This window comes from Pseudoalteromonas luteoviolacea (genome assembly GCF_018100925.1).
Taxonomy (GTDB): Bacteria; Pseudomonadota; Gammaproteobacteria; order Enterobacterales; family Alteromonadaceae; genus Pseudoalteromonas; species Pseudoalteromonas obscura.
Genome location: NZ_JAGJEH010000002.1, coordinates 173015 through 634387, shown reverse-complemented (window position 1 = coordinate 634387; position 461373 = coordinate 173015). Strand labels below are relative to the sequence as shown.

401 protein-coding genes and 1 tRNA gene (1 of these 402 running past the window's edge) are annotated in these 461373 nt (G+C 41.8%); 168 read left to right on the top strand and 234 right to left on the bottom strand.

Annotated elements, in window-relative coordinates; all coding sequences use genetic code 11:
* From J8M00_RS05715 to J8M00_RS05680, 8 genes are all read right to left on the bottom strand, one after another.
* Positions 1-23, bottom strand: partial view of a GNAT family N-acetyltransferase gene (locus tag J8M00_RS05715; RefSeq protein WP_211009377.1) — the start only. 415 nt of this gene lie to the left of the window's left edge; 23 of the gene's 438 nt are visible here — the first part of the coding sequence; its start codon is at positions 21-23; its stop codon lies beyond the left edge, outside the window.
* Between the two features lie 34 nt (positions 24-57).
* Positions 58-417: a RidA family protein gene (locus tag J8M00_RS05710; protein WP_211009376.1), complete on the bottom strand. Its 360-nt coding sequence runs from the start codon at positions 415-417 to the stop codon at positions 58-60.
* A 116-nt stretch (positions 418-533) separates the two neighbouring features.
* Positions 534-923, bottom strand: coding sequence for a RidA family protein (locus tag J8M00_RS05705; RefSeq protein ID WP_211009375.1), 390 nt, complete (start codon positions 921-923; stop codon positions 534-536).
* Between the two features lie 103 nt (positions 924-1026).
* Positions 1027-1974, bottom strand: a complete 948-nt coding sequence (locus J8M00_RS05700; RefSeq protein ID WP_211009374.1) for an esterase/lipase family protein — start codon at positions 1972-1974, stop codon at positions 1027-1029.
* 99 nt (positions 1975-2073) lie between these two features.
* On the bottom strand, positions 2074-2433 hold the full coding sequence (locus J8M00_RS05695; RefSeq protein ID WP_211009373.1) for a response regulator: 360 nt from the start codon (positions 2431-2433) through the stop codon (positions 2074-2076).
* Positions 2434-2553: 120 nt separating this feature from the next.
* Entirely contained in the window at positions 2554-3210 is a 657-nt protein-coding gene (gene hxpB, locus J8M00_RS05690) for a hexitol phosphatase HxpB (RefSeq protein ID WP_211009372.1), read from the bottom strand.
* Complete coding sequence (locus tag J8M00_RS05685; protein ID WP_211009371.1) at positions 3207-3683, bottom strand: ASCH domain-containing protein; 477 nt, start codon at positions 3681-3683, stop codon at positions 3207-3209. The genes hxpB and J8M00_RS05685 overlap by 4 nt, the downstream gene beginning before the upstream one ends.
* 175 nt (positions 3684-3858) lie before the next feature.
* Entirely contained in the window at positions 3859-4518 is a 660-nt protein-coding gene (locus J8M00_RS05680; RefSeq protein ID WP_211009370.1) for an FMN-dependent NADH-azoreductase, read from the bottom strand.
* A gap of 134 nt (positions 4519-4652) precedes the next feature.
* Here J8M00_RS05680 and J8M00_RS05675 point away from each other — a divergent pair, with 134 nt between their 5' ends.
* On the top strand, positions 4653-5510 hold the full coding sequence (locus J8M00_RS05675; protein ID WP_211009369.1) for a LysR family transcriptional regulator: 858 nt from the start codon (positions 4653-4655) through the stop codon (positions 5508-5510).
* A gap of 145 nt (positions 5511-5655) precedes the next feature.
* Positions 5656-6771, top strand: a complete 1116-nt coding sequence (locus J8M00_RS05670; protein WP_211009368.1) for a pyridoxal-phosphate-dependent aminotransferase family protein — start codon at positions 5656-5658, stop codon at positions 6769-6771.
* Positions 6772-6807: 36 nt separating this feature from the next.
* On the opposite strand, the gene J8M00_RS05665 is transcribed toward J8M00_RS05670, so the two are convergent.
* Positions 6808-7314 (bottom strand): cytochrome b/b6 domain-containing protein, encoded by a 507-nt coding sequence (locus J8M00_RS05665; RefSeq protein ID WP_211009367.1) that lies wholly within the window; start codon positions 7312-7314, stop codon positions 6808-6810.
* Between the two features lie 125 nt (positions 7315-7439).
* The gene (locus J8M00_RS05660; RefSeq protein ID WP_211009366.1) at positions 7440-8084 is read right to left on the bottom strand and encodes a hypothetical protein; all 645 of its coding nucleotides are present in this window, start codon (positions 8082-8084) and stop codon (positions 7440-7442) included.
* Between the two features lie 191 nt (positions 8085-8275).
* On the opposite strand from J8M00_RS05660, the gene J8M00_RS05655 reads away from it, so the two are divergent.
* The 3 genes from J8M00_RS05655 (at position 8276) to J8M00_RS05645 (ending at position 10302) form a co-directional block, all read left to right on the top strand.
* Positions 8276-9298 (top strand): helix-turn-helix domain-containing protein, encoded by a 1023-nt coding sequence (locus J8M00_RS05655; protein ID WP_211009365.1) that lies wholly within the window; start codon positions 8276-8278, stop codon positions 9296-9298.
* A 146-nt stretch (positions 9299-9444) separates the two neighbouring features.
* Positions 9445-9852, top strand: a complete 408-nt coding sequence (locus J8M00_RS05650) for a type II secretion system protein GspG (protein WP_348772543.1) — start codon at positions 9445-9447, stop codon at positions 9850-9852.
* A gap of 39 nt (positions 9853-9891) precedes the next feature.
* Entirely contained in the window at positions 9892-10302 is a 411-nt protein-coding gene (locus J8M00_RS05645; RefSeq protein WP_211009363.1) for a type II secretion system protein GspG, read from the top strand.
* A 35-nt stretch (positions 10303-10337) separates the two neighbouring features.
* Here J8M00_RS05645 and J8M00_RS05640 read toward each other — a convergent pair whose 3' ends face one another.
* The 5 genes from J8M00_RS05640 to J8M00_RS05620 all read right to left on the bottom strand — a co-directional run bounded on the left by J8M00_RS05640 (position 10338) and on the right by J8M00_RS05620 (position 16348).
* Positions 10338-11294 (bottom strand): DUF4350 domain-containing protein, encoded by a 957-nt coding sequence (locus J8M00_RS05640; RefSeq protein ID WP_211009362.1) that lies wholly within the window; start codon positions 11292-11294, stop codon positions 10338-10340.
* 30 nt (positions 11295-11324) lie between these two features.
* Positions 11325-11678 (bottom strand): gamma-glutamylcyclotransferase family protein, encoded by a 354-nt coding sequence (locus tag J8M00_RS05635; protein ID WP_211009361.1) that lies wholly within the window; start codon positions 11676-11678, stop codon positions 11325-11327.
* Between the two features lie 396 nt (positions 11679-12074).
* Positions 12075-13781: an FAD-binding oxidoreductase gene (locus J8M00_RS05630; RefSeq protein WP_211009360.1), complete on the bottom strand. Its 1707-nt coding sequence runs from the start codon at positions 13779-13781 to the stop codon at positions 12075-12077.
* A gap of 120 nt (positions 13782-13901) precedes the next feature.
* The gene (locus J8M00_RS05625; RefSeq protein WP_211009359.1) at positions 13902-15644 is read right to left on the bottom strand and encodes a sensor histidine kinase; all 1743 of its coding nucleotides are present in this window, start codon (positions 15642-15644) and stop codon (positions 13902-13904) included.
* 8 nt (positions 15645-15652) lie between these two features.
* Entirely contained in the window at positions 15653-16348 is a 696-nt protein-coding gene (locus J8M00_RS05620) for a response regulator transcription factor (protein ID WP_211009358.1), read from the bottom strand.
* Positions 16349-16611: 263 nt separating this feature from the next.
* Between J8M00_RS05620 and J8M00_RS05615 the strand changes: the two genes are divergently transcribed.
* From J8M00_RS05615 to J8M00_RS05605, 3 genes are read left to right on the top strand one after another with little or no spacing between them, the layout of a single operon-like run.
* Positions 16612-17865 carry an efflux RND transporter periplasmic adaptor subunit gene (locus tag J8M00_RS05615; RefSeq protein WP_211009357.1) on the top strand — a complete coding sequence of 418 codons (1254 nt, stop codon included), beginning with the start codon at positions 16612-16614 and terminating at the stop codon, positions 17863-17865.
* 9 nt (positions 17866-17874) lie between these two features.
* Positions 17875-18606, top strand: a complete 732-nt coding sequence (locus tag J8M00_RS05610) for an ABC transporter ATP-binding protein (RefSeq protein ID WP_211009356.1) — start codon at positions 17875-17877, stop codon at positions 18604-18606.
* A gap of 12 nt (positions 18607-18618) precedes the next feature.
* A complete protein-coding gene (locus J8M00_RS05605; protein WP_211009355.1) occupies positions 18619-21093 on the top strand; it encodes an ABC transporter permease in 2475 nt (824 codons plus the stop codon).
* A gap of 119 nt (positions 21094-21212) precedes the next feature.
* Here the strand turns inward: J8M00_RS05605 and J8M00_RS05600 are convergent, their stop codons facing one another.
* On the bottom strand, positions 21213-22745 hold the full coding sequence (locus tag J8M00_RS05600) for a leucyl aminopeptidase (RefSeq protein WP_211009354.1): 1533 nt from the start codon (positions 22743-22745) through the stop codon (positions 21213-21215).
* Positions 22746-23013: 268 nt separating this feature from the next.
* On the opposite strand from J8M00_RS05600, the gene J8M00_RS05595 reads away from it, so the two are divergent.
* Together J8M00_RS05595 and J8M00_RS05590 are read left to right on the top strand one after the other, a co-directional pair.
* Positions 23014-24156, top strand: coding sequence for a hypothetical protein (locus J8M00_RS05595; protein ID WP_211009353.1), 1143 nt, complete (start codon positions 23014-23016; stop codon positions 24154-24156).
* A 760-nt stretch (positions 24157-24916) separates the two neighbouring features.
* A complete protein-coding gene (locus J8M00_RS05590) occupies positions 24917-25291 on the top strand; it encodes a VOC family protein (RefSeq protein ID WP_211009352.1) in 375 nt (124 codons plus the stop codon).
* Between the two features lie 373 nt (positions 25292-25664).
* Here J8M00_RS05590 and J8M00_RS05585 read toward each other — a convergent pair whose 3' ends face one another.
* The 11 genes from J8M00_RS05585 to J8M00_RS05535 form a co-directional block, all read right to left on the bottom strand.
* The gene (locus tag J8M00_RS05585; protein ID WP_211009351.1) at positions 25665-26633 is read right to left on the bottom strand and encodes a hypothetical protein; all 969 of its coding nucleotides are present in this window, start codon (positions 26631-26633) and stop codon (positions 25665-25667) included.
* A 110-nt stretch (positions 26634-26743) separates the two neighbouring features.
* Positions 26744-27382, bottom strand: a complete 639-nt coding sequence (locus J8M00_RS05580) for a hypothetical protein (protein ID WP_211009350.1) — start codon at positions 27380-27382, stop codon at positions 26744-26746.
* Between the two features lie 205 nt (positions 27383-27587).
* A complete protein-coding gene (locus J8M00_RS05575) occupies positions 27588-28853 on the bottom strand; it encodes a hypothetical protein (protein WP_211009349.1) in 1266 nt (421 codons plus the stop codon).
* A 149-nt stretch (positions 28854-29002) separates the two neighbouring features.
* Entirely contained in the window at positions 29003-30970 is a 1968-nt protein-coding gene (locus tag J8M00_RS05570; protein WP_211009348.1) for a pyridoxal phosphate-dependent decarboxylase family protein, read from the bottom strand.
* Between the two features lie 314 nt (positions 30971-31284).
* On the bottom strand, positions 31285-31659 hold the full coding sequence (locus J8M00_RS05565; RefSeq protein WP_211009347.1) for a hypothetical protein: 375 nt from the start codon (positions 31657-31659) through the stop codon (positions 31285-31287).
* A gap of 78 nt (positions 31660-31737) precedes the next feature.
* Entirely contained in the window at positions 31738-34845 is a 3108-nt protein-coding gene (locus tag J8M00_RS05560; RefSeq protein WP_211009346.1) for an efflux RND transporter permease subunit, read from the bottom strand.
* 7 nt (positions 34846-34852) lie between these two features.
* Complete coding sequence (locus tag J8M00_RS05555) at positions 34853-35968, bottom strand: efflux RND transporter periplasmic adaptor subunit (RefSeq protein WP_211009345.1); 1116 nt, start codon at positions 35966-35968, stop codon at positions 34853-34855.
* The gene (locus J8M00_RS05550; RefSeq protein ID WP_211009344.1) at positions 35968-36564 is read right to left on the bottom strand and encodes a hypothetical protein; all 597 of its coding nucleotides are present in this window, start codon (positions 36562-36564) and stop codon (positions 35968-35970) included. Before J8M00_RS05550 ends, J8M00_RS05555 begins: the two co-directional genes overlap by 1 nt.
* 68 nt (positions 36565-36632) lie before the next feature.
* Positions 36633-36917, bottom strand: a complete 285-nt coding sequence (locus J8M00_RS05545) for a hypothetical protein (RefSeq protein WP_348772542.1) — start codon at positions 36915-36917, stop codon at positions 36633-36635.
* Between the two features lie 287 nt (positions 36918-37204).
* On the bottom strand, positions 37205-37612 hold the full coding sequence (locus tag J8M00_RS05540) for a VOC family protein (protein WP_211009342.1): 408 nt from the start codon (positions 37610-37612) through the stop codon (positions 37205-37207).
* Positions 37613-37690: 78 nt separating this feature from the next.
* Complete coding sequence (locus J8M00_RS05535; RefSeq protein ID WP_211009341.1) at positions 37691-38248, bottom strand: GNAT family N-acetyltransferase; 558 nt, start codon at positions 38246-38248, stop codon at positions 37691-37693.
* A 235-nt stretch (positions 38249-38483) separates the two neighbouring features.
* Here J8M00_RS05535 and J8M00_RS05530 point away from each other — a divergent pair, with 235 nt between their 5' ends.
* Positions 38484-39686: an endonuclease/exonuclease/phosphatase family protein gene (locus J8M00_RS05530; protein WP_211009340.1), complete on the top strand. Its 1203-nt coding sequence runs from the start codon at positions 38484-38486 to the stop codon at positions 39684-39686.
* A 79-nt stretch (positions 39687-39765) separates the two neighbouring features.
* On the opposite strand, the gene J8M00_RS05525 is transcribed toward J8M00_RS05530, so the two are convergent.
* The 5 genes from J8M00_RS05525 to J8M00_RS05510 form a co-directional block, all read right to left on the bottom strand.
* The gene (locus J8M00_RS05525; protein WP_211009339.1) at positions 39766-40449 is read right to left on the bottom strand and encodes an alkylmercury lyase family protein; all 684 of its coding nucleotides are present in this window, start codon (positions 40447-40449) and stop codon (positions 39766-39768) included.
* A 125-nt stretch (positions 40450-40574) separates the two neighbouring features.
* Entirely contained in the window at positions 40575-41081 is a 507-nt protein-coding gene (locus J8M00_RS05520; RefSeq protein ID WP_247687234.1) for a macro domain-containing protein, read from the bottom strand.
* A 299-nt stretch (positions 41082-41380) separates the two neighbouring features.
* Positions 41381-41503, bottom strand: coding sequence for a hypothetical protein (locus tag J8M00_RS28415; RefSeq protein ID WP_282099758.1), 123 nt, complete (start codon positions 41501-41503; stop codon positions 41381-41383).
* A 268-nt stretch (positions 41504-41771) separates the two neighbouring features.
* A complete protein-coding gene (locus J8M00_RS05515; RefSeq protein WP_247687233.1) occupies positions 41772-42362 on the bottom strand; it encodes a hypothetical protein in 591 nt (196 codons plus the stop codon).
* A 337-nt stretch (positions 42363-42699) separates the two neighbouring features.
* Positions 42700-43554, bottom strand: a complete 855-nt coding sequence (locus tag J8M00_RS05510) for a LysR family transcriptional regulator (protein ID WP_211009338.1) — start codon at positions 43552-43554, stop codon at positions 42700-42702.
* A gap of 115 nt (positions 43555-43669) precedes the next feature.
* Here J8M00_RS05510 and J8M00_RS05505 point away from each other — a divergent pair, with 115 nt between their 5' ends.
* Genes J8M00_RS05505 through J8M00_RS05495 form a run of 3 tightly spaced genes read left to right on the top strand, consistent with a single transcriptional unit; the run spans position 43670 to position 45908 of the window.
* Positions 43670-44275, top strand: a complete 606-nt coding sequence (locus J8M00_RS05505) for a short chain dehydrogenase (protein WP_211009337.1) — start codon at positions 43670-43672, stop codon at positions 44273-44275.
* A 12-nt stretch (positions 44276-44287) separates the two neighbouring features.
* Complete coding sequence (locus J8M00_RS05500) at positions 44288-45025, top strand: hypothetical protein (RefSeq protein WP_211009336.1); 738 nt, start codon at positions 44288-44290, stop codon at positions 45023-45025.
* A complete protein-coding gene (locus J8M00_RS05495; protein WP_211009335.1) occupies positions 45018-45908 on the top strand; it encodes a haloalkane dehalogenase in 891 nt (296 codons plus the stop codon). The genes J8M00_RS05500 and J8M00_RS05495 overlap by 8 nt, the downstream gene beginning before the upstream one ends.
* Positions 45909-46015: 107 nt before the next feature.
* Here the strand turns inward: J8M00_RS05495 and J8M00_RS05490 are convergent, their stop codons facing one another.
* On the bottom strand, positions 46016-47572 hold the full coding sequence (locus tag J8M00_RS05490) for a hypothetical protein (RefSeq protein WP_211009334.1): 1557 nt from the start codon (positions 47570-47572) through the stop codon (positions 46016-46018).
* Positions 47573-47771: 199 nt separating this feature from the next.
* Between J8M00_RS05490 and J8M00_RS05485 the strand changes: the two genes are divergently transcribed.
* From J8M00_RS05485 to J8M00_RS05475, 3 genes are all read left to right on the top strand, one after another.
* Positions 47772-49871, top strand: a complete 2100-nt coding sequence (locus J8M00_RS05485) for a winged helix-turn-helix domain-containing protein (protein WP_211009333.1) — start codon at positions 47772-47774, stop codon at positions 49869-49871.
* Positions 49872-50294: 423 nt separating this feature from the next.
* A complete protein-coding gene (locus J8M00_RS05480; RefSeq protein ID WP_211009332.1) occupies positions 50295-50492 on the top strand; it encodes a hypothetical protein in 198 nt (65 codons plus the stop codon).
* 44 nt (positions 50493-50536) lie between these two features.
* Entirely contained in the window at positions 50537-51892 is a 1356-nt protein-coding gene (locus J8M00_RS05475) for a hypothetical protein (RefSeq protein WP_211009331.1), read from the top strand.
* Between the two features lie 95 nt (positions 51893-51987).
* Here J8M00_RS05475 and J8M00_RS05470 read toward each other — a convergent pair whose 3' ends face one another.
* From J8M00_RS05470 to J8M00_RS05430, 9 genes are all read right to left on the bottom strand, one after another.
* A complete protein-coding gene (locus J8M00_RS05470) occupies positions 51988-52443 on the bottom strand; it encodes an SRPBCC family protein (protein ID WP_211009330.1) in 456 nt (151 codons plus the stop codon).
* A 336-nt stretch (positions 52444-52779) separates the two neighbouring features.
* The gene (locus J8M00_RS05465; protein WP_211009329.1) at positions 52780-53103 is read right to left on the bottom strand and encodes a hypothetical protein; all 324 of its coding nucleotides are present in this window, start codon (positions 53101-53103) and stop codon (positions 52780-52782) included.
* A gap of 239 nt (positions 53104-53342) precedes the next feature.
* Positions 53343-53669: a hypothetical protein gene (locus tag J8M00_RS05460; protein WP_211009328.1), complete on the bottom strand. Its 327-nt coding sequence runs from the start codon at positions 53667-53669 to the stop codon at positions 53343-53345.
* Between the two features lie 264 nt (positions 53670-53933).
* Positions 53934-54383 (bottom strand): DUF6174 domain-containing protein, encoded by a 450-nt coding sequence (locus J8M00_RS05455; protein WP_211009327.1) that lies wholly within the window; start codon positions 54381-54383, stop codon positions 53934-53936.
* Positions 54384-54689: 306 nt separating this feature from the next.
* Positions 54690-56588, bottom strand: a complete 1899-nt coding sequence (locus J8M00_RS05450) for a S9 family peptidase (protein WP_211009326.1) — start codon at positions 56586-56588, stop codon at positions 54690-54692.
* A 799-nt stretch (positions 56589-57387) separates the two neighbouring features.
* Complete coding sequence (locus tag J8M00_RS05445; protein WP_211009325.1) at positions 57388-57582, bottom strand: hypothetical protein; 195 nt, start codon at positions 57580-57582, stop codon at positions 57388-57390.
* Between the two features lie 345 nt (positions 57583-57927).
* On the bottom strand, positions 57928-58143 hold the full coding sequence (locus J8M00_RS05440) for a hypothetical protein (RefSeq protein ID WP_211009324.1): 216 nt from the start codon (positions 58141-58143) through the stop codon (positions 57928-57930).
* 75 nt (positions 58144-58218) lie between these two features.
* A complete protein-coding gene (locus J8M00_RS05435; protein ID WP_247687232.1) occupies positions 58219-58626 on the bottom strand; it encodes a GFA family protein in 408 nt (135 codons plus the stop codon).
* A gap of 115 nt (positions 58627-58741) precedes the next feature.
* Entirely contained in the window at positions 58742-59617 is an 876-nt protein-coding gene (locus tag J8M00_RS05430) for an alpha/beta hydrolase family protein (protein ID WP_211009323.1), read from the bottom strand.
* A 212-nt stretch (positions 59618-59829) separates the two neighbouring features.
* Between J8M00_RS05430 and J8M00_RS05425 the strand changes: the two genes are divergently transcribed.
* Both J8M00_RS05425 and J8M00_RS05420 read left to right on the top strand, forming a co-directional pair.
* Positions 59830-60300, top strand: coding sequence for a hypothetical protein (locus J8M00_RS05425; protein WP_211009322.1), 471 nt, complete (start codon positions 59830-59832; stop codon positions 60298-60300).
* Position 60301: 1 nt separating this feature from the next.
* A complete protein-coding gene (locus J8M00_RS05420; protein WP_211009321.1) occupies positions 60302-60586 on the top strand; it encodes a transcriptional regulator in 285 nt (94 codons plus the stop codon).
* 120 nt (positions 60587-60706) lie between these two features.
* Here the strand turns inward: J8M00_RS05420 and J8M00_RS05415 are convergent, their stop codons facing one another.
* Positions 60707-60994, bottom strand: coding sequence for a hypothetical protein (locus J8M00_RS05415; RefSeq protein ID WP_211009320.1), 288 nt, complete (start codon positions 60992-60994; stop codon positions 60707-60709).
* A gap of 521 nt (positions 60995-61515) precedes the next feature.
* Complete coding sequence (locus J8M00_RS05410) at positions 61516-62682, bottom strand: alpha/beta hydrolase (RefSeq protein WP_348772546.1); 1167 nt, start codon at positions 62680-62682, stop codon at positions 61516-61518.
* A 317-nt stretch (positions 62683-62999) separates the two neighbouring features.
* On the opposite strand from J8M00_RS05410, the gene J8M00_RS05405 reads away from it, so the two are divergent.
* Entirely contained in the window at positions 63000-64712 is a 1713-nt protein-coding gene (locus J8M00_RS05405; protein WP_211009318.1) for a formylglycine-generating enzyme family protein, read from the top strand.
* 138 nt (positions 64713-64850) lie between these two features.
* Here the strand turns inward: J8M00_RS05405 and J8M00_RS05400 are convergent, their stop codons facing one another.
* The gene (locus tag J8M00_RS05400) at positions 64851-65780 is read right to left on the bottom strand and encodes a PD40 domain-containing protein (RefSeq protein ID WP_211009317.1); all 930 of its coding nucleotides are present in this window, start codon (positions 65778-65780) and stop codon (positions 64851-64853) included.
* Between the two features lie 477 nt (positions 65781-66257).
* On the opposite strand from J8M00_RS05400, the gene J8M00_RS05395 reads away from it, so the two are divergent.
* Both J8M00_RS05395 and J8M00_RS05390 read left to right on the top strand, forming a co-directional pair.
* Entirely contained in the window at positions 66258-66761 is a 504-nt protein-coding gene (locus J8M00_RS05395; protein ID WP_211009316.1) for a DUF2867 domain-containing protein, read from the top strand.
* The gene (locus J8M00_RS05390; RefSeq protein ID WP_247687231.1) at positions 66758-67315 is read left to right on the top strand and encodes a TetR/AcrR family transcriptional regulator; all 558 of its coding nucleotides are present in this window, start codon (positions 66758-66760) and stop codon (positions 67313-67315) included. Before J8M00_RS05395 ends, J8M00_RS05390 begins: the two co-directional genes overlap by 4 nt.
* 90 nt (positions 67316-67405) lie before the next feature.
* Here J8M00_RS05390 and J8M00_RS05385 read toward each other — a convergent pair whose 3' ends face one another.
* From J8M00_RS05385 to J8M00_RS05350, 8 genes are all read right to left on the bottom strand, one after another.
* Positions 67406-68170, bottom strand: coding sequence for a ribonuclease H family protein (locus J8M00_RS05385; RefSeq protein WP_211009315.1), 765 nt, complete (start codon positions 68168-68170; stop codon positions 67406-67408).
* 337 nt (positions 68171-68507) lie between these two features.
* On the bottom strand, positions 68508-69380 hold the full coding sequence (locus J8M00_RS05380) for a PD40 domain-containing protein (protein WP_211009314.1): 873 nt from the start codon (positions 69378-69380) through the stop codon (positions 68508-68510).
* A 99-nt stretch (positions 69381-69479) separates the two neighbouring features.
* The gene (locus J8M00_RS05375) at positions 69480-70337 is read right to left on the bottom strand and encodes a PD40 domain-containing protein (RefSeq protein WP_211009313.1); all 858 of its coding nucleotides are present in this window, start codon (positions 70335-70337) and stop codon (positions 69480-69482) included.
* An 865-nt stretch (positions 70338-71202) separates the two neighbouring features.
* On the bottom strand, positions 71203-72282 hold the full coding sequence (locus tag J8M00_RS05370; RefSeq protein WP_211009312.1) for a serine hydrolase domain-containing protein: 1080 nt from the start codon (positions 72280-72282) through the stop codon (positions 71203-71205).
* Between the two features lie 88 nt (positions 72283-72370).
* Complete coding sequence (locus J8M00_RS05365) at positions 72371-72670, bottom strand: hypothetical protein (protein WP_211009311.1); 300 nt, start codon at positions 72668-72670, stop codon at positions 72371-72373.
* A 1-nt stretch (position 72671) separates the two neighbouring features.
* Entirely contained in the window at positions 72672-73040 is a 369-nt protein-coding gene (locus J8M00_RS05360; RefSeq protein ID WP_211009310.1) for a DoxX-like family protein, read from the bottom strand.
* A 62-nt stretch (positions 73041-73102) separates the two neighbouring features.
* Positions 73103-73834: a carbon-nitrogen hydrolase family protein gene (locus tag J8M00_RS05355; protein WP_211009309.1), complete on the bottom strand. Its 732-nt coding sequence runs from the start codon at positions 73832-73834 to the stop codon at positions 73103-73105.
* Between the two features lie 373 nt (positions 73835-74207).
* Positions 74208-74960 (bottom strand): hypothetical protein, encoded by a 753-nt coding sequence (locus J8M00_RS05350; RefSeq protein ID WP_211009308.1) that lies wholly within the window; start codon positions 74958-74960, stop codon positions 74208-74210.
* A gap of 311 nt (positions 74961-75271) precedes the next feature.
* On the opposite strand from J8M00_RS05350, the gene J8M00_RS05345 reads away from it, so the two are divergent.
* Positions 75272-76576 (top strand): amidohydrolase, encoded by a 1305-nt coding sequence (locus J8M00_RS05345; protein ID WP_211009307.1) that lies wholly within the window; start codon positions 75272-75274, stop codon positions 76574-76576.
* Between the two features lie 85 nt (positions 76577-76661).
* On the opposite strand, the gene J8M00_RS05340 is transcribed toward J8M00_RS05345, so the two are convergent.
* Positions 76662-77444, bottom strand: a complete 783-nt coding sequence (locus J8M00_RS05340; protein ID WP_247687229.1) for an ion transporter — start codon at positions 77442-77444, stop codon at positions 76662-76664.
* A gap of 454 nt (positions 77445-77898) precedes the next feature.
* Here J8M00_RS05340 and J8M00_RS05335 point away from each other — a divergent pair, with 454 nt between their 5' ends.
* Positions 77899-79728, top strand: a complete 1830-nt coding sequence (locus tag J8M00_RS05335) for a hypothetical protein (RefSeq protein ID WP_211009305.1) — start codon at positions 77899-77901, stop codon at positions 79726-79728.
* 211 nt (positions 79729-79939) lie between these two features.
* Here the strand turns inward: J8M00_RS05335 and J8M00_RS05330 are convergent, their stop codons facing one another.
* Together J8M00_RS05330 and J8M00_RS05325 are read right to left on the bottom strand one after the other, a co-directional pair.
* Positions 79940-81769 (bottom strand): serine hydrolase domain-containing protein, encoded by a 1830-nt coding sequence (locus tag J8M00_RS05330; protein WP_211009304.1) that lies wholly within the window; start codon positions 81767-81769, stop codon positions 79940-79942.
* 583 nt (positions 81770-82352) lie between these two features.
* Positions 82353-82601: a hypothetical protein gene (locus tag J8M00_RS05325; RefSeq protein WP_211009303.1), complete on the bottom strand. Its 249-nt coding sequence runs from the start codon at positions 82599-82601 to the stop codon at positions 82353-82355.
* Positions 82602-83222: 621 nt separating this feature from the next.
* Between J8M00_RS05325 and J8M00_RS05320 the strand changes: the two genes are divergently transcribed.
* Positions 83223-85166: a GEVED domain-containing protein gene (locus J8M00_RS05320; protein ID WP_211009302.1), complete on the top strand. Its 1944-nt coding sequence runs from the start codon at positions 83223-83225 to the stop codon at positions 85164-85166.
* Positions 85167-85376: 210 nt separating this feature from the next.
* Here J8M00_RS05320 and J8M00_RS05315 read toward each other — a convergent pair whose 3' ends face one another.
* Both J8M00_RS05315 and J8M00_RS05310 read right to left on the bottom strand, forming a co-directional pair.
* Positions 85377-85925 (bottom strand): GNAT family N-acetyltransferase, encoded by a 549-nt coding sequence (locus tag J8M00_RS05315; RefSeq protein WP_211009301.1) that lies wholly within the window; start codon positions 85923-85925, stop codon positions 85377-85379.
* Positions 85926-86155: 230 nt separating this feature from the next.
* Positions 86156-86560 carry a DUF4177 domain-containing protein gene (locus tag J8M00_RS05310; RefSeq protein ID WP_211009300.1) on the bottom strand — a complete coding sequence of 135 codons (405 nt, stop codon included), beginning with the start codon at positions 86558-86560 and terminating at the stop codon, positions 86156-86158.
* Between the two features lie 468 nt (positions 86561-87028).
* On the opposite strand from J8M00_RS05310, the gene J8M00_RS05305 reads away from it, so the two are divergent.
* Complete coding sequence (locus J8M00_RS05305; protein WP_211009299.1) at positions 87029-88696, top strand: energy transducer TonB; 1668 nt, start codon at positions 87029-87031, stop codon at positions 88694-88696.
* A gap of 179 nt (positions 88697-88875) precedes the next feature.
* On the opposite strand, the gene J8M00_RS05300 is transcribed toward J8M00_RS05305, so the two are convergent.
* The 5 genes from J8M00_RS05300 to J8M00_RS05280 form a co-directional block, all read right to left on the bottom strand.
* Complete coding sequence (locus tag J8M00_RS05300) at positions 88876-89355, bottom strand: NUDIX hydrolase (RefSeq protein ID WP_211009298.1); 480 nt, start codon at positions 89353-89355, stop codon at positions 88876-88878.
* A gap of 111 nt (positions 89356-89466) precedes the next feature.
* Positions 89467-89922, bottom strand: coding sequence for a hypothetical protein (locus tag J8M00_RS05295; RefSeq protein ID WP_211009297.1), 456 nt, complete (start codon positions 89920-89922; stop codon positions 89467-89469).
* A 131-nt stretch (positions 89923-90053) separates the two neighbouring features.
* A complete protein-coding gene (locus J8M00_RS05290; protein ID WP_211009296.1) occupies positions 90054-90383 on the bottom strand; it encodes a hypothetical protein in 330 nt (109 codons plus the stop codon).
* Between the two features lie 72 nt (positions 90384-90455).
* The gene (locus J8M00_RS05285) at positions 90456-90746 is read right to left on the bottom strand and encodes a hypothetical protein (protein WP_211009295.1); all 291 of its coding nucleotides are present in this window, start codon (positions 90744-90746) and stop codon (positions 90456-90458) included.
* Positions 90747-90834: 88 nt separating this feature from the next.
* Positions 90835-91521 carry a helix-turn-helix domain-containing protein gene (locus J8M00_RS05280; RefSeq protein ID WP_211009294.1) on the bottom strand — a complete coding sequence of 229 codons (687 nt, stop codon included), beginning with the start codon at positions 91519-91521 and terminating at the stop codon, positions 90835-90837.
* 351 nt (positions 91522-91872) lie between these two features.
* Here J8M00_RS05280 and J8M00_RS05275 point away from each other — a divergent pair, with 351 nt between their 5' ends.
* Complete coding sequence (locus tag J8M00_RS05275; RefSeq protein WP_211009293.1) at positions 91873-93030, top strand: tetratricopeptide repeat protein; 1158 nt, start codon at positions 91873-91875, stop codon at positions 93028-93030.
* 247 nt (positions 93031-93277) lie between these two features.
* Here the strand turns inward: J8M00_RS05275 and J8M00_RS05270 are convergent, their stop codons facing one another.
* Positions 93278-93721 (bottom strand): nuclear transport factor 2 family protein, encoded by a 444-nt coding sequence (locus J8M00_RS05270; protein WP_211009292.1) that lies wholly within the window; start codon positions 93719-93721, stop codon positions 93278-93280.
* 172 nt (positions 93722-93893) lie between these two features.
* Here J8M00_RS05270 and J8M00_RS05265 point away from each other — a divergent pair, with 172 nt between their 5' ends.
* Together J8M00_RS05265 and J8M00_RS05260 are read left to right on the top strand one after the other, a co-directional pair.
* Positions 93894-95942 carry a winged helix-turn-helix domain-containing protein gene (locus J8M00_RS05265; RefSeq protein WP_211009291.1) on the top strand — a complete coding sequence of 683 codons (2049 nt, stop codon included), beginning with the start codon at positions 93894-93896 and terminating at the stop codon, positions 95940-95942.
* A gap of 90 nt (positions 95943-96032) precedes the next feature.
* Positions 96033-96764 carry a type 1 glutamine amidotransferase domain-containing protein gene (locus tag J8M00_RS05260; RefSeq protein WP_211009290.1) on the top strand — a complete coding sequence of 244 codons (732 nt, stop codon included), beginning with the start codon at positions 96033-96035 and terminating at the stop codon, positions 96762-96764.
* 163 nt (positions 96765-96927) lie between these two features.
* Here J8M00_RS05260 and J8M00_RS05255 read toward each other — a convergent pair whose 3' ends face one another.
* The 35 genes from J8M00_RS05255 to J8M00_RS05085 form a co-directional block, all read right to left on the bottom strand.
* Positions 96928-97656, bottom strand: coding sequence for a sterol desaturase family protein (locus J8M00_RS05255; RefSeq protein WP_211009289.1), 729 nt, complete (start codon positions 97654-97656; stop codon positions 96928-96930).
* Between the two features lie 347 nt (positions 97657-98003).
* Positions 98004-98255 carry a TIGR03643 family protein gene (locus J8M00_RS05250; RefSeq protein ID WP_211009288.1) on the bottom strand — a complete coding sequence of 84 codons (252 nt, stop codon included), beginning with the start codon at positions 98253-98255 and terminating at the stop codon, positions 98004-98006.
* 117 nt (positions 98256-98372) lie between these two features.
* Entirely contained in the window at positions 98373-98867 is a 495-nt protein-coding gene (locus tag J8M00_RS05245) for a hypothetical protein (protein ID WP_211009287.1), read from the bottom strand.
* An 89-nt stretch (positions 98868-98956) separates the two neighbouring features.
* Positions 98957-99430: a hypothetical protein gene (locus J8M00_RS05240; protein ID WP_211009286.1), complete on the bottom strand. Its 474-nt coding sequence runs from the start codon at positions 99428-99430 to the stop codon at positions 98957-98959.
* A 683-nt stretch (positions 99431-100113) separates the two neighbouring features.
* A complete protein-coding gene (locus J8M00_RS05235; RefSeq protein WP_247687228.1) occupies positions 100114-100674 on the bottom strand; it encodes an NADAR family protein in 561 nt (186 codons plus the stop codon).
* A gap of 212 nt (positions 100675-100886) precedes the next feature.
* A complete protein-coding gene (locus tag J8M00_RS05230) occupies positions 100887-101363 on the bottom strand; it encodes a hypothetical protein (RefSeq protein WP_211009284.1) in 477 nt (158 codons plus the stop codon).
* A gap of 173 nt (positions 101364-101536) precedes the next feature.
* A complete protein-coding gene (locus J8M00_RS05225; protein ID WP_211009283.1) occupies positions 101537-101884 on the bottom strand; it encodes a hypothetical protein in 348 nt (115 codons plus the stop codon).
* 876 nt (positions 101885-102760) lie between these two features.
* The gene (locus J8M00_RS05220; RefSeq protein WP_211009282.1) at positions 102761-103204 is read right to left on the bottom strand and encodes a hypothetical protein; all 444 of its coding nucleotides are present in this window, start codon (positions 103202-103204) and stop codon (positions 102761-102763) included.
* A gap of 153 nt (positions 103205-103357) precedes the next feature.
* Positions 103358-104557, bottom strand: coding sequence for a serine hydrolase domain-containing protein (locus J8M00_RS05215; protein WP_211009281.1), 1200 nt, complete (start codon positions 104555-104557; stop codon positions 103358-103360).
* Positions 104558-104838: 281 nt separating this feature from the next.
* Positions 104839-105162: a hypothetical protein gene (locus J8M00_RS05210; RefSeq protein ID WP_211009280.1), complete on the bottom strand. Its 324-nt coding sequence runs from the start codon at positions 105160-105162 to the stop codon at positions 104839-104841.
* Between the two features lie 80 nt (positions 105163-105242).
* Complete coding sequence (locus tag J8M00_RS05205; RefSeq protein WP_211009279.1) at positions 105243-105461, bottom strand: DUF7661 family protein; 219 nt, start codon at positions 105459-105461, stop codon at positions 105243-105245.
* 347 nt (positions 105462-105808) lie between these two features.
* Complete coding sequence (locus tag J8M00_RS05200) at positions 105809-106129, bottom strand: hypothetical protein (protein ID WP_211009278.1); 321 nt, start codon at positions 106127-106129, stop codon at positions 105809-105811.
* A gap of 113 nt (positions 106130-106242) precedes the next feature.
* Positions 106243-106479, bottom strand: coding sequence for a hypothetical protein (locus tag J8M00_RS05195; protein WP_211009277.1), 237 nt, complete (start codon positions 106477-106479; stop codon positions 106243-106245).
* A gap of 26 nt (positions 106480-106505) precedes the next feature.
* Positions 106506-107063 (bottom strand): hypothetical protein, encoded by a 558-nt coding sequence (locus tag J8M00_RS05190; RefSeq protein WP_211009276.1) that lies wholly within the window; start codon positions 107061-107063, stop codon positions 106506-106508.
* Positions 107064-107403: 340 nt separating this feature from the next.
* Positions 107404-107796, bottom strand: coding sequence for a hypothetical protein (locus J8M00_RS05185; RefSeq protein ID WP_211009275.1), 393 nt, complete (start codon positions 107794-107796; stop codon positions 107404-107406).
* 238 nt (positions 107797-108034) lie between these two features.
* Positions 108035-108505, bottom strand: coding sequence for a hypothetical protein (locus J8M00_RS05180; RefSeq protein ID WP_211009274.1), 471 nt, complete (start codon positions 108503-108505; stop codon positions 108035-108037).
* Positions 108506-108717: 212 nt separating this feature from the next.
* Positions 108718-109110 (bottom strand): hypothetical protein, encoded by a 393-nt coding sequence (locus J8M00_RS05175; RefSeq protein WP_211009273.1) that lies wholly within the window; start codon positions 109108-109110, stop codon positions 108718-108720.
* A gap of 95 nt (positions 109111-109205) precedes the next feature.
* Positions 109206-109511, bottom strand: coding sequence for a hypothetical protein (locus tag J8M00_RS05170; protein ID WP_211009272.1), 306 nt, complete (start codon positions 109509-109511; stop codon positions 109206-109208).
* Between the two features lie 104 nt (positions 109512-109615).
* A complete protein-coding gene (locus J8M00_RS05165; RefSeq protein WP_211009271.1) occupies positions 109616-110023 on the bottom strand; it encodes a VOC family protein in 408 nt (135 codons plus the stop codon).
* Positions 110024-110104: 81 nt separating this feature from the next.
* A complete protein-coding gene (locus J8M00_RS05160) occupies positions 110105-110515 on the bottom strand; it encodes a helix-turn-helix domain-containing protein (protein ID WP_211009270.1) in 411 nt (136 codons plus the stop codon).
* A gap of 184 nt (positions 110516-110699) precedes the next feature.
* On the bottom strand, positions 110700-111356 hold the full coding sequence (locus tag J8M00_RS05155) for a hypothetical protein (protein WP_211009269.1): 657 nt from the start codon (positions 111354-111356) through the stop codon (positions 110700-110702).
* A 551-nt stretch (positions 111357-111907) separates the two neighbouring features.
* Positions 111908-112300 (bottom strand): hypothetical protein, encoded by a 393-nt coding sequence (locus tag J8M00_RS05150; protein WP_211009268.1) that lies wholly within the window; start codon positions 112298-112300, stop codon positions 111908-111910.
* A gap of 237 nt (positions 112301-112537) precedes the next feature.
* Positions 112538-112864 carry a hypothetical protein gene (locus J8M00_RS05145; RefSeq protein WP_211009267.1) on the bottom strand — a complete coding sequence of 109 codons (327 nt, stop codon included), beginning with the start codon at positions 112862-112864 and terminating at the stop codon, positions 112538-112540.
* A 610-nt stretch (positions 112865-113474) separates the two neighbouring features.
* Positions 113475-113789, bottom strand: a complete 315-nt coding sequence (locus J8M00_RS05140) for a hypothetical protein (protein WP_211009266.1) — start codon at positions 113787-113789, stop codon at positions 113475-113477.
* Positions 113790-114076: 287 nt separating this feature from the next.
* Entirely contained in the window at positions 114077-114394 is a 318-nt protein-coding gene (locus J8M00_RS05135; protein WP_211009265.1) for a heavy metal-binding domain-containing protein, read from the bottom strand.
* A gap of 340 nt (positions 114395-114734) precedes the next feature.
* Positions 114735-115103, bottom strand: a complete 369-nt coding sequence (locus J8M00_RS05130; protein ID WP_211009264.1) for a DUF4431 domain-containing protein — start codon at positions 115101-115103, stop codon at positions 114735-114737.
* A 98-nt stretch (positions 115104-115201) separates the two neighbouring features.
* The gene (locus tag J8M00_RS05125; RefSeq protein ID WP_348772541.1) at positions 115202-115558 is read right to left on the bottom strand and encodes a DUF6559 family protein; all 357 of its coding nucleotides are present in this window, start codon (positions 115556-115558) and stop codon (positions 115202-115204) included.
* A gap of 375 nt (positions 115559-115933) precedes the next feature.
* Positions 115934-116230 (bottom strand): hypothetical protein, encoded by a 297-nt coding sequence (locus J8M00_RS05120; RefSeq protein WP_211009262.1) that lies wholly within the window; start codon positions 116228-116230, stop codon positions 115934-115936.
* Positions 116231-116272: 42 nt separating this feature from the next.
* Positions 116273-116695, bottom strand: coding sequence for a hypothetical protein (locus J8M00_RS05115; protein ID WP_211009261.1), 423 nt, complete (start codon positions 116693-116695; stop codon positions 116273-116275).
* Positions 116696-116790: 95 nt separating this feature from the next.
* Positions 116791-117285 (bottom strand): hypothetical protein, encoded by a 495-nt coding sequence (locus tag J8M00_RS05110; RefSeq protein ID WP_211009260.1) that lies wholly within the window; start codon positions 117283-117285, stop codon positions 116791-116793.
* A 185-nt stretch (positions 117286-117470) separates the two neighbouring features.
* On the bottom strand, positions 117471-117677 hold the full coding sequence (locus J8M00_RS05105) for a hypothetical protein (protein ID WP_211009259.1): 207 nt from the start codon (positions 117675-117677) through the stop codon (positions 117471-117473).
* A gap of 45 nt (positions 117678-117722) precedes the next feature.
* A complete protein-coding gene (locus tag J8M00_RS05100; protein WP_211009258.1) occupies positions 117723-117953 on the bottom strand; it encodes a hypothetical protein in 231 nt (76 codons plus the stop codon).
* A gap of 223 nt (positions 117954-118176) precedes the next feature.
* Complete coding sequence (locus tag J8M00_RS05095; protein WP_211009257.1) at positions 118177-118548, bottom strand: type II secretion system protein GspG; 372 nt, start codon at positions 118546-118548, stop codon at positions 118177-118179.
* A gap of 127 nt (positions 118549-118675) precedes the next feature.
* A complete protein-coding gene (locus tag J8M00_RS05090; RefSeq protein WP_211009256.1) occupies positions 118676-119374 on the bottom strand; it encodes a hypothetical protein in 699 nt (232 codons plus the stop codon).
* 63 nt (positions 119375-119437) lie between these two features.
* Complete coding sequence (locus J8M00_RS05085) at positions 119438-120298, bottom strand: TolB family protein (protein WP_211009255.1); 861 nt, start codon at positions 120296-120298, stop codon at positions 119438-119440.
* Positions 120299-120836: 538 nt separating this feature from the next.
* Between J8M00_RS05085 and J8M00_RS05080 the strand changes: the two genes are divergently transcribed.
* Positions 120837-121535, top strand: coding sequence for a phosphoglycolate phosphatase (locus J8M00_RS05080; protein ID WP_211009254.1), 699 nt, complete (start codon positions 120837-120839; stop codon positions 121533-121535).
* 55 nt (positions 121536-121590) lie between these two features.
* Positions 121591-123060 (top strand): FAD-dependent oxidoreductase, encoded by a 1470-nt coding sequence (locus tag J8M00_RS05075; protein WP_211009253.1) that lies wholly within the window; start codon positions 121591-121593, stop codon positions 123058-123060.
* Positions 123061-123231: 171 nt separating this feature from the next.
* Here the strand turns inward: J8M00_RS05075 and J8M00_RS05070 are convergent, their stop codons facing one another.
* The 23 genes from J8M00_RS05070 to J8M00_RS04960 all read right to left on the bottom strand — a co-directional run bounded on the left by J8M00_RS05070 (position 123232) and on the right by J8M00_RS04960 (position 142385).
* Positions 123232-123729 (bottom strand): lipocalin-like domain-containing protein, encoded by a 498-nt coding sequence (locus J8M00_RS05070; protein ID WP_211009252.1) that lies wholly within the window; start codon positions 123727-123729, stop codon positions 123232-123234.
* Positions 123730-124182: 453 nt separating this feature from the next.
* On the bottom strand, positions 124183-124470 hold the full coding sequence (locus tag J8M00_RS05065) for a YciI family protein (RefSeq protein WP_211009251.1): 288 nt from the start codon (positions 124468-124470) through the stop codon (positions 124183-124185).
* A 149-nt stretch (positions 124471-124619) separates the two neighbouring features.
* Positions 124620-124877, bottom strand: coding sequence for a hypothetical protein (locus J8M00_RS05060; protein WP_211009250.1), 258 nt, complete (start codon positions 124875-124877; stop codon positions 124620-124622).
* 269 nt (positions 124878-125146) lie between these two features.
* On the bottom strand, positions 125147-125350 hold the full coding sequence (locus J8M00_RS05055; RefSeq protein ID WP_211009249.1) for a hypothetical protein: 204 nt from the start codon (positions 125348-125350) through the stop codon (positions 125147-125149).
* Between the two features lie 97 nt (positions 125351-125447).
* The gene (locus tag J8M00_RS05050) at positions 125448-125924 is read right to left on the bottom strand and encodes a hypothetical protein (RefSeq protein WP_211009248.1); all 477 of its coding nucleotides are present in this window, start codon (positions 125922-125924) and stop codon (positions 125448-125450) included.
* A gap of 132 nt (positions 125925-126056) precedes the next feature.
* Entirely contained in the window at positions 126057-126599 is a 543-nt protein-coding gene (locus J8M00_RS05045; protein WP_211009247.1) for a nucleotidyltransferase family protein, read from the bottom strand.
* Positions 126600-126716: 117 nt separating this feature from the next.
* On the bottom strand, positions 126717-127034 hold the full coding sequence (locus J8M00_RS05040; protein WP_211009246.1) for a hypothetical protein: 318 nt from the start codon (positions 127032-127034) through the stop codon (positions 126717-126719).
* A 476-nt stretch (positions 127035-127510) separates the two neighbouring features.
* The gene (locus tag J8M00_RS05035) at positions 127511-128248 is read right to left on the bottom strand and encodes a hypothetical protein (protein WP_211009245.1); all 738 of its coding nucleotides are present in this window, start codon (positions 128246-128248) and stop codon (positions 127511-127513) included.
* 454 nt (positions 128249-128702) lie between these two features.
* On the bottom strand, positions 128703-128864 hold the full coding sequence (locus tag J8M00_RS05030; RefSeq protein WP_211009244.1) for a hypothetical protein: 162 nt from the start codon (positions 128862-128864) through the stop codon (positions 128703-128705).
* Positions 128865-129108: 244 nt separating this feature from the next.
* Positions 129109-129366: a hypothetical protein gene (locus J8M00_RS05025; RefSeq protein ID WP_211009243.1), complete on the bottom strand. Its 258-nt coding sequence runs from the start codon at positions 129364-129366 to the stop codon at positions 129109-129111.
* A 788-nt stretch (positions 129367-130154) separates the two neighbouring features.
* Entirely contained in the window at positions 130155-132578 is a 2424-nt protein-coding gene (locus J8M00_RS05020; RefSeq protein WP_211009242.1) for a Kelch repeat-containing protein, read from the bottom strand.
* 809 nt (positions 132579-133387) lie between these two features.
* The gene (locus tag J8M00_RS05015) at positions 133388-134380 is read right to left on the bottom strand and encodes a transposase (protein WP_211009241.1); all 993 of its coding nucleotides are present in this window, start codon (positions 134378-134380) and stop codon (positions 133388-133390) included.
* A 128-nt stretch (positions 134381-134508) separates the two neighbouring features.
* Positions 134509-134763: a hypothetical protein gene (locus tag J8M00_RS05010; RefSeq protein WP_211009240.1), complete on the bottom strand. Its 255-nt coding sequence runs from the start codon at positions 134761-134763 to the stop codon at positions 134509-134511.
* Between the two features lie 163 nt (positions 134764-134926).
* Positions 134927-135559, bottom strand: a complete 633-nt coding sequence (locus tag J8M00_RS05005) for a hypothetical protein (protein WP_211009239.1) — start codon at positions 135557-135559, stop codon at positions 134927-134929.
* A gap of 581 nt (positions 135560-136140) precedes the next feature.
* Complete coding sequence (locus tag J8M00_RS05000) at positions 136141-136383, bottom strand: DUF7660 family protein (RefSeq protein WP_211009238.1); 243 nt, start codon at positions 136381-136383, stop codon at positions 136141-136143.
* A gap of 135 nt (positions 136384-136518) precedes the next feature.
* The gene (locus tag J8M00_RS04995; protein ID WP_211009237.1) at positions 136519-136917 is read right to left on the bottom strand and encodes a hypothetical protein; all 399 of its coding nucleotides are present in this window, start codon (positions 136915-136917) and stop codon (positions 136519-136521) included.
* A gap of 657 nt (positions 136918-137574) precedes the next feature.
* On the bottom strand, positions 137575-137946 hold the full coding sequence (locus J8M00_RS04990) for a hypothetical protein (RefSeq protein ID WP_211009236.1): 372 nt from the start codon (positions 137944-137946) through the stop codon (positions 137575-137577).
* Between the two features lie 122 nt (positions 137947-138068).
* Positions 138069-138431 (bottom strand): hypothetical protein, encoded by a 363-nt coding sequence (locus J8M00_RS04985; protein WP_211009235.1) that lies wholly within the window; start codon positions 138429-138431, stop codon positions 138069-138071.
* A gap of 145 nt (positions 138432-138576) precedes the next feature.
* Positions 138577-139128, bottom strand: coding sequence for a hypothetical protein (locus tag J8M00_RS04980; RefSeq protein ID WP_211009234.1), 552 nt, complete (start codon positions 139126-139128; stop codon positions 138577-138579).
* Positions 139129-139337: 209 nt separating this feature from the next.
* The gene (locus J8M00_RS04975) at positions 139338-139628 is read right to left on the bottom strand and encodes a hypothetical protein (RefSeq protein ID WP_211009233.1); all 291 of its coding nucleotides are present in this window, start codon (positions 139626-139628) and stop codon (positions 139338-139340) included.
* A gap of 125 nt (positions 139629-139753) precedes the next feature.
* Positions 139754-140203 (bottom strand): hypothetical protein, encoded by a 450-nt coding sequence (locus J8M00_RS04970; RefSeq protein WP_211009232.1) that lies wholly within the window; start codon positions 140201-140203, stop codon positions 139754-139756.
* A gap of 594 nt (positions 140204-140797) precedes the next feature.
* The gene (locus tag J8M00_RS04965) at positions 140798-141256 is read right to left on the bottom strand and encodes a hypothetical protein (RefSeq protein WP_211009231.1); all 459 of its coding nucleotides are present in this window, start codon (positions 141254-141256) and stop codon (positions 140798-140800) included.
* A 616-nt stretch (positions 141257-141872) separates the two neighbouring features.
* A complete protein-coding gene (locus tag J8M00_RS04960) occupies positions 141873-142385 on the bottom strand; it encodes a M23 family metallopeptidase (protein WP_211009230.1) in 513 nt (170 codons plus the stop codon).
* Between the two features lie 272 nt (positions 142386-142657).
* On the opposite strand from J8M00_RS04960, the gene J8M00_RS04955 reads away from it, so the two are divergent.
* From J8M00_RS04955 to J8M00_RS04930, 6 genes are all read left to right on the top strand, one after another.
* On the top strand, positions 142658-144145 hold the full coding sequence (locus tag J8M00_RS04955) for a PfaD family polyunsaturated fatty acid/polyketide biosynthesis protein (RefSeq protein ID WP_211009229.1): 1488 nt from the start codon (positions 142658-142660) through the stop codon (positions 144143-144145).
* Positions 144146-144159: 14 nt separating this feature from the next.
* Complete coding sequence (fabD, locus tag J8M00_RS04950; RefSeq protein ID WP_211009228.1) at positions 144160-145272, top strand: ACP S-malonyltransferase; 1113 nt, start codon at positions 144160-144162, stop codon at positions 145270-145272.
* Positions 145273-145349: 77 nt separating this feature from the next.
* A complete protein-coding gene (locus tag J8M00_RS04945; protein WP_211009227.1) occupies positions 145350-147092 on the top strand; it encodes a carbamoyltransferase family protein in 1743 nt (580 codons plus the stop codon).
* Positions 147093-147184: 92 nt separating this feature from the next.
* Complete coding sequence (locus J8M00_RS04940) at positions 147185-167374, top strand: non-ribosomal peptide synthetase (RefSeq protein ID WP_211009226.1); 20190 nt, start codon at positions 147185-147187, stop codon at positions 167372-167374.
* 93 nt (positions 167375-167467) lie between these two features.
* Positions 167468-168130 (top strand): DNA alkylation repair protein, encoded by a 663-nt coding sequence (locus tag J8M00_RS04935; RefSeq protein WP_211009225.1) that lies wholly within the window; start codon positions 167468-167470, stop codon positions 168128-168130.
* An 80-nt stretch (positions 168131-168210) separates the two neighbouring features.
* The gene (locus J8M00_RS04930) at positions 168211-168678 is read left to right on the top strand and encodes a GNAT family N-acetyltransferase (RefSeq protein ID WP_211009224.1); all 468 of its coding nucleotides are present in this window, start codon (positions 168211-168213) and stop codon (positions 168676-168678) included.
* Between the two features lie 112 nt (positions 168679-168790).
* On the opposite strand, the gene J8M00_RS04925 is transcribed toward J8M00_RS04930, so the two are convergent.
* The 10 genes from J8M00_RS04925 to J8M00_RS04885 all read right to left on the bottom strand — a co-directional run bounded on the left by J8M00_RS04925 (position 168791) and on the right by J8M00_RS04885 (position 176450).
* Positions 168791-169012, bottom strand: coding sequence for a hypothetical protein (locus J8M00_RS04925; protein WP_211009223.1), 222 nt, complete (start codon positions 169010-169012; stop codon positions 168791-168793).
* A gap of 233 nt (positions 169013-169245) precedes the next feature.
* A complete protein-coding gene (locus J8M00_RS04920) occupies positions 169246-169476 on the bottom strand; it encodes a hypothetical protein (RefSeq protein ID WP_211009222.1) in 231 nt (76 codons plus the stop codon).
* Positions 169477-169862: 386 nt separating this feature from the next.
* The gene (locus J8M00_RS04915) at positions 169863-170438 is read right to left on the bottom strand and encodes an NAD(P)H-dependent oxidoreductase (protein ID WP_211009221.1); all 576 of its coding nucleotides are present in this window, start codon (positions 170436-170438) and stop codon (positions 169863-169865) included.
* A gap of 36 nt (positions 170439-170474) precedes the next feature.
* On the bottom strand, positions 170475-170852 hold the full coding sequence (locus J8M00_RS04910) for a MerR family transcriptional regulator (RefSeq protein ID WP_023401152.1): 378 nt from the start codon (positions 170850-170852) through the stop codon (positions 170475-170477).
* A 112-nt stretch (positions 170853-170964) separates the two neighbouring features.
* A complete protein-coding gene (locus J8M00_RS04905) occupies positions 170965-171354 on the bottom strand; it encodes a hypothetical protein (RefSeq protein WP_211009220.1) in 390 nt (129 codons plus the stop codon).
* A 95-nt stretch (positions 171355-171449) separates the two neighbouring features.
* Positions 171450-171815, bottom strand: a complete 366-nt coding sequence (locus J8M00_RS04900; protein ID WP_211009219.1) for a DUF2306 domain-containing protein — start codon at positions 171813-171815, stop codon at positions 171450-171452.
* Between the two features lie 329 nt (positions 171816-172144).
* Entirely contained in the window at positions 172145-172345 is a 201-nt protein-coding gene (locus J8M00_RS04895) for a hypothetical protein (protein ID WP_023401155.1), read from the bottom strand.
* A gap of 191 nt (positions 172346-172536) precedes the next feature.
* Positions 172537-172665 carry a hypothetical protein gene (locus J8M00_RS28410; protein WP_282099755.1) on the bottom strand — a complete coding sequence of 43 codons (129 nt, stop codon included), beginning with the start codon at positions 172663-172665 and terminating at the stop codon, positions 172537-172539.
* A gap of 22 nt (positions 172666-172687) precedes the next feature.
* Positions 172688-173686: a sphingomyelin phosphodiesterase gene (locus tag J8M00_RS04890; RefSeq protein WP_211009218.1), complete on the bottom strand. Its 999-nt coding sequence runs from the start codon at positions 173684-173686 to the stop codon at positions 172688-172690.
* A gap of 379 nt (positions 173687-174065) precedes the next feature.
* The gene (locus tag J8M00_RS04885) at positions 174066-176450 is read right to left on the bottom strand and encodes a hypothetical protein (RefSeq protein ID WP_247687226.1); all 2385 of its coding nucleotides are present in this window, start codon (positions 176448-176450) and stop codon (positions 174066-174068) included.
* 185 nt (positions 176451-176635) lie between these two features.
* Here J8M00_RS04885 and J8M00_RS04880 point away from each other — a divergent pair, with 185 nt between their 5' ends.
* The 7 genes from J8M00_RS04880 to J8M00_RS04850 all read left to right on the top strand — a co-directional run bounded on the left by J8M00_RS04880 (position 176636) and on the right by J8M00_RS04850 (position 183107).
* Positions 176636-177364, top strand: a complete 729-nt coding sequence (locus tag J8M00_RS04880; protein WP_211009217.1) for a hypothetical protein — start codon at positions 176636-176638, stop codon at positions 177362-177364.
* Between the two features lie 346 nt (positions 177365-177710).
* Complete coding sequence (locus tag J8M00_RS04875; protein WP_211009216.1) at positions 177711-178790, top strand: M24 family metallopeptidase; 1080 nt, start codon at positions 177711-177713, stop codon at positions 178788-178790.
* A 12-nt stretch (positions 178791-178802) separates the two neighbouring features.
* Complete coding sequence (locus J8M00_RS04870; protein ID WP_211009215.1) at positions 178803-179747, top strand: ornithine cyclodeaminase family protein; 945 nt, start codon at positions 178803-178805, stop codon at positions 179745-179747.
* A complete protein-coding gene (locus J8M00_RS04865) occupies positions 179728-179970 on the top strand; it encodes a hypothetical protein (RefSeq protein ID WP_155250802.1) in 243 nt (80 codons plus the stop codon). Before J8M00_RS04870 ends, J8M00_RS04865 begins: the two co-directional genes overlap by 20 nt.
* A gap of 569 nt (positions 179971-180539) precedes the next feature.
* Positions 180540-181169, top strand: coding sequence for a hypothetical protein (locus tag J8M00_RS04860; protein WP_211009214.1), 630 nt, complete (start codon positions 180540-180542; stop codon positions 181167-181169).
* Positions 181166-182665 carry a sensor histidine kinase gene (locus J8M00_RS04855; RefSeq protein ID WP_211009213.1) on the top strand — a complete coding sequence of 500 codons (1500 nt, stop codon included), beginning with the start codon at positions 181166-181168 and terminating at the stop codon, positions 182663-182665. The genes J8M00_RS04860 and J8M00_RS04855 overlap by 4 nt, the downstream gene beginning before the upstream one ends.
* A gap of 13 nt (positions 182666-182678) precedes the next feature.
* Entirely contained in the window at positions 182679-183107 is a 429-nt protein-coding gene (locus J8M00_RS04850; protein WP_211009212.1) for a response regulator, read from the top strand.
* 579 nt (positions 183108-183686) lie between these two features.
* On the opposite strand, the gene J8M00_RS04845 is transcribed toward J8M00_RS04850, so the two are convergent.
* Together J8M00_RS04845 and J8M00_RS04840 are read right to left on the bottom strand one after the other, a co-directional pair.
* Positions 183687-184700 (bottom strand): IS110 family transposase, encoded by a 1014-nt coding sequence (locus tag J8M00_RS04845; protein WP_211009211.1) that lies wholly within the window; start codon positions 184698-184700, stop codon positions 183687-183689.
* Positions 184701-184821: 121 nt separating this feature from the next.
* On the bottom strand, positions 184822-185733 hold the full coding sequence (locus J8M00_RS04840; protein ID WP_211009210.1) for a hypothetical protein: 912 nt from the start codon (positions 185731-185733) through the stop codon (positions 184822-184824).
* Between the two features lie 436 nt (positions 185734-186169).
* On the opposite strand from J8M00_RS04840, the gene J8M00_RS04835 reads away from it, so the two are divergent.
* From J8M00_RS04835 to J8M00_RS04815, 5 genes are all read left to right on the top strand, one after another.
* The gene (locus tag J8M00_RS04835) at positions 186170-186781 is read left to right on the top strand and encodes a LysE family translocator (RefSeq protein WP_211009209.1); all 612 of its coding nucleotides are present in this window, start codon (positions 186170-186172) and stop codon (positions 186779-186781) included.
* A 23-nt stretch (positions 186782-186804) separates the two neighbouring features.
* Complete coding sequence (locus J8M00_RS04830; protein WP_211009208.1) at positions 186805-187524, top strand: sulfite exporter TauE/SafE family protein; 720 nt, start codon at positions 186805-186807, stop codon at positions 187522-187524.
* A 135-nt stretch (positions 187525-187659) separates the two neighbouring features.
* On the top strand, positions 187660-189558 hold the full coding sequence (locus J8M00_RS04825) for a hypothetical protein (RefSeq protein ID WP_211009207.1): 1899 nt from the start codon (positions 187660-187662) through the stop codon (positions 189556-189558).
* Positions 189555-191258 (top strand): HEAT repeat domain-containing protein, encoded by a 1704-nt coding sequence (locus tag J8M00_RS04820; protein ID WP_211009206.1) that lies wholly within the window; start codon positions 189555-189557, stop codon positions 191256-191258. The genes J8M00_RS04825 and J8M00_RS04820 overlap by 4 nt, the downstream gene beginning before the upstream one ends.
* 100 nt (positions 191259-191358) lie before the next feature.
* Positions 191359-191718, top strand: coding sequence for a glyoxalase superfamily protein (locus tag J8M00_RS04815; RefSeq protein WP_211009205.1), 360 nt, complete (start codon positions 191359-191361; stop codon positions 191716-191718).
* A gap of 49 nt (positions 191719-191767) precedes the next feature.
* Here the strand turns inward: J8M00_RS04815 and J8M00_RS04810 are convergent, their stop codons facing one another.
* The gene (locus J8M00_RS04810; protein ID WP_211009204.1) at positions 191768-193126 is read right to left on the bottom strand and encodes a hypothetical protein; all 1359 of its coding nucleotides are present in this window, start codon (positions 193124-193126) and stop codon (positions 191768-191770) included.
* A gap of 161 nt (positions 193127-193287) precedes the next feature.
* On the opposite strand from J8M00_RS04810, the gene J8M00_RS04805 reads away from it, so the two are divergent.
* A complete protein-coding gene (locus J8M00_RS04805; RefSeq protein WP_211009203.1) occupies positions 193288-193662 on the top strand; it encodes a HopJ type III effector protein in 375 nt (124 codons plus the stop codon).
* Positions 193663-193759: 97 nt separating this feature from the next.
* Here the strand turns inward: J8M00_RS04805 and J8M00_RS28200 are convergent, their stop codons facing one another.
* Entirely contained in the window at positions 193760-193990 is a 231-nt protein-coding gene (locus J8M00_RS28200) for a YkgJ family cysteine cluster protein (protein WP_247687225.1), read from the bottom strand.
* Between the two features lie 245 nt (positions 193991-194235).
* On the opposite strand from J8M00_RS28200, the gene J8M00_RS04800 reads away from it, so the two are divergent.
* The 4 genes from J8M00_RS04800 (at position 194236) to J8M00_RS04785 (ending at position 201734) form a co-directional block, all read left to right on the top strand.
* The gene (locus J8M00_RS04800; protein ID WP_211009202.1) at positions 194236-195411 is read left to right on the top strand and encodes an efflux RND transporter periplasmic adaptor subunit; all 1176 of its coding nucleotides are present in this window, start codon (positions 194236-194238) and stop codon (positions 195409-195411) included.
* A 6-nt stretch (positions 195412-195417) separates the two neighbouring features.
* A complete protein-coding gene (locus J8M00_RS04795; RefSeq protein WP_211009201.1) occupies positions 195418-198567 on the top strand; it encodes an efflux RND transporter permease subunit in 3150 nt (1049 codons plus the stop codon).
* Between the two features lie 180 nt (positions 198568-198747).
* Complete coding sequence (locus tag J8M00_RS04790; RefSeq protein ID WP_211009200.1) at positions 198748-201108, top strand: hypothetical protein; 2361 nt, start codon at positions 198748-198750, stop codon at positions 201106-201108.
* 188 nt (positions 201109-201296) lie between these two features.
* Complete coding sequence (locus J8M00_RS04785; protein ID WP_211009199.1) at positions 201297-201734, top strand: hypothetical protein; 438 nt, start codon at positions 201297-201299, stop codon at positions 201732-201734.
* An 11-nt stretch (positions 201735-201745) separates the two neighbouring features.
* Here the strand turns inward: J8M00_RS04785 and J8M00_RS04780 are convergent, their stop codons facing one another.
* On the bottom strand, positions 201746-204013 hold the full coding sequence (locus J8M00_RS04780) for an acyl-CoA dehydrogenase (protein ID WP_211009198.1): 2268 nt from the start codon (positions 204011-204013) through the stop codon (positions 201746-201748).
* Positions 204014-204207: 194 nt separating this feature from the next.
* Here J8M00_RS04780 and J8M00_RS04775 point away from each other — a divergent pair, with 194 nt between their 5' ends.
* The 5 genes from J8M00_RS04775 (at position 204208) to J8M00_RS04755 (ending at position 209995) form a co-directional block, all read left to right on the top strand.
* Positions 204208-206019: a M2 family metallopeptidase gene (locus J8M00_RS04775; protein WP_211009197.1), complete on the top strand. Its 1812-nt coding sequence runs from the start codon at positions 204208-204210 to the stop codon at positions 206017-206019.
* A 133-nt stretch (positions 206020-206152) separates the two neighbouring features.
* On the top strand, positions 206153-206962 hold the full coding sequence (locus tag J8M00_RS04770) for an ABC transporter permease subunit (protein ID WP_211009196.1): 810 nt from the start codon (positions 206153-206155) through the stop codon (positions 206960-206962).
* Positions 206959-207861, top strand: coding sequence for an ABC transporter ATP-binding protein (locus tag J8M00_RS04765; protein WP_211009195.1), 903 nt, complete (start codon positions 206959-206961; stop codon positions 207859-207861). The genes J8M00_RS04770 and J8M00_RS04765 overlap by 4 nt, the downstream gene beginning before the upstream one ends.
* Before the next feature lie 944 nt (positions 207862-208805).
* Positions 208806-209276 (top strand): GNAT family N-acetyltransferase, encoded by a 471-nt coding sequence (locus tag J8M00_RS04760; RefSeq protein ID WP_211009194.1) that lies wholly within the window; start codon positions 208806-208808, stop codon positions 209274-209276.
* A 74-nt stretch (positions 209277-209350) separates the two neighbouring features.
* Entirely contained in the window at positions 209351-209995 is a 645-nt protein-coding gene (locus J8M00_RS04755) for an NAD(P)H-binding protein (RefSeq protein ID WP_211009193.1), read from the top strand.
* Positions 209996-210116: 121 nt separating this feature from the next.
* On the opposite strand, the gene J8M00_RS04750 is transcribed toward J8M00_RS04755, so the two are convergent.
* Positions 210117-210521: a hypothetical protein gene (locus tag J8M00_RS04750; RefSeq protein WP_211009192.1), complete on the bottom strand. Its 405-nt coding sequence runs from the start codon at positions 210519-210521 to the stop codon at positions 210117-210119.
* Between the two features lie 217 nt (positions 210522-210738).
* Between J8M00_RS04750 and dld the strand changes: the two genes are divergently transcribed.
* Positions 210739-212454: a D-lactate dehydrogenase gene (gene dld, locus J8M00_RS04745; protein WP_211009191.1), complete on the top strand. Its 1716-nt coding sequence runs from the start codon at positions 210739-210741 to the stop codon at positions 212452-212454.
* A gap of 178 nt (positions 212455-212632) precedes the next feature.
* The gene (locus tag J8M00_RS04740) at positions 212633-213571 is read left to right on the top strand and encodes an endonuclease/exonuclease/phosphatase family protein (RefSeq protein ID WP_211009190.1); all 939 of its coding nucleotides are present in this window, start codon (positions 212633-212635) and stop codon (positions 213569-213571) included.
* A gap of 48 nt (positions 213572-213619) precedes the next feature.
* Here the strand turns inward: J8M00_RS04740 and J8M00_RS04735 are convergent, their stop codons facing one another.
* Both J8M00_RS04735 and J8M00_RS04730 read right to left on the bottom strand, forming a co-directional pair.
* A complete protein-coding gene (locus tag J8M00_RS04735) occupies positions 213620-214963 on the bottom strand; it encodes a serine hydrolase domain-containing protein (RefSeq protein WP_211009189.1) in 1344 nt (447 codons plus the stop codon).
* Positions 214964-215036: 73 nt separating this feature from the next.
* Positions 215037-216467 (bottom strand): MATE family efflux transporter, encoded by a 1431-nt coding sequence (locus J8M00_RS04730; protein ID WP_211009188.1) that lies wholly within the window; start codon positions 216465-216467, stop codon positions 215037-215039.
* 282 nt (positions 216468-216749) lie between these two features.
* On the opposite strand from J8M00_RS04730, the gene J8M00_RS04725 reads away from it, so the two are divergent.
* Positions 216750-216956, top strand: a complete 207-nt coding sequence (locus J8M00_RS04725; protein ID WP_211009187.1) for a DUF1289 domain-containing protein — start codon at positions 216750-216752, stop codon at positions 216954-216956.
* A gap of 84 nt (positions 216957-217040) precedes the next feature.
* Positions 217041-219668, top strand: a complete 2628-nt coding sequence (locus tag J8M00_RS28405) for a fibrinogen-like YCDxxxxGGGW domain-containing protein (protein ID WP_211009186.1) — start codon at positions 217041-217043, stop codon at positions 219666-219668.
* Positions 219669-220622: 954 nt separating this feature from the next.
* Here the strand turns inward: J8M00_RS28405 and J8M00_RS04715 are convergent.
* Positions 220623-221744, bottom strand: coding sequence for a response regulator (locus J8M00_RS04715; RefSeq protein ID WP_211009185.1), 1122 nt, complete (start codon positions 221742-221744; stop codon positions 220623-220625).
* A 17-nt stretch (positions 221745-221761) separates the two neighbouring features.
* On the bottom strand, positions 221762-222841 hold the full coding sequence (locus J8M00_RS04710) for an HD-GYP domain-containing protein (RefSeq protein WP_211009184.1): 1080 nt from the start codon (positions 222839-222841) through the stop codon (positions 221762-221764).
* Positions 222842-222932: 91 nt separating this feature from the next.
* Between J8M00_RS04710 and J8M00_RS04705 the strand changes: the two genes are divergently transcribed.
* Positions 222933-226955 carry a hybrid sensor histidine kinase/response regulator gene (locus tag J8M00_RS04705; RefSeq protein ID WP_211009183.1) on the top strand — a complete coding sequence of 1341 codons (4023 nt, stop codon included), beginning with the start codon at positions 222933-222935 and terminating at the stop codon, positions 226953-226955.
* 286 nt (positions 226956-227241) lie between these two features.
* Here the strand turns inward: J8M00_RS04705 and J8M00_RS04700 are convergent, their stop codons facing one another.
* The 4 genes from J8M00_RS04700 to J8M00_RS04685 form a co-directional block, all read right to left on the bottom strand.
* Positions 227242-227724, bottom strand: coding sequence for a GNAT family N-acetyltransferase (locus J8M00_RS04700; RefSeq protein ID WP_211009182.1), 483 nt, complete (start codon positions 227722-227724; stop codon positions 227242-227244).
* 91 nt (positions 227725-227815) lie between these two features.
* Entirely contained in the window at positions 227816-228796 is a 981-nt protein-coding gene (locus J8M00_RS04695; protein WP_211009181.1) for a hypothetical protein, read from the bottom strand.
* 20 nt (positions 228797-228816) lie between these two features.
* A complete protein-coding gene (locus tag J8M00_RS04690) occupies positions 228817-229716 on the bottom strand; it encodes a hypothetical protein (protein ID WP_211009180.1) in 900 nt (299 codons plus the stop codon).
* Between the two features lie 47 nt (positions 229717-229763).
* Positions 229764-230048, bottom strand: a complete 285-nt coding sequence (locus J8M00_RS04685) for a YciI family protein (protein ID WP_211009179.1) — start codon at positions 230046-230048, stop codon at positions 229764-229766.
* A 264-nt stretch (positions 230049-230312) separates the two neighbouring features.
* Here J8M00_RS04685 and J8M00_RS04680 point away from each other — a divergent pair, with 264 nt between their 5' ends.
* From J8M00_RS04680 to J8M00_RS04660, 5 genes are all read left to right on the top strand, one after another.
* Positions 230313-231764, top strand: coding sequence for a PepSY domain-containing protein (locus J8M00_RS04680; RefSeq protein WP_211009178.1), 1452 nt, complete (start codon positions 230313-230315; stop codon positions 231762-231764).
* Positions 231764-233875 (top strand): TonB-dependent receptor, encoded by a 2112-nt coding sequence (locus tag J8M00_RS04675; protein ID WP_211009177.1) that lies wholly within the window; start codon positions 231764-231766, stop codon positions 233873-233875. Before J8M00_RS04680 ends, J8M00_RS04675 begins: the two co-directional genes overlap by 1 nt.
* 183 nt (positions 233876-234058) lie before the next feature.
* Positions 234059-234820 carry a metalloregulator ArsR/SmtB family transcription factor gene (locus tag J8M00_RS04670; protein WP_211009176.1) on the top strand — a complete coding sequence of 254 codons (762 nt, stop codon included), beginning with the start codon at positions 234059-234061 and terminating at the stop codon, positions 234818-234820.
* A gap of 11 nt (positions 234821-234831) precedes the next feature.
* Positions 234832-235854: an ACR3 family arsenite efflux transporter gene (arsB, locus tag J8M00_RS04665; RefSeq protein ID WP_211009175.1), complete on the top strand. Its 1023-nt coding sequence runs from the start codon at positions 234832-234834 to the stop codon at positions 235852-235854.
* A gap of 18 nt (positions 235855-235872) precedes the next feature.
* Positions 235873-236376, top strand: a complete 504-nt coding sequence (locus tag J8M00_RS04660) for a dual specificity protein phosphatase family protein (RefSeq protein ID WP_211009174.1) — start codon at positions 235873-235875, stop codon at positions 236374-236376.
* A 119-nt stretch (positions 236377-236495) separates the two neighbouring features.
* Here the strand turns inward: J8M00_RS04660 and J8M00_RS04655 are convergent, their stop codons facing one another.
* A complete protein-coding gene (locus J8M00_RS04655) occupies positions 236496-236960 on the bottom strand; it encodes a helix-turn-helix domain-containing protein (protein ID WP_211009173.1) in 465 nt (154 codons plus the stop codon).
* A gap of 270 nt (positions 236961-237230) precedes the next feature.
* On the opposite strand from J8M00_RS04655, the gene J8M00_RS04650 reads away from it, so the two are divergent.
* The 16 genes from J8M00_RS04650 (at position 237231) to J8M00_RS04575 (ending at position 244790) form a co-directional block, all read left to right on the top strand.
* Complete coding sequence (locus J8M00_RS04650; RefSeq protein ID WP_211009172.1) at positions 237231-238394, top strand: DUF819 domain-containing protein; 1164 nt, start codon at positions 237231-237233, stop codon at positions 238392-238394.
* 431 nt (positions 238395-238825) lie between these two features.
* Positions 238826-239137, top strand: coding sequence for a hypothetical protein (locus tag J8M00_RS04645; RefSeq protein ID WP_211009171.1), 312 nt, complete (start codon positions 238826-238828; stop codon positions 239135-239137).
* A 51-nt stretch (positions 239138-239188) separates the two neighbouring features.
* Entirely contained in the window at positions 239189-239491 is a 303-nt protein-coding gene (locus J8M00_RS04640) for a hypothetical protein (RefSeq protein WP_023400520.1), read from the top strand.
* Positions 239492-239614: 123 nt separating this feature from the next.
* Positions 239615-239908 (top strand): hypothetical protein, encoded by a 294-nt coding sequence (locus tag J8M00_RS04635; RefSeq protein WP_211009170.1) that lies wholly within the window; start codon positions 239615-239617, stop codon positions 239906-239908.
* Positions 239909-240251: 343 nt separating this feature from the next.
* The gene (locus tag J8M00_RS04630; RefSeq protein WP_211009169.1) at positions 240252-240542 is read left to right on the top strand and encodes a hypothetical protein; all 291 of its coding nucleotides are present in this window, start codon (positions 240252-240254) and stop codon (positions 240540-240542) included.
* A 90-nt stretch (positions 240543-240632) separates the two neighbouring features.
* Entirely contained in the window at positions 240633-240923 is a 291-nt protein-coding gene (locus J8M00_RS04625) for a hypothetical protein (protein ID WP_211009168.1), read from the top strand.
* Between the two features lie 88 nt (positions 240924-241011).
* Positions 241012-241311: a hypothetical protein gene (locus J8M00_RS04620; protein ID WP_211009167.1), complete on the top strand. Its 300-nt coding sequence runs from the start codon at positions 241012-241014 to the stop codon at positions 241309-241311.
* 87 nt (positions 241312-241398) lie between these two features.
* A complete protein-coding gene (locus J8M00_RS04615; RefSeq protein ID WP_211009166.1) occupies positions 241399-241686 on the top strand; it encodes a hypothetical protein in 288 nt (95 codons plus the stop codon).
* A 42-nt stretch (positions 241687-241728) separates the two neighbouring features.
* A complete protein-coding gene (locus tag J8M00_RS04610) occupies positions 241729-242019 on the top strand; it encodes a hypothetical protein (protein ID WP_211009165.1) in 291 nt (96 codons plus the stop codon).
* A gap of 59 nt (positions 242020-242078) precedes the next feature.
* Entirely contained in the window at positions 242079-242372 is a 294-nt protein-coding gene (locus tag J8M00_RS04605) for a hypothetical protein (RefSeq protein ID WP_211009164.1), read from the top strand.
* A 111-nt stretch (positions 242373-242483) separates the two neighbouring features.
* The gene (locus J8M00_RS04600; RefSeq protein WP_211009163.1) at positions 242484-242801 is read left to right on the top strand and encodes a hypothetical protein; all 318 of its coding nucleotides are present in this window, start codon (positions 242484-242486) and stop codon (positions 242799-242801) included.
* Between the two features lie 60 nt (positions 242802-242861).
* Positions 242862-243143 carry a hypothetical protein gene (locus J8M00_RS04595; RefSeq protein ID WP_211009162.1) on the top strand — a complete coding sequence of 94 codons (282 nt, stop codon included), beginning with the start codon at positions 242862-242864 and terminating at the stop codon, positions 243141-243143.
* 34 nt (positions 243144-243177) lie between these two features.
* A complete protein-coding gene (locus J8M00_RS04590) occupies positions 243178-243498 on the top strand; it encodes a hypothetical protein (protein ID WP_211009161.1) in 321 nt (106 codons plus the stop codon).
* Positions 243499-243538: 40 nt separating this feature from the next.
* The gene (locus J8M00_RS04585) at positions 243539-243814 is read left to right on the top strand and encodes a hypothetical protein (RefSeq protein WP_211009160.1); all 276 of its coding nucleotides are present in this window, start codon (positions 243539-243541) and stop codon (positions 243812-243814) included.
* Positions 243815-244038: 224 nt separating this feature from the next.
* On the top strand, positions 244039-244341 hold the full coding sequence (locus tag J8M00_RS04580) for a hypothetical protein (protein WP_211009159.1): 303 nt from the start codon (positions 244039-244041) through the stop codon (positions 244339-244341).
* 56 nt (positions 244342-244397) lie between these two features.
* Entirely contained in the window at positions 244398-244790 is a 393-nt protein-coding gene (locus J8M00_RS04575; RefSeq protein ID WP_211009158.1) for a nuclear transport factor 2 family protein, read from the top strand.
* A 57-nt stretch (positions 244791-244847) separates the two neighbouring features.
* Here the strand turns inward: J8M00_RS04575 and J8M00_RS04570 are convergent, their stop codons facing one another.
* The 4 genes from J8M00_RS04570 to J8M00_RS04555 form a co-directional block, all read right to left on the bottom strand.
* Positions 244848-245822 carry a glutathione S-transferase family protein gene (locus tag J8M00_RS04570; protein WP_211009157.1) on the bottom strand — a complete coding sequence of 325 codons (975 nt, stop codon included), beginning with the start codon at positions 245820-245822 and terminating at the stop codon, positions 244848-244850.
* 136 nt (positions 245823-245958) lie between these two features.
* Positions 245959-246378 (bottom strand): DoxX family protein, encoded by a 420-nt coding sequence (locus J8M00_RS04565; protein ID WP_211009156.1) that lies wholly within the window; start codon positions 246376-246378, stop codon positions 245959-245961.
* 213 nt (positions 246379-246591) lie between these two features.
* The gene (locus J8M00_RS04560) at positions 246592-247308 is read right to left on the bottom strand and encodes a hypothetical protein (protein WP_211009155.1); all 717 of its coding nucleotides are present in this window, start codon (positions 247306-247308) and stop codon (positions 246592-246594) included.
* 212 nt (positions 247309-247520) lie between these two features.
* Complete coding sequence (locus J8M00_RS04555; RefSeq protein WP_211009154.1) at positions 247521-248441, bottom strand: hydrogen peroxide-inducible genes activator; 921 nt, start codon at positions 248439-248441, stop codon at positions 247521-247523.
* Positions 248442-248739: 298 nt separating this feature from the next.
* On the opposite strand from J8M00_RS04555, the gene katG reads away from it, so the two are divergent.
* Positions 248740-250953, top strand: a complete 2214-nt coding sequence (gene katG / locus J8M00_RS04550) for a catalase/peroxidase HPI (protein ID WP_211009153.1) — start codon at positions 248740-248742, stop codon at positions 250951-250953.
* A gap of 115 nt (positions 250954-251068) precedes the next feature.
* On the opposite strand, the gene J8M00_RS04545 is transcribed toward katG, so the two are convergent.
* Positions 251069-251572: an RNA methyltransferase gene (locus tag J8M00_RS04545; protein WP_211009152.1), complete on the bottom strand. Its 504-nt coding sequence runs from the start codon at positions 251570-251572 to the stop codon at positions 251069-251071.
* 388 nt (positions 251573-251960) lie between these two features.
* Between J8M00_RS04545 and J8M00_RS04540 the strand changes: the two genes are divergently transcribed.
* A complete protein-coding gene (locus J8M00_RS04540; protein WP_023400499.1) occupies positions 251961-252128 on the top strand; it encodes a hypothetical protein in 168 nt (55 codons plus the stop codon).
* Positions 252129-252193: 65 nt separating this feature from the next.
* Here the strand turns inward: J8M00_RS04540 and J8M00_RS04535 are convergent, their stop codons facing one another.
* The 4 genes from J8M00_RS04535 to J8M00_RS04520 form a co-directional block, all read right to left on the bottom strand.
* Entirely contained in the window at positions 252194-252718 is a 525-nt protein-coding gene (locus tag J8M00_RS04535) for a GNAT family N-acetyltransferase (protein WP_211009151.1), read from the bottom strand.
* A 64-nt stretch (positions 252719-252782) separates the two neighbouring features.
* Positions 252783-253229 carry a methyltransferase family protein gene (locus J8M00_RS04530; RefSeq protein WP_211009150.1) on the bottom strand — a complete coding sequence of 149 codons (447 nt, stop codon included), beginning with the start codon at positions 253227-253229 and terminating at the stop codon, positions 252783-252785.
* Between the two features lie 60 nt (positions 253230-253289).
* A complete protein-coding gene (locus J8M00_RS04525; protein WP_211009149.1) occupies positions 253290-253883 on the bottom strand; it encodes a Crp/Fnr family transcriptional regulator in 594 nt (197 codons plus the stop codon).
* A gap of 11 nt (positions 253884-253894) precedes the next feature.
* Complete coding sequence (locus J8M00_RS04520) at positions 253895-254347, bottom strand: GNAT family N-acetyltransferase (protein WP_211009148.1); 453 nt, start codon at positions 254345-254347, stop codon at positions 253895-253897.
* A 382-nt stretch (positions 254348-254729) separates the two neighbouring features.
* Between J8M00_RS04520 and J8M00_RS04515 the strand changes: the two genes are divergently transcribed.
* From J8M00_RS04515 to J8M00_RS04505, 3 genes are all read left to right on the top strand, one after another.
* The gene (locus tag J8M00_RS04515) at positions 254730-258101 is read left to right on the top strand and encodes a methyl-accepting chemotaxis protein (RefSeq protein ID WP_211009147.1); all 3372 of its coding nucleotides are present in this window, start codon (positions 254730-254732) and stop codon (positions 258099-258101) included.
* Positions 258102-258250: 149 nt separating this feature from the next.
* Positions 258251-259417, top strand: a complete 1167-nt coding sequence (locus J8M00_RS04510) for a MerR family transcriptional regulator (protein ID WP_211009146.1) — start codon at positions 258251-258253, stop codon at positions 259415-259417.
* Positions 259418-259768: 351 nt separating this feature from the next.
* Entirely contained in the window at positions 259769-260572 is an 804-nt protein-coding gene (locus J8M00_RS04505) for a class I SAM-dependent methyltransferase (RefSeq protein ID WP_211009145.1), read from the top strand.
* A 94-nt stretch (positions 260573-260666) separates the two neighbouring features.
* Here J8M00_RS04505 and J8M00_RS04500 read toward each other — a convergent pair whose 3' ends face one another.
* Together J8M00_RS04500 and J8M00_RS04495 are read right to left on the bottom strand one after the other, a co-directional pair.
* Positions 260667-261014, bottom strand: a complete 348-nt coding sequence (locus J8M00_RS04500; RefSeq protein WP_211009144.1) for a hypothetical protein — start codon at positions 261012-261014, stop codon at positions 260667-260669.
* A gap of 268 nt (positions 261015-261282) precedes the next feature.
* Positions 261283-261900 carry a DsbA family protein gene (locus tag J8M00_RS04495; RefSeq protein ID WP_211009143.1) on the bottom strand — a complete coding sequence of 206 codons (618 nt, stop codon included), beginning with the start codon at positions 261898-261900 and terminating at the stop codon, positions 261283-261285.
* 804 nt (positions 261901-262704) lie between these two features.
* Between J8M00_RS04495 and J8M00_RS28400 the strand changes: the two genes are divergently transcribed.
* Together J8M00_RS28400 and J8M00_RS04490 are read left to right on the top strand one after the other, a co-directional pair.
* Positions 262705-262836, top strand: coding sequence for a hypothetical protein (locus tag J8M00_RS28400; protein WP_282099753.1), 132 nt, complete (start codon positions 262705-262707; stop codon positions 262834-262836).
* Between the two features lie 526 nt (positions 262837-263362).
* Entirely contained in the window at positions 263363-265138 is a 1776-nt protein-coding gene (locus J8M00_RS04490; RefSeq protein WP_211009142.1) for a hypothetical protein, read from the top strand.
* A gap of 95 nt (positions 265139-265233) precedes the next feature.
* Here J8M00_RS04490 and ydiJ read toward each other — a convergent pair whose 3' ends face one another.
* The 3 genes from ydiJ to J8M00_RS04475 all read right to left on the bottom strand — a co-directional run bounded on the left by ydiJ (position 265234) and on the right by J8M00_RS04475 (position 270930).
* Positions 265234-268239: a D-2-hydroxyglutarate dehydrogenase YdiJ gene (ydiJ, locus tag J8M00_RS04485; protein WP_211009141.1), complete on the bottom strand. Its 3006-nt coding sequence runs from the start codon at positions 268237-268239 to the stop codon at positions 265234-265236.
* A gap of 208 nt (positions 268240-268447) precedes the next feature.
* Entirely contained in the window at positions 268448-269680 is a 1233-nt protein-coding gene (locus J8M00_RS04480; protein WP_211009140.1) for an aspartyl protease family protein, read from the bottom strand.
* Between the two features lie 734 nt (positions 269681-270414).
* Complete coding sequence (locus J8M00_RS04475) at positions 270415-270930, bottom strand: DUF2141 domain-containing protein (RefSeq protein ID WP_211009139.1); 516 nt, start codon at positions 270928-270930, stop codon at positions 270415-270417.
* A 537-nt stretch (positions 270931-271467) separates the two neighbouring features.
* On the opposite strand from J8M00_RS04475, the gene J8M00_RS04470 reads away from it, so the two are divergent.
* Together J8M00_RS04470 and J8M00_RS04465 are read left to right on the top strand one after the other, a co-directional pair.
* A complete protein-coding gene (locus J8M00_RS04470) occupies positions 271468-272337 on the top strand; it encodes a pirin family protein (RefSeq protein WP_211009138.1) in 870 nt (289 codons plus the stop codon).
* A gap of 57 nt (positions 272338-272394) precedes the next feature.
* Positions 272395-273606 carry a bifunctional alpha/beta hydrolase/OsmC family protein gene (locus J8M00_RS04465; RefSeq protein WP_211009137.1) on the top strand — a complete coding sequence of 404 codons (1212 nt, stop codon included), beginning with the start codon at positions 272395-272397 and terminating at the stop codon, positions 273604-273606.
* A 497-nt stretch (positions 273607-274103) separates the two neighbouring features.
* On the opposite strand, the gene J8M00_RS04460 is transcribed toward J8M00_RS04465, so the two are convergent.
* From J8M00_RS04460 to J8M00_RS04425, 8 genes are all read right to left on the bottom strand, one after another.
* The gene (locus J8M00_RS04460) at positions 274104-274637 is read right to left on the bottom strand and encodes a sel1 repeat family protein (protein ID WP_211009136.1); all 534 of its coding nucleotides are present in this window, start codon (positions 274635-274637) and stop codon (positions 274104-274106) included.
* Between the two features lie 247 nt (positions 274638-274884).
* Positions 274885-275646, bottom strand: coding sequence for an SDR family oxidoreductase (locus tag J8M00_RS04455; protein WP_023400466.1), 762 nt, complete (start codon positions 275644-275646; stop codon positions 274885-274887).
* 24 nt (positions 275647-275670) lie between these two features.
* Positions 275671-276561, bottom strand: a complete 891-nt coding sequence (gene mmsB / locus J8M00_RS04450) for a 3-hydroxyisobutyrate dehydrogenase (RefSeq protein ID WP_247687221.1) — start codon at positions 276559-276561, stop codon at positions 275671-275673.
* A 10-nt stretch (positions 276562-276571) separates the two neighbouring features.
* Complete coding sequence (locus J8M00_RS04445; protein ID WP_211009134.1) at positions 276572-277711, bottom strand: enoyl-CoA hydratase/isomerase family protein; 1140 nt, start codon at positions 277709-277711, stop codon at positions 276572-276574.
* Positions 277711-278487 carry an enoyl-CoA hydratase gene (locus J8M00_RS04440; RefSeq protein WP_211009133.1) on the bottom strand — a complete coding sequence of 259 codons (777 nt, stop codon included), beginning with the start codon at positions 278485-278487 and terminating at the stop codon, positions 277711-277713. Before J8M00_RS04440 ends, J8M00_RS04445 begins: the two co-directional genes overlap by 1 nt.
* An 11-nt stretch (positions 278488-278498) precedes the next feature.
* Entirely contained in the window at positions 278499-279656 is a 1158-nt protein-coding gene (locus J8M00_RS04435; protein ID WP_211009132.1) for an acyl-CoA dehydrogenase family protein, read from the bottom strand.
* A gap of 128 nt (positions 279657-279784) precedes the next feature.
* Positions 279785-281275 (bottom strand): CoA-acylating methylmalonate-semialdehyde dehydrogenase, encoded by a 1491-nt coding sequence (locus J8M00_RS04430; protein ID WP_211009131.1) that lies wholly within the window; start codon positions 281273-281275, stop codon positions 279785-279787.
* A 73-nt stretch (positions 281276-281348) separates the two neighbouring features.
* Positions 281349-282527 carry a thiolase family protein gene (locus J8M00_RS04425; protein ID WP_211009130.1) on the bottom strand — a complete coding sequence of 393 codons (1179 nt, stop codon included), beginning with the start codon at positions 282525-282527 and terminating at the stop codon, positions 281349-281351.
* Positions 282528-282883: 356 nt separating this feature from the next.
* Between J8M00_RS04425 and J8M00_RS04420 the strand changes: the two genes are divergently transcribed.
* The 10 genes from J8M00_RS04420 to J8M00_RS04375 all read left to right on the top strand — a co-directional run bounded on the left by J8M00_RS04420 (position 282884) and on the right by J8M00_RS04375 (position 294798).
* Positions 282884-283279 carry a MerR family transcriptional regulator gene (locus tag J8M00_RS04420; protein WP_023400459.1) on the top strand — a complete coding sequence of 132 codons (396 nt, stop codon included), beginning with the start codon at positions 282884-282886 and terminating at the stop codon, positions 283277-283279.
* A 96-nt stretch (positions 283280-283375) separates the two neighbouring features.
* A complete protein-coding gene (locus tag J8M00_RS04415) occupies positions 283376-284551 on the top strand; it encodes an isovaleryl-CoA dehydrogenase (RefSeq protein ID WP_211009129.1) in 1176 nt (391 codons plus the stop codon).
* An 11-nt stretch (positions 284552-284562) separates the two neighbouring features.
* Entirely contained in the window at positions 284563-286170 is a 1608-nt protein-coding gene (locus J8M00_RS04410; protein WP_211009128.1) for a carboxyl transferase domain-containing protein, read from the top strand.
* Between the two features lie 9 nt (positions 286171-286179).
* Complete coding sequence (locus tag J8M00_RS04405) at positions 286180-286962, top strand: enoyl-CoA hydratase-related protein (RefSeq protein WP_211009127.1); 783 nt, start codon at positions 286180-286182, stop codon at positions 286960-286962.
* A gap of 10 nt (positions 286963-286972) precedes the next feature.
* Positions 286973-288916 (top strand): acetyl/propionyl/methylcrotonyl-CoA carboxylase subunit alpha, encoded by a 1944-nt coding sequence (locus J8M00_RS04400; RefSeq protein WP_211009126.1) that lies wholly within the window; start codon positions 286973-286975, stop codon positions 288914-288916.
* 1 nt (position 288917) lies between these two features.
* The gene (locus tag J8M00_RS04395; RefSeq protein ID WP_211009125.1) at positions 288918-289826 is read left to right on the top strand and encodes a hydroxymethylglutaryl-CoA lyase; all 909 of its coding nucleotides are present in this window, start codon (positions 288918-288920) and stop codon (positions 289824-289826) included.
* Positions 289827-289860: 34 nt separating this feature from the next.
* Complete coding sequence (locus J8M00_RS04390) at positions 289861-290559, top strand: CoA transferase subunit A (protein WP_023400453.1); 699 nt, start codon at positions 289861-289863, stop codon at positions 290557-290559.
* A 10-nt stretch (positions 290560-290569) separates the two neighbouring features.
* Positions 290570-291229, top strand: coding sequence for a CoA transferase subunit B (locus J8M00_RS04385; RefSeq protein WP_023400452.1), 660 nt, complete (start codon positions 290570-290572; stop codon positions 291227-291229).
* Between the two features lie 314 nt (positions 291230-291543).
* On the top strand, positions 291544-292392 hold the full coding sequence (htpX, locus tag J8M00_RS04380) for a protease HtpX (protein ID WP_211009124.1): 849 nt from the start codon (positions 291544-291546) through the stop codon (positions 292390-292392).
* Between the two features lie 414 nt (positions 292393-292806).
* On the top strand, positions 292807-294798 hold the full coding sequence (locus J8M00_RS04375; protein WP_211009123.1) for a methyl-accepting chemotaxis protein: 1992 nt from the start codon (positions 292807-292809) through the stop codon (positions 294796-294798).
* Positions 294799-294822: 24 nt separating this feature from the next.
* On the opposite strand, the gene arsJ is transcribed toward J8M00_RS04375, so the two are convergent.
* Positions 294823-296031 (bottom strand): organoarsenical effux MFS transporter ArsJ, encoded by a 1209-nt coding sequence (gene arsJ, locus J8M00_RS04370; protein ID WP_211009122.1) that lies wholly within the window; start codon positions 296029-296031, stop codon positions 294823-294825.
* 4 nt (positions 296032-296035) lie between these two features.
* Positions 296036-297046: an ArsJ-associated glyceraldehyde-3-phosphate dehydrogenase gene (locus J8M00_RS04365; RefSeq protein WP_211009121.1), complete on the bottom strand. Its 1011-nt coding sequence runs from the start codon at positions 297044-297046 to the stop codon at positions 296036-296038.
* Between the two features lie 282 nt (positions 297047-297328).
* On the opposite strand from J8M00_RS04365, the gene J8M00_RS04360 reads away from it, so the two are divergent.
* The 4 genes from J8M00_RS04360 to map all read left to right on the top strand — a co-directional run bounded on the left by J8M00_RS04360 (position 297329) and on the right by map (position 300414).
* Positions 297329-297487, top strand: a complete 159-nt coding sequence (locus tag J8M00_RS04360) for a hypothetical protein (protein ID WP_023400447.1) — start codon at positions 297329-297331, stop codon at positions 297485-297487.
* Positions 297488-297617: 130 nt separating this feature from the next.
* The gene (gene rsmF / locus J8M00_RS04355; RefSeq protein ID WP_211009120.1) at positions 297618-299069 is read left to right on the top strand and encodes a 16S rRNA (cytosine(1407)-C(5))-methyltransferase RsmF; all 1452 of its coding nucleotides are present in this window, start codon (positions 297618-297620) and stop codon (positions 299067-299069) included.
* Positions 299070-299444: 375 nt separating this feature from the next.
* Positions 299445-299651 carry a ParD-like family protein gene (locus J8M00_RS04350; protein ID WP_211009119.1) on the top strand — a complete coding sequence of 69 codons (207 nt, stop codon included), beginning with the start codon at positions 299445-299447 and terminating at the stop codon, positions 299649-299651.
* Positions 299632-300414 carry a type I methionyl aminopeptidase gene (gene map, locus J8M00_RS04345; RefSeq protein WP_211009118.1) on the top strand — a complete coding sequence of 261 codons (783 nt, stop codon included), beginning with the start codon at positions 299632-299634 and terminating at the stop codon, positions 300412-300414. Before J8M00_RS04350 ends, map begins: the two co-directional genes overlap by 20 nt.
* Positions 300415-300430: 16 nt before the next feature.
* Here map and J8M00_RS04340 read toward each other — a convergent pair whose 3' ends face one another.
* From J8M00_RS04340 to J8M00_RS04325, 4 genes are all read right to left on the bottom strand, one after another.
* Positions 300431-301114: a hypothetical protein gene (locus tag J8M00_RS04340; protein WP_211009117.1), complete on the bottom strand. Its 684-nt coding sequence runs from the start codon at positions 301112-301114 to the stop codon at positions 300431-300433.
* Positions 301115-301340: 226 nt separating this feature from the next.
* Complete coding sequence (locus tag J8M00_RS04335) at positions 301341-301718, bottom strand: hypothetical protein (protein WP_211009116.1); 378 nt, start codon at positions 301716-301718, stop codon at positions 301341-301343.
* 99 nt (positions 301719-301817) lie between these two features.
* Positions 301818-302687, bottom strand: coding sequence for a helix-turn-helix domain-containing protein (locus J8M00_RS04330; RefSeq protein ID WP_211009115.1), 870 nt, complete (start codon positions 302685-302687; stop codon positions 301818-301820).
* 204 nt (positions 302688-302891) lie between these two features.
* Positions 302892-303311, bottom strand: coding sequence for a hypothetical protein (locus J8M00_RS04325; protein WP_211009114.1), 420 nt, complete (start codon positions 303309-303311; stop codon positions 302892-302894).
* Between the two features lie 177 nt (positions 303312-303488).
* On the opposite strand from J8M00_RS04325, the gene tsaA reads away from it, so the two are divergent.
* The 3 genes from tsaA (at position 303489) to J8M00_RS04310 (ending at position 306986) form a co-directional block, all read left to right on the top strand.
* Positions 303489-304220 (top strand): tRNA (N6-threonylcarbamoyladenosine(37)-N6)-methyltransferase TrmO, encoded by a 732-nt coding sequence (gene tsaA / locus J8M00_RS04320; RefSeq protein ID WP_211009113.1) that lies wholly within the window; start codon positions 303489-303491, stop codon positions 304218-304220.
* Between the two features lie 94 nt (positions 304221-304314).
* Positions 304315-306036, top strand: coding sequence for a proline--tRNA ligase (locus J8M00_RS04315; RefSeq protein WP_211009112.1), 1722 nt, complete (start codon positions 304315-304317; stop codon positions 306034-306036).
* A gap of 149 nt (positions 306037-306185) precedes the next feature.
* The gene (locus tag J8M00_RS04310) at positions 306186-306986 is read left to right on the top strand and encodes a UDP-2,3-diacylglucosamine diphosphatase (RefSeq protein ID WP_211009111.1); all 801 of its coding nucleotides are present in this window, start codon (positions 306186-306188) and stop codon (positions 306984-306986) included.
* A gap of 2 nt (positions 306987-306988) precedes the next feature.
* Here the strand turns inward: J8M00_RS04310 and J8M00_RS04305 are convergent, their stop codons facing one another.
* The 3 genes from J8M00_RS04305 to J8M00_RS04295 are packed head-to-tail and all read right to left on the bottom strand — an operon-like array spanning position 306989 to position 309789.
* Positions 306989-308200 carry an ABC transporter permease gene (locus J8M00_RS04305; RefSeq protein ID WP_211009110.1) on the bottom strand — a complete coding sequence of 404 codons (1212 nt, stop codon included), beginning with the start codon at positions 308198-308200 and terminating at the stop codon, positions 306989-306991.
* Positions 308193-308981 carry an ABC transporter ATP-binding protein gene (locus J8M00_RS04300; RefSeq protein ID WP_211009109.1) on the bottom strand — a complete coding sequence of 263 codons (789 nt, stop codon included), beginning with the start codon at positions 308979-308981 and terminating at the stop codon, positions 308193-308195. Before J8M00_RS04300 ends, J8M00_RS04305 begins: the two co-directional genes overlap by 8 nt.
* A complete protein-coding gene (locus J8M00_RS04295) occupies positions 308947-309789 on the bottom strand; it encodes a DUF3025 domain-containing protein (protein WP_211009108.1) in 843 nt (280 codons plus the stop codon). The genes J8M00_RS04300 and J8M00_RS04295 overlap by 35 nt, the downstream gene beginning before the upstream one ends.
* Positions 309790-309984: 195 nt before the next feature.
* On the opposite strand from J8M00_RS04295, the gene J8M00_RS04290 reads away from it, so the two are divergent.
* Together J8M00_RS04290 and J8M00_RS04285 are read left to right on the top strand one after the other, a co-directional pair.
* Positions 309985-311613 (top strand): M28 family metallopeptidase, encoded by a 1629-nt coding sequence (locus J8M00_RS04290; RefSeq protein WP_211009107.1) that lies wholly within the window; start codon positions 309985-309987, stop codon positions 311611-311613.
* Positions 311614-311685: 72 nt separating this feature from the next.
* Entirely contained in the window at positions 311686-312852 is a 1167-nt protein-coding gene (locus J8M00_RS04285) for a putative manganese transporter (RefSeq protein ID WP_211009106.1), read from the top strand.
* Positions 312853-312939: 87 nt separating this feature from the next.
* Here J8M00_RS04285 and J8M00_RS04280 read toward each other — a convergent pair whose 3' ends face one another.
* Together J8M00_RS04280 and J8M00_RS04275 are read right to left on the bottom strand one after the other, a co-directional pair.
* Entirely contained in the window at positions 312940-313584 is a 645-nt protein-coding gene (locus J8M00_RS04280; RefSeq protein WP_211009105.1) for a DUF2987 domain-containing protein, read from the bottom strand.
* A complete protein-coding gene (locus J8M00_RS04275; RefSeq protein WP_211009104.1) occupies positions 313574-314398 on the bottom strand; it encodes a glucosaminidase domain-containing protein in 825 nt (274 codons plus the stop codon). Before J8M00_RS04275 ends, J8M00_RS04280 begins: the two co-directional genes overlap by 11 nt.
* A gap of 258 nt (positions 314399-314656) precedes the next feature.
* Between J8M00_RS04275 and J8M00_RS04270 the strand changes: the two genes are divergently transcribed.
* Positions 314657-315961, top strand: coding sequence for an anti-phage deoxyguanosine triphosphatase (locus J8M00_RS04270; RefSeq protein WP_211009103.1), 1305 nt, complete (start codon positions 314657-314659; stop codon positions 315959-315961).
* Positions 315962-316300: 339 nt separating this feature from the next.
* Positions 316301-316438 carry a hypothetical protein gene (locus tag J8M00_RS04265; protein ID WP_211009102.1) on the top strand — a complete coding sequence of 46 codons (138 nt, stop codon included), beginning with the start codon at positions 316301-316303 and terminating at the stop codon, positions 316436-316438.
* Between the two features lie 379 nt (positions 316439-316817).
* Here the strand turns inward: J8M00_RS04265 and J8M00_RS04260 are convergent, their stop codons facing one another.
* The 5 genes from J8M00_RS04260 to J8M00_RS04240 form a co-directional block, all read right to left on the bottom strand.
* Positions 316818-319208: a glycoside hydrolase family 15 protein gene (locus J8M00_RS04260; protein ID WP_211009101.1), complete on the bottom strand. Its 2391-nt coding sequence runs from the start codon at positions 319206-319208 to the stop codon at positions 316818-316820.
* A 22-nt stretch (positions 319209-319230) separates the two neighbouring features.
* Positions 319231-320721: an MFS transporter gene (locus J8M00_RS04255; protein ID WP_211009100.1), complete on the bottom strand. Its 1491-nt coding sequence runs from the start codon at positions 320719-320721 to the stop codon at positions 319231-319233.
* A gap of 2 nt (positions 320722-320723) precedes the next feature.
* The gene (locus J8M00_RS04250) at positions 320724-322562 is read right to left on the bottom strand and encodes an alpha-amylase family glycosyl hydrolase (protein ID WP_211009099.1); all 1839 of its coding nucleotides are present in this window, start codon (positions 322560-322562) and stop codon (positions 320724-320726) included.
* A 202-nt stretch (positions 322563-322764) separates the two neighbouring features.
* Positions 322765-324267: a tryptophan halogenase family protein gene (locus J8M00_RS04245; RefSeq protein WP_211009098.1), complete on the bottom strand. Its 1503-nt coding sequence runs from the start codon at positions 324265-324267 to the stop codon at positions 322765-322767.
* 100 nt (positions 324268-324367) lie between these two features.
* The gene (locus J8M00_RS04240; protein ID WP_211009097.1) at positions 324368-327247 is read right to left on the bottom strand and encodes a TonB-dependent receptor; all 2880 of its coding nucleotides are present in this window, start codon (positions 327245-327247) and stop codon (positions 324368-324370) included.
* A gap of 651 nt (positions 327248-327898) precedes the next feature.
* Here J8M00_RS04240 and J8M00_RS04235 point away from each other — a divergent pair.
* Positions 327899-329521 carry an alpha-glucosidase family protein gene (locus tag J8M00_RS04235; RefSeq protein WP_211009096.1) on the top strand — a complete coding sequence of 541 codons (1623 nt, stop codon included), beginning with the start codon at positions 327899-327901 and terminating at the stop codon, positions 329519-329521.
* Positions 329522-329564: 43 nt separating this feature from the next.
* Here J8M00_RS04235 and J8M00_RS04230 read toward each other — a convergent pair whose 3' ends face one another.
* The 7 genes from J8M00_RS04230 to J8M00_RS04200 all read right to left on the bottom strand — a co-directional run bounded on the left by J8M00_RS04230 (position 329565) and on the right by J8M00_RS04200 (position 338094).
* Entirely contained in the window at positions 329565-331019 is a 1455-nt protein-coding gene (locus J8M00_RS04230; protein ID WP_247687220.1) for an EAL domain-containing protein, read from the bottom strand.
* A 282-nt stretch (positions 331020-331301) separates the two neighbouring features.
* Positions 331302-331601 carry an integration host factor subunit alpha gene (ihfA, locus tag J8M00_RS04225; protein ID WP_023400419.1) on the bottom strand — a complete coding sequence of 100 codons (300 nt, stop codon included), beginning with the start codon at positions 331599-331601 and terminating at the stop codon, positions 331302-331304.
* 2 nt (positions 331602-331603) lie between these two features.
* Complete coding sequence (pheT, locus tag J8M00_RS04220; RefSeq protein ID WP_211009094.1) at positions 331604-333991, bottom strand: phenylalanine--tRNA ligase subunit beta; 2388 nt, start codon at positions 333989-333991, stop codon at positions 331604-331606.
* Positions 333992-334004: 13 nt separating this feature from the next.
* A complete protein-coding gene (gene pheS / locus J8M00_RS04215) occupies positions 334005-334985 on the bottom strand; it encodes a phenylalanine--tRNA ligase subunit alpha (protein WP_023400417.1) in 981 nt (326 codons plus the stop codon).
* A gap of 84 nt (positions 334986-335069) precedes the next feature.
* The gene (gene hda, locus J8M00_RS04210) at positions 335070-335774 is read right to left on the bottom strand and encodes a DnaA regulatory inactivator Hda (protein WP_023400416.1); all 705 of its coding nucleotides are present in this window, start codon (positions 335772-335774) and stop codon (positions 335070-335072) included.
* Entirely contained in the window at positions 335774-336832 is a 1059-nt protein-coding gene (locus J8M00_RS04205; protein ID WP_211009093.1) for a DUF2066 domain-containing protein, read from the bottom strand. The genes hda and J8M00_RS04205 overlap by 1 nt, the downstream gene beginning before the upstream one ends.
* Positions 336833-336906: 74 nt before the next feature.
* On the bottom strand, positions 336907-338094 hold the full coding sequence (locus J8M00_RS04200; protein WP_211009092.1) for a sensor domain-containing diguanylate cyclase: 1188 nt from the start codon (positions 338092-338094) through the stop codon (positions 336907-336909).
* A gap of 160 nt (positions 338095-338254) precedes the next feature.
* Between J8M00_RS04200 and J8M00_RS04195 the strand changes: the two genes are divergently transcribed.
* The 4 genes from J8M00_RS04195 to gloA all read left to right on the top strand — a co-directional run bounded on the left by J8M00_RS04195 (position 338255) and on the right by gloA (position 342898).
* Positions 338255-339754: an ethylbenzene dehydrogenase-related protein gene (locus J8M00_RS04195; protein WP_211009091.1), complete on the top strand. Its 1500-nt coding sequence runs from the start codon at positions 338255-338257 to the stop codon at positions 339752-339754.
* The gene (locus tag J8M00_RS04190) at positions 339751-340428 is read left to right on the top strand and encodes a DUF1566 domain-containing protein (protein WP_211009090.1); all 678 of its coding nucleotides are present in this window, start codon (positions 339751-339753) and stop codon (positions 340426-340428) included. The genes J8M00_RS04195 and J8M00_RS04190 overlap by 4 nt, the downstream gene beginning before the upstream one ends.
* 5 nt (positions 340429-340433) lie before the next feature.
* Entirely contained in the window at positions 340434-342383 is a 1950-nt protein-coding gene (locus tag J8M00_RS04185) for a pre-peptidase C-terminal domain-containing protein (protein ID WP_211009089.1), read from the top strand.
* A 74-nt stretch (positions 342384-342457) separates the two neighbouring features.
* Complete coding sequence (gene gloA / locus J8M00_RS04180; protein WP_211009088.1) at positions 342458-342898, top strand: lactoylglutathione lyase; 441 nt, start codon at positions 342458-342460, stop codon at positions 342896-342898.
* Positions 342899-342929: 31 nt separating this feature from the next.
* Here the strand turns inward: gloA and J8M00_RS04175 are convergent, their stop codons facing one another.
* The 4 genes from J8M00_RS04175 to J8M00_RS04160 form a co-directional block, all read right to left on the bottom strand.
* Entirely contained in the window at positions 342930-343685 is a 756-nt protein-coding gene (locus J8M00_RS04175; RefSeq protein WP_211009087.1) for a transporter substrate-binding domain-containing protein, read from the bottom strand.
* 79 nt (positions 343686-343764) lie between these two features.
* Entirely contained in the window at positions 343765-346554 is a 2790-nt protein-coding gene (locus J8M00_RS04170; protein ID WP_211009086.1) for a collagenase, read from the bottom strand.
* A gap of 261 nt (positions 346555-346815) precedes the next feature.
* On the bottom strand, positions 346816-347130 hold the full coding sequence (locus J8M00_RS04165; RefSeq protein WP_211009085.1) for a hypothetical protein: 315 nt from the start codon (positions 347128-347130) through the stop codon (positions 346816-346818).
* A gap of 155 nt (positions 347131-347285) precedes the next feature.
* A complete protein-coding gene (locus J8M00_RS04160; protein WP_211009084.1) occupies positions 347286-348761 on the bottom strand; it encodes a hypothetical protein in 1476 nt (491 codons plus the stop codon).
* 317 nt (positions 348762-349078) lie between these two features.
* On the opposite strand from J8M00_RS04160, the gene J8M00_RS04155 reads away from it, so the two are divergent.
* From J8M00_RS04155 to J8M00_RS04135, 5 genes are all read left to right on the top strand, one after another.
* Positions 349079-349801, top strand: coding sequence for a metal-dependent hydrolase (locus J8M00_RS04155; RefSeq protein ID WP_211009083.1), 723 nt, complete (start codon positions 349079-349081; stop codon positions 349799-349801).
* Between the two features lie 148 nt (positions 349802-349949).
* Positions 349950-351365 (top strand): alanine/glycine:cation symporter family protein, encoded by a 1416-nt coding sequence (locus tag J8M00_RS04150; protein WP_211009082.1) that lies wholly within the window; start codon positions 349950-349952, stop codon positions 351363-351365.
* Positions 351366-351580: 215 nt separating this feature from the next.
* Entirely contained in the window at positions 351581-352591 is a 1011-nt protein-coding gene (locus tag J8M00_RS04145; protein ID WP_211009081.1) for a CobW family GTP-binding protein, read from the top strand.
* A 136-nt stretch (positions 352592-352727) separates the two neighbouring features.
* The gene (locus J8M00_RS04140) at positions 352728-355187 is read left to right on the top strand and encodes a M1 family metallopeptidase (RefSeq protein WP_211009080.1); all 2460 of its coding nucleotides are present in this window, start codon (positions 352728-352730) and stop codon (positions 355185-355187) included.
* On the top strand, positions 355184-355681 hold the full coding sequence (locus tag J8M00_RS04135) for a DUF6702 family protein (RefSeq protein ID WP_211009079.1): 498 nt from the start codon (positions 355184-355186) through the stop codon (positions 355679-355681). Before J8M00_RS04140 ends, J8M00_RS04135 begins: the two co-directional genes overlap by 4 nt.
* A 58-nt stretch (positions 355682-355739) precedes the next feature.
* On the opposite strand, the gene J8M00_RS04130 is transcribed toward J8M00_RS04135, so the two are convergent.
* Positions 355740-357125 carry a fibrinogen-like YCDxxxxGGGW domain-containing protein gene (locus J8M00_RS04130; RefSeq protein WP_211009078.1) on the bottom strand — a complete coding sequence of 462 codons (1386 nt, stop codon included), beginning with the start codon at positions 357123-357125 and terminating at the stop codon, positions 355740-355742.
* A gap of 368 nt (positions 357126-357493) precedes the next feature.
* Here J8M00_RS04130 and J8M00_RS04125 point away from each other — a divergent pair.
* The 5 genes from J8M00_RS04125 to J8M00_RS04105 all read left to right on the top strand — a co-directional run bounded on the left by J8M00_RS04125 (position 357494) and on the right by J8M00_RS04105 (position 368254).
* A tRNA-Pro gene (locus tag J8M00_RS04125) sits at positions 357494-357570 on the top strand.
* A 484-nt stretch (positions 357571-358054) separates the two neighbouring features.
* Positions 358055-359758 (top strand): tetratricopeptide repeat protein, encoded by a 1704-nt coding sequence (locus J8M00_RS04120; protein ID WP_211009077.1) that lies wholly within the window; start codon positions 358055-358057, stop codon positions 359756-359758.
* An 819-nt stretch (positions 359759-360577) separates the two neighbouring features.
* The gene (locus J8M00_RS04115) at positions 360578-363241 is read left to right on the top strand and encodes a hypothetical protein (protein ID WP_211009076.1); all 2664 of its coding nucleotides are present in this window, start codon (positions 360578-360580) and stop codon (positions 363239-363241) included.
* A gap of 22 nt (positions 363242-363263) precedes the next feature.
* Positions 363264-367358, top strand: coding sequence for a DUF637 domain-containing protein (locus tag J8M00_RS04110; protein ID WP_211009075.1), 4095 nt, complete (start codon positions 363264-363266; stop codon positions 367356-367358).
* 5 nt (positions 367359-367363) lie between these two features.
* Positions 367364-368254, top strand: coding sequence for a hypothetical protein (locus tag J8M00_RS04105; protein WP_211009074.1), 891 nt, complete (start codon positions 367364-367366; stop codon positions 368252-368254).
* A gap of 212 nt (positions 368255-368466) precedes the next feature.
* On the opposite strand, the gene J8M00_RS04100 is transcribed toward J8M00_RS04105, so the two are convergent.
* From J8M00_RS04100 to J8M00_RS04085, 4 genes are all read right to left on the bottom strand, one after another.
* Positions 368467-368829 carry a VOC family protein gene (locus J8M00_RS04100; protein WP_211009073.1) on the bottom strand — a complete coding sequence of 121 codons (363 nt, stop codon included), beginning with the start codon at positions 368827-368829 and terminating at the stop codon, positions 368467-368469.
* A gap of 133 nt (positions 368830-368962) precedes the next feature.
* Positions 368963-369841: a CPBP family intramembrane glutamic endopeptidase gene (locus J8M00_RS04095; RefSeq protein ID WP_211009072.1), complete on the bottom strand. Its 879-nt coding sequence runs from the start codon at positions 369839-369841 to the stop codon at positions 368963-368965.
* Positions 369842-369979: 138 nt separating this feature from the next.
* Positions 369980-370138: a hypothetical protein gene (locus J8M00_RS04090; RefSeq protein WP_211009071.1), complete on the bottom strand. Its 159-nt coding sequence runs from the start codon at positions 370136-370138 to the stop codon at positions 369980-369982.
* Between the two features lie 337 nt (positions 370139-370475).
* On the bottom strand, positions 370476-371603 hold the full coding sequence (locus J8M00_RS04085) for a DNA alkylation repair protein (protein ID WP_211009070.1): 1128 nt from the start codon (positions 371601-371603) through the stop codon (positions 370476-370478).
* A gap of 460 nt (positions 371604-372063) precedes the next feature.
* On the opposite strand from J8M00_RS04085, the gene J8M00_RS04080 reads away from it, so the two are divergent.
* Complete coding sequence (locus J8M00_RS04080; protein WP_211009069.1) at positions 372064-372384, top strand: hypothetical protein; 321 nt, start codon at positions 372064-372066, stop codon at positions 372382-372384.
* An 80-nt stretch (positions 372385-372464) separates the two neighbouring features.
* Here the strand turns inward: J8M00_RS04080 and J8M00_RS04075 are convergent, their stop codons facing one another.
* A complete protein-coding gene (locus tag J8M00_RS04075; protein WP_211009068.1) occupies positions 372465-374108 on the bottom strand; it encodes a hypothetical protein in 1644 nt (547 codons plus the stop codon).
* 228 nt (positions 374109-374336) lie between these two features.
* On the opposite strand from J8M00_RS04075, the gene J8M00_RS04070 reads away from it, so the two are divergent.
* Positions 374337-375035, top strand: coding sequence for a response regulator transcription factor (locus tag J8M00_RS04070; RefSeq protein ID WP_211009067.1), 699 nt, complete (start codon positions 374337-374339; stop codon positions 375033-375035).
* Complete coding sequence (locus J8M00_RS04065; RefSeq protein WP_211009066.1) at positions 375032-376297, top strand: sensor histidine kinase; 1266 nt, start codon at positions 375032-375034, stop codon at positions 376295-376297. The genes J8M00_RS04070 and J8M00_RS04065 overlap by 4 nt, the downstream gene beginning before the upstream one ends.
* Positions 376298-376433: 136 nt before the next feature.
* Here J8M00_RS04065 and J8M00_RS04060 read toward each other — a convergent pair whose 3' ends face one another.
* Positions 376434-376859 (bottom strand): hypothetical protein, encoded by a 426-nt coding sequence (locus J8M00_RS04060; RefSeq protein ID WP_211009065.1) that lies wholly within the window; start codon positions 376857-376859, stop codon positions 376434-376436.
* Between the two features lie 368 nt (positions 376860-377227).
* Between J8M00_RS04060 and J8M00_RS04055 the strand changes: the two genes are divergently transcribed.
* Complete coding sequence (locus J8M00_RS04055) at positions 377228-378352, top strand: FAD-dependent oxidoreductase (protein WP_211009064.1); 1125 nt, start codon at positions 377228-377230, stop codon at positions 378350-378352.
* Positions 378353-378433: 81 nt separating this feature from the next.
* On the opposite strand, the gene J8M00_RS04050 is transcribed toward J8M00_RS04055, so the two are convergent.
* The 4 genes from J8M00_RS04050 to J8M00_RS04035 all read right to left on the bottom strand — a co-directional run bounded on the left by J8M00_RS04050 (position 378434) and on the right by J8M00_RS04035 (position 383451).
* Positions 378434-378946 carry a hypothetical protein gene (locus tag J8M00_RS04050; RefSeq protein WP_211009063.1) on the bottom strand — a complete coding sequence of 171 codons (513 nt, stop codon included), beginning with the start codon at positions 378944-378946 and terminating at the stop codon, positions 378434-378436.
* Positions 378947-378954: 8 nt separating this feature from the next.
* The gene (locus tag J8M00_RS04045) at positions 378955-380415 is read right to left on the bottom strand and encodes a YHYH protein (protein ID WP_211009062.1); all 1461 of its coding nucleotides are present in this window, start codon (positions 380413-380415) and stop codon (positions 378955-378957) included.
* A gap of 223 nt (positions 380416-380638) precedes the next feature.
* Positions 380639-382330, bottom strand: a complete 1692-nt coding sequence (locus J8M00_RS04040; protein ID WP_211009061.1) for a nucleoside recognition domain-containing protein — start codon at positions 382328-382330, stop codon at positions 380639-380641.
* Complete coding sequence (locus J8M00_RS04035) at positions 382330-383451, bottom strand: NAD(P)/FAD-dependent oxidoreductase (RefSeq protein WP_211009060.1); 1122 nt, start codon at positions 383449-383451, stop codon at positions 382330-382332. The genes J8M00_RS04040 and J8M00_RS04035 overlap by 1 nt, the downstream gene beginning before the upstream one ends.
* Before the next feature lie 206 nt (positions 383452-383657).
* Here J8M00_RS04035 and J8M00_RS04030 point away from each other — a divergent pair, with 206 nt between their 5' ends.
* On the top strand, positions 383658-384068 hold the full coding sequence (locus J8M00_RS04030) for a TraR/DksA family transcriptional regulator (protein ID WP_211009059.1): 411 nt from the start codon (positions 383658-383660) through the stop codon (positions 384066-384068).
* A 48-nt stretch (positions 384069-384116) separates the two neighbouring features.
* Positions 384117-385325 carry a zinc metallochaperone GTPase ZigA gene (zigA, locus tag J8M00_RS04025; protein WP_211009058.1) on the top strand — a complete coding sequence of 403 codons (1209 nt, stop codon included), beginning with the start codon at positions 384117-384119 and terminating at the stop codon, positions 385323-385325.
* Between the two features lie 50 nt (positions 385326-385375).
* Here zigA and J8M00_RS04020 read toward each other — a convergent pair whose 3' ends face one another.
* On the bottom strand, positions 385376-385768 hold the full coding sequence (locus J8M00_RS04020) for a hypothetical protein (protein ID WP_211009057.1): 393 nt from the start codon (positions 385766-385768) through the stop codon (positions 385376-385378).
* Between the two features lie 243 nt (positions 385769-386011).
* Here J8M00_RS04020 and J8M00_RS04015 point away from each other — a divergent pair, with 243 nt between their 5' ends.
* From J8M00_RS04015 to J8M00_RS03985, 7 genes are all read left to right on the top strand, one after another.
* Entirely contained in the window at positions 386012-388585 is a 2574-nt protein-coding gene (locus tag J8M00_RS04015; protein ID WP_211009056.1) for a serine protease, read from the top strand.
* A gap of 509 nt (positions 388586-389094) precedes the next feature.
* On the top strand, positions 389095-391740 hold the full coding sequence (locus tag J8M00_RS04010; RefSeq protein WP_211009055.1) for a trypsin-like serine protease: 2646 nt from the start codon (positions 389095-389097) through the stop codon (positions 391738-391740).
* A gap of 389 nt (positions 391741-392129) precedes the next feature.
* A complete protein-coding gene (locus tag J8M00_RS04005) occupies positions 392130-394196 on the top strand; it encodes an LruC domain-containing protein (protein ID WP_211009054.1) in 2067 nt (688 codons plus the stop codon).
* A 9-nt stretch (positions 394197-394205) separates the two neighbouring features.
* Positions 394206-394727, top strand: a complete 522-nt coding sequence (locus tag J8M00_RS04000; protein ID WP_211009053.1) for a hypothetical protein — start codon at positions 394206-394208, stop codon at positions 394725-394727.
* 586 nt (positions 394728-395313) lie between these two features.
* Positions 395314-396108, top strand: a complete 795-nt coding sequence (locus tag J8M00_RS03995) for a substrate-binding periplasmic protein (RefSeq protein WP_211009052.1) — start codon at positions 395314-395316, stop codon at positions 396106-396108.
* A 148-nt stretch (positions 396109-396256) separates the two neighbouring features.
* A complete protein-coding gene (locus J8M00_RS03990; RefSeq protein WP_211009051.1) occupies positions 396257-397276 on the top strand; it encodes a fibrinogen-like YCDxxxxGGGW domain-containing protein in 1020 nt (339 codons plus the stop codon).
* A gap of 259 nt (positions 397277-397535) precedes the next feature.
* Positions 397536-397718 (top strand): hypothetical protein, encoded by a 183-nt coding sequence (locus J8M00_RS03985; protein ID WP_211009050.1) that lies wholly within the window; start codon positions 397536-397538, stop codon positions 397716-397718.
* A 69-nt stretch (positions 397719-397787) separates the two neighbouring features.
* Here J8M00_RS03985 and J8M00_RS03980 read toward each other — a convergent pair whose 3' ends face one another.
* Genes J8M00_RS03980 through J8M00_RS03960 form a run of 5 tightly spaced genes read right to left on the bottom strand, consistent with a single transcriptional unit; the run spans position 397788 to position 403389 of the window.
* A complete protein-coding gene (locus J8M00_RS03980; protein WP_211009049.1) occupies positions 397788-398822 on the bottom strand; it encodes a sugar phosphate isomerase/epimerase family protein in 1035 nt (344 codons plus the stop codon).
* 16 nt (positions 398823-398838) lie between these two features.
* Positions 398839-399756, bottom strand: a complete 918-nt coding sequence (gene iolE, locus J8M00_RS03975; protein ID WP_211009048.1) for a myo-inosose-2 dehydratase — start codon at positions 399754-399756, stop codon at positions 398839-398841.
* A 59-nt stretch (positions 399757-399815) separates the two neighbouring features.
* The gene (locus J8M00_RS03970) at positions 399816-400319 is read right to left on the bottom strand and encodes a hypothetical protein (RefSeq protein WP_211009047.1); all 504 of its coding nucleotides are present in this window, start codon (positions 400317-400319) and stop codon (positions 399816-399818) included.
* Entirely contained in the window at positions 400316-401470 is a 1155-nt protein-coding gene (locus J8M00_RS03965) for a ferritin-like domain-containing protein (RefSeq protein ID WP_211009046.1), read from the bottom strand. The genes J8M00_RS03970 and J8M00_RS03965 overlap by 4 nt, the downstream gene beginning before the upstream one ends.
* On the bottom strand, positions 401467-403389 hold the full coding sequence (locus J8M00_RS03960) for a GMC oxidoreductase (RefSeq protein ID WP_211009045.1): 1923 nt from the start codon (positions 403387-403389) through the stop codon (positions 401467-401469). Before J8M00_RS03960 ends, J8M00_RS03965 begins: the two co-directional genes overlap by 4 nt.
* Before the next feature lie 433 nt (positions 403390-403822).
* Between J8M00_RS03960 and J8M00_RS03955 the strand changes: the two genes are divergently transcribed.
* From J8M00_RS03955 to J8M00_RS03945, 3 genes are all read left to right on the top strand, one after another.
* Complete coding sequence (locus J8M00_RS03955; protein ID WP_211009044.1) at positions 403823-405259, top strand: glycoside hydrolase family 15 protein; 1437 nt, start codon at positions 403823-403825, stop codon at positions 405257-405259.
* Between the two features lie 346 nt (positions 405260-405605).
* Entirely contained in the window at positions 405606-406436 is an 831-nt protein-coding gene (locus tag J8M00_RS03950; protein WP_211009043.1) for an MBL fold metallo-hydrolase, read from the top strand.
* 38 nt (positions 406437-406474) lie between these two features.
* Positions 406475-408130, top strand: coding sequence for an alpha-keto acid decarboxylase family protein (locus tag J8M00_RS03945; protein ID WP_211009042.1), 1656 nt, complete (start codon positions 406475-406477; stop codon positions 408128-408130).
* A gap of 329 nt (positions 408131-408459) precedes the next feature.
* On the opposite strand, the gene J8M00_RS03940 is transcribed toward J8M00_RS03945, so the two are convergent.
* The gene (locus tag J8M00_RS03940; RefSeq protein ID WP_432652260.1) at positions 408460-412476 is read right to left on the bottom strand and encodes a PKD domain-containing protein; all 4017 of its coding nucleotides are present in this window, start codon (positions 412474-412476) and stop codon (positions 408460-408462) included.
* 244 nt (positions 412477-412720) lie between these two features.
* Entirely contained in the window at positions 412721-413953 is a 1233-nt protein-coding gene (locus J8M00_RS03935) for a DEAD/DEAH box helicase (protein WP_211009040.1), read from the bottom strand.
* A gap of 141 nt (positions 413954-414094) precedes the next feature.
* Between J8M00_RS03935 and codB the strand changes: the two genes are divergently transcribed.
* Complete coding sequence (gene codB, locus J8M00_RS03930; protein WP_211009039.1) at positions 414095-415324, top strand: cytosine permease; 1230 nt, start codon at positions 414095-414097, stop codon at positions 415322-415324.
* On the opposite strand, the gene J8M00_RS03925 is transcribed toward codB, so the two are convergent.
* Positions 415303-416031: a hypothetical protein gene (locus J8M00_RS03925; RefSeq protein WP_211009038.1), complete on the bottom strand. Its 729-nt coding sequence runs from the start codon at positions 416029-416031 to the stop codon at positions 415303-415305. The genes codB and J8M00_RS03925 overlap by 22 nt on opposite strands.
* A gap of 9 nt (positions 416032-416040) precedes the next feature.
* Entirely contained in the window at positions 416041-416649 is a 609-nt protein-coding gene (locus tag J8M00_RS03920) for a hypothetical protein (RefSeq protein ID WP_211009037.1), read from the bottom strand.
* A 440-nt stretch (positions 416650-417089) separates the two neighbouring features.
* On the opposite strand from J8M00_RS03920, the gene J8M00_RS03915 reads away from it, so the two are divergent.
* From J8M00_RS03915 to J8M00_RS03900, 4 genes are all read left to right on the top strand, one after another.
* The gene (locus J8M00_RS03915) at positions 417090-419717 is read left to right on the top strand and encodes a TonB-dependent receptor domain-containing protein (protein WP_211009036.1); all 2628 of its coding nucleotides are present in this window, start codon (positions 417090-417092) and stop codon (positions 419715-419717) included.
* Positions 419718-419855: 138 nt separating this feature from the next.
* Positions 419856-420719 carry a bile acid:sodium symporter family protein gene (locus J8M00_RS03910; protein ID WP_211009035.1) on the top strand — a complete coding sequence of 288 codons (864 nt, stop codon included), beginning with the start codon at positions 419856-419858 and terminating at the stop codon, positions 420717-420719.
* Between the two features lie 574 nt (positions 420720-421293).
* Positions 421294-422160 carry a hypothetical protein gene (locus tag J8M00_RS03905; RefSeq protein ID WP_211009034.1) on the top strand — a complete coding sequence of 289 codons (867 nt, stop codon included), beginning with the start codon at positions 421294-421296 and terminating at the stop codon, positions 422158-422160.
* 215 nt (positions 422161-422375) lie between these two features.
* Positions 422376-422789 (top strand): hypothetical protein, encoded by a 414-nt coding sequence (locus J8M00_RS03900; protein ID WP_211009033.1) that lies wholly within the window; start codon positions 422376-422378, stop codon positions 422787-422789.
* 107 nt (positions 422790-422896) lie between these two features.
* On the opposite strand, the gene wrbA is transcribed toward J8M00_RS03900, so the two are convergent.
* The 3 genes from wrbA to J8M00_RS03885 form a co-directional block, all read right to left on the bottom strand.
* On the bottom strand, positions 422897-423493 hold the full coding sequence (gene wrbA / locus J8M00_RS03895) for an NAD(P)H:quinone oxidoreductase (RefSeq protein ID WP_211009032.1): 597 nt from the start codon (positions 423491-423493) through the stop codon (positions 422897-422899).
* Positions 423494-423932: 439 nt separating this feature from the next.
* Positions 423933-425264, bottom strand: coding sequence for a dihydroorotase (locus J8M00_RS03890; RefSeq protein WP_211009031.1), 1332 nt, complete (start codon positions 425262-425264; stop codon positions 423933-423935).
* Positions 425265-425333: 69 nt separating this feature from the next.
* A complete protein-coding gene (locus J8M00_RS03885; RefSeq protein WP_211009030.1) occupies positions 425334-425822 on the bottom strand; it encodes a Fur family transcriptional regulator in 489 nt (162 codons plus the stop codon).
* Between the two features lie 160 nt (positions 425823-425982).
* On the opposite strand from J8M00_RS03885, the gene J8M00_RS03880 reads away from it, so the two are divergent.
* Complete coding sequence (locus J8M00_RS03880; protein WP_211009029.1) at positions 425983-427362, top strand: alkaline phosphatase PhoX; 1380 nt, start codon at positions 425983-425985, stop codon at positions 427360-427362.
* A 77-nt stretch (positions 427363-427439) separates the two neighbouring features.
* On the opposite strand, the gene J8M00_RS03875 is transcribed toward J8M00_RS03880, so the two are convergent.
* The 5 genes from J8M00_RS03875 to J8M00_RS03855 all read right to left on the bottom strand — a co-directional run bounded on the left by J8M00_RS03875 (position 427440) and on the right by J8M00_RS03855 (position 437412).
* Positions 427440-427955 carry a PepSY-associated TM helix domain-containing protein gene (locus tag J8M00_RS03875; protein ID WP_211009028.1) on the bottom strand — a complete coding sequence of 172 codons (516 nt, stop codon included), beginning with the start codon at positions 427953-427955 and terminating at the stop codon, positions 427440-427442.
* An 8-nt stretch (positions 427956-427963) separates the two neighbouring features.
* Complete coding sequence (locus tag J8M00_RS03870; protein ID WP_211009027.1) at positions 427964-429844, bottom strand: TonB-dependent receptor; 1881 nt, start codon at positions 429842-429844, stop codon at positions 427964-427966.
* 196 nt (positions 429845-430040) lie between these two features.
* Positions 430041-433313 carry a VPS10 domain-containing protein gene (locus tag J8M00_RS03865; protein ID WP_211009026.1) on the bottom strand — a complete coding sequence of 1091 codons (3273 nt, stop codon included), beginning with the start codon at positions 433311-433313 and terminating at the stop codon, positions 430041-430043.
* A gap of 358 nt (positions 433314-433671) precedes the next feature.
* On the bottom strand, positions 433672-434679 hold the full coding sequence (sohB, locus tag J8M00_RS03860; RefSeq protein WP_211009025.1) for a protease SohB: 1008 nt from the start codon (positions 434677-434679) through the stop codon (positions 433672-433674).
* A 279-nt stretch (positions 434680-434958) separates the two neighbouring features.
* A complete protein-coding gene (locus J8M00_RS03855; RefSeq protein ID WP_211009024.1) occupies positions 434959-437412 on the bottom strand; it encodes a VolA/Pla-1 family phospholipase in 2454 nt (817 codons plus the stop codon).
* 251 nt (positions 437413-437663) lie between these two features.
* Here J8M00_RS03855 and J8M00_RS03850 point away from each other — a divergent pair, with 251 nt between their 5' ends.
* On the top strand, positions 437664-438407 hold the full coding sequence (locus J8M00_RS03850) for a YciK family oxidoreductase (protein ID WP_211009023.1): 744 nt from the start codon (positions 437664-437666) through the stop codon (positions 438405-438407).
* Between the two features lie 68 nt (positions 438408-438475).
* Here the strand turns inward: J8M00_RS03850 and rluB are convergent, their stop codons facing one another.
* From rluB to rnm, 5 genes are read right to left on the bottom strand one after another with little or no spacing between them, the layout of a single operon-like run.
* Positions 438476-439336, bottom strand: coding sequence for a 23S rRNA pseudouridine(2605) synthase RluB (gene rluB / locus J8M00_RS03845; protein ID WP_211009022.1), 861 nt, complete (start codon positions 439334-439336; stop codon positions 438476-438478).
* The gene (scpB, locus tag J8M00_RS03840; protein WP_211009021.1) at positions 439333-439920 is read right to left on the bottom strand and encodes an SMC-Scp complex subunit ScpB; all 588 of its coding nucleotides are present in this window, start codon (positions 439918-439920) and stop codon (positions 439333-439335) included. Before scpB ends, rluB begins: the two co-directional genes overlap by 4 nt.
* A 49-nt stretch (positions 439921-439969) precedes the next feature.
* Positions 439970-440776 (bottom strand): segregation and condensation protein A, encoded by an 807-nt coding sequence (locus tag J8M00_RS03835; RefSeq protein WP_211009020.1) that lies wholly within the window; start codon positions 440774-440776, stop codon positions 439970-439972.
* A gap of 2 nt (positions 440777-440778) precedes the next feature.
* A complete protein-coding gene (locus tag J8M00_RS03830; RefSeq protein ID WP_211009019.1) occupies positions 440779-441399 on the bottom strand; it encodes an L-threonylcarbamoyladenylate synthase in 621 nt (206 codons plus the stop codon).
* Between the two features lies 1 nt (position 441400).
* On the bottom strand, positions 441401-442249 hold the full coding sequence (gene rnm, locus J8M00_RS03825; protein WP_211009018.1) for an RNase RNM: 849 nt from the start codon (positions 442247-442249) through the stop codon (positions 441401-441403).
* Between the two features lie 505 nt (positions 442250-442754).
* Here rnm and J8M00_RS03820 point away from each other — a divergent pair.
* Genes J8M00_RS03820 through trpA form a run of 6 tightly spaced genes read left to right on the top strand, consistent with a single transcriptional unit; the run spans position 442755 to position 449274 of the window.
* Complete coding sequence (locus J8M00_RS03820; RefSeq protein ID WP_211009017.1) at positions 442755-444335, top strand: anthranilate synthase component 1; 1581 nt, start codon at positions 442755-442757, stop codon at positions 444333-444335.
* A complete protein-coding gene (locus J8M00_RS03815) occupies positions 444325-444909 on the top strand; it encodes an aminodeoxychorismate/anthranilate synthase component II (RefSeq protein ID WP_023400336.1) in 585 nt (194 codons plus the stop codon). The genes J8M00_RS03820 and J8M00_RS03815 overlap by 11 nt, the downstream gene beginning before the upstream one ends.
* Positions 444910-444917: 8 nt before the next feature.
* A complete protein-coding gene (gene trpD / locus J8M00_RS03810; protein WP_211009016.1) occupies positions 444918-445922 on the top strand; it encodes an anthranilate phosphoribosyltransferase in 1005 nt (334 codons plus the stop codon).
* A complete protein-coding gene (gene trpCF, locus J8M00_RS03805) occupies positions 445915-447279 on the top strand; it encodes a bifunctional indole-3-glycerol-phosphate synthase TrpC/phosphoribosylanthranilate isomerase TrpF (protein WP_211009015.1) in 1365 nt (454 codons plus the stop codon). Before trpD ends, trpCF begins: the two co-directional genes overlap by 8 nt.
* 10 nt (positions 447280-447289) lie before the next feature.
* Positions 447290-448471 (top strand): tryptophan synthase subunit beta, encoded by a 1182-nt coding sequence (trpB, locus tag J8M00_RS03800; protein WP_211009014.1) that lies wholly within the window; start codon positions 447290-447292, stop codon positions 448469-448471.
* A complete protein-coding gene (gene trpA, locus J8M00_RS03795; RefSeq protein ID WP_211009013.1) occupies positions 448468-449274 on the top strand; it encodes a tryptophan synthase subunit alpha in 807 nt (268 codons plus the stop codon). The genes trpB and trpA overlap by 4 nt, the downstream gene beginning before the upstream one ends.
* Before the next feature lie 6 nt (positions 449275-449280).
* On the opposite strand, the gene J8M00_RS03790 is transcribed toward trpA, so the two are convergent.
* On the bottom strand, positions 449281-449556 hold the full coding sequence (locus J8M00_RS03790; RefSeq protein WP_211009012.1) for an HU family DNA-binding protein: 276 nt from the start codon (positions 449554-449556) through the stop codon (positions 449281-449283).
* 122 nt (positions 449557-449678) lie between these two features.
* Between J8M00_RS03790 and J8M00_RS03785 the strand changes: the two genes are divergently transcribed.
* Complete coding sequence (locus J8M00_RS03785; RefSeq protein ID WP_211009011.1) at positions 449679-450290, top strand: inner membrane-spanning protein YciB; 612 nt, start codon at positions 449679-449681, stop codon at positions 450288-450290.
* A 131-nt stretch (positions 450291-450421) separates the two neighbouring features.
* The gene (locus tag J8M00_RS03780) at positions 450422-451066 is read left to right on the top strand and encodes a CPBP family intramembrane glutamic endopeptidase (RefSeq protein ID WP_211009010.1); all 645 of its coding nucleotides are present in this window, start codon (positions 450422-450424) and stop codon (positions 451064-451066) included.
* A gap of 33 nt (positions 451067-451099) precedes the next feature.
* Here J8M00_RS03780 and J8M00_RS03775 read toward each other — a convergent pair whose 3' ends face one another.
* Positions 451100-452524, bottom strand: a complete 1425-nt coding sequence (locus J8M00_RS03775) for a sodium-dependent transporter (protein ID WP_211009009.1) — start codon at positions 452522-452524, stop codon at positions 451100-451102.
* 176 nt (positions 452525-452700) lie between these two features.
* Between J8M00_RS03775 and J8M00_RS03770 the strand changes: the two genes are divergently transcribed.
* The 5 genes from J8M00_RS03770 (at position 452701) to J8M00_RS03750 (ending at position 455739) form a co-directional block, all read left to right on the top strand.
* Positions 452701-453000: a YciI family protein gene (locus tag J8M00_RS03770; protein WP_211009008.1), complete on the top strand. Its 300-nt coding sequence runs from the start codon at positions 452701-452703 to the stop codon at positions 452998-453000.
* A 79-nt stretch (positions 453001-453079) separates the two neighbouring features.
* Positions 453080-453328 (top strand): PepSY domain-containing protein, encoded by a 249-nt coding sequence (locus tag J8M00_RS03765; RefSeq protein WP_211009007.1) that lies wholly within the window; start codon positions 453080-453082, stop codon positions 453326-453328.
* A gap of 2 nt (positions 453329-453330) precedes the next feature.
* Complete coding sequence (locus J8M00_RS03760) at positions 453331-454005, top strand: response regulator transcription factor (protein WP_023400325.1); 675 nt, start codon at positions 453331-453333, stop codon at positions 454003-454005.
* Positions 453999-455342 (top strand): ATP-binding protein, encoded by a 1344-nt coding sequence (locus J8M00_RS03755; protein WP_211009006.1) that lies wholly within the window; start codon positions 453999-454001, stop codon positions 455340-455342. The genes J8M00_RS03760 and J8M00_RS03755 overlap by 7 nt, the downstream gene beginning before the upstream one ends.
* Entirely contained in the window at positions 455326-455739 is a 414-nt protein-coding gene (locus J8M00_RS03750) for a hypothetical protein (RefSeq protein WP_211009005.1), read from the top strand. The genes J8M00_RS03755 and J8M00_RS03750 overlap by 17 nt, the downstream gene beginning before the upstream one ends.
* Here the strand turns inward: J8M00_RS03750 and J8M00_RS03745 are convergent.
* The gene (locus J8M00_RS03745) at positions 455729-456760 is read right to left on the bottom strand and encodes an AI-2E family transporter (protein WP_211009004.1); all 1032 of its coding nucleotides are present in this window, start codon (positions 456758-456760) and stop codon (positions 455729-455731) included. The two genes, J8M00_RS03750 and J8M00_RS03745, sit on opposite strands and share 11 nt — an antisense overlap.
* A 148-nt stretch (positions 456761-456908) precedes the next feature.
* Here J8M00_RS03745 and J8M00_RS03740 point away from each other — a divergent pair, with 148 nt between their 5' ends.
* Together J8M00_RS03740 and J8M00_RS03735 are read left to right on the top strand one after the other, a co-directional pair.
* A complete protein-coding gene (locus tag J8M00_RS03740; RefSeq protein WP_211009003.1) occupies positions 456909-457814 on the top strand; it encodes a TIGR01777 family oxidoreductase in 906 nt (301 codons plus the stop codon).
* 304 nt (positions 457815-458118) lie between these two features.
* The gene (locus J8M00_RS03735; RefSeq protein WP_211009002.1) at positions 458119-460113 is read left to right on the top strand and encodes an EAL domain-containing protein; all 1995 of its coding nucleotides are present in this window, start codon (positions 458119-458121) and stop codon (positions 460111-460113) included.
* Positions 460114-460463: 350 nt separating this feature from the next.
* On the opposite strand, the gene J8M00_RS03730 is transcribed toward J8M00_RS03735, so the two are convergent.
* A complete protein-coding gene (locus tag J8M00_RS03730) occupies positions 460464-460916 on the bottom strand; it encodes a hypothetical protein (RefSeq protein ID WP_211009001.1) in 453 nt (150 codons plus the stop codon).
* Positions 460917-461373: the final 457 nt, after the last annotated feature.

The window sequence follows — 461373 nt, the reverse complement described above, 5'->3', positions numbered from 1 at the left end:
TCTGACGCCACCAGCTCAATCATAAAGATTCCCGATATTAGGTTATTGATGGGTATATTAAAGTGGATTGCACCGAACTGCGGTCACTGTCACCTCGATCAACACGTCACCTTCAAGGTCAACACCAAGGCAGGCTCGCTGAGGCCAATGATCGGGGTTTGGGCCAAGCCACTCTTTCCAAACTTCATCCATTATTGGCTTGTCTGCCATGTTTGCAATATACACTTGAGCAGAAACTATTCGGGCTTTATCTGAGCCCAGCTCATTTAGATTTTTTTGGATTGTATTGAGCGTGTGTCTTGTTTGCTGTGCCAAGTCAGCTTGAGTATCAAACGACGTTGCAACCGTCCAAACTAAGTCTTTATAGGCTGATGATTTATTACGGCCTTCATATAGGCCTCGCTTTCTTTCAATCATCGTACAACTCCTTGATCATTGATAGGTAGAGGGGGTAATTGCAATTGGATAATACATTTACGTCTTTAGAATTAAAAAAGGAGCATAAGCTCCTTTAATGTCTTTTTGCTCTCTCGTTACTTACGTACCGCAATCGCTTCAATTTCAATGTTGACATCTTTTGGTAAACGCGCAACTTCGACACATGAACGCGCAGGGTAATTTGCTACGTTATGCTCGTCGAAAAATTTGCCGTAAACTTCATTTACAGTGCCAAAGTCATTCAAGTCTTTTACAAATACAGTCAATTTTACAATATCAGCAACGGTTAGACCTGAAGACTCAACAACTGCTTTCACATTCTCAAGTGATTGCCTCGCTTGATCAGCAATGGCTTCTGGAACATCGCCTGTAACAGGATTAACTGGGATCTGACCAGAGGTCAGTACCATGTTTCCTAAGTCAACACCTTGGACATAGGGGCCAATTGCCGCTGGTGCAGATTCTGTGTGCAATACTTTTGTCATGATAATTTCCATTTCAGGTTAGTAGAAAAAGTGCGCTTATAGTCGCTACCTTTTATCTTTTTTTCAAGTGTTTAAAGGTATATTGGGTGGTAAATTACCGCCTTTATTGATGCATAATATCGCCTAAACCATTTTTTGCCCACACACCACTGTCATGGAGATCTGAGTGCCCTGGCGCTCGGTTTGATTGATTCTCTTCAGCTAGATAGTTAACACCTTTTTCACTGTCACTAATTGCACGACCACCGCGCTTACTTCCCATCGCACCAACAATTTGGACTTTATCTCCTAACGAAAACACATTAAATACCCCATTTGACACATTGCGTAATAACGGCATGTACTGATACCTAACCGGGGTACCCATTAAAACAACTTTCGATACCTTTAACCCTAATCTCAATGCTTTTAGTGCGACATTGCCACCATGGCTATGGGCATAAATTTCAACATCATAAAAACCAGCAGAATCTTTTTTGAATACATGACTATTTTGACCGTTTTCTATCAAAGCACGTAAATTCACCGCAGCCATTACCCTATCTGCATGCTGATTCGCCCCACTCCAATGAAAAGGCATGACATCAAAATGGTTGTTGGTCAGGTAATTGTAAAAATCCCCACCTCTTTGATACCAAGCATTACCGTTTGCCCAAGTACCATGGATTAATATCGCCTTTTTACTACGACTATTTGCCATATTAAACACACGAGGAAGAGCTGAGTTGCCTGTTGTTTCTGCAACACCTAATTTATGGCCTAAGTTCAACTTTTCTGCCGCAATTAACTGACCAAGCGTCTCATTCGCACGCGTATGCTCGTTAGCAGTTAACCAATATAGATTTTCTATCTTTATTTGCGCTCTATCGCGGTCACTAGCGCGACTTAAATAATCATGAATTAGATGTAGGCTAAGTAGTTGTAAGTCATCAGACGGGCTGTTTAGGTTTTCTATTAGGGTGTCTTCTGCAATGCGTTCAAAGTCTTGTTCGGTAACCCCTTTTTCGAGCATTGTTAGGATCTGCGTTTGTTTTTGCTCTATATCTTGCATCTCATCTCCTTAAAGTAACTGCATTTCTATTAAATAGAATAAGGCAAGAGAACAAGTTAAAAAAGTACGTTAGATAAGGTAAGTAAGCATCTGAAAAATCTAAGATAATTTTATAACTAATTCAGTAAGTAACTCTGGAGTGAATGGTTTTGAAATGTAGCCATTGACACCTAGCTCTTTCATTTCTAAGATTTTTTCAGGGGTTGTGTCACCTGTTAGCATAATAATTTTGGTGTGGCGAAGTGCTGGGTTAAGTTTCATCTTTTTAATCAGCTCAACACCATTTATTTTCGGCATATTCCAATCGGTAACAATGAGATCGTAGTGTTTGTTCGACAGCGCATTCAGAGCTTCTTCGCCATTACTCGCCTGCGTCAGCTCTTTAAACCCTTGTTCTTGCAAACTCTCACAGATAAGCTCCCTCATAAAGTACGTATCATCTACAACTAAAATCTTCATTGCCTTCCTTTCCGCTGTAATTTATTTGCTTACCAAGCTTGATGCTAGTCACTGCTTTCAATAAACGCAAAGTTAAGCAACTTATTTTGCTGTGTTTTGACGCATATTGGCCGAGCATACCTACTCGTTTAATGCTAAGTGCGACTCTGTTAACGCGAGCAAGCTTTCAAGTTTCATATCGGCCTTATCAAATTTGACATTATTGAACTGTGACTTTTGTGGAACCACAAGCGTGCGCATATTTGCCGCTTGCGCTGCTTTCATGCCTGTTACGGAGTCTTCAACAGCTAAACATCGTTCAGGTAAAACGCCCATTTCCTTCGCCGCAGTCAAATAAACATCTGGAGAAGGTTTGCCTGCCATTTCATTATCAGATGAACAATAAGTCGTAAAATAATGACCTATATCCAGCTTGTCGAACACCACAGGTATCAGCGTCATGGGTGCGTTAGTTGCTAAACCTATCTTAAGTTTTTTCGCTCGCAGCAACGATAACGCATGATGAACACCAGCCAAAGCCTCTCCTTGAAGAACAATTAATTCAGCGACACGTAAAACGACTTGGTCAGCGACTTGTGACGTACTCGGCCCTTCCCAAGGTGCATGTTGATACCAAAATTCAGCAGCTTGTATGGTTGTCATGGACGCAGTTCTAGCCGCTAGCTCATCGCGTACATCTACGCCAAGACTGCCAAAAACCAGCTTTTCCGCGGCCTGCCACATCGGTTCAGAATCTATTAAGGTACCGTCCATATCAAATATCACAGCGTCAATCATTTATCCTCCAAAGTAAAAACTACTTCAAACTCTTCGCATACAATAGGCATATCGTGAGCCGGCGTGTACTTTGTTTCAGCCAATTCTCTTTGGTAATACGCCCAATGAACCTGTCGCCAATACGCCAGCGACTTGTCCCCCTCCCCTTCCAAAGCGGCATAGGTATCATCAATAAGGTTAAAGGGGACTATGGTTACTTTGGTTGTTTTGACAATACAGTGAGCATAACCATGCCAGTCTGTGACAATATTTAAATCACCGACTTGTGGTAATGCAATATCGTTGACTTTGTACCACCAAAGAGAAGGAGACGTTGCTTTTTTCACTCCCGCAAGCACCAGATCGAGGCAGTCGTTAGCATCAGCCTCATTATCACAAAAGTGCCAGTTTGGTAGCATTTCTAAAGGCTGGTTGTGGTGCTCAAAATAGGCTTTACTGAGTTCAATAACGGATGGGTGGTTAGCTGGTCGCACCAAATAACACTCCTTTTGGCTTAATTAATATTGAAACAACAATAAGATAATAAAGACACTGCTGACGATAATAAATAGTAAAGTAAAAATGGATGGAAAAAGATAATGATGGCGCGAACTAAAGTGGAAAAAGCCATAATTGTGAATGACACGTTTATGGCTAAGGAATGTGCTATTAAATAAGACGCTTTGCAAGTTTTCGCGTTTCTACAAACGCAGCTTCTAGCGAACTTTGATGTCGTAGATCTGCAAACTCTTGATACTCAGATGCGATTTCAAATATCCGTTCACAGCCAATATACTTAGACAGGGTCTTAATATGGGGTGCCAAGTGATTCATATGCTCTCTCACCCCGCCAACTTCAAAGCCAAACTCGCCACATGATGTGATAAGTACTAAGGTTTTCCCTGACAATATGGGCTCTAGTGGGAAATTCCCCCGAGCGAGATCAAAACTAAATGTTTCATTGACCCTCACAATTTGATCAAACCAAGCTTTAAGCTGTGCGGGCATGCCATAGTTATACATTGGTGTTGAAATTACGATAATATCCGCTTCTTTCACTTCAGCGATCAAGGTGTCTGAGATGGCGAGCTTTTGGCATTGCTGCGTACTTCTTTTATCTATGGGGGTAAACACTGCACCTAACCAGTCTTGATCCGTGAACGGTGGCGGATTCATACCTACATCCCTGTATATGTATTGAGACACAGATGAGCTTTCTTTCATATTTTCAACAAAGCTATGAGCGAGCCTTTTTGAAATTGAATCATGCTGAGGGTTGTTGTTTTGACGTTTTCTAATGCTTGAATCTATATGAAGTAGTTTGAACATGGAGGTAACCTTTTTAGTGTGTTTCATTGGTGAGAATTGTGTGATTTATGCGCCGCCACGACAAATGAAAAGATCCTTTTTATAAGTAAGTTTTACTCATGTATAATTGTACAAACTTTATTGAGGAAGTAGCCATGTTGAATGTATCAATGCAGGCGTTAAGGGTCTTTGAAGCTGCAGCGCGGCACAACAGCTTTAAACTTGCTGCTCAGGAGCTAAATATCACGCCGACAGCGGTGTCTCACCACATTAAAAACTTAGAAGTGCGTCTTGGTATTGATTTGTTTATTCGCAAAACCCGTGAAATAACCCCTACCAAAGCTGGTTTTCTTTTGGCTCAGGCAACCCATACAGGGTTTGGCACCATTGAACGCGCAGTCAATCAGTTGGTTGAACAAGGCAAAGTCATTCAAATTCACACTACGTCATCCTTTGCCGCTCAAATGTTGATCCCTGCATTGCGAGGGTTTAATAAAGAATACCCGAACCTTGAAGTTTCTGTAGCAACTGGTGAGCACCTAGTGCATGACTCTCAAGCGATTGCCGTTCGCTTTGGAGATACAAGCCAAATTAAACAGAGCCAGTTGCTTTCAATTGAGAATTTTAATGCCTATGGCAATCAAGCGTGTCTTGCAAGACTGAACACCCAGAAAAAAACCACCATGTTTATTCCAAAGTGGAAAAACACGCAACTGCCCTCCGCTCCGTGGCAGGCTTGGTTAGCCTACAATGACCTAGATGCAAATTTATTTGAGGTTGTGTACTTTGATCAGGAATTGTATTGCATTCAAGAAGCAATCGCAGGTAGTGGGCTAGTTTTCGCTTCATATAGCCTTGTTAAAGGCTTAATAGAAAAGAATGTTTTAACCAAAGCGTCATATCGCCCTGTCGGCACACAACTTGGTTACTATGTGCCTTTGAATGAAGTTCAGTACACCAGACAACAATTGATATTTATAAACTGGTTAAAAGCACAGCTCTCTGATAAGTAAAGTAATCGAGCAAAGAAGTATTAACTCTTGATCTCACCACTGGATTTAAAAGCATCTAGGTCACACAATTAAGCCAGAAATTTCGGCCAGTTTTGTTAAGTCCACAACAACGAGCATAACTAACACACTAAAAACGGGAATTTTTATGTTTGAATCATTTAACCCAACCCCACGTATCCTAATGGGACCAGGACCTTCTAATGTCTCGCCTCGTGTTTTAGGGGCGCTCTCTAGACCAACCATAGGCCATTTAGATCCTCAATTCATTGGCTTGATGGATGAAATTAAACAACTTTTACAATATGCGTTTAACACAGAAAACACATTTACCATTGCGTTGTCTGCACCGGGGTCGGCGGGTATGGAAGCCTGTGTTGTGAACCTTATAGAACCCAATGACAAAGTCATTGTGTGTATTAATGGTGTATTCGGTACACGACTCAAAGAAAACATAGAACGAGTTGGTGCTCAGGCTATTATCGTAGAGGATAAATGGGGCGATCCTGTGACGCTTGACAAAGTTGAAGATGCATTTAAAGCCAACCCCACAGTAAAAGCACTGGCATTTGTTCATGCAGAAACTTCCACTGGTGCGCGCAGCGATGCAAAAACCTTGTGCCAATTGGCAAAGAAATACAATGCCCTTAGCATTGTTGATGCAGTGACATCTCTCGGCGGTAGCGAACTAAAAGTAGATGAGTGGGGAATTGATGCGATATATTCCGGCTCGCAAAAATGCTTGTCATGTGTCCCAGGGATCTCACCCATCAGTTTTAGTGACAAAGCAGTAGAAGTCTTGAAGTCACGCAAAAGCAAAGTACAAAGCTGGTTTTTAGATCAATCTTTAGTGATGAACTACTGGTCAGGCGAAGGTAAGCGTAGCTACCACCACACAGCCCCTATCAATTCATTGTATGCACTGCACGAATCCTTACTCATGTTGAAACAAGAAGGGCTAGAAAATGCTTGGCAGCGACATCACAATTTACACCTCGCACTAAAATCTGGCCTTGAAAAGCTCAACATTGAGTTTTTAGTTGATGAGCCCCACCGTTTACCACAACTGAATTCCGTCTTGATCCCTAACGGAATAGATGACAACACCGTGCGTACAGCTTTACTAAGCAAATACAACCTTGAGATTGGTGCTGGACTGGGCCAGCTTGCAGGCAAAACATGGCGTATCGGCCTAATGGGCTCGACTGCCAACGAGCAAAATGTCGCATTGTTAATCGCCGCGCTTCAAGACGTATTAAGCTAAGATACACGGGGTGGGTCTTCCACCCCATGCGAATCGCTACCGACGAGCGTACAAAACCCCTGCAAAATGAGCGGCGATCACCCACCACAAAGTGTCTATCAACATTAAATGTATATCGAGCATACTGGCATAAAAATGACCATCTCGACTGACCGCATCTGAGAATTGCACGCCGAACAAATAAATAACTACTTCAGCATTTATTGCCATACCAACTCCGGTAACCACCAGCCCTGATAAAATTAAATAAAAACCCCCATGTACTATTTTTACCAAAATTGCGTGCGCACGGCTTTGTATTGACTGTCTTGTCAATTTTCCGCTAAATAGCTTTTCCCAAATTAGCCGGGTCAAAACCAAAGTAAATACACCTAATGCCATCAATGCATGAGTTTGAATTGACTCCTGACGATGTAATTCTTGGCCTTTAATTTGGTAGTCGATGGTATGAATTTGCGCACTCATATTCATCAAAATAAATAAAATCAAAAAAGCAGCAAACCAATGGAGGGTGCGGTCGACGATATAATGCTTGTTGTCCATAAAATATTCCTTTATTTCTGTACCAAGATACATTCTTATCTTAGCGCCAAGATATAAAGTTTCAAATATTTCTGAACACTAAAAAGAGCAGCCTTAACCAGCCGCTCTGAGACGATTGCTAATAGTTAGGGGGTTTCGCTACAGTCAGTTAGCTTAACCCACGCATCAGGATCTTGGACTGGAGATGCTTGAGTCCACCAACTCGCTTTGTAAATCGCCCGTTCAAAAGACACCTGCTCATCTCTTAAATAAGTACTGCCAGATTGCCAATCCGGGGCCTTACAAAGTGGTATTAACGGCCCAAAAAAGCCAGTGATTGAGTCCAACTTTAAGTTTGATGCAGTACCATAGTCCACACCTTCAGCCACGGTCACCGCACCGTCAAACGCGGAAATATGCCAATTGAATCTTATATGCGTATTTTCAACGCTACCATGAATTTCAATATTCGACACCAAAGTTGCATCCACAGGCCAGAGTCCAAAGTCGCGCATTTGCCCTTGAAATCCACCGATCCAATTGCTGACATTTTGCGCACCGCCAACCAAGTACCCGGCTGTTGTCGGATCTTGGTAACGAAAGCCGGGATTAATGGCACGCTCCAGATTACTGACTCGATCTTCCCCGTGCTGTAAATTCCAACTGCTCATATAAGTTAATACGTTTTGTTTTACTTGCTCGACCTGCATCTCAGTTAGCACTTGTGCATTGCCGTTAAAGCTCAGAACACTCGACCCCAATAAGATTAAACTTGCTTGAAGAGATTTCATGATGACTCCTAGTCGTTGTATTTATCACCTTTTTAGTCTTAAAGCTTTGCTCAGCAATTTATTCCATCTTGATAAAATAGGAGTTTTTTGAATTAATATCGATATGTATCAGATGATTACAGTTGTCAATTTAGCTAAATTGACTGCTTGCTATGTTTGATGGCACAACCTGACCAAGGATAATTTTAATTATGTGGCTTGAACTGCAACAGGAGTTTTATCTCGTATCGTGCTTAATCGCCCTATTTTGTGTTGGTATGATGCTAAGGTACGAACAAAGCTTTGATAAAGGCATGTACTTTTTAACATCAGCCAACTTGGTTTTGATGCTGATCCCTTTCACCAGCTACATTCAACTCAAATTTAATATCCACTCGGTATTAATCTCGCAAATAGCCAACAACTGTATGTTACTATTTTGCGGTTTGTGCTTTTTATTTTATCGCTTCGACGCCAAACCAAAGCTTGCTACCGTATTACTTCACTGTGTGCCATTTTCAATTTTCCTTATCGTTAAAGTGGTTGGTATTCACACCCAAGCCCAGTTAATGCACACCATTTATTTTGGTCTAATGTTCAGTTACGTGACGGCAATGTGGCAAAGTCGTTCAACAAAAAGTGCCACACTACTCAAACAAAATAAGTGGCTATTCACTTGGGTGGTATTTGTGGTGAGCCTAAACGGAGGGGTCGCTGTTGCGTATTTAAGCAGCTCTGTATGGCTTTATCCTTTGTGGCTCAGTTTAAACATTACCGTATGTCTCTACCTGCTGACATTCTCCTTTGCCGCCGCATATCGCATTCAGCAAACACAATATATTCAAGTGCAGGAAGTTGAATCGACAAAAAAACAACTTCAGCTTAGTCCGTCACTTGTTCAAAGCTGTCGTCATGATCTAAAGCGTTTGCTTGAACAGGAGCACATTTTCCTAGATAACCAATTGACACTAAAACAACTGGCTGAACTACTGGGACTCAGCCAGCATCAAACTTCTGAATTACTCAATGAGCATATGAATAAAAGCTTTTACGCTCTACTCAATGAATATCGTATCAGCTTTGCCTGCCAACTCTTAAAGCAGACAACGTCCCGAGACAATATCACTCAAATTGCACTCGATAGCGGTTTTAACAACAAGAGTTCTTTTTATATTGAGTTCAAAAAGCAACTAGGCACCACACCAACTAAGTGGCGGGCCCAGTATGCTTTGTAAACTGTGGCACGACGATGACATGTTAGCCTGATGATTACTTATCCCACACTTTGATTAATTCTAGATTCATATCAAAGCAGTAAGTTACTGCTTGCTACAGCAACATGTGTGGAGTCTAAAATGCAAAGGAATGGGATACTGAAGAGGTGCTTGGTCTATTTGATAGGGTTTCTACTAATGCTTTTTTCCTATCGACCTTAGTGCCACAGGCCCTTTATTGTGGCTCTTGCACAATTAATAAAGTCGAGTCAGATATTATGCAATTGGGTCAGGCTATCGAGTTATATGAAAGCATCCTCGGTAAAAATATCAAAACGCTCAAAGATATCTCTCAACTTAAGCAGAGCACTCCAGCAATACTGTACGCATTGCCAGATGATCCATGGGGTCAGCAATATGGGTATAAATATTTAGGTGGTAGGTCAGCTACCTTTATTATTTGGAGCTCGGGATCTATTGATTCAGATTCTGGGTTGATCATGTATGCCTTTGAAAAACGCGATGGACGTTACACTGCTACTCTGATGGAACCAACTAAAGGCCAATTATTTTGAGTCTAGCTTTAAACTCAAACCATTTGCGGATGTATAAAGTTGAAGAAATTTTTTACTTTTATTGTGGCATTACTGACAATTGCATTTGCCATATCACTTTTTTTGCCTAAACCTTTTTACTCTCCCTCTTCTCGTGGCGACATAACAAAACTAGATATTCAGCAATTGGGTCAGGCCATAACGCAGTATGAAAAGCTAGAAAAAAAAGATATCAGTGAAATTAAAGCGCTCAATATACTCACCCAAACAACGCCAAAAATGATAGACACTATACCACTCGATCCATGGGGAGAGCCTTATCAGTATAAATATTTAGGTGGGCAATCAAACGCTTTTATCATTTGGAGTCCTGGTTCATTAGATGCTAAGGCAGGTCTTATCATCTATACATTTACAAAACAAAATGAGCGCTACCGCGGCTCTCAGTTGCTATGGCCCAGCAATAAATAGATAAAATAGCAACCAAATAACACAAACACCATAAGCTAAAGTTCTTTAACCAACCACGCCATCACATTCAATAAAAAGCGCTCGTTCTGCTCAGCACCTTGTGAGGTTAGTCCAAGCTTTTTCCCTGTTTTTCTATCTATTTGTGACGAAAACATCATGCCCTCTGCAAACACAGCGACTCGACCTCGCCCAAGTTCCATCACAGCACCTTGGCTCCAGCCGTCGATGATAATTCGTTTGGTATTCGCATTAACCTCAAATGGCACGCTTGGTACTATAGAGACGCTCCCGGCTTTCATGGAAAGCAACGAGAGCGCTTCGCTGGGCGGTTTAAAAGCCGAACCACCAAAGGAGCGAATTTGGTCAATATAACTTTCTGTCGCCTTAGCATGCATGGCATCATGTATCGCTACACCGTAAATATTGGCCGTCACCTTCAACGGCGCTTCGGTTATAGGATGCGCAGCCAGGGTTCCTTGCTGCCTATTAAAAACAGCGTCGCCTACATGACCATTTGAGAATTCAAATCCAAATGCCTCGGCAAGGTTTTCGATGACTTTTGGAAACGGCGCATGATCTGCGACCAAGAATAAAGCCCCTCCTTTGCTTACCCAAGTTTTTATATCAGCGATTTCGCCATTAGTAAAAGCTTGGCTATATGGCGGTCGAAAATCACTTCTCTTTCTATCGAGCGCATTGGCAATAACTAAAACATCAATATTACTCAAGCTTGCTAAGGATAATGTGTGGCGATTAGGTTGGACTGTATAGCCGTCACTTTCTAGTACTCGCGCAAAAGGTTTATAACGCCCATTAAGAGTTAAAAAGTTATGATGTGCTTGATCGATAAACACAACCGGACTGTTATGCTCTACAAAGCGAGGGGTACTATTCTTCGGCTTAAAATCAGGATCAGCGTGTTGTGGACTATCAGAGCACCCCACTAACCATAATAGGCAACTCGCAATTCCAACCTTTAATATAAACGCCAAGATACAGCCTCTTTTAACCGTTGCCCTACGTTATGCTCTTGCAGACTCTGTTGCTGCACACACATAAGCCCACGCTTGCATTCCCGACTGAAACTGGCCCGCTACACGTACATATTCATCTACTTCGTACTCATCGGCCTGGGACAGTTCTGAAGGCGTTATATCAAACACAGTACCATCTACAATATCGGTGTCATTCCCGGTATATTTCAAAATTGGGTGTATATCTTTACCACTGGTTTTTATCACTTCAGCATCGTTAATTTTAACTTCGCTGAGAACATGACCTATCAGTTTGTCTTTGTGACCTGTGAGTATGCGACCAAATGTTTCAATTTGAACCTGTTCTAATTGTAATGTGCCATATGAGAATAGTTTTTCCATTTTTATCCTTACTTCTTGACCGAAACATGCTTCTGTAGCGAATTTATCTGGGATTAAACTAAACATCAAGCATTGCATAAACAGATATAAAAATGTTCACAACTGCCAGATAGGTGTCATGGCAAAGTATATAAAGCACCTCACAATTGGCGCTCTATCTGGGCAAGTACACGCAGAACTCCTTATATCCATCATCAAATGAACACTAAGATTCTTACTAGTGCTATATTTGAAAGGGGCGTTTTAGAATAAAACGTCGCCATCAGGAAAAATCATTAACTGCGTTTTTTATCGCTAACATTTTCATTGAAAACGCTTTTACTCAACAGGTTTTAATAACCCCAACCAGTAAATAAAGCTAGGGTTATTCCAACTTGGTTAGCTCACTAGAGCGAATTAAATAATCGTTTTACGGCTTCTAAATAGGCACTTAGCATCTTTGCTATAGTGGCACTTGGTATCGATTAATTCATTGTAACTGTCACCAAAATAATCCTTTGTTTCAACCGCTGCATCTTTAAAACTAATAAAAGACCCTTTGGTATGTGGAATGTCATAGCTTCGGCATGATTCTATCCAATCTTGTGCTCTATTCTCATAAAAGCGCGTCATGATTTCTTTTTCAACAGGATGATCTTTCTCAGGCTGGTCCCACCAAGCTTGGTATTGAATTGTAAATGGCCGGTCTTGATACGGGAATGTGCACCTTATTTTATGCAATGCGGCATCAGCAGGTTTACTACCATAATATTCCCCACTTATAGCGCCAAGTGTGATGTATGCCGAGATATTGGTATCCTCTTTATCCCGGTATAGTAATGTCGACTGGAGTGATTTAACTAAAGCAATTCGGCTTTGATGCCCCCAATCCCGAGTCGGCATACGAGAGGTAATTTTATGCGGTGCGGGCTCATCAGTTTCTAACTCTATGCCGTTTAATTCTCTATCCCACGCTTCAAAGCTCAATGTATACCCAGATGTATTGGCGCTTCTGCTATAAAGGACACTGTTGGAGCACACTTTATTATAAAACTGGGTCAGCTCCTTGGTTAAATCATCGATTTGCTGTTTCTTGGCGTCATCGGATAGCGTTGGATCTTGCTGAATCAAGCCGATAATATCACCGCCCCACTGCTTCAACATGCGCTCAAGCTCTTCTGAAGTACCGCCAAAATGTCCATTCAATTGCCAATCCAATACCGCATTCGGGGTAATCTCAGACTCACAGGCAACCCCTTTTGCATTGACCTTCAAATTAGTGCCAATCAAATTCGGGTTTTTCCCTGCACTGGTCAACGACTCCCAAGCTGCTATCACATCTGTTGCTTTGAGGTTATCAAATGCGGGGATATCGCTCTTTTTGATCACAAAACTTTGCGCAATATCTGGTAACTCAAAGGGCTCGAAAATGAACTCAGTGACAATTCCATAACTAAGGCCGCCTCCGCCTCTCAGAGCACGAAGTAATGGGCTGTTTAAGTCGTCGTTAAATATTACTTTTAATCCATTTTTGGTTATTTTTTCGCGATGGACGGTTGAACTTTGACCGAGGAAGGCAATCGTCCCATCTCCAAGTACCATAGTCGCGCCAACAAGGTGCTCACACCCCATCCCATATTTTCGAGTCCAAGGCCCCCAGCCTCCCCCCATGGTGTAACCTGCAATAGCAACGGTCTGACAGGTTCCGTGCGGAATCCCTAAGTGGCTCTTATCCAACTCCGTTTTAATTTTTTTGAACTTTGCTCCTGGTTGTATGCTAACAAACTTTTTATTCTCAAAAACGTTAACCTCATTCATGCGACAAAAATCAATTAATACTTTGGCAGTTGAAACACACTCTCCTTCATGGTCATGACCACCTGATTTAACCGTAAAGCCAATACCTTCTTGCTCTGCATAGGCAACCAAATGAGCAACTTGTACTGTGTTAGTAACTTGCACAACCGCACTTGGCACAAAGTCGAATTTTCGATTGAATACTTTACGAGATTGATTGTATTGATCTTCTTGATTATTTAGATCGGCAGAAGGAAAAAACACACTATCGCAACCAACTATCGTCTGGATGTTATCTTTTTGACTCGCTGTTAAAAACATTGTCATACATTCCTTTTTGTACACATTTAATGTTTTTATTGTGGGTTGGGGCTTGATATAAAACCATTACACCCTGTTACAGGGACTCGGGTAAATTCACATAGTTCGGTCGCTTTGAAAGTGTATTTACCTCATCGGAAATGAGACCAACATTGCAAGCCCGGGGTGCCGAGCTTGCACTTGGATCTCGCCTTGTTGCGCTAATACCAGCTCACGCACTAAAGCTAAACCAATACCGGTTCCCTTCGAGTTTCGCGTTAACTCACTGCTTCCTCGATAAAACAACTCAAAGATTTTTTCCTCTTGCGCTTTACTGATGCCATTTCCGTAGTCTCGGATCTCCAATTGCACCATTCCCTTATGTGTGGGATGTTTACGAAAAGTAAACTCAATCTTTCTTCTAGCTGGATCGTCAATACCAGCTGATTCGAAAAACTTAACCGCATTGTCAGTTATATTGATAACGATTTGGGTAAATGCATCCACCTCGATATAAGCTTGGGCGTGCTCATAGTGTGCCAATTCCATAATATGCACTTGCTCAAAGCGGTGATTTTCAGTCAGCGAAGCCGTTTTCGAGCGAATAATATCTTGCAAAACCGTCAAAGGCGTATATTCAGGCGCCACCTTTTGCTGTTGACGCTCAAATGCAGACAACTGCAAAATGTTATCAATTAGACGGGCAAGACGTTCACTTTCATCACAAATAAAATCATAGTACTCATCTTTGTGTTGCTCAGAGGCAACCATCCCAGACTTGAGCATTTCAGAGTACATTTTTATCGAGGTCAATGGTGTTTTAAGTTCGTGACTGACTGCGGAAATAAAGTTGACCTTTTCTTCTCCTAGCGCCAGCTGCTTAACACTAAAGCGATAGAAACCATAACATGCAGACACAATCGCTAAAAACATGACAGCATTGAAAATTAAGCTATATATCATAGATTGTGCAATCGGTAGCGGCGCACTCGACAGGACCACTTTGTAATTACGATATGGCCAATGCAAATTCGTTTCAAATATAAACTGTTGCTTATAGCGCACATCCACATCTCGTGGTTGACTAATATCCGGCTCCTCCTCGGTTGAAGGCGAATATAGGAAGTAAGTATCAGCTACTGATTTTTCGACTTCCTTTAATGTAACCAACATAGGAATATCAAAACTTCGTAGCTCTAGTACATCTGCAATCTGTTGATGCAAATAAGGCGCTCGTTTGACCAGGTAGCCTTGCAAAACAGGCTGATCAATCACCTCCACTACACGATAGAAAATAAGGTATTCTGGTAAGTCAAAACTAATATTAAATTGGCTATTTTTGACACTGAACCCATGAATCAGCATCTGTTTGACCGTTTTCGAATGATTAACCATTTGGTAAACGGATGTAGCGATTTCGCGCCGTGTGATCATTTCAAGCGTGTGATTCTGCTGGCCAGTATCCTCGATATTCGATGTGATTGCATAGGGCCAAATAGGCGAGTTAAAGTTGCCCTGTCCGTCTATCTGAAAATAACCGACTAAGCCTCGTATGGTCTGTTCACTATTCAGCTGAGCAAGTGGCGACAACATTTGCTGAGTTTGTTTAGTCAGTGGGTTGTAAATGTAGCGGTAATAGTTGAATGCATCAGCAGGGATCTGATTACTAACACTCAATTTTCGAAAAAGCTTTCTATTTATGACCCTTGCTAGATTGCTTGCCTCTTTTTCATACTCAACTAATCGATTTTGTTGAGATTGTTGATAGCTGAAATACAACAAAACAGACAAAGGTACGAGCAAAAGCAATAGCAGCAGTATTGCCGATATACGTAAGCGCTTTATACGCTGTGCGTAGTTGAGTAAGCGTTTATTTTTAAAAAACACCATTTTTATTCTTATAATATGTACAATTGGTATCCTTCACCACGATGGGTGAGCAAATGCTTGGGAGATTTCGGATCAGCCTCTATTTTTTTTCTAATTTTGGCAATATGAATATCAACCGTTCGCGTATCTATATCTCTTGTATCCTTATATCCCCAAACATCCTTGAGTAAATCATCACGTGATACGAGTCCGCCCTTACGCTGCAAATACGCCAATATTTGTGCCTCTCGACGTGTGTATTTAACATCTTGGCGATATGATTTACCGGTTAGAGATTGCAAACAAATTGATACTTCAGCGCTCAGCTTAAGCATATCTCCTTGTTCTGTCCAACCAGAGCGCCTAACTAAGGCATTGACTCTCAAAACTAGCTCAGAAGTTGAAAACGGTTTTGCTACATAGTCGTCTGCGCCAAGCGTCAGCGCGTTAATGATGTCAGCTTCCGTATTTTTGGCGGTCAACATCATAATAGGCTGGGTGCGCGAGTGCACTCTCAAGGCATTGCAAATATCAAAGCCATTCATTGAAGGTAACATGACATCTAAAAGGATACAGGTATAGTCACCGGTTAATCCCATTTCTAAGCCTTCTTTGCCATCTATAGCGCTTGTCACTTCATATCCATGAAATACAAATAGGTCCGTTAAACCTCTTAATATACTTGGCTCATCTTCTACGATAAGTAGTTTGGGTTTCGTGCTCAAACCATGTCCTTTTGTGGATGTAAAAATCAATGTTGAATATGGGGTTGTCACTCATTTGTCATTAAAAAAAACCGATTAAATTCAACGCCGCATCGGCAGTGTACCAATTTTATCAAAAATATAAATGCAAACTTTTGTAAACTTTCTAGCCTGCAATGTTTACTTATCATGCCTATTTCAACGCTAAGTTCCCCGCTATATTTATCGCCATCAACAAGTCTAGTAACAATATCAGGCATCAAAGGTAAGACTCTGAATTAATTATGGATATAGTGAGAAAAAAGACAAAAAATCGAGATTCGAAAGTGCTGATTGCGGGCACCTTATGCGCCGCAGCAATCGTAGGCATGGTACTGCTCTTCTCCTCAGGCAATGGATCCTATTTAGTCGACAGAAACAGTCTGCTTATTGGCACAGTAGAGCGTGGCGATTTAAACATCACAGTGCGTGGAACAGGTGTACTGGCCCCCAAAGATATTCGCTGGATTGCAACCAACGTACCCGGACGAGTAGACCGCATACTAAAAAAAGCAGGCGCAGTGGTAAAAAAAGGAGAGCTGCTTTTTGAATTGAGTAACCCCGAACTAGAGCAACAGCTTGTAGAAGCAAAATGGGAACTGCAGGCGCTTGAGTCTGAAATGAGTGCACAACGTGTGTCTTTAGAGTCGGAACTACTTGATCAAGAAATCGCAGTGATCAATGAACACCTTAATTATGAGCGTAGTCAGCTAACATTAAATGCTCAAAAAGAGCTACTAGATAAAGGGTTTGATGCAATTTCTAAAATTGACTTTGAAGAAGTCAAAATGAATGTAACCCAATATCAACAGCGTTGGAAGTTGGAGCAACAACGCCTTGATAAGCGCAAGCAAAACCTCACCGCACAAATTGATGCCAGTAATGCACGCCTCAATATGATGCGAAGAAGCGTCGCACGTATCGAGCATCAAGTTGCCAGCTTAAAAGTCACTGCCAGCATGGACAGCATAGTACAAGCGATACCAATGGAACTTGGCCAGGAGGTTCGAGCTGGCAGCAATTTAGCGCTGTTAGCCCGTTCAGACTTATATATCGCAGAACTCATGGTCCCAGAAAAACAAATTAAAGATGTGGTAGTCGGCCAAGATGTATTACTCGATACCCGAGTCAGCAAGATCCAAGGAAAAGTACAGCGTATCGACCCTACCGTTATGAATGGTTCTGTACAGATCGACGTAGAATTGCAAGGGCAACTGCCAAAAGAAGTGCGCCCTGAACTTACAGTGGACGGCATTATCTCCATTCACACAATCCCAAACACCCTATTTGTTAAACGTCCAATGTTTGCCAATAGCTTCAGCCAAGCAAGCGTATATCGCATCGACAGTGAAGGCAAGCTCGCCACTGTTCAGCCAGTAAAATTTGGCCATATGTCGACTCACTATATTCAAGTTGAGCAAGGCTTAGACGAAGGACAAAACATCATTGTGTCAGATGCATCAGCATGGCAACAACATCAACAAATTCAAATAAATTAGGAGTCAGACATGCACAACAATATAAAATGCCTCAGTGCCTTGGTTGAACTAAAAAACTTAAACAAAGTATTTTGCACAGATGACGTGCAAACTAACGCCCTAAGCAATGTTAGTCTTACTGTGTATCAGGGAGATTTTGTTTCAATTACTGGCCCTTCTGGATGTGGTAAATCTACCCTACTCTCACTGCTTGGACTGCTCGACAAACCAACTTCAGGGCAGTATCAATTAGCGGGCCATGATGCATCTGACATTGACCCAAATGAAAGAGCACGCATTCGCAATAAAGAGATTGGCTTTATTTTCCAGTCATTTAATTTAATTAGTGATTTGACTGTTGCTGAAAATGTAGAGCTCCCTTTGACGTACCGCACGGATTTATCCAAATCAGAGCGCCAAGAGCTAGTCCGCACATCCTTAGAAAAGGTAGATATGGCACATAGAGCGAGCCATTTTCCTTCTCAATTGTCAGGGGGTCAACAACAACGAGTTGCCGTAGCGCGCGCAATTGCAGGTCAACCTGCCATAATTTTGGCCGATGAACCTACAGGTAACCTAGATTCGAAAAATGCAGAATCAGTGATGCACTTACTTGAAGAACTCAACTCCGAGGGGGCGACCATTTGTATGGTTACGCATGACCCTGCTTGTGCAGCTCGTACCCAACGAGTCATAGAGGTATTTGACGGTGAAATCATATCTGATAAGTACAAAAAGCCCACAACACCGATTGCAGTTTAAGGAGGCATTCTCATGTCATGTTGGATTGATGTAAAATATGCCTTCAGGCTATTACTCAAAAAACCAGCTTTTTCTGCCACTTCAATATTGATTGTGGCTATCGGCTTAGGGTTGACTGTCTATACCTACTCGCTCCTATCACAGCTCATATTTAAACCTTTAACCATGCAAGGCACCACTCCACTTATTGCCATTGAAGGTGAATTCAGAGCAGCCCACGGTCGAGGTCAACTTGCGGATCCCTATCATCTCAGCTTCATCAGTGCGCACTCTAATTTGCTGCACAAAGTGAGCTTATATCGTACCGGTACCACCATAATTAGTGATTTAGGTAACAACATCAGTGCAAAAAAGGTACATGCCAGCTATAACCAATGGAACTTGTTTGAATTGGCTGGTGTTCAACCTATTCTCGGCCGCAGTTTCAATCCATCTGACCAAGAAGCTGGGGCCGAGCCTGTCATTGTGATAAGTCATGAAATTTGGACAAAGTATTTGGCAAAAGACCCAAATATCATCAATGCCAGTATACGCGTAAATGGGATCTCAAAGCGTGTGGTTGGTGTTATGCCTGATGGATTTACATTTCCGGCGATTGCACAAATTTGGGAACCCCTATCTGAAACTCAGCTGGCACCCACCGCGCCATCAGATGCACACACTGATGCCATGAATGCTGTGGCGAGATTAAAACCCGGCATCTCACTTGAGCAACTTCAGTTAGAGGTTAAAAACCTGTTACAGCGTCATTTTCAAACTTTACCTCAAGCATTTGCGTGGCGTGCAAACTCCCCTGGCGGGTATATTCGAGCATTCAATTACAAAGATACTCACGACAGCGTTGCTCAACACAAAACCATCTTTTTCGCCATGCTTATTGTCGTCTCACTGATCTTGTTTTTAACTTGCATCAATGTTGGAAGCTTATTGCTCGCTCGCGTCAATGAAAGGATTAAAGAGGTCGGGGTCCGCATTGCATTAGGCATCCCCAAACAGCGCCTGATACTGCAAATGTTATGGGAAAGCTTGTTTATTTGCTCTATCGGCGGCGTGCTCGCGTGGGGGCTTGCAATGATCAGCGTGCACCTTACCAATGTTGCGTTTGAGCGGCTCTTTGCACTGAGCGGTGACAAACCATTTTGGTGGCATTTAAATTTACACAGTGACGCATTCCTCGTGCTGCTGGTAGCCATTATTTTCATGGTTGCAGTTACCGGTATTATCCCTGCCGTACGCGCATTAAATAGCGATGTAAATGCCATTTTGCGAGATGGCACACGTGGTGCCTTAGGAAAAAAAGCAGGTCGAGCAAATAAACTTCTTGTCGTTACCGAGATTGCCTTATCTTCTGTCGTACTTGTTGTCGCGACAATATTACTCTCTACCAGCTACAACTCACAAAATGCTGACTACGGTGTTGACACAGCTAACCGGCTCTCTGCGCAAATACTATTACCAACCAGCAGTTATCCAAGAAACCCGCGGGACAAACGCAATGACTTTTACTATCAACTAAAAAGTAACCTAGAAAAACACCCAAATATTCAGGGCGTTGCCTATTTTAGCAGTCTACCTGGTACTGGTGGTGGGAGCTCTCACTTTGAAATACAAGGCCGAGAGGCATTAGCCTACAACGAAAATCCAATGTGGAACTTTGAAGCTGTCAGTCGAAACGCTTGGGGGGTGGTAGGTATGAAGATCATTGAAGGGCGCGATTTTGATCTGCGCGATCTGGAAAATGGAGGCTCTCCCACCATCATCAACGAATCAATGGCACGAGACCTATTTCCTGAGGGCAATGCTATTGGACAACGAGTACGCACAGTAGATGAAAGTAATTGGCATACAGAATGGCGTACGATTATTGGTATTGTATCCGATAGCATACATGGGCCAACAATGCAGGCGACCAGCGCATGGCATACAGGTTACGGCATAATGGATTTACGCGCTTGGAACATGGAAATAGTTGTGCACTATCGAGGGTCTCAAGCACAAGCTCAGACACTTCTAAAAGAGACTGTGGCAGCGATGGATCTCGATGTCACACTCAACCAAATTCAGCGCTATGACGAGTATATTGCTCAGCCCATGCAGCTTGTCAACGCAGTTAATAGCATATTTTTGTGGTGTGGATCAGTCGCGCTATTTTTAGCAGCCAGTGGCATATTTGCAGTTTCTTCAAATAGCATTGCGCTCAGAAGTCAAGAAATAGCAACACGCAGAGCCTTGGGCGCAAGTAATAGTCGAGTGACTGGTCTGTTTATGAAAGAGGCTGGAATCCAACTCGTTATTGGATTAATTGGCGGAGTTTGTATGTCACTGGTGGTAATGAATCAATTATCACAATCTATGCTGATCAGCAGCGATAGCTATGCCTTGGGAATTTTGGGAATTCCTTTATTTATCACGCTAATGGTATTAACCGCGACCTATATCCCTTGCCGTAAAATTACTTCTCAAGAACCCAGTGAAGGGCTAAGGTAAAGTTAAAGCTTTTATATCCGTCAAAGCAGCCTTGATAGCAAGGCTGCTTTTTTGAGGTATATGTACACTAAATAACATACAGCCATTATTACTCAGGGTAAGGCAATAATAGAAGTCGATTAATTACGGTTTTCACGTACCAATTGATCTAAAAAGCGTACACCCCAACCTTGAGACCCTTTAGGCGCGACTGCAATTGGCTTGTTTAACCAATCAACACCAGCAATATCCAAGTGTACCCAAGGCACATCCTTATCGACAAAAGTTGCGACCACGGCGGCGCCAATACTCGCTCCTGGATTACCTGCACCAGAGTTTTTAATGTCTGCGATATCAGACTTTATCTGCTTAAAAAAGTTAGGGTGTAGCGGGAGCGGCCAAACAGCTTCACCACTGGTTTCTCCAATATTCATCATGTCTTGTGCCAGCGACCAATCACGTGTAACAAGCGCAGCATATTCATCACTTAACGCTCTCGCTGCCGAACCGGTTAAAGTCGCAATATTTACCAGCATTCTTGGTTTAAATTCATCTTGCGTATATCGCACTGCGTCAGCTAAAAGTAAACGACCTTCTGCATCAGTGGAAATGATTTCAATGGTAGTACCTTGCATTGTTTTTAAAACATCTCCAGGACGAATTGCATCTTCGGCAGGCATATTCTCGGCAAGAGGCATAACACCAACCAAGTTAACCTTTTCACCGCGACTTGCAACTGCGAGCATTGTGCCTGCAACCGCTGCTGCGCCAGATAAATCAGATTTCATCTGCCACATACCACTGTTTTTCTTCAGACTGATCCCACCTGTATCAAATGTGATCCCCTTGCCCACCAACGCAATTGGCGCCTCACCTTTCTCACCACCGCGATACTGGATCACTAACATTCTAGGCTCGTGGATAGAGCCTTGCCCTACACCTAAAATTGCCCCCATTTGGTGCTTTTTCATGTCTCTGACTTTTAAAACATCAATGTCGATGTTATCAATGTCGTCAAACGCATCTTTCACTCTATTAACAAAGCTTTGCGGGTAAAGAGATTTACCCGGCTCAGAAGCCATATCTCGAGTTAAATGAACGCCCTGTACCATATATTTCAAGTCAGTGTGGTATTTGCTAGAGGCTGCATTGTAGTTCGCTGTTTGAAATACAAAATCCCGAGGCTGAGATTGTGCAGTCGCAGCTTTATATTTGTCGAAGTGGTAATCACGAAGTCCCGCCCCCATGGCCAACCAAGCTGCCGGCACGGATACTGATGTATTTAAAGAATCCGCCATCACGGTAAATTGGTGTTTACCATTTGCTGGTGTACTTGCCGCAGCGTATCCACCTAAGTCTTGCAACTGAGATTGAGTCAGTGAACCAGAGCCAGTACCTATTACAGTTACCTGTGCAAATGGTGCTAGTCCATAAAAAGTCTGAGTTTTGCCAAACTTACTTTCAAACGCCGCACTATCAATGGCAGCTTTCAATTGCCCATCAGTATGTGCGTTGACTTGTGCAGCCAAACCACTGAGCGAGTTTGTGTCGTTAATAAAAACAATAAGGCGCTTGTTTTGCGCTAGATCGAGTTTGGAAAATTGAATTTTAGGCAAAGCTTGTGCTGTACCGACAGCAAACATTGCTAACAAAGCAACCGTGATTCTTATCATGCTATTAATCCGTTTATTAAAACCTGCAACACTTTAAAGTGTTGTCTCTAGAACATTCCACCTCAACTAAACCAAGAGTATAGCCAAGGTTTGAAACTCGTGAACTTTACCTTTTATGGTAACAAGTAACCATGTGTAAGCGATGAATAAGAGTAAAAATGCCGTGTATGGATTAGGAACTGATTGTTGTTAGCTATTTGCTCGTTATGCCCGAGTATCGCCATTGTTTTTCGCTTAGCCTAACAACAAAAAATGAGCAGGCCGCACAATGGATAAAGATAACTCTCCAACTTCCGAACCAAAAGCGAATCTACAGAGCAAGCTACACAAGAATTTAAAAACGGTCATGCTAAGTGTTCTCGGGGTCGCCGGCGCAGCTATTGTGCCAATATGGCAGATTTATTTTGTCGAAACATCTGAAGTTGTTATTGAGGTTGCATCGATTAACCGAAACGACTCACCTCAATTTAAGGTCTCTCTCGATACTGACGAACTCGCCTTGCTTGAGCCCTATATTCCAGAAAGCCAATTGTATGAATACAATAGACTCGGTGAACGAGGAGACAAAATTGATTATCCAGAATTCTCCATTGGTACTTTATTTTCAGCATATGACAAAGCAAAACAAGATCTAAAAAACATCGCCAATACAAAAGCTAACCTACAAAAGAGCATTGAACGAATAGACGCATATCTAGATCCCAACAATCTAAACTACCCGCTTATCGAGTTTCGTGTTAGCGAACTTAAAAGCTGGGACCTCAGTAATTTTATTGATGATGCAGAAGCCAAATATTTTGAAAACCAAGTGCTGACGATCACGCGTAACTACTCACAAATGGACTTTAACCAAGACTCGGAGCCTAATATCAACCTTGCGGCACTGAAATTTTTACTCAATGACGTAAAAGAAGACATCACAGATGTTATCGAGGAATCAAGCATGCGTCATGAGAGGCTTAGAGATGATATTCGCAATATTGAAACTCAGTTGCAAAAACTTAAAGCCCAACAAGTAAACCACCATACCTATTTTACTGTTGAAGTTGTCGCCTCCAATGCCGGCAGAGTTAGCACGTCACTGAGACCACTCGCACTGATGCGTGTGCAAATTAGCGACAATAACTATGTTGATATTCGTCTAAAAATGCAAAGGTATACTGAGCAGGCAGAGTTACAACCTTCTTCCACTAATATCCTGCATTTTCGTTCCGGCGAATTAAACTCTTTTCCCAAAGAAGACCAGTCTCTTATAAACACCTTTTGGGGTAGTACCGGCCTTGTGAGGCTATATGCAATGGATACCAAACACAATGTATTTACATCTAATCAGATTGCCTTTGTAGATAACCGGAATCAAAAGTTCATTTTGGATAAGTTAAAAGAAGTGGCGGCAGAAACGGCCCGTTAAAGTGACTTATGACAGCGACTTTAACGTCAAACATGCAGGTTAAAGCCGTACTGTCATAAAACCTTCCTTTGCCGTAAGCACAAGCGTTACGGCGGTTGTATATCAAGCAAGTTAGCCCCACCATAACAAATTACCAAATGAGACGTAGCGCCTCATTTTTATCAGGTAATTGCCTACCAAAAAGTCGAGCTATTTTTAGTCCCAAACAAAACAGCTCGGCGCAACACATGAGCTACTATCAAAATCATTTTGGGTACAATAAAGGCTTGCGCAGGATTGATAAAATCCACATTTGCGAGCAAGCTAGAAACCTCCTTCAACGCACCTCTTAGCTCTGGTATTGTTAAATTCAAGTGCGAGTGTTTGACAAGATTATTAAAAGCAATTGGTTCGTCTTCACTATTAAATTTGGACTCCTCTAAAAAACAATTGTCTTGTCAAGTCATGTACTAAGTTCTCTTTTTATTTCAGGTTGTTGGGGGTTATATACTGCACATCTGCTCATTCCTATCACGAATGTAAAATAAACCACCACTTGCATAAATATGCGCATAAAGCCTCCTTCGCTTACGAATAAATCAAATACTCTTTGAAGGTGTGGAGATAAAAGTCAAAAATCGATTACAAACCATTGCGCTTTACCTTAATTTATTCCAGTTGAAGAATTTCTTTAAACCTGACAGTCTTAAGAGACTGCCTCCCCCCGTATCATCTTAATGTGTGCTGGAGTGGGCCTATCAAGTAATGAAGGACACGAATTATGACACAAAGCGCTAAAGTAACCTTGATGAACCCTGTGTTGGCAGTTAATGACCTGCAGCTCAGTCTTGAATATTTTCAAAATGCGCTCGGATTCACAGTTACATGGATTTGGGGGGAACCAACTATCAGAGCTGGTGTTGCATTAGATGGTTTCGAACTTCAATTAGACGCATCAGGAGGTGGTCCAACGGGGATTTCCGTCATTTTCTTTCATGTAACAAACTTAGATGAATATTATGAGTCTTGTGTGTCGAACGGAGCTAATATTGAACTTGAGATAGCCGATCGTAGCTTCAATGTTCGAGACTTTAGAGTGCTTGACCCAAGTGGAAATAGATTGGGATTCGGTGCACCACTCAATACAGAGCAGTAACCGTGTTTGAACAGTATCATGTGGCCGATTTACTGCGGCACACTTAAACATATACAGCCTATGCCTTATACATTATTTGCCCCGTTGCTTCCGTCATTGTGGGCTTGCCCCGCAATCCATGTTTTGTAATGGAAGTTGTGGGCCCTGAAACGAGTTCAGGGTGACGAGTTTAGGTTCAGAGTGACAGGTTTAGGTTAAGAGTGACTGGCTTAAGTTTATTAGCGTGACTGGCTTAAGTTTAGCGTGGCAAGGTTGACTTCAGAGTGGCAGGGTGGCGAGTTTGGGCTCAGGGTGACGTATTAACGTTTAAAGTGGCACCCCGTCTTTAACACTTGTATACCTAGTCGTGGATCCCAACAGGCACACCTTACCATTAAACAACGTAGTCTATCTGCTGTACTAACTTTGGTTTACCCTGCTCATCCAGATAAAAACCTGACTTGCGAATGACACCTTTTAACTCGCCTTCCTCTCTGATGTTGAGTGGTGTGTCGACATTTTGCAGTGAAATAGCCCCAATGTTTGCCTCAGACAGGGACACAAGCTTATCGTCACTTTTGTTTTTCACCCAGACTTTTAAACTTTCAAATACTGCGTCATTTTCATCAATAAACCCGTTACCATCCTCGTCATACTTCGCTAAGTCGGCAAAACCGTTGCCACTCAAAGCACCAAACAACTCTTTTCCATCGTCGATTTTATTATTGCCATTTAAATCAAGTGCTAAAAATCCATAACCTTTTTTTAAATGGGCCACACTGTCTGCTTTCCCGTCAGCGTCAATATCAAAGTTCATGTGCTCTTTATCAAGCTCGACAGCCTTGTTTGTAAAACTGATAATTAGCGGGTCTTTCATATTTACGTCTTCAATAGTGCGTTGATAGCTAGTGTGCGATTGCGCGAAAACAGACTTAAACGCAAAGGATATCTGTTCACCACTTTCAAGTTGGATTTGCCCGCCAGCTTTAAAGATATTAGATTGCTGCTCATGAGTTAAACGCTCAACAATAACGTGGGTTGGCTGATCAGCTTGCGCTGTTACACTTTCTACGCTGTTTACATTCGCTTCTGAATCAGCAATATCTTTGCCAATTGTATCGTCATACCAATCAACCTCTTCACCGGTTAGCTTTTGAACCAACAACTTAAGAATATACATCTTGGCATCACTGTTTATATCAATATCAGCCTTCTCAGCCTCTGTTTGATACAACTGAACTTTCTCTTCTGCCATTTGCGCTCGCGCCTCTACAGGCTGAGATATATCTGTTCGCTTTTCAACAACATGAAGCCGACTTTCATGTTTATTTGCCATTTCGATTTGTGCATTTTCAATTTTCATAGCTCCTCCAAGCCCATCCATGCGCATAGGTTATCGGCCTAAATGAATATTATTTGAGCAATAAAAAGAAATTTAGAAGCGGGTGAATAAGCCAATATGTAGGTTGAAATTTACACACGCACTGCACCTGTAAAACGGTGGTATGGCATGTCTTCGTATTTACGGATCAGCTGATTTAGCTTGCTGTGCATATCGCCAATCGTTAAAAAGTCCCCTTCAGCCCACACTGTGATTGACGTGCATCGTTGACCATTAATTTCAGTATATATAAAGTAAACGTTATTTACGTCCAAGTTGATATGTAGCTCAATAAACCAATCATCATCAACATATAACAACCAAGGTCCAGAACTAGGCGCTTGTTCAATCAATGCGCTCGGGCTCAATGGGTAAAAACTTGCCAACACAGACTCATCTGCTGCATAGAACTCATTTTCTTGGTTGTACTCCAGACTGTGCAAAGCAACCTCTCGAAAGTCGTCTTCAAAACTCACACTGACTAGGGCAAAATAACGCGCCTTGTATAACTCACCGATCCCATCTCGATTAACAGCATTGGTATCAATTTCTGCGTGATAAATGTACTCAGCTTGAGGATCTGTAATAAATACTTTATCAATTGTCACGACATCAAGACTACCTGGTTCGATGCTAAAAAGTTCAGTAACACTTCTATCACCGGACCTATTTAGATAGACAATGTATAAATAGATACTCACAATTAATATGATCAATATGAATAGATGCACAGCTTTTCCCACAATCACAACTAACGTATAACGAAGCCGGAATTTTAATCAAATGTGAATAGATAAGTCTAGTAACATGCCCTTAAGGCTATCGTAAAGAAAATACTTGTTTGGCCTATTATTAAACATGGAGCATATATAAATTTGAAAATTATACTCCATAGGTGTGAGCCCCAAAGAGGCTCACAATGAGCGGTATGAGTAACTACCTAATAATTACCGAAGCAGGTAAACGAGCTTCACAGTCGTATTTAATATCCCCGATGTCGGTTAGCGGTACATTTTTCACACAATAACCATCGGCGTAGTTCGTCGTGCCAAAGTGCGGATTCTTTGCACTTCCAACAATACGGTTAGATGCAAAATGCGTCATGCCGCCATATAGCTGCATCGAAAACTCATAGGTCGGGTGACCTCTACCTGTTTTGTGGCTACTGCGGATCGTTACTTGATTATTGCCTATAAAATGAGGGCCTCTCGCTTGTATCCCTCTAAAGGCTCTTTGTAAATCAATGGTATTGTTAGAAATAACATTCCCTTCGCAAGGGTAAATAAGACAATATGACGATATCGCTGCCCCGGTTGTACCAATTGTTTTATTATTTACAGAGTCACTCAACCCACTCGACATGATCCTGTTACGATGAACGGTAATATTACCTGTTTGGATTTTTATGGCCCTTTTACCAAAGTTATTTATCGTATTGTTGGTCACAACGCCGGGATAACAAGCTGTGTTGCAATGTATATCCTGTAAATGAATCGCATCTGCATCTAAATAACCAAATACATTGTTAATGGTATTGCCAGTTACATTGACTGACCCAATGAAAGAGCCATAAATCACAATCCCTCTATGTGCTAAATGAATTTTTCCAACCAAACTCGTGCCATCGAAGTACTTATCAGCACTTGTATCATATCCTCCAATGTTTTCTATGGTATTGAATAGAATATCAATATTGCCGCTATTTTTGATTTGGATCGCACGTGCTGGGTAAATCTCAGTGTAATGACCAACAGATCCGTTTTTAAAATTCGTGCCTAAAAAGTTTCGGATAGAGGCCCTCTCTACCGTAAAACCATTTAAGCCAATGGCCTCTATTCCTTTCGCTGCCCGCGACCTACCATCAATAAGCATATTGTAAACTTTGCTGCCACTGGCATTGTGTGTGAATTTAATCATCGCCGCATTGTCTGCAAATTTAGTTTTGGCATATATGCGTGTATTTTCACCTACCCCCATGATCTCTAGGGGTCTATTGATCCAAAGCGGTTCTGTTAGACCTATTTGTGCCCAGCAAATTTGTATCGCATCAACACTTCTATCAGCAATTAGTTTTCTTAAGGCAACTTCTCTGTACTCATGCCCTTTTTTGAAGTCTGGATCAGCGCACAAGTACGCTATGTTTTTTGCAAAAACATGACCAGACAAAATTAAAAGTAATATTCCAAAACATATTTTTTTCATTTTTTCTCCTTATGAAAATATAAAACTGGGTACACTACTCAATTTTTATACTCTTGAGATACCAAGAACGAAAAACTGATTAAGCCCATTTTTAAGGACTGTGCGCTTGTGTGGGTAACAGGCCGCAGTCCGACAAAGGTCAATCTGATTTACTGCTCAATCAACCTTAAAATTGTTTCCTCTAGGTAAGTTAGATACATATCTAAATAGGTTTCACCATTTTTATCATCTGACAACCAAGGATTCATTAGTGTATGACGTAATACAAACAATGCGTTGTCTTGATATTCAGCCTTTTCAATATCAGTTACAAAAGAGCCTGAGTCTAACCCCAATTTACTGCACAAACTTTGCGCCACTGAGTCATCGATATTTTTTCTAAAAATAGAGGTGTATGAACCAATAAACTCTTTGTTAAACAAGGGAGTCGTTTTCTCAATTTTTATATGCTCGAATACCTTACGGGTAAAATCATTCAATACCCGAGTACTGGTATTTCCAGCAGGGTTTATCGCCAAACAAATCAAATTCGTGTCAGGCTCCATCGGAGTGATGAGCGTTGCCTTGCCTTTTAGCTTGTCACTCAATTCTGATATTTTGTGGTAAAACACTTCGGTCGTCCGTATCGTACTGGCAGGTAATTTGCCAAACTGCTCGGCATTCAATGGCAAAACATTTTGCGCAACATAGCTGGCAGCTGCGGCCGCTCCCGGTTTAGAGCCTTCCATTATATACTGCCCGAGTTGGTTTAGTTTTGGCTCAGGCTCCACAAAGCGGTTCTTTTTATCAAAAACATAAGCGGCTTCTTGCACAACAAATCCACACATATTCTTATTTCTGGCTATAAATGCACCACTACCATAAGGCATGTAACCTAGCTTGTGCGGGTCAACGGTGATTGAATCTGTATCTTTCAGTGCTGCAAAGGCATCGTACACTTTGGCAGACGGAAAATGCTCAAATCCGGCTTTGACTTCATCGTGTGAACGCAGATTGTTCTCTTCATTTCTAAATACAGAAGATAAATACCCACCCCATGCGGCGTCTATGTGAATATAGTAATTAAGCGACTCATCACGGATCATTTCCTCGCGTAAGGTGACAATATCGGAAATGGGATCTACTGTGCCGAATTCTGTTGTTCCCAATACACCTATTACGGCCAATACCGTTCGATTTTCAGACTTTGCTTTGAGTAATAGTAATCTCAGTGCCTCAGGATCAAGTCGCATTTTTTCGTCAGTTGGTACATGCCATAAATTTTTACTGCCGATCCCGAGTATTTTCATCGCTTTTACCCAAGAGTAATGAGCTGTTGCAGGGACTAACACTACAGGTTGTTTTAACTCTTTATGCTGCTCAAAGAAGTCGATATGCCCTTGATGTTCAATGCGTTGCTCTCTCAGTAGTTGGATCAGTTCATCGTACTTGTCATCCCCCATCGCTTTGAGTTGGTTCAAACAGTTCACGCGAATTTGTATCACTTCATCTATTGAGAGGTTCATCAAATCCCATGTTGACATATGATGCAATGAGCGCCCTTTCCCATCAACAAAATCAATATCAGCCAGCTCGCCACAACGTTTTACGGCAAGCGGATAATATTTAACAGAGCGAAACATCCAAAGGCTCTGATAGTTGGCCACTGTGCCACCCGAAGTAAGATGTCCCCATGCAACCGGGCCGTTGCTAGGGTCTAAATTGTAGCCAAACATGGCCGCAAGGTTATTACCAACTTCAAGCTCCATTTTAACTGTAACGGGCGCAGCTTCTTCGGTTACATTGTTTGGGTTATATAAGGCTGTTATAAATTGCCCCAACATACCTGGTAACAACACATCTGATGCCATATGGCCGATGTAACGAGGATTTGAAAATGGCACTGATTGCTTTAGATCGGCACTGAGTTTATGCAGCTCCTGTTTAGTTTTAGCCATGGTTTCAAGGTAGTGAGAAGATTGCTTTTCAAGAATGGAAACCGGTGGCAAATCTTCTGGGTGAAAGCTACGCCGCCAATAAACATGATCACGGAAAAATTCTAAAAATATATCCTCAAATTCATGATTATTTTCACCATAAGAACCAAGGAAATAAGGAGAGAAAAGGCGTATATCCATATTAATTTACTCAAATCTAGATAAAAAACAAATCAGCATACTGGAGCTGTCTGACTACCTTTGCGCCGCCACTCCAACACGCTGTTACACTATGCGTTGCCAAAAACCCAGTCGCCAATTCAACGGCGATACCAAATGTGGCCCCATATAGAATACGTTTCGTAGACAGTGTTATTAATCAGAAAGTTACAGAAGTGATATATATTGATAATTAATTTGAGGTAGAACAAGTTTTAATCAAAAATTCGTTTTTAGTGCACCACATGGTTTTAGAATACCTAGAAGAAACTTCTAGGTATTCCAATCCTATTTACTTAAAAAGTAAAACGCACCGTCACAGAATGGTGGCCAGCTTCTTTTACTTTTACCAGAACTTTAGCCCCATCAGGAATACTCACCGCCGCTGTCAACTTGTTGTCTCCAGCTGAAGTTAATGGCGCGTCAGACTTTTTTCCCCCAGCAAGCACAGTTACTGAGCCGGTTACCTTGGCTGTTGGGTAAGGCTTGCCATGATCGCGCAAGTACACACTTGTGCCAGCTTCTTCGCGGACTAGCTCAAAGACCATTTCATGCTCTACTTTAACTACGCCCCCGTGAAGTGGCTGAGTACTCCCGTGTGCACTGACCAACGGTGCAAAAACAAGGGTTTTTAATGTAAGTAAAATAACGATTATGATAGATGTTTTCATATTTTAGTTCTCATAGTTTTATTAGTAATTTAAAGCAGCAAACTTGGTGGTTGTATAGGTGTTGCTGCACAAACCTGTTTAAACCAACTCGTTTGAATTTTTTCTAAGCCACGCTTTTGTGGGTTTTTTGCCAAACTTCCAATACAGCAATGGAGTCAGTAAAGTATCCAGCAAGGTCGAGCTTATCAGCCCAGAAAAAATCACAATGGCCACTGGATGAAGTATTTCCTTTCCTGGTTGATCCGCTGCCCATAACAGTGGGATCAGAGCAAATGCCGTTACCATGGAGGTCATCAAAACAGGAGACAAACGTTCTTTTGCCCCTCTTATAATGAGTGCTTTATCAAATGACTCTCCTTCAAACCGAATTAAATTAAGGTAATGGCTTATTTTTAAAATACCATTACGTGCTGCAATGCCAGTCAATGTTATAAAGCCCACCACGGACGCAACCGACAGTGACGTAGAGGTAAGCCACATGGCTGTTACTGCACCAATTAATGCCATAGGCAGACTACACATGATAATGGCTGCAAAAGCCCAAGACTGATAACGTAAATACAAAACTAAAAAAATCAGCACAAATGACAAGGCTGACAGACCGATGAGCAGCCGCATTGCTTGTTCTTGGGCCAAAAATTGTCCTTCTAAGCTCGCAAAACTATCATCTGGTAGCGCATGATTTTCAACAACCTCTCGTATAGCAACCATCAATGCTTTTACATCCACATTTTCACTATTAGCATAGAGCACAAGGCGACGACGGCCATTTTCTCTAAGCACTTGATTAGGCCCATCAAGCAGTTGAATATCAGCAATATAGGATATGGGAATGGCTCCGGCAGGCGAGTCAATTAGAGTGTTCGCAAGCGCTTGTGGTGTTCGGCTCGTATCATCTAAGCGCAGTACCAAAGCAAAACGTTTTACCCCATCAATCACGTCTGTTACGTGTGTGCCTTCGGTTAAAACACTTAACTGCCGCAGTGCTGCACCGGGTGTCAGTCCATACTTTGCTAGCTGTTGATACTTTATACGCACGCTAAGCTGAGGAATTAATACTTGCTTTTCAATATTAATATCCACTAAGCCGGGAACAGACTCTAGCTTCTTACTTAAGGCTTGCGCACTTATTCTCAAAGCTTCTAAATCATCACCAAAAAGCTTTATCGCCAGCTGTGCCCTGACACCTGATAGTAAATGATCGAGTCGGTGTGAGATCGGTTGGCCAATTGCAACTTGCCCTGGCAGCACTGACAATTTCTCACGAATTTCTGCCAGTACTTCTTCGCGGCTGCGCGCAGATGAAATAAGATCGACATCAATTTCCGAAGAATGCACACCTTCCGCATGCTCATCTAACTCAGCCCGACCGGTTCGCCTACCTACTTGCGTAACTTCAGGTACTGACAAAAGAATAGACTCAGCCAAATGTCCCATCTTGTTTGATTCTTCGAGCGAAGTGCCCGGCTCAAAAATGACACCAAGCACCAATGACCCTTCATTAAATTTAGGTAAAAAAGCGCGTGGAAACTGAGTAATACTGGCAGCTGAGATCACCGCGACTAAACCTGCTATGGCAATGAACTGAGTTGACTTAGGTAGTGCCCACTCTATCCATAGGCTTTGCATATACTTCAGCTGCGTCACTAACCAGCTATCTCCTTGATGGATCACTTTGGATTTTGGCAGCAAGTAGTAACACAGTACTGGCGTAACAGTCATTGACACCAGAAGTGACCCGAGAATCGCAACGATATAAGCCAAACCAAGCGGGGAAAATAACCGCCCCTCTATACCCGGTAAGGCAAATAGAGGAAGAAATACCAGAATCACTATCGCTGTTGCATATACAATACCCGACCGCACCTCAACACTCGCTTGCCAAACTACATTAAAGATCGGTTTTGGTTCTTGTGATTGTGCATTTAGCTTAAGACGCCTGAGAATATTCTCAACATCTACAACAGAATCATCCACCAATTCACCAATAGCAATCGCAAGCCCTCCCAAGGTCATCACATTAATGCTTTGCCCCAGCCACTGGAATACAAGGACTGTTAAAGCCAACGACAATGGGATAGCAAGCAGCGATATGGCCGTGGTTTTTACCGAGAGTAAAAATAGAAACAAGATGATGGTCACCATAATGGCACCATCTCGCAGGGCTTCAGTGACGTTATCAATAGAAGATTTGATAAAGTCCGCTTGCCTAAAGAGTACTTGTGGCGCAGCCAAACCAGCAGGTAATCCAGAGTTTAGCTCCGCTAATGCTGATTCAATTTGTTTTGTCAGCTGCACAGTATCAGCACTAGGCTGCTTTTGAATATTGACGATCACTGCGGGTTTGCCATTGAAGCCGCCATCCCCCCGTTTTTCGGCTTCCGCGTAACTTACTGTTGCTACTTGTGAAAGTACAATTGGACGCCCTGCTTGCCACCCAACCGCCATGTTTTGTAGATGACTTTCATCGAGAGTTCGACCTTGATGTCGGATCAAGTACTCCTGATTATTCAAGTCGATAAAACCGCCGCCAAAATTCGCAGCAAAGTCTTCCAGTGCACGTTTAAGGGTATCTACATCGATATCAAATTGGCGCATTCGCACAGTATCTGGCGCAACTCTAAGCTGGCGAACTTGCCCTCCAATGGGGATGACTTGAGAAATACCCGGGATCGACAATAGTCTTGGGCGCAATACGAAATCAGCGTATTCTCGTGCCGCCATTGCATTTATACTGCCAGGCTCATTAATGGGTAAAGCGATTAACATCACTTCTCCCATGATAGACGATACAGGCCCCATAACTGAACTGATCCCGTTAGGAAGTTGCTCTGATGCCAAATCCAGCCGCTCCGAAACCAACTGCCGATTTCGATAGATATCCGTATCCCACTCGAATTCAACATAAATGATGGATAACCCGATCCCAGAGGTGGAACGAATACGCGTCACCCCTGTGACACCATTGAGTAAATTTTCCAATGGAAATGTAACCAGTTGCTCAACTTCTTCAGGTGCCATTCCTCCAGCTTCAGTCAGCACGGTAACAACCGGTTTATTCAAGTTGGGAAAGACATCGACAGGCAGCTTTTGCCCTTGTATGACTCCATAAGCCATCATCACAAAAGCGATAAGCAATACTACCAGTCGGTGCTTTAGGCTCGTTTTCACTAAGACATTAAACATGATTGGCTCACCTCACTTGGTTAAGTAGCGACGCACCGGTTACCACTACCCGGTTGTCTGCACCTAACCCTTGAGTTACCAACACAAAACCCGGCTGCAAGTTTTCATATTTAACCAGTTGAGGTAAAAACCGTTCCGCCGAGAGTTTGATCCACACTTGTGGTAAGTTGTTTTGACTACGAACAATGGCATCAGCTGGTAATACTATGCCACGCTGTTGCTCATTTATCGGAGCTTGAATCGTAATTCGTTGGTTAACCAACAGCGCCGGGGCTTCAACCGTTTTTTCGAGTTCAAAGTTAACATGGATCAGCCCGTTTACACGCCGAGGAGTGTGGCCAATATAGTTAAAGTTAAGCGCAGGCTGCGTTATTGCCTTAGCGGTTGTTAACTTCGCAGGTAGATGACTGTCATTAGTGCTCGCTTCAACAATGAGCTGCTCAGGTGAGATTACTTCAAACAGAGTTTGCCCCGCTTCCACCCATTGCCCGCGTGAGACTGCGTGGTTAATCAAAACACCTGAAACAGGTGAAATTAACACTTCGGGTTTCTCGAGGCCTTTTTGCAATGCTTGTGCCTGCTGCTTTAGGCTCAATAACTCGGTTTCTAGCTGCTCTAAAGCTTGTTTAGATGCCAGTTCACCCAGTTTCTTTAAACGGCTCACGTCACGCTTGGTTTGCTCTATGCGATTTCGAATCGCGATTAACTCACTAGTTTGGCTGGCAAGCTCGTAATCGGTATCCTGATATCGAATGAGCCCCAACACATCACCAGCGATTACTTTACTACCACTTGGTAAAACCCCCGCATCTGGTGCATCTAAGCGACCATCGCGGCTAGATTGAATTTTGGCGTAACCAGCTGGGTGAGGCTTTACAATCGCATCTAAACGAACGTGCTTGTCCGCCATAGATTCTGTTGCAAAGTGGGTTCTAATATTGAGCAATGCCTGATGTTTCATTGGCATAATGACTGAACCGTCTGATTGTCGGCCAAGCCCACCATCTGCGCGACTAGCTTTCTGATCTAGGTGTTCGCCATTAGGGCCATGGGCACCGGGTGAAGCCATTACATCTCCAGCTTGCAAGAAAAATGCGCACAATAAAGCGTGTTTTAGTTTCATTATTTACGCTCCTTAAATTGACGACCAATCCAAAAACCGATGACAAACACCATTAACCCAATAGCAATACTCCACCAAGGCGTTTCATGGTGATGTGCTGTGTTGTGATTTTCTTTCACCATGAGAGGCGCTTCGTTTTCAAGGTATGCAACTAACAGGTCACCAAGATCTTCTGTCATGATTGTCAGCACTATTTCATGTGTTCCGCGCTGATTCAGTAAAGTGACTATAGCCTCGTTGCTTAGGCTGTAAGCATTCATTTGCGCAGAGTACGTGGCACTGGCACTTAGGTCCCCAAGCTCTATTTCTATCGAAGCCCCCGGAATTGGGGCATTTGATTTAAAATCATGAAGGTAAATGAGCAGCTGGTTCTCAGATAACTCTCCAACAAGCTCAAACGTTTCAGTGAAACTTTCAAACTTAGGTATATTGGAAACCAAAACTTGCTTTGTGGTATCCAAATGCTCTCCATTTGGACCGTGTGCTCCCGGTGATGCATAAACACCAGATAGAAAAAATAGCGATGAAAATACAGCGAATAGCAATCTATACGCCGTCGGCTGCCAATTTTGCAGCAAAAATATTTTTAAAAACATAATAAATCCAGTAAACGACAAAACCAGCCAGAGCGAATATGCACTGACCGTAACAATGTATTTTTGGATTAAGCCTTAGGGGGCGGTGTCGTATGTTTTAGAAAAGGGGGTGACCAATTAGCACTTAGCGAGACAATCGGGCCAGTTGGTTTAATTTCAGGCTCTGTAACTTGAGAAACTTCGACAATAGCAGTAATACAGCACTCCAAATCTTGGTTAATGTGCTCTACTGCTTCTTTTGTGAACGAAAGGGTAAATTCACCGTCATCTTCATGTTCATGACTGTGTGGTTGTCCTATTTCATGGAGTAAACTATGTTCATCACCTAATGACTTATGCTCCCCTTCATGCACAACGCTTCCGAATACCTGAGTACTCAGAACGCAAAACATGATAAATATGAGAATAAGTTGACGCATTAGTTGAACGATAAGTTTAAATTCTTTTTGATGCTAGCATTGAATTTGCTAAAGCTCAATTTATAAATAGCGGATTTTTAGCTTGAATGTAAATACACCTATTTTATTTTAATGGCTGATAAACTGCCTTCAGCCCCCTTTTTAAATAGGCGACGGTGTTGGCTATGCAGGTATGATAGAAACCAGAATAGCCATTACACCTGCATCTTTATTGAGTTAATTTAGCTTTGATTCAATTGCAATAAATCCCACTTATTTCCGTATAGATCTTGGAAAACAACCACGGTACCGTACTCTTCCACTCGTGGCTCTTCATTAAACAAAACACCATTTGTTTTCATCAACTCATAATCGCGCCAAAAGTCGTTGGTGTGTAAAAACAAAAAAACACGCCCGCCGCTTTGATTGCCCACAGCCAACTTTTGCTCTTCAGAGCTTGCTTGGGCTAAGAGTAAATTAGCGCCGTTCGAGTTAGGAGGCGACACTTGAACCCAGCGCTTCCCTCCTCCTAATTCTGTATCTTCCACCAAGGTAAACTGTAACTTTTTCGTATAAAAATCAATAGCATCATCGTAGTTATCAACAACGAGGGCCACGCTGCCAATTTGCTGCTGTGTAATTTTTGACATAACGGTGTCCAATATTAAAAAGCCAAGTGTAACCTTAAATTACCTTACAAAAAAAGCGTATCCCATTTGCTCGGTTTGCTAATCGATTGCCTTGCGCTCCAGCCAATGAGTACGATTCACTGAATAGCAAATATGGTTCACAAAATGGTCGTACAAATACTCTGCATCTCGTTTAATACCTTTGCGGCTCAACCCCAAGCGTGTCGCAATCGCCTGACTTCTATAATTGTGCTCCGCAATTGACAAAGAGACTTGAGCCAATTGCAATTCAGTAAACGCATAATCCACAAGGTAAGCAACACACGTCGTCGCTATGCCTTGTCCCTGCGACTTCTCTGCTAACCAATACCCAATGTTGGCACAGCGGTTGATTTTATCAATTGGATGATAGCCACACATCCCTACCAGCGAATTATCACTATATATTCCGCCCATAATACCAAGGCCATCATGATACTGTTGATGTGTTGATTGTATAAAAGCTTCTGAATCTAGGTGAGAATTAGTTAAATCGAGCCAAGGAAGCCACTCTTTTAGGTAAGACCTATTTGCCTCGACTAAAGAAAACAGCGTTTGCGCATCTGAAATATCAAGTAACTTAACACTTAACCCACATCTTACCTCGAGTTTAACCACAATTTTTCTCCTTGTTGATAGCACCAAAAATACAAAAAAGAACCCGTATTTAATCAAAAGCGACCGTAGATTCGTTTGTCCCCATAAAAAAACTAACAAGTCAAAGGGCATTTGTGAAGTAGTTACACTAATATTATGAATAATTTATCAAATCAAATAATTAACATACTTTTAAACCCTCTTTTATTCACAAAGCTGTAGACTATGGGCAATAACATATTTCACTAGGTTAGTAATGAAACCATCACTATTATCTATTATTTTAACAGCGACCCTGCTGGGCACAGGCTGTCAACAAACATCAAGCCAGCTGGGCAATACACAGCCCGAAGAGCAAAAGACCATGAGAGTCGCAACGTTCAATGTAAGTATGGAAGCAACCAATTACCAGATTGAAGACAAGCTAGATACATCAGGGAATGTGCTGACTAACGCTCTGAAAAGTGGTGAAGTGCAGCAAATCAACAATATCGCACAGATCATTCAACAAACTCGCCCTGACATTATTTTATTAAATGAGTTTGACTATATTGCCAACCCCGAACTTGGGATTAACTTGTTTAAGCAGCAATATTTAGAAGTCTCTCAAAATGGTTTTGAGCCAATAACTTACCCACACGTATACCTTGCACCAGTTAATACGGGGGTCAAAACACCGTTGACTGGACAAAACAGTAAATTAACGCATTATGGCTTTGGTAAATATCCGGGCCAATACGGCATGGTAGTGCTGTCAAAGTATCCGATAAACTCAAACCAAGTACGTACTTTCCAAAAGTTTTTGTGGAAAGATATGCCTGACAACTTAATGCCTACAAACCAAGACGGCAGTAATTGGTACGCCAAGTCAGAAAGTGAAATCATGAGACTTTCCTCTAAATCGCATTGGGATATTCCCGTGAGAGTATGCGATAAACAGCTCAACGTGTTAGCAAGTCACCCTACTCCGCCAGTGTTCGATGGTCCTGAAGATAGAAATGGAAAAAGAAATCACGATGAGCTTAGACTTTGGAAAGACTATATTTCTGACTCAGGGAATAGCTACATATATGACGACGCAGGTATAACCGGCGGTATTAGCAATCAGTCGTTTGTTATACTAGGCGACTTAAATGCCAGTGATGTAGATGGAGACGCTCATCCAAACGCCATAAGACAATTGCTGACACACCAGAGAGTCAATAATTATGCTGCCCCTGAATCTAGAGGCGGAAAGCTGAATAAACCGCAAAATCCAAATGCAGCCACACACACTGCGCACTGGGGAATGAGAGCAGACTATGTGCTGCCGTCGAGCAATTTAGAAGTGGTCAATAGCGGGGTTTTCTGGCCCGCAACAGATGAACAAGGCATTGAGCTTGTTGCCGATAGAGCAGCCTCATCAGACCATCGATTAGTTTGGGTTGATATCGCGTTGTCATCAATCTGTTCAAAGTAGACTTTGCAAACCGCTGATTGGGCCGACCCAATCAGCTAGGTTTTATTGCTTATGACCTATTGTCCAATAACGACAAAAGTTAAAATCGGTCTGGGCCTACAGGCAAGTGCCAAATTGGGCCTGTAAGATTAAACTGCTCAAATATCTCGGCCGCTTCGGCAACAGACCATTTTGCCCAATCAGAATTGAGGTGATTGCCGTACCACACTTTGGAAAACTCCCAGATATGACTTATCGGCTGTACATCGCCTTGTGCTAACCCGTGGCGCGCGCACCACTGTTCGATAGCAGAATTTGATTCAAACATCAGCATCGTGCTACATGTGTAAATCACATTGTCCCATGCTTTTTCCATTGGGATTGGAAAATGAATATATAAGTCATCATTGATAACATTCCCACCTTTAATTTCGATGTTCACTTGCTTTGATTCACTGCCCAAAGTTGTGGTGATCGTCAAGTCACGATCTAGAAGTGCAGCCGCCCCCAATGCGCACCAAGCACAATTTCCCCACCAGCCATTTTGACCGGCTTGAATCCAAAAATTAGTTGGCGCAGCTGAAAAAGGGTGCATTACCCATATCTCACTGGACACGGGGTGTAATACAACGCCATGATCATCTTGTAGCATTTTGAGTGCATCAATCACATCCTGCCTTGTGACGCCAAAAGCGTTAGCCAGCTTCTCTATCTTTGGTGCTGTCGTAAACTCAACAAAGTGCTTTATAATGTAGTAATGCAAACTTGCAGTGTTTAAATTCATTGCTCTCTCACAACGTGCCTACCGGAAAAACCGGTTCATAAAATTCGTCTACCAGCTTATCGAGTATAAAATATAGTCCAGATTTACTCCTCACCAGAGCCTCATGAAAACACATACCAATGACTTCAGATGACACTTCGAAATACGTCCGCCAACGCTTTATCAATTAGATAAAATGTCACATACAGCTGTGGATATTGGCGGCAAGTATGAACTGCTATTTGGGCAGCCTCTTCATATGGGTAACCATATGCGCCACATGATATTGCTGGAAAAGCCACTGATTGGCAGCCGTTTTTTATCGCTAACTCACATGCACTGCGATAAGCTGACTCAAGTACACTCGCTGGGGTTTGTTCGTTTCTGTATATGGGTCCTGCTGCATGGATCACATATTTTGACCGTAAATTTCCCGCACTCGTGATTCGAGCTTCACCAAACGGACATCGAATACCATTGATTGCTTTAACTTTTCGGCATGCATCCAGCAATCCAGCGCCTGCGGCCCGGTGAATTGCGCCATCAACTCCGCCGCCACCCAACATTTTGGGGTTAGCAGCATTCACAATGGCATCGGCTTCAGAGGAAGTAATATCTCCTATGATTAATTCTATATTGCCGTCTAGTTTCAAACACCTAACCTCACATTTCTATTTCAATCTAAACTTAACGCGCTGCCCTGACCGTATAATCGGTAATCCAACCTATCGACTGGTTATTTCTTACAACACGATACCATTCGTTTGGTTCAAAAAGTACTGTCGACGTTTCATCAACAATATTATTAAACTCGAAGTTATCATAGTCTTGAAGCTAGGTGCTTCAGGAGCCTTTCTGAGCTCTATCAATATACTAAACAGGTGCCCACAATGCGCAACCTACTGTGTTGTAATGAACACCCTGTTAGAAAACTCCTCGTCCATTTTGGCATCTATAATTGGGCAAAAACCCAATCGTTTTCGACGCCATTCACTGTGTCAAGTGAAGATATCTCTTCGGATATATCACCACCGATTAGAGACCGAAACAACAGAATTAAAAAAGCATATTTCACGCCTTCTCCTAGCACTTTTTGTTTTAGTTGCTATTGTAGGCACTATATTTAACTATATAGAAACTTGAAGGGTATTAGATAATAAAAGTAAGAGCATCAATCAACACATACTCTTTTTATAAAAATAAACTGATAGATTTAAACTAAAATCACACTAAAAACATGACAAATCAAATATAAAAAAGCATTTCGCTTTAAACTGTTTTAACATTAAAGCCCCGAGGGGCTTTATTAGATTTGGGCAAAATGACAGTAGCCCCAATTGTTCTTATTGCTGACGAACTTCTAAATTAACTTCAAAACCATCGAAGTCATATGCATCGTTGTCTGTAGCTAGACCAGTCCAGCCACCACCATATGACGCCCATGGCGTATATGTTGCTTCGCCAGTTTCACGTCCACCACGATCCGAGACTCTTAGGCCAATACGGAAGTCACTCAATGAGCGGCTGCTTTGCCATGTACGAGTTTCAATACGAATACGAAATGCATCCGGATCGTGACGATCGGTGTCAAATGCCATGCCAGACCAACCGCCCCCCTCACTTGCCCAAGGAGTATATTGCCAAAAACCAAAGTCACCGCGACCATTCCTGTCCGCAGCTTGAATAGCGATACGGAAGTCTCTGTTGCTTGGAATATGATTGAGGATTGAAAGGTGTAACTTCAATGCATCCGGATCGTATGCATCTCTGTCTACAGCCCACTCCGACTGTACATTAGAGCCAGCTGAAAGATACTTAGTATATTCAACTCGGCCAGGATCTCGGCCACGATCGTCTAAAGCCTGTAAACCAATACGAAAATCGTATTTTGAACTACCGCTGGCAGTTACTAATTCACTGTAAGCGTCTGCCATAGCAACCGTTGATAATCCGCAACCAACTAGAAAAGTTGCAGCAAATTTTTTGAGTTTTATTTAAATTTCCTTTTATTAATTAATCACACTCAATTGGCGCGAGAAAAATATACGATATATAATATATATTTGTAAATATAGTGAAAATATAAATTCCGAAAAGTAGGAGTAAATAAAAATATCGATAAAAATACATTACACAATCAACAATATTGCATTGTAAACAAATAAGGCTGCATTTAATTTGTTTCTCAATATTCCTTTACCGGGTATATTGCCATTTTCACACAATTAATTAAGGAAGGAACAACGTGCGCGTGAGGTATAAATTTATAAACTAAGCTTGGCTAAAAAAGTCCCATATTTTCTTTCCAACCGGTCCCAATACCTTATCATTCTTTTTGGCGATGTACGCTGGTACCACCATTTCCTCACAACAAGGCAGCTGTATTAACTGGCCAGTAGATATTTCATGTTCAATTTCATGAACAGGAATTCTCCCCCAACCGAGTCCACTTCGAATAAGCTCTTTTTTGGTACTGTGATCTGAAACGTACCACTGTATCCCGTTTTCCAAAATACCAATATTCTTGCCTGATTTATAACTGGCTTTTAACACCACTTGCGGAAAGCGAGCTAAATCAGACACTGATATTAAATCAAGATCCGCTGGAAACTTGGTTGAGACTAAAACAGGTAGCCGAAAGGTATCAATGTGCTTATAAACAACTTGCTCATTCTGCTGCAAACTACCATAAATACCTAGGTCTACCTTATCGTCCAACAACAACCTTTCTCCAGAAGAAGTTTCCACTTCCAAGTTGACCACAGTATGGGGAAATTCAGACTTCAAGACTGTTAATAGTTTTATTAGCCTGTTCATCGGGAAGATAGAACTAACGCCAATACGCACCTCAGTTTCAATTTCGGAATTCATCTGCTTGGCAAAGTGATCAAACTGCTGCACCTGCCCCATCAAATACTGAATTTTCTGTAGTAGCAGTTTGCCGTCACGAGTTAGAGAGGGTCGGTATTCGTTTCGGTCAAAAATTTCAATGCCGTAATACTCTTCGACTTTTTTCACCGAATAGGACACGGCTGAACGCGCTTTAAACAGTCGTTCACTGGCTTTTTTGAAGCTGCCTTCTTGGTGGATCACGTAAACAACGTGAATATGTTCTAATGGGATCATGTTCAAATTATATGAACATCTTGATTAAATATCTATTCTTTTTTAGACCATTGGTTAGGCGTATAGTGAAAAACAGGCTGGCCCCCCCATTAACTCACTAACCAAAGGTACACACATGAAAGTTTTACTAATCGGTGCATCTGGCACCATTGGCTCTGCGGTACATAACGCACTGTTACCTCAGCACGAGGTGATCACAGCCAACCACAGTTCCAATAGTGACATTAAAGTAGATTTAAATGACCACCAATCGATTAAAAACATGTTTAGCAAAACCACAAAAGTTGATGCGATTATTTGCACCGCCGGGAACGGGCAACTTAAACCATTGCACCAACACAGCGATGAAGATTTCACCAATGTGCTGCACAACAAATTAATGGGTCAGGTTAATGTGTTTCGATTTGGCGTTAAGTATTTAAATGAAGGCGGCTCGGTCACCCTAACAACGGGCCGCGCGCATCGCGAGCAAATCCCAGGTTCCTCGAGTATCGCAATGGCAACAGCGGCATTAGAAGGCTTTATCAGTGCAGCGAGTATTGAGTCGAAAAACATTCGTTTAAATGCAGTATCACCAGCTCCCGTTCAGGAGTCCTTAGCAAAACTTGGATTTGAACTGCCAAATGCAGTGTCGGCATCTGACACTGCTAAAGCCTATCTCGATGCGCTCAACGGCACCTTTCATGGTCAGATAATCCAAACATCTGATTATTCGAACTAGAGGAATACCGCAATGCCAAATACCTACCCTGAAGCCATGCCTCATAGTGCGATAGAGCAAATTTTTCCTGATGTTTTTATGGTAAAAGGCAGCATACAAATGGGCCCCGGTATACAAATTAGTCGCAATATGATCATTTTGCGTCATGAAGGTAAATTAACTTTGGTCAGTGCAATACGCCTCAATGAACAAGGATTAAAGCAACTTTCAACACTTGGAGAAGTAAAGCACGTAGTGAGATTAGGTGCATACCATTTAGGCCATATGAACGGGATAGATGATGAGTTTTACCTAGATTGTTTTGATGCAAATCTTTGGCTTTTACCGGGTATGAAAACAGTCGTACCCAATGATAAAGTCAGCTTAATGACTGAAGCGAATTTGCCCATGCCTAATATAGAACTATTTGTCTTTGACAGCTCGCCGATGCCTGAAGGCATACTATCACTTACTCAGGGTGATGGCGTGATCATCACAGCAGATAGCTTACAGAACTGGCGCGTTGCTGACGAGTATTTCAGCCCTCAAGCCAATGCTATGTTAAGCAAAGCGGGTTTTATAAAACCTGCGAATATAGGCCCTGAATGGAGACGTGCTAATTCGCCCAGTTTTGCTGATTTTAAACAAGTTAAACGGTTGCGATTTAAACACCTGCTACCTTCCCATGGTACACCATTATTAAACACAGCTAAGCAAGACGTGAGCGCTACTATTGCCCATTTATACTGTCATGAGGATAACAATGCATAGTCGCAATATTGGTACTGAATTTCCATTTGAGTCAAAGTTCATCAATGTGAATGGGCATAAAATCCACTATGTGGAGCAAGGTAAAGGCGACCCAATACTATTTATTCATGGAAATCCAACTTCATCTTATATTTGGCGTAATATCATGCCTTATATGAGCGGCCATGGCCGTGCCATTGCCGTTGATTTAATCGGTATGGGTAGATCAGAACAGCCAAATATTGACTACGGTTTTCGCGACAGCTATGACTACTTACAAAAATTCATATCCGCATTGAACTTAACCAATATCACACTGGTCGTGCAAGATTGGGGCTCGGGGTTGGGTTTTCACTACGCCAACTTACACCGAGATAATATCAAGGCCATCGCTTTTATGGAGGCCATGTACAAACCAATGGACTATCAAAGGTTAAACCTGGGAGAAAAACTGGCGCTGAAGGTGATGCAATCTAAGCTTGGCAGTTATTTTATTTTTGGCGTAGCAAATAGTTTCATCACCCAAATGCTACCAAATTGGACCGAGCGCGAGTTAACGGACGAGGAAATGAGGGAGTATAAAGCGCCCTATCCAACCATTCAAAGTCGTAGAGCCATCCAGCGTTTCCCCGCAGATGTGCCCGTAAATGGAATACCTGAGCACACAGCTAGGGCAGTTCAAAACTATCATGACTGGCTGACCAAAACAGACCTGCCAAAAATCTGTTTTTATGCAGAGCCTGGCATGTTGATCCGAAGCGAGGACGCTAAATGGATTTCGGAGCACTTTCCCAATACCACAATGGTCAAACTTGGAAAAGGGACCCACTTTATTCAAGAAGATTATCCCCACGACATAGGTCAACATTTGGCGAATTGGTATCAGCAAATAAACGTGACTTAGGGCCATGAGTATAAAAAGCCTTTCACTTGTTCGCTGCGATAAATGTATCTTAGCAAACATTTGTAAAGGCTCTTTATACGCTTTTAACAAAAATATCGAAGCAGCGCTTAACTACCGAATAGTCGTTGTTTTAAAACGTCATCACTTGGGCAAGTTAAACTCAAAGCTTGATTAAATTCATTTTTAGATAGCACCCGGCCATGATGTGATGAAACATATTGAGCCACATCTACCCTCACCGATTGAAGCTTTTTGTTTAGAGTCTCAGTGCGATAATATACATCGCGACTCGGCCAACTATTGGGTGAGTGAAAGCCTCGTGCCAAGCTACTGCCAAACATGTCTTCAGCAAAAAGAATCTTCTGTTCAGGAAGGTATACCACCAAATTGTGGTCCGCATGGCTACTTGGCACATCAAACACCTGTACCTTGTCATTGGCAACCTTTAACGCATCTCGCACCAAGGTCAACCTGCTGGAGTCAATCGGTATACTTAGGCTCGCCTTTACTGCATTGACATGTTGAGGAAGCATCAATAATTGAGCGCCATGTTCTACTACCTCTGAGAGCCCCATCAAGTGGTCGTCATGATGGTGAGTGACAATAAAATGTGAAACCGGTTTTTGCTCTGCGGTAAATTGATGTAGTTTTTCCAATCGTTTTTGCCACGTAAATTTATCTCCGGGCATTTGCCATGCTCCCATTGACACGTATGACTTGCCAATATCTGCAAATAGCGTGAAGCTCCACCCCTGTCCAACTAAAAAGACGCCGTCGGCAAGCTGATTAACACTGGGTTGCTCAAAATCTAGATATGCCACAGGCTGACGGCGTTTGTACTTGGCAGGCATTAATTCAGCTAAAGAAAGGGGTAGCTCCATTGTCAAACTTCGCTCGGTGACATGCGCAATTGGATGCTGTTCACGGCTCACCATCACCTCAGTTGCCCATGTAATACCAATACGATTCTTTGTATGTACTAAAAAGTCATACCGTGTTGGCTGCTCACCTGCTTTACGGATCACCCTAGATACCAACCCTGAATCAGTATTGATGAAAACAGTGTGTAGTTCGTTATTTTGTTGATACTTGAGAACATCATGGGCTTGACCATGTATATACGCCACCCCCTCGCTGCTAACTTGCTTCTTGTGCTTTGCGAGCTGTTTGACAATTAGCGTGTCGACGCCATGCTCCATGCCCAATCCAACTGAATTCCAGTGTAATCGTTCGCTAGGCTGAAAGGTTTGCAAACAGTGATCAATGTATGCGCCTTTGCCTTCGATAAAACGCCTATCTAGGGTAACCAGAGTATGATAACCATAATTACCAAGTAAGTTCTGATCACTTCGCTTAAATACTTTGTTCTTATTAACAAAGTCGATGTTTAGTTGCTGATTGTATTTATGCAGCACAATACCATGCGCGCCCTCCCTTGCATGACCGGATTGTCCCTTGGTATAGCGTAGTTGCTGTTCTTTTATGCTTAACTGCTGCATTGTCATCAATGCCTCAGCACCGTATGCCGATACAGCTCTCTCAATTGCCTTGCTGGCGATTTCATCAGCAATAGAATGCTGGCTATAAAAAGCCAATAAACCACTGGCAATATACTGAAAGGCGGCCAGTTTTTTGAGCGACTTATTCGAAGAAAGTAAACACATAGCATGACTCCTTAACTTGTGTAAAATCAAAGTCTCTACTGTGCGTCGGGAGGCAAAGAGTACAACAATGGCACGCTGATGAAATCATGATGAATAACTGATATCTATACTTTACAATAGGTTATAAAAAACACCGTGCTCGACAGCAACAAATTATATTCATATACTCGTGCATATTCAGAGCCGCAGTCTTAAATTTATGCCATCACCACAGCGTTTTTTTATTGAAGATCACCTCATTGATTTATCACGTTCAGAAATAATTAGTGCAGACCAAAGTGTTAAAGTAGAGCCGAAGGTTTTACAAGTGCTTCTCTTACTTGCACAAAACGCACAACACGTGGTGAGCCATCAAGACATCATGGAACAAGTTTGGCAAGGCACTGAAGTAGTCCCTAATGCACTTCAGCGTTGTATCGCACGTCTGCGTAAAGTACTTGGTGACGATGCTAAATCGCCACGGATCATTGCGACACATCCTAAAATTGGGTACCGATTGATGACCGAAGTACGCTGGGATATGGACACCCCCTCGCCAAATACTGTGAACAAGCAGTTTTTAGTGTTACACAATAAACAGCTCGTGTGGGGGATATTGGGTGGCATGGTATTGCTAACTGGGCTGCTTATCCTGATAAACTCCGCGCCGCAAGCCCTCAATATCAAAGCATTAAAGCAATTAACCTTTACTGACGCGTTTGAAAGTGAAGCTACATACAGCCCGGATGGACAATACATCGTATTTAACCGCCATGTTCAATCCTGCCAAAGCCATATTTGGGCGAAAAACATTCAATCAGGCGTTGAAACACGCTTGAGTGCCGACGCAGGGTTTTATCGCGACACACGATTTACTCCGGATGGCCGCAGTGTGATCTATACAAAACAGCGTGATTGCACCCAACAACACACGCAAAGCCCAGAGCCTCACCAAGCTAATTGCTGGCAAATTAACATGCTAGACTTTGCTGAGTCATTAGTAGCGCCGCAAGTATCTTCGGTACGCTATCAATGCCAAGAAAGACCCATAGAGCGACCCATCGCACTGGCGAATCACAACTACACCTTTTTAAGCACACTGCAAAACCGACCTGCCTTAGTTAACTACAATGCCATAGACCAAAAGATCAGGGCAGTCTTCACCTCATCAACGGACTCAATTTACACCTATGATTACGCGCCACAGCACAATTACTTTGCTGTACTCTATTATACCCAGCAACGCGAACACGTTTTAGCTATTCTCGATTCGAAAGGCAAAGTGACGCAGCAAAATCCTGTTGAATTGGATGACACTGACACTGGAGAAGGTCCGCTCTTTATACGTTTCTCATCAACGGGTGAGTCGCTTCTGGCAATAAAACAAGGCAAACTCTATCAGCTAAGCTTAGAGGGTAAGCTTACTCCATACAACACCACAGTTCAGGGAGTTGTCAGTGCTCAGTATCACCCTAAAAGCAGCCATATTCTAACTATTGCAGGCAATAAGGATACTGATATTTCGCATATTCCTCTTTATGAACCTCCCTCAGCGCCTACACAGAATGGAATAAACCAACATGTTCAACCTTACCCTAGCTTCGCGCGCTCTAAGAGTCGGGAGAAGTTTGCAAAGTATCAACCTCAGGGTGAGCTTATTGCCTTTGTTTCTGCTCGCAGTGGCCGTGATCAAATCTGGTTATGGGATGGCAAACAGGCGACACAATTAAGCCAGTTTGTCGGTCATATTGAAATTGAACAATTAAGCTGGTCTCCTAGCGGGAAAAAAATCGCGGTAGTGAATGATGGAAAACTTAACATCATTGATTTAAAGGGCAAGATCCTAGAAGTCGACACAAAAATACCACTGACACAGGTACTAAGCTGGCATCATGCCTCGCGCCTACTTGTGACCTCCACACAACCATCTAGAGACACATTGTGGGAGCTCGATATTGACACCTCTGATCTTACTCAGTACCCGATTTCAGATGTTAAAGCCGCTTGGGTCTATGAGCAAAATCTCTATATTAGTAACTTCGAAGGTCGTGTTTTTAAGCAAGCTCTGAACTCAGAACCACAAAAGCCGACACCGATACCGACACTCAATGGCAACAGTTTAGTATTACACCAAGACCAATTTTATAGTTATGACAGCCGCTCTGACTACCTGTCTATGTATGACTTAAATGGCGAGCTGCTCAATCGATTAAAACCCCTCAAGCCATTTGCTTGGAAAATATCGGATGTCAAAGGCCAGCAAATGCTACTTGAACAGTTGATTGAACTGAATCAGGATATTTTTGAGCTTAGCCTGTAAGTTGCACCTTAACGGATAACGTTCTTTGCCCAAGTTATTGATAAGGCTAACTCTTTACTCTGTTGGTATTAATTATTGGCTTAAAAGCGACCTAGAAAAGCCTAGTCTAACTTGGGTTTTCAGCAGTACTAACAGCCGACGTAACTAAACGTTCACTCTTCTCCCCATGGGCGTTACCAAGCATATCGTGTAAGCACATCACACGCTGTTTTTTTATTGTACCACTACACCTACAGACACTAAATCACATGGTTGAGCATTCGCCTTTTTCACGCCTTCCTTTACTTACTCTTGGTAAAAAGGACTGATAAATAAAGATAATTGACTGAGATAGAGTGCATCAACTAGGCCACACTGAATTCACTACTTTCTTGTTTCGAAATCCTGATTGAACCAGTCTAAAAATCTAAAAGGAACGCAAATATGGGTAAAACACGAGTTGTCCGTGTGATTAGGCGTGCTAAAAAATCCACTTCAACCAAATCCAAAAAGATCTCAAAACAAGGTGCTACTTCTTCATCAAATACTCTAATCGACTTAGAAGTCGATATCGACCCGCAATACCTTGATGAAGAGTGTTGGCTGTATTGCCTATGTCATCAGGAAATATCCAAAAACTAACAATTGGTCCCCACCTCACTTAGCATTGAATATGGAGAAAAATTATGAGTAAAAGCACGATTACGGAGTTAACTTATAAGAATCGACACTGCGAACTCGACTCACATGAAATAAATGCAGAAACATTTAAGCGACTAACGAAAACGGCAAAGAGTGAGAAAGATATCACCACCATGTTCGATGCGCAGTTCAAAGACGGTGAGTTTTATTCACTGCAAATGGTCAAGTCAAAAAAACATGACAACAGCTGCGCTATCTTGGTCCGTGGAGCCTTATTTTCAGAACGAGATAAAGGTGGTAAAACAACCACGAATAGTCTCGAAACTTACTCAAATAAAAACATTGCAAACTACGAGGGCACCTCCGAATACAACAAAACACTGATGGGAAAAACCTTGTTCGATGGCGGTGACTTTAACAATATCATCAAAAATGGCGCAACGATCCGAGGCAAGGTTGAGCATAAAGACTACGCAGAAGCCTTGGCCAAAGATATTGAAGTCCTTGCGGATGAGTTTGAAGTCTTTATGAAGTGGGAGTTTCCAGCGCTAGAACAAGCGCTATTAAAGGCTAGTGTCACCCCGGTTAAAGGGGACGAAATGAATAAGTTCCTGCCTATATATTTTAATGATAAAAAAATCATGCCTTCGGAAGGTGATTTTCCCCTACATTTAGCAATGTATAAGTATCGCACGGGGCTGGCATCAGTCGAAGCCATTAATGCTGTACTAAAAAGCGTTGGTTTTGAAGATGCTGACTGGCCAACGCTTGTTAGCCTACATCCACACCAAAAGGTGCTAAAGGATAAAGCTCAATGGCTATTAAATAATGCCATTCGTCTGCTAATTTTTGCCGACAAAATAAAACACTATCGACAATTAGAGAAAATGGATACGCCCTCATTAGCCAAAAAGCTAGCTGCTTGTTTCTTGAAAATACTCGCTGGCGTTTCTGCCGTATTTGGTGGCGCAGCCGTGGTTGCGACTGCCGGCATATCTTTAGCAGGTTCAGCCGCGGTCAATGCGGCGTTGGGCTACTACGCAGAAAGATTACTGTCCAATAACAGCCAGACCTTGCGTAATATTCTCGACACAGTCCCATCAATTTTTGCAGTCATTAATAATTATATACTCGCGCGATTTAAAGAGGCTGAACTTACGCTTATAGCAGATTACAACAGTGCAAAAGCGCTGTGTCAGGCCCACGCGGTTAAAACAAAAATACGCGCCGCTTTGGGGGAATCCGAGAAAAAAGAGCAATCTGCTTTAGACAAAGTACTCGCGCAAGCACTCTCTAAACCGGATGCCAAAGAAGCACTGACAAACGCACTACTTGCGACTGTATCCGATGCAAAAACCCCTGCAAAATTACAGTTTGACCAAGAAAACGTTACCCTATAACTGCCTGCAATATAAATGAACAGGGTTAATGGGCTAGCTCAGCGTGAGCGGCCCTTTTTTGCTAGAAAGCCATGTCACTATGGTACCACTTCCATTCAATTACTTGCTCTCTCAACATAGTCTTTTATATCTTTGAGGTCCCTTTGAATTTCTTTTATCAATGAATTTAAAACGAAACGATTCATAATTTTGGACAGTAATTTTGCAAGAAATGTTTGTGGCTCAGCTTTAAATGACATGGTTAGTGTTGTTACCTCGTCTGACTCATTTATGCTTAATTGAGATAAATACACTGCACCGTGGCTTTCAGCCCTTACGCAATAGTGGTCATTTTCAATAGAGTTTGTTATCCACATAATTTCAGACGCTTCTTTACCACAAAAATTGCGAACTTCTTTCCATTTCAATCCATTGATACCACTTTCAGGACTATCGATAATTTCTATACTTTTTATATTTGATAGCCAGGTCGCTGCATTTTCTATATCGGTGATCACCGACCAAACTCTCATTTTAGGACTCTTGATGTCTATACTTTCAGATATTTGCATTGCTGATTAGCCTCTACTGTCGCTCCACCATTGAATACTTTTAGGTATTTACACGCTGCGTTTAGACACACCACTTCATTAAGTATATGAATAAAATGCGGTGACACAATTTTGAGTCGCAGTTTAGTCATACCGACAGGCAAAATTAAATCTTCTTGGCGATTATCAGCCTGTACGACTGTCGACATGGGTTGTATATGGAGGAAGGCTTTGAGTCTATATATCTACTCAAATTACAATAACTTAATTATCTTATTAAAGAAATTGCAATTTGAGCATTGTAATATCACTGTAGACCCGCAAACAATTAAATTGGTCTCACTGTGCGCAATGTAACTACTTAAGGTACTCTGGTTGAGTAACTATTTGAATAAAAATCGCTTGGGGTTTGTCGTCAAAAGCCAATGACACAGCTTCCGCAGCAGCATGCTCCAGTTCTGCCACCGTTGTTTGACGCACGTCATTTGAAAACACGATTAAAGTGACTTGTTGAAGCGTCCCATTGACAATGCTATAACCAAACTTAGACTCCCAGCCATACTTTGATTTTATGTGTTGCTCTGCCAATTGTTGCTTTTCCAACATGCCGGATATAGACCCACCTATATCGCACCCTTGCAATAAGATAAGCATAAGAAAGATTGCAATAACACTTCGCATAATTGTTCCCTTAGATTTACTACAATGTGATTTTCGAGTTCTGCTCAGTTAAACACCAAATCTATCGTATTTTTGGTGATGTAGATGTCTATTTTTATGTTCACTTCTTGAAATTGTACCATTATAAATTGCGAACTCTAGTTTGATACAATTAGGGAGAGCATGTACATACCAAATGCTCAGACTATCCATAAGAGATTAGAAATATAAAGGAAAAGCTCAAATACGTATTCTTACCCTTATATTGAACGCTTATTTCCCATCAATTGTTCAGCTAGCTTGCGATTAAATTTGTCTTGATCTGTTGCGTTCGGCCAAGGCTCGGACATGACCCAACTAGGTACTTTCCTTTTTAGTTTAATTGAAGCAAAAACAATATAAAGCAAAACCTGGGTATCAACAGGGTCTATCTTATTTAGTTCTAAAGCCACTTGCAGCGCAGTATCGTATTGTTGCTGTACCAGTGACTCATGATAGTGCCTATTTAACTCGTTCCACTGCTTACTGATTGCTTGTGTATAACTCGTATAGCTCAGCAAAAAGATGAAAATCATAACTTTGCTCATATTTTATCTTTCCTATGTGTGACCACAGCAGCTTCGGACTAAGTAAAGCTCAATCATATTAATACAAAATGCAATAGCCCCACTGAGAGTCATTGAAGACCTATCATCAGCATAGACTTTTATGTTTTTGATATTGTTTTGCTTTCTTCGAATAGTACTCAGACACTCTCAACTAGGTGACTTTTCAGATCCTATCCACTCGCGATGATATGGCATAGGGAATAACAAACTGCTTTGATTAATTCGCCCACAGATTCCATTTTACTATTCAATAAGTTTAAACTTTTCAATCCTGTAAAAGCACTCATCGTCAATAACGTGCTTGTCCCAATCCACTTCAATTAGCTCGGGAAAGCCATACTCTGAATGGTACTTTATTTCTATACTCGACGCCTCATAGAGCCCTTTCGATGCAGCTTCAAAAAACGCCTCAATCACCAGCCTATCCTCCTCTGGCGCGGCCTTTTCAAAAAATGTGTTGCCGTCAATCACTACAACTTTGGAAACAATCGAGTGCATGCACCCTGCATAGGCTGTGTAACTATAACTCACCGGCTCCTTGTGCAACCAAATACTCTGTTGCTTTTTAACCCTGTCATGTGTTTTCCCTGTTATTGAGTGGTAGGCAATAACCCAAAAACTAAACACAATTGCAGTAACTGCACCGAGCACAATACAAATTAAATAAGGGTTTCGAGAAAGAGATAATTGCATAGTGCACCTTATTATTATCATTTTTTTCTTACTGCCTTTCATTCCTGCGCGAAGTTATTCAGTTTCGCTGCGGTCGATACACAAACAACTTTTATAAAAATATACTTGATTGGATAAAAGTGCTCAATCTCGCGTTTCAGAATATAAGATATTAAGTCATACCAAGTGATTTCAAAGGTTTTACCTCGCTGTATTGAGTGGCTAGCAATCCGCGGAGAACACAACAAAGCTATCAATAAAAAAACCTGAGCACAGCTAAGCGCTCAGGTTTTTTTGCATTTTCTTAGAAAAATCTTAGATAAATGTCTACAGCGTATCTTCCAACCATTTAAAGAACTCACGCTGCCACACAATACCGTTTTGCGGCGTCAGTACCCAATGGTTTTCTTCTGGAAAATACAAGAAACGGCTTTCCAAGCCACGTAATTTTGCTGCTTGGAATGCTTGGATCCCTTGACCTAGTGGTACTCGGTAATCTTTACCGCCATGGATCACAAACATGGGTGCATCCCACTTGTCTACAAAATTAATCGGGTTGAACTCATTATAAGTCTGGTTGATCGATGCATTGCTTTGCTCCCAATATGGGCCACCAAATTCATGATTCACGAAAAATAGCTCTTCAGTTGTGCCATACATGCTGCGAAGGTCAAAAATACCACAGTGCGAGATAAAGGTCTTAAAGCGCCCATCGTGGTTGCCAGCTAGGTAAAACGCTGAATAACCACCAAAGCTTGCACCGATCGCACCAATGCGCTTTTTGTCTACATAGGGAGCTTTTGCAACATCATCAATCGCATCTAGGTAATCTTGCATTGCTTTACCTCCCCAATCCTGCGTGATGTCTTCATTCCACTTCACACCATGACCCGGCATACCACGACGGTTTGGCGCAACAACAATGTAACCTTGCGATGCCATCACTTGGAAATTCCAGCGGAACGAATAAAACTGAGATAATGCAGATTGAGGTCCACCTTGAAGATAAAGAAGTGTTGGATACTTTTTACTTTCGTCAAAGTTTGGCGGATAGATCACCCAAGTTAACATTTCCTGACCATCTTTAGTGGTCACCATATGCTTCTTCACTGTTGGCAAGTCAAGATCAGCATACAAAGTATCGTTAACCTTCGTCAGTGGCGTTAGGTTTTTCTTGCGCAGATCAAAACGAAAGATCTCTGACGCTCGATTCATACTGCTACGAGTCACTACCAGCTGCTTGTCTAGTGCTGCCACAATGCCGTTCACATCATATTGACCTTTAGTAAGCTGTTTGATCTTTGGTTTAGATTTGGCGCTTACTGATACTTGGAACAGCTGAATGGTGCCGTCTATTGGGGCAACAAAGTAAATACGTTTGCCATCAGGGCTCCATTTAAAACTGTTTACAGTGCCATCCCAGTGTTCAGTCAAATTGACTTTTTTATTTTTGATGCGCACTATGATGTCGTTTTTATCAGCCTCATAGCCTGCCTTGTCCATTTGTAGCCAAGCCAAATGACCTTTTGCGGAAAACGCAGGACTTTTGTCGTAACCCAAATTGTTTTGTGTAAGGTTAGTGGTTTTTTTACTTGCTAGATTATAACGATAGATATCTGTATTGGTACTGGTAACGTATTCAGTGCCCTCTAGCTTTTTACTCACGTAGTAAATGTTTTCGCCTTTAGGACCCCAAATATAATCACTAGAGCCACCAAAAGGAGAAGTAGGACTAGAATATGGCTTGCCTTCCATGATATCGACTTTTTTCTCAGTCACTAGATCTTGGTAAAATACATGCTTGAAGCCGCCGTCATTCCATGTATCCCAATGGCGATAGTTTAAGTCGTCAAATACATAGGCGTTTGCTTGTGACAAGTCTTTGTGTCGATGAGCTGCTAATACCGACTCCACATTAACTTTTTCATGAAACAACTTCTTACTGCCATCAGGTGAGATATTACTATCGACTAATAGGCCTTGATAGGCGTTTAGTAACTGAGATTTACCACCTTTCACAGGAACTTGGTACACTTTACTGGCAAAATCATTGTTTGCAACACTTGGTGTTGTGACGCTGTAGATGACGTGTGTTTTTTCTTTATTTAGTCCCAACGCTGTCACACGTTTTACTTGCCAAAGTTTTTCAGGGGTCATCACCTCTTGAGCTGACACACCTGCACTCACTGCAAGGCCTATACTTGCAGATAAAAGAACTCGCAACATGGCGAAATGCCTCCAAAAATAAAAACGCGTCTAGACTACATAAATCGGCAGGCGCTTAAAAGAGATTTAGGTAATAAACTTGTCACATAAACCTGAATTAACGCAAATATTAAAGCTCATCGCTTTCAACTCGCCCAAAAACCAATTAAAACTCACGCAGCATATGACACAAACATAGCAGGCAAACAAATTACATACAGACATAAATTGATAATTCAGCTTTTACCGCGCTAAAAAGCATTTGAATACCGAAAAATATTCAAGTCCAAACGCTCACTGCGGGTAGATTTTTACTCAACCATTCCAAGAATTGCATTAAAAAAATACAGGCCGGAAAAATTCTTCTCAAATTTGTTAGACATATTAATATTCAAAATAAGCTGAAAATATATTCCATTTGAAACAAGAGCGAAGAATAGGTTACCTTTCAATACTGCTAACAACGAAAAAAGAAAAAGGAAATAAAAATGAATTTAAAAAAGACTAATCTAAAAATACTCTCTACAACCAATCAATTAAACCCAACACAAACAAAAAAATAAATGGCGCATGGGGTACGGTTGCGACAGTAAGAATTACGTTACCTACAACGCTTTGTGATCCGACAAAAACAGTTCATGAAGCATAATTATTGATACAAACATCAGGCGCTACGAGCGCCTGTTTAAGCGTTTGCCATAAATGTTACGCGCTGCTAGTGTTTATTGGCACAAACACTTAATAGCCCGTTCAGCGCGGCTGATATACCAAGAAGTTCCCTACACTCAAAAATTTGACTAAGCAGAAAAAACCGAAAGACTTATAAAATGTCAGTGATGATTGCAAGTACCCCAACCGCAGTCATTATTGCTCCAACAATAAACGTTGGCTTTTCTAGCCCAAAGCTCTGTTCTCGCTGCGTTAACCCAGAAAATATTACCCCTTTACTGAACAAAACAATCATAACACCGCTTAACAAAAGGATCAGACCATCTATGATGCTTGTAAAATCCATATTCCATCTCCAATAAGTTTATTGCTAAATTTACTAAACATTTATTTTGTTCAATGTGAGTGACGTTTTTTAAGATTTCGCTACCTCTGGATACACTCACATATACCATAAAAAGCAACTATGAATATTCATCATACTTAAACCACAAGACATAGCAAAGCCTAACTAACATACTATTTTACAGCGCAAATGTATGCTCAATTTAAATGTCTGTATTATTTTTGCGCACCCTGCACATCTTTTTGGGAGATTTCAACTTAACATAAACTTTGATAACAAACACCATGGCTCACCTGATAAGCTTAATGCCGGATTGAGCCATACGATTAACTGCATAATGTCAGTTTAAGAGTCGAGCTTTGAGCGGTAAATGGCAAGACCTACAGAAACACCAATCGCGACTCCAGCGCCAGTAGCAACGCCCATGAAAGGCAGTAAATCGAAGGAGACCCCAACTAAAATACCCACAACACACCCAAAACCTGCGCCAATTGCAACCCCTAGCCCAATATACTTGCCTTGCAATTTATTGTCTGATCCCTTGTCGCTTTTTAGTTCCATCTATATATCCTTTTGTGACGATTGTAGAAATATGTGTTCTGTCTACAAAACAAATTAAGCAGCGTGAATACTCAGTTACCCTTTTCGCCCTTCGGCAAATGTGGGCAATCCAGACTGTAGCTCGCACCAATTGGCTTTATAATCTGTGTAAATTTGAGCGTCTACTTTGACCGGGATATCAACATCAAATGTCGATATTGCTAACTCAATGTTTTCAAGTGCCGCACCATTGACTCGAAACCCTAGACTTGATCCGCAGTTAGAACAAAATGTGCGAATAGTTTCATTAGGTGCGACAAACTCTTTAATTAACTCAGTTCCAGATAGCCACTTTAACCCTTGGACGCCTACCAAAGTGCCATATGCTGCGCCATGGAATTTACGACACATCGAACAATGACAGTTCGCTACTTGATCGCTAAAACCTGTGACAGAGTACCGTACACCACCACACAAACAAGAACCTAGATAACAGTCACTCATGCTCATCTATCTCCCATTCTCTATGCTTTGTACCAGCGATTGATGTCATTTATCAAGGCATATAAGCGCAATAAATAACCCGGTTACCTTCTTCTCACTCTAACAATAACCAATATTATTTACTACCAGTGTGTTTATCTAACCACTGCAAAGGAATTTGCCACAACACACTGGACTTTCGACTAAAAAACTTCATGTGACCAATTTCTTTTAGCCCATATTCTATTGGGTCTAGTGTGAGAGTTTGGCTTTTAATATTTGGACTGACCGCCATCATGTCCTGGACATTTTTATCATTCGCAATGAAATCGTCCACTGCATTGACCCACATAGCAGGAAACGTAAGCTCGTCGAAATAGTGCTTTTCAACCGATTTTCCAAATGCCGTTTTTACATAACCACCGCCATTACACCACGACCGCCACTGCGCACCAACCGCCGATGGCAGCGGCTCTCCCATACCAAACCATTGAGATTTCGTATGACCAAATAAAAAGTTGGAAAAGGGAATGAACATGTTCATAAAAAAGTGAGATTTAAACTGATCTTTCAACTTCATATTGAGAAGCCGACCAGAAGAACTCGCAAAGTTAAACATCGACGATAATTTAAATGCATTTGGCGCTAGTCCGATCAACTGACCTCCAGCACTGTGACCCACAAGGTGGTAACTAGACTGAGGAAACGCGCTCGTTAGCGCTTCAATGGCGGCTGGTTGATCGAGCTGGCCCCAACACTGCAAGCTAGCGGTGTGCTTATCTATAGAGCCGTGCAAGGATTGACCTATGCCACGATTATCGTAGCTCAAAACACCATAGCCATGTTCGGCTAAAAACTCGGCAAACGACGTATAAAATTGACGTTTTATTCCCGTCGCAGGTCCCAGTAAAACAGCACCTTTAGTGACATTTTTCGGTTTATACAAGGTTGCGGCCAAAGGATAGCCATCTTCACAATTTATTGTTATTTCTTGACTCGAAAAGCTCTGCATAAGTGTATCTGAATTGAAGGCAAACTCACTTTAGCTTACAAGTGGTATTACCAGTTAGCAAGATCACACAGGTAATTATCTGAGTTATTGCTCTATAAACGCTTATTACAAAGCACACAGATAACTTTCCATTATGGAAAACTTATACTTGCCAAAGTGGAAAGTTATGATCTACACTAACTTTCCACACTGGAAAGTAAAGGAATAAAACAATGAATGAAAATATCCCCTCGGGGCCAGAAGCAAAAGATGCATTGGATGCCGTCCGTAATTCTCAACAAAACATTCTCGTTGAATATACGCCACCCATTTGGTTAAGATTCACAATGAGCGCAAGCTACGCGGCTATTTTCTTTGGCTATGGTATGACTGAGCATGAAAACAATTGGGCGCTGGCAATTATTGTCGGCACCTTACTGTTTGCCCTTTCTTGCACATTGTATTTTTACCTGTATCGGCTTCAAGGCATTAAAATTCGACTTTTCCCACGTTCCAAAACCGCTGAAAAAATCAACCTTTATGCCACGTTTGGCTTTGCCGGTCTTGGGTTTTGTAGCCGATTTTTACGTACCGAATTTGGGATTGATTGGGCGCCATATTTTTGTGCGTTAGCGGCCTGTATTGCAATGTTTTGGTTGCTTGTGAAGCTGCCTACAGGAGAAGTCATGGTTGAGGATAAATAGTATGCCAGAGCTAGACCCTGTTATTCATGCCCCCAATAGACTAAGAATTTGTGCCATGCTGGTTACCAGTGCTGAGCTAGATTTTAAACTGATAAAAACACAACTTGATGTGAGCGACTCTGTACTGTCAAAGCAACTGAAAGCCCTTGAAGATATTGGCTATATAGAAACCAAAAAACGTAACCATAATGGGCGACCCCGAACTTGGATATCATTAACTGATAAAGGCCAGTCAGCGTTTGAAAGCCATGTTTCAGCACTGCAAAACATCATCAATACCAGCTGAGTTTTCTATGCGACTACCTTGCGCCGCATAGAAAACGCTATCCGGCGCATGGCATTTCTAACAACTCAAAAACTCGTGTCATGAGGTAGAAAAATTTTAAACCAAGTTAGACTCTATTGCTCAATCACTTTTTTCCTCTGTCTCAAATTCAATACCACCTACGCGCTTCGCTGAAAAGTTGTATATAAAACAAAAGAATCGATTAAAAATATACCCCATAACCCCATATATAAGCGGTAAAATGATAAACAATATAAATGGGAAGATTGGGCCGTCTTGTTCAGTGTTCGGAGCAAATAGCACCCCCATTACACCTACAAGCATGAATGGAACTGTCATCAAAGCGAACATCAGGGCTAGTATTTTACTCGTTTGATGCCCGGAAAAACGGCTTATTTGGACTTTCATAAAACTTTACTTTCACTCTACTAAAAAACCAGATATTAACTATATTGATTTCTATACCGATGGCATAAAATAGTGTTCCCTCATCGGATTGAGTCAAACCCATTGTTTAAGTGGCATTTACTGGTTTTACTTAAACCATTTATCGTGGATTTTAACAATGAGGTATAAGCCGAAAAATACGAACATAATGGTTTTAAATAATAGCATACCCGTGCTGCCTCCTGATAATTCATTAAGCATTTCTGCACATTCACCCATGCATGAATTTATCCGGCCCCAAACTTTATTGGAGTTGAAAAAGAAAACAAAGAACACAACAGCAGATACAACCAACTTCATTTAATATCCATATTTAACACTATCACTACAGTCGTCAGATACAACAAGTTAAGTACCCGATATCGTTAAATTTATTACACGCATCATACAGTCGAGCATACTTTTTATCAACGATGGCTGCACCGTAGTGGGCTCACGTAGTAGGAGTGTCCCATTTGCATGGCCAAATGGGAGAGGTAGATTTAGTTCGCTTGATTGTCGCTTGATTTCAATGCGTCTTTTAGTTCGTTAGCTTTAATTAGATACTTCTCTGACTCACCATAACCTGTTTTCTGCGATAATTCATAAGCCTGTTTATAGACCTTCATTGCCGCCGCCAGTTCGTTATTTTTCTCTAGTGCTTCAGCTAACCAGACATAATTTTGCGGGTAGTTATTCATTTCATACGCTTGTGCATTACGCCTAAAAACAGTGACTGCCCCTTGGTAGTTTTTCTGTTTCATCAGTTCCATTGCAAGTGGCACATACACTTCTTGAGCTTGCCTTGCTAATTCTCCGTATTTTTCCATGATAGTAGTTTCATGGGCCAGAAATTTAGCGTCACTGTAGTTGTCACGAATTGCTTGGGGTAGTTTCATATCAGAAAAAATAAACTTCAAAGCAAAATAATTGGTTAAAAGAGGCCCCGACATATGGCCTTCATCATCAAACTCTTTATGCGCCAAGCGAAGCTTGTGTTGACTCGCCTTTGCTATCTCTTCTACAAAACGTTTTTGAGAATGTCTATTTCCATCTTCTTTACCGACACCAAAATATAATGTCTTTTCTAGCGTCGGGTTATCAGCTAAAAATGCTTTAACGTCGCGTGTAAGCTGTTCATTATTCCACCAAAACGCAGGGGCCATCACAATATATGCATCAAACAGCGTAGGTGACTGCATCCAAGCATAGGCAGTAAACAGACCCGCAACCGAATGCCCCTCTAAAACTCGAAATTTATTGGTTCGATATTTACTATCAATAAAAGGGACTAATTCATTTTCTAGAAAACTTAAAAACTGCTTTGCACCACCACTCTCTTCTATCTCAGCCACATGAGAAGGTGTGAAGTCTTTCATCCTGTTTTCACTTTTTATACCAACAATAATGCTTGGCGGCATGTTACCTACGCGGGTCAATACATCAACGCTACCAACCACATGCTTGAGGTTTTGCACCCCATCCAACAGGTAAATGACTGGATATCGAGCATCTGAAGACGCATAACCATCAGGAAGGGAAACGACAATATTTCTATTTTCATTGAGTGTTTTTGATTTGAATTCGTAACTTTTGGCAATACTAAAGTCATCACCCGCTTGGACATTAGCGACTAATATGAGTGACAACCACAACACGACTTTAAACACTTTCAAATTATCTCCTTGATTTATTATTTTTATTTACGCTATTTAACACTCAATTATAGATTTTTAAATTATGATAAAGTTCATTTTACAACTGATATAGGTACAATTTTTTCTTGAGTAATAAACCTACTCATCAGCAAACAATACTTTTAAACGCTAAAAACACGCTCGGTTCCCAGCTCACAACACCCTACAAGACATTGAATAAACTAGATATAAAATTATTAGATAAGAAAATAGAAATACAATAGGCGGTTTTGAGGACGCAACCAACTTCATTTTTTAACTTAGTCACGAATTAACTAAGAGGTAAAACAATGAAGATTCAACAAGCCCCCATTTTTCAAGTATTCACCTATTTACTTTTGAGTATTCCAAGCTCAGCTATGGCAACAGACTATATCGCGCCTCCCATGGCTAGCATCCCCGCCGGTGATTTCATAATGGGCAGTAATAGCGGTGACCCTGCTTTTAAACCCGCACACAAGGTGTCTATTAAAGCTTTTCAGATGGCGAAATATCCAGTCACAGTCGCTGAATTCAGAAAATTTGTTGAAGACTCTGGGTATACCCCAAAAGCCAATTGTAATGACTATATAGGTAAAAACTGGCTTTCTGGACCAGATAGTATTGGTACAGCACGGTGGGATAACCACAGATTTTATCAAAGCGAATATCAGCCTGTTTCATGTGTTACCTACCGCGACGCTGTCGCATACATAAAATGGCTTAACCAAAAAACAGGCGGGACTTATCGACTACCTACCCTACAAGAATTCGAATATGCTGCAAAAGCTAATACCACAAGCCGTTTTTTTTGGGGTGATGATCTAAACATGACTCAAGCATGTTTGTACGGCAATTTTGCAGACGAATCAGGAGAATACATTGCATCTAAACAATACGGTGCCAGTTATGTTGGCTTTTTAGGTTACGCGAATTGTGATGACGGCGAAGCCTATATTGCAATCGCTGGTCTATATCGACCAAACCCATTTGGGCTTTATGACATGTCTGGCAATACATCAGAAATAACTGCGAGCTGCTTTAGCCACGGCTATCAAACTCGCAGCAAAGAAGATAACGACATCGAAAAATGTGAATATATCGCACACAAAGGTCCAAGTTGGCACTACCCGCCTCAATCGCATGCCTATGGGTGGCGTGTCGCTAAAAAAGATGACTCTCCTGGTGCCTCAATGAGCTTTCGCTTAGCTGCTGATGACAAGTTAGCCCACACAGATGGCTCGACAACACAGTTCGAAGCAGACTTGGCTAAAGCCCAAAGTGCCCACTTAGCCAAACGCGACCGCCTACCTAAAAGACCCGTTGGTCTGCAACTTAGCCGTATGAACGCCGATACCTATGAGTTGAGCTGGCATTCAGCCACAGATCCTACTGTCACTGAGTATGATATATACCAGTCCAAAAGCCGCTATTCACATTTATTAGGAGGATTTTACCAAGATCACTACAATAAATTAAAAACAGTCGCGGCAACTAAAAACACCACTACCCTTGTGTTACCAAAAAGTGGGGCCAGCTTTCGGGTGGTCGCTAAATCCGCCAATTTAACCAGCCTGCCAAGCGTAGCTGCTGCCAATTATACGCCGAAGGTTGTAAATATACCGGGGCGGCTAAACATGCAAGAGGCCATAAAACTTGAAAACGCTTTGTTGGGACACAGGGCTGCAACGCCTGAAAAACCTGAGCTGTACTACTTATCTGCATTTAGTCATGGATTGGTGCAGCCAAAGGTGACAGCGACATTCGACGTCAAAATACAGAAAACGGGCTGGTACAGCGTAAATTACCGAGCTCAAGTACGACAAAAAGGAAAATTTATCAGGCTATGGCAAGGAAACAAGTTGGCTGGAGAAATCAGCTATGACCCAGAAATTGATGAAACCAGAGCCAGCCACCAAAAAGTGTTTTTAGAGGCCGGCGATCACCATCTAGAAGTCAGTGTTAAACGTGAAGGCTTTGAGAGCTGGTATTTAGCTTGGATTGACTTTATTGAAATAAAATAAACACCCGCTCGATCCTACACAGTTTTTATCCCAACTGAGCGTAGATAAGCGACATTCATGTCTTTTATCTACGCTTGAGTAGCATTCTGGTTATTTAACGTTCAAAAAGAACACTTATGGATGGCACCAACTTGGGACTTATTTATTGAAATAGTCTTTTTTTAGCTTGGCGATTACATCAGTACTTACCCAGTAAATATTCGATACGCTGTCTGGCTCATTATATCTTGCAAAGAATAAGTATTTTCCGTCTGGTGATACCCTTGCAACAGTCTCGGAGTAAGTCGTATTTATTGTGTCACCTAAATTGATAGGGTCTGACCACGAACCATCTTGCTCTTTAAAATAAACAAATAGGTCACTATCTCTTCTGTTTTTGCCACTTCTTGTTCGAGAATTTACCAACAAATAGTCCTCAGATGGCGAGATAAAACCATGAATACCAAAATCGATATCCATTGGTTTAGCCTCTAAATATTGGCCATTTTCGTTTTTTGCATAATACATTTGGCGCTCAGACATATTGGTAAAAACGAGATCTCCACTTTTACCTTGGTTTAGATCGGACAACTTGCCATTGTTTATCGGCGAATCAAACCTTTTAGCCTTTGTTAATTCTCCATTTTCTCGCGATACATACCAGATACCTGAGCCTTTTTCGTGAGGCGAGCGGGCAGTAAAATATACCCGGTTTTCTTTTAGGCTCGCGTAGGGTACGAGTTCATAGCTCATTTTTCCGTTGGTAAAGTTCACTGTTTTGGGCTCTGTCCATCGACCATCTTCAATTTTTGAGTATAAAATTTTTGGACGTGTATCTACCCCTTCAATTACATCCAATGCTGTAAAATACATTTCATCCAGATTTGGTGAAAACGTTAACCCAAATTCATATCGACCATTAACTGAAACAGTATCTGGAGCAAAAAGCTCTGGAGTCAAACCTGGTGCTTGTTGCCCAAACCAATATCCCTTTAACACAGGAAACGTTTCACTGGCACTGGCACTGGCACTGGCTGCCAGTGTAACGGCAATACATACAGCATTAACAAGTGACTTTATTTTTTTCATGATTTTGTCCTTTAATTCTCAATAAACTGGGGCTCAGCCCTAAATACTTAAAAAGTTATAATTATTATAATTCTCAATATAAAAGCATTTTTGGAAAGTAACACCTTTTGAATTTCATCATCAAACAGTTAATCACTTTCGTTGTTTGCTATTAATTTTCAATGCTTTTCATTGAGGCATTTAGTATTAATTTAGCAATGTAACATATAATAATTTCCGCACCTAATGCGTTTAACAAACTGACACTAATATATCAGGTCAGAAGGCACAGTCGTGTAAACTAATGTAAAACCTTCAACACTAGCTGTATTGATAACTAATAACTTCATGTATTAGTCAAAACCAGTAATGCCCCCCTTTTACAAATCTAGTCATACTCTCGTACTAACTTCCAAATCGCTAACCAAAAGTGCTTCACAACAAACCATACCGCATGGTATGGTTTGTGTATTGTTTAATCACATTTAGGTAAAACATATGTTTTCAGCAATTTCCTCCCTCGTTGCCCCCTTTAATGATCGGTTAGCAAACAAGGCACAGAGTAGCCACTTTAGAGATGCACTGGTTATTTCAAGAAAGAAACACACCCTTTCACCGAGCGAAACACAACACGCCATTTTCAATTACATGCCAAGCTGGATCACAATGCTTATGCGTTTGCGAAATAGACTAGTAAAACTGCTCGGCTTCAAAGTTGGACAAACCAACTTCACAACAAGCAAAACAGAATTGGACGTTGGTGATCAAGCTGGTTTTGTAACCGTTTTAGAAAAATATGCAGATGAGATTATTTGTGGTGCCGAAGATAGACATATGCACTTTTATATCTCGGTTAGGTTGGATACGAACAACATCATCGTATCTACGCTAGTGAATAAAAAAACCTTACTTGGTAAAGCCTATGTCAATGCCATCTTACCTTTTCATTATGTCATTGCTCGCGTAGTGATAAATAGTGCTCGTAAAGCAGGCAGAATATGACAAATTATCACATTTCTGAGGCCAAAAAGGACTGGTTGGACTTCGCACTCAAAGTACTAATGGAAAATGGGCCTGAGCAGCTAAAAATACAATCCCTATGCGATAAAAAAGGCGTATCAAAGGGTTCTTTTTATCATCATTTTGCGTCAAGGTCGGACTTTATCGAGCAGCTGATGGAGTACTGGTACCAATCGATGACTATTAACTTTATTCAGCAAGCCAATCAAGCCGCTACTCCTATTGAACGACTTGAAAAGCTAGATAAGGTCATTGCAAGCCATAATACCGAAGCCGAACTACATATCCGTGCTTGGGCATTAAGAACTCCCAATATAAAAGTTCACCTAGAAAAAATAGATCAACAACGTATTGCTTACTTGACCGAATGTTACTTAGGGCTAGGGCTCGAGGAACAAGCCGCTGCTGATCATGCCATGATGGCGTATGCTAATTTTCTGGGGATGCAGCAAATTCATCCAGCACCTGATCCAGAAGACGTTTTACGGATCACCGCACTGGGGATGAAGTCACTACTTTCACATAAACAAGACTAACACACTGACTATACTCTTTTTTTAATGCTTAATGGAGCGCTGTATTGGTGCTCCATTTGCTCGACTATTACATCATTAAATAATGACATATCAACCTGTCCGTAACGCTAAAATTTCCGAAATATTATGTGTTTCTTGAAATTGAACAAGATCTTTATCTTTTGAGTCAATTGCCACAATTGACATCCTATCAGCTAATTCATTCCCCTCAATACCAACATGACCATTAACATGGTGAATTGAAATTTGCGCAGCTATGCCTTGATACAGCTCATAGGTGGGTTTGATGATATCCAAGTTTTTGATTTCGCCATCCGATTTAGTCCAACCTTTTTTCTGCCAACTCATTGCCCACTTGGTAATACAGTCGATGGAATATTTCGAGTCACAAAATATGCCCACACTTTTACCACTTGCGAGCACCTCTTTAGCAATACGCAAGGCCTGATTCAAGCCATGGAGCTCTGCGGTATTATTTGTCCCAACAGGCTGATATAACCCATACCATAGCGCACTAAGTTGGTTGTTTTCATATACGGCCAGCCCGGTGCCAGCCTCTCCCGGATTGGGCTCACATGCACCATCGGTGAAGATCTTGATATCATAGGGCATAGCGTCAATTTGCATTTGTGAAAGAGGTTGAGGCTTTGGTTTGCTATATTTAGAAGCAGTCTTTCTCGCCTGTGACTCTTTGAGTTGAGATTTTTTCCCAAATGCCAATTCAGCTTCTTCTAGTGTTGGAAATGACTTAAATTTCGCACCAGCAAAACCATCAACGAGCGACTGGCACTTCGCCCAAGTCGTAAAGATACCTGTCTCTCGACCTTTCCAAACAACATAGTACTTTTTTGCCAAACTCTTCTCCTCGCTCAAATTATTTGCATAAACATCACCCTACTTCCCGTAGCTCACTGTCGATATAGCCTTTGGAAATGATTGAGTAGTCATTCTCTCCGACAGTGCCACTGCTGTCACGCAAATTTATTAAAAGGAAACTAAAGTCGGCCTTTTCGAATAAAAAGCGTTCAAGAAGAGTAAAATCTATCAGTCAATTCCTAGGTGCTTAAACTCAAAGCTTGCGCTGCCTAAAGCATGGTTATGAATACGACAAAACATCCATTCTAAGTGACTATTTAACCAGTTAAGCTTACATATCGGATAAAATGGATGTCTCGTCTGAGGCTAAAATAAATTAAAACTTCGGCCTAAGATCCTCGATAATTTTAGCGTCAACCCAATATATGTCTATATTGGTATTTTCTTCTGTTCCCGAGTTTCTATTGAACAGCAGATATTTGCCGTCAGATGTCACGCCAGCCGCTGCTTCCCAAGCCTTTGTGTTTACTTTATCCCCTAAGTTAATTGCAGCTCCCCAAGATCCATTTGGTTGCTTGAAGCTAATGTAAATATCGGCATCACCATACCCACCAGGTCTCTCTCCATCCCAAAGAATATAAGACTCATCAGGTGCAATAAAGGGATGTGCGTTCCATTTCCCTGTATTGATAACTTTACTCAATGGTTTGGGCGCTTCGCGCTTTCCGTCCACCAAGCGTGAATAACGCAAAACGCCGTTACCACTTCTATCTGCATCGTCAAATACATAAGTGCCCTTTGCTGATGCGGTCAGGCGCATGATAGGAATATCCTTAAATGATGGCGCCAGCTGTTTTATTTCAGACCACCCATTGTTTGTACGTTCCTTGTATCGCTTCCCTAAATGCATCTTTTTTCCATCTGGTGAGATAAAAGGCTGCCCCACTCTTTTTGAAACAATCGATTCATGCCAGCGGTTATTTTTATATTGAAAAACGACTAATTCTTGGCTTTTATCTATTTTTCCATCACGTAAAAAGTAAAACTCTTTCAAATCAGGGGTGAACACACCACCATATTCCCACCCATCTGTTGTAACAACACCAGGTGCAAATACTTCAGGTATTATACCCGGCGGCTTTTGGCCAAGGTAAGGTCCTTCTAGGATAGCCGCACTTTGATGACCAAGGCTTTTTTGGCTAACAGCGAGAGTAATAAGTAGGGACACCAGAAAATAAGCACGTTTCATATTTAACTCCTGAAATTAAAACGTCTTGAAATAATGTGAGCTTAACTACATAGCCATCGCTCACCGATTAGCACAACACTTCATTGACAGCAATTTTGCCTAGAGCTTGGATTTAAGCTTGTTGATAAATTGTGCATCGACCCACATGACGTCGGAATCTCCATCACCAAACTTTCGATTAAAGAAAAAGAATTTGCCATCAGGTGACACAACTCCACCTGTATCTGGGCCAGCTGTATTTATCTTGTCCCCCAAGTTAATTGCATTACTCCATGAACCATCTTCCATTTGAAAACTAATATACAAGTCAGTTGCACCAAAACCGCCCTCTCGCTCACTATCCCAAATAATGTAACTTTCATCCGGCGCAACAAAAGGGTGCGCAGTCCACTTTCCGGAATTAATTTGTTTACCGAATGCTTTAGGTGCTTGTCGTTTACCGTCAATGACTTTTGAATAACGGATCGTGCCAATTTCTTCACGTTCATCAAAAACATATGTTCCATTCGCAGATGCGGTAAGCACCATAATGGGTATTTCGCTAAATGGCGCGCCTAAGCTTTTTAGCTCCGACCACCCCTTTGCTGTGCGCTCTCTATATTTATTGCCATCATGCATCGTTTTGCCATCCGGGGAAATCGAGCCGCCCATTTGAGGCGCTAACACCACCTCTCTCCAGCGGTTATTTTCGTGCTTAAAAACAATCGCAGTATTTGTTCTCTCTTTACGGTTGTATCGTGTAAAGTAGTACTCCTTCATATCTGGCGTAAATCGGCCTGTCCAATCATGATGCTGTTTGGAAACGATCCCCGGAGCAAAAACTTCCGGTGTTGAGCCTGGTGGTGTTTGTCCAATATAAGGGCCCTTTAATCCAGCTAAGCCATCTTGAGCATGACTTACGCCACCGATCATCAGCACAGAAAGTAGTATGGTTTTTGACAGGTAAGTGGATTTCATGGTGTTTATTCCTTAGTTATTCAATCGACTATCTATTCGACTTAGTTCGAGCTAATTTCCAATCAAGTTAATCCAACACACCATTAATTACCTTACGTCCTTATGACTTCTCAATGATTTTTCCTGAAAGTGAATTCTGAATGCGAAGTTTAAGCCCCCAACGCCTCTAAATAAAAAATTATTAGCTTTAATATTAACAAGTTATAAAAGTTAGGCATTTAACTAGAGCAACCAGAAGGAGAAGCCAGGAGGGGATCGCTAGTAAAGAAGGAGTAGATTGATACCCGCTTATTACTTATGTTTCCCGACCACATAGCTACCAAAAATACGGAGGGACTTATCTTGCACCGATACAAAAGCAGCATTGTTGATAGGTTATTTATTGGGCCTTAAAGCTTCGATAATTTATGTATCAAACCAATGCTTTTTACACCCAAAGTGTGCTGCCATCACTTATTTGTTCGGTATTCCTCTAGAGGAAAATAAGTACTTCCCATCGGATGATAATCTCGGAGCACTTTCACGATAATTGGAGTTTTTCCCAGCACATATTTACAGCTGGTAACCATACGCTACCTTTTACCACGAAAACTAATTTAGATATCCTTTCATCCATAGCAATCTTCGTCGGCTACGGCCATTGCCAATAAAACACAAATGGAGTGATAGGTTAGGCTCATAAACTACCTCTGTTTTGATGTTAATGAGCCATGACTGTATATAGCGCAGCTATGAAATACTTGACACGATTGTGATATATCACTGATTTTTTCTAAAGGTATGTATTTTGGTACTTTTTTTCTTTTTCTTTATTGGGCATGAACTTATAGTGCTAAGTATCATTTTGACTCAATCGAATCCCAGCTCACTTTGCTGTGTGTTTTAGAATGATTTCTTCCAAAAGTGGCGCTAAAGGAGACCAAGTATTCCCCGTGATACCATATGTCGTATTGGTTGCCGGAATATGATAGATAGTGGAAACGTAACCATTTAGTGCCCCCCCTCTAGTGAAGGCAAGTTGACCACCTAATTGTGTAATTTCAATCCCAAGTCCAACTTGTTGACCTTGCTTATTACGAACAATATCTTTGTTCTTGTAACGGCAAGGCGTAGTCATTTTATTAAGCGATGCTGTAGTGAGCACTTTCCCAGAAAATATAGCTCTGAACAGTTTGATATAAGACGTTAAGTTACCTCCCAACGCTCCCGCGCCACCTACTACGCGGTATTCAACGGGATCCTGATATACAGTATTGCCGAATATACCTTGCTCATAAGCTGTAACCAATGCAGGTTGGTAAAACGAATCGCCTAAATAATACAAATTAGGATCCTTCGCTTGTGGGAAGATTTCCTCCCTTAAGAAGTCACCGATAGGCTGATTGGATAAGTGCTCAATAACCATGCCCAATAGAAAAAAACCAGTATTGTTGTAGCTATATCTTGTTCCTGACTGAATCACGATTGGCTTTTCGTTGAATTTATCTACAAACTCTTTTTGAGATACAGACTTTTGCCATCGGTAGTTTTGAAATTGTTCTTCATTAAATACATCTGGTATACCAGATGTATGACATAGCAGCTCTCCTACGGTGACATGCCCAAAGTATTTCAACTCGAAAGGAAAATGCTGTTGTATTGTGTCTGTTGTTTCTAATAAACCACGTTCTTCCAATTGCAGAATCGCTGCTGCGATCACTGTTTTGGCGTTAGAGCCAAGCGATATAAGACTACTTTGATCGAATGGTACGCCAAGTGCTTTGTCCGCAAACCCATATTGTCTACTCTCTATCGTCCGCTCACCTTTAACCGCCGAAATAGCCAAACCCACATAACTATTTTTAGACGAGAACTCTGCTACCGCTCGGTCAATTTCATCATCGGCATTTTCATGCTGGTTGCACCCAGTAAGCAATAAAAATACCGCACTGTAGATAAGTTTCATATGGTCACCTTGGTGTAATTACCAATACAAGGGAATGGAAATAAATAGAAGTTATCAATTAAAACAAACACACTTATTAAATATACCACTACCGCCAAAAAACATGTTTTGAAATACTTTGGCTCCTAATGTCATATGTTAAGGTGACACACAATGTTGACGGACAGCCTCTATACAAACTGCGCGCGAATGCCTGTGGGTAAATATGGATCTGACAACTTGTATGGTCGCAATTTGTATCGAAAGCCAGCTCTTTATACACAACTCCTTGGTCTTTAACCCAACCTTCTGCTGATTTTAGCGCCAAAGACTCACTCCTTGAATCAGCCAAACTGCCAATACTATATGTAATTAGTATAACGAGTAAGCCAGCAACAAACCTGCGCATATTAACCTCTTTGGCTATCTCTGAGCAGCAAATAACTAAACGCGATCAGAGGAATATTCGTCGTGACAGGATTAAAAGCTTCAATCAATAGTTGCGGTTGCATAACAGCAACTGCGATCAACAACAGTGTTAGTGCAATAATATTGAGTATGTTCATGGCTTTGTATTTATAAAACATAAAAAACAAAACACCAAACATGACCTCGCCCACTCCGGCTATCTTCGTGATCAGCGTCGATATGTCGTCTGGGAAGCCCGCACTAGACATAATCAATTGCTCTATTGGTGCGACATGGACTAGCTTTGGAAAAATACCATGATATAGCCAAGCAAAACTAATGACATAGCGGGCAATTTGAATCGAAGACACGGTCTCTCCATTTGTTATTGTTACAACCAACTCGAAAATACATGTAAATCGATGAATAAACTTTAAAGCTGGTACACGTTAGCAATCCAAGCACCACTGCTACTTTCTGCAACTACCAGCGCATCTTCAGAGATCCCAGCTTGGGCCAATAGTTTATTTTCATACCAAATTGCGCTTTTACCCACCGAAGGCAAGCCTCCACTGGGCTTGTTATAATTGGCGATGGCGACCAGCATGCTGTACTCCGACGCATAGGTAGACCATTTCTTTGCATCATTCTCATACCCTTGCGGTGTTATCAGAACACCAGCTACATAAATTATTGCACCAGATTCAGCACAAGTTTTTGCATGCTTCGGATTGATGGTATCTGCGCAAATGGCATTGGCGATTAGGCTTTGCTCTATTTCCAATAAATGATATTTATCGCCGCTGCTAAAATATTGTTCTTCGCCAGCATGAAGGTATATTTTTTCGTAAGTTTCAATATTCCCATTATCATGAATAATGATTAAACCAATTTTTGGTAGCCCATTTGAGCGCAGCGGAGCGCCAACACCAACCGATATTTTATATTTTTTTGCAGCTGCGATAAGAGGGCCAATACGAGTATCATCTACCGTCATTGCCAGCTCAGCTGCCAACTGAGGCTCGTACCCTGACAGTGACAACTCAGGAAAAACTAAGTAATTTACGCCTAGAGAACTTGCCTTTTCAATATACCTAAGGTGATTCTCGATGTTTAATTTTATATCACCTTTAATTGAACTGCTTTGCGCTACTGCTATTTTCATAGTTGTTTATTAAACTCCAAGATAAATCATCATCGTATTAAACCCCATTATTGTCGCAGGCTCGCAGCGATCTGCGCCTGTGCTTTAATAACTTGCTACGTGTTCTTCGCGTATTAATAAGTCTATTTCTTCTTGCGGGTTCATGGGAAATGGCGCTTCTGGGTACTCCGTTGTTCTGAGCAAAATATCATTTTTTATATAAAAAAGGTACTTATAGGTTTTAACCGCATCCGCGTCATCGATGCTCGGTTCAATTGGTTGATAAAAAATAGGGTCGTCATTTACAGCTTGAACACCTGTTTACCTGCTCAAAGACAGCATTCAATGTACGACTCCCCCATGCTTTTGCTTTCTTACTTGCCTAACTGATACGTTAGTATGAATAAACCGTGATCTCTCTATTCGGCGCAGGATTATGATCAAACCCTAAGTCCCAAATCTCTAGTGCTCGCGTTGTACCACCTGCATTTTTACAAACAATTTCCGAGACCATAGTGTCATATGCCAAACCACCACCAGCCAGTGCTATGCCTTCAACACTGAAATACGCGCTGTTAAACGGGGTTCCCTCTTTTTTCTCAATTACGTTTGGTGTCAAACCAACTAAATTGGAATAACTACATTGACCATCCGGTGCATTATTATTGATAAATGCTGTTGACCTATAATCGATGTTTTTGTAATACCAAGCATGATTGCCAGATGTCCAACCGGAGGCGATTACATCACCCTGCCAAGTTATTTGCGGTGCAGCTGGAACTTTGTGGTATACCGTATAAGTTTGGTTTGCAGTATGGCATGTAATTTTCAGTGACTTTGGCGTGCTTTCAACCCCTTCTGGAAGCGCGCCATTTATTGCAGTATTGCCTTGTATTGCCAGCTCTGCAATTGGTTGCCATGTATTTTCATTAATAATACTCGCGCTGGTACACTGTGCGTCAGGGGTTGCGACAGTAAATAGCGCTGAAATATGCAATGCTCTGCGACTCTGAACGACAACTTCACTGATTGGACCATGGTTATACTGAGTGCTAGCACCTGCTTCTAAATCTGTATCATAGACAATTTCGCTTGAAATAGCTGACATGGACACAAGCGCACAAACCAAAGATAGGCTCTTAATCATTGTAACTCCTTTTAACCTTTGTTGAATTGGATTTAATATTAAATTTTTATAGTTCGTAATGTGGGTACTGCATCTTCACTATATTATTGTGCTGCGCACTGTCAATATCACATTATGTCTAATACAAACCTCATCAATTTACTGCTAATGACACTCGCTAATTCGCGCGCTTTGGTGCATAGCCTGAAAGCCTCAGGAAAAAAGAAATAATAAGCAGAGCTCTTATCAATCCCCTCGTCTCATTTTATTTTTTCTACGAATTTTGTCTGTTATTTTGATAATCAAGAAAAGACAATCATATGAGAAAGGATATGAAAAACATAACAAAAAACCTTAGTCTTGCCATACTACTAGGTGGGCTAAACGTGCCAGCTCATGCGTCGACAGATCAATCCACCTTACTAAAACAGGTTGAATCTAAAGTCATAGAGTGGCGTAGAGATATACATCAAAACCCTGAGCTTGGGAACCGAGAAGTACGCACCGCGGCACTGGTTTCAGAGCACCTAAAAAACCTAGGTATGGAAGTCGAAACAGGGGTAGCTTATACGGGTGTTGTAGGCATGTTAAAAGGTGCCAAACCCGGCCCCACAGTGATGTTACGCGCTGATATGGATGCGTTACCGGTTACAGAAAAGACCAACCTTCCTTTCAAATCAACCAAAACCACCAATTACCGAGGTGTTGATGTCGGTATTATGCATGCTTGTGGTCACGACACTCACGTAGCTATGCTTATGGGCGCTGCCGAGGTGCTTGCAGGTATGCGCGACGAACTTGCCGGCAATGTCATGTTTGTTTTTCAGCCAGCAGAAGAAGGTGCGCCAGAAGGTGAAGAAGGCGGTGCTGAACTGATGCTTAAAGAAGGGATCTTTAAAAAATACAAACCAGATGTCGCGTTTGGTTTGCACATCACATCAAAGTTAAATGTAGGCCAGATTGGCTATCGAAGTGGCCCAACAATGGCGAGCGCAGATAGGTTTGAAATTAGCGTAAAAGGTGAACAAACTCATGGCTCTACACCTTGGGCCGGCGCAGATCCAATCGCTGCTGCCGCACAAATTGTGTCAGGCGTTAATCACATTGTAAGTCGTCAAATCAATATCACCAAAGAGCCTGCTATCGTCTCATTTGGCAAGATATCTGGCGGTGTACGCAACAATATTATTCCAGAAGAAGTCAATATGGTCGGCACGATTCGTAACTTTGACATGGACAACAGAGCACAGATCTTTGATAAAATTAAACATACCGCCGAGCATATTGCTCGCGCTTCTGGCAACGAAGCTGAGGTAAGCATTTACGAGGGCTATCCAGTGACGGTCAATGACCCCGCACTGACAAAACAAATGCTGCCTTCTCTTAGTAAAGTGGTCGGTAAACAGGGCATGATTGAAATGCCAAAAGTAACCGGAGCAGAAGACTTCTCATTTTACGCGATGGAAGTGCCCGGTTTGTTTGTCTTTTTAGGGGGAACACCAAAAGGCACAGATCCAAAGGACGCAGCTAGCAACCACTCTCCTTATTTTTTTGCTGATGAGTCCGCTTTTAAACTCGGAACACGTGCCTTAACTGAATTTACTTTGGATTACATGACACATTCAAAAAATAGATAGGCCTAGTGAGGTGATGCGTTTCATTCGCATCACCCATGACTTTGAGAAAGCCAAAAAGAATTCATCACGAAAATGCAAAATGAATTCAGTCGCGTTCGTTCTGCTTTAGAAGCTCATCCAACTTTGCCTCAACACGCAATATATCTTCTTTTGATGCGACACCGGGCTCTGCTCCGCCCTCTTCTTCATGCATAATCTGCATTGCATCTACAATAATACCGATGAATAAGTTCAAAACGGCAAAACTGGTGATAATGATAAAAGGAACAAAGAAGAGCCAAGACTGTGGGAATAGCTCCATAGTTGGTCTTACTATACCCATTGACCAACTCTCTAGCGTCATCACTTGGAATAAGGTGTAAGCAGATGCGCCAATACTACCAAACCACTCCTGCATATTTGGATCTGGATGTTGACCAAATAATTTAGTCGTCAATACTGCTGACACATAGAACACAATTCCCAACACCCCAATGACAGAAGCCATTCCTGGTAATGAATGACCTAAAGCCCCGATAACTCGGCGCATCTGAGGCACAACTGAAAAGAGTCTCAACACTCGTAAGATTCTGAATGCACGTAGCACTGATAGCGCACCACCCGCTGGCACCCAGGAAATTGCAACTATGATGAAATCAAAACAGTTCCAACCGGATTTGAAGAACTTGAAACGATAAACAATCAGCTTCAAAATCAGTTCTATGGTAAATATTATTAAGATAACAAAGTCAATTTTATGCAGTAACCCTGCGTTGTCCTTGCCGAACTGAGTAGTTTCCAACCCCAACGTCACAGCATTAAATAAAATCACTGCAATTAAAAAGTTTTGAAATGACTTAGCCTCTACTAAAGCGGTCAATCTTGACATAAAAGTGTTTGAAGATGTCATGGTTCTATTTTAGGAAAACAAAAGTTAAACAATGATTTGGTGTTTGAGCTTTTTTGTCAAGCCTTATCAAGGCACTCTTATTATGATAATCGTTGTGGAGTCATCAAAGATAGTGATCTGCATCTTGCGGCTAAAATGAAAACTGTGAGGTATTAAAGGTTCTGGTTGTACAACTTACTACCTAAAGCCAAACAGTAAGTATAGTGTTGAATAAGCCATCCAAAAAGTGCCATTTAAATAACAATTTTATATACATAGCCAAGACTACAGGCATCTATCTTGCGCCATTTCAAACAAGCGATAAGACCAAAAATAACCACCCGCTTTATTTTGAAAACATATTCCAGCTTGTTTTTCATACAATAGATTGTATATTTTATATTGACAGCGATGTCAAAACTTTCAAAATACAACATGAAAAGAGCAAAACATTATGAAAAAGCTTTCAATAAAGGCCATTTATGTAGCCGTCCTGTGTGGCCTGTGTAGCCAAGCCGGTGCAATACAAACGATTAATGAAGCACAATACCGTCAATTATTACCGACATATCAAGGTGCTACAGATTACCGAATTTTACTTGCAGACAAGGTAACGGTTAATTATCACTGCGAAATCATCGAAACACCTGATGGCGGCTACGATATCGATAGAGAGGGATGCAACAAGCCGGGGCAGTTTTACCACATAGATTGGCAAACAGAATTCCCTAATGAAATCAATTTGAGTGTCAGAGGTTCAGCTTCATCCAATACAATTGTTGAGCACAAATTGTGGGCCATCGCATTTGCACATGCCAGCGCATCAAGCCGTATTCAAATGCAATACGGCTTGCGCAAAGGTGCCGATGGTACTTTCGACTTGAGCAAACCTTTCGCGACAGGAGAGCGCTTTGGCGATTACTTCGAGCGCCAAATGAACCCAAATTATTTTGTCTCAAAAGGCTTGCAAGAAAGTTCTCTTGGTAAAGATTTACCAGCTGGAGTAGACGAAGATGATGGCGTACTTCAAATAGAGTACCCCGGCAGTGCTTGGGCGGAGCTACAAGGTGTAGTTGGAGGCGGATTTCCACTGCCATTTAAGAACCTCGACCCTAAAACGGTGCTTAGCTCCCACACCGGACCCGCGAGAAATATTTTAGGTTCTTCTTTGAGTAGCGGATTTTACAACGGTTCAGCACTTGCAATAGTCAGCGGCTCGTTACCGTGGAATCAGGGTTCCGACCTTTCTCAGGATTCTATGCATTTGTTTCTGCAGCAGTCAAAAGACCCCGACGCGCTTACTATGCTGATGTCTTTTATGTATAACCGTGGGCCTTATGCTGCAAAAGATCAGATATTACGCTCTCAAGAAGTGTTTGATCACTGCGTCTCAATCACAGAGGACTTAGAAGATGATTGGACGTGTTTTCAGAAACAAAATGATTTTGGTGCACGCTACATCAGGCAGATCCCTGATGTAACCAACACTTTGTCACAAGCAGCAGCTCAAGGGAGTACCTATGAAGTTCAATTAACTTGGACAGATATCTCTAATTATTTAACTTTATTACAAAATTACGGGTTCTATTCGGAGTCTGTTATCGACAAAGCTAAAGTTGCTGCACAATCGGTTTTTAATGACTTACAAAGCAACGATACAATTTCATACCAAACGCAATTTGGTCAGGTCTTGGAGCAAATTATGGTAAAGCTGCCTATCTATGAGTTAGGTGAAGGTGGTCCATATGATGAACAAGGCAAGAAGCAATTCTACCTGTATAACTACACTCAACAAACCGCATTGGTCGTTGCAAATAACGAAGCCAATCAGGCTGATGTAAACGAATTTGTGTTAGCACAAAATCGCATTGCCGTTGATATCAATGGTCAATTTACCCAATTAAAAGCAAGTGATGGAGCGTATGATTGTACCGATGAGGCAAATACCGCATTGGCAGCACTTAAAGCAAGTACTGATGAAACCTATGTCTCTCTTAGTGCACAACTTAAACTCAAATTTGAAGACAATTTATGTGCCTTCGAACACGGGCCTCACACTCCCCCGCCACCAGTGAAAGATGGATATTGGGATCCAAGCCAACTATATAGCCAACCTGGGCAGATTGTCATTGATGCCATCGATTGCCATGAATATCGCAATGAGTGGTACATCGTTGGCGGTAATGCGCCAAGCAAAGCATTTAGTGTGGACCCTTGGGGTGTATGGCGACGTATATCCGAGCGACCTAATAGTGCTTGTTTAAGTGATAGAACAAGCAACTAAGGCTTAAAAATTTTTATTCATACTTACCATGTACCAAAGGGTCAAAACCAGACCCTTTTTTAACTTAATTTGGCGCAACATTTACAAGCAAATTTTCAATATAAATGTCATTCTTCTCTATATGCATGACGAGTCAATAAAGTGCATCGCACTTGCAGCATATTCACCTGACTTCAAGCTATACGCATCTATGCTCCCCCTCAATGGAAATCTATATTTTCCACAATGCGATAGGCATAAAGTCCCAATAAAACATCACACAATACCACTGAAAAAACATCACTAAGGCAATCAAATGATATTTAATTTCTTTGAAAGTCCGCTGACGAATTAATAATGCCGCTGCGGTCAAAACGGATAGCGGCAGTAGCGCGCTGCAAACGAACAAAGACAAGCTCGCCAGAGTTTTGTCTCCTAGCTGCAAATAGTGTTGTTGGCCAAGTAAGTAAATAGGCACTGCGAATGCTATAAAATTAATTACAGGCAAAACTAATACTCTATTCTGGCTTGTTTTAAGTCGTATCAACTTGTACAAGCCGACGGCCATTAAATAAACAAAACTAAGTAAACCAATGCTCAAACTGATCCAATAAAAGGTAAACTCCACAATAGATATTTTAGAGTAAGTCTTGAACCCGTCCGTTAAATATTGCTTACCGCGGGCTTCATAAATAGCATGTGATGGAGTACGGCGCGTTATATCCCTGTATATCCCGTCACCTATGGGCAATAAGACTCTGTCTTTCGTCTGCAGCGACTGAATGGTTAATTGCCCCTCATTTTGCGAAAGATATACCGAATGAAACAGTAAATCAGGTAATGCAAAGTGAACCATTTTGTTTGGTGCTAACACATACACGCCTTCAATCTCCGGGGTTTGAATCGCTGGCGCGTTAGGCTCGACAAGTTCAGCAGGTTCCAAATCTAATTGCTCGATAAAAAGTTGGTTAAGTTTATCCAAATTTGCAGATTCATTATCTGTATTAACAGCCCAAAAATATGCTTTATTTTGTTCAGGAAAAATACATAAATAAGCATTATAACCATAGGCGCTGCCAGGGCGACACGCACCAAGTACGTCGTGACGGTCTCGTCCCGATAAGACTAGCCCCTGTCCTATCTTAAGCCCATGTTTAACTGATTCAGTTCCTTGTGGGGTTGACATCAAGTCCAGTAACTGCGGAGCAATAAAGTTTGATTTTGTATCATGATCTTGTGTCATTAAAAATTGAAGAAACTTGGCCATATCAGGTGCCGTCGTTACAAACTGCCCCGCAGGCCGCAGCACAGTACTGACAGGTGTCTGCTTAACTTGGTTTTCATAGTGTCCCATGGCAAGCAAAAGATCGTTTTCTGCAACAAAATGAAAACTGCTTTGGTGCATCTCTAGTGGTCTTAGTATGTGATTTAGTAGATAGTCTTCATATCGTACGGCTGTCACTTTTTCAATTACCATCCCAAGCAACGTAAAGCCTATATTTGAATAGGAAAAGCGCCGTCCTGGTTGGTTTCTCACATCAAGGGTGCTGCTATCTCTAAAAGCCAACTCCAAAGGCATATTTGGGTCGGTCTGGGTGGTCAACAATTGATGCATACGAATATCATCAAGTCCAGACGTATGTGTTAGTAAATGCCTAACCGTTATAGGGTGCGTTTTTGACCAAGGGTTATTGATCTCAATACCCGGTAAGATTTGGGACACACTAGTATCGAGACTTAGTTTTTGCTCAGTGATTAAACGCAATACCCCCACAGCCAACACAGCTTTTGTCACTGATCCTACGTACATTTTATGCAGGTCAGTCATTGCATTTTGGCTTTGAGCATCGCTCACCCCCCGTGCGCCTGTCACGTTGCGGCCACCATCTACCATGGTCCAAATTATGCCATCTAATTGCTGCTCTGCTAATACCTGTTCTAATTTCTGATCAATGCCAGACACTACATCATTATTGCTTGCCGCATACACTGAGCTCAAGCTGGAAGTCACGACAACGCACAAAGTAATTACAAGTTGGAGGGTTGTTATTATGTTTTTCACTTATTCTCCCTGATTAATTTCATACCAATTATGACATTCGCATCGAACGTCTCAATAAATGTAAGGACTAACACTGTGCTACAAGTATCTGATCAGCGACGTGAAACAAATGTGAAAAGGGATTTGAAGTGGACCATAATAGTGAATTAATGTCTATGTGTTTTAAAACAAGGTGTTATACCGAAGTGCCGGCCAAACAACTACAACGCAGCCCAATTGCGTTTATGTAGTGATTAATTATTTTTTGATGAGATACCTATGCCATATCAGTTCGGCTGGAAAAAAGGGCGCTTAGTCATACTAGCCATATGTATCCAAATACCTTTGTGCAAATTTAATGCATCTAATCGACTTAATTTACCTCTCTACTTAGTAAGTTATATGGCGATAGGCTTTAAATCGAGTGTTCAAATATTCACAGTCAAAAAACGCAACAATACAAAATCAAGTCAGGATACAATATACTATAAAAAACAGTAAAGTTTGCCTTATAAGCAATAGAGGGAAACTAAATATATCAGTCTCCCATCGCTTTTTATGCGTTCAAATAAACTACTTAAACAAGTTTATTTAACAGCAATACTTAGTTTACGTGTCTTTGCGAAATTAGAGCGTAGATCCCCCAACCGCCCACATGTGTAGATGGGCAAGATACGTGTCCTGATAAGTATTTAGTCGCGTAATCTGAACCAGGAGGCCTAACATAGTCAGGTGCACCTTGGGTCATTTTATATTTACAAACGGTAAATGGAGAGCCCGCCGCGTTCGCAGTTGAAATAGCAGAGACAGCCGAAGCTAGCGCAATTGTTACACCAATAAGTAGAGTTTTCACTTTATCATTTCCTTTTTTTGAAAAATTGAGCTAATAGTAAACGCTGAACAGCGGCTGAATTCAACCATCCAAAATTGATTAATTTTCATACTCAAAAAATCATAAAACGCGACTATACCAGTCAATCGGCACCGTCAAATAACTCAAAAATCACCAGTTATATTACGCAATATTATTGTTTGGTTTTTACTAAGTTTGTTCTGCAAAAAATACCTGAGCAAAATTTATATTACTTTTAATAATGGGAAGTTGCGCCACATTCTGTAACTACCATATTTGCTGTGAGTTACACTTCCAGCAATGAAATTAAGGCTGCCTGCATTAAAAACAATCAATGGGAAATATTATTCCAATATTCCAAAGAGTCATATTGATATACAAAAACAATCCTTAACCACACAACCCCATTATAAATCAATACCTTACAAGTGAAAATTTACCCATTTTAGATAATCATGAGATAATTTCACCTTTACAACTATTGTATACAATATACACTAAATCCAGAAGACTGTTAAAGGAACACAATAATTTAATTAATTATTTGTGACTTTTTTAGCCTTTTTACCATGAGATAAATACCTTCGGGTATGCCTACTCACAATTTGGAGAACATGTAAAGTGAATATTAAACGTACAAAACAATTGTTATTAATGGGGTCCTGTTTATTACCCAGTGCCCTTGTATGTAGTAACGCACTCGCAAGCACAAGCGCAGTACCACAAAATAGCTATTGCACCAGCTCAGGAGGTGGTAACTATGAGCATATCGCAGGAGTATCAGCTGGAGGAATAAACAACACCTCATCTGGTCAGTCAGCATACACTGACTATACAAACCTTACGGCTGAGCTTAGCGTTGGACAAAATCAAATCACCCTAACCCCGGGATTCGTCAACAACGCTTATACCGAGTATTGGAGTGTATATATTGATCTCAACAATGATGGAGACTTTAGTGATATTGATGAGTTGGTTGGTTCAGGTAACGGCCGATCGGCACTAACAACAACCTTGGATATCCCAGCTTCAGCAGAAGGCGTAACGTCACGAATGCGAATTGCAATGAAGTACAATTCACCCGTTGCAAATGCCTGTGAGAACTTTAATTCAGGTGAAGTTGAAGACTACTCTGTGATCATCAAAAAGCGTGACACAACACAACTTGAAAATACTTGTCTAAGTCAAACGCCAACAGATCAGTCGGCACTCGTAGATGGTGTCCCCGTATGCGTTAAATCTTCGTCTCAGTTTCAAAGCTTCTCAGTTCCCGGAGCTGATACTGCTGGCAGTGTTGCGATCACCACATCCTATGGCCAGGGTAACTTGACCTTGGAAGCACGCAACGGAGAAGGTGGCTACCCTCGCCCCGGCGACGACAGTATACGCTCAAAGCACATTGGCAATACTGAGTGTGTTGTCATCTCCAATCCAACAAAATATTGGACTAACATAGTGATGCGGGGTCTCTTTAAAGGTGCCACCATAGTCGCTGACCTCGGTGCCACCAGCTGCCGTAAAGAACCAGGTCCTATCGATCCAGGTAATGTTGCATACGAGTTTTCACACGTAAATGTGATCATTTTTCCATTTAGCTTTAATGGTACCCCACTACCTTGGTCAACGGATCAAATCAATGCCGATATGGAGACTGTTAAGCAGTACTATGCGGAGCAGTCCTATGGCCGATTCAATGTAACTTGGGAGATCAAACCTGAAATTTACATTAATGAATCTAAGTCAAAGTATGATTCCGACACCAAAGCTTGGCATCAACTCTATGCAGATAAAATCGCAGAGGCTGGTGTTGATATGAACTTCCCTGGTGAAGCAAATCTTGTCATGATGGCTGCACCACAAGTATCAACTATCAACTCGCAAGCAGGTCCTCCATTCATCCAACTATATCACCACAAACCAGGCACCATAGCGCATGAAATGGGACACGCAATGGGGCTGCGTCATTCAATGTCTGTTGAAGCGGGTAACCATGTCATAAACTCGGGTAACGATACGATCCGAAACTATGGTAATCCACATGCAATGATGGGCATGGGAGCGCATACGCTTGAAGAGTACAACCTGATGTACAAGAGCTACTTTAAAGGTTGGCTAACCGATGCAGAAGTCCCCCTGATCACATCTTCTGGTACATATCGTATTTACGCCTTTGACCATGGTACGGCAAATGGCACAAATGCGCCTGGCAATATTGGGCTGCGCTTGATGTCTGGTAATGGCGATTACACATACTGGCTTGAGTACCGTACAACAAATGATAGATATAATACCAATACAAAAAATGGTGTACTGGTCAATATCAAAGGCTATATGGAAAATGAACCTTTACCTTCGTTCTGGAATCACCGTTCAGCACTTTTAGATATGACCCCCAATTCAAAAGACAACTCTCGTTGGGCGCAAGAAGACGAAACGGACGCTGAGCTAGCTATTGGAAAGAGCTTTACTGACCCTTGGAATGGTTTCAAAATCACACCAATTGCGCGAGGTGGTCAAGAAGACTCTGCAAACGCATGGATAGATGTAAAGGTAGAAAAACTATAAGTTCTATCTAGCGAGCCTATTGAAGTTATAAAAAAGGTATATTTGGCAACCCCTCAAGCTGAGTCAAAATAATTTGACTCAGCTTTTTTAAACTGTTTTACCTTTGTATATTCGCTTTAACTTTAAGTGGCTTAGCTGTACTCACGACAAAAACATAGCGCATTGATAGAGATTATGAATTTTAAACTCATCGCCTTCAAAGCTGTTTTATTACGCATATCCACGGTATTGCGGCGCTATTAACCCATAGATAGCCGAGTCTGAAACAACTCCGTTAATTTCCCAGCGTTGTTTCAACACCCCTTCTTTTTGAAAACCTAATCTCTCAAGTGCCTTGCTTGACGAGATATTATCAGGGTCTATTTCAGCTTCGATTCTACGCAGTCCTAGGTGATTAAATGCATGCTCAATGAGTGCTTGTCCAGCTTCCGAGACTATTCCTTTTCCCCAAAAATCACGGCTGATCCCAAATCCTATTTCCGCTCGTCTGGATGTTTTATCATAGCTAAAAAGCATAATCTTACCCAAAAGTTCTCCAGTCTCTTTCCAGTAAATGCCTAACGTTATTTCTGTATTATTCTTATGAGCGTCAATACTTTTAGCTATAAAACAGTCAGCTTGCTCAATTGATCCCCACGGCGCTGTATTCCAATATTTCATCACTTCAAAATCTGAAAATATTGTAAATAAGTCTCCAGCATCCTGTTTAGATAGTGCCTTTAATATTAGTCGTTCAGTTTCTATAACTGTGGTTAGCATTTAACACCTTTCCTTTAGTAGCTTGTTTGAACTTAATGCCTGTTCAAAGCCGTAAAAAATGGGGCTTAATAAATGAAGAATAGCCTTTAAGCATTTATATCCTTACTCGAGACATTTAAAAGTACGCGCAAAGCCCTATCGCCCGTACTCCTGATAGGGCTTTATCGAATCAATATAGTTGCCCAGTTTGCATTGTTTGACTTGCCAACTGAGCTAACCACTTTGCTTTCTCAATCTATTAACTCTCGCTCTAAAATCGCAATCATTTTTTCAGATTGCCCCATATTGGATGAAGCCGGTAGCACCATTTGGTTTAGTCGCCAACCCTCAGCCCCTTCAGCATTCAGAACCTCTTCTATATCTGGTGTACCCTGTTTAAAGAAACCAAATTTAAACGGAAGTTCTACAGTCTTATATTCATACTTTTTCATTTTAGGTTGTTCCTCGTAATCAAGGTCTCGAACATCAAGTTCAAATGCAGATGCAAGTGCTTTCTTCGATTGCAAAGATGCTGTCGCCTCTGACTCAATTCTTTGAATAGTCCGCAGGTTTAACCCAGAAGCAATTGCCAGCTCATCTTGAGACCAAGATTTCTCTTTTCTCATTCTTAGAATTAATTCTGCATTTATTCTCATAATGTATTAGACCGTTATCTGTGACTGCTTAATTATTTTGGTAAACCCATGAAAGTCATACGAAACTTTTACGCACCTTTTACGGCAACTATACGAAAGTTATACGACACTTAGGTGTTATTAGCGCTAAATACACTTATACCTTAAATTGCTGCTCAAAAACAGATGGTAAATATTGTTGATGTACCCACGACACTTGAGGCCTTTTTGCTCTATAAGCCGCATGCCGACATTGTATTTGAATAACAAAACGCAAAAAGCACTAGCGGCTGAGCCAGTTTTTACTATACGCAGGATGAATATCATAACACTGATTTTTATACTTATTTTCATAAATAAGTCAAATTATGAACAAGAAGACAGGCACCTTTACAATCGTTAACAGCATCGGAACTTCAAATACGAACTTAACTTCAAGCAAAGTATGCAAGATGCTAATATTGAGAAAAATATAATGGAATAATAACAATGAATAAACAACGACTTACTATCACAGCACTTGCTCTGGCTGTTTTAACTGGATGTCAGTCGTCCCCCGCTCCTACTGTGACCGAAGTACCAGTTCAAAATGAGCAAGTTTTAACTACTACATCAAAAGCTAAAGCTGTAACAACTGCGCCAAAAACCCAAGCTGTAGTAACGACTACTCCAGACCAACAAAAATTAAGTTGTGAACCGCTTAGGTACCAGTGCCACTCGATGCAGCCAGAGCAAGATATAAGCGAAAATACAGCCAAAGATATATCCTTTGCTTTAAATATCGCAACCCATGGCTACTATAGCGCCGCAGCCATAAGGTTAGAAAAAATCAAAAGCCAAAATGTTTATGAACAAGCAATTGTGGATTATCACCTAGCTAATATGAATATGAAGCGGATCGGAGAAGATGCACGTGCCTTAGATTATGCTTTGAAAGCAATAGACAGTGGGAGCTTGCCAGCAGAAGAATATAAATCGGCGCTGATTTTGGCAATAAAACTGTTTGTTAAGCTTGGTTGGTTCGAACTTGGAGAAGAAAAAGCATTAAATTATTTGGCATATATTGGTGAATCGTTTGACTTTGACATCTTTGAAATTTTCGATCAAATAGCACAACAGAAAAAAGACCAAACACGTTACGAGTTACTGCTTGATATTCAAACAATGATTGATGAAGAAGCGCAAAATCAGACCGCTCAACGCGTGCTCGATGAGATACAAACTCGAATAGCAAAACGGCATGCTAATCAAATCCAATTTGAGAAACAAATAAAACCACCTCAAAAACTACAAAACAACTCTACATGTCAAACCCTGACCTATCAATGCCACAACCTACGTGCTAAGCAGGTTTTGCCTGCGAATATTAAACAAGCCATTGATAAGGCGACCAAGCAACAGCAAGATAACAATGCAATGGCAGCAAAAGAAACGCTTGAATCCATAAAGACAAACTCAGACTTTGAAACAGCCATGATCAATCGTAAATTGGCCTATTTATATAGTGACGTTAAGCTACATGAGCTATCGGTGCATCATGCCAGCGCAGCGATCAATAGTGGTGCTCTAAACGCTGAAGATCACAAATACCAAATGAGATTGGAAGTATTTGGACTCTACTTACAAGGAGAGTTTGAGCGGGCAAAACAAAAAATTGAGGCTTACTTGAATTACATTGAGAAATCGTCAGACACCTACCTAGATGGCGTATTGCTTAAAATAGCCGAACAACAAGATGATCAGCTCTTTTTCAATTATTTGCAGACGAAAACGCTTAAAAACCCCCAGCGTGCAGAAATATTGCAGAGCTACATTGCATTTGGCTACTTTGGAGAAATTCAAGAAAAGACAAAAAGCGCAGTTACACCAAAAAGTTATAAGCCTGTAGTCATCTATACCAAAGAATACGACTATCCAATTGAAGCTGCAAAACAAGGTATTACCGGCAGCGTAACTTTAGAGTTTGACCTTAATGCAAAAGGCGAACCTGTTAATATTCGGGTAATTGAAGCAAGCCCTGAAGGCTACTTTGAACAAGCAGGGATAAATGCTTTAGAGCAATGGCGCTATAAAGTTAATCTCAATGATACGGGCAATGTGATTGAAGGAACAGGTATTCAAGTTCAGTTTGGATGGAATTTAGGTTCCGACAAATAACGGTTTTTTCGTTTGGAGATGGTTAAAGCTTGTCTGAATCAATTCAAATAAAGAAACCCCATTAATAACACCTTTGCAATAAAAGCTAGTTATATACCTAGCTTTTATTGCAAAACAAACACGCTAGCTGTTGCGATGGCAAAGGATACTCGCGATAGGACATGTCAGCTCATAAAGCTTCAGCCAACATTGAGTTCATTAACTTTGATGAACTTTGTCTCCATTGGCAAATTAACCAAGCCATGCTGTAAAAATGTAGGTTTTAATTCGATACTGGATAAATCAGTCAAAGAGCACCACTTAAACTCAAGGTCGACCTCTTCTTCAATTCCACAAAAAACTGCCCCCATAGGGAACTGGTTCGGCTCACTGAGTTGCGCCAAAAAGTAATTGGCAATTTCATGAAATTGCTTATTTGAATACTCAAAAAAGTTCTCAACGTACCAAAGGTGGCGCTTTACGACTATTTCAACTCCCAGCTCTTCGAGCAACTCGCGATTTAACGTTGCATCCGAATTTTCAAAAAACTCTACTCTGCCCCCCGGCAGTGCCCAAAATGAATCGCCCACAGCCCTATGTAATAACACGTGATTGTCGTGAATAACAACCGCAACGCTACGGAAGTTGAAACGGGCACTCCCTTGGTCAAATTTCAGCATATGGATACTCCTAAACACGCCAGCCTAAATAAAACTTGAACAAAACTCGTTGTTGTCACATAGACCCTACAACAATCCGTACCTATTTTAAAACAATTATCCAATCAAAATTTATTGTTCTAATAGACTTTTATGATTAAAGAACTTTTTAACTGTATTACACACCTGACCCGGTTTTGCATTCATATTCTTATAGTGGTACTCAGTAGCGTACTCCCCCTTGGGAATGACCATATCAACAAATAACTCTTTTTCATTTAGCCGTTTAATTTTATCGCCAATTTTAGTGCCGTATTCAAGTAAAGTGTTGGTATTGTGTATTGTCGAATGAATGACACCGTTTTCGACTTTCCACTTATTCCAATACATATCAACTTCGAGTGAGTAAACTAAAGAAAAAGATATTTCACACTTGTCACCTGATTTTTGATATTCAATAAAGCTATAGTCAACCTGCTTATTGTCATGATTGATGACCCACGTGCCGATTAAATGATGAAGACTATGGTTAGCTGACAGTACGCATGAAGAAAACAAAAATAAGAACAGTGATGTTAAAGCTTTCAAAGTGCCTCCTTTTGCACCTAACTCCGCCCCCACTAACGAAGTTTTAAGCGAATTTAAATTTTCGCTTGTTGAAAATGTTGTTACAGCTAGAATAAATTAGCCTTTGATTGATGTCATTTGGCCTAAGTACTTCATGAAAAAGAGATATCAGGCATCTTTGCTCTGAAGCCTAAATGAACTTCATCGCAGCACAAACCGAACTCCCAAATCAAGCCTGATACTAACTGTGAATCAAACCGAATAATATCCCAGGGTAGATTGAGGTCCGCAAATGCACTGACATCACCATTGGTGCCTTCTAGATATATAATTTCAGGAGTCTCAAAAATAGCCAAGGCTTCGTTGTTTAAATTATCCCACGGAGCAACCACAAGCTTTATTTCTGTTTGTGATAATGATATTGCTTTCAGGGCATGAGTACCTAAAGAACGAAACAATAAATCAGAAATATTCTTATCCATATTTATCTACTTGAATCAGGTAATACAATAAGAGATTAAACTGTCGTTCACACTCTTTGAGCGTAACACTATTTATTTATGAGTTTGAATGACACTTTTTATTTTTTTATATTTTATAAAACAGCCAATGAAACTAACCACACAAACCGCTTTCAGCACTAACAGGCTAAATGGACGCCACCAAGCCCCTGTACTTGCTTCTATTATGTCTGAAATACCAAAGGCAATAAAAGCTAATGAAGCAATTATGTTCACCGTAAAATAGGCATCTCTATGGCCTTTCATTAGCAAATTTATGATTAACCCAAGCGCTATGGCAAACCAGAGCATCGACTCAATATAGTTAAATTCCGAAATCGTCATTGCAACTCATCACTCATTATTACCAGCTCCCCAAAATAAATCGACTCCATTTAAAGCTGCCCTGCCATATACCCAATATGTTACAAGTTTACTCTTTTATGTCACATGTTTTAAGCTTAATACTCAAAGGCCTAAACACGCCTTCACTTATTAACGCAGCATAAAGTAAAACCACTAAATTGACTGACAATGCCCTTAACAAGGAAAAGTTCTCATAGGTATCAATATTGCTAAGTATTGCAATTAAGCCTACTACTAAGCCGATTAATGCACCACCATACATGAATTTAATTTGGCTTCGAAATAGCGCCGCCAAATATTTTGCTTCATCCCCACCAACCATCTCTTCTGTGAAAATGTATTTAAGCCCGGACAAAGACTTAAACATGCCATTTGTACCAAAAGTCACCATGGTTGCTGAATACAAAAATAATATGAGAAATACGCCAGATGTAACATCTAGGTAATTTCGTAAGCTTGCACCGAAATAAATTAACATGCCGACAGCACTGGATATCATTAACAATCCCACTAAACTTTTCATAATTACTTTCCTCGTCCAATTTATTTCAATATCTGTTGAAGTTGCTTTAAGCTCTTGAGGAGAAAGTTTATAAACAGACGCCAGGGCCAACGTAGATTCAGCAGACGCCTTACCGTTAGCTTCTATACGCTGAATTGTTCTTACAGATAACCCCGTTGCTTTGGCAAGTACCTCCTGTGACCAGCCCTTTTCTTTGCGTAGTGTCTTTAACTTACTTGTAGAGAGAAACAATTCGATCTCCTTAAAAACTTTGAAAACAACGAACGTAATTATGCGTGCCTCACCTTTAACGTCTATTTCTATCTAACGACATTTAAACGCCACAGCATGACAAAGCTTTAAAATTAGTACGTTATAAAAAAGCAGAACGCGATTCGGTTAAGCTACCTATTAAGGGTAGCGCAAGAAGATACGCTCTGATTTAAAGAACCACAACAGCTCGTATTTACCACCATCAAAACAGGTGAATATTTAAGTGTAAAGGGTTCGATATCGCGTAGGCTATTTTCGGTACAATTGCTAATTAAGAAAATACGTGACATAAATAAGTAGTACAACTGTTATATTGAAGGAGCAATTTTCATGATAAAGACCGCAGTTCTATTGCTTTTTACAGCTCAATTGATTGCATGTTCAAGCACAAAGACAACCCCACTCGAAGAAACCCCCTCTGTTGAAGAACTATTTAACCATGCTGCTTTTGAGCACCAATCCACAATTGAAGAACATGATATATTTTCTTTGCCCAAACAAGAGCAAGATAAATTCTTGGCTTACTTTAAGACAGCTCTCGATAAAGGCACTCGTCCAGATAAAGCTGTATTTAACTACCTCAAGAAACGACTTGATCAATTTACTTACGACGGCGCAACTCTAACAGCACGAGAATCTTTGGAGAAAAATGAAGGCAATTGCATATCCTTGGCAATATTAACTCAGGCCTATGCAACATTAGCAAAAGTAGAAACCACATTTAGAGAAGTAGGTACAGTCCCTGTTTTTCGAAAAAACAATAATACTATATTGATCTCTAATCACTTTCGCACCAAATTGTTAGCGCCGAATTCACCGAGTGCTGCCAATCAGTTTGAGATCATTCGCGCCGGCACTGTTGTCGATTATTTCCCAGCCCAAGACAGTTTTTTCATCGATACTGCAAGCTACGACGACCTAATAGCTAAATATTATGCAAACAAAGCCGTAGATTCTTTGCTAAACGAGAACTTCAATCAAAGCTATAGCTTTTTAACAAGCGCGCTGAACTATAGTCCAAATGATGCTGAGTTGATCAACATCGCCGCAATTTTACACCGCAGAAAAGGACTACAAAACGACGCTCTAGAATTATTTAAATTTGCAGATAAACATCATTTGACGAGTCAAAATTTAATTTCTAATTATTTATCGTTAGTGAAAAATCAAGATAATACAGAGCTGATAAATCACCTAGAAAACTTACTCGACAGCAGCGCCTCAACGCCGTTTGATAAAATTCAATTGGCTCAAAGGGCAATTAAAAAGGGTAGCTATAACAAAGCGATAAGAGAGTTAAAAGAAGTCATTGTTGAAACGCCCTATATTCCAGAACCCTACTTTGAACTGGCTCGTATCTATTATACCAAAGGCGAAATGGAAAACACTGAGCGATTACTTGCGCTTGCAATCGAAAAGTCTTCAGATCCCCAGAAACGTTCTTTGTTTCAAGCCAAGCATGACGCAATATCGAAAAAGAAGCATTAGTATTTGGTAACTAAATAATGGTAACTACCTATTTATAAATGAGGCTATCTTGAGTGAGCGAAACACTCAATTACATTGAGTGCTCCACTCACATCAGATCAGCTCATAACCAAGCGCTAAACCCCGCCATGATTAGGCAAGGTTAAAATCACGCTGGCAGCTTATTCACAGCCCGCGAGTATACCGAGTGCAAACGTCACATAGCCTATGAATGCTCTATGTTATCGCCATACTCAAGCGCTTGGGGTTACTTAGAATATTGATGGCTTCGAACCTGTTTTCTAGTAAAGATCTTGTTGGTAATTTTCCAGCCCTGGCTAAGCTTTAATAGTAGGAAGTAGTCAGTATAAACCGTGTTATGAATGGTGATTGTTGCCTTTGCCATAGCCGAGTCACCCGTTACATCAATAGCGATTATCTCTCCCACACGGCTGTTTTTTTTACCCTCTTCAATACCACTGATGTAGGTTTGTCCCGACCAACGTCTAAACGCACCACCACTGTCAACAAACTGAAGCTCTAAACTGGGTAAAAATGCCTGCTCAACTAAAGCGGGCTTTCCTTCAGCAGTGCCATCAAAGTACCATTGAATCACTTGCTTTATTTGTTCGATATCTTCATTTGCGCCAGCTGTACTTATCTGCAACATAGCGGCTAAATACACCGCCATCACTTGAGTTATTCGCTTCATATTTATTCCTTGTTTTCTTTAAAAAACCTTCGTAATGCAAGAAGATAGATTTTGGATTGTGGGGTAATGTACAATCTTGATATACCGCATGTCATGTCTGACAAGTGACCGAACGTGACTTTAAATTATTCGCATATTTATCAAATAATTATAAAAATATGAAAGGAAGAAAATGCGCTGGAAGTTAGGCCAATTTTATTTTGATGCCAATAACAACATACTGAGCAAAGGGCAGCAAGAACACCTGCTAGAACCTAAAGTGGCTGAACTATTGAGTTATTTTTGTCAAAACCCACAGCGCGCGATTAGTCGAGATGAGTTAATTGAACAAGTTTGGTTTGGGCAGGTTGTAAGTGATAGTGCCATTAATCGCATAGTTGTAAAATTACGCAAGGCCCTTGACGATAATGACAAAATAAAGCGGTTTGTCGTCACTGTGCCAAAAGTTGGTTATAAATTTGCCATTAAGGTTGAAGCGACCACCCATAATGATGAACTTCATTTAGAAGGCCCAGCTAACAAAAAGTCCTTGCTACACAAATCATCCCCTGTATATCGTTCAAAACACCTCTACTTGGTTCTGTGTTTTATCGCTGCCTGCATCACCTATTCAGTATTTGTTTCTCAATCCGATAGTACTCCCACTTACATTGATGCAAAGGTTTCCCCTCTATCTAGACTCTCAACTACCCAATTCGAAGGGGCTATGTCTCCAGATCTACGATACTTGGCGTTTTCAGCACCAACTGCCTTGGGTGTAAATCAGCTGCATATCCATGATAATCAAAACAACATAACTCATATAGTCAGCCCCGAAAGTGGAAAGGCCCACGATGCTTATTGGTCGGATGATGGGCAAAAGTTATTTTATTTGTTCGACCAAGGACAAGAGTGTGAAATCCACCAAATTGAGATATCAGAGGCAATTTTCAGCGCGCCCAAGGTGGTATATCAATGTGCAGACAGTCAGCTTAGAAGCGTTATCCATATCCCAAAGGAGCAAAAGCTCTTGTTCATTGAAAGAGGTGCAGAGTATGCGCCTTGGCAAGTCTATAGCATATCTTTAAACACTGTGGCAAAACGAAAAGTTGCTCAGCCAATCGCCAATGGCAAAGGAAACTATTATCTAGATAGAGATAGAAAGACAAACCGCATCTTGCTGTTACATGAATCGGCCCCCGGCATTAGCCAAGCTTTTGAATTGAACATCACAGATAGCACCTATCGTAGCTTATTGACCTTACCATATATGGTTCGCTCTGCGCTTTGGGGACATGACCTCAACACCATAGTTCACCCCGGAGAGCATCCCTCATTTGACTTGGTGGCAACGAGTTTGGCATCAGGGCAACAGCAAGTTTTATATAGTGATTCAAGACGCATCACAGATCTCAATCGAATCAACAATGGCAAAGACTATTTGTTCTCCTCTTACATAGTAAACCGAGATATTCAATTTGACGGAGACGTCAATGCGCTATCTAATTCTTCTGTGATGGACTACCTACCTGCGATTTCGAATGACGCTAAGCAACTTGCGTTCATCTCCAAGCGCTCCGGATATAGTAAATTATGGCTGCAACAAATAGGCACCAATCAGCTGCGTTCAATTGAACTTGAAGATCAAGGGCGCTTGTTTTATCACCTTGATTGGTCTTTTGACGATAAACGACTCCTAGCCAATACAAATAAAGGCATAGTGATATACGATATAGAGCATCTTGAAGTACTAAAAGTAATTGATACCACACAAACCGTTACCGCCGCAGGTTGGTACTCTGATGAGGAGGTTCATTATAGTGAGTGGCACAAACAGGGTTGGCAGCTCAACCTGCTCAACATAAAAACCAACCAACTTCATATGATGGATAACACGCATGCTTTTGTACTTGCAGACAAAGTGTCAGATGAGATGCACTATGTCCACTTTGACCAGCAACTATCTGCAACATGGCAAGGCACAGCGATAGATTCAAGCATGTGCTCAAGTGTGTTACGTCGTTACCGGATTAGTTGGCAGTTCGACAATAACCGCATTTATTGTCGAAACCCTCAAAGCAATGCCATCATAGCAATTGATAATAAGGGCCAAACTGCGATCTTCCATCAAGATAACTATATTCCGTACCACTTTTCCGTATCACAATCGCATTGGGCAACATGGCAAGTGTCATCTTATGTCAGCGATATAATAAGAACCAATTTTAGTGATAAATCATAAAAAGTCATTTTAATTCATTGCAAGGTAACGTTTTAAAACCTCAAGACTGTCAATAATTCTCCTGTCAAAATAAAACGATAGGAGAATTCTATGTTTAAAGTTATCGGGTTACTATGGTTCGTGCTATTAGGCACTTTTACTGAGCAAGCTTTAGCTAAAATGTCCAACAGTGAAAAAGTACTGTTTATTTTATCTGCCGACAAACATGGCTACTATTTGCCTGAAGTCGTTGAGCCTTATCAACATATCATGAATAACGGGTATACCGTCGAATTTGCCAGCCCAGATGGAAGCCCCGGTCGGCCAGTCGCCTACAATCTACTTTCTAAACAGGCTCAGGTTGACTACAAAATCATGCGTAAGGGCAGCAACATTGACCAGCCAAAACCCTTAAAATCGATACAACCGAAAGACTACGTGGCATTTTATGTACCTGGTGGAGCTGGACCTATGTTTGACCTCGCCGGGCACCCTGAAATGGCCAGATTGTCTTTAGCATTTTTAGCCCAAGATAAAATCATTTCAGCTGTATGTCATGGACCTGCAGCGTTTGTAGATATAAAAAATGCAGACGGAACATACCTAGTATCTGGGCTTAAAGTTACAGCAAAATCAAACGCCGAAGAAGGACGTTGGGCTCGGAAAAATTACGCATTTTTATTACAAGATAAACTCAAAGCACAAGGCGCTAAGTTTGCGTATGCGGCACCGGGCGAGCCCTATGTCATTCACGATAATGGGGTATTGACTGGCCAAAATCCCAAATCAGCACTTCCCACAGCTATTGTATTGGTTGAATTGTTAAAACAAGGCCGCTCTTAAGCTCAAGCAGCCTGCCAAATGGCAGGCTCAACTGCATAAATTGAAACATTGATGAATCAAGTAGCACCTGTTGTACTATAGCCACCGAAATAGTGATTAATTATAGCCAATCCCGCAACTTATAAACCACGCAAATATCATTAGTCACTCCTAGACACCTGCATCATTCGGTTTTATAAACATCTTTGGTTTTTAGCATATCAAAAACCCGCTTTTCACGAATTTCATCAAAGCCAACCTCTTTTACATACGATTTGGGATTACTAAAAGTGCCAAATAACAAATCCCAAACCGCAAACCCATAGTTTTGAGCATGGTGTAAACTTTTATGATGAACCCTATGCATTTCTGGGCGCTGGAGGATATACCCTAGCCAATACGGTGTTTTTAGATCGGCATGTATAAAAATATTGTAAAGTGCCGCACAAATTAAACTAACAGCGGTACCTGACGCATCAAGGCCCAATATAAAATAGCAACAAAAGGCATTTAAAAAAGTCGCTGCGGCCCCGTCAAATGGATGCATATAAAATGAAGTAAGTGCTTCAATACGCCTAGGGCTATGGTGCAACTGATGAAATGTCCGCCATAAAAAATCAGATTTATGCATCGCTCTATGCCACCAATAGGCAACAAAACTGGTTAAGACAAAACCCAACACGCCTTGAGCAAAAAAGTGTATATCTCGAAACTCTAATATCGATACTTCGCGAAATAAATCAACGAATATGAGCCCAATGCCAACGGTCGAGAATGACTGAAACAAGCTTATAGAAGAGGCTAAAACTAGCCAGCGACGATCGCAACCATTCTTTGAAGCTGGCGCAATGACTTCTAGCGTAAACACACCAAGAAAAGCAACAATTACAATAATCAATGTGAGTAATTCCATTTCTACCTCATTTCCAACTTGTTGTACTAAACATTCTCAAAAACAACAGGTTAAATCAATTATTTTTTACTAATGAAAAGCGGGAGCTAGCTTCTTTTCTCTATACTCATAGTATGATTTCCTTGAAATAGATCGCGCCTTGGCAAGAGGTAAATAGCCTTTTGAGATTTAAATAAGTGCTAAGCTAACAACATTCACAAAGTGTCATTTCCACTGTCGCTTTGCCAGACCCCAAATCACAAACAACATGAGGGACTGTACTATCAATGCACGATAGATATCCATGTGAAACGCCCCATGCAATAAAATTTCTCATTGTACAAACCAGCACCCGGTTCGATGCCCAACTAGCGATGCTTATATTGAGACGGGCAGTAACCTCGAATAACGTCTTTACTGCGTAGTTTGATATGCTTAGTCTTGCGCCTTGACACCCTTGTACGCCAAAGCTTGAAGCTGGACACTTTGAGCCTTTTATTCATAAATTGGATAACTTGTTTTTCATTAAGCCCAAACTGAAGATATATGGCTTCAAATGGTGTGCGATCTTCCCAGGCCATTTCAATGATCCTAGACTCGTCCTCTCCTGAAAACTGCATGTTTCCCTCTCAAAAAGCCTTGTTTTACGACCCTATATTCAATTTGGATCAGCCGTAAGAAGGGACTAAGCCCACATTACACTAAAATTGGCAATAGAGAAGCTGGGCTCCACTCGCCTATTCCGCACTTTTTATTTCGCTTGCCCAACGAGACCATGAAATACTGCGACCAGGAAATACAATCCGTGAAAAAGGCCACCGCTCTTGAAGCCAGATTAAGACTGTTTGATATAACGCCTTTTCAAGTTTAATACTGTCATCTCGAACCCATAAGTATACCTCACAATCATAGTTTGGCGATTGACTAGGGTCGATGTAAACAGAGCCAAGGCACTTATCCTGTGATTTGTTGAATACCGAGTATGCAAATGCCTCTCGTGATTCAAACTCCTTTTTATGCGCCTGTAAACTCTCTATATTTTCGTCAAGTGTCATATTGCGTTTAGGCCATTGTGAGTTTGGGCCAAATATTCCTTGTAGCCTTTGTTGGCTGGACATCACAGCATCAAAATCCAACTGTGCTACTTGTTCTTCAAGCACCCGAAAGTAGAAGTTCGCCGAGTCAAAATACAATGGGGGCTCAAATGTATCGGGAATAAATAGGTCTGTCATATTCAATCCAATGTGTATCTTTTCACCCTCATAGTTAGTGGGTATTTGTGTTTTTCTTACAAACTCATATTGCAGAAGCAGAGTCTGCCTTATTGTGATGCGCTGTTAGCAGTGCGTGGTGCATTCGCAACCCATAGAAATACAATCAGTCCAAATATGGATCCTATAATAAATCCAATACTTGGCAGTCCCATACCAATGCCTTGCAGCGATTTATCTGATACATGCAAAATAGCTGACAACTTTTTCCCACTGTCGCAGTCCGTATTTATTAGCTCAAGACTTAAATGCGTCAACGCACGTTCAGCATCTTTTACATAACGGTTAAATGTCCAAAAACTGATGATATAAAAGGAAAGCAATCCAATGGAGAATACAAAAGATGATCCACTCACGTGCCAAGGTAAAAATCGAATAGGTTTACCTATGTCCCTAAGTGGTATAGCTGCTGCAAATGCAAATGACCCAAATAAAACAGTAAGGAATAAATTAAACACTGTGGATGCCAAGCTAGCGTAGTTCATCGCTGTTTGTAACGTTAGTTCTAATATTTTCTGGTCCATACCATTTCCTATTGCAAGTTTTTGAACATCCAAAATTCGAGGGAATACCTATGTCATTAAAGAACTGCGAGACGCTTTTTGACTCTTACTATCGACAATATTCAGAGTGCCTTTTTAAAAAACCCCCTTGGTTTATAGTGCATACAAACGTTGTGTAATCCAATTGGTTCTTTACCTTTGGTATCATTCGCGTACTCACAGGAACAGCTTCTCCTGTTGTCAATATAAGATTACCCCCCTGATGGTAACTTCTCCAGTGATTGAATAAAGCATTTATTAATAATAAATAAGCGATATACTCGTAAAAAAGCGCTAGTAGCTTCTCTTCCATCACAGCTAGACCTTCGTTGTGTAAAATGCTGCGGTTATCAGGCATCATGATTTCGACATAGTCTCGGGCCGCCTTTAAAAAGCATATATGATCACACGAAGTCCACTCTACCTTTTGGCCATTATTTAGTTTTATTTTTGACTGTTTTTGCTGCTCGCTATACTCATCGAGCACTTGTTGTAAACGCTCAGCTCTTGACTGAGCCACTAATTTAAGTGAGCTATCGGTTTTATAAAAAACTGCATGTTGAAGAAAGAGAAGTAGCAAAGTGAAGCAACAAAATTATTAAACTAAAAATTTTCATAAAACCTCTTTAGCTATCCTCAAGCTAACAAACCAGTGTTCGAGGCCTTTAAGCCCCCGCTTTATCAGCGAGTCTTGCTCTCACTTCCATAAGTGCAAACCCTAAAAGGTTGAGACCTTTCCATGAGTTAGGGTTTTCACATGCAGGGTTATCTTGTGCCAACCCTATACCCCATATTTTGTCTACAGGGCTCGCTTCAACTATAACCCGATTACCAGTGTTGAGTAAAAAAGCCTCTAAGCCGGCATTTTGAGAAAACTTCGCCAGATTGGCGTTGACGACTATTTCGAAACGTTTTTCGTCCCATAAATTTTGTTCAAACCCCAGTACCTCGCGACCAATCGCCTTCGCTTTTGCTGGGCTGTGGGCACAAAGTACCTTCTCACAGGCATCATGATCACCAAACAACTTAGCTTTGTGATACATCATGTAATGCTCAGCCGTTAAAAATTCATTTCCATCTTCTTGGAATGTTGATTCATACCACTGACTGAAGCAGCTCTTTGATACTTTTCCGCTTTTTTCTTGATGTCCCCAGAAAAAAACATACTCCACTTTGTTTCCCTGATTGACAAAGTCAGCCAGTTTATCTTTCGTTCTAACTTTCAAATTTCTTCTCATATTTAACGTATTAACGCGTTTCGCACACAAGCTAGAAAAATGGCCAAATTTAATCAACCACGGTTCTGTAAATATATTTTGAAAACATAACCATTTGTCTGTTCTTGATATCCAATTAGTCAGGAGGCAGACACTAAACTAGAAATAGATGCTATCCCAAAATTCGCATTCAATTTGTGCCGGGAGTTTAACTTTATGTTCTATCTTAATGAGTCGAGTTGCAAAACATCAAACTCACCCATACCGTTACTAGTAGAAACACCTAGTAGGGATAGTACCGAGTTTATAGCCAGTTGCCCTTTGGGCTCTTGGTTGTACTGGTTTGTGTTTGAACACCACTTAACTTCAGTTTTTAACGGCCCCAACACAGTTTCACTATTAATATAAAGCACTGCTGACTGCGCCCCTATACCACCAAAATAATCACTTTCGATATAGGCTAGTGTTTTGTTGATAGATTCGCTTTTAAGCAGTTCGTGAAGTGAAGAAGAGAGTTTATAAAACTCTGGATAGGGGGCCTCTTTTTCTGAATTAACAAGCTCGTTTATGTCATCTAGTAGCTGATCAGATACTTGGATAACTGAATACCCTTGTTTGAGAACCACTAATTCTGCAACTACCCAATTTGATGCAATCTTACTAATAACATCACTTTTACCCACAATTGCGTGTATCATTTAGCCCCCAGTCTAATTCCTTAAAAATAAATAACCACCTCAATATTAAAAGTTACACTAGTACTCAATTCGCTTTCCCTCACACACTCAATTATCTAATAGCTCATATTTTACAGGGAATAGAAAACGTGAAAAAAGCCGAACTATAAGTTCGGCCAATTTAGACAGTAGGATTAAAAGTAGGTTTCTTGAAGGGCAACAAAATCCACTTCACAACTGTTGTCAGCTTTTGAAAATATGCGCATTTTTTTACCTGACATCTGTGCAGCCAATATAACACTCAACATATGATTAACGGATGCTTCAGTCTTTTTACTATAAGTAATAACCCCAAATGGTCTTTCACTTTCTTTACAGGCTGACGTTCCAAGTGTAGAACCTTTTTCAAAGTACACTTTCACAGACTTATTATCAGAAAAGTCATAGACCTTTGTGCCAACCACTTTGCCAAAGGCAATATCGCCAGCAAATACATTTAAGGAGCAAGATAACGCCCCGAATAATAGAATTTTTCTTAACATTGTTTTTTACTCTACTTTTTAAATTGGGGAAATTATAACGCAAGGCGTAAGCGGAACAAAGTTACTAGAAGGAAAATAATATTAAGTTTTTTATATTTTAATGAATTCACCCCACTTTATAAATTACTTAATATATCGCATTTATTAATAATACAAAGTAGTGTTTAGACCACTTTTATTCGTAGAGGCTCCGAAGTTCAAATCCAATAGCTAACTTTGTTTAGGGTTGTTAAAGAAGGGCATAAAGCCTGTGTAACAGGGTCATTAAACTCCTCGACAATGCCGTAGTAATTAATGAATCAATTGACAGATAAAGCTTTTAGCGCTCTTTTGTAAGGCGCGTGGAAAATGGATATGGGTAGAACACTGCTAAAATAGCACTCCCTTGATTTTTTGGTAGAGTTCGAGCGGGATCCACACGCAGCACATTAAAGTTTTCATCTGTTACTTACACCAGCAATGCTAGTTTATCGTAGAAAAATTCTTTATTTTTATATACTCGATGTCGTTATCCCTGTTAGGAGCTTTTGTAAACTTGCCTGGCTTTTCGATACAAAACTTGCCATTAACTCGATGACTTCCCTCTAAGATCTGTGCATAAAGTGTACTAGGAATTGCGTCTGGAGCTGGCTCCTCCCCCGCCTGTAAAACTCCAAAAACTTCATTGCTCCTCCACAATGTGATTCTAAGAAAAGGCGGATGGCCATTCCAAAGCGTCAACTCACCAACCACATTAGTGCAATCTTTTGCATGAGAATAGGCACTCCCCAACAATAAGAGCAATGGTACAATATATTTCACCATAGACTCCGTTCGTTGTGTTGCAAGCTGTAACTATTACCTAAAAGAGATAAGGGCATACGATTTGCTCTCACATTAATATGAAATACCTTCTAAAATTTCTTTTAATCTAATTTTATTTCGTTCTGCGTTTTTACCTGAAAAAGCCAGCTCATTTTCCTCTATTGAATTTTTGAACCTCAATAAAATTGACTTTTGATATTCTGTCAATTCCCTCACTTTACTAGAGCCATAAATTACTCGAGCTTCTTGGAAAATAATACCATCAATAAATATCTGAGAGGACTCAGCACTATCCGCTAATATTTTCTCTCTTAGCTTTAGTAATATTTCTAACCTTTCAACGGTTAGAACACCAAGGTGGTGAAAAAACTCTTCTTTGAGTTTTGCTTCATACTCCAAAGCAATGCCTCTTTCATTTGGCGATAAACTATTTAGATATTCTTTGGATGGTGTACTAGGCTTGCTAGCGAAACTACATGCACTGACTATCAACAAAACAAGAATAAAGCACTTCATATTTCACCATTCGTATATAACCCACTTATAAGCTGGGATTAAAAAATCAAAATAGACAAGTCAGTTTCCATCACAGGCATAGGTAGAACTTACTATCACGCACAATGGCAAAGCCATTCATGCTGTTTGAAAACGCGTGACCGCAAGTACTTGTCATATACCCTGCCGCACTTTTAAAAATGAATCTAGTACCGCAAAAGTAAAATTTTGAAATTCCGATTCACACTGCTCGTTTACACCGCAATTTGCAAAAGCAGTAATACTGACATCGCCATCGGGAATATAAATGTTTTGAGTAAAATAGCCAAACTCAGTACCACCATGGTGATAAAATGTCTTACCTCTTACCTTCTCCACCCAAATTCCAAGTCCATAGTGAAAATCAGATGAAGAATAAAAACGAGGCCCCCAAGACTCTACTAGGCTCTTCTCTCCTATCATTGTAGCTCTCACGCTACGACTAACAGTTCCGTTATCACGCACAATAGCTCTTAGTAGTTTTGCCATATCACTAACACTTGAAGCCAACGGTGCGTCAGAGGTCGCGGTTGTGCCTATAATTTCTTTTGTATCTACCCAAACATTCATGGGGAGTGGAAACGCGGGGTCTGAATCATTTATAAAGAAGCCCGAAGCCAGTTTAGGCATGTGCTGTTCAACACCTTTTGAGTAACTAGATGTCATTTTTAGTGGTTCGAGTATTTTGTTTCTAATCGCTACAGAGGGGTGTTGTTTTAATACTCGCTCTAATATGACTCCTGCTAAAGCATACCCAGTATTAGAATAAGCATATTCTTTCCCGGGCTTAAAATTAGCAGGCTGGTTCAAAGCAAAACCCAGAGGGAACATGTCTGTCGTAACTTTATCTTTTTGAGCAAATTGTGCTTTGAAAAAGGCATAATCACTGGCATCGTTATATTCGAAAATACCACTTGTGTGATTTAACAACTGCCTTATTGTCATTCGATCTGAATGCTGAATTTGCCCAAGCAATTGACGATCCAAGTATGTACTGATGGAAACGTCTAGGTTGATCACACCTTCATCTGCCAACATGGCAGCCAACAAAGCAGTTAACTTTTTGCCGGCACTCCCATTGGGAATGACAATATCCGTTGTCATTGGCTGCTTTTTTTCCAAGTCTTTAAAACCTGCACTTCCGATATAAACACCGCCTTGTGATTTAACCAATAAAACGGCTCCGGGAATGTGTTCAGATATAAGATTGTCTAGCATAGGCTGATAGTTACTATGGTAGTCAACCTTCTGGATTAGGCTGTTGTTTGCCATAACCTTGCTGGGAATTGTAAAGTGAATGGTGATTAGCAGTACTAAAAAAACGTATTTATTCATTTGACTCATCCATGACTCCGAGGTTTCTATCCAGGAAATGCTAATATTTGGCCCCAAATAGCACAAGCCAAGCATCTTACCCTTTGGCTCAACGACGTTGATTAAATGTATTTTACTTAGTTTGAAATCAAATACCTTCCCAAAATGAAATTCTGAAAACACGAATAAAATCCAACCAAAACAACAAACCCATGTGGTCTATTGCCCGGCACACTAGCAAAGATGAAATACGGCGGGACGCGTATTCATTGAATGCACTTATTCATTGCTCTACACAAAACTTATTCTTGGTTCGCTCTTTGTAATATTTCAGCGACTGCCATATCAAGATTATTGGTCTTTTCTGCTTTCTCTATGATAGGGATCACCCAATCACAACCAACATGGCGTAAAGACGCACGCCAGTCTTTCCACATGGACCCATCAATGCTATTTAGATTCTCAAGACCGAATGTGGAAGCTGCGCCCCAACTAGCAATAGACAGGACCCCTTGAGCATTGCTATTTGCACCCAATACAAACGGTCGTTTACGATCACTAGGGTTAATACCGAAATACAAGTCTGCTTTTTCTATTGGATCAGATACTATTGATATAATCTTCATAAATTCGACCACTAACTAATGTTTGTCTTGAGCATATAAAGTAGTTGGACAGAGTTGAGTTAGTTCGAATATTGCTGGCCTCAGTCAACCTTAAATACTGATTGATAACGCGGGTTTGCAAGCTCATGAAAAACATCGTCTAAAAACTGTGCAAGTTTATCTTCTGCCAGCTCCGAAGGAATGACGACATCATATACTCTAGCCCTCATTCCCGTATCGGATTCAGTGTATAAAATCCATTCGTTCGCTTCACGATAAACCGACATAACTTTGCCGAATACATTAAATCTATGCTTCATGAGTTGCCCCAACCCCCAATTAAATCAGACCCGTAAAATTGATTAAAATACTGGCTAAAGCACTGTAAGGCAAGAGTAAGTTCAATCACCTCGTTTTTGCACTCTTTGTCGTGTTTTATTTTAAATACATAAAGTTTAATAACTTCTGACAAAAAAGTTTAACTCTAAAGGCCAAAAAGAAAAACAGCTGGCCCCCATACGCTCGAAACAAATAAATTTTTATAATGCGCAGATCCTGTGCCTAGAACCATGGTATTCCATAAAAATATAACTAGTGGATGGTTCATGGCTACAGACTTTGAAATTTATCTATGCGGAGGTGTAGTCATTAAACTCTTTTGCGTTACTCAATTCTTGTTATACCAAACTAGCCAATCATTTGGCGCAGGATACGCTAATTTGTAGGATTCTAAATCGTCTTTGCTGGCATATTTTAGGTATATGCCAAAGTAATCCGATAAATACTCTTCTCCTATCCCCATGCGCCAAAACATGCTATCCGAATCGTGTTCAGGATATTTTATCCAAGGAGGTATTGGGGGTGATAATTTGAGCTCATCGTCAAAGCGCTGCTTTAACATGGCCTGCCAGCTTTCTTCATGCTCTAGAAAAGCTTTCCAATCTTCATCGGACACTCCCTTAGGCGGCCCTAGTTCATGTGACGCCATAATAACTCCTGATATGATTAAACTTAAAATGATATAGTCAAACTACACTTGAATACTTACGCCGACGCAAAAGGCACATTATGCCTACTGCCTATATTCCTTTGCTCAGTGGCCTATTCGCCGCCACCGCAAGAACCACCATCTCCTCCTGTGCTATCAAGATCAGATTCGATGCTATATCTGGTTTTATTTTTCGACGAACGGAGGGAGCTTAAAATTAACAGCCCACCAAACACCAGTGTAATCCACCCAAAATGCTCCGCCGGAGCTGAGTTAATGTCTTTATAACCAATATACGCCAATGCACAGCCTATAATAAGTGGTACGAGCTTTACGAGTTTTCCTATCAATCAAACACCCTCAATGACTTGTTAGTTTATAAATTACACTTGGCATATTCAGCTTTAACTTCACTCCAAGCCGCGTGCGCATCAAAATCATCGACTAAAACTTTATTTTTTCCCGTAAACGCTGAGATACCATGCTGTATCATATACTTAGGTATATATTGAGGACTACCGAGTTTTTCCAGCTTATTGCATAATTTTTTCTTTTCAATTGGGTTATTCATCAACGCAGCAAATGTGCTTTGTAACTCTTTTAACTCCAATTCCGAAAGTTGAGAAAGTGAGTTCATTCGTAACACCGAGATAGCTTGATGGGCGGACTTATCTTTAACCCTCAAAGTGTCATATTTGCCATAAGCTAATGCAGCCAAAAGTAGCTCAGACGCTTTACCAAACTCTTTGTTTGATAAACATTCAGCAACCCCAATAAAAATATCGGCAGGACTTTGCTTGTTAGATAGTTCTGTCATTTCAACACATCGTGCTGGGGTAAATGCTTCTAAATTACCTTTAGCTTCAATATTGACCGTATCAGATACACTATTGAATGAAAGAGCTCCGAACGCAACGCCTAAATACCATTTCATATAAAACTCCATTTATTATAATCAACACTCGCAGTATACGGTGCTTAAAAGTTTGGAAAGCACTAGCCATGAAGTTACGCAAACTAAAATGCTAGAAAGTAGTTAATACAACCCATTGCCAATTAACTTAAGCTCTACACCACAGACTGTATATAGGTAAGAACTATTAAAAACAATATTAATCTCCTATCGAAAGGCAAAGGTAAATCACCAGAGAGTCCAAGCTTGCAACGTTTTTACGAATCTAACCTTGTAACCTTCAAAAGCAAGTTTATATCCATCCACTACTTGGCGATTAGCTTCGCTCTATAGTCGCCAGGAACTTCACTAGCACCAATAACTATTCTTTAACTGCACTTATTACTTTGTCAGCTAATGACATGTCCAAAACAATGCCGAACCCACAATCAACTGCACTCTGTTTTGCTTTTGAGATAGACACAATATCAACCTCGCTTACGTATAAGCCGACAACTTCTGCGTTCGCGTCATACTTAGTCGCTGTGCAGTGATAAGCTATGAAGTACGTACTTTCATCCTCAAAAACTGCACTAATATTCAAAAGCAAGGAGACATTGTCGATTGTGATATTGATAGCTTTTTTTTCATTAGAAATAACAGCATAACCATCAACCCACTTTACATTTATGGGGTGTTCAATATCAACTGCCACTGATACTCCCGAGAGCATAGACAAAGCGACAAGACATAAGTTTCTTACTAAACGCTTCATGGATGACTAACGCTCGCTTTGCACTGCATGCAGGTTGAAGGGAGAGAGAAAGAACACAGGCTTGCTGTTTTGCGTCCTAGTTACGTTTAAGTTATTAGGCACTTTAAAATCTTCTCCTATTATTTGTTAGTCGCCGTAATGCTGACGCTCTTTGTGAACCTCAGTTGAGGTATCAGTTATATCCTCCAAACTATGATCTCACAATAGTTGTTAAATTGGTGATAGCATTTAGATTTTACTAGCCGAATATTCTCGAGAGTAGGCTTCGCTTTTTGCCTAACGTTTTATAGCCAAAGTAGGTCGTAGCTTGCAGGCTACTACCGGTAATTTCACTCCCCTTATTTAACGCTTGATTCACGACATTGAACTCAGCGCTGCGTGCGACAATACTATTAAAAATGTCCGCAAATTCAGGTTCATTGTGATAAATTTCTGAGGCAATATCGATAGCCAATTTGTAGATTGGCTCTTCTGAATAAGCGTACTCGCCTTCTTTACCATAAACTTTATAGGTATTAGGAAAGTTCAAATCAAGTTTGTGACCCAAAACTATGCGACAGAATGCACTTGGTAAGAATGCTGAGACCCGCTCAGCCTCCGTAAGGTTTAATCCATGGTGTGTTAATCTGTCAGTGATATCCGAATCACTTTGGTCTTTATACTCCAAAAAGACAGGCAATACATCTTTGATTTTTTCTCGTTCAATCATATTCTGTGAGTACTCGCTAAGGGGTAGAAATATTGTGCGCCTAATTTGAACAATTAAACAGCCCGGTATTCATAATTATCTCATATCCAATCAATGGTGAATGCTACGAACTAAACTATTGTACGAGAAATACCATTCATTACATACCTGTTGGATTAGCCTGCAATGCGCTCACCTTGCAGCCACGTTTTAGATCAATTTCGTCTGGTTCCTCAATTTACCTTGCTATATGCGCTGCTAATTGAACCGGTTTGATAGAAAGAGCACAAACCATTGGTATAGTTGACCTGAAACTCGAAGCCTTCAATTGAGGCTTGGTAGCCATTGAGTTTGGCAATTATGCGGTCGTGATACACTTTTGTATCAAGAGGGATCCAGTATTCAGCAACTTCACCATAAGTTAGTTGAATACTTTCAAACGGAATTCTGCTCACAGACTGTGGGACTGATATAGTGACAATGTCCATGAAACCATGGCCTTCAACTTCAACCCCTCTTTTTTTAATTGAAGTTTGAATGTCTAAACTTTGCGGTTCCGGGCAATTGGCAATTGATGCGCACGTTGTAAAAAGCAGACTTAGGATTAAAGCGTTCGTTATTTGCATACAACCTTGCTCTACTCAGTACGAATTTGTTGACAACAATATAAATTAAAGCGAGCCCAATAAGTATTTCAGCCCCCTCGTTTTTACTCGTCTTGTTAGGCAACTTTAAAATATACAATACTTACAACCAAAACCAATACAATATACGCCAACAATTGTATACCTGCCTGACGGTGTTTACATGCAAGTGCAAGCACCGTTTTATTAGAAGCGCCTTGCAACAGTTTTACACCTTTTGAGGAGACAAAAGCGACGGGGACTTTAAAGTATTTTGGCGAACCTAATTGTGCCCAAATCTCAGGTTCAAGGTTTTTAACCGATTGATAGTACTTATATTCGGCCAAACCCGAACGCAGCATTAAGATTGCCCAAATGGCCACTAGACATATTGATATCAACATAACATACCTCTTTTAAACTACCAGTAAACTACATAAATGCTCAAAATACTAGAAGCGAGGCGCCACTCGCGACGCCTTGCTCGTATCACTCATTAAACTTTATTTTAGCGCTCAACCAAACTAAACCAGTTCCCTGAGTTATCAATAGCCATAGCTTCAACACCATAGAGCTGTTTTGTAGGTGGTTGAATAAACTCAACGCCTTTAGCCACAAGCTCTTCATAGGTTCTGTGGCAATTTTCAGTTTCGAAAACGCCCGCGCCAAATGCACCTTCTGTGATTAAATTGCGTATTTTCTCAGCGGCATCTTTGCTGAACATAGGCCCCTCTTTTGGCTCTGCTAGCACCAATTGAAGTTGTGGTTTAGATTTCGGGTGTACAGTTAGCCAGCGAAAGCCACCTTCTACTTTCATGTCATCACCGACCTCGAAACCAAGCTTATTTTGGTAAAAATCAAGCGCTTCTTCCTGATTCAGTACATATATTGTTGCATGCGCTATGGATGTAATCATTTAAATATTCCTTTGTTGTTGATTTGCCTTTATCTTATAGAAATAATCAACGTGATATTTCTCCAATATTGCTCACTTCTCCTATTTTCCCAAAAAATGATAGGCATAACACGCTGGTATAGCCTGCGAAGGAAAGCGATAAGCCTCAGCAGACAATGCCCAAAGCTTACGGCGATACAGAGTTGGGGCCATACCGGTTTGCTTCAAAAACAATGAAGAAAAGCTGCCAAGACTTATGTAGCCTACTTTCTCGCAAACCTCTGATACACTAAAATTTTCGGTGATTAGCATTTTCTTAGCGCTTTCGACGCGAAGCCGAACCAAGAATTCATTTGGTGTTTCTCCATAGGTATCTTTAAAAGAGCGCAAAAAATGATATGGGGACATATGCGCATACTGCGCTATATCCGATAAGCTAAGTGGGGTATGATAATTACCAGCAATATATTCCCTACCTGCATTCAACCTTTTAAATTTATAGTTCGTAGCCATAAAGTAAACTCCTTGAACAACGTAAAATATAACGCGGGTTTAAGGTTTGAGCAACGCAGCTGTGATATGGCTTTTTATCTTCCCCTTTCTCGCCAGCAGCTATTGCTGATAAATATTTTCGTAATCTAAAAGACCAGAAGTAATGTATAGCGCTCTCGCTGCGCGTAGTCTTCTGCTGACTATGTTAACTGTTTCCTTTTGCTCTCGTATTAACCCTACACCGTTCAATCATAAAGTCGAAAATATCACTGTCTTTATATTGATGACTGTCGTCGCAAGATAAGATTTGCTCGATAGAGCGACTAATTTCATTCGATTCATGAAAAAGAACCAGCTCCGGAAACTCCTCTTTCAGCCCAGTAAAATAGTCTTTTTGCAAAGCACTAAAGTGCTGAAACCTCGAGATTTTCTTTTCTATTACTGCGGAGCTTCGACCTAAAAGTGATGAACGCTCGAATTCTCTATTAGCTCTTACTTGTTCTGGCACATGAAAGTAGACGTACTTAGTCGGGAACGACACTCGTTTTCCATCTAACATTTTTCGATAAAAGCTTACAATAGTGTCAAAGCATCCCCAATGCTCATCTGGGAAAGTTAGACCAAACCAAACCGGTTGAAAAACATCACCATCTAAAATAGATAGCATAGCGTCATTTGCAGAACGACTTGCAATGTGCCACCTTTCAATTTGTTTCTGGTAGTACCATAGGTCTGACTCTCTATTATCTTTACCAAATAATTTATTAACTTCAGGTACTACATAGCACCCATGCTCATCTTTTAATACTGAAGCGATTGTGCTTTTACCTACAGCAGGCGCCCCTTCAAAAGTTACTATCATTTCAGCTATATTCTCCGGTTAACTAATCAAGATAACTTCACCAAGGTAAAATTTGCGGCGATGGCCGCTATTTTACGCGGCTGTTTAAACAACTTTGCTTGGTATTACTTCCGAAACATCTCTAGAATCGCTAGGCATATTCAAAAAGCTTGACTCTAGCGCAATATCCTCTACGAAAATCCACTCAGCACTTTTTGAAACTTAATTTAAAGTGGACACTTTTAATCTTTTTAAACACTTTGGCGACACAAAAATCGTCAGCAATTGACGCTAATCAAAAGTCTCTTTACCTGCTTAAGTTGTTGACATAACTCGTCAATCATTGCCAGGATTTGAATCCCCTGCATCATCAGTGGAACATTTGCCATTGAGTGCAACTTGATAACTCATCCGAAAAGTTATGTTCGTGTTGGATATCTAAACTTTCTAAAAAACGCTCATCTGAATAGACAGTTAGGACATGTACCGTAGCGCCTCTGCTGCGCTCACATTACCGTTAGATTTATATCTCAAAAAAACTCTAGCTCTGAATCACATTTTTACTAGATAATTTACTTGTGGCTGCCAAGCATTCCACTTGCTATTTCATCTATTTCCGCGAACTTGACCGGTAGAGAAGGAATACTCCCTAACGCCATTATTGTATTTCTCAATTGTTCGTTCATATTACTCGTAGGGTTTTGCGCCCTTTTATAAGGACCACCATGCAAATCCCAATCGAAGACAAAAAAACCAAGCTTTGCAAAATCAGACCAAACTTCAGAGCTTCCCCAATTTGGAGATTCCAATTGCACCGCAACAGCATCATGATCTGCATAGTTTTTAATCACCAAGTTGGGTATTGTGCCTTCGCCTGCCGTTGCGAATAGAGCTATATTCCCTTCGCTATCATTAGCGAACCAGTCAAACTCTCGACCTTCCAATTCTTCTTCGTAGATGCTCATAGTTTATAGCCTGTCACACTTTGTCAAAATGCTTTAAATTATAACAAATTGAAGCTAAATGAAGGTATTTAATTTAACTTAGAGTAAGCTACAAACACTTTATGCTTTTAAGTGTTGTGTACTAAGGCAATTTAATTGATTTGAGTTAAATTTTAACCTTATCGCCACTGAGGCATATCGCAGTATTGCTCAACTTTACTCCTATATCACCAAGTAAAGCCGAGCAATTTACTGAAGTTACGGCAAGCTTCTAATTCTAGACACGGAGATCCGTCCATGTTGATCGCATTTACTTGAGTTGACACCAACCTGTATTGAGCCACCGCTTTTTTGTGCTGCTAAAAGGACTGATAGGATTTGGTCAACCTCAGCATCTCCTTGTCTGACAGCATAAAAAGCTGCGTCACAGTTTTTAGGATTGTGATGTGCTTTTTCTGTACGAAACAATATAAAGCCACCGGTGTAGCCAGTATTGATTTCCGCAACTTTTGTCGCCTGACTCCAATCATTCGCAAACGAAGGTATAGATAAAAATAGTAAAGCTGCTAATCCAATTAATTTCATTGTCCTCTCCATAGTGAGTTTAGTTAGTGTTATATTTTGTAATGCACAAAATTGTCATATTAAGGTGTAAATTATCACCCTTAATAACAACAGAAATTATAATTTAAAAACACACACAACAATACAACCATTTTAACTCAAAAAAATTAAATTTAAAAAACAAGAAAAAACTCACTTCACTTTTAACTTCAACTTTGATTATAAGTCCAGCAACACTTAAAATTTAACAACAAATAACAATGCTCAATGCGACATTAATGCTGCTTCAGAAGCTAATATTCATACTTATTTTCAGGTGGCACCTATCAAGAGAGTGAGTTTGTAAAAAGGAGATATAATAAGATATTTTTATCAATTGTTTGACACGCTTATGAGTATTTCGTCGTACCAGCTACAGCACCTACACCATACCATTTCATTAGTTGAGAGCGTAACTTCCATTTTCGTTAGGTTAATTAACAATGGGTGGTAATTGTTAATCTGTATACCACCGTTTAAGTTTCTCCAGCCAACTTAGCTCAATGAATGTATATGTCCGGGATTAGTAGCTTTGAAATATGCTGATGGGCGAAGCCCAACCAGCTATGCTAACTACAGCCATACAACATTCTTAAGGACTTGATTTAGAACTGACATGAACACCATTACCGGCAAAAACCCAGCCACTTATACCAGCTTGTTCAACTTTAACAGCCATAAAGTCCTTACTATATTGTATGCGCCGAACATTATGCTCGGTGCCAGCTGCGTCCTCAAATACGACGCTACATCCATACTGATTTTGGTAGGCACATTCCCAGTCGTTGTATGCTCGTATCGTTTCTGTAAATTTTACTGAATGGGCTTGATCATGCGATATCTCAACGCACCAAGCTCCTACAATAGCTAAAGCAATTACTATTGCTACACTGATATTCAATCCCATAGTGGCACTTAACTCACAATCGGTAATAGATAATTGGCAAAAAATGAGACTAATAAGGCTCGTGCCAACCGTTACGAGCCCCTTCACATTTTATTATATGAACTTTTATTTAAATACCCACCTATCAGTACATCTGACGCCATTAACAGAAGTATTAAAGTAAAAAGTTACTCTCTCATTAAAACTAAAAACAACACTTTTGCCATTCTTACTTCAGTCCATTTTGTGCTTTATTGACTTAAATTTCACAGCTTGCACGAAGGGCAACAACCTATAGGCTACCCTCGCTATGTTCGAAGTTTTACTGCCGTACCAAACACCAGTATTTCTGATGCCCCTTCAGTGATAGCGCTTGTTGTAAATCGTATTCCCACTATCGCGTCGGCATTTAATTTTTCTGCATTTTCAATTAATCGTTCAACCGCTATATTTCGCGCTTCAACCAACATTTCGGTGTAGCCCTTAAGCTCTCCTCCAACAATTCCTTTCAAACCTGCCATAATATCTCGGCCAACATGCTTCGACTGAACCACATTACCATTGACGATGCCCAAAACCGCTTCAATTTCTCTTCCAGGAACTGTTTCAGTTGTCGTATAAATCATAGTTTCCTCCTATAACACAACGTCTTAATATACTGTACAGAATTATCCTATATGACTTATTAAAACTAACCAATAAATGAGTACTTGCCAAGCTTTTAACGCCATTATTAAATAAGTTCTGACCAGTGCATAGATATAAATGTTGGACTCGTTAGAATCATAAAATGCCAATGCCCTTCCAATTATCATCTGAATAATTATCTATAAGAGGAAGCATCCGTTGCTCTGAATTTTCCGTAAAGGCCGATAAAATAACGATTAAAACCAGTAGTTATAACTTTAAAAAATAGCATGCTAATATTTATGCTTTGTGACTAAAGCCAGCCATACAATGGCTATACTATTTATTTGTTAAAGTTTTTACTGAGCTTACACTAAATAGTACTTTGGTGTAGTGATGTTTAGTATGCCAGTGAAGTGCCTCTCCATTTAACACATACTGCTGACCTAAATTTAAGCTAATTGTACTTGGAACGACAGGTTGTAATACATCGAGGTATAGCACCGTATCCAAAAACACCCTATCAGGCTTGAAGCATTGGTCATGTTTAAGCTTAATAGACTTAAACTTTTTTATCTTGCCTTTAATATTAATTTCAGACATTTCTATAGTGCCAGTCATGTTAACTTTTGTGCCATCTGTCGGTATACACGACAATGCTTCGAAAGGTAGCAACACAAGTACTATAACTAAATACTTTATGAACACTGCGGTGCTCCTTTAATTGACAGACTATAGTTGTTTTTACGGTGAACAGAGTGAATACAACAAATGGTTATATTCCTAACTTATATGGCTGGCTCGGGTTAATCTGAGCCTCCACCGTCACCTCCTGCTCCCCCGGCAGAGTCATCACAAAAGCTTCCTGACTCAATATACGATATATCGCCGCCAAAAAATGTATCTGACACTTCCTCTCGCATTTCGTTATAGTCACAACTTTCGCCACGTTCGTCATGCCATTTATCGAACTGTTTCATACTTGTATATAAGGCATGCGCATAACAAATATGCCTCCAGTTATAACCTTCATCATGGACAGTTTTTTCAACCTGCCCAGATGTATACATTTTACTCTTGCCATACCTTCTCGAAAGGTCTTTCCCTAGCCGGAGAATGTAACTTCTTATTGCTCTTTTCTTTCTATATTTTGATAAAAACATAGCTCCTCCTAAAGCCTAGCTATATAACGAAACATTAATACTTGGGTTTACGAAACTCTTACGCCAAATGGTGATAAGCAAAGGCTAAAGCCCAAGCAATTATAGCAATGCCTATTAGAGCAATATAACCCTTGCCTCTATTGCTTGATACATCTGCGCCACAAACAGGACATTTAAAGTGTGAATAATTGCCTGACTCAACCTTTGTAGGATTGATCTTACTATTACATTTTTTGCATTGCTGACTCAATTATTCACCTTCATCATAATGTGTACCTTGAACAGTGTGAAAAGCAGAACAAAATTGAAAACACAATAGCGCAAGCCTGCTGTTTTGCTTCAACGGTTTGACTGATATGCTAAACAACTGAATACTCAAAAGTAATTGGTATCTTTCTCAAGCTTTTTGCGAAGTAACTCAACCGAGTCATAAAGCTCTGTTTTTGGGTACGGCAATACTTCTTTGCTGTTTGACCAAGTTAAATGAACAATAAAATACTTACCTTCAGATTTGACCAAAACGTCATCTCTATCTTCTCGCTTTGCAAGGATTTCTATATTTTTACCATACAATGCATGACCAATAGAAAGCTCCGCGACTATTTCTGTCAATAGTGCTAATTTGTGTGAAGAACCGTAATCTTCTATGTCATTCCATGGTTCAGAGTACATAAGCCTCCATGAGAATATAACGCCCCCTAGTTTAAGCGTTTGCTAGTTAACTGATAGCTCTGTTTTTACAATATTCATTAGTTCTGGGTTAAGCGGAAAGGCTTTACTGCCTAACACTGAGCTATCATCGAATGTCATTATTAAATATGTTTTGCCGCCATTAACAAACGCGCCATTACAATAGCCACCACGAAGCCTTAAAGACGTATTAACCTGACCTTTCCAAACCTCATGTGGAATAGCTCTGTAAGTATATCCTCCGCTCATCAAAATTGTGACTTCTTCTTTTTCTATTGGCGAATGTTTTTGTACATGTTTTTCAAAATCACTCCAATGAATTTCAACAACTGAGCCGATGAAAACCTGTTTAGCCTGTGAAACAAGTTCGGTATAACTTCTACTTTCTACTGTACATGCCAATGACATATTTGAAAGTAGTGTCAGTAAAGCTAAAAAATAACGCATATTTATCTCCAAGTTGCTAATACTTTAAACGAGGAATTTTTATTGGCCTAAATGTAAAGCCAAGCACTATTGGGTCATCAATGACGAATCCGACTTTAAGCTGTTGCTAACCTATTAATTTTCAATATTTTATTTTTATTCCCATCTAATATGTAATCAATGGAAACACATCGGCCGTTTTTGAAAAAGTTATCGTTATGCAACCCCCCATGAAAATATGGCCCTGCATCATGATTACTAAAGTAAAATTCCACCCCTTCGATACTAAATGACTCAATCAAGGTGCCCGCTTTAGGTTTGCGTGTTTCATAGTTGCTAATACAGCCTTGAACTTTCTTAAACTCTTTGTTTTTAATGATGTTTCTTACTTTAACTTTCTCATGATATTGAGAGATTTCAGCTGAGATAGCCAACAGACATATAGCAACAAAGACTCCCACCAAGGTTGTTCTTTTAGTTTTCGTTATATCAGAGGCTACTTGAGTTATAACTGGAAACTTAATAACTAAACACAGTACTACTAAAAAAGGGATTAGAGATAATAAGTGGTCAATACTTGTATTTATTACTGGCTCAAAATATATACTCAATTTTTACGAATCCAATTGATATCTGCGTAACGGATTAAAAAGGTTTGGCTATAAAATTGGTCATCGTTCTTCGACATGTCGAAACTTCCTTAGATACTTGTTCCGCCCCAATAAAGGGCTGACCACGATAAGTTAAACTGAGAAACGTAGCTAAGCAAGGCGATTACAGCCGTGAACTTAATTGTCTATTTTATCGCGTTACCTTCACTTGTTAATACGTTTTTTTCTTTAAGTACTTCTAAAACGAATTCTGGCATATCATAGAATATAAAGTAGTCGTCTTGATATGCAGACCCGGCTCGCAACTTCTCCTTTACGTAAAAGCGCCAATTAAGTATTCCTGAATTGATGGCTTTGTTCCAATCCAATAAGTTACGCCCCATATGAGACATAATAATTTTTTTACTGTCCCTGTTTAATTTCCAGATTTCTTGTTTTTAAAAAAATGGATTTGGACGATACACAACAAGCTTTTCTAATACTGCCACTCCCATATAATAGGGTTCAAGTTCTTGTCGTAATTTTTCTTTGTGACGTATGCTGGTAGCGCAAGAAACGGAATCGAAGTCTAAAGAAAAACGATCACAGCCTGCAATAACCGCCCCCTCTAATAACCACTTACTAGTTTTAAAATCTATTTTATCGTCTGAGATAACAATGTACTTCATTTTACTTTCCAAAAAGAATAATGCGGTCTTAGCGGGCTCAAATAAGCGGCGGTGGAGCAAAAGCCAACTTTGCGATCAATGCGATTATACCTAAGACCTATCTCAAGTCCTCTACCCCAGCTTTTATCATTGGTTGTTGCAGAGAGAGTAATAACTTCTCCACAAAGTTGGCCTTTGATTTCATATGATCCAACCGTTACATAACGCCAGTAAAATCGGCTAACTAATTGCTCAAGAAAATATCTCGATTATCACCCTCACCACCTATTTTGTTGTCTGCACCGAGTGAAATAACCTCAAACCTTTTATTGGAGACCTTAGCTGGGTTATTATATTTATACTCATTCCCCCAGCTATCTATAGGTATTGACTCAATAATACCGACTTTTGATTCAATCAAATCTGATAGGGTATGGGGGTATGTTTGATGAGTTGTATAATACATTTTTATAGCCGCTTCTAACGCTGCTATATCGAGCGCTTCTTTAGACACTCGATAATAGTGATGTTTACTCATAAGCTGTGGCATGACAATTAAGGCCAGCCCGGCAATATGTAAGGCTCCAAACGCCCAGCACACTCTATTTTTTATCATTGACTATCTCGCGGGCTTCATAATGCCTAGTTAATGGATGCACAAATGCTTGTCTAAATATGGTTACTAAGTAGCCCAAACCAAACATTTTGCATCCTCTATGCTTTAAGCACTTGCTATAAGCTTTTTACTTTACCTGAATATTTGAAAGTAGTATGTTTAGACTTTCTTGTGTTAGAGATTGATAGTATATTTCCGCCAACCAATTTTTATTGTGAAATAGTAAAATTCGACCTTTATCCTGTTTCTCAACCAGCTGGATTGCCTCTAGATGATCATCCACTCTGAAGTAATAAAACTCCTTTTCTTTCCCATATATAAAAATGCTTCTCAATTTTAACAGCACTACCATCTGGCTTACTTCTAATAGAGAGCTCAAGACATTAACCTTATCCGGATTTAAATTAGTTAAAGTTAAAAACAGCCCTAATTCACTGTTAATAAAATCAATTCCAACAGTATTTTCATGTTTTAAATTTGAAACTAAATAACCAGTATGCATATCCTCTAACGACATATCCGAAATGGTAATTGACTCCTCAGTTTCTGCTGAAAAAGAATGCATTGTTGGCTTAAATTCGTCTAACTTATCATCCACAAAGCCATCTGGTAGTCCAATTGAAAGAAAGCCCAAATCAAATTGATTTGAAGGCTTGGAGGTAACTTTTTTAAATGTGACAGTAACTAGCCCAGTAAAGACCTCACCTCCGCCCGCCTCGCTCTTTGATTTATCAATTAAGTAAATGCCCCACAATATGGGGCCAAACTTAATGACTATGGCTACTAATAAACAAAAGGATATTATGTACTTTACTTTTTTACTCATAATTACCAAATAACGGGTAGCTTACAACGCGAGTCGCGCTTACTGCGATTGCCATATTATTTATCATTTCGGTCTAAGTTTCTCAATAATTTGCGCGTCTACCCAGTAGAAGTCTCCATTTCCTGATTTATCAGGGCTGTTAAAGAAAAGGTATTTGCCATCTGGTGTTACGTATCCTCCATTTTGTGAGGTACTCGTGTTTATCTTATCCCCTAAGTTAATGGCAGCCCCCCATGAGCCGTCTTCTTGTCGAAAACTAACGTAGATATCGCTACCACCATAGCCGCCATCCCTTCTGCTATCCCACAAAATATAGGACTCATCAGGAGCAATAAAGGGATGGATATTCACTATTCCGGTGTTCAATTCTTTGCTGAGGGGTTTGGGGGCTTCACGTTTACCATTAATCAGGCGAGCATATCGAAGAAGACCTCCTCCCCCTCTACGATATTCATCAAAAAAATAAGTGCCTTTTGAGGAAACCGTAAGGGCCATGATGTCGATGTCTTCATACTCAGAACCGAGACTTTTTAACTCTGACCATCCACCATCGATTCTCTCCCTATATTTATTTGTATAATACATAGTTTTACCATCAGGAGAGATAGACCCGCCCACCCCTCGCTCTACTTCCGACTCGTGCCATCGATTATTCTCGAATTTAAGAACAAAATGCGATTCTTTTTTACTTGTGTTGTTTTTCCTAGAAAAGTAGAACTCTTTCATATCGGGTGTGAAAACAGCGCCCCACTCATGATGTTCCGAAGAAACAATATCAGGGGCAAACACTTCGGGAGTTAAGCCTGGTGGTTTTTGCCCAAAATAAGGCTCTACAGGAGCTAAAAGTGCAACTTGACTATGGCTTTTGTTGCTCATAGTTAGAACCAAAAACAGCAGAGTAACTGAAATGCGAATATGCTTCATGATTTGTCCTTATTTGAAGCTGATCAAGGTGGCTGCCAGTTTATTTAAATTGGAAAAAAAGACCTGACGTTCTTATGACTTTAAGATGTTTTTTCTCTGTAGGCGACAACCCATCTATTGAGGGCATCAAATGCCCTGCTAAGGGGTTGATAGTATTTTGATAAAACCTTTAACGAAGCGAAAAAACGACTAAAATCTGCCCACTTGATTTGCATTGTTATATGCTTTCGAACTGGGTTAGGTTCCCTAACCGAATAAACTTGCGACACTCTCTTGCTGCTTGTTGCTTGTTGCTTTTATCGGAAAAATTACTTTTCACTCTGTTTTTGAACCGAATATACATAGAAGCCGTATAACACCCATATTTAGTTGAAAGACATGAGGCGATCACTACATATTTAATATTAAAGAAAGGTAACCTAATAAGGCTGCACAAAAGACAAAAATTTAGCTAGGTAAACCGTAGAATGCTAGTCCTTTTAAAGATACACTAGCGCGGATTTGAATTAGGGCAAACATTAGGAAGTAGGAATTTAAATTGAAATTCACCAACAAAGACGTATTGCTATTTGATTTGGATGGGACATTAATTGACAGTGTGCCAGATTTGGCGCTCAGTATTAATCAGATGCTAAACGCATTAGACATGACCCCCTACCCTACAGACACTATTCGTAGTTGGGTTGGTAACGGTGCAGCAGTGTTAACCAAAAGAGCATTATCAGGCAGTATCGACATTGACCCTGATTTAGATGACACTTACGTCGAAAAAGCGCTTTCAATATTTCTATCATTCTATGATAAGAATGTATGCGTTGAGACAACACTATATCCTAATGTAAAAAGCACATTAGAATCTCTGCATAGCGACGGTTATCGTTTGGTGATTGTAACAAACAAACCAGAACAGTTTGTTCGCCCTATCTTGAAACATTTAGGTTTAAATGACTTTTTCGAAATGGTTGTAGGAGGCGACAGCCTACCAAAACGCAAACCAGATCCAATGCAGTTAACTTATGTATGCGAAACTCTTGGCGTTTCCCCCTCGTCGTGCTTAATGATAGGTGACTCAAAAAACGATATTTTTGCAGCTACAGCAGCAGACATGCAAAGCATCGGTTTAACCTATGGATATAATCATGGTGAAGACATTAACAGTCATGGCGCATCACTCGTATTAGATAACTTTGCAGATATCATTGAAGCCCTAGTTCCCATAACGGCACCTACATATTAAGATTATCAACCTTCCCAAGGTTTTTCGTTGTATCATTTCAATTACTGTCTAGAACATGCTAAATAAACACTTTGAGCACTCCAATACCCGCGTAGGAATCATAGGCGGTGGTATTGGCGGTGCCACTATCGCATTAAAACTAAGCCAACAAGGCGCTAATGTATTACTTTTTGAAAAAGAAAGTAGCCTAGTCAATGGTCCGCCAATGTGTCATCTACACGCAGGCGGCAATTTGTATAGAGAAATATCAGACCAACAATGTGTCGATCTGTTAAAACAGTCGATCAACACCGCAAAACTATATCAAGATGCTATCGATTACAGGCCAACAATCGTAGCTGTACCATCGCACGATAACGGAGAGCCAAGCGACGTTGTATCTAGGCTAATAGTGCTTCAGCAAGAGTACCAGCGACTAATCGCGTTAGATCCACAAAATGAGATATTGGGGCCAGCATCCGAGTATTTTAGGCTATACCAACGTCCTGACCTCGAAAGGCTATCGCAATTAACTGCACCAAAGCATCCAAAAACCCCTGACGAATGGATGATAGCTTTTGCTAAACAAACTGATTTAACTCAGCTTAAGTTTCCCGTGTTTTTGGTACAAGAATATGGCATTAGCGTTTTTAGACTAGCTGCATTGACCAGTTTAGCCCTAGAAAGCAGTCAGTATTGTGAGTTATTGACAAACACCCAGGTCACTTCTGTTACGCAAAACAGTGCTCAAAAGTGGCATATAGAGACAAAGCGCTCGGGCGTAGACGAAACGTTTGAAGTTGACTATTTAATCAATGCATGTGGGTTTAGAACCGGCACTATCGATGACATGATAGGGCTTAAGCCACAACGTATGGTTGAATTTAAAGCCGCTTACATTAGCCGCTGGAACAACGACCAGACTAATTGGCCAGAAGTTATTTTTCATGGTACTCGAGGCACTAAAAATGGCATGACCCAATTAACCCCCTACCCTAACGGTTATTTTCAAATACATGCAATGACACCTGACATTACCCTTTTTGAAGATGGCTTAGTCTCATCGAAGCAAGAAAGTGCCCAGCCAGAGCTACCGAACAAATACATCGACAAAGTCAATCATCAGTGGGACGAGCAGGTAATTAATGAAAGAACCACCAAAGCCATTGAAAAAGTAGCAGGCTTTATTCCCGCGTTTAATAGCGCTGATATTGGCGGACGCCCGATGTATGGCGCGCAGCAGATACCGGGGGAAGATGCGACATTACGAGTTGCAGATGTTGCTTTTCAATCAAATAGCTATGCACGATGTGAAATCGTCAAGGCATCATCTGCACTGCCAGCTGCTAACACTATCATTGGTAAGCTCGTAGAACTTGGTTTGTTGGCTGACAGGTACTCAAAATACTGTCACAGTGATTTTGTTGATACGTCTTCAACTAGCGATATAACAGAACAGCAAATTGCTCAACGGGCAGAATATCTTGCACAAGAGCGTGGTTTTCCTGTAGAACTCGCCAGGCGAACAACGCCAAACATTAGCTAAATAGTTACAACGGCTTTAGGTTTGCCAAAACCTTTAGCCGTTCTATATTCGATCTGAACAGTAAGAATATGAGCAATATTTCATCGGCCTGTTTGTTGGCTAATAGAGCTTAGGTCTTTCATTATTGGATTTGTGCCTGTCCTATGGTACCCCTTACAACGCTTTTAATGTCTACTTAATGCGTTTGAAAGTTGCACGCAAGTATCCATCTTGCTCCCCTAGACCGAGCTCAATGAGCGGGTAGGTTCCTTCTTGAACCATAGTGTCACCAATTATTGTTATTTTAAAAGGAATGGATACCCCTTCATAATTTGGGAAACTCGAATATTCAATATGTTCAGTCAATATATTATCTTCGTAGCTATAGCGGCCCAACGAACCACCAAAATTATCAAACGCTACAACTTTTTGTTCTTTCGTGAGTTGAAACGAGCTAAACCTTGGCCGGTTATTACCAATACTCGAAAACGCAAAATGACTATCTGTAAATATTTTAATCATTTCACGGCTTTTACCATCGAAAGTGGTGTATTTTTGGTCACCTATAACTAATGTTTCTAATTCTAATTGCCATTCACCTTCTAGCGTGTCTGCTTGACGGCTGTTGCTTACTGTTTGACACCCGCTAAGCAATCCTAACGCGAGCACTAAGGTAAATAAAACTCTCATTGTTCATATATCCATATTATTTTTAATAATCTAGGGCACTATCAGTGATAAGTTACCTGAAAGCTGGTGTTGCCAATAAAAACAAAACACCTAACTACGCCGCTTCCACCCTCACCCTCAAATGCGACAGGGCTCACCCCCTCATTTGCAAATGCCTTCTTTTGCGGTTATGAAATACTGCTTGTACCCAAATATATCTGAACGCGCTTTTGCTATCTACTGAGAATTCTTCACATAGATTAATTCAACTTTCAATCTCGTATAACAAGACTCCATCGCCGCTTAACCCCTGCGGTTGCCTTTCCTACACAAACTTCGCTTAACTCTCAACTTACCAAGGTAATTCACGTATTTTTTATCTATATTGCATTGCGTTTCTGTCTGAGTGAATGGTCAGTCCTAGTAAAGGAAGTCTGTGCCTGTCCTAAGTTCCTTTCTACCTTATAGCGCTGATTAGTCTAATAAAAAAGATAAGCGTTCATCCGCTTTAGATGGGGTTAACTCGATGATTTCAGGTTTGACCACATTTTCAATGACAAAAGGATCTTCAGCGATAATTCCCTCAATTTCCTCTTTAGACACGTTTGCTGCGATAATGCCACCCCCAGCGTTTGGCTGCAGGCTTCCCGATACCATAAAAACGCCCTTATCAAAGCCCGCTTGAAGCCACTCTTTATGACCTTCCATAAAGTCTTTGGCTCGGGATTTGTTGTCTGAGAACCTCAATTGAATGATAAACATGTCATAACTCCTTTGATATATTTCATATGTTGACTTCAAAATGCCTAGGCTATCTAAAGCACAAACACTTTAATAAACGGAAAAATAGCAGGTTAAACTACGCGAAGAATGGTCGCAAGCCTACGCGATTTAACAGCTTTATTAACCACCTAACCTCGGTCAATAAACACAGACTCTACAAAATGATGTAATTCACTCTGGTTGGAAAAGTATTCATCTATCTCTCCCCAGCATGTAAAAGTACTTTCATTGAAGCCCCCTTCAATATCATTGAAATACAAGCAACAATTACCATATATAGCTACAACCCAAAACCCACCTCCTTCATCACCAAGTGGCGACAGTTTCCACTTTTGAACCTCGGGTAACTTTATTTTTTGCCACACACTTTTGGCTCTTGAACTCATTTCAAATTCTGAGATTTCAATGATTCCTTCGAGGTGGCTTTTTGTTATAGGTTTCCAGGTACTCATATGCATTTAGATAGTTAGCGTTTTAATAAACGGTGATAAATAGCTGACTAAAATTAGTTGTGAAGCAACACACGCCTGCTGCTTTTTACTTCTTGCTGAATGGCTATATCACGTTGCGATTCCATATATTACGATAATAAGCTTTGTATGGGCTACTCAAATTCAGCCCTATTACATTTGCTTTTTTTAACCGATTGATAAAATTAGCCACGTAAATGTGAAGCCACTTCACCCTCAATTTTGCTCAAAATTGACGTTCCACTCTCAGATTCGAGATCAATTTCAACCCAACCATCTGTTCCCATAAACTCAGCGGTTGAAAAACAAAGTAAACCTGAAGCAGAAATGTTACCTTCTAATCTAAAAATGCCAATTGAGGTTTTAATTCGAGTGATTATAAATTCCATTTCAATTTCTCTATAGAGATATAAGTTATTATAACAGAATAAAAAATGCGACTATTTTTCAATCCGCTTTAATCAGTTTGTTATACATATTTTACACTTAATTTTCAGTGCTTAGTTGAGTAAGGTAACTTTTTAGTTTTACAAAATTCTCAAGTCCACGCTTATCTGTTTGATACTCTGGCTCCCAAAAGGCTACAGCTGTATATTGATATAAGGAGCTTTCTAGCATCCAAGTATCTCCATCCATTCCCTGAGCTTTATCTTTTGGAAACTCTAATGCACTCTCTAACATACTCTCTAAGTTTGAATACTGCTCTTCCGATAATTCAATACTTTCCTTTGATTTAATACCCTTCCAATCATAACCACCAGCCCCCTCATAAATTGTAGTTATTAACAGATAAGGTTTGTGTCTAGTAACCTCATAGATAACAGGATTTGAAAAAGTAGGCACTATTTTCATTTTTAAAACTGGTTGAAGATAAAAACTAGGATCAGTATATTCAATGGTGCTTCCCGTAGATTTACAACCTACAATTGAAAGTAGAATCAAAAAAATTGAAAAGTTCTTCATATTACTAAACTGCTCCTTCGATACGAGTAACACTAAATTAGATAGCGAGCAACACCGCCACCTACCTATTACATTGTGCCGTAAACACCAAAGCCAAATCAAAAGTACCTAGTGCCGCGAATCTGCTTAAATTTATTGTAATGGCGCAACTCTCAAAGATGGCCATCTAACTAACCATCCTTTCGAAGTAATACGATTTTCAAATGTTACTCGTGATCTTTGGGGGTTATGCGTAATGCAACAACCAAATAAAGATTCAAACCCAAACGCTGATACAACTTCATATTGATTCTCGCCTGTTTGACGAATGCCAACTGCCGTTTCTTTTTCAGGCCAGTAGCGCATAGCATCAACTGAACTTTGATAAGGTTCATCATTATTACGTGCATGCATTTTAGCTTGATTTCGAACTTGCCAATTGAGCTCTGGCATACGGCCTTTCAAATATGCTTCATAATCCAAATAAGCATTAGGTTTGGACTCATCAGAATCGAAGTAAATCACATCAACGTCATTCAAAGGAGTCATAGATTTAAACTCATGTAGCGAATCCCAAACCAAGTTTCGAACGAAACCCGCTGCTATATAGCACTGAGGTAATTTCAGCTTAAACACATGATTTAGTGCCTCAGTCCGTATTGGATCCCGCTTTATTAGCTCTATGATTCTGTCCATTTTCACCCTATACCATAACGCCTTGTTTCACCGAGGAAAATAGCAAGCTAAAATCGGCGACGAAGGAGCACAAGCCAGCTGTTTTACGTACATTGTTTAATTAACTTATTATATGGCTTAATCACCAGTGTAGCTTTTGAATATAGTTTCAAGGGAAATTGAATTTGGATACTTGTGATCAAAGCTACGGTAATAAAGCTTTATATATTCTTCAGTTGAACAAAATGGTTGAGATATTTGAACTGGTGTATTGTGAATAGCATCCATTAAATCTGCAACTAGCTGTGAATTTAAAGGATATGACGGCTTAAATAGACTAAACAACCAAGAGCTTTTCGTTCTTGTAGCTTTGAAACCAAGTGAACGGAGATGATTGGTCACTTGAGATATAACCTCTAAGTGAGCTAGTGCATCTTTACTTAAAACTGAATCCAACGTTTAACCTCAATTGCTATAGAACGTCCGCCTTAGCAGGCGCAAAGCAGCAGGCTAAACCAAGTAAAGAATAAGCGCAAGTCCGCTTTTTTTGCGTCCTCAGTTTAACTAATTTGATAGCTCTACTTAGCTACCAAAACTTCCAGCATGGCTTTTACACCAAGGTGAGATATCTTTAATATTTGTGGCTCACGTTTGTTTGCAAAGCTGGGGGTTGTAATTATTTGCACAGTAATACTAAAGCTATTAATTTTATCACCACCAATAAAACCCTACACATAATTACCTCTTCCAGCTAACGCTCTTCTAAGGAGCAGGTAAGAATTGGCTACAACGTGTAGCGAAGTAAAACCCAAAATGCCACGTTTTGGCTTAGCAGTAGGTTTAAAGCGCTTGCTATATCCAATCTATCTGCGTCTTTAATACCGGTATGCGCTGGCTATACCTGCTATGTTAACTTAATAAATTTATACTCACTATATCGACTTGAATTTAAGTCCCGCGACGTAAAAATTCCCAGTCCATCTAGCTTCTGGTTGCTCTTTATATTCCAAAAGTAATTCTTCTACATCTTTTAGCAGATTGTCCTTGGAAGCGTATTCGCCATACCCATAGTTCGGGTCAAACAGGCGATAGGTCGACACTTCTGTAATAGGGTTTTGCTTAGCTGTTGGCGTTACCCTTTTTATGCCATTCACAAAGCCGTCATCAACAAACAAACCCACTACATGCCCTGCGTAAACGTCTTTACTCTCACCATTTTCATTTTCTTGCTTGGTAGAGTATTGGATGCACATAACATAGTAGTTCCATTGGTAGAATTTATTGTTGAATAGTGATTTTAAGGTTTTGACCATTGCCTGTTGAACTTCTTCGTTGTTGTATCCAGCAAAGTTTGGGGGAATATCAACCTCGTTGTAACTCAGGTTTAAATAATGAGCGTCGGCAAATGCTTGCAAGTGCGGTTCGTCGGACCCATTAAAATTTTTACTGTATTCAATTTGGGCTTTAATTACGGCCTCTTTGTTTTTAGTTAAGAGCTTGAGGTGTCCTTCACCCTTTAACATGGCATCTATCCAGCTTAATACAGCACCAAAGCAAACTCCGTTTTCGGTCAATGCGAATTCGCCTATCTGCTTTTTCAATATTTCGTTGTACACGACTCTTTGAGAGAAATCATTCCAACGTCTACTGTTTGGAAATTCAAAAGACATAAACAATACTTATGAAGTGGTTCAAAGTAACAATACTTTACTGAATTCACCCTATAAACAATTGGCCTAATTAGCTTTTTATCAGGTGCAAGCAAGTATTTTGCACTCGGTCGTGTCCCTGAACACTCAGGTAGCTCAATAGAAATAACCAAACTTGATTCAACCCCCAAACGCCCATCGTGCTGAATCATCCTTGAGCTATTTGTTAGACTGTTCTACATTTTTTGCAGTACGATTGGATTCGCTTCTCACCGCTCTTAATAGTTCGATAACCGAAATAAACTTCTGCTTCTTGTGCTGTTTGAGCTATCGTGTTGCATGTTTGTGACGGACATTGAGCAATCGCACCGTCAGGTTTCACTTTTTTGATGAAGGTAGTCACTTTCTTTCGTTCGGTACCAAGCTTGTATATTGTGTCTGGACTTTCAGGCTTTTTAGGGTCTTCAACTTTATATCAACGATAAAATTCAGTACATACGAAAACCAATCCACAAAACACAAAAAATGGCTCATATAACCCTTCAGGATCGAGCATCCACAAGACGCCTAAAATCACCAGAACAATAATTGTACTTAGCTCTAACTTGGCAATTTTATCCAAGTTTCTAAAATCCATAGTAAATCACCTCCCCCATGTAACGCCTAACGCTTGCCTTACTGGCGGAAAATAGCGGGCTAAACTAAGTACAGAATGAGCAAAAGCCTGCTGTTTTGCATCTCTTGGTTGAAGCGCTTGTTATGTTTGTTAGTCCAAATTTGCCATGTAGGACACTGCTAGCGATATGGTAAAGCCCTCATTAATCTTAAAGGAGTTGTATTTAATTCCACTCCATTTTCGATGGCGATTTTTGAGGCTTTTGTTAGTTGCCGCTTTGAGCAATTTTTACTTGCAACAAAGTAATGCGGTCATTCAGCTTTTTAAAAGCCAATTGAGCATAAAAATAATGTAGAAAAAATGCAACAAACCCAGCTGCGCCAAAAGCAACTAGTGGTTCCGTATAGAGTAATAATGCCGATATGATTAGAGAAAACACAATGCAAAGTATTAGAAAGTGGCTAGAGCTATAAAGCTTTCTATTTTTCTTCTCTAGTAAACTAATATGCGAATCTAAATCCATTTACCTAAACCCTCCTAGGTTTATAACGCCCGAGTAACAGGCTAAAAAATTTTGGATAAAATAGTAAGGCACAAGTAAAGCCAAACTTTTTAGTCCACGTTGATTTACTTGTTAGCGGTACTGCTCCTGCATTTTCCTGATATTGACGTAGCATCTCCGTTGCAACTTACGTGCACTAAACTTCCATCAGATTTGTAATTGACAACAACACCTGTGTCTTGAACATTAATATCAATGTCCTTGCCTCGATACACTTTAGCTGGAGCAAATGATATCAAATTATTATTCCAAAGATACTGATTTTTTTAAACCAAAGTTGGAGCGCAATAAATTCAGAGGAGCTCTCATCTATCTCTTTGTCACATACCGTAAGCATTTCAGGCAGCAAATCGCTAAAATCGACTTTCTGATTTCTTTCCCAGAAAAATGAAATACCAATTAGAGTTAACACAATGGTAATTATTATGGATAGTATGACCATTACAGCTTTATTCATAATTATGACTAACGTACCGTTAGCGTGAAAATAGCAAACTAAACTAAGCGAGGCATGAGTGTAGCCAACTGCTTTGCTTACATTTAATACCATTATTAACAATATCTATATGCAAAAAAACTGATGTGTACTCTTGCTAAAAAATTGGTGCCTGTCTTCTATGCCCTCCTTACTCATATAACGCCTTGCTCCGCTGCACTTTTGAAGTAAAAGCTTTTGTACTATTAAACACAAAAGCTTTAATTGAAAAGTGTCAGCAGGAGCAATTTGTTATAGGGGTAAGATTACAATTCTATTTCTTTTCGAATGCAGGGTCATACTTCTCGAAAGAAGGGACATTATCAACAGAACCATTTATGCCGCCGAAAAGGTAGATGGCGCCATTCAACATGACAGAACCCATACTTTGTTTACCTATTGGCATTGCTGTATTTTCGCTCCAAGTTGAACTGACGGTATCAAAAACGTGTACGGTATCACGCGCAATATACCCTCCGATTATGTATATATTCTGATCAATGGCTTCTACAGAAAACCCGTATCGCATGGGTTGATTTAATACTCCTGATCTTACCCATAAGTCAGAAACTGGATCATAAACTTCGAACCCTTTTTCGTTACTTGCTCCGCCAAACACATATATTTCATCGCCAAAAGTTACACACTGGCTACCCCACCCTAGGTTTGAGTTAGATTCCCTATAAGACCATGAGTCATCTACTGGATTATACTTTTCAACCGTGGTTAATGTGGTAGGTCCATTCCTTCCGCCAAATACATATATCTCGCCATCATATACGCAGCTAGAATGATTATCACGTGGCGTGCCCATAGAGGCCCCAGCTGTCCATCGTTGAGTCTCCAAGTTAAATACTTCCACAGAATTTATCGTAGAATTACCTCCGATACTTATAGTGGACTGACCGCCGATTGCATAGATTTGGTTATCAACGGTATTAGCAGTATGGCTCCATCGAGCTGTCTGCATACTTGCCATTAACTCCCAGCTCTTATTGGATGTATCGAAAACGTCCATATCGCTCATATGCTTGTTATTTTGGTCCAGGCCGCCGAGAACGTATATTTTCCCGTTTATCTCAACTCCTTCAGGGCCACGCCTATACGTAGGCAAGTTTGGCAATACTTGCCAAGGGTTACTCACCACTTCAAGGTCAAATGCTTTAAGTTGAGCGGAACTTTCACCGTCAGTTACAGAAATAATAATTTCGGGAAAAACACCAACATTTTCATTACTTGGAGTACCCGCAACCTCACCTGTCAGGGAGTTAAAAGAAGCCCAAGAAGGCAAGTTTTGGACACTAAATTCAAGAGAGTCATTCTCTATATCCGAAATCGTTGGAACGAACGAATACGCATTATATGCCAATATCTCAGTTCCTGGGGTTCCTGAAATTAAGGGTGCGTCATTTTCTCCAATAACACTCACCTTCACAGTGACTATTTCACTTGAAATTTCACCCTGTCTTAATCGGTATGAAAAGGTATCACTTCCTTCGAAATTTGCGTTGGGTGAATACCTCAAGGTTGGGTAATTTCCTGATACTACCCCATTGGAGGGTGATGTTGTAACCTCGACCCTAACTTCGATGCCCAATGGGTTGTTGGTTTCAATATCGACTTCTATAGATTGGTCTTCATTACCTTCGACGGCTTGGTCCGCTACGATAAAACTTTGTTGATATGGCGACGGATCGAGTTCATCCTTAACACCATCGTTATCATCATCTGTATCTATTGAATTGAAAATACCATCCAAATCTGTATCTAAATATTCATTAATGTCTACTTTTACAAACCCATCTACACCGTCAATCCAGTCATCTAAATTGCTTGACACTAACGACGGATCTATCTCGGGAATAGTTGCTCGCAACGACTCTAGCAATAGGGTATCGTCGATGACGCCATCTTCTCCAAAGTCAGCTTCTAACGCATTTAAGAGTTGTGTTAACTCAGCATCTGGGTTCGTAGAGTTGGCATTGGATTGATTCAACGCATATCTATATAAAATTGAAGACATTGAAAGCAAATAAGGGCTTCCACTGGATAATTCATCATCATAAATAGATAAAGATGCAAAATCATTTTCACTGTCGTTAGGAATGACTTCACTAAAAGTAGTGAGAAACTCGCGTTCAGCCTGATTTTTAGCGTCCTCGAAGTGTAGCTCACTCTCACTGATTAGATTTCTAATTCGTTGACTAGTTAAGTGAGTTAAGAGGTTAATGTAAGCTGTCTGCTCTTCTCGGTCAGATAAACCTATTACAGAGCGCAATGTAATCGTGCCTTGAGATAATTCTCCTGTGATCTCATTGCGGTAGTATCCAGTACCAGATAACTCTATCAGGTCTGAACTGTCATTCAGCAAGAAATTAAATCGTCCTAGATCATCAATTGTGTTGGTGATTACTGTAGAGTCTGTATTAATCGCATCGGCAGAAAGTTGATTAACAGTGACTGTTGATCCGATAACAAATGGGCCTTTTTGAACGGCTCCCTCTATCTGTACCGTAGAGTTTGGAGTTACAGCTGGAGCTGGGTCTGGAGTTGGAGTTGGAGTTGGAGTTGGAGTTGGAGTTGGAGATGGAGATGGAGATGGAGTTGAAGTTGGGTTTGGAGCTGTTCCGCTCCCGCCGCCGCACGCGCTTAAAAACAAAGCACTAAGCAAACCTGGAATTATCTTTTTATTAAACACTAATTAAACCTTTTTACATTTCAATTAAAAAGCCGACTCTAAAATCAACCATAACATCTAAATAAACGAAAAAAACAGCGGAATAAACTGATTAAATAACAAGCAAAAGTATAAAACCTTACGTCCACCGTTCGATTTATTCGTTTCATTTTTGATATTATAAACCAAAGTCAACATTGAAGAACAGCATATCAAACTAATAAAACATGTACCAAGAACACACCTAAAGCAATATCATGATTAAAAATAAAAAGTTAAATCAACGCTCAAAGCTAAGAAATAGAATATAAAGAGAGATAGAAATTTAAGTATAAAAATGGACAGTCACATTTTTAACAAGCCAACAAAATCACTATAACAAGTAGAGAAGTGGACAGGCAAATTTTAATAAACCTCAACCAAACACTGTAATACCTATCAAAACCTAGCTTTCACCACTCAAAAAACATACTAAAAATAAAATTGAATTATAGCGAATTTTAAAATAGGAATTTTTTCATTTAAATAAATGAGCAAGGTTAGAGTAGAAAAAAGGATTTAACTAATATTCGTCACCCAACCCCCTTATACCAATTAACGTCATTTTTTGCCGCTTGCGCTCTCAATACGGTTTGAGAGAAGTAGAAAAGTGGACAGGCACACTTTAATAAAGCTCAATCAAACCACTATAACACCTTTCAAAATCTAGCTTTCACCACTCAAAAAAATCAAAAGAAAAATTTAATTATAGTTAAGTTTAAAATAGGATTTTTTTCATTTAAATAAATGAGTGAGGTTAGAGTAAAAATAAAGGATTTAACTAATATTCGTTACCCAACCCCCTTATACCAATTAACGTCATTTTTTGCCGCATGCGCTCTCAATACGGTTTGAGAACCTACAAAATTACCATAGCGCGTTCCATAGTTTTTTACCTTATCCAGCCAGGCCGCTTCTTCAATTCTCAGTGATGCAAGAGTACAGGGCATGCCTTTTTGTATGTAACCTCTCTTTTCGGAGCACACATGGCGGCCCGTCCATTCAACAAGTTCAAGGTAGTCCAATAGTGAGGTGGGTAATGTATGTTCTTGCTCTCTTTTGCCAAACGGTATTAATGATACGGGTTGTTTGGTTTGACGTTTCGTCTCATTTTTATTTAACTGATTGACGTTTTTTTTGGAACTTTTGAGTTGCTTTATTCGCTCTTGAATCGATGTAAAATCGCTATCCTCTAGCTTATTTGCCACATTCGCTCGGATTGGATTTAAATCCACATATGCCATACAACTTAGTAGTGCAGCTTCATCTAATAAAGCCTGTGATTTATATCGCCCTTCCCAGTACTTACCCGCGCAGTTATCTTCCTTGTTTGCTTTCTTTGCTATGTATTCATTGAGGTTTTTCATAAACCAACTAATGTCGTACAGCCTTGCGCGCCACTTTTCAATCAGCTCAGATTTAAGTAATTCCTCAGCCTCGTTCAATGTTTCACCGTATCGGTATCTATCAATGAGCGGACTACCTTTGTATAGCTTGTACCACCTCGTTATCACCTCTGCCTCTGTCCAACCTAGAGCTTGCTGCCTATTCACTTTTACAACCAAATGATAGTGATTACTCATGATGGCATACGCAGCTATTTCAATGGCAAAAACACCACTTAACAGTTTTATTCTATCTATTATCCATGTACGTCTATGGTCAAAGTTTTTACCTGTGTACTTATCCTCTCCGCACAAAAAAGCACGGCGTACACACCGTGCTATTAAGTGATAATAAGACGTCGACGACAAATCTATTAATCCCTTCCTTGCTCTTGTCATTCCCTTCAGCTCAATTTAAAACTGGATATTTAAACAGTAGTCAATAAGCGTTAATTATGCAAAAACTTTGTGTCTGTCCCATGTACTCTCTCTGCTCTGCCATTTACTCTGCTCCATGTGCTTGACGGTCACTCTTCATCACATTCATTTACAAGTTTTTGAAATTCTTCCATGAGCGGGGCTACTACTCGCTTTTGATATTGACCAAGCGTTTCATCGTGCTCAGCTATTACAAATACTTCCTTAGCTTGCCCTAAAGAACAATTCTCCTCGTTCCTTAAATACTTAATAATTTCAATAGGACTAAACTGATTTTCGTCGATTAGCTTTTTGGCAATACCGACCAATCTGCCAACATCTTCTTCAGGGATCACATCAGCCATACTACACCTTATAAATATTACGCTCGCCTCATCGGAGAAAAAACAACACAATAAATTTGTGCCTGTCCCACCATATACACCCTATACATGCAACATGTGCTCAAAACATGTCTTTTTACTTGCGTAGCGGTTTAGAAAAAACGCGTCAATGCTACGAATCAGGTTAACTTGATTTGTTAATAGTACCTTTCACATCTTTAACCTTTATCAGTGCCACGATGAAAATCAATGCAACAATATCAATTTGAATCCACTGCGTACTCAATGATTCCGTATACTTATAAAAAGAAAACCCAGGAGAAAACTCAAAACCAAAAGCCAATTCTGGGCTCGTTGCATGCTTTATTGACAGGCCAATAAAACCTAACCCTGAATATTTGGCGGTTACTGAGCCTATAGAAAACCCTATAACCTGTAGAGATTGATTGAGAATCGATAGCCAATACCATTGTGCTTTTTCTTTAACAGCTGTGTATCCAGCTACAGCATTCAGGATAATTAGGGGGAGCCCAACTATAAGCAATAGTGCTGACACTCCATTCGTAAAAGTCGATAACCCAATAACGAAAAAAATTGCAATCGCAGCTACTAATTGAAAATACCCAACAATTTGTACCTTTCGTTCAGCTAATGAAAAAGCATCTTCCTCAAGACTCTCATCCAACTGTTGAATTTCTTCTTGGCGACGTTCCATTTCTTCCAAAAATGCACTGTAATTACTCGAACTTGGGTGAATATTTTCTTTTACATCTATTAATTCAGAAATGGAATATTTTGAATAATCTATTTGTTTCATGATCTCTTTTGTACTGCTATCGCCCCAATAAACTGACCGGAGAGTACCACTACACTGTGGCAACCTCGTGCCGATCCCGCGACGCTTAAAAGATCAACTTCATTGTATTGTACAGCATTTATCCTTCGATGCGGATAATCTTACCTGAACATGAGATGGTGAGCCCTTTTTGTGCTTATGCCCCAATCATCTATTTCCCAACGGTTCTGTCCTGATTCAGTCAGGAATAGCATGAGATCTATTCGCTTTAGGCGGTCCCAAGTTGCTATAGCTTGCAGTGTCTCTTCCAGGGTTAAGTCAGAAAAGTCAGAGTTAGCTATTGGCTTGCACAATGAGACCGTCCCGTCTTTTACAAGATTTTTTAGTATTACTAATACGTCTTCCTTTTGGCATTTCCATCGCTCGAACTCCCATATGATCTCTTGCAGAAGGGCCCCCTCTGATGCACTTAATGCAATTAGAAAGTGAATATCTTGATGAGATATTGATTCCATGAGAGTGCCTCTCCCCGCAATTAAACGATAAAAAATAGTTGGCTATATCTGCACTCTTTCTTGAGCAACTAGTTGTTTGGCAAGCTTCTATTCATAACTCGTTGCCGCTTGAATTGCATCAGCAAATAACTGCCAACTTGGATTGTCTGATTTTGTTGGCAAATCGAAGTTCGTATAGAAGTTATCGGCGCTCTCTAGCCAGGCAGCCATAGCCTCTAAAAAGTCTCGGGTGTTAATATTTTCCCATGTACCTGCGTCTTCGGCGGCTATCACATTTAACAGCTCGATTAGCTCTAACTTCGAGTTTACGATTTTATACCTGACATCCATTTTTTAACCCTATTAGTAGACACATAACGATGCAATAACTGGCGCTTGCCAAGCTGCAAAAAGCTTCTTTATCTTATATATTCACAGCACTTTTAAAAGTCACCTATGTGGCAATCCATCCCAATTACAACCTTGTTATGCTTGATAGCTAGTAATGTCATCCACATTTAAAAAGGATATCGTTCTACCGTCGCTAAAGGTGAAAGTCGATTCTGAACCACCTAATATTTCACGGAAGTTCAGAGTAGTTAAAGTTAAGCTAGTTAAGAGTAGCTCTTCTTTTAGATTTACCACTTTAAAATAGCAGCCCAACTCGTCCATGCAGTAACTTGCTGGCGCTTTGGAATTGGAACGCCAAAAAATGATACCGCAATCAAAATAATGCCTGTACCAAGAATCTCCAACTTTGAGATAAACCTCGTTCGCTGGCTCTTCAAGCTCACCATTGTGCCACATTTCAATACAAAATAGCTCTGAAACTACTTTCCCTTCAATGTCAGGAACAGCGCCATTAAACTCCAACTTACTATTCATGGATCCCTCAGAACATAACATTTTGATCTACGAAAAAATCGCATAGCAACGGCTACTCTTATTCGTATTTAATTACCGAAAGACCATAACAATAACTTAGGAAATTGTCACCAAATCAGAAATGATGTCAATACGTTAAATGACGCACAGTAGTGATGTGAAGAGTCAAGTTTAAGCAATGAATTTGGAACTTTTCCACCATGTTTATTCTCAATTGACTAAAAAGCAAAGTGAAACCGAGCTAACTGTTACGAGTCCGATTTTAAGGCTCTGTTATATGCCGTTAGATAATGTTCTAATCCCTTTTTTAGGAACTCACCTAGATTGATATTAAGGTACAAAAAATTGATTGCTTCAGGGAAAGGCATAGAGTTATCGACCACCAAACCACCTGATTATGCGACATCAAACGCACTTTCGAATTCTTGAGGAGCTAAGCTATCCAATGCATCAAAAAGTTCAACCTCAAGATCTGTTTACGCAATTAACTCTTATTATAAATAAGAGTTTTTTCGGCCACTCTTGTGAGAACTAGCAACTTTCCTTCGCACGTCAGTTTAATTAATTCACAAATAATATCTTGCATGCTGTGCATAGTGATCTAGCAGTGTAGCGCTTGTAAGTTTGTGACTGTCCCATCATGTTTTATGCAATTTGTTATGTTTCACATTTTTGCAGCTCTAGTTCATCTATTAACTGCTGTCTATATTCTAAAACAACCTCTTTCGGAATGTGGAAAATTTCACAATGGTTTTTATCAGGTTCTTGCATTGGATAAGCTCCCTGTCCAACCATGTGCCCACACCCACCACCTATGTCTTTTCCTAACCCTTTCAAAGCACATTCTGACACAGCCTTCCAGTAAGCATTATTGTACGCTGATTCTCTACACTCTTTGTATGAACTATTAAGCTCTCTGGATTCTTTTAGTATGCCTGTTCTCTTTTTCTTGTACTCATCGTTATCTAAGCAATTGCCCACGGCAAAACTTGAAAAAAAGACCAAGAGAAAGAATGTTGAGAATTTCATATAATTACCCTTAAAGCATAAAACCGCATTAAACGGCTAAGCATTGGTTGGCTAAAATGTGATGCAAAGCGAAACTGAGCCAAGCTTTAACAGTCCCCTCTAAATAGGTTTGTTATAAGCACTCACTCAAATAGTATAAAAACTCTTTTATTTAAATGAGATTGATAAGCGTATTTTAATTCTAATAAGTGACCTGCTAAATCCATATCATTAACATTAGTATTTACCCATGATTTTTCATTCGACCAATGAACCGCAACACTCTTCAATTGCTCGTCATCAATACAGTACAGCTCTTTAGAAAAACTCGTTGGTGATATCCAAAGGTTGTCGCTTAGAATAGTGGCTGAACATTTAAAGCAACCAAGTAAATCACTGATTTGTGCTTTGCTAAAACGTCCCCCACCAAGAATTGAATTTTCAGGAACTTCCTCAAAACTATTCAGAACACAATCTTCATTTTCTGCGAAAAATGTAACGTCCACACCAGCTCCATAAGGCATTTATAACGATCGCATAAGTAACGTAAGATGCCTGATTATAGTTAATAAAAAATAAGCGCAAGCCTAACTATTTACGCCCCTTTGATGCGTTTGTTAGCTGTATTATCAACCCAATACTGTCACTTTTTTATTTCTGTATTTTATAACCGGTTGGTTCTTTTTCTTTGGCGTTTCGATTGTCATGGTACTCAACACCTTGATATTCACCACTATGGCCTGTTATTACTATTTTACCAGAGTCTAACCACAATATTACTCTTTTAACTTCTTCGATTATCTGAGGGTAAAAATCATCGACCTTCCCATTGAAGTCATCTGAGCAAGTTAAACCAAGACCGTAACCCAAACCGAGGTTATCCATAAAACTGAAACCTGCACAATATAGGTCATAACATTGCTCGATATATTTATGAACATCGTTTGGTTTCTCAATTATTTTACAAAGAACATTGCGAATACTCCATTCATAATATTTACCCATAGAAAAGTACTTTGACAGCACTTTTTGAGCTTCATATAGACCTGATGGGGTTTTGTAATTTATTGAAATAATTTCGAGATAATCATCAAAACTTAGAGTCTGTTCGAGTGCAGTTTCCGAGTACACCCAATTCTCAAATTTAGTCAACTCGATTTCTTTTGATACCAATTTATAGAAAGTTAATTCGACGGGGTGCAAACAAGTCTCTCCATACTGCTAACGCCTCACTTAACCGGCGCAAAATAGCACACTAAACTAAGCGGCGAAGGAGCGCAAGCTTGCAGTCTAGCACCCATTGATTAATTTACTATATGACTTTGTCAACAGTGTAGCTTTTGAGGATAGTTTCAAGAGAAATTGAGTTTGTGCCCATAGCACCTAAAGCGGCGTATTGAGGTTCGATGCCTTTACTTGTTAAGCTCTGGTGCATGATAGATATAATTACCAACACCAATTCTCATACAATCATCGAAGTCTTCTGGCTCTGATCCAGTAAATATTGATTGCCCAATTAGGGTTTTATCTGGAACATCTTTGCAGCTTAATTCGAAGCCATGGCCATTCCACACTTCACCGATTTGCCTTACCTCAACGACTTCAAAACCTATGAATTGCTCTAAAATTGGAACCCTACAAACGCAACTTCCTTCGTTGGGGCTTTCCTCCTGAAACTGTTCAATACGGCGTTTAAAACCCATAACCTCCGAGCCAAAAAAACCGTGCACTGAGTACCAAACACCATCAAATAGAAGATAAACAACATTTATTTCATTAGCGACAACATTAGCTAAAGCTGAATCAAGCCTTGCCCCTTTAATTGTGCTTACTTTGAGTCTGGCAGCCTTGGTGGTGGTGGCGGAGCAACTTCCGCTGGCTCGAAAGCAAGAAGTTCTTTCAGTTTATAGACGCTCCAATTTGCGCAAAAAATAACAGTGGACCTATCTTTTTTCGTAGTGTTGTAAGACAGAATAATCTCAGTATCATTAGTGTGCTTTTTAGCAATACTTATATATGAACTGTAGTATTCGCCTACATAGTTGTGATCTTCACGTATATCTAAGTTAACTATAAACTCACCTTTTAGACGTGCTGTAACACTACTTAAAAACTCATCACCTTTTTGGATTGGTGAAAGTATTTCGTATTCTATCATTTCATGCTCAGATTTATTCTGTACTTCATGATTAATGGCAAAAGGCGAAAAGGCTTTTACATCACCACAAGCAAATATTTCAAAGCTAAAAAAAATAAACAAGATGAAAAGTTTATACATGGCCTTCCTTAAGGTGTAACGCCTTGTTAAGCGACAATAAAGTTTGGCTAAAAATTAGTGAGGCACGAACGACAAGCCAAACTTTTGTGTCCGCCCTTGTGCACCTTGTTAAGTATCTACTCAACAAAGCTTACAGCTTTATTTTTTAGATCAACAGTATAGATATGGCCCAATTCATTGGCAACTTTCAACTTATTGCCCCAAAAATTTAGCTCGGTAGAAGTAATAAAAACATCTTGAACATCAGATTCTTGGGATTGCTCATAGGATGTGTTGTATATTTGAAGTCCCCATATAGGGTTCCCTGTTTTAGTGTCTAAGACTTGTATGTATCCACCATTTTGATTAGTCCCATTTTCATAAGACCAATGTGGAACAGTATAAACATAATTACCAGAAATGATTGGTAATACTGGCTTCGGAGCCTTGCGTTTTGCGTGACTCTATGAAGAAATAAGTACACCGATAATAAAGATCAGACAATATTTCATAGACACTTAACGTCCCAAATAAAATGCAAAAAATAATTGGCTAAAATTTGTGAGGAACGAACAAAGCAAACTGTTTTTTGTTCGCCCTTTTTAATTTGCCTTGTTAGGTGCCAAAGTACATTTGGTTAAAGTTATAGTCGTGCATGAATGAAAACATAATTTTATCTATTACTCCCTCATCCTTGGAAAAGATATCTATATCGCAATATTCTGTTAGTCTTAGCCAATTGTTACGATAAAGCACTTCTGCACAAAACTGACCGTTGTACAGGATTTTTGTAGATTTTTTAGCATTCAGCTTTTTAGGTAAGCAGTAATCAATATCAGTTCCATCCTCAAATCTAAATGATTTAGGGGAAGATATGCGGTTTACTGCAACTTCTTCTTTCTTGAAGTAACACTTTTCATACACATCACCAGAAAAGACCAATTGCTTATCTCTTTTGAGTTGTATCTCTAGTGGCGACTTATGAATCGAGTAACCTAGACATGACTCATCACTAATTTCATATCTTCGAAAAAAGACAAACTTATTTATTCTTCGAATTGAGACTCGAACCATTTATGGCACCTAACGCCTTAATAAACGGCGAAATATAGTAGACTAAAATTAGCGACGAAGGAACGTAAGCCAAGCTTTACGCGTCCGAATTAGCTGTTTTGTTAGAGTTGCTAAACCCAAATAATACTAAATATTAAAAAAATGAGTAACCAACCTAACCGTTTTACAGGGCGAAATCTATTTTGGAAAATGCAAAACAACGGAGTAACCAGAACTAAAGAATAAATAGTTAGGGCAAAATAAAAGTCGTTGGAATTTGGCTTTAAGCTAGGAAAAATAGCAGCAAAAATGACGGCCACTAATAAGATTGCTAACACTCTAGAACTGTAGCTGGCTATCTTTTGTTTTTTAAAAGCTTCCATTTAGTGAGCAACCCTTGAATGTAACCCTAACATTTTTATCTACGACAAATGCGTATAACAACAGCGTAATTCCTGCCGCACAACTACGGCTATTGATATACGCACTTTATTACTGTCAACCATAACAATAACTTAAGCAGATGTCACCAAACTAGAAATGAATTTGTGACGGCCCACCCATCTTGTTCTTCTAGTATAAGAAATTAACCTTGATTACGTTTGTATCCATATACGACAAAGGCCAAAAAACAAACTCATTCCATCAGCGCCTTTCCTGGATCTAAATAAAACATCTTTTTCCACCCTTGTGTCTCAAGTGTAGCGTGCCAAGGCAGAGGAATTAAAGATAAGATTGAATAATGCACATGGGCGGGTTTGTCTTTGGCGTTACCAGTGTCGCCAAGTGTACCTATTGATTCTCCTGAGCTAAGCCACTGCCCTTGGTAGGTTGAGTAGCTTTGTAGGTGAGCATAGTAATGAATACGCCATTTTGGCCCAAGCACAGCCACAACTTTGCCACCTTTATTGACCTGCCCGGCAAAAAGCACTACACCACTGGACGCTGATAATACATCAGTGCCTTTTTTACCAAATATGTCTATGCCTTTGTGCACCCCAGATGTGCCCCATGGTTCGTACCAAAAGGTGCTTTGGTTCCAATCGTTTACAGTGGCACCACGTACAGGTATATGTAGAGACTGCGGGATCAGCCCACTTATGACTATTGCAACTAATAGGGTTAAAAATACATATTTGAGCAACTTCAAATTAATCTCCTTGAAAAAGTCACCTTGTCGTACATGTAAATAAACGAATAAACCTATTGCGTGTTTTGCACGAAAAGTAATAATTTAGCTGGCAACAAGCCTTTAAAAGTAGATTAAATACTAAAACTCCTTAAAAAGTGCTGAATGAGCCACTGATTAAATTGCAAACTAATAATCTTGTCTTATACAAATTAGATTTATTCCTCCATTTTGCTTTCATAATTATGTATCACTATTCGACATAATTAGAGGTAAACTCGCTTGGAATAGATATGCAGCACACACTAGATAAGGAAAACTTCCAATCATTTGGTGTCGTTTGTGAACAAATAAATAACAATAAAAACCAAAAAAGTACTAAAAACACAAAAAGTGCTGAACTCACAGCCATTTTGCCGTCTAGTCTTGGTTGTGCCAGTTTTCGCAAGGACTATGGACTAAAATATGCCTACCTAGCTGGAGGTATGTATCGTGGTATTGCATCTAAAGAGCTGGTGATTGCCCTTGCTAACGCAGGGTTGATGGGATTTTTGGGGACTGGCGGTAGAAACACAAAAGACATTGAACATGACATTGTTCATATTCAACAAGTACTTACTGAAGACCAAGCTTATGGCATGAATTTGGTCGCCAATTTGGACTCGCCTGATACTGAGCTTGCCACTGTTGAGCTGTACTTAAAATACGGTATTCGCTGCATTGAAGCAGCGGCATTTATCCGCATCACACCAGCACTTGTATTATATCGCCTTCAAGGCCTATACCAAGACGCGCAAGGCATTGTGCGCTCTAGTAACAAAGTGATTGCCAAGCTCTCTCGCCCTGAGGTTGCCAGTCAGTTTTTAAGCCCGGCGCCCATGCAGATCGTGCAGCAACTGCTCGAAGCGCACAAGATAACGTCTGAACAAGCACAATTAAGCCAATTCCTGTTTATGTGTGATGACATTTGTGTCGAGGCTGACTCGGGAGGCCATACTGACAGAGGTTTACCAGCAGTGCTGCTCCCTGCAATACAAAGTCTGCGCAACCAAAAAGTTACAGAACATGGTTTTGCTCATGTGCCTCGCGTCGGCCTTGGGGGTGGGATTGGTACGCCTAGTTCAGCAGCTGCAGCATTTATGATGGGCGCTGATTTTATTCTTACCGGTTCGATTAATCAATGCACCGTTGAAGCTGGCACGTCAGACACAGTTAAGAGCATGCTGCAACACATCAATGTGCAGGATACTGATTACGCTCCAGCGGGCGATATGTTTGAATCGGGTGCCAAGGTACAGGTACTTAAAAAAGGCGTATTTTTTGCGGCTCGTGCTAACAAGCTCTTTCAACTGTATCAGCAGTATGACTCACTCGACGCTTTGCCCGACAAGCTCAAAACCCAGCTACAAGACAAGTATTTCAGCATGAGCTTTGATGCCATTTGGCAACAAACCAAAGCGCATTTACTGACAACAGGCCGTCCTGAAGATGTAACGCGAGCAGAGCAAGACAGCAAGTACAAAATGGCGCGGGTGTTTCGCTGGTACTTTGCCCACAGCATGAAGCTGGCCTTCAGTGGTGATGAACAAGCACGTGTGAACTTTCAGGTACATACCGGCCCCGCCCTCGGTGCTTTTAACCAATGGGTGAAAGGTACAGAGCTGGAATCATGGCAAAACCGTCACGTTGACAAAATTGCCGACAAACTGATGTGCGACACCGCTGAATTGATGAATGCCAAGATTCAACAACTGCTGGCAGCTAACCTCGCTTACAAATAAAAAACGGAGTAAATATGAAAACATACATATTTCCGGGACAAGGATCACAATACGTCGGCATGGGCAAAAAGCTATTTGCTGAGTTTCCAAACTATGCCGAACAAGCCAGTGACTTACTTGGCTACTCAATTAGTGAGCTGTGCTTAGCAGATCCCAACAAGCAACTTAATCACACTCAATTTACTCAACCTGCGCTCTACACTGTCAGTGCCCTCGCCTTTTTACAGCAGCAGAAAAAACAGGATACAGCGGACTATTTAGCAGGTCACAGTCTGGGGGAATACGCAGCGTTATTTGCCGCAGGTGCTATCAGTTTTGAAAGTGGATTAAAGTTAGTACAAAAGCGCGGTGAGCTCATGAGCAAAGCAGCTCCCGGCGCCATGGCCGCTGTGCTTAATGTCAGTGAATATGACTTAAATAACGCACTGACAGACAACAACTTAAATACCATTGATATTGCCAACTTGAATGCACCTGAGCAAATTGTGATATCAGGCCTTGCCGAAGACATCGATCAAAGCCAACGCTGTATTGAACAATTAGGGGGACGATTTATCAAACTCAATACCAGTGGCGCTTTTCACTCCCGTTATATGGCCCAGGCCAAAGCTGAGTTTGCTGACTTTATTCAAGCTGTTGAGTTTGCTCCCATGCATACACCAGTCATTGCCAATGTGACCGCAACACCGTACCAAGCCTCCAATATTCCAAAGCTTTTAATTGATCAAATAACCCAACCTGTACAGTGGACAAAAAGCATCGAGTTTTTGCTCTCACAAGGAGATATGTGCTTTTTGGAGCTTGGCCCAAAAAAGGTCCTGACCAAACTTGTACAAACCATTGAGCAAAACTTTGCCAAAACCCCACAACTCAGCACAGTAACAAATTCTATAGGCAATCAAGCAGTTGTCACACCGCAACAACAAGTGACACACTGGAATAACACTTACCCGATTGGAACTGAGGTGTTTGTAAAAGGCCAAGCAACCCCATGTAAAACGCGCTCTCAAGCCATCTTACAGTTTGGTCATCGCCCTACAATTTATTTGCACGATTACAGCGGATACTTCCACTTAAATGACGTAAGCCCGGTAGCGACAAGCGCTCACATAGCAGCAACGGCTTAAAACAGCATGAATAAATACACTGGCCAGAAAAAGGCCATCAACAGAATAAACATTAACAATACTTTTGGACCAAAGCGATGAAATATTACATTGGCTTAGCAACCTCATTTCACGATCCTGCAATTGCGATCGTTAACGAAAAAGGCGAACTGATTTTCGCTGAAGACGCGGAGCGCTTTTTAGGCTACAAGCGCGGCTTATATTGTCTACCAGACAACCCATACTACATTGAGGAAGTGCTTAAAGCCCACTGCGCTGACTGTACTGAGTTAGTGATTGCCAAAACATGGAGCAAGGGCCGCGAAAAAAGCACCAATATTTTAGAAAATGTGGTTTTAAGTATTTTAGAAACTTTCTCATTTAATATCGACGTCAACACTCGCGATATAAAAGATCAGTTCTACTTTGCTCGCGCTTCTCAAGCTGCGGCGGGTAGAACCCTGTCACGCTTTTTTGAAGCTGGTTGCCGTAACTTTATTGTCGGTAACTACAGGACCAAAAAGCCAACCGATGTCCGCTATCACGATCACCATTTAACTCATGCGGCCAACGCGTGTTTTAACAGCCCATATGATGATGCAGCGTGTATCGTGGTTGACGGCATGGGCGAAAAAAGCAGTATTGCCTATTACAGCTATAAAAACGGCCAAATAAAGCCAGCTCCTATCAAGGTAAAACGCTCTTTCAAGAGCCTTGGACTGTTTTACACCATTATCTGTGAAAACCTTGGTTTTGACCCGCTAAAGGGAGAAGAGTGGAAAGTGATGGGTCTTGCCCCATACGGTAAAAAAGACCAAAAGGTCTATGACTTACTACGCTCATCACTGCAAGTTAAAAACGGTAACTTTGCCGTGCCTAAAAACCTCAACGCCATCATGAAAGAAATCAAAAGCATGGCAAGAGAGCCTGGTGAATCAGTTGAGCGTTATAAAGACTTTGCATACACAGGGCAGCTGGTATTTGGCGAAATCTTCATGGATTTAATCAATGCTGCATATGACTATGCGCCATCTAAAAATCTCACTATTTCAGGCGGTTGTGCGCTGAATTCATCATTTATGGGCACAGCCCTCGAGCGCTCAAAGTTTGAAAATATCTTTGTGCCATCAGCGCCAGCTGACAACGGCAATGCCATTGGCGCTGCGTTTTTGAGCTATCAACAAGACAACCCAAACTGGCAGCCGAGTAAAACTGTACAGTCCCCATACACAGGCTCCACAGTCAAACAAAAGTCGCTGCAAAAACTGGCGCAGTACGGCCATCTAAAAGCCACTGATTATGGTGATGAGGTCTACAAGAAAACCGCTGAGTTTTTAGCCGAAGGTAAAATTATCGGTTGGGCACAGGGACGCGCAGAGTTTGGCCCTCGCTCTTTGGGTAACCGCTCAATCCTCGCAAATCCATGTTTGCCGGATATGAAAGACACCATCAACGCCCGGGTTAAGTTCAGAGAGGAATTCAGGCCTTTTGCACCTTCCATCTTGCATGAATACGGCGATGAGTACTTTGAAAACTACCAAGAATCTCCTTACATGGAACGTACCTTGGTGTTTAAAGAAGCTGTGCGAGACAAAGTCCCAGCTGTGGTGCACGTTGATAACACGGGTCGTTTGCAGTCAGTGAAAAAAGAATGGAACGAACCCTACTACAACTTGATCAGCAGCTTTAAAGAGATCACAGGCGTACCTGTGCTACTCAATACCAGCTTCAACATCATGGGTAAGCCCATTGTGCACTCTGTAGAAGACATGCTTGCAGTGTTCTTGATGTCAGGTATTGATGTGTTGGTGATTAACAACACCATCTACGAGAAAAACTAGCAATACGCGCCCTAAATCGGAATTGATTTGGGGCGACCGCCAAGGTGGGCGGTCACTTTATAAGTTACATATCCGTTTTACTGAGACAAACCATGAAAAACAAACCAGATACTATGGCCAGCAAGCAATCAAACGCTCAACAAGATATTGCCATTGTCGGAATATCGCTGCGCTTTCCCGGTGCAAACAGCAAAGAGCAGTTTTGGCACAACTTAGCAAACAAAGTAAGTAGTATCACAGAGATCCCAGCTTCGCGCTGGCGATGGCAAGATGACTTTGATCCAACTCCGAAAAAAGACGAACAAAAAATTGTCAGTAAATGGGGTGGATTCATTGATGATATTGACGGTTTTGATGCCGGATTTTTCGCCATTTCGCCTAAAGAAGCGCAAAGTATGGATCCACAACAACGCCTGAGTATGGAGCTGGCGTGGCAATGTTTTGAAGATGCGGGTTTGTCTCCAAGCACCTTCAAAAACACCAAAACGGGTGTGTACTTAGGTTGCAGTAATACAGATTATCAAGAACTTGCCACAGGCAATATCGACCCGCATTTTTTAACGGGCATGTCTACTGGGGTCTTTGCTAATCGCATCTCCCACTATTTTAATTTCCAGGGACCTAGCGAGACCGTCGATACTGCCTGTTCATCGTCATTAGTTGCACTACACAAAGCCATGAACGATTTTAATGCCGGTGAAATCAACGCCGCTCTGGTCGGTGGCGTTAACTTGCTTATCACCAAAAGTCGCTATGTGTCATTCAGCAAGCTTGGGGTTTTATCGCCAAACGGACGCTGCAAAACCCTTGATGCCGACGCCGATGGTTATGTGCGTGGCGAAGGCGTCGGTATGGTACTTCTTATGCCACTAGAGCGCGCTTTAAAAGAAAACCTCACAGTTTATGGTGTAGTTAAAGGTAGTAGCGTTGGTCATTCCGGTCACACCAATACCCTCACCTCACCCAGTCCATTTTCTCAATCTAGAGTGATCCAAGAAGCCATCGACAATGCAGGAATTCATAGTGATGATTTATCATACATCGAACTACATGGCACTGGCACCCGACTCGGCGATCCAATCGAGATTCAAGGCTTAAAACGCGCTTTTCGTGCAACAAAATCCAAAAGTGCCGCCAGTGACAACACCTGCTACCTCAGCACAGTAAAAACCAACATCGGTCACTTGGAGTCCGCAGCGGGAATAGCGGGCATCATCAAGGTATTATTGAGCTTTAAATATCAGCAAGTGCCGCCGCTGCAAAACTTTGCGACTTTAAACCCAAAGATCTCTCTCGATAAATCGCCATTTCAATTGGCCACTGACTGCATGCCAATTGACCAAACTACCCCACTTGTTGGTATCTCGTCATTCGGCTTTGCCGGGGTCAATGCCCATGTCATATTGCAATCACTACCTAAAAGAGTGACTCATTCAATCAAGCTCAATGCCCCTGTTGCCATTGTGTTGTCGGCTAAAAAACCACACGATTTGCTTGAACGCGCCAAACAGCTAAGTGCTTTTATTACCGCACAAAACTTACAAAACGATGTGCTGGCCGACTTGGCATTTACCTTACAGGTCGGCCGTGAGAACATGACTCACCGCCTTGCCTTTACAGCTAATTCCATCGCTGAAGTAACCAAACAGCTCAACCTATTTGTCGCAGGTAACGAGGCAAATTGGCAACAAGGTAAAACAGATAAGGACAAAGCCAACGCCTGTATTGAAGCACACAATAAAAACATCGCTGACGTGCTAAGTCAATGGCTCACTGGTGTCGATGTCAATTGGACAACGCTTTATCAAAACGCTTTGCCAAATAGGCTTGCCCTGCCCGGCTACCCATTTAACCCAAAGCCATACTGGATTGAATCAAAAAAAGAAGAGACAAAAGCAACGCTGTTGCACCCGCTTGTGCATAAAGCACTGCCAGCTTTTGATGAGCTACTCTTTAGCTCCACTTTTAGCGGTGACGAGTTCTTTTTAGCTGACCACCAAATAAACGGTGAGCGAATATTACCTGGGGTCTGCACTTTAGAAATGGTTCATGCCGCGATCTCGTTGTCTCATGATTTAGATGAGTCGCACAGCATTCAAATAGAAAACGTCAAATGGCTGCGCCCGATCAACCTCACATTAGCAACAACAAAAGAACAAAGAACCGTTTATCTATCGCTTTGGGAAGCTGACAATAGAATTCAATTTGAAGTATGGCAAAAGCAAGATGGCTCACAGCTAGCGTGTGCCTCTGGAGAAGTTTGCATCTCGCAGCGAGCTGTGCGTAACGCCCGGTTTGAACAAGCCCCCCTATCTGATAGTGAGTTTTCCCCCTCTGATATCTACACAACGTTTAAAAACATGGGGATAGAATATGGCCCAAGCTTTCAGGGACTTCAGCAATTAAGCAAACAAGGCACGACAGTAATGGCCAAAGTCAGAGTGCCGGAATCTTGTTGTCTAGGTTTTAGCCTGACTCCCGCTATAATGGATGCCGCATTGCAGTCGCTACTCTTATTCGCTGAGCAGCGAAACGCGGCACTGCCGTTTGCCACAGAGCAAGTCAGTTATTACAACGCCAGTCAATTAAGCCAAGTACAGCACAATGAGATATGGGTAAAGGCCACGCAATTAAATACAAACGCAGATAGTACACAAAGGTTTGACCTCGATATTTTCGCCCCAGATGGCAGTTTATTGGTTCGCATTGAGGGCTTTTCTACCCGTGATGTGCCAATAAACGTGTTAAAACCGAGCCAACAAAACGAACAAACGCTATTGACGTTGACGCCATGCTGGCAAGCCATAACGCCTGATTTTTCGCAGTCGTTTGAAACGCGCTCGCTCTACTTTGGTCCGCAAGCATTAAAACCAGACTGGCTAGAAGCGTGCACTGACGCCTCCATTGACCAGCTACTTTGGATTGCAAAAGATGAATACGCCCAACCGCTAAGCTTGTTTAGGCAGTTAAAGCTTTTGCTTGCACAAGGGTTTGCCAACAAGCCGTTATCAATCACCTTGGTGACAGAAAATACTCAAGCAGTTTTTGACCAAAATGATCGAAGTGCTCGCGAAGGAGCTGGCCTGATAGGCCTATTGCAAAGTGTCTCGCAAGAAAACCAAAACTGGACTGTGCGTATCATAGATGCTGAGCAGCTAACCGCCATTCCCCCTGCATTCACAGCGCTACCTACTGGCTTGTACGCGCATCGCGGCGCTCAATACTTTGCCTTTGAACTCGCCGAACATACCTATCTAGATCATGCGCAAAACACCAACATGGCCTACCAACACCAAGGTACTTATCTAGTCCTTGGCGGCGCAGGCGGCCTTGGTCAAGTGTGGAGTGAGTGGATGATAAAACACCACGATGCGCAGATTATTTGGCTTGGCCGACGAGAAATAAACACAGACATTCAAAGCGATATCGACCGCCTAGCCCAACTTGGAAAAGCCCCTGTTTACATACAGTGTGATGCCAGTGATAAAGCCGCGATGGAAAATGCATTTGCAGACATCACCCGCCAATACGGCAACTTAAATGGTGTAGTGCATTCTATTTTACATTTGGAAGATCAAGCGCTGGCAAACATGGATGAAGCGCAGTTGCACCGTAGCTATCACGCCAAACAACAAACTGGTGAAGTGGCCCTTGAAGTATTTAGCCAAGCGGATTTAGATTTTTTCTTGTTCTTTTCTTCGATGCAATCGTTTTCTCCTGCTGCTGGGCAAAGTAATTATGCCGCTGGATGTGTCTATCTGGATGCCTTAGCACGCACTTACCAGCACAAATGCCCGGTTAAAATCATCAACTGGGGCTATTGGGGCTCAGTTGGCGTGGTACAAGATGAATATTACCAAAAGAAAATGCGCGCCATTGGCATTGGCTCAATAGAAGCCAAACAAGGCATGCAAGCACTTGCAACTTTTATGAACTCAAACCTAGTGCAAGCAGGCGTATTGAAAGTAACACAAGCCGCCTTCACTGACGCCTTTAAGTTACAAAGTTTTAGTGCACAAGGCATGCCGTGTGCACTTGATCAACAAGATTCCCAGCATCAACTGCCCGCGCAAGACAACAAAGCCGATGTCGATTTAAAGCAGCTTTGCAGTGCACTCAACAAAGCCGGTTGGCAGCGTCCCGAAAAGCGTGAAAAAGCACTCACGGCACTACCTGATTATTTCAGTAAATGGTGGAGCGAAACTGCGCGTTATTTAGAAGCTGAGCAACTACTACAAAACGGTTTTATCCAAGATGTTGACGTTGCGCCAATATCAGATCCCTCTGCAAACTTGCTAGACAGCTGCTTAGCCAGTTTACCCGCCATTTTAAATGGTGATATTAAAGCCACAGATGCAGTTTTCCCCAATGCTTCCATGGCCTTAGTCGAAGCAGTTTATCAAAACAACCCTGTTGCTGACTATGCAAACGCGGTCCTTATTGAGCAGCTTCAAGCATATCTTACGCAGAGCAATGCAAAGGCATTACGTTTGTTAGAAATTGGTGCGGGCACTGGTGGTACGACTCGATCTGTATTGCCTGCTGTTGCGAAATGGCAAGTTGCAGAGTACGCCTATACCGATTTATCAAAAGCGTTCTTTAATCATGCCAAAGCTCAGTACCAAACTGATTACCCGTTTATTGACACCAAATACCTCGACATCAGTAAACCACTTGCTGCTCAAAACATTGAGATAGGCCAATATGATGTGGTGATTGCCACCAATGTGTTACATGCCACTGCTGATATAAAAAACACCCTGCAAAATGCCAAAGCCAGTTTGAAGCAGGGCGGCATTTTGCTCATCAACGAAGTGGTAAAAAAATCCTTATTTACCCACCTCACATTCGGCTTATTGGAAGGATGGTGGCTAAGCCAAGATTCGCACATGCGTTTATCTGGCTCGCCTATGTTATCAATTGAGACTTGGCAACAAGCGCTAAACGAATCAGGGTTCAGTACTGTGTTTGCTGCGGCAGACCCCACAAGCCAACAGCAAGTATTTTGCGCTCAAAGCAATGGTTTTATTTTACAAAAAAGCATGCCAAAGCGAGGGGAAAATACACAGAACAAAGACAGTGTCAAAACAACAAAATCACACAATATGACCAGCAAGACAACAACGCAAAATCAGCAACAGGCGACAAATTCCAACGCAGACCTATCCAAGCTTTCTGAGTGTGTACAAAATGCGCTCTTTGACATTGCCAGCAATGCATTAGACATGCCGCCCAATGAATTAGATGCTGAAGAGTCGTTCGCAGACTACGGCGTGGATTCGATTTTGGCCATTCAAATACTTGATGAGATCAATGCAAAGTTTGGCCTAAACTTGCCTGCTACCTTGTTATTTGACTACCCATCTATTGAGGCACTCAGCGCTTATATCCTATTAGAACACAGTGATAAAGCAATGACACTGCTACCAGCCCAAAGCCCTGTTGAATCAAATATATCAGCCAAAAACATTGAACAACCGGCAAACACAGACAACGTTCAAAGTTTGCGTAAGCATCGAGCTCACACTAAAGCCTCGCAACCTGCCGATGATGAGAGCAAACCAGTAGAGATCCCCGCCAATGACGGTAAGATAGCCATTGTTGGTATGAGCGGCCAATTCGGCGATGCAGATAACCTCGATGAATTTTGGGCAATGCTGGCTGAAAAAAGAACCTCAGTCAAAGCACAAACACGCTGGGATCTGACTGGACTCAATGACAATCAGCAAAGCTGGAGCAAATACGCCAGTTTACTTAATGACATCAGCACCTTTGATGCGCCGTTTTTCTCCATCACGCCGCAAGAAGCCATGTACATGGACCCGCAGCAAAGACTATTTTTGCAAGAGGCCTACAAGGCATTAGAAGACGCCAATATGGTCACTCAGGTTGCTGGGCAAAATGTTGGCGTATATTTGGGGTGTGCACAAAGCGATTATGCAGGTTTGGCTGAAGACGATGCGCCGGCGCAAATTTTTTGGGGTAATGCAGGTTCTGTCATCCCAGCTCGCGTTTCTTACTTTTTGAATTTAAAAGGCCCTGCCCTTGCCATAGACACTGCGTGTTCTTCTTCTTTGGTTGCCATTCACAGTGCGTGTCAGGCATTGAACAACAATGAGATCAGCAGTGCGCTCGTTGGCGGTGTTGCGACCTTATGCACCCCCAAATTCTCGCTTCATGCAGGTAAAGCAGGCATGCTTAGCCCGGATGGCACTTGCTACACCTTTGACGATCGCGCCAATGGCTTTGTGCCAGGGGAAGGCGCAGGCGTATTAGTGCTGAAAAAACTGGAAGACGCTGAACGTGATGGCGACCACATTTACGGCGTAATTTTGGGCTCTGCCACCAATCAAGATGGTACCACCAGCGGGATCACAGCGCCCAGTTCCTTGTCACAAGAGCAGCTACACGGCGATATTTATACCCGTTTTGATATTGCACCCGATTCAATTCAAATGATCGAAGCTCATGGCACAGGCACTAAGCTTGGCGACCCCATTGAGTTTCAAGCACTGACTCGCGCATTTAGAGCGCATACCAACAACATCGAGTTTTGTGCATTGGGCTCAGTCAAAACCAACATCGGCCACTGCCTTACCGCTGCGGGTGTTGCTGGCGTGATCAAAGCGCTACTTGCCATGAAGCACCGTACAATCCCAGCTTCACTGCACTTTGAACAAGGTAATAGCCATATTAACTGGCAAGGCACGCCGTTTTTTGTCAATCGAGAAGCCATTGCATGGCAGACCGACAATCAGCAAAAACGTCGCGCAGCAGTTAGTTCATTTGGCTTTAGTGGTACCAATGCCCATGTTGTACTTGAAGAGTATCAACCCCAGCCCACTCAGCAACAAAGTGTAGAATTGCAGCCTGTGATCATTGCGCTTAGCGCCAAAAGCACCGACGCACTTAAAGACAAAGCACTCGCATTGCAGTCATGGATAGTAGATAAAAATGTACAAGAAAGTGCACTGGCAAGTTTAGCCTTCACGCTGCAAAGCGCCCGTGAAGAAATGGACCACCGAGTGGCGTTTACAGCAAATTCACTTTTGGATGTGAGCTCAATGTTGTCGCGCTTTTTAGACCATGCGCGCGGCCAATACAAACAAGGAGAAGTTAAACAAGGTAAAGAGATCTTAAGTGCCTTGGATAGCAGCGACTTCGCCCGTTGGATAGAGCAAGGCGACTTAGATAAGTTACTTGCCCTTTGGGTAGTCGGCGCGAATATTGACTGGCCGTTATTGTATGCAAATAGAATACCTGCACTTTTACGTTTGCCAACATATCCGTTTGCTAAAACGCCATTTTGGCTCCCAGAAAAAAGTACCAATAAGTCTGCTCAAAAACCAGCACTAAAAGGCCCTGAATACAATAATTTTGAGCTCAGTGCTACGCCCGATATAAATGGACACAGCGCTCATGTTCGGAGCACTCAAGCGTTTGAACCTGTGCCACAAATGCGATGTTTACAGACAGCACAAGCACCGTCTGCGCTACTTCACTACACCGCAAATTGGGTGGACAAGCCGTTAACCTCTACTGAATCTGCCACTTATCATCGCCAAATTGTACTGCTTGGTCATGACTTACCAGAGATATATTCGGTATCAAGCACGCGCCTTAGTTGCACGACGGCAAACATCCAAGAACAACTAGCAGCCTATACAAATGGTCTGATCGGCTACTTTAAGCAACTTGAAGTACAGCAAGGCACCATCACTAAAAAGACACCGAGCAAGTTACTTGTTCAAGTTGTTGTAAAAGACCAAACCCAGCTATTATCCGCACTAAATGGTGTACTTAAAACAGCAGCCATCGAATACAGTAATATTGAGACTCAGCTAATTGCTGTAGATGATACAAATAATTTTGAACACCTTGTTGAGGATGAAGCAAAAAAACAAGACTCCTGTATACGCTACCAACAGGGGCAGCGACAGGTTTTAACCTTTGACTTGCAAGCTTATCAGCACGTTGACACCTCTACACTACCTTGGAAAGAAAATGGTGTGTACGTGATAACGGGCGGCCTTGGCCAGCTTGGTCAAACCTTTGCCAAAGAAATCATTCAACATACTGCCAATGCGAAAATTGTGTTTGTTGGCCGTCGTGCACATAGCGATGCGATTCAGTCGCGCCTTGACGCATTAAGTGAAGAATCTTCGAGGTTAAGCTATGTGTCTTTGGATATTGCCAACCATGATGACGTCAACGCGCTTTTTGCAAACCTCACTGCCAGACACGGCAGCATTACAGGTATTATTCACAGTGCTGGTGTGATCAAAGACCAGCTGATCAGCAATAAAACACCACTGGAAGTCGCACAGGTGTTTGCACCTAAAGTGGCAGGCTTAATTGCATTGGATGAAGCAAGTAAAGCATGCGATTTAGACTTTTTTGCCTGTTTCTCTTCCATTGCCGGTGTTTTTGGCAATATGGGACAGGCAGATTATGCATGTGCCAACGCCTTTATGGACCGCTTTATGGCAAATCGCCAGACGCAAGCAGTGCAAGGCGCACGCAGCGGTTTAAGCCTCTCTATTAATTGGCCGCTGTGGTCAGACGGTGGTATGCAGGTTGACTCATTAACCGTCTCTATTTTGCAATCTCAAGGCATTGAGGTCATGCCAAATGAAATAGGCATCGACGCGTTCTATCGCATATTTACGTTGCAGAACATCCCTACTCAGCACTGTTTTTTATATGGCGATACAAGCAAATTAACAGAGCTTTGGTATAACCCTAACGGCACAGCTCAGAGCCACAATACCAATCCTGTTCAGGGTGAGAAAAACCACGCCCAAATCCGTGACTACGTTAAGTCAATTATTACCGACATCACTAAAATCGATGTGAAAGACTTAGACGAAGAGGTTGATTTTAAAGACATGGGCTTTGATTCCATCATGCTGATGTCGGTGGTACAAAGGCTAGAATCTGATGCATTTTTGGCTGTTGAATCCTTGCCACCAGCACTGCTTTTCGAGATAAGCACCATCAATGACCTATGTGACTATTTAGCTGCACACCAAATACCCGCGCATGTGGACCAACTTACGGCTCAAAGTACACCTTTAAATGCGCCAGTTCCGCTGTCAAAAGCCCAGCAAGGTCTGTGGCTATTGCACAAGCAAGATCCACAGCTAAGCACTTACCATGTACCAATGGTTTTTGAAGTCAATGACTTGAACGTGGATTGCATGCAGGCTGCGCTCAACTGGCTCAGCCAAAAACATCCAATTTTGTCGGTGCAGCTTTCTGAAATCGAAGGCTTACCACGGCAACAAATCACTGGACATGCGCCTAAACTGATGCAAAACCACACGCCTGTGGCGTCAAAATCAGCCTTAATCGATTTAATCCAAGCAGACATCAAGCAACCATTTGCGCTAACGCAAACGCATTCAACACAAAACCCGCTGCTGTGGCGCGCATCACATTGGCAAATAAACAGCCAGCTTGATGTCGTGGTAATGGTGTTCCATCACCTCATCATCGACGGTGTCTCTGCTACCTTGTTGCTTGATCAATTGTGGCAAACTTACCATGCCCTTGTCGCCAACGAACCGCTTAAGCAACCGCAACCTGACTCTGGTTTTTTCACTTATCTTGAGTGGGAAAAACAGATGCTTAACAGCGAACAAAGCACGCAGCTAAAGCACTATTGGCAAACACAATTGCAAGGAATTGAGCCTGAATTGTCACTGCCAGGCAAGCACAAAGAACAAAGCGCGACCAAACAAGCAAAACGTATTGAACTGCCAGTGAATAACAATCATGTGCAGCGTATTCAGCAATTTTGTAGCAGTAATAAGATAAACCCCGCCGCGTTTTTCTTATCGGTATTTCAAATACTTTTATGTGCCAACACACGCCGTACTGATATCACCCTAGGTGTACCGGTCCTGCACCGCCCAACCAGTGAAATGGCCAATGCCGTAGGTTTGTTTGTTAATCAATTACCACTGAGAGCCAAACTGAACAAGGCACAGCCATTTGCACACCTTGCCAGTCAAAATCAGCGTCAGTTAGGTGAATTGATAAAGCACAGCGGCTATCCATTTACAGATATCGTCCGCGCAACTGGCGCTAAACGCGTTATGCACAGCCATCCAATTTTCCAAATTGGGTTTGCGTACCACAACTTCTTAAAACCAGATTGGATTGAGTCTAATCAAGATTTGGTGAACGCCATTTGGCCTGAATGCTTGCAAGAGCCTGAACTGGATTTAAGCCTTGAGGTCACGCCGCTTTCGGACACCTTTAAGATTGCTTTTAAATTTAACGCAGCAGTTTACCCTCATCATGTAGTTGATACATTTGCCAAAGACTATTTGGCCCTATTTGATGATGTCATATTTGCAAACGGCCCAGTGCTAAGCAGCTTGCCTGTATTTACTCAGCACCAACCAATACCTGCCTCAGCGCATCAATCTACTGAGCAAACTCTAGTCGATTTATTTGAAGCACAAGCGACCCAGCATCCAGAGCGCACTGCCGTCTGTTTTGGTATGCAGTCTATCAGCTACAGCCAGCTCAATGATAAGGCAAACCAGTTCGCCCATACTTTACTCAACCACCCCGAATTTAGACATGGCGCTGAAAGCCTGATTGCATTGTGTGTAAAACCATCGATTGAACTAATTGTCGCCATACTCGGTATTTTGAAATCAGGTGCTGCCTATGTACCACTCGATGCCAATTCACCAAAGGCGCGTATTAATCATATATTACAAGACGCCAACCCAAGTATTTTGGTCCTTGGCGCTGATCTGCCTGACGCGGGGGCTAGCCAGCACAATCAAGTGATTAACTTACAAACGGCCCTTGCTGGAAATACGCAAGTTGCCAATATCAATCGAGCATCGTCATCAAGCCTTGCTTATATCATTTACACATCAGGTTCTACAGGCAAACCAAAAGGCGTGTTAGTTGAGCATCACAACGTATCCAGCCTGTTCAATAACTCTCAGTCTAAATTTGGCTTTACTGAGCAAGACACTTGGTGTTTGTTCCACTCTTATGCATTTGATTTTTCGGTGTGGGAAATTTGGGGCGCGCTACTGCACGGTGGCAAGCTATTGATCCCCGATGAGCTTACTCGCAAAGAATCCGTGAGTTTTGCCAAGTTTGTCACCGATAATCAAGTGACAATTTTAAACCAAACCCCATCGGCGTTTTACCCTCTGATGGATATCTTGCTCGCAAGCCCACACAATGCGCTACGTAAAGTGATATTTGGCGGTGAGGCGTTAGATTTAAACAAACTGACACCCTGGTTTGAGCAGACACAACGTCAAGCTGAGCTTATCAACATGTATGGCATCACCGAAACCACTGTGCATGTGACTGAAGTCACCATAGATGCCAACATGGTGTATGGCGGAAAAACACGCAGTATCATAGGCCGTGCTCTACCCGGCTACGAAGTTTTGTTGTTGGATGAACAGTTAAATCCGGTTCAATCTGGACAAGTCGGTGAGATTTTTGTCTCTGGCTGCGGCGTTACTCGAGGTTACCACAATCAGCCTACCCTAACTGATGAGCGGTTTATTACACATAGTTCAGGTAAACGTCTTTACCGCTCAGGAGATCTAGCTCGTTTAAATGAGTCTGGCTTACTAGAATACATGGGCCGAGCCGACGACCAAGTTCAGATCCGTGGTCACCGTATTGAGCTTGGCGAAGTGCAATGCGCGCTCAAATCACTTAGCTATATCACAGACGCATACGTTATTGCAGCACAAAAGCAGCTTGGTCAAGTGTTAGTTGCCTATATCATTGCACCAGATGCACCATCTACCGCAAAAATACGTTCAGATTTACTGACCAAGCTGCCAGAATACATGGTGCCAGCTTATTTCGTATTAGTACCTCACTATCCACTAACCGCAAATGGTAAAATTGATAAGCAAGCACTACTAACACAACTGCCTTTTAATCAAACACCAAAGACGGCTTTGTTGAATACACAAAGTGCCGCCAGTATCAATGCAACTCGGCCTAAGTTTGCTATGCCTGTGGCACAACCAGAGCTCAAATCAGCCGTAACGCAAATCTGGCGACAAGTACTTGAGGTTGACCATATCGCCTCTGACGTACCATTCTTTGAAGCAGGTGGAGATTCACTGCTGGCCAATGTACTGACCGCAAAGTTTAAATCACAATTAAATGTGGAATTCCCGCTGACGCAGATCTTTCAGTCCAGCACCATAGAGGCTATGACTGATTTTATTGCACAAGCTCAATCGACAAATAGCCCAACAAGTTCTGCAATCATACGAGACAACGAGGTTACCAGTAGCGCACAAAATCAAGATGTGGCGCTGATCGGGCTGTCTTGTCAGTATCCAGACTCGCCTGATCATGCCACTTTTTGGCAAAATTTAGTCGAAGAACAAGATCTGCTAAAAAGACTCAGCGAGTCCAGCAAGCAAGGTGACGTTACATGGCTAGACTCATGGGTAGAAGGCCAAGATCAGTTTGATCCAGAGTTTTTCAATATCTCTGAAAAGAATGCCAAAGCCATGAGTTATTCACAGCGCCAGCTGTTAATGCACGCATGGAAAGCGATAGAAGATGCCGGCTACTGCGCCAAAAATATGCCAAATACCGGAGTTTATGTATCATCTTCAGGTGCTGACAATCCTGATCTGAATCTGCAAGACAAGTTTAAAGATGGGCAGTTTATTTTAAATGCACAAGATTATGTGGCTTCAACCATTAATCAACCAGGGACACTACCCACGACCATTTCTTACCACCTAGGCTTTACTGGCCCAAGCTTATTTGTGCATTCAAACTGCTCATCTTCCATGTCAGCCATCGCACTGGCATGCAGTGCGCTAAAGGCCGGTGAAATAGATTACGCCATTGTTGGCGCGGCTTGTTTATATCCGCAGCATTACACCGGATATGAATATGAAAAAGGGTTAAATTTTGCAGGTGATGCTCGCTGCAAAGTGTTTGACGAAAAAGCCGATGGCATGATTGGTGGCAGTGGCGTCTCTGTCATTGTGTTAAAACGTGCCGTTGATGCTTTAAACGATGCAGACAACATCTATAGTGTGATCCGTGGCATTAAAATCAATAATGACGGTAAAGACAAAGCAGGCTTTTTCGCACCTGGTACCAAAGGCCAGATGCATGTCATTGAGCAAACGCTAAAAGCCGCCAAGGTGTCACCTGCATCAATCAGTTATGTTGAGGCCCATGGCACCGGCACCGCCCTTGGCGACCCAATCGAGTTTTCATCGTTACAGCAGGTGTATCAGCAGCACAGTAGTGACAAGCAGTTTTGTGGTCTAGGCGCGGTCAAGTCAAACCTTGGCCATACCGACACATTGGCAGGGTTAACTGGTTTTATTAAAACCTCGCTGGCGCTATATCACAAAAAAATACCAGCTTCTTTGCATTACAACACTGCTAATCCGCACATCGACATGAACAACTCTCCATTTTATGTCGTCGACCGAACAAAAGACTGGAATACGCCGCTACTACCGAGGCGTGCGGCAGTAAGCTCATTTGGCATTGGTGGCACCAATGCCCATGCAGTGTTAGAAGAAGCGGGTAAATCATTCGACCATGACATCGAAAGCCAGTTACAAAACAAGTCTTGTATCATCGTTTTGTCTGCACAAAATGAAGAGGTATTGACCAAACAAGTAAGTCAATTGCGCGACTACCTAACTGCAAACGACCTATCTCAGCAAGCATTGGTTAGGTTGGCTTACACATTGCAAACTGGCCGCACAGTTATGCCTGTGCGTACAGGGGTTGTTGTCAGCTCTATTGATGAACTGAAAACAAAACTCACCCAGTATTTGAATGCACCAACGTCGAGTCTTGCAAGCACAGTTCAAACACACTCCCTTGATTTGGCCGCAGCATTTAATCAAGGCGATTATCAGGGCATATTAACCACTTGGTTGGCATCAGGCTTTACGGGCTGGGACTTCATCTACCAAGGCGCCAAGCTTAAAAAGCTCAGCTTGCCCACCTACCCGTTTGCGTTAAGAACGATTGCCCTTGGCAATGTAAATACTGTGCGAGCACCAAATTTAGACGGCACAACAAAGTCTACAGGCGAAGCAGCGCTTAAAACCCCAGTTTGGATTGAAAAAGCCATAGCTCATCAAGAACAAGTATCACAACACCACGACGCAGAACATCACGTCGTTTTTTGCGACTTTCCAGCACACGTCACTGAACTACCTCATGCTCAGGTACACATGTTGCTATCTGAGCACTTTTCAACTGAGCAAAAAGTCTCGGACTTTGGTTTTCAGTTACTTCAAATTATTAAGGAAAATGTAGCCACTAAACGGCAAATAAAACTGCAATTAATTATTGCTGACAATGGCTCTGGCGATACGCTAGATAACTTATATACATGCTTCCACGCTCTCTTAAAAACCGCCAGCCTTGAGTGCAAAACACTGAAGACACAATTAGTTGTGTTAGATGACGCGGCAATTCAAAACAACCTTGCTACGATACTTCACGCAGAGCAAAGTGGCTTTGACGATAACTTTGTACGCTACACACAAGGTGTAAGAGAAGTTTTAACATATCAAGCAATCGTACCTGCTGAACCGCAGATGCCGTTTAAAGCAGATGGCGTTTACCTTATAACTGGTGGGCTTGGTGGGGTTGGTCGCCATTTTATCAAAGCAATCAGTTCACAACCTTTTAATAAAACCATCGTTATCACAGGTCGTAAACCGGAGAGTCACCCTGATGTGCAAAAGCAGTTAGCCCAACTAAAAGCCGCTAACACTCAATTGCATTATCAAAGTGTGGACGTTTCTCACAAAATGAACGTGCTCTTGATGGTGCGCGATATCCTTACCAAGCATGGTAAGCTCAGCGGCGTCATCCACGCTGCGGGCATTGTAAAAGACACGCTATTAAACAAAAAAGACCTAGCGAGCTTTACTCAAGTGCTCGCCCCTAAAGTGGGTGGCGTGGTCGCGTTGGACGAAGCCACCCAAGATCTCGCACTGGACTTTTTCGTTTGCTTTGCAGGACTGAGTGGCGTTAATGGTGCTCTCACGCAAATAGACTACGCCACTGCCAACGCCTTTTTGGACAGCTACATGCATCATCGCAGCGCACTGCAAAAGCGTGGAGAACGCCAAGGGTTAAGCGTTAGTATCGACTGGCCATATTGGCAAGATGGCGGCATGAAAATCAACCCTGATTTTGCAGATATACTCGCCCAAACAGGCTTCGCACCTATGCCGACAGAAACAGGGATTAATGCGTTTTATCACGCGCTTAAAAATCCACAAACACTCATTGAGTTTGCAAATGATGCGCTACCTGACACCACACAAGATATTCGTCAGTTTAACAGTATTGACGCATTAACCACTGAGCTAAAATCAGGCCTTTCCGACCTCGCAGCCAATATTCTAGGTGTTAATGCCAAAGATCTTGATCCTGACACAGATCTGGGTGACTTTGGTGCGGACTCCATAGCCTTTATCACCTTTATCAATCAAATTAACGCCAAGTACCAACTGGCGCTGTCGCCAAGTGTGCTATTTATGCACTCCACTCTCAACAGTATATTGGCGCATATATTAGATGAACACAGTGACAAGCTAGTCAATAACTCATCCCTGAATACACAGTTCAAACCTGCACAAGCCGCTTGCCAGCCTGATGAAAGTGACGATCCCATCGCGATCGTCGGGATCAGCGCACAATTCCCACAAGCTGACAACATTGAACAGTTTTGGCAAAACCTTGCCAATCAAACAGACTGTGTCACCGAATTTGATTGGGCTGAATTAAATAGTGATACCCGCTCACAAAAACCTCTACCTAGTGATATTAATTGGCTTGGCCGCCTAGAACGCAATCAAAGTTTTGACCCGTTGTTTTTCAATATTGCACCCGCAGAGAGCGAGCGCATTAAGCTGCAAGAAAGCTTATTGATGTCCCATGTTTGGCAATGTATTGAGGATGCAGGCTACGACCCTAAATCACTGGCGGGCACCAATACCGGTTTATTCATAGGCTGTCAGGCGGGGTACCATGAAGGGTTAATCACCTCCTCAGCTTATGCGCCAAACCGAATGAGCTACTTCTTAGACTTTCACGGTCCAAGTGAAGGCGTCGATACAACTTGTTCATCGTCTTTAGTTGCCATACACAAAGCTGTGCAAGCAATTCAAAATGGCGAGTGCGACCAAGCAATCGTTGGGGGGGTCAATGTTATTGAGTCGCCGAGCGCCTCAATTGCCATGCATGACATTGGCGCGCTGTCACCAACGGGTCGTTGCCGTACTTTTTCGGCAAATGCCGATGGGATTGTTCGTGGTGAAGGTGTTGGCATGATCTTTATTAAAAGGCTCACGCAGTCGGAACAAGATAAAGATCATATATATGCGACAATCTTAGGCTCTGCTATCAATCATGGTGGCAAGTCTCAGGGCTTTACAGTGCCAAATGCAAAGGCGCAAACTCGCTTGTTAGATAAAGCTTGGCAAGATGCAGGCATTGACCCAAGTACGCTGAGTTACGTTGAATGTCATGGCACGGGAACCACTCTTGGTGATCCGGTGGAGCTAGATGCACTAAAAGCCGCTTATAAAAAAGTAAGTACAACAGCAAACAGTACGCAAAGCTGTGCGCTCGGCTCTGTAAAAAGTAACATTGGCCACCTTGAAATTGCCGCAGGCATTGCCGGGGTAATTAAAGTGTTGCTACAACTTAAGCACCAAACCCTTGTGCCGTCATTGCATGTGGACGAATTGAACCCCTACTTGGAACTCGATAACTCACCATTTAAAGTACAAACAGAACTCACTCCCTGGCAAAGTGAACAGCCGCGCCGCGCCGGTGTAAGCTCTTTTGGCATAAGTGGCGTGAACGCCCATATCGTGATCGAAGAATACACAGCTAAGCCTATTCTCAATGCAAACGCATCGCCTAATGAGACAGCCATTGTACTTTCTGCGGTCAGTCAACCTGCGCTAGTAGCAAAGACAGAGGCGCTTAATGCGTACCTAGATCGACATTCCAATGTGTCTTTGGAGTCACTTGCATACACACTACAAGTGGGTAGGACAGCTCATAAATACCGCACAGGGTGGGTTGTGTCCTCTATCGAGTCTTTAAAACAAAAGCTGGATCACGCACTTACAAACGACGCTCTGGAGATCCAAAAAGTGCCAACTGCACAAGCACCAGTTATTGAAGATAAGGATGCCATAAACCTCAAGCAAAACCCCAGTGCGCTATTGCACTTTTGGCTTCAAGGCCACGCTATAAATTGGCCTGTACTTTATCAAGCAGCGGTGCAAAAAATCAGTCTGCCAACCACGCCGTTCGTAACAACTGAAAAGCCTTCTGCGTCTTGGCTACTACTTGAGAATGAATGGCAACCTGCACCTTTGGCCTGCCCATCAGATTGGCACGCTCAGATAACCCCAATGCTAGCTGGTAAAAAAGTGCTGATCGTCGCACAAGACCTGCAAAGCGCTGCGCCACTGCAAGAAAAGCTCGCTGATTTAGATGTTAAAGCAGTGAACTACGGTGCACTGAGCACATTAACACTTAACCAAGGTAACTTGCCAAACTTGGTATTTTTTATCGCTGAACCAACTGATATAAAAACAGCGCAGGTAAAACCCCTTTATGAGTTTATGCAAGCCATCTCAAAGCTTGATAAACACGCCATGCAGCTGTTTTATACACTACCAGAGTGTTTGGCGAACACCCACTGCGAAGATATGAGCGCGCTACTGAGAAGCTACACCATGCGCAGCCCTGCACATGTGTGGAGCCTAGTTGAATTTGCTATTGAGGACAATAATTGGACTGATAAATTGCTGCAGGAGGTCGTTTGTCCCAGCTTAAGTGGCGAAACCTCTCAACCAAATCAAGTTAAATACCAAGACCAAACTCGATTTGCCTTAACCCTGAACAAAGCGTCGATACCTTCAATTGCACCGACGCTAAGCGTTCCCAACTTCAAGCAAAATGGGGTGTATTTAATTGCAGGCGCACTTGGAGAACTTGGCATGGCACTGAGCAAGCAGTTATTAACTGAGTTTAATGCCACAGTTATTCTAATTGGCAGGCGCAGTGAACAGCAGTGTGCAGAAGCAATTGAGCAACTCAAAATTCTTAATCAAGGGCAAGTGCACTACCTCAGCGCTGATGTCACTTGTGAGCAAGACCTTACAGTGGTTAAGCAATTTATTGATACACGAGGTATCTCTCTCAATGGCGTTGTACACTTAGGCACCGCTTTTTCGCAAGATGAAACTTGCTGGGCCGACTTTGAACGAGCCATGCAGGTTAAAGTTCAAGGTTCGATAAACCTAGATAAAACATTCGCTGAGTCAAAACTCGATATGTTTGTGATGTTCTCATCTATGGCCGTATTTGGCAGCTTAAATCACTTGTCATATTCATATGGCAATGGCTTTCAAAATACCTTTGCACATACCCGCCAACAGCTGGTCAATGCAGGCCAAAGGCAGGGGAAAACTCTGGCCATTAATTGGGGCTATTGGCACTCCGATGATCCGGTAAAAAGCATCGAAAATCGCTTTGCCGAGAAAAAAGGCTACCAGCTGATTAACATGCCCGATGCTTTCGCATTGATGCAAAGCTTACTTAGCTCAGAAGCGACGAATATAGGTGCGTTGCTAAGCTCAGAACCAGAAAAAATTTATCACAACACCGCCCGCTTAATGGCTCGAAAAGCTGAGTTAAATCAATTGATTAAAAACACAGAAGCAACTCAAATTGAAGTCGTCAAAGCATCAGACATACGGGCGGCTGTGATCCAAATCGTCAGTAATGTGATCGGCGTCTCTGCCGATGAGCTGGACCTAGATTGCGACCTGTACGACTATGGTTTTGACTCCATATCTTTGCTAAAAACGTTTCAACAATTAAAAGAAACCCTTAACATCGAATTGCAAGCAGATGCATTTAAAAACATGAACACCATCGCTGCGTTCATCGATGACATTGAAAAGCTCTACATCGCTGAAGGTAGTGGTAAAAAAAGCGATGCGAAACAGCAAAAACCTGACTTTATCTTAGACGCGGGCTTTACGCCAACAGTAGACACCACTTCATTAGAAAAGGCCTATGAAGGCGCGGTTAATGCTGTATTACTTACTGGTGCAACGGGCTTTTTAGGTAGTCATATCTTGCAGCAGTTACTGGATGAAACAGACGCCACTATCTACTGCATCGTTCGAGCCAATAACCTTGATCAAGCAAAGCAACGTATCGCGCACTCAGCCCAAAATTATCGGCTTACACCGAATATGAAGCGCATCGTGCCTATGCTCGGTGACATGGAAAAACCACAACTCGGGCTGTCAGACAAAAACTGGCAACGTTTATGCTCTGAGGTGCAACATATCGTCCACACGGCATCTTATGTCAATCATATTCAGCCTTACTTTGCATTCAAAAAGTCGGTGGCGGGCACCAATCAATTGTTAGAAATGGCGACCACACTATCGCTTAAAATGCTCCACTTTGTATCGAGCACAACTGCCAGCACACAGGTAAAAAACTCCCACTTTTCAGTCAACCCTGTAGAGGACTTTATTGATATTAAAGATGCTGAGCTTATCTGTAGTGGTTACGGTCAATCTAAATGGGTGCAAGAAGAGAACATCCGTCAAGCCTCACAGCATGGAGTGCCTTACACTATTTACCGCTTTGCTCAAATTTCGGGATCGTCGCAAACGGGGATTGGCAACACTGATGATATTTTCCACCGTATTCTAAAAATGATGATGCGCACGCCAGTGCAGCCAGCTGATGTACCGTATTTGCTGGATATTATTCCGGTTGATAAAGCCGCAGCCGCAATTGTGCTCGGAATGGGTGATGAGCAAAAGCGCAATACTGTATTTCATGTAGCAAACAAAACCCCGCTGCCAGTAAGCGAGTTTTACGACTTGACCAAAGCGCACGACCTGAAGTTTGAACAAGGTGATAAACATGACTTCATTGCTTCGTGCAAACACTATATTGCACATGCAACAGAGGGTAATACCCAAGTCATTATGAACGGGCTACTCACTCAGCGCCCAGGTTATGATGAGTATTTATTCGAAACCTATCTAATGCCAATGTCGCCCTATGACAAAGACAACTATTTATCTCTAATAGAGAAATACCAGATTGGATTTGGTGAATGGAAAACCTTGTTTAATACCTATTTTAAACAGTGGCGACAAGACCCCCATTATCAAATAATTTGGTCAGAGGCAGCATCACAATCGAACTAAAGCCAAAGCTCAAAGCCGCTATTTTTCTAGGTAGCTTTGAGCTTTTGCCATAAATCAGCTAATGTGTTTTAAAACAACGCATTGATACACGCTATGCATATCAAAGACACTGCCTTAGGCGCTTTGGCTGAACTTGGCTATCCGCAGCAAAAAATCAAAACAGCACAGGCTCGGCAACTTTCTGCAACGCTTTACCGACAATTAGCTGATCACCAGATTGAATCTGTACTGCACCTGTGCGAGCAATTGCTTGAGGAGCGTGATTGGATGCTCAGTTTAATCGCCTATGACTGGGCGTTTCGAGTCAAAAAACAATATACACTAAGTACCTTTGATATTTTCGAATGTTGGTTACTGCACTATGTCACCGACTGGTACGACTGCGACGATTTTTGTACCCATGCCTTTGGCGAGCTAATTGTGCAATACCCCCAACTCATTGATAAAACCCACCATTGGGCCACGCACAGCAACTTCGCTGTTCGAAGAGCCGTTGCAGTCATTTTAATTTACCCATTAAATAAAGGTAAATCCCCCCTAAACGCCCCTTTAAACGCGGCAAACTTGTTATTCAATGATCAACATGATTTGGTGCAAAAAGGCTATGGCTGGCTACTAAAAGTGCTTTCAAAGTCATCGCCAGACGTCGTTATTAATTATCTCAAAACTCACCACAAACACATGCCTCGGGTGGCATTCCGATATGCGCTAGAAAAACTCGACAAACAAACCAAAGCGCAGCTCATGTCGCTGTAAATAGAACTTCGTCCCGAATATGGTAATTTTGGAAAATATCAATTATTCTTTTGTTACTTTATAACACTTAAGAGCACATCATGATAACGATAACAAAGCTCTCTGAAAAACATCTAGAACAGGTAAAAGCCATTCAAATTGAAGATAGTCAGGTTGAATTTGCAGGCATTGCTTCCGAGTTTTTAAATGATATATGCGACACCACCCATTTGCATGTGATTGAATATCAAGGCAACGTCATTGGTTATTTTAAGCTTGACCTCGCTTATGCTCAGAAATATGACTTTTGCCCAAAAGATGCTGTTGGGATCCGCGCATTTGTGATTGATAAACGCCAACAAGGCAACGGCTATGGCAAACAAGCAGTGCATGCCCTTTTCCCTTACGTGCGCGAGTTTTATCCCGAGTACAGTCAAATTTATTTAACCGTCAACTGCCGTAACAACCCCGCATACCAATGCTATAAAAAAGCAGGCTTTGAAGACACAAATGAAAAGTATTTGGGCAGTCCAGCGGGAGCAAATTACATTATGAAGGGCATGTGTTAAACACCGCAAAAAGTGATGTTTGAATTCACGGGTTAAACCTTTTAAAAAAGTAGTTTTAGGTTAATTAATAAGTACGTTTACTCAGCGCAAACGTACTTGGTCCACTCAGTGTTTAGAGGTAATCGACCTCAGCGTAACCACCATCCGCGATACAACGCCTTACATCTTCTCTGTACTGGGCGTGGAAAATAGACTTTGAGGTCCATAAGATGTTGTAGTTATTTTTGTCTATGCAAGTTACCAAAATCGTCATATATGCATGAGCTGTTGATTGCACACCAAGTAATAGAGCAATGGCAGCTATGCCGCCAAATAGCATTGATTTAAGTTTCATTATTATATACTCCCTTGTTTTATACCTTTTATATAAATATAAAAATTAAAATCAGCAATACAGAGCTGTTAAATAGAGCAATAAAAATCGGAGTTTATTTTAAACACCTGAATTTTACAAACGCACGAACTATTTACATATAACTATTCATGCCAAAATACACTATTTTACCTTACATTGCTGAGAAAGACTAAATGGAGAACCCCTATCGCCATACATCACATCTGATGTATTTAATACGTAATAAAACGAACCTCAGGGAAACCGCCTTCATATAAGCACCTCGTCAACAAAGCGTTTTGCACTCTAGGATTAGAGGCGCGATCCGACCACAGCACTTTGGATTCACTTTGATCTACACACGTAATAAGCATGGTATTACTGCCAATAGAGGCCATTGCATGACTACTTAAAGATAAAGTAGCCGCTGTAGCAAAGCCAAAAAAAATTGATTTTAATTTCATTTTTATAAACTCCCTTGTTTAAATTAAACAGATTAAAATCAAGTCGAATATATAATAGACAAAAAAGACTGTAAACAACCATGAAACGTAAAATCCACCGTTATTTAAATTCTATAAAATCATTAATTTATCATGAAAAAATTAATCAAAATTTACCAAATACTAGAGCTATGTGAATACGAGTGCACAAAAGAGTGCGTCTACTTTCATCAAGTTCGATAAACTAGCTGCAACGAGAGAAGTAAGACTCAATCAGGTATTTATCAATTAAACAGAATTAGAGCGTGTTGAGGTAACCACATTCAGACAATAAAAAGAGGTCGTTAGTCGGCTAACTGTTTTAGCACGGTTAGCCAACTTGCTTTTAGACATTGAATGGTTTGCTTTTATAGACCTTTTCTTCCCAACGACTTCATCGTTCCCTCCCACTTTTGCTTATCGTCAGGTGTTGCTAAGACCAAAGAGCCAAATAAGTTTATTTGTGCTTTTTGAATACCACAAAACTGTAATGTATATGTATCAAGTTGAGCAATCACTGGCGCTGCTTGCTCTTCCATATGCTGTGCAGGCATATCCATTGTTAGAATAAGGCGGGACGTTTTACCTGTTAAGAGCTGTACAGGTACAGGGTTATCTTTTTCGTACTTAAAAGAGAAATCTGGTAAAAACGCTCTATCAAATAAGCCCTTAAGTTTAGCCGGGATCCCACCCCACCAAATCGGCGAAATAATTACAATATGCTCAGCCCACAAAACTGCCTTCTGAAACTCGACTAAAATAGGCTCTAAAATTTGTGGTGTATTGTAGCCATACTGCAAACTTGCATTAAATGTCATTTCAGATAAATTAAAACGTCTTACCTCAAAGTACTCTCTTGCTTCACAACTGTAGATATCTGCCAAGTGTTGACCAAAACTGTTTGATTTTGGATTACCATTTAGAACTAGTATTTTTTTCGTCATTTTACTCATTTCCTATTTTTGAGTTTGATGACGAGTCTAGTCTCTTCCCCTAGGGGTAGAGTCAAGCATAGAAGGACAAGATTTTATCGTAGACAGACAATTTTCAATCCGAGAGATCCTGCTATTTAACGAATCTACCTGACGTGACAACTGACACTTAAGCCCAACCAGAAACTGCTCTATTCGTAGCCAATCTACTTCCCCATTTTGATAGACAATCACCTCGTCAAGTTGAGCTAAAGTAGACCCTAACGACTTGGCCTCTTTGATTAGGTTCAGCACCTCTATGTGCGAATCTTCGTATACGCGGTAGCGTCCTTGTCTCAAAGGTGTTTTAATCAAGCCTCGCGTTTCATACAATCGAATCGCTTTTATTGATAATCCGGTTTTATTTGCAACCTCTCCGATATACATAGATTTCCTTTAATTTGTGAGATGAATGGAATTAGCCTTAATAATTCACGATATATTTGTTTTATCCACATCGCTCAAAAACAACTAACTTTATGGCTAACAGGAATAATCGCTATCTAACAAGTTTATCGTGGTTATTTAATGGCGGATTTGGGATCAGGCACCGAGGTTCTGGCTTGGGCTGTGCGTATATATCGTTAGCAAAGTGCGCAAGCGCAGCTAGGGGTAGAAGAAAAAGCCAACTAAATAATAAACTGGCGATTAAGTTATCACGCAGCTTTTGAAGCCAGGTGCGATTATCTTCCTGCTGCGCCGTATAGTATTGTTGGGTTTCTTGTATATGGACCGATATATTGTCACAAAGTGAGAGTTGACACTGAGAAGTTGATGAGCCATCCAGTACTTGCTCAATGGCAATTTTTAGCTGCTCTAAGCCTTCTTTGTTTCCAACCAGAGGCTCTCCCGCCAAAATTTCACTATTAACCCATGGCTCCTTTGTCATACAAACCTCTTTACACCTTTTATTTTTTCGCTATTTATAGCATAAAATATAAGTCACAGTATCAACAGAAAGCTGAGTAAATTAGTACGATATTGTTAAAACAGCATGGTGTGTAATAAGCGCCCTGGGATACTTGCGGCAACAACAGCGGAGATCACCGTACCAATATATGCACCGCACATACAATCAATATGAACCCTTCGATTACCTTTATAAATGGCATGCGTTCCGGCGACAACCGAGACGATAATTAAAATAGCAAACAAGTGCAGCCAAGTTAGGCTTCCTGTTGGTTGAATAAAAAAAGAGCTAAAAGCGGTAATTAACATAAGCACAGCCCACAACCTACCTATGAGCTTATGTATACGAGTGCCTTTTTTCATTGCCAAATTTAGAAGGCCTAAAAATATGGCTGGAATAACCACGAATAAATGTATGAGTGTTGGGAGTGCAATATCCATATGCAACCTTTAATTAAGAAGTGAATTATCCAATTAAACTTATGCCAGCTTCTATATTCAAGTTCAAATAAACAGCAGTTGAATAGTTACCTTAAAACACTTTATCTGGTTTATCAAAGCACTTTTGCCATTGAGCCACAATACGCTCCCTAGCTTTTCGGCTACCCCTTAAAATACGGGATATTAGTATAAATACTTAAATAGGCGGGTCACGTACTACCTGTGTACACTTACTTCAAAATTGATTACGACCTTTACAAAAAAGGCCAACTATCTAGCTGACCTTTTTTCATGCGATATGCGAGCTCACTATTTAGACATGCTCGAATTTAGTAGCTAATTGGCTCGCCGCCTATTCTTCTGCAAATTTTCTCAGCAGTACGAGATTCATTATATGATTCAAAAACATCGCTCCATAATAGGCGACCATTTTTATAACACTCTACCAAAATTTCTTCGTATGCATTTGCATTAGTCGGGATGGATGTAGCAACAATCAGTGCCGTTGCGGCTAAGATACTTTTTATCATTTTTCTTTCCTTAATTAAATGTGAAACCCAAAATGTGCTTACTTTTAGTACAGCCACTTAATGTTATACATTGAGAACAAAATGTAAACAATAGATTATTTAAAATTTAATGGAAGAAGAACTAGTAAATCGAGTTAAGTTTAAAAACTGCAATCTCATACAACTTAAGCTTTAGGGATTCTTTCATCCACTTAGCTTAAATCATATTTAAAGGAAGTTAATGTCATTGATAAACGGTGCTTAATTGAAACAATAATCGGCGTCAGTTTGATTGAAATAGCCAAGCTATCGCCTGTTAACTCTGTTTTGAGTGTCGTCATCAAGCACCTACTTAGCACTTAATCAAAACTCAAAGTTCACCTGCACCGGATAATGATCTGATAGCTCATTATAATAGCCATTGTGATAATGGCGGCCGTTACTGAGGTTCCAGTTGCCTTTTAAATAGCTCCAATACCAGTTTTTGTCAGCTTTTGGATAACGCACAGTCATACTCGGATTGTTTTTGGGTTGTTTGTGATCAGCATGCCAAAATACATAATCCAAGGTATCATTGTACTCTAGGCTGTAATCAAAATAGTATGCGTTGGCCTTTGTAAACCAGTTGTGTTTTGCTGAGAATGAACCTATCACTGGCGTTTCGAAATTCAGCTTCGCACGTGCTGTAGTGAGCATATCAGTTACTTCTTGCTGCTTGCTCCATTCCACGTTCATATCACCACCAATGATCAACGGCTCGCTGCTAGGAATGTTTTGTGCCTTGATAAAAGTTTGAATTTCACGCAACTGGCCCATGCGAACACGGTGTTCTTCCTCTGTATTGCCATCATGAGTTGCTTGCAAGTGAGTACCGATCAAGTGATAGCGTAGACCTCCTTTTTCTATTTCAACATAAGCAAAGCCTTTATTTGCTAAATAGTCCCAACTACCGCTCAAACTCTGAGTAAATACATGTGCTTTTTGCGAAATAATTGGATATTTGGAGATAATCACCACTCCCCCACGGATGACAAATGGGCTATTAGAACAGTTACCTGTCAAACCGTCCCAGCCGCTACCACTGCAATCCTGTCCAACGTTGGGGGTTTGATAAGGATATATAGAAGATAACGCAGCGAGAGCTTGCTCAGCATCACTATTAAAGACTTCGTTGACAATAATGACATCAGGCCTGTCATCAAGCGAAGTAAGCGCCATGGGTAAACGTTGGGCTCTATTACTTTGATCCCAATCTTGCACATTTAGCTGCATGATATTGTAAGCCATCACTTTGAGAGAATCGGCCACACTTGGCATACTCATAAGCATTGTTGCACACAGCAGGACATGTTTGATTTTCATTTTTTCTCCAATACATCACTATTCTTTTGGTTTTTATTGAGATAATCACTTACTACTGCATACTCAAGACGCAGAGGACTGGTGAAAATTTCGCAGCAATGAAAATAATCATTTTTAATGTCGGTTTGATTGCGCTAAGTTGCTTTTTTTATGACACTTTTCTGGAATTTTTATTGCTATTGAAAGCCGTATTTTCAACGCTTAAGAGGGATCGCTGGCTGCCGTCTAATCCCATTATTTTCCAAAGGCCAGAAAATAATTGGGCCAATTCAAAAGGCATATGATTAAAAAAAGGTTAGCTATTACAGCTAACCTTTGGATTGACTAAAACAATCAAGTTTTACAAAGGGAAAAAATATACAAAATGCTCAGCATGAATTTAAAGTTTTATTCGCTGCTGTAATTTGACGGGTTCACCATCAACTTCCAATGTCGCAGTCACTTCTAAAATACCACCTTTTAGATTAGGCAACACTTGTATAGCTGGCTGCCACACTTTTTGCTCATAGGGCGATATTTCTACACTTTCCTGCCACATGTTAGTGCTTTTTATTGGCTGTTCAAATGGTAAAAACTGTACCGCTAACTCGCCAGAGGTAGCGCCTGAATAAGGCCCGGTTAGCGCTATTTTTAACTGCTTTTGTCGGAGTGAAGCATTCAAGTACACACCGTCAAAGCGCTGACTTTCGACATCTAACAACCCAGACTGATGTATATCTTGCCAAATCAGTTTATAGCTATAAGTGGCGGTATTATCGGTCAAATCAAAGCGACTCTTTCCCGGTAAGAGCGAGTACACTATGTCTTTATCTCCACCAGTAAGTATTAACTCAGCAACACTATCACTTGGATTAATGGCTTTAATAAAAGGCTGGTCGTTGTCAAACCTCACTTGAAGCTCAATACCGCTAAGGGTTTGTGCCGTAGGTTGGTTAATTTGACTACGCCAAAGCGTCAAGTATTGTCGTAATTGTGTAGATAACTCATCATGTTTGTTTTGGTCAGTGAGCTTATCAAAAGCGCTTTTCAACTGCGCTTGGCACTGTGGTATATCGTGAGTGAACTCCTCGCAGGTGTTGAATGCGCGCATTGCCAGTTGAGCATCACGATATAACCAAGGATTAGCAATAGACTCACTCAATGTTGCTACAGAGGTTGTATGACCAAAAACATACGGTGTAAGCGTGTGATTCATCGCTTTACCAAGTATCGCAATTTGCTGCAAATTAACCATATCTTGCGTATTTTTAGGCAAATTAAAAGTCACTTTTTGGCTTTGAGACTTAGTATTGAGCGTCACAACAAGCTGATCATCTAGCTTGGTCAAATTAAGTGCAAGTTGCTGATACTTTTGAATATCTTCAATAGCCTCAGGAGTAAGAGAGATATGTTGGCTTGGTTCATCATACCCGACTCCATCAAGCACAAGCTTGTTGCCATTTTTTATTAATAAAGTCAGCATTCTATCTTGGCTAAAGTCAGCTTCTTTGAGCAGTCCCAAACGCTTTTGTTTGCTGTCTTTACTGAGCTCAGTTAACAGGCCAATACCAATTTCGCCGCGCCCTACTTGCTCGGGCTCGAAATGTATTAAAGCTGCCAAGCTATTTTTACTCACTGGCATGATCAATGGATGAGGTGATGGTGCAGGAAAGTCTAAAGTCGTTTGCAAGCTGTCATTGTCAGCAATGATATCAAGACGGTGCAGAGTTTCACTTTTATCACTTCTTAGGAAATAACCTGGGCCGCTTTGCTCCCATGGCCCTTGAACAATATAAAAGCTAGATTGTGCTGTTTTAACAAACTGAGTAAACTCATTTTCAAGGGCCGACCAATCCGGAAAAGTGGCTTTTAACAGCTTATTGGCTGTCGGTAATGTCTCCTGAGAGTCCGGGTTTGCACGCATCAACTCTTTCAAATAGCGTTTAAAGTAATGGTAACGTGTCGGATCGCTGAGCAAAAAGTGTACGATGAAAAAGTTCAAGCCGCGTTTAAGACTCGGGTTGTCATTAATTTGTTCAAAACTTGGTTGTCCCCCCTGATGATACTGGGCAAGTCCTGACGTTAAATAATTCATCGGCGCTCGGTCAAAAACCATTACATTGAGCTGTTTTTTCTGTGGATCAAAAGTGTGACTGGCTATTGCATCAGCCATTCCTTCGGTGATCCAATTAGGCGCCCATGTTGAGTGGCCATTGAGTGCCATATGAAACGCATGCATAGTTTCATGGATAACGATGTACCGCTGGTGATGCTGCCGGTGGCTTGGGAAGCTATAGCCAGCGCGATTGTAAAACATGGTTTCGCCACCAGCATGTGTATGAACACCACGTAAAAAGCCGTCATCTAGCATCGCTTCTCGCACTCTGGCTCTGGAGCTACCATAAACAACCGCGATCCGTTGGTTTTCTATGTTACTGGGTTCCATACCAAATAACTCAACGTAATGCGGGTATGACATCTCTAGTAACTCTAAATACAGGCGAACTTTTTCTTCTGGAAGATCACTCTTTAGAGCAAAATGCTTGCTTACCCACCAGTCATATCCGCGGCTATTGGTAATTTTACCGTCACTGTATGTCCGCGGTATGTTTTTCCCAACATATTGAATATCAATATGCTTTAAGGTGCTGACGCGACCAGAAACATCTAAGTCCACCTGCATTTTTGATGGCGGTAATATATTGGACGATGTCTTGATCGATGTTGTCGCTGCGCATCCACTTAGCAAGGTGGCTAGACAGATACTTAGGCAAGTTTTACGCATAGGAGCTTCTCATTATCTATTTTATGTATATTGTATACAATACTTTCAGGGGAGAACCAAGTAAATTCGCTTAACGCCGATAAATTAGGTAACTGAAACGCCAAAAAACTGCGTTTCAGAATAGCCTTTAAACCTTTTTCTACACGACTGCGTCACAGTTAAAAATGCTTTCTAAGGACATTGAAATGAAAACTTACTTTTTGACAGCTATGGCTGTTTTTTGCACTCAGGTATCTGCACTACAGTTCTTTTCAAATGATTTTGATTTTGTGGAAAGTCGCACTTTATCATTGCCTGTAGCTGGTTTAGATAGATTAAAAATTGACGCAGGCTCTGGAAAGCTAACGGTTATTGGTGAAGAGACCGATAAGATAAGTGTTAAAGCTGATATTTATCAATCTCAGGCGAATACAGACTACTGCTTTGAACTCATTAAGCAGAAAAACATCGCATTACTGACAGCCAATACCTGCCACCGACAGTACAACCACACTTTGATCCATTTAACCATCACCGTGCCTAGCGAACTACTAACCGATATCAAGGACCGATCGGGCGCGATCATAATCGAAAGCGCCAGTATTGGCCGAATTGAAGATGGATCAGGGTCAATCAGGATCAGCAATAACCTATCGTCGTTAGAGATTGAAGACGGCTCTGGAAACATTAACATCCATAGTGTGCATGGTGCACTTGCCATTGATGATGGCTCAGGTAAGGTTGTTGTTGAGCAAGTTGACGGTGATGTATCTATTGAAGATGGCTCAGGGAAAATAGTCGTTAAGAATGTATCTGGCAAAGTTGTTATAGATGATGGCAGTGGGAGTGTTTTGGTGCGAAATGCTCACTCATTTGAGCTGATAGACAATGGCTCTGGTAAAATTCAACTCTTTGATATAAAAGCACAACGATAAAAAAGTTTAAGTTTGTAAAGCGTTGGAGCTAAGTATTTTTTGATGGCTGCAGGTACATTAATTCACGCTAGCAGCCACTTCTGAAACTTTTAATTCGCACACATTCGATACCGTAAAACTCCATTGCCCTCTTCTACCCCCTAAATGCTCCTAGCCTATATAGCTAGAATTCAAGTTCTAACTTAAAATCACTGTCACCTAATTGAGAATTTGTCCGTTGTAACACTCTATCACTAAATATTTAAAGCTTGCTTATCACAATTGTATACAATATATTTCGAGGCGAATACATTGAATTTGGGTAACAGAGTGAAGTACATCACTCAATTTCTAATAGGTGGCGTAGTTGAAAGCGAACCATAACTCTCGAAGACAACAACTGATCTCAAAGTTGTCACAGCATGAAATAGATATGATGGTGGTTTCAGGCCATGAGAATATTCAATATCTCTCTGGTTTTAGTGGTAATGCTGCCACATTGCTAATATCCAAGCGCAATACTTACTTAATTACAGATTATAGATATTACGAGCGGGCATGCTTGGAAACAGAAAATATACACGTGATAAGACGTGACCGAGATGCAGAACGTCTTGGCCAGTGTATTTTAACGCTATTTCCAGAGCTCAATAAAATCGCCTATGAGTCAGAGCATGTCAGTGTAGCTCAGTGGGCAGCCATTGCCGCTGACTTGACCTACCCGCATGTGCAGGGTGCAATTGGTTGGGTGGAAGCGCTACGTGAAGTAAAAGATGATGTAGAGATAGCATATCTTCAACAGGCTGCCAATATTGCTGATGCAGCGCTTTGTGAGACTTTAACACTCGTCCGAGAGGGAGTAAAAGAGCGAGATCTGGCGTTAGAACTAGAATACAAAATGCGTCAAAAAGGCTCCCAGGGGGTTTCCTTTGATACAATTTTGCTTTTTGGCGAAAGAAGCGCTCTACCCCATGGGGATCCTAGTGAACGTGCATTACGCCATGGAGACCTGATCTTAATCGATTTTGGTGCTGTTGTTGGTGGTTACCGCTCAGATATGACACGGACCTATGTTTACGGCACACCCAGTGCTCAACAACAAGCCATGTTTAACACCGTTCAACGTGCCCAGCATGCAGCATTAGAAAAAGTAAAGCAAGGCGTGTCTTGCGATGCCTTGAATCAGATTGCGCATCAAGTATTGAATAATAGCGAATTCGCGCAATTTGCAGGTGAAGGACTGGGCCACGGCTTGGGCCTTGCTTTACATGAACATCCTTTTATCAAGCCCAATAATCCCTATGTGTTGAGCGCTGGCAATGTCATCACCATAGAACCTGGGATTTATATTCCTCACGTCGGGGGAGTACGACTGGAAGAAGATATCGTGGTCACTAAAAACGGCTATCAAAAGCTAACTCACTCTGCGCAAAATTTTGAATTATAAGGAAGCTAAGTTATGCAATTAATTAATCGCGCACAAGTCAAACAAGCGCTCAATTTTAAAGTCTTAATTGATACCATTGCTGAAGGCTTTTCGGGTGACGCCAATATGCCGATGCGCCAAGTGTTCGAGCTAGATAACTCAGCAGATAATCACGATGCGTTTGCCGTGCTGCCAGCTTGGAACAACGACGTCATTGGTGTAAAAGCCTTTACATACTTTCCGGAAAACTTTAAACAAGACAAAGACAGCCTCTATTCAAAGATAATGCTCTTTTCACGTCAAACTGGGGAGCCACTTGCGCTTATTGATGGTACCGAAGTGACACTTTGGCGCACGGCTGCCGTATCTGCGCTCGCCGCCTCCTATTTAGCGAAGAAGGATGCTAAACACTTAGTGTTCTTTGGCTCAGGTAATCTCGCGCCATTTATGATCAACGCACACCTGAATGTACGTGACTACGAAAAAGTCACTGTTGTTGCCAGAAACCCTGATAAAGCAAAAACCTTATTGTCAGTGTTGTCTGCACAGCACGGGAAAATACAATTTGAATTTGGTACAGCATGCCAAAGTTTGATTGCATCTGCCGACGTTATCAGTTGTGCTACAGGGAGCCATACCCCACTTTTTGATGGTAACTGGGTCTCCCCTGGCACTCACATTGATTTGATCGGAAATCATCATAAACAGTATAGAGAGTGCGACACTCGCACTGTTACCCGCAGCTCAGTATACGTAGACAGTCGAATTAATGTGTTAAATGAAGCGGGTGAGTTACTACTCCCAATTTCCGAGGGCGTATTTAGTGAATCACAGGTTAAGGCAGAATTAACTGAGCTGGCTAAAAGTCATACCTATCGACGGGCGAGTCAAAGTGAAATCACGCTTTTTAAGTCTGTGGGCACCGCTTTGAGTGATTTGGTTACGGCGAAACTTGTTTATGACTTGGTTCAAGAGTAAGGCTAAGTGCAAGGCGTGTCAGGTTATCTCAGTTAACATCGTTCATGACAAACGTCTGTGTAATACTTTGATTTGCCATCAAGATCATCTGCTGATCTGCTACAGGTATGAAGATGTGATCTGTAGCAGTAAAGTGCTTTACGACGACGCTTTTTACCTGCGTTACAAATCAGGTGAAGCATGCCAGGTGTTAGCCGATGACAAAAACATCTGGCATTTATAATGCCCGGTAGCAAATACCAATCAACACCCCTTGATTGGTATTTGCTCCTAGCTTTTAAAGCAAGGTTACTTCTTCCCGGTGTGGCGCAAATCAAACTCAGTCCACATGACGCCTCAATGCCATGTACCTTAAAGTGGCTAGCGGCTTCTTCAAGTCAATCATCCACTAAAAATTAAACGTCATTATAATTGCTCCAACCACTTATATACGGTAAGGCTGAAAAGTTGCCACTGTCAAAATATGGCTTTTTAGCAAAAACCGCGGACACATTCGCTATTATTCGATAGCCGATTATAATTAGTAGCGATTAATCTGTAATAATAAAAAAGAGCACTTATTAGTTCATAAACGCTTTTATTTTCAGCAGATATAAATTGAACACTACACCATACGATTATTTACCTTAACGCATCATTTATATACATGCTGCATATTGGCAAGTAGCGTAGCAATCTACATGGGATAAACATAGGCTTGTTTGGTGTACTTGGGTTTATTAAACGTAGTTATGGGGCTGCAGTCAGCAATCTGCCTGCAAATTAGGAACGGACTTTTAAAGAGCCGAATATATGACACAATTCTCATTTTTAAGAGTATTTTGTACGTTTTTTATTATAACTTCCTTTGTTGTCGTTGCAGCAATTCCCCTGCTCCATAACCAACTATATCACGCTTTATTCAAGCTTAATTTAGATAAAAACCGAGAACAGGCAGAAAGATTAGCAACGCTTGTATCTATTGAACTGGAACGAGGCGAAGACTCAGCTAAGGTGCTTAGTGATGTCCAGAATATGCTAGAAAACACACTACAAAGCAGTGAGCATTTTGCTTGTATCATCGAGCACGAGAATAAAGTGATCGCGCACCCTAAGCCTTCAAATATCAACAAAGATACAACTGGTTGGACAATGAATAATGGCGTAGAGGTTAAAACTTTTACACAATCAGCTGGTGAAGGTGTTCCATTTGGCGGAATTCAAACCAGAAATGATGGCTCTCAAGATATTAACTATCAGATTCCAATAAGTACCAAACCTTGGGCTGTTTCGGTACATACCAAGTTAGATATTGTGGATCAACAAGCAACAAAAATACTGCTGCAAATCGGTCTAATTGTGCTTCCTAGTTTGCTATTCATCACCGTGATTAGTGCCTTGCTCGTAACTCGCCAAAAGTTTAAAAAGAGTGTAAGCATATGAATGCTTTGGAAAAGAAGATAGCCTTTAGCTTTGGGGCAATTACTTTGGTGTTTCTGTCAATGACCGTATTCTCGTTGCTCCAAATCAACCAGCTTACTGAATCATCTCGTCACATCCAGCATGTTTTAGACCCATCTATTAAAGCTAATTTAAAAGTCGTTCAAGCGCTTAATACTTCAATCATTAGTATACAAAGATGGATATTAACCAAAGAGAAAAAATACACACTTCAATGGCAGATCACCTGGTCCGTTATCAATAAGAACTATGCGCAATTAAAGAACCATTCAAAGCGCTGGGAACGAGAAGAACATCTAGACCTCTTAAATGAAATTGCATTAGATCTTATACAGCTCAAGCACTTACAGCAAACTATAGTAACAAAAACACATACGCAATCTGCCGATGCAACCATTCAAATGCTAAGACAGGATTTAGCTCCTCTCGAGCAACAAGTTGTTGAAAAGTTTAGGCAAATTTCAGAGCCTCAGCACTGGGAGATGCAACGTACGTTTTTGAAAGAAGAGGAACAAGAACGCACTTTAAAGGACACAACCATGATGTTTCTTCTACTTAGCCTATTGGGAGGTGTATCTTTATCAATTCTATTGGCTCGAGCCGTTTTTACTCCTCTTAACCAAACGATTCAGTTGGCTGACACAATAGCTCGCGGTAACTATGACCTCGATAGAACTTTTTCAAGTGGCGATGCGAAGCTAGATACTGCTTTGCGCACAATGACTAATCAACTTTACGAAAAAGAGCGAAATAACCTTGAATATCAAGCAAAATTAGAACTATTTAACAAACAGCTAGTTGCTTCAAATGATGAACTTTCTCAATTCTCTTATAGAACGTCTCACGACCTAAAAGCACCTTTGATTACAATCAGAGGTCTGGCGACGGCGATATGTGAGGACATTGATGATGGTGATTATCAAGACGTGAGAAAAAATGCCAGTAATATCGCTGGACATGTGAAGAAGTTAGAGAATTTAGTCACTGACATTCTTAATCTAGCAAAAGCTGAATTAGAGTTGAGTAATAAAGAAAAGATCAATATTTCTGAACTACTCGGTGAAATTGAGGCTCGTTTACAGGCTGTTTATATCGGCAATGATGTTGAAATTCAAGCAGAGGTAGATTGCTCCGTCGAGCTTACAGCACCTAAAGCCCGTATTTTACAAGTATTAGAAAACTTGATTTCAAATGCCATAAAGTATTCAGACAAAGACAAACCCAACCGCTATGTCAGAATTACAACCATGAAAAAGCCGCATAAAACGATACTCACTATCGAAGACAATGGCATTGGTATACCCAAGGAATATGCGGACAAAGTGTTTGGCATGTTCCAGCGATTCCATCCCAATATCGCATATGGAAGCGGTTTAGGTATGTATATTATCAAAAAACACATTGAGAAAATGGATGGTGTAATTCAATTTAGCAGCTCGGCAAGTGGGACAAAATTTATTATTGAGCTACCAACCTGAATCTAGAGGCCACATGCAAAAATTTTCAATTATGATTATAGATGATTGTGAAGATGACCGTTACTTACTTAAAAGAGTCATCAAAAAGCTTGATATTTCAACGCAGATATTTGAAGCAGACAATGGGGAAACTGCGCTGAACTTTCTTGAGGATTATGAAGAAAACTACAAAAGGTTTGCAGACGATTTTCCGCCATTGCTCATCTTTTTAGATATCAATATGCCTCGTGTTAACGGCTTTGAGTTCTTAGCCGCATTTCATAAACTAAGAGAAGCCAACAAAAATTATACCTCGTCTATATTTATCATGTTCACATCCTCAGCCATGGAAGAAGATAAACGAAAAACAGAGGCTTATGATTTTGTAAAAGGATTTCTAAATAAAGGGGATTTGTCAAAAGAGTGTATTCAAGAATCTATCGATTCATGCATGGGTTATTAGTGCTACCGTACGAAAGCACCGTCGGTAAACACTGAGAATACGATTCTTTTGCGTAAGGTAAATTAAGCGCAAAGTGTTAATGACAGTGGGCGAAGTGAATTCATTTACTTTGCCCAAGGTGAAACGAGTTATTTTAACAGTCGCTAAGACTGCCGCCTCTAAAACCCAACTTGCATTAATAAAATGGATTGCGGGGCAAGCCCACAATGACGACAGTTAAAGCTGTAACGTTCCTTAAACTGTATCCCACCTATATGAAAGGCCCTCTCCCTAGACCTAAGACCGTTGCCCTATACAAAAGACTATCCTCCCGAACTACAAGCCAACCCCGTGAACCAAAGGTCATCCTCCTGAACTTGTATATGGACTCCACTTGTTTGACAACATGTTTTTAAAATTAAAGATGCTTGCGTATATGCGGTTTCTTTTGAGAGCGCTACTCTCTAACCTTTGATTTATTCGCACCTTCTGTCCTAAACGTTTCGCTAGTGTATTATCACTTCAAGTTCAGACAGGTTTTCAGAAGGTTGATCTTACCGTTTTAATTACATTGTTGTCGAACTCTTTTGAAGATGTTTTTTAAATCATAACGGGCTGGTAATTCGTACCTTGTTTTAGCATTGCCCAAGCCGTTCTGATATTTTTATTCACCAGCGCAATACAAGCTCGCTTTACACCTGAACGCGCAACCAACCTTAAGAGCCATTGCTGCTTTAATGTCTTGGGCTTTTCCGGTAGATTAGAAATGTATGACAATGCCCCCAAAAATAAACAGGACTTTAGCTGTTTATCTCCAGCACATTTATCAATTCCCAGCATCACGGTTTTACCGCCACTGCTAAATTGTTTTGGGGTAACGCCTAAATATACTGAAGCACATCGTCCATTTTTAAAGTGCTCTGTTTGACTCAAGCTGGCAATTAGCCCCGCTGCACCTAAAACACTCACACCTTCAAGCGCAATAACACGTTGGCATTGCTCATTTTGAGAAACAAGCAGTTCTAGGTTTTTAGTGACTTTATTCAGAGGTTGCTCTATTTGCTGGTATTGAGCTTTTAAGACATTAACTAATGGCAATAACACCTCTGGTAAATCATTACGCGCAGTTAAAACCTCTTTTAATACTTTCTTGGAGCGAGGAATAGTGATGCCATATTCATAAAATAGGGCCCTAATATGATTACCGAGTTGTGTAAGCTGTTTATCTAAAAACTGACGACTTACAGTGAACGTTTGGAGAATTTGATGTTCGATATTTTTGACTGGAGAAAAGGGCATATTAGGCTGCATAGCAGCAACCGCAATCCCGATAGCGTCATTGGCATCTGTTTTTTGTTTGCTTACATAAGGCTTAACATGTTTCGGAGACATGCCTCTAACTTCATGACCATAGGACTGAGCAATCCGCACCCAATAATGAAAGCTCCCACATCCCTCCATGGCAACAATACTAGGCGGAGAGTTAGCGAGTATTTGGCGAACTTTAGATGGAGACTGTGCTTTATTAAAAACAATTTCGCCATGTTTAGAGACTTTTGCGACTTGAATAATATTTTTTGCAAGATCGAGCGCAATCACGTTACGATTATTCATATATGGACTCCTTTGTTTTGGTCGACACCACATTACACTGTATGTGAGATGTGGTGGAGTCCATATATCGTTTCAGGAACCATGTTTGAATAACTATAGAAACTTAATCGGCTTACACTTTTTAAACAGAGCTGTTATTAGCCTGCATCAACTTAACTTCGGCGCGAGTAGGCGCATCACCTGAGCTAAATGATTGAAGCGTAACCTCATCGCCGAAAACATCTTGTAGCAATACCAGATATTGTGCAGCAGTGCGCTCAGGTGATACTGTGAATATCTCTTTAAGCTCGGTCCTTTCAATACCCCTTGCATCCGCCTGCGCCAACAAGTGCTGGCCCACATCTATATAGCCATTTTCGCCACGACTCGCGACTACTTGGCCCCCCACACTGAAAATCTCGGTTTGAGGAGATTGATCAAACAGAACTTTGCTTCGATGGTATTCTTCTTGCCGTAACTGTTGATCAAACTCTGACTGGTTTAAGCTATCTACTTGTTTTCTAATAAACTCGCTGTAAGAATAGCCATGTATCTGTTCAAACAGTTGTGCATTTGAAGGCCCCTCACCTGCCTCAAAAAATTGCACCTTGGCACCATCTGGATACATTTCTTTCACTAGCTCCTTCACTTTTTCAGCATCAAACCCCGCTTTGCGGAAAATTTCTTCCGCTTTACTATCTGTGTAATACACACCGCCTTCTTGAGTCTGATAAGATACAACATTACCTTCGACATATATGATGGCATTCATTTCCTTTTTCTGGCCATTTGACTTTAAATAGTTTTCAGTCTCCTGCACCGACATGAAAGACTCCTTAATATCTGCTAGCCAGCTCACCTCATCTTTCGACAGCTGTACAATATCCTTCTTTTCAAGCAGATAAATAAGATTGGTTTTACCCCTGACATCGATACCTTTGGCTGAGCCAGCACTTGATTCTTCTACATTAAACTCTCGTTGAGTTGTATGGGCCTTATTCGCAGCATTTGAATGATAGCTATACTGCGTGCTGCTGGTATTTGAAACCTGCATTGTCATCTCCTTTTGATGTGTGAATTGTTAAACAAATTACCGACTTAAGTGTTGTCATAATGTCAAAGTAAAATCATGATTCGCGAACCTACTTGCCCCTTCATTTGTTCTTAGAAAATCCTAACAGCAGACGGCAACCTATCTACTATCAGTAATTTACAGCAATAAACACACCAATTTTATATGCGCAATTTGTTTGTCGATACAAACCCCTTAAGGTAGAACGAGGGACAGCGACGACGTAACGATTTCCCTTTCAGTGCCTATAAGCCGATATCGTCTAAGATATTGCTTCACTTGGTCGAAAAATTAATGAACTCAATCATTTGTAATCTCTTTGAATAGTCATCCATGACCTCAACCCATCAAAATAGTTTCCCTTCAATTTGCATATTGTATGGTAGGATTATCACTCAACGCCTTTTTGGAGCCCCAAGTGACTATCGAAAGCTATATTGCCCTCTTCTTTGCCATGTTCATTGTTGGCATTATTCCCGGCCCTGCCGTTATCGCAATAACAACAGCCTCAATGACTGGAGGATTCCGTCGTGGTGCAGCGATAACGGTAGGACTCATTTTCGCTGACTATGTATTTATTTTATTGGCAGTTTCTGGTTTAGCATATGTCGCAGAGTCTATGGGGAGCGCTTTTGCGATTATAAAATATCTCTGCGCGGGCTATTTAATTTGGATGGGCGTCAACTTATTTTTCTCAAAACCTTCGCTGGCAGAGCAAACCGTACCTAACAGTAAGCACCATATGGACATATTAACTGGCTTTTTGCTTACAATGAGCAATCCAAAAGCCATTATTTTTTATGTTGCACTGTTTCCAGCATTTGTCGATTTTAAAACCATCTCCACAGCAGATATTTTAGGCATTTTTGCCTGCGCGACCTTAGCATTTGGCTCGGTTAACTTAGGTTATTCGTATGTCTCAGCCAAAGCCAAAAAGCTGGTCTCAAACTCAAAACGTTTGAACATATTTAACAAATTAGCAGGTAGTTTACTGTCCGCCTCAGGCGTGGCGATTGCCACCAGAACATAAACAAGTTAGTTAAGGTCGCCAACATGGAACTGTTGCTAGGCATAATCGCATTCACGACGTCACTGATAGCTGCAATCATTGGCTTTGGTGGCGGAATGCTCCTTATCGCAGTTCTTCCCATGTTTTTAAGTCCCGCTATAATCATCCCTATTCATGGTATTACACAGATTGCCAGCAACACATCAAGAGCGCTGTTTTCGATTTCTTATGTGAAGTGGTCACTATTGCCTGCATTCTTAATTGGGTCAGTCATTGGGACTTTGCTATTTGGTTTGGTTCTATACAACTTACCTACGACTTATATCCCTGCGGCAATTGGCCTCTACTTGTTGCTCAACATTTGGTACAAGCCATTTGCAAACTACGTTAGCCAATTCGAAAACTATTATGTCATAGGCGTGCTGCAAACCGGCTTAGGTTTGTTGGTAGGTGCTACTGGGCCTCTGTCCCTTTCTGTACTTACTAAACAGCTCAAATGTAAAGATGAAATCATCGCCACCAGTGCAGTCTTTATGACTCTCAGCCATTTGGCAAAAGTGCCTGTTTTTGCAATGTTTTCGTCAACACTTTTACAAAGTGGCTCACTCATCTTATACATGGTTATTGGATCTATCGCGGGGTCATACTGTGGCAGCAAATTGCGACTCTCTAGTAATAACGCAAAGCTCATTTGGATTATCAAGCTCACGCTGACGGCACTTGCGATAAAAATGTTGGCTTCACTATTCATATCACAGTCTTAACCGTTTTGTAATGGCAGATAAAGCTGATTGAGCGCCTATTTAATTATAATACAAATGTAGCGGCTAAATGTGTCCACACTCAATCCATAATCTTACGATACTCTTAAGGTGTTTTAGACAAGATAGAGAAATAACATGCGCTTGATCCCATTTGCCCTCGCTGGTTTGGTTACTTTGACCGGGTGCCAATTTAGCGATAACGACACCCCGGAAGTCACCGTTGTAACACCCGCTCCAGAAATTAAAAGTAATTTAGAAATAACTGATATTTCAACTGGTCCTTTGGATACTTTGGAGCCAAATGACACTGTGAAAACATACTACACAGTCGATGTGACGGGTTTTAATAACGTCGATGTCGAAGTTCATTTTTATCTAATGCACTCAGATGAACTCGATGTCCGAAACGACCAAGAAGCAGCCATTGAAGATATTCAGCAAATTGCAGTTATCGAATTAACGGGGCTTGCGCAAGGTGCTTCTGAACATGAGATTGAACTAACCCTGCCCAATTCATTGGAAGGTGGCAACTATCACATCTTGGCGCAAATTGATCCCCATGATCTGCATGTCGAAGACATTGAAGAAGACAACCACCCTTCTGTCGATCATGACCCTCACTTAGAAGGTAACTTCCCACACGCAGACATTGTGGTAAGAGAACAAGCTGGCCACGACTACAAACTTCTAGGTGCAGAATTCGGTCAAGCAGCATTGATCCTAGATACACCAAACTCCGACAATGGCGCTAGTGAACATCACACCGATTTAGTCGGTTACTTCGAGGCTGACTATGAGGGCACAAATTTAGGCCTATCGCATATAAAAGCAGAAGTAATGATCGCTGGTAATTGGGTTAGCACACACTTTTGGGACGCGACGGCTGGAAAATATACGGACACACTTGCTCATGAATTTACTGCTGAACTACACAACGAGCACATCGGTTTTGATATCGCCCTAGAAGCTGAGCTGTTAAAAAGCTTGCATGACAACTACAATGCAGACGTCGATAACACACTTGAAATGCGCTTCACATTAATTGATGCGGCAAAAGATGCTGAGACCAATACTGACAACAACCAAATTCTGACCTCTATTCCACTATATTTCTTCGAACAAGAAGATACAACAGATGAACCAGCAAGTCGCTTGGCAAGACAAGACTTTACTGAACAAGCGGTTGCACCTGCTGCCGTAGGCCTTGCCAATATCAATTTCCAAAGCGAATTTGATAAATCATACGGAGACAAATCAAAATTTAGTGTTGGTGTAGACTTACAGGGTCAATTATTCATCGTACCAACGGGCGATCCGGGTGGCCGTATTACCGGTGAAGGTACGGTGGAAGCCTATTTTTTCAGAGCTAAAAACACTCTTTTTAGTATTTCGTATAACGGCAGTGCATACATCAGTGGCCAAAATACGGGTTATGAGTCTGAGATGATCATTTTTAACAATGTGGTTTTTGAAGATGAAAAATTCACAGCCAAGTACGAAAAGTCTTGGGAAAAGAAATGGGAAGAAGACAAAACACTTGCCCAAGCGACATTTACCGTCGGCCCTATCCCTATCAAGGTTGAAGCTGGCGTCACTGGTAATTTAGGGTTTGAGCTTACTGTCGGCTACAATGCTGAGCTATACGCAGAAGGTGACTTATTCCACGTAGATTTCGGTGCATTTGGTCGTGGTGGTGTTAACTTACTGGTCGCTTCTGCAGGCGTACAAGCAATTTTGACTTTAATCGATAATACTTTTGCCATGGAATCAAATGCTGGTTTTGCGTTACTTACAAACGATAGCAGCAACCCACATATCTACTACGGCATCGAGCTGAAAAATGACCTAGATGTGATCTCAGGAAAGTTCGGTTTATACGCAGAAACGTATGGCGTCAAATGGTGTAAAAAATGGGGAATTCCATACCCGTGTGGTAAGAAGACATCGCGTTATGATCTGTGGTTATATCAAACCAAAAGTGTGTTTGATAAATCTTGGACAATTTACTCCAAAGAAGGTGAAATTAACCTATGATCACGCTTAGTAAAGCGACATTAGCCAGTGCACTTTATGCACTGGCTGTTTCAGGTACTGCAAATGCGGATTGTTCTGCACAGTATCAGTTTGCAATCGATACACGAACGACCTTTAATTACGATCAGGTGAGCCAACAAAGTCAGCAAACCAAATTAAAGCTCAGTGGCTTACTGTCAATTAAGGCTGTTCAACATAACGATGAGCTTGGTTGGTGGGCTATTAAAGCCGACAATGTGACTGCCGGGCAAGGCCAATTTACTTCTGAATTAGCCAGTTATACTCTACCTTTTGCTTTTAGACTTGCACCGAATGGGCTTATCAGGGACTTCTGGTTTCCTACGCAGCTAAATCAACAAAATCAAGAACAGCTGAAGGGACTTGCATACTACTTCCAGTTCCAGCGAGTCAAAAATGAATTACACCAGCAAGAGCAAGATACACTGGGTAAGTATACGGTATCTTATCAGTTTAAAGATTCGAGTATTCACCTAAACAAACACGCTTATCTGTTGCGCGATACCGCGCAAACCGCACTACAAACGGTTAAAGTTGCATCTTCTGGCCATACAATTGTTCCTAATACATGCTTTTTCGAATCACGTAAAGGCCAAGAGACACTGCTGTTTTCTGGCCAAGCGCAGAGTTTAAACTTAAAAACCAAGCAGCAATACCATATAGAATCCACAGCAACTGTATTTCCTTCAACCCTATTTACGCTTCCAGAACATTTAGACAACTGGCCAATTGCAAATAAAACACTGAGCCCAGAAGCGCTAAAACAACTTAAAATCTCGCTCCACAACTTGGTTAAAAAACCCGATTTAACCGACACGTCAGCCTATGATTTGGCAAAACAGTTAGTACAATTTGATGCCGTAATAAGTTCTTTAGAAGGTGTCTTTTTACAACAAGCGCTCTCTGATGAAGCCCAAATGCGTCTGTTTAATGCATTAGGCCAACTTGATAGCGCCAATAGCCAACTGTTACTGGGTAATTTACTTATCAAGGCAGACAAAAATCCACTGATGCAATTTCGTGCCCTGCGAGCACTATCTCAAGGCCACCAGCCACTGAGCCCTCAACTAAGCGCATTGCTAATGGCACAAATAGAAAATGGCTTTAGCAGTTTAGACTCTGAAGTAACCAGCAGTTTCTACATGACGATAGGCGCTATGTTGCATAGCCGTGAGCCCAACTTGCAATCATCTCAATTGCATGACGCACTATCAGAGCAGTTGTCACTGGTCAGCGAGAACACGACTAAATCTGCACTGATAACGGCCCTAGGCAATAGTCGCGACGAACAACATTTTGAACAAATTGACAGCTACCTTGACTACCACAATAACAGTGTTCAAAAGGCGTCTATACGCGCACTTGGCATGATGCAAACACAGCGCGCATATAACAGCTTAGAGAAGCAGCTGTCTAAACCGGTTCATCAGAACCAAGTCGCATTGCTCAAAGCCTTGTCTCACTATCAACTGCAACCCGCTGCCAGTGACGCCGTTTTAGCCATCGCCGTCAACAACCCCACCGCAGAAAACCGATTCGCAGCAATCCAAGCACTCGCCAATCAACAGCATCAAGATGGTATAAAAGCAACATTGAAATCGGCTTTAAAACAAGAAACGTCGAAACGAAACTTTAAAGCCATCGTTGAACTACTGCACGCGACCAAGCAACAAACCCCTTAATATTTTTGTATTGGCTTCGTCTAACTTTGTGTTAGTCGAAGCCGTACAGTGTGCTGTTAGCTGTTGCGGATCATTTAGATTCTGTTAGTAGAGGGCTACTATGGCACTTCGTTCGATCATCCCCATTATTCGCAGCTTTGATGAGCATGTTGCACACGCTTTTTACCTTGAATTTTTGGGGTTCAAGTTAGATTGGAAACACCAGTTTGAAACTGATTTACCCGTATACATGCAAATTTCTAAAGACAACTGCATATTGCATATTTCCGAGCACTATGGCGATGCGTCACCTGGGGCAAGCATTCGAATCGAATGCGACGACCTTAAATCCTACCACACACAATTAACCGCCAAACAATTCAAACATGCAAGACCAGGGATTAGCGAGCAGCCCTGGGGGATAGAAATGGCTATTTCAGATCCATTTGGCAATAAACTTATATTTTTCCAGTCGAACTAAAGCTGATAAGACAGCGATGATACAAATCTTAGCTATATAATAACTTTGACTAGTCCTTCATTTGCTCTATCGCAACAATCTCAGAGCGGTTCATGGTCAGTTTGTAGCGCTCCAGTTGTATGTCTTCGCCCGATTTAAAACGCATTACAAGATTTATTTGATATCTGCGCTCTACTGAGTTTTTAGAAACTTTGTGGCCCTCTAGACTGTATAACTTCCCAGCTCCTTTTTTAAGGTAGCGCGCGAAAGAACTCATATTAAACGTTATACGTTGCTGTACCTCTTCATATCCAGGTAGAAACTCATCTATTTGCACCGAATTCTTACAGCTAAAGTGTAACAAATTGGCTTCTTGTCGATTTTGTCGGCCTCGTTTTTTGAGAAGTATATCAACGTCTTCTGGAATATCTCTTTTCTTAATGTGCTCTAGCCAAATCGTTTGAGTGCAAATTGTTTCATCATTGACTGAGTTTTTGAATTTGTTGCGCCATTTAGGCCGGCCTTTTTGCACCTTACGCCACGCCCACTGTGTTAAATCATCTTTAAACGTTTCTCTTAGACCATAGATCACACCGAGAAGCGCAATTAACGCCACGGTAATTTCCTCAAAGTTTGAGCGGGCATTGAGCACCAAATACATCACAAACGCCATAATAACCGCAGTCACAGCCCCTCGAGCAAGACGCTTTAGATTTGCCCCCAGATTAACCGTTTCTTTGTTGAAAACCACACCATACTCTATCAATCTTTCGAGTAAGCGCATTTTATTGGTAATGCGATTGGGATCCTCTAGTGTAACCTGAGAGTTATAACTGTGTTTTTCACGATAGCGGTTTTCTTGTTTACAAAAATCAATGACGTCACTGCGCTCTTTGCTGTAATCACTTGATTTAGGACCTCTGGCAAGTAACTTTAAAAAGGCTTGCTCAGTATGCCAACTTAAATAATTATCAGCATTTTGAAAGTAAGATTTAAGCCGATTGTCCGGTGGTGTATAACGGCGCAACTTCACTAAAAGCTTTGATGTTTGCTCTACAAGCTCTATCGCGGCTGGGTAAAACTCTTCTGCTTGCTTAAGTTTAAGGGTTTGCTTTACGTCTGCATCCAGTGCAATCCTGATCTGATAACAAAATAAGTTTAAGTTGACACGATAATCACTTTTTTGCCCTTTGCTTTGACTGATAAAACGACTTCGAACCAATGGCAAGTGCAATTGTTCAGAGTAATAGGCGCTATGGCATTTTATATTTGCATTGAAGTAGTCTACTTCATTGAGTGTATTAGCATTGATCCCCATATCAACCGGGATGGAAAAGTATAGGTCAAGTTGATTTGTCTCTTTTGGTAGGAGCTGATAATTGATTTTAAATGATAGGCTTTCGTCTTGGCTTAGTTTTGCGGTGCTCACTCGAATAATTTACCTCCTCTTTCTGACACCTCACAAGTATAACACAAATCCTTTGCTAACATCGGCTTAAGCTATTAAAAGTAAAGTGAACAAGACGAAAATTCACTATGCTTCATTTACCTAAAAAAGGATAATATGGGTTTTTAGCAGGAGTTTGCATTATGGCAAATATACAATCGGAAAGTGTTGAGCGCTTTATTAGTCGTGTAACAGAACAAGGAGAATCGGTAGAGTTTGAACAGACCATTTCACTTATAGACACTCATTTTGAATTCACACCAACTAGTTTTACAAACGGTGAGCAAGAGAATGAGGCAGGTACCAACCTTGGCTCTTGTAAAATTTTAGCATTCGCCAAATTACATGGTTTATCAGAGCAAGCCACATTGCATTGCTTTGGACGTTTTTATCGAAAAGACGTGCTAGAAAACCCGACTGGTGACGATCATGGCAATATTCGTAATTTTATGAAGTTTGGTTGGAAGGAAGTCAATTTTTCTGAATTTCCATTATCTAAAAAAATTAATATCCAATAAAAACAAAGTGGTATGGTAGTAACGACCAACAACGTTTACTGCCATTTTTTGAAACCAGTTGAGTGCGCTTTATCTACTAAATTGGATTTAATGCAATTTAGGTAACGGCTTCTAAATAGATTAAATTTGCCATCGCCTCTTCATTTGAACTCCCACACGTTTCCCTATCCGCTTTAAAATCACTACAAACTTTAGGGCGCTCCGGTAGCCCAAAAATAGAGCATAAGTTGTTGTCATTTAAGTATTCACAGCGGATATTAGCAGCCTTCCCCAACGAGCTGATACTCGGGGCTATACAGCATGCCCCACAACCTAATCTACAGTCCATTTTGAGCCAACCATCAAAAAGCCTCCATTATACGCGGCGAATAATACGATGTATGTATCTCAACTCAAAAAATGTACAAATTTTTGCAATTGTAACTGCAGTATTTATGTCGCAATGCTTTGTTACATATTGAGCACAGATCAAAACACCTTGAAATAACTATTGACGTATTATTCAAACTAACCGATGCGTTCACGGTAAGTACCAGCGTATCTCAATTGTCAATTCAGGAAGGAATTAACATCGTGGCTAGTAAAAAACAAATTATATTACCCGGCGTGGTACTACTTGGCGGCATAGCAAGCGCAATTGCGTTTTCGTCAATGAAAACACCCCCCGCTGAAAAACCCAAAAAAGTCATTCACCCGCTGGTTGAAGTAACACCTATTAATGTTGCCCCCATAGAAATGTCTGTAAACTCCTATGGTATTGTAAAACCAAAATACAGCACCCAATTAGTTGCTCAGGTCAGTGGTCAAATTATTGAGCTTTCCGAGCAATTTGTTAAAGGTGGATTTGTCAAAAAAGGGGAAGTGCTAGCACGTATTGACCCAAATGACTACGAAGCCGCGCTTATTGATGCCGAAGCGACCCTCGCTCAAGCAAGCTCAGCATTAGAAATAGAACAAGCACAGGCACATGTTGCAAAAACCGAGTGGGAACGTATAAAAAGTAACGCAAACTCCACGATCCCTTCTGAACTATATCTTAGAAAGCCACAATTGGCCGAGAAGCTTGCACGATTCAAAGCAGCTCAAGCAAGTGTAAAACGAGCTAAAAGAAATTTAGAGCGCACTTATGTTAAAGCACCTTATGATGCGATTATCGAAAACCGAGCATTAAGCTTAGGGAGTGTTGTCAATTTAGGCAGCTCAGTAGGCGTATTAAATGCAATTTCAGTGGCTGAGATCCGCTTGCCCGTAGCTGACAACGAGTTGCAACATCTCAACCAAAACGGTCTAAATGCAGATGTAACGCTGACCGCTAAAGTAGCGGGTCAAGACGTGAGTTGGCAAGGTAAAATTGTCCGTAGTGAAGGTGTTATTGATAACCGAAGCCGCATGACTTACCTAGTAGCTCAAGTAGAACGTCCTTACGACAATGCACAAGCGCCGCTGCGATTTGGCGCATATTTAAACGCCCAAATCAAAGGTAAATTACTTACCAATGCGGTAGAGATCCCTCATCATTTAGTACGCGATGGGCAAGTCGCCATTCTTAATCAAGACCGTACTTTATCATTTAAGAAACTCAACGTTGTTAGAGAGTACGATGGCCTCATTGTAGCAAACCAAGGACTTGAGACTGGTCAACAACTGATCACTTCCTCGCTTGAATTCCCTACCGAGGGCATGCAGCTGAGCCTTGATGATAGCCAAGTTGCATCACCATCTACTGCCCTTGCGTTAAAAGAGGAGTAATGGCCAATGGATACTCAAGAAAAAGGCTTAATAGCCTGGTTTGCACGCAACCCTGTTGCGGCAAACTTGCTGATGATTTTTATCCTTGTCGGTGGTTTACTAACTGCATTTACAATTCAAAAACAACTTTTTCCACAGGGCAAAAACTACTGGCTAAGTATTCAAGCAGTCTACCCAGGGGCTGCCCCACAAGAGGTAGAAGAAGGTATTACCATCAAAGTTGAAGAGTCGATGGAAGGCCTTGAAGGAATAAAACGACTGATAACCTACTCAAATAGAGGCTTCTCTCAAACTTGGATTGAAGTAGACCACCAGTACGAACCAAAAGAAGTACTAGATGAAGTCAAAATGCAAGTTGACGCAATCTCAACGTTTCCTGCTGGTATGGAACGCCCTGTTATTCGCAATGAGAAAAATGAACAAGAAGTAATGTTACTCACTTTGAATGGTGACATGAGCTTTCAAGAGCTAAAACGCCTTGGTAACAATTTGCATGATGAAATGCTGGCTTTACCCGGCGTCAACTTGATCTCATTTAACAGTGGCCTTGATTATGAGATAGGCATAGAAGTAAGCCCTGATAAATTGCGTGAATATGGGCTGACCTTTAGAAATATTGCGGATGCCGTACGTAATTACTCAGCAAATATGTCCGCAGGTCAGATCCGTTCGGATAATGGTTATATTTCAATGCGAGTGGAAAACCAGGCCTATCGCGGTCACGATTTCGAGCAGCTGCCGCTAATAACATTAGAAGATGGCGCACAAATTCGTTTAGGTGACGTCGCTACAATATCTGATGGCTTTGAAGAAGGCCTGATGTACTCACTGTACAATGGCAAAAACTCGCTTATTTATGAAGTGCGTGCGTCGAAAGATCAAGACATCACCAACATTGCTGGGATCATTAAAAACTACTTAAAAGAAAAGCAAGGCCAATTACCCCAAGGCGTTAAATTAGAACCATTTTTAGACTTTACCTACTACCTAGAAGGTCGCCTTAACATGATGATTGAAAACATGATCATCGGTGGCGCACTGGTTATGCTAATGCTGGCACTATTTTTAAGAATTCGCTTGGCATTTTGGGTCATGATGGGGTTACCGGTTTCTTTCTTAGGTGCGTTTTTACTCATGCCAGCCGGGTCCGTTGATATTACAATTAACCTTGCTTCTTTATTTGCCTTTATTCTCGTACTCGGTATTGTGGTAGATGACGCTATCGTTGTTGGTGAATCCGCGCATGCTGAAATAGAAAAACATGGCCATAGCTTAGATAATGTAGTGCGTGGCGTTAAACGAGTTGCAGTGCCAGCAACTTTTGGTGTACTGACCACCATAGCTGCATTTTTCCCACAAACCCTCTCTACTGGGCCTGAAGCCGCTTTCTCAAAAGCCATTGGCGGTGTCATCATTCTTTGCTTAATCTTCTCACTGATTGAGTCAAAGCTAATTTTACCCGCTCACCTTGCAGCAATGAAAGACAAGCCGAGTAACCCGAACAACCCATTCCACCGCTTGCGCGAAGCATTAGACAACGGTTTAAAACACTTTATCGAAAACATCTACAGACCTTGTATTGAAAAGTGTATTCATTACCGCTATACCGTGATTGTTGGTTTTGTGTGTATTTTGATTGTCAGTGCTGGCCTGTTTATGGGTGGCTTTATCAAATTTGTCGCTAATCCGAAAATTCCTCATGATTTTCCAAGCATTCGAGTGGAGATGAACCTGTCATCTTCTGAGACTGCAACACTTGAAACAATCAATAAGATTGAAACCATGTTGAATCAGGTTGAACAGCAAATTGAAGAAGAATACGACCAAGTAATGGTTAAAAACTTCGCTGTAAACATGAATGGTAGAACCAATGCGACGATTCGCGCGGTATTAGTTGAACCCCATTTGCGACCCATAGATACATTTGAATTAAGTGCCATGTGGCGTGAAAACATGCCCCCTTTACCGGGCGTCAAAAACTTAAACATTCAAGACAGTATTTCTGACGGTGGTCGTGATGACGGAGACATTAGCTTCCGTTTAGAAGGCAAGAACAAAGACACCTTGAAAGAAGTTGCACAAAAGCTAAAAGACAAGCTCAGAACAATCGAAGGAGTCGGTGACGTAAATGATTCAATGCAGTCTGCAACCGATGAAATTCAGCTTGAATTAAAACCACTTGCTTACAGCATGGGTTTAACACTTGCCGATGTAGCTTCTCAGGTTAACTTTAGCTACTACGGTATCGAAGCACAGCGCATACTCAGAAATGGTGAAGAGATCAAAGTGATGGTCCGCTACCCTGAAGCACAGCGTGATGCCATTAGCGACATTCAAGATGTACGCATCATTTCGCCTGCCGGTGCCGAGATCCCACTGATTGAAGTTGCTGACATTAAACGCGTTGAAGGCGTAAGCAGTATTCGCCGTGAAAACTCTAAACGCACGGTCAGTGTGTGGGCGTCAATCGATACTGATAAAGCTGAGCCATTTAAAATTGCGGAGCAAATTAACGAAGAATACTTACCTAGCCTGCTTGAAAGTTACCCGGGTGTAACAGGTAATATTGCAGGTCGAATTCAAGAAGAAATGGACAGTGTTGCAGAGCAATTTAGAGACTTTGCCATCTCAATGATGATTATCTTTGCACTGCTTGCAATTCCACTTCGTTCATATTCACAACCTCTATTGATTATGTCTGTAATTCCATTTGGTGTAGTTGGCGCTGTATTTGGTCACATGGTACTTGGTATGACAATGAGTGGGCTCTCAATGTTCGGCATCATTGCAGTTGCTGGTGTTGTCGTAAATGATTCACTGGTAATGGTCGACTTTGTCAACAAAGCGCGTGAACAAGGTATGAGTATCAAAGAGGCCGTAGTTGAAGCTGGGTGCCGTCGCTTCAGAGCTATCCTATTAACATCACTAACAACCTTTATCGGTCTAGTGCCTATTATCATGGAGACTAGCTTACAGGCGCAAATTGTTATTCCAATGGCGGTATCACTGGCATTTGGTGTGTTGTTTGCCACTGTCATTACCTTATTGTTAATTCCTTGCCAATACGTGATGCTAGAGGACATTAAACGACTTGTGCGCAGAGTTTTGGGTAAGGCTAAAACAGAGCAACCACAAGTACAATCTAATGTAAATTAACCCCCTTCCCTTCCTGAACGAGCCCGGCCGAAAGGTCGGCTCTTACACTTAATTACAATCTCTAAACACTTCTCAACCCGACTATTCAGTTTTCATTCAATTCGCGAATTCTATCTTGCACATGGTTAATATTTAGATAGTATTACCTAAAATAAAAACAGCATATATTAAGGATTAAAAATGCGTAAATTACTCATAGCTCCATTGATCGGTATCCTCAGTGCATGCGGCGGTGGCGGAGGTGGAGGTTCAAACAATAGTGAGCCATCCCGCCCTAACACCAATGTAAATCAAGCACCTACAATTGCTTTAGCCGGAGAAAGCATCGCGCTTTCAAAAGAGTCAATCACCTTAACAACTCAATTTAGAGATCCGGAACAAGATACCTTAACTGTCAACTGGAAAAGTTCTCTTTCCGACGTAACATTCCAACAAAACTCTCTAGCTGAAACCGTTATTTCATTTCCTACGGTGACCGAAAAGCAATCTGTGGTGATCACTTGTGAGGTATCAGATGGCGTGAACCCGACTGTCACAAGGAATTTCAACGTGACGCTATACCCTGAGACTATCGGTGCCCAAATTGAAATGCTTGACGAATATCAGTTCAAAGGAGAGAGCGAAGTCAGTATCAATGTACCTTTTAAGACAACTTCAGAAATTGAAGAGGTATCTTGGAGTATAGAAAACTTTGAACCAGATCATCAGGAAGTGATCAATAGCCTAACGTCTGATCATGGAGACTCAACATTGAAGCTTCAACTTCCTTCGGTAAGCGAAGTATTAGAGTTTTATTTAACGATCACTATCAAAACCAAAGAAGGTGTACACAATCAGACTGCACGCGTTAAGGTCTCTCCAGCGGATGGTCCTTCTTTAACGGTTTCACTGCCACAAAACTTATCCGTATCCTCAAAAGGTCAGTTAAGTATTGTGCCTACCATTTCGAATTCTGACGAGGTAACCTCTTACCAGTGGCTATGGGAACCAAACCCTCAACCAACAGATCCAACTGCCACCAAAAAGATTTATCAGTTCATTGCGCCAAATGTTGAGCAAGACACCGACTTTACCGTGTCATTAAACGTCACAATGAAAGGAGATGTAAAGCAATCAGCCACGACACAGGTAAAAGTTAAGTCAATACCCGCTCACAACACATTGACACTGACCAGCTCACATGAGATTGCAACAGTTGGCCAGACAGTGATCATAAAAAGTGATTTAGAAGACACCACGGATGTAAAGTCTATAGCTTGGGATATTAATAATGGCTTTGATAAAGCCATGTATGCTCAAGAGCATAACCAACTTACCATAGAGATCCCACCAACGAATGACGTCAAAAAGTATCATACTGTTTCTTACACCGTTGAGTATAATTCAGGCGTTGTGCAAGAATCGCAAATACCGCTCGTTTATCTGAGTAAATCAGCCGCTGAAAACGATATTAAGCTTGCCGATAGATATCAAGAGTTTTCAATTTACCCACAAAGAGAAGTCACAGCCAACTACACACTAACAAGCAGCGTGCCTTTAGACGATGTCCGCGTTGTCTCGTCATGGGACACATATACCTACGATAAGCTTGAGGCAAAGCTGGCTGGTGATAATTTAGCCATAACAGTACTTAAAAACGAGCCTATATCAGCTGGGACACGATTTTTCAAAGTGCTAACCAAAGCCGGCGCCGCTGAAAAGGAGTTTTCTATAACTGCGCAGGCTTACGACTCTTTGTTACGTGCCTACTCAGGTGTAGATGAAGTATTCATTGCTGGAAGAAGTATTTCTGTCTTTGGGCAATTGCTCCATGCTGACAATAAGAATGATTACATTGCCAATTGGGCTTCAGATACTCTGCGTTTTGAATTTGTAAATGCTCAATCCCCCATAAATACAGCAACAATGCGAGATATCTTCCGACCTGAATCAGAAAGAGTAAAACTCATACTATCCAGCCAGGATGAAAATAATACCGAAACAAAAAGCGAGTTAGCTGTCGAGTTTGTTGAGAATTTAACTTTAAATGGCGAAGTCTATGACTGCAAAGTAAAAGACAGGGTATTACAACAATGCACGAGTGAAAATGGACAGGTACATTTTTCAACTCCACCAGAGCAACTGAAGCAAGTGGTAACTCGAGGCAGCTATGTTTGCTTGTTAGGCTATGATGGAACAGTTCAATGTGATGGCTTCAAAGATAACCCAGCTCTCGAAGTACCTAACCTTGAACCTGTCGCGAGACTCAATGCCGTCGATACAGAAACTGTATGTGCGCAGTTTGCAAACACAAGCTGGCAGTGCTGGGGCAGCAAGGCCACAAAAATTGAAGACTTAATCAAGCAATCAGGCCAAGTGCACCAAATTTTGAGTGTCAATGATCAAACCTGCCTCGTCAGCGATGGCCAAATACATTGTTATCAAGGAGAAGAGAAAGTATTCGAAAGCGCAGGTAGATTCGTATCTACATTGCTGATGAAGGATGAAAAGATATGCTACAAAACCAAACGCGCATATTCCGCTAACTGTCCACTCGACTAATAACCTACTCTGCTCACCTTTGTGAATTCAAAGGTGAGCACTAAATAAAAGCTTAATTACAATCAATCATAAAGATAATATATTTATACTATTTAAGACTTAAAGATTAGGTTATTTTAACTAGTTTTCTTTACAAACGCTGTGAATGAAGACAAACTAGAGCTAGTGTCTCGCAACTATCTCGTATTATGAAATTATTCGCTTTAATCCTCGCGTGTATGACTCTTTTTTTAACCGGTTGTGGCAATGAAGATGCTGGCCGAGGTGACAAAGATACACCTGGATATACTGCAACCATGTACTTCGATGCCCTTTATAATCGCAAAGACATGAATGCAGCGCTTAAATTAGCTACACCTAGACTCGCACGTATCATGCGCTCTTATGGTACCCCTTCTCAATTCACTAGAAACTTAGTCAATATGCAATTTGACCATGTCACAATCGAACTAGACATGACCAACAAAAGTCTTCGTGAGCAATATGGTACAAATGCGAAAGTAAACCTCATATTCACTGGCAAACTGCATGGCAATCAAATTGACGATATGCGCAGCGTGCAAATGATAAAACGTAAGGGCGACTGGTACGTAGATAAAATAAACCCAGACCCTTACGCTAGATAATATTAACTTGATTAAGCGCTTGTGGCATCAACGCTCAGCGCTTCATCACGAACGGTTAACCACTCTTCCAGCATTTGCTTGTCACCTTCGGAAAAAACCCCAGCTTCGCATGCGGCGCAGAGTTGATCTGCGATGGATTGATTATACAAAGTCATGCTGTGCTTTTTTTGCCACCTTAAAAAGTCATGATAAGCATTGTCGGTTTTTTTAGACAGGGCTAACGCACGTTCTAGTTTCTCGAGGCCAGGCATGTTTTGGGAATGGCAAAATGCGCTTATTCGCATTCGCGTTGTCTGGTTTTCATTGATACTCGCACATACTGATTTTACTTGCTCATCGGAGATCCCTAGCGCCCTTGTACCGATTGGGAAATACAAACGCTTGGCTATAGTGCGCAACCCTCTGGGCAAAAAGTTATCAATAAAGCTTTTTACCGCTGTGCTATAACCAGATAAATGATAAGACATTGCTGCGTGCAGCAACGGCAAATCACCACATTGGTGACCATCATCTTCAAACTTTTTCAATACACATGAAGCCAAATACAAATGACTTAACATGTCACCTAAGCGAGCAGATTGCATTTCTCGATACTTCAGCTTGCCGCCTAATCTCAGCATGGCGATATCACTTAAAGAAGACAGCACTTGGCTATACCAAGTTAATTTTTGGTAATATCGCGCCACCTCTCCACTCACTGGGCTGCGAACAAAGCGAGCGGCCGTGATACCATTTAAAAGTGCTTTCACCGCATTTTTACCAGAGTGAACAATATGCGAAATCAACAACTTATCAAATGATTTGAGTCCCTGATCGACATCTGTCATTTGTGCCGCTTCCATTTCCCTTAGTATAAACGGATGGCAACGACTCGCCCCTTGGCCAAATATCATCAGGTTGCGAGTCAAAATATTAGCGCCTTCGACTGTGATGCTTATCGGCATGCCAGCATAATGATAAGCCAGATAATTTAGCGGACCTTTTTGTATCGCTTTGCCGCCATGAATATCCATTGCATCATTAATGATCACTCTCGCTTGTTCAGTTAGGTGGTATTTAGCAATTGCTGTGATCACCGATGGTTTTTTCTTTAGATCAACCGCCAATGCGGTGTTTTCTCTTGCAGCTTCAATGCTATAGGCTAATCCATAAATGCGTGCAGCAGAGCTTTGAACCCCTTCAAACTGCCCTATCGGTTGTTTAAACTGATACCGTAACTGACTATATGCGGAAGTTGATTTTGCGCATAACTGCGCAGTTCCTGCGCTTAGCGCAGGTAGAGAAATCCCCCGTCCGGCGCTCAGGCAAGAAACTAACATGCGCCAGCCTTTGCCCACACCACTTTGCCCACCTATCACCCAGTCGATAGGTATAAAGACATCTTGGCCTGACGTCGTACCATTCATAAATGCAAGGCCCATAGGGTCATGGCGGTCACCGCAATTCACGCCAGTGTGAGACGTGGGGATCAACGCACACGTAATACCACATTCAAGTTGCTCACCCAGTAATTTATCTGGGTCATAAACTTTAAACGCTAATCCAAGCACATCCGCCACTGGCGCAAGCGTAATATAACGTTTTGACCAACTTACCCTTAACCCTAGTACACTTTTCCCTTCAAGCTCTTGGTGACATACCGTCGCGTGATCCGTTATCCCACCCGCATCAGAACCTGCATGAAGAGAAGTTAAAGCAAAGCAAGGTAGCGTCTCACCACTTGCCAGTTTAGGTAACCAATTTTGCTGCTGTTCTTGAGTACCAAAATGTAACAGCAGTTCCGCAGGCCCCAAGCTGTTAGGAACCATCACAGTGACAGCAGCAGATAAACTCCTTGTAGCAATAGTAGATACAATCACAGAATTTGCTTGCGCACTAAACTCTTTACCGCCAAAGCTTTTCGGAATGATCAACGAGAAAAAGCCCTTTTCTTTTAAAAATTGCCATGTGTTTTCTGACAGATCTCCTCGCGCTGTAATTTCAGACTCGTCAAGCATACCCATAAGTGTATTTAATTCATTATTTACGAATGCGATTTCTTCATCAGATAATCGAGGTCGTCCTGATTTAAGCCACATATTCCAATCCGGCTTGCCACTAAATAAACTTGCATCCCACCAAGTATCTCCTGCCTTCATCGCTTCTTTTTCTGTATCAGATAATTCAGGCAAGGCACGTTTAAAATAATTAAATGTGGGAGTCGATATCCATTTAATTCGAATGTCCTTGACCGAAAATATAATCCATATTGCAATAATCAATAATAAAATTAGCCACATAAGAGTTGTTCCCCAACTGAGTATTAACGATAAGTATGGATGAAAAATCGGCTAACTCAATAATTCACGAATTTTGATAAGCCCGTTGATTACGCGCCCATTCACTATTTTGTATGAACTTTGAGACGAGCTAATTGAGCACCGGTAAAGAGGCTGTTATCATCAGCGCTCTCTATAACAAAAAGTGAAAACATATGTCAGCAAAATTTAAACTCAGCCTAAGCGCTATTTTTGTCGCTGGGGCACTCTCACTGAGTGGCTGTAACTCAACAACAAGTGAAAAACTAACAGAGAAAGACGCAGAAGTATTTCTTGCTGAAGCAGAAAAGCAATTACAGGACCTATCTGTAAGAAGCAGTCGTGCTGCATGGATTTATGCCAACTTTATTACTGAAGACACCGCGGCACTGTCGGCTGAAGTAAGCCGAGAGTATACTGCTGCACTTGTAGCGCTTGCCAACGAAGCGGCTAAATTTGACGACCTTGAACTAAATTATGATAACCGCCGTAAGCTTGATAAGTTAAAACTGAACTTAACGCTTCCAGCACCAAAAGATCCGCAAAAAACGGCTGAATTAGCACAACTCTCTGCTGAGCTTGATGGTTTATATGGTAAAGGCAAGTACTGCAAAGACGGTAAATGTATGAGCCTTGGCGACATGACTGCTAAAATGGCAACCAGCCGCAACTACGAAGAGCTCCTCGATATCTGGCAAGGTTGGCGCGAAGTTTCAAAACCAATGAGACCGCTGTATAGCGACCTTGTGTCATTGGCCAATGAAGGCGCTAATGAACTTGGCTATGCAGACACAGGCGCAATGTGGCGAAGCAAATACGACATGCCAGCGGATGACTTTGCCAAAGAGTTAGATCGTATTTGGGGCCAAGTTAAGCCACTATACAACTCTCTACACTGCCACGTTCGCGCTAAATTGGGCGAAAAATACGGTGAAGATAAAGTTCCTCAAGACCAGCCTATTCCAGCTCACTTGCTTGGCAACATGTGGGCACAAACTTGGGGTAACGTATACGACCTAGTTGCACCTCAAAATGCAGATCCTGGCTACGACCTAACAGAGCTGTTAAAGCAACATGATTACGATGCGCTTAAGATGACTAAAGGCGCAGAAAAGTTCTTTACATCAATGGGTTTTGAACCATTACCAGAGACATTCTGGACTCGTTCATTGTTCTTAAAGCCAAAAGATCGCGATGTGCAGTGTCATGCTTCAGCATGGAACTTGGACAACAAAGACGATTTACGAATCAAAATGTGTATCCAGCAAACAGGTGAAGAGTTCTCAGTCATTCACCACGAGTTAGGCCACAACTTCTATCAACGCGCTTACAACAAACTGCCACTGTACTACCAAGAGAGTGCGAATGACGGCTTCCACGAAGCTATCGGCGACACGATTGCACTTTCAGTAACGCCTGGTTATTTGAAAGAAATTGGTTTACTAGAGCAAGTACCTGATGAGTCTAAAGACATTGGTCTACTTATGAAAATGGCAATGGATAAAATTGCATTTATCCCATTTGGTTTGCTCGTTGACCAGTGGCGTTGGAAAGTTTATTCCGGTGAAATTAGCCCTGAACAGTACAACCAAGCGTGGTGGGACCTACGTGAAAAGTACCAAGGTGTACAAGCGCCTGTAGCGCGTACCGAAAATGATTTTGACCCAGGTGCTAAATATCACGTTCCTGGTAATGTACCATATACGCGTTACTTCCTAGCACACATCCTGCAATTTGAGTTCCACAAGTCGCTGTGTGAAATCGCTGGCAGCAAAGAAGCGATTCACCGTTGCTCAGTATACAACTCGAAAGAAGCTGGTGAGCGTTTAAATACTATGTTGGAAATGGGTAGCAGCCGCCCATGGCAAGAAGCACTTGAAACCGTTACTGGTAACAAGCAAATGGATGCAACAGCCATCTTAGATTACTTCGCGCCACTTCAAGCATATCTAGATGAGCAAAACAAAAATCGTCAGTGTGGTTGGTAACAACTTTTTACTGTCATGACAAAAGCGCAGCATTTTGCTGCGCTTTTTGTTTCTGTTGCTATATTCTGCAACACTTTTTCCTTTCTCCTCTGGTAAATTCAAGCTAATGTATTGATCTAAATGAGGAGACTATATGAATCTACAACGCACTTGGCTATTTGGCCAATTTGAACTTACCCGCCTATTTGCCACAAAACGAGGCTGGTTGGCTATCGCCGCATTCTCTCTCGTATGGCTCATGGTATTACGTTACCCAATTTATAATGCGGTCCCTTTCATTAACAGCTATGAGTTTTCTGATATTGTTGGCCAAATAGCTGGCACCATAGGGTTGTCTGCGCTCGTTTCTTGGCCTGAAGCTGAACTCGCAATGTTTTGGATTATTGGCCTGTTCACTTTTCCAATGTTTGCCGTGTTCGTCACCGCAGATCAGACCGTTGGGGATAGAAACCGGGGCACGCTCAGATTTTTGACAATGCGAAGTACTCGGTTGGAAATACTACTGGGTCGCTTTATTGGCCAAGTGATGATTTTAGCCGCCTTGATTGCACTGGTTACAGTAGCAACGCTCATCATGCTACTCTATCGTGATGCCAGCTTACTTACTTCTGCATTTGCCAAGTCGATCGCTATTTGGAGCAAGTTACTGCTTACTTGTCTGCCATTTATTGCGCTTATGAGCCTCTTGAATTTAATTAATAACTCGGCACGAATGAGCATTGTATTCGCTATTTTGTTTTTTACTTTAATCGCTTCTGTGATCGGTTATGTCGGCGCTCAATATCCGATATTAAGTTGGTTAAACTACATTATCCCGGGACATCAAATTGCAGAGCTGACTGGCTGGCAAAACACACCGTTATTCTCTTATGCGCTCCCGGCGTGTCAAACAGCGATACTCTTGGGTGCAGCACATGTTTTACTGAAAGGGAGAGATCTATGAGCACAGTTATTGAAGTAAAGTCACTGAGCAAGACTTTTGGTACAAAACGGGCTTTAGACAATGTTGAATTCAAAATAGAAAAAGGCAGCACAGTCGCCCTCGTTGGTCCCAATGGAGCGGGAAAAACAACACTATTTAGTATTGTGTGTGGGTACTTAAAACCAAGTAGCGGAACGATAGATATCCTTGGTCATCAGCCCGGAGATGCTAGCTTATTCGATAAAATTTCAGCATTACCACAGGATGCACAGTTGGACCCTAAGTTTTCAGTGTTACAGCAGCTCACCTTTTTTGCCAAACTACAGGGCATGTCGGGCAAAGCGGCGCTTGAAGATACAAAGCGCGTGTTAACATTGGTAGATTTGGCACATGTTGCAAACTCAAAAACAAGCGAGTTGTCTCATGGCATGCGTAAACGCGTATGTATCGCACAAGCATTGCTTGGGAGTCCAGAAATAGTGCTTCTAGATGAAGCAACCGCAGGTTTAGATCCGAAAAATGCAAAAGCCATTCGCAGCCTTATCGCATCCTTACAAGGTGACATCACGTTCATTTTAAGCTCCCATGATCTCAGTGAGCTGGAACGCCTTTGTGATACAGTGCTTTATTTGGAGCAAGGACAACTCTCCAGCCACCAAAGCGATTTACATAAAACTGAGCAAGGTAGCTTTGTGACCCTGCAAATGCTCAACTTGGATGCAGATATGCAGGATAAAATCTCCAACCTAGCGGGTGTGCGTCACATCAAACAAACTCAATCAGATGAACTCGTCATTGAATATACAAAACAGCCACAACCATTTGACTTATCTTTACTGGCTTTAATTCACGAGCATAAGTGGACATACAAACAGCTTGTCAACGGCCGTACTTTAGAGAATCAGTTGTTTGTTGATTAAGGCAAGGCCCAATTACAGACCTCACGTGATGTGTTTCTTTTAACCTGTTTGGGATAGTATGGAAACTTTACGTTTGGTCTGTTACGTTAAACTAAAGTGGCAATGTGCACTTTTATGCAAACCCTTTTATGAGAAGTTAGACATAAGATTCTCATAAACTGGAAAATTGCTCCCCTATTAAAAGCATGCTTTTATAATATGTTTTTTATGGTTTATGTAGTCAAACTACCTACTGTTGTCTTATAAAGTTGCGAACAGAGGCCAAGCCAGACATTAATAAAGGCAGACCTCCGTTATTTGCAGCAATTCATATGACAGATATTATTGCTTCTGTGTAGTTATGGTTGACCCTCAGTGCACCCCCGCGAGCCTACACACTTTCTACATGACAGTGTAGGAGCGTCACATGCAAATTGTGTAAACCAGTTTCCAGCTCCAGCAGCAACCTGTGGTGTCATTTCATTGGGAAAGGCGTTTGCGTCGCGGGATAAATTTATGACTTTCTTTTTGTTTAGTTTTAATTTCATGTTTTACACCCTGTTTTTAGTTTGTTTTATTTAGGTTAACGCTATTAAATTAAACAGCAAAGAAAAATTGCATACAATATTCAATTAATCTTATCTTCGAATGGATAGAAAAAATTACCCGGTACTTGTTACTGATTCAGAGCTGAACGATTTGGGAGTTAATAAAATGGCTTAGTTATTTATTTGAAGAGCGTAGTTTTTGGCCCTGATAACAATAGGTCTTTAAATCAGATAATATATGCAACACGCATAGGTGAATCAGCCGCTGGGATTCCAAGTTAACGCAATATGTCACATCGAGATATACCGAGCTCAACAATAAAAAGCTCAATGTATCAGCCAGTTATTATTAAACTAAACCTTGACCATCCCTATAATGAAACTGATATATTGGCTTTTTATATCAAGGAGATGTCGATGCAGTTTGTTCAGTTACACAGCCAAAGTGCGGGTCTTGCAGAGCTATTCGAAGAAATAGATCTCTTAATGAATAGTTTGTACCCTGCTGAAGCCAATGATTTAGTGCCAATAAGTGAGATAGACAGCCCACAAACCTATATCATAGGCCACTATGATAACGGTGAACTAGTCGCGTGTGGCAGTTTTGTCTTAAAAGAGGATATTGGCGTATATGCCGAGTTAAAACGTATCTATGTCAAGCCATCACAACGTGGAAGAGGAATGGCGAAAGCCATACTTGAACACCTGATTATGCAAACTAAGCGTAAAAAGGTCCGCGAAATAAAATTAGAAACCGGGGATCAACAAACCGCAGCCATCAAGCTCTACGAGTCTTTTGGTTTTAGGCATTGTGGTGCATTTGGCCAGTATAACGCAGAACCTAGCTCAGTTTTTATGCAGCTCGTATTAGACGACGGTCAACAATGAGTAAATTGACTTGCCATTGGTAAATACGCTGTATCTAATACACAGGCAACAATACAAAATAAGTAATCACCAGTATGAAAACAGCAATAGTACTTGGCGCCACAGGCCTTATAGGCCAAAGTGTTACCCAAATTTTGGCGCAGCAGCCAGTCATTGAAAAAGTTGTTGCAGTTACGCGACGACCCATTCAGTATGACTCAGAAAAAATCGTCAATGAAGTTGTCAACTTTGAAAAGCTAAATCACTATCAGCACATTTTCCAAGGACATATGCTGTTTTCATGTCTGGGCACAACACGCAAACAGGCGGGTTCAATAGCCGAGCAAAGGCGTGTTGATTTCGACTACCAATATCAGGCAGCAAGTCTCGCTGCATACAATCAGGTTGAGCACTATTTACTGGTTTCATCGAGTGGCGCGAATGCAAATAGCGTCAGCCCTTACCTAAAAATGAAAGGCGAGCTGGAGCAAAACATAAAACAACTCGGGTTTAAGCACCTCAGTATTTTTCAACCTTCCTTGCTCATTGGTCACAGACCAGATACTCGAATAGCTGAAACCATAGGTAATCACTTGCTGCCCTTAATTTGCAAACTACCTGGGTTACACAAGTATCGGCCTATTTCAGGTGTCCAAGTCGCCACAAAAATGGTCTCTGTCGCGATGTCAGGGCCACCTCCCTATGAAACATATAGGCTTGATGAGATATTTAAGAGCTAGGGACATTGCGAGGCTATGACAACAATACCAATTTAGTGTCAATGAAGCATTTTACGCAAAGAGCAACGGTCTTGCTGTGATCGCAAGGCCGTATGGTTTTGTGTGACTAACATTAATTCAATCAATTTCCTTTGCCGATCTGAGTTGCATAACCTGCACACTGACACTGGATGATTTGGCCTTTTACACGTACCCGCCATTTTAGTTTGGTGTCTGATGCCTTAGTACCAGCATCAAACTTATGGGTTAAATTTCGCTCGCATGCTAACGTTTCTGCGCTTGATTCCCTTTCGCCCGTTTGCAAAAGTGGATATCCCAGCTCAACACACGCTCCCAAGACGTATTGATTTTCATCTTGAGTTACATTGTGAACTTCTTTACCATGAGAATCAGATTTAGGGGTTTGACTTGACTCCTCCTGGACTGGTTGTTGATTTTGCTTTCCTTCACATCCTGCTAGCAACATACTTAATAAAACGTAAGTTGTAACAATTGATAATGCGTTTAATTGAACCCAACTTGGCATAGATATTCTGCTCCCTTGCACGCTTCCTGAACTTAGTTTTATTGTAGAAGCTAGGCCACAACATGCCGTTAAATTTCTTCATTTCCGCCAACTTTCCCTTGAAAAGGTACTTGTGTAACATGCAAATCATTGGTTTCACTCCATCTTAACCTTGCTGTATACTAGTTCCCAATCCCTCGTCAAAAATGTGAAAGCAAATACAATTTCCGAGAACAGCATGACCAAAAACGCGCCAAATACTTCACTAATTCAAGAATTAAAGTCTATTGTCGGTAACAGCTTTGTACTGACTGATGACACCAAAAAGCAACCATATACCAAAGGATTTCGTTTTGGTTCAGGTGAAGCCCTTGCTGTTATCAGACCAGCAACTCTTTTGGAAATTTGGCAAGCGTTAAAAGCATGTGTTGCAGCTGATGTGATTGTGATCATGCAAGCAGCCAATACGGGCCTGACTGGTGGTTCAACACCTGATGGCAAAGATTATGATCGCCCCATCATCATCATTAGCACTATGCGTATTGACAGTATTCAGCTAATAGATAATGCCAAGCAAATTGTCGGACTAGCTGGCAGCACCTTGTTTGGCCTAGAGGACACGCTTGCACCTCACGGTCGAGAGCCGCATTCTGTAATTGGCTCATCATGTATTGGGGCATCAATTGTCGGCGGAATTTGTAATAACTCAGGGGGGGCTTTGGTACAGCGTGGCCCAGCCTATACTGAGTTGTCACTTTTTGCGCAAATTGACGAACAGGGTAACTTGTCACTAGTCAATAATTTAGGCATTAACTTGGGCGATACACCCGAAGAGATATTGACTAATTTGCAAGCGCAAAACTACACAGATGCTGATGTTCAGTTCCCAGAACTTAGAGCATCTGATGATGAATACCATGAACGTGTTAGAGATGTCGATGCAGAGACACCTTCGCGCTTTAACAATGATGGACGCCGCTTATACGAATCATCTGGTTGTGCTGGCAAACTTGCTGTTTTTGCTGTTCGATTAGACACCTATCCGGTACCTGAAAAACACCAAGTCTTTTATGTCGGTACTAATGACCCATCCGTGTTAGCTCAGATCCGTCGCGACATCCTATCTAAATTTGAAAACTTGCCAGTCTCTGGTGAATATCTGCATAGGGATTGTTATGACGCCTCTAAGAAATACGGTAAAGATACGTTCTTAGTAATAGATAAGCTAGGGTCTAAATATATTCCAAAGATGTTTGGCATCAAACGTACTGTTGATCGTATTGCTGACAACTTTAAGTTTTTACCCAGCAAGTTTTCTGATCGAATTATGCAATATCTAAGCTGTTTATGGCCTAACCACTTGCCAAAACGTATGGAAGAGTATCGTGACCGCTATGAACACCACTGGATTGTAGAGATGAGCAATGCAGGTGTTGCAGAAGCAAAAGCATACTTTGATGAATTCTTTAAAACGAATGATGGCAACTACTTTGAGTGTACTGAAGACGAAGGTGAAAAGGCCATACTACATCGCTTTGTAGCAGGCGGTGCGATAGGCCGAATGCAGACTATGAACAGCAAAGAAATGGGTGCCATCATGACCATTGATGTAGCCTTTCCGCGCAATGAAACCGATTGGTTCGAACAACTGCCTCCAGAAATAGATGAGCAGATCGCCGTTAAACTATACTATGGGCATTTGTTCTGCCACGTCATGCACCAAAACTACATTATGAAACCGGGCGTAGATGCCAAGGCAGTTAAAAATAAAATCTTAGAGACATTTGATAAGCGTGGCGCCGAATACCCTGCTGAGCACAATGTCGGGCATGAATATTTTGCGAAAGATGCACTGAAATCCTTCTACAAAAAGCTTGATCCTACCAACTCATTCAATCCGGGCATCGGTAAAACAAGCAAGTGTAAACACTGGCACGAACACACAGACAAATAACCTCCGTGGCTGCAATATTATGATAGTTAAGCCTCTGATATTGCAGCCCCAAAACAACATCTAACTCATCTGAGTTAAACGTCACATTATTCGCGATGAATTAAAAATTTTATATAATCTATTTGAAATATTTTTGATACACTATATCGCTATTAAAAATATTCAAGTACTTAGAATTATGAACCACCCTGTAAAACTCAGTGCACTGGCCTTATGTACCTTACTAACAAGTGCCTGTAACGCAACCAATCCAAGTGATACTCAATCGGATACAGGATTGCGAGTCGTAACTTGGAATATCGAACATTTAGCGGCAGATAACACCAAAGGGTGTAAACCGAGAACACAAAATGAAATTTCTGCGCTAAAGAAATACGCAAGCTCTCTTGAAGCAGACGTTATTGCATTTCAAGAGGTTGGCTCAATCAAAGCCCTTGAAAACATTTTCGACAAATCTCAATGGCAACTGATCATATCTGATCGTAAAGACAGCCCAAGCTACACCTGCCGCGGCAATGGTTTGACATCAACACAACAAAAAGTTGCATTCGCTGTTAAAAAGCCTTTAAACGTTGAAAAAGTTATTCATCATAATCAGTTTTCAGATATACAAGTTGGGTTGAGAAGCGGCTTGGAAGTTCAAATTGGCTATGCAGGTAAAACGTTAGACTTACTTAATGTACACCTAAAAAGTGGTTGTTTTGTGGACGATTACCGCCGCTCTGACAAAAAATCGTGCCAACTACTGGCAAAGCAAGTGCCTCTGTTAGATTACTGGGTTGAATCGAAAAGCGCAGAGCAAGCCAACTTTATCGTTTTAGGTGACTTTAATCACAGACTGACCGCACCATATAACCGCGTCAGCCGCGACCTGTATTACCCAGATGGACTTGCAAATAAAGCACCAAACAATTTGTCTAAGGCGACTTTTTTTAATGCAAATCAAATGCTAACAGGTTGTCACCCATACTACCCTGCGCCTATTGACCACGTATTGGTGTCAAATACTTTGAAACCCGTCTACGTGAAAGGCAGCGTTCAATTCCATTATTTTGACAATATGGAGCCAAAGAAAATGCTCAGCGATCACTGCGCCCTTAGCATTGATCTGAACTAAAACAAATATTACAGGGGCAGACGTAAATTTTGCCCCTACTCTTTTCCACTACTTTTCTAGTTGTTCTAAAATATCGAGCACAGATTTAAACAAGCGTTTGTTTGCTAGCCCAATGTGTTGATTGACTGCTGCGCCATAAGCACCAAAACGCGCAACAACCAGCTGTTTAGAAGGGATAATTACAAGGTACTGACCTCTATGCCCACGCAGCGACACCGTGTCTTTTGGCAACTTGGGTAGCCAAAAACTCATATCATTCAACCACAGCTGCCCACCATAGTGTTTATCAACTCCCCTACTCATCATTACCTCTTTAATCCAAGTCTCTGAAACAATTTGTTCTCCATTCCAGCGGCCGTTATTTACAAACAGCTGGCCTATTTTAAGCCAGTCATGCACAGTCAAGAACATTCTCGCACCACCTCTGAGGTTACCTGCTTCATCAAATTCAGCAATTGCATTGTTGATCCCAAGCGGCGCAAAAAAGTCTTGTTGATACAGCTTATTGATAGATGATAAGTCACCGCCAGACGCATCCATTAATGCCTTGCTCAGTAGCTGAGTTGTGCCAGTCGCATACTCAAACTTGCTGCCCGGTTTGTACTCATTTGGCAGACGAGTTACGTAATTGACCGAGTCTCCCGTGTGATACCACATCGGCGCTAAATCTTCATATCCATGAATATCTGGCAATTCCGCCCATTTTACGCCAGAGCTCATATTGAGTAAGTTCTTCACCGTCATTTCATGATGACCAAACGCCAGTGACTGCTCTAAGCTGAGCTTACCTTTATCCACCAACACGCCGGTTAATAGCCCTGTTAGGGTTTTTGCCATTGACCAACTAAGCATTCTGGTATCACCTGCATGAAACTGGTCATATTGCTCTGTGACAAGCTGTCCCTTATACATTACTGCAACTGCAAATGTATTGTCGCTCCATGTATAGTCCTTATGATTTGTGGCAAAAAATGAATCTAGCGATAACGTCGGATCCAGTGCTTTTGCAATCGGGGTGCTTGGCAATTGTTGAGAGAGCATCACACCTTGAGTTTGCGCATGCAATTGGGAAGGGGTCAATTCATGGAGTAATGTACAACCGAGGCCATCTCGAAACACTGAAGTCCGCGTCAGGGTTGCGCCGTCAACCTGAGCCGCTACTGAAACCTGTTTTGCAACTTCATCAACAGTCAACACAGGTGTACTTGGCAGTGCGCCTAGTGCCTCAGGAATAACACGCTGTTTAATAAAGTCTATGGGCTCTTGTGATATAAAGTGCCTTGAACACAGTTGATTGGCGCTATAGCCCAACAATACATCCGGGTCTGAGTTACAGCCACTCAATACCACAATTGACACTAAGCTCCCCAATTTTAAAGCGATATGTTTCATATTTATTCCTTTTGTTATTCTTCGCAGCTATGACGAATAACTAAACAATAAATACAAAATTTATACAGCCTAACTAAATAGCAGCCTGTTTTGATAACATCAAACGTTCACGCTGTAAAACACAATACGCGAGCAAGCCCAACCCAAGTATGACGTTTGCTAGAGCGAGACCCCACACAATACCACTAAAACCAGCAACATAAGCGCCAAAATATGCGAATGGGATCGACAAACCAAATAGCCGTAAGATACTCACATTTAATGCAATCATGCTGCGTCCAGTGGCATTGCAACAGCTGACATACAACATGGTTGCAGCTAAAGCAATATAGGACAGTGGCAATACGGTTAACGCTAACTCAATAGATTTGCTGACAAAAGTTTTCTGACAAAAGCCAACCCCCAGTAGATCTGCACCAAAGAACAGCACCAAGGAGACAGCCAATTGCCAAACAATACATGCTAAAACCGACAGCTTAATTCCACGCCTAACCCTTAGCGCTTTATTTGCCTCCCAATTTTGCCCGACAAAGATAGGTAATGACGTAGTAAGTACCATAGGCAATAACAAAGCTAGTGGCTCTAGGCGCATTACAACTCCATAGGCAGCTACGGCATCACTGCCTTGTGTCGCAACAATTGCCATCAATATGGACTGCGCCAGCGGTGTAAGCAGCTGCATAGACACTATTGGGATCAAAAGACGAAATAAACAGCGAAAACCTTGCCGACTTTGTGTAGAGAGCAAATTAATTTTGATGGATATGTTTTCTTTCACTACTAGTAAATAAAGCGCCCAAATACAGCCCGTTACTGCAGCAACTAAATGTGCAATTCCCAACTTCTCTAAACCACTGTTCGAAAGCTCAGAACCGACCCATGGTGAAAACAATACCGCACTGGTGAGCACCTGCATACCAGCAAACACCACCAGCAGTAGCGCTGCCGATCGCATATTCCCAAAGGCGCGCAATACCCCAAAAATCACCATGATTAAGAAAAAGAAGATAACAGCACTAAGACGGTACTGCATATAAGTATTGAGAGGTTCCCAAACTTTTTCACGTTCAGAGAAGTCAGCAAAACCAAGCAAGTTCAAAATAGGTAATAAGTTAAACCAAATACCCAATGCTACCGTAGCACCAACCAAAATGGTAAATATCAAGCTGACAGCGGCAAGCTCCTCCACTTCTCTCGCCTGAGTTAAACGTGTCGCAACAACAATCCCAAGCCCTATGGCAAACGCAAACAAGGTTGCCTGCACTGGCAACGTAAAACTCATTGCAGTGAGCTCTTCGACTCCTAACCGAGATGCAAAGTAAAGTTCAATTAAATCCGCGCTAAACAAAGCCAAAATAGCCCACAACATAGGTACCGTCAGTTGTCTCAACACCGCACTGGTAGAACCGGTTAAAATCCAGCGCTTTTTTACAGCCCTTGCACGTTGCTTGCGACAAGCTTGAACAGGTGAATAACTCAAATCTTGTGATCTATTGCATGTCATAGCGTGTGATCAACTCCTTGCTATTTGGTTTTAGTTTTTATTTAGACAGACACTATTTGCTTTAATTGAACAAAATTACACCACAAATAGTTGATTCATCTAACTATCAAGACCAACAAAAATCTGCAGAGTTCCCAGCAAATCATGAAACTCGATGAACCCCCACAGAATTGAGATTAACCTCCATTTCATTAACTAAAAACCAGCCAAATGCACGACTTTTTTGTTATTTGAAAAACCGTCATAATAGTCGCTGAAAACAACCACCAAAGTCGATACATCATGGCCCAAAAGTTACCTCCACAGCAAAGTGCTACGCAATCCCCTTGCGTGAGAAATTGCTGTTTGGATGCCGATGATATTTGTATTGGCTGCCTTCGAAGCATAGATGAAATTGTCGGCTGGGGTAGCAAAAGTGCACAGGAAAAAGCTGCGATACTAGAGCGATGTGCCGTAAGAAAACAAGCCAAAGAGCAAGTTCATAAATAACCCTACTCTCATTCATATTGTTGAGTTATTTACGCAATATATTTTGTACATTAAATCACCACACCTTCACCCTTAAGGAAATAAATGAAACACACTAAATTGTCTCATTACATCTCTGCTGCTCTTTGTGTAGCCAGTTTACCTACCCTTGGCCAAGAGCTTGTTCAAGATGGCCACTTTAACGCTCTTACCGTGCAAGAAGCACAGCAAAGTTCAGAATCTCTGTACTGGCTCTCATCACCCTCCACCGAAGCCGGCATATTCAACCCAACCCTAGCACAATACGGAAATCATGATGTAATCGACAATATCGGTTTTGTAAAATCCGGCAGTAAGTTGAGCCAAAACTTACAAGTCCCGTTAGATATGCACAGTACCTACGTTGTCAAAGCTAAAGTCGGATGGAGAAATGACAGTGATGCATACAATTTTAGAATTGGTTTTAGAGTCAATGGCCAATTTATAGATTTAACACCCTCAGTATCTTTATCCAAAGGGCAGTTTACTCCGGTTGAAATCAGCTTTACACCAACTCAGACCCATAGCTCTTTAGTTGAATCCACAGATTTTCTAATATTGGAGCTCATTAACTCAGACTCCCAACAAAGCGTTATCGATTTTGATGATGTCTCAGTAACAGTGTCACCAACGTTAGTTGATAGTGATCAAGATGGTATGAACGACAACTGGGAAATCCAATATGGATTAAATCCAAATGATCCAAGCGATGCAAGTACGGATCTCGATCTGGATAACGCCACCAATATCTTGGAGTTTCGCAATGGCACAGATCCCAGCGATCCAACTAGCACTCCCCCGACATTTTCCCAACAATTAGCGGGTAATACAGAAGTCGCAGGTGCGTTACGACTTGTGCCACAAACAAACAGCCCAATATCGTGTGATGCGGCTCACGAAGGTTCGATGTACTACAACAGTATTGATAAACAAATATTTATTTGCGATGGTGCTATTTGGAGCGAGTTTAAGGGGCTACAAGGTGAGCCCGGCGCACAAGGCCCTCAAGGTATTCAAGGATTGCAGGGCTTGGTTGGAGAAACAGGCCCTGCTGGCGAAAGAGGCCTGATCGGCCCTCAAGGGGAAAGGGGCTTGATTGGTCCACAAGGTCCGCAAGGGATCCAAGGAGTACCGGGCACCACTCACTGGACTGATGGTGCAAATCAAGTTACCACTTCAGTTAGAGTCGGTGTCGGGACCGTTTCTCCCTCTGCCGCCCTAGAAGTAATAGGTAACGCCATTGCAAATACACCTATCCAGCCTAACCACCTAGTTACCAAAGGTTACACTGATTCAGCTGATCGTATGCTTGCGGCAAAATACGAAGAACTCTTTGCGATGATTTCAACACTGAATAAAGAGGTGTTTCCCAGCGATGGTTCAAGCTGCGCAAGTATTTTGGCGGCCAAACCACACTCGCCAAGTGGCGCTTACTTGATAGATAGTGATGGGCCAGGTGGAAAAGAAGGCGAATACTACTATTGCGATATGGAGAACCCAAGTGCATCTAGTAAAGCCATTTTTGGTCAAATGACCGGGGACAATGACAATATCGCATTGGTTTACACCAACTCATTGCAGCCTGCAAGTTACTCGGCCAGCGCCACCGTAAATCAATTTACGCCAGCGGGCGCATTTGACGGTCATCTATATTACACAGATCCAAACAACAAAATAAATGCCGATGCAGGTAACTTAATTTCCCACGGTATCTGGTTGGGCCCTACAAACACCAATGAATGGTTACAGGTTGGCTTCGCCAAAAAAGCAGTAATTACGGGCTTCAGTACGCGTGTTTCAAATCACCATGCTGAATTCGCGCCAAGAACACCTAAAGAAGCGATTTTGCAAGTCTCAAATGATGGCGTTAATTTTATAGATCATGAACAGATCACCATGGAAAAAGGACATGCTTCCGTTACGTTAAACCGTGCTGCGAGTGGCACCTACTTTAGGTTACTTATTTTGACGACTCATGGTTCTGTTAAACATAGTCAAATAGATGAGATGGAATACTATGGCTTTTTTGTAGACGAGTTTGGACTAGAACCAGGCGCCTCACAAGGAATAAACTGTAAAGATATTCAAATTAATAATCCAGGAGCGTCTTCAGGTTACTACCAAATAGACCCGGATGGAGATCAAGGCGTATCCCCCTTTGCTGTATATTGCGATATGGACACCCTTGGCGGTGGTTGGACACTCTTTGCAAATCACGCAGATGGCATTGAACGCAAACTCATGCGCGACCCAGTAAAAATTGACCAATATGGTGTTTTGGAATCGGCCCGCTGGCAAGCGCTGAGAGCCACAATGACAGAAGGGCTTATGTTTATTGACGAACATCAGCGAGTGTCGATGATTTCAGCACATAATGTCACCAATCCAACTGGTAATGGATGCCAGAGTTTGCTTGATGACACGGCCGCTGACCTAACTGCAACATTTGACGGCACGCCTCATATGGAAGGTTTAAACATATTCCGTTCCGAGCCTACAGGCGTGGCATGCAACTATGTTGATAGCGGCACGTTCACAATGGCACAACTAGCCGACAACACGGGGTATTACCAATACCATATCGCAGGGGCAGCAATATTTAACGGTAATCCTGAAAGGCCTTTTTCTATCTGGCCGTATAGCACAATTTATGCGCATACAGAGCAAGACAAACTACTTTACTTTATTAAGTAAACACTATGGCAAAGCAGCTTCAACAGGCTGCTTTGCCTGTAACCAGCTCTAATCGTTAGAAGTGACTTTAAAATTGAGAGGTGTGTCTACACCTTGCCAAATAAGCCGCTAATCCATTTATACAACAACGATAATATAATAATTTATGAAAACCAATAAAATAAATAGAGATACATTAACACCGCTATAACCCCCCTTCAAAACCATCATAAATAACTCTACAAACATCGAACACTTTCAATTTGCAATTAACTTATATCACTGAATGCAAAATTTAAAAACGAACATACTCAAGAAGTATAGGATGTGAAAAAATAAAACTAACAAAGCAAAAACTTCGAGTTTACTTTTAGAGACCACTCGTGTCGTAAATAGTGTTATAAATGAATGTAAACTTTCCTTTTTAGCATGGCAATGCAGAAGAAGCCTGACCGCAGGCAATATGATCATGGCAAAAAAGGCCATGACAGCAAATAACGTAATATGGAATTCAAAAAACCACTGTGCTTCAAGAGACTTAAAATTGGGGCACACTTTTAATTCCTTTATTAATAGCATCCAGATAAGTAATTATGGGTTAAGTACAAGCCGGAAAATAAAACGCATAGATGTGTTCACGCTGCTTTGACTCGATATCCCTTAATAACAACCCTTTTTCTTAATTAGAAGTGCGCCTTTGGTCTTAAGTAATACACGCTGTGTACCACTTGATTCAATATATAATAATTAAACCATTCAATGAGAGCAGCTTAAACAGCTAGGAGTCCTCATCAAATAATCTTGATTAAAACCCAAAGCTCGCATATTAATGTTTACTCTTCTAATAAAAATAATCATAAACAAAGCTAACAAAAGGCCTCAACCATTACAATATGAAATTTAAAATAATGAAAAAATCAATATTTGAAGCTAAGAATCCTCAAACGTAAATATTAAATAAAGAAAAACATCCGATTAATCTATTAACTTATCCAATTTAATAAAAAAATCGTTGAATGTTGCGGACATATCTTCTGAGTGCTCTTGTATTTTCTGAAGATCTTCTTTCGCGCCGTCTAGCGTTTCTCGTAGGGTTTGCTCTTGCGCTTCACTCATACCAAAAGAGACTATTGAATCTTCAACGTCAAAAATAAGCGTTTCAACAAGCTCTTGGCATGATTGATTATAGTTTTTAAAAATAAGTTCAATGTCTTCTAAATCTTTACTCGCTACCTGACTGAGTTCTCTGAGCCCTTTATTCTTTGCCTGAATAGCCTGAATGTTGGTTTCTAAACTTTTTAACCTTGCATCAGCTCCTCTAACCACCAGTGCCAAGATGTCATTAAACCTCCCATATTTCTCATCGTCATCAATGGGCATGTTTTTTATTAACAATGAGCAATATGCACTATTGAAAAAGCTTCGTTTTTCGATATTAATGACGGTTTTACTCTCTCGCCCTTTCTTAAGAAGCTCGCTTTCTAACGGGTTAATGACGCCAAAGTTACAAAAATCTCTGAACTCACCCAATAATCCCAACTGCACAGACGCGTTTAAATCCAAATTTCGACAAACAGCTAAAATTGCGCTCGATAAATCAGCTAAGGTGTTACATTGGTAGGAATTTTCAATGAACTCAAGACATAAACCCAGCTCACTACAGCTGGTGATGGCTGTTAAGGTAACTTCTTCAGCCGCCTCGCAATTTACTTTTAAGGTGTCAATTTCGCTACTGAACTTGACCAATCTATCAATCCTAAAACTAAGTTCATCTGCGTCAAACGGTTTAGTAATGTAATCATCACCGCCAGCTTTAAACCCTTCAAGCTTGTCTTCGATACAATCTTTTGAGGAAACAAATAAAATCGGGGTGTCGGAATTAGAAGTGTCACTGCGGATCGCCTTGCACACCTCATAGCCATTCATACCTGGCATCACAACATCCAGCAAAATCGCATCATATTTGCGTTCATGAAATAACGCCAATGCCTCCTCACCGTTATGCGCTGAGTAGTAGTTATGTGATTCACCAAGCATTGTTTTTGCAATATCATGGTTAACTTCATCGTCATCGACTAACAAAATTGAGTACGACATACGCCCCCCAATAGACTCTAATCTCGATACTGCTGAGAAATATCAAAAAATAAATTTTCTTTTTCCAAAAACTCATCCAGCAATTCAGGATCAAAATGACTTCCCCGCCCTTCCCTCATGATCGCAATTGCTTTGTCATGCTCCATCGCATCTTTATAAACTCGCCTACTAATTAATGCATCATAGACATCTGCTATCGCCATCATCCGCGCGCTAAGTGGGATCTCCTCTCCTTTCAACCCTTCTGGATAGCCCGAGCCATCCCACTTTTCGTGATGATAGTGCGAGATTTCCTTCGCAGTTTTCAAGAAGCTATTGGCCTGACCGAGTGCAGACTCGGCAGTCTCTATGGCGTTGCGACCAAATACGGTATGGTTTTTCATGATTTCAAACTCGTCAGCTGTAAGCCGACCTGGTTTGAGCAATACATTGTCTGGGATCCCTACTTTGCCAATGTCATGTAATGGGGCAGACTTATAAAAATTATTAATGACCTCTAAAGTGAGTACTTTTTTATATTTTTCCTTCTCGCACAAAATAGTTGCTAACAATTTTACGTAGAGCTGTGTACGGCGAATGTGATTTCCGGTCTCTTGATCTCGTGTTTCAGCTAGGCTGGCCATTGCCTGAATGGTGACATCTTGAAGGCGAGACATTTGCTCCGTGCGCTTTTGCACTTCTTCTTCCAAATAATCGTTTTTGTTTTTTAGAATGTCTTTGGATTCTTTGTTCAATAAATGTGTATTTAGGCGAGCAAGCAGTATTGGCGGACTAATTGGCTTGTTAATGTAATCACATGCACCCAACAAAAAACCTTTTTCTTCATCTTCAACACTGGTTTTTGCAGTTAAAAAAATCACCGGGATGTCACTATATACCTCGTGCGACTTTAAGTACTTGATCACCTCGTACCCGTTCATCTGTGGCATAACGACATCAAGGAGAATGATGTCGACCTTGTTTTTCTCAACCACGGAGATAGCGGCTTCACCACTTTTTACCGCTAAGACACGATACTTATCTTTGATAATTTCCGTCATGAAAGCCAAGTTTTCCTTCACGTCATCTACTACCAACACCGTTTTAAGCTGTTCCATAGTCTCTTCTATTGAATTGTTAGACAATTATTCATCACACACAAAAATATAGGTCTATTATTACTGAAACGCCAAGCATGGATTGGATTAGATGAAAAGTTTAAGAGTCAGCTTCTTTATCACATTCTCAATAATGTTGCTGGTCAGTATTGGGATTGGGTTAATGTCCTATTACGTCAAATCAGAAGTCAGTGCTTTGACTGATAAACAGACCCAACTTTTTAAGCTGACAGAGCTTGCTCATGAACTGAAGCTGAGTTCAGACAATCTGACAAATTTTGCAAGAGCCTATGCAGTAACAGGCAATGATAAATGGCAGCAGCTTTTCAGTTACACTTTGCTAGTGCGAGACGGAAAGGTTCGAGCGGACAATGCCAACACCTATGACTATTGGGATAGCCTAGCAGCCCCTCACTCCAGCGTTCCTGAGACGATCCGAGTAAGCGATGGACATAATATAATTGAGCGGTTTCAACAGTTGGGTGCGCAGGACTTTGAACTTTTGCAAATGCAAAATGCGCTTTCTACTTCCAATGCTCTGGTTAGCCTTGAACGCCGGGCCTTTAATGCCATAGAAGGCATACACAAAGACGAATATGGTAATTGGGTTAAAGACGCAGCACCAGACTTAGTGAGCGCTCAAAAAATACTCTTCAGCGATAACTACCTAGTTGAGAAATCAAAAATCATGTCTGCTATTGGAGAGGCACACAGAGCTATCACCAACCGCCTCAATGCCGAACTTGAGAGTCATCAAAATAGTTTAAACAACACCTATTTGCTCAGAAATATTTTCAATTTAATTTTACTTATTAATATCGCGTTGTCTTTTTACCTACTTTGGAAACTCTATATAAACCCAGTTGCATCGATTCAAAAACAAGTAGTGAGCAATGTAGAAAAAGGTAATTATAACTTTGTACTTGATGAGTCGGTGAAAGGCGACCTATCAGACCTTTCAAAATCGATGAACAAACTCCTGAATGACTTGTCCGAACAACTTGAATTCAACACCATCATGAAAGACTTTGGATTGGCACTCAGGGGGAAAAAAAATCCCAACGAGCTTGGTGAAGAGCTGTTGCAGTTTTTAGAGCAAAGGCTATCAGTTCCCCTATTAGGACTGTATGTTTTTGAAGAGCAAAAAGTACTCACGCGTGTTGCTGGCACCGGTTACAGCTGTAATTGCGCGAGAACATATAGCAACTACGACTCCATTCACTTTCATGTATTAAGTACTCAAAAGCCCTACTCGATGAAGTTTGAAAAGGAACAGTATGCCATTGAGTTAAATGGAGAAAAGCTCTCGATAAGCGAGTTATACTATTTCCCCTTGGTCGTCAGCAACGACAGCATTGGTTTATTAGAGCTGGGCAGCTTAGTTGAGCTAACTGATCAAGATTATAAGTGGGTGAAATCGGTTATTAACGATTTGGCAGTGAGCCTACAACTTACGCAAAACATCGACTTACAGTCCAAGGCCGAAAAACGCATCGTAGAGCAACTTGAGCTTAACAAAAAAATTCTCGATGCCATTCCAAGCCCAATGTATTACAAAAACAGCTCTGGCAATTATTTAGGTGTGAATAGTGTTTTTCATCAATATTTCGGGACTTTCGATGCGGATGTGTTGGACGCCACTACAGAAGATATTTTTAACTATGAGATTGCCCAAGTTTTTGAGCAATCACACCAAGATTTACTAGACGGTAAGTCAAACCAACACTACGAAATAAAAATTGATAATGCGCAAGGTGATCCCCGCAACTTCATTGTTTATGAAGCGGTATTTACCAATGCCGAAAACGAACTTGCTGGTGTAGTTGGTTTATTACTTGATGTAACAGAGCGCAAGCAAATGGAACTCGAGCTGCGTCTGGCAAAAGATAAAGCGGATGAAATGAGCACTGCCAAAGGAGAGTTTTTGGCAAATATGAGCCATGAAATTCGCACGCCAATGAATGCAATTATTGGCATGAGCCATCTGGCGCTTCGCACGGAGTTAACAACCCAGCAATCCGGTTATATCAATAAAATAGACCAAGCAGCTAAGAGTTTACTCGGTATAATTAACGACATTTTAGATTTTTCTAAAATAGAATCAGGCAAATTAGAAATTGAAGATATCGACTTTTCTTTGCAAGAAGTAATGGATAATGTTGTTAATATTAACGTCATTCGTATGCAAGAAAAAGGCTTAGAAATGCTGTTGGACATTGCGCCTGACGTACCTATTAGCCTTGTCGGTGATCCACTTCGTTTGGGCCAAGTCCTAATTAACTTATGTGGCAATGCCATCAAATTCACAGACCGTGGAGAAATTACCATTTCGGTCACTAATCTTGAGCAGCAAGATGATCAAACTACCTTGAAGTTTACTGTAAAAGACACTGGTATTGGTATGTCTCAAGAGCAGCAAAGCAAGTTATTCAATGCATTCTCACAAGCAGATGGCTCCATTACGCGAAAATATGGAGGAACCGGGCTAGGACTGAGTATTTCTAAAAAGCTGGTGGAATTAATGGGAGGCACTATTGGTGTTAACAGCGAGCAAGGCCAAGGTTCTGAGTTTTACTTTACAGTTCGCTGCGGGTTGCAGTCGGCCAAACTGACCAATGTCATTTGTCCCGATAGCCAGTTAGCCGGTAAACACGCATTGGTCGTTGATGATAATGAAAGTGCACGTGCAATATTGACCAATCTGCTCAAAGCAATGAAGTTTACGGTCACTTGCGCGGCAAGTGGCTCAGGCGCAATTGAGCTGGTACAAGGCAGCAAGTTTGACATTGTTTTCATGGATTGGAAAATGCCAAATATGAGCGGAATTGATGCCATCAAACACATTCGTTCACTTGAATTAACACCTGAGCCCAAATATGTACTTGTTACAGCATACGGCACCGACATTGGTATGAACTCACAAATCCACGACTTAATTGATGCCATAATTCTCAAACCTGTTAATGCGTCGGTTCTGTTAGATGCCATTATGGAGTCATTTAACTTAGCAAGTCAGCCTAGAAACGGCGATGTATCGAACAAAGACAGCAGCGTGAGACATTCATTCGAGAATCAAAAAGTGTTACTTGTTGAAGATAATACGACAAATCAAGAAATTGCCAATGAGATGCTTAGTTCCCTAAATTTAGACGTAACCATTGCAGATAACGGCCAGATTGCCGTTGATATGGTCAAAAATAACACGTTTGATATCGTACTCATGGACATCCAAATGCCTGTTATGGACGGTTACTCAGCAACCAAAAGAATACGTGAATTTAGTCAGTTCGATGGGTTACCAATTGTCGCCATGACAGCCAATGTCATGAAAGAAGATTTACAAAAATGTAAAGCTGCGGGCATGAATGATCATATTGGTAAGCCCATTAATTTCAATCAAATGACAGAGACCTTACACGCACATTTGTACAAATTGGCTAACCAAGAGGACACCTGCCTGCATCAGGTAGTCGAGAGCCCTGACGACAAGCAGCCAGAAGTAGAGACTAGTGCAAAGCAACAAGAGACCAAGTTAGATGGAGTTGACATTGAACGGGCAATAAAGCGGTTGGGGGGCAATGAAAAAGCTTTTTGGAACATTATTAAAAAGTTTGCTCGAAATCAAATAGAAGAAACCATTAACCTCAATCAAGCCCTTGTCATTGGCGATATGGAACACGCTGAGCGTATTGCTCATTCTCTTAAAGGGGCCAGTGCCAATTTATGCATTGATGAGCTTTCCAAGCAAGCTTCAGACATCGAAGCAGCAATCGCCAATGAACAAAAGGTTGATACAAAAGACGTTGAAGTACTTACTGAATACTTAAGAGGACTGCATAAAAGTCTAAGTGAACTACAAAGTGATGATAAACCAACCCCCTCTGCCCCCAGCACGTCAAATATTGTGAGTTTTAAAGTCACTCGTGGAGACTTCTTAGAGCTGGAAGAGCTATTGCTCAGTTGTGATACTCAATCCGTTGAAAAAGTTTATGAGCTCAAAGCTAACCATAAAATTGATGAGTCTACTTGCATTGAGCTTGTGGAACTCATTGAGGATTTTGAATTTGATCAAGCCAGAGAAGTGATATCGCAATTGTTAGAACAATCGGCTTAGTTGTGAGTTAACACGCTACGACTAAGCCCCCACTTTAGGTGCAGGAACCTAATAAGACGGCTTCCTTTCACGACACTAGATGCGCTATTGTAGTTATAGAGTACATCCCTCTCAACTTGTGTGGCTCCCAAATCGACATATCTCAAATAATTTATAGGTGATAGGGTTTTCTTTTGTCCGTTAGGTGGAAATATTCAACTTTGTCATTTAGATTTAGACTACTTATTTTGATATAGACATGTTGCGTGTAAAGGTTTTGCAATGCAAATGAAACTTAGAATCTAGCTTATTTACTACGATATACATTGTTGACTATTTGAGTACCTGAGAAATCAAAACTGAATGTGCCAATGTGTTCAAGGCCAAGTCGCTGGTAAAACAAATTCGACGTATTCTCCACCCATGTATAAAGCCAAAATTCAGCGCCCCAATGACGTTTCATTTCAGTCAATAGTTTTTTTCCAATCCCCTGTCCTTGAAACGCATTGTGAACATAAAGTTTTTCTATCTCAAATCCGTAGTCACATCCCTGATAATTAGACTCGAAGTTGACTACCGCAAAGCCGACAATGGCATTATCTCGCTCATATATCATTACTTTATACTTAGGGTTATTAATTAATTGGCTAAAGTACTTGGGCGTAAATGTCGTTAATGCAAAGTGCGCATATTCGTCACGCATACCATCTGGAGTATACGTCGTTAACCACACCTGCAACGCGAGTGCAGCGAGACTGTTTATATCTTGAAGCTGAGCTTTTCTAATCATAGTGATGAGGTTATCCATTATGTATGTAGGCGCTGAATATTTTTCACGTCACTTGGTTCTGAATTTCAGGTACCCGGCAGTTACATTCGGCTTAATCTTGATTATCAAGGACCACAACCTCACCCAGAAACCCCGCATTGGCTACTGTGCTATAACTCAACGCATTAGGCCCGGCGTGCATAACCAAATCGTCACCATCGAGTACGCCATTGTTATTGCTATCTTGATAGAGCGCGCCTATGTGTGCAAACTGCCCATTTTGACGGTATCTAACCGCAATAAAATCTCCTGGCAAAATGTCATCACCCCACTTCAACTTTGTATCTGAACCTGTAAATCCATGTAACTTCGCTTTGTGCTTTAAATTTGTCACCAACCAAGCTACATTACGATCAAATACTTTGTCATTGTCCTTTATCGCATTTGCAGCCATTAATACATCTGCGCAATCAACCCCTAAATAATGCTGGCTTTGGTAAGGTATAGACCCGAAAATGGCCGGCACATTAAAAAAGCTACTCAGCACACCCAAATATCCCTCGCCTTGAGTGAATGAAACTCGAAGTACCTGTTTATCTAAACCGCGATGATCGTTATTTTCTAACCCCATACTTTTACGGCGGCGGCCATCTTTGCCTACCACTTCAACTTGGAACCAAAAGCTACCTACATTGGCATGGTAGTAGGGTGAATCAAACACATTATTCTTACTTAACCATGTTCCTGATACTTCTATTTCAGCCAAATTATCAAACTGATTGAGATGCTTTTTATAGTAGTTTACTTTGCCAAACCCGGCCCACTTATAAGGGTTTTCCTCCCATGGGTGGTTGGCGTTTTTGTAGTATTGGCTGGTATCAGGAATGATTTGAAACCACCTCACTTGCTCCTCAGCCAATACGTCAACTTTGAGCTTGATCCTTTGTCCTGTTGGTGACGACACGGCTTGCCTAACTTGCCATGACTTGTCCGCTACTGTCTGAGAATATATATCCACAGTTGCAAAGGTATTTGAACTAAAAAGTAACCAAAATAGACCGAAAAATTGGCAAGCTTGCTTCCACATCGCCATTTATTGATTCCTTATGTAAATCAACCAAGATACCCTTTAAAGAGATAATTTAACCAGCGTATATCTTCCTCACATAAACATGCTTGCTGGTGTAGTTCAGGCTGATGAATGATGTCTTCGTAAACATGTGCCAATGCTTCAACCGTCAATTCTAACCATTCTTCTTTTTCATGTTCACCAAAGCCCACGTCATTAAATGATTCGTCTAATAATGGATCATACTGTTGCTCAGACGTTTCAAGGGCACGGTATAATCGGCTCAAAACCGGGTTTATCAATTTTACTGTATCCGCCTCAGAAAATTCCTGTAGCACTTTATCTTGCGCCTCTTCAATATGCTGATTGAGCGCGACTTGCGTATACTTTTCTCCTAGTGGGCGAACACCATGTTTGTTTAATAAGCCCGTAATACTAGGCAGTGCCGCTTTTGCAGCAATAGCCGCACCAATGGCAGGATTCACAAAGGCAGAGAGTCCGCCTATGAGAAACATGCCGTAAGTGAGTTTTGTATCTAACTTATCTATATCATTTGCTAGCAGCTCTAACCGACTTACCTGCCCTTCCTGCTGTTTTCTTACTAAAGATTCAGCTTGTTCTGACAAAATATTTGTTAATAAAGCTTCAGCATGTTCATTGGCAAAGTGAAATACTCGGCGTTTTGGTAATGCATTTACTTCTGGTACACCGTCCGGCAAGTTTCTTAAAGTATGTAAGGCAACTTTGTGCTCCCCCAATTCAAAAGGGATGACAAAGTAATGCTTTTCGTCATAGTCTGACAGTTTCGATTTGTGGCACGAGGCTAAAAAAGGCAGTCCCGCTACCGAATCTTTAAATAGCGTAAGCTGCTTATTTATATTGCCTTTTAATTGAGTGGGTTGCTTAACCAGTAAGCGCAGTGTGTTTAGTAGATTTTTATGCACTTAGCTACCTCCTTGTACCAAGTGGACCACAATCGGCTCTTGAACAACTATAGAAGATAGTTTAGCTCTTTCATTGACTTAGTTGGTACAAATTCCGTTATTTGATAGTCAGCAATACCTGTTTTATAAAATGGATCTTCGTTTAAAGTTGCTTCCAATGATTCTTTAGATGTGGAAGCAGCTAAAATGACACCGCCGGTACGAGGTTCAGTTGGGCCTGACATTAAAAAAATACCATCGTCATAGCACTGATCCAAATACTCAATATGCAGCGGTAAATACTTCTCTACTTCTGATAATCCAACGAGATAATTAAGCGTGACGATAAACATGGCGAGTTCCTTTTGTTATTTATTAGGCACAATTTTTGTATCCAAAATAGTAACACCAATATCCAATTGTTAGTACCTATTTTAACACTGATTAATGTATCAACCGAAATACAACTTGTATAGAGCCACTTCACATTTCCTTACAACTTATGGGGCTTTAACATTCGTGATACTAATCAGAATCTTGTGCGACAATTTGTCACATCCCTTGAGGCTAGTTTATTACATATAATCCAACCATTATCCCCAATTAAATAACAATTCATGCTAAAAATACTGCTCGCATGGCATCGACGACTGGCTCTTTTATGCGTATTTCCATTTGTAATTTGGACGCTGTCAGGGCTACTGCACCCCGCAATGTCTCATTTTGCAAAAGCGCCACACATAAAACCTGACCCAATCAAAGTTGAATCAAATAGATTACAAAACTATATACATTTGAAAGACGCATTAAAGCAGCAAGGTGTCCATCACTTCAGCCATGCTAGTTTGGTAGAGTTTAAAGGAAACTACTTCTATCAAGTTCAACAGCAAATTGATGACGGCACAACGGTGCATTACCTCCCTTTATCAGCAACCAGTGTCAGCTTAAATGATGTTGATTATGCACGCTACCTAGCAACACAATGGACCAATCAAAACGTTATAAAGAGTGAACTTGTCACACAATTCAGTTCTGCTTACCCTGAAATAAACCGGGTATTGCCTGTGTATCGATTGCACATGGACAGCGGGAACAACATATATATAGACACATTAGGCAAACGCATAACCGCGCACAATACACCACTGAGAGAGTCGCTGTCTTTCTGGTTCAAACAGTTACATACATGGCAGTTTGCTGGTGATAGACACAGCCTATGGCGCATCATACCCATGCTGCTAATCAGCATCGCGGTATTGGTTATGGCCATTTTTGGACTGCTTTCTTACAGTGTGTTGTGGTCACGAATTAAAACAAAACAACTTAATAGACGGTCGTTACATAGGGCTTCAGGGTTGGCTTTAAGTTTGTGTATGCTCGGGTTTGCGAGTAGTAGTACGCACATTTTAATTGATAAGTTTTTTTTGCAAGAGTTTAGAGATCTTTCACCGACCAACCAAATTGCCACAGACGCCATCCATCATGATCCTGTCAAAACGCTGGCAATAGCAAATGGCCATAATTTCCAGTTGGTCATTATTTCAGGTCAAGTCCTAAGCCAAATCGTATCGTACAAAAATAATTCGATGCACTTTACATATTGGCAAAATAACCAAACTCAATATGACGATAAAGCTTTCGCTCAGAGTGCGTTGCTCAATCAATTAAATATAAAGGGCACGCTCACACACAGCAAAAAAATTGATAAGTTCGGCCCAACATATGGTTTTGTTAACAAGCGGCTACCAGTGCTACAACTGAGTTTCGAACAATCTCCAGAGGTGCGCTATAGCATAGAACTCCATACCGGTTACATTGCCGCAGTTGACGACACGTGGCAAAACGCACGTAGTTGGCATTTTGGCTATTTACATAAGTACCACTTTTTAAACCCTTTGGGTAAAGATATTCGTGATAGCATCATTACTCTGATCTGCCTCGGATTAGCATTTATTGCCTTATTAGGTACTTCAATGTACTTTTCGAAACTGCTGCGCCAGCGTCGGGCAAAAATACATCGCAATATACAAAATAACGAAATATTAGAAATAACTAAGGAACAAGCATAATGAAATCTGGCTTTTCTTATTCACTCATTGCCATAGCGCTAATGCAGGCAGATTTACTGTACGCACAGCAACAGGCAGAGGATATCGAGCAGATCATCGTCACAGCAAGTAGAACAGCCAAAGCCAATACGGATCTGGCACTGAGTGTCGGCAGTGTATCCACTGATACTATAAAAAATGACAATGCACAACACGTATCTGAGTCTCTAGAAACTATTTCAGGTGTATTGCTCAACCAGCTATCTGGTGGACAAGGACATAACGCCGCGATACGGATGCCAATAAACTATGGCGGTTACACGCTATACCTACAAGACAATGTGCCTTTGCAATCCGCTGCATTTTACAATCACAATGCACTTTGGTGGGCAAGCAGCAACTCGTCAATATCTCGCTTAGAGGTGCTTAAAGGTGCCGGGACCAGCCTGTATGGTTCCGGTGCAGTTGCAGCAACCGTTAATGTTATTTCAGCACCCATCGGTGAAGGTAAAAATGAATTAGCTTCCACGTTAGGCGAACATGGCTACCAGCGAGTCAACGGCAGCATTACTCACGAGCTCTCAAACTCAAATGGTATTCGGATCAGTGGTGCCTACTTAAATAATGAAGGCTGGAGAGAGCATAGCAGTGTTGAAAAAGCGGAGTTTAATGTCCTCCATGAGCTTGAGATAGATGACAAACAAAGCCTTAAAACCAGCTTGATCACTTCAACGCTAGATCAACAAATGCTAAACGCACTCACCGAAGAGCAGTTTAACCTAGATCCATCACAATCTGGTTTGCCCGATGAAGTACTAGCCATTGATCCTAGCCGTGCCACCGATTACGTTCGATTGAGCTCAGAATATAAATATGAAGATCACGACTTTTACGCGTCGGTGATTCCTTATTTACGCTATCGTAGTAACGATTATATTGCGACTTGGCAACCGAATATGCCGAAGATCGAATCAAGTGTTAGAACGGTCGGTCTGTTGGCCTTAACAAACTTTAGACACAATCCGGATTTTGAAACCACGATAGGCATCGACCTAGAACGCTCAGAAGGTGATGCTTACTCCTATCAACCAACCACCAGAACTACAACTGGTTGGGGTGCTGCAACCTATCCGCAAGGGCATGTTTTTTATAATGATTCCACACGTTTTGTAGGGGTATCTCCTTACATTCAACACCTAGGTAAACTCACTGAACAACTAAATTATTCAATCGGGTTAAGATACGACAACAACCAATACGACTTTGACAATACCTTGTCTGCTTACGATGATGATGGATTTGGTAATCGTTCAATCGCAAGTCGCAGTGATACTTTTGAACACTTGAGCCCTAAAGCGAGTTTAAACTACCTGCTCAGCGAACAGTCCAGTGTTTATGTTCGTTATGCCAATGCGATTCGGATCCCCACGGCTTCTGAGATTTACCATTTAAAGACCAAAGAAACCAGTTCACAATTGGACTCAATCAGCGAGGAAACATCCGATACATACGAACTAGGCTACAAAGCAAACTTTAACAAACTCTCTATAGAACTGGCTTATTATATTATGGATGTTAAAGACGCGATTGTGACAGCCTATGATGACTTTGGCGCAAGCTTTCGCGTCAATGCCTCTGAAGTGAGGCATCAAGGGTTCGAGATCGGTGGGATTTACACCTTTTCACCTGCGTGGTCGGTGGCGCTGGCATATAGCCAATCCAATCATGAATTTCAACACTATGTACAAGATGCAGGCAGAGTCGATTTCAAAACGAAAGAAAGTAAAGAAGTCGATTTATCTGGTAATAGTTTAGTCATGGCCCCAGAGTACATTGCTAACCTACGCTTAAATTACGCAAGTCAATTCGTGTCAGGCCTCAATATCACAGCTGAGATTAAGAGTATTGGAGACTACTGGATGAACTCTGAAAACACGCGAAAATATGATGGCTATACAATTGCAAACCTCAAGGCCAACTATCAAGTCACTGAGGCACTCAAGCTACACGCGCGATTGGCGAATGTCACAGACAAAAAGTATGCCTTACAAGCTGAGCTCAGATATGGCAAAGAGCGAATCCAACCTGGCGCCCCGCAAATGGCTTATGTGGGGCTGAGTTACTCATTTTAACTGCCCATAAAAGCTGTAAGTTTTCCTATGCCCAGTAACTTTTGGGCATAGGCTGCTTATCCATCAGAAGAAAAGTAAACCAGTACATTCTCAAAATTTCAAATTAAAACTGCTTGCGAGTAATACATAACAAAGATAGTATATAATAAATTAATTATATTCATATTCAAAGCGAGCATTGATATGAAAGTACTCTTTTTATGTACCGAGAACTCAGCGAGATCGCTGATGGCAGAAGTTCTGCTAAAACATCATGGGAAAGGTAAATATGAGGTTTACAGTGCTGGGACAAAACCAAGTGGTGCTGACCCTCGTACTCTCGCTGTTCTTGAGCATTTTGGGCTCACAAGCCAAGGGCTTAAATCACAACACATAGACGAATATGCCAACATGCATTTCGATTACGTGATAACCCTATGTGCCAGTGCAACCAAGGAGTGTGAAGGCAGAGTCAATGGCGTAAATTGCCTAGCATGGGATATAGATGAACCAAAGACTCGCCAATGTGACAACCCATTTGAAAAAACGTTGCAAGAGATCAATGAAAAAATACAATCTCTCCTCATAGATAACTCCTCTGAAAAGCCAGCTACCATAGAGCCCATGGCATTTTATAAGGCACTTGCAGACGAAACTCGGCTTAAGGCTTTACTTATCATTGCAGTAGAGCAAGAAGCATGTGTCTGCGAACTTATGACCGCACTGGACGAACCCAGCCAGCCTAAAGTGTCACGTCACCTCGCTCAATTGCGAAAAGTAGGTATATTATCCGATCGTAAATATCATCAATGGGTGTTTTACTCTCTCAACCCTACACTGCCCGAGTGGATGAAACACACGATCACGTCAACAGTTATCAATGAACCAAATTTCATAGAGCAAGAACTGGCACGACTAAACACTATGGGAGACCGCCCTACTCGTTACTCAAACTTGTGTAGTTAAAAGGTATTACAGTGGGAATTTTTGAACGCTATTTATCCATTTGGGTCGCCGTAAGCATCGCCACAGGGGTTGGGCTTGGCTTAGTTTACCCAACAGTTTTTGAATCTATCGCTGCTTTAACCTTCGCTAAAGTCAATTTAGTAGTCGCGGTGCTAATTTGGGTGATGATCTACCCCATGATGGTGCAAATTGATTTCTCTACCATCAAAGAAGTCGGTAAAAACCCCAAAGGGCTGGTACTCACTGTCGTGATAAATTGGTTGATAAAACCATTTACCATGGCAGCCCTTGGATGGTTATTTTTTGAAGGCATTTTTGCCAGCTATGTCAGCCCACAAACTGCACAAGAGTATATTGCAGGTATGATACTACTGGGAGTTGCTCCCTGTACTGCCATGGTGTTTGTTTGGTCTCAGCTGACCAAAGGTGATGCGAATTACACTTTAGTGCAAGTCTCAGTCAACGATGTGATCATGATATTTGCCTTTGCGCCGATTGCAGGTCTGCTTTTGGGCGTGTCGAATATTCATGTTCCATGGGATACCTTACTTATCTCAGTTTTACTTTATGTCTTATTACCGCTTGTAGCTGGTATTGTGACTCGGAAAAAACTGAATGGCTCGAATAAAAATGAAGCTGCGATTGATTCCTTCTTGGCGAGGCTAAAGCCGTATTCAGTCATTGGCTTATTGGCAACTGTGGTACTGCTGTTTGGATTTCAAGCGAATACCATTATTTCACAGCCGATGAACATAGTCCTGATTGCAATTCCGCTCATTTTGCAAACCTATGGGATATTTTTTATCGCCTATTTTGCCGCTTTAAAATTGAAACTTAGACACAATATTGCTGCACCAGCTTGTCTGATCGGTACCTCGAACTTTTTTGAACTCGCTGTTGCTGTCGCGATCTCTTTATTTGGATTGCATTCAGGCGCGGCACTGGCAACCGTGGTTGGCGTTTTGGTAGAAGTACCTGTAATGCTGTCTCTCGTTGCTATCGTCAATAAAACCAAGCATTGGTTTAACCCATAAACTCACGAAGAGACTGTTATGCAAACACACCCTTTTGACAAACTAACCCTGAATAACGGCGGGACGTTCGTTTTCACTCCATGCCCTGGCACAAAAGAAGTGTCATTAACCCAAGCTGTCGAGCAGCTCAAGTCTGCTTCAGTTCAAGCGATTGTCACTTTGATGTACGACAGTGAAATGGAAAAAAACGGTGTACAAGGACTACCACTTGCCTGTGAAAAGTTCGCGCTGCAGTGGTTTCAAATGCCTCTGCCAGATGACGACGCCCCTAACCAAGACTTTACTGATGCTTTCAATACACATGTCGATGCAATCTTATCCATTGTAGAGCAAAAAGGCACTGTCGCGGTCCACTGTAAAGGTGGCTCTGGTCGAACTGGGCTGGTCATTGGGCTGCTGATGAAACGTCTTGGATACGATAACCAAGCTATCATTGAGCAAGTACAAACACTCAGGCCTAAAGCGCTTAAACACCCGGTGCAAAAATCCTTTTTTGATAAATTTAAGTTCTCATCTGATTGATATTTAATTTATGTGCTATGCACTGATGAGTTTCGGACTAAAGATATAAATTTGGCGTCACGTTACGCCAAATTTATACCTTCACCAAAGAGGCATATCCCCTCACAATCATGCCCTACTCAGTGCTCTGTTACTTTAGGTTCATCCCAAATATCGTATTTGTCCCCTTGCCACTTTAACAAAGCAAACAAGTAAGCTGTCATTAACATAAGCAAGCCACCTACCAATGCAGCTTCACTCACAAGCCCCATACAACAGAATATAAAACCTGACATATGCCCTAACCACATGATACGTTTTGCTGTTTCTCGCTTTGGTCTAAGCTGTAAAAAGTTGAGCGCGAACCAAATTTTTAAAATAATTGGCAGACCTTGCCAATTTTCCGAACGTCTATTCATTGTCATTTCCTCCTGATTCAATATTTCGATACTGACATTGAGTGCAGCAGCAAGGCATTTCTGCGATTCCAAACTCGCGTTTCCACCAGCCTCAATTCGCTGAATAGTACGAACACTCAAACCTGACATTTGAGCTAATTGCTCCTGGGAAAGGCTGCGACTTAATCTAAGTTGTTTTAGAACCACGGTTTTACCTCTTGCTTACTCATCTTGGAGAGTGACTGATATTATCATCTGTCGGTCACGAAATGGTATCGACACCACCCGACAATAGCCCGACTCTTACATGACAGGTGTTAAAAAAACACATTTTTAAAATAAATAGCATACCTTTCAGTGGCTTTGCATATGCGGCTAAACATCAAACTTGATCCAGCATGATTATTAACCGTCGTTTTTCTCATCAAATTCCGCTAGCATAGCTGCCAATTTATAATAATTAAAATAGAGGGACATATGATCCAAGATGGTTTTTCGTTCATCGCATTCTTAATGTTTGTGTCGAGTATTGTGATTTGGTATGAGGACAAATATAAAAGTGGGCCTTTTTTCAAATATGTTCCAGCTGTCATTATCATCTACTTTTCAGCGATGGTGATGTCAACGCTGGGCGTATGGGAAATGACAGACTCAGTCAAGCAAGCCCGTGGAGAAGTAAAAACCGCTATATTGCCAGCAATGATTTTCTTAATGCTATTGAGGGCTGACCTACGCGACATTGTTAAACTTGGTCCTAAACTATTGGGTACTTTCTTTGCTGCAACTTTAAGCATTGTACTTGGTTTCATTATTTCTTTTGCACTATTCCAAAGCTATTTAAGTGACAATGCCGCGCTTACTTTCGGCGCTCTGGCAGGCAGCTGGATAGGCGGAACTCAAAATATGGTTGCTGTACAGCAATCTTTGGGGCTGAATGATGCCGGAATGGGATATACCCTATTGATCGACTCGATAGATTACGCAATGTGGATCATGTTTTTACTGGCATTGGTGCCTTTTGCACATAAATTTAATGCTTGGACAAAAGCTGATACCAGTACGCTTAATGAACTGCAACACAAGCTCACCTTGTCTAATGATAAGATTAGAAAAGAAACTACTTTTCCAGATATGATGCTACTGCTCGGCTGTGCATTAGGTTTGTCTGCACTGGCCATCTACGTATCAGGTTTATTACCACATAACGCAGTGCTCACGAGCACAACATGGAGTATTATGTTAGTGACCTTAGCTGGTGTCATTTGCGCTATGACGCCTCTTGGAAAAATTCCTGGCTCTCCTCAGCTTTCAAATGTCTTGCTATATACACTTGTTGGCTTAATTGCGGCCAACGCAAACTTTGCAGAGTTAACTCAAGCACCGGCATACATCTTAGCTGGCTTTGTCATCCTACTTATTCACGGAGTGATCCTCACGACCATTGCCAAAATATTTAAACTTGATCTATTTACCTGTGGTATCGCATCACTCGCAAACATCGGTGGCGTTGCGTCTTCACCCGTTCTTGCTGCAGCATATAGCCAAACCCTAGTACCGGTTGCAATACTCATGGCGCTGATGGGCGTCATCATTGGCACAGGGGCAGGCATAGGCGTTGCCTTACTGCTACAGGCCATGTAATTATTCTCATGCTGTGGTGAGTACTAGCTCACCACAGCATGAAAATTAGGTAAAATTCAACCAACCGCAACATGCAAAGTTCCACAATATTTAAAAAACAAAAACACTGTAATTTAGCCAGTCTATTTCAACGCCACATTAAAGATAATAATCTATATATTCAGTTCCGTTCCATCATATAGATTTAAACCTAACTCTTTAATAATTATGATTAAAGAGTAAAAATCAAAAGCCAAAACTGATTACTTATTGATCACAAATTAAATCAATGTTAAAACATATAACAAATTGTAACCGGTAGAAGCATCATTTAATTTTACTATTATAGTATTTGCACCTATGCGCAGATCAAAACTAAATAAAAATTGCAATATACAAAAAATAAATATACTGAAATTTCAAATTAAATTAATTTATATAAGGAAATATATATGATGATAAAGCCCTCTTTTTTCATATTCTTGCTTGGTATTATTTCATTCGATTCATATGCAACAATGGACTTGCAAAGCTACAAAAGACAGGCTCTAATCGATCGGCAGACTCCTGGACGCTGTGTAAACCCACCTCATATTATCGATTATTACCACCGTATAGACTTCGCGCAGAGCCACGGACTTATTACTTCTAGCGCTGCATCATGGGGCCGTATAGCTGGTTTCTACCCAGTCATTGATGTATTTGATTACACGATAGTCGCAGTGTGTAGCTTTGGTGCTAGGCCAAAGCTACAACAATACTAAAAACATAAATAGTTTTATTAGAATTTATGAAATATTTAATAAGGATATAAAATGAATCTTAAAGCTCTCTCTATTTTAAGCATATTGTCTTTCCAATCACACGCAATGATGACCTTGCCTGAGTTTATAGAAGGTGCGCAACACCCTAATGCACGGAGCCATGCCTGTTATAGCTATAGAGTACCGATGACATTTTCAGAGTATTTGCAAATGGCAGTATCTGACAGGCTTATTACACCCGATGTCGCTCGACAGGCCAAAAGTAATTACTACTTCCCAGTGATAGATATGTACGAATACAAGGCTGTGGGAGTATGCCGAGTCAATCTTAGGACCTTTACTTCTTTGGATTAAATGTCGGGAGACAACTGTTCAATCAGGATTTTAGGTTGGCGAAACTTGTCGCCTAGGCGTTAAATACCGAATAAACACAATTAATAAGATTAATTTACTTTTACAAAATATAAGGAAATCATTATGGCCATTAAAACCCTCGCTTTCGCTGGCGTACTTTCTCTACTTTCATTTGAATCGTTCGCCGCAATGGATATTGCTGAATATGAAATGAGAGCCTATCAGGACAATGGAAGCTCAGGACGTTGTGCCCGAGGATACCCTATCTCATATACTGAGCTTAAACAACGCATTGACTGGGCTTACAGCCGTGGGCTCATTACAGAAAGAGCGTCTTATTGGGGCAAAGCGTATGGCTACTATCCAGTAGTAGACTTCTTTGCCGACCGAGTCGTTGCTGTTTGTAGAGGCGCATAATTCAACAACATGATATTGAGAAAACGATCCTGTATTTAACTGAATTTATGCAGCATGTCGCGACGTGCTGCATATGCTCGATAAACTAATGTCAAATAGGAAAGACAATGAAAAAAACCATTTTGTGGGTGTTTTCACTTTTTTCCTTGCGTATTTAGCTTAATTGAATCTGCCACCATATGTGTGTCGATGCACCTAAATCGAGCTGCTTTTGATCGGGATATTCCGCCGCTATGCCGAATAGAGTTAATTTGTATTCGAACACATATTGATAACCAAATGCATAACCTTCGCACTGTTAGAGCGGTATTTTTAATGCGTTTAAATCTGATAAGGAATAATAATGATGATAAAAACACTTGCATTAGCAGGAGTATTATCCCTGCTGTCATTCGAATCTTTCGCAGCAATGGACTTGGAAACTTACGAATATCGCGCCCGTATTGACTCTGATTTGGCTAGTCGGTGTTCAACTCGCCCTATCTCTTATCAAGAATTTATTATGCGCATTGATTGGGCATTTCATCAGGGGCTAATTACCGAAAGAGCTGCTTATTGGGGTAAGGCCTATGGCTACTATCCCGTTGTTGATTTTTTTGACCGAACTGTAGTGGCTATTTGTAAAGGTGTATAAAGCCAAAATCAATGACCCCTATAAACGTGCACACATAAGTACCTGAAAGTTAATCGGTCAGCACTAAAAGCCAAAAATAAGGAAATTATCATGATGGTAAAAACACTGGCACTTGCAGGAGCATTATCCTTGCTGTCCTTCGAATCTGTCGCAGTCATGGACTTGGCTGCTTATGAACATCGCGCTCGAATTGACTCAGGAATTGGAGGGCGATGTAACAACAAGCCAATCCCTTTCCAAGAATTGGCAATGCGCATAGATTGGGCATTTAACCGCGGACTAATTACCGAAAGAGCGGCTTATTGGGGCAAAGCGTATGGCTATTATCCTGTTATAGATATTTTTAACTTTAAAATAGGCGCAATTTGTAGTGGAAGATAAGGCTTAAATTAATAGCCCTATAAAAGTGCTTATATAAGTATTTAAAAAAATCACCAATTACTAAATGTTAATAAATAAGGAAGTTATCATGATGATAAAAACTCTTGCATTCGCAGGCGCATTGTCCCTGCTGTCATTCGAATCTGCCGCAATGATGGACTTAGCAGCTTATCAGAGTCGCGCTCAGATAGACTCAGAAATAACAGGGCGATGTGTATATAGCCCCCTCCCATACCATGAAATGGTAAGGCGCATTGATTGGGCAGTTAATCGGGGGCTAATTACCAGAAGAGCGGCGGATTGGGGTAAGGCCTATAGCTACTACCCTGTTATTGATTTTTTTAGCTTTACTATAGGCGCAGTTTGCAGTGGAAGCGGCAGTAGATAAGGCAGAAGTCAATTTTTACCTCTAATCGAATGCGCCTTGGTAAATAAAACTAAGGCGGTAATATCAAACCTTAAATGGGAGTGTTCCATGTCATTTAAATCACTTACCTTTGCAGGCGCTATCGCTTTACTGTCATTTGACTCTAATGCGGCGATCAGCATGGCTGCCTATGAAGCTATGGCGCAAAGAGATGCACAAGCTGCAGGTCGCTGTACCTCAAAACCTACATCATACACTGAAGTCAAAGCTCGAATAGATTTCGCACTTGGGATGGGACTTATTACTCAACGAGCTTCATTTTGGGCAAAAGCATATAGCTACTACCCTGTTGTGGACACTTATACTCGGTCAGTTTTGGCAATATGCCGTGGTTAAGCTCAGGACTCAAGCGTAAATTGCTAAAAAGAGGATAGAAATTTGATTTATAGAACTATCGCTTTCTCAGCGCTATTGTCATTACTTTCGTTTGATGCTTCTGCTGCTATGGGGTTAGCTCAATATCGCGCCTTTGCCCTTGAAGGTAACGGTCCACCAGGAACGTGTTATGCAGGACCTATTTCATTTCAAGAATTAGCGAGACGAATTGACGATGCACATAACAGGGGCTTAATTACTGAAAGAGCAGCCTATTGGGGCAAGGCTTACAGCTTCTACCCTTTAATTGACCCTAACTCAGGCAGAATTAACGCCATTTGCAGAGGCATCTAATCAAAAATATCAGCGCTTTTATTTATTCTGGATCGCTTAAACTACATAAGGAAATCACTATGAACATCAAACAGCTCACCTTTGCAAGTGTGTTTTCTATACTTTCATTTGAATCATTTGCATCAATGAACATATCTGAATATCAGTATCGTGCCATTATAGGCAGTCAGCCTCACTCGCGCTGCAATACCTTCCCAGCCCCCTCAAATTGGCAGCAATATATTGATGAAGCACTGTATCGAGGGCTTATTACAACACGTGCCGCCAATTGGGGAAGGGCCAATGGTTTTTACCCTATCATCGATATGTTTTGGCAAGACGTCCGCGCAGTTTGCTCTGCTGGCAAACCTTAGCAGCAAGGCTACATGACAATAGCATTCTAATTGAAGCGGAATTAAACACTTACTATTTAAATTTGGATCCCATAACAAGTTAAATACACTACACAATATAAAGGATTTATTATGACTTTTAAGACGCTCGCATTAGCAGGAGCACTCTCTTTGTTTACATTTGAATCAGCTGCTGCATTGTCGCTAGATGAATATATCGAGCGGGCAACTTCATATGAAGAAAGATACCAATGTTGGGAGGCTCGCTATATGAGACCCCGAAAAATAGAAGAGATTAGATTGCGTAATGAGTTTGCTCGTGACCAAGGGCTAATCACTGAGCAATCTTCTCAATGGGGTATAAGAAATGGATTCTATCCAATAGTCGATTTCTTCTCTCGAGATAGAATTCACCTGATATGTTATATCTCGCACTCAAAACCGATTTAATTAAAACTATTCGCCTCTGTTGGGTTATTGTCTTTGTTATCAAGTGGCGTGCTTGCCGCAATGACATTTGAACAATATCGAGCAAGAGCCGAACAAGATAGTATGGTTCGCTGTTACGCTAGACCACCAAGCCATGAGCGGGTCAAGTTTTATATCGATTACGCATATCAGCAAGGTTTGATCACTGAAAGAGCATCATATTGGGGCAAAGCATTTGGTTATTACCCCGTTATTGATTATTTTTCCGGTCAAATTTCAGCCATTTTCAGTATTAATCTTGACTCGTATACAAACAAAATTAGCACATACAAATCATTCTCAAAAAATAAGTTAATTCAATAAGGAAATTCAAATGTACTTTAAAACACTTTTATTTGTGGCATCACTCGCGATGCCTGCGGCTGCTTCTACCACCCCCATGACATTGGATGAATACATCGCAATGCCAGCAGCTACCTCTGCCACTCCCATGACATTGGATGAATACATCGCGCATGCGAGTTCAATTCACGCTATAAAATGTAAACTGCGAAGACCGGGCGCACCTGTTGGACCTTCAGAGGTCATATTCCGCAATAATTTTGCCCGTGACAGAGGTCTCATCACGGATGCCGCGGCGCAATGGGGCTCAAGTAACGGATACTATCCTGTGATTGACGCCTTTGTATTTATCATTTCGGGTATTTGCAAGGCCTAACCCAGCTAATTGACAACTCAAAACGAATAAGGACACCATCATGATAAGTAAAAAAGTACTATGTGCAGTCAGCCTCACTTTATTGTCATTTAACTCACTGGCAGTAATGGACTTAGCCGAGTACCAACATCGTGCGTATACAGAGACAGGGCGCTGTGTAGTAGACTATCCGAACTACTTGCTAGCAATAAATTATGCGCAGCAAAATGGTTTGATAACAGCAAGCGCGGCTCGGTGGGCTAGAGCAACTGGTTATTATCCTGTGATCGGTTTTTGGGATAGAAGAATACACGGGGTTTGTCGTCAAAAAATTTAAAGCTATTTGTAAGATAAGCCGCAACTAAAGTTTTAACTTGCGGCTTATTAACTGACTCCATAAACCCAAGAATGCACCAATATAACGCCGTATAAAGCGCACAATTACTCAAGAAAAATAAGAATCTGGTGAATAAAACAGCCCTTCCTGATTGATAAAACTACTAACCCTGTATATTTTTTGATTTAATCAAATAAATCAAACGGCATATTAGCGAGCGACATATGATAAGAAATTTAGCAGTTAAAGAAAAAGTTGCATCATTAGTATGGTTGGTATTTGCTCTCATTATTCTCTTGAGTGGAATTTACGATTTTATCATCGTTGCAAGTCAACCTCTTGAAATGCTCAAATCTTGTGGGGCCTTTGTGCTTTTGCTCGGTTTCGCTCTGCAACCGAAAATACTCTTTACGCCACTTAAAGAGTCATGGAAAGGAAACGTAGACGGCTTGGTCAATATTAAGATTATAAATAGCATGTATTTCGTGGGAGTTTTTATCTTTCTGCTCGCCCTGGGACTAGAATAACCATGCGCCCCCTTCACCATAACATGTAAAATTTACAGCAAACACGTAGGCTTATTATGGGCAATAATCTAGTACAACACATATTGCAGGCTGAAGAGGCATTAAAAATAGCTATGCAAAAATCAGACATCGCCGCTCTGGACAGTTTATTGAGCGACCAACTCATTTTTACCAACCACCTTGGACAGAGGCTGTCAAAAAATGATGATTTAGATTTACATCGATCTGGTTTACTGAATATAAACTCTATCGATTTATATAACCTTGATTTAATAACTCAACAAGAAACATGTGTTGTACACGCGTTCGCCTCTATTACAGGCACGTATAGCGGTCAAAATGCAGATGGTCACTTTGCATTTTCTCGGGTTTGGGCAAAACACGGCGATAAATGGCAAGTTATATCGGCACAGTCAACCTTGTTAGCTCAAAAGGATATCAACAATTAAAAGGGCCTGAACTGGCCCTTAGCTTTGCATCACTAACTTTCTGAAGCAACAGCGGCGCTATGACGCTCTGTTGTGCCTAGTACTGTAATCAATATCGGGTCCCTGTGGTACTACTTGTGTTGGGTTGATCATTGTATGGCTAAAATAGTAGTGACGCTTGATGTGATAGAAATCGACTGTCTTAGCCACACCCGAATATTGAAAAAGCGCTCTAATATAGTTCGACAAGTTCGGGTAGCTCTCAATTGTGCGCTTGTTGCACTTAAAATGGCCAACATAAACCGTATCAAAACGAATTAATGTCGTAAATAAGCGCCAATCTGCTTCTGTTAATGTATCGCCGACTAGGTACTGGTTTTCACTTAATAAATGCTCCACTTTATCAAGTGCATTGAACAACTGACCGAAGGCTTGTTCATACGCTTCTTGACTGGTTGCAAAACCTGTACGATAGACGCCATTGTTAATATTTTCGTAAATGAAGGCGTTTATCTCATCAATTGAATTTCGCAGATGCTGAGGATAAAAGTCTAGCGCATTGCCCGTTAAATGATTGAAAGCGTCATTAAACATACGGATAATTTCAGAGGATTCGTTACTGACAATACGCTGTTGGTACTTATCCCAAAGAACAGGCACAGTCACTCGACCAGTGTAATCCGCTTTGTTTTTTGAGTATAACTGGTGCATAAATTCACTATCGTATAGCGCGTCGCCTGTGCTGCTTGCAGCTTTATCAAAAGTCCAGCCATTCTCAAGCATGTCAGGACTCACTATAGACACGTCTATATACTCTTCTAGGCCCTTAATAGTCCTAAAAATTAACGTTCGATGCGCCCAAGGACATGCCAACGAAACGTACAAATGGTATCGGCCCTTTTGCGCCATGAAACCACCTTCGCCACTTAGACCGGGTTCACCATCAGGTGTAATCCAGTTTCGTAGCTGTGCAGCTTCACGCTTAAACTCCCCATTACTTGATTTTGTGTCATACCATTTATCATGCCATTGTCCGTTTACTAATAAACCCATTGCTTTGCTCCTAATATACTCTTCAACACCCACTGGTAATCTACATATATTGCTAAAAATACTATGCCACGTTCACAAATTTAAATTACCAATATAACCTTAAGTATGAAGGGCCATTGAGTTGGCCCTACTCGTATCATTTAGCGTTTGCTAACTTATAATCGACACTAAAACGACCAGCACCAGCAGATGCCAAGGCTAGAAAGCCACCAGCCATTGCAATATTTTTAAAAAACATAAAAAACTGCATTTGATCGGCGAGATTATTATGAAATAGCAACGCGCTCACTACACAAAACCCAGCAAAGGCTAAAGCTGTCAGTTGTGTTAGCGCTCCAGCTAGAATAAATAAACCACCAATCAACTCAAACACAATCACCAGTGGAAGTAAAAACTCAGGCAAACCACCTGATGCAAGATACTGTGCGTTGCCATCAAAGTATTGGATTTTGTTCAGGCCAGCTAAGATAAATATGACTGATAAACCAATGCGACCTAATAAGCTGGCGGTATTGGATAAACTATCGTTGTTTGAAATGATATTCACTAAATTCATTGTATTGCTCCTAAGCTTAAATTTTTTCATCTGGCATAACTGCCTTACTTGCAAACAAGTTTACTATCTTTTTTTAGGAATGAAATTAGCCATATTAGAGTTAAACATTCTATTTTTGAGAATTTAATCTAAAGGTGCGCAAAAAAGCGGCACAAGCCGCTTTGTTAGGTAATCACTTTTGAAGTGCGGGGTATCGAGACGCAGGCGATAGTGCTATTTTGCAGGGGTTACGTTGAACGATTTAATATTACCTTCATTCTCAGAAGTCGTTGTAATATAAGCTAAATGAATATCTCCAGCTTGTGGAGACAGTCTTATTTTGGCTATTGGTGTAGCAGTGTTTGCACCTTGGCCTGCTTTGACGACAATCAATTCATTTAAATCAATCGATAAATCTACAAACTCGGTTGCCTCGCCATACTCCAGATCTTCCACGAGTTTTTGGTCTCCCATATACACATCAACCTTGCCCATATCAGCCACATAAGTATGAACAACAATGACGCGGTATTTACTCGTCGCTATTTCTCCATCATAGATTTTAACTGCATCTAACTGCGCAGCCTGTGCCGAGTCGTTATCCAAGCGACCATAGCTGTATACAACATAGTCACCATGTTTAGAAAAACGGAACCGCGTAGATTCAATCGCAGTCTCTTTTGAATTACCTTTGACTGCATAAAATGAAAACACGTCTCCATCCGTATTATCCTGGATTAAGAGCTTTTCAGCCGACTTATCGCCAAACAACATTCCATTGCCATTAGATAAAGACATTTCATCTCGCTCTTTATCAAACTGCCAATAAACATCGATTTCACTATTGACCAAATTGATCGCACTTACATCGGCGGTGTAGGTATCATCATTACTACACCCGGCTAAAACCGATACTGCAATTGATAGTACTAAACTGTTGATTAACTTCACTATACTCTCCTCCAATAGGCTTTGAGTCAGAGTATATTGGCAACAATCCAAGCGAGTTGTTATTGAGTGTTACTTTTCCATACTTTGATGTAGCTAGGCGTTACCAATAAGCTAAATGCGTAACAACCAGTTAGTACACAACAAGAATCATTTCATCAGCGCATCACACAAATTCGGGGGCAACGACTAAAACGAAGCCTAAACAACAGGTTTTATATACCGCAATAGCTCATTACACAATGCTTGCTAAGTTCCTTTTCAAACAGCTTTTGAAGTATCGTGATATCGTTTGTTCGAACATAGTTAGGCCTCACAACCATCGCAATCGTGCGATGTGGCCCAGGCTCATTGAGATGCAGTGCAACTAGCTCTGACTCTCCTTTGACTAGCTGGTCTAGTGCCATTTGAGGCACTAAAGTCGTGCCAATCTTGCCTGCAACCATCTGAATGAGCGTATGTAAGCTTGTACTATCAAATGAGGTATCTTTCTGATCTTGCGGTAAATTGCACGCGCTCAACGCATGGTCTTTTAAACAGTGCCCATCTTTGAGCAACATCAATTTTGCGATATCGAATTGCTCACTGGTGATCTCTTGCAGCCTTGCGCCACTTTCATCTTTGTGGCTCACCCAATAAAAATCTTCTTGCCAAAAGTTAAAAGCCATTAACCCGTCAATCTGGTATGGCAAAGCGAGAATAGCCGCATCCAACTCACCCTGACGTAACATATCAGTTAATACATGGGACTGTTCTTCTATGATTTTCAACTTAAATTCAGGGTATTGTCGCCGAACTTCTGGGAGGACTTTTGGTAGTAAAAAAGGTCCAATTGTTGGGATCACACCTATTTTCATGGACCGAGACAACGGTGAATTATTCAATTGCGATAACATCATAAACTCGTCTACTTCGAGCTTTATTTTACGCGCTTTATCTAAGAGCAGTTGCCCCTGCTGTGTCACGAAAACATGTTTATTATTGCGCTCAAAAATCACTGTGCCCAATTGTTTTTCCAGTTCATGGATCGCAGTACTGAGCGTAGACTGTGAAACGTGGCATGCATCAGCTGCTTTTTTAAAATGCAGTGTTTTCTCAACAGCCAGTGCATAGACAATTTGTTTTATAGAAACCATTATTACGTTCTTTTTTATTGATTATTTTGACTAGTTTAATCAATAAATTCATATATGCACCCGCCAAAATGAACACTTTTCAATCAAAACTATAAAGACAAAACGATGTATAAAAAATAAAATCATAAGATTCAAAGAGATAAATACATTCTATTGAACACTCTTTAAACATTCTAAAAAACTGATAACTATCTTTAAGTTATTCAATTTTTCAATTGTTAGCTGTCCACTTAGGCTCTAAAAGGTCACCACTTAGAACCGTTTGGCGGGTCTAAATAACCCTTTTGGAGCTTAATTTATGCGTACTCAATTGATCACACTTGCAACAGGTATCGCGATGGCAATTGCAAACACAGCCACCGCCTCCTCTGCTGCAACTCAAATAAAAACAAATCAGTTCTGGTGGCCTGAGCAGTTGGACCTCAGCCCACTTCGACAACATGGCATCAAATCCAACCCGTATGGTGCAAACTATGATTACAGAAAGGAATTTATCAAGCTCGACCTAACGCAGGTGAAAGCCGATATCAAAGCAACCCTAACTGACTCGCAAGATTGGTGGCCAGCAGACTGGGGACACTATGGCCCTTTAATGATCCGTATGGCTTGGCACAGTGCTGGTGTGTACCGCGTGCATGATGGTCGTGGCGGAGCTGCTGGCGGACAGCAACGTTTTAACCCACTTAATAGTTGGCCTGATAATGCCAACTTAGACAAAGCAAGGCGCTTACTCTGGCCTGTTAAACAAAAGTATGGAAAACAGCTTTCATGGGCTGATTTAATGGTCCTGTCCGGTAATGTTGCGCTCGAATCTATGGGTTTTAAAACTATCGGGTTTGCTGGCGGACGAAGCGATGATTGGGAACCTGATCTAGTTTACTGGGGTCCAGAAACCACGTTCTTAGTGGATGAGCGGCGCGACAAAAAAGGCAAACTCAAAGGTCCACTGGCAGCCGTCGAAATGGGGTTGATTTACGTGAATCCACAAGGCCCACATGGCAAACCCGACCCTCTGTTAGCTGCCGCAGATATTCGTCTATCGTTTGGCCGCATGGCGATGAACGATGAAGAGATTGTCGCATTGATTGCCGGAGGCCATACCTTTGGCAAGGCCCATGGGGCCAAAAAACCTAACGATTGTATTGGTAAAGAGCCGGCCGCCGCCCCAACAGAGCAACAAGGGTTCGGTTGGAAAAATAAATGTGGTTCCGGTAAAGGTGCTGATACCAGTACCAGCGGCTTTGAAGGTGCATGGACAGTCACTCCTACACAGTGGTCAACCAATTATTTGGACAACCTCATGAATTTTAACTGGGTGCAAACAACCAGCCCTGCTGGTGCAATTCAGTGGATCCCTGACAACCCAGCAGCTGCCAACCTAGTACCTGATGCACATATCAAAAATAAACGCAGCGCACCGATAATGTTTACCACAGATCTCGCCTTGAAAGAAGATCCTGCATTTCGTCAAATTATCGAAAAATTCCGTACTGATCCTAAAGAGTATGAACTGGCCTTTGCTAAGGCGTGGTTTAAGCTCACACACCGAGATATGGGACCAAGAGCTCGCTATTTGGGCAGCGAAATTCCTCAAGTTGCTCTTACGTGGCAAGACCCAATCCCCCCTCATGAAGGAGACATTATCACGCCAAAAGATATTGAGGCCTTGAAAACCGCCATCAAACGAACCGGATTACCCAACTCGGATCTAATAGAAACCGCTTGGGCAGCAGCGTCGAGCCATCGAATAACAGATATGCGAGGCGGAGCTAATGGCGCACGGATCCAACTTGCGCCACAAAATCACTGGGCCGTCAACAACCCTCTACAACTGAAAAAGGTGCTCGCAAAATTAAAGCAAGTCAAAACTCAATTTAACAAACGTGTAAGCCGCCAAGTCTCTCTAGCTGATGTGATTGTCCTTGCTGGCGCGACTGGGCTTGAAAATGCACTTAACAAAGCGGGGCTGTCTGTATCCGTGCCATTTATTCCCGGCAGAACCGATGCAACACAGCGCCAAACAGACATAGAGTCGTTCAATTATTTAGAGCCAAAAGCCGATGCATTCAGGAACTACTATCACAGCGATGCATATATGTCGCCAACAAAAATGCTCGTCGATAAAGCCAATATGCTAGGTTTGTCAGTCCCGGAGATGACTGTACTTTTAGGTGGCATGCGTGTACTTGAAACAAACACCGACAACTCTAAAACAGGTGTGCTTACCGCCACCCCTGGCAGCTTAGACAATGCATTTTTCGTAAACTTGTTAGATATGCGTACCAAGTGGCAGAAATCTAAATCACAACCGGGGATTTATCTGGGTTTTGATAGAAAAACGGGTAAGCAACAATGGCAGGCGAGTTCTGTTGATTTAATTTTTGGTTCTAACTCTGAATTAAGAGCCATCGCTGAGGTATACGCATCTGACGATGCCAAACAAAAATTCGCCAATGACTTTGTCAAAGTTTGGGTTAAAGTTATGCGCTTAGACAGGTTTGACCTCGGATAAATATACACAAGCCGCGTCATTGCGCGGCTTTTACTGCTGCCTATTAACTATCATTGCAGCAAACAAACATACGACACTCAATTTATCTGCTCAATAACGCCCTTCACATTCGGAATTACCCTACCGTTAGGCGGTTATTGGTATCTCGGCTTGCTAAAATCTGGTTTTTATCAAAGTTTGTCGAGCGCTTCGCCATACGATCATACAACAAGACATTAACAGTTGCTGCCAAATTCATACACCCCGTTGTAGGTACATAAACGACTGCATCTGCTGCATCAACAATATTTTGTGGCAAGCTGCCATCCTCAGGGCCGAATACATAAAGCGCGTTTTCAGGGTGGATAAATTGAGGTAATGGCGTCGCGCCTTCAACTAGCTCGACACACACAAGTGCTCTGCCTGCTATTTTTAAGCTTGTAAGATCGTCTACTTGTTGGATTGGGATATTGTCGGCAATATTTTTCGTATCCGTATGGTACTTGGCAGCTTTTGCGTATCGGTTACCATTAAAATATACAGCATTTGCATCATAACACCCTGCGGCACGCAGCACTCCTCCAACATTGGTAGGCGATTTAGGGTTTACTAATCCAATCGCTGCAAACGACTCACTCATACTATTTAACTCTCTACAAACGGCAGAAATACTACCAATAAATTTGACGGGCGATTGTATCACGAGCGCTATATCGTGTCAGTCGGATGAAATATTTCAATTATGCCTATATGGAAATAAACTGTAACAATTAGGAAAATAACTTCTCATCAATTGCCGCTAATCAATACAATCAATTGTTCAATAAAAAGAAAGTATATAAAACAATTCATTAAGAGCGTCCATAAAAAAATCAGCAAATACACATATTTTTACAGATGACTTCAAATAGATTATTCGCTCCCCAAATACCCAATGAATGTAACAGTTCATGTATTTGCATTGAATCAAGCTTAAGTATTCGTTAGCTTTGTAAAGGTACAATTTAGTACAAATCAAGGAGATACAAATGAAATTAACAATGAAAAAAAACGCATTAAAAAACCTTTCTAATAACCGTCCTTTGGACAAAGACCTTACACCTAATGTTGCTGGCGGAAAGCCTCAAGTAGAAACACGCGCTGCATGTCGCTCTATTTGGGCATGTACTCATCCGCAAGCTTGTATACCGCAATAGTGCGATGATCAATTAAGTAATAAACAAGCGACCTGTTGAGCTCAAGGTCGCTTTGTTCACTCCTTTCAGACTGTTCCGAGGAAAGCAGAGCGGTTGAGCGAATACACATGCTCATCAAAAAAGCACTGCTGATGTTTGGCCGTTTTCTTGCTCACCTGCTTTAACTTAAACCCCGCTTTTTCCATAACGCGGATGGATGCTTTGTTAGGGGCAGAAACGGGATTACTTAATTCAACTACGTCCGATTCGTTAAATACTATGGTTGAAAACATCACTACCGCCTGTGTTGCTATCCCCATTCCCCAGAATTCATGGCCAACCCAATATCCAATCTCTGCACTAGCTCGCAGCATATCACCTTCAGGAAGATACACCCCAATTACGCCACAGAACTGGCCATCAACCTCTATTGCCCGGTTTATTGCATTTTGCTCGCACCCTACTTCCAACCACCAGCTAGCGTCTTGCTGCGTATAAGGTTGCGGGATCCTATCTGATAAATATTGTATCACCTGTGCGTCATTCAGGTGGCGTACCAAGTATATTTGGTCTGTCTTTTTTAATTTTCTCAATGTTACTACGTGCTTCATTACCCTTATTGAGCTGTCACTTCACAGTGACCACCCTACTCCCTCATAATTTCCGATTATATTTTTACAGCCAACGCCTTACTTGAGCGCAGTATAGTACGTACTCTTTATCAAACTTCTTATGCATAGCATGCTCCTCAAAGCGGATATACCAACAATCTGTGATCACAACAAATAAAAGTAATGGGAGCTGCAATAATAAACTGGCTCCCATCAAAATATTAAAACCCAGCAAAGATACTGCAAACCCTAAATACATAGGGTTTCTAGAGTATTGAAATGCGCCGTGTGTGACAAGCTGGTTTGGTTCGTTAAAAGTCAGTACATTCGCCTTCAACTGAGAAAAGGTTTTTTTCGCTAGGCTGGACAATACAATGCCTAAAACAGCAATAGGTAAGCCAATTAAATTGTATGGATAAGATACTAAAGGCGCAGAAGAAAACAACCAGCTGGTCATTCCCATCGCTGCTAGAGTAATAAGATATAAGTGCGGTGGCAGTAGTTTTCGCATGTCATGCTTCCTGTCGATAAAAGCACAACAATAATTTGTTGCCCCACATATTGCCTTAACTTAAGTTAAGCCCATCTTTTTTCTAATTCGAGACAAGCTCACATCCGTAATACCAAGGTACATAGCAACTTGATTGAGCGCAATATTTTCGCTTTCGCTGCCAAAACCCATTAGGAATTGTTCGTATCGTTGCTGCGCATCCAATAACAGAAAACTGGCTTCACGACGCTCTTTCTTAAGCGCTAATCGCTCGTAAAGCCTTCGTACAAATCGACCCCAGTTGGGATTATCTTCTGCAAGGGCTACGAGTTCGTCGTATCGTATTGATGCTATTTTACATTGAGTTAGCGCCTGGGCATAAAATGGACTCGGGCTACTATCTACAAGCGACCCAATGCTAGTGAATGCTCCACCTTGCTTCACTAAAGACTTATTGAACTCCTTTCCGTCACGGTCTAAGTAGTAATAACGGCCAAGACCAGATAATACAAAATGCACTTCTGTTACAATATCCTGACTAACAAAGACGTGCGCCTCTGACTCAAACGTTTTAAATGAAAACAAATCAAGTGCCAATTCTATTTCATACTCATTAAACTGAACGATTGGCATTAATAGCTGCGTTAACAACAGCCTAATTTCTTGCTCATCCATAAGAGCGCCATTTATGAATTTTCACTGTTTTTGACGAACAATAGTGTCTCGTGCTCGTATATTTCATTGCACCAATGGTGTTTACTTAATACGATATCAGGCACTTGTTGTTCACCAGCCTCTACAGGTATAAACCCAAATTTTCCATAAAATTTAGCAAGATGGGCAAATGGTAAACAATACACACTGGCATATTGTGAAGCATTGTCGACCAAAAATGCCACCAACTTAGCAGCCACCCCCACACCTCTAAAGTCTGGATTTACATACATCCCCCCTAATTCCGCAGCATGCTCTGTAATTTGTTGAACTCGCCCAACTCCTACTTTTTGACCTTCAATAAGCGCGATTGCAATAACATCGCTGTCGATACTGGATAATTTAAACCCGACTCGTTGATATTGATCATTTACCCAGTGGATTTCGTCGTCCTTTGCCAGCCTAATTGTCACTATACTACTCACAGCGTGTTTGCTCCTAAAACAAATACATATACGATTTGATATCATACGCGTAATTTAAATACCAGAAATTCAAGGTAACAGCCTATTACACTGCATCTTAATTTCTTCTTCCTATCAAAAATACGAAGTTGCTAAGCTCAGTGTCACCACTTAATGCTAATCTAGACTTAAACTGCCAACTCTCTCAACTTAACAAGTTTCTTCAATAAAATCAAATTCTTATTTAGAAATTTCAATCCTTTGAGCACTCTATTCTGGGCTATATCCCAGCCAACTGGTCACTTCTATTGTCAATAATAAAACGCATTGCGATTTAGCTTCTATACTTGAGTTCAGGACTTTTTTATTTCACGCAACTCCTGCGGTATAAGGGAATTTTAATATGGCTAATTCCATACATTTCAATATCATATCTACACTGCGCGCGAAGCTAATAGCTGCTTTTTCAGCCTTAATGATCACGTTAGCCGTGATTGGCTTTATTTCCTACTTTGCTCTCAAAATAGCATCCGATGGTTTTAAAGATTATCGAGAGCTTGCTCGAGACAGCAATCTTGCAGGTATTTTGCAATCTAACATGCTGATGGTTCGCATGAATGTGAAAGACTTTTTGCTCACTGGTAGCGAAAAAGACATACAACAATATGACGAATATTTTAATCAAGTAGAGAGCCTACTTAATGATGCAACACGAGAAATCAACAAACCTGAACGCGCTCAGATGGTACGCGAGCTCATCGCCAAAATCGCGGTGTATAACGAAACGTTCGATTTAATTAAATCTTATCGAGTACAACGTAATGATTTGGTATTCAATAAGTTGAACGTAATTGGTCCGCAAATGGAAAGGGAACTGACCAAGTTAATGTTTAGTGCATCGGAAAGCAATAACACCCAGCTAGCCTACTTAACCGGCGTCGCCATGCGGAATTTACTGCTGGGGAGGCTATATGTCATTAAATATCTCGAGAGCAACGATGAGAGCGCTGATCAACGGGTTAAACAAGAATTTAGCGCTTTTGAGCAACAAATGGATTTGATAGAGCAGCTTACAAATACGGCAGCCAATCGTGACATAATCGACCGAGTGAGAGGTTTAGAAGCACAATACAAAGAAGCATATTTGAGTGTTCACGATATCATTGTAGATCGCAACGATAAGGTAACCAATACCTTAGATATGCTCGGTCCTAAGTTTGCTAAGTTGGTTGATGATCTAAAACTCTCGGTGAAGACAGATCAAGACCAACTTGGGCCTAGACTTAAAGATGAAAACGAGTCCGCTGTTGGCAATATCCTCGTTACCTTTGTGATTGCATTGGTGCTGAGTGGATGCATTGTGTTTGTACTAACACGAAATGTCATGGCTCAGCTGGGCAAGGACCCGAGTGAGCTTGAAAAAGTGGCACTCGCCATTTCTCGCGGTGACCTTGATGAACAATACGATGGACGCACGCCAAAAGGTGTTTTCAAATCTATGATGGCAATGCGAGAGAGCCTGCGCCAAATACGAGAAAAAGAACGTGAAGAAAAACGAATTGCGAGTACAAATGCCCGTATCAAAAGCGCGCTAGACAATGCCAGTGCCTGTGTAATGATAACCGATACAAACAATCAGGTGATCTATTTAAATGATGCCATTTACGCCATGTTTGATGTTGCCTGTACCGATATTTGTTCTGTTCATGCACAATTTGACAGTAAGTTGCTGCTTAACCACCCGCTCAGTCAATCTTTGCCTGACTTCTCTGAGGTAGAAGACGCTGTACAGCACCTAAGCGATAGCTACAACGCTGAATTGAATATCGCAGGCAGAACATTCGACATTGTAGCAAGTCCTGTAATCGTGGATGGTAACGTCGTAGGCCTTGTATACGAGTGGGAAGACAAAACTAAGTGGCTTGCCAACGAAAAAGAAAAAGCTCAAATCGCGTCAGAAAATGCGCGTGTAAAATACGCCCTCGATGGCTCGTCAGGCCAAGTGATGATAACTGACGATACATATCAAGTAATTTACTTAAATAGTTCTTTAGAACAAATGTTTAGAGCTGCTGAAAAAGACATTGAAAGCGAACTCGTTGGCTTTGATCCTGAGTCCATAAAACACAACCCAATAGACCATTACTTTGCACACTTTACAAATTTATTGGCTGAATTTGACAACTTGACCACTAGCCACCAAAGCAAGTTTGTTATCGCAGGACGTACCTTCAGCATTGTCGCCAGCCCAGTAAAAGTTGAGGGAGAACGTGTCGGTACCGTTATCGAGTGGCAAGATAAAACCCAGTGGTTAGCTCTTGAGCGCGAAAAGTCTCGGATTGCCTCCGAAAACGCTCGGGTCAAATATGCACTCGATAGCGTTTCTGGCAACGTCATGATCGCAGATCCAGAACTCAATATCATATATGCCAACAACGCACTGCAAAATATGATGTCAGAATCTGAACGAGATATTAAACAGCACGTGGGTGTATTTGAGGCGAACAATCTAATCGGTTTTGCAATCCATGACTTTTACCTAGAGCCAGAACAGCAACGCCTAGTTTTTGAAAACCTGCAAGATACACATCGCAGTGTTGAGCATATCGGCGATAAAGTCTTTGCCCTTACAGCAAACCCTATCTCAGTAGATGGCAAACGCATCGGGACAGTACTGGAGTGGGTTGACCGCACCGCCGAGGTAAATATTGAAAAAGAAATAGATGAGATCGTGCAAGCTGCATCTCAGGGGGATTTAAGTAAAAAAATTGATCCAACAGGTAAATCGGGTTTCTTTGGTAACTTAAGTCAGGGGCTTAACGACCTACTCGGCACGGTAGAGGTGGCTTTGGACGATGTCATGCACATGCTCGGCGCCCTTGCCCATGGCGATTTAAGTAAACGTATCACCAATCAGTATCAAGGTAAATTTGGCAAACTCAAAGAAGATACTAACACCACTGCAGACAAGCTCACAGAAATTATATCTAGTATTCGCTCGTCCGCTGGTAGTATTTCTCAGAGCGCCAATGAGATTGCACAAGGTAATATGGACTTAAGCCAACGTACCGAAGAACAGGCCTCAAGTCTTGAAGAAACTTCATCCAGTATGGAAGCCATGACCGACAGTGTGAAACAAAGCAGTAAACGGGCAGAAAACGCCAATGAGCTCTCCCTTGATGCCGAGCGCCGAGCTGAGCAAGGCGGTCAAGTCGTCAATATGGCTGTAACGGCAATGAAGGAAATTAATGACTCTAGTAAAGAGATCTCTGAAATTATTGGTGTGATAGATGAAATTGCTTTCCAAACAAATCTATTGGCGCTGAACGCCGCGGTAGAAGCCGCAAGAGCTGGTGAACAGGGCCGAGGTTTTGCAGTGGTTGCAGGGGAAGTTAGAAACCTTGCACAGCGCTCTTCTGAAGCGGCAAAAGAGATCAAGGATTTGATCAGAGACAGCCAAACCAAAGTTGAAGAAGGTACTTCATTGGTCAATAAATCGGGTGAAACCCTGCTAGAAATTGTTGAAGCGACTTCAAAAGTGCGCGCTATGATGCAAGATTTAACCGAATCATCAAAACAACAATCTGAAGGTATAGTTCAGGTCAATAGTGCGATCACACAGATGGATGAAATGACTCAACAAAATGCGGCGCTGGTTGAACAAGCAACCGCTGCCGGTCAATCGATGGCAGACCAAGCCAATAGCATGAATGGCACAATGGACTTTTTTAATATTGAACAAAGCGGCACAGGCCTAAAAACCTTAGCTTCTTAAACGCATAAACAAATATAAGGGGCAATTAAGCCCCTTTTTATTTTTGACATTTTCACCAAACATCATTCAAACATATTATTTGCCAATTGACCTGTCTATCGCTTTATACTTTAAACTAAGCGCAGTTGAATATAGATAGGCAAGCATACGTGTATAAGATTTCAGAACTCGCAAAGTCCGTGGGGCTATCTCGCACTGCAATACTTTACTATGAAAAGCAGCAACTGCTCTGTGCAAAACGACTTAGCAACGGCTATCGAGTTTATTCTGACAAAGATGTCCAACGGGTGCGGTTAATTCAAAAACTACTCGCAGGCGGTTTAACGATCAAAGAGTGTAAAGCTTGCCTTGATGCCAAAATTAACAGCCAATTATTACGAGACCGATTAGCGACTTTACAAAGCGAGATACAGCAAAAGCAACAAGCTCATGACTTACTCCTCGCTATATTAGGTGATACTCCACAACAAGGTTGGCATGAAGAATTGAGCGCTATCGCGCCAGATGCCCACCTCAGCTGGCTCATAAATCAAGGTTTCAGTGAAAAAGAAGCACTCAGACTAAAATGGTTATCAAAAGATATGAATGAACATGACGTATATATGGCTGATTTTACGACTGTATTTTCAGGTCTCTCTCGCTGGGCTCCTGGCAGTGATGAAGATACACTCAAAGCTTTATCTTTTGTCCCCTCCGAGCTCAGCACTATCCTAGACATTGGTTGTGGAACAGGGTATGCAACTGAACTATTAATAAAACATACGCAAGCACAAGTTATCGCTGTCGACAATGAGCAGTCCGCCCTCAACACATTATCACAGCGTATTAAGCATCAAGGCTTTACCCATAGATTACAAACCCAGTGTATTAGCATGACAGAACTCAAGTTTGCGACCGAGAGTATTGATTTAATTTGGTCCGAAGGCAGCGCGTATATTATGGGCGTTGAGAACGCGTTAAAACAGTGGAAACCATTTATTGCTCAGCACGGCGCTTTGGTATTCAGTGATTTAGTTTGGAAAGTTGATACACCAAGTCGTGACGCATTGGAATATTGGTCAAAAGCTTACCCTGATATGCAGAATGTTGAAACGCGGTTAGCGCAAATTAGCAAAGCAGGATATAAACTTACAACACACTTTGAGCAAAGCAATCAAGCTTGGGAGAACTATTACGCCCCCTTACAAAGCCGTGTCTCCACACTTAAAAAAGATCTGCCCAACTCAGCTGCGCTTCGCGATATAGATGAAGAAGTGAATTTATGCACTCAATACGCCAATGAATTTGGTTATCACGTGTTTATTTTGAAAATTTAGATGCTTACCTAACTAAGGTAGCTTAGGTTATTGGCTTTGCGTTAAAGAACGCCTTTATAAAACCATTTAAAACAAACAGTTACCGCTAGACTTCGACAAACTAGAACTTTTAAAGCATGAAGTACAATGTTCACACTCACAAAGTTTTTGATAACAGCTCTTTTACTAAGATGCTCAAATAAGCGTGTCCATACTTTTGTACAAACCAGCTTATAAAATAGAAAAATATAAATTACATCATCCTAAGTGATTAGAATCAATTAGCACCTTCTTTGTCCGAATTAACATCCCAAATCAACTCATCTTTTATCACTTAATAAAACAAATACCATGTTAGAAAAGGAGAATTTAATGAGTCAATGTATTTGGAGTAAAAGCGCAGCGCAATATGCCAAATCGGCCCCTAAAATTAGCTTTTATCGAGATACGGCCAAGTTCAGCGCTGAAATCTTGGACAAGTATGATTATAAAAACTTTGTAGATTTAGGCTGTGGCTCCTCTAATTTAATTGCAAATGCCCTTTTAAGGGGAAAACCGCATAGACAACTAACTTGCACGGATGCCGCCACAGGTATGATAGAGGTCGCAAAACGCCATAACATCTATCCAAATGCAAAGTACCTGGCTGTTAACTCTGAACATATTCAATTCGAGCCAAATTCGCAGTGCTGCTTTTTGGCCAACTCTGCATTTTGGATGTTTGATTTTGAAGACACGCTTTCACGCATTCGAGCTCAATTGAAATGTAATGGCGGGTTGCTTGTGAACTTTTCAGAATGGGATCTACAAGATGGTACGCAAGATAAATTAAGGTACCAGTTGATAGATCAACAACTAGCACTTGGTGGCTTTTCAAATAAAGTCCACCGAGGTACTGCGAAAAAGTACTGCCAAAACAAGCTTATTGATATTATCAAAAGCCATGGTTTTAGCGTACCAGAAGTGCTCACTAAGCGGGTAATCGTCACTAAAACTGACTGGATAGAGTTTTATAAAATCCCAGCTATTGCGAACAAAAGCCTCCCCCACCTAACTCTCACCGACGCGCAAAGAACTCTACACCTCGCGATGAAGGCACTCCCCGATGATTACCAGCATACAATGCAATGGTTGTATATTAAGGCCATAAAAATGCCTAGGGCTTTATCAAAATAAAACACGCTTGAATTAGTGATTGGGGCCGCAGCAACAAGTTTACTGCTTTTAATACAAAAAGGTGCATCATCACGCACCTTTTAAATATTCAATATTAGTACTTAGTGATAGCTAGTAGCGCGTTTTCACTTTCGCCATCATGGCACTTGCGGCTACCGCTGTCGCGGTTTTCTACAACTAGCGTGTACTTAACTTGGTTTTCTTTAGATTGACGCACAGCTTCTAAAACAGGCCCTAGTAAATATGTTTGCTCTGGGTAGATAATAACCGGCTCTAGTTCGAAACCACCATCTGAATAGCGAGAGTATCGAACCTCATAAGTGTTATTTCCTTTTGAGAAAACATTTTTTACATAACCTGAGCAATTAAATACAACAGCTGCTTGAGATTGAGCTGCAAAAAGTACTGCCGCAACAGATAGAGCTTTAATATAGCTTTTCATTTCTTTTTCCTTAAGTTGTCAGTTTTATCGCCTTTCCAGCGACAGCCTAATTTAAGCTTTTGAAATGAAAGCATTATTACAGCATTTATAAAAATAGAAGAAATAAAACTTAATTACTCTTATCAGATAGTTATCTGACATTAAAATAAAATAAGCATTAACTATTTAAAAGAAAAATTTTAAAAGTTAGGTTTTAACACTTAATGGGTGCTATTTTTCAAACTAGATATGCCAAATAGTTCTTTGCGTCTTAGCACGATTTTTACGATTAGCTCCCCGCAATCACCTTGTTGAAACGTTCATCCAAATCTTCAGCTTGGCAAAAGCCCAATGCTAAGGGAAATAGTTGATTAGCATCAGAGATATAAAATAAAGCAGGAAAGCCACTCACTTGTAGTTGACGCGTAATATCTAAGTGCTGCTGCAGCTGGGACTCGGTTTCATTCGAATTCAATACTGCCAAAAATTGAGACTTCTCAAGTCCCAGTGAGTTTGCACATGCCACAAGCGTTTCTTCTAGAGAAGGGTTCTGTGCTTGCTGATAGTATGCAGATTGGATCGCCCTAACCATAAGTTGCGCACATTTATCTTTTAAACTCTGTGCCGCGATGACTGCACGACATGCATGGTAAGTAGATCGATAAGGCGTGTTTAGTTCCCAATAGTCATGATTAAATGTCACCTGAGTCCGCTGCTCTATTTGATGCCAGTATGAAGCAATTGTTTGCATTAAACTTGGTTCCATTGGCTGCTTATTATCAGGAGCGAGCCCTCCCATAACCCAATCAACCTCTACTGAAGGGTGTTTGGACAAAAACTCTTCCAACTCAGGCTGAAACCCATAACACCAAGCACACATCGGATCCAGAACATATAAAAATCGCATTATTCCCCTTCTAAAACTCACCCAACTTTTCATTGGAAATGTTCAATTCACTCAATTTAACACAACACATGCAAAGATTGATATTGTTTGAATGATACATAAAAATCAAAGCTAGAATAGCCTTATAACCTGCTTGATAATTGGTAAGATATCAATATGGTTTAATTTGCCGCTGGTCAACGAACAACATCTCCTTTAAAAGCCCACCGAATTTTTTCATGTTACTTGCTTCCTCGCCCCTGATACAGAGTTATGTTACTAAGGATAACTATTTAAGAATGTATTGATTAACTTACTCGCACTACCTTTCACTATTAACGACGCAGTATAAAAAAGCTAGATAACTTACGAGCTTATTAATTAATTTATATTATTCAACCTTCATTTAAAAACTAGAACACCATCAACTTTAAAACCATACTCAGGCATTAGGAAAATAACCATACACACACCCAATGAGATTATTAACTTTTAAAAAAGATTACGGCAACGAAAGAACATAAACCAAACACGCTCACCTTAAATTCGTCTTTTAAAAAGTGTGACTTTTCATAATTTTTAAACATCATTATTTAGTAGATAGTTTTTCAGGCATGAATCTCTCATCTCATGTTCTAAAACATAACCCCTAGAAACGCTAAAATGCGACTACATCTCAAGAATAAAATTATTTTTATAACTTTTACGCCCCTCACACAAAATAACAAGAAAAATATAGAATAATAAAAACATTGATTTCAAAAACCAGCTCTGATACGTTTTAAAAACCCTATACGAATCGGGTTAAAATAAGGAGCATTGAAAATGAAATTAAACAAAACGATCATAAAAAAACTTTCTCTAAATAACAAAGAGATTCAAAAATTTAAAACGGACAAAATCGCTGGTGGTGCCGACCGCCACTCAGGCGATTATTCTTGCCACGCTCTTAAGTGATAAATAACACTTTAAAATACCAACTATATCAATAGAAAAATAAGCACTTAAAAATAAAGCCATGCTGTGCATGGCTTTTAAATTAAAATATAAAAAAACCAACCAGAAACAACACACTGTTAAAAACAGTATTTTTATTATAACCTCAACAAATATGAACAAACACCTGTTCTATTAAAAATGATAGTGTTTAACAATTAACTCTTTAAAAGATAAGGTTCTAGTGGCGTTACCGACTTTTACCTACTCTAATTATGGCCTATCTCTCGTCAGCACGATTCTTCTGTATTTGGCAGAGCAGCTTCCCGTACAGACCAATAAGATAGTTTGCCAGCTTATGCACCATGAAACCGAGTGAATATTAAGTCTAACTATGACTTTTATTATATTGGATGCTGTCGGATACCTTTCGTTTTTCATAACCAATTTATGGTAGCTATTTACCTTTATTGAAAAATACGAAGGCTGAACTTTTCAAATGTAATTAATTAGTTACAATAGCGAAAACTTTAATGGAGCAAACTAAATGCGTGGAAACATAATTCGAATTTGCTTGGTCTTGGCAATGACCGTATTAGTAGCCGCCTGCCAATCAAGCAACCCCATACAGAATACCCAACTAAACGATCAACAACCCTTGAAATTAGGCCAGGGAGTTGTAGCGCTTGAGCTAATCAATAACACCGACAGGCTCGGAAATTTGCACCCCAATTGGGGCGAAGTCATTATTATCCGGATCGATAACGAAGAGCAAAGAAAACAAGCAGCCATCGCTAAAGCCAAAGAGAAAGCACTTAAAAAGGGCAAAACATTTGATCCTGAGGCCGTTGATTGGGAGCACGAGTACTTCAGTTTAAGACCAAATTCAAAAGGCACAGTATCAAGCCAATTATTTGTCGGTGCAATGCCCGAAGGTGAGTATCTCATTGGGTCACTGTATAGTTACTATAATGACGGAAATATGTCTTCTTGGATCACCATGCCTGTGTTTCAATCCGCTGGCGTATTTGAAGTGAAGGCAACACAGCTGACTAACTTGGGCACAATCGTTTTTCAACCTCTGTTAAATACCAAAGAACCTTCGTTTTGGAGCAATCGTTCAGAGCAACGCGCTTACGTCACTCGCCTCAGTGGCGATACAGACTTAGCGCCATTTGTAAAACATCATTATCAAAACCTGGCAAGTTCAATGGACTTTTCTTCGATTAACTCCTGGAAAGAAGACCCATTTACCGAGCTCAGAGCGAAACTAGGTTCACTCTCCAAAGCAAATGCGTACGGTGAACGAGCCATTGCTTTGCAAGGTAGTGAGTTAAACGCTTTAGCAGCCCGCTTTGGCCTGTTGCATTTAATCAACAAACAAGGAAACTTGACCACAGAGTCACTCCCAACATCATCGCAACTCACTTCAAGCTTACACTTTCGAGGTAACTTGCTGGTTGGCAGTGAGCGAGGTTTACTATTTAGTAAATCACAAAACGGCCAATGGCAATCAAGTCAGCCAATCTCAGCCAAAGAAGCCTTTGTATGGTTAGGTACCGCCAATGGATTTGGTTACGCACTGGCCAGCTCTGAAAAGCAGCATGTGCTATATCGTTTTGCGGATGCAGATACCAATTGGCAAAAAATCGGCGAGTTTAAAAAGAAGGCTAACAATAACTGGCTGGTACAAAATGGGGGCCTTTTCGTGTTCTTCGACGCACAAGGTGAACCGAAGATAATCAACGACAACAAGCTTTTATCTTTTAATGAGGCCACAAACTCTTGGCAAGCAACTAAATATAAAAGCTTCAAAAAATTCTCACAACTGAAAACCGGTGAGCTAATCGCTGTTGAAGTAAGCCAATGGGATGGATTTGGAGATCAGGTCATTTCCCTTGATTATGGACAAAGTTGGCAAACAATAGAACGCTCTACAAGATTATTTGGCGATGCCAAAGCGGACGCTACTCTCCCAGCACTGCTTCCCAACAATCAAATTGCAACGGTGGGAAGAGTAAAGATAGCCAAAGGAAGTAAAAAAAGCAGACTGCGTATTATTACCGCCGATATCGAAAATGCGAGTAATAAAACCAAGTGGATACCACATGGCGAGCTCAAAGCCAACTGTACCACCCAGCTGGCCGAGCTAACACAAGGCTCAACCCTCTTCTTCTTGTGCGATCAAGGGCAAGTTGTCAGCACATCAGACCTTGGGCAAAGCTGGGACGTACGCATAGATATTGATATTGCACGTATGCAAGCCCAATATGATGATTTTTTAGCCACGCAGAAAAAAGAAGCTCAATCTAAATCGGACTAAAAGCTCTAAACGTCTTTTGAGCAATCCAAAAGAAGTATCAAGCCCGCTTTAATTGGTATGAGCTTGATACTTTCGAAGCCTAATCGCGAGACCAACTACGACAAATGCTCAGCAATAAACTCAACCGGGTGCATGGGTTTTTGTCCTTCAAATCGCTTAACTTGGCTGCGACACGAAAAGCCTGTCGCCACGACTTCTTCAGTCTTTACGTATTGTTGCCAAGACGCTTGATAAAGCGTTTCTGATGCAACCTGATTTTTGCTTTCGTGGCCGAAAGTTCCGGCCATACCGCAGCATCCGACATTTGGATTTTTAATCGCTACACCAAGTTTTTTGAAAATCTGCTGCCAAGCCGCTGAACTTGCACGCGCATTCGTTTCCTCGCTGCAATGAGGTAAGAGCGTCAAGGTCGCAATAGATCCCGTAAGCTTCAGATCTGACAGGTTCTGTTGTTTAAGCCATTCATGTACAGTTAAAACTTGAAAGTCGCCGCGTTCATGCGATGTAAGTACTTTTCGATACTCATCGTCATAGACAAATACCATCGCTGAATCCAAACCAATCATGGGGATGTTTAGACTGGCGGCTTTTTGCAAAAAGGCGCTGGTAGTTATCGCTGTCGACTTAAATTCAGGTAAAAACCCTTTTATATGCTTGGTTTTGCCATTTTCATGATAGGGCAACAGCACAGCTTGTTTCCCCAATTTATCCGCCAACTTGATGACTGCTGCAATGAGTTCTGCTTCGTAAAACCAAGTAAACGGATCGAGTACCACCAGCACCAGTTTATCCCTTTGCGACTGGCTAAACTTGCTTAATACTTCATAATCGTACTCCATGCCTTTGGGCTGACGCTTACTCAGCAAAGGTAAGTCTTGATAACCCAAAACCCACTTGCTCAAATAATTCGCCAACTTTGAACCTATCAGAGTGTTCAACACTGCCGCACCACGGGACATAACTGGCAATAGCCTTTCTATGTTGCCAACCATGTGGTCTTTAAGCGTTCGACCATATTTTTGATGATAAAAGTGCAAAAAATAAGCTCTGGAATTAGGGATATCTACCTTTACTGGGCACGCAGTTGAGCAAGCTTTACACGCTAGACACGTATCCATTGCTCGTTTCACCTCATGATTTAACTGAGCAAGCTCTCCCACATCTGAAATCTCGACAGAGGATTCACTACCATTGAAATACGCAGATTGCTGCAACGGTAAGTTGACGCCCTGCTCTACTTGCAGTCGAGTCCACTCTTTAAATAGCATGGCGCGTCCCTTGGGCGAGTCCCGCCTGTCTTTGGTCACTTTGTAGGACGGACACATCTGTGTATGCTCGTTGTAGTTGAAGCACAGCCCATTGCCATTGCAGTTTAGGGTATCTTGAAAGGTTGTTTTAATATTGATTGGCACAAGTTGGTCATAACGAGCCCTCATTGGCCCATTTACACCCGCAAGCACAGCTTTGCTAGTTAGCGGTGTACAAATTTTACGTGGATTGAGTTTGTTTTTCTTATCAAATGCAGTTTTAACCTTTCTTAGCTCCAAAAATAACTCTGGGCCAAAAAACTCTGGACCATATTCACTACGAAACCCTTTGCCATGCTCTCCCCAAAATAGCCCGCCATATTTTTTAGTTAACTTCGCCACTTTGTCAGAAATAGGTTTGAGCATAGCTTGCTGGTTTGTGTCACACAGATCCAAAGCAGGACGTACATGCAACACCCCAGCGTCCACATGACCAAACATGCCATAGGCCAGATTGTATGAGTCAAGTAATGCTCTAAACTCAATGATAAAATCAGCCAAATGTTCAGGAGGCACTGCCGTATCTTCGACAAATGCAATGGGCTTTTGCCCCCCCTTTGTATTGCCTAGCAGACCTACTGCTTTTTTACGCATGGCATAAACTTTAATGATGTCCGCTTTATCAGTCGTGATTGAATAGGACACAACACCCGACTGGTTGCTCGCGATAAGTGCCTCTAATTGAGCTGTAAGCGCGTCAACCTTAGTATTGATGTCTTGCTCATTTTGGCCATTAAATTCAACCATATTCAAGCCGTCAGATGTAACACCCGCAGGTGTGTCTAAAAACTTGGCAACACTTCGCCAGATCATATCCTCACGTGCTAGGTTAAGCACCTTGCTATCAACGGTCTCCACCGAGGTCGAACGCGCACTCACTAAAAATGGAGAATGCCTTAAGGCTGATTCAAAATTATCATAATTGATATTAACCAGAGCCTTAAATGGCTCAATGGGCAGGATATTTAGTTTAGCTTCAGCAACCACGCCCAAAGTACCTTCACTGCCTGCAATAATGCGTGTTAGGTCAAAGGTCTTCATGTCATCACTAAAGACATTTTTTAGGTCATATCCGGTAAGAAAACGATTCAGTTTAGGAAATATCTCAAGTATTTTTGTTCTGTTTTGCTCACAACTATTGATCACATCACGAAAAATCTGCCCTAATCGGCTTTGTTTTGCAGCAATTTCTTTTGCTGCCAAGGTACTCATTTTACTCGTATCTAATTCATAACCATCGGGCAAAAAGCATTTTAGAGATATCAAGTGATCACTGGTCTTACCGTAAACCAATGAGCCTTGGCCTGAGGCGTCGGTGTTTATCATACCGCCTATCGTAGCTCGGTTGCTGGTAGAAAGATCTGGTGCAAAAAAGAAACCAAGTGGCCTTAAATAATCGTTTAGTTGATCCTTGATTACGCCGCCTTGAACTCTTACCCACTTCTCTTGGGTGTTTACTTCAATGATTTCCCGCATATGACGAGATAGGTCAAGTACAATTCCACCAGTTAGGGATTGCCCATTCGTTCCGGTACCACCACCTCGCGGCCCGAAAGAAAGTTCACTAAATTCTGCCCGCTCAGACAAAGCCAGCGCCTTTTGAATATCATCATTTGATTTGGCAAAGATCACTGCCTGAGGGTACTGCTGATAGATACTGTTATCCGTTGAGTGTACTAACTTGGTTGAATAGCTGCTGTCTACCTCTCCTTCAAAACCTAACCCCTTCAACGCGTTAAGATAATTATCAAGCACTTCTGCTATGTGCCCGCTAGCGTTATTTTCTTGCTCCATTTTTTGCGCCCCACAAAATGATACAATATAACATAACTCAAAGAGTTAATCTGTACGATTTAGTGGGGACAAAATTCTTGGCAGGTTTAGCTCTCGTCAACCAGCACTCATTGCATAAAAAAACGGCAAGATAATTATCTTGCCGTTTTATATCGGTGGGAGACCTTCGTTCAGTATAGTTAAATTACTCAGGTTTGCGACTAAACAACTAGTATTTAAAATCGTTACTATAACCTGCTACATGATCGGCACTGAGTTTGAAGCATAAATTGTCTCTAGAGATACATAACTCATGTTCTCCTTGGGTGGCTGAAACTTCTATCCAATCCTTTTGTGATAATCTGCGCGCTTCAACGCCATTGAAGCTAAGCACTTCGTCACCCACTTTAATACCCGCACCAAAAGCGGCCATATCTGGCATTACGTAACGAACGACGAAAGCGCCACTAACTAGCTTTCTCAACTCTAATCCAAGTAAATTGTATCGCGCATTAAATACGACTGATTTATAAGGCTTTAAGTAGAGGCTCAAATTATGATAATCAATTACATAATTAAAATGGGACAATACAGAACTTCCTATCACTGACTTTCCATCATCGCCACCTTCGATAAAATTAGTTTTTACGTTGCTTAATTCTAATCCTGCAACTTGTAATGAAGGAATAGTGCCGCGTTGATGAATTGTTTGACCACTTAATCCAAAATCAGAACCTGTGACTGTTTTACCTTTAAACTCATAGCCCAAGTCACGGACATGGTAATTGTTAAGCTTGAAATAGTGGCGACTACCAGTATCAAGTACCAGCTCCTGAGACATTGTTTGGTTATCGCCTAAGTCAATTTCGCTGTCAAAATAAAGTTTGCTGAGAGATACACGCATAGGGATTGAAATATCTTGCTCGGACGGTTTGTAAGGCTCACGAGAAATTTCAATGCTCCCTGCTTTTGAATCAATATACCAAGTAAAATGTTTGAGAATATCATGACCCAATATTCCATCAAACACAGCCTCATCCGCTCTCAAAAAGTACTCGCTTTCTGTCACTGGCAAATAGGCAAAACTAACCCCCTGAAAACTCACATTACCGAGTTGAATTTCACTAACATCTGTCTGGAAACCGAGTGAGTTTTTACCGTCGCCCCACCCACCTAACTCTAGTGAGTAGCCCTCCTTTAATGCCAAGGCTTTCACCTTTTTAGAGTCATATAAAATTGAAATAGATGCCCCTGTGTCAATCATCATTTTGAAGCCATGGACCCCATTGATAGACATATAGACATAAGGTTTAGCGCTAATTTGTGCATCCACTTTTGTAGTTGTTTGTCCAGCTTGCCAGTGTGGCTGAATATCATCGTTTTCGTACTTCAGCCGGATATAATTTGCAACACTGCATCCACTGAGCGTCATTGCCCCAAGTAAAATAATGAGTAACTTCACCGCTCACCTCCATTAAAATGATTTATCAGCAAAGCTTATCTCTGCATATGTGAAGAGAATGTCAAATTCACGATATTTGAAATGTGGTAAATCAACGCGTTTTATGAATCTACAATAAAGGAGGTTCGGAATTGCTCCGAAGGTTGGCTTTATGCGAAGGTGCGTTCTGTATAGAGAGCTGGTTTTGTGCCAAAGGTCAACAGCGTCATGATGCTTCTCTTGTCATCCCGCACTGGATTCAGGACCCATATTATCCTCCCTAAAACTCATAGATTGCGGAGCTAGTCCACAATGACGGAGTTAGAAGCTCATTCTGTGCCAAAGGTCAACAGCGTCATGATGCTTCTCTTGTCATCCCGCACTGGATTCGGGACCCATATTATCCTCCCTAAAACTCATAGATTGCGGAGCTAGTCCACAATGACGGAGTTAGAGGTGGTTTCGATGGGTTCGTTTTGTGCCAAAGGTCAGCAGCGTCATGATGCTTCTCTGTCATTCCACACTGGATTCGGGACCCGTATAACCTTCCCTAAAACCCATAGATTGCGGAGCAAGTCCACAATGACGGAGTGAGATGCTCATTTTGTACCGAAGATCAACAGCCTCATGATACTCCTCTTGTCATCTCGAATTTGATTCGGGATCCAAATACTAAGTCCTATACCTGTGGCTAAAGTAAAAGCCGTCTTTGGCAAAAACCGAGCCTATGATTGCCATCGACTCTCACCAGCCTTTTATCCACCAAACGCTTTCGACAGGTGGGTAGCTAGTTTGATTTCAATAGGCTGAGCTTCAGCAGTAATATCCACGATAGCGTCTTCAAAACTGCCTTTAGATAATGCTCTATAGGCATCGTTTGACAGACCATATGGTTCACTTGGCATGCCGATGAAAGGAAAAATCATTCGGTCTAGTGTGCCATCACTATCTTTATCGTGAACAACACTTATTGCATATTTCCCTGCTGGTATATTCGTCAAAACAATTTCAGTCGCAGGGATCGATGGTTTGATGACTTCACGGTGGAAATACTTAATACTTGATTCGTTGTAATTATCATCACTGTAATAAGAGTCCGCGTTGTCATGTAAATAAACCAGCAGTTGTCCTTCTTCCGTTTCAATATGATTTACCAAAATACGTACATCTGTTGGTACGCCTTTCACCTTGTTCACACTTACATTTGAAGTAGACAAGCACCCAGCAAGCAAAATGCTTGTCAATACGGGCAACACAACCTTTTTACTCATAACAAATACCTTTTAATATTTACAACCGACATTGAGTGCGCTGACCACCTAGCTCCTAATATCAGCGACATACTTATATCGCCACCCTAACCTTGACCTAAATTGAACACCAATAATTACACATGAGCACTTTTTTACAGCAAACTTGGCAAATAAAAGTCCATTTCAGACTAAGGCACGAGCAGGGAGCCAACCTGACATAATCATAGTACCCAAAAGCATCACTTTTATGTCAATAGGTGACTTTTCTCAATAAAACCAGTCAACTATGTATGACAAAGCCTATTAACTTGTCTCACTAACGCTTAATTATTGTACCCAACTCAGAGTTTTTGTCTTCATTTACTTATTTTGAATTGTCACTTGCTGTACTTTAAAAGCCCCCACTCTGTCGCTCTCTATGCACATTATGCAAAGACACATAAATGAGAAATTAGAACAATATATCCTATTTTTTAAATTTTACGCCCTCTCCTATCGCCACTAATATCATTTAATCGCAAGACACTTAGTTTTCTTCACTTGGAGTTTCATACCGTGGCTCAATTACTCAATTCAACCACACATGATATTGGCGGATTAACCGTCAACCGACTATTACCGCATATGACAAAGCGCATGGTTGGACCATTTATCTTTTTCGATCACATGGGCCCGACAAGTTTTCCTGTCGGTGAAGGCATTGAAGTTCAACCTCACCCTCATATCGGTTTATCGACACTAACCTATTTGATCGAAGGACAGATACTTCATCGAGATTCTCTAGGTAATTGTATTGAAATTACACCAGGCGATGTCAACTGGATGACAGCAGGTAAAGGGATAGTACACTCAGAAAGAGAAAGTTTTGAAACACGGTCTAAGCAGCATAACCTTAATGGCCTGCAATCGTGGATAGCATTGCCTGAACTCTATAGCAATATAGAGCCTAGCTTTGAGCATATCAGTAGACACGACTTACCGCAGGTAACGCACAAAGGAGTAATGAAAAGAGTGATCGCTGGAGAAGCGTATGGACTTCAATCACCTATAACTACTTATTCTCCAATGTTTTATGTCGATATCATTGCATCTGCGCAAAATCAGTTAGAGGTTCCTAATCCCAAGCAGGAAACTGCTATTTATATAATTTATGGAGAAGTTGAAGTAGCAGCTCAAAAGTATAACTCTGGTGAGTTTGTGCTACTTGCTCCCTCAGACAAGACCATTTCAGTGTCAAAAAATTCGCGTCTGATCTTGCTAGGTGGCGATAAATGGGAGAGCGTGCCATATATTCATTGGAATTTTGTGTCATTTAGTAAAGAGCGTATTGAACAAGCGAAGCGAGATTGGCAGCAAGGCAATTTTCCCAGTATTGAGCATGACAACCTCGAGCACGTCCCTTTGCCCACAAAGCACACCTTGTAAATACACTTCAATCTTATTTAAGGTGAATTTTTAGCCTATTCAAAAATGGACAATATCATGAGAGAAAAAGTCGAGTTTATAAGTAATGGGAACACCCTAGCGGGCCTACTTGAGCGCCCCAGTGACCATATCAAAGCAGTAGCACTTTTCGCCCATTGTTTTACCTGTACAAAAGACATTGCGGCAGCATCCCGTATATCTAGAGCATTGGTAAAAGAAGGGTATGCTGTGCTACGGTTTGATTTTACAGGGCTGGGTAATAGCGATGGTGACTTTGCCAATAGTAACTTTTCGTCCAATCTTGATGACTTATATGCTGCAGCAGATTATTTGCGTCATCACTTCCATGCACCGCAAATTCTCATCGGCCATAGCCTAGGTGGCGCGGCGGTTTTGGCTGCTGCCAACCAAATTGAAGAAGTCAGCGCTGTGGTTACAATTGGAGCTCCTGCCAATGCACAACACGTGGTCCACAACTTTTCTGCGCATATCGATCAAATCAACCAAACTGGTGAAGCACAAGTCCTGCTAGGTTTACGCACATTTCATATAAAGAAACAGTTTTTGGATGACTTGGCAGCTCATAAAACACAGAAAAATACAGTGAATAAAAAGGCGCTCTTGGTTATGCATAGCCCTATCGATGATGTTGTAAGCATTGAGCAAGCCGAGGCCATTTATACAGATGCAAAACACCCTAAGAGTTTTATTTCTCTGGACAATGCAGACCATTTACTCAGTAAGGCAAATGATGCTGAATATGCCGCCACTGCTATTTCAGGGTGGGTAAGTAAATATGTGTCACACCACCTTGCGCCGGAAACTCAGCCTGTTGCCAATGGAGAGCTGGTGGTGAGCGAAAAAGACCATAAGTTCACTCTCACTGTAAGCAGTGACAGTCATACATGGCTCGCGGATGAACCAACTAGCGTAGGTGGTAAGAATTTTGGACCAGATCCCTATGAGCACTTACTAGCGGCCCTTGGCACCTGCACTGTGATGACTATGCGCATGTATGCAAATTACAAAAAACTACCGGTAAAAGACATTAAAGTGACTTTACGCCACCAAAAAAGCCACCATCAGGACTGCGATAACTGCGACAACAACGACAGTTTCGCAGAGCATATTTCACGAGATATAGAATTAGAAGGTGAATTAACCTCAGAACAAAAACAAAAACTCCTGAGCATTGCAGATAAGTGCCCAGTACATAAAACCCTGCACAATGAAATTAGGGTAACGACCGAACTAAAAAACACTCATTAATAGGTGTCTTCCGTTGTTGCTTACGTTGCACGTAAGCAACTACTGCTTTGGATGACGTTGCCATTCCCAACCACAAAGCTCGAACCACCAAGGGGTATACGCTAACTTTTGCTGTAAGTATGAATGCCGAGGAGGATCATGTTTGGCATTCTTACCATTGCAGTGTCGACATTTTGTAACTTAAGCACTTGATAAAACTGTTCCATTTCAAAGATTGGTGTTCGGTAATCGGCCTCCCCTGTCATCTACAAACTCGGGGTTTTATATTATCCATGTATGTTTTTAGGGAACGCTTTAAATAATGCCCTGTATTCTTCCAAGGTTTGCCATTGAACCAATATCGCGTAAACATCGGTAAGCGTCAGACGTCAATACAAAACTATCGAAATTTACTGCTGGCTTCACTATGGCCACAGCAGCAAACAACTATGTCTTACCTAGCATCAACCACAGCAAGTTTTACAAATGCTTTAGTTGCTATTTCTTTGTGCAAGTAACTATTCGAGGTTGAGTTGCGTTTCGTTCAGGTCCAAGGGGTAAACTGTAGATATTTTATCTTCTTTGGTGCATTTCACAGCCACTCTATTTGAACCAACGCTTGTAGAGTGTCGACAAGTTACGAATTGCGCTTTCAAACCAAATTTACGTTTGTAATCCGCAACCACCTTATCTATTTTCTGTTGCATCTGAGGCGTTGCCTTGCCGTAGAGCGCATCATAAAAATTAACCCACTCTTCAATACCTGACTCGGCAGCCACACTTAGCCAACCCATACCTATTAATGTTGACTGCTCAACGTGCTGGCCTTTTAAAAACATAAATGCCACGTAATACTGTGCATCCTTGTAACCCCATGTCGCGAGCTCGCTAAGCGCCTCAAATGCCTCGGGATATGCTTGTTGATGGTAGAGCTTGATGCCCTTCTTTTCCTGCTTATGAATCGCATCAATATCTTTAATAATGGCGCGATTAGATTGGCAAGCTGGTAGTAGCATTATCAATACAATTAGAAGAAGTAACTTCTGTATCATGATAGACATCCGGTCAATTTAATTATAAGAATTATAATTTGAGTCAGGATAACTCATTGCAATCAAAAGAGTAAAAACGAATAAAGTGTTGAATATAGCAGTCTAAAAATAAAAAAGCGGCGGGACACACCCCCACCGCTTTATTCAACACACTCTCTTCTTTCGAAGATAAAGGAACATAAGTATGCGAATACTTTGAATATTAACGATATTTTATGACAAAATAGCGAAAATACTCGATATTTTTTTAAAGCCGAATACCGCCATCAATTTCAACAACTCGACCTGTAAAGAACTCATTTTCAATGATAAATTGTGCTGTGTGGGCTATTTCTTGCGCTTCACCTAAACGGCCAACAGGCTTCATCTTAACCAAACGCTCTTTCGCTTCAGGCTTCATCGCATCAGTCATCTTAGTGCGAATAACACCTGGTGCAATTGCGCCGACACGAATACCATAGCGACCAAGTTCTTTCGCCCATGTTGTCGTCATTGCAACCACACCCGCTTTTGCTGCAGAGTAGTTAGTTTGGCCGATATTACCTGCACGCGCCACGCTGGACATGTTAATAATAACGCCGCCTTGATCTGCCTCAATCATTTTAACAGCCGCTTCTCGTCCGCACAGGAATACACCTGTGAGATTCACATCCATTAATGACTGGAATTGATCAAGAGACATCTTTTTGACCACTTCACCGTCTTTAACTTTTACAAACAAACCATCACGTAAAATGCCCGCGTTGTTGATCAATACCGATAACGAGCCAAAATCTTCAACTATTTTATCAAATACTTCTTCTACATTGCTCTCTATACTGACATTCGCAACGTAAGTTCTAACGGTTACATCAAACTGGCTAAGCTCTTCTACTGCTTCTTGCAAAACTTCTTCTTGCATATCAACCAGCGCTAGGTTTGCGCCCAAACTTGCCATTTTATGTGCCATTGCAAGACCTAAGCCCTGTGCACCACCTGTAATTACAACCGTTTTATTTTCTACATTCATAACTAAATTTTAAACCTTTACGTTTTAAGACTTTTCAGAGAAAAGTTTAAATATCGCACTAAAATCTTCCGCCCCTTTGCCTTGGTTTTGCATTAGGTTATAAAGATTTTTAGCCAGTGCGCCCATTGGGGTGGCTGAATTTGTCTGCTGAGCGGCTTGCATTGCAAGTCCTAAGTCTTTTGCCATCAAATCCACCATAAAGCCCGGCTTGTACTCATTTGAAGAAGGAACATTGTCCAGTACATTCGGGCATGGGTTATACACTTCAAGTGTCCAATTGCGCCCAGAGCTATTGAGCATAATCTCACTCAATACTTTGGGGTCTAAGCCGTGATCTACACCCATTTGGAGTGCTTCGCTGGTCCCTGCCATTAAAATTGACAGCAGCATGTTATTACAAATTTTTGCGACCTGCCCGGCACCTATGTCCCCAGCGTGATAGATATTTTTACCCATATCCTTCAACACTGTGTGCGCTTTGGCAAAATCTTCGTCGCGTCCACCTACAATGAAAGTCAACGTCCCAGCAGCAGCTCCGGCCACACCCCCAGACACTGGAGCATCAACAAAAGACACGCCTGCATTTGCTAGTTCTTTACCAACAAATTGGGCGGACTCTGCGTCTATTGTCGAACAGTCAATAACCAGTGCCGACTTACTAAGGTAGTTGATTAATCCATCTTCGCCAGTATAAATTGAGCGAACATGTTTGCCAGCAGGCAGCATGCTGATCACAAAGTCTGCACCTGTACAGGTATCAGATACTTTTTTAGCCGCGCTAGCACCTTGTTCAACTAGTTGATTTACAACTTCTTCATTTAAGTCAAATACCGTCACACTGTGACCAGCTTTCACTAAGTTTGCGGCCATTGGGCCACCCATATTACCTAGGCCAATAAATCCAACTTTTGCCATTTTTATTTCCTTACATAGTTGCCAATGGGTGGTTTTTGTCATCCCACTTAGGTACAAAGAAGCTTTCAATCACATCACTGTCTACGTCAGCAATGGATTTAAAGCGCCAGTTTGGTTTGCCGTCTTTATCTATCAATAATGCACGCACGCCCTCTTGAAACTCACCCACCTCTCCACAGTGAACGGACATCGCCAGCTCCTGTGAAAAACACGCTTTTAAAGATTGGCCAGCTAGGCGTTTAAGCTGTTCACTGACCAATACCGCACTCAGTGGAGAACCGTGTTTTAAGCCAGCCTGAGCTTTGCTCAGCCATTTGTTTTCGCTGCTATCAATTGACAAAATGTGATCAACTTGTGCTGATAGGCTTGGTAAATCGGTGAGCTTCTTAATCTCATTTGCTAGCGGTTTAAGCGCGCTGCTAGGCAGAGAATGAGCGCCCTCTTCAATGGACAATAATAGTTGTGTTAACTTATCGTGATTCAGCACATTGGTTTTACCCCAATTTACTTCACTTAGGTTATGCAACAAAATGTCAAAGTGGTCAGCATTGATAAAGTGATCGGCTAGGCCTACAAATTTAGCGTCATTGGCATTCACAGAAGCGCCTGTTAAACCTAAAAATAGGCCAACACCTTCTGGCATTTTATTTAAGAAATACGAACCGCCTACATCCGGATATAAACCGATGGTGATTTCAGGCATGGCAATACGCGATGTTTCTGTTACCACACGGTGGCTAGCTCCTGCCATCAGACCCAAACCGCCACCCATAATGATGCCATTACCCCAAAGTAGAATAGGCTTGTCATAATTATGGATTTGGTAATCGAGTTTGTACTCTTCGCTAAAGAAGGTTTCGAGGAAGTTATTTCCATCGTCGGCTGCCATCGCTTTATATAAACTGACAACATCGCCGCCAGCACAGAAAGCCTTATCACCCGACCCTCTCAGTACCACCATCGCAATACTGTCATCGGCCGACCACTCACTCAACTGAGGAGCCAATAAGCGGATCATGTCTAAATTAAGCGCATTTAACGCTTTTGGCGCATTTAAGGTCGCAATTGCGACCTTCATGTCATTATTACAGTGCGCCAATTGGAACACGACTGGCGCGTCTTCTTGGTTTAGTAACTGTAATTCAACCATTAGCCATTCACCCAATTTGCTTTACGCTTTTCCAAAAATGCGTTGACGCCTTCTTTTTGATCTTGTGTATCAAATAATGTCACGAATAACTCACGCTCTAAAGGCAGCGCACTATCGATGGTACCTGTGCGGCCTTTTTGAATAAGTGACTTACACGCTGTAACTGCGACAGGGCTTTGATCTTCTACTTTTGATGCAAGTTCTAAAGCCGCTTCGAGTGCCTGACCTTGCTCAACAACTTCTTCAACTAGGCCAATTTTTTCAGCTTTGTCAGCTTTAAGGCGCTCACCGCATAAAATCATGCGCTTCGCCCAACCTTCACCTACCAACCAAGATAGGTTTTGGGTTCCCCCCGCACAAGGAAGTAAGCCCACTTTTGCCTCTGGTAACGCCATTTGCGCTTGCGCCTCTGCGATACGAATATCACACGCCAACGCGACTTCTAGACCTCCACCCATTGCAAAGCCGTTAATCGCTGCAATCGATACACCTCGGAAGTTGCTCAGAGTTTCAAAAGCTTCGCCAAAAACACGTGACATGTCAGCCGCAACACCTTTGTCACCATCTGCGAATACATTCAAATCAGCGCCAGCTGAAAAGAACTTTTCACCTTCACCTGTAATAACAAGCGAGTAAATTTCTTTATCTGCGTTTAATTCTTTAACCAGCTCTTTTAAGCCAACCAATGTATCACGCGTCCAAGTGTTCGCAGGTGGGTTTGACATAGTTACAATTGCAATGTGACCACGTTTTTCAAGTTTTAATTGTGCAGACATTTATTCGCTCCTTATAAAACGCTTGCAGCGCCTTCAGCTAAAATTCGACGGGCAATGATCACACGCATGATCTCGTTTGTGCCCTCTAAGATTTGGTGAACGCGTACATCACGTAAGTGGCGTTCAAGTGGGTACTCTTTGATATAACCATATCCACCATGGATTTGCAGGGCATCATCACACACTTTCGTACCTACATCGGTTGCGAAGCGCTTTGCCATCGCACAATAAGTGGTTTTTTCTGGATCATTGCTATCCAGTTTAAATGCTGCCAAGCGCACCATTTGTCGTGCCGCAACAAGTTCGGTATTCATATCAGCAATTTTAAATTGCAATGCTTGGAAAGCAGCCAGTGGCTTGCCAAATTGCTGACGCTCTTGCATGTATTCTTTGGCAGTATTCAACGCCTGTTGCGCAGTACCAATTGAACAAGTGGCGATATTTATGCGGCCACCATCTAAGCCTTGCATAGCAAACTTGAACCCTTCGCCTTCTTTACCCATCAAGTTTGCAGCAGGAATTCTAACGTCTTCGAAGGTGATCAAGCGAGTCGGTTGTGCATTCCAGCCCATTTTCTCTTCGGCTTTACCATAAATTACACCAGCGGCGTCCGCTGGAACAACAAATGCAGAGATCCCTTTCGGTCCATCCTCACCGGTACGCGCCATAACCACTAAAACATCTGTTTCGCCCGCGCCCGAGATAAACATTTTCGACCCGTTCAGGATATACTCATCGCCTTCTAATACGGCTTTCGTTTTCAGTGATGCAGCGTCCGAACCTGAACCTGGTTCGGTTAGGCAATATGATGCAAGCAATTCACCCATAACCAGCTGGTCCATATACTGACTTTTCACTTCGTCAGTACCAAAGCTTGCAATCATCCACGTCGCCATATTGTGGATAGTCAACATCGCAGTTGTTGCTGTACAACCCATCGACAGCTGCTCAAAAATAATGCTTGAGTCAAGGCGAGATAAGCCTAAACCACCCGCCTCTTCTGGCGTGTAAAGGCCACAAAAACCAAGCTCACCTGCCTGTTTGATAACATCTTTAGGAAAAATATGCTCTTGATCCCAACGCGCTGCATTAGGAGCAAGTTCGGTCATAGCAAATTGGTAAGCGGTTTCGGCGAATGCCTGTTGATCTTCGTTCAGATTAAAGTCCATAAAAGACCTCTCTTGTTGTCGTATCAAGTGATATACGTCACTTGTTTTTATTCTTGTTGCACCTGATCTGCGTCAGGCGGTACTACTAAAAGCCCAGCATAGGTACTGGGCTTAGGGATTTTGCGGAATTAACGTAGGTTAATACTCATATTTGGGCCAGTGACTGCTTCATCAGCAAACCAGCGAGATGTGATTGTCTTAGTTTCAGTATAGAAACGCACACCTTGTTTACCGTAAGTGTGAACATCACCATAAAAAGAGTTTTTCCAACCTGTGAATGAGAAGAAAGGTAATGGCACAGGAATTGGAATATTAATACCTACCTGACCAACCTGAATTTCTTGTTGGAATTTACGTGCAGCTGCACCACTTGCTGTAAATAGTGAAACACCATTTCCGTAAGGGCTGTTATTTACGAGCGCAATCGCTTCTTCAAGGGTATCAACAAATACACAGTTTAATACTGGACCAAAGATTTCCTCTTTGTAAATGTCCATGTCTGTTGTCACATTGGTAAATAATGTAGGACCAACCCAGTTACCTTTTTCGTAACCTTCCACTGTAAAGTCTGAGCCATCTAATAAACAAGTTGCACCTTGCGCTTTACCTGACTCAATCAAAGACAAAATACGAGCTTTTGCGGCTGCTGAAGTTTGTGGACCATATGCCGCTTCAGGGTCATTCCAGATGCCTGGACGAACCTTTTCAAGGCCCGCTTTTAAGTCATCAACCCACTCTTGTGATTTACCAACAAATACAGCGACCGAAATACCCATACAACGTTGACCTGCCGCACCCACTGATGCACCAACTAGGTTGTTGATAGTCTGCTCTTTGCTTGCGTCTGGCATTATCACCATATGGTTTTTAGCACCCACACATGCTTGAACACGTTTTAGGTTCTCTGTGCCTTTGCTGTAAATATATTGGCCAACACCACACGAACCAACAAATGATACGGCGCGAATTTCTGGCGCTTCTAGAATTTGGTCTACTTGGTCTTTACCACCGTGAACAACTTGCAGTACGCCTTTTGGTGCGCCGGCCTCTTCAAATAGCTCGACTAAGCGCATCGGTGTCAACGGGTCTTGCTCAGATGGTTTAAGAACAAAAGTGTTACCGCAAACAATCGCCATTGGGAACATCCACAATGGGATCATTGCCGGGAAGTTGAACGGAGTAATACCAGCACAAACGCCTAGAGGTTGGATGTAAGAGTATGTATCGATGTTACGTGCAACATTTTCAACTGTCTCACCCATCATCATAGCAGGAGCATTAGCAGCTTGTTCTACTACTTCAATACCACGCCAAACGTCACCTTTTGCATCTTCAAATGTTTTGCCAAGCTCATGACAAATAATGGTAGCGATTTCTTCTTGGTGCTCTTTTAACAGCGCCGCATATCGCATCATGATACGTGCACGCTCTGGTACAGGCACATTTTTCCATGTTTGGAAGGCTTCTTGAGCAGAATTAATTGCTGCTTGTACTTCTTGTGACGTAGCGCAAGGTACCTGTGCAAGTACTTCTTGATTTGCTGGATTAACAACGTCTAACCATTTGTCAGACTGCGACTGTGTGAATTCACCGTTGATGTATAATGGTACCTGGTGCATTTTGCACTCCTCCCCAAAAAAACTGAAAGTAGCGCCGCGTTAAAAGTTAGTATTGTTGCGGCGCTTTGACGATTTAAACTTCTACTGCGAGTGCAACCGCCTCACCACCACCAATACACAGTGATGCAATACCTTTTGACAGGCCGCGATTGCGAAGTGCGTGAATTAGTGTCACCAAAATACGTGCGCCACTTGCGCCAATTGGATGACCTAGTGCACACGCACCACCGTTAACATTAACTTTAGCGCTATCTAGCTGCATTTCGTTGATCGCAAGCATGGTCACCATAGCGAATGCTTCATTGATCTCCCAAAGGTCAACGTCTTCTTTTGACCAACCAGCTTTGTCAAGCAACGAGTTCATTGCGCCAACTGGTGCAATAGTGAACTCAGCTGGTGCCTGAGAGTGTGTTGCGTGAGCAACAATCTTACATAAAGGCGTAAGACCGTGTGCTTTTGCTTCTGACTCACTCATTAAGATCAGTGCCGCTGCACCATCTGAAATAGACGACGAGTTAGCTGCTGTAATAGTGCCATCTTTTTTGAAAGCTGGACGAAGTGAAGGGATTTTATCTGGACGTGCGTTACCAGGCTGTTCATCCGTTGTTACCTCTACATCACCCTTTCGCGTTGAAATGATGTGTGGGATAACTTCGTTATCGAAACTGCCACTTTCAATTGCCGCGTTTGCCTTACTCAAAGAGTTCAGCGCAAATTCGTCCATATTTTCACGAGTGATGCCATATTGATCTGCGGTGTCTTGGGCAAAGCAACCCATTGCTTTTTTATCATACGCATCTTCAAGACCATCTGCCATCATGTGGTCAATAACTTGATTGTGACCCATGCGCATACCACCGCGCGCGTTCGGCATGAAATATGGCGCATTTGTCATGCTCTCCATGCCGCCTGCAACCGCAGTTTTTATACTACCTGATTTGATCAAATCATGAGCGAACATTGCTGCTTTAAGACCTGAACCACATACCTTGTTGATAGTTGTTGCACCTGTAGAACGTGCTAGGCCGGCGTGCAGCGTCGCTTGACGCGCTGGCGCTTGACCAAGACCTGCTGGTAATACACATCCCATGATAACTTCGTCGATGCTGGCATCCGATAAACCAGTATCATTCATGACAGCTTTGATTGCAGTTGCACCCAGATCAGTCGCTGACGCGCCTGAAAGGCTACCCATAAATCCACCCATAGGTGTACGTTTTGCTGCTACGATGACTACGGCTTCGTTACTCATTTAAAACTCCTGTTAACAAGCAAATTGCTTGCTTTTAGTAATCTCTTACGTCGAGCATACCTAAAATTTACGTTTACGCCAACGTAAATCTAAAATCAAGCGCTTTGCGATTTTCAAAAATGTAAAGTTTACTTGCACAGCTGTGTTGCCAAGTTGGCAGTTTACTGCGCATTCCCTTGCTATATCCCATGTCGAAGAGCTAATTAACAAAGCATATAGTGCCTTATGCGAGCTAAAAGTAGTTCAAGATCCAGATTTTGCATATGCGACTAAAGCATGATGCAAAAACGACACTTTACCTTTACGTAAACTTCACTTATATTGGTCTAATCAGTTTCGAAGTAAGTGTGTAAATAATGCAAGACACCAATAAAGAACCAACCTACTCAATAAGCGAACTCGCTAAGGAGTTTGACATTACCACACGAAGTATTCGTTTTTATGAAGATCAAGGATTACTTTCGCCAGAGCGTAATGGTCAGACCCGTATATATTCAAAACGAGACAAAGTCCGTCTCAAATTAATTCTGCGCGGTAAGCGACTAGGCTTTACGCTTGCCGAAACTGGCAGATTATTTGAGTTATACGATGCAGATAAATCCAGTGAAAAACAGCTCCACACCATGTTGCAATTAATAGAAGAGAAAAAAGCCGACCTGAGTCAACAAATGGATGACATCAAGGTGGTGTTGATGGAACTGGTTACTGCTGAAAGACGCTGCCTCGATACTTTAAAAGAATTACAAGACTAATCAATACACGTATTTGTTTGCTGGGGCGTCTGCCAAAACCCGCCTCAGCAACCCGCAAGGGTGACAACACAAACCCTCACACAGGATGACAACAAGATGAGCACAGTATCACTATATAAAGAACTCAATTTTGGACTTGGCGAAACCGCAGACATGATCCGAGATCATGTTAATAATTTTGCCACTAGCGAAATTTCACCACTGGCGGAAAAAACCGATCATGACAACGCATTTCCAAATGAGCTATGGCCAAAGTTTGGCGAAATGGGCTTGCTCGGTATCACTGTGCCAGAAGAATTTGGTGGTGCGAATATGGGCTACCTTGAGCACGTTATTGCGATGGAAGAGATCAGCCGAGCAAGTGCATCAATTGGCTTGAGCTACGGCGCACACTCTAACCTTTGTGTGAACCAAATAAACCGCAACGGCAACCAAGTACAAAAAGAAAAATATTTGCCAAAACTGATCAGCGGTGAGCACATCGGCGCACTAGCAATGAGTGAGCCAAACTCTGGTTCAGACGTTGTTTCTATGAAGTTAAAAGCCGAAAAGAAAGGCGATAAGTACGTTCTAAATGGCAATAAAATGTGGATCACCAATGGTCCAGATGCCGACGTTTTTGTGATTTACGCAAAAACAGACTTAAACGCAGGACCTCGTGGTATTACAGCGTTTATCGTTGAGCGTGATTTCCCAGGCTTTTCTACAGCTCAAAAACTCGATAAGTTAGGGATGCGCGGCTCAAATACCTGTGAATTGGTATTTGAAGACTGTGAAGTGCCGGAAGAAAATATATTAGGCACACTAAACGAAGGTGTTAAGGTACTGATGAGCGGCCTAGACTACGAGCGCGTTGTACTTGCCGGTGGCCCACTTGGCATTATGCAAGCGTGTATGGATGTGGTTGTGCCTTATATTCATGAACGTCAGCAGTTCAATCAGTCTATTGGTGAGTTCCAACTTGTTCAAGGCAAAATTGCCGACATGTACACTCAAATGAATGCTGCCCGTTCATACGTATACACAGTAGCAAAAGCATGTGACCGCGGTGAAACAACGCGTAAAGATGCCGCTGGCGCGATTTTATATGCCGCAGAGCTGGCTACCAAACTTGCACTGGATGCCATCCAACTACTAGGTGGTAATGGCTACATCAACGAATACCCTACTGGTCGCCTCTTGCGTGACGCCAAACTCTATGAAATTGGCGCTGGTACCTCAGAAATACGCCGCATGCTAATTGGTCGTGAGCTATTTAACGAAAGCCGTTAAGGAGAAGTGCCATGACAGTATTAAACTCTTCTGTTAATACGCACGACCAACAGTTTAAAGACAACCATGACGCGATGGCGTCATTGGTTGACGATTTAAATGATAAGGTCGCAAATTTAAGCCAAGGTGGCGGCGAAGCCCTCATTGCTCGCCATCAAAGTCGCGGAAAACTGTTTGTCCGTGACAGAATAGATACATTACTCGACGAAGGTTCTCCGTTTTTAGAAATTTCCCAATTTGCTGCATTTGGCGTATATGAGCAAGATATCCCATGTGCAGGTGTCGTTGCAGGTATTGGCCGTGTCAAAGGTGTCGAGTGTATGATTGTCGGCAACGATGCAACTGTAAAAGGCGGTACTTACTTCCCGCTCACGGTTAAAAAGCATTTAAGAGCGCAAGAAATTGCAGAGCGCTGTCATCTTCCCTGTATCTATTTAGTAGACTCTGGCGGTGCTAACCTGCCAGAACAAGACGAAGTATTTCCAGACAAACTACATTTTGGTCGCATCTTCTATAACCAAGCTCGTATGTCTGCCAAAGGTATTCCACAAATTGCAGTGGTTATGGGCCTTTGTACCGCAGGTGGTGCGTATGTGCCGGCAATGGCGGACGAAAGTATCATAGTCAAAGAGCAAGGCACTATATTTTTAGCAGGTCCGCCTTTGGTAAAAGCGGCGACCGGCGAAGAGGTCAGTGCAGAAGATTTAGGCGGTGCGGATGTACACTGTAAAGTATCCGGTGTTGCCGATCATTACGCTGAAAACGACGAGCATGCGCTATCAATTGCCCGCCAGTGTATTGAACGACTAAACCATCAACGCCCGACCCAGCCCATTCTAAAAGATATTAAACCCCCTAGATACGATATTAGTGAGATCTACGGCATCGTTGGGACCGATCTGAAAAAGCCATTCGACGTTCGTGAAGTGATCGCACGTATTGTCGATGACTCTCAATTCGATGAATTTAAGCGTTACTTTGGTGAAACTTTGGTAACTGGCTTTGCAGAAATATTTGGCCGCCCAGTTGGTATCGTCGCCAATAATGGCATTCTCTTTTCTGAGTCTGCGCAAAAAGGCGCACACTTTATTCAACTGTGCGCACAGCGTGATATCCCGCTGCTGTTTTTGCAAAACATTACAGGTTTTATGGTCGGCCAAAAATACGAAGCCGAAGGTATCGCCAAACACGGTGCCAAAATGGTGACCGCGGTATCATGTGCTGACGTCCCTAAATTTACCGTACTTATCGGTGGCTCTTATGGTGCAGGTAACTACGGTATGTGCGGACGTGCTTACGAACCAACTATGATGTGGATGTGGCCAAATGCCCGTATTTCCGTCATGGGTGGTGAACAAGCGGCCGGCGTATTAACACAAGTGCGTCAAGATGGCCTAGCACGCAAAGGCCAAAGCATGAATGATGACGAAGTTGCAGAGTTCAAGAAACCAATTATTGAGCAATATGAAAAGCAAGGTCATCCATATTATGCCAGTGCGCGTCTGTGGGATGATGGCATCATCGACCCTGCTGACACACGAAATGTACTTGGGCTTGCGCTAGAAGCAGCTGCAAATGCGCCAAGACAAGAGTCTAAGTTTGGTATTTTCAGAATGTAGGGGGCGTACATGTCTGTCACTTTAAATATTACGAAAAGCAAGGTGGCGATTTTAGAATTAAGTCGCCCTGAAAAACACAATGCGTTTAACGCAGAGATCATCGCTGAGTTGATCAAAACCATCGAGTACGCCAACGAGCTAGAGATCCGTGCTCTGGTGTTAAAAACCCAAGGCAAACACTTTTCTGCTGGTGCAGATCTCGCTTGGATGAAATCAATGGCGGATAACAACTATGAAGAAAACGTCGCTGATTCTCTAGAGCTGGCTAAACTAATGCAAGTACTCGCCACCTCACCACACCCTACTTTATGCTTGGTTCAAGGGGCTGCTTTTGGTGGAGCTTTAGGTCTGATTGCTTGCTGCGACATTGCCGTTGCCACAGCCAATGCAAAATTCTGTTTGAGCGAAGTAAAGTTAGGCCTGATCCCTGCCGTGATCAGCCCATACGTGATCAAAGCAATTGGCGAAAGACAAGCGCGCCGTTATTTTTTAACAGCGGAAGTGTTTGAAGCAAACAAAGCGCTGGAATTAGGCTTGATCCACGACATTAGTGAAGACCTAGAACAAAGCGAAGAGTACTTTATCGAACAGCTACTAAATAACGGCCCTGTTGCAGTAAAAAGTGCCAAGTCGCTAATCAATGAAGTCGCAGGTAAATATATTGATGAAGGGCTTATCGCCCATACAGCCAAGCGAATCGCTGAAATTCGAGTCAGTGACGAAGGACAGGAAGGTTTGAGTGCCTTTTTTGATAAACGCGCGCCAAATTGGCAGCCGACGGCAAGCGAGTAAGGAGCAGAAAATGTTAAAAAAAATCTTAGTCGCAAACCGAGGGGAAATCGCCTGTCGAGTCATGCGCACTGCAAAACGCTTAGGTTTGAGCACTGTGGCAGTGTATTCAGATGCAGATGCCAACTCACTCCATGTCAAACAAGCTGATGAAGCCTATCATATTGGCCCAGCACCAAGTAAAGATTCCTATCTTGTCAGTGAGCGTATTTTAGAAGTAGCCAAACAAAGTGGCGTTGATTGCATTCACCCTGGATATGGCTTCTTGTCTGAAAACGACGCCTTTGCAAATGCATGTGAAGAAAACAATATTGCTTTCATCGGCCCGCTTGCCAGTTCAATTGAAGCTATGGGCTCAAAAACACGCGCCAAAGAGATCATGGCAGAGGCCAACGTGCCATTGGTACCGGGTTACTATGGCCAACAACAAGACACCGAGTTTTTAACGGCTGAAGCTGAAAAGGTCGGCTACCCTGTGCTTATCAAAGCTGCATTTGGTGGTGGCGGCAAGGGCATGCGAGTAGTCCGAAACGCCGGTGAATTTCTCAGTGCGTTAGAAGGTGCAAAACGTGAAGCTTCGGCAAGTTTTGGTAATGATCTAGTTTTACTTGAGCGCTTTGTCGATAGACCTCGCCACGTAGAAGTACAAGTATTCGCCGACAATCATGGTAACTGTGTATATTTGGGAGATCGAGATTGCTCCCTACAACGACGCCACCAAAAAGTCATTGAAGAGGCACCTGCTCCTGACTTAAGCGATGCTCTGCGTAAAGAAATGGGTGAAGCTGCTGTACGCTGTGCTCAGGCAATTAACTATCGCGGTGCCGGTACTGTAGAATTCTTATTGTGCGGCGATGAATTTTTCTTTATGGAAATGAATACGCGCCTACAAGTAGAACACCCCGTAACGGAAATGGTGACAGGTCAAGATCTTGTCGAGTGGCAAATTCGTGTTGCCAACAACGAACGTTTACCGCTGTCTCAAGCACAAATCTCTTTGCAGGGTCACAGTTTTGAGGCACGAATTTACGCTGAAGACCCTGAAGAAAACTTTATGCCCTACTCTGGCACATTGGCCCATTTGAGTTTCCCTAAAGCGCAACGTGGCGTACGCATTGACACAGGTGTGCAACAAGGTGACGAAATAAGTCCGTTTTACGATCCGATGATTGCCAAACTGATTGTTCATGGTCACGACAGACGTACGGCGCTGCTGAAGCTCAGATCGGCGCTAAATGAAGTACATTTAGCGGGCGTAAAAAGTAATATTGCATTTTTACATCACCTAGCAGAGCACCCAACTTTTATGGCTGGTGCACCCGATACACATTTTATTGATACCCAAACTGAAGAGCTTACTGCTTCTAAAGCACCTAGCGATACCTTAGTATGCCTCGCAAGTATTGCTTATCTTGCGCACAAGCAAGCACCGAAAGTAAATTCGCCGTGGCAACAAGTTGGCTTTAGACTCAACCAAACACGTAAGCTCACCGTGCCATTTACCGATCACTTTGTTGTAGCTCAAGCTGAGGGCCATCACTGGCGAGTGCATTATCATGATTATGACCACCGTGTTGAAGCAAAGCTAGAAAATCATCAACTTATCGCAAATGTTGATGGAAAACGCATGGTGGCGGATGTACTTATTGATGAGTCCAGTATCACGGTCATGTATGGACCTTACCAGCACACTTTCGAATTAAAGACTAAGCACTATGTAAGCGAACATGAGCATCAAGAAGCACCGCTTGCTGCCCCTCTCAATGGCACTGTTGTAAAACACCTGCAAGAAGTTGGTGCACAAGTCAGCAAAGGCGATCCAATCGTGATAATCGAAGCGATGAAAATGGAATATACGTTAAACGCGCCTTTTGATGGCACTTTATCAAGTTACTGCTTTGATGAAGGTGAGCTTGTTAGCCATGGGGCAATGCTCGCAATCGTCGAGGAGGCATAATATGGCCAACTATCCGGCTAAGGTTAAAATTGTAGAAGTCGGCGCTCGAGATGGCCTACAGAATGAAGCCTCAGTCAGCACACAAAGTAAAATAGCACTTTTGAATGCGCTGGCTGATGCCGGCCTCAAACATCTTGAAGCAGGCGCATTTGTATCACCTAAGTGGGTACCTCAAATGGCAGACTCCGCACAGGTGATCCAAGGGATAACACGCACACCTGGTGTTGAGATTAGTGCGCTGACACCAAATCTAAAAGGCGCCGAGCTGGCGCTTGAAAATCAAGTTGATGAATTTGCAATTTTCACGGCGGCAAGTGAAGCTTTCACGCAAAAAAATATCAATTGCAGCATTGAAGAAAGTATCGAACGCTTCAGACCTGTTGTTGAACTTGCTCAAAAAAACAACATCAAAGTAAGAGGTTATGTCAGTTGTATCGCAGGCTGCCCTTACCAAGGAAAAGTTGAGCCAGAGCGCGTTTTGGAGGTATGTAAACAATTGTTGGCACTTGGTTGTTATGAGATAAGCTTAGGCGACACAATTGGTGTTGGCACAGCTAATCAAATAGGATCATTGCTAGAATTGCTACTCGAACACATCCCTGCACAAAGGCTTGCGGTACATTTCCATGATACCTATGGTCAGGCATTGGCAAACATTCACAAAGCTCTAGAGATGGGTATTGCAACAATCGACAGTGCTGTAGCTGGCCTTGGTGGCTGCCCTTACGCTAAAGGGGCGTCAGGAAATGTTGCCACTGAGGATGTCATTTACTTGCTGCAAGGACTTGGCATTAGTACCGAAATTGATTTAGAAAGGCTAGCAAAAGCAGGTTGGCAAATTTGCGATGCACTCAATAAAGAGCCTGTCAGCAAGGTTTCTTTAGCATTAAAAAATACGTGCCAGTCTTAACAACAAGACAATTTTGACAACGAGGAGTGGGCTAATGGCCGGTTTCGATAAAGTAGTTTCTAGCTACGAAGAAGCAATGGAGGGTCTCAAAGATGGAGATACCATTATTGCCGGTGGTTTTGGACTGTGTGGTATTCCAGAAGGTCTGATAGCTGAGATAAAGCGCAAACAAACAAAAGAACTAACAGTTGTTTCTAATAACTGTGGTGTCGATGATTTTGGATTAGGTATTCTACTTCACGATCGCCAAATCAAAAAAATTATTGCCTCTTACGTTGGTGAAAACGCGTTGTTCGAACAGCAACTACTTGATGGCATTATTGATGTAGAACTCACACCACAGGGCACACTCGCTGAAAAGATGCGCGCTGGTGGTGCAGGTATCCCAGGATTTTATACCGCAACAGGCTACGGTACACCTGTTGCTGAAGGTAAAGAAGTTAAAGAATTTAATGGTCGCCCTTATATTCTCGAAGAGTCCATTACTGGTGAATTTGCCATCGTAAAAGCTTGGAAAGCCGACCGCTATGGTAACTTGGTATTCCGCCATACAGCGATGAACTTTAACCCTATGGCTGCGACTGCGGGTAAAATTACCGTTGTTGAAGTGGAAGAGATTGTCGAACCAGGTGAATTGGAGCCAAGTGAAATTCACACCCCTGGCATTTATGTAAATCGTGTTATCAAAGGTGACTTTGAGAAACGCATTGAACGTGTTACTACGCGCAAGTAAGGAGATCACCATGGCTTTAAATCGTGAACAAATTGCAATGCGCGTAGCGCAAGAACTTCAAGACGGGTACTACGTAAACTTGGGTATTGGTATTCCGACTCTCGTTGCTAACTATGTCCCCGACAATATGGAAGTAATGCTGCAATCAGAAAATGGTCTTTTAGGTATGGGTCCGTACCCAGAAGAAGACCAGGTTGACGCAGATATGATCAATGCGGGTAAAGAAACCGTGACAGCTGCAACAGGAGCGGCTATTTTTAATAGCGCTGAAAGCTTTGCCATGATACGTGGTGGTCATGTAGACTTAACCGTACTAGGTGCATTTGAAGTGGATCAAAACGGCAATATTGCCTCGTGGATGATCCCGAAAAAGTTAATCAAAGGCATGGGTGGCGCGATGGACTTAGTCGCTGGCGCACAAAATATCGTTGTGACTATGACCCATGCTAGCAAACACGGCGACTCTAAATTGCTTGAGTCATGCACACTGCCTTTGACTGGGGTAAATTGTGTGAAGAAAATCGTCACCGACCTCGCCGTGTTAGAAGTTAAAGATGGCGCATTTCATTTGCTTGAGCGTGCGCCAGGTGTTAGTGTTGATGAAATAATCAGCAAAACTGCAGGTAAATTAATCGTTGAAGGCGATATCCCTGAAATGCAGTTTGCTTGATCTAATTTTACGTGGTTCAACATCATAGTTAATAACTAACACAATTGTACCGACCTCATTCCCAGTGCCAAAGGCGCTGAGTTACCCAAAACCCCTCGCAAGAGGGGTTTTTTTTCTTTGCGCGATGCATCTTAACTATCTCCTATTGAAAACCAAGCCCCTTTACGCTCTTTTTCATACAACAACATCTTGTAACACTTAAACGCCATACTCGGCCTTGAGAAACTCAGCAAGGTCTCCATATTGGAAGTATGAGCTGTTTTTTATCTAACAGAGTAAAACTATTAAGCAAGTAAACTTTTAAAGAGGTGACTATGAAACGCGTGTTACTTTTTCTAGCGACAAACTTGGCCATCATGGTTGTGTTGTCCATCATTCTATCTATTCTAGGGGTTTCGTCGAGAAGCTATGCCGGTATGCTGACGATTGCCGCAGTTTTTGGTTTTGGCGGGTCATTTATCTCGCTGTATATTTCAAAATGGATGGCCAAAAAATCAACCGGGGCTTATGTGATAGAGCAACCTCGTAATGAAACTGAGCATTGGTTAGTAAGCACAGTGGCTGAGCAAGCGCAAAAAGCAGGTATCAAAATGCCTGAAGTTGCAATATACGATAGCCCTGAGATCAATGCCTTTGCCACTGGTCCAAGTAAAAATGACTCACTCGTTGCAGTCAGTAGCGGCCTCCTTGCTGGCATGAGCCAAAGTGAAGCTGAAGCTGTGCTTGCCCACGAGGTGTCGCATGTTGCCAATGGCGATATGGTGACGCTCACCCTTATTCAGGGCGTGGTAAACACCTTTGTTATTTTTATCTCCAAAGTACTGGCCAATATCGTAGATGGCTTCTTAAACGGTGATGAAGAAAGTGAAGGGTTTAGTTGGACCTATATGATCTTCGATATTATCTTCCAAATTCTATTTGGCTTCTTGGCGTCAATGATTGTTGCCTACTTCAGCCGCAAACGAGAGTATGCTGCCGATAAAGGGGCTGCTGAGCTAGTTGGTGCACATAAAATGAAAGCAGCCCTTGAGCGATTGCGTAGCAACCAAGAGTCTAAGTTAGAAGGTTCGATGACAGCATTTGGTATTGCATCAGGAAAAAGCGTAGTAGATCTATTCGCCTCACATCCGCCTTTAGAACAGCGTATTTCCGCTCTATCCTAAAATTTATATGTAAATATTATGTATACTTTATAACCATAGGCCCTCACGGGCCTTTTCCAAGACGATTTACAATAAATTAAATTTAGTGCCTAACTTCTGTATTTTTATCATAAACGGTTATAAAAAATTATATGTATATACAACAATGTCATATAATCTATTTTTCCTGCTATTTAAATAAAAGCAGTACTTAAGTCTTCACTTAAAACCTAAAATAGGTAAAATATCCCCTCATTTCTTAAACAAATAGCTGCAAACGTTACTTTTTGGTTATTTATTAACCGAAATATAACTGTAATATTAGCCGAAACCATACTTTTTGCGTGTATCCATTCAAGGCCCACTTGTTTAAAATATGTAACCCAATTTATTGACATAAAAGCAATATTGTATCTACGTAAGGTAAAAAGAAGTATGCTGATCAAAACCCGATTACTCATTTCATTTATGCTGATTGGTTTATTACCGGCCGGTATATTAGCAATGGTTTCATTATGGACGGCGTCTTCAGCGCTTGAACAACAGGCATATAATCAGCTTACTTCCATCAAGCAAATAAAACATAAGCAAATTGATGATTATTTATCGGCAAGAAAAAGCGACCTATCTGTCATTGCAAAAAAATGGCAGTTGCTCGTAGAGCAAAACCCGACTCTGACTAACGCTGAACTGGCACATAATTATCACGACTTGTTTGACACCTTTATCACACAAAAAGGGTTTTACGACTTCTTCGTTATTGAACGTGACGGCTTGATTAGCTATACGGTTGCTCGAGAGTCTGATTACCAAACTAATTTAGTTACAGGCCCTTTTAATAACTCCGGTTTGGCAAAACTCTTTACTCAAGTCGTTTCTTCGCGACAATTTATCCTTGCTGATTACAGTGCTTATGCACCGAGTAACAATGAGCCAGCCGCATTCATAGGTATCCCAGTGGTTATCGATGGTCAGGTCAATTCAGTACTTGCATTACAGCTGTCTATAGATGCCATCAATGCAATAATGCAACAACGAGACGGCATGGGTGAAACGGGTGAGTCTTACCTTGTTGGCAACGATTTTCGCATGCGCTCCGATTCATATTTAGACCCTATCAACCATACCGTGATTGCCAGTTTTGCAGGCTCAGTCGAAGCAAACGGTGTAGATACTGTTGCAGTAAGAAAAGGTTTACAGGGTATCTCTGATACTGAGATCATTATTGACTACAATGGCAATCCTGTTCTATCAGCCTACCTCCCGTACACTTTTGCAGGATTAAAGTGGGTGCTTTTGGCTGAGATAGATAAAGCCGAAGCATTTGCGCCCGTTTACAAATTATACTGGATTATTGCCGCCATCTTCTTTACCACGATTCTGTCTGTTGCCGTAGCAACTGTTTTGATTGCTCGTTCAGTATTGAAACCACTTGGCGGTGAGCCCATTGAAATGCGCAAGATTAGCGAACGTATTGCTGCTGGCGACCTACGTGAAGAATTCGGTCATGACGAACATGCTATTGGTGTGTATGGCGCAATGAGACAGATGAATGCCTATTTAACCAGTGTCATTGGAACCATTGTAGAAACAACCACTCAGCTCGCTTCGACGGCGACGCAAACAAGTGCTGCGAGTGAGCAAGCGAACGCAAGTTTGCAAGAGCAGCACGCCAACATTGAACAAGTTGCAGAGGCGATTCAACAGACTTCATACTCAATTGACGAAGTCGCTACAAATGCACGAACAGTTGCTGACTTAAGTTTAGATGCAGAAAAAACCTCATTGTCTGCAAATCAAACACTAAGAGACACAGTGACTCAAATGGAGTCTCTAAATCAAGCGGTTGAAAACTCAGAAACTGCCATAAAAGAAGTTGAATACAACACACAAAATATCAGCCGCGTTATAGAAGTGATCCAAGCAGTAACAGAGCAAACTAACCTCTTGGCACTGAACGCCGCGATAGAAGCAGCTCGTGCTGGTGAGCATGGTCGTGGTTTTGCTGTGGTTGCAGATGAAGTCAGACAGCTAGCACAAAAAACACAAGCGTCCACTGCTGATATTGAAAACATGATTGCGAATCTGCAATCAACATCTCAAACTGCGGTATCGGAAATGCATGCGTCTGCTGAAGCGACTCGCCAGACAATTACTGCTGCCAATGACAGCGCGTCATTATTAGAGCAAAGCGTAAATCAAATTAATCAAATTGCACAAAGCGCTCAAACAATAGCGCAAGCGGCACAAGAGCAATCGGCCACAACAGAAGAGATTTCATACAATGTTGAATCTATCAGACAGGCTGCTCTTGATAACGCTGCTGGTGCGGATCAAGTAACCAGTGCTAGCTTAGAACTGGATAAGCAATCAAAAACGCTTAAACAAGTCACGTCTGCATTTAAACTGCCACAACAATTAAATTAAACACTGACATTGGTATGCAAGCGCTTAATCGCGCTTGCTCAATCCAAACGTAAATACTGTTGCAATGACCAACATGGCACTTGAGAGCATCAAGCACACTTCCAAGCCATATAGCTGATAAACCAAACCAGACAGAACAGTACCTAATAATCTTCCCATGGCATTGGCCATATAATAAAAGCCGACATCCATAGAAACACCGTCACTATCGGCTATTTTCACAATTAAAAAGCTGTGCAAAGAAGAATTAACAGCAAATACAGCACCAAAAATCAGTAGGCCAACCACTATCACCACTTTAGGCTGCCATTGTACCCATAAACCCAGTGCCAACAAAGCTGGTATAACTGACAGTACACCAACCCAAAACAACGCCTGCCGATAACTACTTCCGCGATTAGCGGTGATCTTTGGTGCATTCGCTTGCACCACACCATATGCAATGATCCAACTTGCCATAAAACCGCCAACCCACCAATGATCCCAGCCAAATGTTGAAGCTAAAAACACAGGTAGTGCGATTACAAACCACACATCTCTCGATGCAAATAAAAATAATCTGGCGGCGGCCAATAAATTCAACTGGCGGCTTTTCGAAAGTAGTTCACGAAATTTAGGTTTACTCTTTTTCTTGCCTAAGTCTTGTTTCAATAACAACAAACTTAATAACCAAGTAAAGGTTAGCATTGCCGACATAAACCACAGTGCACCTTGAAAACCCATTAACGAGAGCAGTAATCCGCCGAGAAAAAACCCCACACCTTTCAAAGCGTTTTTAGAGCCAGTTAACAGCGCAACCCACTTATATAAGGTATTATCTTGATCTTTAGGCACTAAAAGTTTGATGGCACTTTTGGCACTCATTTTGTTGAGGTCCTTTGCAATACCAGATAGAGCCTGTGCCACCATGACATAAGCAATGGTCAATAGCTGTTCATCTAAAGCCAACATCGTCACGGCAACAATTTGTAAAAAAAGACCAATATTCATGGTCTTATTAAGGCCCAATCGTGCGCCTAACCAACCACCAAGGAGGTTCGTGACGACACCAAAAATCTCATAGAACAAAAATAAAGACGCGATCGCAAGTGGGCTGTAACCCAGTTGATGAAAATAGAGGACCACCAGCATACGCAGTGCACCATCAGTCAAGGTGAAAGACCAATAGTTGCCGGTGATCACTAGGTACTGCTTGATTTCTGGCGACAGCCTGGCCAATAGTGACTGCGTCATGGCCTTAACCCCAGCGCTTTTCAATAACTAAGCGGGCTAAATCAGCTGTTCTATTTGCATATCCCCATTCATTGTCATACCACACATAAAGCTTCACTTGCGTGCCGTTTACCACCATGGTAGAGGGCGCATCAACAATGGCACTTCTTGGATCTGTTTTATAGTCTATTGATACCAATGGACGAGTTTCGTAACCAAGAACGCCAGCCAATTCGCCGTTTGCAGCTTGCTCCATCCAACCGTTGATTTCTTCTGCGGTGGTTTCACGACTCACTTCAAAAACACAATCGGTAATCGACGCATTGGTTAAAGGTACGCGCACTGCATGACCATTTAACTTGCCTTTTAACTCTGGGAAAATATGTGTGATAGCCGTCGCGGATCCCGTCGTCGTAGGGATCAAACTCGTTCCACAAGAGCGTGCACGACGCAAATCTTTATGAGGTGCATCAATGATAGTTTGGGTATTGGTAATATCATGGATGGTTGTCATAGAACCATGTTTAATACCAATATTATCTTGAAGTACTTTCACCACTGGTGCTAGACAATTAGTTGTACATGAAGCGGCGGTTACAATTGGATGCTGTTCAACATCATAATCTTCATGATTGACACCCATTACAACATTTAATACACCCGCTTCTTTTACCGGTGCTGTAACTACAACTTGCTTGACTCCTTGGACGAAATACGCAGCAAGTTTTTCTTTTGTTTTGATTTTTCCAGACGCTTCTATCACCAAATCACACATGGACCAGTCATTTTCTGATACTGATGTTTGTTGAGTGACGCTAATACGTTTTCCTTCAATGACCATGTCATTTTCGTCACTCAAGGCTTCGTGTTGCCATTTTCCATGCACTGAGTCAAAGTTCATCAAATGCGCCAATGTGTGCGCATCTCCCGCGGGATCATTGATCTTTACCAACTCAATCCCAGGTGAATTCCACAACGCACGCATAGTTAAACGACCCATTCTGCCGAAACCATTGATCCCAACTTTAACTTTCATCGATCTTTACTCCAATTTTCAATTTTATTGGTACAAACCTCTGGTGAAGACCATGCTGTGCTGTTCAATCTGCCATAGCGATGAGCCAAGTCCACCAAATTATGGTCATTTATATACGACCTAAACATACGATAAATCATATATTCATTTTTCCATATATGCAATCATGCTTTTGTAATGATTTTGTATCATTTTTATTAATTTTATTTGAAACTTTTTTTCGATTTACTAACATGGAATTAGCAGTAACAAGTAATGTAAAATTGAAAGGAGTTAATCACTATGAAGCTTAAAGTTACCAAAAAGCCACTGAAAAAGTTGAGTTACGATAGCCTACCTCTTGATAAAAAACTGACTCCACTAGTAGGTGGTGCGGGTTTAAGTAATGGCCCAACCCAAGAATGCGAAACTTATTACCACTGCGATTCTGAGACCCCATAACTAATAGATAGACCCCTGCAAGCGTTGTCTTAACACTGAGATGACGTTTGCCCTCTCCCGCCAAATTTGCCTATTCAAAGACGTTTAATGTTAAACTAGACCCAATCCTAGTTGTTTCGAGTATTTAAGATTGGATAAGAATACCTACATCCCAGAAAACTTTATCGAAGACGTTAAAAGCTACCTACCTACACATCTGAATTTAGATGACTTTATTGCATACTGCCAAAAGCCATTGAGATTATCAGTGCGCGTAAATACCCTAAAAATGTCTGTCGAAGCATTTGAACTCGAAGCAAAAAATCTCGGTTGGCAGATAACCCCTGTTCCTTGGTGTCCAGAAGGGTTTTGGGTAGTACGTAGTGAAGAAGAACAGACGGCTCTGCCAATTGGCAACACTGCATTGCATTTAAGCGGGTGTATTTACGTTCAAGAAGCCAGCTCGATGTTACCCCCATTAGCACTGCGAGAAGAATTAATAAACATGGACACTGATCACTATGCAGTGTTGGATATGGCTGCGGCTCCGGGCTCCAAAACGTCTCAGCTAAGTGCGCTCATGAACAATCAAGGCTTGCTTGTCGCTAATGAATTTTCATCGTCACGGTTGAAGGTATTAGCTGCAAATATGAAGCGAATGGGTATAGCTAACTGCGCCTTATCTCATTTTGATGGTCAGATATTTGGCGATTATATGTATGAGTGTTTTGATCATATACAGTTAGATGCGCCCTGCTCTGGTGAAGGTACAGTCAGAAAAGACGCCAATGCACTTAAGAACTGGTCTATTGAGTCAAACATTGACATAGCTGACGTGCAAAAAAGCCTTATTAGAAGTGCATTCCTCGCTTTAAAACCTGGAGGCACACTGGTTTATTCTACTTGTACATTGACCCCACTCGAAAACCAACAAGTTTGTAAATATCTGCTGGAGGAATTTAACGATGCAGTTGAAGTCATACCTTTAAACAACCTGTTCGATAATGCCGACAAAGCCACAACCCGTGAAGGTTATTTGCATGTATGGCCACAGATATTCGATAGCGAAGGGTTTTTCATTGCTAAATTTAAAAAAAGAAACTCTGTCGAGCATCACAACAAAAAAGAGAAAAAAGGCTCTTTTCCATTCGACCCCTTTCCAACAAAAGCACAGCAAGCTTTCACTAGCTATTTAAAAAAGCAGTTTAAAGTTGAACAACTACCTGGCGTGCTTATGCAAAGAGACAAAGAACTTTGGTTGTTCCCAAGCAAACTTTCAGATGTTCAAAATAAAATAAAATATGCACGTTTGGGTGTAAAGGTTGGCACCATCCATAAAAATGGTGTGCGTTTAGAACATGAACTGGCGACGGCATTTGGCCACTTGGCAGCCACCAATATCCATGCTCTCAGCGATCAGCAAGCAGCTGATTACTTTCAAGGGAAAGACGTTCGATTAGAAAAACCAACAAACCAAACAGGTGAAGTCATTCTAACGCTTTGTAATGCGCCGGTAGGGCTAGGTAAATGGCAAAAGACGAAAATTAAAAACAACCTACCTAGAGACTTAATTGCTCAAGGGCAGTTGATAACTTGGGTATAACCTGATTAGAACTTTTTGACAACTTTAAGATTATTAATTCATATAGATATAACATACTGTTTTGTCTATGTTTTAAAAATGTCACTCTGTTTGTAACTTTTGTGGTGTGTTAACTACACTTAAAGAACTTTCTACTTCTCCCTTATGTAATAGAAGGTGTTTAAGTTAGCGCACGGCTCCATATGAGCCTTCCCCTACGCCCAGATTCACACATTACTGGGCGTTTTTTTATGCCTAATTTCTCAATAACAGTCAATGCCGCCCTCCCTTGTCACCTATAAATATTCCATGTATACCACTTGAGCATTTTGCACTTGAATATTTGATGTATTGAACATATCATTTATATACAAATTATGATAATTCATATACGAAATGGGTATTGTAAAAATATCAGAAGAACTTCACGAAGAAATCCGCTTGGCCAGTCAAGTTATGTCTCGATCCATCAATTCGCAAGCAGAGTTTTGGATAAAAATGGGCCGTTTAGCGGAGCAAAACCCCGACAAACCCTTTGCAGAACTTATACAAATTGAACTGGAACAAGTGAAAAAGAAACAGCATGAAATCAGTCACGATTAAGGATCAAAATCAAATTGAAAAAATGAGGCGCTCTGGACACATGCTCGCTTCGGTATTTAAAGCGCTTGATGACTTTATTCGTCCCGGTATCACCACAATGGAGGTCAACGACTTTGTTGAGGCTTATATCACTCAAGAACTTAACGCCATTGCCTCAACGAAAGGCCAATACGGCTACCCGTATGCCATCAACACTTCCATAAATGAGGTGGTATGCCACGGCATGCCAAAAGCCAGTCAAAAAATAAAATCGACTGACATCATCAATGTAGATATCACGCTAAAACATGATGGCTACCTTGCCGATTCAAGTAAAATGTATGTAATGAGCGACGCACAAGGCGCAGCTAAGAAACTTGCAACAGTCACCTATGAAGCAATGTGGCAAGGGATCAAACAAGTTAAACCCGGTGCACAACTAGGAGACATTGGCCACGCAATCCAGTGTTATGCAGAACGACACGGGTATAGCATTGTTAGAGAGTTTTGCGGCCACGGTATCGGCAGCGAAATGCACGAGGGTCCAGACGTACTCCATTTTGGTAAGCAAGGTAGCGGGCTGACTTTGCAAGCTGGGATGACATTTACGATAGAGCCGATGGTCAATCAAGGGCAGCACAAAGTCAAAACACTTAAAGATGGATGGACTGTTGTTACACGAGACCGTAAACTTTCAGCGCAGTGGGAACACACTATATTAGTTACTGAAACAGGCTACGAAGTACTCACATTAAGAGAGGAAGAGCAACTACCACAGCGCTAATAATTGCCCGTCTAAATTATTGGCTATGGCGTTTATCTGCCGCTTTAAGAACCCTGTAAAAATATGCTGATACCAGTATTGCGACAGGGTTTATACCGATAGCCCATGGTTGCTGAAGTTGAAAAATACTAAACTGAAAAACACTGCCCAACATCGGAACCACATTTAGTCCAGTTTGACTTGATACAAAGATATTTAGAAATGCACCATTGGTCAGTTGATAACCAATAAATGGAGACATAAACAAAGGTATTTGAATTGCCCAAAATATCAAATTGTCTTTGATCACGCCAACTGTCGACTTTTCAAATAATCTCACCGCAGCCACGATCCCTAATACATAAATCACGAAAAAAAATGCATAAATCGCATATATGAATAATCCAGAAATATTTGGTAAAGTGGATAACATATGGGTGATCCCTAAAAAAGCGCCCCCTATAGTCAATACCGATGTCACCCTTTTAAACCATTGGTTAAGCTCAATAATCTGATCGTTTGGTATTGAAACAAAAGGTTTCTTTTGCATCGGTTTTTCACAAGCGCTATCGAGTTCTTGTTCTATCGAATGTGGAGACTGTGCCTGCCTACTCTCCAGTTCATCACAAATTTCTTGATACTTTTCAGGGAACGCTTCCCTATCAATATCGGCACAAGCCTGTTGTAGCTCTTGCAGTGAATACTCAGAGTAGCTTCTCATCCTAAAACCTCATATACCTTAGTTAAAAGCCACGGCGTATATACATCGCAGTGTTCAAACTTGTGAGTCTAAGGCGAGTAAAGCACTAAATCAATGAAAGCGTTATGATTTCCATTTCTTATTAAAATTGAGGTCAAAGTACCAGTTACTATAGATGTTTAAATTATAAAATCTCGAATTTGAAAAGGGCCGATATGGTTTAGATCAGCCCTAAATAAGAGGTTTGTTAAGCCAATTTCCTAAAACTATGCAATGCTATTTGAGACAACACAAACAATGTCAATGTAAACATTAAACCAAATAACATAATAGGTTCGTAACCCTCAGTAATCGTTGATATCACTCTAGCGGAGAAGTTAAACAAAAAGTACAAAGACGCAGGTAATATCAACAACCACTCCTTTTTGTATAGTCCAATTGCAGTAATAACCGCCAAACTCAGTGTGGGTGCACCAAGTGTACGTAAGTTGGTAAAACCATAATTAGTCACTGCATTAAAACCACTTGGTTCATTGATAACAGTGGGAAACAAGATAGCTGTCAATGCCGCAGAGCCCAGCACGAGGACAAATATTGCGGATAAAAGTTGGGCTAATTTGATCATAAAATGTATGCCTGTATTTCGTTTAATGATTAGCAGACATATTAGTGAATTCAGTTTCAGCCAACTTGCACAATTGAGTTAAAGGTTTGCACTTTTCAATCAACCTGCCGCTTTTCTCAATTGTGAAGGGGTCAATCGAAAGTGTTGCTTAAATACCCTTGAGAAGTAGCTCAATTCTTCAAAGCCACATTCGAGAGCAACATCAGTCACGCTTCTATCGGTTGTTTTTATAAGTAACGACGCCCTTTCCAATCGCTTAGCTATAAGGTATTTGTTGGCACTCATACCATATACATGTTTAAATTTTCGATTAAATGTCGATGTACTCATATGGCATAAAAATGCCAATTCCTCTACTTTTAGTGGCGAAAATAGATGTGTCTGTACAACTTCTTGCAACAGGGGCTGGTTAGGCACAAATAACTCAGCCAACAGCTCGCGAATTTGACCACTGGTCTCTGTGCAAGCAAATAGCTCTAGCAGCTCCTGAATTTTCAAACCGATCAATAAGTCGGTCATCATATCTGAACATTCAATGTAGTGTTTTAGCGTGGTGAAGTAACTCTTGAGCAGTGTTGATTGCGAAACCAGCACTCTAGGCGTGACATCAAAAGCCTCGGGCTTTGCGCTGACAAATGCGAATGTTTCAGGAGGGTTATTTTGATACAACTTCTGAATGTGCGGCTGGGTTAATCTGACTCCGACAAATTCAACATCACGACATTGTCCATTATCTAACCATCGATTGATAAAGTTGTCAGCTTTCATGAGTAAGGTATCACCAGCTTTAAGTGACAGTGTCTTTCCTGCACAAATTAAAGATGACTGCCCTTTAAATATATGAATTAACCTCGCTTCATTTACTAATCCATCTTGATAGGTATAAGGCGCACTAAACTGTTTGATCCCCATGACCGTTTCACCGTGGTATTGGACACCTTGAAATACTTGTTTGCCGTTCGATGTCATAGATCTAATGTCTTTTTTAGAGGATACTATCTATTTTAAATCAGTTGCTTGTGTCTGTCCTGCTTTATTGAAAATACCCAATATTAGGTAGTTTCGGTTAGTTTAACCTAAGCTTTGGGCACTAAACATCGCGCTTATGAGAGAATGAGCAGTTACACTAGGGATTTTGCGGTCAGAATTACATCACTGATTTGGCGTCGCGGGCTAAATGCTCTCTCTTGCCACGTCAAATAAGATAGTACTCACAGCCGCTTTTAGATCACTAGCAGGCAATAGAGTCTCAGGTAATAGTTTTGCTGAGATAGATTGCGTATACGAGTGCAATAGCGGGTCTAACTTACAAGGGCTGATCAAACCTTCTTTTATACCGTTAAAGGTATCCATAAGCGGCTGTCTGTTTCTTTGTAATTCAAGGATCACATTTGTGCGGATAGGACTATTTTGGCAAAGGTGTTTTTTGCATGCGCGCAGTACAATGCTCATGAAAGTTGATATTTCTGCATTGCTATATGTTGGTTTATTTAATTGGGTACGCTTACTTTGTTGTTTAGCAGAGTCTGCCACACTTTTTTTAAAGCCTAAAGCTCTATCACCGATCAGCTCCATTTCGTCACTTGTCAACATCTCATTCCCAAATCGCGCAAAATACATCGCTATTTCCGTTCTGTTTTTTGGGATAATTATGCGAATAATTCTTATTGTGTACATTACACTTTATTACACGGCCAATTGATAATTTAAATTTGTTGCACCATATACAACAGGATACAATGGCGCTTTTAATCGTTAGAGCCCGCTACCGTGCAATTTGAAGTTGAAGCCATAGGCCACATTGAATCCCCTTATAAGCAGAAGTTTGCGATCCCAAGGCAACCTAGGTTAGTCCCTGAAGCAACCGCTAAACTCATCTTTAGTGAACCATTTAACCGTGAAGAGTTTGTCCGTGGGATTGAAGAGTTTACTCATCTTTGGCTTTTGTTTAGATTCCATGAAACTGCGGATAAAGGCTACTCCGCTCTAGTTCGCCCGCCTCGATTAGGTGGTAATGAGCGTAAAGGCGTATTTGCCACACGCGCAACTTTTAGGCCTAACGGCATTGGTATGAGCGCGGTCAAGCTGGAAGGTGTCGAGTATAAAAATGGCCAATTGGCACTATTACTCTCAGGCATCGATTTGCTCGACGGTACGCCAATAGTGGATATAAAGCCTTACCTCCCGTATTCAGATGCATTGCAAGATGCATCTGCTGGATTTGCCGATACGCGTCCAGAAACCGAAATGACGGTCTCTTTTAGTGAGCAAGCCCAAGATTTTATCGAAAAACAGCGCCAATATCCTGAGCTAATGAACTTTATCAGCAACGTCTTAAAGCAAGATCCAAGACCTGCTTATAAAAAGAAAAAACAACAAACACAAAGCTATGGTGTGAGTCTGTACGAATTCAATATTCGCTGGCAAGTCGAAGATGAACATAACCATGTCATCGAAGTGAGCGTTGAGAAACCACAAACGATAAAAAAACCACAAGATTAAATATCTTCACAGCGAAAATAACTCTTTTTTAGCACCTTAGGCACTGTTAAACTACGTGCCTAATTAAAAACACATAACATTGAACGGAACAAGCATGCGTACCAGTCAATATATTTTAGCGACTCTAAAAGAGACGCCTTCTGATGCCGAGGTGGTAAGCCACCAGCTAATGCTACGTGCGGGTATGATCCGCAAACTCGCTTCAGGTTTATACACTTGGTTGCCGTCAGGTTTAAAAGTACTTCGTAACGTAGAAACTATTGTACGCGAGGAAATGGAAAAAGCTGGCGCAATCGAAATGTTGATGCCTGTCATTCAGCCTGCAGATCTGTGGGAAGAGTCTGGCCGTTGGGAACAGTTTGGCCCAGAACTACTAAGAATTACAGATCGCCACAACCGTCCGTTTGCACTTGGTCCGACGCACGAAGAAGTGATCACAGACTTTGTACGTAAAGAAGTAAGCAGCTACAAGCAATTACCTTTAACACTTTATCAAGTACAAACCAAAGTACGTGATGAAGTACGCCCTCGTTTTGGTGTCATGCGTGCACGTGAGTTCACCATGAAAGATGCATATTCTTTCCACCTTGACGACGCATGTCTTGCAAAGACCTATCAAGTGATGCATCAAGCATACTGTAATATCTTCGAGCGTTTAGGTTTAGATTATCGCCCAGTAATCGCAGACACAGGTTCAATCGGTGGCAGTGTGTCACACGAATTCCACGTACTTGCAGAATCTGGCGAAGATGCTATCGCGTTTAGTACCGAAAGCGATTATGCAGCAAATATCGAAAAAGCAGAAGCACTGGCCCCTGCGATTGAACGTGCAGCACCAAGCAAAGAACTCAATACATTCGACACGCCAAATGCAAAAACGATTGCTGATCTTGCAGAGCAACATGGTGTTAAAGCGCACAAAGGCGTTAAAACTCTTATCGTATACGGCGCAGCCAATGAAGAAGATGAGCGTGGTCTTGTTGCATTAATTGTTCGTGGCGACCACGAATTAAACGAGCTTAAAGCTGAAAAGCTGCCACTTGTTGACTCGCCTCTTGAAATGGCCAAAGAAGAAGATATTGTTGCAGCAATTGGCGCAAAACCAGGCTCATTAGGACCTGTCGGCCTTGATATGCCAATTATTGTTGATCACAGTGCTGCTGTAATGTCTGATTTTGTTGCTGGCGCAAACAAAGACGGTGTTCACTATAGTGGCATCAACTGGGGCCGCGATGTTGCTGACTTTATAACAGCAGATATCCGCAACGTTGTTGAAGGCGATCCTAGCCCATGTGGTCAAGGCACGCTAAATATCAAACGTGGTATTGAAGTAGGCCATATCTTCCAACTTGGTAGCAAGTACTCTGAAGCAATGAATGCGGGTGTACTGGGCGAAAGTGGTAAAAACCAAGTGATGACTATGGGTTGTTACGGTATTGGCGTATCGCGCATTGTGGCAGCAGCCATCGAGCAAAATCATGACAAGTTTGGTATCAAGTGGCCACAAGCTCTTGCACCGTTTGATATTGCCATCGTCCCAATGAACATGCATAAATCTCATCGCATTCCTGACATCGCCGAAAAGTTTTATGCAGACCTAAAAGCAGCAGGTCTTGACGTATTATTTGACGATCGTAAAGAGCGCCCAGGTGTGATGTTCAACGACATGGAGCTAGTCGGTGTACCTTTCACCTTGGTGATTGGTGAGCGTAACCTTGATAACAATCAAGTTGAGCTGAAAAACCGCCGCACTGGTGAAAAAGTCATGCTAGACATTGATTCAGCAGTCGCTGAAATCACTAAGCTAATGGCGTAATCATTTAGCTCCATTAGAAAACGCGCCTACATGGCGCGTTTTTTGTTTTTTGGCTTTGATGAAAATGTCATCATAGCGTCTCAATACTGATAAAAGTTTGTCATCTCGTGCCTTTAACGTAGACATTATTACGCTTGAGAGTAAACAAGATGGATCAAACCTACTACCCCAGCATATGGATTTCAGACGTACACCTTGGATACAAAGACTGTAAAGCAGATTATCTGCTGGACTTTTTAAACTGCACCCGCTGTGACACCTTGTACTTAGTTGGTGATATAGTTGATCTTTGGTCTTTAAAAAGACAGTTTTACTGGCACCCAAGTCATTATCAAGTTTTAGAGTGTATTCAAAAAAAAGCCGAATCCGGCACTCGCGTGATCTACATTCCCGGGAATCATGACGAAACATTCCGCAACTATGTTGATATGACTTTGTTTAACGTTGAAGTACACCACACCTATATACACACGACCTCTGCTGGAAAGCGTTTCTTGTTGCTACATGGCGATGACTTTGATTCAGCAACACGTTACAACAAACTAATTAGTATCATCGGCGACCAAGCCTATGACTTTCTGCTCTTTTTAAACCGCTGGACCAATCGTGTACGCAAACTCTATGGTGGTCATTATTGGTCTTTGGCGTCTTGGTTGAAGAACCGAGTTCATAAAGCGCGGGCCGCCATTGCTGCATTTGAGCAAGCCGCTGTCCATGAAGCAAAGAAGCAAGGTATGGATGGCATCATTTGTGGTCACATTCATCAACCGCGTATCAATGTCACTGACGGCATAGTGTATTGCAATGACGGAGACTGGATAGAAAACTGCACCGCATTGGTAGAAAATGAACAAGGGCGCATCGAGCTTTTGCACTGGTCCGATATACAAAAAGTGTTGAACGTAGTTGAGTTAGAAGCACAAAGCATAGACGGCGTTAAAGCCGCCTAAGGTTATCTAAATAACACAGACTCTTTGCTAAACCAACGTATACAAAACATTAGCAATGCACCTGCAAGTAGGGCCGATGCTACAAATATCAGTCCTACAGCGCTGTGATCAACAGTGCCTTTAATGATCTCTTTGATAGCCAATGACACATTGGTAATGGGGATCCAAGCTGTCGTGGTATTAAGCGACATGTTTGGCATCACAGAAACCACTATGGGCACAAATACCAACATACTCAGCGGTCCCATATAGTTTTGTGCCTCTTTAAACGTACGAGCATAAATCGAAATGGCTAATACCAAAGAGGAAAGCATCACAGCCACGGGTAATAAAAGTGCAAAAATTAATAAAAAGTCCGTAAATGTCACACTTGAGAAAGCGTCGATAATAGTATCAAGTACCCCGATCCCGCCAGCGATCGCAACCCAAATCGCCATGCTCGAAACGGTCACCAAAGCACAGGATATCGAACTTGCTAAAATCGTTAAAAACTTACCAAGCACTAACTGTGTGCGTGTTACAGGTGTTAAAAGCAATGTCTCTAGGGTTCCCCGTTCTTTTTCTCCAGCACCAAGATCAATGGCTGGGTAACTTGCTCCCATTAGCACCAGTGGAATAAGCATATAGGGGATCAGCGCACCTAACTTTTCACCATAGTTTTCACGCTTATCAGCCGTATCGACTTTAGTAATGGTGATCGGTTTTAAAATTGCAGGGTGCTCTTTTTGGGGAGCACCTAAAGCTTCTAGACGTGTGCTTCGAATTTGCGCCGAAAACTTGTTGATAAGTTTTTCAAGGCGCTTATACACAAAATTAATAGACTGAGCGTCATTAAACACCACATGCCAACTGATTTGTTGATGCTTACCCGCGACCTGAGAGTCATAGGTTGCAGGGATCTCAATGCCAACATCTATTTTCCCTGCTTTAACTGCACTTTTTAACGCTTCAATCGTTTCAAACTTCTCATTACCTTTGTAAGGTCGAAAACTTTTGTGATAAAACAACATTTGCTCAAAATCAGGGGATAAAGAGGCGTTGGCAAGATAATAGATGTGTACCTTTTGCTCCGCTTCAAAGGTTGTTTTAGACGCCAAGAAACCAAGCAGCGCAAACAAGATGGGAAAGATCACTATCGGTAATGCAATGACAAAGAATAGAGTCTTACGATCACGTAAAAGCTCTTTAACTTCTTTTAAGAATACTTCAAACATGCAAACTTCCCTGATTAACTATATTCATGAATGCATCGTTTAGCTCACCGCTTTGTCCCACTTCTTTAAACGCTTCGATACTACCACAAAAGCGACTTGTACCACGGTCAATCAAACATACACTGTCACACAGCAAGGCCACTTCATCCAAGTGATGGGTTGAAAAAACCACGGGGGTATTATCAGCTTTTAAGTCGCGGATGAATTCTATGATGTTTTGCTTGGTCATTATATCCAACCCCGTTGTTGGCTCATCCAACACAACGACATCTGGTCGATGCACAACCGCTCGGGCAATATTGGTTTTTTGTTTCATACCTGTCGACAAATGCTCGGCGCGCTTATCCAGAAAATCGCCCATTGATAGCCGCGTAAACAGCTCATCACATCTTGATTTCAGGGCCCTGCCCTTTAAGCCATGTAACTTGGCAAAATATTCAACATTTTCCCGTGCGGTAAGGCGGCCATAAAGTCCTGTGGTACCAGATAAAAAACCAATAGCTTTGCGGCCTTTAAGCGGATTTTTGACAATATTTTGCCCAGATATTTCAATGCTGCCCGCATCTGGTTTAAGCGCTGTCGATAACATCCGCAGTGTGGTGGTTTTTCCTGCGCCATTGGGACCTAACAGCCCCAAGACTTCTCCACGACCACAACTAAAGGACACATTTTCAACTGAGTGAAAAAAACCTTCTCGCTGTCTTGAGTCGCTGCTACTTGTTGTATTTAATAGTTCTTTGGCAAGCTTAAAGCGCTTTTTCAGTCCGTTTACTACTATCACTTACCTTCCTTCTCTTTGGTCTAAAATAGCTTTCATCGGCATAAAATGCCTCATCCTGCACATCATAATGCCAATTTGGGATACCAAGTAAAGGAATCGGTGACATCTGTTTATTATCATCCAAAACTTTGTGCACAGTGATCAACTCGACTAAACGTTCATCTAAATGTCTGTATTGTTCCACTAGAGGTAAATCATAAAAGTCATCTTCAACTTGAACACACAAAAGTTTACCTGTCAGGCCTATAAATGGACTTGTTAACATTTCATAGTTCGCATGCCCAAATACAAATGGACACACACTTGTATGCCAATAGTCTTTTCGCTCGAAGAATGACTCATGCCACAGGTGCGCACGCAAATCATCTTGCCACTGTGTTTCTTTCACTGCTAACACCAAACCGCACTCATCGAATAAGGTTAATGCATTGCGCTTACGACTACGCTCTTTTAATCCATGTAATTGGATCTCTTCCATATGTAAGCGATTTAATAAACTTTTCGTTTTTGGAAACAAGCACCAAATCATAGCCCCAAAGAAATCATGCCAATTGTTCTCTCGAGTAGGAACTTGACCAGTTTGCGCAATGATCTCCTCGTAGTAACGAGTTTCTTCTTCAAGCTTGCTGTTTTCAGTAAAAACAATGTGCTTACCCTGTGCATTGAGTTGATTGGTTTGTTGGTTTAACCATTCAAAACTTGGCCAAGTGTCAAATGCCTTTAAATTAAAGATTGCTTGTAAATGCGCAAATGGAGGTTGTGCCAGCAAATGACTTTGCCAGTTTTCAGGAGGAGTGAACTTTTTCATGCTAGCCGTTTGTACAAATTTCGCCAAAACTAAATCAAGGTGCTTATTTTACCCTATCCCTGCTTAGGCGCAAAAATATAAATGCCCGATGTGCACTTTTCCATCGCACCTATGTGATACATCGGCTAAAGTCGAATTTACTTCGCAGTTATGGTATTAATGTGCCCGGAAGTAATCTCATAAAAAAGAAAGGTCATGAAACTAAAATTAACACTGAGTGCTTTGTCGCTTGCCATTTTAGCAGGCTGTGCAACGACTAAAAGCAACACACCTGAAGACATTGCGACTGCATACAACAGTATTAATGCAGAGCAATTAGGTGAACACATAAAAACCCTTGCCTCTGATGAATTTGAAGGCCGTGCGCCATCAAGTAAAGGTGAGGAGCTAACGCTTGCTTATTTAACTCAACACTTTAAAGCGCTTGGCTATGAGCCAGGCAATGGCAACAGCTTCTTACAAGAAGTGCCGCTGGTATCAATTGAAGCCGATCCAAACATGACGCTGAAAATTGGCGAGCGCAGCTATCCATACAAAAAAGGCATGGTCATGGGCACAAGCCGTATTAGCCCTGAGCAGTCTTTAAACAATTCAGAACTAGTATTTGTAGGCTATGGTGTCAACGCACCAGAGTATGGGTGGAATGACTATGAAGGTTTAGATGTCAAAGGTAAGACAGTTGTGATGCTGGTAAACGATCCTGGTTACGCAACTAAAGACCCTAAAGTGTTTAACGGCAACACCATGACATATTATGGTCGCTGGACGTATAAATACGAAGAAGCGAGCCGCCAAGGTGCAGCTGGTGCAATTATCATCCATGAAACTGCTCCAGCTTCTTACCCTTGGGAAGTTGTAGAAAACTCTTGGAGTGGCGAACAGTTTGGCTTTCAAAAAGAAAACAACAACATGGACCGTGTTGCAGTTGAAGGCTGGATCAGCGTAGATGTTGCAAAAGAGCTATTTGCAGATGCGGGTCTGAACTTTGACGAAGCGAAAAAGAAAGCAGCGCAAGGTGCTTACCATGTCGACATGGGTGATTTAACCGCTTCCGTCGATGTCAAAAGTACCATTAAAAAGTCTGTGTCATATAACTTCATCGCAACACTGCCTGGTGCAAAAAAATCCGATGAGCACATCATCTACTCTGCGCACTGGGATCACTTAGGTGTCGATCCTAATCGTAAGGGCGACAAAATCTATAACGGTGCACACGATAACGCAACAGGTACTGGCGGCATCATTGAAGTGGCTGAAGCATTTGCTAAGCTACCACAGCGCCCAGACCGTTCAATTACTTTCTTAGCGGTTACTGCTGAAGAACAGGGTCTACTTGGCTCTAAATTTTACGCAGAAACACCGGTGATCCCGGCGAACCAAACCGTTGCGAACATCAACTTAGATGCGCTGAACCTACTGGGTAAAGTAAAAGACATCAGCGTTGTAGGTCTTGGCAAGTCGTCATTAGACGGCGTTTTAAAAGAAGTTGCTGACGAGCAGAGCCGTTCGATTTCAAATGAGTCAAACCCATCTGCTGGGATTTACTATCGCTCAGATCACTTCGCATTTGCAAATATGGGCATCCCAGCAATGTATGCAGGCGGTGGCCATGAGCCGTATGATGATGCTACTGCGAAATATAGAAAACGTATGAGCCTTGTATTGCGTGGCTGTTACCACCAACCGTGTGATAGATATAGAAAAGAGTGGGATCTAAGTGGCGCAGTTCAAGATCTTCAACTATTTTTCAAAGCTGGTTATCTAATTTCGCAAGAAGAAGCTTGGCCAACTTGGAGTGAAACATCCGAGTTCCAAAGAAAATAAATATAAATGATATTGATTTTCATTTAATTTAACACTAAAGTGCAACTGTTATTATGTTACCGGTTGCACTATATGCTCTCATATTCTCGTTCTTATCCGTTTAAAACGGCTTCCCAATTTGCCTATCTGGCAGCTAACAAGCGGTTGATACTCCCGCTATTATTGATTGCAACTTTGTTTTATTCCCCCGTTCGCGATATTGCATTGGGTACACTTGCAGATGCTTTTTTTCAAGTCAGTGTGTTTGTTGCAGGTACTTTGGCTATTTACTACTACTTGGTTGAGAAACTCCCACAACTTGAGCTCAGTTATCTAAATCGCAAGTCCCCAGCACTAGAAGTCACAATGGCAGCAGTACTTGGTGCATTGCCAGGGTGTGGCGGCGCCATTATCGTCGTAACGCAATTTACTAAAGGGCAGGCCAGTTTTGCCTCTGTCGTTGCTGTCCTTACCGCAACTATGGGTGACGCAGCATTTTTACTACTGGCCAAAAAGCCGCTTGAAGGCATGGCAATTATTTTGCTTGGTGTAGCGGTAGGTGCACTCAGTGGCCTTGCTGTTAATCTATTCCACAAAGCCGACTACTGTCGCCCTGAACCACATAACAAACAGATAGAAGATTGCGAGCCGCCTACATTTGCAGTACGAATGAGTGAGCCAGTCTGGAAAGTACTGTTATTTCCCTGCCTTGCCATCTCTTTGTTTATGGCATTTAACCTAGACTTAGGACAATTTGAGCAACCCGTTGAGCTACTCGGTGCTGGTATGGCTATTTTTGCTGTCTTAATTTGGGCGCTGTCATCTAAGGGCAAGACATATAAACAAATTACCGCTGAAGAAGAAGAAGTTAAGCCCCCTTCTCGATTAGCAAAAATTCTTCAAGATACGCATTTTGTAACCGCTTGGGTGGTAGCTAGTTTTATGATTTACGAACTGTCAGTAGCACTATTTGGACTCGACCTAGCAGCGTGGTTTACAGAATACGCCATCTATGCACCACTGATCGCCATTATGATTGGCCTGTTGCCCGGCTGTGGGCCACAGATTGTGGTCACCAGTTTGTACATTCAAGGTGTATTACCATTTAGCGCCTTAGCTGCTAACGCGGTGGCAAACGATGGCGACGCGCTCTTTCCAGCCATAGCATTGGCCCCCAAAGCCGCACTTTTAGCCACTGCTTACTCTGCAATTCCAGCATTATTTGTCGGCTATGGTATCTACTATTGGAATTTGCCCTAACCTGTTTCAAATAAGCATATAAACAACCAGAACCAAAAAGCGACCTCATGGTCGCTTTTTTATTTTTTGAATCTTAAGTCGTCAGGTTTACTTCTCTATCCAAGGTTTTGCACTCACTAACTTTGTCATGACATTGAATCGGCTACTATCATTTTCCCAGTTATCTTGCACTTCGAAGCGACAGCGGTTTTGTTTACAACTAACGTGTTTCCCTGACAAAACAACCTTGTCAGAAAATTCCAATGTCACCCCTTTTTGATCCGGTAACATAAATGACAGCAATTTCCCGATAAACACCCCAGACAGATCACTCAAAAGCGTTTCAAACTCGCGATGCAATTGAAAAACTTTTCCTTTGGTGAGCTGTTGGTTTGTGAAGTGTGCCGACTCTATCTGAATTTTTATTTCGCAATATTCAGCCGTTTTGGGTTTTACAACTACCACGGCTTTGTCTTTATCAAGTTTGTCATCTATTGGCAGTAACAGTTGAGCATCTTTAGTATATTGTAACGGCAATGATATTTGCTCTGTTACAATTTTACCTTCAGCTATGTCACACGGGCGCTTATTTTGCCCTTCTACCAGATAGAAATTAACTCGAGCAAATTCAAACTCGCCTTTTTCAACCACCTTTAGACGATCGTAAAACCCTTCATAGGAAGCCACAAACTCTTCAGCTAAACAACCAAAACTGCTTGATAACAACAGTATTGGTAGAACCTTATTCTTCATCAAAATAAGCCTTGTTATGTCTGATCATATCATTGAGTTCTTCAATGTAATCAATGCCTCGTTCTGAGTACGACATTAAACCCGGCGTTAAAGCGGTGGCAGTAATTTCTTGCTTATCAGCTCTTAACTGCGCGCGCACAGCTCTAAGCTCACGATAAGCATCATGGGTGTTTATATTTCTAAAATACGAGGTCACTGACGCCCTAACAGATTTAAACGCAGCAACTTCATGGGCAGCTTCATCTGCTCGACGTTTAGGGACCATGCCGCAGCCCGCGCGATAACACCACTGTCCAAAAAAATTCAAGCCAATGCGTGCAAATCGCGAGGTACCCCACGCTGATTCATTTGCCGCCTGCATTAATGCCAACTCTTTGGGAATAATATCTACTCGTTCAAGGGCTAATTTTAAACTCTCGACAGTAATCTCTTGTTGATCTACCTTATAAAGTTTGAAGATATTCTCAACTCTTTGTATTTGCACATCGCTCAAGGACTCTTCAAATTGCAACATCATAAGCGCAATTTCAATGCTGGCTCTCTGCTGTAGAATAACTTTGTTTTCCGCCTCAACATGAGGCTTAATGAAGTCAAAAAAGCGCTTTTTCTTCGTAGCGATATCTTTAATTGAGCCAAAGTCTGGTAATTGAACATCGTGTAAAGGTTGTTCTGGTAAAGTGACTTCTGGGGTCTCAACAATAATTTCTGGGACTTCTACAGGCTCAGGTTGCTCTGGTGGCTCGGTTATAAATGGATACATAATTGCGAATAAACAAACAGCAATTAGTACAATCTTAATCAAATTAGAACGCATGATTCTCCTCTCACTAGTACCTACCAAACGAGCTGTCTGAATTTCCTTTGTCAGATATTGACTCGTCGTACTTAGTTCATCTCATAAAACGGCGGCTGATTATAGCAACAATCACCGTTAAACGCGAATTTATGCCAATCCATCGCGAAAATGAGCTTTTTTCCCATCTAGACCAAGTAATTACATTTTTAACTTTGCATCGCTATACTAAAACGAAGATGACGAATTTAGACGATAATCAATCCCATAGAGTACTTTATGACCCAATCCGCATGGCAACAACGTTTGCTTAACCAAGTTAAGAATCGCCCAAATGATAATCGCTCAGCTTGGCAGGTTGATCGTTCAAGGATCATCCATGCCGCTGCTTTCAGACGCCTACAATCCAAAACGCAAATAATGAGCATAGGTGTCAATGATTTCTATCGAACTCGATTGACCCATTCATTAGAAGTGTCTCAGATAGGTACAGGGTTACTGCGCCATCTAAAGCTGCAAAACCCCGAATTTGAGCACTTTCCATCAGCTAGCCTAATTGAAACCATCTGCCTAGCCCATGACATCGGACACCCTCCATTTGGCCACGGTGGTGAAATCGCCCTCAATTACCTGATGCGAGATCACGGAGGGTTTGAAGGGAATGCTCAAACATTGCGGATCGTCACCAAATTGGAACCGTATTCAAATGGCTATGGCATGAACCTGACTAGACGGACTTTGCTCGGATTTATCAAATACCCGGCTTACATCTCAAAGCTGTTGATGAAGCCCCAAGTCACCAACCCCAATGAACGTTTTATTTACACACAAAAGTGGTTCCCCGCAAAAGGGGTTTATGATTGCGATAAAGACGTTTTTGACTGGATACTTTCGCCTTTGTCAAATGAGGACAAAGACCTTTTCACAACGCACAGCCCAGTTGATGAGTTTAAATCTAAAACAATTTATAAATCTCTGGATGCAGCTATTATGGAATACGCAGACGACATTGCCTATGCGGTCCATGATTTAGAAGACGCCATAGCGACAGGTACTTTGTCAGAGCGAGACTGGTATAACTATGCTATGCCAGCATTTAAAGAAATCAATTCACCTTGGTTGGAGCAAAACCTAGCAAGCCTGACCCACAGGCTATTTTCCGATGACGAGCCACTTCGAAAAGATGCAATTGGTGAGCTGGTTAATATATTTATTGTCCACTGTACATTGGTAAAGCACAACGCGGATTTTGACGATCCACTGCTAAAAAACACCGTCAAGCTTAACGCAGAGTTTGAAGCCATTCTCAAAGTTCTTAAGCAATTTGTATATCAACGTCTTATTCGTGAACCGACCATGCAGCAAATAGAGTTCAGTGGCCAAAATATGTTAATCGACCTATTTGACGCCTTTTCAAGCGACCCTGTGCGCCTGCTGCCTTATACCGCGCAATCGCAGTACCAAAATGCCGTTGATGATATCGCAAAAATGCGGGTGCTCGCTGACTACCTATCCGGCATGACTGATGAGTATGCAAGGCGATGTCACGCTAGATTGTTTGGCAATAGCATAACGCGGATTTAACAACTTACTCGCGTTTCTCCGGCTCAAACAATCAGGATCGTAAATACATTGCACATTTAGCTGTGGCTACTTTCAAATTGCACTGCTAGCTGGAAAATCCACATTCGTTAGACAATAACACGTTAGTTATGTTGCCTTTTAGGAGAAGACGTCTCATTTTGTAAGCACCGCATATTTAAGATAACTAGGTTTGATACACACTGGTTAAGAAGTACAAGTCACCTTGTCGCTTAAAAAGTTTAGTAAATTAATAGCAACTATTTTGAAACTTTTATTTGTTTAAAATTAACAATCGGTGCTAGAGTGATTATGAACCAATCAAAAAAACAAAGGATTAACATGAAACTAAAATTACAGAAAGGCAATCTAAAAAACTTATCTGGCGACAAGCAATTACTCAATAACAAGGCAACCAAGCAAATTGCTGGCGGTTGGTCTTGGGAGTGCACAACTGGCTGGGCACGCTGTGAGCCATAAGTACTCTTAGTGCTAGGGTCATAGAAAATTAACTATGGCCCTAAATGCAATGTACTTGTCCTATCAAAACCCGACGCAACAAGCTAAACCACCTCAATAAAGCATACCCTTATGCAAAAGCTATAAACAGAAGCTTGAGTAATGATTGAAATATACAAAATTTTGAATCCCGCTTTGATGATTAGTTAAAAATGATGAACCGATAAGGAAATTCAGGTTTCTCTCTAAGCGCCATCCAATATGAGTTGAACTAAAAATAACAGCTAAATATGTTTCTGTTCATCACTCAGGTACGAGTAGGAAAGGATATAAACTCATTAATAAACTGAGGTATATGGAGTGGGTGATGTCTTGTTAGCACATCACCCTAGGGCGGACATTACTTCAATTGTTCACTGACAACTGGGTAATGATCCCAGACATTCTTGTCGGCCAGAGAACGTACTAGTTTGACATATTCAGCATGAGTCCAAGCTAATGGCGTTGCCGAATTTGTGCCCTCACCTAACTGATAGCCAAATGGGTTTACGCCGACTCCATCCCAAACTTGTTCAGGTAACATCAGGCCTTCATTCGCAAAATGTTCCATACCACGCACATAAGTGTGTTTAATTCGCTGAACTTCCGCTTTGTCTAATCCTTTCGCAGCGACTGCCGCTGCAATTTCATAGTGCCCTTTTTCGCCAGTAAAGAAAGGCCATACTCTACCACGCTGACCTGATGTATTTTGGCCGCCTTCAGCATAATTGGTCCCTTTAACTTCGTCTTCGCCATAGCCATCATTACCATAACGGCGGTAGCCTGGGTACGTGTTTGGATCACCGGGGAATGTGAAGCTGTATTTCACACGCAGGTTTTCAGGTAAAGTCTCATCTTCATATTCTGGCAGAGTGTTTATCACACTAGGCGCATCGGCATCTCTGACACCATAACGAACAAGCTCTAAGAAGCCTCCGTCAATGATGAGACGTTTATCTAAACCAACACGACCGTTGTTGTCACCTAGCTTAGTTGATGAATTCGGGTTTTCGTCACGCGCGATACGGAAGAAATACTCACCATCAGCATCTTTACCCTGCAAGTTGCCCTCAGTCGTAAACATCAGCTTTTCGACTGTGTCATTATACTGTTTGGCTGTGTCTAAGTACCTTTGCTGACCCGCTTTATCTCCGGCTAACTTCGCAATGTCACTTGCCGTGACTAGGCCCGCAATAATCGCAGCGGTGGTTGAAGGTGAATAACCATTTTGCTCTTCCCAACGTTCTTGCTGTGTTGCGGGTGGCGTAATTTGCGTGTCATTCCACAAAATCTTGGCAAGGCCACCATCTACCAAAAATTCTGCCGCGGGTTTAAGCATACGCTCGTACCAGTAAACTAGTTTTTCATCGCTTAAAACACCTGCTTGCCACAACTTCCAAGCAAGCATGATAGGCATCGCAGTTTGGTCGAGTTGAACACCTACCCACTCTAACTCACCGTCAACGTGTGTTTTTTGCAAAAACCAGCCTGTATCGCCTTGATTACCCGGTGTACCGTCCATCACTTGCACCTTCTCAAGGTATTCGAAGGCTGTTAACGCGGTATCAGGGTCGCCCATGGCCATAAATGCCATTGCAACTTGATAAAAGTCACGTACCCAAACAGCTTTGTAACCTGTATGGCCTTGCTCTGCCGCTACAGTATCGCCCCATGGGTTCGACAATGAAGCAATAAGTGCCCCTGCGTGCGTTTTATCTTCTTGCGCTTTTAAGACTAATGCACTGACATGCAACAACTGACCACTATCAGTCGTGTAATTTGCAAGGCGCTGCATAGGCTTTAGGTTTGCTAAATAGTCTTCCCAACCGATGAGATTACCTTGACCATTGTAGTGAGCAAGAACTTTATCATAGCCTTTGCCTAGCGCAGTTGCGCCTTGTGCAAAGCTATCCGCTTGCGACTTACCAAAGCTCAAAGCAAGATCAAAAGTAGCCGACCCCTTGACTTCACCCAGCTCGGCAAGCCAATTAACATTACCCTTAATCTCACCAGTGCTTTGGTAAGTACGCGTTAATGTGTGATTTTTCTTAAGGGCATTTAAATTGTCGCTACTGCCTGTGAAACCGACAGATGCCTGACCAAAACCAGCGCTGCTTTGCAGTGTTAAAAAGTTATCTCCTTCCCAAGCAACTAGGCCTTTATCAGTCACTTTAGCAGAGTCGTTCAGGCCATTGTTATTCACATATGGATTGACGTTCACAAACGCTTTTACGCCACCCAGCTGCGTATCTACTTTTGCTCTTACAAATAGCGTCTGCCCATCGGGGTCTGTGAAAATGTGTTTCTCCAACGTGAAACGACCTTGCCTGTCTTTGCTGACCACTTTATAAGCCAGTGATAGCGGACGACCCTGCGCATCTTTGTAAAGATAATCAATAGACACATCTAACGCATCGCGCTCGGTAACGGTAAAGTCTTTACCTGTGACGATAAATTGCATATCGCGGATCTGCGCTTGATGAATAAGGCCAAACATGGTTTCGGTTATCATACCTTTGGCAATTGAAAACCATACTTTAGACACTTCACCTGTTTGTGCATCGTTTGCATACTGGCCATTTTTATAGGCTTCATAAGACGTACCGATGCCTGTTTTATCTGAATAGGTCCAAAAAGGTTTATCACCTGGCGCCCCAGGTGCAGTCTCCATTTGTTGTGTATTCGTTGCGCTACCACAACCGATTAGTCCTGCGGCAACCAAAGCCAACGACAAACATGACAATTTTTTCATTTTTACTCCCCTGTGGCCTGCTTTATTGCGCATTTGTTTTAACACGCGCAACTGACAGCGCCGCCAAAATAAACGACACACCACCAATAACTAATGCATAAATAGGTTGATTTTCGAATACATTTCTTAAGATAAGGCCCAGTACACTGGCTGCCATCAATTGTGGGATAACGATAAAGAAGTTAAATATCCCCATAAACACACCCATTTTGTGTGCTGGCAGCGCATCGCTCAGCATCGCGTAAGGCAGAGATAAAATTGATGCCCACGCAAAGCCAATGCCTATCATTGGTATCCATAAAAGGCTTGGATCTGAAATAAATTTAAAGCTGATCAGCGCGCCAGCACCCAGCAACAAATTAATACTGTGTGCCCACTTTAATCCAACTCGCTTCACAACAAATGGAATGCACAACGCTGCCAAAGCGGCAAAGCCATTGTAAGCGGCAAATAAAATTCCAACCCAATCTGCGCCATCGTTATAAGATTTCGATGTCACATCTGTTGCACCATAGTGGAAGCTAGTTACCGCAGAAGTGGTATAAATCCACATCGCGAACAACGCAAACCAGCTAAAAAACTGAACTACTGCCAGTTGCTTCATTGTGTCGGGCATAGTGAAAACGTCATATATCACTTCGTAAAACCCACCATCAGTGCGCTGTTTATTTTGGAAATACCCAGCGATGAGGATGATCGCAGAAAACGATAGCAACAGTGCGCTAAGTAGATACAGCTCTTTTTCCAGCTCTAAAATCGTCACACCCGCTAAAATCAAACCACCAACTGCACCACCAATTAATGCAAACTTAGCAAAATTAATAGTTTTCTTAGGCTCTGAGGATGCTTGTTTTAAGTCTGGTGACTCAAACTCTGAAAGTTGCGCTGGGGTGTATTCTTTGGTTTTTAGAATCGTCCACCCTACTGCCAAAAATAGGATCACACCGCCAAAATAAAAGGCATATTTAACCGACTCAGGTATTTCGCCAGGTGCTGCGGTGTTGCTGATCCCAAACCAATTGGTCATCATCCACGGTAAAGCAGAAGCGATAATGGCACCTATACCAATGAAAAAGCTCTGCATTGCATATCCAGTGGCGCGTTGCTTTTTGTTGAGATTGTCTCCCACTAATGCACGAAACGGTTCCATGGTTACATTGATTGACGCATCCATTATCCAAAGCATACCAGCAGCAATCCAAAGCGTTGGTGAATTTGGCATGATAAACAATGACAAGGTCGTGAGGACCGCACCATACAAAAAGAATGGCCGACGACGCCCAAGCCCGGTCCAAGTTCTATCACTCCAGTAGCCGATAATAGGCTGAACGATTAGTCCTGTGAGTGGCGCTGCTACCCACAAAATCGGGATATCATCAACTGATGCACCTAACGTTTGAAATATCCGACTTACATTACCGTTTTGTAATGCAAAGCCAAATTGGATGCCCATAAAACCAAAGCACATATTCCAAATTTGCCAGAAACTCAGTTGCGGTTTTTGTTTTTGCATAATTAATTCTCTAGCTCATATACAACACTGGCAAGTGGCGCCAATGTCACTGTGAGTTGATTGTTGTTGATGGTTTGCGAGGGGTGAGATTCCAATCTATCAACCACTTTCCCCTGCCACATTTCAGGTAACTTAATCGTCACTGTTTGCGGCTGTTGTGCATCAAAATTGCTGGCAATCAGCAGTTGTTGAGCCGAACTTTCACGACCAAATGCGATTACTGTTTGAGCTGATTTTTTACTGCTATCCAATGTTGTTAGTTGGCGCAATTCACCATTTTTTACTGCCGAAAGTGAGCTTAAGTTCATCAGCTTTTTGTAATATTGACGAAGCGCCTGCTGCTCGGGTGTTAACTGTCCTCCATCAAACTTACCACCGTTCATCCATGCTTGATGTGCAGGCACGCCAATATAGTCAAATATACTGGTACGGCTCGGCTTGCCAAACCCAGCCATTTCAGAACCGTCTTCTCCCACTGATTGGCCAAAATACAACATAGTAGGCGCTTTGCTGATCAGATGGCTTACCACCATAGCGGGTTTGCCTTTTTCGGCGCTACCAGCAAATTCAGGGCTGGCAATGCGTTGCTCATCATGGTTTTCTAAAAAGTGCAGCATATGCGGTGCAATATCTGACACACTTAAATGTGCATCCATCACACTTTGCGCGGTCCCTGAGCCTTGCATCAGCAACTTCAAGCTGTCATAAAAGCCGACTTTGTCGTATAGGAAATCCATTTTCCCTTGGTGAATATAAGGGCGATAAAGGGTTGGGTTATATACTTCTGCCAATAAGAAAGCGTCAGGATTTTTCATTTTAATAGATGAGTTTAAAAAACTCCAAAACTCCACAGGGACCATTTCAGCCATATCGTAACGGAAACCATCTACGCCTTTATCGAGCCAATACAATGTAATATCTCTGAATTTGTACCAGCTATCAGGCAAATCTTTACTTTGCCAAAAGGCATAGTGCGCTCGATAATCTTGCTTCGCCATATTAGCTGGCAGCGTTGGGAAATCATAACTGCCATCTGGGCGCACACCGTAGTTCACTTTTACAGTTTCATACCAATCATGGATGTGGGGCTGCGCTGCACGTGCGCCATTACCGGTCCACTTCGCTGGTGATTCTGAAAACTCTCCGTCTACCAAGGGATGTGGCTTACCACCCAATACTTGATAGTCTGCTGACTCCGGCACTTTGAAGTCTTGCCCTGTAACATAATAAAAGTTGTTGTCACGCGCATACACCAATGAAGTGTTATCCTGTGCCCCAAAGTCTTTTACCCCTTGTGGCGCACTTAATGACTGGTAGTTTCGAGCAACATGATTTGGCACAATGTCAATCACCACTTTCATATCGGCATCATGAGTTCGCTGGATCAGCGCTTCAAATTCAGCAAGACGCTTCGCTGGTTCTAGTGCTAAGTCAGGGTTAACATTGTAATAATCTTTGATTGCATAAGGAGAACCTGCACGCCCTTTCACAACGTCTGGGTCATCAATACCAATCCCATACGCACTATAGTCAGCTACCAAGGCGTGATGCAGAACCCCTGTGTACCAAACGTGGGTTACGCCCATTGCTTTAATTTCAGCCAACGCCTTTGGTGTAAAGTCGTCAAATTTACCCACACCATTTTGCGCCGCTGTTCCCCAGGGCACGTTGTTTGTTTCGGTGTTGCCAAATAGTCGAGTAAACACTTGGTAAACGACTGGCTTTTGCTCTTGTTGCTCGGCTTGTTTACTTTGCTCACTCACGTTCGCAGACTGACATGCGGTCAATATCATGCTTCCCGAAATCAAGCTCAGTGCAAGCACCAATGGTTTTATTGTCATTATCTTGTTGTCATATTGGTATTTTAATTGAGTCTACTGACTTGTAGCCCTCTGTTGAACCACTTGCATACGTATTCAAAGTGGTGATTAATTTGTTATTCATATAAAAAAACGCGAAGTATGATACATACTTCGCGCCATGAAAAGTTGCCACTTATTATACGCGGTATACCCAGGCTACCTTTTGACCGCACTCTTTACATCAATCAGTGAAGCGAGCCAATTGGGTTCGGTGATCAGCAAAGTTCAAAGCGCACCTTCTAATATATTCACGGATTTGATTCAGATCGTGCTTATTCGCAGCTTGGCTTGCTGCAACAAGTTGATGCTGCTCTGGATAAATACCATACCCAGCTAACAAACAATGCCAACTGACAGATGGGTAATATTTATCAATATCCTGCCTATCCAGTTCATCTGATAAATTCTTACCCTGCACCCATGTATTTAAAACGTCGAATAGGGATTTTGAAAGCTGGTTGTTATTTGCATTGTCACGCCAATAAGGGGTATCTGTGCGGCTATTTACCCGGTAATGCGCGACAATATAATCTCTGATGGCTTGATACCTTTGAGACATCATTTGATTGTGTTTGTCTTTCCCTTTACAGCTAAAGTTCTGTTCTTGGTAGCATTCAATAAATGACTGAACGGTTTCTTGAACTATATGCAGGGCAGTGGCTTCCAGTGGCTCAATAAAGCCTTGAGATAGCCCAATTGCGACACAGTTTTTATGCCAGTGCTCTTTTACTTGGCCCACTTTCATATTCAGGTGCCTTGCTTCAACGTCACTGTCTAATAACCCAAGTGCAACTCTTAACTCCGTTTCTGCTTGGTCTTTGTCACAGTATTTTGAACTGTAAACATAGCCATTACCTATGCGGTTAGTTAAGGGGATATGCCAGCTCCAGCCATGCTTTCTAGCCACAGACAAAGTTTCTGATGCGATCACATTGCCCTGCTCTGTCGGTAAAACAACCGCACTGTCATTAAATAGATTGTTTGAAAATGACTCAAACCCGACCTGTAAGTGTTTTTGCATCAGCAGGCTAGAGAAACCTGAGCAATCAATAAATATATCGCCACTCACTTCCTGCCCAGCGTCACACACTAACGCTGCAATTGCGCCATCGGTATCTTTTCGCACGTCCTGCACTCGGGTTTGTATATGCTCTACACCGAAAGCTTTTGCTTTTTCTGCTAGTAACAGCCCTAGTTTTGCAGAATCAAAGTGATAACCGTAGTTAATTTCAAATGGAAAATTTTCCGCTGCAATGGGGGCTTTTGCCTGCTCAGCCAAATAAGTCGCTAAAAAGAAAGGGTCTGGATGCCCTTCCAAATCAACCCCTTTTCTGCGCACAAAACTATTATGAAAAAAAGCCGGCGCTGAGTAATCATCAGGCTGTGCCGGAAACGGGTGGAAGTATTGTTCAAACCCCGGCCTCGTTGACCAATTCACGAAGCGTATGCCATTTTTATAGGTCGCATTGCATTTAGGCATCCACTCTGATTCCGGGACTTCAATGAAATCCATAAAGGCCTTGAATTGCGGCGTAGAACCCTCTCCAACACCAATAATACCGATATCAGGCGATTCAATGACGCTAATACGAATGTCTTTATCACACCAACTTTTTGCAATTAGATTTGCCGCCATCCAGCCAGCGGTTCCTCCACCTAGTATGACAATTTTTCTGCTATTCATTGCCTTCCCCCTAATACGCTACACCGTAAATATTACATATAACAAAGCCACCAAAACATACGTTCTGATGGCCCTGATTTCAAGTGACTAACTAAGCCTACTAGAAGCTATAGTTAAAGCCCAAGAAGTACTGGCGACCAAACACTTTGTCTTCCCCAGTTCTTAGTGAACTGCCTAGGTTTGACGTATTGGCTTCATCGGTCAAGTTATTGATCTGGAATACTGTTTGTACACCATTGTCAAAATCATACGTTGCCTGCCAGTCAACTACCGTGTACTCATCAGCAGATGTTGGAGAAGTACCGCCCGGCGTCGCGCCTAGGTACGTGTACTCGTCACGATAACGAATATTGAAATGCGTTGTGAACTTATCAATATTCCAGAATAAGGTCGCGCTCCAAACATTTTTAGAAAGACCCGGTAAGCTCAATTGCTTATCAGGGAAATTACCACCGCCGTCAATAGTCGTTTCACTTTCAGTATAAGAGTAATTGGCATTCAGACCTAAACCAGAAAATACCCCAGGTAAACTATCAAATAGTGTCGTGTAAGCAAGCTCAACACCACGGACATAACCGCCCTTGTCATTGTTGCGCGTTGTTTGATATTGACCAGGTACGAATCCTTCAGGTACTTCTAGACCAATTGTCGCCCAGTCTATTTCACCTTCGAAGTAAGTGACATCTTCAATCAATGACTCAATATTTTTCCAAAACAGTGCCGCTACAAATGCGCCGCCATCTTCAAAATAATGTTCATATGACAGATCCATTTGATTGGCTCTGAAAGGGTCTAAGTTCGGATTACCTTTAGACCAAACATTGTATCTTTTACTGACACCATCGTTTGCAGTATCGGCCCAAGAGCCAGCGCCACCGCGCAATTGGTTAACTGGAGGGCGACCCATTACTTTTGCAGCAGCAAAGCGAATTTGATCTTGCTCAGTAATACGGAAGTTCAGGTTTAGTGACGGCAGAATATCTGTGTATTCTGGACCATAGTTAACATGACGATAATCCGTTCTCGTAACGCCATTATCATCGCTAATTGCATCACCAACTTCATCTCCTTGGATCTGTTGGATACCAATCGACTTCGTATCGGTACGCACGGCACGTACACCAAAGTTACCAGATACTGGAATATTTCCAATTTCAGTATCTATATTAGCCATCGCGTAAGCTGCAAATACTTCTTCTTTGACTGCACCACTTTCAACCAGTGTCCAGTTATGCTCCCAGGTTTGCTGCCCGTCATAGTTGCCAGCTCCAAATACAGAGTCTGCAATGCCAACCATATCTAGATCTAGGTAATCAAAGCCACCACCATTTTTAACTGTCACAAACCCTGTTAAGTCATGTGGTACACACGCATGGTTTTGGTGGTTAAACTCACACCCCTTATTGGTGACAATTTCACCATTTGGCGTGCGGTAACCATTTTGCCCTTCACGTGCGCCCCAGCGGAATGTCGAACGCTGATCTGTAAACTCACGCTTAGACCAACGCACCCCCACCTCTATCGACGCAATAATGTCATGTTCAATATGGTATTTGAAATCTAAATTGGCACTGTCGATTTTATCGGTGTACTTGTGCGGGAACTGCTCCCAATCGCCCAGACGCATATGCGCAAGATCGGTATAGTCATGGCCCAATACTAACGCTGCCGCATCAGTGGCGTTATGGTCAAATCTAAAGTACTGATTACTCAATTCTTGCCATGTATCTACAACCGTGCCGTCTTCCAATGTTGCCGTACCAAATTCATAGGCGTGCATTGATGCAATCATATCGCGACGCGTTTTTTCACCTTCGCTGTGTGCAAGGTCAAAACTGATTTCCCACTTGTCTGTTGAGTAATCTAGATTTAAACCAAAGCTATCTGTGGTCGACTCAGTAGACTGATCCTCAGAGCGCATTTCTATCCATGGCCCTGCTGAATCACGAATGAAATATTCACCCGCCACTAAGAATCGGTTTTCCCCCTCGCCGTCATATTTGGCATTTCGTAATTCGAACAGTTCTTTTGCGCCGTTAGTACGTGACAAGCCTTCAATATTTAAACCATTTTTACGGTCTTCCGAATCAAACGTTGAACGAAAATAGTCAAACTGTGCTTTAAAGTTATCCGTTGGCTGATACACAAGTGTGCTCATCAAGCCAAGACGCTCATCAGCACCAGCGGTATTTCTATACTGATAGCCATTAAATGAACGTTCATGTTTTTCCCCGTCACCATCAATATCACGCGCAGCTTCTGGAGAATGGCCAGAAAACTCAACTGAACTATTTGGTTGATTCAAATATGCTGCACCAATACCGAAGCCCAAAGTTTCATCTAAAAATTTACCTTGGTAAGAAAAGCTCAGTCTTTCTCCATTGGCATCTGCATCAATATCTGATGCTGCGTCATTATGTGAAAATCTGACACTTGTATTGAAGTTGTGTGTCTTGTCAGCATCTAGTGGGTTCGCTGTTTTAAGCTCAACAGTACCTGCCACACCGCCCTCGACAAGAGAAGCTTTAGGCGACTTATAAACAGCAGCTTGTGTGATCAATTCTGACGGATACTGGTCGAACGAAATCCAACGGCTACCCGCTGAGTAGCCACTTGTGCTGGCTTGCTCTCGACCATTTAATGTTGTTTGAATGAAGTCTCCGTTCATACCTCGAATATTTAGCTGAGATGATTGCCCGCTGTCTCTCACAGCAGTTACACCCGGTAAACGGCTCAATGCATCAGCAATCGAAATATCAGGTAAAGAAGCCAGATCTCCAGCATCTACCACTTCAGATACGGTATCGCCAAAGCGCTTTTTATCAATTGAAGCGATGATGCTGCGGCTGATCCCACGTACCTCTATCACTTCTACTTCTTCGTTTATCTTTGCTGTTTGCTGCTCTTGCGCGCTTACAGAGTGACTTACACCAGCAGCAATGAGTGCAGCTGTTAATAAGCTTGGTTTGAACGTAGACATAATGTTTTATCCCAATTAGCTTTTTATACGTCGCTTTGTTGTTATCCATGCAGTCGTTGAAATCAAAACTGCAAAAATAGATTCATTTGACGTTAATTTTGTTGTCATCGGCCATATTAGCGCTGTGACTTGGGTGCTCACAACTTTATGCATACGTATTCAAATAAAGATGAACAGCCATGTTCCTTAAAGAAGCGCCCGTTTTAAATATATAACCCTCTGCTTTTGCTAACTTTATTTTGAAAACATCCAAATTTAACAATTTAAGCAATGCATTTAATTATATTTTACAAGCTTGTAACTCATGTACTGAGCTCACAGAGAATGACACAAAAAATAGCACATAGATGTGCGTTGAATAAATGAATATTAAATTGGTATTACCAATTTAAACATATATAAAGCCTGTTATGCCTGACATCTAACATTCGTAACTATAAATTGGTAAAGAACGCTAAGTAAATGACCTTTTGCCTGATATTTGTCAAAAAAGAATAGATTTTCACATGCATACGTATGCAGTTTTTTTACTCATATGCATGCATGCCGTATGCTTTTCGACAATATTAACGACCAGAACCACTTTATATCGCCGGTCTAAAACCACCGCAATATAAAGTGGCTTCACTGCACATAGCTGGAGAATCGTGCATGGCTCAAAACGAATGGTGGAAAGGTGCGGTCATTTATCAAGTGTACCCACGTAGCTTTAATGACACCAAAGGTGACGGTATTGGCGACCTAAACGGCATCATCGAACGTCTTGACTATATTAAGTCATTAAATGTCGATGCTATTTGGATATCCCCTTTCTTTAAATCACCTATGAAGGACTTTGGATACGATATTAGTGATTATCGCGATATCGATCCCATGTTTGGCTGTATTGATGATTTCGACAACCTGATTGAGCAAGCACATCAACGTGATATAAAGATCATAATTGACCAAGTGCTTAGCCACACATCAAACGAACACCCTTGGTTTGTTGAAAGCCGCCAAAATAATAAAAATGATAAATCTGATTGGTATGTATGGGCTGACGCAAACCCTGATGGCAGCCCACCTAATAACTGGCTGTCCATTTTTGGTGGTGTTGCATGGCAATGGGAACCTAGAAGATGCCAATACTACTTGCATAATTTCCTTACCGAGCAACCTGACTTGAACTTCCACAATCCAGATGTGCGTCAAGCTGTATTAGACAATGTCAAATTCTGGCTGGACAAGGGCGTTGACGGGTTCCGCTTGGATGCCATTAACTTTTGTTTTCATGATCAAGAGCTCAAAGATAACCCTGCTAAACCTGAACACCTTAGACAGGGCCGCGGCTTCAGTGAGGATAACCCATATGCATTCCAATACCACTATTACAATAATACTCAGCCAGAAAACCTAGACTTTATGGCTGAGATAAGAGCGCTATTGAATGAGTACCCAGGTACCGTCAGCCTTGGCGAAATCTCTTCAGAAGATTCGCTTAAAACAATGGCCGAATATACCTCTGGTGGCGATAAGTTGCATATGGGGTATAGTTTCGAGCTACTTACCAACGATTACAGTGCCAAATACATTCGCGAAACAGTCTCGCGATTAGAGTCAGTAATGACCGAAGGTTGGCCATGTTGGGCGTTTAGCAATCATGACGTTGAACGTGTTGCTAGCCGCTGGGCCAATAATGATAAAACGGTTAATACTCAACAGGTTAAAATGCTAACCGCATTGCTCGGTTCGCTGCGTGGCAGTGTATGCATGTACCAAGGGGAAGAGCTTGGGCTTGGCGAAGCCGAGGTCGCATTTGAAGACTTACAAGACCCTTATGGCATCACTTTCTGGCCAAACTTTAAGGGAAGAGATGGATGCCGAACGCCAATGCCATGGTCACACACGAAAACCCACGCGGGCTTTACTGACGGGAAACCTTGGTTGCCAGTCGCACAACCACATTCTCTAGCGTCTGTTGATCTTCAAGAGCAAGACCCAAATTCAACACTCGCTCAATATCGCGCATTTTTAGCGTGGAGGAAAACACGTCCAGAACTACTCACAGGCACTATTGAGTTTATTGATACCAATGAGCCTGTTTTAGCTTTCTATCGCACGTTAGGCAATACCAAACTGCTATGTTTATTTAATTTAGCGGAACAAACGTCTGAATTTGTTGTCGAAGAAAGCATTAAGGACAGCATGGATGACCTTGCTCACCATACCGGCGAGCTCACAGCAGGTAAAGTAACCCTGCCCGGTTACGGTTGCTATTTTGCATCTATATAACACAGATGACCCCTAAAGCCCCTTATTGGGGCTTTCTCAATTATTACTCCCCCAGCGCTAGCTGATTTTTAAAGGCGTCTATTCTCAGCGCTTTAAAGTAATACCACCCTTGATGCACAGACACTCCGCGTACCTTTAAATACTTAGCTTGTAGTTCAGTCTCAACCCCTTCAGCGATGAGTTTTTTACCTAATTTTTCCGCCATTTCTATCACTGCATTCAATACTGGCGATTGCAGGTTATCTAGCCCAATGGACGCGACAAAGCTCTGATCTATCTTCAATAAATCAATTGGAAAGCTTTGTAAATATTGCAGGCCACAATACCCAGTTCCAAAGTCATCGATGGCGATCTCGACTCCGAGATCAACCAGTTGGTGCAATACAGATTTAATTTTTGCTTGGGATAACATGTCCCGTTCTGTGAGCTCTATGGTGAGACGAGGGAATACTTCCTTGGCTTCACACAATTTTTTTATATAACTTGGGCAACCCAATAAAAAGCCATTGACGTTAAATGACACTTTGAAATTTGAATTGGCCGCCAGAATTGGCCTCAGATCGGAAATCGCTCGGTCAATTTGATACAGTGACATCTCTAGTATAGTTCCATCACGCTCTGCTTCAGGAACAAAATAAGCTGGACCGAGTTCACCTTCTAATGGGTGCATCCAGCGGATCAGCACCTCAGCGCCAACTATGTTTTGACTATGCGCATCAACCAAAGGCTGATATACATTGAACAACTCATCGCGATTTATCGCACTAAGCAGCAATACCCGACTACTGAGAAGGCGCTGATCATAGTAATTGAGCAGCAAGACCAACCCTACCCACGAAATCACATACATTAAACACAACACAACCAACCATATTGGACTTGGGGTGAAAATACGTCGAGTACTCTTACTTACAATAACTGACAGTTGAGGCACATTTTTAAATGGCTGTATGTACATAAATTTACGGGACTTATCATCAAACTCCCCTTCAAACGCACTGCTTTGAGATGATGGAAAAAGGCTGTGCCCTAATGGCAAACTATAACGCCCTTGCAAAAATATTGGCACACCAGATCCGCTATCAACGATGGCAATATAATCCAGTTCACTATATTTGCTCAGATGCAAAAGATCGTTGATCCAATCCGTTGGTAACAACGCATTAATTTCATATCCATCATGACGTGTTCTAGCGAGCACAAAAGCGGAGACTTGTAAAAATTCAGAAATGATCGGGCCATGATAACGCAGCCCTCTTTTTTTAGGTGGCTCTTCAATGAACATAGGGGGTGCCAACACGCCAAATGAATTACACACCAGTTCACCTTTTGGAGTCACAATGCCGATTTCGCTGATTGCGGGGTGCTTAAAGACAAACTGCCTCATTCGCCTAATAGTGGTATCAGAACATGTCACATCAATGCTATCTGACTGGCGCAAGAATGTATCAACGCTATCTAGCTGTGAGCCGAAGTCAATCAGTACTCTCTGTGCCATGGACCTGACATCCGCTTTTTCTGACTCTGTATGTTGGATGTAAATAAAAGTAGTGAGAAGACCAAAAAGAAATGAGCAAATCAGCCAAGAAACAACAATATTTTTTGTGCGGCTTGTCCAAGCAGATACTCTCTGACGCAATTCACATTTCCAAGCTGGTAGGGGGTGACAAAAGTGTAGATTTTTATTATTACCAATATATGACAAAGGGTTTACCCTTGCGAGTAAACCCTTTGAGGGAAGCCTCAATTACCCAGCATTTAATGCCAGTAACTTAGCTTATTACAGGTTTTTGCTTGTGCCTACTTCAACACGAGTTTTTAACTTCTGTCCTGGTCGAAAAGTTACAACACGCCTTGCAGAAATAGGTATATCTTCTCCAGTTTTTGGGTTCCGACCCGGACGTTGTTTCTTGTCACGTAGGTCAAAATTGCCAAAGCCAGAAAGCTTTACCTGCTCTCCATTTTCAAGCGCTGAGCGGATTTCTTCAAAAAACGCTTCAACTAAGTCTTTGGCATCCTTTTTATTTATCCCCAATTTTTCAAATAGGTGTTCAGCTATGTCGGCTTTAGTAAGCGCCATATCTAGTCCCTCAACGATGCATTAAATTGTTTGGCCAATTCGGCCACGACTCTGTCTACAACTTCATTGATATCTTTCTCTTCGAGCGTTTTATCAACGTTTTGTAGGGTTAGGGCGATGGCTAAACTCTTATAATCAGGTTCAATACCTTTGCCCTTATACACATCGAATAAGTTTAGGTCAACTAATTGATTTCCGCCAACTTTCTCAATGCTTTCTAAAATATCGCCTATTTTTACATCATCTGCAACTAAAATAGCAATATCTCTGCGATTTGATGGAAATTTTGAGATACTAACGGCTTCTGGCAGCTTTCTTTGGGCAATTGCTTCGACTTCTACCTCAAATACAAACGCAGTATCATTCAATTCTAGTGACTTTTGTAGTTGAGGGTGTATCGCACCAATAAAACCAACTTTAATGCCATCAGCATATATTGCTGCTGACTGACCAGGATGTAGTCCATCGCTCGCTTCTGCTTTAAAGCTAAATCTAGCAGGGTCATTGCAAACTGCAAGTAATGCTTCAACATCGCCTTTAATATCAAAGAAATCAACCTTGCGGCTTTCAATTCCCCAGTGCTCATTATGCGTATTGCCATATACAATACCACCAAGCACTGCACTTTGGCGCACACCATTTTCTGCACTGTCATCTTTGATGAACTTTAAGCCATGTTCAAAGAAACGAATTCGCGATTGCTGACGGTTCTGGTTGTAAACCAATGCGTTGACCAATCCAGGCATCAAGCTCACACGCATTGCTGACATTTCAACTGAAATTGGGTGAGGTAGCACAAGTGCATCACTGCTAGGGTGAAGTAGTGCCTGTTTCTTAGGATCTACAAAGCTATAAGTAATGGCTTCTTGATAACCTCTGGCAACTAATTCATTGCGGAAACGCGCGACTGGTACTGATGCTTCTTGGTGGTCAGTCATTTTAAGTGCCGCTGTCGGCGCAACATTTGGAATGTTGTTGTAACCAAACACACGCGCCACTTCTTCAATCAGATCTTCTTCAATGCTGATATCAAAACGATAGCTAGGTATCTGTGCTTGCCATTGACCAGACTCAAATGACACATCTAAACCAAGGCGAGTCAAAATGTCAGTTACTTTAGAATCTTCGATATGATAGCCAATCACGCGGTCTAAACGTTCACGACGTAGTGTTACCGACTTGGACGCAGGTAAGTCAGCCTCTGATACTGCTTCAACCACAGGGCCAGCTTCACCACCTACAATCTCTAGTAGTAGTGCTGTCGCACGTTCCATTGCATCACGTTGCAATTGATAATCAACACCACGCTCATAGCGGTGTGACGCGTCTGTGTGTAGTCCATAGCTACGCGCTTGACCAGCAATTGCTAATGGATTGAAAAATGCACTTTCAAGCAAAATGTCTTGAGTACCTTCTTTCACGCCCGATGCCTCACCACCAAAAATACCAGCCATCGCTAGCGCTTTCTCGTGATCTGCAATCAGCAGTGTAGAAGTGTTTAATTTAGCAGTATTGCCATCTAGCAAGACTAGTTCTTCATTTTGCTGTGCTTTACGTACTTTGACTCCACCAGAAATCGCAGCAAGATCAAACGCATGCATTGGGTGTCCAAGTTCAAGTAGTACGTAGTTAGTCACATCAACAACTGGGTCTATAGAACGAATGCCCGAACGACGTAGTTTTTCAACCATCCACAGAGGTGACTCTGCATCAAGGTTAATGCCCTTGATCACACGACCTAAGTAACGAGGACATGCATCGCTGTCTACCAGCTCAATCTCTACTTTGTCGTCAATCGTTGGTTCAACGGCGTTGATTTCAATTTCTTTAACGTCAATACCATTTAGAACACCAACTTCACGTGCTAGGCCTTTTATGCCTAAACAGTCACTGCGGTTCGCCGTCAAATCTACGTCGATTGTAACGTCATCTAACTGAAAATATTCACGAATACTTTGACCGATTGTCGCATTTTCAGGTAACTCTAGAATGCCGTCAGAGCTTTCAGCCATACCCAGTTCTTCAAACGCACATAACATACCATGTGATGGCTGGCCTCGTAGCTTTGCTTTTTTAATTTTGAAGCCACCTGGTAAAACAGCACCAACTTTGGCGACTGCAACTTTTAAGCCTGCACGACAGTTTGCTGCACCACATACAATGTCTAGTAGTTCTTCTTCGCCGACATTGACTTTCGTTACACGTAGCTTATCTGCATCTGGATGTTGACCACATTCAACAACCTCACCAATCACTACACCGTCAAAATCACCAGCAACTGGGTCAACACCGTCTACTTCTAAACCCGCCATAGATAGCTGTTCAGATAGAGCATCCGTATCGATAGCTGGATTAACCCATTCTCTTAGCCACTTTTCACTAAATTTCATTTTTGGTTCGCTCTTATCTGAATTGGTTTAGGAATTTTAAATCGTTTTCGAAGAATGCACGTAAATCGTTCACGCCATAACGCAACATTGTTAAGCGCTCAACACCCATACCAAAGGCAAAACCAGTGTATTTTTCAGGGTCAATGCCAACCGAACGCAATACATTTGGGTGCACCATACCGCAACCCAATACTTCTAACCATTTACCATTTTTACCTTTAACATCCACTTCTGCTGACGGCTCTGTAAACGGAAAATAAGAAGGACGGAAGCGAATTTCCATGTCTTCTTCAAAGAAGTTACGCAGGAAATCATGCAAAATACCTTTCAATTCAGTAAAGCTCACATTTTCATCCACCATGAGGCCTTCGACCTGATGGAACATTGGCGTGTGTGTTTGGTCGTAGTCATTACGGTATACACGGCCTGGAGAAATAATGCGAAGTGGCGGCTGCTCTGCTTCCATAGTACGGATCTGGACGCCACTTGTTTGCGTACGTAACACTAGCTTTGGATTAAAGTAGAACGTATCGTGGTCAGCACGCGCTGGGTGATGCTCAGGAATATTCAAAGCATCAAAATTATGGAAATCATCCTCAATTTCAGGACCAGATTTCACTGCAAACCCGAGCTCACCAAAAAATGATTCAATACGCTCAATCGTGCGAGTTACCGGGTGCAATCCACCAGCTGGTGCTGCGCGGCCTGGTAAAGTCACATCGATGGTCTCTGCTGCAAGTTTTTGCTCAAGTGCAGCGTTTGCAAGTGCTTCACGCTTTTCGTTAATTGCAGTTTGTACCTGGTTTTTCGCTTGGTTAATTACTTGGCCTGCTTCTTTGCGTTCTTCAGGCGCTAGCTTGCCTAGGGTTTTTAGTAGCCCAGTAATCTCACCTTTTTTACCAAGGTAGTTAACTCTGACTTCCTCAAGTTGCGCAATCTCACTCGCACTTGAAACGGCTTCAAGCGCTTGCGCTAATATATTCTCTAAGTTCATTCTATACCTGATCTGGTTGAGGTAATTTGCCTTTTCTGAATCAGTTATGATAACTGAAAGATAGGGCTAGATTCTAGCCCAAATTCACAGCTTTAGGGTGGCTTTTATAAAAGGAATGGTAAGTTTTCGCTGTGCAGCCATAGATGCATGGTCTAACTTGTCTAAAACATCCAACAATGCGCGCATATCTCGACTTAATCTGGTCAGTAAAAATCGGGCACATTCGTCACTTAGTTCAAGCCCTCGCATATTTGCACGCTTAACCAATGCTTCTGCTTTGTCGTCATCACTCATGGAGCGAATCTGAAATGTGGTTCCCCAAGTAAGACGCGACTCCAAATCCGGCAGAGTAATATTGAGCATATTGGGTAGCAAATCAGCGGTCATAACAAGGCACTTGCCAGCCTCGTTAAAACGGTTAAAAAAGTTAAAGAGTGCTTTTTCCATCGCGTCATCACCAGCGACTAAATGAACATCATCTATGCAAACAACATCCAATGCATCTAACCCTTCTAGAACATCCGGGCCAAATTTAATTACTTCACGCAGCGACAACAAAATAGTCGAGAGCCCCAGCTCTTGTGCATGAATACAAGTTGCATACAACAAATGCGATTTGCCAGAGTCAGCCAAACCGCACAAATAAGTAAACTGAAAGTCTTTTTGAATATCACTGAGTGCTTTTTTTAAGTGTGTCACTTCTAATGATTTTTCACCGCCAAAATACGAGGTAAAGGTTTCGTCATCAGGCAAAGTAACAGGCAAAGCTAACTGCATAGGATCTAACATTATTGCTGCCCTACCCAGCTATACCTTAAATTCGAGGAGCTTACCACTTGGTGAAAGGCTCGTGGGTCAACATAAACCTCAAATGATTGCTCCAACTTGAGTGACTTTTGCAAATCTGATACCGACGATAAATGCTCCACTTCAAACTGCACTTGTTGTTTGTTGCGATAAATCACGTCAACGCTATTTACTGTACTAATGGTCAATAACTCTCTTTTAGCTCGTTCTATTTTATCAAAGGTTCTTAGCCCATCCACAGTGATCACGGTGCTGTTTGTCGCATAAGATTTAGTTGGGTCAATAATATATTCGCTCGCCAACGCAGCTGACATATCGTTGACCATGGCAATAAGTAGTTGTTGTTTATCTCCAACAAGTTGCACCGATTCAAACATATCAGCGTCGGTATAACGCCAATCTAATTGCCAGCTACTTGAGTTTGGTTGTTTGAAAAGTCGACCAGTGATCACCCGCTCTGCGTTGTAACGCGTCGATGCCGCTTCAACCGGCTCTGAGAAGTTTCCCCATACTTCAGCAATTCCCACTTGAGCGCGATCAGTCAGATCCATCAACGGCACAACCACTGGGATCCCCCACTCCGCTGCAGTATCGTAAATTAAACGCTCTAACTGCGGATAACTTTCCTGCGTGACAAAGTCTCTTCTCAGGTTATCTTCGATGACGAGCCAGATAGCAATTAGTGGACGTCTATTTCCCCACAAACCAAAGCCGCTTTCTCGAACCAAGTTCTCAACTTTTTCAGCTTCAAATCGTACTCGGATCTTAAGTTCTTGGTTGCTATGCTCAATATATTCATACTTGAGCATATAATCAGAGATCCGCCGCTTACTTTTTTTGATCAAAGGGTGGTTGCTATGTCCTGCCTTACCCGTGAGCTTTTTGATAACTTGATCAAGGGCATCTTGACTCGCTTTCGCCCTAGTGGCACGGGTTTTATCATCCACTACGAGCGTCGCTTCATATAGATCTGTTACCTCTATCGCAATCGCGGATCCGCACATCCAAAATAGACAAATTAAGAAGAGTTTTTGTGCCATTAGCAACCATCTAAACAAAAATAAAGTTTGATCCTAATGCAATCATACACGCTGGTAAAGCTGTGGCGATACATTTACTTGGCAAAATAGATCTGATTTTTTCCTCGGCCTTTTGCTTCGTATAAGGCGAGATCTGCATTATGGATTAATGCCTGAGCATCAAATGATTGATTAATGACAGATGCAATACCAATACTGCACCCACACTGCACCTCAATACCCGAGTCCAATTTAATTGGTGCGGAGAGTGATTGTAACATGCGTTCAGCAAGTAAAGTCAGAGACTGACGCTCTATTTGCTCTGTCAACATCACAACAAACTCATCACCACCTAGTCGGCAAATAAAATCGTAACTTCTTAAAGTTTGAATTAAACGTTCACTTACCGTTTTGAGCACAAGATCGCCACTTTGATGACCGTGGTTATCATTTACTGGCTTAAAATCATCAAGATCTAGATATAAAATATAAACTAACGTGTCATTACGTTGAGAACGTGCTGACAGTCGTTCCAATTCCTTAAATAAGTACTTTCGGTTGGCAAGCCCCGTAAGGCTATCATGCAAGGAGTCATGTTCTAATTGTTGTTGGAGTGATTCTCTGACTTCAATCTCGTGTTCCAATTTGTTTAAACTTTCTTTCAACTCTGAAGTGCGTTCCTGCACTTTCACTTCCAACTCAGATTGATAATTTTGCAGTGCTCGGTTGGCCTCAATTAAGGCTTGTTGATTATTGAAAGCATCAAGCGCTGAGGAGATCACGTGACTTATGGTGTACAGCACATCCACAATCATGCCCGAGTATTCATTTTCTTTGCGATAAGACTGAATAATAAACGCGCCAAGGTGTTGATTACGGTTAACTAACGGAAAACAAAGCCACTGCTTTGGTACCGATCCCAATATGCTGACCTCGTTTGATTCAATTAACTGCTCGATGTCTTTTTGTTTAAAATTACATACCTTGTGAGATTTTAGCGCAAACGCGGTCAGTGAATGCGAAATATCGTCTAAGGACAAGTTATCCAGCTCTTCTGCTTGAATGTCATCTTTTACATCGTGAAAATATGGGAAAGATAAATTGCCATTCTCTTGATATAAAACAACATAAAAATTATCTGCGTAGGTTACTTTTTGTAAGATGCAATGAATATCCAATAAGAAGCGTTGAATTGAATCAGATGTATTCAAACACGCTACAATGTCCGTCATGCTATCGATCACATAGCCGCTATCTACTGCCTCTACAGCTATTTTTTCCATTGCGTATCCCTCTGTAACTAGTTGACGCTATTCACTAAGCCTAACTGCTCAAAGTTTAGTCAAAACTTTAACCTTTTGCAGTATTTGAAAAATGACACATTTATGTAAACATTATAATTTACACTAAATTTACAAAAACAATAATTATATGAACACCTTCATGGACCGACAAACATTCATTGTCTTGCATGTGGTTGCCATTCTTGTGGTTATCGGCAACATCATAACAGGCTTTAGAATTGCCATCATCAGTCAAGATTGGTTAACACCTATCTCTGTCTTGTTACCGCAAGGTGCGATGCATATATGGCATCTGGGCTTTGCAGTGGGTATTACACTCCTAATTATATACTACGTTTGCTATTCTATTCGTAGCCCCTTGCGAAGCTATCCTTCAACATATCACAAATTGATCAACTACCTAGGTTATATCGCACTGCTGTCTGCTACGCTATCCGGTTGGTGTATTTGGGCAAATATTTACAGCCAAATTTTTCGGCCTATCCACCAAATTGCAATGTGGCTGATGGTCGGCTATTTCGTTTTGCATGCGTGGATGTACATATTGCAAAAAGGCCGTACCGTACTGTCTGTATTACTTCCCAAACGCTTAAATTTGCGCCATTGCAGCGGGGTAATTTGCCTGATCGCTGTTGGATATTTCATTCATACATTGACGTTAAACGCCAGCCACCAATTAAACGTGTTAACCATTGAAAATTCAGTGCTCATCGACATTGATGGAAAAGCCAATGAGCCTCAGTGGCAACAAGCTCCCAGTTTTACAGTCTCCACCATAGGTGGCGCAAATTTTACCGATGGTTCTACGCAGGTGTCTATAAAAGCACTGGCGAACCAATTTGAGAGCTACTTTCTGATATCTTGGCAAGACGAGTCTAAAAGTACCAATCACTTACCCTTACTAAAAACAGCCAATGGCTGGCAAGTACAGGAAAATGGCTTTTATCGATTCGATGAGCGCACCTTTTACGAAGACAAATTTGCAGTGATGCTCTCAAGTGGGTGTGAAATTGCTGGAGATAAAACCTTTCACTCTGGCGATAAGCCAATCAAAAATAAACCTAAAAATTGGCACGGTAAAGGTTACCACGCCAGCTTAGACGGCCATGTTCGTGACTTATGGCACTGGAAGGCGGTCAGAACCAATGACATGTACCTAGCCGACGATAATTTTATAGGTCCACCTAGTGAGCACCTCAAGGGCAAACGTAGATACTCTGCTGGATATCAGGCAGATGGAAAAGAGAGTGGCGCCTATGTAATGAATTGGCAATGGTACAGCGCCAAAGGCATATCGCCAAAACGCTTGCCTATTACGCCGCAATCACATCTAGAAGTACTGCCTTGGTTTGGCTCTAAACCCTATCAGGAAACGCAAGATACTTATCCAATTGGTACTTTTTTACCTTCCGTTTTGTATCGTTCTAATCGATTTGAAGGCGATCGAGCTGACGTTCGAGCCCGGGGGGAATGGTCTAACGGGCGTTGGACACTGGAACTAGTTAGAAAACACAATACCCACTCTCAGTATGACATTCCACTAAAAACAGGCACATGTATGTGGGTATCAGCATTTGATCACGCACAAATTGCGCATACTCGTCACATTAAAGCAATCCAGCTGAGGTATTCACTGTGATCCGAAGATTCATACTGTCCGCCTTAATCATAACCATCTTCATCGGTATTTGCTTATTGCCGCAAGCTCAACCCAAATTGAGCCAACATAAACGTTTTACCAAAGTGACCCATGACGGTGTACTCCTCTCGCCTTGGCAGGGCCCTTGGGCCTGTGTGTTAGATAAACAAAACCATTTATTGTGGGAAGTTAAAACTGACAACGAAAGCATTCATGATGGCTATTGGACCTACTCTTGGTTTGATGGCGTGCATGGGAAGCGTAACTTCGGTGATTGTTATTATGAACCCGATCGCTGTGATACCAGCGATCTGATCCGTCGCACCAATGAACAAACACTCTGTGCTCAAAGCAATTGGCGATTGCCCACAGCCGCAGAGCTTAACAGTTTAATTCAAAGTCCAACGTCACCAGCTCAACCCCATATTGCCAATGATTTTTTTATTCACATCAAACAAGGAGATTATTGGACATCCGAGCATAATCGGCCTTTGCCAACGCAATATCGACAGAAAGGAGTTGGTGCTACCGCAATTAACTTTCATTTTGGCAAGCGTTATACGCTCCCATATCGAAACGCCGCATTTGTGATGCTGGTCGCTGATCTACCAGCAGCAAATACTTCACTGCAGATAAGTCGTCGCACAACTATTACACAACATAAACAGGAATAAGCACTATGAGAGCGCTTTATTTAGGCCTCACGTCAACGATACTCATGGCAGGTACCAGCTACGCTGGTAGTGATTATCATCGTATTATTTGGGATGGAAACCCAAGTAGCCAAGCGACTATTGGATTTACGCCCGCCGGCGGGTCAAACCATGTCGTCAAATATGGCACAAATACAAACGAGTCCAGCTGGGCCACCAAATCGGTAACCGCTAGCCATACCTTTGACGGCAGTTTAAGTAGCCAATTTGTCAAACTAACTGGGCTGCCTGCTGACTCAGCCATCTATTATCGTGTCTGTGATAGCACGGGGTGCGGCCAGCACTTGTGGTTTAAAACTGCGCCGAATACAACGTCAACTGGCTTTGTTGCTATCGCAGGGGGTGATACCCGTACTGGTTGGACAACACGTCGTGCCGGAAATCAAATGGTTGCTAAAATTCGTCCCCTGTTCATTATGCACGGTGGTGACTATACCAATGCCAACTCGGCTTCAGAGATGAAAGAGTACCTTAAAGATTGGCAACTTACTTTTTCTAGCGATCAAATCGACGGACAAAGTTATAAACGAGTCTACCCATTCATTGCCACCCATGGAAATCATGAAGACGACAATTACAAAACATTGTGCCAAGTATTCGGTGTCGATTATGACAGCGATGGCCAATGTACCAACAAGGACACCTACGGCGCATTTAATGTGACCAATCTATTGCGTGTCTATACGTTAAATAGCCAGTATAAAAACAGCGGCTGGTCAAGCTATGCGACAGCCATGAATAATTGGCTAAAACAAGACTTACAAAGCCAAGGCGGCAATGCTAAATGGCGCGTAGCGCAATACCACAAGCCTATGTATCCGCACTATTCAGGCAAATCGGACAACACCATTTTACATACTTGGTGGGCAAACAGCTTTTTTGACAATGCAATGAACTTAGTGGTTGAATCCGATACCCATATCAACAAAATTACCGAAGCATTAAAACCTTCGGGCAGCAACTTTGTCAAAACCACAACTGGCGGTACAGTTTATGTTGGAGAAGGCAGCTGGGGCGCGCCTGCACGCTCAGCCAATGACCCCAAATCATGGACCATAGATCTTGCAAGCATACAGCAATTTAAAGTTTTGTCCGTGACTCCGTCAAAAATGGAGGTGAGAACAGCTCAATTTGCTTCTTCTACGAATACTTTAACGCGCGAACAGCGTGCAGCAGATCCTCTAGCACTGCCAAATAACGTTAATTGGTGGTATGCAAGTGGGTTAGGTGACGTATTGCCTCTAGTGCAAAGTGCTACTGGATTATCTATCATTGATACACCAGATAAACCCCTTCCTAATGTCCTTGAGAACGACGTACCTGCCACAGGTTTGAGCGGCGCAAAAGGCAGCAAAGTCATTTACACCATGGACGTGCCAGCGAATGCCAATCAATTGTCTTTCACATCCAGTGGTGGAACTGGTGATGTCGACATGTATGTTAAGTTTGGCACAGAGCCAACAACATCTAGTTATGATTGCCGTCCATATAAAGATGGTAATAATGAGTCTTGTACTATCTCAACAGTTCAAACTGGTACTTATTATGTCATGCTTAATGGATATGCCGCGTACAGTGGTGTTTCTTTGGTTGGCTCATATAGCACAGTCACTAACCCGGGTAACAAGCAGGAGTGGACAGATCTCTCAGCGAACAAATCTAACTGGAACTTCAAAACTTTTGAGGTACCCGCGGGGACCAGCAAGTTAACCGTTAAAATTAGCGGCGGTACGGGGGATGCGGATTTGTATATTCGCTTGAATAATCAACCTACCACATCAAGTTACGAGTGCCGCCCTTATGAAAACGGCAATACAGAAACCTGTACCATTACCAATCCTGGTGCGGGTACATGGCATCTAGGTGTTAGAGCTTATGAGACATATAGTGGCGTGACACTCAGCGCAGAATATTAATCAAAGCATAATTTGCCTCTTGTGAAGTTTGAGATTGCCCATATTATGTTGGGCATAAACACAAGGGGCATATTATGAACTTTTTACATACCATGGTGCGCGTAAAAGATTTAGACGCATCACTTAAGTTTTACTGCGACCTATTAGGGCTCGTAGAAATTAAACGCAAAGAAAGCGAAAAAGGCAGATTCACACTGGTTTTTTTAGCAGCACCTGGTCAACTTGAGCAAGCAAAAGAAACCTTCTCACCTACCATTGAGCTTACATATAACTGGGATACCGAAGACTATACTGGCGGTAGAAACTTCGGTCACCTCGCATTTGCGGTCGATAACATTTATTCCCTTTGTGAAAAGATTCAACGAGCAGGGGTGACTATAAACCGCCCTCCTCGATGTGGCCACATGGCATTTATTCAATCACCTGATGGGATCTCCATCGAGCTTTTACAAAAAGATGAGCCACTTCCCCCTCAAGAACCTTGGCTTTCAATGCCAAACACGGGTTCTTGGTAACGAGACCAAAGCGGGTATTAGGCCCGCTACGTCACTCAGCGATATGGTACGAACTAACCAGTTCTTTCATGTATTTTTTGAATCCAATCGAACCCGTTGTATTGAGTAACTGGGTAAATTTTTGCTTTTGCGATTTTGGCACAAGCAGTGCTCTGTAATATTTTTGATGAGCTTGATGTGACAGTGACAGACTCGTCCACCAGCCGTTTTTCTTAGCAAAGTAAAAAAATGTTGGTCGACTTACAACCGCGAAGTCCAGCTGTTGCTGTAAAATAAGCTCCAGCAGTTGCTTTTCACTTTGTGCATTTACACGTGTGAGCTTTTCTCGTCGTTCTGCTTCGTCTAATTTTGGATAATAATACCCTTCAACGCCGCCATATTTCTTTCCATGTAGGGACGTTTGATCATGGTATTCAAACGGTGTTTTTATACTCGATACAAATTCATCAGTATCGTAAAAAAGCGGATCGCTCCAAATAAACTTTTGTAGCTCAATATCGCCAAACCAAGCAGGATTTACACCTAATACTGCACCGTCCAAGCTGTCTTTATCTAAATCTCTGCGGATCTGCTCTTTTGTCAAAAGTACTAGCTCATATTTTATATTTGGCTGAAATTCATTCAGTAAGTTGACGATATCAAAATACAGGCCTTTTTTTGCAACTAAGCTCTCGATATAAGGCGGCTTATCATGATATGTATACAGGTTAAGCCGTTCAAGTTGCGCCCCCATCACTTTTAATGACGTCAAGACAAGCGCACACAGCAATAGTATCTTCAGCAACATAAACTCTAATAATGACTAAACGGTTCTAAGTTTAAATTTATCTTGTCACCGTTCAGTCATCAAGTTTTAAACAATAAAGTTAGCTGCAACTCCCCTCATTATACTTAACAAGTAGCGTTGCGCCCTGATGGGTACCGGATACTTTGAGATACCCCCAGTACTGACTTTGTCCAGACAAGTTGATGCACTCGCCATTGCCCTCATTTGCCGAACGGGCTTCCACATTTGACTCATTTGGCCAACCTTGATTGCTATATTCCAATGTCAGGTCTCCACTTCCGTGCGCAGTTTCAATACTAATAGAGCCTTGCCCTTGAACATTCTCCAAGCTATACCACAGTGACTCTTGGCTTGCCATACACACCGGTGTACCCGCTGTGACTCTCCCACCGGATAAACCGCCTTGAGTTTTACACACATCTGGCAGTGTTGCGCTAGGCCCTGTGAAATCTGCAATCAATGTTACGTTGTCAAACGCGTTGTAACCACGCAGCATAACGAAGTAGTCGCCACTTAACGGCTGTGCAATATCACAGCGCTCGGCATTGCCACTGACATATGGACGACAGTCATAGTCATTCAGCGTGGGGAGTTGCCCATGCCTCACATAAAGGTCAGCATCTCCCGTTCCTCCAGACAATGCGACAGAGAAGTCTGTCGCACCCGCGGGTAGGTTAATCTTGAAGTATTTTAACCCATCTTGCTGTCCAGCTACTGAGACTGCCTGTGCCTTTTGTAATACAACTACTTCATCACCGTTTTGAGATACTGACACTGTGGTTGATGCACTGGTTTGCGCCCCCTGCGGATCACTCACTGTTAGTGAAACATTGAAAGTTCCTTCACTGCGATAACTATGTCTTGGATTTGCATCTGTGCTTTGATTACCATCGCCAAACTGCCATAAGTAGGACAGTGCTTGACCTTCCGGATCGGAACTACCTTGGCTACTGAATATCACTTCACTGCCAACGCTGCCTGAATAAGGGCCATTGATTGATACGATTGGCGCTTTATTGTCGCTACCTCCAGCGAGTTCTTGTGTCCACTGCGTAAACTCATGGTCATATCGCTGTGCCCAGTCATCAACAGTAGCCTTGTAGCCTGGCCAATTCCCCTGTCGAGTTTGAGAGAGCATGACTTTGAGTTCTTCAAAGTGACGCTCGAACATAAAGCGAACAGCCAAATAACCCCAGCGATAGATCCGATCCTGATCAAATCCAGCATACGTGGTAGCAAAAATTTCATTCAATCGATAAGTACTGCCATCTTTAATGGTATCAATGGCCGCTTGATTATCATTTAAGTTGGCGACATATTCAGCTACCCCTTCACTCCACCATACGATGGCTTCTGTCGGCGCATTGAAATCTCCATACAAATCAAATCGCCCATCAAGATAATGGACATATTCATGCTCTAGGTTCCATACAAAGTGGTCCGCTTTTGCGTAGCTCGCTTCATATGCAACAAAGTTCGCTTGGTTGCCAACTTTACTCGGATCACCTTCGAGATACATACCACCATTATTGGTATCTATTTTAAAAATCGCTTTGGCATACTTGCCGTAATCACCACTGCTATCAAAAATATTAACTTGCAACATGGTATTATTATCATCGGCTACAGGGACTTGATTGGTGGCTAACATGGTATGAAAGCGAGTCTCTTCCAACGCCATTGTTTGGCAAGCCGAAAGATGCTGCTCAGGTGTCATATTTTGTGAGCGGATCCGGATCGTAGAGCTACATTGGTGAGTTTGAGACAGCGCCTTTTCCGTCAGTGCTTGTTCAAAGTTACATATGCCAAACGTTTCACAATCCGCATAATAAGTTGCCACATCGGCAGCAGCCAACCATATACCATCACCATAGCCAAAACTTTCGTAACGGCTAAATAGTCCTTTAAGGGCAGTATCAATAAGCGGTTGTATAGGCGCATTCTTATAGTTTTTTAACCTTGCCAGTTCGCTGGCAGAGTTAACAATCAAATATTCTGCATCTGAACCAATCATCCAACTTTGCTTGGTAAATGCTTCTAATGTTGCAACCAGATCAGTATCTGATTGCACCAATGCCACAAACTCATTGTTCCATTGGCCTCGATAAAGAATGGTAAATACCCCATTCACGGCACTTCGCATATGCCACTTGTCCGCGTAACTCTGGCCCCATTTTTTTAACCAAGATTTTACAACAGGTAGATAAATATCTTGCATTTCTGACGAGTCCATTGTGGTAATGACCTCTTTAAGCACCTCACCGTGTGCATCAGAATTGTTATAAAAGTGCTGATTATTAACAAAACCGTCTATGGCACTGCGCACGATCGCCTTTAACTCAGCGCCGAAACTGACAGAATCATTGTAAAACTCAACATAGTACCCAGCTCGAATGAATAGAAATAGCGCCTCAAGTTCGGCACTCCCGTTGCCATCATAGGCAGCGGCCAATGACTTTGCGTATTGGGCAACTGCGCTCATTTTAGCAGTGGTAAATACCGATGTTTGAAGCGTACTGGAAGCACTAAATAGCTCATTGACGCAACTTGCACCTTGTTGCACTACCACGGTTGCAATGTCACCAGCACCAGCCTGCGCCAGTTGATTAATATCACATTGTAGTATTGCGACATTGCTGGCAGATACCATCATAGGTGCTGTTAAAATAGTTTGTGCGCTGTGCCTATTTTCAGTTTGTGCTGTTGGTGAGTCATCACGATGCTGTGGCTTATGCTCGTCACCATGGTTTAATTGAATCGGCTGTGATGTTGTCAATGGTTTAAATGTACGCTGTGCAACGTCGTGAGCATGTATTTGTAAACTACACGCCAACAACGGCATTGATAAAGCAATTGCTTTTAGTTTCATAATATTACCTTTTAATGTGTGTATCCAAACCCGCTAACCGGGAACACTTTTTTAACATAAACGCAATATTGCATACAATATATTTTATATATTATTATTTCATAAACAGCTTATTAAATTCTTTATTTTGGTATTTAGAAAACTGAATTATTCTTCAAAAGACACGTGTTTTAGCACCGGTGTTACACCGCTAAAACAAGTTAAACGAGGACCTTAAAAACACATCTAGCCCTAAGGCATGCAAAGTTAAGTGGGGGAAAATTACTGTGTCATTGAGCTATTTAGATATTGGATATGAACAATACCTTGGTTTCGCATGGTAACAAGTAAGGTTTGCTTTTCCAGCCTCAATGGATAGTCACCATCAGGTAAATTTCTTTTAGTCAGATTATTTAACCCGGTAATTAAGCCATGGGTATCAAATGAAGCTCCCTCAGAGGTGTTTGCTTGTCCGCGATTTTTTAAATAGTCGACTCCTTTGTCGACACACCCATCCACCACTGATTTAGCTATTTTTCTACTAGCTTCATTCTTCAAAGCTTTAAAAAATAATGATTTAAATATAGTTACAATCATAATTGCACCCTAGCACTGAAACTTAACTTCATTGTGACATATGAAATTATTACACTCCATTACAGCTTAAATTTAAGCACTTTTTAGAATGAAGATCCGTCACGAATTGGATACAAATCGTTTCTAAATGTGTTTTTGTACATATATGGTACAAACTAGAGCAGTGTGACCTTGATATCTCGCCACCTTTTTTTATCACAAAGCGGATCACCGTCAAGCTTCATATAATGTGCAGCGCCGCCTTCAGTATTAAAACCCGCTATTTTTGCATGCCATGCTGCACCATGGGTAACAGCCCTAAGTGCCTCAGTAGGCGTGATACATTGCCCAGGGTCGAGTGTCCGCTCGTCACAAGAGTAGTTGTTGGGCATAGCTTCAATATCACGCTCTGTTGCGATCTCCGCTAGCCGGAGAGGGCAAACAGGCTCTCGAGGAAAGTCACTGTGTAAGCACAAATTGCTGCCGTTACGCAAAATACTGCTGCAAGGTACAAATAGCTCGTCATAGTGATAGTCATGTACCCATTTATAGCCACACGTGGCAAGACGACCCACTGTCAGAGCGACGGATGTGGTCTTATTTAAACGAACTAACTGCGGAGTTTTCATCACTTCACAGTGATCCAAACGCGCCAATTCATCTATATAACTTTGATATGTGTAGTATGCTGAGAAAGCCCGCTGAGGGGGCTCACTCGATACCAAATTTTTAAACAATAGATCGACAAAATGACTTTGTAGTGCCACTTCAAAATGACTTACGCCTTGCTTTCGACCAAGTTCAACTATGGCGCCAAATGTGTTTGGCAAATCACTCAAATGCCATAATAATTCTTTTTCACTGAATGCCCATGGCAACATAGACATGCCTTCAGCGTTGACGTAACCATGCTGGTTTATTGAATCAATAAAGCTCTGAAACGAAGGTGAGTGACCTATCGCGCTTTGCCTAATTTGATTGATCAGATCAGAGTTTACAAAAGCCACTGAAAAGTTGTTGCTTACGATACAAACTGGACGCCCCAAATCGAGCGCGTCGAGTGCTGCTACATTCAGCTCTCCCAAAGGCTTACCCCAATTAAGCAAGTAAGGATCTAAGCCAAAGCAAAATAAGCAGTCGTGTTTATCTAGACTGCAATTTAAATAATCAAGCGCGTTATGTATATAATCCAAGTTGTAATCTTGCAGTACACGCTTTGCACTGCCACACAACCCAAATAAACCAAGGTCTGCATAATGTCGACACAAAGCAGACTCCACAAGATAGCAGTGCACATTAACGCAACTTGGCGAGATCGCCTCTCCGGGCGACAATCGGTGTAGTCTCACCATCGCCGAATGGGATTTAGCACTACCATATACTTCAGCAAACGAGCCAAAGTTCAGCAATTGGCCATTATGGATAGATATTGCTTCAACTGTGTTTAAGACATCTGAAAATTCACGATATATGACACTACCATGGCGAGCGTCATAAATATCAATATAAGGTCCAGTTTCGACATGCCCTGAAGTACTAGCATAAGATTGAAACAAGGACGGTGTGTATTTATCTGCGAGTCGATTAAGCCATGTCTGAATAAATGAGCTTTCCATCGGATGGTTTTGCAACATGGGGTTGAGAAAGTGCATTGTGTGCTCACTCCTAACGTCATTTCTTGACAGGCTCAACATCGAATTTCGGCTTATACGCTTATCTAGCGTGATTAATTGCTTTAGGCTAGCCAACTGTATGAATAAAGAACATTACACCTTATTACAGTCTCAGTTGTTAGAAACACACCTCAATGTAATATCTTTGACGATAAACTCAGCGTACTTTCGTAATTACTCCTTCAAACTACTTCAAGTCACCCTTAGACGTGTGCGCAAGGTCAATTTTGCTGTACACTAGATGAAAACAAAAAGTGTCCTTTATTCGTTAACTTAATCAATTACTTGGAAGTAAAATGGCAAATTTTTCTACACATCTTAAAGCATCGACTGTCGTGAGTGCGACCTTGAGTTCAGTATTGCTTAGTATGGCGGAGATCAATGGCTTTGGGGCACTTGGGCTGTTTATCGTTGGGGCACTTGCAGGCCTATTACCAGATCTTGATTCGGACAAATCCAGATCTTTAAATAGTCTGTTTAGCGTATTTGCAATTTTGGTTGCCGGTATTCTTATACTCAATTACGAATTTAATTCGGTAACAGAAACTTGGTTAGTTGGATTGCTGGTCTACGTCACCTTTATGTATCTCATAAAACCGATTTTTGAACACTTCACTGTCCACCGAGCAACCCTGCATTCAATATCTGCCGTTCTGATGTTTAGTCTGCTTACATTTCACGGCTCTATTTTGTTCGGTACCTCATTACATACCGCATTGTTGACCAGCTTTTTTGTATTCACAGGTGCGCTTACCCATCTGATCTTAGATGAATGCTATAGCGTGGACATTGACAACAAAGAGCTCAAGGCTTCTTTTGGCACAGCAATGAAATTACTCGATTTAAGATACCCTATTACCTCCTTGTCACAGGTTGCCGTGTCAGCTGGCTGCATTTACTTTGCCATGCCTTACTTGGCAGACATTACATCGCTAGTACTGGGCTGGTCAGATAAATTACAAGCACTGAGCTTTTTCCCTGATTTGGAAAATCTATCTTGGCCTAAGCTGCTTTCTTAGTGGCTGCATTACCATCATAGGCCTTATAAATAAGGCTTATGCAAACAATATTGTACATTTGAATTCAGCGCAGTAATTTCGTATACATGCCAAGTTGTGGTAAGTTACGCCCTCAAAATTATTCGTTACCTTAAATAAAGGATATCCGATGGCTGAGTTTTTTAACCAAATCAGCGGCCTGTTGTGGGGACATATTCTTATATACCTACTCATCGCAGCCGGTGTTTTCTTTACAATACGACTTGGGTTTATTCAATTTGCCCAGTTTCCGCACATGATCAAAGTCATGGCCAATAGCCGAAATAACGCAGGTGAAGGGATCTCCTCTTTCCAAGCTTTTTGTACATCACTCGCAGCACGTGTCGGTACAGGCAATATGGCGGGCGTTGCCGTTGCACTCTATTTAGGCGGTGCTGGCGCAATTTTTTGGATGTGGCTAATTGCACTTATTGGTATGGCAACCAGCTTTGCTGAAAGTGCGCTTGCTCAGCTTTACAAAGTCAAAGATGAAGAGGGTAACTACCGTGGTGGCCCTGCTTATTATATGCAATACGGCCTTAACAAGCGTTGGATGGGGATCTTATTCTCACTCTGTCTTATCCTAGCTTTTGGTTTAGTATTTAACGCAGTACAATCAAATTCCATTGCAGCAGCTTTTGAAGTGGCATTCGATGTACCTAAGTATGTAATGGGTATTTTGCTGGTTATTGGCTCTGCAATCATCATTTTTGGTGGCCTTAAAACCATCGCTCGTTTTGCTGAGCTTGTGGTGCCATTTATGGCATTGGCTTACTTGATGGTGGCACTTTATGTTTGCTTCAGCAACCTTGAACTACTCCCGGACGTATTTATGCAGGTCATCAATAGCGCCTTTGGACTAGAACAAGCCGCAGGTGGTGCAGTTGGCTACGCGGTTATGCAGGCGATGATCCAAGGTATTAAACGCGGTTTATTCTCTAACGAAGCGGGTATGGGTAGTGCCGCGAATGCTGCAGCCAGTGCTACACCAAACCCAAACCATCCTGCATCACAAGGTTATGTACAAATGCTTGGTGTATTCGTAGATACCATTGTTATTTGTAGTGCGACAGCGGCACTGGTTTTACTTTCAAACCAGCTTGTACCAGACTCAGGCGTAACTGGTATTGCGCTTACACAGGCTGCACTGGTTGAACACGTAGGTGAATGGGGCGCCATCTTCATCGCAGTGGCTATTTTCTTCTTCGCATTTACGTCTATCGTGGCAAATTACAGTTATGCAGAAACCAACTTGATGTTCTTACAAGAAAACAAAATGGCGATGATGGTTTTCCGTATTTGTGTATTAGGCATGGTAATGTTTGGTGCCGTAGGCGAACTTGGCCTTATTTGGACACTTGCAGATATCTCTATGGGCCTGATGGCCATTGTTAACGTCGCTGCGCTATTTATGCTATCTGGCATTGTTATTTGGCTTGCCAAAGACTACAGAGCACAGCTAAAAGAAGGCAAAACGCCTAAATTTGACCCAAGCAGTCGACCAGAGATAGCTAAAACCCTGCCAAAAGGGATTTGGCGCAAATAATATTTGTGCTATCAAAAAGCGGCGGTCAATCTGCCGCTTTTTTTATTTCCACACAACCCTGCCACAGCTGCAATCTCAACCACTCAGCAGCCATTTATGAACGCTAACCACCAACTACATTACTATTCGGTGAATAACAACAATTGTTATAGTATAACATTTCAAATATACTAGGGCGCAGTCGTCACTCTGATGCGCATAATTTGGAGCAAGTAATGCAAAGTAAAAATGAGCCGATCTCCGCGATCCCAACCAACATCATCACTGGCTTTTTGGGTGTTGGCAAAACATCTGCCATCACACATCTTCTCAGTCACAAACCCGAAAACGAGAGGTGGGCTATTCTTGTAAACGAGTTTGGTGAAATTGGTATTGATGGCAACTTGCTTAGCAAACCAAAAGACCAACAAGTTTATATCCGAGAAGTCCCCGGCGGTTGTATGTGCTGTGCATCAGGCTTACCGATGCAAATTGCCCTGAATCAATTACTCAAAGAAGCCAACCCTCACAGGTTACTTATTGAACCAACCGGGCTTGGGCACCCAGTCGAAGTGTTGCAGTTGCTGTCTAACCACTATTACCAGCAACTACTCAGCCTCGAAAAAGTCATCACGCTAGTCGATGCTCGTAACCTAGAAGACAAACGATTCACAGATCACCCCACTTTTAATCAGCAGATCTCCATCTCAGACGTGGTTGTTGGTAACAAACTTGATTTGTACAACGCACACCATAAAACAACCCTTGAGAACTATTTAACAGACAAAAACTTTAACGACAAAACCGTGCAGTTCTGTTCACATGGTCAGCTGGACCCTCAGTGGTTGAGCGGTAAAACGCAAAGTACTACCAAGCCGCCCTGTCACCACCATCATCACCATCAAACAGATACATCTCGTGATATTAACGCAGAGCCCTTCCCTGAAGAAGGTTTTCTTAGCGCCCAAAATGAGGGAGAAGGCTTCGCAAGCGTTGGATGGCGATTTGCACCGGATCAAATTTTTGACCGCGCAAAGTTACGAACATTTATCACAGGAGTAGATGCGCTGCGGCTAAAGGCCGTGTTTATCACTGCACAAGGCATTTTTGGTTACAACAAAACTGCTGATGGCACCACGGAAATCGAGTTGGATGAATGTAGCGAAAGTCGCATTGAAATTATCGGTAATCGTATTTGTCCTGATACAGAGTCCACTCTGCTTGATTGCTTGGCGTCCCATCGCTAATTGCTTAACAACAGCATCGTAATAAATTATTTTTTACCCAATTTACAAGGCATGTTAAGGAGGGGCAACACAACATAAATCACCAACACAGCTGTAAAACAGCTTTTTAGTAAGCGGATCAAAGAAAGAAAACAAAATGAAAACAAACACATCATTACTGATTGCCACCTTTGCAACACTGATTTTTTCCAGTGTTGTAAATGCATCAGCAATTAATCAAACGAAAGGGGACTTCGAAGACAAGTTCCGTCAATTAGATGAAGTATTGCCTACCCCAAATGTGTATCGCAACGCAGCGGGAGAGCCTGGACAGCAGTACTGGCAACAAAAGGTCGACTATAAAATCAAGGTGTCACTGGACGAGCAAAAACGTCGTTTAACAGGCCATGAGAAAATCACCTACCATAATAATTCGCCCTATCGATTAAAATACCTGTGGGTACAGCTCGATCAAAACATCTTTAAAGATGATTCAATAGCGAATATGGCCAATAACTTCGGTGGTGTTGGTCGACGTGGACCTTACACTAAGCCGGGAAATGAAAAGAAACCAGCAAAAATCAGCCTTGGCGAATTAAGACGCCAACAATTTATGGCTGACAATGAATTAGGTTATGAAATTAGCGCGGTTACTGATCACCGAGGCAAAAAGTTGAGCTTTACACTCGTTGGTACACAAATGCGTATCGACTTGCCTAAACCGCTCAAGTCAGGAGACTCGGTAAGATTTGCCATTGATTTTGCATTTAATATCGTCGAAGAAGATGCTGTATCAGCACGCTCTGGCTATGAACACTTTGCCGATGATCCGCGCCCTGGAGGCAACGACATTTTCCTCTTAGCACAGTGGTTTCCTAGACTACATGCCTATACCGACTATGAGGCATGGACAAATAAAGAGTTTTTGGGCCGTGGTGAGTTCACCTTGGAGTTTGGCGACTACGAAGTTGAGATTGATGTACCTGCCGACCATATCGTTAGTGCAACAGGTGTTTTAACCAATGCCAAACAGGTACTAACAAAAACTCAGCGCAAGCGCCTCAAAGAAGCTGAAACAGCTAAACGTCCAGTGTTTATTGTCACTGAAGAAGAAGCTCTTGAAAACGAAAAAGAAGGGTCTAACAAGCGCAAGACGTGGAAGTTCAAAGCCGAAAACGTGCGTGACTTTGCATGGGCGTCATCACGTAAGTTTATGTGGGATGCACGCGGCTACCAGCAAGGTGGTGAAGAGATGCCAATGGTTATGGCCATGTCTTTTTATCCAAAAGAAGGTGGCGACCTTTGGAAAAAGTATTCAACGGAATCTGTGATCCATACCATGGAAGTGTACTCACGCTTTTCTTTTGACTACCCCTACCCAACAGCACAATCTGTAAATGGCCCGGTTGGTGGTATGGAATACCCAATGATCACCTTCAATGGCCCACGTACAGAGCTGCAAGATGATGGCACTCGTACTTATTCTCAAGCAGAAAAACGCTTCCTTATTGGTGTTGTGATCCACGAAATCGGTCACATTTACTTCCCAATGATAGTTAACTCCGACGAGCGCCAGTGGACGTGGATGGACGAAGGCCTCAATAGCTTCTTAGATGGTGTTGCAGGACGTGAATGGGATCCAAACATTCCATGGGGTGTAGAGCCTAGAGATATTGTTGGATATATGAAGTCTGAGAACCAAGTCCCTATTATGACTCAGTCTGACAGCGTATTAAATTTAGGCCCTAATGCCTACACTAAACCTGCCGCGGCTTTGAATATTTTACGTGAAGTCATACTTGGTCGCGAGCTATTTGATTTTGCTTTCAAAGAATTCTCTGAGCGCTGGCGATTTAAGCGCCCTACCCCATCTGACTTTTTCCGCACAATGGAAGAAGCCTCAGGCGTGGATCTAGATTGGTTCTGGCGCGGATGGTTCTACTCAACTGATCATGTTGATATTTCTATCGACAAGGTATACCAAATGCGCTTAGACACCCACAACCCTGATATCGACTTTTCGCGTCAGCGACAGTTTGAAAACGACAAACCATCTTCGTTGTTCGTTGAGCGCAACAAAGCCGAGGGCAAAAAACTGTGGGTTGAAATGAACCCTGATATCAGAGACTTTTATGACGACAATGACCGCTTTACCGTAACCAATAAAGAGCGCAATGAGTACAAAGAGTTTCTTGACTCTTTAAAACCTTGGGAGCGCAAAACACTCTCTCGTGCTTTAGAAGAAGACAAAAACTACTACGTACTTGAGTTTTCAAATATCGGTGGCTTGGTGATGCCAATCCTGCTTGAACTCACTTATGAAGACGGCAGTAAAGAGAGCCAGTATATCCCGGCAGAGATTTGGCGCAGAACCCCTAAACATGTTCGAAAGCTGATTGTCACAGACAAAAATAAGGTGCTGACACAAGTTGTTGTTGACCCAGGCTGGGAAACTGCCGATGTTGATGTAGAAAACAACCATTACCCACGTCGTATTATTCCTTCTCGTGTTGAGGCCTACAAAAAGGAAAAGAGCGCAGCCAAAGTGAAGCGCGATATTATGCAAGATATCAAAACTGAACTAAAAAGTGGTGAAAAAGCAGAGGATACACAATGATTAAGTATCTTCAACTGATCATCATAGCCGCTGCAATGCTATTAAGCACTGGTGCCTTTGCACACCAACAAAAGGCCGCGGAAACAACCGTTTTATTCAACAAAAACTCTGGGCAATTGGAGATCATGCATCGCTTTTATCTGCATGATACCGAGCATGCCGTGCAATCTTTGTTTGATAAAAAGGCTGATATCCTCAATGCCAAAAAAACACAGCAGCAGTTTGCTGACTATGTCGCTAAACACTTTCAATTGAAAACACTGGACGACAAAGACATCAGCTTAACGAACGTAGGTTTTGAAGTAGAGGGTAAGTTTTTTTGGGTCTACCAAGAAACCAAGATTCCAAGCGCAATCACCGGCATAAAAATGTACAACGGCTCGTTACGCGACTTGTGGCCTGCACAGGTCAATATGGTAAACGTTGAGGGAAAAGGCAAAGTCCGTACTTTGTATTTTAGCCACGACGATGAGTGGCTAGTAGCACGTTTTTAAGTTACTGTTGACACGACAAAAATAGGGAGCCCCCCACTGGGTTGCTCCCTTTTTTATATTATCTAACAAATATATATGTTGTTTGCTCTACGGCAATACCAGCGACATTACCTGCTTTATATACGCCACCAACATATGCATAAATATTGTGGTAGTTAAGCATCGAATAATCTGAACCGGATCCGCTACATCCTGAGGTTTCATGCCAGAAGAGTCTAAACTGATGCTCGCCCGTCATACCGTGGTTTCGACCCAATGTATCTTGCAACGGAATGCAACTCGCATTATTGAGCACAGCAATATCTGCGATAGCAAACACACCCACATCACGCATTGTGATCATCATTTCTTGGCTGTTGTTTTTATAATGAACCCACTGTGGATCAGTTAGGTGATAGTTGTCATCAAACGATGTAATGTTTTGGGTCGCCGTGAAAAGTACTTCAAAGTTATGAATGTGGTTGTAAGCTTTACCCGGCACATAACGGATCCCCATTAAAGTCCAGCCACCGCCTTCCATTTCCATGTCACAGAAAGTAGTAAACTCAGGTAGGCCGCCAGCCCCGTCCGGATCTAGCGTGTAGTAGCCAGACTGCGAAGCTGGGTCTTTATCTAAAATAGCCTTACAACTCGTGTTGCCAAGAGCAGGTTGAACGTTCTTATTTGCACGGATTGTGGCGGTATCTCCCCCTATTGACGTGATATCTTGCGCGAATAAATGGCCATTAATATCAAGTACGTTAATCACTTCATGTACATGCTCAAGCTCTGCATCACGAGACTGCTCCTCTTGTAAAAACAGCTCGTGGCTTTCAAATTGTACTGGTAGTTCATCCACTTTAATCTGGTTAAGTTTATACACTTCGCCTGTATCTAAATTACCAGACTTACTTGGCGCATAAATCGCTAAATATGAAACAGTTTGATTATTGCGCGTATTAGCGCTAGTTTGCAGCTCTTGAAACTGAACCTTGGCATTGAAACCAATTTGATTGACACTGCTTGCTCGAGCGACATAAGCAAACCCACCGTTGTCAGACTGAGGACTTAAAAATAAGTAAGGGACTTGGTCGAACTGCTGTGCAAAATTAAAAGTTTGACTCGCCGAACTCAAATTGACCGTACCCACTTCCCAGATTGAACCATCCTGCATCGTGTGCGTACCAACACCCAAAGTGAGTGTCGATATAGTTTCATCTGCGTGAGCGCCATCTAGGTACTCCCACTCCTTAAAACTTATAGTAAATGTCCCGTCCTGATTATTTTGCAGTGCTACCGCACCAGGTTGTTGATCAAGGTTGCTAGCCACCCCCGCAATCACAACTTCATTAGCTGCAGCATTAACCAGAGTACCATTGCTACTTGCTGTGTTCTCAACCAGAACAGTAGCACTGGCCGAACATACTGCGAGTACAGGTGCCATTAGCAGAGCTTGTTTTAACATATCTTTTCCTTTTATCTTTGGGTATTTAAGTGGTTTCTTTTTCTTGATCGCATTCTAACAAAGCTAACGATCGTGACATATCGAAATCGGAATAAACCATTAAATTACTGTTGAAATTAGGATTATTGTATTAGAAAACACTTAGGGCTTGCTTGAAACGCAAACGACCAATTAAATAAAGAAGAGTACAATCCCATGTTTCGCTCTGGATGATCACAACCAGCGAGCAACCCGAAAACCCATTGATAATAAATCAACCTAAAATAGACTTTGAATTGCACGATCTTCGTATTATGATGATTTAATGTCCAAACAAACCAATTAGTTATTGCCTTTTCAAATAAAATCATTATAGTGAAAAACCAAGTCGGCATATAGCGCAGCTTGGTAGCGCACTGTCATGGGGTGTCAGGGGTCGCAGGTTCAAATCCTGCTATGCCGACCAGCTTTTCCTCCCCCTATTCAATTATTTATCTTCGTTATTTTCAATACTCAACTGCTGTGGTTTTTAGTTTTTCTCCCAACACTTAGAACATCATATTTTTTCTAGGTTTAAGATCAGTTTTGGGGAAAACTTTTGGACACTGCCATTAATTACTATGAGTTGTCAGTTTTTCAATGCTTTTGAAGCGTTAACTTGGTAATTCATCGATATCTAAAAAGTACCAAACTCACTCACCAGATAGCTTTGATTTCAAATCAATAACTCTGGCCCCTTTGGTTAGATTGAATCGCTAAGTAACATTTATTTGGTCTGGAGTGAAGTTCCTGTAAAAGTCAAAAGTGGCAAATTTATTTTCCTACTTATATGAATTAGTATATTTATTGATTCACAACTGAAACAGCACCACTTCAAGCTCAAACCTGAATGTCGGTTCAATTTTGAAATTTATTAAAACGCTGGTACGTAATAGTAAAAGGAAAATTTTATGTTCGATGACGACCAAGATAATAGAGTTGGGGTTAAAGGCGCTCGGATTAGCGCAAAAGGCGCAATTACAGCGGCGCTCATTACTGTTATCGGCGGATTCATAATTGCATTATTTTTTGACAAGGGAGGATCCCCGGGTGTAAACATAGATGGTAACGGACACACAGTTCATAACGGTAGCGGAAATGTTGTGCAACATATTCACGGTATTACTCTTGAGCAATATGAAACCGGATTAAAACGTAGGGAAAAGGAAATCACTGAGAAGCTCAAAAAAGCCCATGATGAAAATAAAAAAATACTTGAATCTGAGTTATCTGGATTAAAGTCAAAACTTTCTAATATCGAAACTGCATATCAACAACATATCGCTCAACTACAAGTACAAATTAAACGTCTAGAATCTTTGCAAGATACGGTCAGTTCCGATCTTTACCATAAGGCTAAACAGGCCTTGATTGAAGGGAATATAGCGAAAGCAGATACGTTGTTTGCTCAGTTTGCGCAATGTGAACAAGCAACACTAGAAGCACTGGCCGAAGCCAGTTATCAACGTGGAGAAATCGCTTATGAAGAAGTCCGGTTTGCCCAAGCATTCGCTCACTTCCAAAAAGCAGCCAGGCTCTCCTCTGATAACCCACTCTATAACAACAGGGCTGGTTTACTAGCTCAAACTTTAGGCCAGTTCCAAAAAGCCATTGATTATTATGAACTCACACTAAAAAATAACCTTAAAACCTTTGATGAAAACCACCCCTCTGTAGCTACCAGCCGTAATAACTTGGGATCAGTGTGGAAACGTAAAGGCAACTATGGTAAGGCTATAGGTTATTACGAACTCGCTCTGGAAACTAACCTCAAAGCTTTTGGTGAAGGCCATCCCAAGGTAGCTACTATCCACAATAACTTAGGATCAGCTTGGGATGATAAAAGCGACTACGATAGAGCCATTAACTACTATAATCTCGCGCTGTCAAGTGATCTCAAAACCTTTGGTGAAAACCACCCGAGGGTAGCTACTATTCGCAATAACTTAGGCTCAGCATGGAAAGGTAAAGGTAACTATGATAGGGCTATTGGCTATTATAAACTTGCACTAAAGACTAACCTCAAAACCTTTGGAGAAGGCCATCCCCTAGTAGCTATTACCCGCAATAACTTAGGTACAGTTTGGTATGAAAAAGGCGACTACGATAAAGCTATTAGATACTATGAACTTGCTCTGAAAAGTGACCTCAAAACCTTTGGGGAAGACCATCCTGCAGTAGCTATTACCCGCAACAATTTAGGTACAACTTGGCATGGTAAAGGCGACTATGATAAGGCTATAGGCTACTATGAACTTGCTCTAAAAAGTGACCTCAAAACTTTTGGGGAAGACCACCCCGATGTAGCGGTAGGCCACAATAACTTAGGCTTAGCTTGGCATGATAAAGGCAACTATGATAAAGCTATTGGCTATTTTGAGCTGGCACTGCAAAGTGACCTCAAATCCTTTGGTGAAAGCCACCCTAGTGTCGCTGTAGACAACAACAATTTAGGTTCAGCTTGGCTGCATAAGGGCAACTATAATAAGGCCATTGGCTACTATGAACAGGCACTAGTTAATTTACAAAAATCGTTGGGGAAGACTCACCCCAACACAAAAGCAATTAGGCGTAATTTAAAATATGTAAAAAAGCTCGCAATGTCGCAAAAATAGCTTCAAAAGAGTTATAGGTAACGCAAGTAAAACAATATTATATTTACCGCTTTTAATTCCTGATAGGTTCAAGTTTTGTTTACAATACAAATGTTCGAAAAGACAAAAGTCACGCCTACACCTCACAGGCTGATTACTCTAGCCGTCACAACTAGCAAAATACAGCGGCATAAGCATTGCGGTTTAACACTAGCGGTGACGACGTCTATTACCAATGCTTACATTGAGACTAACAAGCGTCATTAAACATGCCAAAAGGTATTTAAATGCACGTTAATATACGCCCTAAACGATTTACTTCATCTCTTTCTATGTGCTTGCTAGGCCCTCACTTCTCATGACTCACCCAGTAATAAACTGGCTTATCAACATACCGAACCAATGGGCAGCACCTTTTATTGAGTAACAATTATCTACAACCTAACAAGCACCGCCGTCATTATTCTAATTCATTCCACAAACAAAAACCGCCAACTTATTCTGAATTAAAACTTGAAAATATAATAAACAATTCATCTTATTAAAAGCGACACCCCATACCGAGAACAAGGAAAATTAAATAGACAATTTCAGCGCGAACGTTTTGGAATATATAATTAAACAATTTAAAAACAATCAACCTTTCTCAGTTCAAATCAAGAAAACACACCATTTACAATATTGATTTACGCCTGATTTATGAATGATTTTATAAACCATGAAAAATCAAAAAAAATTAAAATCACCACTTCCAAGTTAACACCAATGTAAATAAAATAACCTTTGGGAAACACCCATTAACCAAAAAACCAAAAATAAACCAATATGTGAAATTACTGTATGAATCGAGTCATATTTATTATATCAGCATGGCTATATGCGAGCATGACGCACGCAAATACCTTGTCTAACTTAGACAGTATGTATGCAATTACCCCTGAGGGTAACTCATCTACTGTTAACTTAGCACTTACTAACATTAATAAGCCTCTAATTATCTATAATGGTGATGCTAAACGAGATATGTTTCACCTCAAGTTCTCTAACAGCATTAATATCAACTCAAAAATAGAAGTTTTAGGGCATCCTGCAAACCTGTTAATTACTTCGGCGAATAAGGTTACCTGTACAAATTGTAACTTCGAAAACGCAAAGCGAATTAGCATTTCTTCAGGTTCATTTTATTCAAATAGAATAGTCGCCAGCCAAAGTGGTCAAATTGACATCAAAACGTTAAATGCAAGAGGCGCTCAATCTCTTGAGCTTTATACCGATAATCTGATTACTTCAAGTAATACTCGTGTCGACATCAATTTAAAAGCTCTGAATCATAAAAATGAATACCTTATTATGGATGAATCAGGAGATATTGAGGTAGGTACAGGTGGTATTTCTCTTTATTTAGGGGGATATAGCGTCAATTACTCTAACGGTAAAATAACAGGCCCTAGCCTTCAAAGGCTGCCATATAACTCAAGAGCTTATAACGCAACGATAAACGGTCAATACAAAAGTGCAGGCTTTTCAGTTGCAACAAATAAGAACCTTACAATTGCAAGTAATACCAATATCAACACAGTAACCGAAGCTCTATCTTCTAGTAACTCTGACAATGGCTTATTTGTCCCAGGTGAAGGTATTGCTATTTCACATATTGGTAAACTCTCTGTGGGTGACCCGTTTAATTTTGAACCACTTGGGCAAGAACTACAAAGCGCTGCCTTAGAAGAAACTCAATCTTGGGGTCATGGTCGTGGTTTTTTCGTAAGTCCAAATATAGTCAACTACGGTAAACTATACTCCGACGAAAACCTTAAGTTGGTTTCTCTATCACGTATCATTAATCAAGGTGTCATATACTCAGGGGCCGCAGAGTTTATCTCTCGTTCTGGAATGAGTAATTCTGGTCAAGTTGAAGCAACTGATATCAAAGTTTCAGGTTATTACTTTACAAACCAGAACAACATCAATGCACGCAACCTAGTCGTAGAAACGCAAAAAGATATTGCCAACGGCTACGGCGGTATCATCAGAGCTAACTCACTTATATTGAAATCTAGAGAAGGTATTGTGGCAAATGGCACTCGTCGTAGTGGGCAGAACTTAGCCACGACACGTTCATTATTGGAGTTAACCAGAGATCACGAGAACCTGTCTCAGGGTATCTACCACAATTCTCAGGTTCAAAAAATCAAAGAGGTTAGCCATTCGAACCTATCCGCTAAAATCTATGCCAACTCAATTCAAGTCGATGCACAAGCCTTTGAGAATATTAATTCATACAATATTCCAAGAGGTGCATCTGATTGGAGTTCAGGCATCAAGGTAAGCTCAGCAAGGTCTAACGATGTTGTGTTCCAAGCCGAGAACAAGCTTGAGATTAAAGCGCCTAAGTACATACTTAACTCGTCTGCAATATTAAGCCTTAGCCAGTCTGGTGTCTTTGATATCAATAGTAATAAAGTATTTAACGAACGCTACAGATTAGACGTCGAAACTGGATACTATTCGGGCGTAAGTTACACCAACGACTCTAAAACTGGCGTGATCTCATCAGAAAAAGGCAGTCGTTCAAAAATAGACCACTATTCGCCTCCTGGTCGAATCATCGTATTCGGTAAATTAAGAGTCAGTGATGGCACGCACAATGCTCGCTCGACACAAGAGTTCAACAATATGTTCTCTTATACAGAAGTATTTTCAAAAGCTTATTTCAATAACTTGCAGCTTTCTTCAATTGGATTACGTCTGTCAAAAGATACATATACAGCCACTTATGCTGACACTAAATATTGTCAAACAACTGGACGCTGCCGCTTCGAAAAAATAGATACTTTTGTAGAGTCTGAAACGCTTCTGTCTTTCCATGGCGGTGTATACGGCGTCAAAGAAGATCTGCCTTCGAGTAGTGATTTAAATGTGACAAATCTAGATGCACTGGGTACCGAAAAGAAAAATGAAGGTATCAAGTATATGAAAACATTTGAATACAACTATGGAATTGGCAACTCTGCAATCGTCTCCTCTCAATCTACCAACGGCGATATTTTAACTTTTGTTGTGACTACCTGCCGCATGGTTATTCTGCCAGGCGATGGTGAAGTTTTACAGCCTGCGTGTAGTAATCAAACCCATACTGTGAACTTAAAAACTTTAGTAGATCAGAAGAATAAAGATAAAGACATCGATGGCACGAATTATACCGCAAGACAAATCGAAGACGCGCTGAACAAGCGTATTCAAGGTTATCTAAATACTCCACCACCAAACACAATTGGCTCTCACTGGCTACCAACCTCTATTGTATTGACTGGTTATGAAATTAGTGCAGACAAGAAAGAGGTTAATTACTCATACCGTAAGTCTGGCTACAGTGCGATTGACGACATAGGAAAGCCTAGCGTTTCAGATTGTGAAAGAAACAACAATACAATCGGCATAAAATGTAAGTTTGAAAGCGAGCATGTGTATACCTCTGTTGTGCTTGCAACCTTAATGAAGTGATAGGCTTGGAATTGCAAATATCATGAAAGAAAAAAACATAGAAAAAGAATCTTGGGAACAAAAGGTTCCCATGTGGCAAAAAGTGACGGCCTGCCTCAACATATTCATGTTGTTAGGCCAACTGATGCTCCCTACAATTGGTTGGGCAATTACCAATGAGCAAGTAGCAGCGGAATTGTCAAACCCACAATACACCCGCTCGTACGCTAGAGATGGCTACTTGTACAAAAAGTCAGATTACGTTGAGGATAAGGTTAATACCTCAACCACACAAAATATTGAAACTTTCTTTAAGCGACTTAAAGATAATTACAAAGTGGCTTTGCAGCCACCCGTTATGATACCGCTCCAAGTCCGAGGACTAACGGTGATTATTCCACATTACCCACTGCAAGAAATGGTCGGTGATAACTTTGTACAATCTCGCTTTATTCGCTCGCAAATATATAACGAACTAAATCGTAATTTGCTGATTGGATACACCAGTGAATCAAACCAAATAAATGATTTATACAATAAGGCATATGAATTCTCAAAAACAGGTGCCGCTAAATTTGGAGATGCCATTTCACAGGCACAAATTGATAAATTTGGCAAAAACTTTATTTGGCCTGAATCAAGAACGATTGGCTCAGTAAACGTGCTAGTACCTGTCGTACACTTAACTTCAAGTACCATCGAAGCGCAAGAAGTCAATGGGCACCAAGTAGAGTTCCACGGCGAGAGCAATGAATTTAAATCAATCAATGTTGATACTGCTAACCTATACACTTACCGTAACGCGTTAATAAGATCTGTTGAAAACATGACTGTCACAGACGGCAGCATAATCGCAGATGGCGACTTAAACCTTTTGGCCGGTGGTACCGTTGCAAATCTGTCTAGTCACTTTTCTGCGTCGAAAAACGTTAAAATTTTCGCCAACAATTACGTACAGAAAACACTTGTTCATCGTTATGAAACCCCCTACTCTCAAGGAACACGCCTAGGAAAAATTGCCAAACTAGAAGGCAACAATATCTATATCAAAACCAGCAATGATATCGTGTTAGAAGGTGCTCAAGTTTCAGGTAATAATATTGCACTCAATGCCGGAAACAACATCATTATTAAGTCGGCTAAAGAGACTTATGCTGGAAGTTATACACGACCGGGTTATTCTGAAAATACGCAAACAGTTGAACACCTCGTATCTCGCTTATCGGCTGTTGACAGTATCAAACTGCTCGCTGGAGGTGTTGTAGAACTCCATGCGGCAAAATTACACGCAGATAAAGGCGTCATTCAAATCCTCGCTAATAACGGGGTTTACATCGCAAATGAGTTTGATGAATACCAACGCGATATGAACCGTAAGTGGGGAAAAACAACAGAGACAGAACAAGAGCTTGAAACCATTGCTATACGCTCCGCATTGGATGCGGGTAAAGGTGTACTTATTGCCTCTGAATATGGCGATATCACGCTTAAAGCAACTGAAATCACCTCAACCGATGGTACTCACATCGATGCTCGCAATGGCAGAGTTAATCTCCTCATGGCGAAGCAACAAGACCATTACTTTTACCACAAAGTAAGGAAAGGTACTTGGAAAATCAAAACAGAGACTATCCAAGACACTGAAGATACAGCCGTATACAATGAAATAGTTGGTGGCGTTAAAATTAACGCAACACATGGCATCAGTATTGAGTTTGGGCAACAAGAAGGCCAATCTGTCTCTAATATTGTCAATGGCTTTGCATCAAGCAAAAGCTTGAGCTGGATGTCTGATCTTTATAACGATCCTGAATATGCATGTCCTCCACAATCATTGACCTCAGCACCGAGAAATATCAACCCTTATGCGTTTGAAGCTATAAAAGCTGATCCAGAATTCAAGCAGTGTAATAGCATGCTAGATGTTGTGTATACCAAGCTTGAAAGGATCAAAAAGCATGAAACGACCAGTACACTAAGCCCAGCAGCAATGGCAGTCATTGCGATAGCAGTTTCTGTTGCAATGGGGCCAGCAGGCGCAGGAATTACAGGCTCTAAAGGCGCAATTGCTACAGCTGTTGGCAAAGGTACTTTCTCGGCTGCGGCTTTGTCAGCAGGTGCAGCAACGCTTACTACCCAAGCAGCTGTCAGCTTGGCAAATGGCGAAGGTATTGATGGCGCAATTAAGTCTATTACTGAAAGTGAAAACTTGCGTTCACTTGCGATTTCAATGGTCACAGCTGGTGTGATGCAGGAGTTAGATGGACTGGATTTCTTCGAGTACGATCCTAACGCCCCTCTTATGAGCACAGACACGTTGATCTCTCTAGGCAATCAATCACTGCAAGTTGTTATCGAGTCTGCAGCGAAAGCAGGTATTGAGACTGCTATTTCAGGCGGCAGTATTGACGATCTATCAGATTCGTTTGTCAATGCTCTCAAAGCAAGTGCTGTCAGTGCGCTGGGAGAAACCTTAACCGCCAATATAGAAAGCACCTCTTTGTCAACTGCTGCGAAATACATTGCGCACGCTGCGACAGGTTGTTTACTCGCTAATGTAAGTAGCCAACACTCTAACCGTTCTCAGCAATGTGCAGCTGGTGCCGCAGGTTCTGTAGCAGCCAAGTTTGTTGCAAGTCAATATGACCCTCAAGTTGACAAACTCACAGCACAAGGGGAAGCGACAGCAGCTTGGGTTGAAAAGCATGTTGGTATAGATGCAACGCAAATGTCTCAGGAAGAGCTATATGCGTATATGAATACAGCACGCCTCACTCCTCAAGAAATTTATCAATGGGGAAGCATGAAGCAAGCAATGAAAGAACTTGGTGCAATTCAAGCACAAAGTGCTGACTTGGCTAGATTAGCCGCTGGTCTTGCAGCTTTCGTCGCAAAAGGTTCAGCTGAAGTCATCAATAGAACGGCAAATCAAGGTACAGCCATCACTCGTTCAGCATTGATCCGAGAGATGTCACCTCAATATCAAAGAGCGACAGCATTACTTGCCGTACTAGAGCATCACAATATTTTACTGCATGCTCGTGCACACCGCTTTACTGTAAAAGAAGCATTGGATGCAGGCGTACATATCCCCGACGCATTTAAAGGTGTTCAGTATCACAACAAACCTCTGACAGGTGCCGACCTAGAGTTACTGCAAGACATCGCCATAATGGATACTTTGCAAAACGGAACACCTGAACAAGTTGCTGAATTAACTAAGCAATATGGTGCATCTGTGGTGGCCAAATACAAATCTACCCAAGGGGAAATTATCCATTACGATTGGGGGGCACTGGCCAAGCTTTCACGAGACACTGATCCGTACACCGCCTTTAAACAAGCTAACGCAGATATTTCAGATAAACAATATGACACAGTACAAGGTATTACCGAGTTACGGACTCTATTTGATAGAAAGGAAGAGAACTATTTAGACTATGTTCCACTGATTGCTAGCTTGAGAAATTACTCGAGTGCGCCTCTTAGATTGGTGTTTGGTGGGGCTAAATATATTGGTCATTTACTGAAGAAAAATACAGTAGATCAATATAAGAAAATTGCAGCTGCAAGAGAAAAAACCAATTTTGCGAAAACATTACAAGCAAAAGCAAAAGACTTGTTAAAGAACGGCGATGGTAAAACACCACTGCCTCATAACCGTAAGGCTATTTCTCAAGCATTTGCACCAGGCACCAAACTACCTAAATCACCTGAATTCTTTAACTTTACCGGGAAGCCAAGTGAAGTTGGCAAAATGGTAAAAAAAGCAGAAACACATGTTGAGTGGAAAGAAGTCAATAAAAGTATACTTGTCAAAAACCCTGAGAAATACGTGGAGTACATAGAAAAAGAGTTCTACAAAGGGACGGAGCCTCTGCACCCCATTATCAAGCAACGAATATTAGATTACCTAAAAACCGAGCTGAAAAAAGGCAATGGCATTGCTACGCAGGCAGGTGCACCTGGGCTACACGCTGAAGTGCGGGCGGCAAATTGGTACTTGAACAATACATCCGCAACAATTGATGATATTACCCTTGCAACATACAAACTCTATGACAAAACGGGTAACCCGTTCCCTGCTTGTCAGAACTGTTCTGGTATACTGAAAGGGTTCAATATAATTACGGATTAAACACTATGATTAATAAAGGACATTTGCTCGTTATACATAATGCTTTGGTTGAGCAAAATGGTCTTTTACACTTTGATGGCACGCCGTTTAGCGGCGTTGCCATCTTTACCGAACAAGGTAAAGTTGTGAAAAGACACTTTGTTGAAAAAGGTGTTATTGGCGATGTTTATCTAAGCCCTTTTTATAAATCGGCAATAATCAACCAGCACCTCATAACCGATGAATTAGTAGCAGAGCATATTGAGCCATTAATGGTCGAAGAAGACGTTTTTACGGGCACTCTATATTCTCCACATAACAATGGCTGGGTCGAGTCAGAAAACGTCTATCGAGAAGGTATTTTAAGAGAAGGTATTTCATACCACATGAATACACCTCTTTATCATGAAGTGGCCATTGATACAGATAACACCTCTCAAACCTATGAGTTTTGTGAAAATGGCCATACTGTTTATTGGGATGTGGCACCTTTTGATCACGAATTGGAACAAGAAACTGGAAGAATAACCTGTCAAAGTGATGATAATAAAAACCTAACCGTGACATTGAGCCGGTCTTTTTTAGATATCGTCACGTACCAAGAACAGATTGTATTTCCCTCTGTTCAATACCTGAGTTTAGACAACGGCATCAAGTTCTTTGATATTAACATTGATACTTTGTATTTGACTCAAATACCTGATCAATGCATTGAGTTTGTGCATGAACTGCTCACAAATCAACATATTAAATATGTGCATATTGACGGGTTTTGTGATGCTTGGCTAGAAACACTTAAGGTGGCCTATGCCAGAGGATTAAAAAAGCTAGATGTCAGATTCGATTGTAAAATGGATAGCTCTACATTACTTGCGTTTCGTGATGCATACCTCCCAGACTTGGAAGTTATTCAGTAGCTGATTGGCCAATAAGTAATTTGGTTTCTATCATACACTGATTAACAAGCAAATAGGCTATACCAGAGCCTTATCGCCGGTATAGCCTATTTATTTTTACAATGTCAAAGCTCATTCTTTAAATAGCGAATAGAGACATCTACTGCTAATTTATATTGAGCTGACGTGCACAGGCTTATTTTTCGTTATAAACACCTTCACTGTCTACCGACCTAATCTCCAAAAACCAATTTGTTGTTATCTAAATCTCTTACGTAAGCTGAAAACTTAGGGCCGCGCTGTCTTGGCTCACCTTCACAAGTACCACCTAGCGCCAATGCTTTATTATAAAGCCGTGTCACCTCTGTAGCGGAGTCGACATTAAAACCCAACATAGTGCCATTGCCATTTGTTGCAACTTCGCCATTAAAAGGTGTGGCAACTGCAAACGCCGAATCAGGCTCATCACCTTGCCAAAAGGTCATTCTGTGATTTGCCATTGTTTGTTTAAAAGGTGTCTGTTCAAATAGCGCATTATAAAAATTAACTGCCGCTGACATGTTATTGGTACCGACTACAAAGTAGTTCATTTTCATCCCTACATTCCTTTTAAGTTATAATCAATTGGACTGGCATGATAGAGCAGCGCACTGACACCCTATGTCAGGAGTCTTGAAGTTGCGGTAAGTTGAAAATTTTGTAACTTGAGTACGCCTAACCCACAGTCTCTCATGCTAAAAACGGGTATGTAAATAAGCAGAAGTGCAGCAGATTAAATACAAAGTGGATATATATGGGCACTAATATGTTATTGGTCTTTTGGTAACCATACGCACAGCCAATGCCCAGTATCGTTGCAATTAAAGTATAGGCAAGGCCACCAGGAAAATGCACAAGGCCAAACAACACACCTGAGCAAAAGACAGTTAGCTTGTCACCAAGGTGATGATGTTTGAATGTGTTTTGCATCTGCGTTTGTATAAATCCTCGAAAAAAGGCTTCCTCTGCGTAGCATGTTACCAACAGATTTGTGATTATCCAGCCCACTAAAATTGGGCTTAATTTAGGTTCCCACTCTACCAATCCAGACAACACGCCACCAGCTAACCCAGAGACGACTGCCAAAGAGCTCAAAACAAAAACTTTACCACTGTTTTTGCCCATTGACGTTCTACCGCGAGGTACCACCAACGCCAATAAAGCGATAGCAACCATCAGCTTGTCAAAGTTTAGATGCTTCGAAAATGGCACAGCATTGTTACTGACCATGTACGACTCGATCACTAGCGGGTTGCTGAATCCTGGAAATGCATGAATAAAAAACAGGATTGAAAAAACAAAAATACCCACCCCTAGCAACCATTTAATCAATTTGCGCTTAAAATGATTAAACCCATAGCTCATTAGAAATAAGCTTGTGATACCAAGGGCTGCAATCATATTAATGATTTCGAAGTAATAGCCCAGTATGACTGACACAATAGCTAAACCAATTGCGGTACGGTGCATCAAAAAAGTGAGGGCTACAAGGGATAACAATGCAGGAAAGAAGGAAATAGCAGTGCTTAGGGTAAGGGTTAGCCCAAAAAGCTCAAATGGTGAATTCATCTCAAACGCTACTTAACTTATGCTATTCACACAAGCACATAAAAATGGTTAGTTGAGAGATATTGTACGTTAAATAATCCTATGAATTGTATAAATTTTTAATATGATTCTAGCCCAGCTAAACTGGGCTAGATCTCATTAGCAAATAATTTTGGTCGGACAAAACACTGGTGCGGTATGGCATGCACCAAAGTCTTTGCTGTAAGCCGAAGCGCCACCACCAATTTGGCGTGTTTGCATGTCGTTCAAATTTTTATTGTTGCTTAATTTTTTTAAACTTACTTTGTTGAGCTTCATAATAATTCCTGTTGTTAATTTTCAACTATTATCAATTAAACAAGCACGGCATATTGCTGCACTTGCTTACAAGACTGTGTTCAAAAAACATACACAATGCAAGTTAAAAAAGTACCCATCATATAGGAGGCACTTTAGATGTTTGTTTTATAAGTTATTTATTATATTGAAAATTTATCATACTGCAGAAAAATGACAGCGCAGGACAATACTCTAGCTTTTGTTCTCATAATTGCAAGCAACTCGCATGGGAAGAAATAGCATTAGAGATGAGTAAATACTCAGGACTATGATCTCTCCACCATTGTCGGGGTTTTTTCCGTCACAGCTCCACAGCTTACATCACCAAATCAAACTGAGTATTTGCGACAACTTTACCATTAATTTGCAGTTCAACCTTGTGTATACCTGGGTAGTAGGTACGAGTTGTAATAGCCTTAACAGCATGCTTCTTTTTAAGTTGTATCGATTTACCTGGGTGAAGCTGGATTGATTTCCATTTGAATACCTTAGGAGATGTCGTGCCATTGGCTTTTTGATGATGCACAATATAATCTACTATCAAAGATTGCGCCGCCCTACTATCACTTACAATCTGAGCTGTAAGTTCGATATGATCGCCAAAATTAAGTACTGGTGACGAGGTATTCAGCGTTACTGAACGCAGATTCACATCGCCATATCCAAGCACATTTAGCGTCTTAATATGACCTTTTTTAATTAAGGTTCGACAGGCATGTTTAACCAATGCCGTTCGATCCGCGCTGGCATTACAAAGCCACGCAGCGGCAATGTCAGACACTCTCTCCTGATGATCTTTTGCAATATCATTCAGATTGTTTGCCACAGATCGCCTAACATATTCACTGGGATCGTCTTTCAATATTTCCAGTAACTCAATCACTGGTTCTGGGTCGACAATATATTGTTTTAATTGCAAGCCCCAAGGTAACCTAGGCCTGCACCCTTCACTTGCCAGCCGCCGTACATTTACATCAGAATCTACAGCCCAGGTTTTCATCACTTCTAACGTGCGATCAGGCTCAGTGATTAAAAAATGTCGTATGGCAAATTCTGAAGTATTTCGCTTAGTCAGCTCTTTGAGTAGGTGCATCGAAAGTTCAAAATGGTTTTTGCCTTTTGCGGCTACATAATCACTCATGGGAATGATTGCCCAACCTGAAATCCCATTCTCATTGCATGCTGCCAGACTCCACTCACCTGCGATTTGATCCCCTAAAGATCGTTCAATGATCTTTGCAGCGGCTTCAAACTCCTCAGGCAGATACATCTGCATCGCCTCACAAATTCTCTGACTGCGCTGCTTGAATTCTAGTTTGTCTAAATCTCTTTCAATCTCTGAAATGAAGTCTTCAGACTTAAAATCAGGGAATGCTCGGCGAAAGTGGAGCGCCATAAGACGAATAAGCTCTATATCAAATACATTTTTAAATGGTTCTGGCATCTCGGTTTAATACTCAGCTGTGAAAATCGGCTCATTTATTGGCTAAACATAACATGTTATCCAATCTCAAAAAAACACCTATTCGACGCACTCTCAAATATGAAATATATAAAAGAAAAAAACCAACAAATAAATAATAAATAAATACAATTGGTCTATCAAAAGCGTTAACCCATTATCAGTTATTCCTTTTTAGGCATGACGATTTTCCTGTCATTAATATCTCGCTATTAATCGAGATGTATAATGGAGTTGAATTTCCTTTTCGTTTTTTCGTCACACTACGTTTTGCAATTACATATACGCAGCTTGCACCTAGGAGCGAAAAAGCCATCGCTTCAAATTTTTAGCTGAACTGCTCAAGATCAAAACCGGGTTACAATTCGCTAAAATACCTTGAATCTTAAACCACTCACAATGTAAAATAAATGTAACATTAATATTTGGAAGGGATATTCGCATGGGTAAATCCAAGCAAGACAGTACAGCACACTACACAGCAGAACAACCTTCACAGCTGTATACCGATCAAAATAAAAAACGGTTACCCGATAGACCTATTACCAGCGGTAAATTTTTTGAGGCTCTGAGAGATATTTATGTTCGTTACTGTGGCACGGCTGCTGAACTTGACGCTTCTGGGAGCAAAATAGTCGCTTTCAGTGTAGATTATGAAACACGAAAAACAGATGGTTTATGGAGTACACACCCTTGCTACAGAGTGCACTTTTCTAATCACGATATTCGACCTTTTTCGATACCAAGTACAGTACCGTCATAAGCCACTCTTGTGTACTCTATTTTTTACTTCTTATGAAAATGATACCAGCCACTTAGTAGCTGGTATCATCTCTTAATTGCTTATTCCTCTTCGACTTTAAACGCAGTGATTGGTGGTACTGGATCGCCGTTTTCATGGTCACCTACAATATAAACGTGCCCATCACGAATTGCGATGTCACTGGGCTCCATAACATCTTCTTCATTAAGATCAATTACCGCAACTATTTCGCCTTCAAGGTTTAACTTCAAAACCTTGGTAAATTGCTCAGAGACAACATAAACAAATCCGTTACTGAAGTGTACCCCTTGTGCATCAAACTGGTAAATGCTGCCCTGTGTGTCGCCCGAATAGGTGATCGGGTGCTTGGCTTTTACGTTAAACTCGCCATCTAAAACAATCAATATATCAGCTTGCTCTTCGCCGTTCTGATCTGGCACTACGTAAAAGTCACCGGACGTCGCGTCATGTCCCAAACCCGAGTAACTATAGAGCGCACCTTTTTCGTCTGTCACCTCAATCTGAAACTCTTGGTGCAAAACATAGTGCTCCCCGACTCGATTAAATTGACCAACTAAGCCGCCATCAGCTAATGCAAAAAATACGTTATCATCCCCAACTATTGCCTCTGTACAACCTTGATTGCAATTCACACTGTCAAAATCGATCTCATGTCGCTCTAGCAACTTAAAATCACTATCTAGGTGGAAAACTTCAGCTTGATCTGTGATCAAAGTCCACGACTGATCTTGGTTTGGCCAAATCCCGGAAGGCTGAGCAATCGCTTCATCTAACTCATATCTCTGCACAACTTCTAGCGTAGCGGTATCCTCGATGGGACCATCTCCAATTAATTCAGATTTATCCGCTACAAGATAAATATTATTTTCCACATCTGGTGTACTTAAGACAACACGACCATCTGGCGCAAGCGCTATGTCATTAAATTCTTTCCCTTCAAAACCAGCCAGATGCCATGAAGCAATATGTTCAACTTCAGCCCCTTGTGCCTGATAAGCCATTACCATATAGTCACCGTGGTCATGGGCGAGCACAATCAGCTGATCGTCAGCCAAAGTCAGTCCAGCAATTGTGAACTCGCCAAGTAACGTAAATTTGGTCGCTACATCAGTCGATGCGTTAAAGTAAGTGAGTGCATGTTGAGATTGGTCATACATCCAAACGTAGTTTGGGTTTGATTCATCGATGGCAACTTCGGTGAACTCATCACTGTCTATCAACAACCAGTGGTGGCTGATATTGTCCGCTAAATTTAGCCGGTGAAGTGTACTGCTGCCTGTTACAAACCACACAAAATCATCGTGTCTCTCAAGATCTGTGGCAGCATTAGCAATGCTGCTATTCAAAGGACTTGCGTAGTAAAACAATTCAGAAGCGTCAACATCTATATAGCCATACTCTTTGCCTGCTTGATGTACATTAATCTTAGGCCAATTTACATCAATACTGGATATCGCATCGATGTGTTGTTGGTCATCTGGATAAGTCACATATTGCGCGATTGGAAAGTCTTCAACCATGACATCGTCCTGCTCGGGCACTTCAAGCTTGAGTTCTCGAAGTTGGGGCTGAACTATCGGCGACACTATATCTGTGTTCTTTGGAATCGTCCCCTTTAGCTTTTGTTGAAGATCATTGTCGCTACCACACGCGCTAAGCATTAGTGCAATCGATATTGCAGTGATTGATTTAGAAAATTTCATTACATTGGCTCCTTGTTAAAATTGCCACCAATGTAAAGGGATGAATGTCAATAAAGTGTCGATAGAGCAAACATATTTTTTATTTAAAAAAAACAGCACTTAAATGCGCGAGAAGGGTCAAATAATGCTTTCGGGATCTGACGACACTTTATTGACATTTTAGTGCGTATACTAAGCGGCATAAGGAAGCACAGCGACCGTAGCCTGTAAAAATACTGCTGAGGATATATGACCAAATTGAGAGTACTCATTGCCGAAGACCATTTAGATATCGCCGAGAATATTGGTGATTTTCTCGAGTTAAGCGGCCACCACGTAGACTATGCATATGACGGGAAAATGGCTGTATCGCTTATGGAGTCAGAGGTATTTGATGTACTCATCATGGATGTTATGATGCCAAAACTCGATGGGTTACAAGCCACTCAGCGTATTCGTACTCTACCCTGTGGCGATATTCCTATTTTGATGCTGACCGCTAAAGATACCCTAGACGACAAGCTGCTTGGCTTCAACTCAGGTGCTGACGACTACATAGTTAAACCCTTTGACATGCCTGAGTTATATGCGCGAATTCAGGCACAGGTCCGAAAGAATCAAAAACAGTATCAGCACCATATCGTCGTAAATGGCATCGCGCTCAATGAAAAGACGCAATCCGCCAATATCGACAATGTCCCGCTTAATTTAAACCCAAGCACTTTTAAGATTATGTGGTTGCTCACCAAAGCACATCCTGAGTTAGTCGCCAAAAGTGAGATCGAGTTTGCATTATGGGGCGACCTACAACCACAGCGGGATATTCTCCGCAGTCACATCTACAACTTACGAAAATCTCTAAGTAAATGTAGTAATGAAGTATCTATCATAGGTAAACATGGTCAAGGGTATCGGCTTGAGCGAGCGTCAAATAAGGAACAAGCATGACACATTTTAGTCTCAGTCAACGGATCAAGCTGGCATATTCAGTGAGCTTTGTATTGCTGTCATTGGTGAGTGTATTACTCGTGTTTGCAGCATCAAAAAAAATTGAAGATCATATTTTTGAAAAACAATTACAAATAACAATCTCTCATTATTTAGCAGCAAAGGCGCAAGGAACTGTGCCCTATTTACCGCCTCATATTAGTGTCTACCCGTCCATTTCAGATCTTCCCAATAATTTTAGCCAATACATAAATAATTGGACAGCAGGTGTCCACGAATTGAATCACCCCAATGAATTGGACTATCACTACGCGATTGTTAATCACTCCCCTCAACAGTTTTTGGTTTTTTTATCTGATGTCAATGAGGTTGAACTGTCAGAAGAAACCGAGCAAATGATGATGCAGCTCATCCTTGTTGGCTTTTTAATTTTATTGCTGGTGTTTTTATTCTTTTTCCATGTCATTTTAAAACGGGCATTGGCGCCTATGTACTTGCTTATCGATCAAATTAATGCCCGTCAATCCAACCCGCAGCAACCCATTTCTTATCATTATCCCCAAGACAATGAACTCGGATTATTGGTAAAAACGCTCGTTGAGTACAGCCAACGCATTGAAAATTTTATTCGTCGTGAGCGCGAATTTACCGGCTTTGCTAGCCACGAGTTACGAACTCCGGTGACAGTCATTAAGGGGGCTTTATCTTTGCTACAGATGCAAGAAGTCACTGACAGCAAGTGGCAAAAGCCCCTAAAGCGAATTGAACGCGCTACAGCAAGTATGAGCGATATCATTGAAATGCTGCTCAGTTTGTCTCGTGAGCAACGAAGTATTGCGTGCGAGCCTGTTTGTTTGTCTGACGTGCTGTCGGTGGTTATTACCAACTTTTCGGAGCGTGCAGCAAGTCAGGATCAAGTGATTTCTCAACACGGTGATTTCACCGTACTGCCAATGATAGACAAGATACCCGCCGAAATTGTCATGACAAACTTGCTGCGAAACGCAATACAGCATGGTTGTCACGGTCAAATAATCATTGAGGCCAATGAAAGTAGTCTAAGCATAAGAAACCCAGTTGGCGTTCAACAAGATAGCGGGCAATCCGCTGGCTTTGGGCTAGGGAGCATCATCATTCAACGTATATGTGAGCAGCATGAATGGCACTATCAAATTGATAAACACGCAAAGTGGTATCAGTCTGTGATTGAATTCCAGCCACTTCAAGCAAACTCAACGGAGCCTAAGAACCCCGATTATTAAATGCGCAGCAAGAATACGCATTTAGAGATGAGTTTACATTCAATAAAATACAGCTTAAACACGCTGTGAATAATAAGTTTTCAAAAAACCGAACTCTGATGATGGCATTTCGCTCACAGACTTATTGCTTGTAAAGTTAGTCAATACAGCGGCCTAGATTAGATACTAATATTTGCCCTCCTGGCAGCCAGCTATGCATAATGGCTAGCACATCGCCATTTTTGGTTTGAATTTTATATATACCCGACAACGCGTACTCTTCGAACTCAAGTTCATCTAGTTCATACTCTGTTATTGCAGTGTTTTTATGATAATAAACTTTATTATTTTTGATGACGAAATGGACGCCATAGTATTTTAAACACCTTATATTCATAAACACAGTAAATACTAAGTAAGAATAAAAAACCGCTTTTGCAACAATTAGTAAGGTCAATTCAAAGCCTGTATAGAGCCCAATATATGTAAAGCTTGCGATTACAATCGAAAATACACACATGACAGCGAGATGTAGCGCTTTAAACCACCTTGGTGTATCAATTTTTATTTCTTCGTTTAACATACCTCACCCACTTTAATGCCAACGTTCACTGTAACGATTGAGTTGTACCAATCACCACTACACACCTATGAAGCTAACAAAATAGGAGCTTAAAGCGCAATAACCTGAAAATACGTAAACAACAAAATCATCAAGTGCTTCCGTATATACTTAATAAATTCAGAGCAATACCACATATTATTGCCAGAGTTTTACCGTAAACGAATGTAAAAATTAGCATATTTACTTTAACTATTATGAGCCATTTGATGATTACTGGCGCAAACATAAGGCATGGTCGAAAGAGCTGTACGTCGTATTACGCTTTACTTTTTTATCTTTTTAGGTACAACGTTATGGTATAACAATGCAAAAGGAGGTGTTCTGCAATGAATAGACGAGAACTTTTAATTAGTGCAGGGTATGGAATTGGCGCGCTTAGCCTAGCTTCTTGTTCGACAGTCCCCAGTGCGATCCAGTCAAAACCTAGCCGCTATAGTCACTACCAGCCCATTAAGGCTTCGATGCGTAGAGTGACTCACTCTGTTGTTGGCCTGCGTCCATTTAGACCAGAAGGTTATCGATTAGAGGCTGAACAACTTGGGAATAAAACTGTCGTACACAACTATGGCCATGGCGGCGGTGGGATCAGTTTATCTTGGGGTACCTCCATCGTGGCGGCCCAACTTGCCAGCAAGCCCCTTTCCAGAGACATTGCCGTGCTCGGTTCTGGGGTTATGGGGATCACAACAGCATTGCTGCTCGCACAAGAAGGTTTTAGTGTCACTATTTACGCTGAGGACTTTCCACCTCATACCACCTCAGATATTGCAGCAGCTGTTTGGCTTCCAAGTAGTTACTTCGATAGAGAGATAGTTTCTGATAAATTTTTAGCACAAGACACACACATTATCCGCGGAGCATTTTCGCGTTTTCTTACCTATGTCAATCGACCTAAGTACGGTGTCTATTGGCACAATTACCATTTACTCTTGCCTGAAGTCCGGCACTTTAAAAGGCCGCTACCCGGGGGCAACGATTTATATCCAGAGCTTGCTGCAAGTACAGAAGATAACTTGTTTGGTTATCCATTTCAAAGCTATATGAAAGCGCTGCTGATAGATCCAATGCTATACCTGCCAGCGCTATTGCAAGACGCACTGCTTGCAGGGGCCCAGTTAAAGCAGACAACATTCAATAACCGAGATGAAGTCTTGGCGCTCAAAGAAAAAGTGATTGTTAATTGCACTGGATTGGGGGCAAGCAAACTATTCGATGATACCAGCATGTATCCTATACAAGGCCAAATGACGCACCTATTGCCACAGCCCGAAATAAACTACTCCTATGTTGTCCCCACCTCTGAAGGTTACCTTTATATGTTCCCACGCAAGGGGGCGATTGTGCTAGGTGGTACAGCGGTCAAACATGCCTATGGCACAACACCAGATGAACAACTCACTAAAGATTTAGTCGCTGGTCACGCAAATTTAGCAAGTAAACTGCGTTTGTAGGCGAGGCCAAAACATCATTAAATTTTATTTAGTCTAAATTCGGGTCTTGATCACAATAGCACAAGGCCCGCAAACAAATCCCTACTTCAATGTAAAGGCGGCTCGTTGCCCAGCATCAATTAGCTGCTGTTTTGGTTGCACCAAACTCACATAAACACGTCCAAGTGATTTCGGTAGTGACAATGAAACCGACTCTAATTTTTTCCGCTGAGACAAACAACTAAGCCTAAAATAGCCACGACTATGGTGGGCCTTATGAAGCACATCAAGTTTGGAGGGAAATTGAATTAGCTTACAACTAAGCTGAGTGTTGTTGACCATCACTTTGCTACTTGAAAGTACCATGTCTTTGAGCAAGGTGACTTTTTCATTTTCTGAGTGTGTGTTTTTAAGCACCAGCTCTGTGTCTCCAAGTAACCATGACTCATTACTGTGTAGCTGCTCAAGCCAATGACTGAAGTCCGTATTGACCAACACATCTATTTGTCCACTTCGTACCGTAATTGTCGCGGTGGTTTCCTTTAGAGCATGACCATGTGCATAGGCGCAAATGAATAACACCAACACAGCGCCCAAAGAGGCTTGTAAACTCAAAAAACCTCTCATCGGCAATATGTCCCTGTTTGAATCTCACCCTGGTTAGAAATTGCTTTCATTTCAAAATCATAACAGTTAACTTTGTCTTGACTTGGCGTGTAGCTTACATAGTAGTTTTCGCCTTGATAATCGTAACTCATGGTTCTTTTTCCGTTACTATCAATGGTGTGTTTTAAGTTTTGCACATCTCCCGCAGGTGGACGAAGGTCTGCACGGTCTAGCCCGCCAGTCAAAGGAGCAACCCGAGGTAATATACTGGTGTCAACTTCGCCAACCAAACATTGAAATACATAAGGTGGTTCGCTAGAAAGATGATATCGATAACCAAAAGTATCATCAGCCATACCATTACAAAGCTCTAGATCTCCAGACTCAATCTTACTGCCGTCAGGTTGGTTATATCCATATAGTGGATAGCCATCGTATCCCCAGCCGATGATTGTATCGTCATTGAGTGTCTCCATAGCTGCCATCATACAAGTTGGCGCGGTATGATAGTGATAGTCATCTCCTCTGCCTGCATGACCGCCACAGTTGTCTAGTTGACCTAGAGCAACCGTATCTACACCAGGGTTGTAGTTTACTAAGTCCAGCTCACCTGCCGCAGAGTAGTCATAAATTGGCACGCCATTTATCGCCACACCGAGTGCAGCATCGATTGTTGTCGGATTTGTAGCAGGGTGCGGCGAGAGTTTAATTGGCGCAGAATAATCGACTGCTGGGACAGGAATTTGCTCGTTAGTTGACTTAATACCATTCATTAAATCATGACTAGGATAGGTATCTGACTTGATATAGGCGTAGTTATCATCACAACTTACAACAACATCGCTTTCTGGAGACAAAGAGACTGAGTGGGAAACTAATTCACAACGCGTCAATTCTGACTGTACATCCACAACAACCGAATAGTTTAAATTAAACTGTGCGCTGAGTTCACCATCAGAGTAACTTACCTGCTGTTGATAAGAACCCTCTTGTTGATTCGATATATCAATCTCTGATGGTGTGAATGCAATAGCATCTCCATTGCTGTCGATACATGACACATAGCGAGCAACATCTAAACGCCCAGCAGCGGGAGATACGTCAGCTTTAATATTTTGACTACATACCGGGGCCTGATTCGTGATTTGATACAATAAAGAAATTTCAGTTTGCCCACCTCGACCATCAGACACCGTCACATTTAACGTATGCTCTCCAGTCACTGCACCATCACTTTGAACTGTGTTAGGTGCAAATGAAAGCGAATCCCCATCCGCATCAGAACAACTCAATGACGTATTAATTTGAACCGCGCCACTGCCTCTAGGAGTCTCTAGCTTGTTAGATGTGCACTGTGGTGCGCTATTTTCAGCGTTATTGACACTGTTTGTCGGTTCAGAGTTACTTCCTCCTCCACAACCAAACAGTGATAAAACTAACAGAGAAATACAACTTAATTGCACCACCGATTTTGCCATCTTGCACCCTTCTTATTGAAATTTCACACATGAAAATTAGAATATTATATTCAAACTACATGAAATTGAATGACAACTCTATTGCGAAATGTGCAAACAAAAAGGAAATACGCCCTCGCTCTGATTCGTTCTCTTAACTACCAAACAACAACCAAGGATTACGAGACAATTTGTCCCAACTTCTCTGCTCATCTGAGCTGTTCAATATTTTTCTCAGGCCTACTTACAGCCAATGCATTATCCAAGTAAATCCCCAAGATATAGACATGGTAAATATAATCGCCCAAGATATTTGACGGAATACCATTTGCGACGCGAATCTCCACCGCATTTCGCGAATGATGGTTAGAAGCGATACTAAACAAGGTAACATCACTCCCGCTAAATATACGGTACACAACAACTGAAGGTCGGTCACTTCAGCGAGTTTTATGCCTTGGGCGCCACTATCAATCAAACCAATAGCCAAACCATCTTTTCTAATTGCACCGAGGATCACTGCAATGGCAGCACCTTCAGGTAGATTTATCGCACTCATAAAAGGGGCAATTAACACTGTGAGAAACTCGAAAACACCAAGCCAAGCCAGAAAACCTGCAACAAGGCAAATAACAATGAACAAAGGAAATGCAGTGGTAAAAAAAGAGCGGATAACGTCACTCATTTCGTTCATGGCAAAACGCCAATTTGGTGGTTGTAAAAATCCGCGATTTAACAAGTTTTGCGATGCTGCTGCTTTTCTCTGTGCTGTTGACGTGGTGACAATTAAATAAATACAAGTCGTCACAGCCAAAATGACTAAATAAGGCAAGGTTAGATAGGGTTTTCCTGCCGCAGAAAACACCGCCACAGTCGCTGGCAATTGATAAGAGCAAGCAGAGCCAAAAGAAATTGCTGATACGCAGCTGCCCCGTGTGCAACAGGAGCAATTTCGGGTTTGGATAATCGCAGGCACATTGCACCCAAACCCCATAATTACTCGCACCAAGTCGCGACCACTTAAACCAATTTTATGCATCACAGGATCGAGCCGATAAGACAGCCTGTCTATAAGCCCCGTCGTTTTATATAGTGAAATAATAATGGAAAAAATCACCACGGTTGGCAGCGCATACAAGATTAAAAATGGCAACATTGCAACTAGACCATAATCGCCAATCATCATTTGATTTAGCGGCTCAGGTAGCAGTGACAGCTTGCTTTTAATTAATTTAACTGGCTGCTCAATCGTTGGGTATAACCAATCGGCAAATGCATTCGCATTTGTCACTGCAAACCAAGCGGGTAAGACCAATATCAGAAAAGATATAAGCGGCGCCAACCCAGTGCGTTCAAAGAACAATATTTTTGGTTTGACTGACCAGTTCGCCGACAGTTTGGGGGGATGCTTTGGAAACCGAGATGGATTGCTCAGTGCATACTCGATCTCTTGAAGTTGTTGAGGTGAAATATGTCGGTTGTCAACGGTGATCCAAGCAAGTTCATTACTTTGCCTGAGCTTTGCCAGCTCTTGTTGCACGTCTGCTTTATGTTTAACCATGTCCCAGTGAGTCAATATCACTATCCCACATTGTCCTTGCACCAAATGCCAGAGATCAGATAGATCACTGGCCAAATCAGATGCTTTCACGGTCAATATAATATGTTCGCTAACCTTTAACCGACTAAGTACTTGGGAAGTCACTACACTGTCCATCTTGGTCTGAATACCCGGAGTATCAGTAATTGTTTGACCATTCCAGCTGTATTCTTGGCAAAACAAAGAACTGCCCTGAAAATTACTCCTATTTGGCTTCTTTCCTACAAGGTTTTCTGTTAACGCGGTTTTACCAACGCTTTCCTTACCTATCAACAGCCAATTGTTTTTTCTTTTTTTCTCAGGATAAAAAGTCTGTACATCAATGAATTGCTCCATTAGCAGAAACACTCCTGCTGCTGACAGCAACTCAAATCTTCCAATAGCATACCGGCCTGTCGATAATGCTTTAAAATGGACATATCTAGCTCTAACTCCGAGCCAATGACACTACAAGGTGCAGCAAACCTGCCTCTGAACTTATAAATAAAGCACAACAGTGTTGGGTCATGAAATAATCTTGGTCCAGCCAGAAACAAGTTTCTGAGCTTGGTCGATTCATCAAAAGCGCTTACCCACGGATAACCGTTATCCTGATAGACAAAAAACTCACTGACGGGTCCTAAGTCAATCTCAAACCCTGTACAGTTGATGGGTGGAAATGGGGTACGAATTTCGTCGCCGTCTATCGACTGCACCACAAAAATATCCCCTTCTTTGAAAACGGCACTTACTTCAAACTCGCCGTTAAAATCAATGTCTGTATTGTTTGCTATGCATGACATACGCTCTGCAGTGTAAGGTGATAGTACTTTGCTAGGGTCATAGGTCTGTTCGTTATCGTGACTACATTCCAACAGCGTGACTTTATGCCCCAATTTGGCAAGATTGAAAGTTGCATCGACACCACTTTCGTATCCACCTATCACTACATAATGGCCTTTATCAAGAGCTTCCCAGCTACGAATACGCGTATTGTGAATACATAAGTCAGCACCTGTGAAGCTTTGAGTATTAGGAGATTGATACTCTCCACCAGCCCAAATCAAATACTGACATCGAATATGTGAATTATGTGTTTGCAGCTCAAAACCGTCACTGGGGCCTAAAGAGGTCACTTTATTCAGCTCAGTATGGACTGTGACGTCAATTTGGTAGTGCTTTACAACCATCTTCAAATAGGCAGCATATTCCTTGCCACTCAAATGTTCTTTACCTGCATTAAATGCGGGAGAGGTATCAGGTGTAATCGCATTTAAGTCCGTTTGATGATAGCCGTTGCTTGGAAATGAAGGTGTGATAAATCGCATGCTTTCGGGCCATCTCAAAAAGCTCTCCCCTATTTCACCACGTTCAAGAACGATTAAATCTTTGCCTTTGATCCCCATCTGTTTTAATAATGCCGCACAGCCAAGACCTGCGGGTCCTGCACCAACAATCACAACTTGCGTTTCTATCATTTAAGATCCACCTGCATTCTTAACAATCAACAATTGATACAATATAACAAAACAATAATACACAAATGGTAATGAGAATTCATCGTATTTATAAAATAATCCATTCAATGAACACCTTTAGAATAGGTACCCATTGCAAATATCATGGTTAAAATCGCAATTTATGTTATAACATAACAATTAACTAAAATAATGGCTAATTGGTTATGACCTTATCTACAGAAGAACAAATGATTCAAGCACCAGAATCAGAATATATGAACCAAGAGCAACTCGCTTTTTTCAAAGACAAGCTCATTGAGCTACATGACACGACTCGAGAAAGGATCAAAGAAGCTAAAGAAGAAATGCTTAACCCGCCTGATCTGCCTGACTTTAATGATCGTGCATCGTGGGAAGAGCACTGTGAACTTCTCATGCGCATAGTCGAACGAGAGCAAAAACTCCTGCCCAAAATTCAACTTTCACTTGAACGAATTCGATTAGGTACCTATGGGTATTGCCTTGAAACAGGCGAGCCTATTGGTATTCAGAGACTAATGGCAAGGCCAACTGCTGAGTATTGTATTGATGTCAAAGCCTGCCAAGAAATGAAGGAACATATGATCCGCTCGTAGCGCAGCGCTACGGACCTCTTATCACAGCAACTAAAAAGGTAGCAAGTTATGCCATATACACCGTCAAAATTGCCTGTTACAGTGCTTTCCGGTTTTCTCGGAGCAGGTAAAACAACACTGCTCAACCACATACTCAATAACCGAGATGGGTTAAAAATTGCCGTTATTGTAAACGATATGAGTGAGATAAATATCGACGCTGCGACCATTCAAAATGAAATCGGCTTTAATCGTGCTGAAGAAAAGTTAGTCGAAATGAGCAATGGCTGTATTTGTTGCACGCTGAGAGAAGACTTGCTCGAAGAGATAAATCAGCTTGCCAAAAATGGTAAATATGACTATTTAGTTATTGAATCGACTGGGATTTCAGAACCACTGCCAGTCGCTGAAACTTTCACATTTATGGATGAGCAAGGGCAAAGTCTCTCTCATATCGCAACTTTAGATACCATGGTCACTGTGGTGGACGCCCTTAATTTTTTGAATGACTACGATCAAGCTAAATCATTACAAGACGTTGGTGAAAACTTAGGAGAAGATGACCTACGCAATGTCGCTGATTTGTTAGTGGACCAAATAGAATTTGCTGATGTAATTGTAATTAGCAAAACTGATTTAGTCTCTCCTACCGAGTTGCGCCGCTTGCAAAGTATATTAAGTACACTCAATACCGAAGCCACGCAAATTCCTGCGCTAAATGGTCAAGTTCCCCTCGAAAAAATTCTCGCTACTGGAAAGTTTAGCTTTGAAAAAGCGCAGCTGGCGCCAGGTTGGCTAAAAGAGCTACGTGGCGAACACGTGCCAGAAACCGAAGAATTTGGGATCAGTAGCTTTACATACACCGCCAGAAAACCTTTTCACCCACAAAGATTTTATGAATTTCTGCATAGTAAAGACAAAAAGGGTAAACTCATTCGCTCAAAAGGCTTTTTTTGGTTAGCCTCGCGTCCTCAATACGCGGGCAGCTGGAGTCAAGCTGGTGGCATGGCTCAATACGGCATGGCGGGCCTGTTTTGGAAAGCAGTGCCACAGGAGCAATGGCCGACAGATCCTGATTATCTCGACGCAATACAAGCCATGTGGGAGGAGCCTTTCGGTGATATGCGTCAAGAGCTTGTATTCATTGGTCAAAAGCTTAATAAACAAGCCATCATTGAGGGGCTAGACAACTGCTTACTCTCTGAAGAAGAAATGGCACTTGGTATGCAGTTATGGAGTACACTGCCAGATCCTTTCCCACAATGGGTCAATAATTAATGCAATGAAGGCAGGTTCCATTTAATTGACCTGCCTTCTATACTACTAAGTTATAGTTCAGCTTCCAAAATGGCTAACGCACGCTGTTCTGCTTGATCAACGTTGCCATCGGCTTCAATTACTTTGATAACAAGCTCTTTTACGAACTTTCTCATGGGCGCATCCACAATATGACGCATACGATGCTGGATAAATGACTCTATGTCATTTTGCTGTACAGCCAAAATGGATTTACTGAGGCTGTCTTCTAAATAATCTTCTAATGCGATTGTTGAATTCCACTGCAATTGATTGGCCCAATCATGTACAACACGCTTTTCGCTTTCATCAATTTTGCCGTCAACACCAATAAACAGTAGAGCTAGGTCCAATAAGGACTCTTTTTGCAGCTGATCAATACAGATCCCGGTATCAAAGTGGCTCAATAGTTGTTCAAATTTCATTATTTCTCCTTGAGGTCTCATTTAACCTAACTGGCATCTAATATAGTTTATACTCTGCCTAACATAATCTAGTTTTATATGTTTGTCATAAAAGTTGATGCTGATTTTGCAATTGTATCTTTAAATGGAACACTTTAGATTGTAGAATAAGTCATCAACATGACAGCACGGCAACTTAACAAAGTACACATAAGTGCAAAATTAACCATGAAATTCAAAACCTTAAAATTTAAAGGAAAAGTTATGCTCGGTAAAATACAGGGAGTTCTTCTTCTTGCCACGGTGGCATCTCCAATTGCAGGCTATGCCATGGACAAGCACACCCCCCTAAAGCAGGTTTCAACTCAGAACACGTTCCAGTTAAAAAATGATATAGAACCTCGCATTGTCGGTGGAGAGGAAGCAACGCCTTTTTCATACCCTTTTATGGGGAGCCTACATCTAGGTGACATGCATTGGTGTGGTTTATCCTTTATCGGTGATAATAAAGTGCTGACAGCAAGTCACTGTGTTGAAGACCAACCTGCAAGTGCATTTTCAGTTAAATTTGAAGGTCACGATCTCACTGATGAATCGCAATGGCAAACATATCAAGTCACTAGAATTGTAATGCATGAGCAGTACAATTTTCATTACCAATACAATAATGACATTGCTATTTTAGAGCTAGATCGCCCTGTTGAAAACATTACACCGATCAAACTTGCAGATCCACAAGTTAGGAACAGCATCACCTCTGGTGAAAATTTGAAAGTCATGGGTTGGGGCCGACTTAGCTCTGGCGGCGAGAGCCCTACTAAGTTACAAGAAGTAGACGTTCCCTACGTGTCTAACGAGATTTGTAACGACAGCACCCATTACAATGGTGAAATATCAAATACCATGATGTGTGCAGGGCTAGAAGATGGTGGTAAAGACTCTTGTCAAGGAGACAGTGGCGGACCGCTGATAGTGCAACGTAATAACGAGTGGGTGCAAGTCGGGGTTGTGAGCTGGGGTGCTGGATGTGCACTACCAAATAAGCCAGGTGTCTATGCTGATGTAGCGTCTTTACTATTATGGACTCACACAAAATTAATTGACTTTGGATTTAATTCAGAAAGCATCACAGCAGTCATCCCGGATCAACCTTCGGCACAAATACAAGGTACATTTAAGAATACCCTAGACTATGCTATCAGCATTTCTGACTTTGTGTTGCAAAATGGCTCAAGCAACGTCGAGTTAATTGGACAAAACTGTGCAAATGCAACACTCGCACCTGATCAAGGATGTGACTTCACAGTGCGTGTACCTGATGAGCAAATGTATGGAAACTACGATATCTCGGTGACAATAACAGCACCTTCAGAGAGTGTTCTCACTGGTAACTTTAGTTTTCATAAGGTCACTAACACACTCGAAAACGTGACAGAACATATGTCTACTTCTCCAAAAATTCAATGGCTTACAGGCGGCGATGAGGCATGGAAAACAGACATTACTGACTCTGGAGAACATGTACTGGTCAGTGGTGACATTTCTGATAGAGCCGAAAATCCGGATATTACAGTAGACACACAAACGACTTATTTAGTAGCAGAGATAAATGATCCACACATTACCGAGCTTAGTCTTGATTATCTCATTTCCAGTGAGCAAAATTTTGATTTTCTAACTGTGCATCATAACGGTAAAAATCTAGTTGATATTAGCGGTCAACTAAGCACATTCCAAAACGTAAAGGTGAACTTAGTTGAGGGTATCAACCGCATTTTATTTAAGTATAAAAAAGATGCTTCTATTTCAACGGGTACTGATAATGTTACTTTAAAAAATATCTCAACAGATTTTGTGAATGCCAGTCCTCAAATTGTCGTTGAACAGTCAGAAATTAATACGCGAAGCGAGTTTGAGTTTGCCTTAGATGCAAGCCAGTCTTTGGACCCAGATCAAGATCAAATCTCATACCAATGGGTTGACTTAGATAATGTGGAAACAGTGTTAGGCGAAGAAGCAACACTTACACTTCAAGCTGAAAAAGTCGCGTTTGATACAACTCGAACATATCAGGTAACTGTCACGGATGAGCACGGCGCAGCGTCAAGTGCACAGGTCACGGTCAATATCGCCACGAATAAAGCCCCTGTTATTATGTTTGCACAAGACGAAATTAATGTAAGAAGTGAAGCTGCATTTACATTGGATGCGTCACCATCGACAGATCCTGAAGGGGATGCGATTACTTACTCTTGGGTTAAGTTATCAGCCCAAGATGAAGTAGTTGGCGATACAGCAAGTGTGGCAGTTAAAGCTGACAAAGCACTGCAAGATTTAACGGTTATCTACCAGTTAACTGCGACTGACAGCTTTGGGGCAAGCACAACTGAATTGCTTAAAGTCAACATCAGCAAAAACAATGCACCAGTAGCTACTTTAGCCAGTGAAACTCAAAGCGCTTCTATAGGCGATGAGGTTGTTATTATTGCCACTTCAACGGATCCCGATGGTGACGGCATGGTTTATAGCTGGGCGCAAAAATCTGGCACGGCAGTGGACCTGCCAGGCGACGATGGGCAACTTGTATTTATTGCACCAACGGTAACGCAAGACGAAACGCTTGAATTTACATTCACGGTAACGGACTCATTTGGCCTGTCTCATTCGCAAAGCATAAGTATCACAGTAAAAGCACCGGCAGCTAAAGGTGATGACAATAAGACAGAGCCGGCACCAACTCAAACACTTGACCAAGATAACGGTTCAAGCGGTTCTTTTGGCATTATCAGCTTGTTCATGTTCTCTTTAGTTGGGTTCAGACGCTTTATGACAAAGTAAGCCCCCCAAACTAGATAAAAATAATAGAAGCCTTCTCTTTACGGTGAAGGCTTTTTTAAAATCATCATCGCACAACTTTCACAAGTAGCACCTCACTTGAACATATATGAACAGCTTCACCTTTTTGGGGCTCCCAAATATTGCCGGCTAATGTATTTTCCTTGGTGCTTTCGTTGATTTTACCGTTAATAGCAATAAACATCAGTACGCGCCCAATTCTCAACTGAGCAGTCCTGCTCCGGGCCTCAAAATGGCTAACTCGATGCTCAACTTTCATTATCACCTTTAAAATTTACGTCTTACCTGACTGACATCTAAAATGATGTATACTGTAACTAGCGTCATTTAGTTTTATATGATTGCCATAAATTGATGCGTATTTAACAATGCTTCCTTTAAAAAGAACATGTTAACAAGTACAATGGGCCATCAAAATGACCATATATCAATTTAACAAAGCACATAGAGCTTTAAGAAAAGACAATAATTTATAAATTCAAGGAATAGTTATGCTCAGTAAAATACAGGGAGTTCTGCTTCTCGCCACTGCGACCTTGCCAATACTTGGCCATGCCAACGATAAACTCGCCCCTTTACAAATAGCTTCAACACAGAGTGAAGCTCAGTCAAAAAGTGGCACAAGTTCTGCTATTGTCGGTGGAGAAGAAGTAACTCCTAATTCATACCCTTTTATGGGGATCTTAGAAATGTGGGGTACGCACCGCTGTGGTGTATCTTTTATAGGTGGCAATAAAGCGCTGACCTCAAATATCTGTGCAGCAGACTTCGAAGATATAGATAACCGAGCTGCGAGATTTTTTACCGTAAAGTTTGGAGGCCACGATCGTAATGACCCGTCACAATGGCAATCATACAGCGTCAATCGAGTTGTAAGGCATGAAGGCTTACACGAAACACACTACTACAATAATGACATTGCTATTTTGGAGCTTGATAGGCCCGTTGAAAATATAGCCCCCATTAAGCTGGCTGACTATGCAGTACGAGCTAGTCTCGCTCCAGGTGAAGATTTAAAGATCTTAGGTATGGGTGGAGAAAACTCTACCAAAATGCACGAAGTTGACGTCCCATATGTTCCTAGCGAGATTTGTAATGATAGCGACCACTACGATGGTAAATTATCAGACTCCATGATGTGTGCAGGATTAGCAGAAGGTGGTAAAGCCTTTTGTGGTGGCGGTTACGGCGGGCCTCTGATAGTGCGACGAAATGACGAGTGGGTCCAATTGGGGGTTGCTAGTTGGGCTGAAGGTTGTGCACTTCCAAATAGGCCAGATGTTTTTGTTGATGTTTCAACTTTTGCGTATTGGACTCATACCACCCTCACAGGCTTTGGATTTAACGATGAGCTCGAAATGCTATATATTCCAGACTTGCCCTCGACACAAATTCAAGGTTCGTTCAAGAATACCCTTGGCCACTCAATCAGCACTTCAGATTTTTACATAGAGGAACCTTTCAGAGAAACCCTCGAACTAACCGAACAAAACTGCTCAAATTCAACACTCGAAGCGGGTCAAGAATGTAACTTTACTGTAGATACGCTTGATGAGCGAAAGTGGGGATACTTTCAGATCTATTTGACGTTAACAGCACCAAAAGAGCAAGTTTACACTGGTAATGGTTGGTTTTCAAAAGTAACACCAGCTGATGAAGATATTTCTGAGCATATGTCAATACCGGCCAGTATCAGATGGTATACGGAAAGCTCCATAGGAGACACTTGGAGAACAAAAGTTGCCGAATCAGGTGAACACATATTGCTCAGTGGCGATATTTCTCAATCAGAAGAGCAACCAGATGCTCCTCGCTCTACCCATTTGTTGGCTGAGATAAATGACCCGCTCATTAGCGAGTTTAGTTTTGATTACTTCATCTCAAGTGAGATGGAATACGATTCGCTTACCGTGTATCACAACCATATTGAGATTCTAAAGGATGACGGTCAGTCAGGTACGTTTAAAAATGTCACCGTGAATTTGAAAGAAGGCACTAACCTTATTTTCATTAATTATAATAGACAGAGAGATGATGGTTCATTAGGTCTTGACAATGTCATCATAAAAAATATATCGACAAATTATCCGAATAATGAACCGACTGCGGTTCTCGCACAAACTGAACTAAATATTCGAAGTGAACATGACTTTGTACTTGACGCCAGTCAATCTGCAGACGCGGATGGAGATAAAATCTCATATAAGTGGATTGACTTAGCTGATACGGAAACAGTGCTAGGTAATGAGGCCATGCTCGCTATCACAGCTGAAAAAGTCACGCAAGATACAACTAAAACTTATCAAGTTACCGTTACTGATCGGCTTGGTGCCTCTACCAGCGCACAAGTTGAGGTTAATATTGCCGCGAACCAAGCGCCAGTTATCAAGTTTGTACAAAACGAAATCAATGTAAGAAGCGAAACCGAGTTCACGCTGGATGCATCACAGACGACAGATCCTGAAGGCGACGCGATTACCTATTCTTGGGTCAAATTGCCAGTCCAAGGTGAGGTGGTAGGTGATAAAGCAAGTATGACCATCAAAGCAGAGAAAGCGCTGCAAAATTTGACTATTGCTTATCAGTTAACTGCGACAGATAGCTTCGGTGCGAGCTCAACTGAGTTAATGAAAGTTAATATCAGCAAGAACAATGCCCCAATAGTGACCTTAACAAGTGAAACTCAAAGTGCCTCTCCAGGCGATGAGGTAGTCATTGTTGCTTCTTCAACAGATCCTGATGGCGATGATATGGTTTATAGCTGGGAGCAAAACAGTGGGCCGGACGTAACCCTATCTAGCGACAATACGCAACTAACGTTTATTGCGCCAGCAGTGACCCAAGACGAGACGCTTGAGTTTACGCTCACAGTAACCGACTCATTTGGCCTCTCTCATTCGCAAAATGCAAGCATCGTCGTAAAATTACCTGCTGCAAAAGTTGATGAAGATAAGCCAGAAGTTGAAACGCCTGATACAACAGTTCAAACACCTGATACAACGGTTGAAACGCCTGATTCAGCAGCTGAGACACCTACTCAAGCGGTTGAAAAAGATAACGGTTCAAGCGGTTCGTTTGGCATTATCAGCTTGTTCATGCTCTCTTTAGTTGGGTTCAGACGCTTTATGACAAAATAAGCCCCCCAAACTAGATAAAAATAATAAAAGCCTTCTCTTCATGATGAAGGCTTTTTTTTAACCTTATTACTGCACTGTTCTTTCGACTGCCAACCTGAATTAAACAGGTATTATGTTTGAGATGGCAAGAGCGGTATAAGTAAATCATCTCCGTTTTTAGAAAAATCCACAAAGACGTCAACTAAAAATATTCTGTATGATTTTTAATACCCTAGCCATTTTTCATGGTGCATTTCATTTTTATCAAAATGCTACTCTCAGTTTTTAAACCGCATCGCAAGTTGCAATCTCATTTCAAAAAAATAAAAAACAACTTTAAATTCAATATTTTAACTTTGGCATCTCGATTGCAAACTCAATCATAGCTAATTTATATGTTGGAGAGAAACATGAAATACAGATTACTCAGCTTATGCTTGCTGTCGGCAGGTGCCAGTGCCACCCCTTTCGATACTTGCCCGTCAAAAGCGTTCTTAGTGCAAGGCAATACAGCCTCTATTTACGGCGTCAATTTAGTTTCAGGTTCTTACAGTGAATTTGCTCAAAGTGTAGGAACCAATGACAAGTTAAACGGTTTTGGCTTTAGTCTCCACGACAGATACTTGTACGGATGGGACTACAGCCGAAAAGACATAGGCCGAGTCGGGAAGGATTATACTCTGGAACCACTCAACACAATTGGGTTTCCTGATACCAACTTCTATGTCGGTGACGTCGCTATCCATGAAAATGCCTACTATGTGTATAGAAAAGGAGGTTCGTATGGCTTATATCGTGTGTCTTTGGACGAAAACAGCAACGACTACCTGCAAGCCACACGCGTGATTAATGGTAGCGCGCTCAATTTAAACATCTTTGATATGGCATTTGCACCAAACGGTGAAACAGGTCTTGCATATAGTGTGGACAGCAACGGGAACTTACATCGTATTAATGTCGCCACAGGCGCTAGCAGTTCCCTTGGTAACGTCGGCCAATCAGGCACTTTTGGCGCAGTCTACTTTGATGTTGAGAACAACTTTTACATTAGCCGTAATCAAGACGGTCATATTTACCGAGTAAACATTGAAGACCCGTCAGATACACAGTTGTTTGCTTATGGCCCAATTTCAAATACTAATGACGGTGCGCGCTGTGCAACCGCCCCCATCATTGACGAAGGCGAAGAGCCCACATTGGATTATGGCGATGCGCCAGACAGCTATGGTACATCATTGAACGAAAACGGTGCCCGCCACAGCGTAGGTGACCTCTACTTTGGTGACAGTGTCAGCGCGGAACTTTTACCAAAAGCGCAAGATGACGACAATGGAGTGAGCTTTGTTACAAGTATTGAAACTGGGTATGACGCACTGATTTCATTCACTCTGTCAACTAACGGGTTTGTCAATGCGTGGATAGATTGGAATCAAGATGGTCAATTCCAATCATCTGAACGCATTATCAGCGAATTTTCAGGTGTAGCCGGTGAAAATCGTGTATTAGTGCCTGTCCCGGTTGATGCTGTTGAAGGCAACACATGGGCACGCTTTAGAGTATCAAACAACAGTGACATCGCACCAACCGGTGGTGTTGGCAATGGTGAGGTAGAAGATATTGCAGTAAGCGTAGTTGCGAGCAGCTTGATTGAATCAACAACCGCATGGCAAACAGCTGCATTTGAAGACCTATGGCCGCAAACCGGTGACTACGATTTCAATGATGTTGTTGTCAGATATAGAACGACCACAGGTCAAATTGGTAGTCAGGTTGTTCAATATAAAGTAGAAGGTGCACTTATGGCTGTAGGCGCAGGATACCACAATGCATTTGCAATCCGCTTCAAAGATATTGCTCGCAGCCATGTAAAAGAGTCTGAGTTACAACTGACAATTGATGGCTCTACCGCACAACATAGCCCGCTTGAAGCCAACCGCAATGAAGCTATCACTGTCATTTTCACAGATACAAGAGACATGGTACCCACTCAGGAAGGGTGTAAATTCTTTAGAACCGAAGAAGGTTGCAGCGACATCCAGCGCTCGCCTATTCCGTTCGAATTAACACTGCCGCTCTCTACAAGTTACAACGCAAGTATTGCAACGGTAGATAAGCTAGACCCTTTTATATTTGCCGTGAACGGTCACTATCATGGTCCTTATGTAGACTCAAATAATGGTCGTGGATGGGAAGTACATTTAAAGAATCAAAGCCCAACAGAAGCATTTGACAACAGCTACTTGGATCAAGGCGATGATACATCTACAACCAATGGTCATTTTCAAACAGCCAATGGCTTACCTTGGGCTTTAATCATCAACACAGATTGGCAACACCCTAAAGAAAGAGTCGACATGTCCATTGCATACCCAGAGTTTGTAGAATTTGCCTCTTCTGCTGGTGAGAGAAATGTGACTTGGTTTGAAAACCCTGTGGCTAATTACCAGTACACCATTAATAACGCAGCTCAAAACTAGGAGTAAACCATGAACAAGTTCATCATCACTTTAATGACTTTTACATTGACGGCATGCGGCGGCGGTTCTGGTGGCACAGAAGGACAAGGCAACTCAACTGCATCAATCGCATCGAATACGACGACTTCAACACCTACAAAAGCAAACGGTGAGTCAACTGCTCCAGACAGCGCACAAGTTAACGACAATGCAAGTGCAATGAACCAGGGAGAGGGGATCGGAAGTATGGAAGTAGATCAGTCGTTTGATTTTAGAAGCAGTTTACCTTTACAGGTCACCCTTGGCGAAAACTTAGTTAGTGAACGCGCATTTGTTAATATCTGCAAACAGGGAGAGAGCATTACCAATGCAGACAACTGCTTTTTACGCGCCCCACTCGATAGCAATGGTTTTTCAGCTCAGATCCAACTGCCTCATGCTGAGCAAAAACTCAAAGCAGAAATTTGGTTTTACAGTACAACGAAGGAGCCTTTAGTGTATAGCTGGGAGCTAGACGTCAGCCAGCAAAACCAATCTTGGCTTATAAACTAGCGCTAATAGTAGAGTATGCCACCGCATGCTCTACTTTAAACACTTACCGTTTGGGATCAATGCCTCATTAGAGTAGACCTAGGTAACGTAAATAAAAACTCTATCTCATCACAACCCCAACGCAACCAATAAGGCAATGTCCACTATTTGGGGCGAAAAAGCGCTTTAGCTTGCAAAATGGCCTAATAAATAACGAGATTAATGTATCAGCGCTCTTCAATTGCGCAACCCACTTCGCACCAAAAGAGCTATTTCTATCCACAGATTTTGTTAATAGGCTGTGGTTAACTTTCTTAACTTCTCTCATAGGATGACACTATATTGCATAACAGTCTTACATGTCGGCCTTCTCTCCTAGTCTGCGGCTATTAGAAAGTATGACCATAAGAAACATATGCTGTAGTTTTTTTTGAAAAAAAGTATTACTTTTTAACACGTTAAAAAACACCACTATTGACGTAACACTAATTTAGACAGCTATTTAAACACGTATCTTGACGGGGTCAGAATTAACGTATGATATCCACACCGTAGTTATGAACTAAACTTGCATAGATATGCAAAGGTTATTTTTTAAGCTGCGATTATGTTCAAACTCTACGTCTTATTAATTTTTTTGTCTTTTCAGATTAAATCCAGCGAAAACCACCTTCTTGTCGCAACTGGCAACTATCCGCCATTTACAGGTAGCCAATTGGCTGACGATGGGTTTGTCAATCACATCATTCGCCTTGCTATGTCTTCACAAGGAAAGCAGATTGATTTTGTATACTTACCTTGGAAACGCAGCTTTCAATCCGCAAAGCTGGGACAATTTGATATGGCTTCTTACTGGGTTTGTGAGCCGCAATACCAGCAAGACTTTTACTGTAGCGATCCAGTCTATCAAGGCACACTGAAGTTGTTTTTTAGAAAAGATACACCACTTCCCAAATGGCAGACAATTCGCGATTTACAGCCATATCGTATTGGCGCAATACTCGGTTATGAGTATATACCCGAATTCCATCAAGCTATAAATCAAGATGATTTGGATGTCATAATGGTGAGCAATGATCAACTCAGTTTAAACATGCTACTTAATGAGCGAGTTGATATGATCTTGCTTAGCGAAATAGCTATGCATGCGCTACTTGAACAACACTTTTCTCAACAACAGGCTAGAGAAATTAAAGCCCACCCCAAACCGTTTTTAGAATACCAAGCACACATTCTATTTCCAAAGGTACGAGCTAACAGTGCTGCAACCAAAGAAAGTTTCAATCGCGGCCTAAAAAAATTAAAAAGCTCAGGCGAATTGCAAAAGCAGTGGCAACGTATGCTGGATGGTGAGTTTTCCGTGAAAGATCAAGTGCAAGTTGAAAAAGTACGTCCAAGATAGATTATGAATTAATTTCTAGATAATAAATATATTATTCCAGAAAGAGTCAGTTGTACTGAAAAAACCACAACAGATGACAATATAAAGCTGAAATTGATCGTAAACAGCTCTGCGCCATTTTTAGAACAAACATACCCAAAGGACATATATGAAATTACTAGCACTCTCTGTTACTTCCTTGCTAGCGAGCCACTTTGTTTTTGCCAACCAGACAATTGAGGGCAATTATGTTCTCACGACTGATAACTTACATAACGGTGTCATTGAGTCAGGTTCAACGCAAGAGATCACATTGTTAGGGGACAAATCTCATTTTATGGCACAAACTAGTGCTCAATTTCTATCAGGAACAACGGCACAAGACGGCAATGTTATTGAGTTCAAACTGTCAAATAAAGTGCCTTCAAATACTCAATACTTTTTGGGTAATGTAGACGCTCAAGGGACTTACAGTGGAACTTGGTTCGCCGCCAACGGCAATAAAGGTGACTGGACCTTAACGGCACTACAGCCAAACACTGCCACAAGCTGTCGAGATATTCTTGATGCAGGGCTAAGCCAAGGTGATGGGGTTTATGAGATAAGCACCTATGCCGGTGATAAGTTAAGCGTGTATTGTGATATGACCAGAGATGGCGGTGGGTGGACGCTAGTTGGTAGCTATCCACGCCTACAGCCAGGAGGAATACACCGCATTGAAGAATATGGAGATACCCCTGAAACCGACCCAAACAATGTAACAAGACTCTGGCTTTATAAAGGTGATTTGAGCGTTTTCTCTGACGCAAAAGAGCAAGTTAGCTGCTCAACAACAAATTGTACGGATGGCTACAGCGTCTATGGACAAAATTTCACAGCAAGGGAACTTGAACTGGTTCGTTACAACTGGGGGGCGTCAGATCGTGTTGAAAAAATGCCTAAAAACTCAGACAAGCCAAGCTGTACAACATCATTGGAGCCGGGTGCAACCGTTTATGAAGGGTGTGTTGGCACTGCCTACCTTGGTGGCAATGTCGCCGACTCTACAGTAGGTTGGCAAGGTGATATTCTCGCACCATATTGTTGGGTTGCACGAGGCACCTACAAGCCACAATCTTCTGGGTCCGCAATTTGTAGTTACGGCAAAGAACCCAATGGTTCTCAGTGGGCACTGCTTTGGATGAGATAACGCTATCAGTTTGACCTCATTTTGCGCCGCCCCGTTGTGGGCGTCGCTTACATTTGCTCATTTACTTCACAACAGCGCAAATCAGACTTATAACGATACCTTCCCTACTTCCAATTTTGCTCCTCAAACCGCTATTTTATGCTTCAAATCAAATAAACCAGTATTTACGACGCAAAAGCAAAGATAATTTATTCACAGAATTGAATTTTATGGTAATTTTGATTCTCAGCATTGTGGCTGACATTCATAAAGGAGTTATATGATGAAGAATATAAAACTTAAAAAATCTAAGTTAAAAACACTATCACTTAATGACAAAGTTTTAGCACAGGCTAATACACCTGCAGTTGGTGGTGGCGCTTCAGCCACCATGTGCATTACGCTATCGGTCGACGATTGCTGTACTATTCCACCAACAAAACCAACAAGAGACTTTTGTTAAGTAGATATAAAGAAGTGACGTAAATTGTCACTTCTACTAATTGGCAAATAAATTAAAATCTAAGCGCCCCTATTTACACTGGTTTAAATTCAATTTCTTGCGGATGTTTGCTAGTTTACTTTGCGTAAAATCAAAAGCTTGCTTAGCGACTTGATAAGCATCTGGGTATTGATTGGGCTGATCAACCTCAGGTATCCAAAACTTTCTTCTGGTCAATCGGAGTCCCTGATCAAACGCGCCTACAGCATTAAATATCTCTACTGCAATGGGGCCATTGAAACGCGATAAAATAGGAGTAAATATCTCTTCCCAAGGCAACCAGCAAGTTACCAAATCACCTCTATCTGGTGGAGACGCTTGCGCATAGTGCAGGCGACCTTGGTCAGCAATATAGTTAATTTGCTGTGCAAAGACCTCTGGACCATCCCCATCTAAAGTCTCTTGGGCGCTATCAAGCACCACACCTACTGTCGGATCATCAATTCCATCTAAAAAAGCGATCAATTGTGCCAACTTGTTAGGCCCCGGCGTCTCCCAATGGCTTATCGGCTCAATAGCCAATTTTACCCCTTTAGAAGATGCATATTGACCTAACTCGATAAAACTTTGTTGCGCCGTTTTATAACGCACGGCCAACTCATCTTGCAAGTCATCACTCCATACTGCTTCGCCATTCGGCGCTTTAAAAACAAATCCACCATAGGGGATCACCATGGGGCCCATCATGATTTGACCGCCCAGCGCGGCTGTTATGTCGACACGAGATTTTAGATATTCAATTCCAGCATGACGCACAGCTGGATCCGCAGAACTCGGATCATACTGTGTCGTCGCACCTACATTCGTTGCGACCTTAATGTGGGCAAACCCTTCTTCGTCCATGCGCCTTCTAAAGGCCTTATAGGCGTTGAGCTCCGCTTCATACGTCGAAAATGCATAGGCAGTTGTATCTTCACGGCCAGGGTGAAACTCAAACCCCGTGTAACCCATTTCAACCAACCTGCGAATGTGTACCATGGCTTGATCTAAAAATGTATCATCTTCTATTGAGAAGTTTGAACCAAACATAAAGAAGCTGAAGTACATATCGGTATTGTGCTGCATTTGGTCATCCCTCTCTTCAAAGGCCTGTCACTTCCTCGAGGTATTTACGTGCCATTTGCGCATACAGCAATGGCGTTGCAACAGCAGGGTTTTGCTCTGCCTCAACAATGAGCCAACCTTCAAACTGTTTGTCAGCAAGCGCTTGCAGAATTTCTTTAAAATCCAAACAACCAGCAGGATCCCCTGGTACTGTGAATACACCTTTTAAAATCGCTTCTTTAAAAGACAAGTCATTCACTAAACTGTAATCCATTACTTCTTTGCGAATATTTTTCAAATGAACATGTCTGATTCTGTCACCATAAAGTCTAATAAACTCCAAGTTGTCACCACCTGCAAAAAATAAATGACCTGTATCCAAACAAAAATGAACACAGTCAGGATCAGTGAGCTCCGCGAAACGTGCTATTTCATCCATTGTCATTACGCCTGTTCCCATGTGATGGTGATAACACATTTTTACACCATGACAATTGGCTTTGTGACCCAACTCATTTAGACCGTCAGCCAATTTGCGCCATTGCTCATCACTAAATTTGGGCGCATTAGGTACCAGAGCAATAGGCTGTTGGTGAGACGAACCACCGAGTTCTGCCAATACCAAATCACCACTTTGCATTTCTTTCAAAAACTGAATTTCTTGCTCAAAGCTCTTAAAAGTCTGCTCTTTCATGTCATTTATTGTAAAGTAAGTGCTTACCCACGGCTCTGAGATGACCAATCCACGCATATCTAGCGCACGCTTTAAGATAGCTGCATCGCTTGGGTACTTATGCCCTCGACTACACCCTTCAAACCCCGCCAGTGCCATCTCACTGACGATTTGCTCAAATGGGATACCGGTATCAATATCTAGAAAGTCGTCATTGACCCACCCAGTAGGAGTAATACCAAATTTTACCGCGCCCTTTGGAAACATTGTTTGTCTGCTCATTTTAAACATCCTGTTGATGGCATAAACGAAGTAAACACTTACATTTATGCAAGTTTCAATTAGTGCTGCTTTACAAACTGCCAGCGGTTGTCGAAGTTGATCCTTGGCGCGTCACTCCACGAACCATACCCAGGCCCCTTGGCACCGGAAGGATTTGCATCAATGGCTTGCCACAATAACCCTTCTGTATACGCTGCTGAGCTAACAAAAAAAGTAACGTCATGCTCACTTTTACCAAAGGTTTCTCGCCATGCGTGAGGCAACTGGTACCAAGTTCCCGTATACCAAAGTTTTATGATATTGCGTGCTACCGGGCCCAACTTCACATCACCCAAAATTTGCTGTCTAATGCCCGTGTTAAACCCCTGTTCGTCACACGCACTCTCATAAACAACTTCAAATACATTTAGTAATTGTTCAACGATACCCTTGCCAACAATATCGTTGAGTGTTTGGAAGTAATTTTGTACTTGACCCGTACCATGTAACGCAAATGCATTAAAATCCGTCAGTGCGCCCGATAACTCAGTAAATTGACTAACTTGGTGCTGTTGATTATTCATTGCACGGCTTCCTTACGCTCATGGTATCCCGGAGTTACTGTTTGCGATCTACTAGCGCTGCCTGTCATCCCTTCTTCAATTTCAAAAGTGGGACCAGCGTGCAATTGCGGATTAGTTGGTATCGGGTTGCGGATCAATTGACTGGCGTACTCTTTTAATTTAAACATGCCACATACTGCGCCAAGTAATAGGTTTTGCTGACCGCTAAACGCTGCATTAATAGTCACCAAAAACTTTCTATAATTTTGATTGAAGTCCTGTGCTGCTTTTAATAATGCTGAATTGTCGGGGAAATCCGCTAACTTGGGGTTCGATTTGATTGGATAGACCTTATCGTAGTCCACATCAAATTTTGGCCCTGTCGGTTTACCCGGCTCATCCCCGAGTTGGTAATAGCGGCCGAACTTAAGTTGTTCAAATCGGTAGTAGTGGGAAATCTCACCCTCGGAGTCAAAAATCTCTTTTGACAGCCCTTCACCCTGTTCAATAACCAGCTTCAACGCGCTGATGGCAGAAGCTTTATCCGTAACTTCAACGACACTCCCACCACCAGAGTAATAGTATTTATTAGATACTTGAAACTTGGGATCACCTACAAATATGGTTTCTCCACATTCGTTGGCTTGCGCTTCTAAAAACTCAATGCCTTCTATAATGGCATCATAAAAGTCACCTATGCTGTAAAAGCTATATGTTGAAGACTTAAGTGGTTTAATTGCATCGAGGTTAAATTTGCTATGATCCGCTCTGGTAACACACCCTTTAGGTCCCCCACTTTGCGAGTGTTTCTGAGACATCCCTGGCCGCTCAATTTTCAAAAACGTCTCTAGCGTGTCAGCTGAAAAACAGCTAATTGAAACTTGGAAATCTCGTTCGCCATCGGGCAAATAAGTTGGAAACGTAGGAACAAACCCATCGCTGAGTAAATTGGGATGTCGCCCCAGTGCATTTAGCACATTAGCAGATAGCGTCATATGTAGCATTTCTTCGACAAGTACAGCGCGTATGGTCGCTGTTGCTTCTAGATTAGCCTCAGGGTAAATGCTGTATAGCGCAGTCAAATAAGGTGGTATCGTCGCATGCTCTAATTGAATAGCCGCATCTAGCATCTGATATAAATCTTCTATTGTGTTTACTATGCGCTCGCTCATTGACTGGCTCCTTTCACAGTTTTAAACGTCGTATCAGACACGACATCCACTTGATAACTGCCAAGTTCCGCAACTAGATATTCCATCGTTTTGAAGCACAACGCAGCAAGCGTTAGTGTGGTGTTTGACGTGCCAATACTGGGCATACTTCCTGAACCGATAAGATATAAGTTATTGTGGTCCCAAGATTGCTGGTGCTCATTCACAACTGAGTTTTCAGCGCTTGTCCCCATAACATGCGTACCTGAAAAGTGATTGCCACCTCGAAAATAATAGCTCTCCCCTTGATATTGAAAGGAGCCATAGTCAAGTAATGAGTAACTAGAAAAGTCCTGCGCACCTAAACGTTGAAAGAACACTTTTGAGGTTTCACGCGCATATGCAATGCCCGCTTTTGAATAATCAGATAAGTTGTAGTTGACGATGGGCCGCATATTACCGAGCGCATCTTTGTATTCTGGATCGACCGTGATCCGATTACTTTCATCAGCAGCTTGCTCAACCATATACGCAAACAATAATTGATTTGAGACTCTGTCGACGGTACTTTGACGAAGCTCCTTTCCAAACTTATTTTGCGTATCCACCAAGGTTTCAATATCAGAGAAAGGCGAGCCTGTAGCCCAACCCCACCCGTCATTGTGAATGTCGACGCCAAATGGGGCTTGTTTCGCGCGGCTTGTACCATATCTGAAATCAGCAATACCTGAAGTACATTTCGTACCCCGCATAGTTCCAGCGGCTTCTGGTAGCAACCCCCAAGCAAGTAGATATGTATGGTCCATTAAATTTTTCCCCATCAATCCACTCGAACTAGGTAGGCCTGAAGCCAACATCAGTCGGGCATTCTCCACTGCATTGGTCGCTAAGATAAAAGTTCTTGCGCAAACCTGACCAAGCGTATGCTCAGGCGAGCTTGTTTTTGTATAGTGTTTAAATTCAATGTGGCTTATGTTGTTGTCATGCTTGCTCACGACCACCTTACTGGCGACCGCTTGTGGCAAAAAGTCCATTTTTCCGGTTTTTGCCGCATCAAATAACGTTTTACGTGCATCATATTTGGCTTGAACAGGGCAAATAGGAACGCAATTGTTATTGCCTTGACATCGACCACCTTGTTCCACTTGAACCGCACCAACTGCGCCGACCGGCTTGAACCCTGAACCGCTTTGATAGCGCTCATTTGGAATGCCATTTCGACCTTGGGGGAAAGGTCTAACTTTTACCGTATGGGTCTCACCAAACAGCTCAAACTCAGCACCATCAATACCCTTGGCTACCACTTGATCAAGGTAAGATGGCGGCAGCCCGTACATGGGATACACATAGTCTTTTTCATATTTGATGCCATAAAAACCCTGCTCTTCCACGTTGGCCGACACGCCTATTTCACGCTCAGCCATTCGATAGTAGGGCATCAAATCTTCATACTTAATTGGCCAGTCTAGGCCTACGCCATACTTGGTTTTAATTGAAAAGTCATCCGGTAACATACGCAGGATCTTGGCCTCCCAGTGCATGGTTGTGCCACCGGTAACACGCGTATACGTGCTGTCTAGCGCCAATGGTCCATTTTGCACCATATAGCCTTTTGAACTAGTCTGCCCCAAATAGAGCTTGCTGACATCTGTCGATCTAGGCATCGGTGCATTCGGGTTTGCCGGATATGGCGCATTATTATCTTTTGAGGAATTGGCATAGTAATTTGAGAGATACTGCTTAAAGCCGTCGTAACTTAGGCTTTTTGCCGGTGCAGCTTCAAGTACTAAAACTTGAAAGCCTTTGGCGGTAAGTTCTTTTGCGGCAATTGCACCGCTTATCCCTGAGCCGATGATCACTGCATCATATTTACCACTGTTTGAGTTTTGAACTGCCTGCTCAGGTGTTATTTGCTCTATTGTTGAATTTGCTTCACTCATTCAAGCGTCCCCGTCCTATTTCATTAACAACAGCATTAACATTTAAGCTAAAATTCAGTGTAGCAGATAAAAAATAAATGCAATTAAAAATTAAACAACATCAAACCAACAATGTCTAAATAGCAGAAAAAGGTCTCTAAAATAAGTAAATATGTAGATAAAAACAGGCTTTAAGTGCAAAAACTCAAGATCACTTTTAGGTATTAAAAGCCATTTCTGAAACATTTGTGTTTTTCTTATTAAATTAATAACTTGTTAAAAAAATCAAAATATTTAAGCAGTCAGCAATTTTTTGTGTATATACTTTCTGATGCACTTAGTGCGACTACAACGGATTGCTAATGTGAGACAGTTAGTGAATGAACTAGGTTGTATGTTTGAATTCTCACACCGACATTCCGAGACAGTAAACAGACTTATTCTTGGAACACTTATGACAACTCAAACGAATACACTGCTCAAAACAGAGCAAGAATACCTTACATCTATCGATGCTCAGTCCCTTGATAAATGGACGAAAACAGCCAGACAACACGTATTGGAGAGAATGATCTCTAATATTTCACCTGACGACGGAGAGCGCGGTGCTGTTTTAGCTTCCCCTTCGCGCACGAATCCTAACTATTACTACCATTGGGTAAGAGATGCAGCCCGCACCATGAGCGAAATTGCTAAACTAAATGGGCTGGACCATAGAAACTTTAAAGACAAATACTACGACATGATGATTGATTATGTTGAGTTTACTAAGATCAACCAAACCACTCCAACTGTCAGCAACAGTCTCGGCGAACCTAAGTTTTACGTCACTGGACAAGCGTTTAATGGGCCCTGGGGAAGGCCGCAAAATGATGGGCCTGCACAACGTGCACTCACCATTACTCGCTGGGCAAATATCCTGCTAAAAAATGGTGAGAAAGACTACGTAACTGGTACCCTTTATGATTCAAAAGAACCGTCATTTAGCATTATCAAGGCTGACTTAGACTTCGTTGCTAATCACTGGCAAGACCCTTGTTTTGATTTATGGGAAGAAGTTGACGGTACACACTTCTATACTCGCATGCTCCAGCGAACCGCTTTGCGAGAAGGCGCTGACCTTGCCAACATACTCAATGATCCAGGTGCTGCTGATTACTACAATCAACAAGCTTCACTCATTGAGAGCGCAATGGATGATTTTTGGAGCGAAGAAAAAAGTCATTATTTAACAACTTTAAATCGTGTTGGTGGCTTGGACTACAAAGCATCTAATCTTGATGTCGCAACAACCTTAGGTATTTGCCAAGCACTGTCTGATTCTCATCCATTTATAAACCCACACGAAGATAAAGTACTGGCAACCGCTTATGCACTGCATCAAGCATTTGATCCTCTTTATTCAATAAATTCGCTTGAAAGCACCACGTCTGGAGATCCTATCGCGCCGGGTATTGGGCGTTACCCTGAAGACAAATATGCAGGCAGCGCACCACTTGGGCAAGGCAATCCTTGGTTTTTGTGCACCGCCTCTCTGAGCAGTATTTGTTACAAAGCTGCCGCCTTATTCACTGAGCAGAAAAACATTGAAATCAATAAATACAATCTTGGCCAGTTAACACTTGCAGTAAAACTTGTCGATACAGACTGCAAACTTGAAACAGGCGAATGTTTTAGCAGTCGCACCAAGACCTTCAAAACAATTATTGTCGGTTTAAAAGCTTTAGGTGATGCCTACCTGAGACGGATACAAATCCATGCCGGAGAAGAAACATCTTTATCCGAGCAATTCAGTCGCTACGATGGGTTTATGACCAGTGCAGAGCACTTAACTTGGAGTTATGTGTCAGTTGCTATTGCCATTGATTTGCGAAATGCCCTGAAGATTTGAACTGACCGACAGCCACCAGTACTAAACTGGTGGTCGTTTAAACACTTAATCAAAGACGTATTTTGCCAAAAAGCATCGCTAAAAACGCTTTTAGGACGTGGTAAAAACTGAAAATGGACGTTGAAATGAATAAAACTCAGTCACTCGATATGCTTTACAAAGGTTCGCTTTTACGCCCATGTAAAGCAATTTCAATCAACTCCGATACTTCTGCGATACCCTTTGGCAGCTCAATTACCTCATACAGTATTAATCTGAAACATACCACTGCTGCACTCTTTCAGCTGACGCAAAGCACCGGGCAACGGTGTTTTGTCACTTTTATCTTTTACAGCGAGTAAATGCCATGAACATACCGATCACTAACCCTATTAAGATTGTCGTTAAGCAATCTGGTCAGGTGAAAATCCATACTTTTATCTCCTCTTACGAAGGCGACAACATCGCCAATGCCACGCATATCATAGAGAGCGAAAATGTACTGGTGCTCATTGATGGTCAGTTTTTAAGCCCATATGCGAAAAAATTCCGTGAGTATGCCGACAGCTTAAAAAAACCCATTGAAAGATTATATTTATCCCATCGCCACCCTGATCATTGGTTTGGTCTTGGTGATGCTTTTGCGGATGTAGAAATTTACACGCTGCCAGAAACCATTGAGTTCCTCAAAGAGCACGGGGAGGAATCTCGTGAAGATCACATGGGGAAATTAGGTGATTTAGCACCTGAAAAGGTTGTGATCCCACAACATGCTGTGTATCCAGGCGTTGAAATTATCGATGGCGTTAAATATGTAATCGAACGGATCATAGATACTGAAATTGATTATGGTATTACCTTAAAGTTACCTGATTTAGGCGTATTCATTGCACAAGATTTAATATATAGCGGCACACATTTATACCTGACTAAATACCTCGACCACTGGATGGAGCAGTATGAAGATATGCTGATATCAGATTACGAACTGTTTTTGCCCGGTCACGGCGCTCCAGCAGATAAAAAAGAAGTTACCGAAAACCTTAAGTATCTCATTGCCGCTAAACAAGCAATTGCAGATGGACTTAAGAATGAGGCATTCAAAGAGTTTATGCTACACAAATTCCCGACACGGCAATGCCCAGCCATTTTCGATATTTACTTACCCAGACTGTTTGATGGCGCTAGTGAATACTAACAAAGTTTGATGTTAACTCATTTTATAGGTGGATCAGCATGGATACACAATACACAGTAGGACAATATTTAACTCAACGGCTAGAAGAGCTAGGGCTCGGCCACTTATTCTCTATCGCAGGTGATTACACAATTGAGTGGATCAACAAACATATTGAGCCCAGTAGTATCGAATTAGTCGAAGAGGTCAACGAGCTAAACGCAGGGTACGCCGCTGATGGTTATGCCAGATTGAAAGGCATTGGCGCTATGTGTTTCACATATTCAGCAGGTACCTTAAGTGCCGTCAATGCCGTTGCCGCTTCTTACGCAGAACGTATACCTGTGGTCGTCATCAATGGAGCACCAAGTATTCAGAAGCGCCTGACAGCGCAACAAACCGGGTTTACATATCACCATATGATAGACGGTGAAACTGATTTAAATATTTACAAAAATATCACGGCAGCCGCCATTAAATTGGACAACCCAGAGCTGGCACCTAGGTTAATTGACTATGCCTTAACTGAATGTATCTCACAAAAAAGGCCAGCTTATATTGAGCTGCTAGAAGATATGGTTGAGCAGCCCTGTGCAGCTCCTGTTGGCAAACTAGTACCGCTTACGCCTATCCCACTGCAAGATAACGTTGACAAAGCCGTTGACAAAATTCAGCAGTCGCTGGCAGGGGCCAAGCGGCCAATTGTGTGGCTTGGCGCTGAAGTAGATCGAATGGGACTTCATGATCAAGCAAATGCATTGATCAGAAAACTGAACCTCCCCTATGTAACCGAACTCATCAGTAAAGCGGTATTCTCAGAAAATGACCCACTTTTTGCTGGTGTATTCGACGGCCAGGCTTCTTCTGCGATCACTCAAGAGTTAGTAGAAGAATCCGACTTTATTTTGGGGCTAGGTGTATGGCTTTCGGATATTAACTCCCTTGGCCAAACCGTCGACTACGACAAAACAGCGTTGGTTGCTTGGGACACTGTAAAACTAGGTACTTATTTTGTGCCACAAGTACCACTGGCCAATTTTATTGAAGCGCTCACCCTGCAACCTTTGAGTGACTTGCCATCGTGTGCAATCCCCTGCGATGTACCAAATATCTGCGAAAGCCTGAGTGGTTCCATCACATATCAGGGTTTTTACGACTATATCCAAGATAAAGAGTACATAAATGACAATGTGTTGATAGGTAGTGACGCCAGCTTAAACTTTTTTGGTAGTCTACTGTTAAAAGTAGGTACCCCGAGAGGATTTGTCGCGCAGCCAACGTACTCATCCATTGGCTATATTGGACCTGCTGCAACGGGCATGAGCCTTGCGAAAAAAGACCACCAGCGCGTGTTTGTTTTCTCAGGGGATGGTGGTTTTCAAATGACACCACAATGCCTATCTACACAAACAAGGTTTAAGCTCAACCCCATTATATTTGTGATGGATAACGGCGTATATGGCGTTGAACAATGGCTGTACGATGCAGAAATTTTTTCAAGTGATCAGCCATTTTTCGAATCTTGTATTTTGCACCAGTGGGACTATTGTAAGCTCGCAGACGTATTTGGATGTAAGGGTTGGACTGTCAACACCTATGAAGAACTCAATAACGCAATTCTAGGAGCTCTTGAGAACTTAGATAGCCCTTCGCTAATTCAAGTTAAAGTGCCACCTAAATCTTTACCTGATAATGCGAAGTGGAAGAAAAAATAAGTGTGACTAAACAGTCATTTATTAAGTGCGATTAGTATAAGAAAAAACCAGCGAAAGCTGGTTTTTTTGTCCTCGCGCTATTTGAAAGCTTGGCTCAAAGATTGAGATATTTAGTCAAACTACCGTTTATGCGTTATGCCGAGGCTACAAGGGGGCGGCTCAATAGTCTGATCACAAGGTGTCCAAAATATGAAAATGCACCATGTATGGCGACTCAAAAATCATACTTAAAAATCCAATAGAGAGCAGAAAACCATTTGCACGCCTGATTGGATTAATCAAACAGCCCACAGCGACGACAAGCTTTGCCGCCGCGCGGACACTATGAATTACTGATAACTCAAAAAGATTTCATTTGCCTCAGAGCATGAGTCACTCTCTGCGTAATAGCATACCTTAAGTCCATCACTAGAAGCTTCAAGCAACTGCACATAATAGTATTCATCCTGAATGTGATATTTGATCCTACCGGCCTCGTCTAACTGAGCATCACCTTGCCCAAATGAAGTATCCATTTTATATACACCATTGACATACCATGTACTCCACATATGCTTATTTTCGCCTATAGTTTGATATAATTTGAATTGAGATAGCATAAAGGGTTCAAACTTTGTGAAACTTTCCCCAGAGCTTCGCTCTATTACCCTAAGCATGGAAGTTTCAGATAACCCGTCATTGATTTTATAAGTATCAAGTGTAAATAACGTTTTTTCCCCCTGAGCAAGCGGCATTAATCGCCGATATGCTCGCTCAACACACTCAGGCTTTTCATTGGTGCAACTAGCATCCGTTTGATGCGTTTCTGAATTCCAAAAATCTTGTAGGTACAGCTTATTGTCGTCAAAATAAGCGTGGCTATACGTAATAGCGGTTCCCATCCTAACAATACCGTTGCCGTAAACTTCCATCCCTTCTAAACCTGCTAGTTCTGAGCCATTTTTAATCCGCCAAACACTTGGAGAGTTTTCAATAATTGGTGCTGTTGTTTGATGCTTGACCATTATACCAGCCCCTTTTTGCAATGCAGACATATAAGGCCCTGATTCATATCGTGCACTAAACTGATAACTGCCATCGAGCTCTTTCAGCAAAGATACATGGATGATATTGCTATAGTCTCCCATCTCAATGATCTCGATATAATTACCATGCCATGACCAACTAATTGACGTGACCTTTTCCCCGCTTTGGATTTCGCCTTCTCCATTTTCTTTGAGCACTAGTTGGTACGTATCTAACCAAGGTAAATATGCATCTTTACTCATATGCTTCGTAAAATAGAAGTGCTCAGCTGCCCCATAGCCCAGTGACCAAGTTCCCAAAAACTGCGTCTGTGTCAGGCTAATCTCAGCAAAGTCTCGCCTATCATCTAACACATCAACCAAACTATCTACAAGGTGAATTTCGCCTTGATTGTTCAATTGACGGTGCCAAACAACCTCGATCCCTTCTGCATGCTTATTCAGGTCAAAGCCAGTAATTACAACCTCAATGAAATCATCACTGGAGGCTGTTACTTTATCCAGAGAAACTGTTTGCGGTTGTGTCAATTGTGCCGTTATCCCTCCTCCTTCAGCCGCCTGCCAAGTAAAGTTTGAGTATAAAGCTCCATGAGACACTAACCCCTCTCCAGAAGCTCGAATGTCAATGTCGAAATGCTCAGGCGCATAAAAACCCTTTCGAAGTAGTCGCAGCTGCCCAATGAAGTCATTTCCTTTGATAAATTTAGCTGTAATGTGACAAGACATAGGTGGCCTATAAACTTCAAACGTCATGCTTTGATCATAAAAATAACCATTACAGCCAGAAATTTCGCTCACGATGTAGCCATTACTTGGCTCCACAGTCAATGACAGTACCTCACCAAGCCTTGGCTTGTCAGTATGTGCAATCAATGTACCTTGTCCTTCGACGGTCACAGTAAAATCCAATTCAGGGCCTAAGGTGGAAAATGTAGCGGTATTTGATTCATCACATTGGCCGCTAACGGAGCGAATGCACACCTCGAGTTCAGTTGACGATACAACTTCTGCAAAAAGCACTAATTGTTCATTCGTATCATCATTAGATAACACCATGTATGTGCCTTTATCTTCAACTCGGTAAGCAACGCCTTTGTATTCAGCAACTGCATAACAAGGACCGCTAGGGCATTGCATCTCGAATTTCAGTGTATCATCTAGACCGTAAAGCGTGCTGGTTTGACTATATGGCATTAAAGTATTGAGAAGCTGTTGTCCATCTTCTGAGTGGATTGTAAAAAACTTCAAATATGATTGACTCTTAGGAACTGTGGGGGAATAAATATTTGGCTTGGTATACCTAACGGCAATGTCGTTACCAAAAACTCCCACAAATTCAAATACGCCTGCTGAATTAAATTGGCAAGATGATTGGGTGGTTTCACAGTGACTGACCTTATGACCATTCCATTGAAACTCCCCCAGCTCAATCTGCCCTTGCTCTAAAGCCCATACACTTGAATACCCAAGTTGAGTTAGATAAGTGTTGTCTTCAAAAAAGAAAAATTGTCGACTGTCATATTGTGAGTTAGTACTAGTCCAACTTCCTATAAAGTCAAAACTATCAAAGCCCGACGCCTGTTGCTTCACAAATACTGCGCCATTTAAGATTGAGTCGCTTTCTTTCAAGTGACCAAATACCTTGGTATTGAATTTACCTGAAGTGTGATCGAGAATCTGGTAGGCTACTCTCTTATCTGTGTTCTCCAACACCAACTCAGTTTCTGTTAGGTGCCACTGCCAAGTAATTTCGCCTGAGCCTTGGCTTGCAGTACCATCTGCAAAAAATTCAAGCTTTAGAGTCTCTCCAAACGAGTACTCAAGCATATGGTGCTGAACATACCACTCCCCCACCAATGCCTCTTCATTTATCGATATGTCAGGGGTTGTTTTAAGTAGGTTTGCAAAAGCTTCTGTACTATTTTTTAGCGGTGTAGGCATTAAGTCAAAAATTAAGCCATGCTCATATGAAACATAGGCCTCTATCACACCATTTCGCTCTTCTATCATAGTGAGCGATAAATGATTAAGGACTGTCTTAGCACTCGCCCCAAAGTCCGTCTGAACACCTGGCGGTACTATTACCACAGGCTCTGCAAAAGATAATGTCACAACTTGAGCATTTTTTTCCCAATTAAAGCTTGCAGATTCTCCAGCCGTAATTGTTCCAGTACCATCTTCATTAAAGGTGAGGTTGACTAACAAACCATGCATTTTATTTGGGATGGAAAGAGTGTAATCTCCTATCAATTCCGATGCCAAACCAGGCAGTAATGTTGCATCCTCAAGTAACCCTTCTGACGCTTTCTTGAGTAACTCAGGATGTGTAACTTCAAGTTCAGAATATAGCTGCTCTGCACCCGATTTGTCTGATACCAATGCGAGTGTTGAACTGAATTTGGTCGGCAAAAGGTCAATATCGTTATCAACAATCGCTTTTATTAAGGTTGCTAGCTTCATCTTTTCAGCTGTATCAACTAACAGCAGTGTATCCTGTAACTGAGCAAGAGAGTCAAATGCGCCCTCATGCTTAGATAGTTGTGCGTACTCAGCCGTCGTTACATTGGTAACATTAACACCAAATAACTCAGTTGCCAGCAAGACTTTATCCGCTCCGGATTTGATAACGATTTCATCAATACTGGGCAATTGTGAAATAAACTCTACGCGAGACTGATCACCAACCCCCTGAGCATGTAATTGCACCAGCGCAGCCTTGCTTGATTCATCTGCTGCGATATCAAGGGTATACTCCCCTTGTGCATTCGCGATTGCAGTAAACGTCTCATTGCCTATCGTCGCTGTTACCGTCGCATTAGGGATCGGCTGGTCCGTAACCATGCCTTGTAATTGCACGGCTATTTCATTGCGCTCGAAAATAACAGTGTGAGTAGCAGTCTCTTTCGCACCTCGATCATCTGTGACTGTAACAGTGAATGTGATGGCGACATCTTGTTGAATATCTGGGGTACTTAACTCTAACTTCTGACTATCTGTACCAGATAAACTAACCTCAAGCTCTGCATCATGTTGCCAATGATAACTAACAATTGTGCCATCGGTATCAGACGCGTTGGCAGTCAAAACCAAAGCTTGACGCTCTTGTCCACTTACTTCACCTTCAATCTCAACAGTCGGCTTTTGATTATCAGGTGTTATAGGTTGGGGCTCTGGGGTTGTCGGTTGCGGTTCTGGGGTAGTCGGCTGCGGCTTGACTGACGGCGTTTCTGTAGAAGTCGGTTGAGGTTGAGACTCCTCACTACCACCTCCACAGCCAAAAAGGAATGCAACTAATGCAAATAGGCACCCTTTTGATATCATTGAAGACAATTGCATTTTCCTAAAATATATAGCTTAAATTGCGCGCAGATTACACACTTATCCGGCCGGATTCAAGGAACAATATTGTACAATTGTAAATAAAATTAAATAATACATAATTCCCAAAATTGAGTGGGGCTGAGGCTAATTAATTGGCTCTTCGAACTGAGATAAAGGTTCTTAATGTAATTTTTGAAAGGAAGGATTATTACCATAAAAGAAGGCGCAAACTGCGCCCTTCATATTATTTTTTTCTTCGTCTGGTTCGCTGCCCCAATATCCGTTTCTTGTCTCGCTGTTTTCTCGACTTGCTGGTATTTTTACGGTTGTCTTTCGGCTCTTTTGTCAAATCTGGCTCATAGCCTGCCAACCACTGAGGTGTTAGTCGGGTATCTAATAGCACTTCAATTTCTTCCAGTAGCCATTGCTCATCAATACTCACTAAAGAGATCGACTGACCGCTATTTCCTGCGCGGCCAGTACGCCCTATACGATGAATATAGTCTTCAGCAACAAAGGGGAGTTCTGCGTTAATTACATAGCTTAGTGCTTTGATATCAATACCTCGAGCAGCTACATCGGTCGCCACCAGCACCCGTGTTTTTCCTGATTTAAATTGCTCTAACGCACGCTCGCGTGCCCCTTGAGACTTATCACCATGAATAGCTAATGTTGCTAACCCATCTTTGTTAAGTTCGCTGGCATAATCATCTGCGGCTTTTTTGGTGCGCGTAAATACCAATACTTGCTGCCAGTTATTTTTACCAATTAAATGGGCAATCAACTCACGCTTTCTATCTTCATCAACCGCGTAAAATGTCTGATCGACATTGTCTGCGGTGCTGTTTTGTTGTTCAACACCAACACGCTCCGGGGTGTTTAACCACATTTTTACTTGCGATAAAACACTGTCATCCATTGTCGCAGAAAAGAGCATTGTTTGACGTTTTTCAGGCATTTTTCGCATTATACGCTTAATTTCACCAATGAAGCCCATATCTAGCATGCGGTCTGCCTCATCAAATACTAGATGAGTAATGGCGCTCAAAGACAAAGTGCCTTTGATCATGTGATCCAGTAAACGTCCAGGTGTCGCTACGACAATATCAACCCCTTCTTTTAAGGTTTTTTCTTGCGGTCCAATATTTGCGCCGCCGTACAAACAAGCGACTCTGAGATGACTGAACTTAGCTAAACGTTTGGTGTCTTTTGCAACTTGCTGAGCAAGCTCTCTTGTGGGAGCCAAAACCAGCGCACGGACGGCAGGAGCTTCAAAATCACTCTGCACTAAACTATTTAAAATAGGCAGCATAAAGGCAGCTGTTTTTCCAGTTCCAGTCTGCGCAGTTGCAAGCAAGTCTTTACCTTGCAAAATAAGTGGAATGCTCAACGCTTGAATTTGTGTTGGTTCAGTGAATTCTAAATGCGCTAAAGCTTGGTTTAGTTCATCTGCAAGATTTAAAGATTGAAAAGACATGATAGCCTATAAGTACTGCCAAAGATGCGCGCAGTATAGCAAAACTGAGCAACCCTTGTGTACATTGTAAATACAACCCCTCTCCATATTTGTGCTGCATTTGCATTTTACACTAAGCCATCCCATTTATTTGGAGTACCAATGACGACCCATGAATTTGAACTGAGCCCAGTACCGACTGAAGCGCGACGCGCCTCTATTGCAATGACCATGCTGATGCTTGGCCTCACCTTTTTTTCTGCAAGCATGTGGACTGGGGGGAAACTCGGCGTTGGATTGTCACCGAATGACTTTTTTACGGCGGTCTTAGTGGGAAACCTTATTTTAGCCCTATACACTGCATTTTTGGCTTATATCGGTGCTAAAACTGGTCTTTCAACGCATTTACTAGCACGCTTTTCGTTTGGTATTAAAGGGTCATGGTTACCGTCAGCCTTACTAGCAGGTACTCAAGTTGGTTGGTTTGGTGTTGGTGTTGCCATGTTTGCGCTCCCGGTCAATAAAATTACAGGCATTGACATGAATTGGTTAATTCTTGGCGCAGGTATACTGATGACAATCACAGCTTATGTAGGGATTTCAGCACTTGTGGTGCTCTCGGCCATTGCAGTTCCGGCAATCGCTTTGCTCGGCGGCTTTTCCGTTTGGTTGGCCATTGACGGTGCTGGAGGCCTATCAGCTTTGGCTGCTCAACCAATTGCAGCACCTCTTAGTCAAACTCAAGCAATCACTTTAGTGGTGGGATCATTTATCTCAGCAGGCACGCTTACAGCAGATTTCATGCGTTTTGGAAAAAGCACCAAAAAAGCGGTGTTTATCACCATTGTGGCATTTTTAATTGGTAACAGTTTAATGTTTGTTTTTGGTGGGGCTGGGGCCGCTGCAACAGGTAAATCAGATATTTCCGAGGTACTGATGCTACAAGGCTTGATCCTCCCAGCCATCATAGTATTGGGCTTAAACATTTGGACTACCAATGACAATGCGCTGTACGCATCTGGGCTTGGATGTGCAAATATTACCGGTCTTCCAAGCCAATACCTCAGTGTATTCAATGGCATCATAGGTACAGTTTGCGCTCTTTGGTTATACAACCATTTTGTCGATTGGCTAGTATTTTTATCCGCCGCTATCCCTCCCATAGGCGGCGTCATCATCACCCACTATTTTACCCATAAAGCACAATATCAAGACCTTGACATTTCCCAAAACAAAAATGTTAATTGGTTCGCCATTACCAGCGTCATTATTGGGGTAGCGGCAGGACATAGTTTACCAGGAATAGTGCCAATCAATGCCATTATCGCGAGTGCGCTGAGCTTTTATCTCGCAACTTGGTGCCATACAAATCAATTGGCGCGGACAAAGTAATTACCGCTGGAGAGCATTGGAAAATCGTCTGAGATAGCATATATTTCAACGCGATACTCTCCACTTTGCCATTGGTTTCGAGACATCTTGATATAGTGCAAACGGTCTGCTGACTTTATTGATATATTTTTAAACGCCAACATTTGATTCGTGTCTTTATTAAACCACTTAACTAGCACTTTATGACCATGATCTGCGCCAGTTTCAAAGGTAGCAGTAACCTTTTTCACCTCAGCCTCAAATTCATTTTGATTGGCATACCCTGCAAGCCCTTCCGCTCCATTACTGAAGTAAACACGTGAAGGCCCATGGTTAAGCATTTCTACGTCATCATCATGATTTTCCCCCAGCGCTATTTTGCTGAGTCGCTCTGCCGCTTGTTTTATATCGGATATCCGTTCGATACTATCTTGGTCTAAAATTCCTTGCTGCAAAGCAAACTGAGCAATTTCTTCGTCGCTTGCAAACTTCAAAGCAAAACTAGATGCTGTCGATAACGCATCTGGTACAGTCTTTGTCTTGTTCTGTACTGGTAGTAACTTTTTTGATTCCGCACAGATTGGCATTAGCGTATCCTGCACAGGTTTTGAAACTGACTCAGCTGCCGCAATTGATTGCGTTTGAGGGGCTGACTTAAACCACAGCCCACTCAGGAGAACCCCCGCAAACAAACCCAGTGAAAAAAATATCAAGCTTTTTATGTTCACGGGTAGCTACTAGCTGTTAAATGCATTTTTCAGCCAAGTGTCTCGTTCTGAGATACAACTTGCTGAAGAGTCAAAGCTTTTTAGATAGTTAATTCTGTTATCGCCACACTGAGTATCAAACTTTTTAACCGGACCAAAACATGATGCAAGGGCTTTTTTACCATCTTCAATGTAACCTACACACAGGTTGTATTGGTCAGGTTGATTGTCTGGCAACTGGATCCCACCGCCAGAATTACCCGTAGAGTTGCTGCCACAATTCATTTGGTCAACAACAGTCAGCGCGTAATTGGCTGCTTTTTTGTATACGTTATATGTATCTTTGTAAGTGGTTGTGCGGCCAGTTTCTGGATCAGTACCTGTTTCACCACTTCGACAGGCATTCATTGCTGCAGTGAAATACACATCCGCATTGGCAATTTGAGATGATGCTTGAACCCCACAGGCATTTGCAGCTTTTCGATCAGCATCAGAGATCAGCTCAGTTAAGTTACAGCTATTCCCGCTACTACTTAAATCAACAGTCGCCTCATCTTCTCCGGTCCCTTCAGTACACGCAGAAAGCAGCCCTATACATGAAAACACAGCCAATAGTGTCTTTTTCGAGGTTCTAATCATGTTTTACTTCATCCCAATAGTATAAAAGCGCCGCATTCTATTGCCAAAAGAGCAACAAAACAAGGGGTGAGAATTGATGAAAAACGCCATAAATTAACACAAAATACAACAACATTATGAAATGTAAGCACTTTAACAATTAAAAACGGAACACAATTCCAGTGCGGTTTAAAGCCACATTCTCAATGGGAGAATCCATTGTATAAAAAGCGAACCGAAGGTATTTAAACAACTAACTTAAATATACTATGGCGAATAAATATAGCTTTTAGATTATTTTTTAAAATCACAACTTATTATTCCAAAATTAACAACTCAAGAAGGCGGTTTTATATGTTGTTTATAAATAAAGAAAAAAGCTGAAAGTGCGACAATTTGTCACATCTCAATGGTGCTTAAGTTATTTATACTCGCCGCAGTTTTTTTCATGAGTTGTCTTAATGTTTTTGTATTCTAAAATTTCTCTTGCACTTTTAGGCCTTGGCCTTTCTCACTGTGTTTTTGCACAACAAACCACACAAATTGAACGTTTTGCTGTCACTGGCTCAAAGATTCAGAATATTGACTTAGAATCCGTAAGCCCCATAACCACACTCTCATCTGAAGATCTTGCCGCAACCGGCGTGTCTAATATAGAAGAAGTATTGCAAAGCCTAAGTGCCTCGGCTGGCCCTGCAGGAAACGCCACCAATGCCTACTGGACCAGTAATGGCTATGCTACAGCACAAGTAAACTTGCGCGGTTTAGGGATAAAACGCACTCTAGTTCTACTCAATGGCAATCGCGTTGTTGCTGGCGGTACTGGTGCCAATGACAGCCCAGATTTAAACATGATCCCAATGGGCTTGATTGAGCGCATCGACATTCTAAAAGGTGGTGCTTCTGCCATCTATGGCGCAGATGCAGTCGCAGGTGTAGTTAACATAGTTACCAAATCAAATTTCGAGGGCACAAAACTCATTGCCAAAGTGGGTCAAAGCAGTAAAAAAGATGCCGAAAATGCAGAGCTCAACCTTTCTTTGGGCAAAAGCCTGGAAAAAGGTCAGGTTACCGTCAATATCAATTACGTCAACAATGGCAACGCCCTTCAATCTACCCGTAACCCCTGCCCCCTAACTGAAGAAAATGGCACGCTAGTTTGTACTTTATCAGGGACAACCATAGGCGGTCGCGCATTATTGGCTGATGGCCAAGAAGTTCAGTTCAATCAAACTAGTGGCCAAAACGGCGACCACTTTGAGCACTATGATAATCTTAAACATGGTTATAACTGGTTTAACGCACTCAATTCATACAGCCCGATGGAACGCCTTAATCTGGCAACATTTATCTCACATGAACTTTCAGAGTCGGTCCAATTCGATACATCGATACTTTATGCCAACCGTCAATCGGACCAAGTGGTCACACCCAGAAGTTTCCAGTCTGTAGAAGTATCAAAATATTTTGTCTACAACCCAACTGGCCAAGACCTCACTCTAAAACGCCGCAGAAATGTTGAAGTGCCAAACCCTGAGTTTTATCAAAAAACCAATACCACCCAATTGACTTTTTCTTTATCTGGGGAGCTATCAAATAGCTGGCTTTGGCAGGCGGATTACAACTGGGGAAAAAATACGGGCACTGATGGCTGGCGCTATGATTTTGACGATGCTCGAGTTGCGCAAACCCTCAATGCGGATATCTGCAGTACACAAGCTGGCGCCGCTATCCCATGCGGGGATTACTTTGGCGTCGCACAGCTCAGTCCTGATGTCATAAACTATGTCACCTATCAACGTGAAGGAACTGGCGGCAATCAACTTCAATCTCTCAGTATTGACTTAAATGGCGATATCGCCGAGCTGCATGCAGGAACGATGGCATTTGCCACAGGCCTCACAATGCGTAAAGAAAAGGGGTGGCGTAACCCTGACGCCGTCGCGATGAGCAATAACGAAGAAGATGCTATCGCGGGAAGCTCTGAAGTCACAGAAGCATTTGTAGAATTATCCATCCCTGTGTTGAGTGACCAGCCCTATGCTCACTCAGTAAAGACAGACATCGCATTACGCTACTCTGACTATCGAGATTTTGATGCTGAAACCACGTATAAGCTCGGTATAACCTGGCGCGTAAACTCCCAGTGGCTCTTAAGAGGCGTGCGTTCCAGTGCCTTTAGAACCCCTACAATCACCGAACAGTTTGGCGGTACAAATATAGAGAACCTTATCACGGTAGATCCCTGTGATGGTGCGAAAGGTTCACTACTAAATCACTGTAAGGCAGCGGGCATACCCAATGGGTTTGTGCAAGATGGTTCAACCGTTCGCACCGGTGTTGGCGGTAACCCTGACGTTGACGCAGAAACTGCAAATACTTTTACACTCGGTGTTGTTTATCAGAATACGTTGTTTTCAGCATCGCTGGATTATTTTAACATTGACGTAGACAATGCAATCAATGCTGTTTCCGGCTCTAATATGTTGCGTCTGTGTTACAGCGACCCTGTTGCCTATCAAGCATACTGTGACAATATAACCCGCGACCCTACAACACACCAAGTTATTAAACTCGAAAAACGCCCAATGAATGCAGCAAGTGAAGCGGTTTCTGGCGTAGATTTAAATATCAACTTATCCTCAACCTTTCAGAATATTTCGTATCGGATAAATTGGGATACAACCCGTCTATTGAAGCACAACAATACTGCTTTTGAAGGCGCAGAAACTGAAGTGCTACTAGGCAAAATAACGTCCGATAGAGGGAGTTTTGCAAAATGGAAATCTCACCTCGCTGCAAATGTAAACCTTGGACAGTGGCAAGGCACTTACAGTATCCAATACATAGGCAACGCTGAAGATGAAAATGGCGGCGGTCCAATTGGCAGCCAAGTCCCTAGCGTGACATATCACGATATACAAGTCGGTTATAGTGCTTCGGACTCGCTGGCTCTGGCATTTGGTATCGACAACCTATTCGACAAGCGCCCCCCCTTCTTAACCTCTTGGAATGATGCCAATACTGATGTCTTTACTTACGACACTGTCGGCAGGCGTGGCTACGTAAAAGTCTCTTATCAATTCTAATCCCTTATGGTGACGAGTAAGCACTTGTCACCAACGCCTCCTAACTTTTATCACATCGTACCTGTCTAATTTAGGTGTGACGACATGTCTATTCACTTGTTAAGATAAGCGCGTTTCACCTCAAACAAGGACTTATAAATGCCACCCGCTTTAATCGAAATAGGTTTACCTGTCGCGCTAATATTCATTATGGCGGGCGTAGGACTAAGCCTTAAACCAGATGATTTTAAACGTGTTTTATTACAGCCTAAAAGCTTTTTCATCGGTGCTTTTTGCCAGCTTGCTGTTTTGCCATTACTGGCCATCGCCACCATCGCCATCACGGGCTTAACTGGTGAGCTTGCTATTGGTCTGTTTATCTTGTCATTGTGCCCCGGCGGCACTACTTCAAACCTCTATTCATACCTAGCAAAAGGTGATGTTGGGCTTTCGGTATCCTTAACCGCTGTGGTCGGATTTATCACACCGTTCACCTTGCCATTTTTGGCAGCATGGGCGATTGGCCACTACGGTCAAAATGGCAATGTAATTGAGTTCCCAATCTTAAAGGCTTGGTTACAGCTCATAGTCGTGGGTGTTTTGCCAGTACTTATTGGTATGAGCATCAATGCAAAATGGCCTGAATTTGCTAAAAAAGCGAGTCCATATATTAGCTGGTTCTCCATTGCTGTGCTGCTTCTCGTTATCGTCAGCATCTGCTTTAAGCTGGGATCTAAGCTGGTCGATTACTTGATCATGGCTGGCCCCGCAGTGGTAATACTGAACCTAGCCTCAATGATCGCAGGATATGTTATCGCTGCAAATTTACTGCACAATGACACTCAAACTCGCACGATTACGCTCGAAGTTGGACTCCAAAACGGTACGTTGGCACTGTTAGTAACGACCGGCCTATTAGGTAATGAAGTCATGTCAATTGCGCCAAGCATATACGGTTTGTTTATGTTTATCAGTGCGGGAGCGTTTACTGCTTGGGCAATCAAAAAACATAAAACAAGCTGACCATCAGGTTAGCCCAGAAATCATAAACAATACTACCAAAGCGCTCTCCCGCGCTTTGGTAGTTTCCCCAACACCAATAAAACCCTCTCTTCATTTAATAAAAAACCAGAGATAAGAGATCTGCATATGTTGCCGGGGGATGTATCTGTCAAATTTTGGGTCTAGCACTGTTGAATTGTAAAATCACTTTGAGCATGTCCGTTACTCAGTTCAAAAATAGTAGTTTGAGACTGATTTATCAGTATTTAATCAAGGACCTCTACGTTTCTACTTTTAGTTTTCATTTTGCAAATTCGAACAAAATTGTCGTTAAACCTTAAAGGAGAAAATAAATAAGACACTGATATGTAGTTACTTTTATAAAAGTAAATTATGGCACAGGTTTCGCAAACTTCTGTATAAATCATTAGATCAAAAGTGCAACCACATAGAAACAATCTAAACGTTAGCCAAGCAAGAAGCGAACAAATGATGGTAATTATATAAATTTGTTTGTATCTGTAACCTGCGTGGTCTGAACGTCATCTGTTCTTTTTTTTGTTGTTACTATAGGCACAATGAGGGGTCAACCATAATGAAACTAGATAAAAGAGAGCTGTCGTTACAGACAATATATTTGAAACACGGACTATTAACGTTTCAAACTATGTATTCACAAAAAACAATTGACCGCTGGAATCACCTTTTAGACCCCATTTTTCAAAGCCGTAAATCAGAAGAACCTAGCTACGTGCAATCAAATGAGCTATTGGATCTTGGTATTCTCAATGAAGTAATATCTACAAAATTGCTTAGTGCCATCACAGTACTGGACCCTTGCCCCGTGCTGTTTCAATGTCATTGTATGGAAATAGATTGGAATCATATTACCAGCAACACTTATTACAGTGACTTCGATGGTTGGCATAGGGATCATCGCGATCCAAATATCAAGTCGGTTTATGGTTGTAGGCCATTCTCGATATACATTTATTTGACTGATGTGAAGCACACTAGTGATGGCGCTTTTGAAATCATTCCAGGGTATGAGACAGGGCCACTCGAAAGCAACCTAAATTGCTGTAACTTAACTGGCCACAAAGGTACCTGCTTCTTATGGAACCGAGATTTATACCACCGTCTAAATGAACACAACTTATCAATAAAACAACGTATATTAAAATTGTCCCTGCAAACCAATGGTTGGGCGAATTCGAGAGTACAGCTTGATGAGTTTAAACGCGCACGAACTATCTTAAATGGTATGAGCCCAGCTTTGTCATACCTTTTTGGTAGTCATTTTAATAACAACCTCTCAATCAAAACAATTCCCTTTACTCGCAAAGGAGATCTTCCTCAGCTAAAGCCACTTGATTATTCGGCAAAAACAGAGATCCCATCTAAAGCTTCAATCATGTTGCGTAAGTTTAAAAACAAAGTTGATAAGGCACTGGGGTTTTAACTTTTTACAACTGCTTAAAATTAAAGAAGCAGCCACAACATCAAAACCATCACGCTTTATATATTAAAAGCCTACAACCTCAAAGAAAAGTTAAAATAAGGCTTTGTGAGGGATTAACGACTACTATTGATATTTGGTGACTGGATGTACCAAATCCATTTGATTGTAATTAACAGACACCGCATTTCACCTGATTTTATAGCTATGGAGGCGCGATGACAGTACACACATCCAAACAGCGGCATACTCATGTCAAGCAGCTGCTGAGTAAAATGGACCCTGAAGTCGCCGCGAGCTTTACGTATAAACAGCGAAAAGCACTGGATAAAGTCATCAATACCCGTGGTTGGAATAATCATAAAATTGATATTAGACCTACACTCGCACTGCCATTTTTGCCTTGGAGCTTCTATTTTGTTTTGCTCGGAGGGGTCAACAAACGCAGCTTGAGCTCCACTGAACGATTCACTGCAGCAATGGTATTTTTGACTGCTTTGACCCTCATTGGGTTAATTGCACTGGGGCTTGTAATGGCGGTCCTTTATTTATTTAAGTCGTGGCTCGGTATTGACCTTTTTCCAAATGAGTCATTAGGTATTTGGGATCAATTTAAAGCGCTGTTTAAATAGATTACAAGAAAACACAATTACGAGCACTATGACCCAAACCTTGCTGAGTCAATGAATACTAAAAAGGCGCTATTTTCACGCCTTTACCTACCCGAGCGTTCGACACCCTAACTCAATTGAGTAGCAATACTGGCGACGTGTTTACCCTGAAATTGCGCTAAAGCTATTTCTTTTTCTGAAGGTGCTCGACTGCCATCAGCACCCGCAATGCAGGCCGCACCTAATGGCGATCCACCTTTAACTTCTGAAATATCCGTTAACTCTGGTGCCGCATACGGCAGACCAACTACCACCATACCGTGGTGAAATAACGTAGTATGAAATGATTGAATCGTGGTTTCATTGCCTCCGCCAGTGCCTGTCGATGTAAATACACTGCCTACTTTACCAATGAGCTTGCCACCAGCCCAAAGTCCGCCGGTTTGATCTAAAAAGTTACGCATTTGCGACGCCATATTGCCAAATCGCGTCGGTGTCCCAAAAATAATGGCATCATACTGCTCAAGTTCAGCAGGCGTTGCCAGTTCAGCATCTTGGTCCAACTTAACACCCGCGTTTTTTGCCACCTCATCAGACATTAACTCAGGCACTCTCTTAATCGAGACTTCAACCCCATCAACCGACTGAGCCCCTTGTGCAACAGCATTTGCCATCGTTTCTACATGGCCATAGCTTGAATAATAAAGTACTAAAACCTTCGTCATTTTTCTTTCTCCTATTGAGTCAGCCTCGCGGCTGACGAAAATATTTTTTAACCAATCAAACACGATTTTTATTCCCTCGCCATAGGTGTGTGATTAACACCCACTCAAATTCGATGGAGATAAGATTAAGCCAAGTGCAGAGAGTCTGCTTCGCAAAAAAAAGCACACATCATTCCAAAAAAAAGAATATTAAAGTGCTATTTAAGTGATACTCGAACTATAAAAACGAAATTTAAATAGGCGACATTGGGCGTTGATAAGTACACACAATAAGTGCATCGGCGCACTAGACCCACTCATGTGGATTTAAATCCGCCAAAAAAGCATAGAGAAAAACGGTAAGTGGTATACGCAGAGGTGCCATCAACAAACGGCAGTGTATTCTGTCTGATGACAAAGGAGAGTGATAGAACTTCCACCACTCTATAAAAACTAAAAATTAATCTAGCTCAAACACAAGTGGCATGGCGTTGTTTGGCACGTCAACTACAGCACCATCTTGATATACACATTGGCCATTTACAAAGGTATAGCGGATCTGATGAGAGAACTGATGACCAACAAATGGTGACCACTGACAATGATACAAGGTATTATCGTGGCGCACAGCTTCACCTGGTTTTGCACTCACAACTGCCAAGTCAGCAAAATATCCCTCTCGAACGAAACCACGCTGCTGAACTTTATAACGCTTGGCTGGGTTGTGAGCCGTCTTTTCGACCACTTGTGCCAAACTCATGGTGCCGCGCTTAACTTGGTCAAACAAGGTCAATAAAGCGTGCTGAACCAAAGGTAACCCAGCCGGCGCTTGTGCAAAAGCTTGCTGCTTTTCTTCCCATGTGTGTGGCGCGTGATCGGTCGCAATGATATCCAAACGACCATCATTTATCGCATTGATCAAAGCAAGTCGATCCGATTCAGCTTTGATTGCTGGATTACATTTTATTAAATTTCCTAAACGTTCATAATCGCCTTGGTTGAACCACAGGTGGTGTACACAAGCTTCCGCAGTAATTTGCTTGTTGTCGATAGGCCCTGGCTCAAATAAATCCAGCTCTTTGGCTGTGGTTAAATGCAGTACATGAAGCTGTGTGCCATATTTTTTCGCAAGGCTCACAGCATAGGAAGAAGACTGATAACAGGCGTTGACATCACGAATAACCGGATGATCTTGTATTGTTAGATCCTTCCCTTCTAATCTAGCTAGGTTGTCACTGATCACATCACCTTTTTCACAGTGGGTCGCAATTAACACCGGACATTCTCTAAAAATGGCTTCAAGTGCGCTGGGATGTTCAACGAGCAAGTCTCCCGTTGATGCACCCATAAATACTTTCACCCCACATACAAAACTTGGATCGCACGCCTTGATCTCATCTAGATTGTCAGGTGTAGCGCCAAGGTAAAAGGAGTAGTTTGCTACAGATGTTTCAGCAGCAATATGGTGCTTTTGGATCACTGCCAGCTTATCTGTCGTCGCAGGGCTCACATTGGGCATCTCCATGAAGCTGGTTATACCTCCAGCTACCGCGGCGCGTGATTCTGTCCCTATCGTCCCTTTCCAATCTAAGCCAGGTTCTCTGAAATGCACCTGATCGTCAATCATGCCGGGAATTAGGAAGTCACCTCTCAAGTCAATAACTTGCTCTATTCCTGTAGGTGTAATATCAGCTGCAATTTTGTCAATCCGTTGTCCGACAATTCTTACGTCACAGTGCTCAACTTTGCCTTCATTTATTAGCTGAGCATTTTTTAATAGAATATTCGCCATTTCTACTTCACCTTTAAACACGCGTTAAAAAATCTATTTTGACCATACAACCAGCAAGCCAATTACTCACTATGCGTTGGCCATTTGCCCTTCCTCCAGCGCCTGACAAGCAGTGCAAATACCTTGAAACTCAAACTGAGGTGAATTCAATTGATAACCATGAGATTGGATTTGCGCAGACAGTTGTGCCATTAAATCTGCAGGCATATGTACCTCTTCCACTTTTTGGCACATGGAGCAAATTAAAAATTGGGTATGTGGGTGAGGCTTATGGCAGTCGATATGTGTGCAACAGATATATTTGTTCACGGTATCTAATTTGTGCACAAGATCTGCCGCAACAAGTAGGTCTAGAATACGATAGATCGACACAGCGGGCAGCGTTAAGCCCAAATTCTGCTTACAATATTGAACTAACTCGTAGGGAGATAAAGCCTTACCCGCCATCTTTAAGCCTTTGAAAATTGCAATTCTTTTCTCTGTTGGTTTGATTCCCGCGTAATTAAAGATTTCCACAAACTCATCAGATTGATTATTTTTATTATTTTTTTGATTCATATAGACTAATTTCCTTGCCACCCCGCAATTAATGTTACAGTATAACATATCACAAAATACCTACATTAAGTACTTATTTTCGTGTATCACAGCAAGTGACACGAAAGCATCATTAAGCACCGTTAAGATTATTACGTTAATTGCTTTGGGAGTATTAAGCATGGTCACACGTAGACAATTCACAAAAAGCACCGTGGCATTGGCATTTTTAGGCCTTAATAGCAGCATACTAGGTTGCACAAGAAAACCAGCTATCACGCCAACCCCAACAACCACGGGATATGGACCACTCATCCCTGATCCAAAAGGTCTATTAGATCTGCCAAAGGGTTTTAGTTATCAAGTTATTTCTGAGTTAAATGATAAAATGGACGATGGTCTAAGCGTGCCTGACAACGCGGACGGTATGGGCTGTATTGAACTCGGGAGCAATCGCGTTGCTTTGGTTAGAAACCATGAACTAAGTCCAAAACATTTGCAAAATGCAGCGTCAGATATTGCCACACATAAAACAAAAAAAGCCTACGATACATTAAACCATGATGTCGCGCTGCCAGGCGGTACCACGACTCTAGTTTATAACCTTAATACACAACAAATCGAACAACAGTACTACAGCCTTGTCGGTACCATTCGTAACTGTGCTGGCGGAACAACTCCTTGGGGCACTTGGCTAAGCTGCGAAGAAACAGTGCGTTTAGCAGACAGTGAAATTGGTAAAGACCACGGTTATATATTTGAAGTTCCTGTCGACCAGCCTGGTTTATGTGACCCAATACCACTGGTAGAGATGGGTCGCTTTAATCATGAGGCCGCAGCAGTAGATCCCAGAACAGGCATAGTCTACTTGACTGAAGATAGAGGCGATGGCCTTTTTTACCGCTTTATTCCTCACCAAAAAGGTAAACTTGCGCTAGGTGGCATATTACAGGCGCTGGTATTTAAGAGCCTAAATAAGTTCGACACTCGAAACTGGCAACAGCCAAATATGCCGCTTTCAAATTGGTACGAAGCTGAATGGGTGACATTAGACAACCCACAAAGCCCGGAAGACGATCTAAGAATACGTGGATATGACCTCGGTGCAGCAGTATTTGCACGTGGAGAAGGAATTCACTTTGGTGACAATGAACTATACTTTTGCTGCACAAATGGCGGTGGAAAACAGTTAGGCCAAATCATGCGCTATCAACCCTCAGCATATGAAGGCACTGATAAGGAGGCAACCTCGCCCGGTCAAATTCAGCTTTTTTTAGAGAGCAGCGATAAGTCCCTGTACGATTTTGGCGACAATCTAACCGTGACACCACAAGGACACCTACTGATATGTGAGGACCAGTATACAGCCAACCCTAGTAACCACTTAAGAGGTGTTTCTCCACAAGGGGCAGTTTATCCTTTTGCTAAATTGCGAACCAGTACCGAATTGGCAGGAGCCTGCTTTTCTCCAGATGGAAGAACGTTGTTCGTCAATGTCTACTCTCCAACTAAAACACTTGTAATTACAGGGGATTGGAAAAGTTATCACAGTGAAGGGTAAGGACAATTGCAGCCAGTTTTTGCTGGCTGCGAGGCGCACTCTCAGTGCAAAAGTAGACTTTATCGCCTCAACAGACATTATGTGTGATGTCGTCTATTACGTCGTCTTTTCAGGTAGGGGAAAAAGAATAGTACTAAGCCCGTTACAGAAATCACTAAGGTTGCAAAGGATACCGGTAACATTAACCAAATATTGGCATTTTTCTCGAAAAAGGTACCATCGTGAAGGCTTTCGATTAATTCTGAGTTACGCTTTGCGACATGCAAAATTTCGCCAGTTTGGTTGTCGATCTGAATTTCTATTTTATTATTGCTTCGAATTTTAGTGATCCCTTTAGCTGGTCTCACATCCAAACGGTTAATATCATCCCAACTCTCAATTTGCGCCGCATCGACGGACTTTGCAACCGTTAATATTTGCGTAAAGCTAAGCGCTGGTACAGTACCAACACCCTGTGCTGAGGGCGGCTGAATAAAACTAAACTCTTTTCTTACCAGCAACAAAATACCGGTAATAATAATCACAAGTAACGGCAGCGAAATAATAAAACTCGCCCATCTGTGAATACTTCTATTTTTTCTATTAAAGCTCATTGTTTCTTTTAGAATTGCATACTTGTTGATAGTTTAAGACTGCGTTCTGGCTGTAAAGCTGCATCTTCATCCAAACTCCCGTAATAACGCTCGTTGGTGAGGTTATTAACTCCGATATTAACAGTTTGCTGACTGTTAAGTTGATGCGCAAGAGATACATCCCACACCGTAAAAGCTTCTCTCGACAATTCAGATCCCCCTACTTTATCCACTTTAAAAGTATGGCGGTAGGAATTAGACAACGACCAATTGCCAAAATTCACTAATAGGGTCCAGCTAATTTTTCTTGGGTGTAAATCATCTAGTCTTTGCTGACTCTCATCCTCGCCGCTTTGCTGCTGATAAGCAAAGATATGCTCTATATTGTCATTGGCAAACCAACGCAACTCAGCCTCAACACCGTAAATTTCGGCTTGATTTAAATTACGATAACTCAAATGGCCAGCTTGGGTCTCATAACGATCGATGTAATTATCTAAGTCGTAATGATAAATCGCGCTATACAGGCTCAGCTGCTCTGACGCATGCCAGTTCAGTGAAAGCTGCGAACCAACACTGGTTTCAGGATTAAGAGATGGGTTCCCAACAATAAGGCCTCTGGGTGTTTGACCGTAAAATAGCCGTTCCGATAATGTTGGATAACGAAATCCACTGCCAATGTCCAGCCCTAATTCTAACGTATCAGAGAGTGGCAACATAGCTGCAAACGAGGTATTCAAACGGCTATCTGTTGTATCATTTGATTGTCTACTTTGCTGTGTCAACCAGTCATACCGCAAACCAAAGTCAAAATTAACCCTACCCCAGTTCCAATGTGTTTTACCATACAATGCAAAGTTATCTTCTTCTGCATTCAACTCATTATTTATGCTGGTTGAATGACTGCTTTTTGTGTCTTCGAGCAACTGGTAATCACTGGTAATTTTGACGCCTTTTCGAGAAAGCCAATCAATGCCCCAGTGACTTTCATTTTCCCCCATGGTTACTTGCTGTAACCATTGGCCACCAACCGTGTGGCTTTGATACTGACTCAGGCCATCATAACGTTCGAACCTAGCTGTCCTACTGTCCCAATTTTGATAGTGGTGATAAAACTTCGCCATCCAATCTTGGTCACCATTCAATTGCACTTGTGCTAGAGAATGCAACTCATCTGGATAGTCGCTGATCTGCTTGGTAGGATATTTCGCATTGCTTTTGCCTATGTTGCTACCATAACTAGGCAGCCAGGAATAAGTTGTTGTAAAACCATCATGTTTGGATTTGTACCTTACCAACCCAGAGAACCGCTCAAATTGTGTATGTAGCTCATCCCCATTGGCCGCATGGGCGTTGTTCGCGTGTTGATAGGCAATAGCAGCAGTAAAGTCATTGCTTTGATGCTTAAAATTCAAATCAACACCTTGGTTATGGCTTTTTCCAGACACAGAGAGCTGTGTTTTATCAGACATTTCTGTACTTAAACTAATAACTCCCCCCAGTGCTTGGGAGCCATATAACGTCGAACTTGGGCCTTTAATAACATGTCCTAGATTAAATAGCGCAGGGGAAATAAACGAAGCCGAATTACCCGCACGTCTATCAGTAATGATTGGAATGCCGTCAATCTCAGTACGTATTCTTCCACGGCTGAAGCCTCTAATCGCATAACTTTGAAACTGACCACCTTGGCCGTTTAAACTCACCCCTGTAAGCGATGTCAGCTGATCAGCAATGGTTCTATTTAAGGAAAAAGTAAAGCGCTCATCTAAATACGACGAGGTGTGATTGGATGTGGCAATAGTAAGAGATTCTTTTGGCGCTAAAATCTCTATGACTTCAAGTTGCTCACCATTTGCGACCACCGCCACAGGCACACAAAGACAAAAAAATGGAATTATCGTTTTCATAGTTAAGGTACAGCTCAATTAACTCATTGTACGTTTTGTTATCGTTGTTTCATCAGGACTTCTTCATTGTTAACTAATTAAAAGGCTAAGCATTTTCGTCCTGGAAATATATGCCAAATCATTTGATTAGCATAAAGCTTAGCATTTGAGCGTAAAACGGCGTCGCTAAGTACTCGACGCCGTTGCAATATAAAGGCTATTTGGCAATAACCGATGCACCTTTAGTCCAAGGACCGCCCGCATCAACAATTGCTTGTTGAATACTTGGGATAGTTTCTGCTTCTAAGGTTGAAACGCGCTTGATAACGTCTTCTAACCCTTGTTGAGCAAAACCAAATTGCTGACGGTGCTGTTTAGTGGGTCCATAAGTTGACCACAGCGCAGACATAGCATAACCCAAGCGACTTGAGATGTTCGCAGGCTTTGTACCCATTCTTGTACGCGACTTCAGGCCATTTAACTCAAAGTTAATCGCATTTATATCAGCTTGCGCTTGTGCATAGGCAGATTCAAGTGCGTTAATGTTGCCCGGTGTACGATCGATTGCGGTACGCAATACTTCCATTGTTTTTGTCATTTCGCCTAATACAGCGGTTGTGGACGTGTAGCGTCTTTGTACATCTTTAAGTTGCTCACTAAATCGCGCGATTGACTCCGCTGTCGGGCCAGATACTGCACCTTCCGTAATTGGTTGCAATTCAAACTCTACAGGGCTTGCTAGCTGTGAAATTTCACCTTTCACACGCTTGTAAAGTGTTGCCGTATATTTACCTGGCATTACCATTGTGCTCATCGCAAACGGGTCCCACATGGATGCTTTTTCACCCGTAATTGCTTGGTTAGCTGCGTATTCCATATCCCAAGTCACACGGTGTATACCTTTGCTTGCTTTGCCAGCAACGCGGTCAACAAATTGACCTTGCGCATCACGAATTTCAAGATAGACCACAGGTTTTGGTTCTTGATTTTCTTTTTCGATGTCTTCCCATGCTGGATACTTAGGATACTTCTCTTCTTTAACCATTTCTTTTTCAGCTTTTTGACGCTGCTCTTTAGCCGTTAATAAGCTGTCTTTTAAGAAGTAAGTTAAGGTAGCACCATGTTCAGGGTTTTTCGCTACATATCGATCATCACCATCCGTATTGCTGTGGTTTGTATCTAGCTGGAACCATTTAACCGGACGGCTTGGACCCATCAGGATAGCCTCTTGCTCCATGGCTTGCTCTGTCAATGTACGCAGCGGTGCGTAATCATCAAGAATATAAATACCACGGCCAAAAGTACCCGCCACTAAATCATTTTCACGGCGCTGTATTTTTACATCACGGGTTGAAATCGTTGGGATCCCGCCATTTAACTCGGTCCACTTTTTACCACCATCCACGGTGAAGAAAATACCGAACTCAGTACCAATAAACATTAAGTCTTTGTTGACGTGGTCTTGTACAATTCGCCACACTAAGTGCTTCTCAGGCAAGTCTTTAGCAAGTGACTTCCAAGTTTTACCTAAGTTTGTCGACTTGATCAGATATGGTTTGAAGTCACCGTACTTGTGATTATCAAGGGCCACATAGACAGTATTTGGATCGAACAAGTCTGCACGGATATCATTGACATACGCAGTTTCAGGTACGCCTTTAACACGCTTCAAATCAATCTTTTTCCAATTTTTACCGCCATCACTGGTCACTTGGATCAGGCCATCGTCAGTACCAGCCCACAATATATTTTCGTCAACAGGACTTTCTGAGAAGTTCGCAATCGTGTGGTACTCTGACATGGCGTAGAGATCCCAGCCTGCCTCTACCGACCAAGTCCTACCCATCATAGGGATATGCATACGGTTGCCGTTTTTAGTCAAATCACCAGAAATCGGTGTCCAGCTATCACCGCGGTCATCAGAGCGCCAAACTCGTTGCGAAGCAAAATAAACGCGTTTAGGGTCGTGCGTCGAAACATTTACTGGCGCATCCCAGTTAAAGCGCTCAGCTGGATCACCTGGACGTGGCTGAGGTTTGATATAAACATTCTCGCGAGTCTTAAGATCATGACGCGTTAAGTTGCCCTGCTGCCATTGAGAATACATGATATCCGGGTTGCCGGGCTCAACAGCTGGTTGATGTCCATCACCACCAAGAGTTAAGAACCAGTCTTTATTCTTGATACCTTCTTCACGTACAGTACGTGATGGGCCACCTTGTGTAGAGTTGTCTTGCGCACCAGCATAAACTTTATAAAATGGCTTAGAATCATCAGGCGCGACTTTATAGAATTGTGTCAATGGTAAATTAGCCATAAAGCGCCAGTTAGCCATACGGTCATGAGACATATAAATACCACCATCAGAGCCGATTAACACAAAATCAGGATCTGTTGGGTGAAATGCCATGGCATGGTCGTCTACGTGCTTGCGTTTGGTATTAATTGGTGTCCAAGTTTTACCACCGTCATCGGAAACTTTACTGTAGTTACTCGCAATGTAAATACGATCAAACTGGTGCTTGTCAGCGAAGATCTCTTGGTAATAGTGAGGACCTGTTCCGCCACCAACTTCATCAGACATCTTGGTCCAGCTTTGACCACGGTTTGCCGAGCGGTATAGTCCACCTTTGCGGTTATCAATTTCAACCGCAGCATACACAACATCTGGGTTGATAGGCGAAATCGCTAGACCTATTTTACCCATGTTACCAGTTGGCAAGCCTGTTTTTAGTTCTGTCCAAGTTTCACCGCCATCATCTGATGTGTGAATCCCTGAAGCAGGCCCCGTCCCAACATAAGTTGCAACTTTTCTTTGTCGAGACCAAGTCGCAGCATAAAGTTTATTTGGGTTTCTCGGATCAATTAATAGTGAGGTAACGCCTGTCCACTCATCTTCTGGTTTGAGTACCAACTTCCAAGTTTCACCACCATCAGTGGTTTTATATAACCCGCGCTCACCACCACCAGTCCAAAGCGGACCTTGCGCCGAAACCCAAACTGTATTTGAGTCTGTTGGATGAATAATGATGTCGGAAATACGTTCTGACTTCTTCAAGCCCATGTTTTTCCATGTTTTACCGCCATCCATTGATTTGTAGACACCGTCACCAAAACTGATGTGTCGGCCTCCATTATTTTCTCCGGTGCCAACCCAAATAATGTTTGAGTTACTCGGATCTATAGTCACATCACCTGTTGAATACACCGCTTGTTTATCAAAGATTGGTGTCCAGGTTGTGCCCGCATTCTCTGTTTTCCATACGCCACCCGATCCCACCGCAGTGTACCAAGTAGATGGATTATTTTGGTCAACTTCAATATCTGCAATACGACCGGACATATAAGCCGGGCCAATATTGCGCAGCTTCATCGCTTCAAAGGTTTTGCTGCTAAAAATTGACTTTTCCACATCTGATTTCGCGGCCAGTGTATTCGAACTAGCGCACGCTAAAGACACAGCTACAGCTGCTTTTAGTAGTACATTCATTTTCCCACCGATGTTGATTTTAGTTTTTATCCTCGTCAACATTAACTTAAAAAATGATAGACGTATGTAAATATTCGCTGAGGTTACAGAAATTAGAGTCTAAAGTTATATTGTAACATTTTATGTCCCCAAACAGCCGAAATGAAATTTAAGCACCTGAAAACGGTACTTTTTCGCGAACACTTTAAAAACGTAAAATCGGAAAGAATAGAACTTTCAATAGTCCTACTTACAAATGGCAGTATTTACTTGCTGTAACAAGTGATTATATTGTTGAGGTGAGAAATGTCAGGTTCTGCGCTTTCGCTTGTTTAAATTGGCCCGTCAAACTTTCAGGAACGGGCCAAAAACTAAATGTTTACTTATAAGTATTTGTTTGCAGTTGAGATAGGAGCTTAATGCCAAGTTTTTCAGCAACAATACTCAGACCAAGTCCAAAGCGCTCAGCCAATGCCTTTTTGGTTTTGTACTTCACACTGAAAAGCTGGTGAGTTTCGTTTAACTCCAAGAGTAAATCGTCACTTGTTTTGATTTCATCAACCAAGTCAAATTCTTTGGCATGAGTCGCAAACCAATGTTCGCCCGTAGCAACCTTGTCAATATCTAGGCTCGGTCTGTGTTCGCTTACAAACTGCTTAAATAGCGTGTGGGTATGTTCTACTTCACTTTTGAATTTATCACGGCCTTGGTCGGTATTTTCACCAAACATGGTTAACGTGCGTTTATATTCGCCTGCTGTGATCTGTTCAAAATCAACGTCGTTCTTTTTCAAAATTTTATTGAAATTAGGAATTTGAGCCAGTACGCCAATCGAGCCAACAATCGCAAAAGGTGCAGCAACAATTTTATCTGCAACACATGCCATCATGTAACCGCCGCTTGCTGCGACTTTATCAACGCTGATAGTCAGAGGCAAACCAGCTTGCTTCAAACGGATCAGCTGAGATGCCGCTAAACCATATCCATGGACAACGCCGCCACCACTTTCCACATTAACAAGTACTTGGTCTTTGTCTTTGTTGGCAATGGTCAAAATTGCGGTGATCTCTTCTCTTAAGCTCGCCACCTCATGCGCGTCAATACTACCAGAGAAGTCGATGACAAACGCCTGCTTCTCAGGTTTTTCATCCGTCTTCTTCTTGTTTTCTTTAAGGTGTGCTTTTAATGCTTTTTTATCTAGTGTTTGCTGTAAAAATTCTTCTTTCGTTTCTGCTAACTGAGAAGATAAATCTTTGACTTCAATCTCTCCAGATTTGCTCTTTGGTTTTTGACTTGCGCCCACAATTAAAACAATAATGGCGCCAATAGCAATGACGATTGTCACCGCTTTTGCCAAAAATAAGCCATATTCAAACAAAAATGCCAATGCTATCTCCCGACCTTTGCTGTAAAAGTATTTAATTAAAAACCGCTCTGCGGTAATTGTTAATCTTGTCCTAAATAAGATTACTTTGCAATAACAGCGCTAATTGCAATACCAATTATCGGTAAATCAACCATAATAAGAGGAATATTTGGTCAACCGCAGTGGCCATTCATTCACACCACACTCTCCAAAATAAGTTTGAAAAGTGTCAACGCGATTTAGGACGGGTCACAGGCATAAAAAAAGCCGCTACTTAGCGGCTTTTTTTAATGTTTCATGTTACTTCGCAATTACACTTGCATCAGTAATTGGTAACAGCAGCCCTTTAGAAGCTAGGTAAGTCGCAACTTGCTTCTGCATCTCAGCAGTTGCTTGTGCATGACCTTGAGCAGTTCCACCAGTTTGCTGATCAAATGAAGGAGTTAGCAGCGAACTATGATGGCCTTGTGAGAAGTTAACCACATATCGTCCAGCAGTGCCGTCAGTTGACTGCTGTGACTCCGTGACCGTTTCTAATCCCATCATTGCAGCCAATGGTGTACTACCGCCAAGCGGATTGCGCGGTAATGTTGTCGCAGGAATAACTTGGTCACCCTTATTCTCACCTTCACCGCCAACCACTACGCTCATATACATAGGCGTATTTACTGCGCGTACAAGCGGCGCGTAATTGAGAGGATCTGCGCTGTCCAACACGGTTTGTGATGCGTAGGCAAATTGATCGACTGTCGCATTAATCGCACCGATTGACGCCAGATCGCCTTCCGCCTCTAAATTAGCCACAAAGGTATTGTATGCACATGCAGCAAATGCACTTGCACTGCCTGCAAACGCGCTACAATCAGCCACTGCACCTTCTTGAAGGTAACTGCCGAACTTTTTAGACACAGCTAAATCTGACGCACCTTGAAGCACTGCGGTTTTAACAACTGGGCCAAAAGAGCCAGATTCAACTAGGAAGTTTGCAATGCCCGCGCCACCGCTAGACAATGCAGCAGGCCCTACCTTAAACAACGGCTCAGCTTGTTTTAAACGTTCATCAGTAAATGGTAAATTCGCATGTGCAATAAAGCTTGGCGCAACAATTGAGCCCAGTGACTGACCAACAAAGCTCACGTCATGAGTATTGAAGTTAAGTGGTACTTGAGATGCCGCATTGATAGCATGCAAGCCTAGTCTCAATGCTAATAAATCTGCCGTGGACTGACGTAAGTTATCACGCGCGACTAACAATGACTGCAGGTTCATGTAATGCAATACACTTTTTGTCGACGCATTGAACTCGTCGTTGCCATCACCATCAACATCGATACCGCGCTCACCGTGTAATGGGTGGTCAATAGCAACCGTTGCAAAGCCCGCTTGTGACAACGCTAGTGTTAAGCCAAGCATATCTTCTTTTTTACTGGTAATGCCGTGCTGCATAATCACAACAGGGAAGCCAGTTTCAGGTGCTGGTGATAACGGGAACGTGATTTGCACAGGCGCATTCGCAACCCACTGCTCTTCAGGAATAGGATTGTATTTGGTGACAAACTTTTGTGCATCCAAACCAAGATCACGAAGTTGACCACCGGACAGTTGTTGACACTGTTCATCTAACGACCCAGCTGCCGGCTCTGGAAGCTGACCACCCGCTGCAGCCGTTGCAGCCATAACAGCGACACCATTGTCACATTTCGCTTGCCAATAGGTATCAGCCAATGCAGCGCTTTCACCATTTTTCGGTCTAGAAAGGTATTGTGGCAACTGGATGTTACCTTTCAGGTACCTAATGCCACCAGCCGCTTGAAGCAACTCAGGTGGCAATGTTGCAGCAAGACCAAACTCTTCAAATTTGTCTGCAACCGAAACAAAATCCTGTTCGGCTACCGTAACCATAGGTTGGCGCTCTGTATTAATCGTTGCGGCAAGTAACTGCTTAATGGAACCAACAACTGCACCTGTAGACTGAGTTGTCATTGCTGCTGTATACACAATCTCTTCAGCGCTAATTGATTCACTCGCAACCAGTGCTCGTTCGTAGCTGCGAATGACGGCTTGAAGCGACTGCTGAGCGTCGGTCACCAGAGGAGCTTCTTGTCTTAACAATGTATATGTCGATGAAGGAGTTAGACTGCGTCCACCGTCGATGCCATCTTTAATATTTGTGGTCAAGACAGTAATATACGTGGTGTTCGTCTTAAATGGCTTAACAGGTATAATATTAATGTTCTGGCCATCGCTACTTAACTGAGATACGAAATCCCCAGTTGGACCAAACGTCAACTCACTGACGACACGACAGGCAAGTGCAGGCGTCAACTGAGCACACGCTTCAGTTTGACCATCATTACCCATCGCAACTTCAAAAATCCTTACAGCGCCTGGTGCTGCAACCGTCGCGGCGTCAATTGTCACGCCTGAGGGGGTATTCAAGCCAATTTGATATGGCATTTGTGTAGACCAACCGTCTAAACCACCGAGCGCTAGAGAAGGGTCTGCGTAACTCGCACGTGATACCTGAGGCTTTGAATCACCATCTAGCTCCCCTGGTATGTTAAGTGTGCCATCTTGTGTCCCGCTAAACAGAATATCATTAGGGACGGAAATAACACCATTTGAGGGATCAAATTTAACCGATGCAACCGGTGTTACAGGTTTGGTGTCTTGCTTTACATCTTCTAGCGTTTCACCGCCACCACAGCCTGCGAGGGCGGCTGAGACAGCAAGTGGTAGTAACAGTTTCTTCATTGTTTTGGCTCCGACATAATTTTATTATTATTGTTTCTCGGTCAGCGCCTACATTTGCCTCTATGTTGTAAGCACAAATAAGCCGCCGAGAATAATTCGTTAAAACTATGTAATTTTGCTTTTAATAAGACATTAGACCAGTTTAACTTAACGCAAAGTGTAGCCTTTCGCCACTCCTATTTGCAATAAATTCGATAACTTGCGCCATGACTATGATAAAATATAGCAAATGTATTTGTTCGAGGTCCAATATGCAAACATATAATGCAGCTAACAACGCGTTAGAAAATAAAGTGATTTTGGTCACAGGTGCGGGTGATGGTATCGGCCGTATTGCCGCAATTAATTATGCGAAACATGGCGCCACTGTGATTTTGTTAGGGAAAACTACCAGCAAATTAGAGGCTGTATACGACGAGATCATTAACGCAGGTTACCCACAACCCGCAATTGTACCTTTGGACTTAAAAGGCGCGACAAAACAACACTACAGAGACTTAGCTTCTACTATAGAACAGCAGTTTGGAAAGCTAGATGGCTTGCTTAATAATGCAGCAATTTTAGGCACAATGGGCCCTCTAGAACATTTCTGTGTATCGACTTTTGAAAATGTGATGAAGGTGAATGTCACTGCACAAGCTATGATCACGCGTTTTCTTTTCCCTGTCATGCGCAAAGCCCCCAGTGCATCCATTATTTTCACATCTTCTGGTGTTGGTCGCCAAGGCCGTGAGTTTTGGGGCGCCTACGCAATTTCGAAATTTGCCACTGAAGGCATGATGCAAACTTGGGCCTGTGAAGTGGGAAAAACAAACATTCGTGTCAACTGTATTAACCCTGGCGCAACCCGCACTAGCATGCGTGAAGCCGCTTTTCCAGGTGAAGATAGAGACAAGTTAAAAACAGCAGAAGACCTTATGCCAACTTATTTATATTTGATGTCTGATGATTCACTAGAGGTGAATGGCCAATCTATCGATGCACAGCCAAAATAGACATTTATATTTGATAAAAAACTAAAAACAAAAAAGGGCCTACAGGCCCTTTTTTAATGTGCTTACTATTATCGACGCTTGTTTTGCTTCAAACGCTGATTGTGCTTATGCACTGCTTTTCTGATACGATTAACTTTTGCGCGCTTATCTTTACGCTTTTCAGGCATAACTGACAACTTGGTCTGCGTTTCAGGTCTCAAGCTCACAGATTTGCGTAAGTAATTGACATCTTCCAGCTTGAGCTCTTCCCAACCACCTTGTGGCAAACGTTTATTTAGTTCAAGTTTGCCGTAACGCACACGGATCAGTCGAGATACGTCAACTTCTTGTGATTGCCACAAGCGGCGGACTTCGCGATTACGCCCTTCTGTAAGGGTGACATTAAACCACTTATTAATGCCTTCTCCACCACGAGGTTTAATTGATAAAAACTTAGCTGGGCCATCCTCTAATTCAACACCGTCGCAAAGTGTTTTTAAAGTTTGGTTGCTCACTTCACCAAACACACGCACCGAGTATTCACGCTCAACTTCGTATTTTGGGTGCATCAAGCGATTTGCTAACTCACCGTCATTGGTAAACAGTAGTAAGCCAGAAGTATTAATATCGAGGCGACCGATGGCAATCCAGCGATCTCCCTCAAGGCGTGGTAGCCTGTCAAATACCGTGCGACGCCCCTCAGGGTCTTTGCGTGTACAAAGTTCACCCTCTGGCTTGTGATACATTAACACACGACAGATGCGTTCTTCTTTTTGCTCAATTTTAACAACGTGACCATCAACTCTGATCACCGCGTTTTCTTCAACTCTATCACCCAACGTGGCAACTTTACCATTGACACTGACACGGTTTGAATCGATATATTTTTCCATTTCACGACGCGAACCTACACCCGCGCGCGCTAATACTTTTTGTAGCTTTTCACTCATTCTGATGGTTCTCTCACAGAAGGATCATTTAACATCTGATCTAGCTTCTCACTCTGTAGCTCTGGTAGTTTTGGTAACCCATCCAGACCCGACAGCGAAAAGTAATCTAAAAATAATTTTGTCGTCGCATACAGCGCCGGTTTCCCAGGCACTTCTTTATGACCAACAACTTTTATCCACTGCCGCTCCAACAAACTCTTCATAATGTTGGAGCTGACAGTTACGCCTCGTACCTGCTCTATTTCCCCCCGAGTGATCGGTTGGCGGTATGCAATCAGTGCAAGTGTTTCTAGGGTAGCACGAGAGTACTTAGGCGCTTTTTCTTGCCATAGCATATTGAGCCAAGGGCTTAAGCTTGGGCAAGCTTGAAAACGGTATCCTGTCCCAACTTCAACTAACCTGACACCACGCGTTTGATAGTGCTCAAAAATCGTCTCGATTGCTTGATTTATTCGTTGGTCAGATACATGGATATCTTGCAGCACCGTTTCTTTCATGTGCTTTTTAGATAGCGGCTTATCTGCCACAAATATTGCAGCCTCAACCAACTCGACAAGTTGTTCATCACTGACTCGGCGTTTCATGTCACTTTAACTTCATAAGGCTAGTCGAAAGCGCGGTATTATGACAGAGCTAGGACGACTCTTGTAGCTTTAATGACAAATAAATTGCACTGCCTAAATTGACCTGCACAATTGAGATTAATTGCTCTTTAAGCAATTCAAGCATAGCGATAAATGTCACAACTACACCGCTTCGCCCCTCTTGTAAACTGAATAATCGACTAAATTCGACCGGGTTGGTATGCTCTCCTAAATATTGCAAAATCATCGACATGCGTTCTCGCGTTGACAGAGCTTCGGCGCTGACTTGATGGTGCTCAAACTGCTTCGCTCTGGCCATCACCTCTGTCATTGCCAACAGCAGCTCTTTAAGCGCTACATCGGGTAAAGATTCGTCACTTTGCTCGGTATCTTCAATCAATGCACGAGCAACAAAGATGTCGCGCTCCACACGAGGGATTTTATCTAGGTTTTCAGCAGCCACTTTAAACTGCTCATATTCTTGTAACCGTCTCACTAACTCCGCGCGTGGGTCTTCTTCTTCTTCAAGCTCTTCGTGGGTAGGTAAGAGAAGCCTTGACTTAATTTGTGCCAACAGCGCTGCCATCACCAAGTATTCGCCAGCCAGCTCTAACTGCAATTCTTGCATCATCTCAACATAGCTAACGTATTGCTGCGTGATACTTAAGATTGGTAATTCTAAAATATCTAGTTTATGGCGCTTTATTAAGTACAACAAAAGATCCAGTGGACCCTCAAAGCTCTCGAGGATCACCTGAAGCGCATCAGGGGGTATATAGAGGTCTTCTGGCTTTTCTAATACGGCTTCACCATTTAAAAAAGCCAGCGGTGGTGTTTGCGAAGTTACATCAGTCATATCTATTCAAAAGGCGCAACATCGCCACAGCCATAGCGCAATATCTCTACACTATCCTCTGACATATCAATCACCGTTGTTGCTTGCTCAATTAAATAACCACCATGAACTATGAGGTCAACATGCTTTTCAAGCTGCATGCGAATATCATCTGGATCAGATTCCGTAAACTGCTCTCCAGGTAAAATCAAAGAGCATGACATGAGCGGTTCATCCAACTCTTCTAACAGCGCACTCGTAATCGGGTGCTCTGTTACGCGAATTCCGATGGTTTTTTTCTTATCGTTAATCAATCGTTTTGGCACCTCTTTGGTACCTTTTAAAATAAAGGTATACGGACCAGGAGTGTTGTTCTTAATTAGGCGGAACATTTGATTGTCGACACGAGCATAAGTAGATAGCTCAGACAAATCACGGCACATTAACGTAAAATTGTGGTGCTTTTCGATGCCTCGAATGCGCTCAATTCGCTCTTTTGCCTGTTTGTTACCCAAACCACACCCAATGGCATACCCTGAATCGGTCGGATAAACGATTACCCCTCCTTTTTGGATAATCTCTACAGCTTGACGGACCAATCTAGGTTGCGGGTTATCTGGGTGGATATGAAAAAATTGACTCATACTAACATTCCTCTGTGGCTCCCCAAAACTGCCATACACCTTGGCAATCTTTTGGTAAGTATAGGTTTCTTCCTAGATCTAACCAGCTAGTTGGATAATGAAAATCAGATCCTTGACTGGCCAGTAAATTATATTCTTGAGACAACTGGCCAAGAAATTGTCTTTCACTAGGCGCTTGTTGAGGTTGTGCAACTTCCATCGCTTTACCACCTGCCATAGTGAATTCATCTAACAGCTTACGTAGCCATTTGTTAGACATTTGATAACGCCCAGGGTGTGCTAATACAGCAATACCACCAGCCCCTTGTATCGCATCAATGGCCTCTTTCATTGAACACCAACTGCTGGGTACATATCCTGTTTTATTGCGCGCTAAAAACTTTTTGAATACGCCTTGAATATTTTTCGCCACTCCGCGCTCCACCAACGCTTTTGCAAAGTGCGCACGGGTAATTTCAGCTCCGTTAGCCAACTCTAACGCTTGCGCATATATACCTTCATAGCCTCGCTTTTCTAGCCTTGCACCAATTTCTTTTGCTCGTTCTCGACGCTTTTGCTGCTGTGAAGTTAAAAGCCCTTGCAATTGTGGGTGGTCAATCTCAATATTAAGACCAACAATGTGGATCTCAAAACTTTCCCATTTGGTCGAGATTTCAACGCCGGTAACTATTTTCAAATCAAGGTTTTGCTGGGAAATATAGTCTAGCGCGACAGGTATTCCAGCTATGGTATCGTGATCAGTTAAAGCCAGTACATCAACGCCCTTTTCTGTTGCCCGCTCAAGAAGCTCTGGTACCGTTAAACGCCCATCAGAAAAAGTGCTATGACTGTGTAAGTCATACTTAATCAAAGTTTTCCCCTTAAAATCAAACACCCTAAGTATACCATGGCAAACTTATCCAAGTACGGTTTTATTTACCCAGATACACAGACAGGTCTAATTGCTGGGACTCATTTACTAGGTCAAAATGCTTAATATTTATGAGTAAGCCATGCTATTGGTTATTTTTTAATAATAGTGCTTGACAGTCTGCACCTGAGTAGGGTTTACTGTAGGTACTTAAATTGACATAACGAAATCTTTACAAATGAATCTAACACAAAAAACAAAAATCGTTTGGTGGTGGCACTCGTAACTGCGGGTGTGATTCGTTGTGTCTAACAACTTTAAACCCGCGCTGAGTACGCGGGTTTTTTTATGGAATTTTTATAGTGATTAACAATTTTTGCAACAATTCATCTACAAAATCTTGGTGGTGGTGCCTGAATTAGCGGGAAGGCATTGTTGTAACTAATTACACCCCCCGCAAGTTAAAATACTTCGGGGGGTTTTTTGTACTAAAGAGGAATGAGGTTTGATTTTTAGTCATATAACTACAACACCGGGTGAGGTGACGAGTATAAGGCAGCGGCGCGATTACATCGCAAGCCCCCTGTCTTTGTATGCGGCCCTTAATAAGCCCAATTCACTGTTGTTGGAGTCGGCAGAGATAGATTCCAAGGACAATGTCAAAAGTATTATATTGGCCGATGCCGCACTGCGCATTGAGTGCAACGGCCTTGAGGTGAAAGTACGCGCACTCTCAAATAACGGTGAGCAGCTGTTGAACTACTTGGCAGACCAAGTAACCAACTGCACTGTTGTGAAAGAGTATGCAGTACTAACACTGACATATAATGCCCAAGACTTATCATTGGATGAGTACAGTAAACTGAAGGCCGACAACGCATTTAGTGCTTTACGTACTTGTATCAACTCAATAAAAAGTAACTCAGACACGCCATTTTCTGTTTTTCTGGGTGGTGTCTTTGCCTATGATATGGTCGCAAACTTCGAAACTTTGCCAGCTGTACCTGATGGTAAAAACGACTGTCCCGACTACGTCTTTTATCTGGCTGAAACCTTGGTCATGATTGACCATCAAGCCCAGACGACAGAATTAATTGGCAATGTCTTTAATGGTCCAGATGTCCATGCTAACTGTTTCGAAGTTGGCAAACAGCTAGAAGAGCTCAATCGCCAGTGTGATGCATATGAGTCTTACAAAGAAGACCCAGAACACATATCACATGATGTGAATGTCGACATCTCAGATGATGTATTTAAAGCTCAAGTGACACAACTTAAGAAGAACATTGTTGATGGTGATATTTTCCAAGTTGTTCCATCACGCACTTTCTCTTTGCCTTGCGACAAGCCGTTAGCTGCGTATAAACACCTAAAGAAGCAAAACCCAAGCCCATATATGTTCTATATGCGCGATGAGAAATTCGTTCTGTTTGGCGCGTCTCCGGAATCTGCACTGAAATATTGCCAAGATAGCAATCAAGTTGAAGTATACCCAATTGCCGGCACGCGACCTCGCGGTAAATTTGCCGATGGTTCTATTAACCCTGATTTAGATAGCCGTATCGAACTAGAGTTACGCGACGACAAAAAAGAACGTGCCGAACACCTAATGCTGGTTGATTTGGCTCGCAACGATGTCGCTCGTATTAGTGTTCCTGGCACTCGTCATGCGAAAGAATTACTGAAAGTTGACCGCTACTCGCAAGTTATGCATTTGGTATCTCGTGTTGTTGGTCAATTAAAACCTGATCTCGACGCGCTTCATGCATATCAAGCTTGCATGAACATGGGCACCTTAGTCGGTGCGCCTAAAGTAAAAGCGGCACAGCTGGTTCGTGATACCGAGCAGCAGCGCCGAGGAAGTTATGGTGGCGCCGTAGGTTACCTAACTGGTGACGGTGCTATGGACACGTGTATCGTGATACGTTCTGCATTTGTGAAAAATAACACAGCATATGTTCAAGCTGGTGCTGGGGTTGTTTATGATTCTGATCCGCAATCTGAAGCTGACGAAACTAAAGCAAAAGCGAGCGCCGTGATCAAAGCCATACAATCTAGCTATCAAGGAGTGGGTCATGACGCCTAAAGTATATTTTTTGGATAACTTTGACTCGTTTAGCTACAACTTAGTTGATGAACTATCTCAGCTTGGCAGTGAGCTCGTGGTGTATCGTAACCATATCGATGCACGTACCATCTACGACAAAATGTGTAATGAAACTGCACCTGTAGTGTTGGTATTATCGCCAGGGCCAGGTAAACCAACCGAAGCTGGTTGTTTACTTGAACTGATTGAATTGTGTAAAGGCAAATTCCCAATGCTTGGCATTTGTCTTGGTCAGCAAGCGTTGACACAAAGCTATGGCGGTACAGTAGGTCATGCTGGCGAAACAGTACATGGAAAATCTTCTCAAATAGACGTGGAAGAACATCCTGTTTTTGCAGGGCTAGGTAGACGATTCCCAGTGGCTCGATACCACTCTTTAATGGCTACGAGCGTACCTGATTGCCTGAAGATCATCGCAAAATACCAAGATATTCCAATGGCCGTATACCATGAAACAGACAAGGTGATTGGTTACCAATTCCACCCAGAATCAATTTTAACGCCAGATGGTGCAAAGCTATTAAAGCAAAGCATCGATTACTTGACCTGTTAGGAGGCAACATGGAAAGTTTAAATCAACTCATTGACCAGCACTCATTAAGTTTTGAACAAGCTACTGAGCTTTTTGGCCAAGTAATGCAAGGACAGTTATCTGAAATTGAATTAACTGCTGCACTTATTGCGCTAAAGATAAAAGGCGAAACGGCATCTGAAATAGCAGGCGCGGCAAAAGCGATGCGCGACCACGCTGTTGCTTTTGATAATCGAGGCCTTTACTGCGCAGATAGCTGCGGTACGGGTGGCGATGGAACTAATACCATCAATGTAAGTACGACAGCAGCTATTGTTGCGGCTGCATGCGGTATCCCGATGGTAAAACACGGTAACCGCAGTGTATCCAGCAAGTCTGGATCAGCTGACTTACTGCGCACTTTGGGTATTAACCTAGAGATGAGTCCTGAACAAGGAGCAAACTGCCTTGAAAAGACCAACTTCGCTTTTTTATTTGCACCGCTCTATCACAGCGGCGTAAAACACGCGATGCCTGTACGTACTAAGTTAAAAACACGCACCTTGTTCAATATTTTAGGCCCGCTGGCAAACCCAGCTAAACCGCAACTTCAATTACTCGGCGTCTATGACCCTAGTTTGTGCCGCCCAATGGCTGAAACGCTAAAAATGCTCGGCACTGAACGTGCAATGGTGGTGCATGGCGCTGGGTGTGATGAAATTGCATTACATGGCACTACTATAGTCACAGAGCTAAACAATGGCGAAATCTCCGAATATACCCTGACACCAGCGGATTTTGGTTTAGATAATTATTCTTTGGAAGAAATTGCCGGCGATACACCGGAATACAACGCCCAAGCAACTCGTGATATTTTAGATGGCAAGGGTAAAACAGCACACAATGCAGCCATCGCTGCTAACGTAAGCGCACTTTTAGTGATGTCCGGTAAAGTAGACAACTTAAAAGAAGGTACTAGGTACGTACTAGACGTATTAGCTTCTGGAAAGTGCGCGCAAACGCTAAAAGCCATCGCGGAGGTTAGTCATGGCTAATGTATTAGAAAAAATTGTTGCGGACAAAAAGGTTGAGTTGGTAGAACGCAAGAAAACTCTGCCACTCAGTGAGTTTCAATCCTTGGTAGAGCCAAGCGAGCGAGACTTTTATGGTCAAATGTCTAAGCCGGGCATTCAGTTTATTTTAGAGTGTAAAAAAGCCTCTCCTTCAAAAGGGCTTATCAGAGATAACTTTGACCTAGATGAAATCACCTCTGTCTATGCCAAATACGCAACTTGTATCAGTGTGCTAACCGACACTAAGTATTTCCAAGGCAGCTTTGATTATCTAAGCTATGTGCGCAGTAAAGTTGAACAGCCACTCATCTGTAAAGACTTTTTCATAGATGAATATCAAGTTTATTTAGCGCGTTTAAAAGGTGGCGATGCGATTTTACTCATGTTGTCCGTTCTAGATGACGAGACTTATGAAAAGCTCGCAGCGCTTGCACACTCTCTGAATATGGCAGTATTGACAGAAGTCAGTAACGAAGAAGAAGTACACAGAGCACTGAAGCTGGATGCAAAGCTTATCGGTATCAACAACCGTAACCTTAGGGATCTCAGCACTGACTTGGCAACCACTGAGCAATTAAGAACACTGATCCCAAATGATAAAACCGTTATCTCTGAGTCAGGGATCTATACCCATAGCGACGTTAAGCGACTTACTTCGCACTGCAATGGTTTTTTAGTCGGAAGTTCTTTAATGGCTGAAGATGACCTAGAAGGTGCATGCCGTAAGCTGATCTTGGGTGAGAACAAAGTCTGTGGCTTGACTCGCATTGATGACGCCTTAGCCGCTTATCAAGCAGGCGCTGTATATGGTGGTTTAATTTTCTATCCTAAATCACCGAGATTCGTAGATTTCGATTGTGCAAAAGCAGTGGTTGATAGTGCTCCTCTGAAATATGTCGGTGTCTTTGTCGATGCGCCAATCGAGCAAATTGTTGACTATGCACAAAGTTTGAGACTAAGTGTTGTACAACTACACGGTCACGAATCGCAAGCGTTTATAAGTGCGCTGCGCAAACACTTACCTGTCAATTGTCAAATCTGGAAAGCTCAGGGAATTGTAGACGAGTTTCCAGCACCGTTTGACGAAGTCGATAAGCACCTTTACGACACCAAAACTGCCTCCGCTTTTGGCGGTACCGGTAAAGTTTTCAATTGGCAGTTACTTAAGAGTGCCAAAAAGCCATTTATGCTTGCAGGTGGCCTCAATGCCGACAATGTTAACGACGCATCTTATTTAGGTGCAGCAGGATTTGATCTTAATTCAGGGGTAGAAACGAGCCCCGGTAAAAAGTGTCCAGAGAAATTACGCGACGCTTTTAACAATATTCGAAAATACTGAGGTGGATAGAATGAATACAGGATATTTTGGTGATTTTGGCGGCATGTACGTCCCAGAGTTACTCGTACCAGCACTAAAACAACTGGAAAAAGAGTTTGAAAAAGCGCAGCAAGATGAGAGCTTTAAAGAAGAGTTCTATGCACTATTAAATGAATATGCAGGTCGCCCGACACCACTAACGCTGTCTCGCAACTTAATTAAAAATCCAAAAGTTAAGCTTTATTTAAAGCGTGAAGACTTATTGCATGGCGGTGCACACAAGACCAACCAAGTATTAGGTCAAGCGCTTTTGACCAAGCGCATGGGCAAACAAGAAGTGATTGCTGAAACTGGCGCTGGTCAGCACGGTGTTGCCACAGCCCTAGCATGTGCACTGCTGGGATTAAAATGCCGTGTTTATATGGGTGCCAAAGACGTCGAGCGTCAACAACCAAACGTATTTAGAATGCGCTTAATGGGTGCTGAAGTCATTCCAGTGACAGCAGGATCTGGTACCTTAAAAGATGCCGTCAATGAAGCACTACGTGACTGGTCTGCTAATTACAAAACCGCACATTACCTATTAGGTACTGCCGCAGGCCCACACCCATTCCCGACTATTGTGCGAGACTTCCAACGCATGATCGGTGAAGAGGCTAAGCAACAAGTTATCGAAGCTGAAGGTCGTCTGCCGGATATCGTAATGGCTTGTGTTGGCGGTGGTTCAAATGCGATTGGTATGTTTGCAGACTTTATCGATGAAAAAGGCGTCAAACTTGTAGGGATAGAGCCTGCTGGTAAAGGTCTAGACAGCGATGAGCACGGTGCGGCACTGTGTAAAGGCAGCAAAGGTATTCTTCACGGAGCATATACGTATATTATGCAAGATTGCGACGGTCAAATTGAAGAGTCTTACTCTGTATCAGCAGGCCTTGACTACCCTGCTGTGGGGCCACAACACGCCTACTTACATGAAACTGGTCGTGCCGAATACGTTGGGATCACAGATACCGAAGCATTAGATGCGTTCCAAGCACTAGCGAAAAATGAAGGTATTATTCCGGCACTTGAATCCAGCCACGCCCTTGCTTATGCACTAAAATATGCAGAACAGCAAACTGAAGAAACCGTAATTGTCGTAAACCTAAGTGGCCGTGGAGACAAAGATCTTGCCCATGTACACAACGTATTAAATGAGCGAGGTGCACTATGAGCCGCTACAGCAACTTATTTACACGCTTGAACGATGCAAGACAAGGTGCATTTGTACCGTTTGTAACACTCGGCGACCCTACTAAAGAAATCAGCGTAGATATCGTAAAGAGCTTAATTGATGGTGGCGCCGATGCATTGGAGCTAGGTATTCCTTTTTCTGACCCAATTGCGGACGGTCCAGTTATTCAGGCGGCAAACATTCGTGCACTTGAAAGTAAAATTAATACCCAAGATTGCTTTGACATTATTCGAGAGATAAGAGCGTATAATGCCGATATTCCAATTGGATTGCTGCTTTATTCAAACTTGATTTTTGCGCAAGGACTTGAGCACTTTTATCAGCAAGCTAAAGAAGCGGGCGTTGACTCTATCCTAGTGGCTGACGTGCCGTTGCATGAATCTAAAATGTTTAGACAGGCTGCTCAGCAAGCTGATATCGAGCCGATATTTATAGCAACACCAAATGCCAGCGACGACACTTTACGTCAATGTGCAAGCTATGGTCGCGGCTATACTTATTTGCTTTCTCGCTCTGGTGTAACTGGTACAGAAACAAAAGCAGAAATGCCAGCAGATACTATGATCAATAAACTCCATGATTACAATGCAGCACCTGCATTGTTAGGTTTTGGTATCTCTGCCCCTGAACACGTTCAAGCAGCTGTTAAATCTGGTGCGGCAGGCGCGATTTCAGGCTCTGCGGTTGTGAAAATAATTGAAGATAACTTAAATGAGCCAGCACTGATGTGCGAACGTTTACGTGAGTTTGTTGCAACCATGAAAGCTGCAACAGCGAAGTAATCGTGATTAATCAGCTAAGGCATCTTTAAATGCCTTAGCTGGTTTAAATAACACTTTATTTTGACCTTCGATTATAATCTCTTCCCCCGTCTTAGGGTTTCTTCCTGGTTTGGCAGGATGATAACTTAGTGTCAACGTACCAAAACCAGACAAAGCAACAGGATCGCCTTCTGACAAACGTTTCGTAATGGCATTTAAAATACTCTCTAAAGCAGCTTTTGAATCCTTTTTAGTCAGCTCATTGCGCGCAGACATCGCTGAAACTAATTCACTCTTATTCATTGAGTTCTCAAATAATTTTTAATGTGTGCGGAGGCTAGAAGTTTAGCACCAAAAAGTCAATCTTGAACTTAATTCCATAACTTGCTACAACGCAATAGAGGCATCTTAATAAGAGTGATTAAATGGCATTTATCCTAGAGTATTTACCCTTAATTTTATTTTTTGCAGTCTTTAAGCTTATGGACATCTTTTGGGCGACAGGTGTATTGATCTTTGCATCGCTGATCCAAATGACGTGGCAGTACTTTAAACACGGTAAGGTATCTCAACGGCACTGGATATTTTTTGCCATAGCCTTATTACTAGGTGGAATGACTATCCTGTTTCAGGATGAAAAGTTCATTATGTGGAAGGCCACAATTATATATGCATCACTTGGCGCTTCCCTCCTGATATCCCACTACCTACTAGGAAAAAATCTGACAAAAAAAGCTTTGCTTGGGATCCTCGATAGCGCAATAAAGCAAATGCATCAAACGAGCGAAGATACCGACTCTCAATCCAGTAGGCAAAAAGCAGAAGACCTCCCTATCCCTACAGCACTGTATGAGCAGCTTAACTTAGCATGGTCGATATTATTTTTCTTTATTGCAGTTTTGAATCTGGTCATCGCTTATTATTTTCCACTAGACTTTTGGGTGAGTTTTAAGGTGTTTGGGTTAATGGCAATTACTTTCGTCGCAGTCATGCTGACAATTGCGACAGTTTCAAAGTACCTACCTGAAGATGAGTGATTAGAGCAATTGGAGCTGCACCGAACATGCTGCTGATGGTCAGTCCCAACTTAGGCCACTAAAAATTTTCAACCTATACGATAGCCCTTGCTATATTTTACTCAACAGTGTTTTTGCATTTGGGTGATCTTTTGAACGCACATCAATACCGTTGGTTTGAGTTATTTTCGGTCTTTATTCTACTTCCCTGTATTGCCTACTTTTTTCGCGCTGAACTAGCAAACTGGCTGTTTCCAGCCCTTATTACGTTAATGGTCGTATGTACCTACCTATTACTTGCTGATCCACACTTTAAACGTTTTCGGTTAACCAGTCTGGGGCAATTTTCGGCTATAAAAAAGCGATTATTTTCGATGTTTTTTATTGGTGCACTCTTCTCAGGTATGCTGTATGGCTTAATTAGCCAAGAGAGTTGGTTTGACTTTCCGATCAATTCTACTCTGGATTGGTTGGTGTTGCTTATTGCCTACCCAGTTCTATCAGTACTGCCTCAGGAGCTCATTTTCAGAAGTTATTTTTTCCATCGCTATAAACGTATCTTGCCAAGCAAAACTGTCAGGGTAGTCCTCAGTGCTAGCCTATTTGCGTTCGCACACTGTGTCTATGATAATTGGATGGCCATTGTATTGTCTTTTTTAGGTGGTCTGTTGTTTTCGTATACCTATGCCCATAGCCGCTCATTAGCAGTGTGCGTGTTAGAACACAGTTTATGGGGGTTGTGGATATTTACAATTGGGGCAGGAAAATATTTGGATGCAGGGGTCACTTTTACGTAACTGTGAGGCTGCCGCCCCACAGTTACACATCAATTAGAAGCCGAATAAACTCACAGCAAAGTACTTAGTCGCAACCGTATTGATGAATATAACTAACAAGATCACCGGAATAAAGGTCGACAGCGAGAAATTCACATACTTCTCCATAAAGCTCCCTTTATAGTTTTCACAGCCCTGAGACAATTCGTCTGACAGATTTGCTTTTCTCCAGCGATATGTAACAAACAAACAGAGTAACAAGCCGTTAAACGGTAAGATGGTGTCGTAGAAGACGTCTGATACAATGTCAAAGAAGCTCTTATCCACCCCACCGTACTGGGTAAACTTTGTAAGCCATTCAACCATGCCGAATGACATTGTGCACATAATGGTTAAAACACCCGTTGATACCGCTAACACTGTAAGAGACTTCTTACGGCTGTAACCTTTTGCTTCCATTAAGCTCGCAGTCGGAACTTCTACAATCGATACCAATGATGTAATCGCTGCGAAGAAAACCAATAAGAAGAAAATGCCTGCAACAATTGATGCGCCTGCATACCCGATATCTGCTTGCATAGTAAGAAATAGCTGAGGCAAGTACACAAAAATCATAGAAACCGACGAATCTGATAACTCTTCAGGGTTAACACTCGGGTTAAAGCTGAAAATGGCTGGTAGCACCATTAAACCTGCGATAAACGCAACCAATGAGTCTGTCACCGCAACCATCTTAGAACTGCCGACAATATCTTCTTTTTTGGAAATATAGGATGCGTATGTGATCAAGATACCCATACCCAAAGACAGCGAGAAAAACGCTTGTGACAAGGCACCATTTAAAACGCTGGCATCCATTTTTGAGAAATCTGGAACAATGTAGTAACGCACACCTGCCATCGCATTATCGAGTGTTAGCACATAACCAACTAAACCAATAAGGAGTACAAATAACGCTGGCATCATCAGCTTAGCTGCCTTTTCAATACCCTCTTTAACGCCACCTACCAAGATCAAGTTAACCAATACAACAACACCGGCCATATAGCCAAATACACTGTATTCATTGATGAATATGCCAAAGTTATCAGGGTTTGCTAACTGGTCTAAATTACCAGTTACAGTTTGCACTAAATACCCAAATATCCATACAGTAACCACCATATAAAAAACGGCGATCATAAATGGCGTCAAGACAGCCAATGCCCCGGCAAGTGACCATTTTTTATCCCCCCCAGTTAAAGAGTGGTAAGCACCATAGGGGTCTTTTTGCGCTTTTCGACCAAGGGCCATTTCAGCGATCATGACAGGCAAACAGATAAATATAACAAATAGAGCGTAAACAATTAAAAACGCGCCGCCACCATTTTTTGCAGCAGATACTGGGAACCCTACCAGATTTCCGATCCCCACAGCGGACCCTGCCGCTGCTAAAATGAAACCCAGCCGAGAGCTAAACTGCTCGCGATTCGCACTCATTAAAACAACCTTATTATTATTTTTTCACGATAGTCGAAGGACTGTACCAGCCATAGCCAGAGGATTTCAAGTATAAATCTAGATTCTGATCAGATAACGTCATTTCATTTACATTTGGGGACAATCCAGTCTATGATACGAAACACAAAATTAATTACGCATTATTTCTGATTATTATGCTTTACATGATTTACTCAACGGACGTAGAAAACTCTCTCGAAAAGCGTATGAATGCGCGACCAGCTCATCTTGAACGCTTAACCGAATTAAAAGAACAAAATAGATTGTTTGCTGCTGGCCCACTACCTGCTGTAGATGATGAGAACCCAGGAGAAGCCGGATTTACAGGTTCATTGGTTATTGCTGAGTTTCCCTCTTTAGAAGAAGCTCAATCTTGGGCCAATGCTGACCCTTATATTGAAGCTGGTGTGTACGCAAGCAGCGTAGTCAAGCCATACAAGAAAGTACTCCCTTAACAAAAGTTCAGCACGGGTTAAGACAAATCACTTTACCCTGCTGTCCAAGATGTTAAGCAACCCCGACGTGGAGCTTAAAATGCAGTTGCCCTTATGTTTTGCAATGTTCATTTTTGTTTGTTCCCTGATTTTTACTCAGGCGCATGCAACACCGCAAGACACAATAAGTAAAAAAGAAGCCGTACAATTGGCAACCACCAAACAGCCAGGGAAAACGCTAAAGATTTCTCTCGAAGGTGATTACTTTGTTGTACGTATACTTCAAAGCGACGGCAGAATAATTGATGTAAAAGTTCACAAAGTAACGGGTGAAGTGAAGAAGGATTGACGATGCGAATTTTAGTAATTGAAGATGACATTCAGCTAGCCGAAAACCTCCGCAATGTGTTGGAGAAAGAGAAATACAGTGTTGACCTGTGTCATGATGGCGAAAACGGCCTTTTTCACCTGACAGAGTATCCGCTTGACTTGGCAGTTGTCGATTTGGGTTTACCTAAATTAGATGGTATTGAGTTAATAAGACGTGCACGTGCACAAGATATCAAAATTCCAATTTTGATTTTGACCGCACGAGATCGTTGGCAAGAAAAAGTCGAAGGCTTAGATGCGGGTGCTGATGACTACCTCACTAAACCGTTTCATGTAGAAGAGCTTATAGCTCGCTGCAACGCTTTAATTAGACGCAGTGCGGGACAGGCTAACCCTGAAATTAGCATAGGGCCAATCACTTTACATACGCGCTCTCAACAAGTGTTTGTCAATGATAGAGAATTATCACTGACCGCTTATGAATACAAAGTACTTGAATATTTAATGGTGAATCCACACAAGGTCATTTCTAAATCAGAGCTGACGGAACATATTTATGATCAAGATTTTGATTTAGATTCCAACGTGATTGAAGTTTTTGTCTTACGTCTGCGTAAAAAGCTTGACCCTGATGGAACATTAAACCCTGTAGAAACCTTACGTGGTAGAGGTTATAGGTTTAAAACCCAGTGGTAAGCAGCGCACAAGTTTCTCTCAAAATAAGGCAAGGATTTATCCTTGTCTTTGTCTTAATAGTCGCGCTGCCCGCTTTATTTTTCTCAATTGGACGTGCCTATTACGCCACATTAGTCGACGCCACAGAAAAAACGTTGGAAGCACACCTTTATTCTTTAATCTCTGAAGTAGAGTTTGTCTCCGATGGCATCTCTATGCCTAGAACCATACTCGCTCCAGAGTTAAATCGCTTAAATTCTGATACGTATGCGTTGGTATACCAAGAAAACACCCTTGTTTGGTATTCAGAATCTGCTGTCAGCCTTACCGTTACACCAGATGTGTCACAAACCCAAGCTGGTGCATCTGAATTTAAAAAAGTACGATACAGTGGTGAAGATTTTTGGCAATTAAGTTTAACCGTCATTCTAGGTAATGCAGAGCAATCACAACAAGCTAAATTTATCTTACTCAAGAAAAATTCGGCCCTGCTTGCATTAATGTCAGAGTTTAGAAACACCTTGGTCAACTGGATGCTCATCATGGGCATCGTTATTGCTGCACTAATGGCATTTGGTTTTGTCTGGAATGCACGTCCTCTGCAACGACTGGACAAAGAAATCAAAGAAGTGGAATCCGGTGAACGCGATAAAATATCCGGCCTTTACCCTGTTGAGCTCAACACCATAAAGGCAGACCTTAATTTACTGCTTGATTCACAAAGGCGTCAAAAAGAACGCTACAGAGCATCGTTAAGTGATCTGGCCCATGCCTTAAAAACACCTCTCGCAGTGCTTAAATCGAGCCCATTGGCAGCCGATACAGAAGCACAAGAACAACTAGATCGCATAAATGCCATGATAGAACACCAGTTGAAACGAGCGGCCACAGGCGCATCTGATACGTGGAAAAAGCAAACGAAGGTAAAACCCGTTTTAGATTCAATTCTCAATGCAATGAGTAAAGTATACTTAGACAAGGGGATCGCATTTACAACTGACTGTGAGCAAGATGCAGCTTTTCTTGGCGATAAAACCGATTTGATGGAAATATTGGGCAATATAATCGATAATGCTTGTAAAGCATGTACTCACAAAGTTGATATTACTGTTAAAACAAACGCTAAAAAGGGAATCGCATTTGTTATTGGTGATGATGGTCCAGGCATTCCAGAAAACAAACGAGATGAGCTGTTGCAAAGAGGTTCGAGACTAGATACCTATGAAGCAGGACACGGTGTAGGTATGGCAATTGTTTCTGATTTAGTTGCTTCTTATCACGGGCAAATCATTATTGATTACAGTGAACTTGGTGGCGCCGAATTTACAATAGAGTTTAGCTATGATCAAAACCATTAATATTTTTCTATTTTTCACAATAGTATTTAGTTATGAATCGCTGGCTCGTTCAGAAGCGCTGACGGATTGTAGTCACTTAGAGTCAGACCACCCACAAAAAGCAAAAAGATACCTAATGTGCTTAGATGGCAATATCGAACTACTGGAACGCAGCCGTCAAACGTGGATCACCAAGTTGCTCATGGATACTGAAGAACTCGAGAAGAATACTGGTAATACGCAATTGATGCCAATTATTAAGCGTAGCCTGCTTAGTCAGAGTCGGTATATGGAAGACTCTTGTAAGTGGCGTTATCTAAAAGAACTCCCTAACTCAACAAGAGCAGCTAAAGTGTTTAAGCGCTGTAAGATCTCCTTCTTACAGCAGCATGCGCAAGAGTTACAGGCTAATTTTTAGAGTCTTCATAACTGCCAAGCATGGTCGCCAACCAGCGGCCATCTTCACTATTTTCCAGTCCGATTTTTACAACCATAGTCAACGGTACTGATAGCAACATACCGACAGTCCCCAATAACCACCCCCAAAATATCAGTGACACAAACACCACTAGCGTCGAGAGACCCACACCTTTACCCATATATTTTGGTTCAATGATATTGCCCATGATAGTGTTAATAGACAAATAGCCCGCCGCAACAAGGCCGCTGACGACAGGTCCATGTGTAACAAGTGCCAGTAATACCGGTGGAACAGCAGCTATAATGGAGCCAATATTGGGAATATAATTCAATAAAAAAGCCAATACGCCCCACAAGACAAAGTAGTCCACATCAAGGAGCCATAATAACAAACTTGCCAGCGTGCCTGTCGCCAAAGACACTACTGTTTTTATTGCCAGATAGCTATTAATTGAATTTAAAAAACGGTCAATTTGCTGCATTTTCATTTGCGGGTCATCTAATGCAATATGCACTTTTTTGCTTAGCATAGGTGCTTCAAAAAGCATAAATACAACGGTTAACAAAATTAGAAAAATATTTGCCATCACACCGCCAAACCCTGCAAGCATATTTGTCGCAACGTCGATCATTTTACCGGGGTCGAACAGAGATATTAACTGCTGCTTATCAATTAATATATTATACTGCGCCGCCGTATCAACTAGCCAAATAAATTTCCCCTGCAAGGCCTCTCGATAGCTTGGCAGCTGCTGCGAAAAGTCATTTAGTGACTGTCCAACCAATCCGGCTAGACTCATACCTAATAACGCCACAAGCGCAATAATAATGACAATGGCAGCGCCTTTGGGGATCCGGTAGCTGGCAAAGAACTTTAATAATGGATTACAGATAATCGCGATAAATGCAGCCAAGATAAACGGCACTAAAATATCGTTTGCCAGTTTTATTCCTGCCAATACAATGAATAATGAAGCCATAACAACTAGGCTCTTGTTTATTCCAGTCAATGATGACACTGTTGATCCTTATGCGCAGTCGCAACGTTGAAGATAAAGTTAACACATAACTTTCGAATGTTTCTGCTACTATTGTAATTGAATTTAAATTCAAAGCACTAGGGCAAATTAAAAAACATATATAAACCAGAGACTAATTGAGCGCGGAATGAATATACTGATCACGGGTGGAACCGGACTAATTGGGCAGGAGCTCTGCAAATTTTTAGTTAATAAGTATAACTTAGTCATACTGACTAGAAATGAACTAAAAGCAAGGCATCTATTAGGACAAATAGGACAAAACTCTCGATTTGTTGCATGTTTGTCTGAGGTCGATTTTAATGACATCGATATTATTATCAATTTGGCGGGAGAACCTATTGCCGATAAACGCTGGAGTGATAAGCAAAAACAGGCAATAATTCAAAGCAGAGTTGGCATCACTGAGCAAATCGCAGCCTACGTTAATGCCGCTCACAACCGCCCTCATACGTTTATCTCAGGCAGCGCCATTGGATTCTACGGTAGACAACCTGCTGATGTCGCGGTTGACGAGTCGTATGATAACCCCTATAACGAATTTAGCCATCAGCTCTGTCGCGATTGGGAACAAGCAGCCTTGAAAACTAAAAGTGAACAGACGCGAGTATGTTTGCTTCGAACTGGTGTTGTGCTATCTCGCCGTGGCGGCGCACTAAAAAAGATGTTGCCCGCATTTTCATGGGGGATGGGTGGCCCTATGGCTTCAGGAGAGCAAATGATGTCATGGATACATATTGACGATATGATACAGCTCATATTGTTTCTTATTCGCCATGATGAACTTGAAGGCGCATTTAATGCTACCGCTCCCAATCCAGTTTCAAACAAAGAATTTTCAGATTGCCTTGCAACGGTACTCAATCGTCCCGCTTTTTTTTGGTTACCTGAAAGCTTTTTGAAATGGGCGTTCGGTGAAATGTCTGATATTTTAATATATGGTCAAAAGGTTATTCCCAAAAAAGCCTTAGATGCCAATTATCGATTTAGATATCAATCTCTTGAAGAAGCCCTCAAACAAATAATGCACTAGTGTAAAGTCATTGGCCAAAACATATGGGCTTTTTAAAGCCCGAGTCGTTATAGAGATGGATTATGCTTTTGCACAATGAGCAGCGAAAGCCCTGCCAACTGGTCTAAGAATAGAAACAGTTGGTCATTGGTTATGTCCATAAAAAAGTTTAAACCATTCTATGAGACAAAACCCTAGTTTCACGACTAAGCAATTTTCTGATCATAGATGCAGATTCAGCCAGCGTGGTTATACTTAAATCTACATCAAACTAAGAGCTTTTTGATTGTTTTACACCCAGTTCTCACACACTCTCAAAACCATCATGCACAGCAAGTACTTGCTCTCGCTGCGCGAAGCTTTTATTTCTTTGCTCCCCTACTTTGTCAGCAGCGCTTTGGCTCTTTTGGTTCTCAACAGTGCAATGTACTTCAACCTAATCACCCCTACACATACCCTATACCATATCTTGTTCAATGGTGCGTCTTTAATACTAGGGCTTTTCCCTGTATTTGTAGCCACTTCCATTGGCTTTTTTATCAGCAAAAATTATGGTCATAGCGGTATTATTGGTGCAATGCTGGCACTACTTTGCTTCGCTGTGCATGGTCAGTACATTGTCTATAACAATGATGCCTATGAATTAAATCCAACAGGCGCGACCCCTTTTGCCATCATTATCCCTAGTATCAGTAGCTTATTGTTAATTGTATGTATGGAGTTACAGCCCAGTTTTGAGCGTTATCTGTATCAAGTCAGCCATTTTTTAAGTGAAAAATTACGGACAATTGTGCCTTTTTCTGCTGTATTTTTTAGTTTCTATTTATTTATGCCACTGCTGTATACAGCTGGTGAAGAAATCGCGTATTGGCTCACACCTGAAATGACCGACAACTCCGTAGCTTGGTTAACTTTCCAAAGAATGCTTATTACCCATGGGTTATGGTTTCTCGGTATCCATGGTGATAACACATTTGATATGTTACTGAGCTCTGAGTTTTTAGCACAACCCATTCTACCCGGAATTTCAGCAAAAACATTTTACGACACCTTTGTACTGGTGAGTGGAACTGGTTGCTTTGCTGGATTAATTCTTGCTGCCCTTTTTTTACGACGCAGTGGCCATGAGCGCAACATTGCCAAACTTTCTATTCCATTTACCGCATTTAACTTTTGCGAAATAATCGTCTTTGCCTTACCTATTTTTTTGAACCCCATCATGTTGTTACCTTTCATGTTCGTTCCATGCTTAAACTTTGCCGTGTCTTACGTTGTTTTAAGTCAGGGCTGGGTTGACGTAAGCAACATTGATATAAGCTGGATGACTCCAGCAATTATTAGTGGCTACAGAGTATCAGGGGGACTTGATGGCGCATTCTTACAGGCTTGTTTAATTGTCCTTAGCGCTATCATTTATTACCCTTTTTTAAGATGGCACAATCGACAAATCAATTTTGAAAACGCCATAAATAAGCTCAGTGACAAACTGAATATTTCGGAGCAACTGCGCTCTTCGGGTGAACTGGCATTTATCTCACATCAAAGAGATATAGAGTTTGCCAGCAAAGAGCTCAATCAAGTTCTCACTGACATCAGCGCAGGAAAACTCAAGCTATTTTATCAGCCTCAAGTTTGTCAAATTTCTGAGACTATAAACGGATTCGAAGCACTGCTGAGGCTTCAAAAGCCAAATGGATCGCTAGTAGGACCCTACTTTTTAGACGCTTTAATCAAACATGACCAAACAGATATCATAGACAAATGGGTAATCGAGCAGGCACAGCGAGATTTAGACTACTTTCATAAAAAGGGGTTTACGCCAATTGTCAGCATCAATGTCAATCCTAAAGTGATGATTGACCATACCCTCATTAATTACATTTGTGATAAGTTTCAAAAATTCCCAAATCAGCTAAAAATAGAAGTAGTTGAATCAGGCTATTTAAGCGATAAAAATAAAGTCATACGCAATATCCAAAAACTTCGGACATTTAATATTACCACTGTCATAGATGATTTTGGCACTGGGTATTCAAGCTTGTCTATGTTGGCTGACTTGCCTATTGATATCATAAAATTAGACAAATCACTTCTGGATAATGCACAAGAAGAATCCGGCGCAGATTTCTATACATATGTCGTCGAACTGCTCCACAAAATGGACAAACATTTAATCGCAGAAGGCGTAGAAACGCGGTATCAGTTGGAGTTTGTTCGAGCACTACAAGTTGAAACTGTACAGGGGTGGTATTACCAAAAGGCACTACCAAAACAAGAGATTATTAAATTTACAACTCAATTTAATTCGGATAAATCCTAAGCACCTTGATATGCCTTCTTAGTGCACATGGTGGGTTGTTGCGCAGAGTGTAAGTTTCCTACAGTCGACTTGATAAAAATCACACTAGATCATAAACCATAGAAGGAAACTTTAAGAACTTTTCAGTCTTAGAATTTATATTTGATAATTGGGCAACAACATTTGTATGCTTGCATCTCTGTACTTTTACCACCGTGATATATAGAGATTTAGCCACTAAGCCCTAGCTATGTGAAGTATCGCGAATACGCGTTTTTACCAAGTTAAAACATCAATTAACTGATGATGAAACACCATACTCTGCGCCAATAAAAAATAAGATCTGATGACCTTATCTTTTATGATTTTGATCAAGCTATTAGCAAACTGCACTTCATATATATAATGCGATCGTCGCCTTCATCTTGATAGTAAAAACCCGTCGCATAAGTGTTCCACATGCCATATTTTCCACACGCTACTGGACCGTCGATATCGGCGTGTCTATACACGACCATGTATGGGTGTCTCCTCTTACCAACTACGTTCGAACACTCAAACATTTCTACACTTCGATCGCCTTTATGGTAAAAATACATGCCTGTAACCACATAGCCACCGGTGCATTCATACCAATCATTACCCTTTCCATTCATGTAGATATTATAAAAATCCCCAGAATCAATCTTCATACCATCAATATCGGTGGCTTGAAAACCATACAAGCTACGATCGCCCGAACTACTCAGTGCACTCAGAATATTAATTACCAAGCGAGGACCGCCATCGTGCGCAACGTGCCACTGGGTTCCTTTACCTAACATAACAAAGAATTTAGACACTTACGTGGTGAGGTAATCCCCCCTCTAAATAATGTGGCATTAAAAGCCCGATGATGCGGCCACAGCCATTTATAAATGCGAGCATCAATAGCTACATGTAGGAGTCCCACACCTGGAAATATTGACCATTATGATAAACTTGGCCATTTTTCCACTTTGAAGCGCCTGTTTTTATTGGTACCCAGCCTAGAGAGCGCTTTGCACCGCCAGATTTTCGCCAATTTAAGCGGGCTTTTTTGAATTGCTTTCTACGAGTGACATACTCTTTCGATACTTCTTGGAAAGTCTGACTTCTACACTGTTCCTACAAAGCTACCCTATAGCCCTGTAACTGTTATTTTTTAAGCTTTCTAATACAATTACCTTTCTTAACTAGGTGAATTATTACGATCTTTAGATAAGAACGGATAAATGAAATATATATTCAATTATAAGGAAA

What these genes read in the sequence shown, in the direction of transcription:
- J8M00_RS05710 (WP_211009376.1), bottom strand. Translation starts at nt 417, where the DNA reads ATGATTGAAAGAAAGCGAGGCCTATATGAAGGCCGTAATAAATCATCA.
- J8M00_RS05705 (WP_211009375.1), bottom strand. Translation starts at nt 923, where the DNA reads ATGACAAAAGTATTGCACACAGAATCTGCACCAGCGGCAATTGGCCCC.
- J8M00_RS05700 (WP_211009374.1), bottom strand. Translation starts at nt 1,974, where the DNA reads ATGCAAGATATAGAGCAAAAACAAACGCAGATCCTAACAATGCTCGAA.
- J8M00_RS05695 (WP_211009373.1), bottom strand. Translation starts at nt 2,433, where the DNA reads ATGAAGATTTTAGTTGTAGATGATACGTACTTTATGAGGGAGCTTATC.
- hxpB (WP_211009372.1), bottom strand. Translation starts at nt 3,210, where the DNA reads ATGATTGACGCTGTGATATTTGATATGGACGGTACCTTAATAGATTCT.
- J8M00_RS05680 (WP_211009370.1), bottom strand. Translation starts at nt 4,518, where the DNA reads ATGTTCAAACTACTTCATATAGATTCAAGCATTAGAAAACGTCAAAAC.
- J8M00_RS05675 (WP_211009369.1), top strand. Translation starts at nt 4,653, where the DNA reads ATGTTGAATGTATCAATGCAGGCGTTAAGGGTCTTTGAAGCTGCAGCG.
- J8M00_RS05670 (WP_211009368.1), top strand. Translation starts at nt 5,656, where the DNA reads ATGTTTGAATCATTTAACCCAACCCCACGTATCCTAATGGGACCAGGA.
- J8M00_RS05665 (WP_211009367.1), bottom strand. Translation starts at nt 7,314, where the DNA reads ATGGACAACAAGCATTATATCGTCGACCGCACCCTCCATTGGTTTGCT.
- J8M00_RS05660 (WP_211009366.1), bottom strand. Translation starts at nt 8,084, where the DNA reads ATGAAATCTCTTCAAGCAAGTTTAATCTTATTGGGGTCGAGTGTTCTG.
- J8M00_RS05655 (WP_211009365.1), top strand. Translation starts at nt 8,276, where the DNA reads ATGTGGCTTGAACTGCAACAGGAGTTTTATCTCGTATCGTGCTTAATC.
- J8M00_RS05635 (WP_211009361.1), bottom strand. Translation starts at nt 11,678, where the DNA reads ATGGAAAAACTATTCTCATATGGCACATTACAATTAGAACAGGTTCAA.
- J8M00_RS05630 (WP_211009360.1), bottom strand. Translation starts at nt 13,781, where the DNA reads ATGACAATGTTTTTAACAGCGAGTCAAAAAGATAACATCCAGACGATA.
- J8M00_RS05625 (WP_211009359.1), bottom strand. Translation starts at nt 15,644, where the DNA reads ATGGTGTTTTTTAAAAATAAACGCTTACTCAACTACGCACAGCGTATA.
- J8M00_RS05615 (WP_211009357.1), top strand. Translation starts at nt 16,612, where the DNA reads ATGGATATAGTGAGAAAAAAGACAAAAAATCGAGATTCGAAAGTGCTG.
- J8M00_RS05610 (WP_211009356.1), top strand. Translation starts at nt 17,875, where the DNA reads ATGCACAACAATATAAAATGCCTCAGTGCCTTGGTTGAACTAAAAAAC.
- J8M00_RS05605 (WP_211009355.1), top strand. Translation starts at nt 18,619, where the DNA reads ATGTCATGTTGGATTGATGTAAAATATGCCTTCAGGCTATTACTCAAA.
- J8M00_RS05600 (WP_211009354.1), bottom strand. Translation starts at nt 22,745, where the DNA reads ATGATAAGAATCACGGTTGCTTTGTTAGCAATGTTTGCTGTCGGTACA.
- J8M00_RS05595 (WP_211009353.1), top strand. Translation starts at nt 23,014, where the DNA reads ATGGATAAAGATAACTCTCCAACTTCCGAACCAAAAGCGAATCTACAG.
- J8M00_RS05590 (WP_211009352.1), top strand. Translation starts at nt 24,917, where the DNA reads ATGACACAAAGCGCTAAAGTAACCTTGATGAACCCTGTGTTGGCAGTT.
- J8M00_RS05585 (WP_211009351.1), bottom strand. Translation starts at nt 26,633, where the DNA reads ATGAAAATTGAAAATGCACAAATCGAAATGGCAAATAAACATGAAAGT.
- J8M00_RS05575 (WP_211009349.1), bottom strand. Translation starts at nt 28,853, where the DNA reads ATGAAAAAAATATGTTTTGGAATATTACTTTTAATTTTGTCTGGTCAT.
- J8M00_RS05570 (WP_211009348.1), bottom strand. Translation starts at nt 30,970, where the DNA reads ATGGATATACGCCTTTTCTCTCCTTATTTCCTTGGTTCTTATGGTGAA.
- J8M00_RS05565 (WP_211009347.1), bottom strand. Translation starts at nt 31,659, where the DNA reads ATGAAAACATCTATCATAATCGTTATTTTACTTACATTAAAAACCCTT.
- J8M00_RS05560 (WP_211009346.1), bottom strand. Translation starts at nt 34,845, where the DNA reads ATGTTTAATGTCTTAGTGAAAACGAGCCTAAAGCACCGACTGGTAGTA.
- J8M00_RS05555 (WP_211009345.1), bottom strand. Translation starts at nt 35,968, where the DNA reads ATGAAACTAAAACACGCTTTATTGTGCGCATTTTTCTTGCAAGCTGGA.
- J8M00_RS05550 (WP_211009344.1), bottom strand. Translation starts at nt 36,564, where the DNA reads ATGTTTTTAAAAATATTTTTGCTGCAAAATTGGCAGCCGACGGCGTAT.
- J8M00_RS05540 (WP_211009342.1), bottom strand. Translation starts at nt 37,612, where the DNA reads ATGTCAAAAATTACACAGCAGCAAATTGGCAGCGTGGCCCTCGTTGTT.
- J8M00_RS05530 (WP_211009340.1), top strand. Translation starts at nt 38,484, where the DNA reads ATGAAACCATCACTATTATCTATTATTTTAACAGCGACCCTGCTGGGC.
- J8M00_RS05525 (WP_211009339.1), bottom strand. Translation starts at nt 40,449, where the DNA reads ATGAATTTAAACACTGCAAGTTTGCATTACTACATTATAAAGCACTTT.
- J8M00_RS05515 (WP_247687233.1), bottom strand. Translation starts at nt 42,362, where the DNA reads ATGGCAGACGCTTACAGTGAATTAGTAACTGCCAGCGGTAGTTCAAAA.
- J8M00_RS05510 (WP_211009338.1), bottom strand. Translation starts at nt 43,554, where the DNA reads ATGATCCCATTAGAACATATTCACGTTGTTTACGTGATCCACCAAGAA.
- J8M00_RS05505 (WP_211009337.1), top strand. Translation starts at nt 43,670, where the DNA reads ATGAAAGTTTTACTAATCGGTGCATCTGGCACCATTGGCTCTGCGGTA.
- J8M00_RS05500 (WP_211009336.1), top strand. Translation starts at nt 44,288, where the DNA reads ATGCCAAATACCTACCCTGAAGCCATGCCTCATAGTGCGATAGAGCAA.
- J8M00_RS05495 (WP_211009335.1), top strand. Translation starts at nt 45,018, where the DNA reads ATGCATAGTCGCAATATTGGTACTGAATTTCCATTTGAGTCAAAGTTC.
- J8M00_RS05490 (WP_211009334.1), bottom strand. Translation starts at nt 47,572, where the DNA reads ATGTGTTTACTTTCTTCGAATAAGTCGCTCAAAAAACTGGCCGCCTTT.
- J8M00_RS05485 (WP_211009333.1), top strand. Translation starts at nt 47,772, where the DNA reads ATGCCATCACCACAGCGTTTTTTTATTGAAGATCACCTCATTGATTTA.
- J8M00_RS05480 (WP_211009332.1), top strand. Translation starts at nt 50,295, where the DNA reads ATGGGTAAAACACGAGTTGTCCGTGTGATTAGGCGTGCTAAAAAATCC.
- J8M00_RS05475 (WP_211009331.1), top strand. Translation starts at nt 50,537, where the DNA reads ATGAGTAAAAGCACGATTACGGAGTTAACTTATAAGAATCGACACTGC.
- J8M00_RS05470 (WP_211009330.1), bottom strand. Translation starts at nt 52,443, where the DNA reads ATGCAAATATCTGAAAGTATAGACATCAAGAGTCCTAAAATGAGAGTT.
- J8M00_RS05465 (WP_211009329.1), bottom strand. Translation starts at nt 53,103, where the DNA reads ATGCGAAGTGTTATTGCAATCTTTCTTATGCTTATCTTATTGCAAGGG.
- J8M00_RS05460 (WP_211009328.1), bottom strand. Translation starts at nt 53,669, where the DNA reads ATGAGCAAAGTTATGATTTTCATCTTTTTGCTGAGCTATACGAGTTAT.
- J8M00_RS05455 (WP_211009327.1), bottom strand. Translation starts at nt 54,383, where the DNA reads ATGCAATTATCTCTTTCTCGAAACCCTTATTTAATTTGTATTGTGCTC.
- J8M00_RS05450 (WP_211009326.1), bottom strand. Translation starts at nt 56,588, where the DNA reads ATGTTGCGAGTTCTTTTATCTGCAAGTATAGGCCTTGCAGTGAGTGCA.
- J8M00_RS05445 (WP_211009325.1), bottom strand. Translation starts at nt 57,582, where the DNA reads ATGGATTTTACAAGCATCATAGATGGTCTGATCCTTTTGTTAAGCGGT.
- J8M00_RS05440 (WP_211009324.1), bottom strand. Translation starts at nt 58,143, where the DNA reads ATGGAACTAAAAAGCGACAAGGGATCAGACAATAAATTGCAAGGCAAG.
- J8M00_RS05435 (WP_247687232.1), bottom strand. Translation starts at nt 58,626, where the DNA reads ATGAGTGACTGTTATCTAGGTTCTTGTTTGTGTGGTGGTGTACGGTAC.
- J8M00_RS05430 (WP_211009323.1), bottom strand. Translation starts at nt 59,617, where the DNA reads ATGCAGAGCTTTTCGAGTCAAGAAATAACAATAAATTGTGAAGATGGC.
- J8M00_RS05425 (WP_211009322.1), top strand. Translation starts at nt 59,830, where the DNA reads ATGAATGAAAATATCCCCTCGGGGCCAGAAGCAAAAGATGCATTGGAT.
- J8M00_RS05420 (WP_211009321.1), top strand. Translation starts at nt 60,302, where the DNA reads ATGCCAGAGCTAGACCCTGTTATTCATGCCCCCAATAGACTAAGAATT.
- J8M00_RS05415 (WP_211009320.1), bottom strand. Translation starts at nt 60,994, where the DNA reads ATGAAAGTCCAAATAAGCCGTTTTTCCGGGCATCAAACGAGTAAAATA.
- J8M00_RS05405 (WP_211009318.1), top strand. Translation starts at nt 63,000, where the DNA reads ATGAAGATTCAACAAGCCCCCATTTTTCAAGTATTCACCTATTTACTT.
- J8M00_RS05400 (WP_211009317.1), bottom strand. Translation starts at nt 65,780, where the DNA reads ATGAAAAAAATAAAGTCACTTGTTAATGCTGTATGTATTGCCGTTACA.
- J8M00_RS05395 (WP_211009316.1), top strand. Translation starts at nt 66,258, where the DNA reads ATGTTTTCAGCAATTTCCTCCCTCGTTGCCCCCTTTAATGATCGGTTA.
- J8M00_RS05390 (WP_247687231.1), top strand. Translation starts at nt 66,758, where the DNA reads ATGACAAATTATCACATTTCTGAGGCCAAAAAGGACTGGTTGGACTTC.
- J8M00_RS05380 (WP_211009314.1), bottom strand. Translation starts at nt 69,380, where the DNA reads ATGAAACGTGCTTATTTTCTGGTGTCCCTACTTATTACTCTCGCTGTT.
- J8M00_RS05375 (WP_211009313.1), bottom strand. Translation starts at nt 70,337, where the DNA reads ATGAAATCCACTTACCTGTCAAAAACCATACTACTTTCTGTGCTGATG.
- J8M00_RS05370 (WP_211009312.1), bottom strand. Translation starts at nt 72,282, where the DNA reads ATGAAACTTATCTACAGTGCGGTATTTTTATTGCTTACTGGGTGCAAC.
- J8M00_RS05365 (WP_211009311.1), bottom strand. Translation starts at nt 72,670, where the DNA reads ATGCGCAGGTTTGTTGCTGGCTTACTCGTTATACTAATTACATATAGT.
- J8M00_RS05355 (WP_211009309.1), bottom strand. Translation starts at nt 73,834, where the DNA reads ATGAAAATAGCAGTAGCGCAAAGCAGTTCAATTAAAGGTGATATAAAA.
- J8M00_RS05350 (WP_211009308.1), bottom strand. Translation starts at nt 74,960, where the DNA reads ATGATTAAGAGCCTATCTTTGGTTTGTGCGCTTGTGTCCATGTCAGCT.
- J8M00_RS05345 (WP_211009307.1), top strand. Translation starts at nt 75,272, where the DNA reads ATGAAAAACATAACAAAAAACCTTAGTCTTGCCATACTACTAGGTGGG.
- J8M00_RS05340 (WP_247687229.1), bottom strand. Translation starts at nt 77,444, where the DNA reads ATGTCAAGATTGACCGCTTTAGTAGAGGCTAAGTCATTTCAAAACTTT.
- J8M00_RS05335 (WP_211009305.1), top strand. Translation starts at nt 77,899, where the DNA reads ATGAAAAAGCTTTCAATAAAGGCCATTTATGTAGCCGTCCTGTGTGGC.
- J8M00_RS05315 (WP_211009301.1), bottom strand. Translation starts at nt 85,925, where the DNA reads ATGCTAACCACAGTTATAGAAACTGAACGACTAATATTAAAGGCACTA.
- J8M00_RS05310 (WP_211009300.1), bottom strand. Translation starts at nt 86,560, where the DNA reads ATGAGAATAAATGCAGAATTAATTCTAAGAATGAGAAAAGAGAAATCT.
- J8M00_RS05305 (WP_211009299.1), top strand. Translation starts at nt 87,029, where the DNA reads ATGAATAAACAACGACTTACTATCACAGCACTTGCTCTGGCTGTTTTA.
- J8M00_RS05300 (WP_211009298.1), bottom strand. Translation starts at nt 89,355, where the DNA reads ATGCTGAAATTTGACCAAGGGAGTGCCCGTTTCAACTTCCGTAGCGTT.
- J8M00_RS05290 (WP_211009296.1), bottom strand. Translation starts at nt 90,383, where the DNA reads ATGGATAAGAATATTTCTGATTTATTGTTTCGTTCTTTAGGTACTCAT.
- J8M00_RS05285 (WP_211009295.1), bottom strand. Translation starts at nt 90,746, where the DNA reads ATGACGATTTCGGAATTTAACTATATTGAGTCGATGCTCTGGTTTGCC.
- J8M00_RS05275 (WP_211009293.1), top strand. Translation starts at nt 91,873, where the DNA reads ATGATAAAGACCGCAGTTCTATTGCTTTTTACAGCTCAATTGATTGCA.
- J8M00_RS05270 (WP_211009292.1), bottom strand. Translation starts at nt 93,721, where the DNA reads ATGAAGCGAATAACTCAAGTGATGGCGGTGTATTTAGCCGCTATGTTG.
- J8M00_RS05265 (WP_211009291.1), top strand. Translation starts at nt 93,894, where the DNA reads ATGCGCTGGAAGTTAGGCCAATTTTATTTTGATGCCAATAACAACATA.
- J8M00_RS05260 (WP_211009290.1), top strand. Translation starts at nt 96,033, where the DNA reads ATGTTTAAAGTTATCGGGTTACTATGGTTCGTGCTATTAGGCACTTTT.
- J8M00_RS05255 (WP_211009289.1), bottom strand. Translation starts at nt 97,656, where the DNA reads ATGGAATTACTCACATTGATTATTGTAATTGTTGCTTTTCTTGGTGTG.
- J8M00_RS05250 (WP_211009288.1), bottom strand. Translation starts at nt 98,255, where the DNA reads ATGCAGTTTTCAGGAGAGGACGAGTCTAGGATCATTGAAATGGCCTGG.
- J8M00_RS05245 (WP_211009287.1), bottom strand. Translation starts at nt 98,867, where the DNA reads ATGACAGACCTATTTATTCCCGATACATTTGAGCCCCCATTGTATTTT.
- J8M00_RS05240 (WP_211009286.1), bottom strand. Translation starts at nt 99,430, where the DNA reads ATGGACCAGAAAATATTAGAACTAACGTTACAAACAGCGATGAACTAC.
- J8M00_RS05230 (WP_211009284.1), bottom strand. Translation starts at nt 101,363, where the DNA reads ATGATACACGCAATTGTGGGTAAAAGTGATGTTATTAGTAAGATTGCA.
- J8M00_RS05225 (WP_211009283.1), bottom strand. Translation starts at nt 101,884, where the DNA reads ATGTTAAGAAAAATTCTATTATTCGGGGCGTTATCTTGCTCCTTAAAT.
- J8M00_RS05220 (WP_211009282.1), bottom strand. Translation starts at nt 103,204, where the DNA reads ATGAAGTGCTTTATTCTTGTTTTGTTGATAGTCAGTGCATGTAGTTTC.
- J8M00_RS05215 (WP_211009281.1), bottom strand. Translation starts at nt 104,557, where the DNA reads ATGAATAAATACGTTTTTTTAGTACTGCTAATCACCATTCACTTTACA.
- J8M00_RS05210 (WP_211009280.1), bottom strand. Translation starts at nt 105,162, where the DNA reads ATGAAGATTATATCAATAGTATCTGATCCAATAGAAAAAGCAGACTTG.
- J8M00_RS05205 (WP_211009279.1), bottom strand. Translation starts at nt 105,461, where the DNA reads ATGAAGCATAGATTTAATGTATTCGGCAAAGTTATGTCGGTTTATCGT.
- J8M00_RS05200 (WP_211009278.1), bottom strand. Translation starts at nt 106,129, where the DNA reads ATGGCGTCACATGAACTAGGGCCGCCTAAGGGAGTGTCCGATGAAGAT.
- J8M00_RS05190 (WP_211009276.1), bottom strand. Translation starts at nt 107,063, where the DNA reads ATGAAATGGTATTTAGGCGTTGCGTTCGGAGCTCTTTCATTCAATAGT.
- J8M00_RS05185 (WP_211009275.1), bottom strand. Translation starts at nt 107,796, where the DNA reads ATGAAGCGTTTAGTAAGAAACTTATGTCTTGTCGCTTTGTCTATGCTC.
- J8M00_RS05180 (WP_211009274.1), bottom strand. Translation starts at nt 108,505, where the DNA reads ATGATTGAACGAGAAAAAATCAAAGATGTATTGCCTGTCTTTTTGGAG.
- J8M00_RS05175 (WP_211009273.1), bottom strand. Translation starts at nt 109,110, where the DNA reads ATGCAAATAACGAACGCTTTAATCCTAAGTCTGCTTTTTACAACGTGC.
- J8M00_RS05170 (WP_211009272.1), bottom strand. Translation starts at nt 109,511, where the DNA reads ATGTTGATATCAATATGTCTAGTGGCCATTTGGGCAATCTTAATGCTG.
- J8M00_RS05165 (WP_211009271.1), bottom strand. Translation starts at nt 110,023, where the DNA reads ATGATTACATCCATAGCGCATGCAACAATATATGTACTGAATCAGGAA.
- J8M00_RS05160 (WP_211009270.1), bottom strand. Translation starts at nt 110,515, where the DNA reads ATGGCTACGAACTATAAATTTAAAAGGTTGAATGCAGGTAGGGAATAT.
- J8M00_RS05155 (WP_211009269.1), bottom strand. Translation starts at nt 111,356, where the DNA reads ATGATAGTAACTTTTGAAGGGGCGCCTGCTGTAGGTAAAAGCACAATC.
- J8M00_RS05150 (WP_211009268.1), bottom strand. Translation starts at nt 112,300, where the DNA reads ATGAGCATCTACGAAGAAGAATTGGAAGGTCGAGAGTTTGACTGGTTC.
- J8M00_RS05145 (WP_211009267.1), bottom strand. Translation starts at nt 112,864, where the DNA reads ATGAAATTAATTGGATTAGCAGCTTTACTATTTTTATCTATACCTTCG.
- J8M00_RS05140 (WP_211009266.1), bottom strand. Translation starts at nt 113,789, where the DNA reads ATGGGATTGAATATCAGTGTAGCAATAGTAATTGCTTTAGCTATTGTA.
- J8M00_RS05135 (WP_211009265.1), bottom strand. Translation starts at nt 114,394, where the DNA reads ATGATTTATACGACAACTGAAACAGTTCCTGGAAGAGAAATTGAAGCG.
- J8M00_RS05125 (WP_348772541.1), bottom strand. Translation starts at nt 115,558, where the DNA reads ATGTTTTTATCAAAATATAGAAAGAAAAGAGCAATAAGAAGTTACATT.
- J8M00_RS05120 (WP_211009262.1), bottom strand. Translation starts at nt 116,230, where the DNA reads ATGTACTCTGAACCATGGAATGACATAGAAGATTACGGTTCTTCACAC.
- J8M00_RS05115 (WP_211009261.1), bottom strand. Translation starts at nt 116,695, where the DNA reads ATGCGTTATTTTTTAGCTTTACTGACACTACTTTCAAATATGTCATTG.
- J8M00_RS05105 (WP_211009259.1), bottom strand. Translation starts at nt 117,677, where the DNA reads ATGTCTCATATGGGGCGTAACTTATTGGATTGGAACAAAGCCATCAAT.
- J8M00_RS05100 (WP_211009258.1), bottom strand. Translation starts at nt 117,953, where the DNA reads ATGAAGTACATTGTTATCTCAGACGATAAAATAGATTTTAAAACTAGT.
- J8M00_RS05095 (WP_211009257.1), bottom strand. Translation starts at nt 118,548, where the DNA reads ATGATAAAAAATAGAGTGTGCTGGGCGTTTGGAGCCTTACATATTGCC.
- J8M00_RS05090 (WP_211009256.1), bottom strand. Translation starts at nt 119,374, where the DNA reads ATGAGTAAAAAAGTAAAGTACATAATATCCTTTTGTTTATTAGTAGCC.
- J8M00_RS05085 (WP_211009255.1), bottom strand. Translation starts at nt 120,298, where the DNA reads ATGAAGCATATTCGCATTTCAGTTACTCTGCTGTTTTTGGTTCTAACT.
- J8M00_RS05075 (WP_211009253.1), top strand. Translation starts at nt 121,591, where the DNA reads ATGCTAAATAAACACTTTGAGCACTCCAATACCCGCGTAGGAATCATA.
- J8M00_RS05070 (WP_211009252.1), bottom strand. Translation starts at nt 123,729, where the DNA reads ATGAGAGTTTTATTTACCTTAGTGCTCGCGTTAGGATTGCTTAGCGGG.
- J8M00_RS05065 (WP_211009251.1), bottom strand. Translation starts at nt 124,470, where the DNA reads ATGTTTATCATTCAATTGAGGTTCTCAGACAACAAATCCCGAGCCAAA.
- J8M00_RS05060 (WP_211009250.1), bottom strand. Translation starts at nt 124,877, where the DNA reads ATGAGTTCAAGAGCCAAAAGTGTGTGGCAAAAAATAAAGTTACCCGAG.
- J8M00_RS05055 (WP_211009249.1), bottom strand. Translation starts at nt 125,350, where the DNA reads ATGGAATTTATAATCACTCGAATTAAAACCTCAATTGGCATTTTTAGA.
- J8M00_RS05050 (WP_211009248.1), bottom strand. Translation starts at nt 125,924, where the DNA reads ATGAAGAACTTTTCAATTTTTTTGATTCTACTTTCAATTGTAGGTTGT.
- J8M00_RS05045 (WP_211009247.1), bottom strand. Translation starts at nt 126,599, where the DNA reads ATGGACAGAATCATAGAGCTAATAAAGCGGGATCCAATACGGACTGAG.
- J8M00_RS05035 (WP_211009245.1), bottom strand. Translation starts at nt 128,248, where the DNA reads ATGTCTTTTGAATTTCCAAACAGTAGACGTTGGAATGATTTCTCTCAA.
- J8M00_RS05030 (WP_211009244.1), bottom strand. Translation starts at nt 128,864, where the DNA reads ATGGATTTTAGAAACTTGGATAAAATTGCCAAGTTAGAGCTAAGTACA.
- J8M00_RS05025 (WP_211009243.1), bottom strand. Translation starts at nt 129,366, where the DNA reads ATGGATTTAGATTCGCATATTAGTTTACTAGAGAAGAAAAATAGAAAG.
- J8M00_RS05015 (WP_211009241.1), bottom strand. Translation starts at nt 134,380, where the DNA reads ATGACAAGAGCAAGGAAGGGATTAATAGATTTGTCGTCGACGTCTTAT.
- J8M00_RS05010 (WP_211009240.1), bottom strand. Translation starts at nt 134,763, where the DNA reads ATGGCTGATGTGATCCCTGAAGAAGATGTTGGCAGATTGGTCGGTATT.
- J8M00_RS05005 (WP_211009239.1), bottom strand. Translation starts at nt 135,559, where the DNA reads ATGAAACAAATAGATTATTCAAAATATTCCATTTCTGAATTAATAGAT.
- J8M00_RS05000 (WP_211009238.1), bottom strand. Translation starts at nt 136,383, where the DNA reads ATGGATGTCAGGTATAAAATCGTAAACTCGAAGTTAGAGCTAATCGAG.
- J8M00_RS04995 (WP_211009237.1), bottom strand. Translation starts at nt 136,917, where the DNA reads ATGAATAGTAAGTTGGAGTTTAATGGCGCTGTTCCTGACATTGAAGGG.
- J8M00_RS04990 (WP_211009236.1), bottom strand. Translation starts at nt 137,946, where the DNA reads ATGAAATTCTCAACATTCTTTCTCTTGGTCTTTTTTTCAAGTTTTGCC.
- J8M00_RS04975 (WP_211009233.1), bottom strand. Translation starts at nt 139,628, where the DNA reads ATGGGTTTTAAACGCCGTATTGAACAGTTTCAGGAGGAAAGCCCCAAC.
- J8M00_RS04970 (WP_211009232.1), bottom strand. Translation starts at nt 140,203, where the DNA reads ATGTATAAACTTTTCATCTTGTTTATTTTTTTTAGCTTTGAAATATTT.
- J8M00_RS04965 (WP_211009231.1), bottom strand. Translation starts at nt 141,256, where the DNA reads ATGGTTCGAGTCTCAATTCGAAGAATAAATAAGTTTGTCTTTTTTCGA.
- J8M00_RS04955 (WP_211009229.1), top strand. Translation starts at nt 142,658, where the DNA reads ATGCAGCACACACTAGATAAGGAAAACTTCCAATCATTTGGTGTCGTT.
- fabD (WP_211009228.1), top strand. Translation starts at nt 144,160, where the DNA reads ATGAAAACATACATATTTCCGGGACAAGGATCACAATACGTCGGCATG.
- J8M00_RS04945 (WP_211009227.1), top strand. Translation starts at nt 145,350, where the DNA reads ATGAAATATTACATTGGCTTAGCAACCTCATTTCACGATCCTGCAATT.
- J8M00_RS04940 (WP_211009226.1), top strand. Translation starts at nt 147,185, where the DNA reads ATGAAAAACAAACCAGATACTATGGCCAGCAAGCAATCAAACGCTCAA.
- J8M00_RS04935 (WP_211009225.1), top strand. Translation starts at nt 167,468, where the DNA reads ATGCATATCAAAGACACTGCCTTAGGCGCTTTGGCTGAACTTGGCTAT.
- J8M00_RS04930 (WP_211009224.1), top strand. Translation starts at nt 168,211, where the DNA reads ATGATAACGATAACAAAGCTCTCTGAAAAACATCTAGAACAGGTAAAA.
- J8M00_RS04925 (WP_211009223.1), bottom strand. Translation starts at nt 169,012, where the DNA reads ATGAAACTTAAATCAATGCTATTTGGCGGCATAGCTGCCATTGCTCTA.
- J8M00_RS04920 (WP_211009222.1), bottom strand. Translation starts at nt 169,476, where the DNA reads ATGAAATTAAAATCAATTTTTTTTGGCTTTGCTACAGCGGCTACTTTA.
- J8M00_RS04915 (WP_211009221.1), bottom strand. Translation starts at nt 170,438, where the DNA reads ATGACGAAAAAAATACTAGTTCTAAATGGTAATCCAAAATCAAACAGT.
- J8M00_RS04910 (WP_023401152.1), bottom strand. Translation starts at nt 170,852, where the DNA reads ATGTATATCGGAGAGGTTGCAAATAAAACCGGATTATCAATAAAAGCG.
- J8M00_RS04905 (WP_211009220.1), bottom strand. Translation starts at nt 171,354, where the DNA reads ATGACAAAGGAGCCATGGGTTAATAGTGAAATTTTGGCGGGAGAGCCT.
- J8M00_RS04900 (WP_211009219.1), bottom strand. Translation starts at nt 171,815, where the DNA reads ATGGATATTGCACTCCCAACACTCATACATTTATTCGTGGTTATTCCA.
- J8M00_RS04895 (WP_023401155.1), bottom strand. Translation starts at nt 172,345, where the DNA reads ATGATAAAAAGTATCTTAGCCGCAACGGCACTGATTGTTGCTACATCC.
- J8M00_RS28410 (WP_282099755.1), bottom strand. Translation starts at nt 172,665, where the DNA reads ATGACGACACTCAAAACAGAGTTAACAGGCGATAGCTTGGCTATTTCA.
- J8M00_RS04890 (WP_211009218.1), bottom strand. Translation starts at nt 173,686, where the DNA reads ATGAAAATCAAACATGTCCTGCTGTGTGCAACAATGCTTATGAGTATG.
- J8M00_RS04885 (WP_247687226.1), bottom strand. Translation starts at nt 176,450, where the DNA reads ATGCGTAAAACTTGCCTAAGTATCTGTCTAGCCACCTTGCTAAGTGGA.
- J8M00_RS04880 (WP_211009217.1), top strand. Translation starts at nt 176,636, where the DNA reads ATGAAAACTTACTTTTTGACAGCTATGGCTGTTTTTTGCACTCAGGTA.
- J8M00_RS04870 (WP_211009215.1), top strand. Translation starts at nt 178,803, where the DNA reads ATGCAATTAATTAATCGCGCACAAGTCAAACAAGCGCTCAATTTTAAA.
- J8M00_RS04865 (WP_155250802.1), top strand. Translation starts at nt 179,728, where the DNA reads ATGACTTGGTTCAAGAGTAAGGCTAAGTGCAAGGCGTGTCAGGTTATC.
- J8M00_RS04860 (WP_211009214.1), top strand. Translation starts at nt 180,540, where the DNA reads ATGACACAATTCTCATTTTTAAGAGTATTTTGTACGTTTTTTATTATA.
- J8M00_RS04855 (WP_211009213.1), top strand. Translation starts at nt 181,166, where the DNA reads ATGAATGCTTTGGAAAAGAAGATAGCCTTTAGCTTTGGGGCAATTACT.
- J8M00_RS04850 (WP_211009212.1), top strand. Translation starts at nt 182,679, where the DNA reads ATGCAAAAATTTTCAATTATGATTATAGATGATTGTGAAGATGACCGT.
- J8M00_RS04845 (WP_211009211.1), bottom strand. Translation starts at nt 184,700, where the DNA reads ATGAATAATCGTAACGTGATTGCGCTCGATCTTGCAAAAAATATTATT.
- J8M00_RS04840 (WP_211009210.1), bottom strand. Translation starts at nt 185,733, where the DNA reads ATGCAGGTTTCAAATACCAGCAGCACGCAGTATAGCTATCATTCAAAT.
- J8M00_RS04830 (WP_211009208.1), top strand. Translation starts at nt 186,805, where the DNA reads ATGGAACTGTTGCTAGGCATAATCGCATTCACGACGTCACTGATAGCT.
- J8M00_RS04825 (WP_211009207.1), top strand. Translation starts at nt 187,660, where the DNA reads ATGCGCTTGATCCCATTTGCCCTCGCTGGTTTGGTTACTTTGACCGGG.
- J8M00_RS04820 (WP_211009206.1), top strand. Translation starts at nt 189,555, where the DNA reads ATGATCACGCTTAGTAAAGCGACATTAGCCAGTGCACTTTATGCACTG.
- J8M00_RS04815 (WP_211009205.1), top strand. Translation starts at nt 191,359, where the DNA reads ATGGCACTTCGTTCGATCATCCCCATTATTCGCAGCTTTGATGAGCAT.
- J8M00_RS04805 (WP_211009203.1), top strand. Translation starts at nt 193,288, where the DNA reads ATGGCAAATATACAATCGGAAAGTGTTGAGCGCTTTATTAGTCGTGTA.
- J8M00_RS28200 (WP_247687225.1), bottom strand. Translation starts at nt 193,990, where the DNA reads ATGGACTGTAGATTAGGTTGTGGGGCATGCTGTATAGCCCCGAGTATC.
- J8M00_RS04795 (WP_211009201.1), top strand. Translation starts at nt 195,418, where the DNA reads ATGGATACTCAAGAAAAAGGCTTAATAGCCTGGTTTGCACGCAACCCT.
- J8M00_RS04790 (WP_211009200.1), top strand. Translation starts at nt 198,748, where the DNA reads ATGCGTAAATTACTCATAGCTCCATTGATCGGTATCCTCAGTGCATGC.
- J8M00_RS04785 (WP_211009199.1), top strand. Translation starts at nt 201,297, where the DNA reads ATGAAATTATTCGCTTTAATCCTCGCGTGTATGACTCTTTTTTTAACC.
- J8M00_RS04780 (WP_211009198.1), bottom strand. Translation starts at nt 204,013, where the DNA reads ATGTGGCTAATTTTATTATTGATTATTGCAATATGGATTATATTTTCG.
- J8M00_RS04775 (WP_211009197.1), top strand. Translation starts at nt 204,208, where the DNA reads ATGTCAGCAAAATTTAAACTCAGCCTAAGCGCTATTTTTGTCGCTGGG.
- J8M00_RS04770 (WP_211009196.1), top strand. Translation starts at nt 206,153, where the DNA reads ATGAATCTACAACGCACTTGGCTATTTGGCCAATTTGAACTTACCCGC.
- J8M00_RS04765 (WP_211009195.1), top strand. Translation starts at nt 206,959, where the DNA reads ATGAGCACAGTTATTGAAGTAAAGTCACTGAGCAAGACTTTTGGTACA.
- J8M00_RS04760 (WP_211009194.1), top strand. Translation starts at nt 208,806, where the DNA reads ATGCAGTTTGTTCAGTTACACAGCCAAAGTGCGGGTCTTGCAGAGCTA.
- J8M00_RS04755 (WP_211009193.1), top strand. Translation starts at nt 209,351, where the DNA reads ATGAAAACAGCAATAGTACTTGGCGCCACAGGCCTTATAGGCCAAAGT.
- J8M00_RS04750 (WP_211009192.1), bottom strand. Translation starts at nt 210,521, where the DNA reads ATGCCAAGTTGGGTTCAATTAAACGCATTATCAATTGTTACAACTTAC.
- dld (WP_211009191.1), top strand. Translation starts at nt 210,739, where the DNA reads ATGACCAAAAACGCGCCAAATACTTCACTAATTCAAGAATTAAAGTCT.
- J8M00_RS04740 (WP_211009190.1), top strand. Translation starts at nt 212,633, where the DNA reads ATGAACCACCCTGTAAAACTCAGTGCACTGGCCTTATGTACCTTACTA.
- J8M00_RS04735 (WP_211009189.1), bottom strand. Translation starts at nt 214,963, where the DNA reads ATGAAACATATCGCTTTAAAATTGGGGAGCTTAGTGTCAATTGTGGTA.
- J8M00_RS04730 (WP_211009188.1), bottom strand. Translation starts at nt 216,467, where the DNA reads ATGACATGCAATAGATCACAAGATTTGAGTTATTCACCTGTTCAAGCT.
- J8M00_RS04725 (WP_211009187.1), top strand. Translation starts at nt 216,750, where the DNA reads ATGGCCCAAAAGTTACCTCCACAGCAAAGTGCTACGCAATCCCCTTGC.
- J8M00_RS28405 (WP_211009186.1), top strand. Translation starts at nt 217,041, where the DNA reads ATGAAACACACTAAATTGTCTCATTACATCTCTGCTGCTCTTTGTGTA.
- J8M00_RS04715 (WP_211009185.1), bottom strand. Translation starts at nt 221,744, where the DNA reads ATGTCGTACTCAATTTTGTTAGTCGATGACGATGAAGTTAACCATGAT.
- J8M00_RS04710 (WP_211009184.1), bottom strand. Translation starts at nt 222,841, where the DNA reads ATGGAACAGCTTAAAACGGTGTTGGTAGTAGATGACGTGAAGGAAAAC.
- J8M00_RS04705 (WP_211009183.1), top strand. Translation starts at nt 222,933, where the DNA reads ATGAAAAGTTTAAGAGTCAGCTTCTTTATCACATTCTCAATAATGTTG.
- J8M00_RS04700 (WP_211009182.1), bottom strand. Translation starts at nt 227,724, where the DNA reads ATGATTAGAAAAGCTCAGCTTCAAGATATAAACAGTCTCGCTGCACTC.
- J8M00_RS04695 (WP_211009181.1), bottom strand. Translation starts at nt 228,796, where the DNA reads ATGGCGATGTGGAAGCAAGCTTGCCAATTTTTCGGTCTATTTTGGTTA.
- J8M00_RS04685 (WP_211009179.1), bottom strand. Translation starts at nt 230,048, where the DNA reads ATGTTTATCGTCACGCTTAATTATCTCGTTGGATTATCAGAAGTAGAG.
- J8M00_RS04680 (WP_211009178.1), top strand. Translation starts at nt 230,313, where the DNA reads ATGCTAAAAATACTGCTCGCATGGCATCGACGACTGGCTCTTTTATGC.
- J8M00_RS04675 (WP_211009177.1), top strand. Translation starts at nt 231,764, where the DNA reads ATGAAATCTGGCTTTTCTTATTCACTCATTGCCATAGCGCTAATGCAG.
- J8M00_RS04670 (WP_211009176.1), top strand. Translation starts at nt 234,059, where the DNA reads ATGAAAGTACTCTTTTTATGTACCGAGAACTCAGCGAGATCGCTGATG.
- J8M00_RS04660 (WP_211009174.1), top strand. Translation starts at nt 235,873, where the DNA reads ATGCAAACACACCCTTTTGACAAACTAACCCTGAATAACGGCGGGACG.
- J8M00_RS04650 (WP_211009172.1), top strand. Translation starts at nt 237,231, where the DNA reads ATGATCCAAGATGGTTTTTCGTTCATCGCATTCTTAATGTTTGTGTCG.
- J8M00_RS04645 (WP_211009171.1), top strand. Translation starts at nt 238,826, where the DNA reads ATGATGATAAAGCCCTCTTTTTTCATATTCTTGCTTGGTATTATTTCA.
- J8M00_RS04640 (WP_023400520.1), top strand. Translation starts at nt 239,189, where the DNA reads ATGAATCTTAAAGCTCTCTCTATTTTAAGCATATTGTCTTTCCAATCA.
- J8M00_RS04635 (WP_211009170.1), top strand. Translation starts at nt 239,615, where the DNA reads ATGGCCATTAAAACCCTCGCTTTCGCTGGCGTACTTTCTCTACTTTCA.
- J8M00_RS04630 (WP_211009169.1), top strand. Translation starts at nt 240,252, where the DNA reads ATGATGATAAAAACACTTGCATTAGCAGGAGTATTATCCCTGCTGTCA.
- J8M00_RS04625 (WP_211009168.1), top strand. Translation starts at nt 240,633, where the DNA reads ATGATGGTAAAAACACTGGCACTTGCAGGAGCATTATCCTTGCTGTCC.
- J8M00_RS04620 (WP_211009167.1), top strand. Translation starts at nt 241,012, where the DNA reads ATGATGATAAAAACTCTTGCATTCGCAGGCGCATTGTCCCTGCTGTCA.
- J8M00_RS04615 (WP_211009166.1), top strand. Translation starts at nt 241,399, where the DNA reads ATGTCATTTAAATCACTTACCTTTGCAGGCGCTATCGCTTTACTGTCA.
- J8M00_RS04605 (WP_211009164.1), top strand. Translation starts at nt 242,079, where the DNA reads ATGAACATCAAACAGCTCACCTTTGCAAGTGTGTTTTCTATACTTTCA.
- J8M00_RS04600 (WP_211009163.1), top strand. Translation starts at nt 242,484, where the DNA reads ATGACTTTTAAGACGCTCGCATTAGCAGGAGCACTCTCTTTGTTTACA.
- J8M00_RS04595 (WP_211009162.1), top strand. Translation starts at nt 242,862, where the DNA reads ATGACATTTGAACAATATCGAGCAAGAGCCGAACAAGATAGTATGGTT.
- J8M00_RS04585 (WP_211009160.1), top strand. Translation starts at nt 243,539, where the DNA reads ATGATAAGTAAAAAAGTACTATGTGCAGTCAGCCTCACTTTATTGTCA.
- J8M00_RS04580 (WP_211009159.1), top strand. Translation starts at nt 244,039, where the DNA reads ATGATAAGAAATTTAGCAGTTAAAGAAAAAGTTGCATCATTAGTATGG.
- J8M00_RS04575 (WP_211009158.1), top strand. Translation starts at nt 244,398, where the DNA reads ATGGGCAATAATCTAGTACAACACATATTGCAGGCTGAAGAGGCATTA.
- J8M00_RS04570 (WP_211009157.1), bottom strand. Translation starts at nt 245,822, where the DNA reads ATGGGTTTATTAGTAAACGGACAATGGCATGATAAATGGTATGACACA.
- J8M00_RS04565 (WP_211009156.1), bottom strand. Translation starts at nt 246,378, where the DNA reads ATGAATTTAGTGAATATCATTTCAAACAACGATAGTTTATCCAATACC.
- J8M00_RS04555 (WP_211009154.1), bottom strand. Translation starts at nt 248,441, where the DNA reads ATGGTTTCTATAAAACAAATTGTCTATGCACTGGCTGTTGAGAAAACA.
- katG (WP_211009153.1), top strand. Translation starts at nt 248,740, where the DNA reads ATGCGTACTCAATTGATCACACTTGCAACAGGTATCGCGATGGCAATT.
- J8M00_RS04545 (WP_211009152.1), bottom strand. Translation starts at nt 251,572, where the DNA reads ATGAGTGAGTCGTTTGCAGCGATTGGATTAGTAAACCCTAAATCGCCT.
- J8M00_RS04540 (WP_023400499.1), top strand. Translation starts at nt 251,961, where the DNA reads ATGAAATTAACAATGAAAAAAAACGCATTAAAAAACCTTTCTAATAAC.
- J8M00_RS04535 (WP_211009151.1), bottom strand. Translation starts at nt 252,718, where the DNA reads ATGAAGCACGTAGTAACATTGAGAAAATTAAAAAAGACAGACCAAATA.
- J8M00_RS04530 (WP_211009150.1), bottom strand. Translation starts at nt 253,229, where the DNA reads ATGCGAAAACTACTGCCACCGCACTTATATCTTATTACTCTAGCAGCG.
- J8M00_RS04525 (WP_211009149.1), bottom strand. Translation starts at nt 253,883, where the DNA reads ATGGATGAGCAAGAAATTAGGCTGTTGTTAACGCAGCTATTAATGCCA.
- J8M00_RS04515 (WP_211009147.1), top strand. Translation starts at nt 254,730, where the DNA reads ATGGCTAATTCCATACATTTCAATATCATATCTACACTGCGCGCGAAG.
- J8M00_RS04505 (WP_211009145.1), top strand. Translation starts at nt 259,769, where the DNA reads ATGAGTCAATGTATTTGGAGTAAAAGCGCAGCGCAATATGCCAAATCG.
- J8M00_RS04500 (WP_211009144.1), bottom strand. Translation starts at nt 261,014, where the DNA reads ATGAAAAGCTATATTAAAGCTCTATCTGTTGCGGCAGTACTTTTTGCA.
- J8M00_RS04495 (WP_211009143.1), bottom strand. Translation starts at nt 261,900, where the DNA reads ATGCGATTTTTATATGTTCTGGATCCGATGTGTGCTTGGTGTTATGGG.
- J8M00_RS28400 (WP_282099753.1), top strand. Translation starts at nt 262,705, where the DNA reads ATGAAATTAAACAAAACGATCATAAAAAAACTTTCTCTAAATAACAAA.
- J8M00_RS04490 (WP_211009142.1), top strand. Translation starts at nt 263,363, where the DNA reads ATGCGTGGAAACATAATTCGAATTTGCTTGGTCTTGGCAATGACCGTA.
- ydiJ (WP_211009141.1), bottom strand. Translation starts at nt 268,239, where the DNA reads ATGGAGCAAGAAAATAACGCTAGCGGGCACATAGCAGAAGTGCTTGAT.
- J8M00_RS04475 (WP_211009139.1), bottom strand. Translation starts at nt 270,930, where the DNA reads ATGAGTAAAAAGGTTGTGTTGCCCGTATTGACAAGCATTTTGCTTGCT.
- J8M00_RS04465 (WP_211009137.1), top strand. Translation starts at nt 272,395, where the DNA reads ATGAGAGAAAAAGTCGAGTTTATAAGTAATGGGAACACCCTAGCGGGC.
- J8M00_RS04460 (WP_211009136.1), bottom strand. Translation starts at nt 274,637, where the DNA reads ATGATACAGAAGTTACTTCTTCTAATTGTATTGATAATGCTACTACCA.
- J8M00_RS04455 (WP_023400466.1), bottom strand. Translation starts at nt 275,646, where the DNA reads ATGAATGTAGAAAATAAAACGGTTGTAATTACAGGTGGTGCACAGGGC.
- mmsB (WP_247687221.1), bottom strand. Translation starts at nt 276,561, where the DNA reads ATGGCAAAAGTTGGATTTATTGGCCTAGGTAATATGGGTGGCCCAATG.
- J8M00_RS04445 (WP_211009134.1), bottom strand. Translation starts at nt 277,711, where the DNA reads ATGGTTGAATTACAGTTACTAAACCAAGAAGACGCGCCAGTCGTGTTC.
- J8M00_RS04440 (WP_211009133.1), bottom strand. Translation starts at nt 278,487, where the DNA reads ATGTCTGCACAATTAAAACTTGAAAAACGTGGTCACATTGCAATTGTA.
- J8M00_RS04435 (WP_211009132.1), bottom strand. Translation starts at nt 279,656, where the DNA reads ATGGACTTTAATCTGAACGAAGATCAACAGGCATTCGCCGAAACCGCT.
- J8M00_RS04430 (WP_211009131.1), bottom strand. Translation starts at nt 281,275, where the DNA reads ATGCACCAGGTACCATTATACATCAACGGTGAATTCACACAGTCGCAG.
- J8M00_RS04425 (WP_211009130.1), bottom strand. Translation starts at nt 282,527, where the DNA reads ATGAGTAACGAAGCCGTAGTCATCGTAGCAGCAAAACGTACACCTATG.
- J8M00_RS04420 (WP_023400459.1), top strand. Translation starts at nt 282,884, where the DNA reads ATGCAAGACACCAATAAAGAACCAACCTACTCAATAAGCGAACTCGCT.
- J8M00_RS04415 (WP_211009129.1), top strand. Translation starts at nt 283,376, where the DNA reads ATGAGCACAGTATCACTATATAAAGAACTCAATTTTGGACTTGGCGAA.
- J8M00_RS04410 (WP_211009128.1), top strand. Translation starts at nt 284,563, where the DNA reads ATGACAGTATTAAACTCTTCTGTTAATACGCACGACCAACAGTTTAAA.
- J8M00_RS04405 (WP_211009127.1), top strand. Translation starts at nt 286,180, where the DNA reads ATGTCTGTCACTTTAAATATTACGAAAAGCAAGGTGGCGATTTTAGAA.
- J8M00_RS04400 (WP_211009126.1), top strand. Translation starts at nt 286,973, where the DNA reads ATGTTAAAAAAAATCTTAGTCGCAAACCGAGGGGAAATCGCCTGTCGA.
- J8M00_RS04395 (WP_211009125.1), top strand. Translation starts at nt 288,918, where the DNA reads ATGGCCAACTATCCGGCTAAGGTTAAAATTGTAGAAGTCGGCGCTCGA.
- J8M00_RS04390 (WP_023400453.1), top strand. Translation starts at nt 289,861, where the DNA reads ATGGCCGGTTTCGATAAAGTAGTTTCTAGCTACGAAGAAGCAATGGAG.
- J8M00_RS04385 (WP_023400452.1), top strand. Translation starts at nt 290,570, where the DNA reads ATGGCTTTAAATCGTGAACAAATTGCAATGCGCGTAGCGCAAGAACTT.
- htpX (WP_211009124.1), top strand. Translation starts at nt 291,544, where the DNA reads ATGAAACGCGTGTTACTTTTTCTAGCGACAAACTTGGCCATCATGGTT.
- J8M00_RS04375 (WP_211009123.1), top strand. Translation starts at nt 292,807, where the DNA reads ATGCTGATCAAAACCCGATTACTCATTTCATTTATGCTGATTGGTTTA.
- arsJ (WP_211009122.1), bottom strand. Translation starts at nt 296,031, where the DNA reads ATGACGCAGTCACTATTGGCCAGGCTGTCGCCAGAAATCAAGCAGTAC.
- J8M00_RS04365 (WP_211009121.1), bottom strand. Translation starts at nt 297,046, where the DNA reads ATGAAAGTTAAAGTTGGGATCAATGGTTTCGGCAGAATGGGTCGTTTA.
- J8M00_RS04360 (WP_023400447.1), top strand. Translation starts at nt 297,329, where the DNA reads ATGAAGCTTAAAGTTACCAAAAAGCCACTGAAAAAGTTGAGTTACGAT.
- J8M00_RS04350 (WP_211009119.1), top strand. Translation starts at nt 299,445, where the DNA reads ATGGGTATTGTAAAAATATCAGAAGAACTTCACGAAGAAATCCGCTTG.
- map (WP_211009118.1), top strand. Translation starts at nt 299,632, where the DNA reads ATGAAATCAGTCACGATTAAGGATCAAAATCAAATTGAAAAAATGAGG.
- J8M00_RS04340 (WP_211009117.1), bottom strand. Translation starts at nt 301,114, where the DNA reads ATGAGAAGCTACTCTGAGTATTCACTGCAAGAGCTACAACAGGCTTGT.
- J8M00_RS04335 (WP_211009116.1), bottom strand. Translation starts at nt 301,718, where the DNA reads ATGATCAAATTAGCCCAACTTTTATCCGCAATATTTGTCCTCGTGCTG.
- J8M00_RS04330 (WP_211009115.1), bottom strand. Translation starts at nt 302,687, where the DNA reads ATGACATCGAACGGCAAACAAGTATTTCAAGGTGTCCAATACCACGGT.
- J8M00_RS04325 (WP_211009114.1), bottom strand. Translation starts at nt 303,311, where the DNA reads ATGTTGACAAGTGACGAAATGGAGCTGATCGGTGATAGAGCTTTAGGC.
- J8M00_RS04315 (WP_211009112.1), top strand. Translation starts at nt 304,315, where the DNA reads ATGCGTACCAGTCAATATATTTTAGCGACTCTAAAAGAGACGCCTTCT.
- J8M00_RS04310 (WP_211009111.1), top strand. Translation starts at nt 306,186, where the DNA reads ATGGATCAAACCTACTACCCCAGCATATGGATTTCAGACGTACACCTT.
- J8M00_RS04305 (WP_211009110.1), bottom strand. Translation starts at nt 308,200, where the DNA reads ATGTTTGAAGTATTCTTAAAAGAAGTTAAAGAGCTTTTACGTGATCGT.
- J8M00_RS04295 (WP_211009108.1), bottom strand. Translation starts at nt 309,789, where the DNA reads ATGAAAAAGTTCACTCCTCCTGAAAACTGGCAAAGTCATTTGCTGGCA.
- J8M00_RS04290 (WP_211009107.1), top strand. Translation starts at nt 309,985, where the DNA reads ATGAAACTAAAATTAACACTGAGTGCTTTGTCGCTTGCCATTTTAGCA.
- J8M00_RS04285 (WP_211009106.1), top strand. Translation starts at nt 311,686, where the DNA reads ATGCTCTCATATTCTCGTTCTTATCCGTTTAAAACGGCTTCCCAATTT.
- J8M00_RS04280 (WP_211009105.1), bottom strand. Translation starts at nt 313,584, where the DNA reads ATGAAGAATAAGGTTCTACCAATACTGTTGTTATCAAGCAGTTTTGGT.
- J8M00_RS04275 (WP_211009104.1), bottom strand. Translation starts at nt 314,398, where the DNA reads ATGCGTTCTAATTTGATTAAGATTGTACTAATTGCTGTTTGTTTATTC.
- J8M00_RS04270 (WP_211009103.1), top strand. Translation starts at nt 314,657, where the DNA reads ATGACCCAATCCGCATGGCAACAACGTTTGCTTAACCAAGTTAAGAAT.
- J8M00_RS04265 (WP_211009102.1), top strand. Translation starts at nt 316,301, where the DNA reads ATGAAACTAAAATTACAGAAAGGCAATCTAAAAAACTTATCTGGCGAC.
- J8M00_RS04260 (WP_211009101.1), bottom strand. Translation starts at nt 319,208, where the DNA reads ATGAAAAAATTGTCATGTTTGTCGTTGGCTTTGGTTGCCGCAGGACTA.
- J8M00_RS04255 (WP_211009100.1), bottom strand. Translation starts at nt 320,721, where the DNA reads ATGCAAAAACAAAAACCGCAACTGAGTTTCTGGCAAATTTGGAATATG.
- J8M00_RS04250 (WP_211009099.1), bottom strand. Translation starts at nt 322,562, where the DNA reads ATGACAATAAAACCATTGGTGCTTGCACTGAGCTTGATTTCGGGAAGC.
- J8M00_RS04245 (WP_211009098.1), bottom strand. Translation starts at nt 324,267, where the DNA reads ATGAATAGCAGAAAAATTGTCATACTAGGTGGAGGAACCGCTGGCTGG.
- J8M00_RS04240 (WP_211009097.1), bottom strand. Translation starts at nt 327,247, where the DNA reads ATGTCTACGTTCAAACCAAGCTTATTAACAGCTGCACTCATTGCTGCT.
- J8M00_RS04235 (WP_211009096.1), top strand. Translation starts at nt 327,899, where the DNA reads ATGGCTCAAAACGAATGGTGGAAAGGTGCGGTCATTTATCAAGTGTAC.
- J8M00_RS04230 (WP_247687220.1), bottom strand. Translation starts at nt 331,019, where the DNA reads ATGGCACAGAGAGTACTGATTGACTTCGGCTCACAGCTAGATAGCGTT.
- ihfA (WP_023400419.1), bottom strand. Translation starts at nt 331,601, where the DNA reads ATGGCGCTTACTAAAGCCGACATAGCTGAACACCTATTTGAAAAATTG.
- pheT (WP_211009094.1), bottom strand. Translation starts at nt 333,991, where the DNA reads ATGAAATTTAGTGAAAAGTGGCTAAGAGAATGGGTTAATCCAGCTATC.
- pheS (WP_023400417.1), bottom strand. Translation starts at nt 334,985, where the DNA reads ATGAACTTAGAGAATATATTAGCGCAAGCGCTTGAAGCCGTTTCAAGT.
- hda (WP_023400416.1), bottom strand. Translation starts at nt 335,774, where the DNA reads ATGTTAGATCCTATGCAGTTAGCTTTGCCTGTTACTTTGCCTGATGAC.
- J8M00_RS04205 (WP_211009093.1), bottom strand. Translation starts at nt 336,832, where the DNA reads ATGGCACAAAAACTCTTCTTAATTTGTCTATTTTGGATGTGCGGATCC.
- J8M00_RS04200 (WP_211009092.1), bottom strand. Translation starts at nt 338,094, where the DNA reads ATGGAAAAAATAGCTGTAGAGGCAGTAGATAGCGGCTATGTGATCGAT.
- J8M00_RS04195 (WP_211009091.1), top strand. Translation starts at nt 338,255, where the DNA reads ATGGACCGACAAACATTCATTGTCTTGCATGTGGTTGCCATTCTTGTG.
- J8M00_RS04185 (WP_211009089.1), top strand. Translation starts at nt 340,434, where the DNA reads ATGAGAGCGCTTTATTTAGGCCTCACGTCAACGATACTCATGGCAGGT.
- gloA (WP_211009088.1), top strand. Translation starts at nt 342,458, where the DNA reads ATGAACTTTTTACATACCATGGTGCGCGTAAAAGATTTAGACGCATCA.
- J8M00_RS04175 (WP_211009087.1), bottom strand. Translation starts at nt 343,685, where the DNA reads ATGTTGCTGAAGATACTATTGCTGTGTGCGCTTGTCTTGACGTCATTA.
- J8M00_RS04170 (WP_211009086.1), bottom strand. Translation starts at nt 346,554, where the DNA reads ATGAAACTAAAAGCAATTGCTTTATCAATGCCGTTGTTGGCGTGTAGT.
- J8M00_RS04165 (WP_211009085.1), bottom strand. Translation starts at nt 347,130, where the DNA reads ATGATTGTAACTATATTTAAATCATTATTTTTTAAAGCTTTGAAGAAT.
- J8M00_RS04160 (WP_211009084.1), bottom strand. Translation starts at nt 348,761, where the DNA reads ATGCACTTTCTCAACCCCATGTTGCAAAACCATCCGATGGAAAGCTCA.
- J8M00_RS04155 (WP_211009083.1), top strand. Translation starts at nt 349,079, where the DNA reads ATGGCAAATTTTTCTACACATCTTAAAGCATCGACTGTCGTGAGTGCG.
- J8M00_RS04150 (WP_211009082.1), top strand. Translation starts at nt 349,950, where the DNA reads ATGGCTGAGTTTTTTAACCAAATCAGCGGCCTGTTGTGGGGACATATT.
- J8M00_RS04145 (WP_211009081.1), top strand. Translation starts at nt 351,581, where the DNA reads ATGCAAAGTAAAAATGAGCCGATCTCCGCGATCCCAACCAACATCATC.
- J8M00_RS04140 (WP_211009080.1), top strand. Translation starts at nt 352,728, where the DNA reads ATGAAAACAAACACATCATTACTGATTGCCACCTTTGCAACACTGATT.
- J8M00_RS04135 (WP_211009079.1), top strand. Translation starts at nt 355,184, where the DNA reads ATGATTAAGTATCTTCAACTGATCATCATAGCCGCTGCAATGCTATTA.
- J8M00_RS04130 (WP_211009078.1), bottom strand. Translation starts at nt 357,125, where the DNA reads ATGTTAAAACAAGCTCTGCTAATGGCACCTGTACTCGCAGTATGTTCG.
- J8M00_RS04120 (WP_211009077.1), top strand. Translation starts at nt 358,055, where the DNA reads ATGTTCGATGACGACCAAGATAATAGAGTTGGGGTTAAAGGCGCTCGG.
- J8M00_RS04115 (WP_211009076.1), top strand. Translation starts at nt 360,578, where the DNA reads ATGAATCGAGTCATATTTATTATATCAGCATGGCTATATGCGAGCATG.
- J8M00_RS04110 (WP_211009075.1), top strand. Translation starts at nt 363,264, where the DNA reads ATGAAAGAAAAAAACATAGAAAAAGAATCTTGGGAACAAAAGGTTCCC.
- J8M00_RS04105 (WP_211009074.1), top strand. Translation starts at nt 367,364, where the DNA reads ATGATTAATAAAGGACATTTGCTCGTTATACATAATGCTTTGGTTGAG.
- J8M00_RS04100 (WP_211009073.1), bottom strand. Translation starts at nt 368,829, where the DNA reads ATGAAAATGAACTACTTTGTAGTCGGTACCAATAACATGTCAGCGGCA.
- J8M00_RS04095 (WP_211009072.1), bottom strand. Translation starts at nt 369,841, where the DNA reads ATGAATTCACCATTTGAGCTTTTTGGGCTAACCCTTACCCTAAGCACT.
- J8M00_RS04090 (WP_211009071.1), bottom strand. Translation starts at nt 370,138, where the DNA reads ATGAAGCTCAACAAAGTAAGTTTAAAAAAATTAAGCAACAATAAAAAT.
- J8M00_RS04085 (WP_211009070.1), bottom strand. Translation starts at nt 371,603, where the DNA reads ATGCCAGAACCATTTAAAAATGTATTTGATATAGAGCTTATTCGTCTT.
- J8M00_RS04080 (WP_211009069.1), top strand. Translation starts at nt 372,064, where the DNA reads ATGGGTAAATCCAAGCAAGACAGTACAGCACACTACACAGCAGAACAA.
- J8M00_RS04075 (WP_211009068.1), bottom strand. Translation starts at nt 374,108, where the DNA reads ATGAAATTTTCTAAATCAATCACTGCAATATCGATTGCACTAATGCTT.
- J8M00_RS04070 (WP_211009067.1), top strand. Translation starts at nt 374,337, where the DNA reads ATGACCAAATTGAGAGTACTCATTGCCGAAGACCATTTAGATATCGCC.
- J8M00_RS04065 (WP_211009066.1), top strand. Translation starts at nt 375,032, where the DNA reads ATGACACATTTTAGTCTCAGTCAACGGATCAAGCTGGCATATTCAGTG.
- J8M00_RS04060 (WP_211009065.1), bottom strand. Translation starts at nt 376,859, where the DNA reads ATGTTAAACGAAGAAATAAAAATTGATACACCAAGGTGGTTTAAAGCG.
- J8M00_RS04055 (WP_211009064.1), top strand. Translation starts at nt 377,228, where the DNA reads ATGAATAGACGAGAACTTTTAATTAGTGCAGGGTATGGAATTGGCGCG.
- J8M00_RS04045 (WP_211009062.1), bottom strand. Translation starts at nt 380,415, where the DNA reads ATGGCAAAATCGGTGGTGCAATTAAGTTGTATTTCTCTGTTAGTTTTA.
- J8M00_RS04040 (WP_211009061.1), bottom strand. Translation starts at nt 382,330, where the DNA reads ATGGAGCAATTCATTGATGTACAGACTTTTTATCCTGAGAAAAAAAGA.
- J8M00_RS04035 (WP_211009060.1), bottom strand. Translation starts at nt 383,451, where the DNA reads ATGATAGAAACGCAAGTTGTGATTGTTGGTGCAGGACCCGCAGGTCTT.
- J8M00_RS04030 (WP_211009059.1), top strand. Translation starts at nt 383,658, where the DNA reads ATGACCTTATCTACAGAAGAACAAATGATTCAAGCACCAGAATCAGAA.
- zigA (WP_211009058.1), top strand. Translation starts at nt 384,117, where the DNA reads ATGCCATATACACCGTCAAAATTGCCTGTTACAGTGCTTTCCGGTTTT.
- J8M00_RS04020 (WP_211009057.1), bottom strand. Translation starts at nt 385,768, where the DNA reads ATGAAATTTGAACAACTATTGAGCCACTTTGATACCGGGATCTGTATT.
- J8M00_RS04015 (WP_211009056.1), top strand. Translation starts at nt 386,012, where the DNA reads ATGCTCGGTAAAATACAGGGAGTTCTTCTTCTTGCCACGGTGGCATCT.
- J8M00_RS04010 (WP_211009055.1), top strand. Translation starts at nt 389,095, where the DNA reads ATGCTCAGTAAAATACAGGGAGTTCTGCTTCTCGCCACTGCGACCTTG.
- J8M00_RS04005 (WP_211009054.1), top strand. Translation starts at nt 392,130, where the DNA reads ATGAAATACAGATTACTCAGCTTATGCTTGCTGTCGGCAGGTGCCAGT.
- J8M00_RS04000 (WP_211009053.1), top strand. Translation starts at nt 394,206, where the DNA reads ATGAACAAGTTCATCATCACTTTAATGACTTTTACATTGACGGCATGC.
- J8M00_RS03995 (WP_211009052.1), top strand. Translation starts at nt 395,314, where the DNA reads ATGTTCAAACTCTACGTCTTATTAATTTTTTTGTCTTTTCAGATTAAA.
- J8M00_RS03990 (WP_211009051.1), top strand. Translation starts at nt 396,257, where the DNA reads ATGAAATTACTAGCACTCTCTGTTACTTCCTTGCTAGCGAGCCACTTT.
- J8M00_RS03985 (WP_211009050.1), top strand. Translation starts at nt 397,536, where the DNA reads ATGATGAAGAATATAAAACTTAAAAAATCTAAGTTAAAAACACTATCA.
- J8M00_RS03980 (WP_211009049.1), bottom strand. Translation starts at nt 398,822, where the DNA reads ATGCAGCACAATACCGATATGTACTTCAGCTTCTTTATGTTTGGTTCA.
- iolE (WP_211009048.1), bottom strand. Translation starts at nt 399,756, where the DNA reads ATGAGCAGACAAACAATGTTTCCAAAGGGCGCGGTAAAATTTGGTATT.
- J8M00_RS03970 (WP_211009047.1), bottom strand. Translation starts at nt 400,319, where the DNA reads ATGAATAATCAACAGCACCAAGTTAGTCAATTTACTGAGTTATCGGGC.
- J8M00_RS03965 (WP_211009046.1), bottom strand. Translation starts at nt 401,470, where the DNA reads ATGAGCGAGCGCATAGTAAACACAATAGAAGATTTATATCAGATGCTA.
- J8M00_RS03960 (WP_211009045.1), bottom strand. Translation starts at nt 403,389, where the DNA reads ATGAGTGAAGCAAATTCAACAATAGAGCAAATAACACCTGAGCAGGCA.
- J8M00_RS03955 (WP_211009044.1), top strand. Translation starts at nt 403,823, where the DNA reads ATGACAACTCAAACGAATACACTGCTCAAAACAGAGCAAGAATACCTT.
- J8M00_RS03950 (WP_211009043.1), top strand. Translation starts at nt 405,606, where the DNA reads ATGAACATACCGATCACTAACCCTATTAAGATTGTCGTTAAGCAATCT.
- J8M00_RS03945 (WP_211009042.1), top strand. Translation starts at nt 406,475, where the DNA reads ATGGATACACAATACACAGTAGGACAATATTTAACTCAACGGCTAGAA.
- J8M00_RS03940 (WP_432652260.1), bottom strand. Translation starts at nt 412,476, where the DNA reads ATGATATCAAAAGGGTGCCTATTTGCATTAGTTGCATTCCTTTTTGGC.
- J8M00_RS03935 (WP_211009040.1), bottom strand. Translation starts at nt 413,953, where the DNA reads ATGTCTTTTCAATCTTTAAATCTTGCAGATGAACTAAACCAAGCTTTA.
- codB (WP_211009039.1), top strand. Translation starts at nt 414,095, where the DNA reads ATGACGACCCATGAATTTGAACTGAGCCCAGTACCGACTGAAGCGCGA.
- J8M00_RS03920 (WP_211009037.1), bottom strand. Translation starts at nt 416,649, where the DNA reads ATGATTAGAACCTCGAAAAAGACACTATTGGCTGTGTTTTCATGTATA.
- J8M00_RS03915 (WP_211009036.1), top strand. Translation starts at nt 417,090, where the DNA reads ATGTTTTTGTATTCTAAAATTTCTCTTGCACTTTTAGGCCTTGGCCTT.
- J8M00_RS03910 (WP_211009035.1), top strand. Translation starts at nt 419,856, where the DNA reads ATGCCACCCGCTTTAATCGAAATAGGTTTACCTGTCGCGCTAATATTC.
- J8M00_RS03905 (WP_211009034.1), top strand. Translation starts at nt 421,294, where the DNA reads ATGAAACTAGATAAAAGAGAGCTGTCGTTACAGACAATATATTTGAAA.
- J8M00_RS03900 (WP_211009033.1), top strand. Translation starts at nt 422,376, where the DNA reads ATGACAGTACACACATCCAAACAGCGGCATACTCATGTCAAGCAGCTG.
- wrbA (WP_211009032.1), bottom strand. Translation starts at nt 423,493, where the DNA reads ATGACGAAGGTTTTAGTACTTTATTATTCAAGCTATGGCCATGTAGAA.
- J8M00_RS03890 (WP_211009031.1), bottom strand. Translation starts at nt 425,264, where the DNA reads ATGGCGAATATTCTATTAAAAAATGCTCAGCTAATAAATGAAGGCAAA.
- J8M00_RS03885 (WP_211009030.1), bottom strand. Translation starts at nt 425,822, where the DNA reads ATGAATCAAAAAAATAATAAAAATAATCAATCTGATGAGTTTGTGGAA.
- J8M00_RS03880 (WP_211009029.1), top strand. Translation starts at nt 425,983, where the DNA reads ATGGTCACACGTAGACAATTCACAAAAAGCACCGTGGCATTGGCATTT.
- J8M00_RS03875 (WP_211009028.1), bottom strand. Translation starts at nt 427,955, where the DNA reads ATGAGCTTTAATAGAAAAAATAGAAGTATTCACAGATGGGCGAGTTTT.
- J8M00_RS03870 (WP_211009027.1), bottom strand. Translation starts at nt 429,844, where the DNA reads ATGAAAACGATAATTCCATTTTTTTGTCTTTGTGTGCCTGTGGCGGTG.
- J8M00_RS03865 (WP_211009026.1), bottom strand. Translation starts at nt 433,313, where the DNA reads ATGAATGTACTACTAAAAGCAGCTGTAGCTGTGTCTTTAGCGTGCGCT.
- J8M00_RS03855 (WP_211009024.1), bottom strand. Translation starts at nt 437,412, where the DNA reads ATGAAGAAACTGTTACTACCACTTGCTGTCTCAGCCGCCCTCGCAGGC.
- J8M00_RS03850 (WP_211009023.1), top strand. Translation starts at nt 437,664, where the DNA reads ATGCAAACATATAATGCAGCTAACAACGCGTTAGAAAATAAAGTGATT.
- rluB (WP_211009022.1), bottom strand. Translation starts at nt 439,336, where the DNA reads ATGAGTGAAAAGCTACAAAAAGTATTAGCGCGCGCGGGTGTAGGTTCG.
- scpB (WP_211009021.1), bottom strand. Translation starts at nt 439,920, where the DNA reads ATGAAACGCCGAGTCAGTGATGAACAACTTGTCGAGTTGGTTGAGGCT.
- J8M00_RS03835 (WP_211009020.1), bottom strand. Translation starts at nt 440,776, where the DNA reads ATGACTGATGTAACTTCGCAAACACCACCGCTGGCTTTTTTAAATGGT.
- J8M00_RS03830 (WP_211009019.1), bottom strand. Translation starts at nt 441,399, where the DNA reads ATGAGTCAATTTTTTCATATCCACCCAGATAACCCGCAACCTAGATTG.
- J8M00_RS03815 (WP_023400336.1), top strand. Translation starts at nt 444,325, where the DNA reads ATGACGCCTAAAGTATATTTTTTGGATAACTTTGACTCGTTTAGCTAC.
- trpD (WP_211009016.1), top strand. Translation starts at nt 444,918, where the DNA reads ATGGAAAGTTTAAATCAACTCATTGACCAGCACTCATTAAGTTTTGAA.
- trpCF (WP_211009015.1), top strand. Translation starts at nt 445,915, where the DNA reads ATGGCTAATGTATTAGAAAAAATTGTTGCGGACAAAAAGGTTGAGTTG.
- trpB (WP_211009014.1), top strand. Translation starts at nt 447,290, where the DNA reads ATGAATACAGGATATTTTGGTGATTTTGGCGGCATGTACGTCCCAGAG.
- trpA (WP_211009013.1), top strand. Translation starts at nt 448,468, where the DNA reads ATGAGCCGCTACAGCAACTTATTTACACGCTTGAACGATGCAAGACAA.
- J8M00_RS03790 (WP_211009012.1), bottom strand. Translation starts at nt 449,556, where the DNA reads ATGAATAAGAGTGAATTAGTTTCAGCGATGTCTGCGCGCAATGAGCTG.
- J8M00_RS03785 (WP_211009011.1), top strand. Translation starts at nt 449,679, where the DNA reads ATGGCATTTATCCTAGAGTATTTACCCTTAATTTTATTTTTTGCAGTC.
- J8M00_RS03775 (WP_211009009.1), bottom strand. Translation starts at nt 452,524, where the DNA reads ATGAGTGCGAATCGCGAGCAGTTTAGCTCTCGGCTGGGTTTCATTTTA.
- J8M00_RS03770 (WP_211009008.1), top strand. Translation starts at nt 452,701, where the DNA reads ATGCTTTACATGATTTACTCAACGGACGTAGAAAACTCTCTCGAAAAG.
- J8M00_RS03765 (WP_211009007.1), top strand. Translation starts at nt 453,080, where the DNA reads ATGCAGTTGCCCTTATGTTTTGCAATGTTCATTTTTGTTTGTTCCCTG.
- J8M00_RS03760 (WP_023400325.1), top strand. Translation starts at nt 453,331, where the DNA reads ATGCGAATTTTAGTAATTGAAGATGACATTCAGCTAGCCGAAAACCTC.
- J8M00_RS03750 (WP_211009005.1), top strand. Translation starts at nt 455,326, where the DNA reads ATGATCAAAACCATTAATATTTTTCTATTTTTCACAATAGTATTTAGT.
- J8M00_RS03740 (WP_211009003.1), top strand. Translation starts at nt 456,909, where the DNA reads ATGAATATACTGATCACGGGTGGAACCGGACTAATTGGGCAGGAGCTC.
- J8M00_RS03735 (WP_211009002.1), top strand. Translation starts at nt 458,119, where the DNA reads ATGCACAGCAAGTACTTGCTCTCGCTGCGCGAAGCTTTTATTTCTTTG.
- J8M00_RS03730 (WP_211009001.1), bottom strand. Translation starts at nt 460,916, where the DNA reads ATGTTAGGTAAAGGAACCCAGTGGCACGTTGCGCACGATGGCGGTCCT.